The following is a 348,568-nucleotide window of genomic DNA, read 5'->3' as shown; positions in this document are numbered from 1 at the left end:
GGCCGGGGCCCGGGGGGGCCCGGGCGGGGGGGCCCTGGGCCGGGCGGCCGGGGGCCGGGCGGGCCAGGGGCGGGCCGGGCCGGGCTGGCCAGGGGCGGGGCGGGTTAGCCGGGTAGGCGGGGGCCGGCTTCGCGCTGTTCGGCGAGCCAGGTTTCCACCTCGTCAGAGGTGCGGGGCAGCCCGGCCGACAGGTTCACCGCGCCGGTCGCGGTGACCAGCACGTCGTCCTCGATTCGGATGCCGACGCCGCGCAGTTCGGCGGGGACCAGCTCGTCCTCCGGCTGGAAGTACAGACCGGGCTCGACGGTGAGCACGTAACCCTCGCCCAGCGCGCCGTCGCGGTAGGTCTCCTTGCGGGCGTTGGAGCAGTCGTGCACGTCGATGCCGAGCATGTGCCCGAAGCCGTGCAGTGTCCACCGGCGGTAGACGGTCGACTTCTCGTCCATCGCCTCGTCCACGCTCACCGGCAGCAGGCCCAGGTCGGACAGCCCTTCGGCGAGCACCCGCATGCAGGTCAGGTGGACGTCCTTGAACTTCACCCCGGGGCGGATGGCCTCGATGCCGGCCTGCTGCGAGGCGTACACGATGTCGTAGACCTGGCGTTGCAGGGCGGTGAACCGCCCGTTCACCGGGAGCACCCGGGTCACGTCGGCGGTGTAGAGGTTGCGGCCCTCGACACCCATGTCCATCAGCAGCAGGTCACCCGGTCGGGTGGCGCCGTGGTTGTGCACCCAGTGCAGGATGGTGGCGTGCTCGCCGGCACCGACGATCGAGCTGTACCCGACGTCGTTGCCGTCGTGGCGGGCCCGCAGCGCGAAGACACCCTCCAGCAGCCGCTCGGAGACCGCCCGGTCGGCCGGCAGGATCCGGGCCACGTCCTCGAAGCCGCGGACGGTGGCGTCGATCGCGTCCTGGAGTTGGCCGATCTCCCACTCGTCCTTGACCAGCTTCATTTCCGAGATGGCGATCGCCAGCTCCCGGTCCCGGGCCGGTTGGCCGTCGGCGCGCGGCCCGTCATAGGGGCGGACGGCCGCGTCCACCTGGGCGTCGAAACCGCGCAACACACGGGTACGCCCCGGAGCCAGGTCGGCGAGCGTCGCCTCCAGGCCGGTCAGGTCAGCGGTGGGCAGGCCCAGCTCGGTCGACTTCTCGGCGAGGGTGTGCCGCCGGCCCACCCACAGCTCGCCGTTGCGGCTGCGGAAGAACTCGTCGGTCTCCCGGGAGGACCGGGGCCGCATGTACAGCATCGCGTCGTGCCCGGAGCCGTTGGGGCGCAGCACCAGCACGCTGTCGGCGTCGTGGTCGCCGGTCAGGTAGGCGAAGTCGCTGCCCGGCCGGAACGGGTAGTCGGTGTCGTTGGCCCGGACCTTCTCGGTGCCGGTGGGGATCACCAGCGTCTCGCCGGGGAAGGCCGCCGAGAGGGCAGCCCGCCGCTTGGCGTAGTTGGGGGTCTCCGGGCGGGGCGTCACGGGGAGCGCGGTGTCGCGCCAGCCCTGCCGCATGAAGGACAGGAACGCCTCCGGGAAGTCCGGATCGTGCGATTCCGTACCGTCCGTTGGCGTACCGTCGGTGCGTCCCTCGGTCATTGCGCCGCTCCCTCCGCTTCGTTGCTGGTCCCGACGGTACCGCGCGTGCGGTTGGCGGTAACGCCCCCCGGGAGTCGGGTGGATCGACGGACGGCTGCAAGGGCCGACAGCGCGCGTGGAAAGATGACGACCATGTGCGGACTTCTGGCCTTCTTCAGCGCGAACGGCAACGCCGCGGCGCACCGCGACCACATCGCCGGAGCGTTGGAATGCCTGCACCACCGCGGCCCCGACGAGACCGGGGTCGAGGTGGTCGGCGACGCCTCCGGCCGGTACGCGGACGGCGTGTTCGCCCACAAGCGGCTGGCCATCATCGACGTCGCGTCGAGCCACGAGCCACTGCCCTACGCGAACGGCCGTTACCTGCTGACCTTCAACGGCGAGATCTACAACTACATCGAGCTGCGCGAGGAGTTGATCAGGAACTTCGGTGCCCAGTTCGCCACCGCCGGTGACGGCGAGGTGATCGTTGCGGGCTACCACTTCTGGGGTGAGCAGGTGCTCACCCGCCTGCGGGGCATGTTCGCCTTCGTCATCTGGGACCGGCAGGAGCGCCGGGCGTTCGGTGCCCGCGACTACTTCGGCATCAAGCCGATGCACTACCTGGAGACCGCCGACGGCCTCTACCTGGCCTCGGAGAAGAAGGCGCTGCTGCCGTTCGCGCACAGCAACTACCAGGGCGACGCGGGCGTCGACACGGCCAACCTGAGCCACTACCTGACCCTGCAGTACGTCCCCGAGCCGGGCACCCTGCACAAGGGGATCAGCCGGATCGGTTCGGGGGAGTACCTGAACTGGACCCCGGGCGGGCGGATCGACGTGCGTCGGTGGTACCGGCCGGTGTTCCGGCCGGCGCCGGTGGACGACGAGCAGAAGCTCTACCACGAGATCCGGGAGACGCTGCGGGAGAGCGTGCGCATGCACATGCGCTCGGACGTGCCGGTCGGCTCGTTCCTGTCCAGCGGCATCGACTCGACGGCTGTGGTGGCGCTGGCCCGGGAGTTCAACCCGAACATCCTCACCTTCACCGTCGGCTACGACGTGCCGGGTTACTCGGAGATCGACGTCGCGCAGGACTCGGCCCGGCACCTGGACGTCACCACGATCCCCACCAAGATCGGCCCGCAGGACATGATCGACGCGCTGCCGAAGATCGTGTGGCACCTGGACGACCCGGTGGCCGACCCGGCGCTGGTGCCGCTCTACTTCGTGGCCAAGAAGGCCGCCGAGCACGTCACCGTGGTGCTCTCCGGTGAGGGCGCCGACGAGTTCTTCGGCGGCTACACGATCTACCGGGAGCCGCTGTCGCTGGGCACCGTCAACGGCCTGCCCGGCGGGGTGCAGAAGGGGCTGCGCGCGGTCTCCAGGGCGATCCCGCAGGGGGTCAAGGGCAAGAGCTTCCTGGAGCGCGGCACCACCCCGATCGAGGAGCGTTACTACGGCAACGCCCGGATGTTCACCGAGGAGGAGAAGCAGCAGCTGATGCGCCGCTACGACCCCTCGGTGCGCTACACGGATGTCACCGCCCCGATCTACGCCGAGTGCACGGAGCTGGACGACGTCACCAAGATGCAGTACGTCGACCTCTACACCTGGCTGCGCGGCGACATTCTGGTCAAGGCCGACCGGATCTCGATGTCGCACTCGCTGGAGGTGCGGGTGCCGTTCCTCGACCGCGAGGTCTTCGACGTCGCGGCGAAGATCCCGGTGGACCTGAAGCTGCCGCCGCGCTCGGACGCCACCAAGTACGCGATGCGCCAGGCGTTGCAGGGGGTCGTGCCGCCGGCCATCGTCAACCGCAAGAAGCTGGGCTTCCCGACCCCGACCCGGGTCTGGCTGCGCGGCGAGATGTACGAGTGGGCCCGGCACGTGCTCAGCACCTCGGGTGCGGGCGATCTGCTCGACCTGTCGTACGCGCTGCGGCTGCTCGACGAGCACAAGCGGGAGGAGGCCGACCACTCCCGCAAGGTGTGGACGGTGCTGATCTTCTGCATCTGGCACGCGATCTTCGTGGCCAAGACGCTCGACCCGGGTATCCAGCGCAACCAGTCCGCGCTGCTCACGAAGCCGGTGGTCGGTTCCATGGTCCGCTGACCCACGCCCCACCCTGTTGATCAAGAGGTTTGCGTCACCGGAAGCACTCCGGGTGACGCAAACCTCTTGATCATTTCAGGTGGTGGTCAGCGGCCGGCGCACGTGACAGTGGGAAGTCCGTTCGTTCCTGTGCTGCTGGCCAGGAAGCCGAACGTCGTGCTGCCCTCCGGTGCGACGGTGCCGTTGTAGGCGACGTTCGTCGCTGTCACCGTTGAACCGGACGACGTCTGGGTGGCACCCCAGATCTGACTGATCGATTGCCCGTTGGGCCAGGTCCAGCTCGCGGTCCAACCGGAGAACGGCGTGCTGCCGTGATTCATGATCGTGACCTCGCCCTGGAAGCCGCCCTGCCAGGAGCTGCTCACCTTGTACGAGGCCATGCAGGCACCGCCGGACGGCGGCGGGGTGGTCGGGTCGGTCGGCGGATCCGTCGGGTCGGTCGGCGGATCGGTGGGGTCGGTCGGCGGGTCGGTCGGCGTACCACCCGGACCCACGCCGGTGACCTGGCCGCTGCCGCCGTCGAAGGTCACGTCGGAGCAGCCGAAGAAGTTCTCCTGCGAGTCCGAGCGGACCCAACGGGAGTAGATGATGTGCCGGCCACTCTTACCCGACGGCAGGTTGCCGCTGAAGTAGTAGTGCCCGTCGTTGCTGCCGACGCTGCCGCGCTGCGGCGGGTTGGTCACCGTGAGGAACGGCTGCTCCAGGTCACTCCAGGCCAGCGCCCGGGTCGGGCTCCAGCTGTCCTTCGTGACGTAGAAGTAGAACGTGCCCGGGTGGTGCGCCCAGTTGCTGTACTTGAAGTCCAACCGCGCCCCGGCGGTCAGGTGGGTCAGCGGCCAGTCGGTGCGGGGCAGGTCGTAGCCGCGGAAACCGGAGTTGCCGCCGCTGCACAGTTGCCCGTCCGGGATGAAGCCGGTGGTCCGGCCACCCGCGTCGGAGCGCAGCACGCTGAACCAGTTGTAGAGCGAGTTCGCCCCGCTCTGCGCCACCGCGGCGGCGCACGCGGGGTTGTTCGGCCTGATCTCACCGGTCTGGCTGCGGCCGTCCTGCCAGCACAGGTACGTGCGGCTGCCCGGCGTCATCGCCGCGCCGTGCGCGGCGGCCGGACCGGACGCCACGGCGACAGCGCCCAGCGCGAGGGTCACGGCCGCGGTGAGTAACGCGGCCGTACGGGAACGATTCACGGGTTCTCCTGACTCGCGAGGCGCGCTGCCTGAGCCGCCTCGCCGCAATCGGGTGGGATGTGGCCTGATCGCCCCGCTGTCGTGAGCGGTGCGACGATCACAGCGACGTGCCCCGGCGGAATCGGCCGGTGGACGTGCGCCGTCGACGGTCCTGTCCTGGACCGGTGCCCTCGCGTCTAACCAACCCGGCAACCGGCGGCGCCGCAGCCCTCGCACCGCCCGGTACGCGTCATCCCACCATGCCGTACCGGGCGGGCGCAATAGGCATTGCTCGATGCAAGAGAAGACCCGCCGGTCGCCGTTGAACGCCATATCCTGCCTACGGGGAGCGGGAACGGAGAGGCGGCAGCCGGTGCCGGACGTGTTCGACGAGGTGCACCGCCGGTGCCGCGACGGCGAGCCGGTCGCGCTGGCCACCGTCGTGGCCACCTGGCAATCCGCCCCGCAGCCACCCGGCGCCGCCATGGTGGTCACGACCGACGGCACCGTCGTCGGCAGCGTCTCCGGCGGCTGCGTCGAGGCGGATCTCTACGAACGGGCCCGCCGGGTGCTCGACACCGGCCAACCCGAGCTGCGCCGTTACGGGATCAGCGACGATGACGCGTACGCCGTGGGCCTGACCTGCGGCGGCATCCTCGACGTGTTCGTCGAGCGTGTCGACGCGAGCGCCCTGCCGGCGCTGGACGCGGTCGCCGCCGCCCGCCGCGACGGCCACCCGGCGGCAGTCGTCACCTGCGTCGCCGCCGACGCCCACCACCCACCGACCGCCGACGCCACCTGCGTCGCCGCCGACGCCGGGGGCCGACCGGTCGATGACGCCACCAACACACCGGCCGCCGACGCCGGCCGCCGACCGGCCGACGCGCATGATTCGCCGGCCGCCGCTGGCCCCGCCGGGGCGAGCGACCCGGCCCGGCGGCTCGGCCGGCGGCTGGTGCTGACCGGCCAGCGCCGCGTCGGCTCGCTCGGCGACGACCGGCTCGACGACGCCGCCAGCGCCGACGCCCTCGGGCTGCTCGCCACGGGGCGCAGCGGGATGCTCCGGTACGGATACCACGGGCAGCGCCGAGGCAACGGCGTCAGTCTGTTCGTGACCACGTACGCCACCCCACCCCGGATGATCGTCTTCGGGGCGATCGACTTCGCTGCCGCGGTGGCCCGGATCGGCGCGTTCCTCGGCTACCGGGTCACTGTCTGCGACGCCCGGCGGGTCTTCGCCACCGCGCGGCGTTTTCCCGGGGCGGACGAGGTGGTGGTGCAGTGGCCGCACCGCTACCTGGCTACCGAGGTGGCGGCCGGTCGACTCGACGAGCGCACTGTGGTGTGCGTGTTGACCCACGACCCGAAGTTCGACGTGCCGTTGCTGGAGTTGGCGCTGCGCCAGCCGCTGGCGTACGTCGGCGCGATGGGCTCACGGCGCACCCACGACGAGCGGCACAAGCTGCTGACCGAGGCGGGGCTCAGCCCGCAGCAGCTGTCCCGGCTCGCCTCACCGATCGGGTTGGACCTCGGTGGTCGTACCCCTGAGGAGACCGCGGTGAGTGTGGCCGCGCAGATCGTCGCGGCCCGGTGGGGCGGCACCGGCCGCCCTCTCGCCGCGCTCGACGGGCCGATCCACCGGTCGGGGTAGCGCGCCCGTTGGTGCCGGGCCTTCGGCGCCCATCGGGGCGCGCGCTGTGCCAGCCTGGTGCCACGGCGATCGGTTCGGCGAGCGGCGGCCGGTGGCGACGACGAGAGGAACGGCATGGGATACGCGGTGGTGCTCGGCGAAGCGCTCGTCGACCTGCTCGACAGCGAGGTGGACGGGGAGCGGGTGTACCGGCAGGCCATCGGCGGTGGGCCGCTCAACGTCGCGGTCGGGGTGGCCCGACTCGGCGGCGCGGCACAGTTCGTCGGCTCGCTCGGTGATGACGCGCTGGGCGGCCGGATCCGCGCGTTCCTCACCGCGGCCGACGTCGGGGTGGCCGGTGCGATCACGGTGCCCGCGCCGACCACGCTGGCGGTCGTCACGTATGCCGGGCCGGAACCGGATTTCCGTTTCTACGGCGAACCGGCCTCCTACGGACTGCTCGGCCCCGACGATCTGGAGCTGGCGCTGCTGGAGGGTGCCGACGTGCTCTACTGCGGCTCGATAGTGCTGCTCCAACCCGGCACGCTGGCCGCTGCCCGACGTGCCTGGTCGCTCGCCACGGGCCTGCGGGTCTTCGACCCGAACGTCCGTCCCCGGCTGCTGACCGGGCCGGGCGCGCTGGAAGGGTTACGCGAGGTGGTGGCGGAGTTCGCGGCCGGCGCGCACCTGGTCAAGCTGAGCGCTGCCGACGCCGTCCTGCTCTATCCCGGTGAGCCGGTGGAGGGGGTGGCGGCGTACCTGCGCGAGCTGGGGGCGGCCACGGTGGTGGTGACGCTCGGCGCGGCCGGTGCGGTACTGGCAGCCGCCAACGCTGACCCGGTCCGAGTTCCGGCTCCCAAGGTCACCGCGATCGACGCCACCGGCGCGGGCGACTCGGTGATGGCCGCGCTCATCGCCGATCTGCTCGTCGACGGCGAACCGGAGAACCCGTCGGGCTGGGTCGACCGGGTGGCCTTCGCCCTGCGGGTGGCCGGCCTGGTCTGTGAGTCCCCGGGCGGTGCCACCGCCATGCCCACCCGCGCCGCCGTCCAAAACCGCTTCAACCCCTGACCTCACCCCCCCGCGCGCCCCCGCGCCCCCGCCCTCACTCCGCCGATCTTGCACTTTCGGTTGGCGATTGGGCAGCTTTGCCCATGTTTGGCGCCGCAGAAAGTGCAAGATCGGCGCGGGATGGCGGGTGGGGAGTGGGTTGACCAGTGGAGCTGCAACGGCGGCACCCACCAGCAGTGGCGCCGTACGTCGGTGTAGGCGGTCAGGCCGTGCCGGTCAGTTCGAGGTAGCCACGGTGGGCGGCGACCAGGGCGGGGCGGGCGCCGAACGGGGCCTCGGCGGCCACCCGCTCCGGCGGGGCGCTGCCGGTGTGCGCCGCCCGGATCAGCCAGGCCAGCTTCGCCAGCTCCGCGTGCTGGGCCCGGACGAAGTCGACGTCCACCGGGTCGCCGTGGCCCGGGACCACCACGGTGCGCGCGGTGGTCAGCCGCAGCAGGTCCGCGACCGCGTCCGGCCACTGCAGGGGGTACGAGTCCTCGAAGGCGGGCGGGCCGCTCTGCTCCACCAGGTCCCCGGCGACCAGCACGTCGGCGTCCGGCACGTGCACCACCAGGTCGGCCTCGGTGTGCCCCCGCCCCGGGTGTCGCAGCAGCACCCGTCGGCCGCCCAGGTCGAGGACCGTCTCGACGTGCACGGTGTGCGTCGGGGCGAGCAGCGGGGTGTCGGCCAGCTCCGCGGCGAGCGTGGGATGCTGCGTGCGCAACTCCTCGTACGCCTCCCGGCGCAGCCGCTCCGGCTCCTCGCGCAGGGCGGCGGCGGCCAGCTCGTGCGCGTACACCGGGCGGGGTGGGTCGCCGGCCAGTACCGCGTTGCCGAAGCAGTGGTCGTAGTGGTGATGGGTGTTGACCAGCGTCAACGGACGGTCAGTGACCGCCCGGACGGCCCCGGCCAGCTCGGTGGCCTGGGCGGCCGACGAGAGCGTGTCGACCACCAGCGCCTCGTCGTCGCCGACGACCAGTGTGACGTTGACCCGCAGCAGCGGCTCAGCCAGCACGTACACCCGGTCGGCGACCTCGGCGAAGCCGGCGTTCACGACGCCCGCCCGGCGCGCTCGACGAAACGTGCCCGGTCGACGAGGATCCGTTCCACCCGACCCCGGGCCACCGTCTGGTCCCCGTCGCTGACCGTGACCTCGAACGACAACCGGCGGCCGTCGACGGCCGCCAGCAGCGCCTGCGCACGGACCGTCCGGCCGACCACCGTCGGCGCCAGGTGCTCCAACTCGACCCGGGTGCCCACCGTCGTCGAACCGGGCGGCATCCCGGTCGCCGTCGCCGCGACGGTGGCCGCCTCGGCCAGCGCCAGCACCCGGGGAGTGCCCAGCACCGGTACGTCCCCGGAACCGACCGCCTGGGCGGTGTCCGCGTCGGTGACCGTCAACTCGACCTGGGCGGTCAGACCCGGCGCGAGGGCCGGCTCAGGCTGCTCCTGCATGGCGTCAGCCTAGGTGCTCACCGGGCCCGCCGAGCAAGCGGCCGGGGATCCGGAACCGCCCGCCCGCCCACCTGTGCACGACCCCGCCAGGTGGTCCCCGTCGGTCGATGCCGGCCCCGTCGTTAACCTTGACCCCGATGGCCGTCGTGACTGACCCCCAGCCCCCCGCCCGGACCGACCCGCCCGCGTCCCCGGACGGGGGTCGTCGGCGCATCGTCGCCATGACCGTCTGGGCGGTCGCCTTCGTCGCCGCGTGGCTGGCCATCGGCCTGCCCACCGACCCGGCGTACGCCTTCGTCTGGATCTGGGCCGCGACGATCGCCTGGAACAGCGAACGGCCCTGGCGCAGTCACCTGCGCTTCGCCCGGGACTGGGTGCCGGTGGTGCTGCTGTTCGTGGTGTACAACCTCTCGCGCGGGTTCGCCGACAACGGGGCGACGCCGCACGCGATGGAGCTGATCGTCGCCGACCGGTTCATGTTCGGCTGGGCCACCGGCGGTGAGGTGCCCACCGTCTGGTTGCAGCAGCACCTCTACCACCCGCAGGTGCACTGGTGGGACGTCGCGGCGAGCTGGGTGTACTTCTCCCACTTCGTGGTGGCGCTGGCCGCCGCCGCGGTGCTCTGGATACGCGACCGGCACCGCTGGGCGGCGTACATGCGGCGCTGGGGTTTCCTCTGCGCGGCCGGCCTGGTCACCTACTTCGTCTACCCGGCCGCCCCGCCCTGGTGGGCGGCGCAGAACGGCCTGCTCACCGAGGTCGCCCGGATCTCGACCCGGGGTTGGAAGGCGTTCGGCATGCACGGCGCCGGCAACGTCCTCAACGCCGGCCAGATCGCCTCCAACCCGGTCGCCGCGATGCCCTCGCTGCACACCGCGTGGGCGCTGTTCGTGGTGCTGTTCTTCCTGACCGCCACCCGTCGTCGCTGGTGGCCGCTGCTGCTCGCGTACCCGCTGGCGATGACCTTCACCCTGGTCTACTCGGGTGAGCACTATGTGATCGACGTGCTGGTCGGCTGGGCGTACGTGGGGATGACCTTCCTGGTGGTCGGTCTGGCGGAGCGCGGCTGGGCGGCGTGGCGCACCCGCCACCCGAGCGCCAAGTCGGACCAGGCCAAGGAACCCCCACCGACCCCGACCAACCAGCCGGAACCCCCCACCCCCCGCGAACCAGACCCCACCACCCCCACCTCAGTCCCCGCCGACCACTAACCACCCACCCCCGGCCCCCGGCTTCCGGGCCGGTTGATCATGAAGTTGTTGCCCTCCAGCACGGCCTGTCGGGCAATAGCCTCATGATCAACGAGGTGAGGGGTGGGGGTGGGTGCGGGCTTGGTGGGCTCTGGTGGTCAGGTCGGCGGCCAGGGCCCAGGCCTCGGCCAGGTCGCGGTCCTGTGCGGTGGCACCGGAGCCGCCAGCGGTGTCCGCGTGGACGGAGGCCAGGCCCAGACGGCGTTGGATCGGCCCCTGGACCACCCGCACGCTCTGGATCCGGGCGTACGGCACGATCACCAGTTGTCGGGTGAGCAGCCCGGACCGGGTGGCGAACACCCGCTCGAACAGGCCCGCGCCGAACGCGGTACGGCCCAGCGGGTGCAGCCAACGGGTTCGCGGTGGTGGTGGGCTCAACGGGAGCGCGTCGAGGCGTACCCCGGGAAGCACCTCGGCGACGATCATCGTCGCCGTCCGCAGGTCGCCGACCGGCAGCAGCCGGTCGGGCCGGTTGCGGTCGTCGGCCTCCGCGACGGAGTAACCGGCCACCTCCAGCCGCAGCCGCAGCCAGCCCTTCACCCGCCACAGCAGCGGCCAGGTGGCCCGCACGGTCTGCACCCGCTCCAGCGGCACGGTCTGCGCGCGCGTCTCCAGCAGGCCGTTGTGCACCCGCAGCGTGCCGCGGTCGCGGGCCAGCCGGAAGTTCCAGTCGTCGAGCACCCGGCGGATCGGTTGCAGCAGGACACCCGCCATCGCGGTCAGGGTGCTCGCCACCGCGACGAACGACCATGAGCCGGCGGTGAGGAACTGCACCACGACGAACGCCACACCGAACGGGAGCAGGAACGCCTGCGGGGTGAGCAGTTGGCTGATCAGCAGGTTCTGGTTGCGTACCGCGTGCAGTGGCCGGCCCGGCGCGGCCGGCGGCGGCGCCGGCGCACCCGGGGCGACCGGGGTCGCCGCGTCGCCGGGCGTGGGCGGCTGCGCCACCCGCCCGGCCAGCGCCAGCAGGCGCTCGCGCAGCACTGTCGCGTCGGCCACCCCGAGGTACGCCAGTGGCGCCTCGGTCTTGCCGCCGCCGACCACCTCCAGACGCAGCTCGGCCAGGCCGGTGAGCTGCGCGAGCAGGGGCCGGACCACCTCCACGGCCTGCAACCGTTCCAACGGGATGGCCCGGGTACGCCGCCAGAGCAGCCCTTCGTACACCCGAAGCTCCCGGCCCACGACGTGGTAGCCGGTGTTGTACCAGCTGATCACCGACAGCACCGTCGCGCCGAGCGCCAGCACCGCCACCGTGACGGCGAACCAGCCGAAGCCCACCCGGGACAGCGTCGACCAGGACAACCCGGCGATCACCACGACCAGGGACTTGGCGCCGTGCAGCACCGGGCTGAGCGGATGCAGCCGCTGCCGGGGCTCGCCGACGCCGCCGCCCGGTGGTCCCGGCCACGGCGCGGGCACCCCCGGCGGCACCGGCCCGGACGACGCCGCACCGGCGAACGGCGGGCCACCGGGTCCGCCGGCGAACGGCGCGCCACCAGGTGTCTCAGCGAACGGCGGGCCGCCGGGTGCCGTGCCGGTGGGCACCACCGGTCCCGGGGGCGTCGGGCCGGTGGGTGGCACGGTGCTCGGCTCGGCGGGTCCGTCGCTCATCGGCGCGGCCCTCGACGCGTTCGGCGGTTGCCCGCGCGGGTGTTCACAGCCCCTCCGCCCGGTCCTCGCCGAGCGCGGTGAGCCGGTCGCGCAGCCGGGACGCCTCCGCCGGCCGCAGCCCGGGCACCCGGGCGTCGCTGGCCGCAGCCGCGGTGTGCAACTGCACGGTGGCCAGGTCGAAGGCGCGCTCCAACGGCCCGGCGCTCACGTCGACGAACTGCATCCGCGAGTACGGCACGATGGAGAGCCGGCGGACCAGCAGCCCGTGCCGGACCAACAGGTCGTTCTCCCGCTCTGCGTACCCCCAGGCCCGGACGGCGCGGACGATCGCGACGGCCCGCCACGCGCCGAGCACCAGCACCACGGCGACGGCGAGCCCGAACAGCCAGTGGCCGCTGAGGGCCCAGCCGACCGCCGTCACCGCCAGCCCGATGGCGACCACGACCGCCAGCCGGATCAGCTCCACCCAGATCAGGTCGGTGGAGATCGGCTGCCAGTTGACGGTGTCCGGCCAGGGCTCCAGCGGCCCCCGACCACCCGGCGCGGCCGTCAGCAGCACCCCGGACGCGCCGGGGTCGGACGGGTGAGCCCCGGACGCGCCGGGGTCGGCCGGCAGGAGACCGGGGGGTGGCAGTTCGGGTGCGCGGTGGTCGGCGCCGGGTGTCGGCCGGTGACCGGGTGGCAGCGCGCCCGGTGGCAGTGGGGCGGGCGTCGAGACGTCCGGCGCGGCGGGCTCGGGGCCGAGCGTGCCCGGTGCCGGGAACGCGCCGGGCGGCGGATCGACGCCGGGAGGGGTGGCGGCCGGGGTGGGCGGCCAGGACGGAGAAGTGGGGCCGGGGGAAGCCGGAGGGTCGCCGCTCACAGGTCGAGCGTAGGCGATCCGGGCACCGGAGTGACGGCACGCAGGAAGCCTCGGGCGTCCAGGAAGTCACCGAGGCTGCCCCGGTGCTCGTCGCAGGCCAACCAGGTCTTGCGCCGATCGGGGTCGTGCAGACGGGGATTGTTCCACTCCAGCACCCAGACGGCGGCCGACCGGCAGCCCCGGGCCGAACAGACCAGGGCTTCGTCGGCGGGGGAGGGAATGCTCATCCCGGCTAGTGTAGGGCGGCGGGACGGAGAGGTTGAGCGCCGGGCGACCACGGGGGGAGCCGCCCGGCGACGGGGTGAATCGTACACGCGGCGGGCCGGTCTGTGCACACCCGCGATACGCAATTCGGCTGCTGGTGACGGCGCGGCCAAAATCGGCTTCTCCCCACCTCGGCACTCAGCAAGGCGTGCGAGTCTTGATACCGCACAAGCCGCGACGACCGACAAACGCTGTGGAGGACCGGTGGCCCAGCCGACCATGCCCGACGCCCCGACGCCGAACGGCGCGGCACCTGCGCCGGTGACCACACCCGCGCAGGACGCCACCCTGCTGGAAAAGGCGCTGTTCGAGATCAAACGTGTGATCGTCGGGCAGGACCGGATGGTGGAGCGGATGTTCGTCGCGCTGCTCTCCCGTGGTCACTGCCTGCTCGAAGGCGTGCCCGGGGTGGCCAAGACCCTGGCGGTGGAAACCCTCGCCAAGGTCGTCGGTGGGTCCTTCGCCCGGGTGCAGTTCACGCCGGACCTGGTGCCGGCCGACATCATGGGCACCCGGATCTACCGGCAGTCGAGCGAGAAGTTCGACGTCGAGCTGGGGCCGGTCTTCGTCAACTTCCTGCTCGCCGACGAGATCAACCGGGCGCCGGCCAAGGTGCAGTCCGCGCTGCTGGAGGTGATGAGCGAGCGGCAGGTGTCCATCGGCGGCGAGAGCCACCGGGTGCCCGACCCGTTCCTGGTGATGGCCACCCAGAACCCGATCGAGCAGGAGGGCGTCTATCCGCTGCCGGAGGCGCAACGGGACCGGTTCCTCATGAAGATCGTGGTGGGCTACCCGACCGACGCTGAGGAACGGGAGATCGTCTACCGGATGGGCGTGGCCGCGCCCGAGCCGACCGCGGTGTTCGACACACCGGACCTGATCGCCCTGCAACGCAAGGCGGACCAGGTCTTCGTCCACAACGCCCTGGTCGACTACGCGGTCCGGTTGGTCCTGGCCACCCGCGCCCCGGCCGAGCACGGCATGCCCGACGTCGCGCAACTGATCCAGTACGGTGCCAGCCCGCGCGCCTCGCTGGGTCTGGTCCGGGCGACCCGCGCCCTGGCGCTGCTGCGCGGGCGGGACTACGCGCTGCCGCAGGACGTGCAGGACATCGCGCCGGACATCCTGCGGCACCGGTTGGTGCTCAGCTACGACGCGCTCGCCGACGACGTGCCCGCCGACCACATCGTGCAGCGGGTGATGTCGACGATCCCGCTTCCCGCTGTCGCGCCCCGGCAGCAGGCCACCCCGCCCTCGATCGCGCCGCCGCCGGGCGCTGGTTGGCCCGGGCAGCGGCCGTGACCTCACCCACCCCTCGTCCAGCCCTCCTCGGCGACCGTAGCGAGGCCGTGTTGTCCCGGCTTCAGCTGCTCGTCACCCGCAAGCTCGACGGTCTGCTGCAGGGCGACTACGCCGGCCTGCTGCCCGGACCGGGCAGTGAGGCGGGGGAGTCCCGGGAGTACCGCCCCGGCGACGACGTGCGTCGGATGGACTGGCCGGTCACGGCACGCACGACCACACCGCACGTGCGGCGTACGGTCGCCGACCGGGAACTGGAGACCTGGCTCGCGCTGGACCTCTCCGCCAGCCTCGACTTCGGCACCGGGCAGTGGCTCAAGCGGGAGGTCGTGGTGGCCGCCGCCGCTGCCATCACCCACCTGACCGTGCGCGGCGGTAACCGGATCGGCGCCGTGATCGGCACCGGCGGCGGGGTGTCCGCGCCGGCCCGACGCTGGCGGGGCAGACCACCGCCGCCGGGGCCCGGGGTGCTCACCCGGCTGCCGGCCCGCTCCGGGCGCAAGGAGGCGCAGGGTCTGCTGCGTGCCGTCGCCGGCACCGCCATCCAGCCCGGTCGTGGTGATCTGGGCGCGCTGATCGAGATGCTCAACCGTCCGCCCCGCCGCCGTGGGGTGGCAGTGGTCGTCTCGGACTTCCTCGCTCCGGCCGAGCAGTGGGCCCGGCCGATGCGTAAGCTGCGCGTCCGGCACGACGTACTGGCGATCGAGGTGGTCGACCCGCGTGAGCTGGAACTGCCCGACGTGGGCGTGTTGCCGGTGGTCGACCCGGAGAGCGGCGAGCTGCACGAGGTGCAGACCGCCGACCCACGGCTGCGGCAGCGCTACGCCGACGCCGCCACCGCCCAACGGGCCACCATCGCCGCCGCCCTGCGCGGCGCCGGTGCGGCCCACCTGCGTCTGCGTACCGACCGAGACTGGCTGCTGGACATGGTGCGATTCGTGGCCGCGCAACGGCACGCACGCACCCGGGGGACGACACGATGATCCGTTTTCTGCAACCGTGGTGGCTGCTGGCCGTGCTGCCGGTGTTCGCCCTCGCCGCGTTCTACGTCTGGCGGCAGCTGCACCGCCGGGCGTACGCGATGCGGTTCACCAATGTGGACCTGTTGCGGACGGTGGCGCCGAAGGGCCTGGGCTGGCGTCGGCACGTCCCGGCGACCGCGTTCCTGCTCTGCCTGCTGGTGTTGGCCACCGCACTGGCCCGGCCCGCTGTCGACACCAAGGAGCCGCTGGAGCGGGCCACAGTGATGCTCGCCATCGACGTGTCGTTGTCGATGCAGGCCGACGACGTGTCACCGAACCGGCTGGAGGCGGCCCAGGAGGCCGCCAAGCAGTTCGTCAGTGAGCTGCCGGAGAGCTACAACCTGGGCCTCGTGTCGTTCGCCAAGGCGGCCAACGTGCTGGTGCCGCCGGGCAAGGACCGCGACGCGGTGACCAGCGCCATCGACGGGCTGGTGCTGGCCGAGGCGACAGCGACCGGGGAGGCGGTGTTCACCTGCCTGGAGGCGATCCGGTCGGTGCCCGCCGACGGCGCGGCGGGTATCCCACCGGCGCGGATCGTGCTGCTCTCGGACGGCTTCCGCACCTCCGGTCGGGCGGTGGAGGAGGCGGCGGCCGCCGCGCAGGCCGCCAACGTCCCGGTTTCCACGATCGCCTTCGGCACGGACACCGGCCAGGTCGACATCGGCGGGCAGTTGCAGCGGGTGCCGGTGGACCGGTTGGCCCTCGCCGAACTCGCCGAGACCACCGAGGGTTACTTCTACGAGGCGGCCTCGGTGAGCGAGCTGAAGCAGGTCTATCAGGACATGGGCAGCTCGATCGGGTTCCGCACCGAGCCGCGTGAGGTGACCCAGTGGTACGCCGGGGTGGCGCTGCTGCTGGCCCTCTGCGCCGGTGCGCTCAGCCTGCTGTGGTCGTCGCGGATGCTCTGAGCGGTGGGACCGGCGGCGGTCACCCACCGCCGCCGGTCGGCACCAACCCGGTGGCCGTCGCCGTGAGGACGACCAGCTCACTGGCCGCCGCCGGCGAGGACGACCAGCTCAGTGGCCGCCGCCGGCGAGGACGAAGACGATGGCCACCCAGACGGCGGCGAGGGTGAAGCCCAGCGGGGCGACGTAGCGGCTCATGGACGGCTCCGGGTGGCGGCTGGACGGTCCGCGTGCGGGGGCGGACCGCAGGGGGTAGGGACGCGCACACGAAGTCGTGACCGGGCGGCTCCCGGCGACCGCCCGGGTTCGGGCGGCGCGGCACACTCACCTCGGCAGGTGCCGACGTGGTGGGGAGCGGAGCGGGGTCAGCTCACCAGACTGAGTCGTGGCTCAGCGGGACTGACCATCGGCCCGGCCACGACTGGGAGGATCGCTATCTCGCACAGCGATCACCTCCTGCAAGTCGGGCGGGCCGGAACGTCGATGATCGTACACCTGCGGTGCCGGCCGAACGCACTCGGCCGACCGGCCGGCGACCCCTCCACCGCCCGGTCGGCGACGCCACTGATCACCAGCCCGGACACCTCGGCGGCGCGGCGACCCCGGCTGGCCCACCCGCACGACAGTGACCAGCACTCCGGCGAGCAGCGGCAGCCAGCAGCAGCGGGCCAGCACCCACCCCGAGTCGTCCGGGACGGTGTGCAGACCGGGCAGGGCGAGCCCGCCGCGGGCGGTGAGCGCTGTCACCGCCACCAGGACCGGCTGGTGCCACAGATAGATCCGGACCGCGAACCGGTTCACTTCGGTCACCGCGCGACCCGGCAGTGGCCGGGCCAGCAGCCGTCGCAGCGCCGGCCGGGCCAGCAACCCCAACCCGACCTGGGTGACCGCCAGCGCCACGACCAGCAGCGACGGCGGGTTCAGGTTGGACACCCCGGCCCCGGGCACCCCCACCGCGCTCACCGGGTAGCCGAGCGCCAGCAGCGCCGCCAGCGCGAGCGCCCCACCGGCCGCCGCCGTGCCACCGGCCCGCCGGCTCCGCAGCCACCCGTCGGCGTGCGCCACCCCCAGCAGGTACGGCACCGACCAGGCCGCCAGCACGGTGACCGGGGGCAGGTCGCCGGCGGCCGGCACCAGGCGGACGGACAGGTCGGCCGCGGCCACCACGGCCACCGCCGGTGTCGCGCAGCGCAGCACACCCCAGCGGCGTACGGCGGCGCGCAGCGGGCCGGTCGACGCGACCAGGATCACCAGCGGTAGCAGGAACCACAGCGGGCTGACCGCGAGCCGCAGCGCGACGGCGAGCGTGTCGTCGGAGGTGCCGACGACGGTGGCGGCGAGCAGGACGGCCGCACCCACCCCGAGCAGCGCCACGGTGGGCAGCAGCAGCCGACGTAGCCGACCGGCCAGCCAACCGCCCGTACCGCCCGGGTGCCGGGCCAGCGACCGGGCCGAGCCGAACCCGGCGGTGAAGAAGAACAACCCGAGCGTCTGCAACACCCAGGTCAGCGGGGCCAGGCCGGGCAGGGCGGTCAGCGGACTGGCCTGGTGCAGCCCGCCGTCGCCGGTCAGCACCAGGCCGGTGACCAGCCAGTGCCCCAGCACCACCCCGCCGATGGCGTACGCCCGCAGCGCGTCGACGGCCCGGTCCCGGCTCACCGGGCGTCCCCGGTCCGGTCGGCGTCGACGCCGCCCAGCACGACCGCCGCCACCGCGACCAGCGCGGCGCTGCCCGGCGCGAGATAGCCGTCGTGCCCCGCCACCCCGCCCACCGGCAGGGGTCGGGCGCCGAACGCCGGGTCGCCGGGTCGCCGACCGAAGCCCAACCCGGGCAGCCGCAGCGGCGGGACCCGTCGGATCCAGTCCGTCGGCGCCTCGGCGGCCCAGAACCGCCGCCCGCCGGGCAGGTCGTCGGCGCGCTGCACGCCAGCGCCCACCCCACCGAGGCTGACCACGTCGGTGACCTGGGGCGGGGCGTGCGCCGCCGCCAGGGCCACCACCAACGCCCCGTAGCTGTGCCCGACCAGCGTGATCGTCGCGCCCGGACGCCGCCCGGCCAGCCCGCGCAGCAGCCGGGCCAGCCCGGCCGCGCCGCGCCGGGCGCTGACCCCACCGGCGGCGGTCAGCACCCCGTCGGGCGGGTCGTAGCCCAGCCAGGCCAGCACCGCGACCCGCGCCGCCGGGTCGGTCGCCCGTAGCTCCCGGTACACCTGCCCGGCCTGCACGGCGGGCGCCCGCCGGGCCACCCCACCCAACCCCCTGTCGAAGTCGGCGAGCGTGCTGCCGACCCCGGGCACCAGCACCGCGATCCGGTCGGCGGTGGCGAGGTCGCCGAGCACCTCGACCGCGCGGCCGTCACCGCGCGTGTCGAACAGCAGGAACCGGCGTCCGTCGGCCGCCCAGTCCGCGTACGGGGGGCCGGCCGCGCGCATCGCCGCCGCCATCTGCGGGTACGCCTCGACGAACCCCGCCGCCGTGGCCGGCCTGGCCGGGGTCGGCAGGACCAGGTTCACGCCGAGCAGCGCGGCCACCGCCAACCGGCTGGCACCTCGTCGTCGCATCACGTTCTCCCTCCGGAATGTCGTCCGGAGGGAGAGTGCGCCCAGGGGCGGGGCCCGGTCGTCGTGCCGCGGAGCCGTTCCCGTGCTGGCTCCACGGGGCTACTCGCCGGCGGCCACCAGACCCGTCTCGTACGCCAGCACCACGGCCTGGGCCCGGTCGCGCAGCCCCAGCTTGGCCAGGATCCGCCCGACGTGCGTCTTCACTGTCTGCTCGGCCACCACCAGGTCACCCGCGATCTCCGCGTTGTTGCGGCCCCGGGCGATCAACCGCAGCACCTCGGTCTCTCGTGGAGTGAGCCCGGCCAGGTCGGTGGGACGGGGGCGGCGGCGGTCCGGGCGGGCCGCGAACTCGGCGATCAGCCGGCGGGTGACAGCGGGGGCGAGCAGCGCGTCCCCGGCCGCCACCACCCGCACCGCCTGCACCAGGTCGGCCGCCGGGGCGTCCTTGAGCAGGAAACCGCTGGCCCCGGCGCGCAGCGCCTCGTACACGTAGTCGTCCAGGTCGAACGTGGTGAGGATGAGCACCCGGGGACGCTGCGCCGACCGGTCACCGAGCAGCGTGCGGGTGGCCTCCAGCCCGTCCATCACCGGCATCCGCACGTCCATCAGCACCACGTCCGGGTCGAGGTGGCGGGCGGCGGCCACGGCCTGCGCCCCGTCGGCGGCGTCACCCACCACCAGCAGATCCGGTTGGGCGGCGAGCAGCGCGCCGAAGCCCTGCCGGACCATCGCCTGGTCGTCGGCGATCAGCACCCGGATCATCGGTCCCCACCCTCCGCGTCGTACGGCAACTCGGCCGCCACCGCGTAACCCCCGTCGGGCAGCGGCCCGGCGGTGAACGTACCGCCCAGCGAGGTGGCCCGTTCCCGCATGCCGGTCAGCCCGTGCCCGGAGCCCGCCTCGCCAGGCCGGGAGCCCGCCGTGGCGGGTGGCGCGTTCTCCACCCGTACCCCCAGGCCGGACGCACCGGCGCGGACGGTGACCCGCACCGCGGCGCCGGCCGCGTGGCGGGCCGCGTTGGCCAGGCCCTCCTGCACGATGCGGTACGCGGCCAGCCCGACCGGCGCGGGCACCCGGTCGTCGTCCACCTGCTCGGCGTCCAGCGTGACCGACAGCCCGGCCCGGCGGGCGGCGTCCACCATCGCGCCCAGGTCGGTCAGGTCCGGCTGCGGCGCGGTCTGCGGCCCGGTCGTCTCGCTGCGCAGCACCCCCAGCAGTCGCCGCATGTCGGTGAGCGCGTCGCGGGCCGACGCGGCGATGGCGACGAACTCCGCGGCTGCCGGCGCCGGCACGTCGGTCAGCCGGTACGGGGCGGTCTCCGCCTGCACCGCGATCAGCGACATGTGGTGGGCCACCACGTCGTGCAGCTCCCGGGCGATCCGGGTGCGCTCCTCCAGCACCCCGCGGCGTTCCTGCTCCCGCTCGCTCAGCTCGGTCTGCGCGGCCAGCGCCCGCCGGGACAGCCGGTTGCGTCGGATCAGGTCACCGACGATCGCCAACGCCCCGAGCAGCAGCAGGACAGCGACCCGGTTCTCGGGCTCGACCAGGGTGAGCACCGGCACCGTCGTGATCGCCACCACCCAGCCCAGCACCGGCCGGTCGACCCGCGTGACGACCACCGCCACCACCACGATCGACCCGAGCGCCAGCGGCGGGGTCCACGGCCAGGCCTGGTCGGCCGGCGCGTTGAACGTGCAGATCAGCAGGGCCAGCACCGTCAGCCGCCAGGCCAGCAGCGGACGCCGGGGCAGCGCCAGCAGCGGCGCCACGGTCATCGCCGCGAACAGCAGCGCGACCAGTATCGGCAGGCCCCACTCGCTCTCCACGGTCAGCGTGATCAGGAAGAGGCCGAGAGCGGCCAGCAGGCCGACCGGGGCGGCGTAGCGGGCCGGCCCGGGCCACCGGGCCAGCAGCGGCCGTTCGACCGGTGCGTCCGGGCCCAGCACTGTCTGCCGCAGGGCCCGCAGGGCCACGGCGATCGGATGCCGGTTCACCACCCGGAGGCTACGGGCCGAGACCGTCACGAGGCGTGCCACCAGGGGTTGATCCCGGTGTCGTACCCCAGTGTGACGCGACTCCCGTTAGCGCTTACCTGTCGGTAACGCCTAGGCTTTCGCGCGTCTGTGCTGACCATTCGCAAGGGGGAACAGTGGCCCGTACCGTGCTGGTGACCGGGGGCAACCGGGGAATCGGCCTGGCCATCGCGCAGGCCTTCGCCAAGCAGGGCGACCGGGTGGCGGTCACCCACCGCAGCGGCGAGGCACCCGACGGGCTGTTCGGCGTCCGCGCCGACGTCACCGACGCCGCCTCGATCGACGCCGCGTTCGCCGCCGTCGAGGCCGAGCTGGGGCCGGTCGAGGTGCTGGTCGCCAACGCCGGCATGACCGCCGACACGCTGCTGCTGCGGATGTCCGAGGAGCAGTTCACCGATGTGGTGGACACCAACCTCACCGGCGCGTTCCGGGTCGCCAAGCGGGCCTCCGGCAAGATGCTCCGCGCCAAGTGGGGCCGCATGATCTTCATCTCCTCGGTGGTCGGCCTCGCCGGCGGTGCCGGGCAGGTCAACTACGCCGCCAGCAAGGCCGGCCTCGTCGGCGTCGCCCGCTCGATCACCCGGGAGCTGGGCAGCCGCAACATCACCGCGAACGTGGTGGCGCCCGGCTTCATCGACACGGACATGACCGCCGGCCTCTCCGACGACCGCAAGGCGGAGATCCTCAAGTCCATCCCGGCCGGCCGGATGGCCAGCCCGGACGAGGTCGCGGCCGTTGTCACCTGGCTGGCCTCCGACAGCGCCGGGTACGTCTCCGGTGCCGTCATCCCGGTCGACGGCGGCCTCGGAATGGGCCACTAACCCTTTTGACTACGGAGGAAATCTGCATGTCCGGACTGCTCGCCGGTAAGCGACTGCTCGTCACCGGTGTCATCACCGACGCCTCGATCGCCTTCTCGGTGGCGAAGCTCGCTCAGGAGAACGGCGCGCAGGTCGTGCTCACCGGCTACGGCCGGCTCTCCCTGGTCGAGCGGATCGCGAAGCGGCTGCCCGAGCCGGCGCCGGTGATCGAGGTGGACGTCACCAACACCGAGCACCTGGCCGGCCTCGCCGACCGGGTACGCGAGCACGTCGACGGCCTCGACGGAGTCGTGCACTCGATCGGCTTCGCCCCGCAGAGCTGCCTCGGTGGCGGCTTCCTCGACGCGCCCTGGGAGGACGTGGCGACCGCCCTGCACGTCTCCACCTTCTCGTACAAGTCCCTCGCGATGGCGGCGCTGCCGCTGATGTCGCCCGGTGGCGCGGTGGTCGGCCTGACCTTCGACGCGACGAAGGCGTGGCCGGTCTACGACTGGATGGGCGTGGCCAAGGCCGGCCTGGAGTCGGCGTCCCGCTACCTGGCGCTGCACCTGGGCAAGCAGGGCATCCGCAGCAACCTGGTGGCCGCCGGGCCGCTGCGCACCATCGCCGCGAAGTCGATCCCCGGCTTCGACCAGTTCGAGGAGGCCTGGACCGAGCGGGCCCCGCTGGGCTGGAGCCTCACCGACCAGGAGCCCGCCGCGCGGGCCTGCCTGGCGCTGCTCTCCGACTGGTTCCCGGCCACCACCGGCGAGATCGTCCACGTCGACGGCGGCTACCACGCCATCGGCGCCTGACGCTCTCCGGCGACGCCGCCGAGGTCCGGACGCGTGATCCACGCATCCGGATCAGGGGGCGTCGCCGGGGCGTCCCGGCCGAGGGGCAAGAATGACCCCATGTCGTACGACGCGGTGGTCCTGGTGTCCTTCGGCGGGCCGGAACGGCCCGAGGACGTGATGCCGTTCCTGCAGAACGTGACCCGGGGTCGGGGTGTGCCGCCCGAGCGGCTGGCCGAGGTCGCCGAGCACTACCAGCACTTCGGTGGGGTGTCCCCGATCAACCAGCAGTGTCGGGACCTGCTGGCCGCCGTCCGCGCCGATTTCGCCGCGCACGGTGTCGACCTGCCCATCTACTGGGGCAACCGCAACTGGGACCCGATGCTCGCCGACACCGTGAGCCGGATGCGCGACGACGGGGTGACCCGTGCGCTGGCCTTCGTCACCAGCGCGTACGGCGGCTACTCGTCCTGCCGGCAATACCAGGAGGACATCGCCGCCGCCCGTGCCGCCGTCGGCCCGGACGCCCCGGTGATCGAGAAGCTGCGCCAGTTCTGGGACCACCCCGGTTTCGTCGAGCCGCACGTCGACGCCGTCCGGGCCGCCCTGGGCCAGCTCGACCCGGCAAAGCGGGACACCACCCGACTGGTCTTCACCGCCCACTCCATCCCCAGCTCGATGGCGGCCAACGCCGGCCCGCACGGCGGCCGGTACGAGGCGCAGCTGCACGAGACCGCCCGGCTCGTCGCCGCGGCCGCCGCCCCCGACCTGGAATACGACCTGGTCTGGCAGAGCCGCTCCGGCCCGCCGCAGGTGCCATGGCTGGAACCGGACGTCAACGACCACCTGGCCACCCTCGCGCAGGGCGGCACCACCGGCGTGGTGGTCAGCCCGATCGGGTTCGTCTCCGATCACCTGGAGGTCGTGTGGGACCTGGACACCGAAGCGCTGGAGACGGCGAAGCAGCTTGGCCTGGACTTCGTCCGGGCCGCCACGCCGGGCACCGACCCGCGCTTCGTGACCATGGTGCGTGAGCTGGTCACCGAGCGGACCGACCCGGACGGCGCGCAGCTGCGCCGCCGCCTGGGCGAGCTGCCGATGTGGGACACCTGCCCCACCGTCTGTTGCGTGCCGACCCGTCGTCCCTGACCTCTGAGGATCATCATGCATGACCGTAAGCCCGTGCAGAGTTGGCTGACCGACATGGACGGCGTGCTGGTGCACGAGGGCCAGCCGGTGCCCGGCGCGCCCGAGTTCATCAACCGGTTGCGCGCCTCCGGCAAGCCGTTCCTGGTGCTGACCAACAACTCGATCTACACCCCGCGCGACCTGACGGCCCGGCTCAGCCGGATGGGGCTGGACGTGCCGGAGGAGTCGATCTGGTCCTCGGCCCTGGCCACCGGCCAGTTCCTCGCCGACCAGCGGCCGGGTGGCACCGCGTACGTCATCGGTGAGGCCGGGCTGACCACAGCCCTGCACGCCGTCGGCTACGTGCTGACCGACTTCGCCCCCGACTACGTGGTGCTCGGCGAGACCCGCACCTACAGCTTCGAGGCGATCACCAAGGCCGTCCGTCTGATCAACGACGGCGCCCGGTTCATCTGCACGAACCCGGATGTGACCGGCCCGTCCGTGGAGGGCGCGCTGCCCGCCGCCGGCTCGGTCGCCGCCATGATCTCCAAGGCGACCGGGGTGGAGCCGTACTTCGTCGGCAAGCCCAACCCGATGATGATGCGCTCGGCGCTCAACACCATCAACGCGCACTCGGAGAGCACCGCGATGATCGGTGACCGGATGGACACCGACATCCTGTGTGGTCTGGAGGCCGGGTTGGAGACCATCCTGGTGCTCACCGGGATCAGCAGCCGCACCGAGGCCGAGCGCTACCCGTACCGCCCCTCCCGGATCATCAACTCGGTCGCAGACCTCCTCGACGAGGTCTGACCCCGCTGCGGCCGCGCTGCGCCGCTCCTGGGCCGCGCTGCCGCTCGTGGGCCGCGCCGCCCCCCATGATCGCGCTGTAACCAGGATGTAGGGGTCACCGGCGGAGCCGGAGGCCACCACATCCATGTCGAGCACGATCATGAGGTGTATCGCGTCGGTCCCGGGCAGTAACGCGTCGGTCCCCGGGCGGTCCCGGGCGGGTAACGCGTCGGTCAGGGGCGCAGGGGGGCGTTGCAGGCGGCCACCAGGGCTTGGCGGCAGGCGGCGGTGAGCGGACGCAGCGCGGCGTCGCGCTGCTGCGCCTCATAGTTGTTGATCGCCCCGCCGGGCGCGGAGTGCCCGGCCAGCGCGAGCACCCGGTCGAGCACCGCGGCTCGGGCGAAGAGCCGGCGGGCCCTCGGGTCGAACCCTGGTGGCAGGTCGGTGGTGCCGTCGGGGCGGCGCAACGCGGCCAGCGCGCCTGCCAGCTCGGGCCGCCACTGGGCGACGTCGAGGCGGGTCAGCGCGGCGGTCGTATCGGCCAGCGCGGCGGCCAGTTCGGCCTCCGCCTCGGCGGCGCCGGGCAACGAGAGCGACGCGGCGGGCGCGTTGGCCGGCAGCGGGTACACCCGCCACAGCACCGTTTCGAAACAGTCCCCGGAGCCGGAGGTGTGCGAGCGGACCTCCGGGATCAACCCGAGCCCGCCAGCGACCACCGCCTCACCCGCTACCAGCGCCGCGCCGGCGAAGTCGCCGGGGCCGGGCAGACCCCGGGGGTCGCCGGGTGCGGGCAGCACCAGGCGGATCTCGTCGGGGGAGAGCTTGGCCAGGGTGGGCAGCGCGGAACCCAGCGGGACGTCGGTCCAGGTGCCCGGGGCGTCCGCAACGAGATGTTCCTCGTCGCCGGCGATGGCGTCGGCGACCTCGTCGTACGGCACCAACCCGGCGCGCCACGCGCGCACCCAGGCAACGAACCGGCTCGACCGGCGCGGCGCGAGTGTGGCCGCGCCCGTTGCGGGGGTGGACATGCCGAAAGGGTACGTGGTCACGACCGGCCCTGTCTCGACTGCCGCTCCGGCCGCCCTGCGTGCCCCGAACTGCCCCCTTCGCCCGATCCCGCGCGCGGCATGGTCCGCGGCGTGGGGTCTTTCCGGGCGCTAATGCACCCGTAGGCCCGCGATGACCACGTCGACCATGAGACGCGCGTCGTAGCCGGGGTTGTCGGCGCCGATGCAGAGGTTGCCGATGCCCTGCATCAGGACCAGGGGGTTCATGTCGGGAACGATCTCGCCCGCCGCGCTGGCGGCGGCGAGCAGGTCGGCGCAGACGGGGACGAGCCGGTCGAGGAAGTACGCGTGCAGCGTCTGGAAGGCGGCGTCGTCGGACCGCATCGCCTCGGCCAGACCGTGCTTGGTGACCAGGAAGTCGACGAAGAGGTGGATCCAACTGGCCAGGGCGGCGTGCGGTGTGGCGCTCTGTGCCAGGAGCACGGGGCCGGCTTCGGCGCAGGCCTCGACCTGGTGTCGGTACACCGCGACGATCAGGTCGGCGCGGGTCGGGAAGTGGCGGTAGATCGTCCCGACCCCGACGCCGGCCCTGGCGGCGATGTCGCGCACCGGCGCGTTGACCCCGGAGGCGATGAACGCGGCGGCGGCCGCCTCCAGGAGCGCCGTCTGGTTGCGCAGCGAATCTGCCCGCTGCTTGCGCGCGGGATCTGTCCCGGTGCTGGCCACCGTTGCCTCCGTCACATCCCTTGGGGAAAACGGAACCTCGTTCCGTATGTTTTAGCGGAACCAAGTTCCACATATGCAGCATGCCAGAACGGCAGGCCAACACCAACTCACCCAGGAGCGACCGTGCGCGCAATGCCAGCGCCCAACCCCGGTGGACGCCAGGCGTCCTGCTGGCCGTGACCGGCCGCGGCGGAGGCGAGGAATCCGTCTGGCCGGCACCGGTCGACAGCGACCTGGGTCGCCTCGAATCCACTGTGTGATCGCCGCGGTGGTGGCGGGTGGACGAGGTGGGGCGGTGTGTCGGAGGGCGGGGTGATGGCGCGGGAGTTAGCGTGATCGACATGGCGGGGCGATACGGCGAGGACGTGTTGGCGGGGGACTGGCGACGGCGGAAGGTCACCCCCGAGGTGGACGCCGAACCGGACCTCGTGGTGGAGGACGCCGACTCCGGGTTCTGCGGAGCGGTGGTGGGCTTCGAGGCCGGTGCCGTGGTGCTGGAGGACCGGCACGGCAAGCGGCGCAACTTCCCGCTGCTGCCGGCGGCGTTCCTGCTCGACGGCCGCCCGGTCACGCTGCGCCGCCCCACCCGCGCGCCGGTGCCGGCCGCCCGGCGGCGGACCGCGTCCGGCTCGGTGGCGGTGGACAACGTCCGCGCCCAGGTGGCCAAGGCCAGCCGGATCTGGGTGGAGGGTATCCACGACGCCGCCCTGGTCGAGCGGATCTGGGGTGACGACCTGCGCATCGAGGGCGTTGTCGTGGAGCCGTTGGACGGCATCGACGCCCTCGACGCCGACGTACGCGACTTCGGCCCCGGCCCGACCCGACGGCTCGGCGTCCTCGTCGACCACCTGGTGCCTGGCAGCAAGGAGAGCCGGATTGTGGCCCGGGTCGACTCGCCGTACGTGCTGGTGACCGGCCACCCCTATGTGGACGTGTGGCAGGCGGTCAAGCCGGCGGCGTTGGGCATCGCGGCGTGGCCGGTGGTGCCGCCGGGGCGGCCGTGGAAGGAAGGGGTCTGCGCGGCCCTCGGGGTGGCCGAGCCGGCCGACATGTGGCGGCACATCCTGTCCCGGGTGAACAGCTTCGCCGACGTGGAAACGCCCCTGATCAACGCCATGGAACGCCTCATCGACTTCGTCACCGAGACCCCCTGACCGCCCGGCCCCGCCGGCGGCCGGCCCTGTCGCCGCCCGGCTCCGCCGCCGCCCGGCTCCGCCGCCGCCCGGCCCTGTCGGCGGCTGGCTCAGGGGGCTTCGTCCGGGCTGCGGGTGAAGACGAAGGTGGCGATGTCGACAGCCGTCGCCCGCCCGTTGTCGTCGCGCAGCACCGACAGGATCTCGCCGTTCTCCGGGCCGGAGCGTCCCCGCCAGCGGTCCGGCCCCTCGGCGGTGAACCGGCTCACCCGCTCACCACGGACATGGGCCACCAGGTCACCCGCGTCCCAGCGCAGATCCAGCGGAAGGCCCATCCACCACCAGCGGCCGCTCAGCTCGGCCAGGTCGGCACCGGGCGCGGCGGCGGCCGGCCGCCACGGCTGCGGGAGCGCCGGCTCGGCGTCCAGCACGCTGGTCAGCACCCGGCGACCGAGTTCGGTGATCGGGAAGCCGTACGAGTTGGCGAAGCCGACAACGGCGGTACGGGTGGGTCGGTGTACCACGAGGCTGGCCACGTACCCGGGCATCGAGCCGCCGTGCCCGACGTACACCCGCTCGCCGTCGCGGTAGAGCTCCAGCCCCAGCCCGTGCCCACCGGTCCAGGAGTCGAGATCGTTGATCACCACGGGCGCGCACATCTCGGTGAGCGTCCCGGCGGCCAGCACCGACGGGTCGGGGTCGGCCAGGAAGGCGGCCCAGCGGCCCAGGTCCTCGATCGTCGACCAGAGCTGCCCGGCGGGGGCCATCGCGCCGGTGTCGGTACGGGGTTCCTCGCGCAACGTGCCGTGCCAGGGGTGGACGACGTAGCCGCGGGCGTACGGCTCGGTGGCCGTGTAGGTGGTGCGGCGCATTCCCAGCGGGCCGAACACCCGTTCGTCGAGCAGGTCGGCCCACCGCGTTCCGGTGAGCCGTTCGAGCAGGCCGCCGAGGAGCCCGTACGCCAGGTTGGAGTAGTGGTAGGCGGTGTGCGGCGGATAGGCGATCTTGTCGGCGTTCAGCCCGTCGAGCAGCCCGGCCAGGTCGGTGCCCGCGCTCCGCTCCCACCAGTCGCCCTCGGGTTCGCGTTGCATGCCGCTGGCGTGCCCGAGCAGCTGACGCAGTGTGAGCGCGCCCACCGCGGTGCCCGGCAGGTGCCGTTCCAGCGGGTCGTCGAGGGACAGCTGGCCGGCATCACGCAACTGCATGATCAAGGTGGCGGTCATCGTCTTGCTGATCGAGCCCACCCGGTACTGCAGATCGGCGTCCGGGCGGGGGTGCTCGCCGGCGGTGGCCAGGTGGACCAGCGCGCCGTCGCGGACCACGCCCAGCACCAGTGACGGGGTACGACCGTCGATCTGCGCCTGGGCCACCTGGGTGTCGATCTGTCGGGCGGTCGCGGGCAGCAGAGTCACGGGGATCTCCTCGTTCGGCCGGTGGATTCGGTGGGCGGCGATCGTTTCGCCGAGCCTACTGATGATCACGGGTGGGCTGCTCGTGCATTAACGTGTCACCCTTGCGGTGTGGACGCCGTGGTGTGGATCGTTTTGGGTGTGGTGCTGGCGGTCGCCGAGATTTTCACGACGACGCTATTTCTGATCATGTTCGGAGCCGGTGCGTTCGCCGCTGCCGGTGCGTCCGCCCTGGGGGCGCCGGTCGCCGTGCAGGCACTGGTCTTCGCGGTGGTGTCGGCATTGAGCCTGCTGGTGGTTCGACCGGTCATCCGGCGGCACAGCCGCTCCGCGCTGGAGAGCGGCGAGCAGCCGTTCGGCGTGGAGGCGATCGAGGGCTCCACGGCGCTGGTGCTGGAACGGGTGGACGCCGAGCACGGCCTGGTCAAGATCGACGGGGAACTGTGGACGGCCCGACCGTATGACACGACGCAGACTTTCGAGCCCGGTCAACGGGTTCGGGTGATAAAGGTCCGGGGCGCGACAGCCCTGGTGTGGCAGGACGATGTTTCTTCCGCCGGCGAGCTGCCGGAAGCGAGAGGGTGAACGGATGACGGTCATCGGTGTGCTGATCATCGCGGTGGCGTTGATCGCCGTGATTACGCTGGCCAAGGCGGTGCGGATCGTGCCGCAGCAGCGCCAGGATGTGGTGGAACGGCTCGGCAAGTACAAGCGCACCCTCAGCCCCGGCCTCAATCTGCTGGTGCCGTTCATCGACGCGGTGCGTACCAAGGTCGACATGCGGGAGCAGGTGGTCAGCTTCCCGCCGCAACCGGTGATCACCTCGGACAACCTGGTGGTCTCGATCGACACTGTCCTCTACTTCAAGGTGGTCGACTCGGTCCGGGCGACCTACGAGATCTCCAGCTTCCTCCAGGCCATCGAGCAGTTGACGGTCACCACGTTGCGTAACGTGATCGGTTCGCTCGATCTGGAGCGGGCGCTGACCAGCCGGGACGAGATCAACCGGCACCTCTCGGGTGTGCTGGACGAGACCACCGGCCGCTGGGGCATCAAGGTGACCCGGGTCGAGATCAAGGCGATCGAGCCGCCGGCCAGCATCCGCGACTCGATGGAGAAGCAGATGCGCGCCGAGCGGGACCGCCGCGCGGCGATCCTGACCGCCGAGGGGCACAAGCAGTCGCAGATCCTCACCGCCGAGGGTGAGAAGCAGTCGGCGGTGCTGCGGGCCGACGGTGACCGGCAGGCCCGGATCCTGCAGGCCGAGGGCCAGGCGAAGGCGATCCGTACGGTCTTCGACGCGATCCACCAGGCGAACCCGAGCCAGAAGGTGCTCGCCTACCAGTACCTGCAGGCCCTGCCGCAGATCGCCCAGGGCAGCGCCAACAAGGTCTGGATCGTCCCGGCCGAACTGACCAAGGCCCTGGAGGGCATGGGTGGCGCGCTCGGTGGGCTGAGCCAGATGGTGGGGGACCTGCCCGCACCGGAGGCCGCGGACCACGCGAGCCAGGTGGAGCGCGAGGCTGCGGAGGCGGCGCAGGCCGCGGCGGCCGCCGCCCAGCAGATCCACGACGAGGTACGCGTCGCCGAGGCGCAGGCCACCGGCGGCAACAAGCCGCAGGGGCTGCCCGCCCCGGAGCCGGTGTCTCCGGCCAGCCTGACCGAGGACCCGGCCGACCAGCGCGAGCGCGGCTGACGCAGGACACCGGCCACCCGGCCGGCTAAATGCGAGAAAGACTCATGGGGCGCTCCGACGCCTGCCACCATCGGTCCTAGGACGGGTGGTGACCAGGCAATCGGGGCGCCCCGGCGCGTCGGTGCACCGCTCGACGACGAGCGAGGTGACGCATGAAGGATCCGGCGAATCGGATGTGGTCCTCGGCCCCGGTGCCCGGCGCGCACGACCCGGTCGCCCCGCTGGGCTCCCGGCGCAGCGGCGGCGGGTTCGGCGTACTGCCCTTCGTCGGCGAGCCGACCCCGGGCGCCCCCGCCACGAACGCCAGTTGGGCCTGGTCAGTGCGTCGGTTCGCCCGGGCGGCCGTCTGGCTGCTGCCCGCGTACGCCATCCTCTACGGCGCGGTGGCGATGGCCAGCGACGGAGGGGTGGGCAACGACCCCTATCCGGCCGACGGCCAGGCGGTGTACCTCATCGGTTGGGTCGCCGCGGTCTGGCTCGGCCTGCTCGCGCTGCTGGCGCTCACCGGGCTGCTGGCCGCGACCCGCAGCCGCCGGGTGGCCGCCGCCGGGCTGCTGGTCAGCATCGCCGGCACCGTGCTCATGCTGCCGTTCGCCGGGTTCGAAGAGCAGACACCGGTCTTCGGCACCACCGCGCGGTCGCTGGTCCTGCTCGGCGCGACGTTCTACAGCGCGGGCTGGTTCCTCACCGGGTGGGCGGTGGCCCGCTCGGGCACCTTCAGCCTCGGCGACGGCGTCATGCTGATCATCGCCGCGCCGCTGCTCGGCCTCGGCGGGGCACTGATCGGGTCGCTCCAGACCTTCGGCGCGATCTTCGTGCTGATCGCCGGCATCGGCATCGGCTACCGCTCCGGCCGCCTGATGCCCCGCGAAACCGCCAGAGACGCCGCCTCCGCCAGCCTCAGCACCCCCAACCCCAACCCCTAACCCCCGGCCAGCCCCACCCCGGACCTCGGCCAGCTCCGGTGATCATGAGGTTGACGGGCGATTCCGTGATCAAACCTCCCGCTAACCCCATGATCATCGGAGCGGGGAGCGGGGAGCGGGGAGCGGGGAGCGGGGAGGCAGCCGCTGGCTGGGGGTTGGCTGGTGGGGGGCCGTGAAGTTGGTGACAATCGGGCTCTGGGGGTGGTCGGTTGGCGGTTTTTGTGGCAATCCTGGGTTGCATGGCCGCCCCCCGCTCGCCGCTGTCGCGGCTGTTCACCGTGCTGCTCGCCGGCGTGTTGGCCGGGCTCGTCCTGGCCGTCGCCGCGCTGCCGGGCAACCTGCTGCTCGGGCTCACCGCCCGCTCCGCGCTCGGGTCGTACGCCGCGTTGCCGGCCTCGCTGAAGACCCCGGCCACGCCGCAGCGTTCGTACCTGTACGCCAACGACGGCAAGACGCTGATCACCACGTTCTACGACGTGAACCGCACCGACGTCCCGTTGTCCGAGATCGCCCCGGTGATGCGGCAGGCGATCGTGGCGGCCGAGGACCGGCGCTTCTACGACCACGGTGGCGCGGACCTGCGCGGCCTCGCCCGGGCACTGGTGGCCAACGTCAAGGGCGGCGGCACCGAACAGGGCGGCTCGACGCTGACCATGCAGTACGTCCGTAACGTGCTGAAGACCGACCCGACCCGCACCGCCGAGGAGCGCGCCGCCGCGACCGACCCGACCGTCGGTCGCAAGATCCAGGAGATCCGGTACGCGAGCGCGCTGGACAAGAGCCTCGGCAAGGACGAGATCCTCGACAGGTACCTGAACATCGCCTACTTCGGCTCCGGTGCGTACGGGATCGCGGCGGCCAGCCAGCGGTACTTCGGCAAATCTCCGGCGCAGCTGACCCTCAACGAGTCGGCACTGCTGGCCGGTCTGGTGCAGTCCCCGGACGCGTACAGCCCGATCGACGGGGACAAGGAGCAGGCGCTGGCCCGCCGGTCGTACGTGCTGGACTCGATGGTCGCCACCGGCGCGATCACCGCCGCGCAGGCCGCCCAGGCCAAGACCGAGCCGCTGGCCCTGCGCCCCACCGCACAGCCCAACGGCTGCACCGCCGTCTCCCAGGGCCACGACGACTGGGGCTACTTCTGCGACTACCTGCGCCGCTGGTGGCTGACCCAACCGGCCTTCGGGGCCACCGTCGCGGAGCGCGAGCAGGCGCTGCGCTCCGGCGGCTACACGGTGGTCACCTCGCTGGACCCGAAGATCCAGGCCACCGCGCAGCAGCAGGCCACCAAGGTCTACTCCTACGACAACAAGCGCGCCCTGCCGATCGCGGCGGTCCAGCCCGGCACCGGGCGGGTGCTGGCGATGGCGGTCAACCGGCACTACAGCCTCGCCGACAACCCGGCCGGGCAGGCGAACTACCCGCACACCGTCAACCCGTTGATCTCCGGCGGCGCCAGCGTCGACGGGTACCAGGCGGGTTCGACGTTCAAGCTGTTCACCATGCTCGCCGCGCTGGAGTCGGGCCGTACCCTCTCCACCGGTTTCGACGCTCCCGCCAAGCTGCCCACCCGGTACGCCGCCGAGGGGCCGGGCAGCTGTGACGGCCGCTGGTGCCCGGCGAACGCCAACCCGGACTGGATGGACGGGTACCGGATGATGTGGGACGGCTTCGGCCGCTCGGTGAACACCTACTTCGTCTGGCTGGCCGAACAGGTCGGCCAGGACAAGGTGGTCGAGATGGCGCAGCGGCTCGGCATCACCTTCCGTGCCGACTCGGACGCCGCCTTCGCCAAGGACAACGCCAAGAACTGGGGTTCGTTCACCCTCGGCGTGGCCGCCACCACCCCCCTCGACCTGGCCAACGCGTACGCCACGGTGGCCGCCGAGGGCACCTACTGCACGCCGCTGCCGGTGGTCTCGGTGACCGGCGCGGACGGTGCGAAGGTGCCGGTCGGGCAGCCCTCCTGCAAGCGCGTTCTCGACGCCGACGTCGCCCGCGCCGCGACCGACGCGGCGCGCTGCCCGGTGGGTCAGCAGTCCGCGTTCGGGCAGTGCAACGGCGGCACCGCCACCGGCGTCGACGACATCCTCGACGGCCGGCCGGTGGCCGGTAAGACGGGTAGCTCGGAGCAGAACTCCACCGAGACGTTCGTCGGCTTCACCCCGCAGGTCGCGGTGGCCGGTATCGCCGCCAACCCGGACGACCCGGCCGACTCGGTGGGGTCGGCGGTGCAGGCCAAGGTGATCGACGCGGTCGCCCGGGTCATCGCCACCGCCGTGAAGGGCCAGCCGGAGAAGGCGTTCGCCGCACCGAGCAAGGAGCTGGCCGGCGAACCACGCCGCCCGGTGGAGCGCCCAGCGGTCCCCGACCGCCAGGAGCCCACCCAGGACCCCCGCTCAGCCCTGCAACGCTGGCTGGACCGCCGAGGCTGACGCCTCAGCGTTCGCGGCGGCGGGGGCGGTAGCTGGCCAGGGTGGCGGGGAGGCCGCGGCGGATGATGCCGGCCCAGTCGGTGTCGCCGCGCAGCACCGCCGCAGCGGTGTTGCGGGCCTGCTCGGCGGTGAAGTGCGGGGGCAGCATCAGCTCGGCCGGGTCGACCAGGGCGTTGATCACCACTGGTCGGTCGGCGGTGAGCGCCCGGTCCCAGACGTCGCGCACCTGCTCCGGTGAGTCGATCAGTTCGCCGTGCAGCCCGAGCACCTCCGCCCACTGGTGGTAGGCGATGTCCGGCAACTGCTGACTGTCCGGGAACATCGGCGTCCCCTCGGTGGAGCGCTGTTCCCAGCTGACGAACGCCAGGTCCCGGTTGTTGAGCACGAGCACCACGAAGCGCGGGTCTGCCCAACTGCGCCAGTACTTCGCCACGGTGATCAGCTCGTTGACGCCGTTCATCTGCATGGCGCCGTCGCCGATCAACGCGACCAGCGGTCGGTCCGGGTGGGCGAACTTGGCGCTCAGCGCGTACGGCATGGCACCGCCCATGGACAGCAGCGTGCCGGACAGGCTGGCCAGCATCCCGGGGCGTACCTGGATGTGCCGGGCGTACCAGGCGGTGGTGGTGCCGCAGTCGACAGCGAGCAGCACGTCGTCGGGTAGCCGTTCGTTCAGGGTGTGGAAGAGCAACTGCGGGTTGACCGGTTCGGCGCTCTGCTCGGCCAGGTCGCGTTGCACCCGGCGCCACGCCGAGGTGGCCTCGGTGACCTCCGCCCGCCAGGCGGTCGGCCCGGGGCCGGGGCCCAGCTCGTTCAGCAACGCCCGCAGGGTGGGGCGGGCGTCGCCGGTCAGGTTCACCTCGGTCGGGTACCGCAGCCCGAGCTGGGTGCCGTCCAGGTCGATCTGCACCGCGCGGGCCTGTCCGGGCGGCGGGTAGAACTCCGAGTACGGCATGTTGCTGCCCACGATGAGCAGCCGGTCGCAGCCGTTCATCAGCTGCCAGCTGGGTCGGGTGCCGAGCAGCCCGATCGCGCCGGTCACCCACGGCTCGCGATGGTCGACGGCGGTGAAGCCGAGCAGCGCGGTGGCCACGCCGGCCCCGAGCCGGTCAGCGATCTCGCGGACCTCGTCGCGCGCGCCGAGGGCACCCTGGCCGACCAGCATGGCCACCCGCTGCCCGCCGCGCAGCACCTCGGCCGCCCGGCGTACGTCCGCCTCCGGTGGCACCGTCGGCGTGCTGCTCGGCGCGTTGCTGGTCTGGTAGTAGCCGTGCGCGTGCGGCGGGTTGGGCACGGCTGGCTCGTCCTGGATGTCCAGGGGCAGGACCAGGGCGGTGACGGTACGCCGGGCCAGCGCCGTCCGGCACGCCCGGTCGACCAGGTGGCGTACCTGCGCCGGGTTGTCGAGCTGGGCCAGGAACGCGGCGGCCACGTCCTTGTAGAGGGCGAGCAGGTCCACCTCCTGGTAGTAGCCGCCGCCCTCGGCGGTGGTCGCGGTGTGCCCGACCAGGGCGATCACCGGCTGGTGGTCGAGCTTCGCGTCGTACAGGCCGTTGAGCAGGTGGATCGCGCCCGGTCCGCTGGTCACCAGCGCGCAGCCGAGCGGGCCGCCGCCGTACTTGACGTGCGCGGAGGCGGCGAAGCCGGCGGTCTCCTCGTGGCGGACCTGGATGAACTGGGCCCGCCCGTTGGTGCGTTGCAGTGCGGAGGTCATGCCGTTGATGCCGTCTCCGGGATAGCCGAAGTAGCGGTGTACGCCCCAGCTGAACAGCCGCGACACGATGTGGTCCGCGACGGTCGGGCGCCGGGGCAGGGCACCCACTTCGCCGGGTGCCGTGTGGTCTGCGCTCACCTGGCTGGTCCTTCCCGTCGAGTCCGATACTCCGCCGGTCATTCCCCTTCTTCTTCGGACAAAACACCCCGCCGTGCGGGCGTCGGAGCGCGCTGCCCCGCATCCGGCAGAATCGTCCGGTGCCCGTACACCAGATCACCGACCCTGACGACGACCGGATCGCCGACTACCGGGCGCTCACCGACGTCGAGCTGCGCACCCGCTGGGAACCACCGCACGGCCTGTTCATCGCCGAGGGGGAGTTGGTGCTGCGCCGGGCGCTGCGCGCGGGCTACCCGGCCCGGTCGTACCTGGTCGACGCCAAGCGGATCGACCAGCTCGCCGACCTGGACACCGGCGACGCACCGGTCTACGCCGCCACCCAGGACGTGCTGCAACGGGCCACCGGCTTCCACGTACACCGGGGGGTGCTGGCGTCGTTCCACCGCCGGCCGCTGCCGACGGCGGCCGAGGTGCTCGCCACCGCGCGCCGGGTCGTCGTCCTGGAGGACGTGAACAACCACACCAACCTGGGCGCGATCTTCCGGGGGGCTGCCGCGCTCGGTGTCGACGCGGTGCTGCTCTCGCCGACCTGCGCCGACCCGCTGTACCGGCGCAGCGTCCGGGTCAGCATGGGTGAGGTCTTCGCGATGCCGTACGCGAAGCTCGACAGCTGGCCCGGGGGCCTGGACCAGGTGCGGGAGGCCGGCTTCACGGTGCTCGCCATGACGCCCGCGCCGGACGCCGTACCGATCCAGCTGTTGACCCCGGCGCAGCGGGAGCGGGCGGCGTTGCTGCTCGGCGCGGAGGGGCCCGGCCTCACCGCGGCGGCCCAGGCCGCCAGCGACGTGCGGGTGGTCGTTCCGATGCGCCGTGGCGTCGACTCGTTGAACGTCGCCGCCGCGGCGGCGGTGGCGTTCTGGGAGCTGGGCCGCGACGACCCGCCCTTCGGCGGCGAGTAGACCCTTCGGCTTGCATGGCCATGCGTTCTATTGCATAATTTTCCCCGTGTCCAAGGTTCTCACCTCCCTGCCCACGGGCGAACGTGTCGGCATCGCCTTCTCCGGCGGCCTCGACACCTCCGTCGCGGTCGCGTGGATGCGCGACAAGGGCGCGATTCCCTGCGCCTACACCGCCGACATCGGCCAGTACGACGAGCCCGACATCGCGTCGGTGCCCGGTCGCGCGCTCAGCTACGGCGCCGAACTCGGCCGCCTGGTCGACTGCCGCGCCGCCCTGGTCGAGGAGGGCCTGGCCGCGCTGACCTGCGGCGCCTTCCACATCCGCACCGGCGGGCGGGCGTACTTCAACACCACCCCGCTGGGCCGGGCCGTGACCGGCACCCTGCTGGTGCGCGCGATGGTCGCCGACGACGTCCAGATCTGGGGCGACGGCTCGACCTTCAAGGGCAACGACATCGAGCGGTTCTACCGCTACGGCCTGCTGGCCAACCCGATGCTGCGCATCTACAAGCCGTGGCTCGACACCGCCTTCGTCACCGAGTTGGGTGGGCGTAAGGAGATGTCGGAGTGGCTGCTGGAGCGCGGCCTGCCCTACCGGGACAGCACCGAGAAGGCGTACTCGACCGACGCCAACATCTGGGGCGCCACGCACGAGGCCAAGACCCTGGAGCACCTCGACACCGGCATCGAGACCGTCAACCCGATCATGGGTGTCCGGTTCTGGGACCCGTCGGTGGAGATCCCGACCGAGGACGTCACCGTCGGCTTCGACCAGGGCCGCCCGGTCACCATCAACGGCAAGGAGTTCGGCAGCGCCGTCGACCTGGTGCTGGAGGCCAACGCCATCGGCGGCCGGCACGGTCTGGGCATGTCGGACCAGATCGAGAACCGGATCATCGAGGCCAAGAGCCGGGGCATCTACGAGGCGCCCGGCATGGCGCTGCTGCACTACGCGTACGAGCGGCTGGTCAACGCCATCCACAACGAGGACACCCTGGCGAACTACCACAACGAGGGCCGCCGCCTCGGTCGGCTGATGTACGAGGGCCGCTGGCTGGACCCGCAGGCCCTGATGCTGCGCGAGTCGCTGCAACGGTGGGTCGGCACGGCGGTCACCGGCGAGGTGACGCTGCGGCTGCGCCGGGGCGAGGACTACTCGATCCTGGACACCACCGGCCCGTCGTTCAGCTACCACCCGGACAAGCTGTCGATGGAGCGTACCGAGGACTCGGCGTTCGGCCCGTCGGACCGGATCGGCCAGCTCACCATGCGCAACCTGGACATCGCCGACTCGCGGTCGAAGCTGGAGCAGTACGCCTCCCTCGGCCTGGTCGGCGGCGGCAACCCGCAGCGCATGATCGGGGCCGCGCAGGCCGCCTCGACCGGCCTGATCGGTGCCATGCCCCAGGGCGGCGCGGAAGCCATCGCCTCCCGGGGCGTCGCCTCGCCGGAGGACGAGGCGCTCGACCGCGCCGCTATGGAGTTCGGCGTCGACTGAGCCCGGCGGTCCCGGCCCGCGGCGGCAAGTCGAGTTCCGGCGTCACGGACGGTAGCGTGTCGGCCGTGTTCCCTACCGTCCGTGAGATCCTCGCCCTGGACCCGGTCCGCCACGGCGCGCCGCGCGTGGTCGCCGGGGACGACGGGCTGGACCGACCCGTCCGCTGGGTGCACGTGGCCGAGGTGCCGGACATCGCCACCCTGCTCGGCGGCGGTGAACTGGTGCTCACCACCGGCATCGGCCTGCCCGCGGACGACGCCGGGTTGCGCGCCTTCATCGGCGACCTCGCCGACGTCGGCGTGTCCGGGCTCGTCGTCGAGCTGGGCCGCCGCTACCTCAGCGGGGTGCCCCGGGTGATGGCCGCCGCCGCCGACCGGCGCGGGCTGCCGCTGGTGGAGCTGCGCCGGGCCACCCCGTTCGTCCGGATCACCGAGGCGGTGCACGCGCTGATCGTCGACGCGCAGCTCACCGAGCTGCGCGCCACCGAGGAGATCCACCAACGGTTCAACGACCTCTCCGTCGAAGGCGCCGACACCGCCGAGGTGATCAGGCAGGCCGCCGAGCTGTCGGGTTGCCCGGTCGTGCTGGAGAACCTGTCCCGGCAGGTGCTCGGGTACGACCCGGCGGGCGAGAGCGCCGAACTGCTGCTCGACGGCTGGGAGCAGCACTCTCGCCGGATCCGCCCGGCCGGGCGGACCGCGTACGACCTGGACAGCGGCTGGCTGGTGACCACCGTCGGCGCCCGGGGGCAGGACTGGGGTCGGCTGCTGCTGCGCTGGCCGGCCAGCGGGGACGTGCCCAGCGCCCAGGCCGGCGAACCGACCGTCGGCCCACCCACCCGGCTCACCATCCTGATCGAGCGGGCCGCGTCCACCCTCGCGTTGGGCCGGCTGATCCGCCGCGACGCCGAGGGCCTGGAACGGCAGATCCACCGCACCCTGCTCACCGCGCTGCTCGACCACTCCCGCCCGGTGGACGAGGTGGGGCTGCGCGCCAAGGCGCTCGGCGTGGTGCTCGACCGGCGTCACCTGGTCGGCGTGATGGTCCGGCACCGCGCCGACGACGCCGCCGGGGAGGTCGGCCCCGAGGCCGCCCAGGCCCGGCTGCGGGATCTCGCCGAGGCAGTCGGGCAGGCGGTGCGGGAGGCGAAGCTGACCGCACTGACCAGCGCCGTCGACGACCACTCGGTGGGCGCGCTGCTGGCCCTACCGGACCCGGCCGCCGAGGACCGCGCGCTGTCCGCGTTCGCCAGCGCCCTTCATCGGGTACGCCTCGACGCCGGCACCGGCCGCGCGTCCACCGCCGGTGTCGACCCGGCCCGGGGTGCCGGCCCGGCTGCCGTGATCGTCGCCGCCGGATCGGGTGTGGGGAGCCTGCGGGAGGCCCGAAGGTCGCTCGTCGAGGCGCGGCAGATCGCCGAGGCAGCCCGCCGGGACCGGCGCGACCTGCCGATCTTCCGGCTACCCCACGTCGGTCTGGCGGGGTTGTTGCACCTGCTGCGCGACGAGCCCCGGTTGCAGACCTTCGTCGAACGCGAACTCGGGACGCTGCTGGAGTACGACGCCCGGCACCCCCGGGAGCAGCTGCTCGACACCCTGCGCGCCTACCTGGAGCAGGGTCGTAACAAGTCCGCCGCGGCCGCCGTCGCCCACCTGTCCCGACCGGCCTTCTACGAACGCCTGGCCCGCATCGCCCGGATCCTCGACGTGGACCTCGACTCGGTAGAGGCCGCCCTGTCGCTCCACGTAGCTCTCCTGGCCCTGGAAGCGGTCCGAGCGCCCTGACGTGGCTCCTTGTGTTGCCGATTCGGCGGCGGCGGACGGCTCGGCGTCGGGGTGAACGTCTGGGTCGGGCACGCTTTGGAGCTGATGTCGTAAACGAATCATCCCCTGGCCTTACTCGGCCGGGCGCTGACTTCGGTGCGGCCCTGGGTCCGGCCCGGTCCTGGTTCGGCCTTGGGTCCGGTCCGGTCCTGGGCCGGCCCTGGTCCGCTCGACCTTGGGCCGCCCTGACGTGCTGGGCTTGGCGTGTCCCGCCCGGGGCTCGGCCTGCCTCGCTCGATTCGTTTACGACATCAGCTCCAAAGGCGCAGCGCCACACACACTCCACCGGCCAGCCGCCGCGATCATGCGACCCACGGCGGGGGGAGGGTTCGCAACACCGGCGCGGGAGCCGGCGCGCGGGCCTGAACGTCTAGCGCGTCACATAAGTTGGTTCAGGGCTTTTGCGTAGGTGGGGGGGATGTGGTTGGGGCCGCCGGGGGTGAAGACGTCGGACGTGGCCACCGCGGACCAGGCCGTCGCCGGCACCGCGTCCACCAGGGCCTGGATCACCGGGGCGTCGCGCCACTGGTCCTGCTCGGCGAGCAGGCCGAGGGCCACCACCGACTCCTCGACCTCGCCCACGCACTCGAACGGCTTGTGCCCGTCCACGCCCAGCAGCTCGCGGTAGCCGGGGATCTGCGACTCGTCGGCCAGCAGGTCACCGCCGAAGATGTGGGTGACCCGTTCCCGTGGCATGAACGGCGCCATGGCCAGGAAGACGAACCGGCACTTCGGGCAGTCACGGCACCAGCGCTCACTCGCGTCGCGTAGCTTGAACGCCTGGTTGCAGCTGGTCACCACGTCGTCGTACCGGGTGAACTCGGCGAACAGCCGGGCGATGTGCAGCTCGGACAGCGACCGCAGCAGCGAGAAGTACGGTTCGGTCAGGCCCGCGTGCTCGGCCAGCGACGCCCGCAGCAGCCCCTCCGCCTCGACGCCCTTGGACCACTGGTGGTTGATCTCATGGCCGTTCCAGACCAGGTTCGGGTCGGACGCCGAACGCTCGTTGGACATCACCACCGGGCCCAACCCGTGCAGCACGGCGGTGGCCACCGCGATCAGCGAGTTGATGGCGGTGACCGGGATGTGGCCGTTCAGCGCGCCCGCCGCGTTCAGGTCGAACAGCACCGGGTCGATGCGCCGCCGGGCGGCCAGCGGGACCAGCCCGGACGCCTCGTTGACGGCGACGATCACATGGTTCGGGTTGACCGAGAACGGCACCGGGTCCAGCTCGGCGCGGCGCAGCGCCTCCAGGCTGACGATCGAGTCCTTGCCGCCGCCGACCGCCGAGAGCGGGCGACGGTCCGAGTCGTCGTACACCCGGGGCGACTCCGGGGTGCCGGCCGGCACCTCCGGGCGCAGCTGGAGCACGTGCGGCAGCTGGTTGCGGTACGCGTACTCGGCGAGGCCCTTGGTGTAGATGGCCGTGACGTAGTCGACGGTGGCCGCGCCCAGCGGCGCCGACAGCACGAGTCGGGGCGGCGCGGCGGCCTTGTAGTAACTGACCCCGGCGACGAGGTGCAGCACCTCCAGCACCCGGTTGAGGGTCGCCACCGTCTCGTCGGACGGCGGCTCCGCCGGCAGTGGAAGCGTGATCACCTCGGTGAACCGCTGCTCACCGGCCGGGCCGGTCAGGGCGTAGTCGAACAACACCTCGCCGGTGGCGAAGTCGATCGAGTAGGACGGGAAGGTGAAGGCGTCCATCCGCCGGAGCTGCTCGTTGGGCACACGCCATACTAGGCCCTGGTTCGTCCGGCCGTGTCCGGACCGGGCCCTGCCCGCCGCCGCCGTGACCCCCGAGGAGATCCTCGTGCGCCTTTCTGACCTGCGCGGTCGTTCCGTCGCCGTCTGGGGCACCGGCCGGGAGGGCCGGGCCGCTGTGACCGCCATCGCCGCGCACGGTCCGGCCGAGCTGGTCGCCGTCGACGACAGCGCGAACTTCCTGTCGCTGCCCTGGGACGGTCCGCTGGCCGAGGCGGCGCCGCTGGTCACCGGTGAGGCGGGCTTCGAACGGCTGGCCGCCGCGGACGTGGTGGTCCGTTCCCCGGGCGTGCCGCAGACCCACCCGTGGCTGGTCGAGCTGCGCCGACGCGGGATCATGGTGACCCAGGGCACCGCGCTGTGGATGGCCGACCACGCCGCGCGCACCGTGGGGGTCACCGGCAGCAAGGGCAAGAGCACCACCTCCAGCCTGATCAGTCACCTGCTCACCGCGATGGGCCGGCCCAACGTCTTCGGCGGCAACATCGGGGTGCCGACCCTGGACCTGCCGGAGGCGGAGCTGTACGTGCTGGAGCTGTCCAGCTACCAGTGCAGCGACCTCACCGACTCGCCCCGGGTGGCAGTGGTCACCGCGCTGTTCCCCGAGCACCTGGACGCGCACGGTGGGGAGCGGGAGTACTACCGGGACAAACTGAACCTGCTGGCCCACGACCCGCAGACGATCGTGGTCAACGGTGCCGACCCCCGGCTGGCCGCGGAGCTGGGTGAGCTGCCGGCGATCCGGGCCGGTCGCCCCGACACCTTCCACGTCGCCACCGGCGCCGACGGCACGCAGTGGTTCCACGTCGGCGACCAGCCGCTCTTCCCGCGCGCCGTGCTGCCGCTGGTCGGCCGGCACAACGAGGGCAACCTCTGCGTCGCGCTCGCCGTGCTGGACGCGCTCGGCGTGGACGTGCTGGCCGGCAAGGACCACCTCGCCGTCGCCGTCGCCGAGTTCCAGGGGTTGGCCCACCGGCTCACCGAGATCACCGACCCGTCCGGGTTGACGTTCGTCGACGACACCCTGGCCACCAGCCCGTACGCGGCCATGCACGCCATCGACGCGTACGACGGGCGGCCGTTGACGGTGATCGTCGGGGGCAACGACCGAGGTCTGGACTACACGCCGCTGGCCGAGCACCTGGCCGAGCGGGAGCTGACCGTGATCGGGATCCCGGACAGCGGCGCCCGCATCGTCGAGGTGCTCGCCGGCCTGCCGAAGGTGCGTACCGAACTGGTCGACGACCTGGTGGCGGCGGTCCGGCTGTCCCGCGAGGTGACACCGGCCGGCGGGGTGGTGCTGCTCTCCCCGGCCGCGCCCAGTTACGGACGGTTCCGCAACTACGAGCACCGCTCCGAGGTGTTCGCCCAGGCCGTCGCCGACACCGCCCGCTGACTCAGCCCCGGTCGACCGGGCTGGGGTCCGGTGACCGCATCCCGGGCAGCAGCACTGTGTCGGCGGCGTCCTCGTGCTCGTTCTCGTCCTCGTCCGACGCGGGTTTCGTCGCGGCGCCGGTGGGAGGGTGGTCCTTGTCCGGAGTCCAGGCGAAAGCGAGTGCCCCGCCGATCAGGGCCAGCAGCATCCCGACCAGGAAGCCGCCCAGGTTCGAGGTCAACCAGGAGACCAGCCCGAGCACCAGCGAGATCACGGCGTAGAAGACCCGCTGCTGCGGGGTGGTGATCAGCAGGACGCCGCAGATCACGAGGATGGTGGGCACCAGGTATGCGGCGAGCCCCTGCGGTCCGATGTGCAGCAGCACCCCGAGCGGTGCGCGCAGGGTCGCCAGCATCTCGGCGCCCCCGAGGGCGATCAGCACTGCGGCGGTGAACGGGCGGGCCCGCCGCCAGCGGCGCCACCGCCCGCGGGTTTCGCGGACGGCCGGCGCCGTCTGGTGTTGTTCGGTGCTCATGTCAGCACCCGTCGGAGGTGAACGCCATGCGCAGGTTGGGCAGGTTGAAGACGGCAGCGGTGGTGGCGTAGTTGTTCTGCCGCAGGTTCTCGATGACGATCGAGTCCGCCTGCTGGGAGAAGACGCCGGGGTTACCCTTCACACCGGGCACCTTGTCCAGGGTGCTGGCGTCCTGCCCGATGTCGATGTTCCGGAAAGCGGCGTTGCCGGCGATCTCGTCGCCGTCGACCACAAGGGTCCGGGCGGTGACCGGTTTGTCGCCGTTGCCGGCGGTGATCTTGAGGAAGACACCGCCGAGGTTGATGCTCTGGCAGAGGTTGGTCAGCTCCGCCTTGTCGATCGCCGAGACCATCACCAGGACCTGTCCACCGGTGTCGCCCTGGTTGGGGCTGTCCGGGATCATCTGGTCGAGGGTGGCGAACTGCTCGAACCCGGTGCCGGTGAGCCTGTCGGCGGTGACCGTGAACGGCATGCCCGAGATGGCGAACTGCGCGCCCAGCACGCCCTGGGCGGTCAGCATGATCATGCCGGCGGCGCCCGCCACGACGATGCCGAACGTGGCGGCGAACCGACGCCAACGCGTGCCACTGCGCGGCGGCCCGGGTGCGACGGGTGTGGTTTCCTCCGACATGGCGGCTCCCCTTAAGATCGATTCATCGGCGACAATGGGAATTGCATCCCTGACCCGCGTTCTGTGGGCGCAGAGCCGAAGTTACCGCCGAGTAAAGGAGAGGTCAACGGCACGTGACGGCCATTTGGGCGGTATTTGTTAAATGTGGCCAAGGTGAGAAACCGCTGCGGTTTCCGACCGTGTGATCAGGAGGGGTGGGCCGGTGCGCATGGCGCGGTCGTACTCGGGCCGTCGTCCGGCCGTATCGGCCGGGTCGCCTGAATCGCGGCCTCGGTGCCCAGGAACGGCGCCATGGCCGCGTAGGTGAGCACCGGCAGCAGTTGCGGCAACTCCGCCGCCCGACCCCGCGCCACACGGCCGCGGACAGTGGCGTAGATGCCACCGACCACTGTGGACACCAGCTCGTCGCGGCCCACCTCGGCGAGCGCCGGCCCCGGGCCGGCGTCGACGAAGAACCGACGGAAGCTGGTGAGCAGCGCGTCGCGCTCGCGGCGGGCGTCGGGGCCGGCCGCGTCCACCTCGACGAGCGCCATCCGGGCGAACGCCGGAACGCTCGCCAGCACCTCCAGCAGGGTGCGCAGCGCGGCGCGTGCCGCGTCCGGCCAGGTCGGGCCAGCCTCGCGGTAGGCGTTCTCCATCAGTTGTGACACCACGGCGATCCCATGCCGGTACGCGGCGAGAAAGGCGTCCTCCTTGCCCGTGAACAGGGCGTAGAAGGCCGGCCGGGTCACGCCGGCGGCCTGGCAGATGTCGCTGACCCGGGCGTTGTCGTAGCCCTTCGTCGCCACCTCGTGCACGAGCCCGTCGAAGAGGCGGTCTCGCTGGGTCGCGGCCACGACCTCTGCGGAGACCCGTCGCGGGCCGCGCTTGATCGCGCGGTCCGGGTCGCGGCCCGGGCGTGCACCCGGCAGGGGCGCCGGCGCCGGCTGAGGGTGGCTCTGCGTGGTCAATTCATCGACCTCCGTTGATTCATTGACTTTGCGACCCTCCGGGGTTTATAACTTTCCTCACGCTCAGTTCGCTCCCCGTCACCTTTGGTGATCTCCCCGGATGGTCACCCTGACTCGTCGAAGGAGGGCTCGATGGCTGTCATTATCGCCGAACACGAACGCTCTCCCAATGCCGGAAAGGCGCAGGTGACGCGGCTTCGCCGCAGTGCACCACGCCGACCCGCCCGCTGATCCGCGGCACCTCCGTCACCCGCGCCCGACCCGACGGTCGCCCGGCGCCTCCACCACCACCGCCGTCCACCTCGGACGGCCACAATCGCCGCCCGGCGTGCCCGCCCGGCGGTGACCGCCTGCGCGGTCCGCTCGTTCCCGTCCCGCCACCGGAAGGAAGCACCATGCTCAGGTACGGAAAAATCGGCGGGGGTCTCGTCGCCCTCGCGCTGCTGACCGGTCTCGTAGCCGCCCCGCCAGCCTCCGCCGACCCGTCAGCCGCGCTCGCCGGCAACGTCCTGACCTACCCCACGGCTGGCGGCACCGCCGTCGCCGTCAACGACGTCATCCAGGCCAGCCTCAAGACCGGCACCAACGCCACCTTCTACAGCTCCACCTCGGGCACCACCGGCATCAAGTGCGCCGCGTCCAGCTTCAGCGCCAAGGTGCTCACCAACCCGACCGCCCCGGGCACCGCCACCGAGAGCCTCACCGCCCAGAGCTTCGGCACCTGCACCACCAACGTGTTCGGCACCACCGGGGTGCAGAGCATCGCCCTCAACAACCTGCCGTACGCCACCTCCGTCACCAGCGCCGGCGTGGTCAAGATCTCCGGCACCACGGCGGCGCCGGTGCAGAGCACCGTCGTGCTGAACTCGTTGCTCGGCACGATCACCTGCGTCTACCGGACCAGCACCAACAGCCTCACCGGCACGGCGGCCAACGCCACCAACTCGATCACCTTCACCAATCAGCCGTTCACCAAGTTCTCCGGCCCGTCCCTCTGCTTCGGCACCGCGTACTTCTCGGCGACGTACTCGCCGGTGCGCGACAGCACCAAGGGCAACGCCGCCGTCTACGTGAACTGACCATGCTCCACCGGGCCGGTGCGCGGGCGATCCGCCGTGCGCCGGCCCTCGACCATGCCCGGGTCAGCCGGCGACCAGCGCCGCGTGCAGGGCCCGCATCGACCGGACGGCCGAGCGGATCTCCTGCAGGTAGCGGCCGGGGCTGAGCGTCTGCTCCGGCAGCCGGGCCAGGCCGGGCAGGGTGGGGTCCACCCCGACGGTGTCGATCCCGCAGCCGTACGGCAGGGCCAGGGTGCGCAGCGCGTCGCAGTGCTGGAACGGCACGTAGATCGGCGCGGTGAGCATCAGCACCTGATCGCCCGGCGCGACCTGGGCGTGCCCGGCCCAGAAACGCTGCGTGTCCGCGGTGTGCGCCCGCCGCAGGTGCGGTTCGCTCGACGGCGCCGCCAGCACCCGTACCGGCGGCAGGCCCCTGGGGTGGTAGGTCCGCGACGACCAGGAGTGGTGCGGGTGGCCTGCGTCGACCCCGTCGCGCTCCGCCGGGACGGCCACCCCGAACGCCCGCCGGACCGCCGTGTCCAGTACGTCCACCTCGGTGTCGTCGGCCGGCAGGCCAGCGTCGGCCAGCGTCGCGCGTTCCCACTCGGACAGCGGCCGGAAGCTGCCCAGCACGGCCACCTCGCCGCCCACCGCCAGCCCGGCACGCAGCAGGTGCGCGGCGTAGGTGACGCGGCGCACGCAGGCGTGTGCCAGGCCGCCGAGCACCACCAGGTGGGCGTACGCGCCACGGGTCGGCGGCACCGGATGGACCAGCCCGAGCGCGGCTGCCGCGTCGAGCACCAGCGCGGCGGTGGCCGGATCGAGGTCGGGTTCGCGTGCGTCGGGCCGTTCCCGGCCACCCCGGAAGTCCCAGTGTCGGGCGGAGAACTCGTCCAGGAATCGAAGCACCTCGGTGAGATCGCCGTCGGGCCAGGCGCCGCCGAAGCGGGCGACCAGGCCGCGGAGCGGATCCGCGCAGACCCAGCCGGCGATGCCGGCGGCGGGCTCGCCCGGCGCACCGGCGGGCAGCGGTACGGGCAGCTCGGGCACCGCCGGATCGTACCGGGGAGTGGTTGTCGTCCCGTCGTACCCTGACAGCAGCCGGCGCCCGGGAGGTACCTCGATGGCCGATCTGCTTCGCCGATCCCGCCCCGGTCGGGTCGGTTCGGCGGGCGGGATCGTCCGGCTGCTGGCGCACACCGACCCGGTCGCGTTGGTCGGCATCCTGCTGTCCGTCTCGCTGTCCGTGACGTTGGACCTGACCAACGCGGCAACCGGCGTGGAGTCGTTGCTCGCTGGGCTGATGGGCACCACCATCTCGCTGCTGGTCGACTCGCTGGCCCGCGCCGAGCGCCGGTTCCACCTGCGGACGCTGCTGGAGGGGCCGCCGTGGCTGGTGCACGCCGTGCCGGAGGTGGTCACCGGCACCCGTGAGGCGGTCGAGCGGCATCCGGGCAGTCGGGTGGCCGAGGAGGCCCGCCGCCGGTTCGAACGGTTCCGCGCGGAGACCGAGCAACTGCGCGTCGGTCGGATCATCCGGCCCGGCGGCGACTGCCAGGACCTGCTCGGGGGCACCCGCGAGTGCCGACAGCGGTTGGACGCGGTGACGAACGTGATGCCGAGGGCCAGTGGCGAGCTGAGCTGGTGGCGCAGCGAGATCGGCCGGCACTACTGGGCGACGAACATCGAGGCGCTGGCTCGTGGCGTCCAGGTCACCCGGATCTTTCTGCACGCTGGGCTCACCGACGAGCTGACCGACCTGGTGCGGGCGCAGCGGCGGGCCGGGGTGCGGGTGGGTCTGTTGCCGTGGGGCGTGGTCGACGCGTCCCGGCACGTCAACCTGACGCTGTGGGACGGTACGGCGTGCTGGGAGGGTCGGATGAGCGCGCACGGCGAGATCACCGAGAACCAGTTCTCGGTGAATGCCGGGGATCTGGCCCGGCTGACCGACGTCTTCGAGGTCTGCGTCGAGGCGGCGACCTTCCTCGACTGACCGCGACCGGAGGGTGTGCCCCCGATGACCGTTCAGGCCGTGCTGCTGGTGACCGCGGTTGTCTGGGCGGTCAGCCTGATCCGATCGGTACGACTGCGGGCGCTCGTCTACAGTCTTCCGCTGCCGATGACGCTGGCCCTGATGAGCACCGGGCACCGGGTTGAGGGCGCGCAACTGCTCGGGGTGCTCGGCCTCAACCTGTTCTTCGTCGTCGTGACAGTCACCCACCACCGGCTGCGCTGGCCGATCCTGCTCGCCGACGCCGCCGGGATCGTCGCGTACGTGGCGTTCAGCGCCGTCCTGCTCGCCGTGCCGGTGCCGTTCGAGTTGGCGTTGGCCGGGTCGGTGACGCTGTGGGGGCTGGCCATGCTGCTGCTACGCCGAAACCGCCCCGCCGCGTCGCCGCAACCGTCGGGCCCGCTCGCGGCGCAGGGGCGTCGGATGCCGGCGCCGGTCAAGCTGCTGGTGATCCTGGTGGGCGCGACACTCACCGGGCTGCTCGGCGAGGTGCTGCGCGCCATGGTGGTGACGTTTCCGTACTCGGGGGTGCTGGTGGCCGTCGAGGGTCGCCGAGACCTGGTGGCGTTCACGCGGCACTTCGCCCGCAACAGCCTGGCGCTCGTTGGTTTCCTCGCCGCGTACCACTGGTGGCAGGACCATTCGACGGTCGCCGCGCTGGTGGCCGGCTGGTTGGCGTTCACGATGCTGGCCGTGGCGCTGCACGCGTCGACGTCCTTGGGCGTGGTTCGGCGTCGGGCCGCGCTGGGCGCCGCCGGACGAGGCGTGCCGGGTGTCTGACGCACTGTCAGGAGCGGATGCCTGCTGCGCTACACAGTGGCAGTTGTTCGCCTCGGCTGGCGGTGGGAGCGTGCGGTATCCACGAACGCCGCTGAAGGGTTGCCACGATGACCGACGACCTGCTGGCCCGGCACCGGGCCGTGCTCCCGTCCTGGATGCCGCTGTACTACGCCGAGCCGATCGAGCTGGTGTCCGGCTCGGGCCGCCGGGTCACCGACGCGCAGGGTCGCAGCTACCTGGATTTCTTCGGCGGGGTGCTGACCAACATGATCGGGTACGACATCCCGGAGATCCGGGAGGCCGTCGAGCGGCAGTTGGCCACCGGCATCGTGCACACCTCGACGCTCTACCTGATCCGCCAACAGGTGGAGCTGGCCGAGAAGATCGCCCAGCGCTCCGGCATCCCGGACGCCCGGGTGTTCTTCACCAACTCCGGCACGGAGGCGAACGAGGCGGCGCTGCTGGTCGCCACCAACCACCGCCGATCGCACCAGGTCCTGGCCGTGCGCAACAGTTACCACGGCCGGTCGTACGCGGCGATGGGGGTCACCGGCAACCGCAACTGGTCGGCCAGCGGCCTCAACCCGCTCCAGGTGGCCTGGCTGCACTCGGGCGACCGGGTGCGCGGGCTGATGGCCCGGCTCAGCCCCGACGAGCAGGTCGACGCGGCGGTGGAGGACCTGCGCGAGGTGCTGGCCACCCAGACCGCCGGTGACGTGGCCGCGCTGATCGCCGAACCGATCCAGGGCGTGGGCGGGTTCGTGCACCCGCCGGACGGGCTCTTCGCCGGCTGGAAGAAGGTCCTCGACGAGCACGGCATCCTGTTCATCGCCGACGAGGTGCAGACCGGCTGGGGGCGTACCGGGGAGCACTTCTGGGGTTACCAGGCGCACGGCGTCACCCCGGACCTGCTCACCTTCGCCAAGGGCATCGGCAACGGCTTCGCCCTCGCGGGGGTGGTCGGTCGGGCCGAGGTGCTGGAGTCGGTGGCGGCCATCAGCTTCTCCACCTTCGGTGGCAACCCGATCTCCACGGCGGCCGGCAACGCGGTGCTCGACTATCTCCTGGAGCACGACCTCCAGGCGAACGCGGCCCGCGTCGGCGCGATCCTCGCCGACGGCCTGCGGTCCGCGGTGGGTGGGCTCGACTGCGTCGCCGAGGTACGCGGAAAGGGGCTGATGCTCGGCGTCGAGTTCGTTCGGCCGGGCACCAGCGAACCGGACCCGGTGTTGACCAACCGGGTCTTCGAGGCCGCCCGGGAGGGTGGTCTGCTGGCCGGCAAGGGCGGCCTGCACGGCAACGTGCTGCGGATGGGTCCACCGTTGACGCTGACCGAGGCGGAGGCCCGGGAGGGCCTGGCGATCCTCGTCGACGCGATCCGCTCGTGCGCGGGGGTGGCGGCATGAGCATCGGTCACTTCATCGACGGCAAGCGGGTCGGCGGCACGTCGGCGCGGCGCGGCGACGTGTTCGATCCGGCGACCGGTCGCCGTACGGCCGAGGTCGAGCTGGCCTGCACCGCGGACGTCGACGTCGCGGTGCAGGCCGCCGCCCGCGCGGCGCGGGCCTGGCGGGACGCGTCGTTGGCGAAGCGCTCGGCGGTGCTGTTCGCCTTCCGGGAGTTGGTGCACGCCCGCCGGGACCGGCTTGCCGAGGTGATCACCGCCGAGCACGGCAAGGTGCTCGCCGACGCCGCGGGCGAGGTGCAGCGCGGCCTGGAGGTCATCGAGTACGCGTGTGGGCTGCCGTCGGCGCTGCGCGGCGCGTTCAGCGAGAACGTGTCGACCGAGGTCGACTCGTACACGATCCGGCAGCCGCTCGGGGTGGTGGCGGTGATCTCGCCGTTCAACTTCCCGGTGATGGTGCCGCTGTGGTTCGTGCCGGTGGCGGTGGCCTGCGGCAACGCGGTGGTGCTCAAGCCGAGCGAGAAGGACCCGAGCGCGTCGCTGTTGCTGGCGGAGTGGTTCGCCGAGGCGGGCCTGCCCGACGGGGTGCTGAACGTGGTGAACGGTGACAAGGAGGCGGTCGACGCGTTGCTGGACCACCCGGAGGTGCGGTCGGTGTCGTTCGTCGGCTCCACCCCGATCGCCCGGTACGTCTACCAGCGCGGGACGGCCGCCGGTAAGCGGGTGCAGGCGCTCGGTGGGGCGAAGAACCACATGGTGGTGCTCCCGGACGCCGACCTGGACCTGGCCGCCGACGCGGCGGTCAACGCCGGGTTCGGTTCCGCGGGGGAGCGGTGCATGGCCATCTCGGTGCTGGTGGCGGTGGAGCCGGTGGCGGACGAGTTGGTCGAGCGGATCGCCGAGCGGATGGCCGGTCTGCGCACCGGCGACGGTCGACGGGGCTGCGACATGGGCCCGCTGGTGACCGCCGCCCACGCGGCGAAGGTGCGCTCCTACGTGGACGCGGGTGTGGCCGCCGGCGCGGTGCCGGTGGTGGACGGGCGGGACGTGACGCCGGACGGCGACCCGGACGGTTTCTGGCTCGGCCCGACGCTGTTCGACAGGGTGACCCCGGACATGTCGATCTACACCGACGAGGTCTTCGGACCGGTGCTGAGTGTGGTCCGGGTCGGCTCGTACGACGAGGCGGTGGAACTGGTCAACGCCAGCCCGTACGGCAACGGCACGGCGATCTTCACCAACGACGGCGGCGCGGCCCGCCGCTACCAGCACGAGGTGGAGGTGGGCATGGTCGGGATCAACGTGCCGATTCCGGTGCCGATGGCGTACCACTCGTTCGGCGGCTGGAAGTCGTCGCTCTTCGGTGACCTGCACGCGCACGGTGAGGACGGGGTGCGGTTCTTCACCCGGGGCAAGGTCGTCACCAGTCGCTGGTTGGATCCCCGACACGGTGGGGTCAACCTCGGGTTCCCCACCCAGACCTGAGCAGTCGCAGCACGCCCGCCCCGGCCAGGTACGCCACCAGCGCCGGGACGGGCGTGCCGAGCGGCTCGGGCGCCTGCTGCGGTGTGGCGCTGTTGATCAGCAACGCGGCCACCACGGCGGCGTAGCCGGCCACCGCCAACGCCGCCCGGGCGGGGCTGCCCCGACCGGTCCGGCGTCCGGTGCGGTGCCGGGCGCTGCGCGCCTCCACCGGGCCGAAGATGGCGACGAGCGCCACCAGGACGGCGCTGAGCAGCAGCAGCCAGGGCACCCGCCAGGCCCACCAGGCGGCCGTGTCGACCGCCGGGGCGGGCAGCGTCCCGACCGCGTCGAGCATCCCGATCAGCAGGATCGCGGCAGTGAGGTGCCAGAGGAAGACGGTCAGCACCACCAGGTTGACCCCGATCACCAGCTGCCACGGCCCGGTGCGCCGTAGCAGCCGCTCCGCCGGGCCGCGCAGCAGCAGGATCACCCCGAGCTGGCCGGCGGCGACGGCCAGCAACGCGAGGCTGGGCGGCGCGCTGTTGTCGAACCGTTCGTCGGGCACCTTGAGCATGACCACGGGCCACGGGCCGAGCACGGTGAGCAGCAGCGCCGCACCCATCCCAGCGGTCAGGAACATCAGGCCGGCCCGGCGGGAGGTGGGCAGCCGTCGTCGGCGTACCCCGGGACGGTCGGGTGTCGACGGCCCGGCGGCGTCGGCCTCGGCGGGTGGTGGCGCGGTCTGGCCAGCCGGGCCGGTCGACGGCTGCGGCGGCGCGGCCCGACCGGCGGGCGGCACGGTGCGGGTGTCGTGCCAGGCGAAGCCGAGCTGGTGGACGGCGAGCCATCCGAACAGGTAGTTGCCGTAACTCAGCTCCTCCGGCCCGATCAGCCGGCCGAGGTCGCCGAGGCCGACCAGAACCACCAGGACCAGCGGCACGGCCAAGCCGAGACGGCGGTGCAGCGCGTACATCGCCGGGGTGAGCACGACCGCCGCCAGGTAGGCGACCAGGAACCAGAGCGGAATGGTGGCGAACCAGACGACCTCGCGGATCCGGGTCGGCTCGGCACCACGCAGCCAGGCGGCCGCCGCCGCGGCGGTGAGCACCAGCAGCAGTGTGCTGGTGGGGCGGACCAGGCGGGCACTGCGGTCGATCAGCCAGCCGGGTGCGTCGCCGCCGCGGGCCCGCAGCCGGGTCAGTGAGGCCGCGTTGGCGTACCCCCCGACCAGGAAGAAGACCGGCATGACCTGGGCCAGCCAGGTCAGCGGGTACGCCCAGCGCAGGTCGCCGAGTGCGGAGTGGCCGGTGGCCTGCCCGGCGGCGTCGCGCCCGATCACCGTGACGCTCCAGTGTCCGAAAACGACCATGGTGATGGCGAGCGCGCGGAGCAGGTCGACGTACCGTTCCCGCCCAGCCGGGGTGTGCTCGGCCAGCTGGCGCAGACGGCGCATCGCCTCAGGCTAGGCGACCCGGCGACGGCTGGTGGTGATAACGGTTCGACAGTCAGGACTTGAAGTCCGGGCCCGGCTGTCGTAGAAATTCTTCAGCAACAGAGCATGAACTGAAGAGAATCACCGCGCCTCGCGCGGCGGACGCCTCCCCCCACACCGGCGGCCGCCCGACCCGACCCGAGGAGAACCCATGAACAGGCGTGACATCCTGCGGCGCAGCGCCGCCGCCGGCCTCCTGGCCACCCCCGCCGCCGGCCTGCTGTCCGGCTGCGCCACCAGCGGTGGCGGTGACAAGAACGATGCCGAGACCTACCAGGGCACCAAGAGCGCCCAGAACCCGCTCGGCGTGAAGGAGGACGCCCCACTCGAGGTGGTGATCTTCGGCGGCGGGTTCGGTGAGGAGTACGCCAAGGCCCACGAGGCCATGTACACCGAGAAGTACCCGAAGGCGAAGATCAAGCACTCCTCCACCCAGGAGATCAGCAAGACTCTCCAGCCACGCTTCGTCGACGGCACCCCGCCCGACGTGGTCAACAACTCCGGCTCCGGCCAGATCGACTTCAACGGGCTGGTCAGCCAGAACGCCCTCGCCGGCCTCGACGAGCTGCTGGCCGCCCCGAGCCTCGACATCCCCGGCAAGACGGTCAAGGAAACCCTGCTGCCCGGCGCCGTCGAGGTCGGCTCCTACGACGGCAAGTTCCTGGTGCTCAACTACACCTACACCGCCTACGGCATCTGGCACTCCGCCAAGCTCTTCGCCGACCGCGGCTGGTCGTACGCGAAGACCTGGGACGACCACATCGCGCTCTGCAAGCAGATCAAGGCCGCCGGCATCGCCCCCTGGACGTACGCCGGCCTGCACCCGCGCTACATGAGCTGGCCGCTGATCTCCACCGCCATCAAGCTCGGTGGCCCGTCGGTGGCGACCGCCATCGACAACCTGGAGCCGAACGCCTGGAAGTCCGACTCGATGCGGACCGCCGCCGACGCCTGGCATCAGATCGTGAAGGACAAGTACATCCTGGACGGCTCGTCCGGCCTGGACCACAAGCAGTCGCAGACCGCCTGGTGCCAGGGCAAGGCCGCCTTCATCTCCTGCGGCTCCTGGCTGGAGAGCGAACAGAAGGACGTCACCCCGGCCGGGTTCAACATGACCATTCAACCGACGCCGAGCCTGGGCAGCGGTGACAAGCTGCCGTTCGAGGCGATCCGAGGTACTGCCGGGGAACCGTTCATGGTGCCCGCCAAGGCCCGCAACGTCGCCGGCGGCCTGGAGTACTTCCGGACCATGCTCTCCAAGAAGGGCGCCCAGGACTTCACGAAGAAGGTCGCCAGCCTCACCGTGGTCGCCGGCGCCACCGAGGGTGTCGAGCTGCCGTACGGGCTGAGCACCGTGGTCAAGGCCCTCGACGCGTCCGGCGCCAACGGCTTCAACTGGGTCTACAACAACTTCTACCGCAAGTTGGAGCGCAACCTCGTCGACGCCGCGTGCGGCGAGTTCTTCAGTGGCCGGATCGGCCCCGCGGAGTTCCTCGAGCAGTGCCAGAAGGGCGCCGACTCGATCGCCCAGGACAGCTCGATCAAGAAGTACAAGCGAGCGGCCTGACCGCCTGGCCGGTGGGGGAGACGCCCTTCCCCACCGGCCGTACCCCCTCGGAGAGGTCCACCTCGTGAAACATGGCAAGTGGCCGCTGATCGTCACGTTCCTGGTGCCGCCGGTGCTGCTGTACGTCTTCTTCGTCGTCTCGCCGTACCTCCAGGCGTTCCAGATCTCCACCACCGACTGGCTCGGCTACTCGGCCGACGCGAACCCGGTCGGCCTGGCCAACTTCAAGGCCCTCTGGCACGACGACTACGTGTGGAACGCGCTGAAGAACAACGTGATCCTGTTGGCTCTCGTGCCGGTGCTGACCATCGTGCTGGGGCTCTTCTTCGCCACCATGCTCGCCATGGGCGGGCGCAAGGGCAGCGCCGGCGTGACCGGCGTACGCGGTGGCGCGCTCTACCGCACCGTCTACTTCTTCCCGCAGGTGCTCTCCGTGGTGATCATCGCGCTGCTCTGGAAGGAGGTGTACCACCCCAACAAGGGGCTGCTGACCAGCGCACTGCATGGTCTCGGCCTGCCCTCGCCGACCTGGCTCGGCGACCCGGCGACCGCCTTCTGGTGCGTCCTGGCGGTGATGGTGTGGAGCAACGTCGGCTTCTACGTGGTGCTGTTCGGCGCGGCGATGTCGGCAGTGCCGAAGGAGATCTACGAGGCGGTGCTGCTCGATGGCGCGTCCCGGTTCACCACCCTGCGTCGGGTCACCCTGCCGCTGCTCTGGGACACCGTCCAGGTCGCCTGGGTCTACCTGGCCATCTTCGCCCTGGACGGGTTCATCCTGGTGCAGCTCATGACCAACGGCGGCCCGAACTTCTCCACCGACGTGATCGGCGTACGGATGTACGACACCGCCTTCGGCAGCGAGACCAAGTTCGGCTACGCCTCGGCGATCGGCGTGGTGATGTTCTTCTTGACCCTCTCGGTGGCGGTGCTGTCGCTGCGCATCGGCCGGCGCGAACGGATCGAGTACTCGTGACCACTCTGGATCAGCCCACCACGACCGCCCCGACCCCGGTCGTCCGCCGGGACCGCCCGGTGCGCCGGGAACTCGGCGTGGCCAACACCCTCTCGCACGGCTTCCTGCTGGTCTGGGGTCTGCTCACCGTCCTGCCACTGCTGTGGATGTTCATCAGCTCGTTCAAGACCAACGGTGAGATCCTCGCCGACCCGTGGAGCCTCCCCGGCGCGTTGCACCTGGACAACTGGGCGCGGGCCTGGACCGGCGCGCACATCGGCCGGTACTTCCTGAACAGCATGGTGGTGGTCGCCGGTTCGGTCAGCCTCACCATGCTGATGGGGGCCACCGCCGCGTACGTCTTCGCCCGCTACGAGTTCCGGGGTCGCCAGGTCGTCTACTACCTCTTCGTCGGCGGCCTTATGTTCCCGGTGTTCCTCGCCCTGGTGCCGCTCTTCTTCGTGGTCCGCAACGCCGGCCTCTTCAACACCTGGCTCGGGTTGATCCTCGTCTACGCGGCGTACTCGCTGCCGTTCACGGTGTTCTTCCTGACCGCGTTCTTCCGGACCCTGCCGACGTCGGTGGCGGAGGCCGCGCTGGTCGACGGCTGCGGCCACTTCCGGCTCTTCTTCCGGGTGATGCTGCCGATGGCACGTCCGGGACTGATCAGCGTGGCGATCTTCAACTTCCTCAGCCACTGGAACCAGTTCCTGCTGCCGCAGGTGCTGTTGCAGGGCGACGAGTCCAAGTGGATGCTGGCCCAGGGGCTGTTCGCGCTCTCGGTCAGTCAGGGCTACGCCGGTGACTACGCCCGGCTGTTCGCCGGACTGAGCATCGCGGTGCTCCCGGTGCTCGCCGTGTACGTGGCGTTCCAGCGTCAGGTGCAGGCTGGCCTGACCGCCGGCCAACTCAAGTAGCGGCCCGCCACCCTGACCGATAACGACCACCCGGTGTGCGGCCCGAACACGACCTCCCGCCCGACCCGGCCGCGACCCTCCGCCCGGTCCGCCCGACCCCCTCGCCCGGTCATGATCGTGCTCGATCCTGGATGTGGTCCCCTCCTCGTGGCACGAGGCCACTACTTCCTGGTTCGAGCGCGATCATGACCGGCGCGCCCGGGCCCCATGCGCGAGCGCGGGGGCGGTGGGGGCGCGGGGCGGCCAGGTGCTGGCGGCCGGGTGGTGGGGCGTGGTGGGTCAGGGGGTGGGGAAGAGACGGGCGTGCAGGGCGGCGGGGTCGGTGACCTCGGGTAGGCCGCGGGCGGCGAGCCAGGCCGCGGCGGCGGCCCCGTCTGCGGCGGTACGCACCGGCGCGTCCGGCCAGCGTCGGGCGATCTCGGCCCGGACGGCGGTGGCGAGCGGGGTGTCCGCGGTGAGCAGGCCACCGCCGAGCACGACGGGTGTCACCGCCCCGGCGGTGCGGATGCGACTCACGCTCTCGGTCAGGTGCGCGGCGGCTTCGGTGATCAGCGCGGTGGCGACCGGGTCGCCGTGGGTGGCGGCGTCGACGACCAGCGGTGCGAGCCGGGCGAGTTCGACGGGGGGTCGACGGGTCACCGTCTGGATGGTGGCGTCGACGGTGTCCCGGGGGCGGGCGGCGATGTCGGCGCTGCCCAGCAGTTCGGTGAGGACGGTCGTGGCCAGCGCGCCTGGGGCACGCCCCGCGTCGAGATCGGCGAGTAGCCGGCGTACCGCTTCCCGGCCGAGCCAGAAGCCGGAGCCGGCGTCGCCGAGGAGCCAGCCGTGGCCGTCGGCGATCCGGTCGAGCCGCAGGTCGTGGACCTGCGCGGTGATTGCCCCCGTGCCGGCGATGAGGATGGTGCCGTCCGGGGCGGCGGTGCCGGAGGCGTAGGCGACCAGGGCGTCGCCGTGCACCTCGTACGGGCAGCGCAGGCCGGCGTCGCGCCAGGCCTGGTCGAAGGCGGCCCTTCCGGCCGGGTCGGCGAGCAGCCGGCCCGCTCCGGCGAGACCGATGGTGCCGGCGGCGGCCCGCGCCGGGTCGACGTCGGCGAGCGCCTCGCGCAGTGCGGTCAGCAGTTCGGCGGCGGCGCGTTCGGCGCCGTGACTGGTGGGGTTGCCGCCGCCGGCGCGGCCGGTGCCGACGCGGTGCCCGGTGAGGGTGAGGACGGTCGCCCGGGTGGACGTACCGCCGACGTCGAGCCCCACCACGACGGTGTCGGACATCGGCACGGGTCTCCTTGCGTGGAACGGCGATCTGGCTTGTTCATGCTGGTCGGCGGCGTGGTGCGGGGCAAGTGGTGGGGGCCGTGCGGGGCTGTGCGCCGGGTAACAGTTTGAAAACTTCGCCCACGGTCTTGACATAGAGGGGCGTCTAGTAAGAACTTTTACCACTAACGGTTAACAGTCTTTTCGGAAAGTTGAGGCGACTCATGGTTGATCACGAGGTGGACACCGCCGCTGGGACCGCGGTGGTCGACGCCGACGTGATCGACCGCAGAACCTCGCCCTCCGACGGGGTGCTGGCAAGGGTGCGCAACGGGCTCGGGGAGTTGACCGGCGCCCTGCACCGGGTCGCCGAGCACGTGCTCAGCGACCCGGAGGCCGCCGCCCGATCGACAATCGTGGAGCTGGCCGAGCGCAGCGGCACCTCACCGGCGACCATCACCCGGTTCTGCCGGGCGATGGGCTTCGAGGGGTACGCCGACCTGCGACTGGGCATCGCTTCCGAGACCGGGCGGGCGCGCTCGGCCGGTTGGACGGTCGACATCGGACGGGAGATCCAGCCGAGCGACCCGCTCGCCCGGGTGCTCGACCAGATCATGGCCGCCGACACCCGAGCCATGCACGACACCGCCACCCTGCTCGACCTCGGCGAGGTGGAGCGGGCCGCCGTGGCGATCGCCGGCGCCAGCCGGGTCAACATCTTCGGCGCCAGCGGCAGCGCCCTGGTCGGCGAGGAGATGCAGTTCAGTCTGCACCGCATCGGGGTGGCGGCGTGGGCGTGGAACGACGTGCACGAGGGGCTGGCCAGCGCCGCCCTGCTGCGACCGGGGGATGTGGCGCTCGGCATCTCGCACACCGGGCAGACCCGGGAGACCATCGAGATGCTCGCCGAGGCGGGCAGCCGGGGCGCCACCACGCTCGCGCTCACCGGCTTCCCCCGCTCGCCACTGGCCGAGCTGGCCGACATCGTGCTGCTCACGGCCAGCCAGGCGACCACCTTCCGGCCGGACGCGCTCTCCGCCCGGCACCCCCAGCTGGTGGTGCTCGACCTGCTCTACATCGCCGTCGCCCAACGCACGCACGACCGCGCGCACGCGGCCTTCCGGCGGACCGCACAGGCCGTCGACGGACACAAGTCGGCGAAGCGGCCGCCGGGAAGCCACCCGCCGCAGCCGACACGAGGTTTCCCGACAGCATCCGAGGGAGCCGACTCATGATCAGCGCCCAGGGGTACGCGGACGCCGTCCGCCCGGTGCTCGACCGGCTGCTCGACTCGGAGGCCGACGGGATCACCCGGGCCGCCGACCTGATCGCCACCAGCCTGCGCGACGGCGGCGTGCTCCAGGCGTTCGGCGCCGGGCACTCGGAGGCGTTCGCCGCCGAACTGGTCGCCCGGGCCGGCGGGTTGGTCCCCACCAACCGGCTCTCGGTACGGGACCTCGTGATGCACGGTGACGCCCCGCGCGACGTGCTCGCCGACCCCAAACTGGAACGTGACCCCTCCATCGCCCACCAGATCTACGCGCTCGCGGCGCCCCAGCCGCGCGACGTGTTCGTGGTGGCGTCCCAGTCCGGCATCAACGGCTCGGTGGTCGAGCTGGCGGCGCTGGTCACCGAGCGCGGTCACCCGTTGATCGCGGTCACCTCGGTCGAGCACACCGCACGGGTGGCGCCACGGCACCCGTCCGGGCATCGGCTCGCCGACCTCGCCGACGTCGTGCTGGACAACGGCGCGCCGTACGGCGATGCACTGCTGCCGCTCGAGGGCGGCGGCGCGGTCTGTGCGGTCTCCTCGGTCACCACGGCGCTGCTGGCGCAGCTGCTGACCGCGGAGGTCGTACGACGGTTCCACCAGGCCGGAGAGGTACCCCCTATCTACCTCTCCGCCAACGTCCCCGGAGGGGACGAGCACAACCTCGCCCTCGAGTCGCGGTACGCCGGACGTCTCCGGCGTACCGCATGACCCGAATTCCACAAGGAGAGACGACGATGTCGATTACCCCCGAACACCCGGCCGCACTCGACCGTCGCACGGTGCTGCGTCGCGCCGCCGCCGTGGGCATGCTCGCCACTCCGGCCATCGGCCTGCTCGGTGCCTGCGCCACCAGCAGCAACGACGGCGACAACGAGCAGGTCGCCGGCGGCACGAAGAGCGAGAAGAACCCGCTGGGCGTCAAGGAGGACGCCGCGATCGAGGTGGTCATCTTCAACGGTGGCTACGGCGAGAAGTACGCCACCGACGTGCACGAGCCGCTGTACAAGAAGGCGTTCCCCAAGGCGGAGGTCAAGCACCAGGCCACCCAGGCCGTCTCCACCGTGCTCCAGCCGCGGTTCGCCTCCGGTAACCCGCCGGAGTTCGTGAACAACTCGGGCGAGAAGCTGATGGACTTCGGCGCGCTCGTGGCCGACGGTCAGCTCCAGGACCTCACCGAGCTGTGGGACGCGCCGTCGGTCGACGACCCGACGAAGAAGGTCCGCGACACGGTGGTGCCCGGCACCATCGAGGCGGGCTCGTTCAACGGCAAGCCGTACGTCCTGTACTACGTCTCCACGGTCTTCGGCATCTGGTACTCGGGCAAGCTGTTCAAGGACAACGGCTGGGCGCCGGCGAAGAACTGGGAAGAGTTCATCGCCCTGCTCACGGCCATCAAGGCCAAGGGCATCACCCCGTACGGCTACGCCGGTGCGAACGCGGCCTACTACCAGTGGAACGTGATCCTCACCCACGCCGCCAAGATCGGCGGCGTGGACGTGCTGAAGAACATCGACAACCTGGAGGACGGCGCCTGGCAGCAGGACGCCGTGAAGCAGGCGGCCACCGCGTGGGCCGAGGTCGGCGCGAAGTTCAGCGACAAGAGCTTCGAGGGCCTCAAGCACACCGACGTGCAGCTGCGGCAGAACCAGTACAAGGTGGCCCTCTACCCGAGCGGTGACTGGCTGGAGGGCGAGCAGAAGAAGGACACGCCGGCCGGCTTCGACTACCAGCTCATGCCGGTGCCGAGCATGTCCGCCTCGGACAAGCTGCCGGCCACCGCGCTGCGGGCCACCGCCGGTGAGGGCTACTTCGTCTCGGCGAAGAGCAAGAACCCCAAGGGTGGCCTGGAGTACATGCGCCAGATGCTGTCCAAGGAGGGCGCGAAGGGCTTCACCGAGGTCGTCAAGGCCCCGACCGTGGTCCCCGCCGGTTCGGAGGGCTTCGCCTTCCCGCCCGGTGTGGCCAGCTCGCAGGCCGCGCTCAAGGCGGCCGGTCAGGACGTGTTCAACCTGTACTTCGACGGCTGGTACAAGGAGCTCGACACGGAGGCGCGGACCGCCACCAACGAGCTGATGTTCGGCCGGATCAACGCGGACGCCTTCGTGGAGCGGATCCAGAAGCGTGCCGACGCGATCAAGAAGGACAGCTCCGTCGCCAAGTTCAAGCGCTGATCGATCGGAGCTAGGGTCATGCGGCACGGCAAGTATCCATTCGTGATCGGGTTCCTGTTCGCCCCGGTCGCGCTGTACGTGACATTCGTGATCTGGCCGTACGCGCAGGCGTTCCAGATCTCGATGACCAACTGGCGGGGGCTCTCCGCCCCGCAGTGGGTGGGCTTCGACAACTACCGGAGGTTGCTCGACGACGGGGCCTTCTGGAAGGCGGTCCAGCACCACGGCGTACTGCTGCTTGCCCTGCCGCTGATCACTATCGCCATCGCCCTGTTCTTCGCCTTCCTGCTCAACGTGGGCGGCAAGAGCAGCGGTGGTCAACGCCAGGGGGTCTGGGGGGCGAAGTTCTACCGGGTGGTGTTCTTCTTCCCCCAGGTCCTGGCGGTGGCCATCATCGCGGTGTTGTTCCAGATGGTGTACCGGCCGAACGAGTCCGGTCTGATCAACGGCGTACTGATGAAGTTCGGCCTGGAGCCGATCCTCTTCCTGGTGAAGCCGAACCTGGCCCTCTGGTCGATCATCGCGGTGCTGGTCTGGCAGGCGGTCGGCTTCTACGTGGTGCTCTTCTCGGCGGGGATGGCCTCCATTCCCGGTGAGATCTACGAGGCCGCCGAGATGGACGGGGCGTCGAAGGTGACCCTGTTCTTCCGGGTCACCCTGCCGCTGCTGTGGGACACCCTCCAGGTGGCCTGGGTCTACCTCGGGATCGCGGCGTTCGACGCGTTCGCCATCGTGGCGGTGCTCTCGGTGGACGGTGGCGGCCCGGACGGCGCCACCACAGTGCTGGCCATGGAGATCTACCGCAACGCGTTCGTCTACTCGAAGTACGGCTACGCCTCGGCGATGGGCGTGGCGTTGTTCTTCCTCACCCTCACGTTCGCGGCGCTGACGCTGCGGCTCACCAAGCGGGAAAGCGTGGAGTACTGATGAATCCGCAGTCGACGCTGCCGCCCCCGGCGGCGCTGCCGCCGAAGACCGGTGACCCGTCCGCCCCCGCCGGGCCGGGGCGCAAGGGCCCCCGCTCGGAGGTACGGTTCTTTGCCAGCCTGGGGCACGTCGCGCTCGCCGTCTGGGCGGTGATCGTGATCGTGCCGATCCTCTGGACCTTCCTCGCCGCGTTCAAGAACACCAGCGAGATCTTCAGCAGCCCGTGGACGCTCCCGGCGGAGCTGCGCTGGGAGAACTTCTCCCGGGCCTGGACCAAGGCGCACGTCGGGCGGTACTTCCTGAACAGCGTGATCGTGGTGTCGTGCAGCACCTTCCTCACCATGCTGCTCGGCTCGATGGCCGCGTACGTGCTGGCCCGCTACAAGTTCTGGGGCAACCGGGCGGTCTACTTCCTCTTCGTCTCGGGGTTGGCCTTCCCGGTCTTCCTGGCTCTGGTGCCGCTCTTCTTCGTGGTGAAGAACCTGGGTCTGCTGGACACCCACACCGGCGTGGTGCTGGTCTACACCGCGTACTCGTTGCCGTTCACCGTGTTCTTCCTGGCGGCGTTCTTCAAGACGCTGCCGTCGTCGGTGGCCGAGGCGGGGATGATCGACGGCTGTGGGCACAGCCGGCTGTTCTTCCAGGTGATGATGCCGATGGCGAAGCCGGGCCTGATCAGCGTCGCGATCTTCAACATCATCGGTCAGTGGGCGCAGTACCAGCTCCCGTTGGTGCTGCTCTCCAACGCCAAGGACAAGTGGGTGCTCACCCAGGGCATCGCCGACATCTCGGTCAACGCCGGCTACGAGGCGGACTGGTCCGGGTTGTTCGCCGCGCTGACCATCGCCATCCTCCCGATGATCCTCGTGTACGCGCTGTTCCAGCGTCAGATCCAGGCCGGCCTCACCTCCGGTGCCGTGAAGTAGGGCGTCTCACCGCTCGTCGACGCGGGTGTGCCAGGAGCGCCACAGGGCCGCGTACGCGCCACCGGCCGCCACCAGCTCGTCATGGCTGCCGATCTCGGTGATCCGGCCGTCCGCGAGCACGGCGACCCGGTCGGCGTCGTGCGCGGTGTTGAGCCGGTGCGCGATCGCGATGACGGTCCGTCCGGAGAGCACCGCGGCCAGCGCGCGCTCGGTCCGTCGGGCGGTGGACGGGTCGAGCGCCGCTGTCGCCTCGTCCAGGATCAGGGTGTGGGGGTCGGCGAGCACCAACCGGGCCAGCGCGAGCTGCTGGGCCTCGGCCGCACCGAGCTGACGGGCCCCGTCGCCGAGCGGGGTGTCCAGGTCGTCGGGGAGCGCGGCGAACCAGTCGGCACCGACCGTGGCGAGCGCGGCGCGCATCTGGTCGTCGGAGGCGTCGGGCGCGGCGAACGAGAGGTTGTCGCGTACCGAACCGATGAAGACGTGGTGCTCCTGGGTGACCAGGGCGATCCGGCGGCGGCGCTCGGCCGGGTCGAGGTCGGTGACCGGGCAGCCGCCGATGCTGACGACACCCTGCCGTGGCGCGTCGATCCCGGCCAGCAGCCGGGCCAGTGTGGACTTGCCGGCGCCGGACGGGCCGACGACGGCCAGCCGCTCGCCGGGCTGCACCTCCAGGTCGATGCCGTGCAGCACGTCCGGCCCGTCGGAGTAGGAGAACCGTGCCCCCCGCACGACGAGCCGCTCGCCTGGGGACGAGTTCGTCGTGCCGGGCGGTTCCGGCGGAACCATGCCGACACCGAGCACCCGGGCGTACGACGCGAAGCCGCGTTGCGCCTGCTCGGTCCACTGCAACAGGCGGTCCAACGGGTCGATCGCCTGTTGCAGGTAGAGCGCGGCGGCGACCACCGCGCCGAGCGACACCATGTCCCGGGCCAGCAGGTAGCCCCCGACGAGCAGGACCATGGCGACCGGCAGCGGGTAGCTGGCCTCGACGACCGAGAAGAACACGGTACGCAGCGCGAGGGTCGCCCGACGGGCCCGCCACACCAGCGTGACGCGGGTGGTGCCGTGGCGGACCCGCTCGTCGGCCAGCCGCAGCGCCTCCACCGTGCGGGCGCCCTCGGCGGTGGTGGTCAGCGTCTCGGTCAGCTCGGCGGCCGCCGCGCCCTCGGTGAGGTACGCGGAGCTGGCCCGGCGCAGATACCAACGGGTCACCGCCACGATCGACGGGAGCCCGGCCAGCGCGGCCAGCCCGAGCAGCGGGTGCAGCAGGAAGACCGCACCGAACAGCAACGTCAGCTGCACGGTGGCGATGACGATGGTGGGCACCACGTCGCGCACCGTGCTGCCGACCGTCGACACGTCGACGGAGCTGCGGGTGGCCAGGTCACCAGAGCCGGCGCGCTCGACGACCGAGACCGGCAGCCCGAGAGTCCGGGAGACGAACTGCTCGCGCAGCTCGGCGACGGCCCGTTCGCCGAAGCGGTGGCCGGCATACTGGGCGTATCGGGAGAGCAGGGCACTGACCAGGACACAGCCGGCGATGGCCAGTGCCAGCCGGTCCACAGTGGCCACGCCCGCGCCCGCGGCGACCCGGTCGACGATGGTGCCCAGCAGCCACGGCGGGGCGAGCCCGGCGACCGCGGCGGCGCTGTGCAGCGCCAGCACCACCCCGACGGCGCGCCGGTGTCGGCTGATCATGTCGCGCAGGGCCCGGCGCACGGTGGCGCGGTCGGCCACCGGCAGGCGGCTCACCGGTACGCCTCCTCGCTGCCCCGGGCCACCAGGTGCCGGTAGGCCGGGTCGCTGTCGAACAGGTCGGTGTGGCCGCCGGTGCCGGTGACCCGGCCGGCGCTCACATGCGCGACCAGGTCGGCCCGGCCGAGCAGTAGCGGTGACGTGGCGATCAGCACGGTGGTCCGCCCGGCCCGGGCGGTCCGCAGCCGCTCGGCGATCCGCGCCTCGGTGTGCGCGTCCACCGCCGACGTCGGGTCGATGAGGATCAGCACCTCCGGTTCGCGGTGCAGCGCCCGGGCCAGGCGCAGCCGTTGGCGCTGGCCGCCGGAGAGCGTCCGGGCGCGGGCGTCGATCGGGGTGTCCAGCCCGGCGGGCAGGGCGTCGACGACGTCCTGCGCGGAGGCGGTTCGCAGGGCCGCGCCGATCCGCTCGTCATCGTCGTCGGCCCCGGCGCCAAGGATGTCGCGCAGCGTGCCGGCGAACAGGTACGAATCGTGATCGGCGACGAGGATCCGGGCGCGGACCTCGTCCAGGGCCACGTCGCGCAGCGGCACACCGCCCCAGGTGACACCGCTGACCACGTACCGGCCGAGCCGGTCGGCCAACGCCACGGCCGTCGCCGGGTCGTCCACCGCCACGCCGGTCAGCGACCCGGCGCGCACTGTCAGCCCGGTCACCGGGTCGTGCAGGTCGCCCGGGCCGTCCGGCGCGGCCGGGCCAGGTGGCCGGCGTGCCTCGGGCACGGAGCCGGGCCGGCGTGCCTCGGGCCGGCGTGCCTCGGGCGTTTGATCGGGCCGGCGTGCCTCGGGCGTGGAATCGGGCCAGCGGCGACCAGGTCCACCGACGTCGTCAGGTGTCACGTTGAGCAGGTCGGCGATGCGCCGGGCGGCGACCCGACCCCGGATCAGCTGGTGACTGCCCTCCAGCAGAAACCAGACCGGCACGATCAGGGTCGCCACGTAGCCGTAGACGGCGACCAGTTCGCCGATCGTGACGTCACCGGTCACCGCCATCCGGGCGGTCAGCCACACCACCGCCGCCAGGAACAACCCGGGGATAGCGACCGTCGCCGCGTCGATCCAGCTGTTGACCGCGCCGACGCGGTAGCCCTCGGCGCGCAGCTCCTGGGACCGGGCCGCGTACCGTCGGGCGAACAGGTCCCGACCACCGACCCCGGCGAGCACCCGCAGCCCGGCCACGATGTCACCGGACCGAGCGGTGAGCGCGCCCTGTTGCCGCCGGTAGACCGATTCGGCCCGCTCCAGGCGACGCAGCAGCGGCCCCACGACCAGACCGACCACCGGCACCCCCACCAGCACGCAGAACGCGAGCATCGGGGAGATCGACCAGAGCACCACGGCGATCACCCCGTACGCGACGACCGCGCCGACGCCCGGCCCGGTCAGCGTCAGCACCTGCGCCGTCCAGTCGATGTCGGAGCCGCCGATGGTGGACACCTCGCCCGCGCCCACCCGGCGGGGCAGCACCGCGCCGATCCGGGACAGGTGGCGCAGCAGGACCTCCGCCGAGCGGGCCTTGGCGTCCTCCCGGATGAAGGTCATCGTGCGGTGCCGCATGATGCCCAGGTAGGACAGGCCCACGCCGGCGACCACGATCGCCGCGACCCAGAGCGCCAGCGCGCGGGTGTCGCCGGTGCGCAGCCCGTCGTCGACGGCCCGGGCGATCAGATAGGGCCGGGCCGAGAGCCCGATCATCCAGGCCGTGCCGAGCAGGCTGCCACGCAGCACCCGCCAGGGTTGGCAGCGGACCAGCCACCACAGGTAGCGCATCGGACCACGGGTGTCGGGGGTGCCAGGATCGGGATGCGGGATCTGCGGAGGCACCTGATCACGCTACCGACCGGCTCCGACACCGCACCGACCCGAATCCGGTGAGGTGCGCCTCCGTTTCTGTCGGACGAAAGAGGCAGAATCACGTTCGTGCTGGTGGCGGTGGTGTCCGACGAACGCGGCGGGGGAGTGCTGTGCCCGCTGGACGCCACCGGCCAGCCGTGCGGCCCGGCGGAGACCGTCACCGATCTGGTCGCCGAGGTCGCCGCGCGCGAGGCCGCAGAGCGCCCCCGCTGGGTCTGGGCGACCGCCTCGGCGGTCTATCCGCCGCTGTTGCGCGCCGGCGTCCGGGTCGATCGGTGCCACGACGTGGAGTTGACCGAGGCGTTGCTGCTCGGCCACGCGGGCCGCTGGGGCGAGCCCCGCTCGCTGGCCGCCGCCTGGGCCCGGCTGACCGGCGCGGCGGTGCCGCCCGACCCGCCGCCGCGCGCCGTCGCACCACCCGGGCACGGGCAGGGCGCGCTCTTCGACACCCTGCCCGGTCTGCCGGGGCCGGGCATCGAGGCACTGACCCGGGTGTACGCGGACCAGCTCGCCCGGGTCGCCGGGACCGAGCACCCCGGCCGGTTTCGGTTGCTGGTGGCCGCCGAGTCGGCCGGCGCGCTGGTCGCCACGGAGATGGGCGTCGCCGGGCTGCCGTGGCGTGCCGACGTGCACAACGAGATCCTGCACGAGCTGCTCGGTGAGGCGTCCCCGGTCGGTGGGCCGCCCCGTCGACTTGCCGAGCTGGCCGCCCGGATCGCCGACGCCCTCGACGTACGCGGCCTGCACGCCGACTCGCCGGCCGAGCTGCTGAAGGCGTTCGCCCGGGCCGGGGTGGAGCTGCCCAACACCCGGGCCTGGGTGCTGCGCGGGGTGGACCATCCGGCGGTGCCGCTGGTGCTGGAATACAAGGAGCTCTACCGGATCTGGACGGCGCACGGCTGGGCCTGGCTCGACCAGTGGGTGCGGGGCGGCCGGTTCCAACCGGAGTACGTGCCAGGTGGTGTCGTCTCCGGCCGGTGGGCCACCCGGGGTGGTGGCGCGTTGCAGATCCCCAAGGTGATCCGGCGGGCGGTGGTGGCCGATCCGGGTTGGCGGTTGGTGGTCGCCGACGCCGGCCAGTTGGAGCCCCGGGTGCTGGCAGCGGTCTCCGGCGACGCGCGGTTGGCGGCGGCGGGCGGTGCCGGCGACCTCTACGCCGCGTTGGCCCGGGATTCGTTCGGTGGCGACCGGGCGAAGGCCAAGGTGGCCCTGCTCGGTGCCATGTACGGGCAGACCGGCGGGGCCGCGGTGCCCGCGTTGGCGGTGCTGAAGCGCAGTTACCCGACGGCGTTCGGTTACGTCGAGGCGGCGGCGCGCACCGGTGAGACAGGTGGGTTGGTGCGGTCGTGGCTGGGGCGGACGTGCCCGCCCGGCTCGGCCGGGTTCGGTGAGCTGGGCGACGAGACCGCCGATCCGGAGGGGCCTGCCGATCCGCAGAGTCCACGGGCGCGTGCCGCGCGGTCGCGGGGGCGTTTCACCCGCAACTTCGTCATTCAGGCCACCGCCGCGGAGTGGGCCTCGACGTTGCTGGCGACGCTGCGTACGGAGTTGTCCGGCACCGACGCCGAGTTGGTGTTCTTCCAGCATGACGAGGTGGTCGTGCACGCGCCGGCGGGCCAGGCCGACGCGGTCGCCGAGGCTGTCAGCCGCTGCGGCGAGCGGGCCTCGGCGCTGCTCTTCGGTGCGACGCCGGTCCGGTTTCCGCTGGATCTGTCCATCGTCGACTGCTACGCCGACGCCGCCTGACCCGCGAGCGTACGCCGACCGTCGGGACACCGGCCAGGTTCGCGCCGTCGGGCGACCGCCGCGCCCTCGACGACCGGCACCGTCCGCTGCGTCGGGAGATGCCGGGCGTGTAACGGTTGTGCTATTTCTCCTTTTCGCCCCGCCACCCTCGGCTGGCCGTCCTCGTTGCAGTGTCCGTAGGAGGGGGCGGATCTGTCACGGTCCGTTCCGTGCTGGAGGGGGCGCAGCTGAACCGGATCGCAGGAATGATCATCGCCGCAGGCGGAGGACGACGGATCGGTGGTCCCGAGGCGCTGCTGCACCAGGGGGGAAAGCCCCTGGTCAATCAGATGATCGACACGATGACCGAGGCGGGCTGCGAGCGGATCGTGGTCGTCCTGGGTGCCGCCGCCGACCAGGTCCAGGAGACCGCTGACCTGGGCAAGGCCACCGTTGTGATCAACAAGGCGTGGGGCACCGGAGTCGGCTCGTCCATCCGGGCCGGTCTGGCCGCGATGGACGACGACGGGATCGAGGCGGTGGTGGTGGTCCCGGTCGACATGCCGGGCCTGACCGCGACGGCGGTCCGGCGGGTGGCCGCGCTGCCGTACCCGGACGTGCTGGTCTGCGCCACCTACGACGGGTTGCGCGGCTATCCGATGTTGTTCGGCCGCCGGCACTGGCCCGGCATCGCCACCCTGGCCAGCGCCGACGTGGGCGCCCGGCCGTACCTGTTGGCGCACAAGGACCAGATTGTCGACATCGCCTGCGACTCGGTCGCCGACGGCAGCCGGATCGACACCCCGGAGCTGATGGATCTCTACGGCCTCACCGTCCCGCCGCAGCGCGTCGGGGTCTGAGGCGGCAACAGCCGTGGAAGCCCGACGGTAGGCGTTGCGTCGCGCTTCCCGGAATGCGTGATGCCTGTGAGGCATCAAGATGACTCACAGGCATCACGCTCGTCAGGACATGGCCGCAAGCCCGGTGCGGGCGTGGCGGGGTACTTCAGTCCTGCGCCGAGTCCAGCTTTCCGGTGGCGGCGAGGCGCTGGTACCAGTGGGCGCTGTCCTTCCAGGTGCGTACCTGGGTGTCGTAGTCGACCCGGATGATCCCGAAGCGACGGTCGTAGCCGTAGCCCCACTCGAAGTTGTCCAGCAACGACCAGACGAAGTAGCCGCGGACGTCAGCACCCTGGGCGCGGGCGTCGGCCATCGCGCCGATGTGCCGACGCAGGTAGTCGATCCGCCGCTCGTCGTGGATGCGGCCGTCGGCCGACACCACGTCGTCGAACGCCGCGCCGTTCTCGGTGATCATCATGGGCTGGTTCGGGTATTCGCGGTGCAGGCGCAGCAGCAGCTCGGTCAGCGCCGGCGGGTCGATGTTCCAACCCATCGCCGTGTACGGGCCGGGCTGCGGCAGGAAGTCGACGTCGTCGGCGGCGACCCACGGCGTGGAGGTCGACGCGCCGTGCCCGTCGGCGTCGGAGCGGGCCGACACCCCGTCCCAGGCCCGGACCAGGGTGCTGGAGTAGTAGTTGACCCCGAGCACGTCCAGCGGTACCGCGATCAGCTTCTCGTCACCCTCGCGGACGAACGACCAGTCGGTGACGGAGGCGGTGTCGGTCAGCAGGTCGGCCGGGTACGCCCCGTCCAGCATCGGGCCGAGGAACGCCCGGTTCGCCAACGCGTCGATCCGCCGGACCGCGTCCTGGTCGGCGGCCGAGTCGGAGGCACCCCGGACGACGTGCAGGTTCAGCGTCACCGACAGCTCGGCGGACGGGGCCAGCTCCCGGACCACCCGGCCGGCCAGGCCGTGCGCGAGGTTGAGGTGGTGCACCGCTGCCAGCGCCGCCGCCGGCTCGGTGCGACCCGGCGCGTGCACCCCGGAGGCGTAGCCCAGGTACGCGGAGCACCACGGCTCGTTCAGCGTCGTCCAGGTGTGCACCCGGTCGCCCAGCGCACCGACGATGCCCGCCGCGTACTCCTGGAAGCGCAACGCGGTCTCCCGTGCCGCCCACCCGCCGGTGTCCTCCAGCTCCTGCGGCAGGTCCCAGTGGTACATGGTGGCCACCGGGCGGACGCCCCGCTCCAGCAGCCCGTCCACCAGCCGCGAGTAGAAGTCGATGCCCGCCTGGTTGAACCGGCCCGAACCGCCCGGCTGCACCCGGGGCCAGGAGATGGAGAACCGGTACGCGCTGAGCCCGAGGTCGGCGATGTGCCCGAGGTCGTCGGCCCACCGGTGGTAGTGGTCGGCGGCCACGTCCCCGGTGTCGCCGTTGAGGGTCCGGCCGGGGGTGTGGCTGTAGGTGTCCCAGATGGACGGGCCCCGCCCGTCCTCGGTCGCCGCACCCTCGATCTGGTACGCCGCCGTCGCCGAGCCCCAGATGAAGCTCTCCGGGAAGTGGTGTCGCGTCATCGTTCCGTCCCCTGGATCTCGCAGATGTAGCCCGTCGAGGTGCCGGCGACCAGTTCGGCACTGGCCGTCCCGCCCTCGTAGCGCACGTCGAACTCGGCGCCCGGTCCGTCGCCGGGTGACGGTACCCGCACCCGGACCCGCTGCCCGTCGGTCGGTGCGTACAGCCGCAGCCGCACGTCGTCGGCCCACTCGTAGTCCGGTCGGTCGGTGCGCGAGCCGAACGGGATGACCGCACCCGGGCGGGCCAGCACCGGCAGGCTGTCGAAGCCGTACTTCTCGGTCACCCAGGTCGGGCCGGTGACCTGCGCGCCGGTGACCAGGTGCGTCCAGGTGCCGGCGGGTACGTAGTACGTGACGTCGCCGTCGGCGCTGAGCACCGGCGCGACGAGCACGTCCGGGCCGAGCATGTACTGCCGGTCCAGGTGCGCGGTCGCCGGGTCGTCCGGGAACTCCAGGAACATCGGCCGCATCATCGGCGTTCCGTCGCGGTGCGCGTCCTCGGCGGCGGCCGCCAGATACGGCATCAGGCCGAGCTTGAGCTGGGTGAAGTGCCGCAGCACGTCGACGGCCTCGTCGTCGAAGGCCCACGGCACCCGGTACGAGCCGGACCCGTGCAGCCGGGAGTGCGAGGAGAGCAACCCGAAGGCCACCCACCGCTTGAACACCGCCGGGTCGGGAGTGCCCTCGAAGCCGCCGATGTCGTGGCTCCAGTAGCCGAAGCCGGACGCCGCCAGGGACAGCCCGCCGCGCAGCGACTCGGCCATCGCGACGAACGTCGACTCGCAGTCGCCGCCCCAGTGCACCGGGAACTGCTGCCCGCCGGCGGTGGCCGAGCGGGCGAACAGCACCGCCTCGCCCTTGCCGCGCTCGGTCTCCAGCAGTTCGAAGACCGCCTTGTTGTAGAGGTACGAGTAGTAGTTGTGCATCCGCTGCGGGTCGGAGCCGTCGTGCCACACCACGTCGGTCGGGATGCGCTCACCGAAGTCGGTCTTGAAGCAGTCGACGCCCATGTCCAGCAGCACCTTGAGCTTGCCGGTGAACCAGGCGACGGCGTCCGGGTTGGTGAAGTCGACCAGCGCCATGCCGGCCTGCCACTTGTCCCACTGCCAGACCGAGCCGTCGGGGTTGCGCACCAGGTAACCGGCCTCGCGGCCCTCCTCGAACAGGTACGAGCGCTGCGCGATGTACGGGTTGATCCAGACGCACACCTTCAGGTCGCGTTCGTGCAGCCGGCGCAGCATCCCCTCCGGGTCGGGGAAGGTCGCCGGGTCCCAGACGAAGTCGACCCAGTGGAACTGGCGCATCCAGAAGCAGTCGAAGTGGAACACCGACAGCGGCAGCCCGCGCTCGGCCATCCCGTCGACGAACTCGGTCACCGTCTTCTCGTCGTACGAGGTGGTGAACGACGTGGACAGCCAGAGGCCGTACGACCACGCGGGGATCCGGGCCGGCCGGCCGGTGAGCGCTGTGTACCGGCGCAGCACGTCCTTTGGGTGGGGCCCGTCGATGACGTAGTAGGTCAGCGACTGGCCCTCGACGCTGAACTGGGTCTGCGTGACGACCTCGGAGCCGACCTCGAACGACACGTGCTCCGGGTGGTCCACGAAGACCCCGTAGCCGGCGCTGCTGAGGTAGAACGGCACGTTCTTGTACGCCTGCTCGCTGGCGGTGCCGCCGTCGGCGTTCCAGATGTCGACGGTCTGCCCGTTCTTGACGAACGGGCCGAAGCGCTCGCCCAGCCCGTACACCGTCTCACCGACGCCCAGGGCGAGCCGTTCGTGCACGTGCCGGCGGCCTTCGGCGTCGGTGACGACGCCGATGCTGCGCGCCGTGGACGAGGTGACCAGCCGGTCGCCGTGCAGGAAGTCGACCCGCCACCCGTCGATGAGCGAGACCCGTGCGGTCAGCTCACCGGTGGTCAGCGTCGCGCTGAGCCCGGTGACGTCGACGGTGACCGGGTGCGTCTCGTCGGTGCTCAACCCGAAGTGCGGTTCGCGGGGCAGCCCTCCGGTGTGGTGGGCGATCGTCACCCCGATGACGCCGGGGGCGGGGGAGAAGAACCGAACGGTGACCAGGGGACGGTTGAGGGTGTCGCCGCGTCCGGTGATCTGACCGGTCGGCGCGAAGACGGTGAAGCCGCGCTCGTCCGGCTCGACCGACTCCACGGTGCCGGGGCGCAGGACGCTGACGCCGGGGCGCAGCTGCCAGTACCCGTCGGTGAACTTCACTTCTCGGCTCCTGCCGTGATACCGCGCGCAAGGGTGCGCTGGAAGATGAGGAAGAAGAGGATGGCCGGCACCAGGCTGATCAGCGCGCCGGCGTTGGTGGTCGGGGCGTCCATCAGCCGGTCGCCCTGCAACGACGCGAGCGCGACCGGGATGGTCTGCGTCTGGTTGTCGATCAGCATGACCAGCGGGATGAGGAACTCGTTCCACGTCCAGATGAAGAAGAAGATGAGCAGCACCGCGAGGGTGGGCCGCAGGTTGGGGAAGACCACCCGCCACAGCACCGTCCACTTGCCGGCGCCGTCCAACGCGGCGGCCTCCAGCAGCGAGCGCGGGAACGTGCTCATCACCGAGGCGAGCAGGTAGGTGCCGAACGCGCTCTGGATCACGGTGAAGATGATGATCACCGAGAGCTGGGTGTTGTAGAGGCCGACCTGCTTCGCCACGTAGTACAGCGGGTAGATCAGCGCCTCCTGCGGCAGCATGTTCGCCAGCAGGAAGAGACCGACGATCCACAGCCGGCCACGGACCCGGCCGATGCCCAGGGCGTACGCGTTGAGCAGCGACACGGCGACGCCGAGCACTGCCACCGAGCCGGCGATGATCGCCGAGTTCCAGAACTTGAGCGGGAAGTTCACAGTGGTCCAGTAGGTGCGCAGACCCTTGGTGTAGAACTCCGTCGGCCAGCTCAGCGGCCCGCTCGACGAGTAGTCGCCGGGCGACTTGAACGCGTTGAGCAGCATGAACGCGAACGGCACCAGCATGACGAGCGCGCCGAGGAGGACCAGGGCGAGCACCACCCAGCGGCTGACACCGCGATGGTGCCGGTCGCGTACCGGCCGGGCCGGCTTCACCGGCGCGGTGCTCGGTGTGAGCATGACGGCCATGTCAGAACCCCCGGTCCCGGCGCTCGCTGCGGGCCTGCATCCAGATGAAGATCCCGGCCACCACCACGATGATCAGGGTCAGCACCATGGAGATCGCGGAGCCGTAGCCGACCTGCAGCTTCTTGAAGAACGTGTAGTAGGCGAAGTACGACGGCACGTTGGTGGCGTTGTCCGGGCCGCCCCGGGTCAGGGCGAAGATCGGCCCGAACACCTTCAACGCGGCGATGGTGCAGGTCAGGGCCACCACGAAGGTCTCCGGCCGGATCTGCGGGAGGGTGATCGCCCGGAACCGGTGCAGCCAGTTCGCGCCGTCGACCTCGGCCGCCTCGTACAGCTCGGGGTCGACCCGCTGCAACGCCGCCATGAACACGACGACGGGGTAGCCGATCTGCACCCAGATCATCACGGCCATCACGGCCGGCAGGGCGGTGCCCGGGTCGCCGAGCCAGTCATGGCGTAGCGCGCCGAGACCGACCGCGTCGAGGAGGCTGTTGAACGCGCCGTCGGGGCGCAGGATCCAGCCCCAGACGATGCCGGCCACCACGACGGGCAGCACCTGCGGCAGGTAGAACGCGGCCCGCAGCGCGGCGGCGGTGCGGGGCTTGAACCGGCGGCCGATGACGTCGAAGAGCACCGCGGCCAGCAGCAGACCGAGCACGGTGGGCACCACCACCATCGCGACGAGCATCCAGACCGTGTTGCGGAACGACGCCCAGAACACGTCGTCGTGCAGCAACTGCTGGTAGTTGTCCAGGCCGACCCACCGGGGGTCGCCGATGCCGGACCACTTGGTCAGCGACAGGTAGAGGGTGCCGACCAGCGGTGCGCCGATGACGAGGAGGAAGAGCACCGCTCCGGGGAGCAGGTAGAGCCAGTACGCCGCGTTGCGGCCGCGGCGTCGGCGGCGGGGCGCGGGCGGAGTGGGGGTCGCGGCCGGCGGTGTGGCGGCGACCGTCTCGGAGACTGCCATGGAAGATCCTTCCCGGCGGGGCGGGCGGGCGCGCCGGTCGTGCCGGTCACGCCCGCCGCTCGCCGTGTCACTTGCCGGTGATCTCCTTGACGCCATCGGCGTACGGCTTGGCGATCGTGTCGAGGACCTGGTCGGGCGACTTCGAGCCGTTGATCAGACCCTGGAAGCCGGAGACCAGCACGTCGTAGTAGCCGGGGACCGGCCAGTCCGGGTAGAAGGCGAGCCCGTCGGACTTGCTGACCGTGTTGAAGTCCTCGATCAGCTTGCGGTCCTTCGGGTCGGTGATCTTCGACGCGTCAGCGGCGACCGGAACACCACCGTTGTTGCCGATCAGATCCTGGATCTCCGGGCGCAGGGTGATGTCGATGAAGTCGTACGCCAGGCTCTTGGCCTTGCTGTTCTCCGGGACCACCCAGAGGTTGCCGGAGGAGCCGGCCTGAAGGGTGTTGCCGGGGAAGAGGAAGGTGTCCCAGTTGGCCTTCATCTCGGCCTTGAACCGGCCGTACCACCAGCTACCCGAGACGATCATCGGAACCTTGCCGCCGATGAAGGCGGTGCCCATGTCCTCGGCCTTGAGGCTGGCCGAGTTCTTGGCGACGTAGCCCTTCTGCACCCACTGGGCGAAGGTCTCCGCGCCGTACTTGAGCGGGTCGGCCTTGAAGTCGACAGGGTTCTTGTAGAGCTGGTAGTTGTCGACGAACTGCCGGTCGGCCTTGGAGAGGGCGAGTTGGTAGAAGAGTTGCCCGGCGGGGTACTCGGCGCCGGCCATGCCCAGCGGGGTGATCCCCTTGCCGACGAAGGTGTCCATGGCGGCCGTCATCTCGGCCATGGTGGTCGGGACCTTGACGCCGTTGCTCTGGAACAGGTCCTTGTTGTAGTAGACGGTGACGTACTCGCCGTAGTTCGGCACACCGAACCAGTTGCCGGAGCCCATCACGCCCTTGTCGCTGTACCGGGCGGTGGTCTGCAGGCTGGGGCTGAGCTTGCCGGCCCAGCCGCGCTTGTCGGCCTCGCTGCTCAGGTCGGCCAGCAGGCCCTGGGAGGAGAGCAGCCCGGCGGTCGCGTTGCCCTTGTTGTACTCCATGATGTCCGGGCCCTCGGACGAGTTGATGATCATGCCAGCGTTCTGCTGGATCTGCTCGAACGCCTTGCGCTCGAAGCGCACCTCGACGCCCGGGTGCTCGGACTTGAAGATCTCGATCGCCCGGTCCCAGCCGATCCCCATGGCGCTGTTCTCGCTCTCGTAGTGCCAGAGCTTCAGAACCTTGGCGTCGCTGCTGTCCCCGTTGTCACCACCGCCGCAGGCGGCCACGGTGGTCGTCGCGGTCGCCGCCAGGGCGATCGCGGCGACGAGCCGGTGGAATCGCTGCATTACTATCCTCCTCGTTGAGTACTAGCCGGTACTTCACGGGGCCCGTCGTCGCGTTGCAGCGCGATGGCGGGCCGTCTTAGCTGGTCAGCCGCCGTCGTTCGACGCCGGACCAGAGGTAGCCAGTGCCGGCCGCCGGGGTGCGGCGGTCGACCCCCGGATCTCCAACGTGCACGGCAGCAGTTGCTGGTGACGAAGGTCGGCGGGGCCGTCCAGGTGGCGCGTCAGCGCCTCGATCGCGATCCGGCCCAGCGCCGAACCGGGGGACGTCATCGCGGTCAGCGCGGGGGTGGCCAGTTCGGCGACCTGCGGCGAGGTGACCATCGAGACGACGGAGACGTCGTCGGGCACCGACAACCCCCGGCCGGTCAGCTCGCCGAGGATGCCGAAGATCGCCGTCTCGTTCATGGCCAGCACCGCGGTCAGCTCCGGGGCCTGCGCGAACGCGGCGGCCAGGGCGGCCCGCCCGCCGGCGGCGCTGTCCTCGGCGGCGATCATCACCGGATCCAGGCCGTGTCCGGTCATCGCCGAGGTGAAGGCGTCCCGGGTACGCAGCGCCGGCCCGTAACCGCTGGCCAGTGTGGCGGCCGAGTGGTTGACGTAGACGATCTGCCGGTGCCCGAGACCGACCAGGTGCGCGACGGCGTCCCGGACGGTCTGGTCGAAGTCGATGTCGACGTAGGAGAGCGTGCTGGTGTCGGCGGTGCGGCCGATCAGCACCAGCGGCACCCCCGCCTCCTGGAGCACGGTGACCCGCTCGTCGGCCAGCTGCACCTCCATCAGCACGACCCCGTCGAGCATCCGCTGGCTGGCCAGCCGGCGCAGGTCGTCGAGGTTGCCCCCGCCGACCGGCGAGAGCACCAGGTGGTAGCCGGCGACGCTGGCCGCGGCGGCGGCACCGGTGACGAAGGCGGTCTCGGTGGCACCGAGGCCCCGCTCGTCCATCGGCATCAGCAGGCCGAGGATCCGGCTGCGGCGACTGGCCAGCCCTCGGGCCATCGCGTTGGGCTGGTAGTCGAGCTGTGCCATCGCGGCGAGCACCTTGTTGCGGGTGGCCTGCGAGATCGGCCGGGCGCCGGTGAGCACGTACGAGACGGTGCTGACCGAGACGTGGGCGAGGCGGGCGACGTCGTGCATGGTGGCCACCGCGTACCTCCTTTGGCCTGCTGTGGAACCGCTCCCGGAGACTTCGTCGAAGCGCTTCGACGAAGCGGTTCGACAGGACGCTAGGCCACCTGTTACGGCGACGTCAATAGCCGATGTCGAAAAGAATTCAGTCCGTGTCCGGCCCTCGGGCCCCGGGGCTGCGCTCCTGGCACGCCTCAAGATCGCGCTCGATCCTGGTTGTAGTCCCCTCGGGTCGTCGCGGAAGCCACTACAACAAGGATCGAGCACGATCTTGAGGGCGCGGCGGGGGTGGCGGGGAGGGTGCGGCGGGCGCGGCGGGGCGGCGGGGCGGCGGGCGCGGCGGGCGCGGCGGCGGGAGGGTGCGGCGGGTCAGGCGAGGTCGAAGAGGGCGGCGGCGCTGTCCCAGCAGACCGCGCGCAGCCAGTCGTCGCCCAGGTCCAGCCGGGCCAGCCCGGCCACCTGATCGGCGTACGGGTACGGGATGTTCGGGAAGTCGCTGCCCAGCAGCACCTTGCCGGCCAGCCCCAGCTCCCGCAACCGGGGCAACTCGTCGGCGGGGAAGGGGACGAACTGGTCGAAGAAGGGCGTGAACGCCATTGTGGTGTCCAGCCGAACCCGCTCGTACGTCTCGGCGAGGTCCAGGAACGCCCGGTAATCCGGGGCGCCCAGGTGCGCCACCACGGCGGTCAGCCGAGGGTGGCGGGCGAGCAGGGCGGCGAACGGGTCCGGGCCGGTGTGGGCGGTGCCCACCGGGGCGTGCCCGGCGTGCACCACCACCGGCACACCCGCGTCCGACAGCATTCCCCACACCTGGTCCAGTGCCGGATCGGTCGGTGCGAAACCGCCGACCTGCAGGTGCAGCTTGAACAGCCGGGCACCCTCGGCGAGGGCCGCCTCGACGTACGCGGGGGCCTCCGGCTCCGGGTAGAACGTGGCCGAGGCCAGGCAGCCCGGGGTGTCGCGGGCGAAGTCCAGCGTCCAGCGGTTGAGGTCGGCCGCCATGCCCGGCCGGTGCGCGTACGCCAGCGCGCTGAACGCCCGCACCCCGAGCCGGCGCAGGTGCGCGACCCGGTCGGCGTCGCTCCACCGGTAACGGATCGGCCACTCGGTGCCGACCAGCGGCCCGGCGGCGTCGAAGTAGGCCCACACCCGACGCAGCAGTCGCGGCGGCAGGAAGTGCACGTGCACGTCGGCGAGGCCCGGCAGCCCCAGCGCGCGGCAGAACTCCGGTACGCGCTCGTCGGCGACCGGCGGGACGACCGGCGCCGGACCGGTCATATCTCGATGTCGAATCGGCTCAGCACCGAGGGCGCGACCAGGCCGACGGTGGCGAGCGCCGAGACGGCGGTCAGCGCGATGCGCATGCCGACCACCTCGGCCTTGCTGCCGACGCGCAGGGCGATGCGGTTCGGCAGGCCGATCATCATCCACATGCGCCGCTTGATCGGGATCGGCCAGAGGATCGGCACGCCGGCACGGGTGATCATGTCGCCGAGGATGTGCACGAAGCAGCCCACGCCCAGCGCGGTGCCGATCAGCGGATAGCCGCGTCCGCCCGGCAGGTTGGCGTAGGTGAACCAGGCCGCCCCGGCCGACGCGAGAGTGATGATCACCCAGCCGGCCCGCTCGGCCCACTCATCGAACAGCCCGCGCAGCGCCAGGCCGAACATGAAGAACAGGATGGTGATGACGGCCCACTTGCCGTACGCGGCGCAGAGCGCGGTGGTGCCCCAGCCGACCAGCACGGTGAACGGCAGCGTGTGGGTCAGCGTCCGGTGCCCGTTGTTGCGGCGCGGATCCTTGCTGAGCTTCGTGGCGTAGTAGACCCCGAGGGAGATCTTTTCCATCACCTCGGCGGCGAAGAGCGAGAAGACCCCGAAGGTACGGGCCACGGTGGCCCCACCCTGGTTCTTGGTCACCTTGCCCGACATGTCGAGGTCGGGGAAGAGCGCGCCACCGGCGCACACCGCGGTGCCCACCGCCAACGCGAGCGGCGACTGGTGGTAGTCGGCGAACTGCTCCAGTGCCCAGGAGCCAGCCAACCACACCGCCGCGCCGGACAGCGCGTGTTGCGGTCCCATCATCTCGGCTCACCCTCCCCAAGGATCTTGAGCGCCCAAAACTACGCCACTGTAGTCAGCCTCAGCGCCGCAGGGGCATCACCCGTCAGGTCCACATCGGACGGAGTTACGGGGTGGGGGTGAAGCTCTGCCGGATCATCGGCAAGTATGCCGCGTTGACCTGCCAGTCGAACTCTTCTGTCAACCAGGAGACGGTGTACGAGCGGCCCGCCGACGTGTTGATCAGCAGCCGGAAACTGTGCACCGCAACGCCGAGGGCGTTCAGCCAGCCGCACTCCCACACCGCGCCGCCCTCGAAGATGTCCATCGCGGAGATGTCCACCTTGCGATAACCCGGCAACGCCGCGCTCGTGGTCAACCGCGACTCCTCGGCCTTCCAGTACGCCACCGGATCCGCGCGGGCCGGACCCGCCTCGACGCTGAGCACCCGGGACCCGCTGGACCTGCGGAAGCAGGTCACCGGACCTTCGGTCCAGCGCGCCCAGCCCACCGGCGCGGCGATCCGGAACCCGGTCGGGTCGTCGTGCCAGGTCCACCCCTCGGGCAGCCGGTATCTCGCGTCGGCCGGCGGGGACACCGACACCACCGGGGTGGCCGACGGTGGCGGGGACGACGCGCAGGCGAACGCCGCCGGCCGGTGGGTCGGTGCGCCGCCACCCGCGCCGGACGGTGGGGTCCGCTCATCGTGCCGATCGACCAGGGCCAGCGTGACGCCGCCCGCGACGAGCAGGGCCGCCGCCGCACCGCCCAGGGCGATCAGGCGGCGTCGCCGGACGGTCCGGCGCGGTGGGCGCGGGGTCTGCGTCGCCGGTTCGTCCGACGGAGGCGCCGGTTCGACCGGGTGGGGCGTGCTCGCCCGGCCGGCGCTGCGGACCGCCGCGACCGCCGCCGACCGGGCCGGCGCGGCGGGCTCGTCGGGGCTCGCCGCGGCGCTGCGCAACAGCGGCTCCACCTCGAGGGCGGTCAGCCGCCGCCAGGGGTCCCGCTGCAACAGGCCGGTGAGGACGGGACGCAACGGGCCGGCCCGACGCATCGGGTCAGGTGGTTCGGTGGCCAGTGCGCTGAGCGTCGCCATGGCGCTCGACCTCGCGTACGGTGACTGCCCCTCGACCGTCGCGTAGAGCGTCGCGCCCAGCGACCACATGTCGGTACGCGCGTCGGACACCCCTTCGCGGGCCCGCTCCGGCGCGACGAACTGCGGTGAGCCGAGCACCGTGCCGGGCCCGGTCATCGTGCCGTCGCCGCCGTCGAAGGTGGCCAACCCGAAGTCGGTGAGCATCACCCGCCCGTCGTCGGCCACGAGCACGTTGTGCGGCTTCACATCGCGGTGCAGCACCCCGGCGGCGTGCGCGGCCCGCAACGCGGCGAGCACCGCCAGCCCGATCCGGGCGGTGCGCGGCGGACTCAGTGGCCCTTCGGCGCTGATGATCTGCTGCACCGACCGGGATGGCACGTACTCCATCACGATCCAGGGGCTGTCCCGGTCGTGCACCACGTCGTAGAGGCGGACCACGTTGGGATGGTTGAGCCGGGCGGCGGTGCGTGCCTCCCGCAGGGTGCGCAGCCGCAACTCCGCACGTTCGGTCTCGGCCAGCCAGGACGGCGGCACGACCTCCTTCAGCGCCACGTCGCGGTGCAGCATCTCGTCGCGAGCAAGCCACACCCGGCCCATTCCGCCGGTGCCGACCAGGTCGAGCAGCCGGTACCGACCCGCGATCAGCAACTGATGCACGGTCGCTCCCCCTCGGTCACCCCGGGATCCACGATAGCCACCAATGTCGGCTTTCTCATCCACTGTGCGGCCTCGATCCAGACCGGACGGTGGTCCGGATCATGGCCATACGGTGCAGGTCAGCGGGGTGGTCGGAAACTCTTTCGCACCATTTCCCAGTCGCCGGCCGCCCCGGTCCAGTCCTCGTCGAAGGTGATCCAACCCAGCGTCCAGCGGTCGGCGCCGAGGGTCTGCTGGCGGGCGCGCAGCCACCGCCCGTGCGGTGTCTGCCAGCGACACTCCCACTCGGCGGCGCCGTCGCCGGTGGCGAGCCGGATCTCGTCGTACCCGGGCAGGGCCCCCGCCGCGGCTGCCTTGTCGCGGAGGGCCCGCACCCGCTGCAACGGGTCGACAGCGCCGCCCTCGGCGACGCTGAAGGCCCGGCCGGTCGCCGGGTCCTGGAAGCACACCACAGTGCCGTCGCGGGAGGTCCACCACGTCGCCGGTACGGAGACCCGGAATCCGGTGACGTCGGCGTACCAGATCCAGCCGGGCGGCGGTTGGAACCCGTCGCCCGCGCTCGGAGTGCCGGCCCGTACGGGCGTCCCGACGATGTCCGGGCGGACACACGCGAACGGGGGTGGGGGAACACCGCGTCCCCTCGGCAGCGGGCCGGGACCGAGCGGCCCGGCGCCCGGCGTCGGAGAGGACCACCCGGTGACGTCGCCGGGCTTGTCACTGGTGACGGTCAGTGCGGTGCCGACGCCGGCCACCACGGCCACCAGCAGCGCCACGGCGACCACCGCCACCCGGCGCGCGGTACGCCCGGCGGCGGACGGGTCCGGTGCGGGGGAGGCACCACCGGCTTCCGTCGAGGCCGGTTCGTCGGCCGGGTCGGGCAGCGGAATGGTGGGGTCGAGGTCGTCGGCGGCGGTGCCCGGGTCGACCGCCCCCGACGCCGGCCCGTCGGCCGAGGGGCGGTCGGTCACCGCTGGTGGGTCGGCCCGGCCGCCCGCTGCCGTCCTGAGCAACCGACGGGCCGCGTCGTGGCCGAGGCGGTCGTCCGGGTTGCGGCGGAGCAGCCCGTGCAGCACCGGCGCGAGCGCGCCGGCGTGCGGGGCCGGGTCCGGCGGACCGGCGGCCAGCGCGCTCAGGGTGGCCATCGCGGTGCTGCGGGCGTACGGGGACTGCCCCTCCACGGCGGCGTGCAGTGTCGCGCCGAGCGACCACAGGTCGGCGGCCACCGAGGACACCCCGTCGGAGGCCCGCTCCGGGGCCACGTACTGCGGGGAGCCGAGGACCATGCCGGGGCGGGTCATCGCGCCGTCGCCACCGTCGAAGGTGGCCAGCCCGAAGTCGGTGAGCATCACCCGCCCGTCGTGCGCCACGAGCACGTTCTGCGGCTTGATGTCGCGGTGCAGCACCCCGGCGCTGTGCGCGGCCTGCAACGCGTCGAGCACGGCCAGACCGATCCGGGCCGCGCGGGCGGGCTCCAGGGGCCCCTCGGCGTCCACGACGTCCTGGAGGGTGCGGGACGGGACGTACTCCATCACGATCCAGGGGCTGTCGTCGACCGCGACCACGTCGTAGAGCCGGACCACGGCGGGGTGGTTGAGCCGGGCCGCCGCCCGCGCCTCCCGCATGGTGCGCAGGCGCACCTCGGCCCGGCCACGATCGTCAAGCCAACTCGGTGGCACGATCTCCTTGACCGCCACCTCGCGGTGCAGCATCTCGTCGCGGGCGCGCCACACCCGACCCATGCCCCCGCGACCCACAAGGTCGAGCAGTCGGTACCGACCGGCGATCAGCACCTGTGCACGCTCCTCCTCAGCCGCTGTTCGGGCTACACCCTAACCAGCGGATCGGAAGTCACCTATAGGTCATCCGACGTACGTCAGCACGCGGCGGGGTCGGCCCGGGTCAGCAGATTCCCCTCCGGGATGGCGATCCGGGTCCGTCCGCCGGCCAGCCGGGCAGCGGCGCGGCGGGCCTGGACGGGGCCGTGTTCGCGCCGAGCGGTGGCGTAGCTGGCGGCGGTGCGGGCCGCGATGGTCGCCCAGCCGTACCGTTCGCCGACCATGGTGCGTGCCCGGCGGGCCAGCCGTCGGGCGAAGACCTCGTCGCCGAGCAGTTGGCCGACCGCGCCGGCGAGCGCGTCCGGGTCACTGTGCGGGAACGTCACCCCGGTCACGCCGGGTTCGACGATCTCGGCGAGACCCCCGGTCCGGGCCACGGCGAGGGGTGCTCCGGCGGCCGCCGCCTCCAGCGCCACCATGCCGAACGGCTCGTAGAGGCTGGGGACCACTGTCGCGTCGGTGGCGCCGAGCATCGCCGGCAGTTGGGTGGCGTCGAGAAAGCCGGTGAACCGGACCGTCGAACTCAGCGCCAGCCGCCGGGCCTCCGCCTCCAACTCGGTGCGGTACGGGCCGTCGCCGGCGATCACCACGCGCAGCCCCGGATGCCGCTCCCGCAGCCGGGGTACGGCGTGCACCAGGTGCTGGACACCCTTCTCGTAGACCAGCCGTCCGGCGTACCCGACCAGCGGGCCGTCCCCGGCGAAGCGCGCCCGGGCCGACGCGACAGCTCGGGGACGGGCCCGCCAGGCCCGGTCGTCGACCCCGTTGGGTACCACGTCGACCTGGCTGGCCGGCATGTCGAAGAGCGTGGTCACCTGCTCGCGCATGTACCCGGAACAGGTGATCACCCGGACGGAGGAATTGCTGAGCCAGTGCTCGACGCCGTGGATGGTGCGGTTCATCTCCTCCGGCAGCCAGCCCTGGTGCCGACCGGCCTCGGTGGCGTGCATGGTGGTGACCAGGGGCAGGTCCAGGTGCTCGGCGAGGGTGACGGCCGTGTGGGCGACGAGCCAGTCGTGGGCGTGGATGACGTCGTACGAGCCGGCTTCGGTGGCGCGCAGCGCGGTGCGGGTGAGGGTGTGGTTGAAGGCCATCGTCCAGGCCAGCAGCGAGCTGGTGGCGAGGGGGAAGGTGACCGGGTCCTCGGGAGCGCGCAGGATGCGTACGCCCTCGGCGTACTCCTCCAGGGGCGCGCCGTCGCTGTGCCGGGTGACGACGGTGACCTCGTGGCCGGCGGCGGCGAGGGCGACGGAGAGGGCGTGCACGTGTCGACCGAGACCGCCGACGAGCACCGGCGGGTACTCCCAGGAGAGCATCAGCACCCGCAGCTGTCGGGCGGGGTTGATGTCGATCACGTGGGCATCGAGTGACATGCGGCCCCCTTTGAGTTGTCCCCGGGCGCGCGCCGACCGACACCGGAATCGATGTCGCCGTCGCGTCTGGATCGGGGCCAATCCTGCCGGGATCGCGATAACCAGCGGCGACACCACCGTTGCGGTCGTGTAAAGCGCTACTGGCTCTTTCGCCGCACCCGCAGCAGCTCGGCCACCGACCATGCCTGGAACGGGCACCCGGTGGCGGTGTGCGGCGCGAGGCCATCGGCCGTCTCGCTCACCGATCCTATCCCATATTCCATCAAATGGGACTCAATGCCGACGAACACGTCATCGACGGACATCTTCCCCCGGCGGGCGGCATCCACGTACGGGCCGAGCAACCACGGCCACACAGTGCCCTGGTGGTAGCCCCCGTCCCGGTCGGCGGGGCCACCCCGGTGCCGGCCCACGAACTCCGCGGAGTCCGGTGCGAGACTGCGCGGCCCGAGCGGGGTGAGCAGCCCCGCCGCCACCCGGCGCAGCGTCTGCTCGTCCGGCTCCATCGGCGCGTACGGCAGCGACCAGGCCAGCAACTGGTTGGGGCGTAACGCGTCGTCGTCGTGCAGGGCCGCCCCACCCAACGGGTACGCCGGCGCGGGCGCGTCCAGCACGTCGTGCAACCACCCGGTCGGCGCCGGGAACCGCTCCCGGAACGAGGCGGTGGCCTGCGCGTGGAGTCGCCACAGCCCGTCGGCGTTACGTCCGGCCAGCTCGGTCAGCTCCGCGAGCCCGGCCAGGCCATTGATCCACAACGCGTTGACCTCGACCGGCTTGCCGGTACGCGGGGTGACCGGCACCCCGTACACCCGGGCATCCATCCAGGTCAGCGCGGTGCCGGCGGCACCCTGGGTGAGCAGGCCGTCGGTCGGGTCGACGCGGATCCCGTACCGGGTGCCGGCGACATGAGCGTCGATCACCGTGTGCAGGGCGGGCAGCAACGCGTCGCCGAGGTCGGTGTCGCCGGTGACGGTGACGTGCCGGCTCACCGCGTGCAGGAACCACAACGTGCCGTCGACGGTGTTGTACTCCACCCGACCGGTGTCGGCAGTGTTGGCGAGCATCCCCTCGGACAGCGTCGCCGCGTACGCCCGCAGCAGGTCCCGCCCCTCGTCGGCGCGGCCGGTGCAGAGGAACAACCCCTCGTACGAGATCATCGTGTCCCTCGACCAGGCCCCGAACCACGGGTACCCGGCGACCACGTCCACCGCCGCGTGTTCGGTGCGCACCACGAACGCGTCGGCGGCCAGCGTCAGGGTCGCCGCCACGTCGTCGGCCGGCTTCGCCGTCGCCACCACCTGCCGGTTGCGCCGTCGGGCCGTCGCCACGATCTCCGTCGCCGGCGGCGGCTCCTCGTCGAGTCGACCGGCCCAGGCCCGCACCGACACGGTGTCACCGGGGCGTTCCAGCTCACCGGAGAAACGGCCCGCGTACCAGACGTCCTCGTCCGGGTGCAGCCCCCGGTTGGCCTCCTCGCGGTGGTGCACGCCCAGCCACCACTGCCCCTCGGGGGCCCAACCCGGGCCGGCGAGCCGGTACGCGCCCTCGACCACCGCGCCGTCGGCAACCGCCTCGACCTGGGGGATCGGGCCGTCGGCCCGCCGTTCGCCGTGCGCGTCCCGCCAGGTGCAGGCGGCCGACAGCTCCAGCCGGACGGGGCCACCGGCGACCAGCCGGTGCACCACCGCGACACAGGAGCGGCCGGGCAGCATGGCCAGCTCCCGTTCGATCACCACGTCGCCGATCCGCCACCGCCACCGGGGCAGCCCGTCGACCAGGTCGAAGCGCTCCAACAGCTCGAAGCCGCGCGGGTCGACGTCACCCGAGGCCCACTCGTGCGCGCCGAGGCGCACGCGCGTGCCGGACGGCAGTGTGACCGCCGGATCGAGACTGACCAGTCCCACCTGGCGGGACGCCGGCGTTTCGCCGGAAACCACCAACAGACCGTGGTAGCGACGGGTCCGCAGCCCGCCGACAGTGCCCATCGCGTAGCCGCCGAGACCGTCGGGGACCAGCCACTCCCGGCTCGCGGCGCTGGTCAGATCGCCGCAGACCTGCGGGCCGAAGTGAATGTCGATCAAGTTTCCTCCACCGGCGGCAAGGTGTAACACGCCACGACGAGAATGGCCGCTGTGGTCAAGTACCGCGGCGACGTCAAAGATGTGCACGTGATCACTGACCGATCGTCCTCCGACGCCTCGCCACCCGACGCTGAGCGGCTCCGGCTCGCCCAGGCCGACTCGGGGGAGCAGGACTGGCGTGCATGGGGTCCCTATCTGTCCGAACGGGCGTGGGGGACGGTACGGGAGGACTACAGCGAGCACGGTACGGCCTGGGACTACTTCCCGCACGACCACGCGCGGTCCAGAGCCTACCGGTGGAATGAAGACGGGATGGCCGGCGTCTGCGACGACCGACAGACCTTCGCCTTCGCCCTCGCCCTCTGGAACGGCAAGGACCCGATCCTCAAGGAGCGGATGTTCGGCCTCGGCGGCGACGGCGGCAACCACGGCGAGGACGTCAAGGAGTACTGGTGGTACGAGGACTCCACGCCCACGCACTCCTGGATGCGCTGGCGCTACCACTACCCGCAGGCCGCCTTCCCGTACGACGAACTCGTCGCGGTGAACGCGTTGCGCGGCCGCGACGACACCGAGTACGAGCTGGTCGACACCGGGATCTTCGACGACGACCGGTACTGGGCGGTGACCGTCGACTACGCCAAGGCGTCCCCGACCGACCTCTGCATGGTGGTGACCGTCGCCAACCGGGGCGACCAGGCGGCGACCCTGCACGTCCTGCCCACCCTGTGGTTCCGTAACACCTGGTCCTGGGGCCTGCCCGGTGGCGACCGGATCCCCCGGCTCACCGGCCAGGGCACCCGGCTCGTCGGCGAGCACCGGGTGCTCGGCCAACTGCTGCTGGAGGGCGACGGCGGCCCCGTGCCGCTGCTCTGTGACAACGACACCAACGCCGAACGGCTGTGGGGCCTGCCCGGCCGGTCGAAGTACCCGAAGGACGGCATCAACGACCACGTCGTCAACGGCGCGGCCACCGTCAACCCGGCCCGGGAGGGCACCAAGGGTGCACTGCACTACGTGCTCGACGTGCCGGCCGGCGAGCAGCGCCAGATCCGGCTGCGGCTCACCCGTACCGCGTCGCCGCCGGCCGCCGCGCCGCCGCCCCCGGCCGACCTCAGCGAGGGCTTCGAGGCAGTGGTGTGGGCGCGACGGGCCGAGGCGAACCGGTTCTTCGCCGGGGTGATCCCGCCGGCCGCCACCCCCGACGAGGCGCTGGTCGCCCGGCAGGCCATCGCCGGGCTGATGTGGGGCAAGCAGTTCTACCACTTCGACGTCAAGCGGTGGCTGGAAGGCGACCCGGGTTCCACGCCGCCGGCCGGGCGTCGGCACGGGCGCAACAGCGCCTGGTGGCACATGACCAGCTTCGACGTCATCTCCATGCCCGACCCGTGGGAATACCCCTGGTACGCGGCCTGGGACCTGGCCTTCCACTGCGTGAGCATCGCCCGGGTCGACCCGAGCTTCGCCAAGGAGCAGCTGCTGCTCCTGCTCCGCGAGTGGTACCTGCACCCCAACGGCCAGATCCCGGCGTACGAGTGGGCGTTCGGTGACGTGAACCCGCCGGTGCACGCCTGGGCGGCGCTGAAGGTGTTCGAGATCGACGGCAGCCGGGACCACGACTTCCTGGCCCGGGTGATGCACAAGCTGCTGATCAACTTCACCTGGTGGGTCAACCGCAAGGACACCGGCGGCAACAACGTCTTCGAGGGCGGTTTCCTCGGGCTCGACAACGTCGGGCCGTTCGACCGCTCGGCGGCGCTGCCGGTGGCCGGTGTGCTGGAACAGTCCGACGGCACCGGCTGGATGGGCATGTACGCCCTCAACCTGCTGGACATCGCGATCGTGCTCGCCGAACACGACCGGACCTGGGTGGACACCGCCACCAAGTTCTTCGAGCACTTCGCCTACATCGCCGCCGCCGCGTACGAGCAGGGGTTGTGGGACGAGGAGGACGCCTTCTTCTACGACGTGCTGCGCCTCGCCGACGGCACGAAGGTGCCGCTGAAGGTCCGCTCGGTGGTCGGATTGCTGCCGTTGGCCGCCACCACCCGGCTCACCGCGAAGACCCTGCACCGTCTGCCGGAGCTGGGCGCGCGGTTGCGCTGGTTCCTGACCAACCGCCCGGAGTACGCCCAGGTGATCGGCACCCGCCGGCTGGGCCCCGACGGCCGGCAGCAGCGGCTGTTGTCAATGGTCGGCCCGGAGCAGGTGGTCCGGCTGCTCGCCCGGATGCTCGACCCCGACGAGTTCCTCTCCGAGTTCGGCCTCCGTACGCTGTCCCGCGCGCACCTGGACAAGCCGTTCTCGGTCACCCTCGGCGGGCAGGAGTTCTCCGTCGGCTACGAGCCGGCCGAGTCGACCAGCGGGCTGTTCGGAGGCAACTCGAACTGGCGTGGTCCGATCTGGATGCCGACGAACTTCCTGCTGATCAGCGCGTTGCGGGACTACGCGGCGTTCTTCGGCGACGACCTCCAGGTGGAGTACCCGACCCGCTCCGGTGTGAAGCGCACCCTGGACGAGATCGCCGACGACCTCTCGGCCCGGCTGATCGCGCTCTTCACCCAGGACGACTGGGGTCGACGCCCGATCTACGGCGCCGCGCAGCTGTTCCAGACCCACCCGGACTGGCGGGACCTGATCGCCTTCCCGGAGTACTTCCACGGCGACAACGGCGCGGGCCTGGGTGCCTGGCACCAGACCGGCTGGACCGCCCTGGTGGCCGACCTGATCCTCACGTTGCGCCGCTGACGTCCCCCGCACCCGCCCGGCCCGCCCGGCCCCCGCACCCGCCCGGCCTCCGCACCCGCCCCCGCACCCGCACCCGCCCGGCCCCGCCTGCCCGCCTGTCGCCTGCTCACCCCGCATCACCCACCTGCCGGCAAGATCTGCGCAACTTCTCCGATGTTGCTGTGTCAGGGGCTGCGGAGGCAGCAACATCAGGGATGTTGCACGGATCTTGCTGGGCCACCCGGCCTCAACCCCGCTGGCGTTGGGCATGATCGTGCTCGATCCATGATGTAGTGGTGTCGCTGGCGCCGGGAGGCCACTCGATCCAGGATCGAGCACGATCATGACGGGCGACGGGCGACGGGCGACGGGCGACGGGCGACGGGCGACGGGCGACGGGCGACGGGCGACCCGCGTCGGGGGGGCCGCCAGGCGACACGCCCAGCGACCCCCGTCCACGGGTGCGTGCGGGCGCACCCCGTTCAGCTTGGGCCTACTCGGTGAGCACCTTCACGGTGTCGGCCAGCCCGTCGTTGCGGTTGATGCCGACGAAGAACTCGCTGCCGACGTGGGTGACATCTTCGATCTCGTCGGTCAGGTTGTTGCCCGGGATGCCGATGTCGCTCTCCACGTCGCCCCCGGACCAGTTGTACTGGTACACCCAGTTCCACCCCGTGGTGGGCGTTGAGGTGTTGATCGACTTGGTGTTCCAGATGTAGTTCTCGGAGCAGTCGATGCCCTGGTCCGAACGATTGTCGTGACTCGTCAGGTTGTTCTTGACCAGCGTCCAACCACTGGTGAGCGCGCCAGCGCCGGGATGGGTCCACAGACTGCCCAACCGGCGGGCCGCGTACTTGCCGGCTCCACCGGCAGCCGTCGCGCTGTAGCAGAGGCCGCTGATGTTGCCGATCGGCAGCCGCACCTCGCTGGTTGTGCCGATGGTTCCGTTGGCGTTCAGGCGAATGATTGTCACCTTGTCGCTGAGGAATGCGGACTGGCTTCCCTGGGTGGCGATCAAGGCAGGACCCTGCCCCAGATAGTTCGCGTTGTAGGCGAGGTCGTTGCCGTGGCCGAGTGTCGGGATGGAGGTGGGGGCACCGGCGCAGACCCAGCTGGCGCCGTCCCAGGTCGAGCCGTCACGAAGCCACCGGGACAGGACCGGCTCCGCGCCGGCCGCCTTCGTGAAGATGATGTAGAGCTGACCGCCCGGCCCCGCCACCATGCCCTGCATGACAGTACGGCCGGCCTTGCACGCACTGCTGTTCGGGATGTTCAGCCGTTCCGCGCCGCTCCGGTCGGTAGCGGCGGAGGCAGTAGCCGCCGGGGCGATGGCGATACCGACGGAGAGGGCGAGCACGGACGCGACGCTCGATAGTTTCTTCACGGGGCTGTGTCTCCTTGAGAGGTGAGGCGAGGCAGCTGGAGTCCCGTCGTCCTCGGGCGAGGGATCGATCATGCGTGATGATCTCGCTTCTCGCAGCTCGGGCACAAGTGTCGCCGCACCGACCCGCGTGCCGGATCGTCAGCCGGCGCGTCCTGTCGCGGCGCTCACCGATAGCCGATGTGGACGATCAGCTCGCCGTCTTCCGGGTGGGCCCCCACGTAGACAGACGCGGGGTCGAAGAGGGTCGGCGGCAGGATCAGCTCCTTGGAGAGACCCATCTCCCGTGCCAGGTCCGCTGAGGACTGGCCCGCCGCTGGCACCACGGTGATCGTTCGCCAGCACCCACCGGAGGCGCATTCCATGCCCTCGTCGGTGACCTTTGCTCCGGCCGGCACCTGCGGCATCCGCGACGTCGGTGGCAACTCTCCCTCGGTCTTGAACATCTGCAACCACACGAAGGACAGAACCCACAGGCAGGACAGCAGGCCCAGCGTGACGGACACGGCCACCAGAGCGTGTTTCGTTCGTCTCCTCAGCGCGGTCCGCGAACTCATCGGGTGAGGGTAGCGGGACGAGGTCGGTCAGCCGCTGAAGGGCGAGGAGTCGAGACGGCCCCAGGCCACGAAGGCGGCGACCGCGAGGTAGGCCAGGTTCAGCACGATGAACCTGGCCTCGTCGTGACGCAGGTGGGTGATCATCGCGCCGACCATCAGCACCATCCAGCAGATGGCGGTCACCGGCACCAGCACCGGTGCGACGTCCAGCACGGCGGGCAGGATGAGACCGGCCGCGGCCAGGATTTCAAGGACCCCGAGGGTTTTGACGAAGCCGACGCTGGCACCGTCGGTCCACCCTCCGCCGTTGGCCGCCGCCAACTTCTCCTTGGGTACGAACGTCTTGGTGATGCCGCCGGCCAGGGCCAACGCGGCCAGCAGTCCGGCCGCGATCCACAGAGCCAGATTCATGAGATTTCCTCCTCGTCGGTTCGCACAGGAGACACCGCCGGCCGGTGCGCTGTGACAACCCGCCCCGAGTGACGAGGAGCACCGGCATCGGGTGTCACAGGAGGTGGGCGGCCGGTGTCTGGTGGGCGAGGCGGCCGAGATCGACGAGACTGGAGGACGCATGGATGCCGAGGGCGGAATCATCAGCGCGGACGGCAGCGGGCAGCCCGCTGTCGACGCGTTCGTTGCCCACCGAAACCTGCTCTTCACGGTCGCCTACGAGATGCTCGGCTCGGCCGCCGACGCGGAGGACGTACTCCAGGAGACCTGGCTGCGGTGGGCGGACGTGGATCTTCCGGCGGTGCGGGACCAGCGGTCCTACCTGGTCCGGATCACCACCCGGCTGTCGCTCAACCGGCTCCGGGCGGTCGGCCGGCGCAGGGAGTCCTACGTCGGCAGTTGGTTGCCGGAGCCACTGTTGACCGCGCCCGACGTCGCCGAGGACGTCGAACTCGCCGAGAGCGTCTCGATGGCGATGATGCTGGTGCTGGAGACACTCGCGCCGACCGAGCGTGCGGTGTTCGTCCTCCGCGAGGTCTTCGACCTGGCGTACGACGAGATCGCCGAGGCGGTCGACAAGAGCCCAGCCACCGTCCGTCAGATCGCGCACCGGGCACGAACGCACGTCGCCGCGCGCCGGCCCCGGGGGATGGTCTCCCCGGCGGACGCCCGGCGGGCGCTGGACGCGTTCCGACGGGCCGTCGAGGTCGGCGACGTGCAGGGCCTGCTCGACGTTCTCGCGCCGGATGTCGTGCTCCTCGGCGACGGAGGCGGGATCAAACAGGCGCTGCTGCGGCCGGTCAGCGGGGCCGACAAGGTGGCCCGGCTGCTGGCCAGCAGGAAGGTCCAGGTGGCCGCCATGTCGTTGCGACCCGCCGAGGTCAACGGCTACCCGGCGTTGGTCCTCCGGTTCGACGGCGAGATCGACTCGGTGGTCACGCTGCGCGTCGACGACGGTGTGATCACCGCGCTCTACGCGGTGCGTAACCCGGAGAAGCTGTCCCACATGCGGCGGGCGACCACGCTGTGCCGTTGACGGCCGTTGCGGCTAGTACGGGGGAGCGGGTGTCTCCGCGGGACGGCGGCGTGAGCGTCGGGTGTCCGCCGCGGCGACGCCGAGCAGCACCACGGCGGCGACCGCGCCGGCGGTGAGCGGTTGGAGGTGCGGTGCCGCCGGTGCCAGCAGGCCGAGGGCCAGCAGGCCGGCCAGCCGGGACCGGGACACCCGGGCGAAGACCTGGTATTCGAGGGTGGAACGCCCGGTGAGGAAGAGCGCCGGGCCGCCGAGGATGGCGATGAGCCAGGCCGTCGGGAGGTGCCCGAGCGGTTCGGTGATGAACAACTCGAAGCCGACGCCGGTCAGCACGATTCCCGCGATCATGACCATGTGGGCGAACGCCATGCCGGTCGCCAGCCGCGCCGGGTCGCGGGAGCTGTCGACGGCCGCGCCCAACACTCCGCCCGCCACGTGGAAGTAGATCCGCCAGAGCAGGACGGTGCTCGCCAGCGCCAGGACGAACCCACCCGTCTGGTCGGTGTGGAACTCGCTGCCGCTGAAGGCGAGCCCGATGACGAAGATCGCCTCGCCGAGAGCGATGAGAAGGAACTGCTGGTACCGCTCGGCCAGGTGCTCGGCCGCGATCATCTGGACGCCGATCCGTCGCGCGCCGAGTCGGGGGGTCGGCCAGCCGAGGAAGAGCCCGGTGTAGTCGATCAGCACGGCGAGCGTCCAGAGTGCCCCGCGGACGGTGCCGTCGGTGACCAGCCCGCCGCCGACCCAGAGCGGTGTGCTCAGGCCGAACCAGAACAGGATCCGGATGGACTGGTGGGGATCCGGCCGGCCGTGCCCGGCGAGGTGGAAATACACCACCCGGCCGATCTGGAGGGTCACCAGGGTGATGGCGAAGAGGGAAGCCCGCGCGCCGAAGCCGTCGGGCACGGCGACGGCCATCGTCATGGCACCGACCAACGTCATGATGATGACGGTCTGGACGATCGGGGCGTCCGGGTCCAGCCAACTGGTCGACCAGACCGTCACCGACCAGACCGCCCAGAGCGCCAGGAACAGCAGCAGAGCCTGGCCGAGGCCCGCGTACACGCCGCGGTGGCCGTCGGTGAAGTCGACGATCAGCCGCGCGGAGATCCGGGTGAGGGCGAAGACGAAGACCAGGTCGAGGAAGAGTTCCAGGAAGGTCGCGCGCTGCCGGGTGGCGTCGTCGCGGAGCAGCCGGACGTCGCTGGCGCTCCTCATCGTCGCGCCACGCGTCGGTGCCCCCGTACGACCACGTGCCCTCCCGTCGTGGTGATCTCCTCACCTAACGAGCCAGGACGGCGGCGGTGGCACGGGACGGGAGGCGTCCGGCCAACCACAACAGTCACCAATCCGTCACCCGACCGCTACGACGGGTGTGCGCCCTTACGCTCGGGTGCGTGCCCGGACCTGCCGAGAAGGCCGCTGAACAGGACCGGCGTGACCGCATCGTCACGGCCGCGCGGGAACTGGCCGAGTCGGAGGGCTGGTCGGGGGTGACCACCCGACGGCTCGCCGAACGGACCGCGATCGACATGGGTGACATCTACCGGCACTTCGCCGACCTGGAGGCGCTGATCGCCGCCGTCGCCGTGTGTGCCTTCGCCGATCTGGCCGCCGATCTGGCCGAGGCGCACGCGGAGAGCGTCGGCAGCCCCGAGGGGGTCTGGCCGGCCGTTGCTACCGCGTACCTCGACTTCGCGTACACGAATCCTGAGGTCTATGACGCGATGCTCGCGCTGACCCCCGACCTGGCCCTCGGCGCGGATGGTGTGCCGGCCGCGCCACGGGCGGTCTTCGCGGAGCTGCGGGCGGCCCTGACCCCGCTGGCCGAGGGGCGGGACCCGGACACCCTCGCCGAGGTGGGTTGGAGCCTGTTGCACGGCGTGGTGATGCTCACCCGTGGTGGCCGGCTCCGACCCGAGGGGCAGGAGGACCGCGAGGCGTTGATCGCCCAACGGTTGCTGCGGTGGCCGTGACCACGCTCGCCGGGCGGAAAACCATGGGCTCTGCCGGGTGTCGGCCGCCTACCCTGTCCCTCGGCCTGCCGGGCGGTGGGCGCGGGGAGGGGATGGCATGACGGTCGGTGCGGGGGCACGGCGGGACGCGCAGGTGCTGATCTTCGACGCGGACGACACGTTGTGGGAGAACAACGTGGTCTTCGAGCGGGTGATCGACGACTTCCTGGGCTGGCTGGACCATCCCACCCTGGACCGGGCCGAGCTGCGGGCCGTCCTCGACGACATCGAACGGGCCAACGCGGTGGCGCACGGGTACGGCAGCAAGGTCTTCCTGCGCAGTCTGGCCGAGTGTCTGGAGCGGCTGCGCGAGCGACCGGCCACCGAAAGCGAACGCCAGGAGATCGACCGGTTGGCGGTGGCCCTCGTCGAGCACCAGGTGGAGCTGATGCCCGGGGTGGCCGACGCGCTCGACGACCTGGCCGGCCGGCACGAGCTGTTGCTGCTGACCAAGGGTGACCAGGAGGAGCAGCAACGCAAGCTGGACGCCTGCGGCCTGCTGCACCACTTCGGGGCCGCGCACATCGTCGCCGAGAAGAACGTCGACACGTACCGGTGGCTCACTCGGGAGCACGGCTTCGCGCCGGCCGGCGCGTGGATGATCGGCAACTCCCCGAAGTCCGACATCCTGCCGGCGCGGGCGGCCGGATTGAACGCGGTGTTCATCCCGAACGCGAACACGTGGGTGCTGGAGGACGACGAGCTGGACCCGACCGACGACGGGGTGCTGCGGCTCGCCGCGTTCCGTGACCTGCTGCGGCACTTCTGACCGTCCGGGAATCCCAACAGCGTCCGCGATCATGGTCGTGTTACGCCGACCTGCCCGATTTTCACAGTGGGATAAGTCCTGCCCCCGGTCGTTCGACGCGGCTTGTCCGGCCGGTCGGAGCCCACCTAACCTGGTCCGGCGCTCACGGCCTTTCGGGGTGTGCCGGGGGCGCGTCGGCGTTCGGCGGGTGAGCACCGTGGAGCTGAGTGCGGAGTGGGCCGGCTCACCCCGTTGTGGCGCGCGGCGTCGTGTCACGCCCGCGCGGCGGGTGCCGGAGCTGTCCGCTCCCCTGTCGGACGGCCGGGGGTCAGGGCCGGGTAGTTGCGGACCCGGTCCTGACCGCCCGCGAATTCGTCGACAGTGGCGCGTGGGGGCGGGCCGCCGGTCCGTTCGACTGTCAGGATGGCGGGCATGAAGCGCAGATCTTTCCTCCTCGGTGTGGCGGCAGGTCTGGCCGCCCCGACCGTGCTCGCCCCGGCCGCGCCCGCGATCGGTGCGGGCGGGCCGCTGCGGCCGGGCTGGGGCACGGACCCGACGCAGCGACAGTGGCCGGGGCGGCAGCGCCAGAACCGGGCCAGCGCGCTGACCACGCTGCCGACGGAGACGAAGCAGGTGATCATCGTCGGCGCGAGCAGCTACACCACCACCTACGCCACAGTGGAGACGTTCGTGCGGGCCCGCATCGGTTGGCAGCCGGTCTCGGCGCCGTTGCCCGCCCGGATCGGCTCGAAGGGCTTCAGCGACAACCACGTGGAGGGGGTGCCGACCACGCCGACCGGCGTCTACTCGATCGGTCAGACCATGTACGGCATCGCCGCCAACCCGGGCGTGCGATACCCCTACCACCGGTTGGTCAGCGGCGACTGGTGGAACGAGAACCCGTCGTCGTCGCTCTACAACACCTTCCAGCACAGTGCGACCAACCCGGGCGGGGCCAGCGAGGCACTGTGGCAGGAGGTTCCCGCGTACACGCACTTCGCGGTGATCACCTACAACATGGCGCCGAACGTGCCGAAGCCGGTGCCGAACAAGGGCAGCGGGATCTTCCTGCACCAGTTCAGCACCAGCGCCGGCAACGCCACTGCTGGTTGCGTCTCGCTCGCGCACGGGCACCTGGTCGCCGTGCTCAACTGGCTGAACCCGGCGCTGTCACCGCGCATCGTGCTCAGCCCGTACGCCCAGCTCGGCCGGTACTGACCGGCGCTGAGGGCTCAGTCGGCCTCGCGCCGGACGATCGCCACCGCCACCCGGCAGAACTCGTCCATGTCCGGGTTGAACCCGGCGGCGATGTCGGGGTGCAACCCGGAGCGGGTCTCCTCCAGCAGTCGCTGGCAGACCTGTTCCACCGGTTCGCCCGCGTAGTCGGCGCGGACCCGGTCTGTGGCCGCCTGAAGCGCCGAGGTGAGCTGCTCTTCCAGCGGGCCGCGCAGCTTCTGCTGCACAGGGTCGAGCCCGCGGGGGTCGAGCGTGACATGTGGCTCCGACATCGGTGCTCCCTTCGTCGGCGTCCGCGGTACCCCACCGCGAACGCCGGTCAAACCCCGTTCGGTACGGCGGCGACCCGCACCTGGTATGAGAAGTCCTCCGCCGGCTCCTCGTGGTACGACAACCGGCGGATCTGCCGGTCGTCGTCGTAGAGGGCGACGTCCACCAGGACGCCGAGGTGGGTGAGGCCGATGCTCGACACCCGCTTCTTGTCCTGCAACACCGCGCAGACGCCGCCGAGCAGGGTGCTGGCGTCGGACGTACGGTGCCCGGGCGGGCAGCGCAACACCAGGTCCACCTCGATCGGCCCGGGCAACGGCGTCCAGCCGGTGCGCTGGGCCGCGCCGAGGGCGGCCTGGAGCAGGGTGCGGACCCTCGTCGCCTGCCGATGCCCGGCGGCGAAGATGGACAACGCTTCGGTCTTGACCGGTGGCAGGCCGCTCACCTCGAATGTCAGGGCGAGAGCGCGGGTGTCCTGCACGACGGCACCTCCTCGTTGGGACGATCCTGCCGAACCGGGGGAGCGGCGGTGGGACGTTCCCGCGATTACCAACCGATCGGGCAGGCGTGGGTCGGCCGGAGGCGTGTCGACGGCGGCGGCGAACGCGCCGGCTGCGGCGCTAGGAAAACGCTAGCCGACGACGCCCGCGCCCGGTAGTCGGTCGTTCACCCGGTGCGCTCTGGTGCGAAGGCGCAGAACTCGTTGCCCTCCGGGTCGGCCAGCACCCACCACCAGTGCGCCTCGTCGAGCGGCTCCCGCAACAGCGTCGCGCCCGCCGCGATCAGCGCCGTCGGCTCCGGGTCGGCCAACTCGACGTCCCAGTGCATGCGGTTCTTGACCGTCTTGGGCTCGCTCACCCCGTCGAAGACAAAGCGCTCCCAGGGCAGGCCCGCGGCCCCGAGCACCGCCGCTTCGGTCGACCCGTACTCGACGGTGCCGCCGAGCACGCCGGCCCACCACATCGCCTGGGCGGCCGGGTCGAGCGCGTCCACCACCAGCTGGAACGGGCCCGGGTGGCTGTTGGCGTCGGCAGCGAGGGCGCAGAACTCGTTCCCGTCGGGGTCGGCCAGCACCCACCGGCCGGCGTCGTCGTCCGGCTCGCGCACCAGTCGGGCGCCCTCCGCGAGCAGCGCCGCCGGGTCCGCGTCGGCCAACCGCAGATCCAGGTGTACGCGGGTCCGGCCGACCCGGGGCTCGGGCACCCTGTTCACCCAGATCGACTCGGCGTCCGAGCGCGCGGAGCGCGGGTCCACCCGGGTGTCGCCGTCACCGGCGTCCGCCACGTCACCGTCGAGCATCCGGGCCCAGAAGGCGCCGAGCGCCAGCGCGTCGTTGGCGTCCAGACAGAGATCCTTGAAACGGGCCAGCATGGTTCCAGCATGCCTGGTCCGGGCGCGACTGCCGGCGGTCGCGAGACCTTTCAGAGTAGATCTTGGACAGTTTCCGTTCTGCCCGGACGGAAACTGTCCAAGATCTCCGAGTTCGCGTTCAGTGCTGCCTGGCGTAGGCGACGAACGCCTTCCAGGCTGCCGGGTCGACGTGCAGAGTGCCGCCGTCGCGGTCCTTGGTGTCGCGCACCAGCACCACGTTCGGCAGATTGTCGGCGACTTCGACGCAGGACCCGCCGTTGCCGCCGGACCGGGTCGACTTGCGCCATTGGGGGGTCAGCATGCCCATGACTTCGCCGCTTCCTTGATCAGCTCGGTTGACTGCCGGCGGGGGAGCACCTCGTTCCGCACGGGAGCGCTGTCCCCGCGCGTGATCGACTCGGCTTTCAGAAAAGCGGGGCTTCCCTGGTGCGGTGACGGCCCGACTTTCAGGAAGTCGAGTTGATCACGCACCTGGTGGCGGCGCCGGCAGAGGCGGCCGGGCTCTCGCTCTGACAGCCAGGTTTCGCGGCTTCACAGCTGGGGCAGAGTAGCCGCTACAGAGCCTCCGCGCCGGCGTTTCCGCAGCTTGCCGGCTCGGAGTCGGCTCGCCGTGCGCCGGGGCACGGATGCCCTTCCCCGGTCTTTCGCCGAGGAGAGGGGGAGGGCGATGACGGACCCCGACACGGCTCGACACCGACGCCGGCCGGTTGTTCGGCTGGGCGCGGCGGCTGCCGCGCTGGCACTCGTCGCGCCGCTGGCCGCGTGCGGCGCCGACGACGCGGGTGGCCCACCGACGATCAACCTGTACTACCCGCCCGAGCAGAACCTGCAGAAGGTCGTCGACGACTGCAACGCGCAGGCCCAGGGGCGGTACGAGATCGCCTACCGGGTGCTGCCCCGGCAGGCCGACGACCAGCGGGTGCAGATGGTGCGCCGGCTCGCCGCCGAGGACAGCGGGATGGATCTGCTCGGGCTGGACGTCACCTGGACCCAGGAGTTCGCCAGCGCCGACTGGATCCGCGAGTGGACCGGCCAGGACAAGGCCGAGGTCGAGCAGGGCACCCTCGCCGGACCGCTGGCCACCGCCCGGTACGAGGACAAGCTGTACGCGGCACCGAAGAACACCAACGTCCAGCTGCTCTGGTACCGCAAGGACCTGGTGCCGCAGCCGCCGACCACCTGGGACCAGATGATCAGCGCCGCCCAGCAGCTCAAGGAGCAGGGCAAGCCGTACCAGGTGCTCACCATGGGCGCCCAGTACGAGGGCCTGGTCGTTCTCTACAACACCCTCGCCGAGAGCGCCGGCGGGAAGATCCTCAACGACGACGGTACGAAGGCCGTGATGGACCAGGGCACCGTCCGGGCGTTGGAGCAGCTGAAGAAGTTCGCCACGTCGGGCGTGACGTCGCCGTCGTTCAGCAACGCCACTGAGGACCCGGTCCGGCTGGAGTTCCAGTCCGGCGCCGGCGCGTTCCAGGTGAACTGGCCGTTCGTCTACCCGGCTTTGCAGGAGGCGAACCCGGAGCTGGCCAAGCAGGTCGGCTGGGCTCGGATCCCGGGCATCGACGAGGGCACCCCCAGCAAGGTCACCATCGGTGGGGTCAACCTGGCGGTCAGCTCCTACTCCAAGCACCCCGAGCAGTCCTTCGAGGCGGCCCGGTGCATCCGCAGCGCCGAGCACCAGAAGTTCTCCGCCATCAACGACGGCGTACCGCCCACCATCGAGGCGGTCTTCGACGACCCGGAGATGACCGAGGCGTACCCGATGAAGGACACCATCCTGGAGGAGCTGAAAGAGCCGGCGACGCGTCCGCTGACCCCCGCCTACCAGAGCATCTCCACGGTGATGTCGGCGATCCTGTCGCCGCCGTCCGGGATCAGCCCGCAGCAGACCGCCGACGAGCTGCGCGACGCCATCGCCGACGCCCTCCAGTCGAAGGGGGTCCTGCCGTGAGCGCTCGGAGTGAGCCGGTTTTGCGAGCCCCGCAGTCGCGAGAAGAGGTGACGCCGTGAGCATCAACGCCACGCCCACCGGCGCCGATGTCGCCGCCGACGAGACCAGTGGCGCCACCGGCCGGCGCGCCACAGTGCCCGCCCAACGTGGCGGCCGTCGCAAGCCCCCACTGAGCGAGAACAAGAAAGCCGAACGCCGGCTCGGCCTGCTGCTCTGCGCGCCCGCCGCGCTGGTCATGATCGCGGTGACCGCGTACCCGATCATCTACTCGGTCTGGCTGTCGTTGCAGCGCTTCGACCTGCGCTTCCCCGATCAGCGTGAGTTCATCGGGTTGGAGAACTACGTCACGGTGCTCACCAACGAGTTCTGGTGGACCGCGTTCGGGGTGACCATGCTGATCACGGTGGTCACCGTGGCCGTCGAGCTGGTGCTCGGCATGGGCCTGGCGATCATCATGCACCGCACCCTGATCGGGCGCGGCCTGGTCCGGACCTCGGCGCTGATCCCGTACGGGATCGTCACGGTGGTCGCCGCGTTCTCCTGGCGGTACGCCTGGACGCCCGGCACCGGCTACCTGGCCAACCTGTTCAGCGACGGCGCGCCGCTGACCGAGCGGGCCAGCTCGCTGGCGATCATCATGCTCGCGGAGATCTGGAAGACCACCCCGTTCATGGCGCTGCTGTTGATGGCCGGGTTGGCGCTGGTGCCGGAGGACCTGCTCAAGGCGGCCTCCACCGACGGCGCGACCGCCTGGCAGAAGTTCACCAAGGTGATGCTGCCGGTGATGAAGCCGGCGATCCTTGTCGCGTTGCTGTTCCGCACCCTGGACGCGTTCCGGGTCTTCGACAACATCTTCGTGTTGACCGCCGGAGGCAACGAGACGTCGTCGGTGTCGATGCTCGCCTACAACAACCTGATCCGGGGCCTCAACCTCGGCATCGGCTCGACGATGTCGGTGCTGATCTTCATCACCGTGGCGATCATCGCATTCGTCTTCGTGAAGCTGTTCGGCACCGCTGCCCCGGGTAGCGACGACGGAGAGAGGCGCTGACATGGCTGTCGAAACCACCACCCGGGCGAAGCTGCGCTGGGGTCTGCTCGACGTCCTCGTGGTCGTCTTCGCGTTGGTCCCGGTGCTGTGGATCGCGTCGCTGTCGTTCAAGACGCCGGCCACCCTCACCGACGGGAACTTCATCCCCCGGGAATGGACGCTCGACAACTACCGGACCATCTTCGACACCGACCAGTTCGTCCGGGCACTGATCAACTCGATCGGCATCGCGTTGATCGCCACGCTGATCGCTGTGGTGCTCGGTGCGATGGCCGCGTACGCGATCAGCCGGTTGGACTTCCCCGGCAAGAAGCTGCTGGTCGGCGTCTCCCTGCTGATCGCGATGTTCCCGCAGGTGTCACTGGTGTCGCCGCTGTTCGAGATCGAGCGGCAGCTGGGCCTGTTCGACACCTGGCCCGGGCTGATCCTGCCGTACATCACCTTCGCGCTGCCGCTGGCGATCTACACGCTGTCGGCGTTCTTCAAGCAGATCCCCTGGGACCTGGAGAAGGCCGCGAAGATGGACGGCGCCACCCAGGGGCAGGCGTTCCGGCGGGTGATCGCGCCGCTGGCCGCGCCCGGGTTGTTCACCACGGCGATCCTGGTCTTCATCTTCTGCTGGAACGACTTCCTGTTCGCCATCACGCTGACCTCCACCGAACGTGCCCGTACGGTGCCGGTCGCGCTGTCGTTCTTCACCGGCGAGTCGCAGTTCGAGGACCCCACCGGGGCGATCTGCGCCGCCGCAGTGGTGATCACCGTTCCGATCATCCTGTTCGTCCTCTTCTTCCAGCGTCGCATCGTGTCCGGTCTGACCTCCGGCGCAGTCAAGGGATAGGTGGAAAGTCATGGCTGACATCGTGCTGGACAAGGTGAGCAAGAGCTTCCCGGACGGGACCGTCGCCGTGCAGGACGTCGACCTGGAGATCGCCGACGGCGAGTTCGTGATCCTGGTCGGGCCGTCCGGCTGCGGGAAGTCCACCACCCTCAACATGATCGCCGGGCTGGAGGACATCAGCTCCGGTGAGCTGCGCATCGGCGGGCAGCGGGTCAACGACAAGGCTCCCCGGGACCGGGACATCGCCATGGTGTTCCAGTCGTACGCGCTCTACCCGAACATGACGGTGCGGGAGAACATGGCGTTCCCGCTGCGGCTGGCGAAGCTGGACAAGGAGACCATCAACCAGAAGGTCGACGAAGCGGCGAAGGTGCTGGAGCTGACCTCGCTGCTGGACCGCAAGCCGGCCAACCTCTCCGGTGGTCAGCGCCAGCGGGTGGCGATGGGCCGCGCCATCGTCCGCCAGCCGAAGGCGTTCCTGATGGACGAACCGTTGTCCAACCTCGACGCCAAGCTGCGGGTGCAGATGCGCACGGTGGTGTCCCGCCTGCAGAAGCAGCTCGGCACCACCACCGTCTACGTCACCCATGACCAGACCGAGGCGATGACCCTCGGCGACCGCGTGGTGATCATGCGGGGTGGCGCGGTACAGCAGGTCGGGCCACCGCAGGAGCTGTACGACCACCCCCGCAACCTCTTCGTGGCCGGCTTCATCGGCTCACCGTCGATGAACTTCCTGCACGCCGCCGTGCAGGACGGCGAGCTGCACACCGCCCTGGGGCAGGTGCCGCTCGGCGACCGTGTTCGCCGGGAGTTGGAGGCGGCCGACGCGCCCCGTGAGCTGATCCTCGGCATCCGGCCCGAGCACTTCGAGGACGCCGAACTGGTCGACGACGACACGCGTCGGCGGGGCATGGAGTTCGAGGCGCCGGTGGACATCGTCGAGTCGATGGGCTCGGACAAGTACGTCTACTTCACCGTCGAGGGTGAGAAGGCCAGCGCCGCCGAGTTGGAGGAGTTGGCCGCCGACGCGGGCGCCGCCGACTTCGCCGGTGCCGGCGGCAACCTGGTGACCCGGCTGTCCGCCGAGTCCCCGGTCGCCGAGGGGCAGACGCGGCGGGTCTGGTTCAACCTGGAGAAGATCCACCTGTTCGACCCGACCAACGGCCGCAACCTGACCCTGCACGAGGGCCGGGCCGCCGGCGCGCTCGCCGACTAGCCAGCTAGCCAGCTAGCGCCGATCTTGCAGTAACTGTTGTCGACATAGGTCGAACGCCCCTTATGTCGGGACAGAAAGTGCAAGATCGGCGCTGCCGGTGAGCGGGTGGGGCGCGGGGGTGGGAGGGTGGTTGCAGGTCACGTTTCGGGGCGGGGGATGGGGATGAACCGACGATTGGCCGCGCTGGCCAACGCGCACGGTGTTTCCACCTGGTACGAGGATTGGCGGCACCGCCGCGTCGAGGTCGCACCGGAAACCGTGGTGGGTGTGCTGGGGCTGCTCGGCGTGGACGCCACCAGCCCGGCGGCGATCGCCGACGCCCTCGCCGCCGTCCGCGCTGTCGACCGGGGCGCCCTGCCGGAGACGGTCGTGCTCACCCACGGCCGCAGCCGGGCGCTGCCCGGCCCAGGGGTGCTCACCCTGGAGGACGGTGGTCGACGGGCGGTCGACGGTGAGTTGCCGGCCGACCTGCCGCTGGGTTGGCACCGGCTGGCCTGCGCCGACCGGGAGGTCACAGTGGTGGTGGTGCCGCGCCGGCTCCCGGTGCCACCCCGGGCCTGGGGCTGGATGCTTCAGCTCTACGCGCTCACCTCGGAGCGCTCCTGGGGCATGGGCGATCTCGGTGACCTCGCCGACTTCACCGAGTGGGCCGGGGCGACCGGGGCGGGGCTGGTGCTGCTCAACCCGCTGCACGCGGTGGGGCCGGCGCACCCGGTGGCCACCTCACCGTATTCGCCCGCCAGCCGACGCTTCGTCAACCCGCTGTACCTGCGGGTCAGCGACACCGCCGCGTACCGCGCGGCGGACCCGGCGACCCGTGCGGTGGTTGACGCGTTGCGCCCCGACCGGGGACCTCTGATCGACTACGACGAGGTGTGGTCCGCCAAGCGGCACGCCCTGGAGTTGCTGCACCCTCACGCCCGGCCGGTGGACCTCACCGCGGACCCGGCACTGACCAGCTTCGCCACCTGGTGCGCGCTCGCCGAGCGGCACGGCAACGACTGGCGGGCCTGGCCGGCGCAGCTGCGCCACCCGGACGCCCCGGCGGTCGCCGAGCAGCGTCGGCAGCTCGCCGACCGGGTCGCCTTTTACGCCTGGCTGCAACAGCTGTGCGACGAGCAGCTCGACGCCGTCACCGCGGCGGCCCGCGCGGCGGGGATGCCGGTCGGTGTCGTGCATGACCTGGCCGTCGGCATCGACCCGGGCGGCGCGGACGGCTGGCAGCTCGCCGACGTGCTGGCCCAGGGCGTGCGGGTCGGTGCCCCACCGGACGACTTCAACCAGCTCGGCCAGGACTGGGGCCTCGCCGCGTGGCGTCCGGACCGGCTCGCCGCCACCGGCTACGCCGCCTACCGGGACATGCTGCGCCGGGCCCTGCGGCACGCCGGTGGCCTGCGGGTCGATCACGTCGCCGGCCTGTGGCGACTGTGGTGGGTGCCGCCGGGCGGCGGCGCGGCCGAGGGCACCTACGTGCGCTACGACGCCGAGGCGATGCTCGGCATCCTCGCGCTGGAGGCGCACCGGGCCGGCGCGGTGGTGGTCGGCGAGGATCTCGGCACCGTCCAACCGGCGGTGACCCGAGGGTTGCGGGGGCGCAACATGCTCGGCTCGACAGTGCTGTGGTTCGCCCGCGACGACAACGGTGACTTCGTCCCACCGGCCCGGTGGCCGCGCAACGCCCTCGCCACGATCTCCACCCACGACCTGCCCACCGCACCGGGCTTCCTCACCGGTGAGCACGTGCGGGTGCGCGACGAGTTGAAACTGCTCGGCACCGACGTGGCGGTGGAGCGGACCCGCGCCGCCGCCGACCGCGACCGGCTGCTCACGATGCTGCGCACCGAGAACCTGCTGCCGACACCGACAGTCGACCCGGCACGGCCCGACGCGACAGCGACACCCGACGACGGCGAGGTGGTGGTGTCGATGCACGCCGCGCTCGCGGCCAGCCCGACCCGGCTGCTCGGCGTCTCCCTCTACGACGTGCTGGGCGAGGTGCGCCAACCCAACATGCCGGGCACGGTGGACGAGTACCCGAACTGGCGGCTGCCGCTGCCGGCCAGCGTGGCGCAGATCCGCGAAGACCCCCGGGTGAGGCGGATCGCCGACCTGCTCAGCGCCGCCCGCCCACGAGCGGCCGACCCGCCGCCGCGTGACGCCGTCGGTCAGGTCAGCCAGTCGAAGCGGGCCGGCAGCCCGAGGAAGTCGGCGTAGCGCCCGAGCGCCTGCTCCACCCGGGCCCGCGCGGCGACGTCCAGCGGCGTGAGCGGCCGGACGGTCACGGTGACCCCGGTGCGGGTGATCTTGCGCTTCCACACGCCGACCACCCGACCGGCGCGCACCACTGTGGCCTGGAAGATGCCGTTGTTGCCCGGCACCACCGCCGCCTGGTGGGCGGGGTCGAGCATCAACGTGCGGTCCCGGAAGCCGAGCAGGTACTCGTCGAAACCGGGCAACGCCAGCACGTCGTCCGCCGTGGTGCGCGGGGCGTCTGGCACTGCCGCGTCGACGTACATCGGTGTGCCGTCGACCCGTACGGTGCTCAGCGCGTCGTCGGCGGCGGTCAGGCCGCGCCGGGCGTCGGTGAGGGTGAGCCCGCTCCACCCGGCGAACTCGCGGTCGGTGACCGGGCCGTGCGAGCGAACGTAGCGGTGGGCGAGCACGGCCAGCGCCTCGTCCCGCTCCAACCGGCGAGACTCGGGTGCCCACTCGTCGAGCAGGGCGAAGGTCTGCTCGGTGCCGACGTTGGGCGCCACGCAGGTCACCCCGCGAACGCTCGCATACCACAGCAGGTGGTAGCCGCGCTGCCCGTCGGTGCCCAGGCCGGCGGCCCGCAGAGCGGCCAGGCACTGCGCGCGGGTGAGCCGACCACCGCCGGCCAACGCGGCACCCAGGACGTCCACCGCCCGGTCCGCGTCGGCCTCGCTGAGCCCGAGCTGCGCCCGCCGGGTCGCCACGGCGGCCAGCGATCGGACACCGGTCAGCTCCAGCATCCAACGGGCGTCGGCGGACGGCACGAGGTGCACGGTGCCCCGCATCGGCCAGGTGCGCAGCGCCTCACGCCGCTCCAACGCCGCCTGCACGTCGGTCACCCGGCAACCGGGCAGTCGGGCCCCCAGCGACCACAACCCGCTGGCCAGATCCTGTGCCTGCATCGCGCCGAACCACTCGACCACCTCGGCGACGGTGCCGGGTCGGGTGCTCGGCTGCGGGCGCAGCAACAAGCTGGTCATCCGCAGCGCGAGCGCCTCGGCCGCGCTGAGGTCGACAGGCATCGGGCGCTCCTTTTCGTGGCCGGGCGGCCAGCCTAGGCCCGACCACCGACACTCCTGCTGGTGGGAGGCGTAACCGGGGTCTTCGGGGGAATGCGGCTCGCCGGAAGTGCGCGCGCCGCGCGTACGGAAGGGATTCTCATGACTGCCGCAAGCGAGCCGGCCCGGGGTGCCGGCGTAACGGCCGGGTCCCGCGGCCACCGGGGGGACGCCCGCGCCAAGACCAGCGCCGCAGCGACCTTCGCCCTGGTGTTCGGAGTGGCCGGCCTGTTCAGCGTGTTGACGGCGATCCTCGCCTGGCTGGGGCTGGTGCTGGGCATCATCGGGATCATCCTCGGCATCGTCGGGCTCAAGATGGCGCGCCGGCCCGGGGTCACCGGTCGTGGCGTGTCCATCGGCGGCCTGGTGCTCAGCATCCTGGCCGTGCTGATCGGGCTCGGCCTGGCCGCCGGGATCACCACGTTCGTCAACAACGAGAACGCGGTGAACCGCCTGCAGACCCAGGTCGACAAGCTGCGCGACAAGCTCGACTGACCCACGTGTGCCGGTCCGGGCCGGCCCGCCCACCCGTCCCGGGCAGCACAGTAGGGTGGGCGGCGTGCTCCGCCAGGTCACCGCGATCCGCTACGTCACCCCGCTCCGCGAGGGTGGGTCGCTGCCGGGCGTGGTGGAGGCCGACGACCTGGGCACCTACGTGGCGAAGTTCCGCGGCGCCGGGCAGGGGCCCAAGGCGCTCATCGCCGAGGTGATCTGCGGCGAGCTGGCCCGCCGGCTGGGGCTGCGGGTGCCGCCGCTGGTGGTCCTCGACATCGACCCGGTCATCGGGCGGGCCGAACCCGACCAGGAGGTGCAGGAGCTGCTGCGCGGCAGCGGTGGCGCCAACCTCGGGATGGACTTCCTGCCCGGGGCGCTGGGCTTCGACCCGGTGGCGCACCCCGTCGACCCGGCGCTGGCCTCCCGGGTGCTCTGGTTCGACGCGTACGTGGAGAACGTCGACCGCAGTTGGCGCAATCCGAACCTGCTCGTCTGGCACCGGGAGCTGTGGCTGATCGACCACGGCGCCTCGCTGTACTTCCACCACAACTGGCCGCGCGCCGACGCCGCCGTGCACCGGGCCTACCGCGCGGACGATCACGTGCTGGCGCCGTACGCGTCGCGGCTGGCCGAGGCCGACGCCGAGTTGGCCCCCCAGGTCACCCCGGAGCTGCTCAGCGAGGTGCTGGCCCTGGTACCGGGGGAGTGGCTGACCGCCGCCGACTTCGACACGGCCGACGCGGCGCGCGAGGCGTACCTGCACCACCTGACCCGCCGGGTCGCCCGCACGGCCGACTGGCTGCCACCGGGGAGCGGGGCATGAGGCAACCCTTCGAGTACGCGGTGATCCGGCTCGTACCCCGCATCGAGCGCGGCGAGCAGATCAACGTCGGGGTGTTGCTCTACTGCCAGCAGCGCGACTACCTGGCCGCGCGGACGCACCTGGACGCCGACCGGGTTCGCGCGCTGGCACCCGACGTCGACCTGCCGGCGGTGGCGGCGGTGCTCGACTCCTGGGACCGGACCTGCTCCGGTGACGGGCCGGCGACCCGGATGCGCCTCGGCGAGCGGTTCCACTGGCTGGCCGCGCCGCGCAGCACGATGATCCAGACGGGGCCGGTGCACACCGGCCTCACCGCGGACCCGGCGGCCGAACTGGACCGGCTGATGGCGACCCTGGTCCACTGAGCGCGGGCGGGGCGGACCCGGTCCCCTGATCGCGCTACGCCAGCTCCGTTGCCGGCGGAGCGCGATCCCCCGTTCAGGCGCCCGGTGCGGGGCGACGGCTCGATCCCGCCGGCACCGATGGCATCAGGATCGTCGTCCGCGCGCGGCGCCGGGCCGGAACGCCCCGGAAGTTGCGGAAAAATTGAGCCGGTGGCCGGCTGACGGACGAGGGTGACCGATGGCGCGGGCGGGGGCTCTCGGCCCGTCCGCGCCACCGGTCCATCCAGCCCTACCCCCGGGGCACTGTGACTATGCGCCGTCGCGCGTCGCGGACAGCGCCTGCGTACGCGCCGCCGGCAGCAGATCGGCCAACAGCTCGCTCAGCACGGCGAGCCCGTCCGGGCTGAGCACCGACTCCGCGTGGAACTGCACCCCGGCGAAGCCGCGCCCCCGCAGGGCGTGCACGGCACCGTCGCCCGGGTCCCGGGCCAGCTCCACCGGCCCGTACGCGGTGGCCAACCGGTCGGCCTCGGCGCGGGCGGTGAACGTCGAGTAGAACCCGACCCGGCGGGTCCGCCCGAACACCGGTACCTCCCGCTGCAACCCCTGGTAGGGCGCCTCCCGGCGGTGCAGCGTCAGCCCCAGCAGCCCGGCCAGCACCTGATGGCCGAGGCAGACCGCGAGGGTGGGACGACCGGTTGCCAGCAGCCCGGTCAGCAGCGAGCGCAGCGCCACCATCTTCGGCGCGTCCGCGCTGCCCGGGTCACCCGGCCCGGGACCGGCCACCACCAGGTCGTAGTCGTCGACCGGGCCGCTCGCGTGCCACGGCCGGGTGGTCACCGCGAGGCCCAACGCGCTCAGCTGGTGGGCCAGCATGGCGGTGAAGGTGTCCTCGGCGTCCACGATCAACGCCCGGCGGCCGACCAGTGCGGGCAGTCCGGGCGCGTCCGGTGACCGCTGGTCCAGCCAGAACCGCGCCAGCGGTGCGTTACGCGCGGCCAGCGCGTCGCGTACCGCCGGGTCGTCGGCCAGCCGCGCGACCGGCCCGCGGTCGCCGACGGACGCCGCCGGACCGAGGCCGAGCGCGGCCAGCACACCGGCGGCCTTGGCGTGCGTCTCGGCCACCTCGCCGGCCGTCGTCGAGTGCCGGACCAGGGTCGCGCCGACCGGCACCCGCAGTCGGCCGGTGGGGGAGATCTCGGCGGTCCGGATCAGGATCGGGGCATCGAGCGTCTGCCGGCCGGCCTCGTCGTGACCGAGCAACGCCAGCACACCGCCGTAGTAGCCCCGACCCCGGCGCTCGTGCCGGGCGATCACCCGGCAGGCGTTCTCGATCGGGCTGCCCGTCACGGTGGGGGCGAACATCGTCTCGCGCAGCACCTCCCGCACGTCCCGGGTGCCCCGCCCGGCGAGCAGGTACTCGGTGTGCGCCAGGTGCGACATCTCCTTCAGGTACGGCCCGATCACCTGCCCACCGTGTTCGGCGACGGTGGCCATCATCTTCAGCTCCTCGTCGAGCACCATGTACAGCTCCTCGACCTCCTTCGGGTCGGCGAGGAAACGCAGCAGGGCCGTCCGGTCCGCGACGCCGCCCGGGCAGCGGAAGGTGCCGCTGATCGGGTTCATCATCACCAGCCCGTCGTCGACGCTGACGTGCCGCTCCGGGCTGGCGCCGACCAGCGTGCGGGTGCCGGTGTGCACCACGAACGTCCAGTACGCGCCGCGCTCGCCGACCAGCAGCCGGCGCAGTGCGGCCAACGCGGCCCGCAGCGGCGGACCCTGCACGGTGGCGTGCAGGGCGCGGTGGATCACGAAGTTCGCGCCCTCGCCCCGACCGATCTCCTCGGACAGCACGCGCTGCACGGTCCGCGCGTACTCCTCGTCGCTGACGTCGAAGCCGGCGTCGGTGGTGTGGACCGGCTCGTCGGGCAGCGCGGCGAGGGCGTCGGCCAGTGCGATCCGCTGGTGGGCGCTGACCTGGAGGAACTCCAGCGGGGCACCGTCGTCGACGCAGGCGAAACCACGTTCGGTGATCTGCCGGTACGGCACGAGGGCCAGCGTCCGGGCCCCGGGTGGGCCCGGCGGCAGCGGAATGTCGGTGAGCCCCTCGGCGGTGTCGACCGGGCCGGTGAACAGGTCCAGTTCGTCAGCGCCGTCGCGGCGCAGCAGCGCGAAGGGGCCGGGGTCGACGCCGTGCGTGACGGCGGCGAGCAGGTCGGTCAGCTGGGTCATCGGAATCTCCGTCGGGCCGGGTGCCGCCCTCGGGCGGCCCTGGAACCGGGAGATCCGGCGACCGCCTCGATGGCGGCCGCGTGGATGGAGCTACGCGCGGGGGATGGCCGCCGGGTCGGCGGGCCACCAACTGGTCAGGTGCGCGAGCATGTGATCCACCCTACGCGCCCGTCGCCCCGCTGGCACGGGGTAACTTGACCGGCGATGAACATTCTCGCGCTCGACCTGGGCACCTCCTCGGTACGCGGGCTGGTGCTGGACGCGGACACGCAGCCGCTGCCCGGCGCACTGGCCCGCCGCAAGGTCGACCTCGCCATCGGCGACGACGGCACCGGCACGCTGTCCGGCCGGGACTACCTGGCGAGCCTGGTCGAGTGCCTGGACGAGCTGGCCGAGTCGGGGCACCTGCACGACGTCGACCTGGTGGCGGTCTCCGCCCAGTGGCACTCGGTGCTTCCGCTGGACCGCGACGGCGCTCCGCTGGGCCCGGTGGTCACCTGGCTGGACACCCGGCCCGCCCCGGTCGGCCGCACCGCCGGGCCGGCGGACCCGGACGGCTTCCACCAGCGCACCGGCTGCTGGTGGCACCGGTCGTACTGGTCGATGCGGTTGCCCTGGTTGCGCGAGCAGTCCGGCACCCCGATCGCCCGGTTCGTCGGTCTGCCCGAGTACGTGCTGGGTGAGCTGCTCGACACCGCGCCCATGTCGATCTCCCAGGCCTCCGGGACCGGTCTGCTGGATCTGCGCACCCTGCGCTGGGACGATGAGGCGCTGGCGCTGGCCGAGGCGACACCGGCGCAGCTGCCGCCCCTCGGCGAGCTGGACTGGCACGGCCGGCTCCGGGTCGACCTGGCTCGTCGGTGGCCGCAGCTGGCGCAGGCCCGCTGGTCACCGCCGGTCGGTGACGGAGGGGCGTCGAACGTCGGCTCGGGCTGCGTCGACCCGAGCCGGGCCGCCGTCACAGTGGGCACCTCCGCAGCCGTACGGCTGATGCAGCGGATCCCGGCCGGCGAACCGATGCCCCGCCTGCCGGAACGGTTGTGGCGTTACCGGGTCGACCACGACCACGTGGTGACCGGTGCCGCGTACGCCAACGGCGGCAACCTCTTCGCCTGGGCGAACCGGGAGTTGCGGTTGCCCCAGGGCGCGGAGTTGGACGCGGCGCTGGCGCTGGTGCCGGCGGGCGGTGGTCGACCGGCGGATCCCCGCTTCGGCGGCGACCGGGCACCCGGGCTGGCTCCGGCGGGCAGCGGAGCGCTGCGCGGGCTCAGCTTCAGCACCACATCTGTCGACATCCTGGCCGGGCTGATGCAGGGGCTGTGTGAGCTCGTCGCCGACGACCTCGGGGTGTTGGAGTCCACCATCGACAAACCGGTCGGCGTGGTGCTGGGCGGCGGCGCGGTTGCCGCCTCGGTGTGGTGGCGGCAGGCCTTCGCCACCGCGCTCGCACCGCGACCGGTATCGCATCAACGCAACCCGGAAATCGGCGCCACCGGTGCCGCGTTGGTCGCGCTGGGGCGCTTCGGTGACGCGATCGAGCTCGCCGACATCGGCCGGACGGACGAGCTGGTTTTACCGACCACGGCAGGACGGTCCCACCCGCAGTATCCTTCCTGAACCTCGGCCTCGCCCGGGCCGTTGACAGCGGTACCGAGCCTGGTTGGATGGACTGCGCTCCCCCGACCGCGGTGGACGCGGTAGGACGGAGGAGGCAGGGTGGCGGCAGGTCCCGACCCGGCGAACGGTGCGGTGTCGAACCATCGCCGCCGCCGCTTCGACGTCCGAGTCGTTCCGCATCGACGGCGGTCACCGTTCCGGCTGCGCGACTGGCGGATGAGCACGAAGCTCGCCACCGTGCTGGTGGTGCCGTCGATGGCGTTCCTCCTGCTCGCCGGGGTGCAGACCAGCACGCTGGTGGGGCGGACGACGGCGTTGAACGACTTCTCCAGTCAGGTCGGCATCGGCCGCCAGATCACCGCCGCGGTGCACCACCTCCAGCAGGAGCGCGACCGCTCGGCGGGGGAGCTGGGTGAGCTGCGTAAGGGTGGTGACCGGCAGGCCGCCGCGAACGACCTGAAGCCGTTGCAGGCGGCCACCGACAAGGCCATCGTGGACCTCAGCCGGGCCGCCGAGCCACTGGCGGACGCGGACGCCTCCTGGCGGGTGGCCTTCTCGGAGGCGTTGGAGGCGTACGACCAGGTGGTCGACATCCGCGCGGCGATCCCACCGGCGGTGCTCAGCAGCGAGACCATCCTGAGCAACTACCACCGGGCGGTCGGGGCGTTGCTCGACCTGCTCGCCGAACCGACGCCGGGTCAGAACCAGCCGGCGCTGAACGACGCGGTGCTGCGCTACGTCCAGCTGGCCCGGGTCAAGGAGCTGTCCTCCCGGGTGCGGGGCCAGCTCTACGCCGCCGCCCGCGCCGGTGCGTACGGCACCGAGGACCGGGTGATCCTCGCCGACCTGCGCGGCCAGCAACTCACCGCGCTCGGCGCGTTCCGGGTGGCCGCGACCAGTGCGCAGATCCGCCGCTACGACGAGACATCGGTGTCGCCGATGTTTCTGGTCGCCACCGATCTGGAGGAGCGCAGCCTGTCCTCCGGTGGCGCGTCGCCGCAGGTGCTCCCGTCGGAGCAGTGGTGGTCGGCCAGCCAGCAACGCCAGGAGTCGCTGCGCCAGCTCGAGGCGGGCGTGCTCGACGACGCCGTGCGGCAGGCCGAGGAGGCCAGCGCCGACCAGCTGCGGGCGACCCTGCTGGTGGTCGGCGGGGTCGTGACGGTCCTGCTGGCCGCCCTGCTGATCTCGTTGCTCATCGGCCGGTCGGTCGCCCGGTCGATGCGGCTGCTGCGCAGCCAGGCGCTGCGGATCGCCCAGGTCGAGTTGCCCGACGCCCTGGACCGGCTGAAGACCGTCACCGGCGGGGTGCCCCGCATCGAGGTCGCGCCGGCGGTGGTGCGTTCGCTCGACGAGATCGGCGAGCTGGCCGAGGCGTTCGTGGCGGTGCACCGCAGCGCGGTCACTGTCGCCGTCGAGCAGGCGCTCATGCGGCGTAACGTCAACGCGATGTTCGTCAACCTGGCCCGGCGCAGTCAGGTGCTGGTGGAGCGCCAGTTGGAGCTGCTCGACGACCTGGAGCGCGAGGAGAGCGACCCGGACCAGCTGGAGAACCTGTTCAAGCTCGATCACCTGGCCGCCCGGATGCGCCGTAACGACGAGAGCCTGTTGGTGCTCGCCGGCACCGACTCCACCCGCCGGTGGAACCGGCCGGTCGGTCTCGGTGCGGTGCTGCTGGCCGCCGCCGCCGAGATCGAGCAGTACCAGCGGGTCCGGATCGAGTCGGTGGCGGACGTGCACGTGGTCGGGCACGCCGTCGGCGAGCTGGTGCACCTGCTGGCCGAGTTGCTGGAGAACGCCACGGCCTTCTCCCGCCCGGACACCGTCGTGGTGGTGACCGCCCGGGTCGGAGCGGGCGGTCCGCTGATCGAGATCGTCGACCGTGGTCTGGGCATGAGCCCGGCCGCGCTGGTGCAGGCGAACGAGGTGCTGGCCAGCCCGCCGGCCGCGGACGTGGCGGCGGTGGAGCGGATGGGGCTCTTCGTGGTCAGCCACCTGGCGGCCCGGTTGGGCCTCCGCGTGCGGTTGGAGGGCGGCGAGGATGGCCTGGTCGCCCGGCTCGTCCTGCCCGCCGAGTTGCTGGCTGCCCCGGGCAACGTGGAGCTGGACGCGCCCCCGTCGGCGCGGATGCTGGCGGCGAGCGCGGCGCGAGGGCTGGCTGCGCAGCCCGGGGCGGGCTGGCCGGGCGCTGCCGCCGCACCGGGCAACGCGGTGCGGGACCTGCCGGTCGCCGGCCGCCCGCCGGGCGTCGGCGTGCCGCGTCAGGGCCGCCCGATGCCGGTGCGCGCCGAGGACGTGCTGGCCCCGGCCACTGCCAACGGCAACGGCAACGGTGGGGGCTGGTATTCGCGGCAGGGCCCGACCTCGCCGGTGGTGCCCGCACCGGCGGCGCCACCGACCATCCCGGTGACCGCAGGCACCAACGAGCGGGGACTGCCGGTGCGGGTGCCCATGGCGCAGTTGAGCGCTGTCACCCGTTCGGCCCAACCGATGACGGCACCGACCCGCACCGACCCGGACCCGGAGGCGGTCGGCGGCATGCTCTCGCGGCTCTACAGCGGAGTACGGCGCGCCGAGGCTGAGGACACCACCGAGATACCCGTGCCACCGTCCGGGGGGCACGACGAAGGGGGACGACGACAGTGACGACGTTGAGCCAGGAGGCGCGTGACCTGAGCTGGCTGGTGAGCGCGTTCGCGGAGCGGGTGCCGGGTGTGGCGCACGCGGTGGTGGTCTCCTCCGACGGGCTGCTGGTGGCGATCTCCGATCACCTGCCGCGTGACAACGCGGACAAGCTCGCCGCGGTGACCTCCGGGCTGATGAGCATCACCGCGGGCGCGGCCCAGATGTTCGACGGCGATGTCGTCAAGCAGACGGTGGTCGAGATGGGCCGTGGCTACTTCCTGGTGATGCAGATCCGCGACGGTTCGATTCTGGCGACCTTGGCGGCCGGTGACGCGGACATCGGCGTGGTGGGCTACGAGATGGCCCGGCTGGCGAAGCAGGCGGGGGAGATGCTCACCCCGGCCCTGCGGGCGGAGTTGCAGCAGGCGCTGCCCCGCTGAGTGAGCCGGCCGAGCCCGGACGGTCACCGGCTCACCCGAGCCGAGCCGTCCGGGCCCGGCGGTCCGGGTGGCGGCGCGTTCAGAAGCCGCCGTCGGCGATGACGGAGCGGTACCAGGTGGCGCTGCTCTTGAGCACCCGCCGCTGGGTGGGGTAGTCGACGTAGACCAGGCCCCAGCGCTGGTCGTAGCCCTGGTCCCACTCGAAGTTGTCGAGCAGTGACCAGACGTGGAAGCTCTCCAGCGGCACCCCGTCGGCGATGGCCCGGTGCGCCGCGGTGAGGTGGTCGCGCAGGAAGCTGATCCGGCCGGTGTCCTGGACGGTGTCGTCCGCGTCCAGAGTGTCCGGGGTGGGCAGCCCGTTCTCGGTGATGGTGAGCGGGATCGGGCCGTAGTCGCGGGTGATCCGGGTGAGCAGGTCGTACATCCCCTCGGGGTAGATCTGCTGCCACTCGGCCTCGGAGGTCTCCCACCGGTGCGCGGTGCCGCCGTCGGCGGTGACGTAGATCGGGGTGTAGTACTGCACGGCCAGCAGGTCGACCGGCGCGGAGATGACCTTCAGGTCGCCGTCGCGGATGCCCTGGACCATCCGGCTCTGCGGGCCCAGGTCGGCCAGCAGGTCCTCCGGGTAGCTGCCCTTGAACAGCGAGTCGAGGTAGAGGCGGTTTTCGTAGGCGTCGTAGAGGTGGGCGGCAGCGGCCGCCTGCGGGGAGTCGTCGGCGGGGTAGCAGGGGTGCAGGTTGAGCGCGGGGCCGATCCGGCTGTCGCTGCCGGTGGCCCGCAGCGCGCCGACGGCGAACCCGTGCGCGAGTTGCAGGTGGTGGGCGACCAGGTAGGCGGCGTCCGGGTCCTGCCGGCCGGGGGCGTGGTGGCCGGTGAGGTAGCCGTTCTGCACCACGGTCTTGGGCTCGTTGATGGTGAGCCAGGACGGCACCCGGTCGCCGAGGGCGCGGAAGACCACGTCGGCGTAGTCGGCGAAGCGGTGGGCGGTGTCGCGCGACTCCCAGCCGCCGGCGTCCTGGAGCGCCTGGGGCAGATCCCAGTGGAAGAGGGTGGCCATCGGGGTGATGCCGCGCTCGTGCAGACCGTCGAGGAGGCGGCGGTAGAAGTCGAGGCCGCGCTGATTGGGCGTGCCGGTACCGTCGGGTTGGATCCGGGGCCAGGAGATGGAGAAGCGGTAGCTGCGCAACCCGAGGTCGCGCATGAGGTCGAGGTCCTCGGCGTACCGGTGGTAATGGTCGATGGCCACGTCGCCGGTGTCTCCGTTGCGGGTGCGCCCCGGGACGCGGCTGAAGGTGTCCCAGACCGACTCGCCGCGCCCGTCCTCCTTGGTGGCGCCCTCGATCTGGTACGCGGAGGTGGCCGCGCCCCAGCCGAAGTTGTCCGGGAAGCGCAGCGGGCCGGCGGGCCCAATAGGTATCGACATGGATTCTCCTCATGGATACGGGGCCACCGCCGAAAGATTCGGGAGCGCTCCCATGATAGGGCAGGCGCTGCCGGCTGGTCAGCCGGCCGTCATGGCGGCCGGCGCTGGCGAGTGGGAGACGGATGTGGCCCCGAGCAGCGAACGAGGCCGTCCGGGCGGCGCGGCGCGCCTGTCCCGTCGGCCTCTTTTCCTATCGTGTACGGGGGTTTAGTGTGGGGACGGGGGAGGGCAACCCCCGTCCCCACCGTAACTGCACACACACGGGCGGAATTTGGGTCCTGCCGTGCGTGTCGCGCGGGAGCCGGGCCACGCGAGTGGCTCTGGTTCCACCTCCCTCCCTGTGGCGGGACGATGGCTGACGACGGCGTCCGGGCTGGCCCGTCGTCGGCCCTCGGTCTGGTTCCCTGAGCTCGTCAGAGACGATCCCAGCGATCTTCTTGTTGGAACCTTGTCGATGGAAGCGCTCCCATCGACCGATGTTGCGACTGTAACGCCCGTCACGCCTTTGTGAAAGCCCCAAAACGAGATCGAAACAAGGAGCTGATCCGAGGCTCCGTGCGCTTGTTGTGGGAGCGCTTCCATGGCACACTGTCGATTCGACGCGACAGGAGCCACATCGCGTGAGTGCGGGTCCACCGAGGGCAGCCGGCAGCACCAGCTCCGGTCACGGTCACCCGATCAGCCGGCGGGACCCCTCCCGTGCGGGCTCGCACCGCCGAACCCCGGCCGGGCCCGGGGGAGACCACCTTCCCGGCGCCTCGACATCCCCGCGGACCACCACCCACGCGGGCAGGCGCCTCGCCGGGGACCGTCCCGGCCCGGTCCGAGGAGACACCGCGCACATGAGACAACTGGCACGACGCCGTCGAGTGGCGATCATCGCCGCCGCCGCGCTCGCCATCGGCGGGGTGACCCTGCCCGCTGGCGCCGCACAGGCCGCACCCGCCTGCGACGTGGTCTACGCGACCAACGACTGGAACACCGGCTTCACCGCCAATGTCACCATCAAGAACCTGGGCGACCCGATCACCAACTGGACGCTCAAGTGGACCTTCCCGAACAGCGGTCAACGGGTCACCCAGGGCTGGTCGGCCCGGTACAGCCAGACCGGCAGTGAGGTCACCGCGACCAACGAGTCGTACAACGGCAACCTCGGCACCGGGGCCTCCACCACCATCGGCTTCAACGGCGCCCACACCGGGAGCAACCCGAAGCCCACCGCGTTCACCATCAACGGCACCCCGTGCAACGGCACCCCGGCCAACCAGCCGCCGACGGTTTCGCTCGGCCTGCCGAGCGGGCCGTTCACCGCGCCGGCCGACGTGCCGCTGACCGCCACCGCCAGCGACCCGGACGGGACGATCAGCAAGGTCGAGTTCTACCGCAACGGCCTGCTGATCAACACCGACACCAGCGCCCCGTACGCCTACACCCAGGAAGACCTGCCGGCCGGCAGCTACACCGTGCAGGCCAAGGCGTATGACAACGCCAACGGCATCGGGGTCGACGAGAAGGCATTCACCGTCGGCGCCGCCAGCGGCCCGACGCTGGTCGCCACGCCGTCCGCGGTGAGCGTCGCCGAGGGTGGCACCGCCACCTTCAACCTGAAGCTCAGCGCCGCGCCGACGGCCAACGTGCCGGTCACCCTCACCCGCACCGGTGACACCGATGTCACGGTCTCGCCGAGCACCGTCACGCTGACCCCGAGCAACTGGAACACCGGGGCCACCGTCACGGTCGCCGCGGCCGAGGACGCCGACACCGTCGGCGGCGCCGCCACCATCACCGCCACCGCCACGGGTCTGGCCTCGCTGGCGGTCACCGCCACCGAGATCGACAACGACACCCCCGGCGGCGACAACACCTACATCGCGAAGTTCCTCGAGCAGTACGGCAAGATCAAGAACTCGGGTTACTTCAGCCCCGAGGGCGTGCCGTACCACTCGGTGGAGACGCTGATCGTGGAAGCCCCCGACCACGGTCACGAGACCACCTCCGAGGCGTTCAGCTTCTGGCTCTGGCTGGAGGCGAACTACGGGCGGGTCACCCAGAACTGGGCCCCGTTCAACAACGCGTGGACCGTGATGGAGAAGTACATCATCCCGACGCACGCCGACCAGCCGACCGCCGGCTCCGCGGGCACCCCGCAGTACGCCGCGGAGTACAACCTGCCCAGCCAGTACCCCTCGGCGCTGGACCCGAACGTCCCGGTCGGCCAGGACCCGCTCCGCTCGGAGTTGCAGTCCACCTACGGCACCGGCGACATCTACGGCATGCACTGGCTGATGGACGTCGACAACACCTACGGCTTCGGCCGCTGCGGTGACGGCACCACCAAGCCGGCGTACATCAACACCTTCCAGCGGGGCACCCAGGAGTCGGTGTGGGAGACCGTCCCGCAGCCGTCCTGCGACACCTTCAAGCACGGCGGTCAGTACGGCTACCTCGACCTGTTCGTCAAGGACACCGGGGCCCCCGCCAAGCAGTGGAAGTACACCAACGCTCCGGACGCCGACGCCCGCGCCGTGCAGGCCGCGTACTGGGCGCTGACCTGGGCCAAGGCGCAGAACAAGCAGGCCGACGTCGCGGCCACCATCACCAAGGCCGCCAAGATGGGCGACTACCTGCGGTACGCGATGTTCGACAAGTACTTCAAGAAGATCGGCAACTGCGTCGGGGCCAGCACCTGCCCCGCCGGCAGCGGCAAGGACTCGGCGCACTACCTGCTGTCCTGGTACTACGCCTGGGGCGGCGCGTACGACACCAGCCAGAACTGGTCCTGGCGGATCGGCTCCAGCCACAACCACTTCGGCTACCAGAACCCGTTCGCGGCCTGGGCGCTGACCAACACCCCGGAGCTGGCGCCGAAGTCGCCGACCGCCGCCAGCGACTGGACCAAGAGCCTCGACCGGCAGCTGGAGTTCTACACCTGGCTGCAGTCCGCCGAGGGCGGCATCGCCGGTGGTGCCACCAACAGCTGGGACGGCAGCTACGCCCAGCCGCCGGCCGGCACCAGCACCTTCTACGGCATGTTCTACGACGTCGACCCGGTCTACAACGACCCGCCGTCGAACCAGTGGTTCGGCATGCAGGCCTGGTCGATGCAGCGCATCGCCGAGCTGTACCTGCAGACCGGCAACGCGAAGGCCAAGGCGCTGCTGGACAAGTGGGTGCCGTGGGCGATCGCCAACACCACCCTCGGCACCAACTGGTCCATCCCGTCGGACATGGCGTGGACCGGTCAGCCGACCACCTGGAACCCGTCCAACCCGCAGCCCAACACCAACCTGCACGTCGAGGTCACGGTGAAGGGCCAGGACGTCGGCGTCACCGCCGCCTACGCCCGGACCCTGATCGCGTACGCGGCCAAGTCGGGCAACGTCGCGGCGAAGGACACCGCCAAGGGGCTGCTCGACGCGCTGTCGTCCGCCAGCGACGCCAAGGGCGTGTCCACCACCGAGAAGCGTGGCGACTACCGGCGCTTCGACGACGTCTACAACGCGTCCACCGGACAGGGCCTCTACGTCCCGTCGGGCTGGACCGGGAAGATGCCGAACGGCGACGCCATCGCCGCCGGCAAGAGCTTCCTGGACATCCGGTCCTTCTACAAGAACGACCCGGACTGGCCCAAGGTGCAGGCGTACCTGGACGGTGGTCCGGAGCCCGAGTTCAACTACCACCGGTTCTGGGCGCAGGCTGACGTCGCCATGGCGTACGCCGACTACGGCAGCCTGTTCCCGAACGGCTGATACGACCCGGGGTGGGTGGCGTGGACCGCCCACCCCGGGGTCCGGCCCGGTCCGGGGAACGACGGACCAGGGCTGGCGGACGGCCTGACACCCACGGTCAGGCCGGGGTGGGCCGGCCATCTGGCCGACGCAGCGGATCGGCTGGCCCGCCCCACCGCCCGGACTGAAGCTAGCCGCGAAAAAGCCCAGAAATTCGGGCCGTCGCGGGATCACACCGAGGTCCGTGACGGAGTAACGTACGTCACCGGAGAGGCCGCTCCCCCCGTGGCGGCCTCTCCACTTTTGCAGCGAGTCCGCGCCGCCCCGCCGCACCGGCGAGGCGGCGCGACCGGTTCAGCGAGGCGGCACGACCGGGTGACGCAGCCCCGGGTGCCCGGCCGGCAGCGAGCGCCGCAGCACCACCCAACTCAGTGCCAGCGCCGCCGCCACCAGCGGCCAGGTCAGCGCCACCCGGGCCACCACCAGCGCGAGCACCTGCCCGCCCAGGTAGAGCGGCACGAACACGGCGACCCGCAGCAGGTACGTCGCCGTCCACACCCAACTCGCCCGGCCGTACCCGCGCAGCAGCACCGGGTCGCGCCGCCACCGGGCGCGCTGGCCCAGCACCGCGCCGACCAGCACACCGAGCAGTGGCCACCGCACCACGATGCTGACCGTCCACGCCAGAGCGCTCGCGGCGTTTGACAACACCTGGATCAGAAAGAAGTTCTCGGCCCGACCGGTGCGCACCGCGATCAGCGCGGCGACACAGACGGCCAGCAGCCCGATCAGGACCGAACGCGGCCGGTCACCCCGACGCAGGCGTACGCCGGCCACCACCGCGCCCACTGCCAGCGCCGCGCCGACCCCGCCCCACAGCGACTCGCCGCCCCACAACCACCCCGCGGCGAACGCCAGCGGCGGCAGTGTGGCGTCGATGGCGCCGCGTCGCCCGCCCAGCAGATCCGTCAGCGACTCGGCCCGCGCTGGCTCTCCCGGACCGGTGTCGACGCCGGCCCGCGCTGGCTCTCCCGGACCGGTGTCGACGCCGGCCCGCGCCGGCCCTTCCGGCCCCGGATCGCCGCCTCCGCGCTGCTCCGGACCGGGCTCGGCCGGGCAGCTGTCGCGCTCCGGTGTTCCGCTCACCACCGCCTCCTCACCTCCGGCACAACCTAACCGGCGATTGGTGGCGGGCCACCGCTCGGACCGCCGACACCTGCCGCTACGGTGTGCGGATGCGCGCGACGGCACGGGGTTGGACCGCGGTCTGGTTGGTCGTACTGGCCCTTGTCCAGGCGGCTGCCTTCCTCGCCGTGTGGCGGGTGGCCGTGCACTCCGAGGTCGGTCAGTGGGTGGACACCGTCGCCCTCACCGGCAACCGGATCGGACAGGACACCATCGATGGTCCGGTCGACCGGATCCTCAACGCGATGTCGGTGGTCTCGTTGCTGGCCGCCACCGCGATGATCGGCTTCATCGCGTTGATCCGGGGGCGGATCGCCCTGGCGATCACCGCGACCCTGCTGATCGCCGGAGCGAACGTCACCACCCAACTGCTCAAGTACGGGCTGAACCGCCCCGACTTCGGCCTCGACCCGGAACGCGCGGCGGTGGGCAACAGCCTGCCCAGCGGGCACACCACGGTGGCCGCGTCGGTGGCGGTCGCGCTGATGCTCGTGCTGCCGCGCAAGGTCCGGGCGGTCGGCGCGTTCGTGGGTGCCGGCTACGCCGCCGTCGCCGGAGTCGCCACCCTCTCCGCCGGCTGGCACCGGCCCAGCGACGCCGTCGCCGCGTACCTGGTGGTGGGTGTCTGGGCGGCGTTGGCCGGGTTGCTCCTGCTGATCACCCAGCGGGAGCAGGCCGAGGTCGCCCCCGGCGACGCGCACCGGGTCGCCGCGCTGGTGCTCGGGGTGGTCGGCCTGCTCGCCCTGGTCGCCAGCGGACTGTCCCTGTCCTGGCTGATCGAGCTACGCGGCACCGGGCCGCAGGAGTTGTCCCGCCGGCCGTTGTTCGTCGGGTACGCGGGCAGCGCCGCCGGGATCGCCGGCACGATGGCCGTGGTGATGGCGCTGGTGCTCACCGTCGTGCACCGGCTGGTGCCCCGGGTCAAGGGCTGAGCCGCCCGGTGGAGCCGACCCGGGCGGCGTTCTCCGCCGAGTGCGCGCGGTTCACCGAGGTCCTGACCGAGCTGACCGACGATGATCTCGGCCGGCCCACCGACTGCCCGCCGTGGACCGTCCGGGAGCTGATCGCGCACACCCGCACCGGGGTCGGCCGACTGACCGACATGCTCGCCGCGCCCGCCCCGCCACACGCCGAGGTGGACGCCGCCGGCTACTTCGGCGCGGCGAAGTTCACCGCCGAGGTCGACGCCGACCGGATCGCCGACGGGCAGCGGGACGCGCTACCGGTGGACCGGGCGGCGCTGGCGACCGAGTTCGACCGGGCCTGGCGGGCCACCGAGGCGGCCGTCGCCGCCGCCGCGCCCGACCGGGTGGTGCGAACCCGCCACGGCGACGCGATGCGCCTCGGTGAGTTCCTGCGGACCCGGGTCGTCGAGGTGGGCGTGCACGGGTTGGACCTGGCCGCCGCGCTGGGCCGGTCCCCGTGGCTCACCCCACCGGCGGCGGCGGTCATCGCCGAGCTGCTCACCGGCGGACGACCGACGCCGGCTGGGTTGGGCTGGGACCGGTTGACGCTGATCCGCAAGGCCACCGGCCGGACGGCAGTGACCGTCCCGGAACGGGCAGCGGTCGACGCCGCCGGCTTCCGCTGGCTGGCCTTCGGCCGCTGACGGCCGGCCCTGCGAGGTCGTCGCCGGTGTTGCTGAATCAGCTCGCCGAGCGGGGCGCGGGGACGTGCGGGGCGACACCGCGCAGGTGCGTCAGCACCACCGGGTCGATCCGCCCCGGCACCAGCCGCTCCTCCAGGTTCTCCAACCCGGCCCAGGAGATCAACGCCGCTTCCGGGTCGTCCTCCCGCGCCGGATGACCGAGCGCGGCGAGCAACGCCGCCACCTCGGCGGCGACCGCGCCGGTGAGGTCGAGCAGGGTGGCCGGGTCCGGCCGGCCGAACAGCATGGTGTGCACCGACAGCAGACGACCCAGCTCGGCCACCGGGTCGGGGTGGTCGTCCACCCGAAGGTCCACCACCACATCGCTGGTGCCGCCGTACCCGCCGCCGCGCTCGACCACCAGCAGGCCGGCGCTCTGCCGCCCACGCCGGTCGCCGCCGGCCTCGTCGCCGGCCCGCAACGCGGCCACCAGCCGCTCGGCGAACGGCAGCGCCGTTCCCGCCTCCCAGGCCGCACCGACGGCGTCGACGACCTCCGGCCCGGTGAGCACGTTGCCCTGCGCGGCCCAGCCGTCGCCGGTCCGCCCGCCGGCCCACGGGTGGCAGGCCGGCCCCGTCCAGCTGGCCCCCGTTCCGGTGACCCCCACGACGCCGAGTTGACGATGGTCCCGCTCGGGGTCGGCGGCGATCAGCCCGGCCACCACGTCGGCGGCAGCCACCCCGGTGCGTAGCAGGGTGAGTCCCTGCGGGCGGTAGGCGAGGTTCACGTGCGCCTGGGTGGCCAGCGCACCCACCTCGGCGGCGGCGGCCGGCACCAACGCCCCGGCGGCGAGGAACTTGCTGGCGACGGCCACGCCGTGCAGGCGGCCGTCGGCGGAGCGGGCGACGAGCGAGAAGGTCACCGGCCGAGAGTAACCCTCCGGTCCGGCACGGCATTCGCGCGCAACGCTCAGAACGGTGGCGTGGCGGCCTCCGGTGGGGCGCCGTGCGCCCGCCGGGCGTCGGCCACCGCGACCGCCGCCAACACCAGCGCCCCGAGCGCTGTCGCGAGCACACCGGGCAGGTGCAGCAACGGCAGCGACGACACCACCAGCACCGTGAGGGCGATCCACCGGGACGGGGAGACCCGCGCGAACACCTCGTACTCCAGGCGGGCCCGGCCGGCCAGGAACAGGGCCGGGCCACCGAGCACCATGGCCAACCACGAGCCCGGGATCCGCTCCAACGGAGCCTCGATGATCAGCTCGTAGCCGATCGCGGTGCAAGCCAGACCGATCACCATCACCAGGTGGGTGTCGGCCGCGGACCGGCCGATGCTGGCGGGGTGCCGGGCCTTCATCACCGCCTCGCCCAGGATCCGCCCAGCCCGCTGCACATAGATCCGCCACAACATGATCGAGGTGGCCAACGCCAGCGCGAACGCCCAGGCGTGCCCCTTCTCGTACGGCCCCTTGCTGTACGAGAAACCGGCCACCAGGATCGTCTCGCCCAGCGCGACGAGGAAGAACTGCTGGTACCGCTCGGCCAGGTGCTCCCCGGCGATCTCCCACTTGGAGATCGTCGAACGACCCAGGCCGGGCACCGGCCAGCCGCAGCGGGCGGCCAGGTACTCGAAGCCCAGCGCCACCGACCAGAGCACCACCTGCGCGTTGGTGCTCAGCATCGCGCCGCCGATCCACAGCACCCCGCTGACGGCGTAGATCACCGCCATCCGCACCTTCAACCGGCGGTACGGGTGCGGGCCCAGCGCGACCGACAGGATCACCGGCCGGGTCACCTGCGCGATCACGTACGCCACGGCGAACATCAGCGCGGTCTCGCTGAATGCCCGGGGGATCGCCACCCCCATCACCATGCTGCACACCAGCGCGGTGATCACCACGGTCTGCAACGGCACCCGGTACGGGTCGTACCGGCTGGTCGTCCACGCGGTGCCCTGCCAGACCGCCCACAGCGCCAGCAGCAACAGCAGCGTCTTGCCGCTGCCGGTGATCGTCCCCCAGCCGTGCTCCCGGCCCGGGTCCTGAGTCAGATCCTCGAACGCGCGTGCCGAGATCCGGGTGAGCGCGAAGACGTACACCAGGTCGAAGAAGAGTTCCAGGAACGTCGCCCGGCCGGGCGCGGCCGCGGCCGGTACCGGCTCCAGGCGTCCCGCTGCCCTGGAACCCATGGTCAGCGGCCTGCGCCGTCGGTCCGGTCCACCTCGAAGTGGTAGCACCTCCCACTGGGCCGCACGGCCGGAAACCGGCGATTCTGCCCAACCCGGGGATCTTGCCCGGGCCGTCGTCAACGGGCACGATCGATCGGTGACGAATCGATGGGGCATGACCGTGCCGCTGGGCGGGATCGCGCTGGCGCAGCACGACGCGGCCTACGCGGCCCTGGACCGGGCCGGGTTCACCGACGTCTGGTCGTCCGAGGTCGCCGGGGCCGACGCGTTCACCCCGCTGGCCCTCGCCGCCGCCTGGCAGCCCGGGCTGCGGCTGGGCACCGCGATCACCCCGGTCTACACCAGGGGTCCCGGGCTGCTCGCGATGAGCGCGGCGGCGCTGGCCGAGGCCGCGCCGGGCCGGTTCTCGCTCGGCATCGGGGCGTCCTCACCGGTGCTCGTCCGGGACTGGAACGCCGTGCCGTTCGACCAGCCGTTCCGGCGTACCCGCGACGTGCTGCGTTTCCTGCGCGCCGCGCTGCGCGGCGAGACCGTCGACGAGGTCTACGACACGTTCGCCGTCCGCCGGTTCACGCTGGAACGACCGCCGGCGGTGCCGCCACAGATCCTGCTCGCCGCGCTGCGCCCGGGAATGCTCCGGCTGGCCGCCGCGGAGGCCGACGGGGTCATCCTCAACTGGCTCAGCGCCGACGACGTACCGCGTGCCCTCGCCGAGCTGGGCGAGCGCCGCGCCGACTTCGACGTCGCCGCCCGGATCTTCGTCTGCCCCACCGAGGACACCGCGTACGCCCGGGCACTGGGCCGCCGGCTCATCACCAGCTACCTCACCGTCGGTGCGTACGCCGACTTCCACCGCTGGCTCGGCCGCGACGAGGCGCTCGCACCGATGTGGGCGGCCTGGGCCGCCGGTGACCGGCGCGGTGCCAACGCGGCGGTGCCCGACGAGGTGGTCGACGCGCTGGTGCTGCACGGCTCACCGGAGCGGTGCCGCGCCGAGGTGCGCCGCTACGCCGACAACGGGGTGGACGTGCCGATCATCGCGCTGCTGCCCACCCCCGAGGTCACCGCCGGTGGCGCGACCGCGCTCCTGGGCCTCATCGCCCGACTGGGCACCAACCTCGTGGAGGCGTCCGCGTGAACCTCACCGACCGGATCGTCGTGGTCACCGGCGGGGCCGGCGGCATCGGCGCCGCGCTGTCCCGCCGGTTCGCCGCCGAGGGAGCCGCGGCCGTGGTGGTCGCCGACCTGGACGCCGACGCGGCCCGCGCGGTCGCCGAGGGCATCGGCCCGGTCACGCACGCCCACGCCGTCGACGTCACCGACGAGGAGCAGGTCCGCGCGCTGGTCGCCGACACCGAGCAGCGGTACGGCCGGATCGACCTGTTCTGCGCCAACGCGGGAGTGACCACCGGCGGGGGAGTGGAGGTCGACGACACCGGTTGGGACCGGGCCTGGCGGGTCAACGTGCTGGCCCATGTCTACTCGGCCCGCGCGGTGCTGCCCGGCATGCTCGCCCGAGGCGGCGGGCACCTGCTGCACACCTGCTCCGCTGCGGGTGTGCTGACCGCGGTGGGCGACGCCGCGTACACCGCGACGAAACACGCCTCGGTGGGCTTCGCGGAGTGGTTGGCCATCACCTACCGGGACCGGGGCATCCGGGTCAGCGCCCTCTGCCCCCAGGGAGTGGACACCCCGATGCTCGCCGACGGGCTCGCCGACGGCCACCTCGGCGCCCGGGTGGTCGCCGCGTCCGGCGCGGTGCTCACCCCGGACCAGGTCGCCGAGGCGGCCATCGCCGGGCTGGCCGAGGAACGTTTCCTGATCCTTCCGCACCCCGAGGTCGCCGACTACGCGCGCCGCCGCGCCGAGGACCCGGACGGTTGGCAGGCCGGCATGCGCAAACTCGTCCGCCGGCTGACCGCCTGACCCGCTACGTTTTCGATCACCGGGGGGAGCGGCGGGCGCGGCGGAGCGGGGCGGGATGCACCGACCACAGCAGACGGCGCCACCAGGGGCGCGCCGAGCGCAGGGTGGTCACGTACGCGGTGGCGACCTCGGCGGCCCGGGCGGCCTGGTCCGCTGTTGCGGCACCCGGTGCGAAACCCACCCGGTTGAGCAGGGCCGCCAGCTCGTCGACGGCCGGCCCGTCGGCGCCGTCGCTGCCCGCCCTGGTGTCGGTGAGCGCCTGACGGGCGTGCCCGGCGACCTCGGTCGCGGCCAGGTCGTCGCCGACCGGCCTGCCGGCCAGCCGGAGCGCGTCGGTGACCTCCCGCCAGGCGCCGGCGATGCGCTGACCGGGGTCGCCCCGCACGAGCCGACCGTGGGTGAGGGAGCGGCGCATCGCCAACAGGGTGAGCAGGAACGTCCCCACCACCAGCAGCAGACCACCGCTGCCGGCGGCGACCAGCACCGGCGTGGAGACCCCGTCGCGGCCGGACGGGACATCGGCGGCGGTCACCGGTTCCGGTGAGGCGCTCGGCTCCGCGGTCGGCGCGGGCGCCTCCGACGGCGGCGGGTCCTCCGGCGTCGGGCGGAAATCCTCCTCCACCGGCCTCGGCTCGTCGTTCGGGCGGGGCAGCGGGTCGAACGACACCCAGCCCAACCCGTCGAAGAGCACCTCCGGCCAGGCGTACGCGTCACCGGCCAGCACCGGCCCCTGCCCGCTGGTCCGGAAACCCACCACCACCCGGGTAGGCAGCCCGCAGAGCCGGCCGAGGACCGCGAACGCCGCCGCGAACTGCTCCGAGGTGCCCTCCTGCCCGCCGCCGTTACGCGGCCCGAACAGGAAGAAACCCAGATTCGGGTACGCGTGCCCGCTCGGCGCGTCCGCCACCACCCGGTAGTGCTCGGCCAGGAACTGCTCGATCGCCGACGCCCGCGCGAACGGCGCGCCGTTCTCCTCAGCCAGCTGCCCGGCCAGCCGGCGCATCGGGTCCGGCACCCCGTCCGCCACCCGCAGCACCCGGGCCACCTCACCACCGGCGGGCACGTTCGCGGTAGCCAACAGGTTCAGGTCCGGGCGCTCCTCGACGGAGGTCACCGTGTACCGCAGCCCCGGCGCCAGCCCCTCCGGCCGGATCAGCGTCCCGCTCGCCGGGTCGTACGCCACCCGCGCCCCGCTGACCTCCCGGGGCGTCGCCACGGCCGGCAGCAACCGGCCGGTCAGCTCGGCCACGCTGATCCGCTGCCGGACCGTGCGCACCGTGCTGTCGCGGGCGGCGGTCGCGGCCGGCAGGATCCGGCCGGCGTTGCGGTACGTCGCGCCGACGCGCCAGGTCACCCCGTCGTAGTCACTGAGCACCGCCAACCGGATCCGCACACCGGGCGAGGTGTCCGCCGCTGCGTCGGTGTCGGGCGGCGCGTCAGGGCGTTCCGTGCTCACGTCGAGGAGCTTCTGCTCCGGGTGCAGCGCCCAGCCGGAGATCCGGATCAACGGGTTCTCGTCGAGCGTCTGCACCTGCGGCGGCTCCACGTACCGGCGCGGGTCCACCGGCCGACCGTCGACCTGCCCGGCGACGACCGGGCCGAGCAGCGCCACCGACCCGACCACCAGAGCCACCCCGAGCGCCGCGCTGGCGGCCAGCCGCAACCGCACCGCCGCCCGTACCCGGGGGGTCAGGTCGGCGGTCGGATCGCCGCCCGACGCCGCCGCCCGGCTCGGGGTCGCCAGGCCCACCGCCGCGACCGCGACGAACGCCACCGTCGACCCCACCGCCGGTTCGGCGTTCGGGCCCACCACGTACAGGGCGGCGGCGTAGAGTCCCGCCGCCGGCAGATAACCCAGCAGCACCCTGCCCGTGCGCAGCGCCACCTCCGCGCCGGCCAACCCGGCCAGCCAAGCGGCCACGACGGGAACCAGCACCGTGTCCGGTGTGGGCTCCACCGGGATCATCGCGGTGAGCAGCCGGGGAATGCCGTTGCGGGCGGCGTCCGCGGTGACCTCCAGCAGGCCGCCCGGCACGTCGGCGCGGGTGGCGGCCAGCCGCAGCGACCACAGTGTCCAACCGGCCATCGCGGCCACCGACACCGGCGCCACCAGCCAGGACGGCAGCCGCCGCGCGGCCACACTGACCAGCACCGAACCCGCCGCCGCGCCGACGACCAGCCAGGTCAGCAGGCCACCGGCGTACACCCGACCGAGCACCACCCCGGCGAGCGCGGTCAGCCCGATCAGCGCCAGCGGCAGAACCGCCGCCCGCAGCACCCGCGCGGCACCCGTCACCACCGGCGTACCCCGTCCCACTCGGCGGCGAACTGCGCGCCGTCCGCCGCATCGACGACCACCAGGCCGGCGGTGCCCGGCGGCGTCGGCTCGGCCGCGCCGAACACCCCGACCACCACCGACGGGTACGCCCCCCGCAGCGCCCCGACGTGCCCCAACTCCTCCCGGCCACCCGGCCCGGTCAGGAAGATCAGCGTGTCGCCCAGCCGGTCCTGCCGCAGCCGGGTGGTGGCCGCGCGCACCGCCGCACCATCGCCGGACAGCTCGGCGGCGGCCAGCCGGTCCAGCGGCCCGAGCGCGCCGTCGCCCTCGCCGTCGGGCGTCGTGACCTGCGCCGGCTCCCCGGCGGCCAGCAGCAACAGCACCGGCAGGTCGGCGCGGTGCGCGGCCGTCACGATCGACGCCGCCGCCTCACACGCCGACTCGAACGACTCCGCCACCCCACCGACCCGCCCCGGATGCGCAGCCACACGGTTGTCCAGCAGGACGACCAGGCGCGGCAGACTCGTGTCCACGTTCTCCCGCACCATCAGCTCACCCACCCGGGCGCTGGTACGCCAGTGCACCCGGCGCAGCTCGTCACCGACCACGTACTCCCGCAACGAGTCGAACGTGATCGACCCGTGCGGGACCCCGTCCACCCGACCGTCGAGGCTGCGCCCCGCGCCGGTGGGCACCGCCGCCAGCGGATGAACCCGGGGGTGCACCCAGACCGGCACCGTCGCACCGTACGGGCGGGCCAGCGCCACCAACCCCAGCGGGTCGCGCCGGGTCACCCGCAACGGGCCGACCGGCACCACCCCACGACGGTCGGTCGGCACGTCGTAGCGGACCTCGGTGTCCCGGCCGGGCCGTAGCCGCAACACCGGCACCGGCACGGTCCGCTCCCCGCACCGGTCCTCGGCCAGCAGGTTCGCCGATCGCAGGCGGCCGGTGTTGCGCACGGTCAACGTCATGCTCGCCGGCTCGCCACGGGCCACCCGGTCCGGGTCCGCACGGCGGGTCACCGCCAGCCGGGGCCGCCACGCCGCGACCAGCGCGGCGTAGCCCACGGCCGCTCCGGCCGCCGCGCCGAGCAACGTCAACTCGGGGTACGCGAACCGGAAACCCGCCGCCAGCAGCACCACGGCGGCGACGAGCAGCCCGACCCCACGGGCGGTGATCCCCATCGCGCTGCTGCCGGTCAGCCCTGCACCGGAGCGGGTTGCCCCGACGGCAGCGGCACCGGCACCGAGGCCACGGCCTGGCGCAGCACCTCCGCGGCGGTCATCCCGCGCACCTGGGCGTCCGGGGTGAGCAACAGCCGGTGCGCGAACACCGCCTCGGCGAGCGCCTTGAGGTCCTCCGGCATGATCCAGCCCCGCCCGTCGATCAACGCGTACGCGCACGCCGCCCGGGTCAACGCGATCACGCCCCGAGGGCTGACCCCGACGCGCACCTGCGGGTGGGTGCGGGTGGCGGCGGCCAGCCGGACCGCGTACGCGTAGAGCGGCTCGGCGATGTGCACCCGACGGGCCATCCGCACCATCTCGCCGACGGTGGCGGTGTCGGTGACCGGGGCGAGCGCCTCCGGGGACCGCACGGTAGCCCCGCGCAGCACCTCGACCTCGACCGCCTCGTCCGGGTACCCCACGGAGAGCTTCACCAGGAAACGGTCCAGTTGCGCCTCGGGCAGCCGGTAGGTGCCGTCCATCTCCACCGGGTTCTGCGTGGCCACCACCAGGAACGGCGACGGCACCGGGTGCCGGACCCCGTCCACTGTGACGGTGCGTTCCTCCATCACCTCCAGCAGCGCCGACTGGGTCTTCGGCGACGCCCGGTTGATCTCGTCGGCGATGACGATGTTGGCGAAGACCGGCCCCGGGTGGAACTCGAAGTCCCGGGTCGCCTGGTTGAAGATCGTCACGCCGGACACGTCCGAGGGGAGCAGGTCGGGGGTGAACTGGATGCGCCGCCACTCACCCTTCACGGTGGCGGCGATGGCCCGTGCCAGGGTCGTCTTACCGACCCCGGGCACGTCCTCCAGCAGCACGTGACCCTGGGCGAACAAAGCGGTCAGCGCCAGCCGCACCACCTGCGGCTTGCCGAGCACCACCGCGTTGACGTTCTCGGCCAGCCGGGCGGCCAGGGCGGCGAAACCCTGCACCTCCGGTTGGGTGAGCGGCTCGTGGGTGTTCACGGTCGGTGGTGCTCCTCGCCTGGTGGTTCAGCAGGTGGGCAGGACGTTGATGGTGTCGCCGCCCTCCAGGTTGAGCCAGGCCCACGGGATGTAGTTCTTCCCCTTGAACTCGACCTGCACCCACCAGTTGCTCTGCTTCTGGTTGTTGTAGATCCACGAGTCGACGTTCTCGCCCGACTTCTTGCAGTACGCCTTCAACCGGGTGCCGGGTTTCGCCCAGCCGGCCTGCTGGTCGTTGTCCTGCCGGGTGACCTTGAAGACCTCGTTGCCGTTGCGGCCGTCGACCTCCTTGTCGCAGTAGGTCCGCTGGTCACCGTCAGGCCCGTTGTTGCAGGTAGCGATTCCGTACAGCGGCTGCGTGTTCTGGGCCTTCTGCGCCGTGCCCTTACCGGCGGCGTTGGTGGCCGTCACCGTGAACGTGTACTTCGTGCCCGGCGTCAGGCCCGCCATCGTGATGCTGGAGCAGGCCCCGGCCTTCGCCGGCTCGCCCGCCGTGCTCAGCGAGCAGGTGGCCTGACCGCCGCCCGCGTCCACTGTGAACGTCACAGTCGCCCCGGTGGCGGTCGACGACGAGCCGGTCACCGTGACCCGTGGCTCGGCCACCGTCCGGGCGGTGGCGGTGGCCTCCGGCCCCGGCCCGGCCTGGTTGACCGCCTTCACCTTCACTGTGACGTTCTGGCCGTTGCCCAGCCCGGTCACCGTGGTGCGGGTGTCGGTCACCTCACTGACCCGCCCACCGACGTCCACCAGGTACTTCGTCACCGGCCGACCGTTGGCTTCGGCCGGCGCCCACTGCACCGTCACCGCACCCGGCTGGTTGGCGACAGTGCCGGCGCGCAGGTTGAGCGGCCGACCGGGCGCGGCGAAGGGCACCACCGTGTTGCTGACCGGGGACGCCGCCGACCCGGCGCCCTTGCTGTTGACCGCCACCACTGTGAACGCGTACTGGGTGCCGTACTCCAGCTCACCGGCGGGCACCACCAGCTCCGTCCTGGTCGACTCGCCAGCCGGCGCGTTCGCCCCCGCCGAACTGGCCGTCACCGCGTACCTCGCGATGGTGTTGCCCTGCCCGTTCGCCGCCGGCCACTTCACCAGCACCGTGCCGTCGGGCCGTTCCTGCGCGGTGACGCTCGCCGGCGGGTCGGGGACCGCGGCGGTCGGCGTCACCGGGTTGCTGTTGCGCGCCGGGCCGTCGCCCTTCGCGTTGACGGCGTGCACCGCGAACCGGTACGTCTCGCCGTTGGTCAGACCCTTGACCTCCACCGCCCGCTGGTTGGCGCCCACCTGCAGGCGTTGGCCGGCGCCCTCCACCACGTACTTGATGATCTCGGCGCCGTTGGCGGCGGCCGGCCGCCAACTCACCCGCGCCTGGGCGTTACCGGCGGCGGCCGTGACGCTGCGCGGCGCACTCGGCTTGCCCACCCGCGGCTTCTTCGGTGGGGGCGGCGGCGGTGGGACCGGCGGCGGGTCGCCGCCGAGCACATCGTTGGCGTACTTGTTGACCTCGCGCACCTGGTGCTTGTCGTCCACCACCCGGGCGGTCGCCGAGTCGGGGGAGTTGATGAACAGGTGATTCTCCCGGACCTCCAGCTCCAGTGGCCCGTTGGCCCGCCCCCGGATGGTCTCGACCAGCTGCCCCGCCGCGTCGAAGGAGTAGATCATGCCGGTGGCCTCGTCGGCGCAGTAGAACCGGTCCGCCCAGGCCACCGCCGGGCTGAGCCGACCCCCCTCACCCGGCACTGTGAACGCGCTCTCCTGCCCACCGTCACCCACCAGCAGCACCCGCCGGTCGGCGGTCACCGTGACCGGCACCCGTGAACCGCTGGTACGCGCGGGAAGCGCCGCCGGGCCGGACAGCGTCAGCGGCGTCGGGTGCACCTCACCGTGCTGCACCCGCACCAGCTTGCCGGCCGTCCGGTCGAGCACCGCCACCCCGTCGTCCAGGGTGGAGACCACCAGCTCGTGGCTGGCGTCGGCGACGTCGTACGACTCGACCCGCTGCGGGCTGAGCCCGGTGCCCGCCGGCGCGGCCGACGCCGGCGCGGACGGCAGCTTGGCAGCGGTGATCGCCGAGACGGTGCCCTCGCTGGGCACCGCGATCCAGAGCCGACCCGCACCGTCGAAGGTGCCGCCGGCGATGCCCGGCGGATAGCGCACCGGCTCACCGACCGGGGTCAACGATCGCGGGTCGAGCTGCCGGACGATGCCCTGCACGGCATCGACGACGAACGCCGCGTCCTCGTGCAGGGCCACACTCACCCCCAGGCCAGGAGTGGTCCGGGTGGTCGCGCTGAGCTGGAGGGTGGCCAGATCCAGTGAGCTGACCTGCCCCGTCTGCAGGTCACGCAGGATCAGCAGCCGGTCGGTCTGGGTGATCTGCATCGGATGTTGCCGGGCACCGGGGATCTCGGTGCGGGTGTCCACCCGGGCGGTGACCCCGTTGACCCGGGCCAGCTCGCTGCGCGCCGCACTCCACAACCAGGAGCTCGCGTCGTAGTTGGCCACCGCGTTGTCCGCCGCGCCCAACCCGAGGACTGTCAACCCCATGGCAGCCAGCAGCGCGGCCACCGTGCCGACGGTCACCAGCCCGCCGCGCAGCCGGGACCGGGGGCGGGGGGCCTCGGTCCGTACGGCGTCGTCGATGCTGGCCACAGCCGGCTGCCTCCCGTGAGTCGTGGCAGGTGGCGTGCGCCTCGCGGCGACCCCTCCCCTGAGCCGGGTGCCATCATATGGCGCTGGTGGTGGCGGGGGAACCCGCACTGTCACCCCTGTGGATACCGAGCGTGTGCGTTGTGGACGTCCAGCTCAGCCGGGTTCCCGGCGCGACTCGGGCCCGGTTCACGCTCGGCTCAGCGCGGTTTCCCGCTCGGCTCAGCGCGGTTTCCCGCTCGGCTCAGCGCGGTTTCCCGCTCGGCTCAGCGCGGTTCGCTGCTCGACTCAGCGCGGCGACGGCCGGCCGGAGGGCGACCCGGTCGGCGTGGGTCGCCGCTCCCGCGCCGTGCAGACCTGCCCGGAAGTCGCAAAGCTGTCAGTGGAGTAGACAGCCAACACGGTGAAACAGTGATCCACCCGGGAGTTCAGCCCGTTGACCGTGTAGCTGGTCCGGCCCGGGTCCACGGTGGCGATCACCCCCAACGCCTGCCCGGCCCGACCGGCGGCGACCATGAACGGCACCGCACCACCGGTCGGGTCCGTCCAGGTCAACGTGATCGTGGTCGAATCGTCCCGTAGCTTCAGGTCACCCGGTGCCGGCCCGGCCGCCGTCGGCGCCTGCGTCGCCGCCGTCGTCGGGGTCGCGGCCGGCGGCGGGTCGTCACGGGTCAGCACCACCGCGCCCAGACCCGCCACCGCCACGACGGCCACCCCGGCCGCCACGACCGCACCGATCAGCGCCGCCCGGTTGCGGCCCGTCGACCCACCATCATCGGCGTACGCCGGCGGGTGGTACTGCTGACCCGGGTACGGCGCCTGGTACTGGTCCTGGATCGGGTACGGCGCCTGGGCCGGCTGATGGTGGTACTGCTGCACCGGTGGCGGCGCGGCCGGCGGCCTCGGGCCGGCGCTCGGTGACCAGGCCGGCTGTGCGACAGGGCTTGCCTGAGCGATGCTCGGGTCTGCTGGGGAGCCTCCGCTGACTTTCGTCGGCCCGGCGGTGAGCTTCGTCTGCGCAGCCACCGGGGCGGGCGGGGCGGCTTCGGGCCAGCCCGGACTGGGCGGCCCGCCGGGCGACGGGAACACCACGGTCTGGTCGGACAGCGCACCCCCGGTCTGCCGGCTCGACACCGCCGGCGCGTCGAGGATACCCAGCCCAGGGTCACCGTCCGCACCGGTGCCACCCGCGTCCATCATGGTCTGTCCGGCCGCCGTGCCCGGTCCGGCCGCCGTCCCCTGTGCGGCGGTCGCGGGCTGTCCGGCGGTCATGGCCTGTCCGACGGTCATGCCCTGTGCGGCGGTCGTGGCCTGTGCGGCGGTCGTGGCCTGTGCGGCGGTCGCGGGCTGATTGCGCGTCGCGGGCGGGTCGGTGGGGTCGGCAGCGGGAGTCGGCAGAGGCTGCGGTGGGGCGCTGCTGCTCCAGGGCGGTGCGGTCAACCCCCAGGGCGGCACGGGTGGCGCGCTCACCGGAGGCGCGGAGACGGGTGGCCCGTAAGGCGGCCCGGAGACAGGCTGCCCGAACCCGGGTTGCCTGTAATCGGGTGGTGCGGAGACCGGGTAGGCGTGCCCGGGGGGTGCGGAGACCGGGTAGGTGTGTCCGGGTGGTGCGGAGACGGGCTGGTCGTAGCCGGGGGGTGCGGAGACCGGGTAGGTGTGTCCGGGTGGTGCGGAGACGGGCTGGTCGTAGCCGGGGGGTGCGGAGACCGGGTATGGGTGGGCCGGTGGCCCGGAGACCGGGTGCGGCTGGCTGGGTGGCGCGGAGATCGGATGCGGGGTCACCGGCGGTGCGCTGACAGGCTGGGTAGGTGGTCCGCTCGGCGGGTAGGCCGGCCCCGGATGGTCGACGGCCGGGGCGGCCCTACCCGGCAGCGTCGCCTCGGTGTCGGACACCTTGTGCGAATCGCCCGGTGCGGTTGGCCCGGCGGCGACTCGGGCGGCCTCCTCGGCGAGCAGCGGTTCGATCTGCCGTACCTGGATCGTGGGGTTGTCCCAGCGAGGTGCCGGCACCGCCGGTGCGGCGGGCGGCGGTGGTGGCGCGTCGGCCACCGGCGGAGTCGCCTGGTCACCCACCCGCTGACGTGGTGCCACGGTTGGCCCGGCTGGCGGTCCGTGTGGTGGTCGCTGCCCGGCCGGCGTTGTCGGCGGGCCCTCAGCCCTGGGCCGGGGCGTCGGGTCGACCGTTGACCGGGACGGTGCGGACGGATACTTCTCGGCGCGTTGAACCGGAGGTGGCGCATTCGTGGGGGACTGCCCGCTGGAGCGTGAGCCAAGCGACATCGCGGTCGCTGGCTGTTGCTCGTCAGCGGGTGGAATTGGCGTCGCCGCAGGTCTGGGTGCGGCCGTCGGCGGGCCGGGCTGCGTCGGCCGGGTCGAGGAGGCTGCCGGCTGAACGGGCATCGCCCGAGGCGCTGGGACGGCGTTGCGGGGCGACGAGGGTGCGGCGGGTGCGCGTACCGCCGGAGGGGTTGGTGGGGGTGCAGCCGGCGGTTGCGGCGGCGCCCAGGGTGAGACGGCCGGCGGCGGACCGCCCGCCGAGGGCCGCATCGCGGCGAGGGTCGCCAGCGACAGGGTCGGGCCGGTGAGCGCCGACCGGGCACCCGGCTCGCCCGCCGGGGCGACCGGAACCGGGCCGGACGTTCGCGCGGGGTGCTGCTCGCCCGACGTCGACGCGGGCGGGCCGAGATAGTCGCGGGCCGCTCGTACCGCCGGGTGGTTCTCACCGAGCACGGCGGGCCCGGCGGTGGCCACGCGCGTGTAGTTACGGCGGGCCTCGTGCCGGTTGCCCAACTCCTCCGCCACCTCCGCCAGCTCGAAAGCGAGCGCGAGCATCAGCGGATCCGAGTGCTCCCAGCGCCGCTCGCCCGCCGCGAACGCCTCCTCCAACACCCGGCGGGCGGCCGGCGGGTCGTCCCCCTCCCGGTGCAACCGCGCCAGCAGGTGCGCGGTGTGCAGCACCTCCGGATGATCGTCACCGTACGGCGGAGGAGCGGATTCGACGGCCTCCGCGAGCAGTTGCCGGGCGGCGCTGAGGTCGCCCGCGGCGCGCAGGGCGAGGGCTCGGTGCTGGGCGGCTGCCAAGGGGGAGGGATGGGGCACGTGGCAATGCTGCCGTCAGAGGGCTGCCGGACGCTACCCGGACACGCCTCGACCGTGTGTCGCCGCGCCGTTTGAGGCGGCTTGAGCAGCGGCGGAAGCGCCGGGGGAGAGGTGCCGGAAGGCGATGTGCATGATCCACGAGCGGCGTGTACAGTAACTCCCCGTGCGGCCCGCCGTGCCGACCACCGGATGGAAAGATCATCTGGTCGGCGAGGTAGGCTGAACGTGTAGGTCCGGGTGGCGGAATGGCAGACGCGCTAGCTTGAGGTGCTAGTGCCCGTATAGGGCGTGGGGGTTCAAGTCCCCCCTCGGACACCAGAGTTCGTGGATATCCGCGCGAGATCAACTTCCTCTCGCGCGGGGAACGCGACCTGCGACGGATCATATGTGCGCACCGTCTCCCGGGAGTCGGTGCTACCTGCGCTGACACCCTTGCCGCCCCGCTGGCGGGGGTCGGGTGAGTCGTGATCGCCCGCGCCCTCGTTGGCGCGACGAGCAGCTCGTCGAGGCGCTCGTTCCCACCCCACTGCCGGTCGCATCGCCGGAGCCGGCGCCGCTGCCGACACTGCCCGCGCCCGCCGCCCGCACGGGCGATGGCGTGCTGTTCGACGTGGCCCGACCCGACGCCGCCGGCCGGGTCACCGCTCGCGCGCTGCTGCGGGCCTTGGACTGGATACCGGGCCTCACGCTGCACGTCGACGTCGTGACCGGCGCAATCCTGATCACCCCGGCCGTCGATGGCGCGCACGTCGTTGGTGCTCGCAAGGAGCTGCCCCTACCGGCCGCCGCCCGACATTTGTGCGGCATCGCCACCGGCGAACCCGTGCTGCTGGCCGCCCTGCCCCGCCAGAACCGCATCGTCGTCCACCCCTCAAACACCATCACCGCGGTCCTGGCCGACCTGCACGCTGTCGCATCCTCCGTGGCAGCCCTCATGACCACCGGTCCCGATCGTGTCGCCACCGCCCGAGCGCTCCTCGAGCACCTCGGTCTCACCGCCGCCGACCTCACCGGCAGTAACCGGCCTGCCATGCCGACAGTCGCCGAGTACCTTCCTGCTGTGGTCGCCGCGGCGAGCCCGGGCACCCGACGCACCTACGGCAGCTCCTGGCGACGCATGGCCGCTGCCCTCGGCGAGTGGCGTATCGATGCGGTGCGGGCCAGCGACATCGAAGCCCTCATGCGACAGGCCGCCGCAGGCGCCCGCCCTCGCCGCAACTCCCGAAACGGCCGGCACGCCGGCGAGCACCTCATCGCCGCCGCCCGCGCCTTCTACAATCGCGCCATTGCCGACGGCTACCTCACCGTCGTGGACAGCCCTGCCCACCGGGTTCGCAAACCCCGTCGGCTGCCCAACACACGCCGCGCCCTCACCCCCGACGAACTGGCCGACATCAACGCCGCCGCCCGCAGCGGCGGTAACGACATCGTGCTCGACGCCCTACTGCTGCGCCTGCACACCGAAACTGCCTGCCGGCGCGGCGGCGCCCTGGCGCTGCGCCTGATCGACCTGGACACCGACCACGCGCTGATCCGCCTGTCGGAGAAGGGTGGCACGCAGCGGTGGCAGCCCATCACGCCGATGCTCGCCGCTCGTCTCAGCGAGCACGCCCAGGCCCGCGGCGCCGTCACGCCCACCGACGCGCTGCTTCGCTACCGTAACGGCCAACCCGCCACCTACCGGCGCTACGACCTACTGTGGGCCCGCATCGGCCGGCGGCTACCGTGGGTCGCCGCCCAGGGAATCACCATGCACTGGCTGCGCCACACCACCCTGACCTGGGTCGAGCGGCACTTCGGCTACGGTGTGGCCCGCGCCTACGCCGGACACACGGACCGCCGAGGACCCGCCACCACCACCTATATCAAGGCCGACCTGCACGCTGTCGCTACCGCCGTGGCAGCCTTCACCGGTCAGCCACACCCACTGGCCGTAGGTGAGAGCGTCCTAAGATGATGATCAGACCTAGACGGTGGTCGCGTCCTTGATCTGGAGCACGACAGGCCCTGCCGCTGTTGGAGCGATCCAAGCCTCATAGGTGGGATTCCGGGTGTCGGTCTTCGTGGTTCCGAGCCAGGTGTAGCGGACGGCCAGCTCGTACGTGCCCTTGACGCGGTAGATCGCAAACTTCGGATCGAAGGTGGCACGCGCGGTCAGAAGTGGATCACCCGTGGAAGACCACTTGACCTTCTCGGCGCCCGACGGCGGACTCCATTCGGGGCATCCAGCCGGCATAGCCGACTTGGCGTCTCGCACGCATCGTGTGAAAGCCTCGCTCAGCTTCGCGGCGACCAGTTCCCAAGGCACCTTGGGATCCTGCTTCACTACACCGGGGTCGCCTATGGCCGAGTGCTCCTTGATCTCCTGGACGTCAAGTCTCCCATCGACCCACTTCACCTTGGCCCAGTACTTCGCCGGCGTCACGACGCGGCGTAGCTCCTTTGAAGCGTTGTAGTCCGCCGTCACCATGACGGTCCCGAGCATGTCGAAGCGGCTCTCCGCTTCGGTGTAGTGAATGACCGCAGCTTCCAGAGGGTTGCCGTAGAAGGCCCATCGGACCTTGGAGACGTCCGAGGTCTCGACGATGGATTGCGGGCAATTGGCGGGGGTCGCAGACGGTGACTTCGCGCATTTGTCGAGCCAGCTACCTGCAGCCGCGACCACGGCCTCCTGCTTTACCTCAGCCGGCCAGGGATCTGACGTCGCAGGGAACGGCTCATCTCCGCCGAAGATGAAGTAGCCCAAGACAGCAAGAACGACGACGACGCCCAGTCCGCCACCACCCGCGGCTGCTGCCGCGCCACCTCCGGAGCCAGACTCTGTTGCCTCATCTTCTCTGAGGTCGACATTCGCTCTGGTTCCATAGTGACGATGGTGATGCGTGTGGGTGCTCTTATGGACGTTCCCTTCGTAGTAGGACCCCTTGACGTTGGCCTGACGTTCGCCACCAACGCCAGTTTGCCGATCTACCATGCTTACCTGCCCTCGCGGTCATCATGGCCTCGCTCGAAGTAGTCGCCCGCGACGTTGGCCTGACGCCCGCTACTGAACCCGACCTGGTTGACCACGGGGCTAGCTCTGCCCGACTTCGCCGGACCGCTCAAGCTGTCCCGATGCTGAGCGCCAGACGAGGGTGCCGAGCCGCTGGCGCTTCGAATCGTCAAAATCATGCCGACGATCGCTACCGGTAACGCGATGATGTTTGCCCAGGCCGCCGCGCCGTCGAGGCTCCCACTAAAGATCATTACTAGCGAGACAACGATCATCAGAAGGAGCGCGCAGGCGATCATCTGTCGTTTGGACACGACGTCCATCATGGGCGATGGACGCAAACTTGCGAAGCTCCGACGATAAGGAGTGTCCTTGATCTGCCACGTTGGCGACGTGCATCTTCCTGGTGCGGCTTGCCCGTGGTCCAAGGGGCGCAAGGCCATTCGTGAGCAGCAGTCGGTGTGGCACTTGGCAACGCGGTGGCCGACTCATCGGCTGCTGGTCGCAGCATCGGTCGGTCGTGAGCTGCCTACCGTGGCTGGGTGACATCCTGGATCCCGTCGCCGCCAAGGCGACCGTCACCGCCGAAGCCGAGGTCAGTGACGCATGACGACGATGGTCCGGGGCTGGCTCGTTGCCACCGCTCTTGCAGGCATTAGCGGACAGCTGCACCCCTTTCGATTAACTCCGGAAAACGTCGGCATCCGAAGTTGATCAACGACGCGTTGAAGCCGACGCGCGACCGCCTGATGGAGTCAGCGCAGACCGCGCTGCGCGGCGACGCTCTCGGCTATCTTCCGGTGAGTGCCGGCCAGTCCCTGGGTGTCGAGCGCGCCGGCGAAGGGCTTGCTGCTGTCTGGTTTGACGAGCGCGCCCCGGCGGACCCAGACGTCGGTGTGGCGGATCAAATAGTTGGTGGTCAGGATTGTGGCCCTGTGCGCGAGGAGGAATTCGAGGATGCGGTGCAGTTTCTCGCTGTTGCGCGAGTACCGGCTCAGCGCCGATGTGCACAGTACGAGATCGCCTTCGGTGGCCTTCCTGAGCAGGTTCACCAGACCTTGGTCGAAGCGCGGGTCGATCGCGCTGAACAGGGTCACCGTGTCGTCGCCGGACGGTGGTGCCGTGACTACCTCGTCGCCAGAAGGCAGGCTGGGTGTGGGTGCCGAGGGCAGGCGCAGTGGACCGCGACCGCCGTCGGCGAAGGTGTCGGTCAGCGCGTCCAGACACGCCCACGCACGCGGATAGCGCCCGGCCAGCTCGGCGAAATGGTTCGGCTTTTGATCGGCGATGGGCTGGCGGCGGCGCGCGGCCAGCAGATGCGATAGCGGGCCGGCCGCGTACTCCGTCGCCGGGATGATCCCGCTGTCGAGCGGACCGTCGTGGTGTGCCTGCTCGAGCAGGCTGTTTCGCACCACGAGGGTGACCTTGGCCTTCAGGTCCAGCGGTGCCGCCAGCGGCTTGTGGTCGAACACCTCCTCGACGAACGGTGCGATCAGCACGTCCTGCGCACGCTGCGGCAGGGCCGCCAGCGCCTCGGCCCGCTGCAACACGTCGTCGCCGATACGGTGGGCCAGGTCCTCGTCTACGTCGCAGACTTCAGTCAGCAGGCCGGGCAAGCGCCCCCTTTTTTGGCGTGGCGTGGGCGGCGGTGACGGCGAGGTCGGCGTGGGTACACAGAACGAGCGTTATATGGCGGTACCAGGCGTCGTAGCGACGCACCTGATAATGGTCCAGGCCGACCTCGGTCTTCGCGGTTTGGAAGCATTTCTCGATCGCCCACTGGGTCCCAGCGACCCGGCTCAGATCCTCGTCGTGCGTCCCGGCCGGGCCGAAGCGCAGGTAGTAGGCCAGGTCCGTGGGCTTGACGATATTGCGGCGGATTAGCCGCCAGTGGCCGTATTCGTCGACCGTGCCGGGTAGGGAGGCTACGGCTCAGTTGTAGAGTCGTGGCCCTTTGGGGCCGGTGCCGCAGCTGCGCCGCTTCCATGCCAGGGCCGGTGCGTTCGCGGCGAGGACGTCCGGGCGGGAGTTGCCCGCTGTGGTCGGGAGCCGCTGGTTGCGGGGCACGGCAAGCACGTAGCCCACTCTGTGCTGCTGCAGCCAGGTTCGGAACTTGGAATCCTGCCCGTATGCCTCGTCGGCGGTGACCCACTTCGCAGGCAGGCTGGCGGTGATAGCGCGCTCGATCATTCGCAGGTCCAGTGCGGTTTTTCGTGGCGAACCCGGCACCGGCTGCGATGCCGGCTTCCTCGCGGCGGGCGGGGTCGTCGCACCAGCGGCGAGGCAGATACAGCTCCCGGTCGATCAGCGTGCGCCCGGCTGGGCTGGCGTAGGCCAGGAACACCCCGAGTTGGCAGTTCTCCGTCCGCCCGGCAGTGCCCGAGTACTGACGCTGCACCCCCGCCGACTTGATGCCCTTCTTCAGGAAGCCGGTCTCCTTGACGATCAGCACCCCGTCGTCATGGCCGAGGTGCTCGGTCACGTAGGCAAACAGGTCGTCGCGAACAGCGTCCGGGTCCCACGCTGACTTGTTGAGCAGCCGTTGCATCCGGTCCGGTGTCGCATCGCCGGCGGCCTTGGTCAAAGTCCGAGTCCCTGGCGGACCACCGACCGCACCATTGTGGAAGGACGATGCGAAAGTGAGGCATTCCCTGACCATCCGTCCAGTACATAGCGTCCTCAGCAGGTCGCGGCAGCAACGCCGCAACTCGACGAGGGGAAGCACCTATGCAGAAGCTCATGAGGACGATCCTGGCGACGATGATCGTCGCCGCGGGAGTCGTCGCACCTCAGGCCTCGAGCGCCGCAGCCGCGGCGCCGGCCGGCAACATCACCGCGAGCCACGTGGCAACCACCAGCACGGCCCCGGCTCCTTCGGCCCCGTTGGCGATCCAGACCGGGGAGTACGAATACAACTGCATCGGAACCGATGGCAGTAGCTTCTGGATCGGCCCTGGAAGGCCGACCACCGACTGTCACGGTAGCTACCTGCAGAAGTACCTCGACGGAAACCTGCTTGCGACCTACAACCTCGCCTACGGCGGCGGAGCAGCACAGAATCCCCCGTGGAACACCGGATGCGTCCTGGCGATCGCCGGCGGGGTTGCGCTCTTCGTCTTCCCTCCGACCGGCGTCGCGGCGTGGGTCACATTGAGCGGCCTGGCGGCCGCTAGCCTTCTCGACTCGTGCATTGTCTAGCGCGTCGCGCCGGAAATCGCCTACAAAATGGTGTGAGTGATCCGAGGATCTCCTCGGCGATCTTGGTTCAGATGACTGGTCGTGGATCGCAGCTCCAGTCGGCGATCCACGACCGGAGAGGTCGGCTTCGAGGGACTGCACCGATTTGTGGACGCCGCGGCGGATCTTTTGTTCAGTGAGGAACCCGTATCAGCGTTCGACCGGGTAGATCTAGGAGGATCCGGTCGGATTCAGCGTGTCGGCTCGGTGCTGGCCCGGCCGCTGCTCATCGATCAGCCCATCGAGAGGCTCGACCAGGACCTGAGACGTCATCTACCCACAGTGCAAAGATGGCACCCAGAGTGATCGCCACGTCGGTGTTCGAGGCGCCCCTCAGTGAGCCTTTCCGCGCAACGTTCTGATCACCGGTGGTGATCATGTTCTGCGGTCGTGTTGCGTGTAGAGCAGGACGAGTGCGGCGGCCAAGATCTTGCCGATGTGCCAGGGGTCGAGGCTGATGTTGCGTAGTGCTTTGAATGTGGTCTCGAGCAGGGAGCTTCCGCGTGGGTCCCGGAGTGCGGCACCGGTCAGTTTCGACCAGCGTGCCGTCGATGATGACATGTGAGTAGCCGGCGGTCTTGGCGGCGAGGAGGGAGCCGTGCAGACCGGGCAGCTGCGCGGCGAGCGCGCGGCTGCCACGGCGGGTGCGTTCGGCGTCCAGCAGCCCGGTCAGACGGTTCACCGTCTCCTCGCCTACCGGCAGTACAGCGGTTTATGTGACACTCATGTCGACGCAGGGCCGCTATGAAGTTGATCTTTGGAAGGACCACTTCGTATCGAGGTCTTGCGTATTTTCTCTGCACCCTCGCCTGATCTGGCGCGTCCGACACCTTCCCGGCATTCCGGACAGCTACTGACTGCTACCCCCAGCTTGCGAGGATGGCTCAGTGCACGCCAAACCATCTTCGCGCGCATCACCAGGGCCTGATCCGCACCACTCGTCCGGATCCTGAAAATCTTGACACAAAATGGAGCGAGGTGTTGACTTGTGGCCATGGGCCCGGCTTCAGCAGGAGACCAAGGATCGTTCGCCAGTTCGGATGCGGCTGACCGCCAGCTTGTCGTTCCGGGGTGGTATTACGCGACACTCGGAGTAATCGCGGGCGCTGCGGTCGTGGCATTTGCGCTTCTGCCGCAGGCGATCGCGGGCCCCACTCTCGTCGTCGCAGCCCTGCTTGTGGCAGTGACGAGCCGTACCGCGGCGAGAGCCTCGGGAACTCGTCTGCCCATTCCGGCTAGCGCTATCGGCGTCGGTTATCTGGTAGCCCTGGCGGTCGCCCTGGTCGGGTCCTTGATCGTTGTATGGACCGTGGTGCGTCCTGACGGTCCTTCCGGGCTCGCCTGGATGCTTGGCGCTCTAGTGTTCGTGGTCGCACTCAGCGGGACCTGGGTGGCCAGGACGGGGCGTTCGGCATAGGCCTCAGTGGTCCTTGGCCGTAACGGGTCAGCACGCACCAATCGCATCTGCGGGTGCCCTCTGATCTGGGATGACGGAACCCTGGAGGGCTCCCGTCATCCCAGATCAGAGGGCATTTCCCAGATGAGGCGTGGACGCAGCGACAAGCCGTCTCAGAGGTCACATGTCGGTGCAGCGGACCCGACTCACCCGACCGCTACGCCCCCATTCGTGAAAAGTCCGTCGTGCGGAGGAACGTAAGACGATCGCGAGTGATCTGGGCGGCGTCATCGATCAGCGAGAGACGAGACCCCGTCTCCATCGCCACGGCAACGAGGCCCACTATGCCGCAGAGGAGGAATTTTGCTTCTACAGTCGGATCGACGCTCGGCGAGATCAGACGCTTCTGCTGAGCCTCTTCGAGGTAGTCGGTAAGCCTGACATACCACCCGGACAAGCGACCGCCGAAACCCTTGTCGCCGGAAACCTCATCACCGAGTTTGATCGCCACCCGAGCCAGAGGGCTGTAGAGCACGTTCGTGGTCACATGCTCGGCAACCCACACGATCGCGTCGAGCGGATCGCCGGCGGGGCGAGGGGACCCCATGAATACGCCCCCCGGGTACGCGAGATTGATCACGGCAGACGCGAGCGTCTGCTTGGTGGGGAAGTAATAGGTGACTAACGACTTGGAGGTGCCGGCCAGCTCTGCGATGTGTTGGATGCTCGCCCGCTCGTACCCCGACTCATCAAAGGCCCGAACCGCGGCCTCAAGGATCTCAGGCGCGGCATTTTCCTCGCGATTGTCACTCAGACTGACCTCCACCGCTCGCAGAGCGGTATGCCTAGGTGACTCATTATCGGTGACGCTCATAAATCCCCCGTTCATCTCCGGTGGAACGAAGTGCGGGCAGGTCCCACGCCTCCACCACGGCGACGCCGTCGATGAGGGCGAATGTATCGATCTTAAACCCTGAACGAGCGGTCAGGGCAACACCTCCTGGCACTGCAGCCTCTAGTCAGGGGTCTGCTGTGCTCGAATGCGTGGCGAGACCGGCCCAACTGGGCGAGCTTCACGCTGCGTGACCTTCGGGATCCTGGTTGGGCTGCCAGGTCACGTTGCAGCTACTCGCAACGTGGAGGCCAGGCTTATTCGATGAAAGGTCATTAATGGAAGAAGTCATTTCGATCCGGAGTTCCGCGCCGGCGGTGACCCCGGAGTACCGGGCGTCGATCGTGTCGCCTTTCACGCTCACGGTGGTCTCGGCGAGGCGGTCGGTGTCGAACAGTTTGCCGTCGAGGATGACGTGTGACCAGCCGTCGGCGGCGTCCCGGCGCAGGGCGTCATGCAGGGTGGGCGTCTGCGCCGCCAGGACCCGCACGGCCTCGGCGACGTACCGGTACGCGGTCGCCCTCGACACCCCGAGCCAGGCCCCGAGGATGGTCTTGTCCTCACCCTTGCGGAACCACCAACACCAGAAGCGCCTGGTAGAAGCAGGTCAACGTCCGGCCGGGTACCCACCACCCGGCGCGCGACAGCCGCGCCACGTGCCGCACGAGTTCCCTCGGGACGTCGAGCCTGGCAGCCTATGTGAACACGTGGAGCCCTCTCGGAGACTGGTCTTGTCGCAAAGACCTGCCTACTGATGGCTCTACGCCCACATCCAGCACTGTCCGCTATGGAGAAGATGCCCGTGTCGTCCCGATCGGCGTCCCCAGCCTTGTTGAGACCACCTCAGTGACCGGTATAGCTTGCCGGTCTCTTTTGCAGGTCACGGAACCGGTTGGGTCTCGTCGCGAGTCTGGACGTACTTGTATCCGCGTACGGTGGGTCCGGCGTCGCGGCCGGGAAGTTGCATGCGGACCACGGCCTGCTCCTGCTGCGGGCTGAAGGTGATTTCTGCACCACAGAGGGAAATCGCCTGGCAGCGATAGGTCGCGCCGGGGCTGGTGTTCTTCCCCGCCGCGTTGAAGCTCGTCAGCTTCTGGGACGCGGACTCCTCCAGCACCTCACCGCAGCAGCTAGATTTGCGTGAGCTTCAGAGTTGCGCTGAGCGTCATCGGTGGTGGGGCAATGGGTCGTGTCGCCCCTCGGACACAAACCATTACCCCACGGTGCGCGTTGAGATCTACTTCAGCGCGCACCGTTTGCGTTTCCGGCTGGTAGTTCAGCCGAAGTCCGAGTTGCCGGTAGACCTCGGCTTTGGGCCCCGACACGACCCCGATGCCGACCGTGGTCACGCAGATCCGCCGCCGGCTGCGCCGGGCTGCACCACGCACCGCCACAGCCGCTACCACCGGCCAACGGCACGACCTCCACTCGTCCCCAGACCCCATCGACGGGAATACCGGCCCGGACGCGGCCGCCCTCGACGGCGAAGACCACACCGACGGCGACCAGATCCCTGTGCCGCGCCCGGCGGTGCCGTCCCTGGCGCACCCGCTGGCCGAGGCCTGGCCGTCCGCAGGCCTCGGGCTCATCGGCCCGGGCGCCGACGCCGCTGCCCGCGGTTTCCTGACCGCCGCGCTCGCCGCCGGCGGCCTCGACGCCCCACACGAACGCACCCAGGTGGTGATGCCAGCGGCAACCGCGACGACCCTCCTCGGCACGGATACCGCGACCCTGCCCCACACTCCGCGCCTGACGGTCACCACCACCGTCGAGGAGGCCCTCGACCTCATCGAAGCGCAGATCCTGCACCGCAGCCGCCTCGTCGAGGCAAGCGACGCTGACACGGTGGCCGACCTGCGCACGCTCGATCCGGCGGGGGAGCCGCTGCCGCCGGTGCTGCTGCTGACCCACGCCACCGCAACCCAGCAGGACACCCGCATCGCCGCGCTGCTCACCCAAGGCGCACGCCTGAACATCCACGGGGTGCTGCTCGGCGCCTGGCCTGACGGTGACACCGTCGCCGTCGCCGCTGACGGCACCACAGCCCTCGCCGACACCCGCACCGACCGGAACGATCGCCCCGCCCCAGTGGAGCGTCTGGCCGTGCTCACCTCGGCCGACACCCTCGCCCTGCTCCGCGTCCTCGCCGAGTCACACACCGGCCAACCACCGGCACCCATCGACGCCGCGTCACAGTCAGGCGGTCAGCGATCGGCCACCGGGAACTCGGCGGAGTCCGGCCGCAGCGCCCCGGCCGAGACGCTGGGACCGGCGGAAGCGCCTCCCCCGACGACTGCCGGCACGTCACCCGCCCTCGTCGAGGTCATCGGCCGCAACCCGGCTACCGCCCATCCCCACGGATCGGCCGGGTCGACCGGCATCATCGACACCCGGCCCCATCCGATCGCCGAGACGCACGTCGCGGCCGACGCCGGTGGTCACGACACCACACCCTCTGCAGGGCGGGAGACCGTGTCCCCGGCTAGCGGCGAGCATCGGCAGCCCCACCGCGTGCAGGTATCGGTGCTCGGCCGGCCCAGCATCACCGACGCCGCGGGCCATCCGCCGCTGCGCCAAGGCCCTCGAGGTGCTCGTGTACCTGGCGGTCCACGACGGCGAAGCGACCGTGGACGCCATTCTGGATGACTTGCTGCCCGACGCCCCGACCAGTAGAGGTACGGGCTCGCCGCGTCGTACCCCGAGTACTCGATCTTCACCTGGCCCCTGCGCAGCAGGGTCCGCAACGTCTCCGCCTCGCCCGGCGCGATGGCCGCGTACGGGATGTCCGGCACCTCCTGCGCGTTGTACCACCAGTCCGGGTCGACCGGCAGCGAGCAGACCGTGGTCGGCCAGATCCCGCCGGAGGAGACCGGTTCGATCAGCACCCCGACCGCGCCGGCGGCGCGTGCGCGGGCGAGTTGCGCCGCGCCGATCCGGCAGATGCCGCCGACCGGTTTGTCTGCGTCGATGCTGAGCAGCACGAGTTTGCCCGGGGCGTCGACCCGGTCGTAGTCCGCCGCTCTGCCGCGCCCGCCGTCGACCACCGCGACGTTCCGCCGGCCATCGAACCGGACCACCTGACCGGCGGCAACCGCCACGACGTCACCCAACTGCTGCCCCTGGTCGACAAGGTCCCACGGATCAAGGGCATCCGCGGTAGGCGTCGAGGAGACCATCGCCCTGCTGCACCGGTTCCGCCGCCTGCGCATCCGCTGGGAGATCCGCGACGACATCCACGAAGCCTTCCTCACCCTTGCCTGCGCCATCATCTGCTGGCGCCGCCTCCATTACTCAAAGAGTTGGGAGTTGTAGACGTGCCATCGGGCATGCGCGTCGACCGCAGGGCTGTTGCAACCGTTCGCGTGACCCGGCTCAGTGATCCTGCGCACGTTCGTGCCGATGGACGGATGTCGGCCGCTGTGCTCCCGGACATCCGACTGTCCGCCGAGGCATGATGATCGACATGCGTTACCTGCTGCCTCACCCCGACGCCGTGGCCGATCTCAGCGATCTCGACGTCGGGCTTTACGACGGCACGCAACCCCTCCCAGAGAACCTGGACGACGTCGAGTTGTACGCAGTGCCGTACGGGATCATCGATCCGCGCCTGTGTGAGCCGATCACTCGGATGCCTCGGCTCAACGTTGTGCAGACAGTGACCGCTGGTTACGACCACGTCCTGCCGTTCCTGCGGCCTGGTCTGACCCTGGCCAACGGCCGGGGCGTTCACGATGCGGCTACCGCCGAACTCGCCGTGGCGCTTACGCTCGCCGCCCGGCGCGGACTGCCGCAACTTGTTCGGGCGGGCGACGAGGGCCGCTGGGACCCGTACTGGTCGCGTGGACTAGCTGACGCCCGGGTCCTCATCGTCGGCTACGGCTCGATCGGCGCCGCGATCGAACGCCGGCTCGCCGGGTTCGAGGTAGCCGTCAGCCGGGTGGCCCGGACTGCCCGCCCCGGGGTCCGGCCGATCTCGGAGATCGCGGACATGCTGCCGCACGCGGACGTCGTCATCCTTTCCGCACCGCTAACCCCGGAAACCGAAGGCATGGTGAACTCGGACTTCCTAGCCAAGATGGCCGACGGGGCCCTGCTGGTAAACGTGTCAAGGGGCCGAGTGGTGGACACCGACGCGCTGCTCACCGAACTCAGCAAAGGCCGGATGCACGCCGCCTTGGACGTTACAGAGCCCGAGCCGCTGCCTGCTGGTCACCCGCTGTGGTCCGCGCCGAATGCCCTTATCAGCCCGCACGTCGGCGGCCTGACCGCTGCGTTGTCACCCCGGGCTCGTCGCTTGTTGGTCAACCAGGTCCGGCGGCACGCAGCGGGCGAACCACTCGCGAACGTTGTCGTCGCGCCATGATCGCCCACTGCAGACGTCCGACAACCGGATGATCTATAGCGGCCCGCCGACAAGACACGCTGGAACTTGACAGGGAAGTGAGATGCCCCGTTCCCCGACGACCGCTTCTGGGCCGACCAGAGCCCACAGTCCAGCCGAGTGGGCGGACACCGTCGCCTTCGACCACGCGATCCGAGACGGCTCCGCGCGGGCCACCGCCGACGGTGGTCTTTACAAGAATTCGGGGCGGTTCAGCGTCGGTTCGACCTGAGGATCGGCTTATGCGCGATCTGTGATTGCGGATCTTCGACTGTGCCCGGGTTCACGGCCTTCTGTGGGCGTGACAGCTTCGGTCGGAAGCAGCCGGGGGGAACCGAGCCGGCTGCGACCTGCCGGGCTGCGGTGCCCCGCTTGATCGGGGTGCCACGCTGCCGTGGGCTCCCTAGGTGGCCCCTTGCCGGCGAAAGTCATCGCGTCTGTCCTGGTCAATGCCTCGATGATGCCGTGTGTGCGGGCTGCGGTCGGGTCGTGGACCACATCTCGGTGAAGCCGGACGAGGCGGCCGGTGGCGGCGGTCATGACCTGCACGTTCACGCCGTGTCACTGTTTGTGAGAAGTGACTCTGTGGGGATGGGACGGCGTGGAAGTCTCCTAGAGTGGTTGTTCGTGCTTTACGGCAGGTCGGCGGAGGTCAGCGCACTCGACGAGGTGATCGCGCGGGCTCGCGACGGCGTTGGTGGTGCGGTGGTGTTGCGGGGCGAGGCAGGCGTGGGCAAGACGGCCCTGCTCGACGCGGTGGCCGTGCGTGGCGGCGCGATGCGTGTGCTGCGGACCACCGGCGTCGAGGCTGAGACCGACCTCGCGTTCGCCGCGCTGCACCAGGTGTTGTGGCCGGTGACCGGCATGCTCGACGCGCTGCCCGAACCGCAGCACGACGCTGTGTGCGCGGCGCTGGGGCTCGCCGCGGACACTGCCGGCGACCGGTACCTGCTGGGCGCTGGCGTGCTCTCGCTGCTGGTCGAAGCCGCCGCGCCGGACGGGCTGATCTGTGTGGTCGACGACTTCCAGTGGATCGACCAGGCCTCGGCCGACGCACTGCTGTTCGCCGCCAGGCGGCTGGAGACCGAAAAGATCGCGATGTTGTTCGCCGTGCGCGGGGACGCTCCGGTCAAGGGTGTGCCTCTGACGGTGGAGGCGCGTGGCCTCCCCGGAGCCGCCGCAGCCGAGATGCTGGAGTCCCGCTGCGGTGTGCAGCCCTGTGTGGCGCGGGAACTCGTCACGCTGACCCGCGCGAACCCGCTCGCGCTGGGCGAGATAGCCGCTCGCCTGACACCCGCGCAACTCGCCGGCAGCGAACCGCTGCCCGACCCGCTGCCCGGTGGGACCCGACTGTTCGGCGACCGGGTGGCCGCGTTGTCCGCCTCCGCCCGGCTGCTCGCGCTGGTTGCCGCCGTGGAGGCTGACCTCGACCTGGTCCTGCGCGCCACCGACCGGTTGTCCGCCGAGTGGACGGTACTGCCCGGAGAGTACATGGGGGCGTGGACCGGGCGGATGGCGCTGGCCGAGCTGGAGGAGTCCGGGCTGGCCGAGCTTTCGGGTACGCGCGTGCGCTTCTGCCATCCGCTCATCCGGTCGGCGGTGCACGAGGCGGACACCCCGGCCAGGATCCGCCGGGTGCATGCCGTACTGGCGGAACTCACCGAGGGTGAGCGTCGCGCCTGGCACCTGGCCGGAGCCGCCATGGGCCAGGACGAGCGGGCCGCCACCGAGTTGGTGACCGCCGCGGAGCTGGCGCGCGACCGCGGTGGGTACGGCACCGCTGCCGCAGCCCTGGCCCGGGCCGCCGAGCTGACCCCCGAGCCGCGCACCCGTGCTGCCCGCCTGAAGGACGCCGCCGTCGCGGCCTGGCTTGGTGGTCGCCCCGGGCAGGCGGAGTCGCTGCTGGCCGAGGCCCGTGACCAGGCTGGCGCGGATGCCGGCCTCGCCGTGGAGATCGCCCAGCTCAGGGGCAGGTTTGAGTTGAACTCCGGCAACGCCGCCGAGGCCGTGCGGATCCTGGCGGCGGGCGACAGCCTGGAGATGCTGGCCGATGCCGCGGAGGCCGCTTCGTACGTCGGCGACACGGCGGCCATCATCGAGCTCGGGCGGAGGGCGGCAGGGCACCGCGAGGGATTCTTGCGGGACACGGTTGCCGGGATCGGTCTGGCGCTGGATGGCGACGCTGCCGGGCCGGGTCTGCTGCGGCGGGCGCTGGCGCGGGTCGGCGAGCTGGGGGAGGCGGCGGAGTACCTGTGGGCGGCGGCCGCGGCCAGCCATCTGGGCGAGTCGGATCTGGCGACCGAGATGGCCGAGCGGGCCGGACGGGTGGCCAGGATGTCGGGGATGACCGGGCAGCTGCCGGTCGTGCTGGAGTTCGTGGCGACGGCCGAGCGCATCGCCGGGCGGCTGGCAAGCAGCCAGGCCATCTCCGAGGAGGGCCTGGAACTGGCCCGCGAGGCCGGCTATGAGAACACCGTGGCCGCGCACTTGGCCAACCTGGCGGTCCTGGCGGCGCTGCGAGGCGAGGAGGAGATTTGTGAACGGCAGGCCCGCGAGGCGCTGGCCATCGCCATACCGCACCGGGTAGGTCTGCGGGCAGGGGTCGCCGCGTACGCGCTGGCGCTGCTCGACCTGTGCCTGGGACGCTACGCGACGGCGCATGACCGCTTCACGGCCATCGCCGAGGCGGGACCGGGTGTCGGGCATCCCACCGTGGTGTGGCGGACGGCGCCGGATCGCGTCGAGGCCGCCCTGGGCGCGGGCGACGAGGTGGGTGCGCGGGCGGCGCTCGAGGCGTACGAGCGATGGTCGGCGTACGCCGCGACGTCCGAGTCGCGCGCCCTGCTGGCCCGTTGCCGGGGCTTGGCCGAGTCGTCCGAGGACGCCTTCGGCGAGGCGTTGCGGCTGCACACCAACCCGTTCGAGGAGGCCAGGACGGCTCTACTGCTGGGCGAGCGCCTGCGCCGAGCGCAGCGGCCGGGCGACGCGCGGGCGCATCTGCGGATGGCGTGGGAGACGTTCGAGCGGGCAGGCGCGAAGCCGTGGGCGAGGCGCGCACAAGGTGAGCTGCGGGCGGCGGGCGAGAGCGGGCCGGCCCCGGGCTCGGCCGTGCTGGACGCGCTGACCCCGCAGGAGTTGCGCATCGCGGGCCTGGTCGCCGACGGGTTGTCGAGCAAGCAGATCGCCGCCCAGCTGTTCCTGAGCCCTCGCACGGTCGAGTACCACCTGTACAAGATCTACCCGAAGCTGGGCATCGGCTCCCGCACGGAACTGGCGCGACTAGTAGTTCTACAGAAGGCGCCCGCAGCGGAAGAGGACATGCTCTGAGACATGACTGAGGTGAACATCTGGAGTGAAGAGTTCGGCGCCGTCACAGATGCGCCGATCCTGTTGATCATGGGGTCGATGTCGCAGGGCGTTCTGTGGCCGGACGAGTTCGTCGGCCGCCTTGTCGCCGGAGGCCGCCGGGTGATCCGGTACGACCACCGTGACACCGGCATGTCGGGCACGGTCGACTTCGCGGCACAGCCGTACACGTGGAACGACATCAAGAACGACGTGTACCGCGTGCTGGACGCCCACGGCCTGGAGAGCGCCCACCTGGTCGGCCACTCGGCCGGCGGGCTGCTCGGCCAGTTCGTCGCGGTGGAGCAGCCGGAGCGGGTGCGCTCACTGACCGTCATCGCCTCCTCGCCGCTCGGCGGCGGTGAAGGTCAGGTGATCCTGCGGGCTCTGCTGGGGCAGCCGCAGCCCGAGGACAGCCTGCCCGAGCCGACGCCGGAGTTCGTGGCCTTCTACCGGGCGCTGATGACCGCCGCACCGCCCGAGGACCGGCGCACCCAGATCAACAGCATGATCGCCGAACAGCGCGTGCTGCACGGCACCGGGCTGCCGTTCGACGGGGACGCGGCGCGCCGGCTACAGGAACGACTCTACGACCGGGCCCGCGACCTGACGGCGGTGGCCAACCACCGGCTGGCCGCTGCGGCCAGCCCGGACTTCGAGCCGGTGGGCGTGCTGCACCAACTGAAGGCGCCCACGCTGGTCATCGAGGGCAGCCACGAGCCGGTCAAGCCGGGTCACGGCGCGATCATCGCCGAGCAGATCCCGGGAGCGCGGCTGATGATCACGGCGGGCATGGGGCATACGCTTCCGCCGGAGGTGCACGAGGAACTGGCCGTCGCCATCCTCACGCACACCGCCGAGTGATAGCTCATCTGACTGCACAGAACGGTGAACTGGTCGTGTGGTAGCGGAGCCGAACGAACGTCGCTCTGCTGTAGCAGCGGGCGACTGCTGGCGTGCCGTCACTGAGATGGCCGCTCGGCGGCCAGCGCATTTCGTTGTGTATGCGCTGCTCCGGCAACCCGCTTCGACGTCCTGTCGCATGGACGAGATCCGCGGCCTGATCGACGAATAGTGCGGCCGAATTGACCGGTCTGCCGTTCCTTGCCGGAAAGAGACGATGCAAGTGTTCGATTACACTGTCCCAGCCGTTGAGGTAACTGACCTCACCCAGCGTTTCGGCGCTGTACTCGCCGTCGACCGGGTCAGCTTGAGCATCCCAGCGGGAATGTGTTACGGCATCGTCGGCCCGAACGGGGCCGGCAAGACCACCACGCTGATGGCCATGTGCGGGTTGCGGGAGCCGACCTCCGGCACGGTCAGGATCGCCGGTCATGACCTGCGAACCGATCGGCAAGCCGCGCTCGCCCAGCTCGGAATCATGATGGACGGGCTGTCGCTACCCGAACGGCTGACCGCCACCGAGGTGCTGCGGTACAGCGCCGGGCTGCGTGGGCTGGATGACAGCTGGAGGGTCCGCGCCGAGGACCTGCTGGAGATCCTTGGCCTCGACGCTACTCCACGCGCGCTGATCGTGGAGTATTCCACCGGTATGCGCAAGAAGATCAATCTGGCGCTGGCGATGCTGCACCGCCCCCGGGTGCTGGTCCTCGACGAGCCGTTCGAGGCAATCGACCCGGTCTCGGCCCGCTCCATCGAACAGGTGCTCACACAGTACGTCGCCGCCGGCGGCACGGTGGTCATGTCGAGCCACATGATGGACTTCGTCGAACGAAACTGCCGCCGGGTGGCGTTGGTGGCCGGTGGCCGGGTGTTGGTCGAGGGGCCGGTAGACGAGGTGGCAGCGAACGGGACGCTCAACGAACGTTTCGTCGAGCTGGTCGGCGCCGATCCGGTCCGCCCGTTGAGGTGGCTGACATGACCCGAGCCCTGTTCGCGCTGAAGCTACGCCTGCTTCGCAACGGCCCGCACAACGAGCGCGGATTCAGCCTGGTCACCGGTATGGCCCTGGCCGCGTTGGTGGTCGTCGGCGCAGCGGTGGCCAACCGCGGACTGCTCCACGAAGGCTGGATCGCCGTGGCGCTCACCGGATGGGGAGGCATGTGGCTGTTCGGCCCTCTGACCCAGCCACGCCACGATCCGTCGGTCATCTCGCGCGACTGGTTACGCGGCTATCCGCTGCGGCCATGGCGCGCGGCTCGGGCCTTGTCCTGGACCGAGCTGCTGGGCGTCGGCCCCCTGGTCACGCTGACCTGTCTGTCGTCCCTGGTCGTGCTGGCCGCACCGGGCGGCCTGACGGCGGCCACGATCGGCGCGGTGGCGATGGTGGCACAGCTGTATCTGCTGGTCTGGGCGGGTAAGACGGTGGCGGTGATCGCGGCCTGGCTGTTGCAGACCCGGGCCGGGATGAGGCTGGCCGCCACCCAGACCGCCGTCATGCTCGCGCTGTCGTTCGCTGGCTGGGTGCCGATCGCGGCCTGGTTGCTGCCCCGCCTCGGTCAGAGCGACACCACCCTGGTCCTCCCTACCTTCGGGCAGCTACCCGCGCCGATCATCGACGTGCTCGCCCTCCTGCCCACGGGATGGGGGTACCGCGCCGCGATCGCCGCCCGTGACAACGCCGGGACGGAAGCGGTCGTCGTGCCGCTGATGGCCCTCCTGGCCCTGGGTGCACTGCTGCACATGGGCTGGACCACCCTGACAGCGCGGGCCCTACGCCGCCCACCTCGCCTCGTGACGCCGCGACGCCCTCACGCACCGGGTCGTGGGCTGTCGCTTCCGTTCACGACGCCGCAGGTGTCCGCTGTCGTCTCGCGAGAGCTGGCCACCTGGTCGCGGGATCCCGCGCGCGGTGTGGAACTGCGTAGTGCCTGGCTGACCCCGCTGTTGATGGCGCTCATCATCGGGGTCACCGACTGGAGTTGGGCGCTGCCCCTCGTGGGTTCCGCGGCGGCGGTGTTCGGCGCGATGGTCGCGGTCAACACCTACGCCCTGGACGGCACGGCCCTGTGGCAGCTGCTCACCACACCGGGCGCCCTTCAGGCTGACGTACGCGGCCGGATGGCGGCATGGTTCTTGTTATTCGGCGTACCGTCGATCGTGTTGGCGGCCGTGTTGTGGGCCGTGACCCGCTCTCCGCTGGGCGTCGTCGCCATCAGCGGCGCCATCGCCGCAGCCGCAGTGGCCTGCGCCGTGGCACCGCTGATCGCGCTCCTGATGCCGGCTGTCGGCACCGATGCCCGCGATCGCCGCTATCCTGGACAACGAGCAGGCGATCCGACCGGTGGACAAATGACGATCTTCCCCGTGGTCCTGCTGGGCGCCATTCTCCCCGGCATCATCGGCACCATCACCGGAGGTCACTTGTGGACGCCGGTGCTCGCGGCCATCCTGCTAGCCGCGGTCAGCCTCTCCCTGACCCCCACCCTCACCGCGCGTCTGCTGCAGCGGCGAGGCGCCAGCCTGCTCGACGTGATGGTCTCCAGCGACGCTGCCCTGTTGCACCGTAATCGGCGTCATCGTTGGGGTTACCCGGGGGGATGGGGTTGAGTCGAATTTCGGCCCCGACGAGGCGAGCCCCGCGCCGACCAGCAGCAGTTAGTGGCAGATGCGCCTGGGGCGGTCGTCGTACACGATCGTCCCAGGCGCATCGTGATGCTTCTGGGTTCGTAAGCGCAACGGCCTTCGTATCCAAGGTAGGAACAAGCCTGAGGGGATGCCGAAGATTAACTCGCCTATGTGGGTTCCGAAGGTGGTGTTGATCGGGCTTCGACGCGGTCGCGAAGGGCTGCGAGCGCGGCGGGCGGCTGGGTGGCAGGCGGGATAGTGGTGTCGTGTTGCTGGAGAAGCCGGGTGATTCTGGCCAGGGCGCGGTGCATTGCGGCGTGGTAGATCGACGTGATGTCGTGGCTGAGCGCGGCGCGTCCCAGTACTTGAGGGAGGTGAGCCGGAACGTGTTGCGGATCAGACGTCTGCACCGTGCGGAGCCACACGAGCGGCCAGTGACCGAGACCAAGCCCTGCCTGGCAGCCCTACGCCGGCGCAGGCGATCTGTTCTGGGAAAGCAGGTCTCTGCGGTGGTGGCCGGCGACGCCGAGCACTGTCAGGAGTGTTGCTATGGCCCGGTGCGAACCCCGGTTTTGGGGGAGCAGGTTGGGAGCAGCGGCGAGCCACGGCACGTACTGCCGCAGCCAGGCGTCCACACCGGGCAGCGCGAGGACTCGGGTGATCGCGCCGGCGACGACGATCGCCTGCGCGACAGCCGGCAGGGTGTCCACGCCGGCCGTCGCGGCGGCGACCGGCAGCAGTGACAGCGCGCCGAGGCCGGCGGCCGCCACGGTACGCAGCGTCGCGCGCCATGGGTAGCGGGTCTGGGTCGGGGCCACGGGGGGAGTTGGGGTCGTCATGACGAGCACCTCCGACGGTAGGGTCCAGGGACTGGTTCATATCCCAAGAATGCCTGCTCAGGGGCGGTTGGTGAATGCCGCGTTGCCCCCGGGGAGCGGACGGGGGCAGGGGAAGATCATGGCGGGACGAGTCGCCATGAGCGCGGTCGAGGCTCGGTCTGGGAGTCGCTGACCCCGACGCGTCGGTGGGCGCACAAAGTCGCCGCCAAGTGGCCACCAAGTCGCTGCTGGCCTGATCCTCGTATGAAACGCACGCTTGCGGGGGCGGCAGCCCTCCTCACGACGCTCGGAGTGCTGACGACCCCGGGCGCGGCCGGCGCTGTTCCGATCTGTGAAACCAATCCGCTGGGCTGCGAGCCCCCGCCACCACCGCCACCACCGACGCCGACCGACAAGGCACCCACCGGAGCCGCCCAGGCCACCGGGCCGCAGAACAACGGTGTCCTCGGCATCACCGGCTGGGCCGCCGACAGCAACGGGTGGCCGGTCACCGTGGACATCACCTTCGACGGAGCCCTGGTCGCGTCCAAGCCGGCCAGCGACTTCCGGACCTGGCTGCCGGCCGGGCCCCTCGGGTTCACCCACACCGTCGTCGTCCCGCCGACCGGGCCGGTCCGCCGGCTGTGCGCGACCGCACGCAACGTGCCCGACGGCAGCACACCGGTGGCGTCGGCCGTGCCGCTGGGCTGCGTCAGCTCCCGGCCGTCGAAGCCGACCGACCTGGTGTCGACGGCCGAGAGCGCCTACAACCGCAGCATCCTACGACTGGGCTGGACCGACAACGCGACCGACGAGACGTCCTACCTGGTCACGCTCAGCTACCTGCGTCGGCACTGGGAGGGCAACTACTCCTGGCAGGAGCCGATGAGTGAGTCATTCGTCGTCGCGGCGCAGCCCGGTACCGGACGGATGTCGCTGGTGCTTTCCGACCAGGACGCCAACACCCATTTCCAGGTGCTCGTGAACAGCAGAGTCGGCGAGATCACCTCGGAGTCGCTGAGCGGCGGGGTCACGGCGCCGTGACCACAGGGGGAGATGAGGGAGGTTCGCAGGTGAGACCAGGCAGAATCCGCAGGCGCGTGGGTGCCGCGGCCGTCGGGGTCGTCGTGGCGGTGTCGACGTACGCGGTGCCCGGCTACGCCGCGCCGGTTCCGATCGACGAGGCTGCCCTGCACGACAGTCTGTATGCCGCAGCGGTGCAGTCGCGCACGACCGGCGTCGCGGGCGTGGTCGACGCCGTCGTGGCGGCGGAGATCGTCGACTGGCGAGCGGCCCATCCGAACGTGGACGGCACGCAGGTGGTCCGCCACTTTGGACGCACCGACGCGGCCGTGCGGGCGGCTGTGTCCGGCGTCGGGTCGTCCGAGGGGCTCGCCGCGTTCGCGGCCGCCGCCGCGGGATTGCTCGCGGTCCCTGTCGACCAGGACCCGGCGCAGGCCGCGCTGGACCGGGCCGAGGTGCGCGGGTCCAGCCTGCGCGCCCTGCTGACCGCCACCACGGGGGAGGAACTTGGTGCGGTGGTCACGCCGACTGAGCAGGTGCGTACCGGCAGCCAGAACTTCCTGTGGGAGGTGTCGGCGCCGGGGCGGCTCGCCGGGGCGTGGAAGCGGTTGCACCGGGCGGCGTCAACCGACGCGGGGCTGCGCACGGCGTGGGACGGCACCTACGCGGCGCGCCTGTCGGTCCGGCTGGACACCCCGGCGCAGGACCTGATGGCCCTACCGGCGTTCGCGAGCCGGGTCGACCTGCCGGGCATCCTGGCCAAGAAGGACGACGAGGCGGCGTTCTCCGCTGCCGTACGCACGGCCGTGCAGGCGCAGTTCGAGGCGCTGGAGGCGCTGGCGAACGACCGGATCACCGCCGCGACCGCCCTCAACGCGAAGTTCCCGATCGAGGGCGCCAAGCCGACTGCGGCGGAGGAGGCGGCGGCCAAGAAGTCGGCCGAGGACGCCAAGAAGCTGGTCAGCGAGGCCGGCAGCCTGCTGACCGTGGTCCTCGGCGACATCGGGGGGATCTACGACCCGAAGTTCGCCAAGACCGTCAAGACGGTCGGTGACGCGCTGGTCAAATCGGTGACCTCGGTGATCTCCTACGAGATGACGATCGCCTCGGGTCAGCTCACCGGCGCCGCGTCGGCCGCCGCCGCCCTCTCGCTGACCGGCAACTTCATCGGTGCCGCGATGGCCCTGCTGCCGCTGTTCATGGGCCAGGAGTCGCCGGATCAGATGATCAGCAAGCAGATCAAGGGCCTCAGCGAGCAGGTCCGGCGGATGGCCGAGGGAATCGGCGACCGATTCGACCGGGTCGATGCGAAACTCACCGCGATGTACGACGGCCTGAGCACCCAGCTCGGTCTGCTGGGCCAGGACGTCAGGGAGGTCAAGCGGATCCTCGGCGTGATCGGGGACCAGCTCCACACGATGGATCAGAAGATCGACCAGATGGCGCTGGCCAACCAGGCTGCCTTCGAACAGTTGGCCGCGGACGACGTCGACGACGCCACCGACCGCTACCTGCACCGGGCCGTCCGCGTCGACGGTGGCGCGATCGGGTCGGTGGCCGAGTACTTCGACGAGGTCGACTCGCCGACCCGGACGTTCGCGACGACGGCCGCGAAGAAGGCCCCGTTCGTGGTGCCCGCGGGCACGTCGACCGCGAACCCGGTCAGCGTCCTCGACCTCCATCTGCCCAACGGCGCGATCGACTACCTCGCCGGGTGGGCGGCGGCCAAGGGCGTTCCGCTGCGGCCGGCCACCGGCGACCAGGCGGTCAGCGGCGTGGCGAACCCGTCCGCCTGGCTGATCGGTGCCCGCGCGAACCTCGTCATGCAGCTGGAGAATCCGCAGTTCGCGGCGGCGGTCACGGCGGAGCACACCGCCGGCACCCTCGACGCGGGGAATCGGGTCAACCAGCGGGTGCGGCAGTTCAGCAACCCGGGCGCCGGTGGTGTCACCAACGAGCTGTTCACCCGGCTCGTCGCCGACTACCGGGCCGCTCTCGACGGGTGGTCCGACGCGCTCGACGACGTGGGGCGCGCCGTCCGCTGGAACCAGACCGATCCGGCCTACCCGGCCGCCGGCAACGACCGGACGTACGACCTGTGGGGTGCCCCCGACCAGGCGCTGCCCGCGGCGGCGCAGATCCCGGACGCGCCCGGCCTGACGCCCTGCCGGGTCGGCGACATCGGTATGCCCGCCTGGTCGGTCCCCGCCACGCTGCGCAACTCGGACCTGCCCGCCTACTACGACCTGCTGGCCTACGCGGCGCCGCCCGGCTACCGGCCGACGCTGCGCACCTGTATCGAGGGCGACTTCGTCAACGTCAAGGAGACCATCAGGCCCAAGTACGAGATCTACTCCGGCGACCTGAAGATCACTCTGCGCCACCAGGTGAAGCAGGGCGGCAGTGAGACCTGGCAGGACGTGCGCAGTGTCACCACGACCCGGCCGGTCGGCGTCTACTGCGAGATCTACAACGGCAGCGGGCCCTATCCCGACACCGAGTGCCACAGCCCGTCGGACTACGTGCTCACCCAGTGGCCGCAGTACCTCAACGCACTGCAGACCCAGGGCACCGTCACCACCCATCCCCAGGTCGACAACGACACACTTGCGCGTACCCGGTCGATGCTCTCCGGACGGCAGAAGTACTTCTACCGGGTGGCGGCCGCCGGCACCGGTGTCGAGGCCCCGCCGGTCACCACCTGGGCCGTCTCGCAGACGTTGTGGGAGAAGGGCCGCCAGCTCGCTGAGTCCGTTCGACTTTTGCAGGCGTTCACCCAGTTGGGCTGGGCGAGCGCGCTCGATCGGGACGAGATGATGCACCTCGTCCTGTTCGGTGACCGCTCGCTGCCCGGCGACTACACCGCGCCGCGTGGCGACCTCAACGGCGACACGGGCCGGCGTTACCTCCAGACGGCGTACGCCCAGGCGGTGAGCAACTACGCCGGCTGCGCGCAGGCCGTCGACTGGGATCCCTGCCAGGGCCTGAATTCCGGGTTCGACGCGAAGCAGGGCCAGAACCCGTACTTCGCGTGTGGGCAGGTCGACCGGCCCAACGCGCCGGTCGACCCGCTGGGCCGGTGCGTCTACGCCGTCGCCGGTGACCGGACCAACGAGCTGGCCGGCCGGTACGCCCACTGGTCGGCGGAGATTGCCGGCGGCCGGCACCGGGAGGGCATTCCGGAGGTCACCACCGTCACCAACCTCCTGCGGATCACCAACGAACACCTGCACTGACCGGGGTCGGCACGACGCGGCGGACCCGCACCAGCTCGGTGTGGGTCCGCCGCCCGTACGCGGGCTGACGCCCCCGGCCGCGGGGACTGTCCGCCAGTTGTCTGCACGTGCCGCCGCACTGACCTACGCTCCTGCCCGTGCTGAGAATCGGGGTCCTCGGTCCGCTGCGGGCGTGGCACGGCGACGTGCCCGTGGAACTCGGTCCGCTGCGGCAGCGTGCCGTGCTGGCCCGACTGGCCACCATGGTCGATCAGGTGGTCCCGGTGGACCGGCTCATCGAGGACCTGTGGGCCGGCGACCCGCCACCGCGCGCCCAGGCGGCACTCCAGGTGTACGTGTCCAACCTGCGTCGGGCCCTCGAGCCGGACCGGCCGCCCCGCAGCCCCGCACAGGTGATCGTCACCGCCGCGCCCGGCTACGCGCTGCGGCTGCGGGCGGAGCAGCTCGACGCGGGGCGGTTCGAGGCGTCGACCCGCTCGGCGATGGCCGTGCTCGATGCGGATCCCGAGGAGGCGTACCGTCGGCTTGACGCGGAGCTGGCCTGCTGGCGCGGCCCGGCCTACGTGGAGTTCGCCGATGAGGGCTGGGCCGCCGCGGAGTCGGCCCGGCTGGCCGAGTTCCGTCTTGTCGCCATCGAACACCGGGCCCGGGCGGCGCTGGCGTTGGGCCGGGCCGAACAGGTCGCGCCCGAGCTGGAGCGGCATGTCCAGGCGCATCCGCTGCGGGAACAGGCGGTCGCCCTCCTGGCCCTGACCCTGTACCGATCCGGCCGGCAGGCCGACGCGCTGGCCGTGCTCCGGCGGCTGCGCACCGAACTGGCCGACCAGCTCGGCGTCGACCCGAGCCCCGGCCTGCGGGCCCTCGAGACGGATCTGCTGCAGCAGGCGCCCTCCCTGGAACAGCCGACGCCCACCACGCACCTCCGGCTCGCCGCGCCGCGATTCCCCGCCGCGGTCGTGGCGTCCGCTCCGGTGGACGGGGACCCGCTGCCCCGACCAGATGAGTTGGCCCGGCTGCGCGAGGCCGCCGCGTACGCCGTCCGGAGGGGATTCCGGATGTCCTGGGTGCTGGGCGACGCCGGCGCGGGAAAGTCGACCCTTGGTCGGCTGCTGGTCGGGCAGTTGACGGCCGACGGTTGGCGGACGGCCATCGGCCGCTGCCCCGAGCTGGACGGGGCCCCGCCGGCCTGGGCCTGGGGTGAGGTGCTGCGCGCGTTGCAGACCACCGCTCCGCCGGCACCCGCGCATGCCGACCGGCTCGCCACGCTGCTCAGCGAGGGCGGTGCCCCGCTGCCGACGGGCGGCGAATTCCACCTCCGCAGGGCGGTCGGCGACTACCTCGGCACCGTCGCCGCTGGCGGGCCGCTGCTGCTGGTCCTCGACGACCTTCACTGTGCCGATGGGGAGACCCTCCAGGTGCTGCGGCACCTGGCCGTCGCGTTGGTCGACCGGCCGGTGCTGGTGGTGGCCACCTACCGTCCCCACGAGGTGAACGCCGACCTGGTCGCCGCCCGTGGCGCGCTGACCGGGGGGTGTGGTGAGGACGTTGTCCTCGCCGGTCTGTCCGAGACCGACGTCGCGGAGCTGCTGCGGCGCCACGGCGCGGGGATGGTGGGCCCGGACGTGGTCCGCGCGGTCTGGCAACGCACCGGCGGCAACCCGCTCTATGTCACCGAGACGGCCCGGCTGATCGCCGCGGAGGGACCGGCGGCGGCCGTCGCCGGGGTGCCGGTCGGCCTGCGGCACGTGTTGCGCCGCCGGCTGGCCCGGCTGCCGGCAGCCGCCCGGTCGACATTGCGGACCGCCTCGGTGATCGGCCAGGACGTCGATGTCGACCTGCTGATCGAGGTGGTGGGCGGCCCGGAGGAGACGGTGCTGGACGGGTTGGAGGCCGGGCTGCTGGCCGGGCTGCTCGTCGAACCCGCTCCCGGGCGGGTCCGGTTCGCGCACGCGGTGATGCGCGACGCCCTCTACCAGGACATTCCGCTGCTGCGCCGCACCCGCGCGCACCACCGTGCCCTGGAGGCCCTGGAACGGCGTCGGCCCCACGACGTGGCCGGCCTGGGCCGGCACGCCCTGGCCGGGCTCTCCACGTCCACCGCCGAGCGGGCGTTGCGGTACACCACCGCCGCCGCCCACCACGCCACCGATCTGGACGCGCCCCGAGAGGCTGCCGCGTTGTGGTCGGGGGTGGGCCGGGCGATTGCGCTGCTGCCCGAGACACCCCTGGCGACCCGGCTGGCGGGCTGGTGTGCGCGAGCCGCGGCAACCGCCCGCGCCGGCGATATTCTCACCGCCCGGCAGGTACGCGGCGAGGCCGTCGCGCTGGCGGCCATGGCCGCCGATCCATCCGCCCTGCGTCGGGCACTGAACTGCCTGGATGCCCCGGTCGCCTGGACCGTCCGGCCGGACCGCGCGGTCGACACGAAGTTCGTCGCCGCCGTCGAGGCCGCGCTCGCTGCTCTCGGTTCGGACGCCCCGGTGGCCCGCTGCGAGCTGCTGTGCACCCTGGTCTTCGAGGTGGAGGGCGCCGACGACGACCGGGCCGACGAGGCCAGCCGCGAGGCTCTCTCGCTGGCGCGCGAGTCGGGGCAGCCAGGACTGCTGTGTCGGGCGCTCAACGCCCGCTACTTCCCCGTGATGGCGCCGGCCCGGCGTGCCGAGCTGCCGGCCGTCGGCGAGGAGATGCTGCGGGTGGCCACCGCCCACGGACTGACCGGATACCGGGCCCAGGCTCATCACATCCTCTTCCAGGCGGCGCTGCACCGGGCCGACCTCGTCGACGCTCGCCGGCACGTCGACAAGGCGGTGGAGCAGGCCAACACCGGACAACTGGCACTGATGCTGGCCGTGCTGTCCTGGTTCGACGGGCTGACCGCGTTGCTCGCGGGGGACTATCCGCTCGCCCTGCGGCGCTACGGCGAGGCCGCGACGCGGATGGAACAGGTTGGCGGGCCCAACGCGCAGGCGATGGGAATGCTCGGCCGGTTCGTCGTGGGGCTGACCGGGGGCGGCGCGGCCCAGTCGGTGCCCGAGCTGCGGCAGGTGCACGCCCGGGTGCCCCAGGACAGCCACGACCTGCTCGCCCTGGCCCTGGTGGAGGCCGGCGATCTGGAGCAGGCGCGCGCCGTGTGGAAGCCGGAGCTGCCGATCCGGCCCGACTACTTCTGGCTGCTGTGGGCATGCGTGCGCGGCGAGGTCGCCGCCCGACTCGGTGACCGGAAGGTCGCCCGCAAGTCCTACGCCGAGCTGACGCCGTGGCGGGGGTGTTTCGCGGGTCTGGAAACCGGTTCGCTGTCGCTGGGTCCTGTCGACAACACGTTGGCGGCGCTGGCCGACCTGCTCGACGACCCGTTGGCGGCGGGTCGGCACCGAGCCGACGGGCTGAGCCTGGCACGGCGGGTCGGCGCGGTGCCGTGGGCGACGAGCATCGCCGGTTGACGACCTCGCCGCGTGGCCCGCGACCGGCCAGCCGGAGCGTCCACCGGTGCCGACCATGCGTCCACCGTGAGGCTGGATGAGTGTGGTTGCTCGGGTGAGTGGTGCCGCAGGCGGCACAGTCCATCGGGCACGGATCGGTCAGTGACCAGTTCGCGTATCCGCCGACCTTCCATCCCGGCGCGAGCGACAAGTCGCTCCGATAGTGGGGACGGCTCTCGTCTTCGTCGTCATCCCACTCGTCGAGCCGTTGGCGTAGGTCATCGGGGAGCAGGTCCGCGTATTGGTACTCGCGGACCTGCTCGGGAACACCACACACGGAAGCGGCAGGTACATGTCGCTGATCACCGACGGCTCGGGAGGCGCTTCGAGTAGCGAGCCGACGGATCGGCTGGGGTGAACCGGGGCCGTCGCCGTGCAGCTGTCGCTTGAGGACCATGATCTGGTGCCGGAGAGCGAGGATCTCGGCGTCCTTGTTGCTGTCGCTCGTCGGTAGTAGCCGTAGCAGCGCGAGGGCGTTGGTCACGCCGAGTAGGCCAGTCGAAACAGCACACTCGTCATCGTCGCGCAGTGCTCGACGTAGGGCACCGTTGCGATTCAGCCGAGAGGGTCCGTGTCGGCACCAGCCGCCTGACCTCGCTGATCAAGATGACTGTGGCCAGCGTGGATGAGGTTTTCGGCACCCACAGGGTCCGCGTCGACCGGGTCGTCACCCAAGCTGCGCCGTTGGCGGCACCGCCCGGCCGGTCAGCGTGGCCAGCTCGCGTCGATGGCGCGCAGGGTCGTGTCGAGATCCTGCCGGCCGGCGATCCACGCGGTGGTCTCGCGCCAGAAGGATCCGGCGCCGACCGCGGGCGGCATGGAGTCCGAGCCGTCGAACCGGAAGGTCCGCACACGGTTCAGGATCTGTGCATGGGTCGCGTCGACCGGATGCGCGTAATCGCCCGGGCTCACGTCGGTGAAGGCCGAGAGGGTGCCGCCCTCGTGCGCCCGCGACTGACGGAACCAGTCGGCAGTCGTCATCAGCCGGGCGGTCTCCCGCACCGCCGGCCGGTCCTGGACCAGCGCCAGGATGTCGCCGCCGATGACCGCCCGGCTGCCGTCGGCCGCGTCGGAGCCGGCCGGGGCCGGGAACGGGAAGACGTCGTAGTCGCTGCCGGCCTTCGTGCCCTCGGGGAAAGAGCCCACGATGAAGCTGCTCTGCTTGTTCAGCCAGCATCCGGGCGGGGACTGGAACATCGGCTTGAGCGCCTCGGGAAAGGTGGTCGACACGATGTGGCCGCGTCCGCCGAGCGCGTTGCCGTCGGCGAGAGCGACCTGCTCGAACATCGTGAACGCCCGCTTGATCTCCGGCGCGGTGAACGGCAGCTCGCCGGCCACCCAGCGGTCGTAGACCTCCGGGCCGGCGGTCCGCAGGACCAGGTCCTCGATCCAGTCCGTGGTCATCCACCCGGTCGCCCCACCGTCGGCGATGCCGATGCACCAGGGCGCCGCCTTCTGCTCTTCGCGGATGCGCGCAGTGAGGGCCAGCATCTGCTCCCAGGTGGCCGGCGCCTGGTACGCCGCCTTGCGGAACGCCTGGGGCGGGTACCAGACCAGGCCCTTGAGGTTGAGCGAGAGCGGCACGCCGGCGAGGGTCCCGCCGACCACCCCGTTGTCGATGAGTCCCGGGCGCATCCGGCGGCCGAGTTCGTCGCGGTCGAAGAGGCCCATCTTCTCCAGATCCTTGACGTCGCCCTTCTCGGCGAACTGCGACAGCAGTGCGGGCTGGGGCAGCAGCAGCAGGTCGGGCGGGTCGGCCGAGCGTAGGCGTTCGGGGGCCTCGTTCTCGAAGTCGCTGGAGGTCACGTACGTGACGTGGATGCCGCTCGTCTTGGCCCACTGGTCAAAGTGTCTCTGCATGTACTTTTTGTGATCGGAGGTCGCACCGAGGATGGTGACGGTCTCCGGCGGACCGGTCTTCGCGCTGCCGTCCGGCTCTTGTTCGCTGCATCCGGCGGCCGCGACCAGCAGCACCGCCAGGGCGTAGGCCCCGGTGAGATGACGCAACATCGTTGTCCTACCTCCTGTGACAGCCTGGGCGGGGACCACGACAGCAACCACATCGCTGCCCTTCGATGGTCATTTCTGCCGGACCGTGCCCGGCGCGGAGGGCGGCAAACCGACCCCGTGGTGGCCACGGCCGGACAATCCCCGCGATGACCGGTTCCTGCCCGGGTACCCGGCGCTACAGCCAGCCCCGCTGTGCCGCCTGGACACCGGCCTGGAATCGGCTGGCGGCGCCGAGCCTGTCGAGCAGCAGGGAGACATGGCGCCGGACGGTCCGCACCGAGATCCCCATACTGCGCGCCGCCGACTCGTCGGTGACGCCGAGCGCCAGCAGTTGCAGCAGCCTGCGGTCACTGTCGCTGAGCCCACCACCGGCCGACGCCGTATGGTCCGGGCCGCCGAGCCGCTGGGAGTGTGCCCAGCAGGACTCGAAGAGGGCCGCCAGCGTTTCGGAGACGGCGGGGTCGATGACGATGACGGTCTCGAGACGGCCTTCGTGGCCGGTCGTGAGCACGGCGGTGACCCGGTCGACGACGATCGCCGTGGCAGCCACATCGGCCGCCGTCCGAACCTGACCGCCCTCGCTGACCAACTCGCCCACGTACGCCAGGTCGTCCTGATGCACCAGCCGGTCGTGGGGATAGAGCGCCCGGATCGCCACGCCTCGGCGCAGCGCACACCGGTCCAGGTCCGCAGAGGCGCCGGTGAGCCCGTGCACGGCGGGGCGGTGACTCTGCAGGGCGACGATCTCACGGCTGGCGCCGCGGACCAGCTCGTCAAGCTTGGCCTGGCGCAGCGGCCAGCTGCGGATGCGCTGCCCCGGGCCGCCGCCGTCACCGGTCAGCTGCGCCGCCATCATCGCGGAGAGGTGTACGCGCGCTCGCATGGCATTCGCACGCTGACGGGCCGCGGCGGCCTCGATGTCGGCGAGCCGCTGGGCGAGCACGACGTCGGGCACGACCGGCGCGAGCTGCCCGGGGCGCCGAGGATCGTCGACCAGCAGACCCTCCCGGATCAGTGCCGCCCGGCTGGCGAGTACGGCGTCCTCTTTCTCACCGAGGTGCCGGGCGACCTGCGCCGCTGTCCATGACGGGTTCCGCAGCCAGGTTTCGTACGCCTCCTGGTCGATCGTCGTCAGTCCCAGTGCTTCGAGCATCGATACCCCCGATCGTCGATGTTGTCGGCCGGGTCCGCGAGCCCGTGCCGGTGACCCGCTGCAGGTGGGTGCCAAAAGGGGTGGCGGCATCGGCATGCCAGCCGATCGGCGTTTGACCGAAGCCGGCCCGGAAATCGGACCGGTGAGCAGAATTCGACGTATGTCGATAGTTTTGGAAGGGGAGCGTCCATGACGAGCGCGCAGGAACCGCCCGACGACGAGATCACCGCGGAACTCGAGCGGTACTCCCGGGTAGCGGTCACCGGAGGATCCGGATTCGTCGGCCGTCATCTGGTTTCGGCCCTGGCCGCGCGGCACGGGGATGTGGTCGCCCTTGACGTGGCACCCCCGCCCGTACCGCATCCGCGCCGCACCCAGACCCGCCATGTGGACCTGCGCGACGCCCAGGCCGTCGAGGCCGCCGTCGCCGATGCCGACCTGGTCATCCATCTGGCTGGGAACGCCAGCGGAACGGTCTCGGTCGAGCGGCCCCGCTTCGACTTCGAGACCAACGCGGTGGCGACTTTCAATCTCTGTGAAGCGCTGACGAAATCGGGCGTCGCCCGGCTCGTCTACCTCTCCTCGGCGATGGTGTACGGCGTCCCGCAGGTGACTCCCGTGCCGGAGACGCACCCCGTTGCCCCCTTTCTGCCGTACGCGTCGTCGAAACTGGCCGGCGAACACGCGGTGATCGGCTTCTGCCACGCCTTCGGCCTCGAGGCCACCATCGGCCGGGCCTTCACGCTGTACGGCCCGGGGGAGAAGCCGCAGATCGCCGGCGGCGAGGTGTCCCAGTTCCTGCGCTGGCACCTGCGGGGCCTGCCCATCCACGCCGCCGGTGACCCGGACCGCAAGACCCGCGACTTCTGCCACGTCGAGGACCTGGTCCAAGGCCTGCTCCTACTCGCGGTGCGGGGCCGCAGTGGGGAGGTCTACAACATCGGCTCCGGCACCGAGACGTCTCTGCGGGAGCTCGCCCACGTCATCGAGACCGTGACCGGCGAACCCGCCCGGCTGGTCAGCGACGGAACGGTCACTGAGGACACGTACCGCATGGTTGCCGACATCACCAAGCTGGGTAAGCTCGGCTACCGTCCTCGCATACCCCTGCTGGACGGCGTCCGGAACCTCGCCGACGCGCTGGGCGACCGGCCCGAGTTGCCCGGCGTGGACACCATCTTCCGCGCGGAGCAGCGCCTCGCCGCCAGTTCCGGTCGGGCCTGACCAGCACCCCGCCCTCATGCCCGGTGCTCCGGGTCCCGCGCCGGAGCACCGGGCATGATGAGCAGAGTCGTGAGGACCGACGCACCGACGACCACGGCCCCGATGAACTGCGTGGAGCTGTATCCGGAGCCGGCGCCGATCATGGTGAGGTAGACGGCGACCGAGACCGCGCCGCCGACGTGCGTGGTCGATTCGAACAGCGCGGAGGCGAGCCCTCGATCCTCCGGCGCGGCGTCGCCGATGCACTCTCGGGTCAGCCCCACGTAGATGGGGCCCGCGCTCAGTCCCCAGAGGACCAGGTACACCACCAGCACGGTCAGGGACCCGGCGGTGCCGAACGCCACCAGGGCCAACGTGATCGAACACAGCAGGAGAGCCAGTGCCACGACGCGGCGGGAGCCGTAACGCCGTACCAACCGGCCGGCCGGAGCGGCACTGATCACGGCGCCGAGCAGCACCGGAGCCAGCGCGATGCCGGCCTGCGCCGCGGACAACGAGTACACGTCCTGCAACTGCAGGCTGCCCACGACCACGACCGCGGCGTACGCCGCCGAATGCGCACCGAATGCCAGGCAGCTGGCCACCAGCCGGCGGGACCGCACCACCGACGGCTTGATGATCGGGTTGCGAACCCGCCGCTCCCACCACACCAGCGCGTTCAGCATCAGCACGCCAGCCAGGACCGGCGACACCGTCGCCAGTCCTGGCCCGTGCTCACCGATCCGGGTGGCTCCGTAGATCACGGCGAGCAGCCCACCGGTGACCAACGCCGCCCCGGTGACGTCGAGCCGCTCCCGCCGGCTGCCGGACGGCTCGTCGGCCGGCAGCAACAACAGCCCCGCCACCGCGGCGAGCGCCGCGGCCGGAACAACGACGATGAACACCCACCGCCAGCCGAGGTACGAAGTGATCACGCCGCCGAGGACCGCCCCGGCCATGCCGGCCGTGTTCGCCGCGGCCGCCACCACGGAGAACACCCGGCTGCGCCACGGCTCATCAGGAAAGAGGGTGGCAGCCGACGCCAGCGCCGCGGGAATGGCGAACGCCGCCCCGAGGCCCTGCATCACCCGGCCCACCAGCAGGAGCGCCAGCGTGCCCGCCACCCCGGAGAGCAGCAGCCCGGTCCCGGTCAGCGCGAGACTGGCGACGATCACCCGGCGCCGGCCCCAGACGTCGCAGACGCGGCCGCCGAGGACGAGGAAGCCACCGATGGTCAGCGAGTAGAGGGTCACCACCCACTGCAGCTGCGCGGGCGGTACTCCGAACTCCGCGCCGATGTCCGGCAGCGCCGTGGCGACGGCGAGACTGTCGAACAGCACCAGGAACATAGCGCCGGCCAGCACCAGAGCGGTAGGCCAGCCATGCCTCACCGGCCGCGCCGCGGGCGCCGTCGTCTGCGATTCCATCAGTCCTCCGTGCTCGCCGTATGACCGTCCTCGCCCTCGTCCCCGGCTCGGCTATCCGGCTGATTGCGCCTGTCCAGCGGGCGCCGGCAGGTCGTATCCGTACTGCCGGGCCACCGCACCGAGCTCGGGATCGGAGAAGTACCCGGCCAGGCCCGGTGTCATCCAGGATGTCCAGCCCGACACCGCGCCCTTGCGGATCATCCGCGGTTGCCGCTCCCCTGCGGCGTCCTGCGCCACCACGGCGTCCTCGTGCGCCCGCATCCGCTCGAAACTGCTGGCCTCCGCGGCGGCGCGGAGGGTGTCCGCGGTGACGTCCACCGCAAGCTCGCGCAGCGCCGGCTCGAGTACCTCCACCGGGCGCTGCTTGAGGTCCTCGAAACGCAGTACCGTGGCATGCTCGTACCCCTGGGCCTGTTCTTCCCAGGCCTGGTAGAAGGCCGACCAGTCCTCGACCGGGTTGGACGAGAAGTCACCGGGACCGCGCAGCCAGTCCTCGAACTCGTCGGGCACCTTGTCCCACTCCTCCTCGCCGAAGGAGCGGCGCCACTGGTGCAGCGAGTAGAGGGCGTCGCGCGGATCCCGCACGATGATCCAGACTCCGCCCACCGGGAGCCCGTCGAAGATCTCCGGGGGGTGGTGCGACTTGACGAAACGCGGCCACGGGCGGATCGCCCCAGGACCTCCGGCCTCGCTGTCCTTGTCGTGCAGCGAGGCGAGCCGGTCCCGGTAGGCCGCATGCGTTCGCACGCCGACGGCCGTGCCGTCCGCCTGCAACCGCTCGGTGTAGGCGTCGACGTAGTTGAGTCCCGCTTCGAAGAGGATGTTGCCGATCAGCGACTGGCCAGCCCCACCGCAGCTGGCCACGACGATGTCCCGTGGACCGAGCTGCTTGAGGTTGTCTGCGTACAGCTCGCTGAGCCGTGCGCGGGCCAGGGTCGAATCCGGCCGGTGTGCCATGAAGGTGTTCCTTTCTCTTGGTGATGGATCTTTGCGGACGGACGTCGTACGCACCGGCTCAGCCGGGCGGACGACCCCGGCTGAGGCATCATCGGGTCCAGTCGGGGGCGAACTCGGGATCGCTCAACCGCACTGAGCGCCGCTGGGCCAACTCACCGATCGCCTTCATGTCGTCGTCAGCGAGCACGAAGTCGAATACCTTGAGGTTCGCGACCAGATGGGGTACTGCGGTCGAACGGGGAATCGCTGCGACACGCGGCTGCTGTACCAGCCAGCGGAGGGCGATCTGCGCCGGGCTGCGGCCGTACCGATCGGCCAGCGACCGCATCAGCGGCGCACGAGCAACGGCGCCCTGCGCGAGCGGCGAGTACGCCGTCAGGCAAAGGTCCAGCTCGTTCGCCCTGTCGAGTAGTTCCTCCTGGGCGAGCAACGGGTGGTACTCGACCTGATCGCAGAAGACCGGGGCGTGCCGGGCAGCCTCCAGCAGCAGCCCGGAGGGGAAGTTGCTGACGCCCACCTGACGGGCCTTGCCGGCCTCCCGCACCCGGCGCAGGGCGGTCATCGTCTCGGCCAGCGGCACGTGCGGCGCGGGCCAGTGCAGCAGGAGGAGGTCGACGTATTCGGTGCCCAGCCGCCGTAGGCTGGCGTCAGCGGAGGCGTACACCCGGTCGGCCGCCGCATCCGTCCACCACACCTTGGTGGTGATGAACAGCTCGTCGCGAGGGACGCCACTGGCCCGCACGGCGCGGCCCACCTCGCCCTCGTTGCCGTAGAACGCCGCCGTGTCCAGATGGCGGTAACCCAGGGACAGGGCCGCCGAGACGGTGGCGAAGCAGGCGTCACCGCGTAGTTCGCCGGTACCCAGGCCGAGACGGGGAATCCGCTCGTCCCCGCGAACGGTAACGTCCATGAGATCCTCCTCCCCTCGCACGGAGGCTCAGTCCCGGCGGCGGACGGCCCAGGCCTTCGTCAGGTAGGTGACGTCGACCGTGTCGCGGTCGGCCAGCCGCTGCTCGGCGTAGCGCAGGAACGCGGCGAACTTCTCCTCACCGAGCTGTGCGCGCACGTCGTTGACGGCTCGCCACGCCCCGAGGTGCTGCTCCACCGGCTGCACATCGACATGCCGGCCTTCGAGGTAGAGGATGTCGTCGAAGCCGGGATGCCCGGCCAGGCGCTCGGTCAGCGTCTCGGTGAAGCTGCCCTTGCCGAAGGCGGTCTTGCGCATCCCCGGCTCCAGGCGCGTCAGCTCCTCCTCGATGTCGGCGAGCAGCGGGTTGGCGTCCAGCTTCCGGGTGTTCCACAGCGCCACGAACCATCCGCCCGGGCGCAGCACCCGGCGGAACTCCTCGGTGCCCTTGTCGAAGTCGACCCAGTGGAAGGAGGAGGCCATCGTCACCAGGTCCGCTGACCCGCTGTCCAGGCCGGTCGCCTCGCCGCTGCCGACCCGCCAGGTGATGCCGGTGCCCTCCGAGTCTCGCTGGCCCACCCCGCGCATGTCGTCGTTGGGCTCCACCGCGATGACCGAGCGGAATGCGGCCTCGGCGAGCATCCTGCTCCAGATGCCGGTACCCGCGCCGACGTCCACGGCGTCCAGTTCCCCCGGGTCACGGCCGAGAAGGCCGAGGATCGCCGCGCGGACGGCGGGAGAATACCCGGATCGGTAGGCCGAGTAGTTCTCAGCCAGGCCGGTGAAGTCACCGAGCCGCATCGTCTGTGTGTCGGTCATGGTTGTCGTCCTCTCTGTCGGCCGGCGCGTCACCAGCGCCGGTCAGTCGGATGATTCAGCGGATGGTCTGCGGTAGGGCCGGCCCTCCGCCGGCCTCGGTCAGAAGCCCGCCGATGACAGGGCTCAGCGCTTCGGCGACCAGCGCATTGCCGCGCCGGCTGCAGTGAGGTCCGAGCCGGCCGTGTACGAACAGGCCGTCTCGATCCGGATCCCGGCGGAATCGCTCGGTGAGGTCCACCACCCGCAACGTCGGCGACACCTCGGCAAGGAACCCATGGTGCGCGCTGCCGCCGTCGCGCCTCTCCAGGTCGGCCAGTTGCGGTATGACGAGCAAGACCGGGTGCTTGCCCGCGGCACGGCACACGGCCGCGAAACGCTCCACCAGGGCCCGCATCAGTCCTCGCGCGTCCGGGTCGGCGTACAGCCGTGCCGTCCAGCGGGCGTTGTCGCGCAGGACCACGCGGAACGCCGCGCGGATCGCGGGCTCACGGCCGCCGTCGCCGCGGATCAGCCCACCGGCGAGGTGGGCCAGCACGGGAAGGTGGCGGCGCGCCCGGCGCACGAGCTTGGGCAGGTACGGGAATCGCAAGATGTCGGGGCGGAACTTGCCGGCGTGGAAGGGGTCCAGACGGGTGATCTCCGTCAGCCGCTCCTGGTAGGTCAGGTACTCCTCCGGGCGCCGGACCGCGCTCGGATGCAGCCGCAGCCCCTCCGGGCCGAGCGTGAACCGCGGCTTGAAAGCCAGCACATTGCCGTACTCGAAGTAGTGCTTCCAGTAGGAGTGCACCCGCGCGACGGTCTCCGGGACCACCCCCATGACGATCACCTGGGCCTCGAGATCCGGCAGCTCCCGCTCCAGGCGCAGCAGAGCCTGGTCCAAACCGTAGTTACCCACCCCGTAGTTGACCGCGTTGACACCCAGCAGCCGGGACAGCTGATGGGGCCAGGTCTCGTCGTCCCCGACCAGCCGGCAGAAGGTGAATGAGTCACCGAAGCAGGCGACCGTTGCCGGCTCCGACTCGAAACCGGGATTGCGCCGGCGGGCACGCTCGTCCATGGCATAGCCGACACGGCCGCTGTCGGTGGTCTCCGTACCCTGCTCTCCAGGGCGCCGGCACCAGCCGAGCTCCGGGTCGAACGAGCGGGCGACGTGCCGTTGCACCAGCGCGGCCGGTATCGCCGGGGTTTCGTCCCCGGGCATGAGCAGCCAGGGGAAGCCGGGCTTGAGCCGCCGCACGAGCCGGGCGGCGCCGTACTCCACTGCCACGTAGCCGCCGAGCACGGCGATCAGATGCCGGGCCCTCATCGCGCCACCGGGACGGGCAGGGCTGCGACGATCCGCTCGACCAGGTCGTCCGGTGTCCCGTCGCGTCCCGAACTGTCCAGCACCAGGTCGGGGGCGGCGGGTTCGGGGAAGGGGATGTCGACGCCGACCACGTCGCTGGTCTCGCCGTCGATTGCGGAGCGGTACAGACCTTTGGTGTCGCGGGCGACGACGACCTCCATCGGCACGTCCAGGAACACCTCGAAGTAGTGGGAGAGATGCCGCCGGTTCCACTGCTGCCAGTGCGGGAAGATGGACAGGACCGCGGCGACCACGTGGATGTTCTGCCGGTCGAGCATCAGGCACAGCTTGCTCAGCCGCTCGGCGTTGACCTCCCGGCCGGCGACGTCGTGGCTCACGCCGCCCCAGACCTCGCGCAGCAGGTCGCCGTCGAGGTAGACGAGGTTCGGCAGATCTGCCCGCAACCGGGCGGCGAGGCGGGTGCCGATGGTGGTCTTGCCCGCCCCGGAGAGACCTATCAGCCAGATGACCATGTATGTGTCTCCCGTTCTTGGTGGAAAACGAGCCGGCCCTGCGCGACCAGGTCCTCGCAGACCGCCAGGTCCGTCGTGCTGTCGACCTCGCCCCAGGCGCCCTGGCAAGGCACCGTCTCGATCCGGTGTCCGGCCTTCAGGAGCCGTTGCAGCAGACTTGTCATGTCCAGCGCGTCGACCTCTGCCGGCGGCATCGCGTCCAACACGGCTCGTACGCCGGTCCAGGCGGACGGAGTGAACCGCAGCAGTCCCATGTACTGGCCCTGAACCTCCGCCACGGTCGCGGGGCGCGCACCGATCTGTTCCAGCGCACCGTCCGGTGCGAGCCGGAACGTCTCGGCGTCCACCCGCGGATCGGCGAAGCGCCGGTGCCACAGCTGCGCCCAGGCGGGGTCGTAGGCGATGGCCAGTCCACCGGGGGCGCTGACGAGGCGCCGGACCGTCTCGGCGGTGTAGACGATGTCGGCGTACGAGACGACACACGGCGTGGTGGCCACCCAGTGCTCGGCAGCGAGCAGCGAGCGGACCATGTTGGTCTGCGCCCACCGCGGCGCGGGGATGACCGTCAGGCCCCGGTCGTTCAGCATCTCGGACCGGTATCCGGCGACGACAGCCAACTCCGCGATGCCGCCGGCGGTGAGCGCGGCCCGCTGCCAGGCGAGCAGTGGCCGGCCGGCCAGCGGAACCAGGCACTTCGGACGCTCCTCGGTGAGACCTCCGAGGCGGCTGCCGCGCCCGGCGGCCAGAATGACTCCCCTCATGGCTCTGCTCCGAAGTGGGCCCGCAAGATGCGGCGGTCCTCGCCGGCCAGCTCGATCGGAAGCCGCTCGGGATGCCACATGAGGCCGAGTACCGGCTCGGTCTCATGGCGGATGGCCTTGATGACGCCACCCGGCCCGGTCGCCCATGCCCGTAGCGGTGATTGGATCTCGGTGGCGCCCCAGTTGTGGTAGCTGTTGACGACCCGGCTGCCCCCGTCGATCCAGACCGGCTGCCGCTCGGTGACGTGGCCGGTGACCCGGTGCAGCGAGGCGCCGAAGCGGCGCAGCAGCATCTGCATCCCCCGGCAGACGCCCACGACCGGCAGGCCGCTTTCGTGCGCCACGTCGAGCAGGGCGCTCTCGGTGCGATCCCGGTCAGGGGCCTCACCACCGAGCTCCGCCAAGTCGTTGCCGCCGGTGAGCAACAGGCCGTCGACCGACGCGACACGCACCAGCCGCACGGCGCTGTCGACATCGTTGGGAACAGGCAGACCGGTCAGCCCGCAGGAACGGAGGAACGGCCACCACCGCTGATCGAGCGCGTCGCTGCGCACCCCGTGCGCCGGGTCGACGACCACACGCTGTGTGACCGCGACACACGTCATCGCAGCACCTCCACCCGGTGGTTGAGGCAATCGATCTTCAGGTAGTCGGCGGCGGCCCAGCGGTTGTACAGAACCTCACCCGCCCCGATGACGGCTGGAATGCCGAACTGGTGCGCGCGGATCGCCATGTGGGAGTTGGCGCCCCCGTAGCGGGTGACGAAACCGGCCACGCCCTCGGAAAAGATCCAGTCGTAGCCGGGGTCGCCGCTGGGCAGCATGAGAATCTTGCCCTGCAGGTCGGCCGGGTGCGCCGTGACCAGTTCCACGCGCCCGGTGGCGGACTCCTGGGTCACGTAGTTCGGCTCAGTGGCGGGCAGGTGGAACGATTTCACGTCCGCCGGGTCAGTGATCAGCGGCGGCAGCACGAGCCGGCGGGTGAGCTCGTAGCGCTGCCGTCCCTCGACGGCGCACCGGCGCAGCACCCGCGCGGGGTTCTCGGCACCGCGATACAGCCCGTCGATGCACTCCACGTCGACGTACGACATCTCCTCGGTGTCCATCCCCACGCTCTTGCCGAGCTGGGTGAAGAGCGCCAGCGCCTCACTCAGGTGGCGGGTGAACTCGAACTTCGAGTTCTCCCTCAGCTCGATGCTGGTAATGAAGAAGTTGAGCAGGCCGTACGCGTCCTGCTCCAGGCGATGTTGCCGGAGCAGGTCGTCGATCTGGCGCATGGTCTTCGGCGGCAACCGGAACGGCTCCGGCGCCTGCACGTTGACCCGGGCGTTCGGCCAGTCGAAATATCCGTCCGGCTCCTCGTCGTAGCGGGGGGAGCGGATGTCGTAGGTCCCAGGACGCAGGAAGCCGTACCGGCGCAGGAATTCGGCGCGTGTCAGCGTGGTGCGGTCGCGCAGCATCCGGTTGGTCACCGTGTCGAGGGAGGCCATCAACCGGGCCACGTCCTCCTCGGTCAGCACGTCGATCTCGACCAGCGAGCCCAGGATCTCGGTGGCGATGAAGCCCAGTCGGGCGAAGCCGGCGAACGCCAGGGTGCCGAAGCGACGACAGTCCTCGAGCAGCCAGTAGATCTGAGTGGGTAGGTCCAGATCGGATTGGCGCACCTCGCCCAGTTTGGCGCGCAGCGAGGTGATGCTCGCGAGGTCCTCGCGGCGGGCCGGATGCTCGGGGTCCATGAGCCGGTTGGTCAGGGTGCGCAGCGAACTGACGATGTCGTCGCGTTCCTGAACGCTGAACAGGTGCTCGACCTGATTGGCGAGCCGCTCCTGCAGGGTGAAGGAGTAGCACGAGAACACCACGTCGAACTCGACCTTGTCGTGCAGCTCCGGGTTCGCGACGAGCCGGTCGATGTAGTGGTCGACCAGTCGCTCGGCGAGGTCGTCGTCGATGGATGCGGGAACGAGTGAGTTGCAGCTCTCCCGGACCCCGACGTACGGCAAACCGAAGAAGTCCACCATCAGGGGGAAGCCTCGTACGTCTCGATAGCCGTACCGGGCTCGCTGATCGGCCCAGAGGCCGTCGGTGATGAGGCGGCGGTACAGCGACAGGGCGAGTGGCCGGGGCCGGGTGCCCACGATCTCCGCGGGGTTCCAGTCCGGCATGACGCCGAAGACCGTGCGCCGACCGCACAGGTGCGGATGCGGCTGACCCGCCGTCCGGAGCTTGGACGCGATGGCGCTCAGCGCCTGTTCGTGCTCGTCGTTGTCGAGAAGCGTCTCCACCACCATCGGGCGGACCTGGAGCAGGTACAGCTCACCGGTGACGTCGAACGCGAACTCGATGTCGAGGTTGTTGCGTTCGAGCAATTCCTCCAGCTCACGTGAGAGCTCCATGAGCTGCTGGATCCGGGCGTCGCCCCGGCCGGTGCCGCTGGTCTTCCAGGCGTAAAGAGTGCGCAGTCGGGCACGCGCTCCACTGGTCACCGCCGCCGAGTCCCCGTTCTCCTCGTAGTTGATGACGAGGTACGGCGCGCCGGTGTTGGGATCACAGGTGAAGACGACGCCGGTCATGGTGGCGTCACGCACCATCGGTTGCACCAGCACGAGCTGTTCACCGAGATCGTCGAGCACGGGCTCCTCGATCCGACGCTGGTACGAGTCGATGACCGCGTCGACCGCCTCGCGCAACTCCTGCCGGCCGGCGACACCCGCCACGGACAGATAGCTGCCCGGCATCAGCGTGCCCGGGTCGTCCTCCTGCCGGGTGCTGCTCCGCACGATCAGCGGCTCGTTGCCCCACGGCCTGCTCAGCACGTCGTCCAGAACTTTCTCCGGGACAGTCCGCCATTCCGTGACGGAAAAGTACCGGAGGGGCAGCACGCGTGCCCTGCGAACGAGCGGGGCCAGCTGTTCCAGCGTCTCGGCCTTGGAGCCGAAAAGAGCGGTCGGCGTGCCGCGCTGCATCGCATGCCCGGCAGACGGGGAGTGACTCACCGCAGAGGTCAGGGCAGGATGATGTGATGCCATGATGCTCCTTTGCTTCCGGACGTCCGGCGGAAATCCCGTCTAGTGGTTGAGATGCGTGCGACGGCAACGCGACTGCGGCAGTCTCGGCGCTGTCCCGGGCCACCGTCCGCCTATTGGGAGATGCGCCCAGCTGCGGAAATCGTGCGCTGTCTGCGCGTCGCGGGCGATTGGCGGACACGTCAGCAGTTCAATTTCTGCAGCCCTCGTCTCGTCAACTCGGTGAACTCTTGCTGAAGCGTTTGCTACCCGCTCGATCGTCGGCCTAACACCGTCACGTTTTCGTCATCTGAAGTCGGCCCACTGTGGACACCGCACTATTTTGAGCGACCTCATTGACAACTATGGGTCTCAATGGCTATTGCGGCACCTCGACATGGCATTCAAGATCGAATTTGTCGACCAGGTACTACAGCTGCGGATCTTTTGGACCGGCATGACCTCTTGGTACGGCAGCCGCCGTTCGTGATCATGGTTGGAGTTCGAGGTTGAGGCGTCGGGTGTAGTGGGGTCGTCGGGCGCGGGCTTGATGGCGGCGTCACCGGTCTGACCAGCGCAGATGGTGGGCGAGATCGCGGATCGGTATGAGGACGAGGCGCGGGGCGTCGTCGACGGTTCGCAGGTACGCGCCGCGCGCCGGCTTCTTGGCACGCTCGAAGCGTGGGATTCGCGGTGGACGGAGCGGTTGGGGGAGTTGTGGTGTTCGGGGCCGACGTGGACCGAGGACCAGCTGCCGTTGCCGAAGTCCTGGCTGAGCGCGGCGTACCCGCGACGCGACCGGTCCGGCTGGCTGAGGACGCGGCGGAGCGGGTGCGGAAGCTGATGGAGCGGCCCCGGCAGGGAGCCGAGCAGGCGCTGCGGACGATCGTCGCGGCCGGGCACGCCGCCGAGGTGCGCGCCGCAGCCGATCGGTGCGGCCCACCGGCCCGTACCGCGATCGAATAACTTCTCGCGGTCGAGCCGACGGAGCTGCTTGCCGTCCTTGCCTAATGGTGTGCTGGTAGATCCTCGGGTTCGTGCGCGACACTAGCCTCGTGGACAACGGCTGAAGGTGCTGTTGTCACGGCTTCTGCACCTGCGTTCGAGCGCGGCGGCGTTGGCGGCGGCCGACTGCGAAGGCGGAGGCCAGCCAGGTGTCGAGCCGTCGACGTGCTGAACCAGGCAACCCGTACCACCGACACCGACCTCATCATCCGTGCCGCTCGCATCGCCGAAAACGTCGCCCGTCACCTCAACGCCACCGGGTGGTACGCCGTAGCCCTCGACGACTTCAGCGCCCTGCGGTCGATCCGAGAACGGGAGCAGGGCGCACACCATCGCGACACCCTCACCACCCGGTACCGCCTGGCATACACAACCGGATTCGCCGGCGATCCGGCGGCCGCCCGCGATCGGTTCGCCGCGCTACTGTCCGTCCAGGAACGGGCGCTGGGCGCCGACCATCCGGACACCCTCGACACCCGCGACCAGTTGGCCCGCTGGACCGGAGAGACTGGCGACATCCTGGCGGCCCGTGACCAGTACGCGGCACTGCTGCCCGTCCAGAAGCGCATCCTCGGCCCAGACCATCCGGCCACCCTCGCGTCGTGGCAGGGGCTCGCCCAATGGACTGGCTTGGCCGGCGACTCAGCCGCTGCCCGCGATCAGTTCGCCGCGCTGCTACCGGTTCGCGAACGGGTGCTGGCACCGACCATCCCGACACCACCGACACCCGTCGCAAACTAGTCGAGCCTCTGGACGTAACCACTAGGCCTCCCCCTCGATGGTTTCAGCTCAGGCGAGGGGATGAGGCTCGTAGGTCAGGGCCGCCAGAGCGGCAGCAACCTCCCGAAGGCTCGCGCGGGCATACGTAGTGGTGGTGTCGACCCGGCAGCAGGCCTGGCACGTTCTCGCTTCTTGCTGGGTGGCCTCTTCGGCGGACCCGAAGAGGCCACCACCGCAGCAATGTTTGCGTGAGCTTCAGAGTTGCGCCGAGCTTCAACGGTGGTGGGGCATTGGTTCGTGTTGCCCCTCGGACACGACCCATAGGCCCACGGTGCGCGCTGAGATCGACTGCAGCGCGCACCGTTTGCGTTTCCGGTTGGTAGTTCAGCCGGAGTCCGAGTTGCCGGTAGACCTCGGCCTTGTCGGCGGGGTCGGCGTCGCGGAACACGGTGGTGGTGTCGCCGAGCGCGGTCACCAGGGCGGTGATCTCTGCTCGGCTCATCCGGCGCGGGGTGGAACCCGCGATGGCGTGCAGTTCGGCTTCTGCCCGGGTGCGTTCGGCCTGGGTTTGCGCGATCCAGCCAGTGACCACGGCCGGGTCAGCTCCGGCGTCGAGGGCGCCGCGGTAGCGCTCCAGCTTGGCGTCGCACTCGGTGATGATCGCTTGGGCTGCGGCGCCCGTTGTGGGCGGATGGTTGAGGGGTTGGGCGTCGGCCATCGCGGTGATCGTCTGCGCGATGCGGTGGGGCGCGAATGCGGAGGCCAGCCAGCTGTCGAGCGGGTCGGTGAGTGCGTCCTCGCGCAGGTACACGTTGCGGGGGTGGGGGACCTGGTTGGCGAGGGCGTACTCCTGGGGGAAGCGGCAGCGGTAGTAGGCGTCGCCGTGGTTGTACTGGCCCTGCATGCGCCGGTCGCAGGCGGCGCAGTAGATGAGGCCCCGGAAGACGTAGGGGTTGCGGGTGCGCTGCCGGACGTGTTGTCCGCCAGTTCCCCGGCCCCGCCGCTGCAGGATGGCTTTGGCCTGTTCGAAGGTCGCATCGTCGATGAGTGGCTCATGGGTGATCTCCTTGGAGACCACCCACTTGTCGCGGGCGTTCCAGCGCATGACGCCGGTGTGGCCCATCGCCACGTCGTCGACGTCGAGCAGCACCTCGTCGGTGCGTTGCTTGTTCCACACCTGCCGCCCGGTATAGCGGGGGTTGGTGAGGAACAGTTAACACCTGGGCCCAGTCGCGCCAGTCCTCCAGCCCGCACAGCAGCCCGGCGTCACCACCCATCGCCGACAGCGCCGACCACGTCGACGATGCGGCGCTGGAGGAATGCGGCTGTCCCTGCGGAGGCGAGGCGTTCTCTGTTGGCGTTGGCTACGCCATGAACGCCGACCACGAGGTTCGCTGGGTCAGCCTCGGCCTACGCTGCGTCGCCGACGGTACGTTGGCGTCTACACCGACTGGAAGATCGACTACGCCCCCACCGCACACCTACTCGCAAACGCTTGAACACACTCACGTGAACGAATAGGAGCGTCCACTATGCCGGCTGTCAGCGCCGACAAGGCGCGGCGATCGTGAGCGTGCTCGCCGATTGACCGATGTGGCTGCGGGAGCCAGCGCTGGTGCCAGCCAAGGCGCTGGGTCGGCAGCTTACGATCGATGGGCGGTCGCCGGCCCGGTGCGAGCCCGGTTTGGGGGAGCAGGTTGGGAGCAGCGGGGTGCCCTGAACGGCCTTGAACTGCGTCCAACGGCATCGAACTGCACTCAACTGCACCCACCCGTGGCTGCGGCTCCACGTTTCCGCAGGTCAGAGTCGGTGCGGCGTCCTGTTTCACCGCGGAGTGCTCAGCCGTTTCGGGCCTTCAGTCGACCGCGTTCTATGTCGCCTGGCAGGAGAGTATGCGCAGGCCAGGGCGGTAAGGAGCTGCTGGACGGCCGGGGCTTGCAGGTGGGTGCAGATTGGTGCAGGTTGGCGAAGTGGTCACCGCGCCCGAAGTGCTCACCGACACGGCGTAGAGCTGAGGGCCATGACCTGCGGCGATACAAGCGAGTGGTCCGCCGTGACCTCCCAGAGAAGACCGAAGTGGTCAGCGTTGGCTGCTCCCCGCCTGCCCACTGCCGGCCTGTCATCTTGGGCCCGCCGACTCCAATCGCCGGGACGACCATCCATCGACGTGCGGCTCTAGATCTGCCATGGTGGAGTTGGTAGGAATTCCGGCAGTTGGGACTCAAATCCCACCGGCAGCCATCTGACCAGCGCTTCCTGCGCGGTAACCTCTTCGGCGCACCCGAAGGATCAGCATCCGTGACGCGAGCTGGTCACCCGGACGGCGACGCTACGGTTCTTGAGGGTCGGGATGACTGATCCCCGCAGCTGAAGAGCCTCTGACGGGCGGCGTTTTGCGTCCTTGTATGACGGCGGCGATCACGACGGCTGGTAGCACTCCCAGGCACGCCACCGTCATCCAGGCAGCCCAGGCATTTCCGAGCCAGTTCGGTCCTCCGCCAGTCTTGCGGGCGAGGATGACGACCAAGGCGCCAGCCAGGCACATTCCGACCGGAACCAGGGCAACGATGACTGCGGCTTTGCTCGCAGGTCCCGTCGGCCCCGATGCGTCTCGGGCTGTCTCCCGATAAAAGGCGCGGAACTGGGAGGCCGCTGAGGTCGCCTCCACCGTAGGGCGCGTGTGCCGTTGCACGGCGGACGCATATGCCTGCTCTGCAGCCGAGTTCAGGGGGCTGATGGATCCGTCCGCAGGGGAAAACCGGAACAAGGCGACGTTGACCCGATCGGCGTACGCGATGGCATCGCGGGTGAAGCCCGCGTTACACAAGAAGTACACGCGAACCGGCAAACCCGTCGCCGCGCCGACGAGTTCGCGTACCGACCGCACACCTACCGCTGTCCCATACCACTTCACTTGCGCTGCGACGTCCGTGCCGGTCACGTCGATGCCACCATCGGCGCCCGACCGGCTGCGCTGTGCAGTGCCATGCCCCAGCCACTGAAGCCAGCGCACAGCGTTTTCCTCCGCAGCCGCCCACTCGTTGACTGGCTGCGGCGCTGGCGCACCGGGAGGGTGCCTTTTGTCCTCCGGCTGCATCGAACCTCCGGCAACGCGGCTCGGGCGGAGCCGCGACAGTAGCAAACCCCATCCACTAACGGCGTATCTCATTTGGATGATCGTCGCGCTCGGGCATCTGCTTCCGTTCACGAGGCCACGATCCGTACGCGGGTGCCAGATGGGCTGTCGGCGATGGCGGCGCCGTTGACCCCGCCCGCGCCGGTTCGTCGGCAAGGTGGCGGTCGGCGGCGGGTAGACGACCGGGCGGTGCTGGCCGGGATCTGACCTCAAATCCGTGGCTCATTCAGGGTGGTGAGGGCTTCGCGAACGTCATCGTGGTCTCGCAGGCGCTATGAACCACGACCCGGTTTTTGGAAAACTCGAACTCCACCACGTCGTGCTTCAACTCGCAGACGATCCCGAACAAGAATCGTCACGTTCACAGCCACCGACCAGGACCAGGACCGAGTCGCCGAACTTCTGGGATAAGGGCAGACCTTGCCCACTACACCAAACCTCGGTTACACCTGCGAATTCAACACCATCACCCCGCACAAGGGCTAATTCAGCGTCAACCCCCGCCGGACTTCGAGAGTGGATCATTTTGGGCGCGTACTGGGTGGCCGTCCGGGGTCAGGCCAAAGCGCAGGATGGTTTCGCGTTGCGTATCGTCGAGGCCGGCGACCGGCCAGTCTCGCAACGCCCGGAGGGCAAAGCCGTCGCCGCACACCACCGCTCGTAGCAGCTCGCCAGGGTCTTCTTCGCGGGCGAGCATTGCCGCCCAGTGCCGAGCACCCCGCCTGCTGAAGGTCGCCAACTCTCGCAGGGCCCGTCGATCGTCGCGCCGTTCGTAGAGCATGGCCAGCCGCCGCCGGACGTAGGTGTCGTTGGAGTTGATGGCGTGGTCCAACAGTTTCTCGAGGTCGTCGGCTTCTAGTAGGGCATCAGCGCGGTTTCGGGACGGGCTGGTGGAGTTGACCTTCATCAGAATCGGGGTTGGCGGCGACGGAGGTGTTGGGGGAGGCGGTAGAACCCTGGGCGGTTGGCGTGGGGGCACAGGGAGCCGGGACTCAGCCTGCATCGCTCGCTGTGCGAAAGCCGACGCCTGCTGGAGAAGGAGCCGATCGCGGGCCTCTTGCGCCAGGCGGCTGAACTCTTCCCGGCCGAAGTCGGCCTCGGTCAGAGCGGTCCAGACCCCCGCAGGGAGCGGATCGTAGTGCCGCTGGAATCGGGCGTAATCCAGCAGCGGATCGAACAGCCGGTAACCGGCGACGCCGGGCGGAGGCGGTGCCAGCGCCCACACGGCGTCTTCCAGCGGAGTTGTCGCCTTCCGTAACGCCGGCTCGAACCAGTCGTCGGTGCTCGGCGGTCGCGTGAGGTAGCACGCTGAACAACTTTCCAGCAGGTCGCGCGTCAGCGGCCCGCCGCCCGGCACGCCGATGCCGAGCCGGCCCAGATCGATCGCGGCGGTCAGCACGGCACTCGTCTCCCGCTGATGCGCGTTACGCCACAGCCCGAGCGCCCACTGGGCGCCCGCGAGCACCTGCGACGGGCTGAAGCCGATCTGCTGGAGTGCGGCGGCGAGCACCCGGTCAGTGGCGGCGAGACGGGCGGCTTGATCTAGTTCCGCCCCGGTCCAGTCCTCACTGACGTGCACCGGGGCGCCGGCCCTTCTGACGAGTTCCCGGAGTTGCCGGGGCGACTCGGTGTTCGGCTGATGCCACATGGTGACGACAAGAACCCGCCGTCCGACCGCCCCGCGCTGATGGACCGCGGCGAGGGCGACCTCCGCAAGCTGAGGTGCGTCGTCCGTGAGGTCCAGGTTGTCCAGCCACAGGACGAAGTCCCCAGTCGGCTCGTCCCCATCGCTCAGTCGCTGGACCTGACGCCGGTCGCGCAGATCCACAAGGAACCAGTCGCCTAGTTCCCGCGACACGGCCTCCCACACCGAGCGTGACTTGCCGGTGCACGACCGCCCCACCACGAGGACCACGCACGACTCCTGCTGGACCGCCGCGCGCAAGGTGCCCAGCAACGCCTCGTCGTGCTCTCGCGTGACATAGGTAGGAGGCACCTGCGGCTGGCGCCGGCCATGCATCCACAGCGTCAGCGGCGACGCCGACGGCGGCAGGAACGCGGCGGGATGGACGCCCATCTCCACGGCATCGCGGTCGCGAACCTGCGGCCAGGGCGCGGAACCAGCCGTTCGGACGAGCGTGTCCAGTACCCGGCTCCGCGGCCGCCCCGCCTTCTGCGGTCGCTTCGCCGCCCGGGCGGCCTGGAGCAGTCCTCGCCACCATGCCCACGCGCGTTGTGGGCGCTGCGCCCTGCGCTCTGCGATCGGCTGCAGATACCCGATCAAAAATCTAATCGCAGCATCGCTTCGGGGCACCGACATGCCACCAAACCAGTCACTCAGCGTTTTCTCATTGAGCCTGATCCCGTTCTCACTCGCCGCGCTGATCAGCACCTGACGTCCCGCTGGCCGGGCATCGTCATACAGGGCTTGTAGTTCCACGGCGAACTGGACAACTTCCGCGGGCGTATCCCTGACGATCTTCACGCGCCCGGTTCCTGGCTATCAGAACAGACTCCGGACCGGATCCGGACCGGATCGAAACTCTCGCCGCCTGACCTGCGCATACGAGAACCGTAGCGGAGAGATCCCGACCGGAAAACCTCCCGAAGAGGAGAACAGAGGACGCCAGCCGGCCGGCTTGCTCCCTGTTCCTCCGACTACGGGAGACACCCATGCCCAGCATTACCGGCAATACCCCGAGCACCCGCCGTCAGTTGCTGCTCGCCACCGTCAGCGGCCTTGCGGCTGGGACGGCTCGCGCGATCGCGAGCTGGGTCATCGAGCAGATCCTCGGCGGGCACTGACTCGTGCGCGGCGCCGCCCACTCCGGCGGCGCCGCGCCGACTCGGACGCTCGAGAACTCCGGCTCATCTCGGCAGAACGCTTCGATGCTCTCCGCATCGAGGGTCTCAACGAGTTTCACCTCGAACTCCGCGGTCGGTAGGCATGATACGTCGTACAAACTGGCTTGGCTTCTGCGCTGCATCCGGACCTGCCGCTGACAAGGCGCAGTGGTCGTGGGCGTGCTTCCCGATCGACCGATGCGGCTGCGGGAGCCAGCGCTGGTGCCAACCAAGGCGCCGGGCCCGCAGCTCACGAGCGGTCGGCGGTCGGGTGCGAGCCCGGGTTAGGGGAGCAGCTTGGGAGCAGCGGGGTGCCCCGAACGGGCCTTGATCTGAGTCCAACGGCATCGAACGGTGCTCAACTGCACCCACCCCTGCCTGCGGCTTTACGTTTCCACAGGTCAGAGTCGGTGTGGCGTCCTGTTTCACACCAGAGTGCTCTGCGGTTTTGCGACACCATCGGCCACGCTTTATGCCGGCTGGTGGGGGAGTGTGCGCAGGTCAAGGCGGTAAGGAGCCTTTGGTTGGCCTGGCCTTGCAGCTGGGAGCAGATTGGGTGCAGGTTGGCGAAGAGGTCACCGCGACCGAAGTGCTCACCGACGCCGGACAGAGAGGAGGACTCTGACCTGCGGTTTCGCGGCCGGGCGGTGGGCCGTGACCTCCCAGTAGAGGTCGAAGTGGTCAGGTGTTGCTGCTCCCGGGATGGCTGGCGCCGGCCGGCGTCCCGGTTCGCCTAACGCCACGCCTGTATGTCTGTGTAGATCGATGCGAAGCATTGCGGGCGAGCCGGCTGGAATCCGTCACGATTCCGTCATCTGAGACGCCGATCCCACGGGCAGCGCCGTGACCAGGCCTCTCAGGCTGGAGACCTCTTCGGTGAGTCCGAAGTGCTCACCGACGCTGGGCTTAGACGAGTTCCCTGACCTGCTGTGATGCGCTCAAGCGTGCGGTGTGACCTTCCAGTGAGCCCTTTTCATCGTGGGTTTCGGCTGGTCTGGACGATCGTGCTGGCGCGTCGGGGCAGCGGAGCTTGGTCAGGACCTTCCAGCCGTTGAGGGTGGCGACGGCGCGTTCACCGACGGCTCGGATCTTGGCGTGGTGGCGGTCGACGGTCTTCTGCCGTCGGGACCGTCGGGGCCGGTGCGGACGGCGTTTGAACGGCGTGCGAAGGGTGCCGCCGGCGCCTTGGTATGCCTTGTCGGCGAAGGTCATGACGTTCGCGCTGCTCAGCGCGTTGGTCAGGCCGTGGGTGCGGGCGAGGCCCAGATCAGGCGACCCTTGCAGTCCGCGATGACCTGCACGTTCACCCCCTGGCGCTGGTGTTTACCGGAGTAGTACGGCCTCTGGTCGGCGACTCGGTCGATGGGGATCAGGGTGCCGTCGAGAATCGCGTAGGCGAGCCGGCCCACGCGCCGTATGGCCGCGTTCAGTGTCTCGGCGTGTACGGCGGGTAGGTCGATGGCTTCCCGGGCGTACCGCCAGGCCGTGGTGACGCTGACCGCGAAGCCGCAGGCCAGACGGGTGATGGTGTCACCGTTGCGGAGCTGGGCCAGGGCGAGCAGGGCCTGCCGGCCGGCGTCGAGGCGCTACCACCGACCTCGGCGCCGCGCGCATTCGGCGCGGAGGAGGTCGGCCAGGTGGTTCAGGGTGCGGCTGGACAGCGCGACTGCGGACGGGTAAGACAGCACAGCGAGGCTCCCGGTTGGGGCATCGGACTGCTGTCTCACCGGGTGCCCCGTCCTATACCGACACCAACAATCCTCTGCGCCCACCGTGACCAGGCACATCACGATGAAAAGGGCTCAGTGGATGCCGAAGTGGTCAGGGCTCGCTGCTTGCAGCATTGCTCGTGGCCCCCGACGAGTGTGCGTACTGTCCATCCAAGAGCTCGATAAAGACGGTGACCGTCGTCAGTTGGGACCAGGACACCGGTGTCCGCGCCGAGTCGGAGGGCGTGCGGCGCGAGCGAGCGCATGACCACGTTGCCCAGTCCGCGGCTCCGGTGTGCAGGTGCGGTTTCGACCTGGTCGACGATCCCGAATGCGTCGGCGGTCTTGAGCCTGCCGGACGCGGCGACCTGCCCCTCAAGGTCGAGAACGATAGTGGTGACAACATCGCCGGAGATCTGAAGCCGTGCGGTGCACGGCGATGGAGGAGTTGTGTCGGAATCGGCCCGGTAGGTCGTCGTCATGAGGTAGCCGGTGTCGGCCAGCTTCCACTGTGGGGGGAAAGCGGCACCGGCGCCCACATCACGAGGGTGCCCCGCGCTGTGGCTCGGGGCTGACTGATGGCCGTCGGTCTGGTGATCTGCCCACTCCCCGGTCCACATTGCGAGGTCGCGTACCCGGCGCTCGGTTCTCTGCCGACTTAGCCGCCCACTTCGTTGCGTTCTTTGACGCGAAGTCGTCCAGGACCGGGCGGTCAGTCGCGGTCCAGGCGGGAAGCTGCGCTATCCACTCTTCTGCCTGCTCGGCGCTGTGGCCGCTACCGATCAGCCATGGGCGGGCTGTCCGTTGTCCTGCCGGCGGCAGGACTGCCGTGCGTGCCTTGACAGGAAGGCGGAACGGCAGGACAGTCGAGATTCTCATTGACACCTAACTATCTACGGCGAGGTGTGCCATGCGGAAGTCGCTGACTGCTGTGGCCGCCATCGCTGTAGGCATGGTCGCGATGATGGCCGCGATCTCACACGCCAGTGCGGCGAACGCGGCGGCCGGGTGTCGGGTGAACTACGTCGTCACCAGCCAGTGGACCGGTGGCTTCCACGCCGACATCGCGGTCACCAACTTGGGTGATTTAGTCAACGGGTGGACGCTGCGGTTCGCGTTCCCTGCAGTCGACCAGCGGCTCACGCAAACCTGGAGCGCCACCTGGGCCCAGGCGGGCCAGCAGGTCAGCGCGACCAATCTGGGCTGGAACGCGACCCTGGGCACCAATGGCTCCGCGAACATCGGTTTCGTTGGCGCCTGGTCGGGCAGCAACCCCATACCGGCGTCGTTCACGCTTAACGGCGTCACGTGCACCGGCGGCGTCCTGCCCAGCGTGACGCCGACCCGGACGACCACACCGCCGGTCGCTGACTACCCGGCGATCGTCACCTGGCTCAGCCCGACCGCCGGCGCGGTGTACACCACGCCGGGAACCGTCCCGCTGGCGGCGACCGCGACCGTGGGAGGCGGACACAGCATCACCTCGGTGTCGTTCCGGGTGGACGGCGTCACGGTGGCCCGGGGAGTGAGGACGACCGGCGACCGGTACGAGGCGCTGTGGACACCACCGATCGGGGAGCCCGGCACCAGCACCACCTTCGTGCTGTACGTCTCGGCCGGCACCGACCAGTCGCTGCCTGGCGCTGCGCCGCCGCTGCTGGTCACGGTGGTGACGCCGGCGTCCACCGGCACCAACCACCCGCCGGCGGTGGCGTTGAGCACCCCGGCGGGCAGACCTACTTCCTCGAGCCGACGACCGTCACGCTGGTCGCCGACGTCGCCGACGTCGCCGACACCGATCCTGGGGACCTCGTCACCCGGGTGGAGCTTTACCTCGGCGCAACCCGGCTGGCCGTGACGCCGGCCAACAGCGGACAGCGCTACCAGTTCCAGACGGCCCTGTCGGCCGGCACGTCGTCCACCTTCACCGTGCGGGTCCACGATTCCCACGGCGGCCTCGGCATCTCGAACCCGCTGACGTTCACCATCCGTTAGCGCCTCTGCCCTCCGTTAAGGGCTGACCAAGGCCCTTCCACTGGCCGTCGATACGTTTGCGAGTCGGCACGGCGCTCTGGGTCAATTCGACCAGGCCATCGGGGTTGGCGGTGACCGTCGTGGTGGGTGAACCTGCGGCGGTCGCCTCAAACAGCTTGCTGGAGCTTTGGCGTTGCGGGTGAGCTTGCTGGAGTCCGCCGTAGTTCCGTCATTCGAGACACCGATCCCACGGGCAGTGCCGTGACCAGGACCTTCAGGCTGGAGACCTCTTCGGCGAGGCCGAAGATGTCGCGGCGCATCGACGGTTGATCTGGAGTCGACCCTCCGTCACCCCAGAAATTGAGCCTCGGGACTACGCGGCACCACGTAGCCCTGTGCCGGCCTTGCGCCTGTGAGCTGCAATAAAGGACGTGCCCCCACGCCGCCGCATCCAGATCGTCACCGCACGACCGGCACCGGAACCCCGTTCCCAGCGGATCGCCAGCCGGGCCACCACCATCGCCGCGATCGGCGCACTTCTGGTGAGCGGCATCGGCATCATCTTCACCGCCCGGTCGGTCGACGTCGCCGCCGAGTCGGCCGCCGCCAATCGAGAGCAAGTGAATCTACTTCGCCAAGGCCAGATCGCGGATCGCTTCGCGAGGGCTGTGGACCAGCTCGGCTCCGATGAGATCAACGTTCGCTTCGGTGCCATCTACTCGCTGGAGCGCCTAGCGCGCGAGTCCACTGCCGACCGGGACGCCATCCTGCAGGTGCTCACCGGATTCATTCGCGAGAAGACTCGCATGAAGGACACCGCCTGGCCGCCACTCCCGACCTCCCGTCAGGAACCGACAGTCCCACCGCTGGACAGTGACATCCAGATGGCACTGACCGTCCTCGGGCGACGTGACGCGCCAGACGAGACCGGCCACCTCATCAACCTGTCGGAGACGAACCTCCGAGGAGCAGATCTGGTTGGCCTCAACTTCGACAAGGCGGATTTCAGCAGGGCGTCCTTGTTCGGTGCAAAGCTCGGGAAAGGCCACTTCGAGGGCACTGACTTCATCAGCACGGACCTTGCCTGGCTGAGCGCCTCCGAGGCGTACTTCCGTGACGCATTATTCATGGACGCCCGGCTCTACCATAGCCACCTGACCAAGTCAGACCTCACGAGTGCGGCGCTGTGGAAGGCTGACCTCGCCTACTCAACGATGATTGAAGGGCAGTTGACCGAGGCGGACTTCCATGGCGCGAAGCTCTCGAATGTCTTTGTACGCGAAGTTGACTTAAGCACTGCGTTTTTCTGGGGAGCAGACCTCCGCTCTGCCAGATTCGAGGCAAACCTGCACACCGACACCGCTGACTTCACCTGCGCCCTAGTGGCGGGATCAAGGGGCCTTCCGCCCGACGCGGGTCTACCCCCGGCCACCGGCCGCCCCTGTCCTTAGAGGGCCGAGTGACGGAACCGCGCCCCTTGCACGGATGAGGTCCAATCAAGCAATGCCTCCTCCTCGCCGCCGAAGCTACGGCTCGACCAACCGGCCGGCGCCCGAGTCCCGCTGGCAGCGACTCGCGGCCCAAGCGACGGCCGTGGCCGCGGTCGGTGCCCTGGTCGTCAGCACCATGTCGATCTACTACACCGGCCACTCGGTCCGAGCCACGCAGCACCAGGTGACGCTCCAAGAACAGGGCCAGGTAATCGAGCGGTTCGCGAGGGCCGTCGAGCAGCTCGGGTCGGACCAGATCAACGTCCGCCTCGGCGCGCTCTACAGCCTGGAGCGGCTGATGCGCGACTCTCCTGCCGACCTTGTGACCATTGTGCAGATGCTGAGCGGCTTTGTGAGGGAGCGAGCCAAGGTCCAGCCAGCCGACAGATCGGTACTTCCCCGACCCTCGTGTGACGGGACTCCATCATCTTGCCGTCCGTACCGGTGTTTCACGGGTTCGGGCGCCGACGCCCGAAGCGCGCATCCGCCGCCATCGCTCTGCGACGCAGCTTGGGATCGATGCCGGGCACTGCAGCCGCCCCCAAAGCCGCGGCTCGAATCAGCGCTCGGCGCTCTGGCCTCTGCCCGCGCATCGCGTTAGCTTCGCCGAGAAGGTCGGCGACCAGCCCTCCGGCGAGGGCCGGATCCAGATAGGCGATGGCAGCACCGACCATCCCGGAGCGCTCGATCCGTCGAGCCTCCGTTAGCAGGTAAGGAATAGAGAAGTCGGCGGCCAGGACTGCGCCGGCGAGCTGGTCGCGCAGAGCGGGGGCGACGAACCGGAGCCGGGCGCCGTCCGGGCGCAGAATCGAGTGATAGTTGATCACGTCATCGGCGCTGGGTTGACTGCCTGGCGCATTGGCAGCCATGTAGGACGTGAGCAGGTTGCGAGGAAACGGATCACCGTTGAGGGCAGCCCACCGGGCGATCTCCTGGTGGGCGCGACGCACCTCGTCAGGGCTGGGTTGCGGCTCCGGGCAGGAGCGAGCGTCCCGCTCGGCAAGGCGAGCGAGCACTCCGCTCATAAGCCGGGCGAGGTCGTCGGGCAGGCGGTGTCCGCAGGACAGGAACTCCTCGCAGGCGAGTGCGACGATCAGTGGTGTGCACATCAACTCGGCGACACTGGGAAGGGCCGCAACACCCGTGGCGAACTCGGCGGCGCGCCGTTCGACCATAGCGACCTGGTCGTCGGGCACTTCCGCTGCGACCGCGGCGAACCACTGCTGGGCGACCTCACCGGCCTGGCTGGCGGTGAGCGGCTCCAGGTAGACCGTCGTGAAACCATGACCAGCTGGCCAGGCGGGGTCGAAGGTGCCTTCGCGAGCGGCGAGAATGACGATGGAGTCCGCGGCCGAGGCGATCAAGCCGGCGAGCGCGTCATGATGAAACGCGGCGTCGGATGCCTTGCAGAGCAGCGGCTCAAGGCAGTCAACCAGGATCGTGGCTCGTCCGGCTGCGGCGAGCTGCCCCGGCCAGTTGTGCGGGCCTGCGGTCATCGACGGGTTCATGAGTTCGGGCGCCTTGTCGACCGGCGGGACGGCTGGCTGCTCGTGCAGATCGAGCAGGAACGGCACGGTTAGACCCCAGCCCTCGATCACGTCCGGCCGGCTCGCAGGGCACGTCGAGCAGTAGCTTGCGCAGGGTCGTGGTCTTGCCGATTCCTGGCGGACCGGTGAGCAGAATTCGCCGGCGGCGCGCAAGAGCTTGGCGCAGCGGCAGTACCTGGCCGTCGACGCGCGCGTTCAGCTCCACGTAGGCGCGGGGAAGGCTGATCCGGCGGACATTCGCTGTCGCCAAGGGTGATTCGACCAACCGCATCCAGGCCAGCACGAGGCCGGCCCGTGATCGGTAGAACGGCCGGTATTGCTCGTCGCCGACGGCGGCCATGTTCGCGGCCAGGTTGATCGGCCGGTCGAACTCGGCGGTTAGCGTACGCAGCTGTTCGATGAGCACGCTGATCGCGATGCCCTGGGCCGCGTCGGAGTGCCGCAGTACGTCGATGAGTTGCACGCACACCGCCCGCAGAACCTCTTTGTAGGCCGGTGCGGCCTCGCCGAGATCGTCCGGCCGCCCCGGATCTTCGGCCCGATAGAACTTGTAGAGAGCCTCCGCGGAAAGCCGGCTCTTCTCGATCGCTGTCTTGCCGATCGGCACCCTCTCCAGGGTGATGCCGACGGCGGTGACCGCACCGGCCAGGTCACTGTCCGGGATCGTCGAGTATTCGTGCGGCTGCAACGCGCTGGTCGTGATGTTGTCGGCGATCTCCTCGAGCTGACGATTCAGCTTCCGCCCGGGCGGGTCGGACTGCTGGAAGAGCTTGAGGACCTCGCCGGTGGTCTCGCCGACGAGCGTGCCGAGCGGTCCGAAATAGGCGAAGAGTGTCTTGGCGACGATCCCGATGACCGTCAGCACGGCCTCGTCGGTGGCGGGTCGCCGCATCGGCACAAGCGAAGTCCTATCAGGAGTGAGACGGCCAGGGTACGAACCGTCGCGAGCGGTCACAAGCACCCGAATGGGTCACGTCCTCGGACCTGTCGGCTCGTCCGGAGGAGTCATTGCTCCGTGTTGCCTGTCTCCCGAATGGGGACGAGCGCCAGCCCTGTGTCTCTAGAAGATCCGGGGCGGTTCAAGAGGGCTGATCCCGGTGATCGAGCAGCTGAGTGACGTCCGCACTCCGACGACGTGGTGGCGGGGCGGTCGCTGCGGCCGGCGATGGGCGGACCGTGCTCTCCGCCAGCCGCAAGGCGGTCGCCGACCCGGGTGGCTGGCGGGCGGCGGACATCCGTTCCGAAACTAGGGCGCCCAGGCGTACCTCGACTGGGTCGGGCAGGGCCACCAGTGTCGGAGCCAGCAGCATGGCCACCCCCAGGAGGCTATGACGGGATGGGTACAGCGACAGGCTCATCCTGCCCGTCCCAGGCGAGCAGCATCTCGGCCGGCACAGCTCCGCCGTACGCGCGAATGACGGTGAACTCGACCTCACCTCCCGACAGGACCCGGGGAACTTCCTCCGGAGAGCGGATGAACCCTTCGGCGGGTCCGCCGGTCTTGACCCAGCGAACTCCGGTTGCCGACTTGGTGCCGATGTTCCTCAGCAAACAGCGGCTCTTGCCCGCTCGTTGGGTAACCCAGGCGACGTCTGGCGGTGGCGGTGGCAGTGCTGCCTCGGCGGCCGATGCCTGTCGCTCTGCGGCATCCGCAGACCGCTCCGCGGCAACCGCCGACTTGTCGGCGGAGTGGGCGGATGTTCGGGCGTACCTCACGCTCCAGCCAGAGACGAGCAGAGCGAGGGCCGCGATGATAATCGTGATGATGTCTGCAACATCCATGACGGCGAACGTAGCGGGTCGCTCGCTCTAGCGTCTTGCTCCCAGCAGCACGACCGGACGGCGAGGCGGATGAGCTCGACTACGGCTCGGTCCCGCGCTGCGAAGCGATACGCAGGCGGCGTTGTAGGACGAGGCGTCGCATCTGCTCCGCCAGCTCGGGCGGCGCATCGGAGACTGGCACGGAGGCGGCCGGTGGGCGGTCCCCCACCAGGCTTGGCCCAGTCGAGTTTCCTGCCGCGCTCCGGCGAGGAGACGCAGGTACGCCAGCCAGCCCCATCACGATGCTGTGCGCCATCGGCGGCCTGATGCGTTCCCACGACCACGCTGAAGCGGGCCGAACCCGTCGATCTGGGCGGCCTGCTCGCGCTGGCGGGCCTTCATCGCTTCGTAGAAGGCATGGTCATCACCCGTGATCTGCTCGTAAGCCTCGCTGGCCACGTACTTCACCGACTCGGCGAAGAGCGCGCCGTACTCGTCCTCGGCCGCGGCTCGTCGGAGCGTTCCGCGACCGCGCGGACCCTGACCGAGCTGCTGAACGAGGTTCGCGCGCTGCGCGCATGACGAACGACCGAGGCCGGAGCGGGAATCCGCTCCGGCCTCGGCAAGACAACCCGCTGCTCTACCACTGAGCTACAGCCCCATGTTGTGGAGCTGACGGGATTCGAACCCGCGCGCGACCGGGATGATCAGGAGCACCTCTCGGTGCTGATACCAGTATAGCAGGAATGTCCGAATCGCTGGATCGGCCGAGGGGTGAGCGACCAATCTCGGGAAGGACCGACATGGCCACCAGGCGCACCAGCACGGCAAAGCCGAGCACCGGCGCCCGCCGGTCAGCCGCTGGGGCGGACCTGTGGGTGGAGGGTGATGACAAGGGCGACTTCATTCGGCTCGGTGAGCGCGCCCTGAGGGTGCGTACCGATGACGACGAGGTGGACCTGGCCTACTACTTTGTCGATGACGATGCGGCCGCTGCCTCACCTGATCGGCTCGTGTTCCTCCTGCACGACACGTGGCCGCTGCCCGCCGACGCGGGCGGGTCGGAGACCGTCTTCAGCCACAGCGTTCCGGTCCGTACCGTCCGGCTGGCCCCGCCCGGCACGGACTGCACCTTCTCGGTCCGCCTGTGCTGGCAGTCGCCTGACCTATACCGGAACCTGGATTTGATCGGTGCCGTCCAGCTCATCGGCGAGGACGCGTTTATGGACGCGCTGACCACCGCCGCGCAGATCGCCGACCGCACCTCACGCGCCGAGAAGCTCGAGGTGCTGCGCAACGCGGTCGTCAACTCCGTGATGCCCGACGCGCCCGATGTCGACACTCAGCAGCTCTTCTTCGACATGATCGACCGGTTCACCCCGACCCACGTACGAATGCTGCAGCTGCTGTCCGACCCGCCTGGCTGGTTCGACCGCCACGGCACACCTCGGCCGAACAGTTCCATGGGTCCGAAGGCAGGCATCATCGAGGCTGGCATGCCGGAACTTGCCGGCCGTCGCGATCTGATCGACCGGTACGCCGGTGCACTCACCACCGCTGGCCTGATCAACCAGTCGCTCACCGGGATGATGACGGAGAACGGACTGTGGGCTCCGGCGACGACTCCACTCGGGGTCGAGTTCCTGGCCTTCATCGCGGACCCTGAGAGCAAGGTCGACTAATCCTCGGGCCGCTGTGGGCCGGCTGCGGGATCGTCGCGCGCGGGCTATGGCCACTACTGCTGAAAGATCGTGATCGGGCACGCCGCGCCGGGCCCGTGCAGGCGAGAGCATGGAGGAGACGTAGGTGACGGGTACGGCCTCGGACAAAGGGACGGCGGAGGCGTCGATCGACCCATCGTGGTGGGCTCCCGCGGTGGTAGATGAGAACGGCCTCTCACGCGGGAATGAATGCCCCGAGGTGCTTTCGCTCGACCTCGCCCGCCTGAGGGCTGAAGCTCAGGTAGATGCAGGAGAGGACAGCCTCAGGACGCGCGTGCTGGACGTGTTGGCGAAGGTGGCGTCCCCCATGCTGGTTCCCGACAACTGGGCGGAGCCGTACGCGCCCGCCGTGGAGATCGGGAATCGTCGATCGTTTGTCCCGGACGACTTGAGCAAACCGGAGCTCGAGTTGCTGACCCGCCTTGTGCCCCTCATCGAGGAGCCGGCCCTGAGGGCTAGGGTCGCTGACATCGCGTGGTCCTACGGCAACCGGGGCAACATGGACCTGCTGTCCGCTGCGGTAGATGCGTACCGCTCGGTGCCGCTTGAGCGCGACGCCTGGCTTGACGCGGGTCGTGACGGCTGGCGACGGGCGCTTGAGTTGTCGCTACGTCGGGGCAAGGCCGGCCGCCAAACTGTCATGGAGATGACGACGGAGCTGGCCGAGTTTCTGCTTGCCAAGGATGGCTCTGCGGGTTTCATGCTGACCGAGATTTCGGACCTGCTGCGCAAGGTCAGGTCCGTTGATCAGGCACCTCGGGATCTAGCCGACCACTTCGTGTCCCTTGCCGCTACTGTCGCTGGGAACCATCGCCTCAGGCGCGCGTACGAGCGCCACGCCTGTACCTGGTTCTCGCGGGCGGGCGAAACAGACCTTGCCAATGAGTGCATCGAGCGCGTCGCCCAGGCGTACATCGACGAGGCGGACGAGCGACTCGCGCAGGATAGGGGCGCGCTCATTGTCGGCACGTTTATCGAGAAGGCCATTGCGACCATACGTGGTCTTCCCCGGAGGTACCGCTCCGCGCGCGGTCTCGACGGCCAACTCCAGCAGCTGCGGGACCGGCTCGCTGACATCCGAGAGCTCTCGCTAGAGGAGATGATGCTCATCCAGTCAGACCCGATCGACATCACTCGCCATGTTGAGGATGCGCGCAAGGCGGTGTCCGGGAAGGAGCGACTCGAAGCACTCGTCAGTCTCGCAGGACTCGTGCCGCTGATCGACGCCACAAAGGCGATGGCCGACGAACGAGAGCGCATGCAAGGGAGCCTGTCGGGTCTGCTCGGAACCTCGACGTTCAGCACGGATGCACGCAAGGTCGCTGCTCGGGCGGGACTCGGTGTGGGCGAGCCGCCCGACGAGGCAGTCTTCGCCGAGGTGGTCCGGTCGTTCACGTGGAGGATCGACCTCCACGTCAAGGCACTCATCTACCCTGCCCTCGAGGTGCTGATGCTCGAACACCGCTTCGACACCGGATTCCTCACAGACATCTGCTACGAGTCGCCGGCCGTCCCCCCGGGGCACGCCGGCCTGTGGGCGCGTGGGCTGTGGCACGGGCTTTCCCGTGACTTCCCGTCGGCCACTTCGATGCTCGTACCCCAGGTCGAGCAGCTGGTGCGCGTCTACCTGAAGGCCCACGGGATCTTCACACTTTTCGTGGACGAGAACGGCGTCGAGACGGAGAAGGGACTCAACACCCTGCTTGAGATGCCGGAGTCGTCTCAGCTGCTGGGACCTGATCTCACCCTAGAACTACGTGCCCTGCTGTGCGAACAGCTCGGCCCGAACCTGCGCAACGACCTGGCGCACGGGTTGCTCAACGACCCCAAGTCGTGGAGTGCCGCAGCGGTCTACGCGTGGTGGTTGTGCCTGCGACTGGTGGTCCTGCCCTACTACCGCATGCTCCTGAAGGCGCAGGCAGAGGCAGGTTCTACGGGTGAGACAACGGACGTGGAGCGATCGAGCTGAGGGCCGCTGCGGGAGAGATCAGGTCAAGGTGCCGCACGGACCGCAGCACCACCTAACAGTGCGGGCGGCCTGCCAGGTGCATTGCGCGACGCCCGCCTTGGAACCGATCCTCCTAGGACGCTCTAGGTGGTGTGAGGGGCCTCCGGGTGCCGGCATCTGGCCGGCGTAAAACCGATGAGTACGACTAGTGATCGCTGTTCCGGAGGCCCCACGATCAGCGACGCCGGCCGGGGCGGGGAATGCCTTGTAGGCTCTGTCCAGGTCCTCGTCGGGTGAAGCAGACCAGCCGGTCGACGCGGTGGCAGAAAATGCGGCCCTTGGAGACCCAGTGCCGGAGGGCGGTTTCCGCGATCGAAAGCTTCGCCGCGGCCTCGGCGTACTCCCCGGCTACCTCGTCCTTCTCCTGCCCTCCGGTGCTAGGTGTGCGGTCAAACTGCTGGACGCTGGTGAGGTGCGGCGTCGGTTTCTCGCCGAGCGGTGGGGCAGCGCGAAGGTGGCGAAGACGCTGCTGGTCGACGCGACGGGCGCCGCCGCGGTTATGCCGGGCTTCTACGACCGGGCCGAGGAGGAGATGGTCGCCGCCTTGGCGAGCGGTGACCCGCGCGACGGGCAGACCGCCGGGATCGACCGGTTCAACCGGCTGCTGGTCGCGGGTTCGTCGCCGCTCACGAGGCTAACGCGTCGACCGTGGCGGCCGGGCGGTACTCCCGCCGAGAGCACCTGGTGCTGCCGTGGCTGGACCGCCTGGTGGCCGAGGGCCAAGAGCTGTCGGAGGCCGCGCGGCCACGGGCCCTGGAGCAGGAAGAGGCCGAGGCCGCGGCCGAGCTGGGGTACGACGACGCCGAGGGCTACGTGGAGGACGCCGAAGGCTTGCGGCCGATCAAGGACGTGCAACTGCCCGAGAGCGACGTGGAGCCGGCGGCCGAGCCGGACGATGCCGCCAAGCCGCAGGCCGAGACGGACCCGTGCCCGGACGGCGACTTGGACTCGGCCGGGGCCGGCGGCGAGCAGTGAGCGTGACCCCTGCCGGTCGGCCGGAGGGGCGTGACCCTAATTGGCTTAGATTGATGAGTGAGGAGCATCTGTTCCGTAGGCCTACGACGGCAGATAGAGGCTCGATGGCCGCGGCCCTTCGGATGACCATCGCTTGGTGGGCGGAGCCGGCCGCATGGTCAGGGCGGCAAGACCGCCGGGCACTCCGAGAGCATCCAGCGCGCGGTCGAGCCATGCCGGTTCATCAGCGCACATCTCAGCCATGAGGAGATACTGCCCCGGCACGGCCAGGCGACGGTGGACGACGACGCTCTCGCGCATCAGGCCACCTGGCAACGTCCGCCGAAAAGCTACGCCACGGTGGCCGACATGATCGATGTCGCTACCGGGAGTGCCGACTCGCTGCTGGCCGGAGGTGAGGACCACACCCAGGACATGCGGATGAGCGTCGAACAATGGGTCCAGGGCCTGGCGAAGTGCCTCCTCCTTACGCGGCAGAGAGTCCTGGGCAAACGCGGAGAGCGGCCACAGGGCACCGGCGTCCTCCAACCACAACCAGGCTGCTCCAGCTGCCTCCGTCTTGACGGCTTTCGCCACAAGCGCACGCAGCAGACGAGGGCCCTGATCCGCCGCCCATACCGGGCCAGAGACCACCGTCCCTGCCGGCGCCGGGCCGGGTCGCACGGTGAGAGTCGCATCTTCCAACGCAACCTCGACGGTTGCGCTGTCTGCCGCGGACTTCTGCGCGGCGGAGCTCACGGCTTCCCGCCACTGATCGGTCGGCTCGTGTGCCAGTTCGCCGTCAAAGTGCACCCCGTGCCGGTGCTCGAGCTGCCGGAGAAACGCTTGCGCCTGGTCCACCTGCTGGTTGTACTCCAGGAACTTCTTGTCCGGCCCGAGCGTCCGCAACTCAAGGAATACGTCGCTGCTGGCGCGAACCGCCCGCAGGTCTCCCGGACCGCCTTGGGGCTTGCTGGGCTCCAGCATCACGCTGGCGCCGGCCACCTTCGCCTGCACCGCGAGCCTCGCCAAGGCAAGGTGGTGGCGGAATTCGTCGGCGACAGGGTTCGCTCGGAGGTTTCGGCGCAGATGGCCGACGCCCGGAGTCGCGGCATCAACCAGGTACTGCAGACGCGCCCACAGCCCCACCACGTTTCCGAAGGCACCAATGCCCATCAACGAGGCGAAGTATGGCCCCATGGTCGGACCAGCTACACCGTTGGCGGGCCGCACGGCCTTGTGCAGCCAACCTGGCCCGAAGAACGCTTCGAGATCATCGATCATGCGAGACACCGTCTGACGACCCAGTGGTGTCAGGTAAGTAGCCTCTGCCGGATCACCGACCGCGATGGACCAGTCGAGCTCACGGCGGCCTGCCTCTACGTCACGCCATCTGTCGTTCACAAGCCAAGCATTCTCAACGCCGCCACCGATTTTCTGTCGCCCCGGCCCCGGGAGCCTCGGTCACATTCAGGCCGCGGCTCCTTTCGACCTAGTTATCGCTCAGGCCGTGCGGGAGCGTGCGGCGGTCGGATCACGTCCGGCGCCAACGCGCGCGAGAGCCAGACAGTTAGCCGTTGGCAGTGCGACCCGCGGCGCGGGCCACACTCCGTGTCCCGAAGCTGATGGTGGGGCTTCCTACCATCAGCGCGACATCGAGCCCGCTGAAGGGAACTCGCGGTGTCGGTGGCGGACGAGCCTGACGAGATCATCATCCCGGCGGTGCATCGAGGCTGACGAGTCGCCGTAGCAAGCCGTGATCCGAGAAGGTGTCGGCTCCGCCTGAAAACTGACCACGTGGTTCCGGCTGCATCGGGAGCACGTCCTGTCAACGAGGGGGCCGTGGGAGCGGATCGGGAGCGACCTGAGCCTAACGGTCGCTGGCCGGGCGTCGGCGTCAGCCAGGGTCGCTCGGGTAAGCGGCCAGGATTTCTGACGAACGATCTGCAGGACGGTCCGTCTCAGCCTGGCCGCAGCAGCACGGTCACGGGCCCGGGGTCGGGGGGAGCAGGTTGGGAGCAACAGGGTGCACTGAACGGCCTTCAACCGCACCGAACGGCACCCGACCGCACACAACTGCACCCACCCCGCCTGCGTCTTCTCGTTTCCGCAGGTCAGAGTCGGTGCAGCGTCCTGTTTCCCGCGGAGTGCTCTGCGGTTCTGCGTAGCAGTCGACAGGGCTCTATGTTGCCTGGTAGGGGAGTGTGTGCAGGTCAAGGCGGTAAGGAGCCGTTGGTTGGCCTGGCCTTGCAGATGGGAGCAGATTGGGTGCAGGTTGGCGAAGTGGTCACCGCGCCCGAAGTGCTCTCCGACGCAGGACGCAGACGAGGGCTTTGACCTGTGGTGATGCGGTCAATTGGTGCGCCGTGACCTCCCAGTGGATACCGAAGTGGTCGGCGCCCCCTGCTCCCCGCGTTGCATCAGCCACCCGATCACGGCTGGCTGATCGTCACCCAGACAGGTCTCCTGTACGTCGATGTTCGAGCGCACAGTCCCGCCGTGCCGGACCATTAGCTGGTCCCGTTAGCTGAGACACCGATCCCACTGGCGATCCCGTGACCAGCGCATCCTCTGTGATGACCCCTTCGGCGGACCCGAAGATGGCATGGTGCTCGCAGTCATCAGTCGGGCGACGTCTCCTCACGTCGATGAGCGGATGTCCGGTGACCCTGCCGCGGCAGTGATCATACCTGTGGGCAGGACACTCATACTGGGGCGTATGGCCCGGGACGCTTCGTCGGTTGACGCTGTTCTGCGCTTCACCGCTGCCCTGCACGAGATGCGTGGTCGGCTACTCGCCGACTTGTCCCCCGTCGCAGACATCGCGGATCTTCTGGCGGCGGTCCGGTCCCGCCGGGAGTTGCCCCGGGAGGGCCTCACTTGTAGCGACATCGAGTACACCGTCCACGGCGCGGGCTGCCGGATGATCAGTTGCGCGGGCTGCCGGATGATCAGTTCCGACGGCAGGGAGGTCGACGTCGATCTGGTCACCGATCCGCTGCTCGGGCGCGAGATTGAAGCATTCGATGCCTGGCGAATTCGCTGGTTCCTCGACGAAGCCGCCGACGACGGCTACAGCAACGAGGACATCGTCGTGGCCTGCACCCAACTTGTTCGAGAGGGTTACCTACGAGAGGTGGTTGAAGGCCGCTGGTTCGCGCTGCCTGACCGCTCCGCCGGCGTGAGTCACCCACACAGAGCAATCCACCGCCGTCCGTCTTGAAGCATCGTACCTCGCAGGTGTCCGGATCTGCCGCTGGTTGTGAAGGCGTGTGCGTCACTGTCGGTGTCGGCTACCAGTGGGCGAGGCCGCCGCCGGGGACAGCGACGAAGCGGAATCCCCGGAATCCCGGCGGCGGCATACTCGTGACGGTGAACGCCTCGTACTGATCGTCCGGCTCGACGACGAGGACGGCGTCGTCGGCGAAGGTCAGAGTCAACCGACCGTCCTTGCGGATCTCGGCGGCCGTGACCTGTGCTTGGTGCCGGTCGAGCAACGGTGCCAGACCTGTTGACGTCGACGGGTCGAACCGGCTTTCGGTGCCGGGTGCGCCGTAGGAGAACCCGGTTTCGATACGGATCTCGATCCACGCCTCGACTATGAGCGTGAATGCAAAGTCGATCCGCAGCTGTGTCACGACGCCGTCGCCGACCGGTTGCGTCACCTCCGCCATCCGGCAGCCCTTGAGGGCCTGGCCGCGGCGCCGCAGTTGCGGGAGCTTCTGGTCGCGGCGCCGCACCTGCCAGTCGACGCGGTCGTCCCCTTCGTTGGTCACCCGACACTCGAACGCGCCGGGATCGTGCTGGGCAGCCGACAGCGCGACCGCGAGGCCGATGACCTTCTGCGGCTGCCACCACCACGCCCAGACACGCAGTTCGCCGCGCTGCACGAACTGGCCCGCATCCTGTAACCCCGGCCCCTGCACCTGGCAGCGGTGCTCTGCCCACTTCGGCAGATCCGACGGCGACAGCGATGGTGCTCCCGGTTGTCAGTCGGGCAGCATCCACACAGTTCGTATTGAGTGCATCGCTAGTTCGTCCGCCGATCACGGCTGGCGTGTCGGCCAGATACCCCGCCGGACGAGGCGGTCAAGGTAATCGAGCAGCTTCACCTCGCTGTGAGCGAGCCTCTCGCGCTCAGGCGTCGGCAGATCGGCAAACAGGTCCCAGAGGCGTTCGTTCCGCGGCACCAACACCATGGCACTGGAGTACTCGCGGCAGATCGAGCACCACGCCAAGCCGACGCAGCGCTCGTAGAACCTGTCCGAGGGCGCGTAAGAGCGGTACCTGTAGGAGGAGATCTCGCCGGCACACGCGACGGCGTCCCCACCACGGAACCCGTGAATCGTGCTGACTTTCGACCATGCCCACCTGGCAGACCTGTGCCCCATGGCTTTGATCTTTCCTGGTCGCCAGCCCAGGCCGCCATCCTGATCTGCCAATGATCACGCACTCGCAACGGGGAGCCGCTCCCCGCCGGCCGTGCGGGGATGACAAGGGTTCCTGTGCGCGCTTAACGTGCACTCGATGATCCGACCCGCGTTCGTGGACGCCGCCGAGACCGCCATGGCCGCAATCCGATACTGGCCGAGCAATGGTCCTCGCCCAGCGCCCTGCCGGACTTCTCCATCGGCGGCCTCGCGGCTTCGACCGGGCGGTGCGAACCGTGGCTCGGGGGAGCAGGTTGGGAGCAACAGGGTGCCCTGAACGGCCTTGATCTGCGTCCAACGGGACCGAACGGCGCTCAACTGCACCCACCCCTGCCTGCGGCCCCACGTTTCCGCAGGTCAGAGTGGCTGCAGCGTCCTGTTTCTCGCGGAGTGCTCTGCGGTTCTGCTATGTAGTTGATAACTTTCTATGTCGCCTGGTAGGGGAACGTGCGCAGGTCAAGGCGGTAAGGAGCTGATGGTTGGCCGAACCTTGCAACTGGGAGCAGATTGGGTGCAGATTGGCGAAGAGGTCACCGCGCCCGAAGTGCTCACCGACGGCGGACAGAGACGAGGGCTTTGACCTGCGATGATGCGGTGGAGCGGTGCGGCGTGACCTCCCAGTAGAGGTCGAAGTGGTCAGGCGTCCTGCTGCCGGAATGAGTGGCGCCAGCCGGCGTCTCGGGCCGCCTAACGCCACGCCTGTAGGCGTGTGCTGTAGGTCGATGTGAAGCGTTGTGGGGGCTTGCTGGGGTCGGCCGCGGTTCCGTCATTTGAGACTCCGATCCCACAGGCATCGCCCTGACCAGGCGCTTCGGGGTGGTGACCTCCTCGGCGAACCCGAAGGGGTCGCCAGGCATCGACGGTTGATCTGGAGGCGACCCTCCGTCACCCCCGTCACCCCAGAAATTGAGCCTCGGGCGCGATTCCGGATGTAAGGGCGTGACTGGCGATCAGGTCGCACTCGATCTCGAGCAGTTGTGTCGGGGAGCAGCCTGGCAAGCCTGCCCAGGAACTTTCGAGGGGTTGGCTGAACGCGGCGCGTTGCCGGTGGCCTCCACGTTGGCCCTTGGCGGCATGAGCGGCCAGTCGGGCCCGGATCAGCCCTTGGCCGATGTACGCGAGGCGCGCCTGACCAGGTCGGCGGATTCGGTAGACGCCCACCATCGGCTCCGCCACCGGCCTTGAAATCCAGGAACTCCAGGGAAGCTGGGCCCAGTCGAGGGCCGCCGGAGCCCGACCAAGGTCAAGGACTGAGCCGTGATCGGCAGGCCGGGAAGCGCGAGCGTCCTGGTAACCACGCGCCCGGCGGCCTGCCGTTACGAGCGCCGCGTTGTTACCTGTGGACTTGACCCACCCGTCCGGCATGCGTCCAAAGTTGGCCGTCGGCGAGCGACCGAATCGCGCTCGGTGCTTGGAAAGCACCACGCACTCCGCCGTCTTGCGTTCCCTGACGTCCCTGGCGAACTCCGCGATGGAGAACTCGAAAGTGGCGCCTTCGGCGGTGCGCATGACCCAGAGGCAGGGGGCGGCCGTGTGGGGGTCGTTGTACGGCATCTCCTCTCGATAGAGAACGCATAGCTGACCGAGTCGGCGTCGCAGCTCACCGGTCTGCCCTACGTAGGCGAGGGAGCTGTCACCGATCCGCCTCACCTGGTACAGCCCCGGGCCTCGTGGTGCTTGGAGACCAGCGGCGCGATCGTCGAGCGGAAGCCAGCCGCTCCAGGCAAGGGCCGGCGCGGTCAGGGTCGGACTCAAAGTCGGCCACCTGCACGGAAATGGTCGACGGTCCCTTGCACCTGCTGGATCCAGAAAGCCTCTCGGGCCTGTTTCGATGCACCCTTCTGGAGTAGGGCCATGTCCTGCGCGAGCTGATAGAGCCCTGGGCCGGCGTCGTTCGCATGAAGGTGAATCACCAGCGCCGAGATCATCGCCCGTATGACCGGATACGTCTCCTGTACGATCCGGCCCAGCAAGAAGCGGCGCGGCTGCAGCGATACGTGTGTGTCGCTCCGGTCGGACCGGACTTCCGTCTCGAGATCCCCACGAATTTCGCACGGCGTGCATCCCCGTTGCTTCTCGGCAGGCAGCCGTCCGTTCTCACAAGGCGGCAGCGATCCGATCGAGGACGGGCACGCTGCGATCTCCGCTGACCAGTCGTGACTCGGCGATCGGGAACGGCGCATCTGACCGCACGAGTTCCAGAACTGACACGTACCCTGCATCGGCGGACAGGAAGAGGTCGCAGTCGACCAGGTAGGAGCTGTGCTGTTCGTCGAACGGGTTCCCTCTTGTGATCTTGAAGCTGGTTTGGGCGAGTCGGGCCGCCCATCGAATCCAGTTACGCCGCATCGCCTTGATGGCGACCTCGCTGAACCAGAAACCAGTGAAGGCGGAGCGACTGGAGCGCAGCACCCGCAAGTCGACGTAGGCCCCGACCCAGTCGGCGAACGTCGCGTCCTCGCCGCTCAAGACTGCTCGATTGCCTACAACGGCGAGCTGATGCCAGTACAGGTCCCGGCATTCAACCCGCCACATCTCTACCGATTCACCGGACCAGCCAGCGAGATACGACTCCGGGGCATCGGCTACAGGCGTGACAGTCACGGCTGTGAGGGGTCTGATGGTGAACTTGACCTGCAGCATCTCGGTGCGCTGCTCGCGCTGGCGTCGCACGAGGTAATCGGCTTTCGGACGCTGGTGGCGCACCTCGTGATCATGCAGCGACTGTGAGTCGTGCAATGCCTTGCGCCACATCTGCTTCGTCCACAAGGTATGAAGAGACGCCGCTCGGGCGGTGTCTGGCATCGAGCGCAGCCAGTGCGGCCGATGCTGACGAACCTCCGAAATTACCTCCGCCGACTCTGACTCCGCTTCGGTCGCGAGTCGCCGACGTGGACCGGTTCCCATCGCGCTGATGATCCGCTGCCGCGCATGCGGCACTGGAAGCCGGATGACCTCCATCAGGGTGCTCGGTGCCACGACAACCTCAAGGTCGTGCGCCGCCATCAGACCATCGAACGTGTGAGCCACCCCTTCGTCGCCGATGGAGGACCAGAGATTGGTGTCTAGCATGACGCGCACGATGAGAATGGTGGCACAGGCTCCGCTCGTCGCGCCCGTCAGATTTGGCGCGACCGGCTGCGCCCATCACGTATGCCGGACCGCAGCAGGCTGCTCTCCGCAGCCCGGCCTTGGCGATCGCGGACTTGCGGTTCGCGGCCTGGTTGGAGTGGATCACGCCCTTGCTGACTCGAACGGTGCTGCCACCAGCTTCTGCTGCCGTCTGGTGTTCGTTCCGTGGAACTCCACGGTCACGTGACACCGGCCGTTATTCATCAACTCGCCAAGCTGCGGCGGTGCCGGTGTACTGCCACTGCACCCCGACCGAGCACACGCCCTTCTTTAGGAACCCGGTCTCGTCGGTGACCAGCACCGAATCGGGGTGCCCGAGCTGCTCGACCAGCCACGAACGCACGTCGTCGCGCACGGCATCGGCGTCCCACACCGCCGTGCGCAGCAACCTCCATCGCCTGCGGATCATCGTGACCTGCCCGGTCCGCGAGCGACCAGCAGGTTTTGCGTTCAGCGTCCGACAACAGCCCTTCCACGAACTGCCCGGCCGTCCGGCGTGGCTCCACCCGTGTGGACCGGGCAGCGACACGCGTCACCGCCTCATTCAGGATGACCCGCCACCTGGCAGGGTCTACGCTGTGGCCCTCGGCCACCGCACGATCTTCGGTTGTCCTCACAAACCATCGATGATCAACGCGTTGGCCGTCCTTATGCCCCCCACGCCCAACGCCGAAGCCAAATGACGTTAGAGTGCTAAGCCGACTCGGTTTGGTCGAGCTCGACGGCATGGGTTCCTGCAGTCCCATGATGAGATGTCTGTTCCGAGAAGTCGGAGCTAGTCATCACCCGATGGACGAATGACGAGCGGATCAGTCTCGTGGATACCGTATACATGAATGAGGGTATCAAGAACGTTCTTGGCGATGTCGATGGAGAACGTTGTGCGATCGCCAGGGAAGGAAAAGTCCTGGTGAAAATTTGGCGCATACTTATCTGGCGGTTTCCAACCATGCTCGGATAGCAACTCTTCCTGAGCCTGAGAAAGCCGATGCCAAGGGGCGAGGAAGCGCGACGACACCAGCTCAACGTACACCCCGTCCACACTGCGCATGAATTGAGCGTAAATGCCCTCTATGCCGTGAACATCCAGAATGAAAAAGTTGCTATCCCTCTTAGGCCGCCACTTCGGCTTCGCCGCCAACCACTCGATTGCTCGTGCGATGAGATCTATGCGCTCTCGAATGAGCTGTCGCCGTAAGGCCACACCGACTGAGGCCTGGCCAGCATCGCTTGAATCGAGACCTAAGAATTGTGCACGAATCGCCCGCATCTTGGGCTGGTCCAAGATGGCGACGATCCGTTCTAGGTGATAGATATCGCTCTTGCCGCCTGCAGTGGCCCGCAATTCGGCACGTTCCGATAGTGAGAGTTCCTGGTTGCACACGAAGGTGATTCCATCAACGCCATTTGCTGCAATACCTGCGGAGTCGTCGGCGAATTTGCTCTTGATTGTCGTGTATGACTGCCGACCACGAGGGAAATACACGGCCATGATCCAGCTCATTCCATCACGATGCATAACGGCATCTTTCTTGCCGTCAGGCCCACCCAAAGGGTGACTAGGGTCCAAACGCTCATACCCTTCGCTGAGCACAACCTGAGCCGCTAGGCGCTCGGACGCCCCTTGGCCTGACGTCCACATGAGCAGCCGGTGCCATGTTTCGTCCCATCGACTCGCCATCCTGACATTCTCATTGGTGCTTGCTGACGTGCAACGGCGGGGTCCGGACAACGGCGGGACTCCAGCGCCCGTCCGGACGGCCGGTCCGGCAAATCATGGGGTACTTCCTCGGCGTTGACGAGCTGACGGCCGTGGAGCGGTAGGGGACCGCCCCTGTAGCAGCGCGGGCGGTGCGAGCTACAGGAGGAACAAGTGGTGCGGGGCTCTCGTGGCCAGGTTGGGAACGACGGACTTGAGTAACCTGGTCGCAAGATCAAGGCATTCTTCCGCTGTCTGCGCACTCGGCTCGACGCCGCGGTGAATAAGCCCGTTTCGTTCCTCTCTTACGACATCCAGCCTTCTTTTCAGGTCAGTCGCAAGGAGCTGGTGCCGCTCCAGCAGCTTGCAAAGGTCACTGACCTTGATTCGGGGTTCCATCTTGAGCTGGCCCTGGACCGCCAGCTTGTGGAGTCGAGATTCACAGATTTGCCACAACACACCGAGGGCTGTGCTGAAGTCATGCGTTCCGAGCGCGTCCTGCCCCTGGTTCAGGCGGTCGAAGTCCATTAGAGCGTCGTTTGCCACGACCGCGTCAAGCCAGTCGAGGGAAGTCTCTACGGCCGCTAGTCCTAGCGGCGAGTTGTCGCGAATGGCCTCCGCTGGCCCGATGACAGGCCTCTGCGCCTGGCCCCGCCCAAACCACATCCCACCCACACCGTCGTCGCTGCGCTCGTACCGATACAGGTCGCTGGCCCGGACGCGGAGGACCGAGGGCGACTCGTTGGCATGAAACATGGCCGCGCCATGCAGCAACGACATGTGGGTGTTGACCAGTCGCAGACGCTGCACCAGGGCCGGCAGCTCAGCCTCCGCGGCCCGCCCGGCGGTGCGATACCAGCCAGGGTCGTAGCTCGGCATGCCGGCTGGCCAGCCGCGCACGTTGTATACGGTGAACCCGCGTCGCTCCATCGTCACCGTGACGCCACAGCCCAGCTGCCGATCAACGACAATGTGCTGCCACGAGTCCGGCATGGTCGCCCCAATTTGCCTGGCGAGGCGATGATCGTCTGGGCGGTCGCCGAACCATCCCATCGGCAGCATCTGCTCGTAGATCGCAAACTCGTCTGTCACAAGCCGATGGTCATGCAGTTCAGCAGAAGACTCAACGGTTTTCATCGGACCTTGCCGACCGATCAAACGCGGGGACGGCCGAGTAACCCCAAGATCAAAGAACCTGACAATCGGCAGAGAGGGACGTAACGCGCTCGGCGAGCGGTCAACACCGACCGGCGGCCATGAGAGTGAGTGGTCGAGTGTTTCGTTGGTGGCCCCGTGGTTGCGGCGTGCTTTCATACCGGGATGCGATCCGTGCCTCTAGACGTCCTCTCCCGGCTGGATCTTGACAGGGCCGCGCGGCGGGAGGCCGACGCCGGGGAGCCGCTGATCCCGTCGTCGCCCGGCGCCGCCCAGTTGAAGGGCAACGCGGCTTCCTTCGCCTCCTGGCTCGGCGGCCAGCTTCGGGCCGGCCTGCCGACCGGCCGCGGCCTGGTAATCGCCGTCGCCAAGCCCGTTACGGGCAGCCGGCCGGTCGCGATCTGGGGATTTGCTGAGCGGGTCACCTACCGGGCACTCACCGATTTGCTCATGACCGAGGCGAAACACGAGGTGGACCGCTCGCCCGAGCGGTACCGCGAGTTCATCTCCGGGCCGATGACCTACGCAGAGGAGCGCGGGACGCGGCCGGACGACGACGACGAGAAGGACTACCCCTTTGCCATCCCCTGGCCCGGCGGTGCGGTTATCCAGTACGTCGTAAAGGCCGACCTTGCCTCGTTCTACGACTACATCGACCACGACATCCTCGGCCGTGACCTTCTGATCCGCACCGGAGACTACGCCGCCGTCGAGTGTCTGCTGGACCTTCTTAGCGAGGCCCAGGGCCGACGCTACGGACTCCCCCAGTTGCTCGAGCCCTCGGACCGTCTCTCCGACCTATACGCGGGCCGGGTGCTGCGCGCGCTGCGCCGGAGACAATGGGCGGCCTGGCGCTTCAACGACGATTTCCGGATCGCGGTCGAGACGTTCGAGGATGCCAAGCGCGCGCTGGACGATCTAGCGGCGGCCGCTCGCGACAACGGCCTGGTGCTGAACGAGTCCAAGACCCGCACACCGTCAATCACCAGCTACTGGCAAGAGACAGTGATTAGTCAGGTCGACGCCCACCTGCCGCGGGACGGCGGCCAGCATGACCCGGCTGACTTCGTGGCCGACTACACCGAAGGGGCCCGGGACAGCGACCCCGAGTGGGCCCTCAGCTTTTTCGAATCGACCGTCACACCCCGCGACCTGGAAGCCGGCGCGCAGGCCGAAGGACAGATAAACCTACGCGATGTCGACCGCTTCGAAATCCGGTACATCCGACGTTCGCTGATCAGGTTGGCTGATTCCGAGGAACCGCGCGCGCTTTCGGTGCTGTCGAAGACGGAGAACATCGTTGCATTCGTTGCGTCCGCGACGCCGTACGTGCTGCGGTACCTGCGGGCCATGGCCGCGCTCGACCGGCCGGCGGTGACCCGCACCGTCGAGGCCATCACTGCGGACGTCAGCCTCAGCAGCTGGCAACGTCTCTGTCTACTTCGCGCAATCGGTGAACTGGACCTGCTCGACTCGGAACCACTCTCCAGCTGGGTCGAGGGCCACCGCGCGCAGCGTTTCGAGCCGGCCGTGCGCGCCGAAGCTGCCCTGGCCCTCGCAGCCGTGAACCGGATCGAGGCGCAGGAGATCACCCGCGGCCTCGACGAGGAACCGTCGGCACTAGCCTCCTGGTATCTGGTGGCCCTGCAGCGACTGCACGAGCGCGGAGCCGTCCCCCGGGAGACTTACGACGCGGTCCGCGAAGAGGGCGGCCTCCACGCGACGATCCTGGCCCGGCTATGAGCCTGGAACCCGTGATGCTCGACATCACCGAAGACGCCCTGGAAGAGCTTGCCACGACCTACGCCAGGCACAGCGCCACGACGCCCCGCCGCCCGCCGGACCGATCCGGGCGCCGTTACCGCGACGGTATCGTCGGTGACACCGCCGCGGCTGACCGGGCCGCCTGCTGGCTGCGCCTGGTCAGCATCGTTGAGATCCACGCCGAGACTCTCCTGCGGCGTCTCTTCGGCGAACAACCGGGCCGGCCACCGGGCGGCTGGAGTCAAGTCAAGGAGTCGTTGAGACGGCACCACAACATCGACGTCGTTGCCCTCGAGGGGTGGGCGAGGTTGGATGCCTGCTTCACCGTGCGCAACGCGGTGGCCCACGGGCTGGGACGCTTCACGGCCAGACAGATCGAGAATGGGGCCCCCCGCAAAATGCGACTCATTGGCGTGCCCGTGCGGGACGGCGGGGTGGTGATCACTCCCGAGGCCCTCGCTAGCTGTGCCGAGACCTGCCGCGTCTTCGTCACTGCGCTGGACGCGTGCCCCAGGCCGTGAACAAGTCGCTGAGCGGCCCGGGCTACCGCGCGATGCCGGTGCAGCGAAGTCTTTGGGGTGCGTGGAGGCGCTGCAGTCCTTCCCTGGACGCAACCGTGTGCCGCAGGTCAGGGCGGTAAGGGGCTGCTGGTTGGTCTGGCCGTGCAATTGGGAGCAGATTGGGTGCAGGTTGGCGAAGAGGTCTCCGCGCCCGAAGTGCTCACCGACGCCCGAGAGAGACGAGGGCTGTGACCGGTGGTGATGCGGTAGAGCGGTGTGGCGTGACCTCCCAGTAGAGGTCGAAGTAGTCAGGCGTCCTGCTTCCGGAACCGCTGGCGTCGGCTGGCGTCTCGGGCCGCCTAACGCCACGCCCGTAGGCGTGCTGTAGGTCGATGTGAAGCGTTCTGGGTGGTCTTGCTGGGGTCGGCTGCGGTTCCGTTACTGGAGACTCCGATCCCACGGGCTACGCCCTGACCAGGCGCTTCGGGATGGTGACCTCTTCGGCGGCACCGAAGAGGTCACCATCGCAGCTAGGTTTGCGTGAGCTTCAGAGTTGCGCTGAGCGTCATCGGCGGTGGGGCAATGGATCGTGTCGCCCCTCGGACACGACCCATAGGCCCACGGTGCGCGCTGAGATCGGTTTCAGCGTGCACCGTTTGCGCTTCGGGGTGGTATGTCAGCCGCAGGTCGAGTTGCCGGTAGACGACCTCGGTTTGTCGGCGGGGTCCGCGTCGCGGAGCACGGTGACGATGTTCCCGAGGGCGTGAACCAGCGCGGTGATCTCTGCCTTAGTCATCCGGCGTGGTGCGGCGGAGGTGCCCGTGTGCAGCTCGGTTTCGGCTCGGGTCCGTTCAGCTTGTGTTTGGGCTATCCAGTTGCTGACGATCGAGGGGTCGGCTCTGGCGTCCAGAGCCGCTCGGTAGCGCTGAAGTTTCGTGTCGCAGTCGGTGATGGTCGCGCGGGCGGCGGCGATGGCGGGGGATGGGTGGTCGCCCAGCTGGCGTCTGCCATCGCGGTGATCGTGTTCTTGATGTGGTCGGGGTGGAACGCGGTAGCGAGCCAGGTGTCGAGTGGATCGGTGAGGGTCTCCTCGCGGAGGTAGACGTTGCGGGGATGGGAGACGTCGTCGGCGAGGGCGTGTTCCTGGGGGGAAGCGGCAGCGGTAGTAGGCGGCGTCGTGGTTGTACTGGCCCTGCACCCGCCGGTTGCAGGCGGCGCAGTAGATCAAGCCTCGGAACACGTATGGGTTGCGGGCGCGGCGTTGCCGTTACGGGAGGTCCAGACCCAACCGGTGTCGTGCGAGCAGCGTCTGCGCCTGCTCGAAGGTGGCCTCATCGATGGTCGGTGAATGAATGATCTCTCTTTGGAGACCACCCACTTGTCCCGCGGGTTCCAGCGCATCACTCCGGTGTGACTGCTTGGGCAGCTGCTTCGCAGTCACGTCCGTCCGCTGCTCGTTCTGTCGTACCTTTGTCACTCTCCGTACCTCTATCGGGATTGACCCCCCTACCTGTGTCCCATACCGTTGGCCACATCAATTCACGGGGGTGAATGATGTATCCAATGGATGTATCTTGGGCCACTGTCCGCCCGAGACGACTGCCTACTGGACGATCCAGGCCGCTGACGCGCACTGCGCCGGCCGAACGTCCGTCTCCGCGTACGGCGATTCGGGTTGTGCCCGAGCTGATCCTGTACGTGTGAATGCCCTGCATGCCGCCGATTCGCGTCGGCCGCTGACGCTCGCGCGCTGAGCGGTCGCGCACCGACCCGGGTGCCGGCCCCAGTTCCGTCGGTCACGCTGGCGGCTCACTTGCCAGGCCGCTCCCTGCGGCCATCCCGCACCTCACCATTTCCCGGTCCTCCCTAGCGACGGCCAGGCCTGGCCTGGTCGGTTGGAGCTGCCATGTCTGTCGATGTTGGTCACGCCGCCACCGACCCAGCAAAGGTGGGCGGGCTGCCCAGCCGCAGCCGACCCAACCGGTGGCGCGGATTGGGGCGGCTGCGCTGGCTCGCGGCCGCCACCGCGCTGCTGATGCCGGTGGCGGGGTTGCCGGTGCTGGCCGAACGGCCGGCCGCCGCGGCACCCGCCGCTGCCCCCTGCGTGGCGGAGGCGGCCTCTCCGGCGCAGGCACTGGGCGTGGCGAAGGACTGTGCCCGACCAGTGGTGGTCAGCTCGTCCCGCTCCGAGTACACGCAGGTCACGGCGCAACCGGACGGTCGGCTCAGATTCGAGTCTGGGGTGGTTCCGCAGTGGACCCGCCGCCCGGACGGCACCTGGGTGGACGTCGACCTCGACCTGGGCCGGGGTTCGGACGGACGGGTACGGCCGGCGGCGTCGGCGGCGGAGGTGGCGTTCTCCGGCGGCGGGACGGCTCCGCTGGCAACCCTGACCAGGGACGGGGAGACCCTCACGGTGGGCTGGCCGGCCGCGCTGCCGGCGCCGGTGCTCGCCGGCGACACCGCGACGTACCCCGAGGTGCTGCCCGGCGTCGACCTCGCGGTCCAGGCGACCCGGACCGGCTTCACCCACGTGCTGGTGGTGAAGACGGCCACGGCGGCTGCCAACCCGGCGCTGCGCCAGATCCGATTCGACCTGGGCGGCGACGCGCGGGCGGTCCGGTTGCCGGACGGGTCGTTGCGGGCCGACGTCGGTGCCACGGCTTTCGCCACGGCCACGCCGGCGACGATGTGGAACTCCGCGGGTCAGACGACGATCGCCGGCCGGGCCGGTGTGGCGTCGGCGCCCGCTGAGCGCTCCTCGGTCGACGGACCGGCGGCGACCGCGCGGACCGTACGGGTGGAAACCGCTGTCGACGCCACCGGTGACCTGCTTCTGACCCCGGACCCGGCCATGCTCGACGCAGACGCGGGCGACTTCCCGGTCTTCATCGACCCGGCCTGGTCGGTGAAGCAGAACCGCTGGGCGTACGCCACCAACAACGGCTGCTCCAACTCGGACGTCAGCGTGGCCCGGGTCGGCCTGAGTCCGGAGGGGCCCTGCCAGGGGCAGCTCTACCGGTCGTTTTTCCAGTTCCCCCTCACCGCCATGAAGGGAAAGCACATCGAGAGCGCCTACGTGCAGATGAAGCTGGACCACTCCTGGTCGTGTGACGACAGCTGGGCCTACATGTACCACGTGCCGGCGATCGACCACGCCATGCAGGCGACCTGGTCGAAGATGAAGCTCAACGCAATCATGGACGGTGCGCCGGGGCATGCGAACGAGGCGGGTGGCTGCGGTGTCATCCAACCCGACATGATCATGAACTTCCAGTCCGGCGTGGTGACCTCGAAGGTCCAGGCCGTCGCCAGCGCGGGCGGCACCGCGATCACTGTCGGCTTCGCCGCCCGGGACAGCGACGGTGACGGCGAGTCCGCCGAGGGTCGGTGGAAGAAGTTCTTCCCGAACGACGCCAAGTTGATCGTCGACTACGACTCCATCCCGGGCAAGCCGAACGGACTCCAGGTCGCCGGTGTCGCCTGCCTACCCGACGGCGTACTGCCGATAGGCACCCTGGCCCCGAAGTTTTCCGCCGTCTACCCGGACGCCGACACCACCCAGAGCCTGACCGGCACCTACGAGTGGATCGAGGTGCCTGCCGCCGGCATCGGCACCGTCACCGACGCATACCCGACCCGGCTGACCCGGCCACCGACCGCGTCCGCACCCGCGAACGGCCGGGCCACCACCGCCGCCGTGGCTGTCGTCACCGGCAAGACGTACGCGTACCGGGTGACGGCCGTCGACCCGGCGCCGTACTCGCGGTGGAGCGGCTGGTCGCCGTGGTGCCAGTTCACCGCCGACACCACAGTTCCCCCGGTCACGGCCACGCTCCAGGGATCGCCGGGCGGGCCGGGGGAACCGGTCACCTTCCGGATCGAGTCGACCGCCACCGACGCCATGTCGTTCAAGTACGGCTGGACCGGCCCGACCACGGCGGTGACCGCCACCGGCACCCCGAAGAGCGCCACCGTGACCCTGCGGCCCCCGAAGTACGGCCAGAACACGCTGTACGTCTCGGCCGTCGATGCCACCCGCAACGAGGGGTACGGCAGCGTCGAGTTCGTCGTCGACCGTCCCGCCCCGGCGATCGCCCGCTGGGGGCTGGAGACCTACCCGGGCGTCACGCAGGGTCAGGCGCTCGCCGACCAGCAGGGCGCGGTCGCCGGTGACACCCCGCTGGCCCCGACGAACGTCAGCTGGGCCGCCGACGCCCGGCTGTTCGGCGGCGGCAGCGCCGCGTTCAACGGCACCACCTCGCAGGCCGCCACCGCAGCTCCCGTGCTCGACACCACCAACTCATTCAGCGTGGCCGCCTGGGTCAGGCCGGGAGTCCTGCCGACCACCGACATGAAGGTGCTCACCCAGGACGCCACCGACGCCGCCCGGTTCGAGTTCGGCGTACGCCGGCAGGGCACCCCGCAGGTCCCGTACTGGTCGTTCGTCATGAAGGACACCTCGGCGCAGACCAGTGCGAGCCGGGTGGCGATCGCCCCGGCCCCGATCACCGCGGCCGAGGCGGCACGCTGGACCCACCTGGCCGGTGTCTACGACAGGACCGCCGGCAAGCTGCGGCTCTACGTCAACGGCGTCCGGGTGGCCGAGACCGACTACGTCGCGGCGCCCTGGCCCACCAGCGGTAAGTTCGTGGTCGGTCGAGGCTTTTCCGCGGGTCTCCCGGCCAACTGGTGGGCCGGCAACATCGCCGACGTGCAGGTTTTCAACCGGGTGCTGGTCGACCACGACTTCACCGGCCAACTCGCCACCGACGAATACTCCGGTGGCTTCGACGAACCCGGCATCCTCGCCCCGATCGAGGTCGGACGCTGGGACATGAACGCCGCCACGCCCTGTTACCAGGTCGGCATCCCGTCCACCTGCGAGGCGCCGGACGGGGCGACGTGGGGCCGGCGGCTGAGTCTCACCCAGGGTACGACGGTCGATGCCGGCTACCGCGACAGCGGCCTCATGCTCGACAAGCGCCACTTCGTGGAGGACCCGGCCGACCCGTATTTCGGTCTGTCCACGCTGGAGTACGGCTGGTCGCAGCGCAACCTGGCCGCCGAGGGCAGCCCGCCGCAGTGGCAGGACACCCCCGTGCTGCGCACCGACGACTCGTTCACCGTTTCGGTCTGGGTACGCCCGGACCAGTTCGAGCCCCGCACCTTCACCGCGGCCGGGCAGCGGGGCACCAAGGAGTCGGCCTTCTACCTCTCCCTGCGGGAGTACCGCCTTGCCAGCGGCGCGAGCGAGCACCGCTGGCGGTTCACCGTGGGCGGTGCGGACGACGACATCACGCCGGCGCGCGTCCATGCCGAGGGGAATCGGCTGCTGACCGAGGACGACATCGGCACCTGGACCCACCTGGTCGGCGTCTACGACGCCCAGGCCGCTGAGATCCGGCTGTACGTCAACGGCGTCCTGGAGAAGTCCGTGCCCTGCGCGGGCGTGTTCCGCGCGACGGGGCCGCTGACGGTGGGGGCGGCGTTGTTCACGGGCCCCGGCGAGCAGCCCCGCCTCGTCGACTACTTCCAGGGCGGCCTGGACGACCTGCTGGTCTACCAGGGCGCCCTGACCGACACCGCGGTCTCCGAACTGCACAAGTCCCAGGCGCAGGCAGAGCTCGAGTCCTGAGCGCCGGTCAACCGCCGGATCGCTGACCGGCTCCGTACCCACACACCCGACCTCGTCGACCCCTTATTCCGGAGGATCCAATGAACGGTCCGCGTCAACGAGGCTCGGGCGCCACGCCGCCGGGCCGCCCTCGTCGGGTGCTCGCCGCCATTGTCACCGCGGTGGTCGTGGGGTCGATGCTGGTGGCATCGCCGGCGCCGGCGGGCGCGCCGGCCGCCCCGGAGCGCCTGCGGTCACAGGCCGACCCGGTGGACAAGCACGGCGGGGAGGTGCGCGGGATCGCCTGGCCCGCACCGCCACAGGCGGGCAAGCCCGCCCCGGCGCCGGTGTGGCCGAAGGCGGGCCGGGCAGCGGCCTCGCTCGGGACCGGCCGCGCGGACACGTCGGGCACACCAGGCGTACGGGTCGGTCAGCTGCCGGTCTGGGTGAACCGGGCCGGTGGCTCCACGAGCGGGAACCCGACCGACGTCACTGTCGAGATCGTCGGTCGCGACACCGTCGCACCATCCTGGCGGGACGGCGTGGTCCTGCGGGTAAGCGGTGCGCGACGGACAGCCGGACCAGCGAAGGCCAACGTGTCCGTCGACTACAACGAATTCCGCCATGCGTACGGTGGCAGCTGGGCTGACCGTCTGCGGCTGTGGCAGCTACCGCCCTGCGCCCTGACCACACCGGAGGCTCCGGGCTGCCAGGCCAGCCCACTACCCTCCCGGAACGACACCGTGACCGGTCGCGTGTCGGCCGACGTGTCGACGGCCGGCGGCGGCGTGGTCGCGCTGGCCGCCGACGCCAAGGGGTCGGCGGGCGACTTCACGGCCACCTCGCTGTCACCGTCGGCTACCTGGACCGGCGGCGGCTCCACCGGAGGGTTCTCCTGGGCGTACCCGATGCGGACCCCGCCGGGGCTGAATGGGCCTAGCCCGACGGTCTCGTTGGCCTATTCGTCGGCGAGCGTCGACGGACGGTCGGCCGCCACGAACAACCAACCGTCGTTCGTCGGCGAGGGCTTCGACTACTGGCCCGGCTACATCGAGCGCAGCTATGTGTCGTGCAGCGACGACAAGACCTCCGGCGCCAACAACGAGAAGAAGACCGGAGATCTCTGCTGGCGCTCCGACAACGCCACCATGACCCTCAACGGCACCGGTACGGAACTGGTGTTCCAGAACGGCAAGGGCTGGCATTCGCGCAGCGAGCAGGGCGCGAAGATCGAGAAGCTGACGAACGCCACGAACGGCGACAACAACGGCGAGCACTGGCGGGTCACCACCACCGACGGAGTCCAGTACTACTTCGGGTTGAACAGCCTGCCCGGCCAGAGCAGCGGCACCAACTCGACCTGGACCGCACCCGTGTTCGGCAACCACGACGACGAGCCCTGCCACGCCAGCCAATTCCTCGACTCGGACTGCACCCAGGCGTGGCGATGGAACCTCGACTACGTCGTCGACCCGCGCGGCAACACGATGTCGTACTGGTACGACAAGGAAAACAACAAGTACGCGCAGAACCTGACTGCGGCGTCCGACGTCTCCTACGTCCGGGGCGGGATGATCCGCCGGATCGACTACGGCACCTGGGACCGCGGCGCCAGCGACCGGTCGACCACCCCGATTGCGCAGGTCCTGTTCACCCCGGACGACAGGTGTGTCACGTCGAACTGCGGCACCCACAACGCGACGAACTGGCCGGACGTGCCATGGGACCAGGAGTGCACAGGGTCGGAGTGCGGCGACAACTTCTCCCCGACCTTCTGGACCACGAAGCGACTCGCGAAGGTCACGACCCGGGTCTGGGACACGACGAAGGCGACCCCGGCCTGGCAGGACGTCGACTCCTGGACCCTCACCCACACGTTCCCGTCACCCGGTGACGGCACCAACGCGGGGTTGTGGCTCTCCTCCATCGCGCACACCGGTCACGTCGGCACGGCCGTCACCCTGCCGCCGATCACGTTCGAGCCGACCGCGATGCCGAACCGGGTCCTCACCGACTCGAACACGACGAACAACTGGCAGCGGATCGGCAACATCGTCGCCGAGACGGGTGCCAAGATCCAGGTCACCTACAGCCTGCCGGAATGCCACAAGGACAACGTTCCGAGCGACGCACACACCAACACCAAGCTTTGCTATCCGGTCATCGGACCCGACCCCAACGGTGCCGAGGGCGCGCTGCTGACTGAGTGGTGGCACAAGTACGTGGTACGCCAGGTGTCCGAGTCGGACGTGCAGCTCGCCGGTGGACACCAGGCGCCGCCGAAGTTCACCACCTACGCGTACGGCGGCAAGCCGGCCTGGCACTACTCGGACGACGACGGTCTGATCAAGCCGAAACACAAGACCTGGAACCAGTTCCGGGGCTATTCAGAGGTCACCACCCGAGTCGGCGACACCGACGGCCGGAAGACCCTGACCGTCACCAAGTATCTGCGCGGGATGCACGGTGACCGCTCCAGTCCCACCGGTGGCACCAGACAGGTCACCGTCGGTGCCTCGCTGGGCAACGAGACCGTTCACGACGAGGACTGGTTCGCCGGCTCGGTGCGTGAGGAGACCGTCTACAACGGCGACCTCGACAAGCCGGTCAGCAGAACCGTGAACGTACCCTGGCAGTCCCCGCCGACCGCCAGTCGCACGATCAACAATGACCTGGTCACAGCCCGCTTCACCAACACCAGGCTGACCTATTCCGCGACCGCGCTCGGCGTGGACGGTGCGGCCGGCTGGCGGGTCACCCGCTCCACGTCGGCGTTCGACGACACCTACGGCACGCTGAACTGGACCCAGGACGACGGCGACGTCGACGTGGTCGGTGACGAGCAGTGTGTCACCCAGACCTACAACCGCAACCTGGGCAGAAACCAGACCGGGTTGTTGAAGCGGGTCACCACGAACGCCCTGCCCTGTGGGACGGCACCGGTCAGCGCCGACGACGTCGTGGCCGATGCCCGTTACAGCTATGACGGTGCGGCCAGCGCGGACACCGCACCGACCTACGGCTCCATCTCCCGGACCGAACAACTGCGGGACTGGACGGCCACGGCCGGCACGGTATTCCAGACGGAGGGCCAGGCTACCCACGACGCCTTCGGCCGGGCGGTCACCACGACCGACGCACGGTCGGTGACCACCGCGACCGCGTACACACCGGCCGTGGGCGGGCCGGTGACCAGGGTCAGCAAGACCATCAAGAGCGGATTCAACTGGACGAGCCACGAGGAGGTGTCGCCGTACTGGGGGACGGCCTGGAAGACCACCGACGTGAACTCGCGAGTGGCCGAGGTGACCCTTGACGGCCTGGGACGGACGACCCAGGTCTGGAAGGTGGGCTGGTCGAAGGCGGACAACCCGCAGAAGCCGTCCGCCCGCTACGTGTACACCTATTCACCGACCCGGTCCGACTACTCGTCGGTCAAGACCGAGACCCTGAATTCGGCCGGCAACTACCAGACGACGTACCAGATCTACGACGCGATGCTGCGGCCCCGGCAGACCCAGTCCTCCGGGATCGGCGGCGGTCGTCTCGTCACCGACACCATCTACGACCGCTGGGGGCGGACCGCCGCCGCGTACGGGGCGCATGCCGAGCCGGGCACGGCCTCGGGGACGCTGTGGTGGGAGCCCGAATGGTCGGTACCGGCGGTCGCCCGCACCGAGTACGACGACGCCAACCGCCCGATCGCGGAGATCTCGCTCGCCGGGGACGGTGTGACGAACCTGGTGGAGAAGTGGCGGACCAGCACGTCGTACCGGGGTGACAGCATCGCCCGCACCCCGGCCCCCGGTGAGGTCCCCACCACCAAATTCCTCGACCTCAAGGGACGCGATGTCGAGGTACGCCAGCACACCACTGCGGCGGGTGTCTCCGGCGCGTACGACGCGGTCAGGTACACGTACAACCGGAAGAACCAGCTCACGAAGATCACCGACCCGGCCGGCAACGAGTGGACCTACAAGTACGACATCAGGGGTCGACAGATCGAGTCCCGCGACCCGGACAAGGGCACCAGCCTCTCCACCTACACCCTCTACGGCGACCTGGAGAAGAGCGTCGACGCCCGTGGGGAGGTGCTCGTCTACACCTACGACGCGATGGGCCGCCGGACCGGCCAGTACGACGATGAGGTCTCACCGGGCAAGCTGCGGGCCGAGTGGAAGTACGACCAGCTCTTCACCGGCGTCACCGTACGCGGACAACTGACCCAGTCGACCCGGTACGAGCCGGCCGGCTCGACGAATGCGTACACCTGGCGGACGATCAATTTCAACACCCGTTACCAGGTGACCGGAGACCAGTACGTCATCCCGGGCACGGTGACCGGACTGGGACAGGAGTGGACCTACTCGTACGGGTTCGCCCCCACCGACGGGACGCAAGTCTCGATCACCTACCCCGCAGCCGGGGGCCTCGCCCAGGAGACGGTGAGCACCGGCTACGACGGCACGACTGGACTGCCGCAGACGCTGACCACGAACCTGCCGACGGTCGGTTCGTACGTCGTCGGGCAGCAGTACACCGTGTACGGCGAGCCCACCGTCCTGACCCGGAAAACCGCCGGTGGGACGTACGTCGAGGACAACAACGTCTACGAGACGGACACCCGCCGGATCCGACAGACGACGATCAAGCCGGAGACCTCGCCCGGCACCATCTCCGACCGCACCTACTCCTACGACGCCGCCGGCAATATCCTGCAGTTGGTCGACAAGCCGGGGGCCGGCCAGGCCGAGAGCCAGTGTTTCCGGTACGACGGGCTGCGCCGCCTGACCTCGGCCTGGACACCCCGAGCCGGCGTGGAGTGCGCCACCGATCCCTCGGTGGGGAACCTGGGCGGACCCGCCCCCTACTGGACCGACTGGACGTTCGACCGGATCGGCAACCGGCTGACCCAGACCAGCCACGGCTCGACGGGCGACACCACGAACACGTACACGGTGCCCACCAGCGGCGCGAACTCCGTACGGCCGCACGCGGTGACGTCGGTCCGGACCGAGGCCCCCGGACAGGGGCCGGTGACCAACTCGTACGGCTACAACGCCACCGGCGAGACCATCACCCGGCCGGGTGTGGCCGCCGACCAAACGTTGGCCTGGGATGCCGAAGGTCGGCTGACCAGCGTCACCGAGAGCGGCGCCACCCTGGCCAGTCACGTCTACGACGCCGAGGGCGAGCGGATCCTCCGACGGGACGCCACCGGCACCACCCTCTACCTACCCGGAATGGAGATCCGGCGAGACCTCGGTGCCGCGCAAAACACCGCCACCCGTTACTACTCCTTCGCCGGCAAGTCGATCGCCAGCCGTTCGGGCGGCGGTGGGCTGCAGTGGCTGTTCAGCGACCACCAGGGCACCCAACAGATCAGCGTGAACGCGGCGACCCAGGCGGTCACGATCCGCCGCCAGACCCCGTACGGTGCACCACGCGGGGACCAGGCGGCCTGGCCCAACGGCAAGGGATTCGTCGGTGGCGACATCGACTCGACCGGGTTGACCCACATCGGGGCGCGGGAGTACGACCCGACGCTCGGCAGGTTCGTGTCGGTCGACCCGTTGATGGACCAGAGTCAACCGCAGCAGTGGCACGGCTACGCGTACGCCGGCAACTCGCCAATCACGTTCAGCGACCCGACCGGGTTGATCCAGGATGACGTCTGGGCTGGTCGGGCAAGTCCGGACGAGGTGAAGCGGAACGACGGAGGCTCGGGGTCCGGCGGCGGTGGTGGCGGTGGCTCGAAAGCCGGCCAACCGGATCGTGATGAGGAAGTCAAGAAGCGGCGGAAAGCCTACATCAATTTCACGATTAACTACATGGGTGACTGCGACACGTACGGCCTCTCCCGCGGCTGGCGCCATTTCAGGTGCCACATAACCGACTTCACTCCGGCTGAACTCCAGTCGTCGCTTGCCGCCTTCATGTGTGAGGTCGAGGGCGAGTGCGCTATGCGGGACGCCCGAGCCAAGGAATCGAAGCTCAAGTTCTACGAGTGGATGAGCTGGATTCCTGGCATCGGGATTCCGTATTCCATTGCGCTCGCCAAGGAGAAGCTTGACAACGGCGACTACGTTGGGCTGGTTCTCGATCTCGCCGGAGCAATTCCGGTTGGCAAGGCCGCAAAAGTTATCGGCGAAGGCGCCGATATTCTTTCTGATGCCTCGAAGGCAGCCGATGACGTGGTCGAGGCATGTAGAGTAGTCAACAGCTTCAGTCGGGACACGCCGGTACTTATGGCGGATGGTACGACGAAGGAGATCGGCGACGTCAGGGTCGGCGACCTGGTGCAGGCGACCGACCCCCACGCCGGTGTGACTGCAGCCAAACCGGTGACTCGCCTGCACCTGAATCGCGACTCGCAGCTCACGACTCTTGTCGTGCTGCTGCCCACTGGCGCGATGGTCGATGTGGAAACCACGTGGGAGCACCCGATCTGGTCCGTCTCCCGTGGTGCCTGGGTCGATGCTGCAGAGCTTGTGCCAGGAGAGAGGCTGCGCTCAAGCGCTGCCGGCGAGGTCCGAGTTGCGAGCCTGACCAACTACGCCGGCGCTCGGCACATGTACAACCTCACTGTCTCCGACATCCACACGTACTATGTGCTCGCCGGCAACACGCCGGTCCTCGTGCACAACACCTGCGGAAATGCGATGTCCTCCGCAATTGATGCGGACAGCTTCCTTGCAAAGGCTGCACAAAAGGCAGAGCGGAATCAGCGAGTTCAGCAAGAGATGAACGGTTTGTTCAAGCAGCTCAGCGAGGGGAACATGAATCCAGGGTTGGGTAGTAAGTCCCTTGCTGGCACGGACGTTTCCTATGCTAGAGGCAGAAACGGTGCACGGCTCTTCTTTAGGAACGTTGATGGCGGGGTGCAGATTGTGGGTAAGGCCGATAAGTCAAATGAGGCGGCCGTGATCAGGAGGCTTAGTGAGCTCTATGGCCAATAGTCCGCTCACCAAAGTCCAGCTCAACGGCGCCGAGGCAGTGTTCATGCTTGGCGCAGATGACGACGCTGACACTGTCGAGAACGTGGATGTAGAAGTAACTCTTGACGACAAAAGTCGGTGGAGCGCTACTTTCCTGACGTTGACTGAAATTCAACGGCTGATGGAGCGATGGGAAGCGACAGGGGAGTGCTTTGCGGGTGCGTATTTTCAATGCGCGGACCTTGTGATAGTTGACCAGGGAGGGATCGTCGCCGCGACGAACCTGTTGCGTCGGCTGGTTGACACCGGACGAATTCGGGAGGTTCTTGTCCGGGTAGACATTGAGGAGTGACGGCGCCTACGGAGCGTTCTGCAGACGCTTCGTGGTGCGCCTGAGGCTGCGGGTGTGCTTCCGCGTTGCCGTCCGCGTTGCAGTCAACCTGCTCGCATAAGTATCAATTCATCGATGGAGTTTGGCATCCGGTTGATGGGTAGAAGGCGGTTGCCCGCCCACCGCGCCGCTGGAGCACGGTGCGGTGGCGCGCCGCGTAGCGGTGTGGCGTCGATCCCCGGAACCACTCCCTCAGGATGGTTGGTGAAGGGATCGTCACGGCTCGGCCGGTCGATGGTCCTGGCTCGCGGTTTGGGAGGCTCGGTGTTGGCGGGCGTGCGCGCGGGGCCGGAACGGCTGTAACGTACCCGGCCGGCCTTGCCAGCGACCGTGGTATCCGCATCCGCAGGGATCCAGCTAACACGGTCTCGGTGTCGGTAGGGCAGGTGCCCGTTGAGGGGTCAGCCCCAGCACCGTCGTCGTCCCGGCTGCGGCTGTGCTGACGGCACCGGCCGATTCTCAGATGATCCTCAAGATATCCCGCCTCGACGGCCACTGGCGGCACGGCTGGTGTGTGCTGTCGCTACTGATCATCCCCCCTGTGCTGGAGATTCCATGAGAGATAGACCGAAGCTGACCTTGTCCGTCCTGCTCGCCGCGACCCTCGTGGCGACCGTCGCACCCCCGGCCAACGCGTCCGCGATCAGCTCCGGCGAGGAGCGCTTCCAGCCGGGTGTCACCTACGACCTGTCGGTGACCGACGCCGAGCGCGACGCGATCCACGCGGAGGTCGAGGCGTTGGCTGGACGTGTCAGCAGCGCGCGGGCGGGGGACGGCACCTACAACCCGCTCAGTCTGGTCGGGGCGATGCTGGACGGGTCGAGCTACGACTCCATTTCCCGGGGCGGCACGGCCGCGACGGCGTACCCGTTCCCGGTCAGTAACACCCAAGCCAACCAGAACGAGTACGACCGCAAGGTCGCCAAGCTCGCCTGGGTGGTCAAGCTGGCCACCGACCTGGGTTTCCCGGTGGTCGTCCAACGCCAGGCCGACAAGTACGTCTACGCGGAGATCGGTGACCCGGACGCGCCGGAAATGGTCATGGCGTTGAGTCACCTCGACTCGCCGACGGCGTCCGTTTCGCCGGCGCAGCTGGCACGCTGGCGGGACGCCGATGGCAACCTCGGCACTCCCGGGGCGTACCACTCGCCCTATGTCCAGGACGGCTGGGTCTACGGGGCGGGCATTCAGGACGACAGCGGCCCGACGCTGGCGACGTTGCTCGCGGCCAAGGCGCTGCTCGAGGCGGGGCTGCCCCTTGACCGACGCATTCGCATCGTCATGGGAATCTACGAGGACGGCGGTCCCGGCACGCCCTCGACGACGAACACCGCCAACTTCCAGTCCATCCCGTACAACTCGAACCCGAGCTTCTACGACAACTGGGCGTACAAGAATCTCAATCGGGAGGAGATGCCGGTCGCGGGCTACACCTCCGACTCACGGTTCCCGGTCATCGTTGGCAACTCCGGGGCGGTGACCCCGTCGGTGTCGATGAGCTTGTCCGCAGACGGCGCCAGGGCGTTCCGGTTGACGGGTGCCACGGCCGGCGTCACCCTGCGCGAAGGCGACCCGACGCTCAAGGACATCGCCTACGGCAGCACCACGCAGATCGCCTCGCGGGCCATCTTCACCCTCGACGTGGCGGGGGCCGGCTCCGCCGAGCGCGACCGATTCATGTCGGCGATCGTCGCTGCCGCGACCACGAAGGGTTGGCTCCCGGCTGCTCCCCGCACCACGCCGAAGGTGCAGACCACGATCAGCGGCGACTCGCTGACGTTGGAGGTCAACACCGATGTGGCGATGGAGATGCCGACCCCGCAGTACGGCAAGAATGCCGTCGTGTGGGGAATGTTCCTCCTTTCCCAGGGGCTGGGCGCATTGGGAAGCCCGGCCGCCGACCTGCAGTTGAAGAAGGCCGCCGACGGCATCGCCGACCTGTTCTTCCGCGACGGTGTCGAAGGTGAGGCCTATATCGGGAAGTACATGGGCATCCCGGCGAGCCTGTTGCGCAACACGAGCAACGGCACGCCGAACCTGACCTTCGCCCTCATGGGAAACATCAATTCAGAGACCCCGACGAGCTTCTACACGGACGCCTCGGGCAGCCTCAGCATGCCGATGTATGTGCGCAGCATGCACGTCACCGCGGCTGACTCCGGCCAGGCGACGGCGGCGGTCACGGCCGCCTTCCAGGCGAAGGGGTTCACCATCGGCGACCTGGGCTCGCCCATCGGCGCCGGTTTGTACGTCACGCACGACAACCCGCTGACCGCTCTCCAGTTCCAGAGCTACCAAGCCTCGATCGACCGCAACCCGCAGGAGTTCGCGGATCCATATTCACTCAAGGACGTGGTGTATCCGCAAGGCACGACCGGTGGCACCCTGGCCAGCAGCTTCCGCAACAAGATGACTGCCTTCGGTGCTGTCATCCCGGGTAACGAGCGCTGGTGGCACACGGCCAACGAGCGGATGAAGGTCGACTCGGCGGTGCAGATGACCAAGATCATGGCCGATGGCATGTTGGAGATGGCCCGGTACTCCGGGCCCGCCGGCGCCAAGTTCATGTGGGCGGATATGCCGGGGCTGAACTCCGACCGCGCGGACCTCGACCTGCTCGACGTCACTGTCGGAACCTACAAGGATGCGTCGCAGGCTGTCGGCGCGGGCCAGTTGGGCAATCAGGCCCTGCTCGGCGCCACCTCGTTCAACATCCCGATGTGGAACGCGCGCGGCAACTCGGCCCCCACAGCGGCGGCTTTCGCACTGGGCCACGAACCGGGAGGGGTCTACCTGCCCCTGACCGACACCGAGTACCTGAACAACTCGTACGTGGCGCCGATGCGTCTGGAGTTCAAGGTGCAGCGCCCCGACCACATGTCGGACGCGGCGTGGGCGAAGTTCGTCGCCGGAGGCTACGGCAGCTTCCAGTTCAACATTCTCGTCGGCGGCGCGGTTGTGCCGCTGGCCGTTCCCGCGGGGCAGAGTGCGGACAAGTACTTCTCCTCGCGCATCTCGGCCAACAACCCCGACGCCATCTACCTGTCGGTCAACCTCGCGATCACCGATGCGCCGTACACCGGGGTGAAGCCCATCCTCGCGGATTCCAAGACGGACCTGTACACGGTCAATCCGACGTACCTGGCCTCGAACCCGGATCCCTTCCCCGGGCGCGGGGCCACCGAACAACGGGGCTTCTTCGTGTTCGGTGATGGGCAGAAGAACGCGGAGTTCTCGTCACCCGACGCGGTCTACGTGACGGTCGCCAACGCGGCCGTCGATGCGAAGCCGTCGGCGGTGGTGAAGAAGGTGAAGGGCAACACGAACGAGTTGACCATCACGGTGAAGCAGACGCGTATCGACGGCAGCGAGTCGTCTGTGACGGCCACGTACACCATCAACAACAACGCCGCGGGCACCTACACCGTCGGCGATTACAAGGTGTACGTCGACACGAAGGGCAACACCCAGGTTCGGTCGATCTCCATCGTCTGAGGCCTGTGACGCGGGAGTTCAGCGCGCTTCGCGCAGCCGCGAGCGGACCGCCGCCGGCAGTGCGTCCCACCACCTGGTGGGGCGCACTGCCGGGCGTGCAACAGTTGGCCCGGCGTCCGGGCCGGGCTCAGGCGGGAAAACCGCCCGCCCGAAGCAGAGCGCCGGGGAGTTGCTTGCCGAGTCTCCGTTCCAGCCAGGAGACTGCCGAGGTCAGTTCTTCCACATTCAGGCCGGTGGGCAGCCCCATCCGGTCGAAGAGGTAGACGAGATCCTCGGTGGCGACGTTTCCGGTCGCCGCCGGTGCGAACGGGCAACCGCCTGTTCCGCCGATGCTGGCGTCGAGGGTGGTGACGCCCGCCTGGACTGCCGCGACCGCGTTGGCGACGCCGGTGTGCCGGGTGTCGTGCAGGTGCAGCCGCAGCGGTGTGCGGGACTGCGTGATCTCCCGGGCGAGCGTCAGCCGTTCGGTGACGTCGGAGGGTACGGCCACTCCGATGGTGTCGGCGAGGGCCAGCTCGTCCGGACCCGCGTCCCGCACCCGGGTGAGCACCTCCCGCAGCCGGCCCAGCGGGACCTCGCCCTCGAACGGGCATCCGAACGAGGCGCCGATGGTCACCGTCGCGAACACCCCCGCCTCGCGCGCCGCCCGCACCAATGCCGCCGCCGTGTCACAGGCCTGGGCCGTGGTCATGCCCTGGTTGCGGCCACAGAAGGTGTCCGTGGCCACGACGACGACGTTGATCTCGTCGACGCCTGCGGTCAGGGCCCGGTCCAGGCCGCGGCGGTTCATCACCAGGCCCGCGTACCGGACGCCGTCGTGGCGGGGGAGCGCGGCCATCAGCTCGTCCGCGTCGGCCATCTGGGGTACGCGGGCGGGGTTGACGAAGCTGGTCACCTCCACTCGCCGGGCTCCCGCCCGTACCGCCCGCTCGATCAGCTCGATCTTGTCGGCGGTGCTGAGCAGAGTCGCCTCGTTCTGCAGGCCGTCGCGGGGCGAGACTTCGACGATGTCGACCATGACCGTCATCGCTCCTCCGACAGGTACGCGACGGCCCTGGCCTCGCTGACCACCTCGGCGTACTTGGCTTGCAGGTCGAACAGGCTCGCCTCGTGCGGGCCGGGTGCGCGGTCGGCCACCGCGTCGCGGACCACCAGCGGGACGAGACCGTGCTGGATCGCGTCCACCGCCGTGGCACGGACACAACCGCTCGTGCTCACGCCGACCAGCACGACGGTGTCGATGCGCTCCGCCCGCAGGGTGGAGGCCAGCGAGGTGCCGAAGAAGGCGCTGGCATACTGCTTGACCAGCACCAGTTCATCCTCGGTGGGGGAGACCTGCGGCATCAGCTCACCCATCGCGCCACCGCCGGAGAAGAGCTGCTGAAGGGCGGTGACCTTTAGGACGAACAGGCCTCCGTCGACACCGCCGGGCCCGTACGCGACGCGGGTGTGCAGCACGGGGATCCGGTGGTCGCGGGCTGCGGCGATGATCCGGCCAGCCGATTGCAGGCAGTCCGCGGACGGCAGGCACAGTGGGCTGTCCGGGTCGAAGTAGGCCCGCATCAGGTCGATGACGAGCACCGCGGGACGGGCGCCGGGGGAAAGCACACCCCCGAATCCGTCGTCGCTGCTGTCCGGTACTGGGTTCATCATCGGGCGACAGGGGGGCGAGGAGCAGGAAGACCGGTCTCCTCCAGGCACCGGTCCAGGATGGTTTCCAGCGGCGGTCCCATGTCGAACGTGGGCAGTGGGTCCGGACGTCCGTGGCGCAGCTCGGCCCGTACCTCCTCGGTGGCCGCGACGTCGACGGTGCCGGCCTCGTCGCAGACCACGCCGAAGCGGCGGGCCCCCGTGGGGCTGACCAGGCCCCGGCGGACCTCGAGGCCGACGAGTTCCGGGTCGCGGGCGAGCGGGTCACCCCACCCGCCGCCACCCCAGGTGACGAAGTGCAGCACGTCCCCGGGAGCTACGGGCACGTCGTGCACCTTGCTGCCCAGGATCTCGGTGCCGCCGTCGGCGCGTTCGAGCCACTTGCGGCCCCGGGCACCGGGCTCGCCACCGTTGACCCCCCACGGATAGGTGAGCCAGCGGTCGTCGTGGATCGCGATCGTGCCGGCCTCCAGGAACCGGTAGGCCACGTCGACGCCGTTCCCGCCGCGGTGGAGCCCGGCGCCGCCGGTGTCCGCGATGGTCTCCCATCGCTCGATCCGCAGCGGGTAATAGGACTCCAGGTACTCGCACGGGATGTTGACGAACGACGGCCACAGCGAGTGGCCGTCCGGGCCGTCGCCCACCGGCCGGCCGGGAATCCCGCCGAATCCGATCGAGTACAGCTGGAACCACTCGCCCTTGCGCTCACCCGGCCCGTAGGTGCCCGAATACATGAAGTGCGGTGATGACGAGAAGCCGGCGGCGTTGAGCAGCCCGGGGTTCGTCTGACCGAGCAGGCCGCCGAACAGGTCGAAGACGCGACCGATGCCGTGGTTACGCGCGTTGAGGGCGGCAGGGTACTGGGGCTTCCAGAACGAATCGTCGGGGATCGTGACGTCGACCAGCGGGTAGAAACCGTCGTTCCAGAGGATCTGCGGGTCGGCGACGGTGATCATGTAGATGCCGAAGAACATCCGGACGAGGTTCTCGTTGATGTAGTAGTTGATCGGACCCTGCGCCTGCGGGCTGCTGCCGGTGAAGTCCAGCAGCACCTTGTCACCGGTACGGGTCAGGCTGAGCTTGAGCTCGTAGGGGCCGTAGCCGAGGCCGTCGTCGCAGATGTAGTCGGTGAACGAGAGGGTTTCGCCCTCCTTGAAGACCGCTGCGAGCAGGACCTTCATCGCCCGGTAGTTGCGGTCCAGGAGTTGGTCGAGCGCGGAGTTGTAGGTGTCCACCCCGAACCGGGCGCACATCTCCTGGACCCGACGGGCAGCGGTCCGGCACGCCGCGACGATGCCGTTGAGGTCGGCGCGGTTCCAGTCGGGCTTGCGCACCTGGTTGAGGATGATCCGCAGGGCGTCCTCGGCGAGCACGCCCTTGCGGTACAGCTTGAAGGGCGGTATCACCACGCCCTCCTCGAAGATGGTGCGGGCATCGGTCGGCATCGACGCCGGTGTCTTGCCGCCGACATCGGACATGTGCCCGAACATCGCCGCCCAGCCCACGATGCGGCCCTCGAAGAAGATGGGCAGCACCACGAGCCAGTCGTTCGCGTGGCTGATCGCCGCACCGCAGGAGTAGGGGTCCGACGTCAGCAGGACGTCGCCCTCCTCGATGTCGCCGTCGAAGTTGTCCAGGAAGTCGGGGATGGACAGCCCGAACTGTCCCACCATCATTTTTCCGTCAGGGTTGGCGATCAGCGGAAACTCGTCGTGCTGTTCACGGATCCCCGGCGACAGCGCGGTCCGGAAGAGCACCTCGTCCATCTCATAGCGGGCGTTGCGCAGCCCGTTCTCGATCAGGTCGATGGTGACCAGGTCGACATCCACGGAGCGAAGCGGTCCGGTAGCGGTCTCGATGAGGCGTGCCATGGTCAGTTCTCCCGGTGGGTGTCGGCGGGGCGGATGAGGAGGCTGCCGCTCGGGTGCACCGCAGCCGTGTGCCCGGGCAGCACGAGGGTGGTGGAGTCCATCTCGGTGATGATCGCCGGACCGGGCACGACGTTGCCCGCTCGCAGCAGGGCCCGGTCGTAGATTCCGGCTTCGACTTCGGCGCCCTCGACCCAGATGCGGTGCTGCGCCCGCAGTGCGGGGCCCGGGTCCGCGTCACCGTGCTCCAGCGTCGGCGCGGCGACCTGGGGCCGGGGACCGTGGGCGGTGGCCCGGACGGTCACCAGCTCGTGTTCGGCGTCGAGAACGAAGGAGAACAGTCGTTGGTGATCGGCGTCGAACGCCGACCGCAGGGCCGCGAGCCCACCGCCGGCCCCGTCGAAGGCGTCGATGTCGACTGCCACCGGAATCTCGAAACCCTGTCCGTGGTAGCGCAGGTCGGCGGAGTAGACGACGTGTTGCTCATCCTCGGGAACACCCTGTTCGCTGAGCGTGGCGCACGCCTTGCCCGCGAGTTCGGTGAGCACCGCGCGCAGGCTCTCGTCGGTCATCTCGGTGAAGCGGCGCACCAACGTCCGCACCGACTCGTCGCGCAGATTGGTCGTCGCGTCGCCGTAGGCGCACAGCACTCCCGGCGACGGCGGGATGATCACCGGCCAGGCACCGGTCAGTCTGCCGAGGGCGTTGGCGTGCAACGGGCCGGCGCCACCGAAGGCCACCAGCGCGTAGTCGCGCGGGTCGAAGCCCTGCTGCACCGACACCAGCCGCAACGCCCCGAACATGTTCTCGTTGACGATGTCGATGATGCCCGCGGCGGCGGCCTCGACCGACTCCAGCCCGGTGGCGTCGGCGATCGACTTCACCGCGGCTCGTGCCGCCGCACGGTCCAGGGTGATCTCGCCACCGGCCAGATCGGTGGGCAGGTAGCCGAGCACCACGTTCGCGTCGGTCACCGTCGGTTGCTCACCGCCCGCCGCGTACGCGGCGGGACCGGGTGCGGCACCGGCCGACTGCGGTCCTACCCGCAGCGCCTGGGTCAGCGGCGGTACGTGGGCGATGGATCCGCCGCCGGCACCCACGGTTCGTACGTCGACGGAGGTGGCGCGGACCTTGAGGTCCCCGACCGTGGTCTCCCGACCCACCCTCGGCGTGAGCCCCTGCACCAGGGCGACGTCGGTGGAGGTGCCGCCCATGTCGAAGGTCAGGAAGTCCGGGTAGCCGGCCTGCTCCGCCACCCAGGCCGCGCCGGTCACCCCGCCGGCAGGGCCGGACAGCAGCAGGTTCACCGGGTTGTCCGCGGCGACGGCAGCGGAGACCAGGCCACCGTCGCTGCGCAGGATGCACAGCCGGCCGTCCACCCCGGACTCGCGCAGCTGCGCCTCGAGGTTCGCCACGTAGCGCGCCACCTGCGGCTGAACGGCCGCGTTCGCGACGGTGGTGATGGTTCGCTCGTACTCCCGAAGCTCCGGCAACACCGAGGACGACACCGACACCGGTACGCCCGGAAGCTCCTCCGCGGACAACTCGGCCACCCGGCGCTCGTGCTGCGGGTTGGCGTAGGAGTTGATCAGGCTGACGCTCAACGCCTCGATGCCCTGCGCGCGGAGCTTGCGCAGCTTCGCACGGACGTCAGCCTCGTCGAGTTCGGTCACCACCGCGCCGTCGGCGCCGATCCTGCCGACGACCTCCACGGTGTCCTCCAGCGCCGCCAGCGGCTCCGGCTTGGGCCAGATGATCCAGCCGGCAAGGCCACCTGGCACGAAGGAACGGGCGATCTGGAGCACCTGCCGGAAGCCGTCGGTGGTGACCAGCCCAACCCGGGCGCCCTTGCCCTCGAGGATCGCGTTCGTGGCGACAGTGGTGCCGTGGAACACCTCAGTGATCTCCGACATGGGCACGCCGGCGGCCTCGCAGGCCCGCTCGATGCCGCGCAGCACCCCGATGGACTGATCCTCGGGGGTGGAGGAGGTCTTGGCCCGGTAGGTCTCTCCGGTCGCCTCGTCGATCAGCAGGATGTCGGTGAACGTTCCCCCCACGTCCACGCCGAGTCGGTAGGTCATGGTTCCTCCTCAGATGACGCCGGCGGAACGCAGCGACGCCATCGCGTCGTCGCCGAGCCCCAGCAGGTCGCGATAGATGTCCTCGTTGTGTTCACCGAGCTCGGGGCCGACGTGCCGGACCCGGCCCGGGCTGTCAGAGAGCTTGGGTACGACGTTGTGCATGGCGAACTCCCCGAGACCGGGGTGGGTCAGCCGGACTATGGCCTCCCGCGAGGCGAAGTGCGGGTCCTCGAGCATGTCCCGGGCCCTGAAGATGCGGCCTGCCGGTACGCCCTGGGCGTGCAGCCGTTCGAGCAGATCTTCGGCCGCGAGCGTCGAGCTCCATTCGGCGACCAGGCCGTCCAGCTGCTCCATCCAGCGGCCTCGGGCGCCGTGGGTGGCGTACTTCTCGTCGGTGGCCAGCTCCACCCGCCCCATCGCCTCGGCGAGCCGGCGGAAGACCGTGTCCTGGTTCGCCGCGATCAGCACCATCTCGCCGTCGGCCGTCGGGTAGACGTTGCTCGGGGACACGTTCGGAAGGGTCGTTCCGGTCCGTTCCCTCTGGTAGCCGGCGATCTGGTACTCGGGGATGAGCGATTCCATCATCGCCAGCACGGCCTCGTAGATGGCCGAGTCCACCACCTGGCCTCGACCGGTACGTCCGCGCTGGTGCAGCGCCACCAGGGTGCCCAGGCAGGCGAACGTCGCCGCCAGCGAATCGCCGAGAGAGACGCCGGCCCGGGCCGGAGGGCGGTCGGGGTCGCCGGTCACGTAGCGGATGCCGCCCATCGCCTCGCCGATCGATCCGTATCCGGCACGCGACGAGTACGGGCCCGTCTGCCCGAAACCGGTCACGCGGGTGACGATCAGACCGGGGTTGATCTCCCACAGCCGCTCCGGGGCCAACCCCCAGCGCTCCAACGTGCCGGGCCGAAAGTTCTCGATCAACACGTCCGCCCGCGCGACGAGCTGGCGTACCAGATCCTGACCCTGCTCGGTCCGCAGGTTCGCGGTCACGGACTTCTTGTTCCGCGCCACCACCGGCCACCAGAGCGACTTGCCGTAGGGCTTCTCGCGTCCCCACTGCCGCATGGGGTCGCCCTGACCCGGGTCCTCGACCTTGATCACCTCGGCGCCGAAGTCACCCAGGAGTTGACCGCAGAACGGCCCCGCCAGCAGCTGTCCGAGCTCGATCACCCGGATGTCGTCAAGCGGCAGTGGAGTGCTCATGAGCCCCTCATCAGTGTCTCTTTGCATGCAATTCACAGGTATGTGACTGCCGTTACAGCAAGTTGTGCTGGGAAAGTAGGCCTGCGTTCCTCGGGTGTCAATGCCCTGGAGGGAGATTGCATACAACCTGCCGTGTTGCTACGGTCCGAGCATCATGAGTGACCACACGCCACTGCGGGAGGCCGACAACGGCCACGCCGCCGACGACGCCTATCGGCTGATCCGGGAACAGATCCTGTCCGGGCAACGGTCGGCCGGGGCGTGGCTCCGCGAGGGCGAGTTGGCCGAGTCGATCGGGGTGAGTCGGACCCCGGTCCGGGAGGCGCTCAGACGGCTGACGGCGGAGGGACTGGTCCGCCACGAACGCAACCGTGGCGTGCAGGTCCAGGCGTGGAGCATCCACGACCTCGACGAGATCTTCAGCCTGCGGGCCGTGCTCGAGCCCTGGGGCTGCCGACTGGCGGCGACCACGGGCACCATCGACGTGGACGCGCTCGACGCGCTGGCCCACCGGATGGACGAGGTGGCACCGGACGGACGACCGACCGATGTGGACGAGCTCACCGAGCTGAACAACCGGTTCCACCGGATGATCCTTGAGGCGTCTGACAACAGCCGACTGGCCGGCGTCGTCTCATCGGTGATCCAGATGCCGCTCGTCTGGCGTACCTTCTCCCGCTACAGCCCGGACGCGCTGCGCCGTAGCCTGGCTCACCATCACGAACTGGTGGCGGCGCTGGCCGCGCCCGACCCCGACTGGGCGGAGTCGGTCATGCGCAGCCACGTACGCGCGGCATGGCATTCCATCCGGCTGCGAGACGGCGGCGACCGGGCACCCGGCCCGGAACTGCCGGGCCAGGTCAGCACCACTGCAGGTCAACCGCCACTCTGATCATGTGGTCGGGTTCAGCGACCGCGCGAATGGCGGGTCTGCTCTTGGGTCCGGCGGCCGTGCTGTCGGAAGCTGCGCATTCGTTGTGACGCACCACCATAGGCACCTGGTGACCGTATGGCAGCCAACGCTTCCACCGCGGCTGGGTCAGGCCGGCGGATCGTCTCGGAAGAGGGCTTCCTTCACGCCGGGGCCGCCCCAGCGGGTGGCGACGAGCTCGGGACGAGGGCGGGCCGGCTCGGGCACCTCGCCGGCGCCGCCCGGCCGGCGCCGGCCGGGCGCGCGTTGACCACCGATGGTGCAATTGAGTCGGATGGATCCTTACCCGGGGAGGAACCTGATGGCTGACCACAGCGGGCTGCCGATCGCCGCGCTCCTGCGCGGGGGCCCGGAGGACGGACCTGGCGAGCTGGAACTCGGTGCCCGGCAGTTGGCCCTGGAACTGGCGCCGTACGGGGAACGGTTGCCCGCACCGACCGAGGTCGCGCCGGACGGCACCCGTGCCGGCGAGATCGAGATGATCGGTGCCGTCGCGCTGGCCATCGAACCCGCTCTCCCGTCGATCATCGCGGTGCTGGAACTCCTCCTCGCCTGGGCCGGCCAGCGCCAGGGACGCGGCGTGCGGATCGTCGAGCCGGACGGCAGCGAACTCGACCTCACCGGCGTCTCCGCCGCCGACCAGCGCCGCATCGCCCAGACCTGGCTCGACCGGAAACTTCCCCGGTGACGCGCAGACGCGCCCTGTTGATCGCCTGTGACGAGTACGACGATCCCAAGCTGTCCCGCCTCCGGTCTCCGGCACACGACGTCCAGGTGCTGGCCCGGCTGCTCGGTGACCCGACGGTCGGCGCCTACGACGTACGGCTGCTGGTCAACCCGACCGAGCACGAGGCCCGGCTGGAGATCGCCCGACTGCTGCGGTCGGCCGGCCGGTCGGACCACCTGCTGCTCTTCTTCGCCTGCCACGGCCGACGCGACATCGACGGGCTGCTCTACCTCGCTCTCGCCGACACGGACGTCGACGATCTGCCGGCCACCGCGCTTCCCACGGAACTGATCAACCGCCTGCTCAACCGCTCGGCCTGCCAGCGGATGGTCCTGCTGCTGGACTGCTGCTTCAGCGGAGCGGTGTCGCGGGTGTTGACCCACCAGGGCGACGCGGGCGTCCGCGGCGGGGACCTGTTCCCGGGCGAGGGCACCGGCCGCGCCGTCCTGACCGCCACCACGGCCCACGAGTACGCCTGGGAGCCGGCCGGCGAGCCGCTGCCGCTGACCGACAACCCTCGGCACTCCGTCTTCGCCGGTGCGGTGATCGAGGGGCTGCGCACCGGTGACGCCGACCTGGACGGTGACGGACTGGTATCCGCCGACGAGCTCTACCGGTACGTCAGGGACTCGGTCGCGGTGGCCGGCGGGCAGACGCCCCGCCGCTGGATGTACGGCGAGGGCGACCTCTACGTCGCCCGGAGCTCACGGGGCCCGGCCCTGGCCACGGCGGCCGGCCGGACCGCGCCCCTGCCGCCGGCCGGGGTAGAGGTTCGGGACGGGCGCGGTGCCGACCGGTCGGACGGTCCGGTCCCGCCCCGCCAGCGGCCCGTCCCCTGGGCGGCGGAGCGCCTGCACTGGGAGGCGGGGTTGCCCGAACCGGTGGAGCGGATGCTGAGGGGTTCGGCCGACCGTACGGGTTGGCTGGCCCTGCGGGCGGGCAGCTGGGACGAGGCGACCACTGGGTTCGAGGCGGCGGTGCGCGTCGACGGGACGGCCGGTGCCTGGTGGGGACTCGGGATCAGCCACGCGATCGGCGGACGCTGGCGGGCCGCAGGCCACGCGTTCGCGGCGGCCGCCGGAGGGCTGCGGGAGGCCCCGCCCGACCACCCGGCGCCGACGGCCGCGCTGACCGCCGGGGCGCTGCTGCTCGCGGTCGTCACGCTGCGGGCGGGCGGCGACCAGCGCGCGGCCCAGGTGCTGACCGACTCCGTCGACGCGTTGCCGCTGTGCCCGCCGCTGCTGGTGCTCTCCGCGGCGTGGGCCGGTGACGGTGCGGCGCTGACCCGCGCGTTCCTGCTCGATCCGGAGATGGCGGTGGAGTGCGAGGCCGCGGGCATGGAGATCGGACCGGCCGTCCAGGAGGCCATCGCCTGCGGCGAGGCGCAGGTCCGCCGGCTCGACGTCGCCCGCACCCGGCTGCGCGCCACCGACCCGGCCTGGTCCGGCGGTCCGGCCGGCGACGGCGGGCCCGAGGGAGTATGGCGGTCGCCGCTGGCGCGGCTGCCGGAGGTCCGGCGGGCCGTGGAGGTACGCCGAGACGAGCTGATCTCCCTGCTGCACGCCCGCCAGCTCGGTGTACGGGACGCATTGCGCGCACCGGTGCCGGACGGGGGCGGAGCGGTGGTGGCGGACATCCGCAACGCCATTCACACCGGTCACGAGGCGCTGCGGGCGACGGACCGGCCCGCACCGCTGGCTGCGGTCGGTATTCCACCGATCCGTCCGATGCGTTCAATTTAAGCTAATAGATTTCCCCCGCGCGGAGGGTTCTACCGCACGCGGTTGCCTCCGTACTATCTGTAGACCTGCCGCAATGGGTGGTTCTCGGCATCGCATCGGAGGAGACATGGTCGATAGCGGTGTCCTCCGGCGCTGCCGAAGTGCGCTCGGGTGGCGGCGCCGGTGACCCTCGAATCCCACGACCACCGCCGGCTGGTCGACGCGATGCTCGCGCTCACCGGTGCCGAGGTACGCACCCACCGCGACCGGTACGTACGGCAACTCGGCCACCTGATCGACGGCGAGCCTGTCTTCCGCCGCTCCGACGTGCCCTTCACCGACCTCTGGGGACTCGTCGCGGCCTGCGAGGAGGTGCCGGGGGCGCTTCGGCTGTTGCCCGAGGCGGTGGCGGCGGTGGACGGTGAGAGCCCGGAGCTGGACCGCTTCCGCGCACTCGTCGCCATCCACCTGCCGCCGGAGATCCTCACCGCCGACGAACGCGGCCGGATCGTCGAGCTGGCCGACGGCCTCGATCCGCCGGTGCTGCTGGATCTGTGCCGCGGCGCGGTGGCGCGGCTCGGTCCGCGGGTGCGCCCACCGGTCACCGACCTGGCGGCCGTACTCCGGGAGCTGGAGGACGCGATCTCCGACCCCGACGTACGCCCGCCGCTGGTCGCCTTCCTGGACGACCTGGCGGGCCGGGTCGCCCTACCGGCCCGCCGGATCGCCGGCCGCCTCGCCGACGCGGTCGCGCGGCGGATGGGGGTCCCGCCGGGTCCGGCGGCGACCCCGCCGCCGGCCGGGTCGGCGGGCGGTCCCAGACCCTCGGACGGCGACCAGTACCGCTCCTACTTCGTGGTGCTGCTGGACGCGGACGGCATCGACGCCTCCCGGTACCTGTTCGAGGCCTGGTTGGTGACCCCGGGCGATCCCGGCCGGCTGCCGTGGCACTGGGAACGCGTCCCGGACGGGCCGGGGGATCGGTTCCGACTGGAGCAGATCCAGCTCAAGATCGATGAGGCGCTCACCGAACTGGCCAATCGCAGTACCGCCGAGATCGGTCAACTGACTGTCGAGTTCATCGTGCCCCGACGCCTGCTCGACTACGAGTTCGACAGGTGGCAGGTGGCGGCTCCGGGGCTCTACACGGCCCTCGGCGTGCACTACCCGGTGGTCGTCCGAGACCTCACCCGGATGCGCAACTCCCTGATGCGTCCCCGCTGGCGGACGCGGCACCGGCGGCTGCGCGAGCAGGGTTCCGCCGTGCAGGCCCGGGCGGTCGCCTTCGAGCGGCTCACCGAGCCGTACGTCGCGCAGCACCTGCACGCCCGACTGCTCGGCAACGACGACTACCCGGTCTGTCTCGTGCTGTTCGTCAGCGGCGCCGAACGGCACATCCAGGCGGCGATCGGCGCCGCGGTCACCGCCGGACTGCCGGTCGTCCTCTGGTGTCGCGATCGCGCGGCGGCGTCACGGTTCGATTCGTACATCCCCGAGGTGCTCATGGCGCGCAGCGTCGCAAACCTGCGCGAGCTGGTCTGGGAGCTGCGTCGCGACGCGGGCAGCGAGGGCGGCTCCCCCGAACACCTCGGTCTCCACCTCACCCTGCTGTGGGACGAGATCGACCGGGTGCCACCGGCCGACGCCCTCAGCGCGCCGGTCTAGGAAGGGACGACAGCGTGTTGGAATCACCACCGCAGCCGGAGGACTCCGCCACGGGCGACGTTGAGGACTGGCGGATCTACCTCGGCACCGGACGGCCGCACAACGGCGTCGAGCGGCTCCCCGAACCGCCCCAGTGGCGGCGGTTCGGCGGCGGGCCACTGATCACCTCCGCGCTGCCGGAGGACCGGCAGGGCGCCGAGCGGGCACGCGGCTACCAGATCACCGACGAGGCGATCGAGATGGTGAACGCCGCGCTCTACCTGCGCCGCCCGCTCCTGGTGACGGGCAAGCCGGGCACCGGAAAGTCCACCCTCGCCTACAGCGTCGCGTACGAGCTGGGCCTCGGGCCGGTGCTCTACTGGCCGGTGACCAGCCGCTCCACCGTGGACGACGGCCTCTACCGCTATGACGCGATCGGCCGGCTCCAGGAGACGAACCTCTTCCAGTCCACCGGGCGGACCGAGGAGATACCGGACATCGGCCGCTACCTGACGCTCGGCCCGCTGGGCACGGCACTCCTGCCCTGGGCACGTCCCCGGGTGGTGTTGATCGACGAGCTGGACAAGAGCGACCTGGGGCTCCCCAACGACCTGCTCAACGTCTTCGAGGAGGGCCGGTTCGAGATCCCGGAACTGGCCCGGCTGCCGGAGGACCAGAGCCTGGCGGAGGTGATGACCAGCGACGGCACCCTGCGGGCACCGGTACGGCGCGGCCAGGTCCGCTGCGCCGCCTTCCCGGTCGTCGTCATCACCAGCAACGCCGAGCGGGAGTTCCCACCCGCCTTCCTGCGCCGCTGCCTGCGACTGGACATCCAGCCCCCGGACGAGCAGGCCCTGACCCAGATCATCACCTCGATGCTCGGCGAGGAGGCGGTGGCCGCCAGCGCCGACCTGATCACGCACTTCCTCGACCTGCGCGACCGGGGTGCGGTGGCCACGGACCAGCTGCTGAACGCGATCTTCCTGGTCACCTCCGGGGTGCGACCGCCCGAGTCGACCCGCGCCCGGCTGCGGGCGAACCTGATCCGCGACCTCGAAGCGGCCGGCACCCTATGATCGATCGGCTGGTCACCGCCCTCGGCGGCGCTCCCTCAGCCCTGACGGCCGAGGAGTGCGCCGAGGCGATCTGGCTGGCCCGCTTCCTGCCCCGCCAGCCGGGGCCGCCCCGAGCCGGGCCGGCCGCGACGGCGAGCGACGCGCCGCCGGGGGCGCCACCCGAGCCACCGGCGTCGCCGCCGTCCACCTCCCCGGCCCGGCAGCCCACCCGGCCGGAGGCGCCCGCGGTGACCGAGGCGGAGCCGTCCGCCAAGCTCTACCTGCCGCCGCCCGCCAACGGGCCCCGCGACCCGTCCTCGCTGCCGCTACGCACTCCCGGGGTGCCCGCCCTGCCGCACGCCCGGGAGATCGCCCGGGCGCTGGCCCCGCTGCGCCGGTCCGTACCCGCCCGGCACGCCGTGCGGCTCGACGAGGCGGAGACGGCCCGCCGGTCGGCGGAGGCCCGGATGCTCCAACCGTGCCTCACCCCGGTCACCGAGCCGTGGCTGGATCTCGTACTGCTGGTCGACGGCAGCCCGTCGATGGTGGTCTGGGAGGCGACGGCGACCGAGATCCGGACCCTCGCCGACCGGATGCGGGTGCACACGTTCCGCCGCATCCAGGTGTGGTACCTGCGGCCGGATGCCAAGGGCCACCGGCCGATCCTGACCTCCGACGGCGGCAGCACCGCGCGGGACCCGCGCGAGCTGGTCGACCCGGAGGGCCGGCAGTTGACGATGGTGTTGAGCGACTGCACCGGCGCCATCTGGGACGCTCCCGAGCTGCGACGGTGGCTCGCGATCTGGGGCCGCTCCGGTCCGGTCGCCGTGGTCCAGCCGCTGCCCCAGCGGCTGTGGCACCGCTGCCGCCCGACGCTGCACCCCGTGCTGGTCCGGCCGACCCGGCCTGCGGCACCGGCGGCGCAGCTGCACCCTCGCCTGCGTGACGAGGTGCCGGACCACCTTCCGCGCGGTGCGGTCGCGATACCGGTGCTGGAACTGGCACCGCGATGGTTCGCCGCCGGGGCCGCCCTGGTCAGTGGCCGCACCCTCGGCCCGGTCGCGGCGGTCGCGCTGCTGACCACCGACCCTCGTCCGCTGCTCGTCGACCCGCTGCGGGAGCCACCGTCGCCGGAGCCGCTGGACCTGACGCCGGCCCAGCGGGTCGCCCGGTTCCGGGCGATGGCCTCGGACGAGGCCCGTCAACTCGCCGAGTTCCTTGCCGCCGCACCGCTGACACTGCCGGTGATGCGTCTGGTGCAGCGCCTCATGCTGCCACGCTCACAGCCGCAGGACCTCGCCGAGGTCTACCTGAGCGGGCTGCTGCGCCACGCGGCGAGCTGGGCCGAGGACACGCCGGTCGAACAGGCCCGCTACGAGTTCCTTCCCGGCGTACGGCAGGAACTACTCTCCGGACTGCGGGTCGGTGAGGCGCTGCGGATCCTCGACGTCGTTTCCCGCTACGTCAACGAGCACATGGGCGCGGCTCTGGACTTTCCGGCGCTGCTCGCCGGACAGGTCTCGGACCGGCTGGCGACCCGACTGGGCCGCCCGTTCGCCGAGGTGGCCTACACGGTGCTGCGCAGCCTGGGAGGCCGGTACTCGGAACTCGCGCGGCGGCTGGCTCCGGCCGCCCTCGGCCCGCCAGCCACGCCAACGCAGCGGACCGACCGGCGGCTACCGATCGCGGCCACACCCGAAGAGGGGGACGACATGACCGCACAGACCGCTCCAGGAGATCGGGGCCGTTCCAGCGTCGGGGAGCAGCCAGCGGTGTTCGGGAACGTGCCGCCCCGCAACCCCGACTTCACCGGGCGGGAAGAACTGCTCAACGTGCTGCGCCAGCGGTTGACCGACAACGTCACCGCGGTGCTGCCGCACACCGTGCACGGCCTCGGCGGAGTCGGCAAGAGCCAGCTCGCCGTGGAGTACGTCTACAAGTACGCCAGCGACTACGACCTGATCTGGTGGGTTCCGGCCGAACAACCGACCCGGATCCGGGAGTCGCTCGTCGCCCTGGCCCGCAAGCTCGATCTGGTCAGCGACGACGTCGACGTGTCGCAGGCCCTGGAGACCGTGTACGACGCATTGCGCACCGGACGGCCGTACGGCCGGTGGCTGCTGGTCTTCGACAACGCGACCCGGGCCGAGGACCTGATGCCGTTTCTCAGCAACCCCGGCGGGCATGTGCTCATCACCTCCCGCAACCACAACTGGGCCGGGGTGGCGGACAGCATCGAGGTGGATGTCTTCACCCGGGAGGAGAGCATCGAGCTGATCCGGCGGCGGCTGCCGGAGCTGGACGACGAGGACACCGACCGGCTGGCGGAGCAGCTGGGGGACCTGCCGCTGGCCCTGGAGCAGGCGGCGGCCTGGATGCTGGCGACCGGCACCCCGATCGACGAGTACCTCGGCCAGTTGGAGAAACGGGTCGGCCTGTTGCTGCGGGAGAGTTCACCCGCGTCGTACTCGACGCCGGTGGTGATCACCTGGGGGCTGGCATTCGACCAGCTGGCCGAGCAGACCCCTGCCGCGTTGCAGTTGCTGGAGCTGTGCGCCTTCCTCGGTTCGGAGCCCATCTCGATCAGACTGCTGCCGATGGGGCGCTACGCCGGGCTGCCCAGCCTGCTCGACGCCACCGTCCGGGACGACATCCAGTTGCGCCGGGCGGTGCGGGACATCGGCAAGTACGGCCTGGCGAAGGTGGACGCGACCCGCAACAGCATCCAGATCCACCGCCTGGTGCAGGCCACCCTGCGGGACCGGCTCACCCCGGCCGACCGGGAGACCTACCGCACCGCCGTGCAGAAGCTCCTCGCCGCCGCGAACCCCGGTGATCCGACGGAGGACCAGGAGATCTGGCCCCGGCACGCGGAACTCAACCCGCACGTGCTGGCCTCCGGGGCGATCGACGGCGAGTCCGACGACATCCGCAAGGTGGTGCTCGACCAGATCCGCTACCTCTACGTCAGCGGCGACTACGAGAGCAGCCGCGAGCTCGGCTCGATCGCGTACCGCCGGTGGCTGGAGAAGCTGGGGGCGGCCAACGAGCAGACCATCATCACCGCCCGGTTCCTCGCCAACGCGCTGCGCTCCACCGGCAATCCGCAGGAGGCGAGGCGGTTGAACGAACGGACGTACGAGATCGCCCGCGACACGCTCGGGCCCGACCACGAACACACGTTGGCGCTGGCCAACAGCTTCGGGGCGGACCTGAGGCTGTTCGGCGAGTGGCAGCGGGCCCGCGAACTGGACGAGGGGCTGCTCGAGGCGCACCGCAGGGTGTTCGGTGAGGACGCCCCGGACACCCTGCGCTGTGCGAACAACCTCGCCGTCGATTACCGGTTGCTCGGCGACTTCGAGCGGGCGCGGCGCACGGACGAGGACAACTGGGCGCGCTACCGGCGGGTGCTGGGCGACACGAACCCGTACACCCTGTTCACCGCCACCCTGCTCTCCCGGGATCTGGACGGGCTGGGCCGCTACCACGAGGCGCTGCGGTTGCAGCGGCAGTGGCTGCCGCTGCACCGGGGGAGCCTGCGGCCGGACCATTCGAACGTGCTGCGGGCGACTCGGCTGCACGCGGTCACGCTCCGCAAGACCGGCCTCTACAGCGAGGCGCTGACGGTGGCTCGTGAGGTGTACTCGCTGTGCCTGCGCCGGTTCCGGGAGAACCACGCCGACACGATCTCGGCGGCGATGACGCTGTTCAACATCCTGCCCCGCACCGAGCAGGAGCGGGTGGCGCGGGCCCGGGCCCTGGCCGAGGCCCGGGTGCTGGGCGAGGAGACGCTGACCGGCTACCAGCGGGTCCTGGGCGACGAACACCCCTTCACGTACGTCTGCATGACGAACCTGGCGATCGTGTTCCGCCTACTCGGGGACTACACCGAAGGGCGCCGGCTCGACGAGCGGGCGGTCGCCGGACTCCGTGCCGGGCTCGGGATGGAGCACCCGTACACCCTCTGTGCGACGGTCAACCTCGCCAACGATCTCGCTGCCAGCCGGGACCATGCCGGAGCGGCTTCGCTACTGCGGGAGACCCTGGCGGCGGCCCGGCAGGTGAACGGCCAAAATCACCCGGAGACGTTGATCTGCGCCGCGAACCTCTCGATCGAGCTGGCGGCGCTCGGCGACCGGCCGGCCGCCCGGGAGCTGCGCGACGCGGCCATCGCCGGGTACGAGCGGACCGTTGGCCTGGACCACCCGGACGCGGCCGAACTGCTGGCCAGCCATCGGGTGTCGATCCCGATCGACCCGCCTCCGACGTGAGCGCTGGCGGGTCCGGGAGGACGGCGGCTAGGCCCGGGCGGCGAGCGGGGCGCCCGCCGCCGGGCTGACCGCCTCGGGCGCCTCGGCCACGAGGGGGCGCAGCCAGCGGGTCAGCCGGAGCGGGTCCGGTGCGTCGGCACCGCGACGCCGGATCTCGCGGTGCAACGCGGCGACGAGTTCCGGCATCTGGTGCAGCGCGGCGGTCTCCCCGTCCGCGCCGTCGCCGCTCAGCTCGGTGAGGATCGCCAGACCGATCCAGGACCGTGGCTCGTCCGGCTGGTCGAGGATCTGGCGGAGGTAGGCGGCGCGGGCGGTCGCGTGGTCGCCGAGGATCTGCGCGATGTCGCCGGCGGACGCCTGTGGTACCTGCGTGGTCACCTGCGCCGGGTCGGTGCAGAGCTGGTCGAAGCCCTCCGGATCTGCCATCTGGAGTCCGGCCAGGTCGAATCGGACGTTGTGGGTCGAGGTCCAGCCGACGTCGTGGGTCAGCACGGCGGAGATCGGCCCGGGTGAGGCCGCCGCCCCGGCCAGCCAGTCGTCCGCCAGCCGGTGCACCCGGTGCGAATCGGGCACCCGGTTGCGCAGGCGCCAGCCGAGCCGGTGTTCGGCGGTGACCTGCCGGGCCAGCGAGGCCGCAGCCGGGGAGACGGGTTCCGCGAGCCAGCGGCGCTGCCGTTCGGTCAGCGTGGCGAGGAACCGCCGGCCCTCCTCGGTCAGGTTCGGGACCCCGTGCAGCAGCTCGGTGGTCTGCCAGACCATGGAGCGCCAGCGGGCGAATTCGAAGTCGGCGAACCGGGCGGCGGCGTCGCGCTGGACCCTCCGTTGCACCCGCCAGAAGTCGGTGACCCCGAAGAAGGCGTAGACACCGTGCAACAGCCCGCCGAGCGGCCGGGGATCGTCGCGCCACGGCGCGTAGTGCCGGGGTTCCGAATCGGCGTGGTGCAGCGGGATCAGGTCGAGCAGCGCCCCGAGTTTGGCGTGCTGCCACTCGTGTACCAGCGCCGCCGCCAGGGCGAGTGGATCGGTGGGTGGGGTCAGGGACACGGCGCCGAACGACTCCATGGCGGTCGCGTTGACGCCGTAACTCTCCTCGGGGGCGACCAGCGGGACGATCGTGGTGAGTCCCGCGGCGATCCCCTCGGCGTAGCCGGGATGTGACCGCACGAGCACCGGCCACGCCTCGTCGAGGGCCGCCTGCCACCCGGCCAGCTCGGGGTCGGAGAGCCGGCCCGCCGCCCGGAGTTGGTGGATGTCGCGGCACGGGTCGAGGTCGTCGACGATCAGCCGCAGCGTGCGGCCGGCGGCCTGGGCCGTGATCGTGCGCAGACCGGACCAGCCGGGCGCGTCCGCCGACGGGTCGCTGGGTACCAGGACCGGGCCGATCCGCAGCCGGCCGTCCTCGGCGGTGACGGTGACGCTGCCGGCCCCCGACTCGGCGCGTCCGTACGTCGGCAGCATGACCTGGCCGTCGGTGCTGGACAGCTCGATCGTGAAGTCCAGCCCGGCCCGGGCCGCCGCGGCCGCGGCGATCTCGCCCAGCCGACTGACGTCGCGGGAGGCCGCGACGGTGGCGCCGGAGCGGCGACTGCGGGGCGGCACCGTGGCGGGGCCGGCCCGCAGCCGCCGGAGTGTGACCGTCAGCCAGGAGCCGACGTGCGGAGCGAGCAGTACCTCGTCGACGGCCTCCGGCCGGTGGGCCTGGGCGCGGACGAGCAGCTCCAGCGAGGCCTCGGTGGCCGGGGACGAGTCGGCGTCCAGCAGTGCCCGCAGCAGGAACAGCCGTCGGCTGAGCTGGCCGCGGCGGAGCCGGGCGATCGTCTCGGCGTCGCCGTGGCCCGCGGCGAGCTGGCTGAAGGACCGGGCGGGAAGTCGGATCACGTCGGTCACGCGCGTTGCCTCATCACTCGGGCGACATCGGCCTGTACGCGGCCGGCGATGTGGTCGATCAGATATCGCAGGTCGGCGCAGTAGACCGAGGGATTGCGGAATCCTGAGCCCTTACGGTATCGGTGCGGATAGTACCCTCCACCACAGACCGGATGAACCGAACAATCAAGACACGCCGGAGCGAGTGCTTTCGCGCCGATCTGTCGGGCGATGACGGCCGGGTGCCGCAGGGCGGCGTCCAACGGGTGATCGGCCACGGTGAGGCCGGTGGCCGGGGCGCCCTCGTAGGCGGAGCGCAGCGTGTCGACCTGTTCGAGCGACCCGTCGACGTCGATGACGATCACCCCGACGGGGCTCAGTCCGATCTGCTCCGACCTGCTGTGGCCGCCCAGTACGCCCACGACGATCTCTTCGAAGAGGCGGAGGCGGGTCTCCCGCCGGGGCGCGTCGTACCACCGGTCGAAGACGGCGACGAGCCACTCTCCGTACCGGGTGCTGGCGTCGGGCGGACGACCCGGCGGTGGCTCGCTCCAGTTGCCGTGCGGCAGCAGGAAGTCCAGGGCCGGGGGCTGGTACGCCAGCAGCGTCTCGTAGGTCTCAACCGGATCGTTGCGCAGGTCGATGACGCTGAGTATGCCGGCGAACAGGTCGGGCTGCTCGCGCAACAGCCGCAGCGCGCGGTCGACGGCGGGGAAGCTGCTCCGGCCGCCGAGGTGCCGGCGGTGCCGGTCGTTGGCCACCCGGCCACCGTCCACGCTGACCCCGACCCGCAGGCCGGCGGCGCTCAGCAGGCGCAGGCGTTGCTCGGTCAGGCGGGTGCCGTTGGTCTGCACGGTGAACTGTGCCACCGTCCCGGACGACAGCGCCGCACGCAGCGTGCTGACCACCCGCTGCAACGTGGCGGGCGGGGCGAGCAGCGGCTCGCCGCCGTGCAGGATGACCCGGATCGTCGACAGGCGGTGGTCGCGGGCGTGTTCGGCGATGCGCCGGGTCGCCAGGTCGACGACCTCGTCGGGCATGAAGGCCGTCCGGCCTCGCCAGGAACGGTCGGCCAGCTCGTACATGTAGCAGTAGTCGCAGGCGAGGTCGCACCGACTGTGCAGCTTGACGACGAAGTCGTGGAACGGGGTGGGCCGCCAACCGGCCGGTGTGATGTCCAGCGGTGACTCGCCGAGAGGCCATTCAGACGGCAGAGGAAGTGACGGCGGCGCGCTGGTGACCACGACGGGGTTCAGATCGCGGAGGTGAAACCAGCGACGGGGTCCTGCGGTCGGTCCAGCTCGTCGAGAATCCGCTCCAGGCAGTGCACGAACGCGCCCTGCCTCGCCTCCCGGAGCTCGGCGAGGCTGATCTTGCTCACATCCAATTGGTGAGACAGATAATCATCGACCGTGGGTTCCATCGATTCCTCTATAGGACAATCGCATGCTAGTGATCCTGACCGGCTCCGAACGCGGCAGCTGGAGGCGGAGCAAATTTCCTAAACTAGCCCAAGGTACCAGTGGATGCCGGACAACCGGGTCAGTCTACGGCCGACGCTCCGCCCCGGACAGTCCATAGCCGGCGCGCGTACCGGGGGCTGTCCGATTTTTGGCAGTGGTCGCGGAAGTCGCGGCGCCGCGCCCGCCGCCATCCGGCGGATCACCCGCGGCAAACCTCCGCCACCGCGCCCGCTCGTGACGCCGTTGTTCGAGACGGCCGCTGGGAAGCCAGCCATCGTGGCAGATCACTGCTCCTCGCTAAACGGCTCGTCGCTCCACCGCCACCACGCCTCGTTGCCATCGATGTGAAGTAGGAACTCAGGAACCTCCTGGCCGTCCGGGTACCGAAGCGTGACGGTGTTCCGAACTGCCTCGTATGCGCGCTCCCAGGACTCCGCGTCCTCATCAACGCCATCGAGCAGCCGCAACTCCTTGGCGAAGAGCGTCCGGACCTCCGCAAGCCCTTCCCTCCGGTCGACACGAGCATTCAGCCACGTTCTGCGCACGTCCGGCCTGCCGCCGGTGTGATCAGCGATCAGAAGCCGATGAGGTTCATCGCCGAGAAGATACGGCCGGGCGGTGGCGTGCCGCGCGCAGAGACCTGAGCGAGAATGGGCCAGTTCGAATCGCAACCCTGGAAGGACCCTCCCTTGGCCGGTGGACTCGTAGCCCTGCTGGATGACGTGGCGGTGCTGGCCCGGGCCGCTGCCGCGTCGATCGATGACATCGGGGCGGCCGCCGCGAAGGCCGGCGCCAAGGCTGCGGGTGTCGTCGTCGACGATGCTGCCGTCACGCCGCAGTACGTGCGGAGCCTGGCGGCCGAGCGCGAGGTGCCGATTATCAAGCGCATTGCCGTGGGGTCGCTGCGCAACAAGTTCTTCATCATCCTGCCGGCGGTGCTGCTGCTCAGTCAGTTCGTGCCTTGGCTGCTCACTCCGATCCTCATGCTCGGCGGCGCCTACCTCTGTTATGAAGGCGCGGAGAAGGTGTGGGCCAAGATCGCCCATCACGGTGCCTCCGGCGCGGGCGAAGAGAAGGTGCAGGACGAGACGACACTGGTGTCTGGGGCGGTACGAACCGACCTGATCCTCTCGGCGGAGATCATGGTCATCAGCCTTAACGAGGTGATCGATGAGGCGTTCTGGTCCCGCCTGACGATCCTGGCTGTCGTCGCCGTCCTCATAACCGTCCTGGTGTACGGCGTGGTGGCCCTGATCGTCAAGATGGACGACGCCGGGCTGCGCCTGTCGCAAGGTTCCGGCGCCGTCGCCACGTTCGGCTGCGGTCTGGTGAGGGCGATGCCGGTGGTCCTCAGCGTGCTGACGGTAGTCGGCACCGCGGCGATGCTGTGGGTGGGTGGGCACATCCTGCTGCTAGGCACGAACGAGCTGAACCTGCACTTCCTGTACGAGGCCGTGCACCACGTGGAGGTCGCCGCCCACGACGCCACGGGTGTTCTCGGCGGGCTCGTCGGCTGGCTCGTCAACACGGTGGCCAGCGCGGTCCTCGGGCTGATCGTCGGAGCGCTGGTCGTGCTGGTCATGACTCTCACGCTGCACCGCCGCACATCCAAGGCTGCGGCTGCGACTGCGGCGGCCACGACTCGTACTGACGGCACCATCCCCGCGCCGCCGAGCCGTGCAGCTCGGCGCCGCGACGCCCCTGCGGACCAAGCGCCGCGCGGTTGACCGCGACATCACCGCAACTCGACCACGGGGGTCAGGCGTGCTGGTGCTGAAGCCCTCTGGTGCTCCAGCCGCACCCGGTGGAGTCGGAGTCTTCGCTGGTAGTGGGCCGTGTTGGCGCGGTATCGATGTCGTCGTCGCCATCGTGACCATCGATGGATGTGGCCGAAGGGTCGAATCGTGGTGATCTCATGGTCGAGACCGACTGCGATCATCGCGCTCACCGGTGCGCGAACCGCGCCAGCAGATCATGCAGACCCGTCCGCGACCCGACGATCTGATCGACCGACACAAGCGCGAAAGCTTGCCCTGGTAGCCGTGTACGGCATCAGGACCACTGGATGCGCCACACCACATTGACCTGGGTGGAACGGCACTGCCGGTACGTGGCCGCAGGTGAACCACGTCGCGTCGCCCCGTCCGAGCAGGGAACAGCAGCCGCGGGTGCGTGCGTTCCCGACTCACCGCCGATTCAGTCGTCGAGCGTCTTCAACAGCCCAAGCGTGCGCGACTCGATCAGCCGGTAACCGGCTTCGTTCGCCACGCGCAGCGCGGCCTTGGCGTGCTCGCGAGCGACGTCGGGCTGCCCGGTGGCCAGGCACACCGCCGCCAGCCCCACCAGCGCACTCGCCTCGCACCACACGAACCGGGTCTGCCGGGCCAGGTCGAGCGCCAGACGGTGTTCCTCGGCTGCCTCTGCTGGCCGTTCAGCGGCCAGTAGCACGCGACCGTAAGCCTCTCGTGCCCACGCCTCGGTGCCGGCGTCGCCGATCTCCTGCGTCAAGGCCACTGCATGTCGCGCGTCGGCGCAGGCGCGTGGTGCGCGGTCGGTCATCGACCACAACAACGCACGTCCGCTGAGCGCCGTCGCCTCGCCGTACTGGTAGCCAAGATCGCGGTTGGCGACCAGCGCCCGGTCGTACAACTCCTCGGCGGCTTCCCGGTCTCCACGGTCGCGGCGGATGCCCGCGAGGTCAACCAGAAGGACCGCTTCGTTGTACCGTGAGCCGCTTCGTTCCGCGCAGGCTAGGGCGTCCCGGATGTGCTGGTCCGCCTGTGACAGCGCGCCGAGCTGCCAGTGCGCGAAGCCGAGGTTGGCGAGGGACATGGCCTCGCCGCCGTCGTTGCGGTATTGCCGGTTGAGCTCCAAGGATCGCTGGGCGCAGTCGATTGCGGCTCGGGGATTGCCGAGGCGCTGGTGCACCGCGCTGAGATTGTTCAACAGGGCCGTGCGTCCCTCCGGCCACCGGTCATGGGCGTTGATGCGGAGGCCGTCGAGGAGGTGTTGGCGGGCTTCCTCGTATCGGCCGGCGGTGACGTGGGCGAGGGCGATGCTCAAGTGCATGCTGGCCTGGGCTGTCAGGTCGTTCGCGGCCTCCGCGGCAGCCAACCCTCTGGTGGCTGCGGACAGCCACTCGGCGCGGCGACCACGCTGGTGGAACCAGGCGCGTAGGGCGTCGGTGAGCTGCCAGACAAAGCGTGCATGCCCGTGGTCGGCGGCGTTGATCGCTGCGATGACATTGGCTGCCTCTGCGTCCAGCCACGCCAGCGCCTCGTCGGCATCGGGGAACGATTGTTGCGGGACCGGCCCGGGGAGCCTGAGGAAGTGGGGGATGAGTTGACGTCCGGCGGCGTCGGCCCTGCTGCGATAGTGCTCAAGTAGACGCTGCCGGGCGTCGTGACGGGTGGTGTCGTCGTCCTCCGTGACAAGCCGGTCCACGGCGTACTGGCGGAGCAGGTCGTGAAACCGGTATCTGTCGCCTCCCTGATGCTCGATCAGGTGTGCGGACGCGAGGGCGCGGAGTGTTCTCGTCGCGATGGGGGGCGCGACCCCCTCGAGCGCGGCGGCGACGTGGGCGGTGAAGCTGCCACCGGGGACCAGCCCGATGTGACGGAACATTCGTTGCTGAGCGGTGGGCAGGGCCCGATACGACATCGCGAAGGCCTTCGTGACCGCGCCCTCGTCGGCACCGTCGACGGTCAGGCTGGTGAGAGGACCGCCCTCATCGAGTTCCTCGGCCAGTCCGGCGATGTGGGGATGGCCGCTCGTCTGCAGGTTCGCTGCCGCTATCCGCAGTGCCAGTGGCAGGTGCCCGCAGAGGTGGGCGAGGCGGGCCGCGGCGCCGGCCTCGACCCGAACGGCCTCGTCCCCGAGCATCGCCGCCAGCAGCCGTACGGAGTCCGTCGGGCTGAGCACACCCAGCAGCAGAGATCGGGCGCCGGCCCGGACGACCAGCTCACCGAGCCGACGACGGCTGGTGATCAGGACAGTGCCGCTGGGCGGGATCAGCGGCATCACCTGGTCGGCGTCACGAGCATTGTCCAGCACCAGCAAAATCCTGCGGCCGGTCATCGTCGAGCGGAACAGCGAGACCCGGCCGTCCTGATCGTCCGGAACAACGCGGGGGTCGACACCAAGCCCACCAAGTAGCTGTCCGAGCGCGGCGGACGGTGTGACGGGTGGACGCTCGACGTCGAAGCCGCGCAGGTCGATGAACATCTGACCATCGGGGAAGGCGCCACGCACCCGATGCGCCCAGCGCACCGCCAGCGTCGTCTTTCCGACTCCGGGGATTCCGCTGACAACCCAGACCGTCGTGGCGCTGGACCCGCCCGATAGCTGGTCGAGATGGGTCATCTCGTCAGTTCTACCGATGAAACCTGGTACGTCCTGTGGCAGCTCCTCCGGACGGTGCGGGACGCTCGACAGTGCGTCGCCGCGTTCCGCCGGCAGCACCGGATCACCTCTGAGGATGAGCCGGTGCAGGCGGCTGAGCTCGCGTGACGGTTCCAGGCCGAGATCGTCGTGTAGCCGGGTGCGGAGATTGCGGTAGACCTCCGATGCTCGATCGGCCTGGCCCTCGAGATACAGGGCTGTCATGAGCTGACCGACGAGGCGATGCCGATAGGGCTGTCCGGCCACCTGGTCGGACACCTCGCGCACCACTCTCCTCGTGCGACCCAGGCGCAGCAGCGCGTCCGCCCGGTCCTCCGCAGCCGTCCAACGGGCCTCCATGAGACCGGAACAGAGCAGTCGGCGTCCGGAATCGTCGACGACGTCGAGCAGTGGTTCACCTCGCCACAGGTCCAACGCCTGGTCCAGCAACTCCACGGTGGTGGGATCGTCGGAGGAGCCTGCGGCCTGCTGCACGAGGGCGGAGAAGCGGTGTGCGTCGACGGTCGCGGGATCGGTGTGCAGCTGGTAGGCGCCGCGCTCGCTCAGCAACTGCGCGGATGCACCGGTCTGCCGGAAGGTGGCCCGTAGGCGCGAGACCATGGCCTGCACCGTCGCTCGTGCGCTGGGCGGGGGCGCCTGCGCCCAGATCAGGTCGATGAGCCGGTCCGCCGGTACCGGTCGATTGGCCTCCAGAACGAGCGCCGCCAGGAGCAGCCGGGGCTGTCGTCCTCCGATGGCGAGACGGACACCCTCGGACCAGATCTCCACCGGCCCGAGGACCCGAAACTCCATGTGCACATCCCTGCCGTCGCTGCCTGTGCGGGCCGGCGCGACTCCTCTGCAAGCATTTTGCAAGATCGCTGCATGCGCCGGCCCTGATTATGGTCGAGCCCGCTGACAGTGAGCGGGCGGTACGAGCGTGCGCTTCGCGCCGCGGCCAGCACGGGGGTGGCCGCGAACGACGAGGGGTGCGCACGGTCCGGTGCGCTTATCCGGGGGCGACGAGCGACGCATCGACTGGGCGACGGCCTTGGGGGAGAGGCAGTCGCCGATGACGTGGCGGGCTTCGAAGACCGGTGAACACCGTGTCGGACGACCCTGCCACCTCGCTTGCCACGGCGATGTTCTCCGCATCGCCGGTGTGATGGCTGCTGGCCGAGCACAACGATCCACCGGCCGGACGCGCCGTCCACCGGACGGCACCGGCACCGGCCGGTCAGCCAATAGAGGGAGTGCGATGAGAAACCCCCTGGCCCTGATCAGCGCGACAGTTGTGCTGGCAGCGGCAGTGTTGACCAGTGGCGTCGCGCAGGCGGCGCCCGATTCGGCCACGGCGCCAGCCGCCGTCGGAGCCGTCGCGCCGCCGCACACCGAACCGCCGGTCGCCGCCCCGCCGGTCCCGCGACCGACGCCGTTCAAGGAGGCGCCGCTCGGCACCGCCACCGGCAGGACGGCCGCCCCGCCCGACTTCGGCCCCGGGGAACGCGTGCTCTCGGCGTACCACCGGGGGAAGCTCTCCCGCGACGACGCCGTGCGGTATGGCCTGGCCGCGGTGCGTTCGCCCCGGTCGTTGCCGGTGCACCTTCGGCCGACCGGTGCCATCCACGACCCGCAGCGATATCTGACCTACCTGTCGATGTTGGCGGCGAGCGCCGATGCGGAGGCGGCGCGGGCCATCGCGCCAGATGTCGCGGTGCCTGCCGGCGCCGCCACGGCCGCCGACTACGACGACTGCGCCGCCGAACCGTACGACTACCTCGGGGTGACCTATCGCTGCCGGGCGTCGGCCGGCGAATTCCTCGTCCTCTACAACATCGCCGGTGGAGGCAGGCCGGGCATCCCGGCGGACGCCAACCCGAACGGCCGGGCGAAGGCGGTGCAGCATCTGCTGAACGCGCTCTCGATCGCCGTCGACGAGTATCGCGAGATGGGCTACCCGCTGCCCGTGCGGGACGGCAAGCCCTGGGTGCTGGTCTACGGCGTCGATGAGATTCCGATCGTCGGCGGGGCCGGCCTGCCCATCGACGCGCCGTTCGTCCTGCCGTTCGGCTTGAACCAGCAGGCGACCATGCTGGTGCCCAACGGGCAGGACGACTGGGACTACCTGCCGCGGCATGAGCTGTTCCACGTCATGCAGTACCAGTACTGGGATCGGTCCGACGTCGGCCTGGACTACCTGGCCCTCTTCGTGGGCGGCAAGGAATTCGGCTCGATGAACTGGTGGATGGAGGCCACCGCGGAGTGGGCGACCCGCCAGACCTACGCCCGTGCGCCGTACGTGCCCATCCCCGGCGAGGAGAAGCTGTACGCCCGCAACGTCTACGACGTGCTCAGCAAGCCCGGGGCGGCACTCAACTCCTGGGGCGGGCTGGGCGGCGGTCCACAGTATGGCGCGTTCCTGCTGCCGACCTACCTCACCGAGCAGATCGATGCCTCCTTCGTGCGACGCACGTGGGAAAGCGTCCGGGACCACGACCATCTGCCGATCGAGGCGATCCGGCACACCGCTGCGGGCTACGGCCTGAACTTCGCGGACATGCTCCTCAACTACCACATCGCCAACTATCGGCTGGCCAAGGCGAACGCCGCGCCCGCACCGACGGTGGACGCCTGGCGCATCTACGGCTACTCCGACTCCGACGCGAGCCTGTGGCGCGGCAACCTCACCGGCGCGAGCGGGACGAGCGGCGACGCCCTCGGGGGTGCCAGACCGGCCCGCAAGAGTCACTCGACGCCCGCCGGCACCCAGGTGGAGTACCAGGACATCCTGCGTAAGGGCGGTGCTGTCTACCACGACTTCCGCGCGGTCAAGAACTCCGGCGACGCGAGCTGCGGATACTGCTCGACCCTGCTGGTGGACACCACCAGGGACGCCAACCGCAGATCTGCCGTCGTCGTCTGGTCGCCGACGGGAAGCACCGGCACGCTGGCGAAGTACCCGAGCATCCACACCGTGCGCCATCCCGACGCGGGTGGACTGATCACGGTGCCGAACTTCGCGTACCCCATGGTGGCCACCCTGGTGACCACCTGGACCGAACTGGACATCCACTCCGCCGACGCGGACGGCAGCCCGAAGACGTTCACCACGAATGTGGAGAGCGTGCTGCCACTCACGGCCCGCTCGTGCGCGCTGCGTCCGCTCTCGGTGCGCAGCGTGGAGACCACCGTCGAGCCGGAGGGCACGTTCAACAGATACGCCGCCAGCACGCCGGACGGCTGGACCGGTGGCGACTCCACGTACTCGGTGAAGTTGCCGGACGGCCGGATCGTGTGGCTGTTCTCCGACACCTGGATGGGCCCGCTCAACGGCGACGGCACCCGCCCGGTGAGCGCGCCGCTGGTCAACAACACCTTCGTCGTGCAGAACGGCGGCAGCCTCACCACCTACCAGGGTGGCACCGCCGGGGCCCCTCGGGCGTTGATGCCGCCGTCGGGGCCCGGCAAGTGGTACTGGGTCGGTGACGGCCACCTCTCGGGCGGACAACTTCAAGTGGTGTACCAGGAGTACGAGCGTTTCGGCTCCGGCGCCTGGGACTGGCGGTTCAACCGCAACGTCGTCGCCAACTTCGCCCTGTCCAACCTGCGGACCCCGGTCAGCGTCCGGGAGTTGCCCTCGGCCAGCGGGGTCGCCTGGGGCTCGGGGCTGCTGCCGGCCAGCCGCAGCGGCGACGGCTACACCTACGTCTACGGCGTCGACGACTCCCCGATCAACAAGCAGATGCGCATCGCCCGGGTGTACGGCAGCGACCTCGCCAACGGCACCTGGCAGCACCACACGCCGTGGGGTTGGACGCTTCGGGAGCAGAACTCCCGCAACCTGCTGACCGGCATCGCCAACGAGTACAGCGTCACCCCCTGGGGCGGACAGTTCCTCCTCCTCAGCCAGGACAGCACCGAGGCGTTCAGCGGACAGATCAACGCCTGGACGTCCTGCTCACCGTACGGCCCCTTCACCCAGAAGACCCCGGTCTACCGCATGCCGGAACCCGGCCCGTACGGCAGCTACTGGAACCCCAACGTCATCTCCTACAACGCCCACGTGCACCCGGCGCTCAGCTCCGGTGACACCTTCATCGCCTCCTACAACGTCAACAGCATGGACACCCGCGTCTCGCCGGACGCGGATCACTACCGCGATCCGGGCATCTACCGCCCCCGCTTCTTCCGGTTCGTCCTCGGATAACTGCTGCGGTTCGGCCGGGCGTAGGACACGCCCGCCGAAACGATCGGGCATCACCGGCGCCGCTGCGTGGCGCCAAGAGCGCGACGCGACGTGGTCGCCGCCCATCGCCAGAGCTGGCGAAGGGCGGCGACCATTCGGCATTCGCCCAGGTGACGGCAGACTCTCGCCCGTCCAATGTGGCTTCATGTGGCTCATCCCTTGACTTAACCGGAAAGCGGGCGTAAACAAAGCACAAGCAAAACGAAACGGCGGTGAAACAACACGATGTACGCCGAAGAACGACAGCAGGAAATCCTTCGCATCGCCCGGGACGTGGGCCGGGTCGAGGTGGCCGGGTTGGCCGACGGACTCAACGTGACGTCGGAGACCATCCGCCGCGACCTCACCATCCTGGAGCGGGCCGGGGTGCTGCGTCGCGTCCATGGTGGAGCGATCCCGGTTGAGCGACTCGGGTTCGAGCCCGCGCTGGCGGCGCGTGACGCGGTGCTCATCGAGGAGAAGGAGCGCATCGCCAAGCTCGCCCTGAGCGAGGTGCCCGAGGAGGGCGCGATCATCCTCGACGCCGGCACCACGACCGCCCGGCTGGCCCAGCTGCTGCCGGTCGACCGGGAGCTGACCGTCGTGGTCAACTCGCCGGTCATCGCCGCGACCCTCGGTACCTACGCCAACCTCAACGTCCTGCTGTTGGGTGGGCGGGTCCGCGGGAAGACCCTGGCGACCGTCGACGACTGGGCGCTGTCGCCGTTGGCGGACCTCTACGTCGACGTTGCGTTCGTCGGTACCAACGGCATTTCGGTCGAGCGCGGGTTGACCACCCCGGACCCGTCCGAGGCGGCGGTGAAGCGGGCGATGGTTCGTGCGGCCCGCCGCACTGTGGTGCTCGCCGATCACACCAAACTCGGCAACGACTATCTGGCCCGGTTCGCTGAGCTGGCCGACGTCGACCTGCTCATCACCGACAGCCGCGCCGACCGCGACCTGGTCGGTGACCTGGAGTCCGCAAACGTCCGGGTGGTACGCGCATGATCGTCACCGTCACCCTCAACCCCAGCCTCGACCGGGCCGTGGAGGTCGACTCACTCACCCGGGGCGAGGTCATCCGGGCTGCCACAGCTCACCTCGACCCCGGCGGCAAGGGCGTCAACGTGTCCCGTGCCCTGCTGGCCAACGGGGTGCCGTCGGTAGCGGTGTTGCCGTCCGGCGGCGACGAGGGCAACCAGCTCATCCGCCTACTTCAGGCGGAGGGTGTCGAGGTCCTCGCCGTGTCGATCTCCGGAAGGACCCGTTCCAACATCACCCTGGCCGAGCCCGACGGCACGGTCACCAAAATCAACGAGCCTGGCCCGGCCATGTCCCGCGCTGAGTTCGACGAGGTGATCGACCGTGTGCTCGCCCGCGCCAGCAGCGCCGACTGGGTCGTGCTGTGCGGCAGCGTCCCGCCCGGCCTGCCCGCTGACGCCTACGCCCAGTTGTGCCGCAAGCTGCGCGCTGCCGGTGTCCGGGTCGCCGTCGACACCAGCGGTCCTGCCCTGCGCGAGGCCGCCCTCGCCGGGGCGACAGTGCTCAAGCCCAACCGTGACGAACTGGCCGACGTGGTCGGCACCCCGCTGACTGACCTCGACGACGTGGTCGATGCCGCTCAGTGCCTGCGGAAATGGGGAGCCGGCACCGTCGTGGCCAGCCTCGGCGCTGACGGCGCTGTCCTGGTCGACGCCGACGGCGTCCGCACCGGCACCTGTCCGGTCGCCCGGCCCCGCAGCACAGTCGGTGCCGGCGACGCGCTGCTCGCCGGGTTCCTCGCTGCCGGCGCCCAGGGTGCCACCGCTCTCGCTGAGGGCCTCGCCTGGGGTGCCGCCGCGGTGAGCCTGCCCGGCAGCCGGATGCCCGGCCCCGCAGACCTGTTCCGCCACCACGTCACCATCCACCCCTAGCCGGACGAGCTTCTTCCCCCGCGGCCGTCTGGTCCGCCCCTCGATGAAGGAGATACCCCCGTGACCTCCTCCTCCTACACACCAGAGGTACAGGGCCAGGGCCTCAGGGCCACTGTGCAGCGCCTCGGCGGCTACCTGGCCGCGATGGTCATGCCCAACATCGGCGCGTTCATCGCCTGGGGCCTGATCACCGCGATGTTCATCCCGACCGGCTGGATCCCCAACAAGACCCTGGCCGAACTGGTCGGCCCGATGATCAGCATCCTGCTACCGGTGCTCATCGGCTACACCGGCGGACGGCTGGTCCACGGCCAGCGCGGTGCCGTCGTGGGTGCGGTGGCGACAATGGGCCTCGTCGTCGGCGCGGACGTGCCGATGATCCTCGGCGCGATGATCATCGGGCCACTCACGGCGTACGTCCTCAAACTGTTCGACGGCCTGGTCGAGAACCGGATTCGTCCCGGCTTCGAGATGCTCGTCGACAACTTCAGCGCCGGCATCATCGGCGCCGCGATGGCCATCGGAGGCGTCTACGGCATCGGCCCGGTGGTCGAATGGCTCACCAAGCAGGCCGGTTCGGGCGTCGACTGGCTCGTCGGCAGGGACCTGCTGCCGCTGACCTCGGTGCTCGTCGAACCCGCCAAGGTGCTCTTCCTCAACAACGCCATCAACCACGGCGTGTTCGGCCCGCTGGGCATCGCCGAGGCGGCCGACAAGGGCAAGTCGGTCCTGTTCATGATCGAGTCGAACCCCGGCCCCGGCCTCGGTCTGCTGCTCGCCTTCATGGTCTTCGGCCCCCGCGCACTGCGCCCCAGCGCCCCGGCCGCGATCATCGTGCAGTTCCTCGGCGGCATCCACGAGATCTACTTCCCGTACGTGCTGATGAAGCCGAAGCTGATCCTCGCCATGATCGCCGGGGGTGCGGCCGGCGTCGGCACCTTCGTGATCACCGGTGCGGGGCTGGTCGCCACCCCCTCGCCGGGCAGCATCTTCGCGTACCTCGCGGTGACCCCCAAGGGCGGCCACTTCGGGGTCATTCTCGGCGTCGTGGTCGCCGCCGCCGTCACCTTCGCTGTCGCCTCGGCCCTGCTCGGCTTCGGGCGCGGCGAGCCCGTCGCGGACGCTGTCGGCCCTGACGAGGAGACGGCAGTGCGCCCGGAGCAGGAGAGGGCCGTCGACCCCGACGAGACCCTCGACAAGTCGGCGAAGCAGGAGGTCTGAACACATGTCCACCATCAACGGCACCGAGATCAAGAAGGTCGTCGTGGCCTGCGACGCCGGCATGGGCAGCAGCGTGATGCTGGCCAGCCAACTTCGGCGGCAACTGGCGAAGAACGCGGTGACCGTCGAGCACACGCCGGTCAACTCGATCCCCGCCGACGCGGACGTGGTCATCTGCCACCAGGGGCTCGTCGCCCGGGCCCGGGTCAGCGCGCCGGACACGGTGATCGTGCCGATCCAGGTGTTCATCGGCGACCCGGCCGTCACCAGGGTCGTGAACGCGGTGCAGCGCGGCGGTGAGCTCAGTGGCTGAGCTGCTGGCCCGTGACGCGATCCGGCTCGACGAACGGGCCGGATCGCGGGACGAGGCGATCAGCCGCTGCGGCGCGGTACTCGTCGAGGTCGGCGCGGTGGCCCCGGCGTACGTGGACGCGATGCTCGCCCGCGAGCAGAGCGTCTCCACGTACATCGGGGAGGGCGTCGCCATCCCGCACGGCACGCTGAACAGCAAGGAGTCGGTCCAGCGCGACGCCCTCGCGGTGCTGCGCTTCCCCGACGGCGTCGACTGGGACGGGTTCGACGTGCGGGTCTGCGTCGCCATCGCGGCCGCCGGCGACGGGCACGTGGACATCCTCGCCCAGCTCGCCACTGTGCTGATGGACCCGGCGCAGGCGCAGCGGCTACGAGAGTCGACGAGTGTCGATGACGTGATCACCATCCTTGAGGGGAACCCATCGTGAAGGTCGTCCGATTCCACGCACCCGGTGACGTCCGCATCGAGGACGCGCCCGAGCCCACGCCGGGCCCCACCGACGTGAAGATCCGCGTCCGGGCATGCTCCACCTGCGGCACCGACGTGAAGATCTCCCGCTTCGGCCACCACCACATCGCCCCGCCGCGCGTCATGGGCCACGAGATCGCCGGTGAGATCACCGAGGTCGGTGCCGACGTCACCGGCTGGCGGCCGGGGGACCGGGTCCAGGTCATCGCCGCCATCCCCTGCGGTACGTGCGCGGAGTGCCGGCGCGGCCGGATGACCGTGTGCCCCAACCAGGTGTCGATGGGATACCACTTCGACGGCGGGTTCGCCGAACACATGGTCGTGCCGCACAACGTCCTCGCCGTCGACGGGCTCAACCGCATCCCCGAGGGACTCAGCTTCGCCGAGGCGTCCGTCGCCGAACCCCTCGCCTGCGTCCTCAACGGCCAGAACCTCGCCGGTGTGAGGAAGGGCGACGACGTGGTCGTCGTGGGCTCCGGGCCGATCGGCTGCCTGCACGTCCGCCTGGCCCGGGCACGCGGCGCGGCCCGGGTGTTCCTCGTCGACCTCAACCGCGAACGCCTCGACCTGGCCGCCAACCTGGTGCAGCCGGACGCGGCGATCTGCGGCGCCGAGACCGACGTCGTCGACGCGGTGCTCAAGCTCACCGAGGGCCGGGGTGCCGACGTCGTCATCACCGCCACGGCCGCCGGCGCCGCCCAGGAGCAGGCGGTGCAGATGACCGCACGGCAGGGCCGGATCAGCTTCTTCGGCGGCCTGCCGAAGGACAAGCCGGTCATCTCCCTGGACTCCAACCTCGTGCACTACCGCGAACTGACCATCGTCGGTGCCAACGGCTCCAGCCCGGAACACAACAAGGAGGCGCTGCGACTCATCGCCGACGGCTCCGTGCCGGTCGCCGATCTCATCACCCACCGCCTGCCGCTCGACCGCGCCCTCGACGCCTTCGGCATCGTGGCGCGGGGCGAAGCGATCAAGGTGACGATCGAACCGTAGGAGGATCCGTTGCCCACCAGAACAGTCCTCGTCGGCTCCGCCAGCGGGCTGCACGCCCGCCCGGCGGCGCTGTTCGTCGCCGAGGCGGCGAAGCAGCCGGTGCTGGTCACCATCCGCACCGGCGACAAGAAGCCCGTGCCGGCCCGCAGCATGCTCGGCGTGCTGTCGCTCGGCGCCAAGAAGGGCACCGAGGTCACGCTGGAGGCCGACGGCGACGGCGCGCAGGCCGCCGTCGACACCCTGGCCGACTTCCTCGAACGTGATCTGGACGCCGTCGATGCGTGAACTTCGGGGAATCGGGGCCAGCCCCGGTGGTGCGGCGGGGCCGGTCTACCGGCTGGCCCCGCCGCCGGCCCTGCCGCCGTCGGCGGAGACCGTTGATCCCGCTGCCGAGAAGGCGGCCGTGCGGGAAGCCGTCCTCGTCGTCGCCGCCGACCTGACCCGTCGCGCTGACACCGCAGTGGACGCGACCGCCGCCGAGGTCCTGCGCGCCCAGGTCATGATGGCGCAGGACGAGACACTGATCGACGCGGCCGACATCGCGATCGACGGCGGCGCGGACGCGCCGCACGCGCTCACCGACGTGCTCGCCGGGCACCGGGCCGCCTTCGAAGCCGCGGGCGGGTACCTCGCCGAGCGGGTCAGCGACCTCGACGACCTGCGGGACCGCCTCGTCGCGGCGTGTCTCGGGCAGCCGATGCCGGGCGTGCCGGACCCCGGCCACCCGTACCTGCTCATCGCCAGCGACCTGGCGCCCGCCGACACCGCCGGTCTCGAACCGGACCTGGTGCTGGGCCTGGTCACGGCCGAGGGCGGGCCGACCAGCCACACCGCGATCCTGGCCCGGACCCTCGGCATCCCGGCCGTGGTCCGCTGCGCGGGCATCCTGGACGTGGCCGACGGCGCGTTGGCCAGTCTCGACGGCGCGAGCGGCGTCGTGGTGGCCGGCGTCTCCGCCGAGACGGTACGCACCGTCAACGCGGACCGGCTCGCGGAGATCGAACGCCGCGCCCGCTCCCAGGGCCCCGGGCGGACCAGGGACAGCCACCCCGTCGCGCTACTGGCCAACATCGGCTCGGCCCGCGACCTCACCGGCGAGGTGGAAGGCGTCGGCCTGTTCCGCACCGAGCTGCTCTACCTCGACCGCAGCGACCCGCCGTCGCACGAAGAGCAGGTCGCCGCGTACCGCGACGTCTTCGCCGCGTTGCCGGGCCGCAAGGTCGTCGTGCGTACCCTCGACGCCGGGGCCGACAAGCCGCTGCCGTTCCTGCGTCTGGCCGACGAACCCAACCCCGCGCTGGGTGTCCGCGGTCTGCGGGTCGCACGGCAGACACCTACCGTGCTCACCACGCAGCTGGCCGCGATCTCGGTGGCGGCCGCGGCGACGGACGCCGACGTGTGGGTGATGGCGCCGATGGTCGCCACCGCGGCGGAGGCGGCCGCGTTCACCGAGTCCTGCCGCGAGTACGGCCTGCCGACCGCCGGCGTGATGATCGAGGTGCCGGCCGCTGCCCTGCGCGCCGGCCAGGTGCTGCGCCACGTGGATTTCCTCAGCGTCGGCACCAACGACCTCAGCCAGTACACGTTCGCCGCTGACCGCATGTGCGGCGACCTCGCCGACCTGCTCGACCCGTGGCAGCCCGCGCTGATCGCCCTCCTCGCCACCTGCGCGGCGGCCGGCGTCGAGGCGGGCAAGCCAGTTGGCGTGTGTGGAGAGTCCGCAGCGGACCCCGATTTCGCTCTGGTGCTGGCAGGCCTGGGCATCACCAGCCTGTCCATGGCTCCCCGCAGCATCCCGGCGGTGCGCGAGTCCCTGGCCGCGCACACCCTGGACGAGTGCCGCCAGATCGCCGAGGCGGCCCTTGCCGCCCCCAGCCCGGAGGCAGCCCGGGCGGCGGTGGCGGTGCTCCGCTCCAGCTCCGGGTGGGCGACGGGTGCACCTGACGAGGACATCCGGATCCGCGGCTGACAAGGCGTGGCCGTTATCTGGGACGCCCTAGCGTCATCAACGGTAGGGCAATGAGTCTCGGACACATTGTTTCCCCACGAAGCGTGATGTCTCCTCGCGTTTCGAGCGATCCCCGTCCCATTGGGCGGGGATTTGCTGTTGTGGCGAGGATGCCCTCCGCAGAGGTGAGCGGGTAGATAGCGGGAAGGACACCAACCCGGACCGTCGGACGGCTGACGTAGGTGGTCGTTGTTCGCCGATGTTGGCCGCCTACTGCTGCTCAAGATGGGACGCTGGCACGTGGATTGGGCAGCGAGCCGGGGGAGGGTGGCATCGGGATCACGGTGAACGGCCTCTGATGCGTACCGCTTTGATCGTAGTAGCGGCGCTGGTGGCGGCGGTGGTCGTGGACCTGGTCTCCGGCGTGCTGGTTCGCCGGGTAGACCGTGGCCGTTACCGGTGGTTGTTGGAGCCGTTGCGGCATACCTGCCGGCGGCCGGCGGCGGCGGTACTGCTGGTGGGGGCGCTGTACTACGCGTTGCCGTTGGAACCGGTCGGGTGGCAGCGTCATCTGCGGCACGCCGTCCTGGTGGCCCTGGTTCTGTCCGGGGCTTGGTTGGTGATCAGGGCGCTGCACGTCGCCGAGGCCGTCGCGTTCAACCGGCTGCCGGGTGACGCGGTCGCCAGCCGGCGGGTCCGGCGGGCTCGGACGCAGATCCGTCCCGTGCGGCGGCTCACCGTCGCCGTGGTCACGATCGTCGCCATCGGCCTGATACTGATCACCTTTCGGCCGGTACGCCTCTTCGGTGTCTCCGTGTTGACGTCGGCGGGGGTCGTCGGGGCATTGATCGGCCTGTCTGCCCGTACCGCGCTTGGCAACGCTTTCGCCGGTGTCCAGGTCGCCTTCGCCGACGGGCTGCATGTCGGCGACGTGCTGGTGGTGGACGGTGAGTGGGGCCGAGTCGAGGAGGTGAAGCTGACCAACGTGGTGATCCGGCTCTGGGACGAGCGGATGCTCATCCTGCCAACGACGTACTTCACTGAGCGGCCGTTCCAGAACTGGACCCGAAACGAGTCCCGGGTAATCGGCAAGATCCAGATTCATGTCGACCACACCGCCGACCTGGACGACCTGCGCCGGGAGACGCGTCGGCTGGTCGAGTCCTCATCGCTGTGGGATCGCGACCAGTGGGTGCTCCAAATGGTCGATTCCACGCCGCAGACGGTGGTCATCCAGGTGCAGGCTTCGGCCGCCGACGGCGCGAGCGCCTGGGACCTGCGCTGCGACCTGCGCGAGGGGCTGATCTGCTACCTGCGCAACCACCATCCGCAGTGGCTGCCCCGCACCCGTAGTCAGTATCAGCCCTGAACATTGCTTGAGGACTCGCGTCCGGCTACCACGGAGCGACGCCCGCTCACGTCGCGCTGGCCTGCGTGCTGAGGCAGGACATGGTTGCGGCCACTCCCCGATCGTCCAGCCCGGAACACACCCGCGAGAACGGATGCACGCGACCTGCGCCTGACTGCTCAGCTCGCGCCGCTGGACCGCTCCCTGCCCTTCTCGTCCCGCCAGCCGCCGGGTTGGGGATGGTAGCCGTAGGCGGCAGCCCGGACTGTTTCCTCGTTCTCCAGCCCTGAGCCAATCGCACCGCCAACAGTGGCCAGTGAGCTGGTGATCCAGGCGAGCCTCAGATAATCGCTGGCATTCACCTGCCGCTGCAGAATCTGCTCGAACACGGTTGTGTCGATCAGCAGCGCCCCGACGAGCACCGTTCCCACGAACAGCACCACGTAGGACACCGCCGTGGCCAGACTGAGAGTGAGGATCGTACCCAGGTTGAACAGCCGTGCCAGCTCAGCCGGCGTCTCGCGGCTCGGCTTCTCCCACAGGTCGTGCGCAACGATCAACCAGGCCACCAACGCGCTCAACCCGAGCACCATGATCACAGCGAGCCGGAGTCCGCCGAGGGCATCGCCCATCTGCCAGATGGTGTCCGTGGTGAGCGCGAACGCGGCCGTGCCGAACGCGCCGACCAACAGCTTGGACAGGCCCAACAGTGCCCGTCCCGGACGGTTGGCGCGAACCATGCCGGTCAACAGGCGCGCCCGGCCGATCAGCCCCGAGGCGAGGTAGCGCCGCTCACCAGCGTCGGCCCCGTCGATCACGCGACGGACGGCGGGAAGGTGCCGTGTCGTCTCGGCTGGTGCCCTGTCGGCCGGCGGCACCCGGTGGTCCGAGGCGTCGGCCAGCAGCTGGTTCACCAGATCCGGGACGGCTGTGCGGACCGAGCGCATTTGCCGCAGTCCCAGCGCGGGCAGGGAAATCATCCCAACTTGGCGTCGGCCGGAGGTCTGCGCGACCAGGGGCGCCCGCCCGACATGCAGTGGCAGGTCGGTCAGGCAGATGGCGACGTCCCACCGATCGTCCGTACGCCGCCTAGCAAGATCGTCAAGCAGCGCCTCCGCGCCGCCATCGCGACGCGGCGCCACCTCCCCCCAGCCTTGCCGGACGGTCCACCGCACGTCCGCGCTCACCCGCTCGGTGAGCCCGCTGACCAACTCCGCAGTGAGCCTCCCGGCCACCCGGGCCGGCTGGTCCGGTGGGGTTGCCACCAGTCCCACGACTATTTCCGGGCGATGCCGTTCGCTGTGGGTCACCGCTGCTCCTCACCGGTAGCCGGGCACAGCCGGCGACGGCGGAAACCGGGGGCGTCACGCGCCGTCGCGACAGCTCCGGTGCCGCTCGACATGCTGGTAGAGCCAGGTCGCGGAGGGGAACGTCTCGACCGTCGTACAGCGCCAACGCGACGCCTGCGTCGAACCGGTGGCCCGCCCAGGCAGCCTAAGAGACCACCGCGAAGGATGTAGCTGATTCGCCGGCCTTAGGCCTTTTCGACGGCGGACTACCACAAGACCATCAAGAAGACGACCGGCCGCAGGTCGGCAGGAAACCGCAGACATGCTCCCCGCCGACCTTCCCTCCGGACGCTACTCGTCGTTCACGGTGAACGCTCGAAGCCCGAGGTCTGGTGCCAGCGCTTCGGCAAGCCAGGTAACACGGTGATCACCAGCGGCCAGGCCGGCGCGAGCGACCATGCACCAGTCGTCGCGATCGAGCAGGGAAAGGTAGCCGCTCAGTACGCGCTCGCGTCCGCCCTCGGGCCAAGCTATTCGGTCCGCCGCTGGGTGATGTAAATGCTCAGCCAGTTGCGCGGCGATGACGAAACGCTCTACCGACGGCTCTAGGCGGCCGGCGTGTTCGCAGTGGGCCTCTAGAACTGCGGAGGCGGGCGGGTAGTGCTCGAGCGTGATGCCCGTGCCGCCGCTGTCAGCCATGATGGTCAGCAGCAGGCCAGTGTGATCGACCAACTCACTGTCAGGATTCGCCGCGGTGATCGCCTCTTGCAGATGCGCCGTAGTGGCGACCAATCCGGCGAAGTAACGGTTGAGGTAGTCGCCATCACAGGCGCGTCGAAGCATCCACGGCCGCGCTGCGGTGCTGCCGATCGTGCACAGGGACTCCACGACATAGACCCGTCCCCAGCCCGTGACCCGCTCGGCCAGCCACAGCAATGCGTCCGAGCCACCGCACCACGACCGCCGTTCGAGCGCACGGGCAGCCAGTGGGCCGAAGCGGCCCGACAGCAATCCGATCGTTTTGATCAACTCGATGTCGTCGTCATCCCAGAGGGTGGTCAGCAACGCCAGACCAACAGTCGCAGCGCAGCGATCGGTCGCGTGCTGGACAAGCCATCGACCGGTCGCTCGAACACGTTCGGCGTCCACCCGACAGGCCGCAGCCATGATGTGTTCATTGGGATGGATCGGAACATCGATGTCATGGAACGCCCCGGCAAGGTCGCCCGGAACGGCGGACCGATCGGCGAAGTGCGCGTCCAAAACGGCGGCGACATCAGCACCGCTGCGGCGCCGATCCTCCGGCTCTCGAGGACGGGACTTCCGACCTCGGTGCTGCCTGTCATCTGGATACGGCTCACCGCCACGGAAAAGAGGCGCGTCTGGATCCTCGCGATGGATCCGCATCGCGTGATCAAATAACGACAAGTGGGGTCCGAGCAGGCCTGGCTCGGGTGTCACGCTCACCGGCGGACGGAGGACTCGATTCTTTCGATCATGCCCGGATCATGCCAGGCACTTCGACCGACCGGCAATCCCGCGCCGGACTGGTTGACCTCCCGGCCCCGTGCAAAGAAGAAGCATGTCCACAGAAGCCCGGTAGCAGCTGCGGCTGGACTCCCAGGCCCCGGCCCACTCAGCTGCATCCGCCCCTGCCTGCGGCTACACGTTCTCCCAGCCTGCCGACCTGCGCACTCGCTTGGCGGAAGTCGGCAATGAACGCTGACCCGGCCCGGACCGGGGTGCGCGGGCGGCGCCGGTGCCCGTCCCGGCTCAGCCCCGCCGGCCGGGAAAGTCGACGGTGAACGGCGAGGTGCCCACCCGGATGGAGCTGGGGTTTGCCGGCGGCGCCCAGTTGCAGCTTGAACAGCATGTCGGCGAGTTCCGTACCGGACTGCCGCTCAACGGTCCGTCGCAGGCGGACCAACGAACGCGAACAGAACTGGGTTCGCCTACTGCCGTTGGAGCATTAATCCTGCCCTCAGGTTGATCGGGGAGGATGAGCGCAAAAGCATCAACTGGAGGGGGCGGGCTGGCGTGCAGATCATGATCGCCGATGACGAGGCGGCCATCCGTGAGTCGCTGGAGCGGGTGCTCCAGGTCGAGGGTTACGGCACCAGCACCGCCGCCAACGGTCTCGCCGTGCTCGACGGGGTCGGCGCAGACGCGCCGGATCTGCTGATCCTCGACGTGATGATGCCCCGCCTCGGCGGGTTGGAGACCTGCCGGCGGTTGCGGGCGGCGGGTAGGGATCTGCCGGTTCTGATGCTGACCGCTCGGGATCAGGTCTCCGACCGGGTCGCGGGGCTGGACGCGGGCGCCGACGACTACCTACCCAAGCCGTTCGCCACCGAGGAGTTGCTGGCCCGGGTGAGGGCTCTGCTGCGCCGCCACGCGCCGGGCGACGACGAGTCGCAGATCCTGTCGTTCGCCGACGTCCGGCTCGATCCCGACAGGTTCGAGGCGTGGCGAGGTGGGCGACCGCTGTATCTGACCCGAACCGAGTTCTCCCTGCTACAGGTCCTCGTGCGCAACGCGACCCGGGTGTTGACCCGCGACGCGCTGTTCGAGGCGATCTGGGGCTTCGACATGAGCACCACCGCCAACAACCTTCAGGTGTACGTGAGCTACCTGCGCCGCAAGATGGAGGCCGCGGGTGAGCCGCGATTGATTTACACGCTGCGCGGCTTGGGGTACACGCTGCGGGAGACTCCTCCGTGAGCAGGTCCGCCGGTTGGGTACCGCGTCGGCTGACCCGATGGTGGCGCCAGCGGTCCCTGCGAACCAGGCTGACGGTGATCGCCGCCACGGCCATCGCGGTCAGCGTGTTCCTGGCTTTTCAGGTGGCCAGCGAACTGCTGGACTCGGAGCTACGGGACAACGCCGAGAATCAGCTACGCGCGGACTCCCGCGTCCTGGCGACGACAGTGGAGCGCACCGGTCTGGCGCAGGTCCAGCTACCGCCGTATCCCGGATCCGGTCGGCTGGTGCGGGTCATCCTGCCCGATGGTTCGACCCGGACGCCGGCCGGCCAACCGGCGCTGCCGCCCGTCAGCGGGCACGCGTGGCGCGTGGCGCAGGGCGCGTCGGCCGACCTGATGGAGTCGAACGACAGCGACGACGACGGCTACCTCATCTACACGCTGCGGGTGGGCGACGGCGCGGTCCAGGTGGCCCGCAACAGCGACGACAGCCCGGTCAACCAGTTCGGGTTGGGCATGCTGCTGATCGGTCTGCTCTGCGTGGCCGGGGGCGCCCTTGTCGGGCGGACCGTGGCGCGGACCGGGCTGGCACCGATCGACCGGCTGACTGCCGCCGCGGTTCGTGTCGCGCAGACCCGGGACATCGACGCCGATATCCCGGACGAGGGCGGCGGGGAGATCCGGCGGCTGATCCAGTCGATCAACGACATGCTCGCCGCGCTCCGGGACTCCCGGCGGGCCCAGCGGCTACTCGCCGAGGACGCCGCCCACGAACTCAAGACCCCGCTCACCAGCCTGCGCCTCAACGTTGAGCTGCTGATCCGGCTCGATCGACGCGGCACGCTGGACAGCGCACTGCCGGCGGACAGCCGGACCCGACTGCTCAACGATCTCGGTGCCCAGGTGGCCGAGTTGAGCACCCTTGCCGCCGAGCTGACCGACCTGGCGCGCGGCGACGTCAGCGACGAGAGCACCGAGCTGCTCGATGTCGCCGACGTGGTGGTGGCCGCCGCGACCCGGGCTCGTTCCCGCGTACCCGACATCGAGGTCGCGCTCGACGTGACCACCGTGTGGGTGAGCGGGCGTCCCGCTGCGCTCCAGCGGGCGGTGCTCAACCTCATCGACAACGCCAGCAAGTGGTCTCCCGCTGAACAGCCGGTCCAGGTCCGGCTCCGTGCCGAGGGCGCGTCGGCGGTCCTCGAGGTCGACGACGCCGGGCCGGGCATCGACGCCGCCGACGTACCGCGGGTGTTCGACCGGTTCTACCGTGCCGAGAGCGCCCGGGCGCTGCCGGGATCGGGTCTGGGGCTGTCGATCGTGCAGCGGGTCGTCGACGCCCACGCCGGCCAGGTCATCGTCACCCGGTCCGCACGCGGTGGCGCGCTCCTGCGGATCATCCTTCCGGCCGCAGCCCCGCCCGCTCGGCTCACGCAGCTCACCGCAGGGGCGGACACGGTGACGGCCGCCGGTCCATGACAAAGATCCGGGACGGGCAGAAGCCCGCCCCGGATCTCGACTGTGCCGCCGCGCTCACCGTTGCGGCGCGGTTCCCTCCACGAGCGGCCGTTGATCGGCCGGCAGCTCCACCGGTCGGGACAACCGGCTCGGCCACCACATCCGCCGGCCGATCAGCAGCGTGAGGGCGGGCACCAGGACCGACCGCACCAGTAAGGCGTCGAGCAGCACGCCGAAGGCGACCAGGAACCCGACCTCGATCAGCATCACCAGCGGAAGTGAGGCGAGGACCGCGAACGTGGCCGCTAGGACCAACCCCGCCGAGGTGATGACGCCACCGGTGGCGGCGAGGGCTTTGAGCATGCCCTCTCCGGTGCCGAGACGCACAGTCTCCTCCCGAGCCCGGCTGGTCAGGAAAATGTTGTAGTCGATGCCGAGCGCCACCAGGAACAGGAACGCCAGCAGCGGCACCGAATAGTCGACGCCCTTGAACCCGAGGATCGTGTCGAAGACGAACACGCTGCCGCCGAAGGCTGCGGCGAATGAGACGATCACGGTCGCCATCAGGACCAGCGGGGCCACGATCGCTCGGAGCAGTAGCCCGAGGACGATCAGGACGACGATGAGCACCAGCGGGATCACCAGCTTCTCGTCGCGGGTGGTGGTGACCTCGGTGTCGAGGTTTTCCGCGCTCGGCCCGCCGACGATCGCCTCCGCCCCGTTCACCGCGTGCACGGCGGTACGCACCCGCTTGATCGTGTCGTACTCCGCGGCGGTGTCCGGCGCGTCGGTTGGGAACACGGAGATGTCGGCCCACCCTCCGCTGGTCTGCCCCGGGACGGCCAAGGCCACACCGCGAGTGCCCTGGACGACGTCGAGCACCCGCTCCTGGTACGCCGGCCGTGTGAAAATCGTCATCGGCTGGCCGCCGAGCTCCGGGAAGTGCTGGCGGAGGACGCTGAAGCCGGTGACCGACTCCGGCGCGGACAGGAACTGGTCCTGCTCCCGGAGGGCGCCGGTATTGCCCGCCAGCCCGATGGCGAGCACGCCGAGGACTCCGAGCGAGCCTAGCGTCGCCACCCACCGTCGGCGGCTGATGGCGGTGCCGAGCCGTCCCCACAGCCCCGGCTTCTCCTGGACGGCCGTGTCGAACCGCGGGATGGCCGGCCAGAAGATCCGCCTGCCGAGCACCACGAGCACCGCCGGGAACAGCGTCAGCATGGCCACCAGCGCGCACAGGATGCCGGCCGCGCCGATCGGGCCCAACCCGCTGGTGCTGTTCAGGTCGGCGACGAGCAGGCAGAGCAGGCCAGCGATCACGGTGGCCGCGGACGCGACGATGGCCGGCGCCGCGCCGCGTAGCGCGTGGACCATCGCGACCCGGACGTTCTCGTGGTGGTGCAGCGTCTCCCGGTACCGGGCGATGAGCAACAGCGCGTAGTCCGTGCCGACGCCGAATACCAGGATCGTCAGCAGCGCCGAGTTCTGGTCGTTGATCACGATGCCGAAGCCCTTGACGAGCAGGTAGACGGTCGCCATCGCGGTCAGTGCGGCCGCGCCCACAGCCATGAGCGGGATGAGCCATAACACCGGGCTGCGGTAGGTGAGAATCAGCAGGAGCGTGACGACGACGACGGTGGTGAGGAAGACCTGCAGGTCGATGCCGTCAAAGACGGCGTCCATGTCGCCGTCGACCGCGGCGGGTCCGGTCACGTCGAGTTCCAGGCCGGCGGGGCGGTCCTTCGCAGCCTCACGCAATGGGCCGACGATGGTCTCGGGTGCGCCGTAGGTCGTGCTCACGTCGAGGGTGAACATCATCGCCTTGCCGTCGGTGGAGGTTTTCGTCGCTGAGTCCTCGTCGTCCTCGCCGCCCGCCGCCGTCGCCTTCGGCGGGTACCGCTTGGCAAGGGTGTCGTGGTGACGCTCGACCGACGCGCGGTCGGCGTCGGTCATGCCGCCGGCTCGGTGGTACACGAAGACGAACGTGTTGTCCTCACCGCCGGGGAGGCTGTCCTCCAGCACGGCCACCTTGGTGGACTCGGCGCTGGCCGGCAGGGTGTCCACGGCTCTGTCGGTGGTTACCGAGCTCAACTTCCCGCTCAGCGGCACCATGACCGCCGCCAGCGCCACCCACAACCCGATCACCAACCATGGCACCCACCGGCCTGCCAAGCGACCGGCCGGTGCTTCCCCGGGCGGTGCTGCATTGACTGCCATCACTAGTTTCCTCCATACGGGTCACATCGCTTATCTGATGCCGACTTCGTACCGAGCGAATCTGAGACGACCGTTAATGCGCCGGTCAGGCCGAATGGCCGAGCCAGATGCCGAGCGCACGCACCAGCGTGGCGGGGTCCAGATCCTGCGCGGTGGGCAAGGCCCGGGCGACGCAGCCGTCGGGCCGGAAAAGCTAGGCGTCGACGTCGATCCGGTCCGTGCGGGTGGCGACGGTATTGACCGTCCGGTCCACGCGGCCGCGGCGTCGCGGACATCTGCGCGGTCGGCGAGGCCGAGCAGAAGCACACGACCCTCACGCGGCAGGTCCGCGGACCGGATCACGTGCACAGGATCCGAATCGGCAGGTCGTCGTCTCTCACTCCTGCCCGAGATCATGCCGGCAGTGGAGATCGGTTGCCGGCTCGGCCGTACGCACTGGGGTCGGGGCCTGGCCACCGAGGCGGCCCAGGCGGTCGTCGCGCGCACTCGTGCCGAGCTCGACCTCGGGCGGCTGGTCAGCATTCACGTCGTCGGCAACGAGGCGTCCGCTCGGGTGATGGTCAAGCTGGGCATGTCGTTGGATCGCGAGACTGTGCAGCCGGGCACCGGCCGCCGGGTCCGGGTGTACGCGATGGACCTGTAGCGCGGCGTCGAGGCATGAGCCTGGCGGTCAGCGTTGGCCGGGCCGACGTGCGAAGCGCGTCACGATTGGCGAAGCGCGTGAGCGATCTCCTGCCGCAGCAGTGCGGCCTCGTCGTCGCTGTCGCACAGCAGCAGCACCGTGAACTCTGGCCGACCGACCGGAAACGCCCAGTGCCGCACGGCCTGCGACAGGATCCGGAACAGCGTGTTCCGGTCGTCAGCGCTGCTCGACAGCATCCGGGACACGTTGTCGACGACGATCAGGTACCCGTCCGCGGGCAGCCAGTTCAGATCACGAAGACAGTCGGACAACGCGTCCCAGTTCCAACCGAAGTAACCGGGGAAGAGCAGCGCGTCGGAGAACTCGTAGAAGGCGAGGTCCGCGTCCGCCATCCTCGTTCCGTCAAGTCGGGCGACGACGAACCTGCCCGTTGCGGGTAACACCGCCGCCAGCTCGACCAGGGCAGTGCGTGAGCAGACCACGAGGTGATCGGCGGAGTCGTTCCGCCCGCTGCTCGTCATTCAGCCCAAGCTACGCGACGGCGTTCGATGAGGCTCCGGCATGCCGGTCACGCCGACATCCTGTGGGAGCTGATCGACGGTTCCACCGGTCGACAGGGGCCCGCAGCTCCCGGGGCGATCGCGAGTCGATCGCCCCGGGGTGTCGTTCGGCGGTTTGCGGCGTACCCCTAGACCGGGGTTGCGGGAATGAGCTCGACGACGCTGCCGGTGGCGCGGGACTGCTCCGCCGCCCACACGACCCGGTGTGAGGAGATGCTCTCCTCGGGTCCGGAGGTGACCAGTGAGCGGTCACCGGTGGTGACCGCCGCGATGAACGCCTCGATGAGTGCCGCGTCGGCGCCGCCGTGCCCGTCGGCGGCCGAGGCGTCGCCGTCGGGATCCAGGTCGATGGTCTCGACGGTGTCGGTGAGGAAGTCGTGGACCCGCAGGGTGCGACCGTCGCCCTCGATGCTGCCGAGCGTGCCGAAGATTCGAGTCTTGCGGAAGTCGAGCGCCGTGAAGGCCGTCATCGTGAAAGCGACGGTGCTGCCGCCCTCATATTCGAGGTTGACCACCTGGTGGTCGACGACGTCGTTGCGACCTGTGTAGACGCAGACGCCGTACGGGCCGTCCTCCAGGGCTTTGCGGACGCCGTCCGCGCTGACATCGTCGGTGAGCACGCCCAGCGGCCATGCCTCGTGGACGGGGTCACCGAGGAACCGTTCGTAGATCCGGATCGCGGAGTAGGCACAGGATCGTTCGACCGGGCAGTCGACGCAGCGTTCGGTCGCTCCAGCCGGACGGTTCTCCGGCCGGAAGTGGGCGAGGCCGCCGAAGGAGGAGACCCGGCGGACCGGCCGGCCGATGAGGTGGCCGAGCCAGTCGATGTCGTGGCAGGACTTGGCGAGCAGCATCGAGGAGGATTCGGCCTCCACCGCCCAGTTGCCGCGCACGTAGCTGTGGGCGTGGTGCCACCAGCCGACAGGTTCCAGGTGGTCGATGCTGACGATCGCACCGATCCGCCCGGCGTCGATCAGCCGCTTGAGCGTCTGGGAGTAGGGCGTGTACCGGAGTACGTGACAAACGGCGAGGAGGACGTCGTTGTCGACGGCTGCGGCGACGATGCGTTCCGCCTGCTCGGGCAGCGGCGCCATCGGCTTCTCCAGCAGGATCGCGTAGCCGCGCTCGGCGAAGGCCACCACCGGCTCGACGTGCGCGCGATCGGGGGTCGCGACGATCACCGCGTCGGCGAGCCGGGGCTGTGCGGCGAGGTCTTCCCACGAGGCGAACCGGCGCTCGGCGGGTACGTCGAACTCGTCGGCCAGGGTGATGCGGCGGGCGGGGTCGGGATCGGCGACAGCCGCGATCGTGGCGTTTGCGGTGGCCACGGCGAGCCGCGCGTAGGCGGCGCCTCGCGCTCCGGCACCGACGATCGCCAGTGTGATGGACATCAGGTGTCTCCTATTTGATGGCGCCGGAAAGGATGCCTTTGACGAAGTGGCGCTGGAAGAAGAGGTAGAGGATGACCACTGGCACGATGACGATGATCGTTCCGGCGCTGAGCAGCGGGATGTTGCGGCCGTAGGCCTGGATGAACTTGCCGAGCCCGGACGGCGCCGTCCGCATCGCCGGGTCCTGGATCAGGATCAGCGCGAGCAGGAACTGGTTCCACGCCCACATGAAGTAGAGAAGGCCGAGGGTGGTGAGCGCCGGCCGGGCGGTGGGCAGCAGGACCTGGCGCAGGATCTGCCTGCTGGTCGCGCCGTCCATCTCGGCGGCCTCGGTGAGTTCTGGCGGCAGCGACTCGAAGTGGCTCCGCATCCAGAACACCCCGAACGGCATGAACGCCCCGATGAGCGGCAGGATGACCGCCCAGTAGGTGTTGAGGAGTCCGATCGACTTGAGGTCGTAGTAGAGCGGGATGACGATCGACTCGTACGGCAGGGCCAGACCCAGCATGAGCAACGCGAAGATCGGCCCCCGGACGGCTAGCCGCATCATCGCCAGCCCGTATCCGGCGAGCGTCGCGAGCACCAGCGCGAGGGGTACGACGCCGAGCGCGATGATCAGGCTGGACCGCATGAGGTCAGCGAAGCCGCCGGTCGACCAGGCGTCGACGTAGTTGTGCCACTGGGGGTCCGACGGCCAGGCGAGGCCCGGGCTGAGATTGTCCTGTGGTTGCAGGGACGCGGCGAGGATCGCGTAGAAGGGGACGAGCACCGAGGCGGTGGCGGCCAGCAGCGACAACCGGGTCATCGACCGGATCATGTCTTCTCCCGGGTGAGGCGGTTGAGGGCGAACATGACCGCGCAGGTCAGCAGGGACAGGACGACGGCGAGCGCACAGGCGGTGCCGACCTGCCCCGCGGTGAAGTCAGCCGGTAGATGGCGACACCGGGCACCAGTGTCGACTCACCGGGGCCGCCGGCGGTCATCACGTAGACGACGTCGAAGCTGGCCAGGGCGGCGATCACGGTGACGGTCGCGGCCACCGACATCTCCCGGCGCAGACCCGGCACTGTGACGTGCCAGAACTCGTGGATCGCGCCGGCGCCGTCGAGCCGGGCGGCTTCGTACAGAGCCGGATCGATCTTGCCGATTCCGGAGTACAGCAGCAGGAAGCAGAGCCCGGTCGAGACCCAGGTCCCGACGACTCCGACCGCGGGGTAGGCCCAGGTGAAGTCACCCAGCCAGGCGCGGGTGAAGTCGGACAGGCCGACCGCGCGCAGCAGCGCGTTGAACGGTCCGTCGTCGTCGAAGAAAAGCTTCCAGACGCTGCCGACCGCGACCAGCGGAAGGATCTGCGGCAGGAATATCACGGTACGGACGAAGGGCATGCCCTTCCAGGGCACGTTCGCGACGAGCGCCGCCAGCACCAGGCCGAAGCAGATCGGGATGACCGAGTAGAAGAGGATCAGCCCGAAGGCGTGGACCAGGGAGAGCCGTAGCGCCGGGTCGGCGAGGATCTCCCGGTAGTTGTCGAGCCCGGCCCAGGTGGCGACGCCGATCCCGTTCCAGTCCCAGAACGAGATCCAGAGGCTGTGCAGCCAGGGCGCGATCACGAAGGCCGCGTAGAAGAGCAGCGCCGGTGCGGTGTAGAGCAGCGGTACGAGTCGTGCCCGCGACCGCCGGGCCCGCACCGGCGTCGCGGGGGCGACGACGGTGCGGTCCCGGACGGCCACGCGATTCGCGAGGCTGTCAGCCATGCGTCTTGGCCCAGTCGGACTGGACGGCCCGGATGAACGTGGCCGGGTCGACCTTGCCGGCGATCAGCTTCTGAGTCTCGGCGACCAGCGTGTCGTTCATGGTCGCTGTGGCGTTGTTGTTGAACCCGATGAGCCCGTCATCGGCGTTGACCTTGTTCCAGGCGGCGATCAGGTCGGCGGAGATGGTGCCGGGCTCAGCGGTCACCGTCGAGGTGTCCGAGGGCAGGAAACCTTGCGCGAACGAGGCCTTGGCAGCCTCCGGGCCGCGCAGGAAGTCCAGGAAGGCGGCGGCGGCCTGCGCGTTCTTCGACTTCCGCGAGATCCCGTACGCGACCGAGGTACCGATCGCGGTGGCCTTGGGGCCGGGGAACGGCACGAAGCCGGCATCGCCCTTCAGTGCGTCGCCGATCTTCTTCGAGTCCCAGGAACCGTCCACGAAGAAGACGCCGTCGCCCTTGGTGAACTTGTCCACCGCACCCTGCAGGTCGATGCCATTGGCGTCCTTGGAGTAGTAGCCCTTCGTGCCCCAGTCGGTGATGCTCTGGGCGCCCTTGGTGTTCCCGGCGGTGTCGAAGGTGGATTTACCCTCGCCGAAGACCCACTTGGCGTACGCGGCCGGGCCGTCCGTGGACTGACCGATGAGCTGGATCGGGAAGGAGGCGTGGCCCTCCTTGTTGCCGAGTTGCAGTGGGGTCTCACCGCCGGCCTTGGCCTTGGCCAGCGCGGCCTCCAGGTCCTCCAGTGAGGCCGGAGCGGCGTCGATGCCGAGCTTCTTCAACGTGGCCTTGTTGTAGTAGAGACCGACCTGGGAGAAGGACGCGGGTGCCGCGTACAGGTCGCCCGACCCGAGGGTGGTGCCGTCCTTGGCGACCCGCCACTGGTTGAGCTGCCCGGCCGGGTACGCCGACTCCCAGCCGTACGCCTTGGCGTAGGGCTGGAGGTTGAGGATCAGTTGGTCCTTGACCGTGGTGCCCACCGCATTGAGCAGCACGATGTCGGGCGAAGTGTCACTGGACAACGCGAGGTTGAGTGACTTGTTGTAGTCGTCGTACGTGGTGTCGACGTAATTGATCTTGACGTTGGGGTGCTTCGCCTGGAACGCCGGGATGATGTCCTTCATGGCGGCGCCCGACTCGGGGGTGGCGATCAGGTTGAGTTCCACAGGTCCGGCCGGCACACCGGTCTGGACCGCCGCGTTGGCGTCGGCGGCCGGCTCACCGTCCGACGAACTGCCCGGCGCGCACGCTCCGAGCGCGAGGAGCACGGCGGCCGCGCTGAGCGCACTCTTCGCTGATGTCATCGATTTCATGGGGGTCTCCCTGGGCAGGAGTAGTTTCGAAGGAAACTTGCGTTCGCTATAGTGAGCCGTCGACGAACGCACGTCAAGGGGCAGCGAATGACCGTGGGAGATGCTCTTCCAGGCGGGGACCAGAGCGCCTTACGGCACCTGAACACGCGTCGTGTGCTGCGGCTACTCTACGAAGGGCCGTCGCTGACCATCAGCGGTGTCGCCCGCGAGACCGGGCTGTCCCGCCCCACCGTGCAGGGCATCCTGACCTCACTGGTGGAGTCTCGACTCCTCGTCCTGGACGGATTCGACAACGCCCCGACCGGGGGGCGACCCGCGCAGCGGTACCGCTTCGCCGCGGACGCGGGCATCGTGGCCGGCCTCGACATCGGGGCGCACGCGGTGTCGGTGCGGATCGCCGACCTCGCCGGCGCGCAGGTGGCGGCCGCTCGGACCGCCATCGACCCGGCTCTGGACCCGGCCGGGCGCATCGACGCCGCTGTCAGTCTGCTGCGACGGACGATGCCGGCCGGCACGCCGCGGTTGTGGGCGGCCTGCGCCGGTTCCCCAGGCATCATCGCCGACGGTGTCGTGCGGCTGAGCGTGGCCATTCCGGACTGGACCGGCACGGCGCTGGCCAAGGAACTCACCGCCCGTCTGGAGTGCCCGGTGAGCGCCGTCAAGGACGCCAACCTCGCGGTCCTCGCCGAGCACCGCGTCGGTGCCGCCCAGGGGGTCGACCACGTCCTGTACGTGCATGCGGGGCACCGCCTCGGCGTCGGCGTCCTGGTGGACGGCAGGCCGTTCGGCGGCGGCCGGGGGGCTGCCGGAGAGATCGGCCGGCACCCCGGCCTGGGCTGGGAGGCGGCACCCCGCAAGCTGCTCTCCGACGCGGGGGTCGCTCCCGGCATGAACTCCCGCGAGTGGGTCTTCGCGCAGGCCAGGCGGGGGGACAAGCGCGCGGTCGAGGCCGTCGACGACTACGCGCGAGCACTCGCCGAGGGAGTGGGCGCCATGGTTCTCGCCATGGACCCGCAGTTGGTCGTGGTGGGCGGGGGCGTCGCGCGTGCCGGCGAGACGGTGATGGAGCCGGTGCGGCGCCACCTCGCCGAGATCCTGTACGAGTTGCCAGGCCTGGCGATCTCCGCGCTGGGAGACGACGCGGTGGCCATCGGCGCGGTCGAAACCGCCCGGGACGCGGTCCGCGCGGAGCTCTTCACTGACGGCTCTTGACAGCGGTAGCGCTCAACGGCATATTCCGAAAGAATTTTTCTTTCGTTACCCCCCCCGGGAGTGCCCTCATGGCGCATCGCTTTCGAAGAGTTCTAGCCGCAGCCAGCTCGATGATCCTCGGCGTCACCCTCGCCGGCATCGTCACCGCCCCGCCGGCGCAGGCCGACGACACCCCGCCCAGCCCGCTCGCCAAGCCGGGCTACACGTTCGACTTCTCCGAAGAGTTCGACGTCAGCACCCTCGACACGAACCGCTGGCTGCCCTACTACCTGCCGCACTGGACTTCCCCCGCCAACCGCGAGCTGGGTGCCAAGGCGCGCTACACGATCGCCGACGGCGTGCTCACCCAGCGGCTCGACGCCGACACCCCGGCGTGGAACCCGCAGTACGACGGCACGGTCAAGATCTCCTCGATCCAGACCTACAACAAGGACTACTGGCACAAGTTCAACAGCTCGATGCCGTTGAACCACCACGAGCCCGACTTCAACGGCTACACGTTCCAGTACGGCTACGTCGAGCTGCGCGCCAAGAAGTCGAACGTCGGCGGCGGCGGCCACCAGGCCCTCTGGCTGGTCGGCACCGGGGACACCTCCAGCGCCTCGCGCAACCCCGAGGTCGACATGGTCGAGACGTTCTTCAACGAGCCGAACAACTGGCGGATCGCCGCCCACGGCTGGGGCGACCCGAACTTCCTGTCCAGCTCGTACGCGTCGATCGCCCCCGTCCCCAGCGGGTCACCCACCACCGAGTTCCACACGTACGGCATGGAGTGGACGCCCACCGACATCAAGTTCTACTACGACGGCCAGCTCTACCGGACGATCAACGACGCCCCCAACATGCCGATGGGGCTGATCATGGGCATCTACACCGATGCCGGCTCCGGTCGGCACAACGACGTCTGGCCCAAGACCTGGAGCGTTGACTACCTGCGCGTCTACAAGAAGGACGGCGGCTACCCGGTGTCCTATCAGCGGTTGAAGAACCGGCAGACCGGCCAGTACGTCAAGGACGACGGCAGCGGCACCGCCAGGTACGTCGCCGCTTCCGGCACCGACCAGTCCGCCCAGTGGGCAGTCGAGAACGTCGACGGTTACGTCCGGCTCAAGAACCGTGCCACCGGCAACTACCTGCACGTGGAGAACCAGACCGGCAACGTGCAGACCGGTGCGGTACCCGGCACCTACTGGTCGGCGCAGTGGGCCCAGGAGCCCGTCGACGGCCGCCTGCGCCTGAAGAACCGTTGGAAGGGCACCTACGCCCATACCGAAAACATGACCGGCAGCATCCAGTACGGCGCCGCGCCCGCCAACTGGTGGACCAGTCAGTGGAATCTCGAACCCGTCTCCTGACGAACCGTAACCCAACCGTCCGTCAGTGGGATCGACGAGGGCCGCACATCAGCCTCGCCCACTGTCAGGTCTCGTAGTTCACAGGCCGCCTCCAGGGTGTTGGAGGCGGCCTGTCGGCTGCCTGAGTGGTCTCGTCGGGTGATGGTTGGCGGCGAATGACGAGCAGGGCGATGTCGTCGTCCGGTGCTCCTCGGCGGTGGTGGCCATGACGTGGTCGCACAACGCGTCGGCCGGCCCGGACCGTACGCCGTCGGCGACGCGCTCGATGTCGGTGTCGATCAGTTCGTTGCGGCGTTGGACCGGTCCGTCGGTGTAGAGGACGAGCGCCGCGCCCGGAGGTGGGTCCAGGGGGAGCAGGGTGGGATCAGCGGGATGCCCTGAACGGCCGTGAATCTACGCCCAAGCGTAGCTGGGCTCCGTTCGGGAGACCTGCGTTGTTGAGGCGAGCACCTGGGTAAGGGCTATGCCCAGGGTGGGATGTATCGGCCGATGTAGTCGCGGGCGCGGGGGCGCGGGTCATGCCAGTACTGGTCCGGCGTGCGGTGGTGGTGCTTCTGGCAGAACTCAGCGAGACCTTCTGTGATCTTGAGGCGCTCCAGGGGTTGGCCTTCGAAGTCTGCGTTGACCGCCAGCAGCTGCGGTTCGGGATTCCAGCCTGAATGGTCGAACGCCCAACCGTCCCAGGCCGCATAGGTGTGGAAGACCTGTGGCTGACCCGGGAGGCGCACGGCCACTATCTCAATAGTTCTGTCCGAATAGGATTCCCGGCAGACCCAGGCGAGGATGTGACAGGCACCGGCAGCGAAGAAGGCCTGGTCCGTTCGGTCCCATGCGACTCGCTGGTCTGACCGCTCAATCGGCGTCCGACGAAACGCTCCCGCTGCTGTGGCTGCCACAGCCCGGACGGTAGTGGATGAGCTGGCACATCCGATCACGCTGCCCGTGGCGAGAGGCCGGCCCTCTCAAGATGGCCGGCCTCCACGCGTCACGCCGCCGCTCGGCTCATCGCGGCACTGGCCAGCCCGTTCAACGTGGTCAGGTCGGCCGTCCCCAGGTACGAGTCCGACATCATGACCACCACCACGTAGTGGCCGACTGCCGCGGCGACATAGCCGACGTAGCGGTCGCCCTCGTCGTAGGTGCCGAGGAACAGCACCGTGTCCGGCCCAAGGTGGTCCTCGGCGATCGGGTCGAAGCCCTCGTCGTCGCCGCCCACCCCGCACCGGGCGAGCTGCGCCTTCAGTTCGGTGATGTATGCGTGTGCCCCGTCGCCGCGGTACCGGGCGACGTTCTCGTAGATCCGAAATCGGGTACCGAGATCGGCCGCCTCAGTGCGGGACACGACCGGCTGCGGCACCGGCGTGTCCGCGCACGGCTGGGGTAGCAGCGGCCACACCAGCCCGTCCTCCACCGGCCCCGGCGCGGCCCCGCCGAGATCGTCCGGCTGCAACATGACCCGGTCAGGGATCCCCCGCTGCTGTGCCCCCGCCGGCCCGTTCGCCGCCACCAGCCCCAGGATCACGGCCGTCATCACAATCAGTGTCCTTCGCATGCGAGCCATCCTTCCCATCGCTGCCAACCGATGGATGAGTAGAACTACCTAGCCATCCCTAGGGCCACGTACTCCCTCCGGAATGGAAATTCGGTGCCGTGCCGCAGCAGTTCGTCGGTCTGACGTTGCACCGGGGTGACGGTCGACGGCTTCAGTGCGAGCCTGGTTCAGGGGGAGCAGGGTGGGAGCAGCGGGATGCTCTGTGTCGACTGGTGGGGTAGTGCGACGTCCGCACATGCCAGTGGGCCGATGATCGCTCCGGCGCTCTTCGTAAGGATCGTCGGGTTGTGAAGCGAATTAAGTGTGTGGGCGGCTTCAGCTTCCGTTGATGCGCGCGGCTGCGGCCTGACGCACGTTTGCTTCCTCGATAGGGTCGTCGCGTAGCGTGAGCAGCCAGCGCCGCGTCTGGTCGGTGAGTGGGGTGTGCTGAGCGGCTAACAGCCGGACGTCCGGCTCACAGTCGAGGAGATAAGACGGCAGCACCGTAGTTGTCTTGTCCGGATCGAGAAGCAGCAGGCTATGCAGGTAGCTGCGTCGCTCGTAACTGTGTGGCGATGCGATGGTCAGTCGGCGCAGCCGGCGGATCACTGTTGTCCGCAGGTCGGCCTGGGAGGCTGATGGGGAACTGGTGAGGATCCGGGCCAGGCCTTCGGTGAGTCGGTCGTGGCCGCACCATTCGTCGGTGAGCCGGTCGAGTGCGGCGAGGATCGACGGGATGTCCTGCTCCTCGCCGTGCTCGGCGAGGAGGTGTGCGGCCGCGTCGAACAGCGGGTGTTCGGGGTCGGCAGCCCAGCCTCGCGCAGCCGGGAGGACCTGCGGGCCGAGGACACGGAGCGCACCGAACAGTCCGGCTTGCCGTTCGGCGGCCAACTGCTCGACCGCGTCGAGCAATTCCGGTACGGGCCGTGCTCTGCGACGGATCTGGTGCAGTGCGGTCACCTTCACGGCCCGGCCGGTGTCCGGGGCCTGGAGGAGCGCGATCAGTTCGGCCTCACTGGTGGTCGAGAGGTCGACCCGGCGACCTTGAGCGTCCTTTCGGCTGCGCTGCGCGGCGTTCAACACGCTGTCGATCTTCGGATCCCGACCCCGCCAGCGCAGCCATGGCTCAGAGGTCGGCAGTATCTCGGCCACATCTTCGGGCCTGATACGCGTGGCTGCGGTCTCCCACAGGTCGTCCCACCACTCCGTCGGCCAACTGGAGGCCAGCGTTGTCATTGCATCGATCCAGCGGACGCCGTCACGGACGTATCCGCGCAGCGTTTCGTGCGCCTGCGTGTTTCCTTTGCGGGCGAGCGCCTCCAAGATGCCAACAGCAAGGTTGAACTGATTGTCGTCATCGGTCGGGTCCGTGTGGGGCCAGGGGCGGTACGGGCCGCAGGCGCGAAGCTGCGCGACCAGTGGGGCTGGGTCGAGGCGCAGGTCGTGTAGCAGCCGAGCCAGGTACGTGTAGCGGTCGTCGACCTGCCAGTCCCACCGGTTGTCGCGAGTGGTACAGGTGTAAACCATGTGCCCGTGATCCGGACGGCCCTGCAGCCAGGCCACTGCGGAACCCTGGCCGCGCTGCAGCGCGCCCAGCCCGGTGCGGTACGGCGCGTAGTGCCACTCGTGCGAGCAGCCGTCGTTTTCACAGCCCATCGCGAGACAGAATGAACCCGCGGGTTCCCCCGCCTCAATGAATTTGTTGCGATAGCAGGGTGAGCAGCACAGCTCCCACCGTGGGGGCCACGTCAGCACACCGGCCGCTGGCGGCGCTGAATAAGATCGTGCCCGTCGTCAGCCCAGTCCCGACGCGTTGCGAGACCGTCAGCGGTGCGACGGGAGACGGGGGCAGCGTAGGAGCCCGTCGTGTGATCTGATCCCTGCCGATGACGACACCGGATACCGACGCCACCGTTCCCGACGCCGCCACGGCTACCCCGCCCCAGGTGCGTCGCATGATCGTGCTCATGCTGGCCAACCTGGCCCTGAGCGCCCTGCTCGCCGGTCTGATGCTGGTGTTCCAGGAACATCTGCTGGACTACCAGCTCGCCCACCTCGATGTGCCAGCCGGCACTGACCTGGTTACCGCTCGGGAGGAACTGCGCTCCTCGGTGTGGTCGCACGTGTTGCCCGTGGCGCTGGTCGCACTCGCTTACCTGGTGGTGATGGGCGGGCTCCGGTCGGGCCGGCGCAAGGCGTACCGGCAGGTGATCTTCATTTCGATGATCGTGCTGCTCGGCACTGGCCTGACCCTGTTTCAGCCGTTCCCCTGGTGGGTGCGAGCGGTCAACGTCGCGAAGGCGCTCGTGGTGGTCGCGCTGCTCTTCCTGGCCACCCGCCCCGAGGTCCGCAGTTGGTTTCGCCGCGACCAGCCACCCAGAGTTGGTTGATCGAGTGGTGTGGAAGGTGCAGCGATTCCGGCCTTCCGGCGAACTGCGGCGGATGTGGCGATGACGGTTGACTGGAGTCGGCTCGGGCATGCGTACGGCCCGGCTGTTGACACCCCGGGCCACCTGGCCGCGCTGGAGTTCGGTGACGCCGAGGCCCGGGAGGCCGCGCTGAGCCACGTCGACATGGCGGTGCTGCATTGGGGTTTCTCCCGGAGACGGCTGCGGCGCCGGCAGTTCGGGCCGTGACCGCGCTGCTCGCCGAGGGGCAAGTGAGCTAGCTCAGACCCGGGTGATCCGTACCGCGTCGGCGACCACGAGTCCGGTGCCGCTGGTCCAGCGACTCACGCCGACCTTGTTGCCCGTGCCGGCCGCCAGCGTGAACACGCCGATCGAGACCCACCTACCGCCGTTGATCCGCTGATTGACGAGGACGGACCTGCTGCCTGTGGTTGTCTCCACAAGGTATGGCGTCTGGTTGTTGTAGCCCGCGTCGGCGGGGTACCAGACTGAGATCTCATAGCTTCCGGTCGCCGGGATGGTCGACCGGAACCAGGCGACGTCGCTGGACGACACCGGACTGGTAAACCGGTAGTCGGTGCCGAACCGTTGGCCGGAGTAGGCCGACGTGCCCCATTCGGTGCTCGCGGTGAAGCCGCCCGAGGTGCTGTTGTCGATGGTCGTGGTCCACTGCGGCGGCGGGGTCTGCGTAACCCTCACGTCGAGGTAGTTGCGGTCGATCTTCATCGTGACGCCACCCCACGTCTCGGTGACCTCTCCGGCGTACTGGTGTATGCGCTGCTGGTCCGCGTAGTGGGCATCGGCGCAGTAGCTTCCGGCGTCGGTGTCAGCCACCCCGTTCCACCAGGCGATCCAGATCTGGTCGAGTCGCGTGTAGCTCGGGTTGTCGTATGCCTCGCAGACGTCCTTGATGCCGGACGAACCGCTGGAGTACATGCCGGCGAGGTAGCCCCGTACGTGCAACTGCTCGGTCCAACCGGACAGGAACGACAGCACGGCGGCCCGGCACGACGCGTTCGACGGGTATTGCTCGATGTCGTTGTAGAGGGTGCTCGCAGCGCCGATGCCCAGTGCCTGGGCGGCGTTCGCGGCGCTGTTGGCCGCGGAGACGCCTTGTGACCGGGCGGTGGTGGGATCGGCGGACATCTTCGGCGTGCGGGTGCCGCATGGTGCCTGGTAACCCAGTTCGATGGGGATCAGCCGCCATCCGTTGCTGGTCTGGTTGGCCACCCAGCTTGCGGTGAGGTTGGGCTGGGAACAGGAGCGACTGGCCCCGCTGATGTAGATGCCGACCGCGCCGTAGGGCGAACTGGTCCGCCACGCGTTCATCGTGGTCTGGGACGGAGCGGCACAGGTGTCGAATCCCCGGCCGGTGAAGGTGCCGGGTTGCGGGCCGGTGGCCAGCGGCGTCACTGCAGTTGATGCTTGTGTGGGTGTCGCGGCCGCAGCAATCGGCTCGGCGGGCGCCACGATCACCGCGGCAACGGTAAGACTCGCCAGCCACCCGGCAGTGACTCTCACGTCGCCTCCATCTGAAGAAATCCTTGCCTGAGAACTGGCCGTGCGAAAGATTTCTACCATGAATCGATGAGTAGCAATAGAGGGTCGCCGCCGACCCGGCGCCGAGCTCACGGGGACAGGCCGCCCGACCGCGAAGTGCCGGCCCGGCGGCTCAGGCCGGGCTGAACTGGATGAGGACCGACGCGGTCGGCAGCTCGTCCGGAGCGGGTGGCGCCTCGGTGCGCCAGGCCAGCCGTACGCTCCATCGGCGGCCCGGCGGAAGGCGGTAGGCGTCGGCGATGCCGCCGGCCGTGCCGCTGGAGAACCCGAGGACGCCCGACTCGAAGACCACCTCGAGTACGTGGCTGCGGTCCCAGCCGGCCGGATCGAAGTCGGCCGGCCCGTCCCAGGTCTCCAACCTGGTGACGCTACCCAGCACCACGGCGTCGTCGATGTTCTCGACCACCACGTAGCCTGGCGCCGAGCTGACCCATTGATCGAGCTCGTGCGGTGAGGGTGGAGCGTTGCGCCGGTCGTTGCTGTCGTCAATCATCGCGAACAGTCGATAGTCGACATCGACGTACAGCTCGGTGTGTTCGACCAGCGCCGCCATGCTGGCCCCTCCCTGCTCGGTGGACTACGAGGCTAGCGATCTCCCGCCGACCGTGAGTGTCCGCATACCTACTCACCCTGAGCATCGCTGCCGCTACCTCCTCACTTCGAATCCCGGCCCTGGCCTGGGCCCCACGCTGACCGCACCGCGGCCGCTCACGCCGCCGAGAGGTCGCTACTGGGCGACCGCTTGCCGTCGGACCTCGGGGCCTGAACACTTTCCCGCCTGATCGGCAATGTCAGGGTGAAGCGCGGACTTTGCCGAGGAGGGCCATGGCTTCGGATGCGGATTTGATAGGCCGGTCGCTGGATGGCGATGTCGACGCCTTCGTGGAGGTGGTCGAGCGTCATGAGGCCGCCGTCGGTTCGTACCTCGTTCGCCGGGTTGGGCGGGATGCGGCTGAGGACCTCCTGGGCGAGGTGTGGGTTGCGGCGTTCGAGTCGCGGCGATCGTACGACCGGTCGTACAACGATGCGCGGCCGTGGCTGTACGGGGTGGCATTGAATCGCTTGCGGCGCTACTGGCGGTCCCGGCCGGCCGAGGACCTGGTCGCGGACGTGCCGGACGTGGCTACTGGATGGGATCCGTGGTCGGCGGTGGACCTCGGCGTGGACGCCCGGGCGGTGCTCCGGTCGGCCCTGACACGGCTCAAACCCGAAGAGCGGGAGGTCCTGAGGCTCGTCGCCTGGGAGGACCTGACCGCGGCCGACGCCGCGCGGGCACTCGGCATACCGGCCGGCACCGCGCGGCGGTTGCTGAGCCAGGCCAGGACGGCATTGCGCGACGCCCCGGGGGTGTCCGCGCTTCTGAAGGACCGCAACAGCGCGAAGGAGAGACACCGATGACCGACGAGCTCGATCTGGTCGGTGCGTTGGGCAGCGCGGAACCACTACGCCCGGAGGCGTATCAGCGGGCGCGGGCGGTGCTGCGGGCGGCTATGGCCGACCCCGGAACCGGACGGCTTCTGGGTGCGAATTCAGCGGAGGACACGACTATGGAGGCGACTTCAACCATGGAAACGACGACAACCACGCGGGACCACGAATCCAGCCCGGCGCTTCAGCCCCGCCGCAGGATCGGCATCGCGGGCCGATGGGGCATCGGCGCCGGGGTGGGGGTCGCCGCCGCGGCGGCAGTTGTCGCTGTGGTGCTCAACTCGCCGGCGACCGGGGGCGTGGAGGCCGGCAAGGATTCGTCAGCCGCCACCTCGGCCTCGACCGCAGTCGACGGGTCGGCCGAGCGTACGCCGCTGATGACCCTGGCCGGGTCCATCAAGACGGTCACCCCGTCGACGGGCGACGCGTGGCTGGTGAAGGCGACGCAGGTCCACGGCACGAAGACCATGCAGGTCGTCTACACGCTTTACACCGATGGTCACGCGATCTACACGGGCAACAGCGTGAAGGACATCAAGCGTGCGATCGCCCGTCACCAGGACCAGATGACCGACGGGGGCTACGCTCCGCTCCTCAAGGCGGCCATCGCCGCGGCGGACAGCAGCCCGGCCGACGGCCGGACCCAGATGCTCAAGGCAGCCAACGATCCGCTGGTGGGCCTCGACCCCGCAGCGCAGAAGGCGGTGTGGGACAAGCAGCAGGCGGACGCCCAGGTGATCATCAAGCAGAAGGGCGGCAACGCCGAGCCGAAGCCGTACAGCCCTCAGGCCGTTCAGCGGCACTTCGACAACGCCCTGTGGACGTACAGCACCCAAGCGCTGTCCGCTGGCGACGGCAACACGCAGGTCCGGGCCGGTGTGCTGCGTCTGCTGTCCACCATCTCCGCGGTCAGCGTCAAGAACTCGACCACCCACGGCAAGGCCACGCTGACGATCACCGCCGGCCCCGAGGTGTTCGGCGGCACGGGCGGCGAGGTGCTGACCATCGACGCCACGACCGGCATGCTCGTCAAGGACGTCTCCACCGTGCCGGGCCTCCCTCAGGCCTCCACGACGTACGAATCCTCCCGCGTGACGAAGGCCGACCTGTAGGCCGGGAACTCCCACCCACCAGCGTTCCGGCAGACGGGGTACCGATCCCGCTGTATACGCCCTGACCAGCGCGCCCTGTGGTGGTGACCTCTTAGGAGGTCACCACCAAAACGAGGCTTGTGCGAGCTTCAGAGTCGCACTGAGCGTTATCGGCGGGATCGACGTCGCACAGCGCGATGGGGGTGTCGCCGAGCGCGTTCACCACCTTTCGGCCGCGTCGACGGGACCGGGCGGGCCTAGCGTTCCATGGCGGCGACGTGCCTGGGCGGTAACGGCTGCGCGATCTGCCTCAACGAACGGCACTCACGCCGACACCCACACTCAGGACACCAGGCACGTTCATGCCGCTGGTCGAGGTTCGGCCTGAGGAACTGATCCTGGGATGATGTTGGTGTGGTCGACCAACGCGCCAGTTTCGAGTTGCTTGGCAACGAGGCCTTGGAGCAGTCCGCGGTGGTGGCGAACTGCGTCATGAACCGGGAGCGGCAGCTCTCCGGGGTCAACAGCTACACCCGGGAGTTGGGGTTCAACCCTCTTGACGTTCTCGCCGCCGGCCCAGTTCGCGTCGGCCGAGCCGAGCCGTTGGCAGCCGCTGGCTGGTTGGATCTGTGCTGCGGCACCGGTCGAGCGCTTATCCAGGCTGCCGGGGAACTGCGGCTGGCAGGGTTGACCGAGCGGACAGTCCTCGTCGGGGTGGACCTGGTTGACGCCTTCGATCCCGTCCCCACACCACCGCTGAACCTGGAGTTGATCTGTGCCTCGGTGGTCAACTGGGCACCAACGCGGACGTTCAATTTGATCACCTGTATGCACGGACTGCACTACGTCGGAGACAAACTCGCCGTCCTGACCCGCGCGGCCGGCTGGCTGACTCCCACCGGCCGCCTCGTGGCCGATCTGGACCTGTCCAGCATTCGGCTTCCTGACGGGCGACCCGCGGGGCGGCGCCTCACCGCCCAACTCCGTGCCGCCGGGTTCTCCTACGACTCCCGTCGCCGCCGGATCAGCTGCACCGGCCGCCGCGACGCCCGCCTCCCGTACCGCTACCTCGGTGCCGACGATCGCGCTGGTGCCAACTACACCGGACAACCCGCCGTGCATTCCTACTACACCGAAAACCACTGACCGCACCACCGGTAATGTCCGCACATGCCGCGATCCGCCCGCACAGGCGAGCGCGTCGCCACGGCCCCGATTCGGTCGAAGCGTCCTACCGCCTCATCGACGCAGAGCGTCACGGGTGCGCGGGCTGAAGCCCCCGCGAGTCCATCGTCCGACACCGATTCCCTTGGCGAAGATCTGAGCAGGGCTTCCTGGAGCAGGGCTCCGGCAAAGTCGTGAGGTGCTCGGCTTGAGGTGGTTGGCGTAGACGGGTCCTTCTTGGTGGTAGCAGGTCGGGCGTGACCGGTTCAGAAGGTCATCGAGGTTCCTACGCCTGTTGATCTGTCCGAAGTGAGGCATGCCCGCGCTGAACCGTTCCGTCAACCGCCCACCGTGTTCGCGCCATCATGCTTGACACTCGACGTCAAGCGCTTGACAATGGGTGTCAAGTAGCGGAGGAGGCAGCATGTCGCCAACCCACGAGGAACTGACCGAGCATCTCATCCGGTTGATCGACATCCGGCTGCTCGACCCCCTCGAAATCCTGGTCGACGGCCACGACGCCATCGACCCGCTGCGTGCCGTCATCCGGGAGCGGGCCCGATCCTGGGCCACCACGATCGTCAGCGGCGACGACCGGGCGGCCGTCAGCGTGGTGATGCGCGCGATCTCCACCCTCTACCCGGGGGACGGACCGTTCGACCCACCCATCGACTGGTGGCGCAGCCCTTTCGGCCAGGCCGTCGCGCGACGGGTCGGCCACCCGACCGCCGAATCCGTGTCGTACACAGTGGCCGGCGCCATGCTCGGCATCACCCGCCAGGGCGTCCACGACCTGGTCTCCCGCGACAAGCTCGCCCGCCACCCCGAAGGCGGCGTGCGCTCCGCCTCGGTACGCGACCGACTGCTCAAGGAAGGAACCCGACGTGTCTGAGGCCATCATCGACTCCGGGACGGTGCCCATCGCGATCCGCGACGTCGGCGGACCCGGACAACCGCTGCTGCTCCTTCACGGCGCCGGCGGCAACCTCGCCCAGATGACCACCCTCGCCGAGCACCTGCACCCCACCCACCGGGTGGTCGCCGTCGACCTGCGCGGTCACGGCCGGTCCGGAGACGGCCCGTGGCGCTGGGACGACGTACTGGCCGACCTGGCCGCCGTCACCGACCATCTCGGCCTCACCTCACCCGCGGTGGTCGGCGTCTCCCTCGGCGGCATGCTCGCCACCCTCTGGGCGCAGCGTCACCCGGATTGCCCCGGTGCCGTCAGCTTCGACGGCAATCCGCCGTTGAACCGTCCGGACCAGCTCGCCGGGATGGACCCGGAGCAGGTCGAGACCGAGCTTGCCAAGCTGCGGACCGTCTTCGACGGGATGGCCGCGATGCTGGCCGAACCACTAACCGCCGAACAGGTGGCCGCCATGCTTGCGGGGCAGCGAGCCATGGCCCAGCGCTACGGCGCCGCACCCGACGACTGGGCGGCGGCCTTCGAACGCAACCTTGTGCCCGGCGACGACGGCCGCAGCCGGCTGCGGCCCGCCCCGGACCTCACCCGGCAGCTCCGGGATGCCATGGACTCCCTCGACCTGATGCCCGCCTACGGCGACGTCCGCTGCCCGCTGCTGCTCGTTCTCGCCACCGAGGACCTGCCCGAACAACAGCCGTTCCACGACCTGTACGAGGCGTATCGCAAGGTCACCGCCGAACGGCTTGCCGCTGTGGACAACCCGTCTCTGCGGGTGTGGCACCTCGCCGGCGCCAGCCACGCGATGGTCGCCGAACGCCCACAGGAGCTCGCTACCCTCATCACCGACTTCCTCGGCCCTCACAGCTGAGGGTGACTCGCAGGAGCCCGCCTCCTGGCGAAGGTCGGACCCGCCTGCGGTCATGAGGGCCATGGGAGAGACCGAGGTTCGGCGCACCGTCGAGACGGCGTGGCGGATGGAACCCGGGCACCACCGAGACCGTCTACGCGATCACCGACCTCCACGTCCATGAGGCCATCCCGGCGAAACTCACCAGGTGGATCCGTGGCAACAGGTCCATCGAGAACAGGGTCCACTGGGTGCGGGACGTCACCGACGACGAAGACCGCTCCCAGATCCGCACCGGCACCAGACCCCAGGTCATGGCCGTCCTCCGCAACGCCGCCATCGCGCACTACGCGCCGCAGGCATCACCAACATCGCCGCCGCCAACCGCCACCACGCCCGCGACGGCACCCGCCCACTCGCTCTACTCGGCATCACCTGACGACTTTGCCGGGGCCCTGCTTCCTGAACGGTGACCTCGGAGGCGTCAGGACCGACGGCCCGGGTTGTCCGTCGAGTGAGGAGCGGCGGACCCGAGGACGGCAGACGTGAAATGATGGCGCGTTTCTTTCAAGGGCCGTGGATGATGACCGGCGTGACTGAGAATGGCGGCGGGTTCGCGGAGCAGCGCCTGTACGACGCGGTGGCGCAATGGAACGTCGAGACCGGGTACGGCTTGGCGGACCTGATCCATTCCGCTTGTCAGGCGTTGGTCGACGGGCTGGACTCTCCGACGCTGCGTGAACTCGCCGGTGCTTCGGTGAATGATTCTTCCTGGGATATCCGTGATCTCGTGGGCAAGTCGTTTGAGGAACTTGGGATCCCCTGTCCGGGCACTGTTCCCCCGGGCTTCACCCTTGCCTCAGGTGGAGGAGTCGTCCGTCGACCAGGAGTCGACTCTCTCCGTCTGGAGGTGTCGCCGGTGCCCGGCGACGCAGGCGGCGGCTTCCAAGTGCAGGTCTACGTCAACGGCACGGAGATGACCTCTGCCGGAGCAGGCCTCGGGATGGACCCGTACGACGTCCTTGTTCCCACCAATCGTCTCGCGGCTACCCCTGAGCCGAGGACCGTTGCCATCGCCCGATGCGAGTGCGGCGTGTACGGCTGTGGATCCACGGACGTCATCATCGTGCGTGACGGCGATCTGGTGCACTGGGACTGGTCGCTCGAGGTGCCCATGATGCGGGGTGTCTCCTTCGCAGCTGCGGAGTACGACGCTGAGGTCGCGCGGGTGGCTGCGGATCATTCGTGGGAGACGCCGGAGCGTACGGCCGGACGACATGTCCTGACGGACATGGACCGCGATCGGCTGCTCACCTACGGCCTGAGACCCAGTTGGGTCGCCAACGACTACGGCAATCAGGAGCTGTTCCGGGTCGCCTTGCAGCTCGACGGTGACTACCAGATCTTCGTCGACACCCCGTGGCATGGCCGCAGACCTGGGGAATTGGCGGGCGAAGTGTGTGCCACCTTGGCGCTCCCTCCCAGCGCCTGGCACGCCACCTGGCACGCCATCATCCCCACGATCGCCAAACCGCCGAAGATTGCGGGGCCGTCCTGGCGACCCGCGCGGTTCTAGCAGCGGCAGGCCGGCACCCGGCGCCGGGCTTGCTGGGCCGACGCCGGCCTCACGCGGACCTTTGGAGGTACCGCCGATGACCACTCCCGAGCTCGACGATGGCCAGGCGCAGCTTTGGCGGATCACCATCCCCGTGATCGCTTCGGCCAGCGAGGTCGATGCCTTGACCGACCGTCTGGTCGAGACGCTCTGCCCGGACGGCGTCCACGAGGGCCCCTGACTGACTCGTCGCGGCTGTCAGTGGGATTCGGGATAGGCCTGATCGTCCATGGTCGGCTCGTACGAGACGATCTGTTTCGCTGCCGGGTTCAGTCGAGCAGATAGTCGGCCGGGACCGCCTCGGTGAGCCAGACGCCGTTGGCGCTGCGGTGGAACACGTGCCCGGCGGCGGCCATCGCCGCAGCGTCGATGGTGAGGATCACGACCCGACCGGCCCGTCGGGCCCCGACCCGGTGGGCGGTCTCGGTGTCGGCGGAGAGATGGACATGGTGCCGGCCGCCCCGGTGCAGGCCGGTGGCCCGGATCGACTCCAGCGCACCGGCGCCGGTGCCGTGATAGAGCCGGTCCGGTGGGGTGACCGGGGGCAGCCCGAGGTCCACCGGAACCGAGTGGCCCTGGTTGGCTCGGATCCGCAGCACCCCGTCGGGGCCGCGCGCGACAGCGAACCGCTGCTTGTCGTTGCCGGCGACGACCGCGTCCAGCTCGGCCCGCTCGATCCGTAGGGCGGCGAGCAGGGCGTCGACGGGAGTCCAACCGGCCGGGTCGAGCACCAGGCCGGCCCGCCCGGGATCGTGCCGCAGTGCCTTCGACATCCGTTTGCTCAACGTGACCATGCGCTCGCGTTCCACTGTGGCATTGTGGTCGATTTCCGTCGCGTGGATCGAGAGGTTTTCCGGCGGCACCGAACCCGGGCTTGGTGAGCACCTGGCTGGCGGCCGACGGCGACCCCACGGTCAGCGGCATCGCCCACGGCAACGCCGGGCTGCGGATCCGGTTCTCCCGGGCCGGCGCGTTCGTGCTGAAGGCCGACGAGGTGACCGTCCAGAGCCTGGCCAACCTCGCCGAGGTCGACCGGCGGATCCTCGCCCGGCACCAGGCCGGGAAGTGGGAGCGGGGCTGGGTGCTGGTGAGCGAGGTGGCCCGCGGCGGACCGGCGATCACTGTGGTCTCGGGCAGCTCCGACGGTGAGGCCTTCGTCGACCTCGGTGTGACGGCGGCGGCAGCCGGCCAGCCGCTGGCCGCCGCCGGCGCGGGGATCGCCCTCGGTACCCGCCGGGGCCTGGCCGGCTACTTCGTCAGCCCCACCGAGACGACAGTGCTGTGGCGGGGCCGCTGTGTACGGGATCCCTGGTGGTCGTCGAAGGCCTCGATGAGTGACCGGGGCGACCAGATCCACGCGGAGATGGCGGCCGACGACAGGGGCCTCCACGTCGTCGAGATCGAGCACCTTGAGGACATCCCGACCGACGACGCGTGATCAGGTGCCGTGTACGCCAAGGAGCGGTTCGGCGCCTCAGCTCCAGCCCCTTCCAGTCCGAGCCCACAGGTCCTGGTCCACCGGCCGAGGGTCTTGTCGCAGCCACGTGACGATGCTCTGTACGTGGTCCTCGGGTGACCCCGAGGACGATTCCATTCGAAGGGCGTCGTCGAAGTACGGGAACGCCTCAGCGCGCTCGCGGACGAGTGCTTCGTCAAGATCCGTGGCTTGGGTGCGCCCCCGGAAACGGCTCACGGCCTCGTCGGGAGTCACGAAGAACTCGACGACCCAGAGTGGCGCGGCGGATCCCGCCAACGCTTCCACCAGACTGGCGCGCTGGTCACGGCGGGCGTAGGTGCATTCGAGCACCACGGTCTCTCCACCATCGACGAACATTCGCGCGAGGAGGTGCGCACCGGCGTACGCGCGCAAGCGGTCGTCACGATTCCGATCGGACTCAGGGAACAGAAGCTCGAACAGAGCGTCGACCTCCAGGTAGATCCGGCAGTGACCTGAGGCGGTCAGCACCTCAGCCAGAGCCCTTCCCGCAGTGGACTTGCCCGAGCAGGGAGGGCCCGACAACACGACAACCCCGCTGCTGGCCATGTCCCCTCCCGGTCTCATGATCGTCGTCCTCGTCGGAGGCGGCCCGAACTATTGCCCCAGTGCGCGCTGAGATCGGCTGAGGACCCCACGGACCTGCGAATCGGCGGTGACCACCCGGGTGGTGGTCACCGCCGATTGCGTGGTCGGACCGGTCAGGCGGCCGAGCAGGCCGTGTCCAGCTCCTTGACAGCGGCTTCCAGTGCCTTCTTGCTGGGCTTGGCGTCGGCGGACTTGTTGTACGCGTCGCTCAGGCCCATCATCTCGTTCTGGACCTTCTCGGAGGCGGCGGTGACTGCCTCGTTGGCACCCATCGAGTGCGCCAGGATCGCGACCGACCCGGCGGCCCACTGGGCACTGACCGCGAAGTGCCCGGCCGGCGGGCCGATCTTCTCGGCCTCGGCGATCTTGGTCGCGTTGTCCTTGATGTCCTTCTTGATGTCGGCGCAGGCCTTCGCTGTGGCCGCACCGTCGGCTGCGGGGCTGGCCGCGGTGGTGGCCGCACCGGCGGTCGGGGCGGCGCTCGTGGCCGCCGGGGATGAGGAGGTCGAGGTGTCCGTAGATTCGGGCTGCGGATCGCAGCCGGCCGTGGCGATCGCCGCCGCAACGGCCACGCCAGTCAGGACGAGTCGAGTTCGGTTCATCGATGTTTCCCCCGTGATCTTCATGTTCGGCGCACGCTACCAGCCATGGTCGATCCGGTGGGGTCAGTTGATGGTCGACGAGCACCGAGCCCCAGGGCTGCAACTGGACGCGACGCGCGCCTCACCGAGGACCTGGTTGGCGCGGCGGCGCCGTTACTGTGAACGAAGGCAGCCGCGCAGTGCATTCTGTGGCCGTTCCACATACGTGCGCCAATGGCGGCCTCCGGCTCGGGCTGCCGTCTCAGGTCGGCAGAGGTCCGGCCGTTCTACCCGTTGCGAAGGGTCGTGATGATCCGGTCGCGGTCCCCGGACGCGATCGCGTCCAGGATGCCGGTGATCCTGGCATCTTTCTCGGCCGCCTTGATGACCTTCGTCAGGTTCGCGCGGTCGGTGTAGAGGGAGCGCGCGAGTTCGGCGATCGGCAACTCCTCACTCGGCACCCGCGCGTACCCCGCCAAGCCGAACTTGAGGGAGTGGCGGGCTTGCTGGAGCTGTGCCTCGCCCGCCTCGCGCATCAGCCATGCGCTGACGACCGGTCGTGCCATGCCGGGCGGTTGGGGTGTGTCCGAAGCTATTGCATCGTCACCGCTTCCGTACTCCAGGGCAAGGTCGGTGACCCATCGGGCGTAGGTGCCGTAGGCATCAAGAACGTTGTACGTGTGTACGACCTCGATGCCGCCGCCAGCCAACGTACGAATGATCTTTGACTCCTTGGGGCCGACTTCCTCGGGCACGATTGCCACAACCCGGTCCCGCCATCCACAGAACTGACTGGCGGCCCCGGTGCGCAGGCTGTGGGCCAAAAAGACGCGGGCGGCGTCGTCGTATACGTCCTCCTGAGGAGTGCCCGCTGCCACCCTCCACATGAGAGACGGGTCCCCGGGCGTCCAGTCCCCATCCTCATCCAGCGCGATGTCGCTTTCGTACAGGACGGTCTCACCCGACTGCACCACTTCACCGAGCACCCGGCCGGTCTGAGAGATGAAGCCGGCGATGTACTCGGATGTGTCGGTGTCGACCTCTGCGGCAAGACGGTGCCGTTCGGCCGGGTCGTCGACCGGGGTGGCATGGCGTGGGGTGAGCGGGCTCGCGAGGTGCCGGAGATCAGCGAGTGTCATGAGTACACACTACACACCCCTTCGTCGTCCAGATCGGACTGCGCGTCGACGACCTGACGTGAGCGCTACCGGCGCTCCGGCCGCTGAGTCACCGATCAGTCAAGCCAGCAGATCACCGCAGCACTGTCCCGGGCGGCTGCGGCGAAGAAGGCCTGGACGTCTGGTAGATAGTGGGCCACCCAGGCCAGTTCGCTGGGTCCTTCCCAGGGGCCGGGGTAGATGTTGGCCCGTTTCAACTCCTGCGGGTCGACGCCCCGGATGAGGTCGTCCGCGGTGAGCGCAGCCAGTCTCGAGGCCGCCGTCGCTACGTCGATTGGTGCCAGATAGGAGGGTGGCCCGTAGCCCCAGTCGTCCTCGAGGTTTTCCAGGAAGTCGAACATCTCGTCGCTGTCAGGCTCGACATCTGGCAGCTCCACGAACCTCTCGGTGCCCAGAACCAGCGGAGTTTCGAAACCCAGCCGATCGAGGAGGAAATCAAGCCCGTCCCATGCCTTGTCGGTGGAAGCCCAACGTTCGGAGTTGTCGTCCCGTTCCGCCATGGCGAGGTCGTACGCCCAGCCGAGGTCAGTTCTGGCCCGCTCCAGTTCGGCCGGTGAAACGCGCAGCCAGTTGCCGTTCATGCTCACCGCGCGAGACTAGTACTTCAACGTCAGCTGGGCTGTCTGCGCTGGCGGTGTCGTGCATGGCGGCGGCACCGCCGGCGTGGCTCGCCACATCCGACGGTGCCGCGTCTGGAGGCGGTTCGGTGCGAACGGAACCGCCCCACCAATGCGACAGTGAATCCTCGCTCAGGCCAGGGGAGATCCGGCGACCGGATCGAGCAGCAGTTCCTCGACGTCGACGATGTCGCTGACGTCGAAGCCCCGCATGTCCGCCGCCAGTTCGGGGCTCGCGACGTAAGCGGTGGTGAATTCGGCGGGGTGGGTGCCCTCCCGAAATGAGAGCAGGGCGATCAAACGGTGCGCGCCGGCCTGGTGATCGGTCCAGAAGCCGCGCACTGTGACACCGAATGCGGGCATGCTGGCGACATGCCGTGGCCAGTGCACTGTGGCGTACTGCTGGAGCGCTTCTGCCGTGCGCAGGGTGTAGGTCCGGATCTGATACATGATCGGACTCCGTCCGGGGTGTGGGGTCAGTTGATGGAACTACGCCCCTGCGGCCGCTGCCTTGGCGGCCTTGATTGCCGAGTCGAAGTCGGGTTTCACGCCGATTTGTGCGAGCAGTACGTTCGCCGCGTTGTAGCAGTCGAACCTTTCGATTTTCCCGTCCCGGAGATGCCAGAGATCCGCCGTCGGCACGTCGATCCGGTTACCGGTCGGCGGGATTTCACCGGCCGGGGTGGGGAACCCGCCGAGATGCGTTCCCTGAATTCGGAGTTCGACGGCAACGACAGCACCGAGCGCATGCACGGCGAGTAGCTCGCGGTGGACGTCGGGAAAGACGCTGGCGAAGCCCACCAATGCCTGCGGAATCTCGTCCCCGCGGAAGCTCATCGAGTTCGGCATGTCGTTGAACGCCCCGTCCTCGGTGAACAGGGCGCGAAAGCCATCCCCGTCCAGGACGCTTCCTTCCGCCAGCCGGTATGCCTCGCGGACAACCTCTTCGTTAGTTCTCACGTCGCTCTTCCCTAAGCCCTGGTGTCGCTACCGGAATTGAGTGCCGACGCCCGCCAGGAGTCGAGTATTGACGGGCGCTCCAACCAAGCTAACAGGTTTTTGACCACATGGTCAATAACGTATGCTTGCTCACATGCCTCGTCCCCGTAAGTTCGTCGAGAGTGATGTCGTCAGCAGCGCCGGCGAGGTGTTCGCGGCGCACGGCCTCGCCGCTGCGACGCTGGACGACCTGGTGCGGGCCACCGGTCTGGGGAAGCAGAGCTTGTACAACGCGTTCGGCGGGAAGCGGGAATTGTTCCTCCGAGCGCTCTCCGAGGACCGCGAGGAAGCGACGCGCGCCGTCTCGGAAGCACTCGGACACGAGGACGCTTCGGCGCTGGAACAAATTCGAGGCCACATGCTCCGGCTGGCGATCGAGCTCAGCAGCAGTGGTCGGCGGGTCTCGCTGACCACGCGGGCGCTTGTCGAATCGACAGGCGAGGATGACCCGCTGTCGACGGCCACGAAGGCCGGTATCGAGCAGCTCGCCGAGGTCTATGCCCAATGCCTGGAACATGCGCGGGAGGACGGGGATCTACCGGACGACGCGAACGTGCAATCGTTGGCGGTCTACTTCGTCGCCGTCACCCGAGGAATGGAGTTGCTCGGCCGTGCCGGTGTCGGCCGCGCCGTTCTCACCGCAGTCGCGCTCGACGCGCTTCGCGCGCTCCACGGTCAGCGGATGGAAGCTGCCGATGGTTCCCCGTCCCTGCGGGAATGACTGCCGCCGCCGGCGTCCGCTCAGGTCGTGATGGGCGCACCCGGTTGCCGGGCTCCGTCCTCTGGCTGTTGACTGCGTGGCACCATGGTGCGTTATGGATCATGAGGGGCAGTTTCGTCGGGCGGCGCTCGCGTTGGGCCTCCCGGACGACGAGGTCGGCCGGTTCGTCCAGCACCTGCGTCTGTCGATCCGGCTGAGCGGGGGAGTCGGCGGTGTTCCGGTCGGGCAGTTCGGTGGGTTGCCCCGACTGCCGGTGGGCATGGACTGGCCGTCCGACGGGGTCAGCCCGTTGCCGTTCATCTTCTCGGTCGATTGTGCGGCGCTGCCGAGAGTCGACGGTTTCGGCCTGCCGGCAGACGGCTCGCTGCTGTTCTTTCTGAACCACGAGCAGGCCGCCGCCACCGGGGAGCGGCGGTACGGGCGAGTCGTGTATGTGCCGGCCGGTACCGATACCGAGGTGGCGACGGCATCCACCGACGAAGCGTTCGTCGGCGAGCAGTACGACGTCTCTGCCACGCTGCGCGCGGAGTTCCCCGGTTGGTTCGGGGTCGACGAGGACGACGAGGACGAAGATGAGGACGACCTGTCGCCCGTTCAGCAGCAGGTGGCCCGTGACCTCGAACGTGACCTGCCGCACCTGGACGAACTCTGTGCGCTGGCCAACGACCTCTGGCCGCCGAACAGCGAGTACGTCAGCGCTTGGATCGGCGGGTATGCCGACGAGAACGTCGTCCAGAGCTTTGCGGAGCAGACCCTCGCGTGGCGCGAGAAGACCGGCGAGATCGTCATCCCGGTCGCGAAGTGGTATTCCCAGGTGGAGTTGGAGACGCACCGGCTGACGAGTGAGTGGGTGTCGCTCGCCCGCTTTCCCGTCGACAACGAGCTCTATTACCGCAGCGTCGGGAGTTTCGTGATCCGTCACGACGACCTGGCCGCTGGTCGGCTGGACGAGGCGCTTTCCGTGGCCGAGCTGGTCCCATAGAACACCGGCGGCGCCCGCCCGCCGGTGCCTGACGTCCTGCACCGTAGCCTCGCTTCGCCTCGCCGGGCTGGTTCAGAAGGGTCGTCGGGTGCCGACAGGAGCTGACGTGCCCAAGAAGCCGCGCGCCGGTTGGGCAGCGCTCAGACGCGGGTCCCGCCGCCGCCGAGAGCGCGTAGCGCGTTGAGGATCACGGCCACGTCGATGCCCTCCTGCAGGAACGCGCCGGCCACCGGGGGCAGCAGGCCGAACGCGGCGGCGATCATCGCCACCACCGCCAATCCCATGCCCACGCCAGCACTCTGCGCCGCGATCGTCCGGGACCGGCGGGCGATCTCCACCGCGTCCGCCAACCGGTCCAGCCGGTCCACCGACAGCACCGCATCCGCGACGTCCGCCGAGGCCGTCGCCCCGGTCGCCCCCAGTGCCACGCCCACTGCGGCGGTTGCCAGCGCTGGCGCGTCGTTGATCCCGTCGCCGACCATCACCGTCACCGCCCGGTCGGACTCGGTCCGTACCCGGGCCACCTTCTCGTGCGGGGAGCAGCGGGCGACCACGTCATCCACGCCCACCGCGCGGGCCACCCGCTCGGCGACCTCCGGCCGGTCTCCGGTCACCATGATCACCCGTTGGAAGCCGGCCTGCCGCAGCCGTCGTACGGTGTCCTTCGCGTCGGGCCGTACCGGGTCGCGGAGAAGCACCGCCCCGGCGAGGACGCCGTCCAGGCCCACCCAGACCGTCGACAGGCCGTCCTCCTCCGCCTGCTGCCGTGCGCGTGCGGCCCAGTCCGGTAGGTCACCGCCGTGTTGGCCGACCCGGACCAGCCGGCCGTCGACCCGGCCGCTCACCCCCTGTCCGGGCTCCTCCGTCACCTCGGTGGGCGCCACGAGCCGACTGCTCCGGTCCTTGGCGGCCCGCACTATCGCGGCGGCCAGCACATGGGAGGACAGCTGTTCGACCGAGGCGGCCATCCGCAGCAACTCGTCCCCGTCGCCGCCGGGCGCGGTCAGCACCCTGGCCATCTCCGGACGCCCCGCCGTCAGCGTCCCGGTCTTGTCCACGAGCAGCGTCCGCGCCCGGCCCAGCAGTTCCAACGAGCCGCCGTTGCGGACCAGCACACCGCGCCGGGCCGCCCGGGACAACCCCGCCACTATCGCGATCGGGGTGGCCAGCAGCAACGGGCACGGAGTCGCCACCACCAGTACCGCCACCGCCCGCACGAACTGCCCGGAGGCCGCCCACGCGATACCGGCCAGGATCAGGGTGAACGGCACGAACGCCGCCGAGTACCGGTCGGCCAGCCGCACCATTGGCGCCTTCTCCGCGTTCGCCTCCTCCGCGAGCCGGACGATTCCCGCGTAGGTGCTCTCGGCCGCCACCGAGGCGACCCGCAACCCGAACGCCGCGCCCGCGTTGACCACTCCACTGGCCAGCCGGTCCCCGGCCCGGCGCTCGACCGCCTGGGACTCGCCGGTCACCGCGGACTCGTCCAGCGTCGCCGCGTCCTCGGCGAAGCCGTCCACCGGCACGACCTCACCCGGGCCGACCAGCAGTCGATCGTCCTTCCGGATGTCGTTCACGTCGACGTCCTGGATGTCGCCGTTCGGACCGCGGCGCCGTGCCCGGCGGGGTGCTCGCGCCAGCAGCTCGTGCAGGTCCCGGGTGGCCCGCCCCTGGGCGTAGCGCTCCAACGTGTGCCCACTGGCCAGCATCAGCGCCACCACCGCCCCGGCCAGGTACTCACCGACCAGCAGCGAGGTGGCCAGAGCCAGAGTCGCGATCACGTCCACGCCGATCCGGTGCCGCCGCAACGACTGGACCAACCAGCGCAGCGTGACCAGCAGGGTGACCGAGGTCGTCGCCGCCCAGCACACGTCGGCGGCCCCGCGCTGGCCCGCGAACCACAACCCCGCGCCCGCCAGCACCGGCACCGTCAACACGACCAACGGCGCGACGTCACGCCACCGTTGCGCAGCAGACCCGCCAACCACGTCCCACCCCCACGTCGAGGGGCCATCGCGCACCCCTGGCCGGCGAAACCATGGCCGGCCGGGCCCGGCGCCGGCGAGTAACAAGGGTCTCAACAACGCGAGGCCGGCGTGGTCGAAACATCCTGATTTTCCGACGTAGGCCCCGACCGCGCGGGTGCCGGCCGACGCCCGCGCGGGCGGGGCCCCGGATCCGGTGCCGCGCTCGGGCGGGCGGGTGACCTCTCTTGACCGCCATCGTGCTGCTTTACTATGTTCCTAGTAGATCAGTAAGGGGTCATCGTGTTCGTCTTCCGGCTCGACACCCGCTCCGGCGTGCCGCCGTACCTGCAACTCGTCCAGCAGGTCCGCCAGGCGGTGCTGCTGGGCTTCCTCCAACCCGGTGACCGCCTCCCGCTCATCCGAGAGGTGGTCGAGGACCTGGCGATCAATCCGAACACCGTCGCCAAGGCGTACCGGCAGATGGAGCAGGAAAACCTGGTCACCGGCCGGCCCGGCCAGGGCACGTTCGTCAACGAACAGCAGTCGGCCGCGATGTCGCCATCGACGTACACGTCGCTGCGCCGCGGCCTGGCGACCTGGCTGCGCCGCGCCTACGACGCCGGCCTCGACGAGCAGGCGGTCAACGCGCTCTTCACCTCCGTGCACCAGCAGACGCGAAACGAGGACGTGGCGTGACAGCGACCGAGTTCGCGCTGCGCACCGACGCTGTGGGCAAGCGGTACCGGAAGGGCTGGGCGCTGCGTGACTGCACACTGGCCCTGCCGGCGGGCGGCGTGATCGCCCTGGTCGGGCCGAACGGCGCGGGCAAGACCACGCTGCTGCGCCTGGTCGTCGGGTTGCTGGCACCGAGCACCGGCACGGTGGAGGTCCTCGGCCACGACGTCACCGCCAGCACCCCGCAAACGCTGTCCCGGGTCGGGTTCCTGGCCCAGGACCACCCGCTGTACAAGCGCTTCACCGTCGCCGAGATGCTCCGCTTCGGCCGGGCCTGCAACCTGCGGTTCGACCAGGGGCTGGCGGAGCGCCGGCTGGCGAAGCTGGGCATCCCGCTCGACCGCAGGGCCGGCACGCTCTCCGGCGGCCAGCAGGCCCAGGTCGCGTTGGCGCTGGCCCTGGCGAAGCGGCCGGACCTGCTCGTCCTCGACGAGCCGGTGGCCAGCCTCGACCCGCTGGCCCGGCACGAGTTCCTTCAGGTCCTCATGGGCGCGGTGGCCGACGGCGAGGTGACCGTCCTGTTCTCCTCCCACGTCGTGCACGAGCTGGAGCGCGTCTGCGACCACCTGGTCGTGCTCAACAACGGCCGGGTCACGCTCACCGGTGACATCGACACCCTCCTCGTCGAGCACCGGCGGCTCGTCGGCCCGCGCACGCCCACCGACCTCGACCGATCCGGCGCCGTCGTGGAGGCCGTCCACAGCGACCGCCACACGAGCCTGCTGGTACGCGACGGCGGGCTCCCGCCCGCGCCCGGGTGGCAGGCCCAGCCGGTCGCGCTGGAGGAGCTGGTGCTGGCGTACCTGCGTCGGCCGTCCGAGCCGAGCACCACCGTCCCGTCCGGGGTGCCGGCATGACGTGGTTGATCTGGCGCCAGCACCGGGCCGAGGTCTGCGTCCTGGGTCTGTTCGTCGGCATGTTCGCCGTCGTCCTGCTCGTGCTCGGGACGCAGGCCCACGACCTGTTCCCCGGCGGTCCCGCCGGGTGCGCGGGAGACGCCGGTGTCAACGAGGCCTGCGCGGCGTCCTTCCGCCGGCTCGACGAGGAGTACGGGTACGTCGAGAACCTCCTGGCGGGCTTCTATCTGGTCCCCGTCGTCATCGGTGCGTTCCTCGGTGCGCCGCTGCTCGCGCGCGAACTGGAGGACGGCACCTGGCAGCTCGCCTGGACGCAGGCCGTCCCGCGGATGCGCTGGTTGGCGACCAAGCTCGCGGCACTCGCCGGCGTCACCGTCGCGCTCACCGGGATGTTCACCGCGGTGCTCACCTGGTTCCGTCAGCCGTTCGACGCCTGGGAGGGACGGTTCCAGTACGACGCCTTCGACCTGGAAGGACTTGTTCCGGTGGCGTACGCGCTGTTCGCGTTCGGCGTCGCCACCGCCGCCGGGGCGATCCTGCGGCGCAGCCTGCCCGCGTTCGGCGTCGCGTTCGGGGCGTTCCTCGCCGCCCGGATGGCGGTGGCGCTGCTGGCCCGTCCCGCGTACGCCACGCCGCTCACCACCACGGAGCCGGTCGGAGTCGGCGGCACGACGGACCAGGCGGGGCGCCGGGCCGTGCCCGGCTTCGCCGACTGGGTGATCGAACGCGGCTACGTGGACGCCAGCGGGCGCAGGCTGAGTGGGACCGAGTACCACGAGCTGGAGGGCGCCGCCAACCGGGCCGGCGAGAACCTCAACCAGTTCCTGCACGCGCGGGGCATCCAGCGATTCGGGGTCTATCACCCGGCCGACCGGTTCTGGACGTTCCAGCTCATCGAGGCGGCGGTGTTCGTCGCCGTCGCGGCGATCCTGATCGGTGTGGTGGTGTGGCGAATACGGCGCCGGCTGATCTAGCGGCACCGCTATGACATAGATGGGATTATATCTCTTGCGTCATCTCAGGTAGGAAGACCGAAGGCACGTCTCGGTGCTGATTCCTGAGAAGGAGCGACAGATGAAACATGCCCTGCACCGCCTACGAACGGGGGCGGTCGCGCTCGCTGCCTGCACACTCGGGCTGAGCCTACTGTCGGTACCCGCCGCCGAGGCGTACTCGGTTGCCCCTCTCGCGCCATCATCCGAGCGGGCACCGGAATCGAACCAGTTCTCGGCAGAGGGTGTGACCACGATCGGCGAACTCCGCACCGTCGGCAGCTCGCTGTCCTACGCCCCCAACGGCGGGACACAGGTCATCCAGCACCCCGGCGCCACCTACATCAAGGTGCACTTCAGCTCACTGCGACTGGCCGAGGGCGACTACGTCACCGTGTCGAGCCGCGACGGCAAGGAGAGCTACCGGTACGACCGCCACCTGAACCGGGCGACCGGCTCGGACTACACCACCGACGGACAGCCGGGCTTCTGGGCGATGTCGGTGGACGGCGACACCGCAGTGGTGACACTGCACAGCAGCCGCCCCGCACGGGGCAGCGCGGCCACCATCGACCGGTTCTGGCGCGGATACGACCGCACCGAGGTCGCCGCGCACAACTTCTCCACCCAGTCCGTGTGCAGCACCGACGCCCGCCGCGACGTGGTGTGCTACCAGAACAGCCACCCCACCGAGTACGCCCGCGGCAGGGCGGTGGCGCGGTTGCTGATCAGCGGCGGTGGAATGTGCACCACCTGGCGGGTCGGCAACACCAACCGGATGCTGACGAACAAGCACTGCTTCTCGACGCAGTCCGCCGTGAGCGGCAGCGAGATGCAGTTCAACTACCAGTGCGCCACCTGTGGCGGTGCCAATCCCAGCGCTGGCACCAAGGTCAGCGGTGCCACCCTCTACAAGGTGAGCAGCGGCGGCTCCAGCCAACTCGACTACACCCTGTTCTCGGTCAACAACTTCGCCGCCATCCAGGGCTTCGGCACGCTGTACCTGGCGACCACCGCCACCAGCAACGGCACCCGGATCTACATCCCCGGGCACGGCGACGGCAGCCCGAAGCGGCTGTCGATCTACGAGGACGCCCAGAACGGCGCGACCTGCGCCGTCCGGAACGCGAACTACAACACCTGGAACATCAGCTACAGCTGTGACACCTCCGGTGGCAACTCAGGTTCACCGGTGCTGAACGCCAGCCACCGCGTGATCGCCCTGCACCACCTCGGCGGTTGTCCGTCGAACCAGGGCGCGAAGGCGCACCTGATCTACAACGAGATCGCCAGCCTCATCGACAACGGCTGAGGGGGTGGGCCGCCGATGCGCGCTCGGCGCCTTGGCGGCCCATCGGCACCCGTGCTGCCGTCCCGCTGGTCGTCGACGACGGCGGCCAGCGGGTCGGGCGCTCGCCGTACCGAGACGCGTGCTGGACGGGTCAGCAGGCCCTAGCCGAGCAGCGTCGCGGCCCCGGCCACTGTGGCCAGTGACAGCGTCGTGGTCACCAGCACCGCCCGGTTGGTCACCGCCTCGCCGACGCCGTACTCCTGGCTGTAGATGAACGTGTTCTGCGCCGTCGGCAGGCCCGCACACACCACCACGGCGAGCAACTGTGGCGCGGACAGGTGCAGGGCCAGCCCGGTCACGTACGCGACGACCGGCTGTGCGACGAGCTTCAGCATGGTGATCACGGCCAGCTCGGCCAGCCCGGCTGGCTCCGCCGGCTCTACCCGCTCCGCCGGCTCTACCCGCTCCGCCGGCTCTACTCGTGTCGGCGCCGGAGCGTGCAGCGACGCGCCGAGCGCGACCAGCGCGGCCGGAACGGCGGCTGCCGAGAGCAGGGTGAGCGACGCGCCGGCCGCCGACGGCAGTCGCAGGCCGGCGGCCGAGCACGCGACGCCGAGCAGCGACGCCAGGATCACCGGGTTACGGATCGGCAGGGAGGCGATACGGCGGACGCGTACCCGCCCGGCCGGGTCGCTGTGCCGGTCCAGGGCGACCAGGATCACGGGCGTCACCACCAGCACCTGCAGCAGCACCACCTCCGCCAGGAACGACACGTTGCCGAGGACCTGCGTGGCGATCGGGATGCCGAGGTTCGCCGAGTTCACGTACCCGGCGGCCATGCCCCAGATCGGCCGTTCGCCGGGCCTGCGACCAAACAGCCAGCTCGCGCCGACCCACCCGAACCCGACGACCGCGACGGTGCTCACTGCGAAGGCGAGCAGCGAGCGGCCGTCGAACACGGACAGCGGCATTCGGGACAGGGCCAGGAACAGGGCGGCCGGCATCGCAAGCTGGAACACGAACCGGCCGAGCACCGACGCCGCCCCCTCGCCCAGCGGGCCCCAACGACAGGCCGCGTAGCCGACCGCGGTGAGAATCCAGATCGGTACGAACGCCGACACCAGGCTCATCCGGGCGTCACCGGTGGGCGGCCGTGGCGAGAATGTCGTCGGGCTGCCGCAGGGGGAGCGCGGTTCCGTCCAGGCCGCCGGACGGCCAAGGGTTGTTCACGTGTACGCCGATCGGGAGGCCACACGTTCAGCCTCGCATCCCGTTCGGACCGGGCAAACATCCCATCCGCGGCTGCGCGGGGCCATCACCAGCGCGTACGTCTGCCGCCGTCCGGTGCCACCCCCGCGTTACGCCCGCAGTTTCCTGGATGCCGTCCGGGCGTGCCGGTGAGAGGGCAGCAGATCGTGGCGGCATTAGGCGGCTGACAACGGTGGCGGCGGCCGGGGCCACGCAATTCCTGCGCCGCTGAATGATGTGAAACCGCAGCCAGTCGGGTGTCACACCACGACCGCCGCTTCGGCACCTTGTCGGGGCGGTGGCACCGCTGTCGGGGTGTCGTGGAGCGGACGCGACAGCACCGGTGGCGGTTGCCCGGTGGCCGTACCGGCCACCGTGTCCCGTGCCGCGCCGCCCGCCCGCACCTCTGGTCGGCAGGTCGCCTCACCACCGGATCCGGCCGGCTGTCAGCGGTGCCGGAGTGGGCCGCCCGGCCCCTAATTACGAAGCCTGCAAGAAGGTGGTGAAGGTGAACTATCGGAGCAACTTCCGGAAGCAAGCGACAGTGGACATGACGCGGCTGTACAGGCCAACGCCATTGTCACTAAGGTGTAATAGCGGCTAGTCTGTGCCGATCAGGCGATCGAACCTCGTCGAAACTTTCGACGAGGCTACCGTTACGGAGAAGCGAAATGACGACCGCAACAAAGAGTCCGGCAGCGGCCGGGCCCCACGGCGGCGAGGTGCCTGGCCGGCTGATCCGAAACCCGGTCCTTCCCGGCTTCAACCCCGACCCGTCGATCTTGCGCGTCGGCACTGACTACTACATCGCCACGTCAACCTTCGAGTGGTACCCGGGCGTCCGGCTGCACCACTCGACCGACCTGGTGCACTGGCGCCCGCTCGGTGGCGTCATCACCGAGCGGCGGCTTCTCGACCTGAGCGGAGCGGGCGACTCCAACGGCGTGTGGGCGCCCGATCTGTCCTATGTGGATGGTGAGTTTCATCTCCTGTACGCCGACGTGGCGAGTTTCGCCAGCGGATACTGGGATCCGCAGAACTATCTGGTGACCGCGAGCGACCTCGCCGGTCCCTGGTCCGACCCGGTCGTGCTGCACGGGCGCGGGTTCGACCCGTCGCTGTTCCACGACGAGGACGGCACCACCTGGATGCTGTCGATGGTCGCCGACTGGCGGCCGGGCCGGGATCGGTTCGCGGGCATTCAGATCCAGCAGTACGACCGCGAGGCCCGTCGCCTGGTCGGCACCGAGCGGACGATCTTCCAGGGAACCACCGCCGGCGTCACCGAGGCACCGCACGTGTACCAGAAGGACGGCTGGTACTACCTGCTGACCGCGGAGGGCGGCACCTCCTGGACGCACCAGGCGACGATGGCCCGCGCCCGTAGCCTGTTCGGGCCGTACGAGGCCCATCCGGACGGCCCGCTGCTCACCTCGCAGGGCCGTCCCGAGCTGGAGCTGCAGAAGTCCGGTCACGGCAGCCTGGTGTCCACGCCGGACGGGCGTTGGTACCTGGCGCACCTGACGGCCCGGCCGTACACCCCCCTCGGCCGGTGCGTGCTCGGCCGGGAGACCGCGATCCAGGAGGTGCACTGGCCGGAGGGGGAGTGGCCGCGCATCGAGGACGGGATACCGGCGGTGCTCGTGCCCGTGCCGGGCGAGGCTGAGCCTGCGGCGGATCTGCCGGAGGAGCGCGACGACTTCACCGAGCCGGTGCTCGGCCCCGAGTGGTCGACGCTGCGCCGTCCCGCCACCGCGGACTGGGTGGATCTCACCTCGCACCCCTCGATCCTGCGGATTCACGGCGGCCAGTCACCGGTCGGCCGGCACCGTCCGAGCCTGGTCGCGCGTCGCGTCACCGCGCAGCAGTGCGAGCTGACGGCCGCCATGCGCTTCGAGCCGGCCAACTACCGCCAGCTCGCCGGCGTCACCGCCTACTACAACACCCGCAACTGGCACTACGCCTACGTGACCGCCGACGACGACGGCCAGCCGGTGCTCGAGGTGATGTCGTGCGACAACGGCCGGCGGGTCATGCACGACGCGTGCCACGTCGACCTGCCGAGCGCGGGCGACATCACGTTGCGGGCCACCTTCGACGGCCCGAGTCTGACCTTCGCCTATCAACTGGCCGGCGAGGCGCGCTGGGTCGAGCTGCCGGCAGAGCTCGACGCCACCATCCTGTCCGACGAGTACGCCGCGACCCTGGTCGATGGTGAGCCGGAGGGCTGGGGCTTCACCGGCGCGTTCGTCGGCCTGTGGGTTCAGGACCTGGGTGCCGAGGGCGTCTACGCGGACTTCGACTGGGCGTCGTACCGCCACTGGTGAGCACCCGCCGACGCGAGCGCGCCCGCCGCGCCCGTCGCCCCGCACAGCCGGGCGTGCGCCGTCCAGCGGTGCCACGCCCGGCTGTCGTTGCGCGACCGACCGGCGGGGCGTCGGTTGGTGCCGACCTCTTGCCTGCTGGCGACGGCGACAGTGGCAACCATCGCTGCCGGCTGCCGGGATTCTGTGCTGAAAAAGGGGTACGGCGCGTGGAAATATAGTCGACGTCCGTCGATCGACTGAACGGGGATCACCGTGACGACACAGTTGTCCAAGGCCACCGCCCTACCGGGTCCGACCGGTCATCCGCTCCTCGGCATGTTGCCGGAACTCCGCCAGGACCTGCTGGGATCGATCCTGAACGGCTTCCACAGGTACGGCGACGTGGTGGCCTACCACGTCGGGCTGCCACGGGGGCCACGCGCCGTCAGCGTCGACGTGGTGAACGTGCACCACCCGGACGGCATCCACCAGGTCCTCACCACGCCCCAGGTCTTCAGCCGTCGCGCGAGCGCGTACGAAATCCTTCGGGAGTTCATCGGTGAGGGCCTGCTGACCAGCGACGGAGACCGCTGGCTGCATCAGCGGCGGACGCTGCAACCGCTGTTCACGCCGCGCCGGGTGGCCCGCTACACCGAGCTGATGGCCGAGGAGGCGGCCCGCGTCGTCGACGACATGGCGGTCACCGCCGGGTCCGTCGTGGACCTCTACCAGGTCATGCAGCGCTACACGATGCGGGTGGTCGGCCGGGCGCTGTTCGGTGACGACATCGACGAGGTCGTTCCCCGGCTACAGGAGCTCATGCCCATCCTTGGCGACCTGGCGCTGGCACGCGCCCTACAGGTCGTCAAGCTGCCGCTGAGCTGGCCGACTCCACGATCGCGCCGGATCACGCAGGTCCGCGCGACCCAGTACGACATCATCGACCGCATCATCGCCGCCCGGCAGCGAACCGGCGGCGAGGAGACCGAGGACATGCTCAGCCGGCTGTTCGCGGCCAAGGATCCGGAGACCGGGCAGACCCTGTCCATGGAGGAGATCCGCGACCAGATGCTCGTGTTCCTGCTCGCCGGGCACGAGACGACCTCGGCCGGGTTGGCCTTCACCATGCATCTGCTGGGTCAGCACCAGGAGGTGCAGGAACGGGTCGCGGCAGCGGCCGGCACCGGCGACCAGGAGCTGGTGCGGGCCGCGATCATGGAAGGCATGCGGCTGTACCCGCCCGTGTACAGCATGGAGCGGATGGCCGAAACCGACGTCGTGGTTTCCGGACACCGCATTCCGGCCAATACCAAGGTGGTGGTCGCCCCCTGGGTCACGCACCGGCATCCGGAATTCTGGCCCGACCCGGAGCGCTTCGCGCCGGACCGGTTCCTCGGGCAGCAGGACCGACCGCGCTACGCCTACTTCCCATTCGGTGGCGGCCCGCGCAGTTGCATCGGCGAACACTTCGCGCTGCTGGAGATGACCGTCCTGCTGAGCGCGTTGCTCACCCGATACCGGGTCGACACGCGTGGCGAGCGGCTGGAGGTCGTACCAATGGTCACGCTGCGTCCGGCCGGCGCGGTCCGGGCCACGCTGACCGTCAGGTGACCTGATGCCCTGGCTGATCCGGACCGGATCAGCCAGGGCGCCGTTCGGTTCCGGGTCCGACTGTCGCTACGTGACCCGCGTCCCGTCACCCGTCGCGACGGGCAGCGGTTCAGCGGCCGGCGTCGCGGCGGCCGCAGGGGCAGCCGCCGGTTTGCGGGGCTTGGCGAACCGGCGCATCATCGGCCGTTCCACGCCGACGTGAAGCAGCGAGGCCAGGCCGAGGGTCACCAGGTAGGCACCGATCATCACGCCGAGCGCGGCGGCGACGCCGAAGCCGTTCGGAGCCATGTTGGCGGCGCCGTACAACACCAGGATGTGCAGGAGGTAGAAGGCGAAGGACGTGTCGCCCAGCCAGCCGGTGACCCGCCCGCGCAGCGGTGAGCGGTGGCCCTCGACGTCCGCCCGGGCCGCAGCGGCCACCAGCAACGCGAGCGGGATGACCATCGCCGCGACGACCGAGTAGAGCAGCGGAACGACCTCGGAGAGGCCGTAGAAGGCCAGCGTGACAAGTGCGGCGCCGGGAAGGCTCAGTCTGATCCACAGCCCCCGCATGACGAGCTGGGCGATGACGATTCCGAGGACGAAGTCCAGCATCCGGATCATCGGAAACTGTTGGACGAACCAGAACTGCGGAAATGCCGCGTCCGCGTAGGTGTACGTCGGCTCGGCCGGAAGAAACGCCAGGGAGAAGGCGGGCGCGACGAGTATCGCGGCGACGATGCCACCCGCGAGCGACCAGAGCCAGGTGGCGTTGAGCCGTCGGATGCCGGCGAGCACCCACGGGAACGACGCGTAGAAGAAGATTTCACAACTCAGCGACCAGCTCGGCGGGTTGACCCCGTTGAAGATGAACTCGTTCGGGATCCAGCTCTGCACCAAGGCCAGGTTCGCCACCGTCGGCCACAGCGGCGCGCCGCCCCGTACCAGGATCAGTAGGAGGATGAACACGGCGCAGACGACCAGGTGGTTCGGCAGGATCCGGGCGGCCCGGCGGCGCCAGAACCGGCGATTCGGCTCGTGGTCGGGAGCCGACCAGGTCAGGACGAAACCGCTGAGGATGAAGAAGAAGCCGAGCGCGGCGGAGCCGGTACGGCTGAGAACGAGGTACCACCAGTCGTCGATCCGCTCGTCGGCGAAGAAGCCGAACAACGTCGTGTGCGAGAAGAAGACAGTGACCGCGGCGAGCCCCCGCAGACCGTTGAGGGTCGGCAGTTGCCGGGCCATCCGTCCCGCCTGCGGGGTCATCGGCGGCCACCTTCCGTCGTTTCGGACATCTCTCGGCGTACCGGCCGGCGTGTCCGGAACGCCTCCTCGGCGATGTCGGCCGCCCGTCGTACGCCGTCCAACTCCGCGATCCGGCGCTTGTAGTGCTGCGCCTTCGCCCGGTAGGCGGGGTCGCCGCTCACCGTGTCGATGGCCGCCCGCAGCCGCGCCGGAGTCACCTTGTGCACCGGGATGAACTCGCCGGCGCCGAGGTACGTGAGTCGGGCGGCCACGCCCGGTTGGTCGTTGCCCACGGGCAGCGCGACCATCGGCACGCCATGGGCGAGCGCTTCCAGTGTGGTGTTGATGCCGGCGTGCGTGATGACGAGAGACGCCCGTGCCAGCAGATCGAGCTGGGGCGCGTACCGGACCACTATCGGGTTTCCGGCAAGGCCGGTCGGGGGTTCGACGTCGGTGCTGCCGAGGGAGATGACCAGTTGCGCGTCGAGTCCGGCACAGGCCGTGGCGATCGCCTCGAATATGTGCGGGAGGCGGTTCTGGAGGGTGCCCATCGACGCGTAGATCAACGGGCGGTCGTCGAGCTGCTCCCACGGGAACGACACCGGCTCGGTGCTGTCCTCGTCGTGGAACGGCCCGGTGTAGTGGAACGAGTCCGGCAGGCGGGTGCGGGGGAAGTCGAAGAACGGCGGTTGTTGGGTGATCTGGGCCAGATCCGAGCCGTCGTTCACACTTTTGATCAGCGGCAGGCCCCACGCGGCACGACGGTCGTTGATCCGTTGCAGCACCGGCCGGATGACCCAGGCAATCACCTGGTCGCCCACCATGTTGCGCACCCGCGCGAGCGGCGAGGGATGGTACGGCCACGCCGTCATGAACGGCGGCACACCGGGCTCGGTGTTCAGCGCCAGCGCGTTGCACACGTTCACGACCGGAATGTCGAGGTGGTCCCCGACGGTGTTGCCGGCGCCGTAGACCTGGTCCACCAGCAGCGCGTCGATGCCGTGCCGCTGCACCAGGACCGGCAGGTCCCGCAGCAGAACCTCGACCTCGCGCACGTACCCTCGGACGATGAAACGCACCGCGGCCAGGCCGGTCAGCCGACCCTGCTCCTCGGAGAAGCGCGCCAGTGAGCCCACCGGAAACTCGCGCTCGCCGATCGGTGCGAAGGCGAACCTGGCCGTGAACGACTTCGTTCCGGCGTCCGGCAGGGAGATCAGGGTGACCCGGTGGCCCCGCCGGAGCAGTTCTCTGCCGAGCGTGGCCATCGGGCTGAGTTGGCCGGTGTAGTCGGGAACCACGAGTCCGATGTGGAACATGGTCGGGGCACTCACGTGTCGCTCCCTCGCTGGGTTCATACCACCGTCGTCAGGCAGGACGGATGTATCGAAAACTCGGCCGGGGTGTATCCGACGATCTCGCCGTCGACCTCTACCGGCAGCGGGCTGTCCGCGTCGACGCACACGGTGCGGACCTCCTGCCGGTGGATCGCCGGATGTCCCGCTGCGGCCCCGCGGAACACCTGCCACATCAGCCCGGCCACGCCGAGGCGGCCGACACCCGACACCCGCACCGCGTCCAGGTAGCCCGCTGGCGGGGGTTGCGTGCGGCCGAAGGTCAGCCCACCGGCGAAGTACGGCACCTTGAGCACGGCGAGATTGCTGATGCTCTGGTGCGACGGTTCGCCGTCGAGTTCCAACCGCACCGCCACCGGCCGCCAGCGGGCCAGCGTCCGGATGCTCGACGCCGTCTCGGCGAGCTGGAGGTTGAGTCGCTTGAGCACCCGGTTGACAGGTGTCTTCTCGGTGAACCGCTGGCCGATCACGCTGATCAGCCCGACCGTGCAGCTGACCAGGAAGTACCGCTGGTCCCGGGTGCCGTCGGGCCGGGTGAAGGTCACCGTTCCGACGTCGGTCTCCCGGTCGCGGGTGCGGTCGAGCAGGTCACCGAGGTCGGTGACCGGCCGCAGGCCACGAGCGAAGTCGTTGCAGGTGCCAGCCGGCACGTACGCCAGCCGCACCTTCTCCCCGCCCGCCTCCAGCACCCCGTTGGCCACCTCGGACAGCGTGCCGTCGCCGCCGATCGCCACCACTGTGGCGTACCCGTCCTCGACCGCCTGCCGCCCGAGGGCGATGCCGTGCCCGGGATAGCGCGTGGACCAGCACCGCGCCTCGGGCAGTTCCGTGGCGATCCGCCGCATGATGGTGTCCCTGCGCTGGACACCGGACGCGGGGTTGGTGATGCAGACGACCGGGTCGTTCTCATCGGCTGCCATGCGCCTGCTCCAATTCCAGTTCCGCCATGGCGAGGCTCAGCGCCTCCTCGAAGCCGTACCGGGGTGAATAGCCGATCGACCGGATCCGGCCGACGTCGTACCGCATGCCTCCGGCGACGGACCGAACCGCGTAACGGGTGAGCAGCGGCCGGCCGGATCTGATGCCGATGCCGGCCATCCCGGCGAGTTCGGACACGGCCCCCGCGGCCAGGGCAGCGCCGAAGGGGACCGAGGTGGTCGGCGGCCGTGCCCCGATCCGTTCGGCCACCGAGGCGAACAGCTGCCCCAACGTCAGGCCGTACGAGTCACCGACGATGAACCGGCCGCCGGCGCAGCTGGCAGTGGTGCCGGCCAGCACGATCGCGTCGGCCAGGTTCGCGCTGTACGTCAACTCGATCGGCGGTAGCCCACGGTCGAACTGGACGAGCTGGTTGGCGCGCAGCCCGCGCACGAGCTCGGGCAGGAAGGTGCGGTCGCCGGGGCCGAAGACCCAGGCGGGGTACACCACAGTGACATCGAGACCATTCCCGTGGTACGACCACGCCAGGTCTTCGCCGGCAGCTTTCGACAGCGGGTACGGGTAGCGCGGCACCCGCCGTGGCGACGCCTCGTCGATGACCTTCCTGGCGTGGAAACCGAAGACGTCGACGGTGCTCAGGTAGACGAATCGGGAGACGCCGCAGCGCCGCGCCTCGTCCAGCACCGCCCGGGTGCCGTCCCGGTTCACCTGCCAGATGCGTGGGCCGGGTCGCCAGTCGGTCAGATCGGCGGCCGCGTGCACCACCAGGTCGACGTCCGTGCAGGAGCCGCGCAGCGACTCCGGGTCGGTCAGGTCACCACGGTGGGCCGAGTACGTCGCGTCGTCCGGCGCGGGTGCCCGCACCAGCCCGCGTACCGACCAGCCCTGTTCCCGCAGGGCTGCGGCGACCGCGCGGCCGACGCAGCCGGTGACGCCGGTCACCAGAGCGAGACCCGACCCCATCACGAACCCTCCGCCAGCAGGGCCCGCAGGTCGGTGAGCAGCGACCCGGCCGGGTCGAGTGCGCGCATGCGCGTCAGCAGGTTTCGCAGTTCACGGCGCTGGCCTGACTCGTCGACCATCAGCAGCTCCGGACCGGCGACGAGGTGTCCGACATGAAACGGACGCAGTCCCTGTTGCGTGAGCGCCTGGGAGCACGCCTGGGCGTCGGCGGGATCGATCGCGTACAGCAGCTCGAACTCACCCCACTCGGCGGCAGCCGAACACCACCGGGGGAGGCCCGCCGAGTCGGCGACGGCGGAGACGATCGGCGCGTACACCTCGTCGTGCAGCATCACCTCGGCCCCCAGCCCGTTGACCTCGGCGAGGCTGACCGCCGCGCTCAACAGACCGTCGCTGGTGTCGATGCACGCCCGGGCGTAGCGGCGCAGCGGTTCGCACGCGGTCACCCGCGCCTCAGGTAGCCACGGTTCGCCCGCGCCCGTACCGCCCAGTGCCAGCGCGCGGAACCCGACCGCGTTGCCGGCTCCGATCGGGCCGGTCACGTACAGCGCGTCGCCGGGCCGGGCACCCATCCGGTTCAGGATGGATTCGCGAGGGACGGTTCCCAGGGCGCACGAGGTGAAGCTCTCCTCGTTGGCCCAGTTGGTGTCGCCACCCACGATGTGACAGCCGTACCGCTCGGCGGCCTCGGATGCGCCGCGCCCGAATTCACGGGCCTCCTCGAGGGTCCAGCTGTCCGGGCGCAGCGAGCAGGAGATCAGCACGGCGACCGGGTCGGCGGCCACCGCGGCGAGGTCGCTCACGCTGACGGTGGTGGTCAACCAGCCCTTCGCGTACGGCGTGGTGGCGGTGGCCAGTTCGGCTCCGTCGTTCAAGGTGTCGACGGTGACCGCCAGGAGCCCGGCGGCGCCCAGGTCGAGGAGTTCGGCGTCGGCCTCGAAGGCGTTGTTGAGTTGCCGTGGCGACCGGGTCATGCGCTCGCGGATCGCCATGATCAGGCTGCTCTCGGCCGCGCTCAGCGGCAACCGTTCGCGGGCGGTGGAGGTCATGTCACGCCTGCCGGGAGGACTGGGTCGCCCGCAGCGTCAGCTCCAGGTAGACCATCATCGGAACGCCGACGATGAGGAAGAGCGTCGGTCGGTGCAGCGCGCCGAGCGACAGGAAGAACAGTGTGGTCGCCCTGATGAACCAGACCAGTGCCTCGTACGCCCGGGTCTCTGGCGCCCGGTTGATTGTCACGAGGCTCTGCGTGAACCCGAGCGCGGACGCGATGAGCAGCACCCAGCAGACGATCTCGGCGTAGGCACTCGCGCTGTCGGCCTCCGCCACGGCGGCGGTGCCCGCCGCTATCACCGCCACGACCGGAAATATCACGGCAATCCGGCTGGAGGCCCTGGTGCCGATGGCCACCGGCAGCGTGCGGTAGCCGGCGACCCGGTCGCCCTCGATGTCCTTGAAGTACCCGACGAGGCAGAAGCCGCTGAACGTGACAGCGACCAGTGCCGTCTGGAACCACGTCACCGCCGGGATCTCGAGCCATCCCGCGTCGGGTCGGACGGCCACGGCGCCGAGCACCGTGAACAGCGCCATGTCGACGCCGTTGACGAGATTGCCCAGCATGGGGATGCGCTTGGTCCACGAGTAGACCAGGTGCCCGCCGATCGCGATGACGCTCCACAGCGCCAGCGTCGGTGCGACCACGATCGCCACCACCATCAGCGCAGCGGACAGCGTGAGCGTCAACGCCAAGCCGATGTGGGGGTTGATCAGCCCGGTGACGAACGGACGGTCCGGAGCGTTGACCGCGTCGGCCTCGCGGTCGAACCAGTCGTTGATGACCACGCCGACGCCGTATCCCAGGGTGCAGAACAGCAGCCCGATCACGATGCTCGCGGCGTTGGCCCCGGCCGGCGGTGCGGTCATGCCGACCAGACCTGCCGACAGCGAGAAGGGCACGAAGTGCAGGCGCCACATCCGCGCCCAGGCAACCACCAGGTCCCAGGTCCTGACTGCGGGTTCGAGCTGGTTGACGGTCATTGGTCCTCCACTGACATCAGGTCGCCGACCTCGGCGAACGCGGCGACGACGCGCTTGAGCTGCTCCGGTGTGTGCGTGGTGGAGAAGCTCGCTCGCAGCCGGGGCGAGGCGGCCGGGGGGATGACCGCGTTGACGTAGACGCCCCGGTCCAGCAGGTTGCGCCACGCGAGCAGGGTCTGCGGTACGCCGTCGAGCCGTACCGACACGATCGGCGTTTCGCTCGGGACCGGGTCGTAGCCAAGGGCCATCAGCTCGCGACGCACGTACGACGCGTTCTCCACCGCCTGCTGGCACAGCCCCGGCTCCGCCTTCAGGATGCGCAGCGCGGCGTACGCGGCGGCCAGGCTGGCCGGCGGGGCGGACGCGCTGAAGATGAGGCTGCGCGCGTGGTGGCGCAGGTACTCGATCACATCCGCCGGGCCGGCCACGGCACCGCCGATCGACGCCAGCGACTTGCTGAAGGTGACGGTGATGAGGTCGACCTGGTCGGTGACGCCGAAGTGCGCGCTGGTGCCCCGGCCGTCGGCCAGTACGCCGATGCCGTGTGCGTCGTCGACGAGCAGGCGGGCCCCGTACTGCCGGCACAGCCGTACGACCTCGGTCAACGGGCACAGGTCGCCGGCCATCGAGTACACCCCGTCCACGACGACCAGCCGGCCGGCGTCCGAGGGGCTGGCTGCCAACTGCCGCTCCAGGTCGTCCATGTCGTTGTGGGCGAACCGTCGCGTCTTGGCCCGGCTCATGCCGCAGCCGTCGTAGACCGAGGCGTGCGCCTCACGGTCGAGGATGACCACGTCGTGACGCGACAGCAGGGATGCGATGACGCCGACGTTCGCCTGGTAGCCGGTCGGAAACACCAGTGCCGCCGGCATACCGAGGAAGTTGGCCAGCTCCTGCTCCAGTGCGTCGTGCAGCGGCGTGTTGCCGTTGAGCAGGCGCGAGCCCGTGCGCGATGTGCCGTACTCCTCGATCGCCGCCTGCGCCGCGGCCTTCACGCGCGGGTCGGAGGTCAGCCCGAGGTAGTTGTTCGAGCCGCACATGAGGATGTCGCCGTCGAGTGTCTGCGCGACTGTCGCGTCGTGCCCCTCGAAGGGAATGAAGTACGGGTAAACGTTGGCTGCGCGAGCCTCCTGGCTCTCGGTGTATGACTGGCAGCGACCGAAGATATCCACTGTCACCACGGTTCGCGAAACCCCTCTCATCTGGTGCCCCGTGTGCATCGGGCCGTTCAACGGACCTGCTGCTCCAGTAGTCGGCACAATCGCTCCGGACAGTGGCGCGCCGGCGATCGGGATCGGCCAGCACGTAGCCACTGTGCGGAGGGAGGTGGCCGGTCGTCTCACACCCGCTGGTGCCGCCGGCTCGCAGGCTGAGCCAGCGCGGGGACGCCGCGGCGCGGCTCGGTGAACCGCAGCGCGAGGGCGTTCCTCGTCCCCGGCGGAGTGAGGGCGACGTGTGTGCAGAAGACGGTCGAAGGTGCTGCTGATGCGCCTGGCCCGGCCGGCCGGCCCGACGAGCGACGGAACCGACGCGGGCTCCCGGCCTTGGACACGCCGCCGGGTGCGATGCCGGCGGCGTTGCTGGTATCGCCGTCCGACCGCCGTGAAGGCGGGAATGCCTGCCGGGCCGTCGCGGCCTGCAGTGCGGTCCGAGGCTGGCGCGCACCAGCCGACATCACGCCAATAGGCTCGTGAAGGTCGGCACTGGCCTTGTCATCGTGTTTCGCCGCATTCCTCTGGCGCAGTGGCAAGAATCCAGGGATGTGGCGCTATGGCAGCGCAGGAAAAGTGGTATTGCAGCGGCAGCGCATAGTTCATTACTCCCCCCGATCCGCTGGCTGCATTCACCAGCGGCGATCGCTTGACGATCTCTCTGGAGCAGGATGCTACGCCGGATCCGCAGCGCACGTCCAGCCCAATGTGGTCGTCGGATCCGCCCGGACACCGCGCCTCAGCTGCCTTGCGGGAGTATTGCGCCAGGTGACAAGCGAGTGGGCGGGATCGAGCGCCATCTCCACCCGTTGGGCAAGATCAACGAATAGGCGTCAGTGAAAGTGGCGGCCCACCGCGAGGCGTCGCCGCTGTGCGCCAGTGTCGCTGCGGATCGACGGTTACTACGGGTAGTCGCTGGCGGCGACCGGCTGCCGTGGGTCGTCGAATCCGGCATGGACGGCATTGAGCTGGTTCGCTTGCTTCCTGACCTGGTCGGGGCGGTCGCGACGGCTCCTGTTTGCCCTATTTGGCCGTCATGCGATGGCGGCGAATCTCCGCATGGATGTGGATAATGATTGATCGTGGCGCATCGCAGCAGACTCTCGACGATCCTGATTGACGTACCCCGAGGTGAGGCACCGGCAGCTGCCGCCTTCTGGTCGGAGGCCCTCGGCGTGCCTGCCCGTACGGTCCCCGACGAGCAGCAGTTCACCTCCCTGCACGGCGCACTGCCCGGGCTGGTGCTGGCGGTGCAGGCAGTGGATGACCAGGCTCGCTACCACGTCGACATCGAGACCGACGACGTCGAGGCGGAGGCCCGCCGACTGATCGCCCACGGCGCCGTCGAGGTCGGTCGCTGGCTGGAGTGCGTAACCCTGCGGGCCCCGGGTGGCCATCTCGTCTGCGTAATTCCGTGTCACACCGATCCGGAGACCTTCGAGTCTCTTTCCCAGGCGTGGGAGTAGGCGCGGACCACGATTTTATCGCGGCGTCGTTAATGCACAGCACCGTGAGGTCCGGGCCGAGCGAAGGAACTGTTCTGCGCATTTCTCGGCGGGCGGCCACCTGAACCGACGCGGCCCACCTCTCGTGCTGTTCGTAACAGTCGCAGGGATCTGATTCCGCCGCGAATCTGCTGGGGGAATCGCCATCCACCTGGTGGGCCCGCTGCGGTTTGGGGGAGTAGGTAGGCGACGGTCGCCGTCATTTCGTCAATACCTCCGACGCAACCGATCGACGTCGCCCATTAATGCGTTCCGGGCGTGTGCCACGCGAAGGCGCTGGTCATTTTGGCACCACTGCGCTCCTCGTCAGGCCGCGTCGTCCCACGTCGTGGGCCAGCTGATGAGTGAATACCTCCCGCCCGGGAGTCGTCACCCGGTGCGCGATCAAGCGGTGGAAGCCCATTGCGGCGACGATCGAGGAGATGGTGACGACGCGTCCCCGCTCGATCATCGCCAGGGACGACCTGTCCGCCACATATTCACCGCCAGCCGCCGGGCACGTCCGCCAGGGTCGTGATTACCGGCCGGGTCGCTGCCGCTCCGGGTGTGCCCCGCCCGGGATCTTCAGAACAGCGAGAAAGGCGTTTACCGCGGGGGTCCGGCCCAGGCGACTCCAGACGAGGTGCTCGACCCGGGCCGGCGCGTCGGCGACCGCAATGGTGGTCACCCCATTGAGTCGTGGCACGTAGGCGGAGGGGAGCATGGCGACGCCGAGACCGGCAGCGACGAGGTCGGCCATCAGGTCGGCGGCGGTCACTTCGAACGCGACGTCGCGGGCGAGGCCGGCGGCGGAGAACGCCTGATCGGTCTGGGCCCGCCCGGCGCTGCCCACCGGAAAGTCGACGAAGACCTCGGCGGCGAGCCGGTCGAGGTCGACTGCCGGTTCCTCCGCGAGCGGATGGTCCGGGGCGACCACGGCGACGAGCCGGTCCCGGGCCAATTCGTGCACGTCGACGCCCTTTGGTTGCACCGTTTCCGGCAGCCCCAGGAACGCCACGTCGATGACGCCCTGCCTGACCTGCTCCACGAGTGCGTCGCTCCCGCCGACACGGAGGCCGACGCGAACGTACGGGTACCGCTGGCGGAACGCGCGGAGGGTGGCCGGAATGTCGACGGCCGCAACCGTGGGGATCAGACCCACCCTCAGTCGTCCCCGTACCTCTCCCACCGCCGCCGCGACCTCGGCGGCCGCGCGTTCGGCGGCGTCCAGACACTGGCGGGCGGCGGGGAGGAACGCCGCGCCCGCCGGGGTCAGCCGCACTCGGCGGCTGGTCCGCTCGAAGAGCCGCGCACCGAGTTCCCGTTCCAGCCGCGCGATCTGGTGACTCAACGCGGACTGGACGACCAGGCACCGTTCGGCGGCCCTGGTGAAACTGCTCGTCTCGGCCACGGCGAGGACGTAGCGCAGTTGGTGAAGCTCCACCGATCCATCTTCTCTGTAGATCGGTCGGATGACAAACATGCATTGGACTCATCAATGAGCGCGCGACGAGACTTTCTGACATGACACGTTCCGGAGCGCAGAGACCCGTCGGCGGAGCCGGCTTCTCCAGCAACCTGCCGCGTACCGCACTGACCGCGCTCGCTCCGCTGGCCTGGGGCACCACCTACGTCGTCACCACCGAGCTTCTTCCGCCCGGCCACCCGTTGTTCGCCGGACTCCTGCGCGCGTTGCCCGCCGGACTGGTGGCGCTGGCGTTCACCCGTACGCTGCCGAGCGGCGCGTGGTGGGGGAAAGCGGCGACGCTCGGCATACTGAACATCGGGCTCTTCTTCCCGCTGCTCTTCGTCGCGGCCGAGCGGCTGCCGGGAGGCGTCGCGGCGACCCTGGGGGCGGTGCAGCCGCTCGTCGTCGCCGTCCTGGCCGCGACGCTCCTGCGGGAGGGGTTCTCCGCCTGGCGCGCCGTCTGGGGCGTCACCGGGGTGCTGGGCGTCGGCCTGGTGGTGATCGGACCGAATGCCACGTTCGACGCCGTGGGGATCGTGGCCGGCCTCCTCGGCGCGGCCACGATGGCGCTCGGGGTGACCCTCACCAAGCGTTGGCAACGTCCCGCCGGGGTGAGCCCGATGGCCTTCGCCGGTTGGCAGCTCAGCGCGGGCGGTCTCTTCCTGGTGCCCGTCACCTTCCTCGTCGAAGGACCACCACCAGCGATCGACCCGCCCGCTGTTCTCGGCTACCTCTGGCTGGGCCTGGTCGGCGGCCTGTGCGCGTATGTGCTGTGGTTCCGTGGCGTCATCGCGCTGCCGGTGACCTCCGTCGCCGTCCTCGGTCTGCTGTCGCCGCTGGTCGCCGCGCTGCTCGGTGCCGTCCTGCTCGATCAGACGCTCGGCCCGATCGAGCTTCTCGGCTTCGGGCTCGCACTGGCCGCAATCGTCGCGGGGCAGCTACCCGCGCCGACCCGCCCGCGCCACCCGGGCGCCCAACTCGTACCGGAAGGGGCAACTCAATGAAGATCGCCGTGGTCGGAGCCGCCGGAATGGTCGGTTCGCGCGTCGTCGACGAGGCCGCACGCAGGGGACACGACCCGATCGCCATCGTCCGAAGGCGGAGGCCGGCGGCACTGCCGCGCGGCGTGACCGCCGTCGCCGGCGACACTGACGATCCCGGGCGGCTCAGCCGCCTCTTCGACGGCACGGACGCGATAGTGGCGGCGATCCGTCCCGCCCCCGGGTACGAACACACCGTCGCCGCGACCACCACGACGCTGCTCGACGCGGCCGAGGCGGCCCGGACGCGCATCGTCGTCGTCGGCGGTGCCGCCCCGCTGCGGACCCCCGGGCATCCCGACCGCCTCGTCCTCGACAGCCCGGAGTACGTGCCGCGGGCCTGGCGAAGCATCGCCGCCGCCAGCATCGCGCAACTCGACGCCTGCCGGGCGCACCGGGCCGACTGGGTCTACCTGAGCCCGCCCGCCATCCTCGAACCCGGAACCCGCACCGGTACGTACCGACGGGGCACCGCGACGCTCATCACCGGTGCCGACGGCGCGTCCCGAATCTCGGCGGAGGACCTTGCCGTCGCCGTCCTCGACGAACTCGAGAGCCCGGGCGGGGACAAACACTTCACCGTGGGATGAGTTCCCCGTACGGGCGCGGACCGGCCGCCATGGCGATCATCCCCATCTATCGCTACGATCCGACATCGACATGTCACCGAGCGTTGATGTGTGTGCTGTCGTGAGGTTCTGGACGCTGGCAGTCCGGCGCCGCCACCACACGGCGCCGGCCTGAGGATCACGCCGCCTCGACGAAGGGAATCCGGATGACGGAGAGCGCGCCGACCACCGAGAGCCGAACCGTTCCACCCGCGCGGGCGTACCCGTTCAGCGTTCCTGACCGCCTCGTCGTCGACCCGACCTACGGCCAGCTGCGCGAGAGCGAGCCGATGACCCGGGTGCAGCTCCCCTACGGTGAGGAGGCGTGGCTCGCCACCCGGTACGAGGACGTCCGTACGGTCCTCGGCGACGTCCGGTTCGGCCGCGCCCCGGCCGTCCAGCGCGACGAGCCCAGGCTCACCCCGCGCCAGCAGTACAGCGGCATGCTGACCATGGACCCACCCGATCACACTCGGCTGCGCCGGTTGGTGGCGAAGGCGTTCACGGCCCGCCGGGTGGAGGCGTTGCGCCCCCGCACCCAGGAGATCGCCGACACGCTGGTCGACGACATGGTCCGCCTCGGTCCTCCGGCCGACCTGGTGGAGCACGTCGCCACACCGTTGCCGATCCAGGTGATCTGCGAGCTGCTCGGCGTCCCGTACGCCGACCGCGACCGCTTCCACACCTGGTCCGAGGCGATCGTCTCGACCACCTCGCTGCCCATGGAGACGATCCAGGAGTACCTGAACAATCTCTGGGGCTACATCGGTGATCTGGTCGCCGAGCGCCGCCGCGAGCCGGGGATCGACGACCTGCTCGGCGCGTTGGTGCGCGCCCGCGACGAGAACGAGGATCGGCTCAGCGAGACCGAGCTGGTGGAGCTGGCCGGAGGGCTGCTCGCGGCCGGCCACGAAACCACAGTGACCCAGATCCCCAACTTCGTGTACGTCCTGCTGCACAATCCGGACCAGCTCGCTCGGCTACGGGCCGACCCGTCGCTGGTGCCGGCCGCGGTCGAGGAGTTGTTGCGGTACGTGCCGCTGGGCGTCGGTTCCTCCTTCGCCCGGTACGCCAAGGAGGACGTCGAGGTCGGCGGGGTGCTGGTCCGGGCCGGTGAGCCGGTCCTCGGCTCACTGTCGTCGGCGAACCGGGACGCTACCGTCTTCGCCGACCCGGACCGGCTGGACCTCGGCCGCGAGCAGAACCCGCACCTGGGCTTCGGGCACGGCGTTCACCACTGCGTCGGCGCGCAGCTGGCCCGCATGGAGTTGCAGGTCGCCGTCGCCACACTCGTGACCCGCCTGCCCGGATTGCGGCTCGCCGTACCCGAGGAGGAGTTGCAGTGGAAGCGGGGCATGTTGGTCCGGGGCCTGCTCGGCATGCCGGTGGCCTGGTGAGTGCCGCCTGGCGGATCGGGGTGGACTCGCGCCGCTGCATCGGCACGAGCATCTGCGCCGGTACCGCACCCGAGCACTTCCGCCTGGTCGGCGGCCAGTCCGCGCCGCTTGCCGACGTCGTCGCCCCGGCCGAGGTCATCCTCGACGCCGCTGACTCCTGCCCGGTGGAGGCGATCACGGTCCGCGACGCCACCGACGACACGCTGATCGCACCGCAGGAGTGACCCGACGTCGAGCCCGGCCGTCCGCACTATGAGCGGAGCAGCTGTGGAGGCCGGCAGACCAGCGACGAGGCGGTCATGGCGGTGCACCGGATCGGCGGAAGCTCAGGTCGAGGTGATCTGGAGTCGGCAGGGGACCATGGGGGCGAGCCCAAGGTCGCCGAGTATGGCCGCGCCTCGCCGGGCATGGCCGCCACCGGCGAACACCAGGGTCCGTGCGGACTGGTATCGGCAGCCGGCGGCGTCGAACGTACCTGCCGCAGCGAGCAGCGCCTGTTGATCGCCGTCGAGCAGCGCTTCCGCTCGTTGCACCATGGCCTCCGCGACGATGTTGCCGGCCACGACGGTCCTGGCCTCGGCCAGATGGTCACGAGCGCCCGGGCCCCCGGCGAGCACCGCGGCCTCGGCGCGCAGCGCGACATACCAGTGCAACCAGATCCAGGTGACTGACTTCCACACGTCGCCCGGTTCGGGAGCCATCCGTTCCAGCGCCTCTGGCGCCTGCCCCCGGTGCAGCAGCAGCATCGCGTCGAAGACCGGTCCGTAGCCATAGGTCTGTTCGTGTGAGACGCCGAGCTGTTTCAGGACCGCGGTCCAGACGCTCTGGGCCTCCCGATCGTCACGGAGACCATGGATCATCGCAACGCCGGCTGCCGCGGGACCGAGGACTGACCTGGCGGGGCTGCCGGCCCGCTGCCACGCGTCGAGGAACCGCACACTGCCGGCCAGTACGTCGTCGGTGTTACCCGCGAGCGCGTCGGCCACCAGCAGCCAACTGGTGGCACGATGACCAACCTCCACGAGCAGCGGGTGGTCGGCGATCTGCCGTGCCAATCGGCGGGCGGCTGGCAGATCGCCCGCGCCAAGGCTGGCCTCGGTGGCGTTGCCGAGGGCGTCGAGCAGTTCATGGGTGTTGGCCGGGGCAGCTGGTAGGGACGAGAGCAGCGCGACCCGGCGTCGCGCCGTGGCTGCGCTGGTGAACGTCTCGCCGGCCCAGCACTGGGCACCGGTGAGCGCATCGAGCGCCGCGGCCTCGGCGAGCGGGTCGCGCGTTCGGTGTGCGAGTGTGACGGCCCGCTCGGCGCGCGCGATCGTCTCGGGTACCGCGTTGTCGGGTGGGCCCTGGGCTGCGCCGAACGCGTCGCTGAGCACCCCAGCCTCGGCCAGCGCCACCGCGGCCTGGGCGGCCGGGTCGTCGCCGGCCAGCTCTCGTGCCTCGCGGATGAGCGCGATCGACTCCTCCGGCGGCGGAAGTAGTTCGAACCTGCTCCAGAACCGGTAGGTGTTGGTGGCAGCGGTCGCCAGGTCGGAGGCGGCACCGGCGGCATCTCCCGCTCGGCGGGCGGCCTGCGCGGCCGCCTGCCAAAGACGGTGCATGTCGTCACCGCGCATGCGGCATCCCGCCACGGCAGCGGCGTGCCGGAGCATCGATGCCTCGGCAGCGGGCTCGACAGCGAGCGCGGCCGCCTGCTCATACCGCAGCTGAGACTCGCCGACCAGGTTACGAATGAAGGCCATCTCCGCCAGCTGGCGGGCAAGGTGATAGGCGTCCATGCGTTGCTCCGGCCGGTCGACCGCCCACGACAGCGCGGCGCGAAGCTCGTCCGCCACCGGGTCGAACCGGGCACGCCAATCCGCCCGCACCACCGCAAGGTCAGCGGCAGTGGCCAGACACCAGCGAAGGTGCCGGTGACGGGACTCCACCAGCTCGCCGGCCTCGGCGAGCCGCTCCGTCCCGTACTGGCGGATGGGTTCCAGCGCCCGGTACTCGGTTCCACCAGGGAACGTCCTCACCACCAGCAGGCTCTGTTCAGCGAGCCGGGCCAGCCCGTCGGCGACGATGCCCTCCTCCGTCTCGGCCACCTCCGCCGCCGCCGAAGTGGTGAACGGCGCCACGAAGACCGACACCCGGCGCAGCAGCGCCCGGTCGGCAGGCTCCAGCAGGGCGTGGCTCCAGTCCAGTGTGGCGCGCACCGACCGGTGCCGGTCATCGGTACGGGCACCGCCGGTGAGCATTCGGAGCGGATGGGACAGGGCGGCGGTGATGCCATCCAGACCCAGCATCGGATAGCGTGCGGCAGCCAACTCGATCGCCAACGCCATTCCGTCGAGGCGCTCACAGATCGAGGCGACCTGGTCGCGCAGCGGAGGATCCAGCGGCCAGCCCACCGCTGCCGCCCGTTGCATGAACAACGCGACCGCGTCCGACTCGCCGTCGACACCCAGCGACAGCGGCGGCACCGGATACACCCGCTCGAACGGCACCATGAGCCGTGCCCGACTGGTAGCCAGCACCGTCACTGCCGGACACGCCGCCAAGAGCCGCTCGAGAAGGACCGCCACCCCGTCCAGTACGTGTTCGCAGTTGTCGAGCACCAGCAACGCCTGGCGGTCGGCCAACGCGGCGAGAACGGACTCGGTCATGTCCCGACCGGGCTGCTCGCCCAGACCGAGCGCCACGGCGACCGCAGCCGCGATCATGTCGGGGTCGGCGACCGGAACCAGATCGACGAACCACACACCGTCGGGGTAGTCACCACCTGCTTGCGAGGCCACCGCCAGCGCGAGGCGGGTCTTGCCCACTCCGCCCGGCCCGACCGCACTCACCTGACGGTGAGCCCGGATCAGCTCGCTCAGCTCAGCTCGCTCGCTCACCCGACCGACGAACGAGGTCAGCGGGGCCGGCAGAACCGGCGCCTGGGGCGCGGCACCACCGCCGGCCACCTCACGCGCCCGCTGGGCGAGCGCACGGCGATCCGGGACCTCCAGCTTGCGCAGCAGCGAGGAGACGTGTGTCTCCACGGTACGCACCGAGATGAAGAGTCGTGCGCCGATCTCCGCGTTGCTGAGATGGTCTCCGAGCAGGGCAAGCACCTCGGCTTCCCGAGGGGAGACGTCAACCACCACCCCATTCTGTCGTACGCCTCTCCGTGTGCCGGTTCCGTGGTCGACTCCGTGGTCGACTCCGTGGTCGCCACGGATCCGCGCCGGGCACGCCGGAGGACATGCTGTGGACACGCAACCGACCGGGCCGGCAGCGGCCCGCGACCTAGGGAGTGACCATGGCGAACTCGTCCACGCAGGGCATCCGGACCGTGCTGCACCCGGTGTCGGATCTGGCCAGCGCCACGGCGGTGTACGAGGCGCTGCTCGGCGTACCGCCGACGGACGAATCGGTCTACTACGTCGGCTTCAACGCGGCAGGCCAGCACATCGGCCTGGTGCCGGGCGGTGGACCGCAGGGCCTGACCGCGCCCCTGACCTACTGGCACGTCACGGACATCGAAGCGAAGCTGGCCGAGCTGAGCGCCGTCGGCGCCACGGTGACCGAAGCGGCACACGATGTCGGCGGCGGCCGCCTCGTGGCTACCGTCGCCGATCCCGACGGCAACCTGTTGGGACTGCTTCAGGACAGGTGAGCGGCAGGGCTCGTCCGAGCCGCCGCCGCGTTCAGCACCGCCAGATCCCCGACCCGCCTTCACTCCTTCGCGGTCCGGCAACCGAGAACCGCACAGCCCGAAAGGAACCACTCATGCTCACCATCGACTCCGTCACGCTCGAAGTGCCGGCCCCGGCGCCCGCCCAGGACTTCTACACCGCGGCCTTCGGCCTCGGTCCCCGTCTGCGCGTCGGCGCGTCGGACGCACCCACCACCGGTTTCCGTGGCTTCGCCGTCTCGCTCGTGGTGTCCCAGCCGGGCACCGTCAACAGCCTCTTCGGCGATGCCCTTGCCGGCGGAGCGACGACACTGAAGCCGGCCGCGAAGAGTTTCTGGGGCTACGGCGGGGTACTGCGTGACCCGTACGGCACGATCTGGAAGATCGCGACATCGGCGAAGAAGGACACCGGACCGGCCAACCGGCACATCGACGAGATGGTGCTCCTGCTGGGAGTGGACGACGTCGCCGCGACCAAACGGTTCTACGTCGACCACGGTCTCACCGTGGCCAAGAGCTTCGGCCGCAAGTACGTCGAGTTCGCCACGTCGAACATCAAGCTGGCGCTGTACGGCCGTCGTGCCGCCGCCAAGGACGCGGGCGTCTCGCCCGACGGCACCGGATCACACCGGCTCGTCATCGGCAGCGGCGCCGGAACCTTCACCGACCCTGACGGTTTCGAGTGGAAGGCCGGCGAATGAAACCGCCGCCCACGTCGGCGTGCCGGGAATCGCCGACGCCGCGCTGCTCACGACGTGTGCCGGGGGCTGACGGTACGGGCCCCCGGGACGGTCGTCGTCAGGGGAAAGGCAGGTCGCTGGCTGTGCTCGGGGTCAGGACGTGTCGGGTCCGGTCCCCGGTCCAGGCCGCTTCGAGGATCGCGGTCAGGCTGGCGGTGTCGGTCGGGCCCGGATGGTTCTGGATCAACCGGGTGACGCCACTGGCCATCTCCGCGAAGCGCGGCAGGTCCGCGCGGGCCACGCCGATGTCGGCCAGGGTGCGGGGGATGCCGATGTCGGCAAGGAGCCCGTCGAGCCAGGTGAGGAACACCTCCGCGGCCTCGGCGTCGGAGGCGTCGGCGACGTCGAGCCCGCACACCCGGGCGAGGACGGCCAACCGGTCGGCGATGGCGTCCCTCGCCGCGTCCAGCGCGTAGGGCAGCAACAGCCCGACGCCCAGGCCGTGCGGCGTGTGCGTGGCCGCGCCGATGGGGTACTGGAGAGCGTGCGGGGCCGCGTTGCCCGCGTGGGAGAAGGCGATCCCGGCGAGCATGGACCCGTAGGACATGTCCGCGCGGGCGTCCGTGTCGCCTCCGTTGCTGACGGCACGACGCAGGCTACGGGCGATCCGTTCCGCGGCCAGTAGCGCGTAGTGGTCGGTGACCGGGTTGCGACCGAGGAAGACCTGCTCCACCGGGTCGCGCGGTCCGTGGGCGCGGGGCCGCGCGGTGTAGCTCTCCACCGCGTGGCAGAACGCGTCGATGCCCGAGTGGGCGGTGACGCTCGCCGGGCAGGAGTAGGTGAGTTCGGGGTCGACGATGGCGAAGTCGGGCACGATGTGGACGCTGGAGACGCCGACCTTCAGTTCGCGGTCCGGGTCGGTCAACACCGAGACGGGGGTGAGCTCCGAGCCGGTGCCCGACGTCGTCGGGACAGCCACGAGAGGGATCGTCGGCCCCGGCACCTTCGACTCGCCGTAGAAGTCGCGTGGTGTCCCACCGTGGCACCGGATGACGCCGACGATCTTGGCGAGGTCGATCACCGTGCCGCCCCCGATGGCGAGGATCACGTCGGCGTCCACCTTGGCGGCGGCCGAGACGGCCAGTGCGACATCGGTCAGCGGCACGTCGGGAGTCGCGTCGGCGAACACCTCGACGGCCTCGACCTTCTCCCGCACGGCGGCCACGATCTCGGCCACCCCCGGCTGCCGGAGAAGAACCTGGTCGGTCACGACGAGGACTCGCGAGCCACTCTCGGCCACCACTCGTGGGATGTTCTGCGCGACCCCTTCGCCCACTATCAGTTGGCGTGGTCCGCGGACGGTCTCAAGCATGTCCGTGCCTCTCCGGAACGTCGGCGGCGATGTGCGGGGCGGGTGCCCGGGGTGGCAGGTCGGTCACGGCAGGTCGATCGCCGCGTAGGTGACGTCGAGATACTCGAGGATTCCCTCGTGTGATCCCTCCTTGCCGATCCCGGACTGCTTCACGCCACCGAACGGAGCTGACGGATCCGATATCAGGCCACGGTTGATGCCGAGCATCCCGGTGTCCAGCCCTTCGGCGAACCGCAGCGCCCGCTGAAGGTCACGGGTGAAGATGTACCCGACCAGGCCGTACTCGGTGTCGTTGGCCTTCGCCATCACCTCGTCGTCGGACGTGAACGAGATGATCGGCGCGACCGGGCCGAAAATCTCCTCCTGCAGCATCCGCGCATCGTCGGGCACGTCGGCGAGGACCGTGGGCGGGTAGAAGTGGCCCGGCCCATCCGGACGCTCACCGCCCACCAGGACCCGGGCGCCGCGGTCGACCGCGTCGGCGACGAGCTCGTCAATCTTGGCGACCGAGACCTCGTCGATCAACGCCCCGACGGTCACGCCGTCGTCGAGACCATGGCCCATCGACAGCGCGCCCATCCGCTCGGCGAAGCGCGCCGTGAACTCCTCGCGCACCGGCTCCTCGACGTAGATCCGGTTGGCCGCGATGCAGGACTCCCCGATGTTGCGCATCTTGGCCACCATGGCGCCGTCGAGCGCGACGTCCAGGTCCGCGTCGGCACACACGATCAGGGCCGCGTTGCCGCCCAGTTCCATTGAGGTACGCAGCACGTTGTCCGCTGCCTGTCGCAGCAGCACGCGCCCGACCTCGGTCGACCCGGTGAACGAGAGCTTGCGGGTCCGACCGTCGGCCAGCAGCGCGGAGACCACCGCGCCGGAACGCTTGGTGGTCACCACGTTGACCACCCCCGGGGGTACGCCGACCTCCTCCATGATGCGGGCCAGCAACAGCATGGTGAGTGGCGTCTGGGCCGCCGGCTTGGTGATCGTCGTGCAGCCCGCCGCCAGGGCGGGAGCGATCTTGCGGGCACCCATGGCCAACGGGAAGTTCCAGGGCGTCACGAAGACGCACGGCCCGACCGGCTTCGGCACGGTGAGGATGCGATATCCACCTGCGGGAGCGGTGTTGTACCGGCCCTCGACGCGCACCGCCTCCTCGGCGAACCAGCGGAAGAACTCGGCGCCGTAGGCCACCTCCGCCCGAGCCTCGGCGAGCGGCTTGCCCATCTCGAGCGTGATCAGCCGGGCGACCTCCTCGGATCGCCCGGTCAGCGCCCGGTACGTCGCTGTCAACAACTCTGACCGTTTCCGCGGTGGGGTCGCCGCCCACTCCGCCATCGCCGCGCTCGCCGCGTCCAGCGCGGCGAGTCCGTCACCGACGTCGGCGTCCGCCACCTCGGCGATGGTCTTGCCGGTTGCGGGGTCCTCGACGGCGAACGTGGCTCCGCTTGCGGCGTCGCGCCAGGCGTCGCCGATCCGGAGCCGCCGGTGCTCCGGGGCCAGGACGTTCATCGGATCACTCATTCCGTCGCCTCCTGTGATCTTCCTGGTGATGTCCGTCGTGGCTCAGCGACCGCGGCTGTGCGCACGGACCGACGCCACCGGTCGTCTTCTCGGGCCGCGCCCGGCCGGGCGTCGTCAGGCCGTACGCACTGCTGACGGTCCGCCGGCGCCCGGCTGCCACTCGTTGGCGCGTGGTGCCGTCGCCGCCGGGCGCGGTTACCGCCCCGCCTCGGACAACGACAGCCCGGAGCCCGCGTCGAACAGGTGCGCACGGTCCAGGTCGACGGTGACCGACAGTCGCTCGCCCGGCGTACCGCTGACGGTGGGTCGTGCCTTGACCTTGACGATCTCCGTCCCCACCCGGACGTCGACCACCGTTCGGTCACCGAGCGGCTCAAGCCCGTAGAGCTCGCCCGACAACGACGCGTCCCCACGCTGCTCGACGGAGAGGTCCTCCGCGCGCAGGCCCAACAGCAGCGCCTGACCGTCCTCAGCCGTGGCCCAGCGGGGTCGCGGCAGCGTCCAGCCGTCGGCGCCGACCAGACGATCTCCCTCGGCGCGGCAGGTGAGCAGGCTGATCGGCGGGCTCCCGACGAATCCGGCGACCCACTGGTTGGCGGGACGCTCGTACACCTCGGTCGGCGTTCCGACCTGTTGCACCTTGCCCTCCTTGAGGACCGCGACCTGGTCGGCCATGGACAGCGCCTCGACCTGGTCGTTGGTCACGTAGACGAAGGTGGCGCCGAGGCTGCGGTGGATGCGGGTGAGCTCGGTGCGCATCTCGACCCGGAGCTTGAGGTCGAGGTTCGTCAGCGGCTCGTCCATCAGGAACGCGCGCGGGCTACGGACCAGTGCCCGGGCCAGTGCGACACGCTGCATCTCACCGCCGGACAGTTGGGCGGGACGACGCTGCAGGAGGCGTTCGATGTGCAGCAGGCTCGACATCTTCTGCACGGCGGCGGCGATCTCGCTCGACGAGCAGCGGCGTGCCCGCAACGGCGAGGCGATGTTCTCGTACACCGTGTGTCGCGGGTAGAGGGCGTAGCTCTGGAAGACCATGGCCAGGTCGCGTGCGGCCGGGGCGTCGCCGGTCGCGTCCCTGCCGTCCAGACGTACCGTGCCCGCGTCGAGTTTCTCCAGGCCGGCGATCGCCCGCAGGGTCGTCGTCTTGCCTGCCCCGGAGGGCCCGAGTACGACGAAGAACGAGCCGTCCGGCACGTCCAGCGTCACCCCGTCCAGCGCCTGGACCTTGCCGAAGGACTTGCGCAGCCCTTGTGCTGCAACGGTTCCCATCAGGCCACCAGCTCTTCCGTGCTCACGTCGTAGACCGCCGGGGTTCCGCCGGTGTGCCGCAGCCCGACCTTCGCGTCAGCGGCGAAACGAACAGTTGGTGGCATCCGGACCCGGACGTCACGTTGGCCGCCGTGGTCGACCACGTAGATGATCTCGTCGCCCAGCCACTCCACCGAGACCACCCGGGCCGGGATCGAGCCTTCCGCCCCCGGTGCGGTGACCTCCAGCGCCTCCGGCCGGACGCCGGCGACCAAACGACGGTCGCGTGGCAGACTCGACGGTGGCGTCAGGACCAACCCGCCCTGAGCGTGCAGCCGCCCGTCGGCGATCTCCACCTCGATCAGGTTCATCGGCGGGGAGCCGATGAACGCGGCGCAGAAGAGACTCGCCGGACGGTCGTAGACCTCCAGGGGGGTGCCGATCTGCTCGACGCGGCCCTTGTTGAGGATGGCGATCCGGTGACCGAGCGACATCGCCTCGACCTGGTCGTGGGTGACGTAGACCATCGTCGCCCCCAGCTCTCCCTGCAGGTGCTTGATCTCCGTGCGCATGTCCGCCCGCAGCTCCGCGTCCAGGTTGGTGAGCGGCTCGTCCATCAGGAACGCGCGCGGTCGGCGTACCAGGGCGCGAGCCAGCGCCACACGCTGCTGCTCCCCGCCGGACAGCTGGCGCGGTCGTCGGTTCAGGAGCGGACCGAGCCGCATCAGCCGGGCGGCCTCCTCGACCCGCGCGTTCACCTCCTGCTTGGGCAGGCCCTCGGCCCGCAGTGGGAACGCCAGGTTGTCGCGGGTTCGCAGATGCGGGTAGAGAGCGTAGAACTGGAACACCATGGCGATGTCGCGCTCGGCCGGCCGCAGGTCGTTGACCAGCGTGTCGCCGATGCGGATGTCGCCCGCCGTCTGCCTCTCCAGGCCGGCGATGGCGCGCAGCGTGGTCGTCTTGCCGCAACCCGAAGGGCCGAGCATCACGAACAGCTCGCCGTGGCCGATGGACAGGTCGACGTGCTCGACCGCTACCGTTCCGTCGGGGTAGCGCTTGTGCAGCGCGGTCACCTCGATGCCCGCCATCAGCGTCGCACCGCCCCGAGCGTCACACCGGCGATGAGGTGCTTGCGCACCAGGTACGCGAAGACGAGCACCGGTAGGGCGAACACCACGGAGGCGGCGGCCACGAGACCCCAGTCCGTGGTGGTACCGCCGATCAGGCCGGCGATGGCCGGGGGAGCCGTCCGCACGCTGTCGCTGGAGGTGAGGAAGGTGGCGAACACGAACTCGTTCCACGAGAAGATGAGGGCGAAGACCGCCGTCGCGGCGATGCCGGGCACGAGCAGCGGCAGGGTGTACCGCCAGAACGCCTGCAGGCGCGTGTACCCGTCGAGCATGGCGGCGTCCTCGTACTCGGCGGGCACCTCGTCGACGAACCCCTTCATCATCCAGATCGTGAACGGGACGTTGAACGCGGTGTAGATGAGGATCAGGCCGAGCTTGTTGTCGTAGAGGCCGATCTGCCGGTACATCAGGAAGATCGGGATCACGACCACCACGGGCGGCATGAAGCGGGTGGACAGGATGAAGAACAGTTGGTCCTTCTTGGCCTTCACCGCGAAGCGCGAGTAGGCCCAGGCCGCCGGGACCCCCAGCACGGTGGCCAGCACCGTGGAAGCTCCGGCGACCACCACCGAGTTGAGGAAGTTGACGGACACCGGCGTGCGGCCGTCGCCCTGAGCGACGAACACATCCTTGTAATGCTGCAGAGTGACGGCGAAGTCGAAGAACTTGGCCGGGATGGCGTAGACGTCCCGGTTCTCCTTGATCGACGTCTCGAGCATCCACAGCACCGGAAAGAGCATCACCACGGCCAGGACGGTCAGCAGCGCGATCTCCACCACGGAGCGGCCCCGACCGCCGAGGCGGCGCGCGGGGGGCCCGTGGTCCGGGGCTGGACCGGTGGACACGGCCTCGTCAACGGAGACGGCCATCAGTCCTCCTTGAGCTTGTTCAGGTAGCGCAGGTAGAACTGCGTGAGGACGATGACGACGAGGACCATGAGGATCCCGTACGCCGAGGCGGTTCCGGAGTTGAAGCCCAGGAACGCGACTTTGTAGATGTGGAACGACAACGTCTCGGTGGAGACACCCGGACCTCCGCTGGTCAGGATGTAGACGAGGTCGAACAGCCGGAACGCCTCGATCGCCCGGAACATCACGGCGATGAGGAGCAGCGGCCACACCAGCGGAAGAGTGATCGTGCGAAACCGGAACCACTCGGAGGCCCGGTCGATCGAGGCGGCCTCGTAGAGGTACTTGGGCACCGCGGTGAGGCCCGCGAGCGCGATGAGCATGATGAACGGCGTCCACTGCCAGGTGTCGACGACGATCAGGGAGACCAGTGCCGTCCGCTGCCGGGTGAGCCACTCCACCTGCCCCAGGCCGACCGAGCCGAGCATGCTGTTGACCACGCCGAACTGCGCGTCGAGCATGAACCGCCAGAACAGCCCGACCACGACCGGCGACAGCATCATCGGAACCAGGAACAGGGTGGTCAGCGCTCCCCGCCCGCGCGTGCGCCGGGAGATCAGGTAGGCGATGCCGAAGCCGAGCACCGTCTGCAGGCCGACCGCGCCGACCACGTAGATCAGCGTGGTCAGGGCCCTCGTGTGGACCTGCGCCGACGTCAGGATGGCGGTGTAGTTGCCGAACCCGATGAAGTTGGCGGGCCCGCCGCGGGTGGCCGAGTAGTCGGTGAAGGACAGGTACAACGCCCACAGCAGCGGGAACACCGACATGCCGAGCAACAGCAGCATCGCGGGGGAGATGAACGTGACGGCGAGCCAGCGGTCGCTCAGCCGCCGGGACCGCCCCGGTGCAGGTGGCGTCACAGACACCACCTGCCCGGGGTGGTCGGTGGTCAGCGGTGCGGGGTCTTTCACAGTCCGCCGCCGCCCTTGCGGTTGCTGGAGTCGAGCACGTTCTGCTGCTCCTTGGCGATGTCGTCGAGCGCGTCCTTCGGCTTCTTCGCGCCGTTGAGCGCCGCGTTCACGTTGGTGTTCTCGATGTCGACGAGGCGCGCGTACTCGGGCACGTTCCACATGTCCCGCATCCGCGGCACCGAGTCGGCGTACACCTTGTTGAACGGCCCGGCGTTGAGGAACTCCGGCGACGCCAGGGCGTCCGTACGCGCTGGCACGCCACCGGCCGCGGCCCACTTCTTCTGGACGTCAGCCTGCTCGAACCACTTCATGAAGTTGAGGGCTTCCGCCTGGTTCGCCTTCGAGGAGTAGGCCGAGATGTGCATCCCCATACCGCCGAGCGGGACCAGGTTCGTCTTCTGGCTCGGCAGGGTGGCGAAGCCCAGCTTGTCGAGAATCTGCTCCCGGCTGGTGCCGAGCGTCGACTGCTTCGGGTCGAGCAGGCCGCCGCTCGCGGCGATCCAGTTGAACGCGATGCAGGCCTTGCCCTGAGCGACAGCCGCGTTCACCTCGTCGATGAACCAGTTGCCGGAGCCCTTCGCGGTCAGCGGCTTCATCTTGTTGACCAGGACGTCCATCGCCTCCTGGCCGGCGGCGTCGTTGAGGACACCGTCGATCTTGCGCGTCTTGGGGTCCCAGAGGTTGCCGCCGTAGACGCCGTTGACGGTGTTGTAGGTGACGGCCGCGGCGTCGGAGCCGTTGGCCTGGTGGAAGGCCAGCCCGCTGACACCGGGGTTGTCCGCCTGGCACTTCTCGGCGGCTGAGATCATCTCGTCCCAGGTCTGCGGTGGCTTGTCGCCGATCAGGTCCTTGCGGTAGATCATCGTCCAGGTGTCGCCGAGCAGCGGCAGCCCGTACAGGCTGGCGTTCTCGTCGCGTTTGCCGGTCTCCGCCTGGGGGAACTGACCGTACGCCGCCAGGAGGTAGGGGTTGTAGGCGTTGACGTCGATGTTCTCTTTGACGAAGTCGGTGAGGTCGAGGATGTTGCCGTTCGTCATGGCCTCGCCGATGTGTTGCGAGTCCAGGATCGCGATGTCGAAGTCGGTCTTGCGCGCGGCGAACTGGGTGAACATCGCGTCGTGCCAGTTGGCGTTCGGCACGGTGTTGACCTTGATGGTGGCGTTCGGCCGCTCTTTCTTGTACTCCGCGTTCGCGAAGGCTTCCAGTGCCTGGGCGGGGGGCCAGTCGAACCAGATGAAGCTGAGGGTCAGCGGGTCCTTGGTGAGCTCCGGGATGGCCGCCGGCGCCTTCGGGGCGCTCGCCTTCGCGCCGTCGTCCTTGCTGTCGCCGCCGCACGCCGCCACGGTCGTGGCCATCAGCAGCATGGCTGCCGTCGCCAGCTGCACCTTCCGGGCGGGAACGGACAATCGTCCTGTTCGCTTCTGATATCGCATCTTCGGGCCTGCTTTCTGGGGTGGGGACTTCTAAGGCCTCGCTATGTGCTTCGCCGTGCAGTTGCGGGGTTGCTCAGGCGTGTCGCCGCCGGGCTGTCGCGGGGTGCCGACCCGCGGGCTGGCGTCACAGGTGCGATGGCGGGCGGTTCCGCGATGGCGCAGAATGAAGATCATCCAGCGCTTTTCCTATACGATCCGGTGTGGGGCGTCAGCATGTCGCAGCGTTGTGACTGATGTCAACAGGTTCCCGAAGGCGCAAGAAAGGACCTCACGTCACGATGGACGACGAAGCGATGATCGCGCGGGGCCGTAGGGCCGTCGCGGGCGGAACGCCGCCGGGAAGATCCGGCGGCCGGCTTGCCGACGAGGTGTACGACACGCTGCTCGGACAGCTGATGTCGCTACGGATCGAGGCCGGCTCCCGCGTCACGATCGACGTCCTGGCGCGAGAGCTGGGGGTCTCGCAGACGCCGATCCGGGACGCACTGAACCGCATGGAGGCCGAGGGCCTGGTCGTGCGGGTGCCCCATGCCGGCTACCGCATCCCTCCGCACATCACCCGCCAGCGATTCGAGGACATGCTCGAGGTCCGCCTGCTCCTCGAACCGGCGGCGGCGCGCAGATCCGCCGAACGCGCGACCTCGGAGCAGGTGGCCGGTCTGCGACGAATGCTGGAGGAGATGGCGGAGCTGGAAGGGGGCAACGGGCCCACGGCGTACGGCGCCTTCGGGCTACGCGACGCCGCCTTCCACGATCTCGTCGCCCTGAGCGCGGAGAACCAGGTCATCCGCGAAGCGCTCGCTCGCCTGCACAGCCACGTGCACCTCTTCCGGCTCCACCACGACACCCAGGTCACGCACCTGGCGATGGCCGAGCACGAGGACGTGGTGGCCGCGATCGCCGCGCGTGACCCGGACGCCGCCGCGTACGCGATGCGTCGGCACATCCTGCGCTCCGGCGAGCGTTTCCGGCGACTGTTCGACGGCGTCAGGGACGCGGACGGGATGGCGGCAGACGCTTGACGGGCGGGCCGGGCCGGGGAATGCTAGCGCAATCGGATCGGATTGGATTCGATCGGATCCACCACCTCACCCGCCCCCAGACGCGAGGAGAAGCAGGTGCCCAGAGCGCTGCTGCTGACCGGCGACGCCGCCGAGGAACTCGACACCATGTATCCCTACTACCGCGTGCAGGAGGGCGGCTGGGACGTGGACGTCTCGTCACGGACGATGCGTGACGTGCAACTGGTCATCCACGAGTTCGACCCCAACTCCGACGCCTACGTGGAGAAGAACGGCCGGAAGCTGCCGGTCGACGTGCCCTGGGCCGACGTGGACGTCGAGCGCTACGACGCCCTCATCATCCCCGGCGGCCGCGCCCCCGAATGGATCCGGGTCGACGCCGACGTCAGGCGCATCACCGAGCACTTCTTCGCCCGCAACCTCCCCATCGCGCTGGTGTGCCACGGCGCGCAGGTGCCAGCGGTGTACGGGCTGCTGAAGGGCCGCAAGACGGCCTGCTTCCCGCCCATCACCGGTGACATGGAGAACGCCGGCGCGACCGTCATCGACGCTCCCGACGTCGTGGACGGCAACCTCGTCTCCTGCCGGGGCTGGCCCGACATGCCCCAGTTCGGCCGGGCGATGATGGAGGTCTTCTCGAAGTCCGTCAACCCCGCATCCGCATGAGCACAGCTGGCCTGTGCCCGTGACGGCACTTCGGACCGTCACGGTCGACGGCTCCCCGGTCCACGTCCTGGAAAGCGGCACCGGACCCGCGGTGCTGATGCTGCACGGCTCCGGACCCGGCACGACCGGGTCCGGCGCCTGGGCAGCGACGGCGCAGGCGCTCGGCACGTCCTGGCACGTCGTGGCTCCTGACCAGGCGGGGTTCGGCCGTACGCCCGTCCCGGCGGGCTCCACGGGCGGGCTTCGGCTGTGGACGGAGCAGGCCGCGGGCCTGATGGACGCTCTCGGTATCGAGCACTACGCCGTGGTGGGTCACTCCATGGGCGGTGCCGTGGCGCTGGCGTTGGCGGCCGCACGCCCCCGACAGGTCACCCGGGTCGTGGCGGTCGCGACGATGGGCGCCCCCGGCGCGCCCCTGTCCGCCGGGCTCGACGCGATCTGGGCCGCCCCCGCCGGCAAGCTCGGGGCACGAGACATGCTGAGTCGCCTCGTGCTCGACCAGGCGCTCGTGACCGAATCGGCAGTCGACGCCCGGGCGGCCGCGATGCGAGCGGGGGAGGCGGCCTTCGCGTCGTTGTTTCCTCCACCCCGGGCACGATGGGTCGACGACCTCACCCTCTCGGCGCGAACGCTGGCAGCGATCAGCGCGCCCGTGCTGCTCGTGCACGGCGCCGAGGACCGCATCACTCCGCTCGAAACGGCAACCCGGCCCCTGCTCGAACACCTGACCGACGTCCGTCTGCACGTGTTCGGCCGATGCGGGCACGTGCCGGCGATCGAACACCCGCAGGAGTTCAGGCAACTGTTGTCGTGCTTCCTCAGTCAGCGCTCTCGGCAGGGTGCTGACGAGGGAGCGCACCTATACGGCCAAGGAGATGAGCGACCGTCTGTCCCAAGTCCGTAAGCCGGTAGTTCGTCGGCAACCGTGGTTCAGGCTCGCCCATCGTCTGTTGCGCGTCCCGCAACTCATCTCTCTCCTCGCCGGACAGGTGTTGTTGACTACGTGGGACCGCTTCGATGAAGGTCAACTTTGCCAACTTCTGGACGAGGATCGGCGCAACATGGGCGATGCCTCTGTCTCGCTTGGCGATATCTTCTACGCGGAACTGCTCAGGTGCCTTGTTTATCACTGACAAGCATCGCGCGTCGACCCCTTCAAAATCCTCCAAGAGTGCAATCAGCATGCGCATCTCGTCAGCTCTGGACTTGTCTTTTGCGCCCACGACAAAGGCCCGAGCGAGCACCCTGATCTTCCACTCGTCGGCTGTGGTGGTTGAGGCCCCGACGGCCTCGCCCAGCAACTGCCGGGTCTTACGATCGGATTGCTCTCCCGCAGCGAGGTCATCGACAGTTGATCCGCTCTCCGACTCAACGGCCTCGCTAAAGCGCTGTGCACCTTCCGCAGCCCAGAGACGGTAAACCAACGACACCGACTCCTCCACGACGGAGCCCGCAAGTGCGCTGGCGGGAACGGCTGCGACGCCGAGTTCTGGTCTGTTGAGCACCGCCGCTGCCACCGTCAGGAGAGCTGCAACCGCAGGTGCCACTGTGTTTCCGGCGGCACGTTGGACGATAGCGACTGCTCGATCTTGTGCTTCTCCCATGCCGTCCATTCTGCTCTGCCTGCGCCAGCCGATTCGCCCTGCGCTCACGTTGTGGAAGGCCGCCTTTGGGCAGGGAGACGCCAATTCCGCCTTTCGCTCAGGCTCGGCTGGTGACCAAGGGGTCGTGGACCCGGCCGAGGAACAGCGGTACGCCGGTGAGGCGGTCGTGGATGACGTACAGGAATGGTCGGTCCACAAAGAACTGCGGCCCTTGCGGAATCGACGGCGGCCGGACGACGACGGCCGTCGCGGCCGCGGCTTCGGTGCCCTTCTCGTCCACCGCGATGAACGTCTCGTGCACCACGTCGTCGATGCACAGGGACGGGTCAGTGCTCATGCCGGTGAAGTCGGCCTGTGCGGTGAATGCCGTGGGCATGCCGAGGCTGCCCAGCGCGGCTCCCAGCTCGGCTGGCAGACGGAACCTCCATCGGGGCAGGCGTAGTTGGACGTCGGTGACCTGGAACCCGGTCAGCAACGCGCCCAGCCAGGTGGCGTCGAGGTTCGCCTCGACCGCGGCGAGGTCGCCCCGGGTCGGCATGACGATGGCCATGGCAAGCCCGTCGCCCGCGTACGGCACGTCGACCGCGCGCCAACCGTCGCCCTCGAGGTAGCCCATCCGGTCGAACGGCCCGCGCATGATGGAGACGTCGACGACGCTGCCGTCATCCCGGGTGAACGGCCCCAGCGCCGTGGCGGTGGGGGTGAACGGGTACTTCCACGCCGCCATGAGGTAGATCGCGTTGGTGAGGATCAGGCGGGTGTCGGGGCTGACGCCGTCGGGCTGCAACAGCTCCGGAATCTTCGCGTTGGTCCGATCGGACACCCAGGTGTTGATCTCCTGGCGGGCTCCCTCCGGGTTGCCGCCGAAGTCGACCGGATGCGGCGCGGCGCCGTAGTAGCCGGCCAGAGTGTCCCGGAACCCGGGCCGCAGGCACAGGTCGCGTCGTGTCCACAACGCGTTGGCAGTGGTCAGCCGAGGCTGCTTGGTTCCGTCCCCGTTCTGGTAGCGCTCGGCGAGCGTCTGATCGACGGTGTTGAGCCCGCTGTCGAGCGCGCTGGGACGCGGGTGCGGCGCGTGGAGCACGGCGTCCATCTCGTCGGCCGTCGTCGAGCGGGCGCCCGCCCGGGTCATCGCGAGCGCGAGCCCGACCGAGTACGGTGCGCACACCACATTTCCGCCTGCCTCAGTCGAGGCCAGTGTGCGGTAGAGGTCGGCCGTGAAGCCACGAACCGCGGTGGCGGCGGCCTGCATCATGGCCGGGTCCGGTGGTACGCGGGCCGCATCCGTCGAGGTCGACGACGAGCCGAGCCAACGGGAGTGACCTGGGGCGGCGGTGAGGGCGGCGGCGGCAAGCGGCACCGCCCGCAGAACAGATCGACGCGAGACCATGTGTCGACGGTAGAGCAGTCCTACGGAAACCCACCAGACACAGAGCCGAATTAATCGAAGTTCGGCAATGTCTATCGTGAGTGCGCCGGTTGTGGTGCCCGGGGGCGTGGTGGTGAATCGGAGCCCGCCGGACGCTAACCGTCTTCGTCGTGGCGGGGCAGCAGGCCGAACTCCGGCAGCGATCGAAGCAATGCCGGCAGGGCGTCGAACACGAGCGGAAGCTCGGCCATCTGGCTGAGCGTGGCCCAGGCGATGTCGTCATGCTCCTCGGGTGCCCGGTTGGTGGGGGAGCCGACCCAGTCAGCGATGTGCCAGACGCCCACGTTGACGGCGTCCTCGCCGCTGCCGGCACGCAGGTCGCCCAACCGTGACGAGGACCGCGCCACGATGTGCACCCCGAGCTCCTCGTGCATCTCACGCGCGAGGGCCTGGAGCTCCGACTCGCCGGCGTCGACGTGCCCTCCGGGCAGGTCCCACAGATCCGGGTACGCCCGGCGGGCCGGGCTGCGATGGACCAGCAGGACCGCGCCGTTGGTGACGAGCGCGCCGCAGACGACGACATGCATGACGGGATTAGAGCACGGGGATGGGACAAGCCCGTCCCGGCTCGACACCGTGGGCGGCTGGCCGCAGATGACGTCGCCTCACCCGGGAGTCGCCGTGGTGGGCATGGCACCCTCGGCGAGCTTGAGTCGCGTCCAGACGTTCATGTTGATGACAACGCCCACGATCTCCAGGATCTCGTCCTCGGTGAAGTGCGCAGCCATCCTGTCGTGCGCCTCCTGGAGCCGGGTGTTGACGGTGGCGTCGGCGGCCCGGGTCAACGCCTCGGCGTAGGCCAGCGCGGCCTGCTCCTCTTCGGTGAACAGGTGCGTCTCCCACCACGCGGTGAGGGTTTCGACCTTGGCGGACGGGATGTCGGCGGTACGGGCGGCGGCGTGGTGCACCAGCAGGCAGTAGCTGCAATTGTTGAGCTGCGCGACGCGTAACCGCAGAAGCTGGGCCAGGGCCCGGTCCACCCGCAGGGTGGCGGTGTGGCCGAACGCTGCGGCCCCGGCATTCGCCAGCGCCGTGAGGTGTTGGTTTGTGGCGTTCAGCCGTACGTTTTGAAAACCGGTATCCACGCGGTGACCTCCTCCACGTCCCAACGACAACACCAGTGCCGGGGATGTCCATAGCGGTACGAACCGCCTGCTCCGGGTCGTACCTCTGCTTCTGGGGTTTGCGGAGCGGCCTCGGTCAAGGCCGTGATGTCGTAGGCGCCGTAGTGGCGGCGGCCGTTGATGAAGAACGTCGGGGTGCCGGACACGCCGCTGCTGTCGGCGGAGTCGATGTCACTGTCGATCCGCCCGGCGTGGGCCTGGCTGGTCGGATTCGCAGGAATGCCCGCAGCGGTGACCTCAGGTGCCGCTTCCGGAGCGTTCGGCTGGTGCTGGTCTCGGTCACCCGTCACCTTTCGACGTGCTGACCGAGCCAGCACGGATAGCTGGAGCCCTCCCCGGCGACATCCACGAGAGGGCTCGCCCGCGGCCGTAGCCGTCGCCGGGAGTGTGCTCAGCGCGGTCCGACGAACTCGGTCCGCACGCTCCACGCGAACTGGATCAGCAGGGTCACCGGGGACCTCTCGGCGATCTCGTGCATCACCGCCAGGTCGTCGGGGTCAGGGTCCTCGCTGAGCGTGATGGTGCGCTGCAGGTAGCGCTCCGCGCCTTCCTGCTCGGGTTCGTGGTAGTTGATCTCGACGGTGATATCGCCGGCGGTGTCGTACTTGTAGTCGACGTACTGCCGCAGCGTCTGGGCGGTGCACGAGGCGAGCGCCATCAACAGGTACTCGGTCGGGGTGGGGCCGTCACCGATCGCGCCGTTGTGCGGTTCGTCGGCGACGAGGGTGAAGCCGCGGGTGGTCATGTCCGTGCGTCGGCGCTCGGTGGCCGGAAGGACAACGCGGGCCGATGCGACGACATGATCATGGGTGGTTTCCATCAGCCGTGCCTTCCTCTACATCCGGTGGTGAAGGTCCAGGGATACCGAGCTGGCAGCAGCCGCGCCGCAGTCTGAGCGGGGCCGTGGCCAGGCGTGTCAGCCCGGGCCGGTACGTCCGGAGGTTAGCCTTCGCGGACTAGATAGTCCAATCGGCTACTCAGCTCAGAGTCGCCCTCGGCGGCTGAATCTCGACAGCAGGGCAGCCTAAGCTCGGGCGATGAGTGGCGTGCGCCGTCACGTCCCGGACCGCCTCGATCGATGTCACGGCTTCAATTGGACCGAAAGGTCCCTTTGATGTGGCGGCTACAACTGGATGCCCGCCGGGCGGGAGTCAGCGTCGATCGACGGCGGAATCAACACTGCCGGCGGTGGTTGCGCAAGCTGCGGCACCTCGCTCTCACGATGACGCCCTCATCGGCCTCCGGCTGCTCGCACCCACCGCGAGCAGCCTCATCACCACCAATGGGGCCAATTAACGGGTCGGTTCACCGGACGGCTGCACGAGGAACGATTTGATGTGGTCCAGCGCCATGTCCAGTGCGACTTCCATCGGGGCGACGTCGTGCGCGGCGTTCGCCAGCAGGTAGCCGCCTTGTAGTGCGCCCATCAACCCCGTGGCCAATTTCTCCGGGTTGGCGTCCGGGCGCAGGAGACCACTGTCCCGCATCCGGTGCAGACCATCACTGATCAACTTTTCCCATGCCGCGAACGTCTCCGACAGCGACGATCGAGCCTGCTCATCTTGATCGGACAGCTCAAGGGCCATCGACCCGAGGCCGCACCCGTATTTGCCGTTGTTGAGTGAGTTGGCCTGGACCAGCGCGTTGCGCCACCGGACCAGCCCGGAGAACGATCTCAGTCGTTCGAGCCCCCCGCGCTCGCGCTGAAGCACGAGCGCGCCTCGATACTTGACCAAGGCGCGCACGAGTTCCTGCTTGTCGGCGAAGTGGTGGTAGAGCTGGGACTTGCTCGTCTGGCTTGCCTCGCGGATGTCGTCGAGGGTCGTCGCGTTCACTCCGCGCACGAGCATCAGCCGGTTCGCTGCGTCGAGGATCCGCTCGCGGGTCGCGATGCCCCGTTGACTGATCCTCCGCCTATTCGTCGGCGCAGCCACCTGCTCGTCGCTCATCTGTCAAGTGTATCCAGCGCGCCAGATAATCTCGTGCGAATGGGACCGTTGAGTCCATCTCGTGTCACGTCCCATTCACCCAATGCGTCGCCCCAATGACCGTGTTTCCGCACCGCCAGACATCTTTAGCGGCAGCTGTTATGGACCATCTGGTCCTATTGGAAATGGGGTTTCCGGTGTTGTGCCGCGACGTCTCGGGTGCCGCACTCCGGCGAGAGCCGGGGTGAGACACCTGGATGGGTACGGACCGGCGCGCGGACCCTGAGGTC

The 348,568-nt window shown here is 70.1% G+C and carries 280 protein-coding genes, 1 tRNA gene and 7 pseudogenes; 138 read left to right on the top strand and 150 right to left on the bottom strand.

Annotation, left to right across the window (positions count from 1 at the left end):
* Positions 1–104 precede the first annotated feature (104 nt).
* Positions 105–1,586 carry an aminopeptidase P family protein gene (locus KBX26_RS11095; RefSeq protein ID WP_210865362.1) on the bottom strand — a complete coding sequence of 494 codons (1,482 nt, stop codon included), beginning with the start codon at positions 1,584–1,586 and terminating at the stop codon, positions 105–107.
* A gap of 132 nt (positions 1,587–1,718) precedes the next feature.
* Here KBX26_RS11095 and asnB point away from each other — a divergent pair, with 132 nt between their 5' ends.
* Complete coding sequence (asnB, locus tag KBX26_RS11090) at positions 1,719–3,680, top strand: asparagine synthase (glutamine-hydrolyzing) (protein ID WP_036412658.1); 1,962 nt, start codon at positions 1,719–1,721, stop codon at positions 3,678–3,680.
* An 86-nt stretch (positions 3,681–3,766) separates the two neighbouring features.
* Here the strand turns inward: asnB and KBX26_RS11085 are convergent, their stop codons facing one another.
* The gene (locus KBX26_RS11085; protein WP_210865361.1) at positions 3,767–4,864 is read right to left on the bottom strand and encodes a lytic polysaccharide monooxygenase; all 1,098 of its coding nucleotides are present in this window, start codon (positions 4,862–4,864) and stop codon (positions 3,767–3,769) included.
* Positions 4,865–5,216: 352 nt separating this feature from the next.
* On the opposite strand from KBX26_RS11085, the gene KBX26_RS11080 reads away from it, so the two are divergent.
* Positions 5,217–6,494: an XdhC/CoxI family protein gene (locus KBX26_RS11080; RefSeq protein ID WP_210865360.1), complete on the top strand. Its 1,278-nt coding sequence runs from the start codon at positions 5,217–5,219 to the stop codon at positions 6,492–6,494.
* A 114-nt stretch (positions 6,495–6,608) separates the two neighbouring features.
* Entirely contained in the window at positions 6,609–7,544 is a 936-nt protein-coding gene (locus KBX26_RS11075) for a PfkB family carbohydrate kinase (protein ID WP_210865359.1), read from the top strand.
* Between the two features lie 202 nt (positions 7,545–7,746).
* Here KBX26_RS11075 and KBX26_RS11070 read toward each other — a convergent pair whose 3' ends face one another.
* Positions 7,747–8,577, bottom strand: coding sequence for an MBL fold metallo-hydrolase (locus KBX26_RS11070; RefSeq protein ID WP_030337813.1), 831 nt, complete (start codon positions 8,575–8,577; stop codon positions 7,747–7,749).
* Positions 8,574–8,978 carry a thioesterase family protein gene (locus tag KBX26_RS11065; protein WP_210860977.1) on the bottom strand — a complete coding sequence of 135 codons (405 nt, stop codon included), beginning with the start codon at positions 8,976–8,978 and terminating at the stop codon, positions 8,574–8,576. The genes KBX26_RS11070 and KBX26_RS11065 overlap by 4 nt, the downstream gene beginning before the upstream one ends.
* Positions 8,979–9,115: 137 nt before the next feature.
* Here KBX26_RS11065 and KBX26_RS11060 point away from each other — a divergent pair, with 137 nt between their 5' ends.
* Positions 9,116–10,189 (top strand): phosphatase PAP2 family protein, encoded by a 1,074-nt coding sequence (locus KBX26_RS11060; protein WP_247680451.1) that lies wholly within the window; start codon positions 9,116–9,118, stop codon positions 10,187–10,189.
* Between the two features lie 87 nt (positions 10,190–10,276).
* Here the strand turns inward: KBX26_RS11060 and KBX26_RS11055 are convergent, their stop codons facing one another.
* The 3 genes from KBX26_RS11055 to KBX26_RS11045 all read right to left on the bottom strand — a co-directional run bounded on the left by KBX26_RS11055 (position 10,277) and on the right by KBX26_RS11045 (position 12,931).
* Complete coding sequence (locus KBX26_RS11055) at positions 10,277–11,842, bottom strand: PH domain-containing protein (RefSeq protein ID WP_247680450.1); 1,566 nt, start codon at positions 11,840–11,842, stop codon at positions 10,277–10,279.
* Positions 11,843–11,885: 43 nt separating this feature from the next.
* Positions 11,886–12,401, bottom strand: a complete 516-nt coding sequence (locus KBX26_RS11050; RefSeq protein WP_210865372.1) for a PH domain-containing protein — start codon at positions 12,399–12,401, stop codon at positions 11,886–11,888.
* 299 nt (positions 12,402–12,700) lie between these two features.
* Positions 12,701–12,931, bottom strand: coding sequence for a hypothetical protein (locus tag KBX26_RS11045; RefSeq protein ID WP_030337808.1), 231 nt, complete (start codon positions 12,929–12,931; stop codon positions 12,701–12,703).
* A gap of 241 nt (positions 12,932–13,172) precedes the next feature.
* Here KBX26_RS11045 and KBX26_RS11040 point away from each other — a divergent pair, with 241 nt between their 5' ends.
* Genes KBX26_RS11040 through KBX26_RS11030 form a run of 3 tightly spaced genes read left to right on the top strand, consistent with a single transcriptional unit; the run spans position 13,173 to position 16,197 of the window.
* Complete coding sequence (locus KBX26_RS11040) at positions 13,173–14,270, top strand: MoxR family ATPase (protein ID WP_030337807.1); 1,098 nt, start codon at positions 13,173–13,175, stop codon at positions 14,268–14,270.
* A complete protein-coding gene (locus tag KBX26_RS11035) occupies positions 14,249–15,250 on the top strand; it encodes a DUF58 domain-containing protein (protein ID WP_210865358.1) in 1,002 nt (333 codons plus the stop codon). Before KBX26_RS11040 ends, KBX26_RS11035 begins: the two co-directional genes overlap by 22 nt.
* Complete coding sequence (locus tag KBX26_RS11030) at positions 15,247–16,197, top strand: VWA domain-containing protein (RefSeq protein WP_030337805.1); 951 nt, start codon at positions 15,247–15,249, stop codon at positions 16,195–16,197. Before KBX26_RS11035 ends, KBX26_RS11030 begins: the two co-directional genes overlap by 4 nt.
* A 387-nt stretch (positions 16,198–16,584) precedes the next feature.
* Here KBX26_RS11030 and KBX26_RS11025 read toward each other — a convergent pair whose 3' ends face one another.
* The 4 genes from KBX26_RS11025 to KBX26_RS32720 all read right to left on the bottom strand — a co-directional run bounded on the left by KBX26_RS11025 (position 16,585) and on the right by KBX26_RS32720 (position 20,749).
* Positions 16,585–17,853, bottom strand: coding sequence for an acyltransferase (locus tag KBX26_RS11025; RefSeq protein ID WP_210865357.1), 1,269 nt, complete (start codon positions 17,851–17,853; stop codon positions 16,585–16,587).
* On the bottom strand, positions 17,850–18,755 hold the full coding sequence (locus tag KBX26_RS11020; RefSeq protein ID WP_210865356.1) for an alpha/beta hydrolase: 906 nt from the start codon (positions 18,753–18,755) through the stop codon (positions 17,850–17,852). The genes KBX26_RS11025 and KBX26_RS11020 overlap by 4 nt, the downstream gene beginning before the upstream one ends.
* Positions 18,756–18,854: 99 nt before the next feature.
* Positions 18,855–19,517 carry a response regulator transcription factor gene (locus KBX26_RS11015; RefSeq protein WP_030337802.1) on the bottom strand — a complete coding sequence of 221 codons (663 nt, stop codon included), beginning with the start codon at positions 19,515–19,517 and terminating at the stop codon, positions 18,855–18,857.
* Positions 19,514–20,749 (bottom strand): sensor histidine kinase, encoded by a 1,236-nt coding sequence (locus KBX26_RS32720; RefSeq protein ID WP_156058005.1) that lies wholly within the window; start codon positions 20,747–20,749, stop codon positions 19,514–19,516. The genes KBX26_RS11015 and KBX26_RS32720 overlap by 4 nt, the downstream gene beginning before the upstream one ends.
* Positions 20,750–20,904: 155 nt before the next feature.
* Between KBX26_RS32720 and fabG the strand changes: the two genes are divergently transcribed.
* The 4 genes from fabG to KBX26_RS10990 all read left to right on the top strand — a co-directional run bounded on the left by fabG (position 20,905) and on the right by KBX26_RS10990 (position 24,326).
* Positions 20,905–21,609, top strand: coding sequence for a 3-oxoacyl-ACP reductase FabG (gene fabG, locus KBX26_RS11005; RefSeq protein WP_124770856.1), 705 nt, complete (start codon positions 20,905–20,907; stop codon positions 21,607–21,609).
* A gap of 26 nt (positions 21,610–21,635) precedes the next feature.
* On the top strand, positions 21,636–22,403 hold the full coding sequence (gene fabI, locus KBX26_RS11000; RefSeq protein ID WP_030337799.1) for an enoyl-ACP reductase FabI: 768 nt from the start codon (positions 21,636–21,638) through the stop codon (positions 22,401–22,403).
* A gap of 99 nt (positions 22,404–22,502) precedes the next feature.
* A complete protein-coding gene (locus KBX26_RS10995) occupies positions 22,503–23,531 on the top strand; it encodes a ferrochelatase (protein WP_030337798.1) in 1,029 nt (342 codons plus the stop codon).
* A gap of 15 nt (positions 23,532–23,546) precedes the next feature.
* The gene (locus KBX26_RS10990; RefSeq protein ID WP_030337797.1) at positions 23,547–24,326 is read left to right on the top strand and encodes an HAD-IIA family hydrolase; all 780 of its coding nucleotides are present in this window, start codon (positions 23,547–23,549) and stop codon (positions 24,324–24,326) included.
* A gap of 212 nt (positions 24,327–24,538) precedes the next feature.
* Here KBX26_RS10990 and KBX26_RS10985 read toward each other — a convergent pair whose 3' ends face one another.
* Together KBX26_RS10985 and KBX26_RS10980 are read right to left on the bottom strand one after the other, a co-directional pair.
* Positions 24,539–25,333, bottom strand: a complete 795-nt coding sequence (locus tag KBX26_RS10985) for a hypothetical protein (RefSeq protein ID WP_210865355.1) — start codon at positions 25,331–25,333, stop codon at positions 24,539–24,541.
* A gap of 129 nt (positions 25,334–25,462) precedes the next feature.
* Positions 25,463–26,038, bottom strand: coding sequence for a TetR/AcrR family transcriptional regulator (locus KBX26_RS10980; RefSeq protein ID WP_210865354.1), 576 nt, complete (start codon positions 26,036–26,038; stop codon positions 25,463–25,465).
* 341 nt (positions 26,039–26,379) lie between these two features.
* Here KBX26_RS10980 and KBX26_RS10975 point away from each other — a divergent pair, with 341 nt between their 5' ends.
* A complete protein-coding gene (locus tag KBX26_RS10975) occupies positions 26,380–27,192 on the top strand; it encodes a DUF3097 domain-containing protein (RefSeq protein ID WP_030337794.1) in 813 nt (270 codons plus the stop codon).
* 89 nt (positions 27,193–27,281) lie between these two features.
* On the opposite strand, the gene KBX26_RS10970 is transcribed toward KBX26_RS10975, so the two are convergent.
* Positions 27,282–28,583 carry a serine hydrolase gene (locus KBX26_RS10970; protein ID WP_030337793.1) on the bottom strand — a complete coding sequence of 434 codons (1,302 nt, stop codon included), beginning with the start codon at positions 28,581–28,583 and terminating at the stop codon, positions 27,282–27,284.
* Positions 28,584–28,691: 108 nt separating this feature from the next.
* Here KBX26_RS10970 and KBX26_RS10965 point away from each other — a divergent pair, with 108 nt between their 5' ends.
* From KBX26_RS10965 to KBX26_RS10950, 4 genes are all read left to right on the top strand, one after another.
* Positions 28,692–29,165 (top strand): NfeD family protein, encoded by a 474-nt coding sequence (locus KBX26_RS10965; RefSeq protein ID WP_210865353.1) that lies wholly within the window; start codon positions 28,692–28,694, stop codon positions 29,163–29,165.
* Between the two features lie 4 nt (positions 29,166–29,169).
* Positions 29,170–30,276, top strand: coding sequence for an SPFH domain-containing protein (locus KBX26_RS10960; RefSeq protein ID WP_030337791.1), 1,107 nt, complete (start codon positions 29,170–29,172; stop codon positions 30,274–30,276).
* Between the two features lie 152 nt (positions 30,277–30,428).
* Positions 30,429–31,202, top strand: a complete 774-nt coding sequence (locus KBX26_RS10955) for a hypothetical protein (RefSeq protein ID WP_030337790.1) — start codon at positions 30,429–30,431, stop codon at positions 31,200–31,202.
* A gap of 239 nt (positions 31,203–31,441) precedes the next feature.
* Positions 31,442–33,637, top strand: coding sequence for a transglycosylase domain-containing protein (locus KBX26_RS10950; protein ID WP_247680449.1), 2,196 nt, complete (start codon positions 31,442–31,444; stop codon positions 33,635–33,637).
* A gap of 4 nt (positions 33,638–33,641) precedes the next feature.
* Here KBX26_RS10950 and KBX26_RS10945 read toward each other — a convergent pair whose 3' ends face one another.
* Complete coding sequence (locus KBX26_RS10945; RefSeq protein WP_210865352.1) at positions 33,642–35,489, bottom strand: thiamine pyrophosphate-requiring protein; 1,848 nt, start codon at positions 35,487–35,489, stop codon at positions 33,642–33,644.
* Between the two features lie 92 nt (positions 35,490–35,581).
* On the opposite strand from KBX26_RS10945, the gene KBX26_RS10940 reads away from it, so the two are divergent.
* From KBX26_RS10940 to KBX26_RS10930, 3 genes are read left to right on the top strand one after another with little or no spacing between them, the layout of a single operon-like run.
* Positions 35,582–36,430: an RNA methyltransferase gene (locus KBX26_RS10940; RefSeq protein ID WP_247680500.1), complete on the top strand. Its 849-nt coding sequence runs from the start codon at positions 35,582–35,584 to the stop codon at positions 36,428–36,430.
* 46 nt (positions 36,431–36,476) lie between these two features.
* Complete coding sequence (gene argG, locus KBX26_RS10935; RefSeq protein ID WP_030337757.1) at positions 36,477–37,928, top strand: argininosuccinate synthase; 1,452 nt, start codon at positions 36,477–36,479, stop codon at positions 37,926–37,928.
* Positions 37,925–39,712, top strand: a complete 1,788-nt coding sequence (locus tag KBX26_RS10930; protein ID WP_374224267.1) for a PucR family transcriptional regulator — start codon at positions 37,925–37,927, stop codon at positions 39,710–39,712. Before argG ends, KBX26_RS10930 begins: the two co-directional genes overlap by 4 nt.
* Before the next feature lie 417 nt (positions 39,713–40,129).
* Here the strand turns inward: KBX26_RS10930 and KBX26_RS10925 are convergent, their stop codons facing one another.
* Positions 40,130–41,479 carry a hypothetical protein gene (locus KBX26_RS10925; protein ID WP_210865350.1) on the bottom strand — a complete coding sequence of 450 codons (1,350 nt, stop codon included), beginning with the start codon at positions 41,477–41,479 and terminating at the stop codon, positions 40,130–40,132.
* A gap of 82 nt (positions 41,480–41,561) precedes the next feature.
* Here KBX26_RS10925 and murD point away from each other — a divergent pair, with 82 nt between their 5' ends.
* Positions 41,562–42,908 (top strand): UDP-N-acetylmuramoyl-L-alanine--D-glutamate ligase, encoded by a 1,347-nt coding sequence (gene murD, locus KBX26_RS10920; protein WP_210865349.1) that lies wholly within the window; start codon positions 41,562–41,564, stop codon positions 42,906–42,908.
* A 1-nt stretch (position 42,909) separates the two neighbouring features.
* Here murD and KBX26_RS10915 read toward each other — a convergent pair whose 3' ends face one another.
* The 3 genes from KBX26_RS10915 to KBX26_RS10905 form a co-directional block, all read right to left on the bottom strand.
* Positions 42,910–43,422, bottom strand: coding sequence for a DUF6114 domain-containing protein (locus KBX26_RS10915; RefSeq protein ID WP_245233774.1), 513 nt, complete (start codon positions 43,420–43,422; stop codon positions 42,910–42,912).
* Position 43,423: 1 nt separating this feature from the next.
* A complete protein-coding gene (locus tag KBX26_RS10910) occupies positions 43,424–44,053 on the bottom strand; it encodes a DUF6230 family protein (protein ID WP_030337762.1) in 630 nt (209 codons plus the stop codon).
* A 185-nt stretch (positions 44,054–44,238) separates the two neighbouring features.
* The gene (locus KBX26_RS10905) at positions 44,239–44,889 is read right to left on the bottom strand and encodes a TetR/AcrR family transcriptional regulator (protein ID WP_307857798.1); all 651 of its coding nucleotides are present in this window, start codon (positions 44,887–44,889) and stop codon (positions 44,239–44,241) included.
* A gap of 509 nt (positions 44,890–45,398) precedes the next feature.
* On the opposite strand from KBX26_RS10905, the gene KBX26_RS10900 reads away from it, so the two are divergent.
* Positions 45,399–46,082, top strand: coding sequence for a Tat pathway signal sequence domain protein (locus tag KBX26_RS10900; protein WP_210865347.1), 684 nt, complete (start codon positions 45,399–45,401; stop codon positions 46,080–46,082).
* Positions 46,083–46,145: 63 nt separating this feature from the next.
* On the opposite strand, the gene KBX26_RS10895 is transcribed toward KBX26_RS10900, so the two are convergent.
* Entirely contained in the window at positions 46,146–47,111 is a 966-nt protein-coding gene (locus KBX26_RS10895; protein ID WP_307857797.1) for a hypothetical protein, read from the bottom strand.
* A gap of 73 nt (positions 47,112–47,184) precedes the next feature.
* On the opposite strand from KBX26_RS10895, the gene KBX26_RS10890 reads away from it, so the two are divergent.
* The 4 genes from KBX26_RS10890 (at position 47,185) to KBX26_RS10875 (ending at position 51,742) form a co-directional block, all read left to right on the top strand.
* Positions 47,185–48,054 (top strand): hypothetical protein, encoded by an 870-nt coding sequence (locus KBX26_RS10890; RefSeq protein WP_030337766.1) that lies wholly within the window; start codon positions 47,185–47,187, stop codon positions 48,052–48,054.
* A 24-nt stretch (positions 48,055–48,078) separates the two neighbouring features.
* Positions 48,079–48,852: a hypothetical protein gene (locus KBX26_RS10885; protein WP_030337767.1), complete on the top strand. Its 774-nt coding sequence runs from the start codon at positions 48,079–48,081 to the stop codon at positions 48,850–48,852.
* 107 nt (positions 48,853–48,959) lie between these two features.
* Entirely contained in the window at positions 48,960–50,258 is a 1,299-nt protein-coding gene (locus KBX26_RS10880) for an aspartate aminotransferase family protein (RefSeq protein ID WP_210865346.1), read from the top strand.
* Positions 50,255–51,742 carry a CoA-acylating methylmalonate-semialdehyde dehydrogenase gene (locus KBX26_RS10875; RefSeq protein WP_210865345.1) on the top strand — a complete coding sequence of 496 codons (1,488 nt, stop codon included), beginning with the start codon at positions 50,255–50,257 and terminating at the stop codon, positions 51,740–51,742. The genes KBX26_RS10880 and KBX26_RS10875 overlap by 4 nt, the downstream gene beginning before the upstream one ends.
* Here KBX26_RS10875 and KBX26_RS10870 read toward each other — a convergent pair.
* On the bottom strand, positions 51,714–53,174 hold the full coding sequence (locus tag KBX26_RS10870) for an acyltransferase (protein ID WP_210865344.1): 1,461 nt from the start codon (positions 53,172–53,174) through the stop codon (positions 51,714–51,716). The genes KBX26_RS10875 and KBX26_RS10870 overlap by 29 nt on opposite strands.
* A 190-nt stretch (positions 53,175–53,364) precedes the next feature.
* Here KBX26_RS10870 and ngcE (KBX26_RS10865) point away from each other — a divergent pair, with 190 nt between their 5' ends.
* The 3 genes from ngcE (KBX26_RS10865) (at position 53,365) to KBX26_RS10855 (ending at position 56,649) form a co-directional block, all read left to right on the top strand.
* Entirely contained in the window at positions 53,365–54,780 is a 1,416-nt protein-coding gene (gene ngcE, locus KBX26_RS10865) for an N-acetylglucosamine/diacetylchitobiose ABC transporter substrate-binding protein (RefSeq protein ID WP_030337771.1), read from the top strand.
* A gap of 64 nt (positions 54,781–54,844) precedes the next feature.
* Positions 54,845–55,753 carry a carbohydrate ABC transporter permease gene (locus KBX26_RS10860; RefSeq protein WP_030337772.1) on the top strand — a complete coding sequence of 303 codons (909 nt, stop codon included), beginning with the start codon at positions 54,845–54,847 and terminating at the stop codon, positions 55,751–55,753.
* The gene (locus tag KBX26_RS10855) at positions 55,750–56,649 is read left to right on the top strand and encodes a carbohydrate ABC transporter permease (protein ID WP_030337773.1); all 900 of its coding nucleotides are present in this window, start codon (positions 55,750–55,752) and stop codon (positions 56,647–56,649) included. The genes KBX26_RS10860 and KBX26_RS10855 overlap by 4 nt, the downstream gene beginning before the upstream one ends.
* A gap of 279 nt (positions 56,650–56,928) precedes the next feature.
* Here KBX26_RS10855 and KBX26_RS10850 read toward each other — a convergent pair whose 3' ends face one another.
* The gene (locus KBX26_RS10850) at positions 56,929–57,915 is read right to left on the bottom strand and encodes an N-acetylglucosamine kinase (RefSeq protein ID WP_030337774.1); all 987 of its coding nucleotides are present in this window, start codon (positions 57,913–57,915) and stop codon (positions 56,929–56,931) included.
* Positions 57,916–58,121: 206 nt separating this feature from the next.
* Between KBX26_RS10850 and KBX26_RS10845 the strand changes: the two are divergent.
* The 5 genes and pseudogenes from KBX26_RS10845 to KBX26_RS10825 form a co-directional block, all read left to right on the top strand.
* Positions 58,122–59,060, top strand: a pseudogene (locus KBX26_RS10845) (MurR/RpiR family transcriptional regulator); the annotation flags it as partial.
* A 68-nt stretch (positions 59,061–59,128) separates the two neighbouring features.
* The gene (locus KBX26_RS10840; RefSeq protein WP_030337776.1) at positions 59,129–59,878 is read left to right on the top strand and encodes a sugar isomerase domain-containing protein; all 750 of its coding nucleotides are present in this window, start codon (positions 59,129–59,131) and stop codon (positions 59,876–59,878) included.
* 26 nt (positions 59,879–59,904) lie between these two features.
* Positions 59,905–61,341: an N-acetylglucosamine/diacetylchitobiose ABC transporter substrate-binding protein gene (gene ngcE, locus KBX26_RS10835; protein WP_030337777.1), complete on the top strand. Its 1,437-nt coding sequence runs from the start codon at positions 59,905–59,907 to the stop codon at positions 61,339–61,341.
* 18 nt (positions 61,342–61,359) lie between these two features.
* Positions 61,360–62,268 (top strand): carbohydrate ABC transporter permease, encoded by a 909-nt coding sequence (locus KBX26_RS10830; protein ID WP_030337778.1) that lies wholly within the window; start codon positions 61,360–61,362, stop codon positions 62,266–62,268.
* Positions 62,268–63,194, top strand: a complete 927-nt coding sequence (locus KBX26_RS10825) for a carbohydrate ABC transporter permease (protein WP_030337779.1) — start codon at positions 62,268–62,270, stop codon at positions 63,192–63,194. The genes KBX26_RS10830 and KBX26_RS10825 overlap by 1 nt, the downstream gene beginning before the upstream one ends.
* Before the next feature lie 6 nt (positions 63,195–63,200).
* Here KBX26_RS10825 and KBX26_RS10820 read toward each other — a convergent pair whose 3' ends face one another.
* Both KBX26_RS10820 and KBX26_RS10815 read right to left on the bottom strand, forming a co-directional pair.
* A complete protein-coding gene (locus tag KBX26_RS10820; RefSeq protein WP_247680496.1) occupies positions 63,201–64,892 on the bottom strand; it encodes an ABC transporter ATP-binding protein in 1,692 nt (563 codons plus the stop codon).
* Between the two features lie 50 nt (positions 64,893–64,942).
* Positions 64,943–66,772 carry an ABC transporter ATP-binding protein gene (locus KBX26_RS10815; protein WP_210865342.1) on the bottom strand — a complete coding sequence of 610 codons (1,830 nt, stop codon included), beginning with the start codon at positions 66,770–66,772 and terminating at the stop codon, positions 64,943–64,945.
* A gap of 66 nt (positions 66,773–66,838) precedes the next feature.
* Between KBX26_RS10815 and KBX26_RS10810 the strand changes: the two genes are divergently transcribed.
* On the top strand, positions 66,839–68,548 hold the full coding sequence (locus KBX26_RS10810) for a bifunctional 3'-5' exonuclease/DNA polymerase (RefSeq protein WP_210865369.1): 1,710 nt from the start codon (positions 66,839–66,841) through the stop codon (positions 68,546–68,548).
* A gap of 245 nt (positions 68,549–68,793) precedes the next feature.
* The gene (locus KBX26_RS10805; RefSeq protein ID WP_030337783.1) at positions 68,794–69,387 is read left to right on the top strand and encodes an NTP transferase domain-containing protein; all 594 of its coding nucleotides are present in this window, start codon (positions 68,794–68,796) and stop codon (positions 69,385–69,387) included.
* Positions 69,388–69,532: 145 nt separating this feature from the next.
* Here KBX26_RS10805 and KBX26_RS10800 read toward each other — a convergent pair whose 3' ends face one another.
* The 12 genes from KBX26_RS10800 to KBX26_RS10745 form a co-directional block, all read right to left on the bottom strand.
* Positions 69,533–70,942 carry a GH1 family beta-glucosidase gene (locus KBX26_RS10800; RefSeq protein WP_210865341.1) on the bottom strand — a complete coding sequence of 470 codons (1,410 nt, stop codon included), beginning with the start codon at positions 70,940–70,942 and terminating at the stop codon, positions 69,533–69,535.
* A complete protein-coding gene (gene yicI, locus KBX26_RS10795; RefSeq protein ID WP_210857896.1) occupies positions 70,939–73,170 on the bottom strand; it encodes an alpha-xylosidase in 2,232 nt (743 codons plus the stop codon). Before yicI ends, KBX26_RS10800 begins: the two co-directional genes overlap by 4 nt.
* On the bottom strand, positions 73,167–74,054 hold the full coding sequence (locus KBX26_RS10790) for a carbohydrate ABC transporter permease (protein ID WP_210865340.1): 888 nt from the start codon (positions 74,052–74,054) through the stop codon (positions 73,167–73,169). The genes yicI and KBX26_RS10790 overlap by 4 nt, the downstream gene beginning before the upstream one ends.
* Position 74,055: 1 nt before the next feature.
* A complete protein-coding gene (locus KBX26_RS10785; RefSeq protein ID WP_210865339.1) occupies positions 74,056–75,024 on the bottom strand; it encodes a carbohydrate ABC transporter permease in 969 nt (322 codons plus the stop codon).
* A 67-nt stretch (positions 75,025–75,091) separates the two neighbouring features.
* Complete coding sequence (locus tag KBX26_RS10780; protein ID WP_030337788.1) at positions 75,092–76,396, bottom strand: ABC transporter substrate-binding protein; 1,305 nt, start codon at positions 76,394–76,396, stop codon at positions 75,092–75,094.
* Positions 76,397–76,480: 84 nt separating this feature from the next.
* Complete coding sequence (locus tag KBX26_RS10775) at positions 76,481–77,530, bottom strand: LacI family DNA-binding transcriptional regulator (RefSeq protein WP_245233779.1); 1,050 nt, start codon at positions 77,528–77,530, stop codon at positions 76,481–76,483.
* 360 nt (positions 77,531–77,890) lie between these two features.
* The gene (locus KBX26_RS10770; RefSeq protein ID WP_030328734.1) at positions 77,891–78,799 is read right to left on the bottom strand and encodes an amidohydrolase family protein; all 909 of its coding nucleotides are present in this window, start codon (positions 78,797–78,799) and stop codon (positions 77,891–77,893) included.
* The gene (locus KBX26_RS10765; RefSeq protein WP_210862013.1) at positions 78,796–79,605 is read right to left on the bottom strand and encodes a metal-dependent hydrolase; all 810 of its coding nucleotides are present in this window, start codon (positions 79,603–79,605) and stop codon (positions 78,796–78,798) included. The genes KBX26_RS10770 and KBX26_RS10765 overlap by 4 nt, the downstream gene beginning before the upstream one ends.
* A 103-nt stretch (positions 79,606–79,708) precedes the next feature.
* Entirely contained in the window at positions 79,709–81,334 is a 1,626-nt protein-coding gene (locus KBX26_RS10760; RefSeq protein ID WP_036410768.1) for a serine/threonine-protein kinase, read from the bottom strand.
* Between the two features lie 119 nt (positions 81,335–81,453).
* Complete coding sequence (locus KBX26_RS10755) at positions 81,454–83,124, bottom strand: protein kinase (RefSeq protein WP_307857796.1); 1,671 nt, start codon at positions 83,122–83,124, stop codon at positions 81,454–81,456.
* 83 nt (positions 83,125–83,207) lie between these two features.
* Positions 83,208–84,542 carry a glycosyltransferase family 4 protein gene (locus KBX26_RS10750; protein ID WP_036410767.1) on the bottom strand — a complete coding sequence of 445 codons (1,335 nt, stop codon included), beginning with the start codon at positions 84,540–84,542 and terminating at the stop codon, positions 83,208–83,210.
* Positions 84,543–84,679: 137 nt separating this feature from the next.
* Entirely contained in the window at positions 84,680–86,623 is a 1,944-nt protein-coding gene (locus KBX26_RS10745) for an amylo-alpha-1,6-glucosidase (protein ID WP_210865338.1), read from the bottom strand.
* Positions 86,624–86,665: 42 nt separating this feature from the next.
* Here KBX26_RS10745 and KBX26_RS10740 point away from each other — a divergent pair, with 42 nt between their 5' ends.
* Complete coding sequence (locus KBX26_RS10740) at positions 86,666–89,371, top strand: glucosidase (RefSeq protein ID WP_030328720.1); 2,706 nt, start codon at positions 86,666–86,668, stop codon at positions 89,369–89,371.
* A 472-nt stretch (positions 89,372–89,843) separates the two neighbouring features.
* Here KBX26_RS10740 and KBX26_RS10735 read toward each other — a convergent pair whose 3' ends face one another.
* The 3 genes from KBX26_RS10735 to KBX26_RS10725 all read right to left on the bottom strand — a co-directional run bounded on the left by KBX26_RS10735 (position 89,844) and on the right by KBX26_RS10725 (position 91,699).
* The gene (locus KBX26_RS10735; protein ID WP_210865337.1) at positions 89,844–90,734 is read right to left on the bottom strand and encodes a hypothetical protein; all 891 of its coding nucleotides are present in this window, start codon (positions 90,732–90,734) and stop codon (positions 89,844–89,846) included.
* Positions 90,735–90,898: 164 nt separating this feature from the next.
* Entirely contained in the window at positions 90,899–91,288 is a 390-nt protein-coding gene (locus tag KBX26_RS10730; RefSeq protein WP_210865336.1) for a hypothetical protein, read from the bottom strand.
* Between the two features lie 27 nt (positions 91,289–91,315).
* Positions 91,316–91,699, bottom strand: coding sequence for a DoxX family protein (locus KBX26_RS10725; RefSeq protein WP_210865335.1), 384 nt, complete (start codon positions 91,697–91,699; stop codon positions 91,316–91,318).
* A 91-nt stretch (positions 91,700–91,790) separates the two neighbouring features.
* Here KBX26_RS10725 and KBX26_RS10720 point away from each other — a divergent pair, with 91 nt between their 5' ends.
* Complete coding sequence (locus KBX26_RS10720) at positions 91,791–92,774, top strand: RNA polymerase sigma-70 factor (protein ID WP_374224260.1); 984 nt, start codon at positions 91,791–91,793, stop codon at positions 92,772–92,774.
* Positions 92,775–92,786: 12 nt separating this feature from the next.
* Here KBX26_RS10720 and KBX26_RS10715 read toward each other — a convergent pair whose 3' ends face one another.
* Complete coding sequence (locus KBX26_RS10715) at positions 92,787–93,989, bottom strand: low temperature requirement protein A (RefSeq protein WP_210865334.1); 1,203 nt, start codon at positions 93,987–93,989, stop codon at positions 92,787–92,789.
* Between the two features lie 179 nt (positions 93,990–94,168).
* Between KBX26_RS10715 and KBX26_RS10710 the strand changes: the two genes are divergently transcribed.
* Entirely contained in the window at positions 94,169–94,747 is a 579-nt protein-coding gene (locus KBX26_RS10710; protein ID WP_307857795.1) for a TetR/AcrR family transcriptional regulator, read from the top strand.
* Between the two features lie 97 nt (positions 94,748–94,844).
* Positions 94,845–95,555: an HAD family hydrolase gene (locus tag KBX26_RS10705; protein ID WP_030328703.1), complete on the top strand. Its 711-nt coding sequence runs from the start codon at positions 94,845–94,847 to the stop codon at positions 95,553–95,555.
* Positions 95,556–95,806: 251 nt separating this feature from the next.
* On the opposite strand, the gene KBX26_RS10700 is transcribed toward KBX26_RS10705, so the two are convergent.
* Entirely contained in the window at positions 95,807–95,968 is a 162-nt protein-coding gene (locus KBX26_RS10700) for a hypothetical protein (RefSeq protein ID WP_156057313.1), read from the bottom strand.
* Here KBX26_RS10700 and KBX26_RS10695 point away from each other — a divergent pair.
* On the top strand, positions 95,967–96,752 hold the full coding sequence (locus KBX26_RS10695) for a L,D-transpeptidase (RefSeq protein ID WP_167337271.1): 786 nt from the start codon (positions 95,967–95,969) through the stop codon (positions 96,750–96,752). The genes KBX26_RS10700 and KBX26_RS10695 overlap by 2 nt on opposite strands.
* A 14-nt stretch (positions 96,753–96,766) precedes the next feature.
* On the opposite strand, the gene KBX26_RS10690 is transcribed toward KBX26_RS10695, so the two are convergent.
* From KBX26_RS10690 to KBX26_RS10675, 4 genes are all read right to left on the bottom strand, one after another.
* A complete protein-coding gene (locus tag KBX26_RS10690) occupies positions 96,767–97,042 on the bottom strand; it encodes a hypothetical protein (protein WP_030328699.1) in 276 nt (91 codons plus the stop codon).
* Positions 97,043–97,089: 47 nt separating this feature from the next.
* A complete protein-coding gene (locus KBX26_RS10685) occupies positions 97,090–97,521 on the bottom strand; it encodes a hypothetical protein (RefSeq protein WP_030328697.1) in 432 nt (143 codons plus the stop codon).
* Positions 97,522–97,706: 185 nt separating this feature from the next.
* Positions 97,707–98,411: a VOC family protein gene (locus KBX26_RS10680; RefSeq protein ID WP_210865332.1), complete on the bottom strand. Its 705-nt coding sequence runs from the start codon at positions 98,409–98,411 to the stop codon at positions 97,707–97,709.
* 118 nt (positions 98,412–98,529) lie between these two features.
* Positions 98,530–98,712, bottom strand: a complete 183-nt coding sequence (locus tag KBX26_RS10675; protein ID WP_030328693.1) for a DUF397 domain-containing protein — start codon at positions 98,710–98,712, stop codon at positions 98,530–98,532.
* Positions 98,713–99,078: 366 nt separating this feature from the next.
* Here KBX26_RS10675 and KBX26_RS10670 point away from each other — a divergent pair, with 366 nt between their 5' ends.
* The 5 genes from KBX26_RS10670 (at position 99,079) to malQ (ending at position 105,687) form a co-directional block, all read left to right on the top strand.
* Positions 99,079–100,365 (top strand): ABC transporter substrate-binding protein, encoded by a 1,287-nt coding sequence (locus KBX26_RS10670; protein WP_030328691.1) that lies wholly within the window; start codon positions 99,079–99,081, stop codon positions 100,363–100,365.
* Positions 100,366–100,420: 55 nt separating this feature from the next.
* Positions 100,421–101,416, top strand: coding sequence for a sugar ABC transporter permease (locus KBX26_RS10665; RefSeq protein ID WP_307857794.1), 996 nt, complete (start codon positions 100,421–100,423; stop codon positions 101,414–101,416).
* Between the two features lies 1 nt (position 101,417).
* Positions 101,418–102,254, top strand: a complete 837-nt coding sequence (locus KBX26_RS10660) for a carbohydrate ABC transporter permease (RefSeq protein WP_030328686.1) — start codon at positions 101,418–101,420, stop codon at positions 102,252–102,254.
* Between the two features lie 10 nt (positions 102,255–102,264).
* Complete coding sequence (locus tag KBX26_RS10655) at positions 102,265–103,473, top strand: ABC transporter ATP-binding protein (protein WP_030328684.1); 1,209 nt, start codon at positions 102,265–102,267, stop codon at positions 103,471–103,473.
* A gap of 162 nt (positions 103,474–103,635) precedes the next feature.
* Complete coding sequence (malQ, locus tag KBX26_RS10650; protein WP_210865331.1) at positions 103,636–105,687, top strand: 4-alpha-glucanotransferase; 2,052 nt, start codon at positions 103,636–103,638, stop codon at positions 105,685–105,687.
* On the opposite strand, the gene KBX26_RS10645 is transcribed toward malQ, so the two are convergent.
* Positions 105,639–106,748: a winged helix DNA-binding domain-containing protein gene (locus tag KBX26_RS10645; protein ID WP_210865330.1), complete on the bottom strand. Its 1,110-nt coding sequence runs from the start codon at positions 106,746–106,748 to the stop codon at positions 105,639–105,641. The genes malQ and KBX26_RS10645 overlap by 49 nt on opposite strands.
* A 138-nt stretch (positions 106,749–106,886) precedes the next feature.
* Here KBX26_RS10645 and KBX26_RS10640 point away from each other — a divergent pair, with 138 nt between their 5' ends.
* The 3 genes from KBX26_RS10640 to KBX26_RS10630 all read left to right on the top strand — a co-directional run bounded on the left by KBX26_RS10640 (position 106,887) and on the right by KBX26_RS10630 (position 108,467).
* A complete protein-coding gene (locus KBX26_RS10640) occupies positions 106,887–107,279 on the top strand; it encodes a hypothetical protein (RefSeq protein WP_030328678.1) in 393 nt (130 codons plus the stop codon).
* Positions 107,280–107,343: 64 nt separating this feature from the next.
* The gene (locus KBX26_RS10635; RefSeq protein ID WP_030328676.1) at positions 107,344–108,102 is read left to right on the top strand and encodes a HipA family kinase; all 759 of its coding nucleotides are present in this window, start codon (positions 107,344–107,346) and stop codon (positions 108,100–108,102) included.
* Positions 108,099–108,467, top strand: a complete 369-nt coding sequence (locus tag KBX26_RS10630) for a DUF3037 domain-containing protein (RefSeq protein ID WP_210865329.1) — start codon at positions 108,099–108,101, stop codon at positions 108,465–108,467. Before KBX26_RS10635 ends, KBX26_RS10630 begins: the two co-directional genes overlap by 4 nt.
* 288 nt (positions 108,468–108,755) lie before the next feature.
* Here KBX26_RS10630 and KBX26_RS10625 read toward each other — a convergent pair whose 3' ends face one another.
* Positions 108,756–110,678, bottom strand: a complete 1,923-nt coding sequence (locus KBX26_RS10625) for an anthranilate synthase family protein (protein WP_210865328.1) — start codon at positions 110,676–110,678, stop codon at positions 108,756–108,758.
* A 204-nt stretch (positions 110,679–110,882) separates the two neighbouring features.
* Here KBX26_RS10625 and KBX26_RS10620 point away from each other — a divergent pair, with 204 nt between their 5' ends.
* The 3 genes from KBX26_RS10620 (at position 110,883) to KBX26_RS10610 (ending at position 115,357) form a co-directional block, all read left to right on the top strand.
* Positions 110,883–112,295: an FGGY family carbohydrate kinase gene (locus KBX26_RS10620; RefSeq protein ID WP_030328670.1), complete on the top strand. Its 1,413-nt coding sequence runs from the start codon at positions 110,883–110,885 to the stop codon at positions 112,293–112,295.
* Positions 112,296–112,394: 99 nt separating this feature from the next.
* The gene (locus KBX26_RS10615; protein WP_210865327.1) at positions 112,395–114,938 is read left to right on the top strand and encodes a nitrate- and nitrite sensing domain-containing protein; all 2,544 of its coding nucleotides are present in this window, start codon (positions 112,395–112,397) and stop codon (positions 114,936–114,938) included.
* 5 nt (positions 114,939–114,943) lie between these two features.
* Positions 114,944–115,357: a roadblock/LC7 domain-containing protein gene (locus KBX26_RS10610; protein WP_203148617.1), complete on the top strand. Its 414-nt coding sequence runs from the start codon at positions 114,944–114,946 to the stop codon at positions 115,355–115,357.
* A gap of 79 nt (positions 115,358–115,436) precedes the next feature.
* Here the strand turns inward: KBX26_RS10610 and KBX26_RS10605 are convergent, their stop codons facing one another.
* Positions 115,437–116,780 (bottom strand): GH1 family beta-glucosidase, encoded by a 1,344-nt coding sequence (locus tag KBX26_RS10605; RefSeq protein ID WP_210865326.1) that lies wholly within the window; start codon positions 116,778–116,780, stop codon positions 115,437–115,439.
* Positions 116,781–117,622: 842 nt separating this feature from the next.
* Between KBX26_RS10605 and KBX26_RS10600 the strand changes: the two genes are divergently transcribed.
* Positions 117,623–120,529: a glycoside hydrolase family 48 protein gene (locus KBX26_RS10600; protein WP_210865325.1), complete on the top strand. Its 2,907-nt coding sequence runs from the start codon at positions 117,623–117,625 to the stop codon at positions 120,527–120,529.
* Positions 120,530–120,862: 333 nt separating this feature from the next.
* Here the strand turns inward: KBX26_RS10600 and KBX26_RS10595 are convergent, their stop codons facing one another.
* Entirely contained in the window at positions 120,863–121,480 is a 618-nt protein-coding gene (locus KBX26_RS10595) for a DUF3159 domain-containing protein (protein WP_051708184.1), read from the bottom strand.
* A 257-nt stretch (positions 121,481–121,737) separates the two neighbouring features.
* On the opposite strand from KBX26_RS10595, the gene KBX26_RS10590 reads away from it, so the two are divergent.
* Together KBX26_RS10590 and KBX26_RS10585 are read left to right on the top strand one after the other, a co-directional pair.
* The gene (locus KBX26_RS10590; protein ID WP_210865324.1) at positions 121,738–122,625 is read left to right on the top strand and encodes a phosphatase PAP2 family protein; all 888 of its coding nucleotides are present in this window, start codon (positions 121,738–121,740) and stop codon (positions 122,623–122,625) included.
* Positions 122,626–122,633: 8 nt separating this feature from the next.
* Positions 122,634–123,302, top strand: a complete 669-nt coding sequence (locus KBX26_RS10585; RefSeq protein WP_307857793.1) for a maleylpyruvate isomerase N-terminal domain-containing protein — start codon at positions 122,634–122,636, stop codon at positions 123,300–123,302.
* 37 nt (positions 123,303–123,339) lie between these two features.
* Here the strand turns inward: KBX26_RS10585 and KBX26_RS10580 are convergent, their stop codons facing one another.
* Together KBX26_RS10580 and KBX26_RS10575 are read right to left on the bottom strand one after the other, a co-directional pair.
* Positions 123,340–124,203 carry a DUF1028 domain-containing protein gene (locus KBX26_RS10580; RefSeq protein ID WP_210865323.1) on the bottom strand — a complete coding sequence of 288 codons (864 nt, stop codon included), beginning with the start codon at positions 124,201–124,203 and terminating at the stop codon, positions 123,340–123,342.
* A gap of 47 nt (positions 124,204–124,250) precedes the next feature.
* Positions 124,251–125,471 (bottom strand): low temperature requirement protein A, encoded by a 1,221-nt coding sequence (locus tag KBX26_RS10575; protein WP_210865322.1) that lies wholly within the window; start codon positions 125,469–125,471, stop codon positions 124,251–124,253.
* Between the two features lie 154 nt (positions 125,472–125,625).
* Here KBX26_RS10575 and KBX26_RS10570 point away from each other — a divergent pair, with 154 nt between their 5' ends.
* Positions 125,626–126,609 (top strand): LLM class F420-dependent oxidoreductase, encoded by a 984-nt coding sequence (locus tag KBX26_RS10570; RefSeq protein WP_030328654.1) that lies wholly within the window; start codon positions 125,626–125,628, stop codon positions 126,607–126,609.
* Positions 126,606–127,397, top strand: coding sequence for an SDR family oxidoreductase (locus KBX26_RS10565; RefSeq protein ID WP_210865321.1), 792 nt, complete (start codon positions 126,606–126,608; stop codon positions 127,395–127,397). Before KBX26_RS10570 ends, KBX26_RS10565 begins: the two co-directional genes overlap by 4 nt.
* A gap of 16 nt (positions 127,398–127,413) precedes the next feature.
* Here KBX26_RS10565 and KBX26_RS10560 read toward each other — a convergent pair whose 3' ends face one another.
* From KBX26_RS10560 to KBX26_RS33200, 5 genes are all read right to left on the bottom strand, one after another.
* Positions 127,414–129,696, bottom strand: coding sequence for a transglutaminaseTgpA domain-containing protein (locus tag KBX26_RS10560; RefSeq protein ID WP_307857792.1), 2,283 nt, complete (start codon positions 129,694–129,696; stop codon positions 127,414–127,416).
* Entirely contained in the window at positions 129,690–130,862 is a 1,173-nt protein-coding gene (locus KBX26_RS10555) for a DUF58 domain-containing protein (RefSeq protein WP_030328649.1), read from the bottom strand. Before KBX26_RS10555 ends, KBX26_RS10560 begins: the two co-directional genes overlap by 7 nt.
* Positions 130,863–130,876: 14 nt before the next feature.
* Entirely contained in the window at positions 130,877–131,872 is a 996-nt protein-coding gene (locus KBX26_RS10550; protein ID WP_030328647.1) for a MoxR family ATPase, read from the bottom strand.
* A 27-nt stretch (positions 131,873–131,899) separates the two neighbouring features.
* Positions 131,900–134,524 (bottom strand): fibronectin type III domain-containing protein, encoded by a 2,625-nt coding sequence (locus KBX26_RS10545; RefSeq protein ID WP_210865319.1) that lies wholly within the window; start codon positions 134,522–134,524, stop codon positions 131,900–131,902.
* 285 nt (positions 134,525–134,809) lie between these two features.
* Positions 134,810–137,620: a tetratricopeptide repeat protein gene (locus KBX26_RS33200; protein WP_374224256.1), complete on the bottom strand. Its 2,811-nt coding sequence runs from the start codon at positions 137,618–137,620 to the stop codon at positions 134,810–134,812.
* A gap of 231 nt (positions 137,621–137,851) precedes the next feature.
* On the opposite strand from KBX26_RS33200, the gene KBX26_RS10535 reads away from it, so the two are divergent.
* Positions 137,852–137,938: transfer RNA gene (locus KBX26_RS10535), tRNA-Leu, on the top strand.
* Between the two features lie 139 nt (positions 137,939–138,077).
* Entirely contained in the window at positions 138,078–139,577 is a 1,500-nt protein-coding gene (locus KBX26_RS32965) for a tyrosine-type recombinase/integrase (protein ID WP_307857791.1), read from the top strand.
* Between the two features lie 9 nt (positions 139,578–139,586).
* Here the strand turns inward: KBX26_RS32965 and KBX26_RS10525 are convergent, their stop codons facing one another.
* The 5 genes and pseudogenes from KBX26_RS10525 to KBX26_RS33195 all read right to left on the bottom strand — a co-directional run.
* Positions 139,587–140,594 (bottom strand): hypothetical protein, encoded by a 1,008-nt coding sequence (locus tag KBX26_RS10525; RefSeq protein ID WP_210858166.1) that lies wholly within the window; start codon positions 140,592–140,594, stop codon positions 139,587–139,589.
* A 2-nt stretch (positions 140,595–140,596) separates the two neighbouring features.
* Complete coding sequence (locus KBX26_RS10520) at positions 140,597–140,926, bottom strand: PrgI family protein (protein WP_156057307.1); 330 nt, start codon at positions 140,924–140,926, stop codon at positions 140,597–140,599.
* A 441-nt stretch (positions 140,927–141,367) separates the two neighbouring features.
* The gene (locus KBX26_RS10515) at positions 141,368–142,228 is read right to left on the bottom strand and encodes a hypothetical protein (protein ID WP_210858167.1); all 861 of its coding nucleotides are present in this window, start codon (positions 142,226–142,228) and stop codon (positions 141,368–141,370) included.
* Between the two features lie 316 nt (positions 142,229–142,544).
* A complete protein-coding gene (locus tag KBX26_RS32710; RefSeq protein WP_307857790.1) occupies positions 142,545–142,841 on the bottom strand; it encodes a transposase in 297 nt (98 codons plus the stop codon).
* Positions 142,842–142,929: 88 nt separating this feature from the next.
* Positions 142,930–143,160: pseudogene (locus KBX26_RS33195) on the bottom strand (transposase); the annotation flags it as partial.
* Positions 143,161–143,351: 191 nt separating this feature from the next.
* Here KBX26_RS33195 and KBX26_RS10505 point away from each other — a divergent pair.
* Positions 143,352–143,810 (top strand): hypothetical protein, encoded by a 459-nt coding sequence (locus tag KBX26_RS10505; protein ID WP_167337270.1) that lies wholly within the window; start codon positions 143,352–143,354, stop codon positions 143,808–143,810.
* A gap of 414 nt (positions 143,811–144,224) precedes the next feature.
* Here the strand turns inward: KBX26_RS10505 and KBX26_RS33190 are convergent.
* The 5 genes and pseudogenes from KBX26_RS33190 to KBX26_RS10485 form a co-directional block, all read right to left on the bottom strand.
* A pseudogene (locus KBX26_RS33190) lies at positions 144,225–144,353 on the bottom strand (IS5/IS1182 family transposase); the annotation flags it as partial.
* Positions 144,346–144,552: pseudogene (locus KBX26_RS33185) on the bottom strand (IS5/IS1182 family transposase); the annotation flags it as partial. The pseudogenes KBX26_RS33190 and KBX26_RS33185, both read right to left, overlap by 8 nt.
* A 910-nt stretch (positions 144,553–145,462) precedes the next feature.
* On the bottom strand, positions 145,463–146,071 hold the full coding sequence (locus KBX26_RS10495; RefSeq protein WP_030328628.1) for a TetR/AcrR family transcriptional regulator: 609 nt from the start codon (positions 146,069–146,071) through the stop codon (positions 145,463–145,465).
* A 247-nt stretch (positions 146,072–146,318) separates the two neighbouring features.
* Positions 146,319–146,666, bottom strand: coding sequence for a hypothetical protein (locus KBX26_RS32255; RefSeq protein ID WP_156057305.1), 348 nt, complete (start codon positions 146,664–146,666; stop codon positions 146,319–146,321).
* Between the two features lie 351 nt (positions 146,667–147,017).
* Positions 147,018–147,254, bottom strand: coding sequence for a hypothetical protein (locus KBX26_RS10485; protein ID WP_030328623.1), 237 nt, complete (start codon positions 147,252–147,254; stop codon positions 147,018–147,020).
* A 215-nt stretch (positions 147,255–147,469) separates the two neighbouring features.
* On the opposite strand from KBX26_RS10485, the gene KBX26_RS10480 reads away from it, so the two are divergent.
* From KBX26_RS10480 to KBX26_RS10465, 4 genes and pseudogenes are all read left to right on the top strand, one after another.
* Positions 147,470–148,783: a hypothetical protein gene (locus KBX26_RS10480; protein ID WP_210865317.1), complete on the top strand. Its 1,314-nt coding sequence runs from the start codon at positions 147,470–147,472 to the stop codon at positions 148,781–148,783.
* A 120-nt stretch (positions 148,784–148,903) separates the two neighbouring features.
* Positions 148,904–149,149 carry a hypothetical protein gene (locus tag KBX26_RS10475; RefSeq protein WP_210865375.1) on the top strand — a complete coding sequence of 82 codons (246 nt, stop codon included), beginning with the start codon at positions 148,904–148,906 and terminating at the stop codon, positions 149,147–149,149.
* Between the two features lie 65 nt (positions 149,150–149,214).
* Positions 149,215–149,449 (top strand): annotated as a pseudogene (locus tag KBX26_RS10470) (hypothetical protein); the annotation flags it as partial.
* Between the two features lie 151 nt (positions 149,450–149,600).
* Entirely contained in the window at positions 149,601–150,500 is a 900-nt protein-coding gene (locus KBX26_RS10465; RefSeq protein ID WP_081883702.1) for a 2-hydroxyacid dehydrogenase, read from the top strand.
* 299 nt (positions 150,501–150,799) lie between these two features.
* Here KBX26_RS10465 and KBX26_RS33180 read toward each other — a convergent pair.
* A pseudogene (locus KBX26_RS33180) lies at positions 150,800–151,079 on the bottom strand (hypothetical protein); the annotation flags it as partial.
* 66 nt (positions 151,080–151,145) lie between these two features.
* On the opposite strand from KBX26_RS33180, the gene KBX26_RS10460 reads away from it, so the two are divergent.
* The 4 genes from KBX26_RS10460 (at position 151,146) to KBX26_RS10445 (ending at position 157,373) form a co-directional block, all read left to right on the top strand.
* Positions 151,146–153,845, top strand: a complete 2,700-nt coding sequence (locus KBX26_RS10460) for an AAA family ATPase (RefSeq protein WP_210865316.1) — start codon at positions 151,146–151,148, stop codon at positions 153,843–153,845.
* A 3-nt stretch (positions 153,846–153,848) separates the two neighbouring features.
* Positions 153,849–154,727: an alpha/beta hydrolase gene (locus tag KBX26_RS10455; protein WP_210865315.1), complete on the top strand. Its 879-nt coding sequence runs from the start codon at positions 153,849–153,851 to the stop codon at positions 154,725–154,727.
* 346 nt (positions 154,728–155,073) lie between these two features.
* Positions 155,074–155,745, top strand: a complete 672-nt coding sequence (locus KBX26_RS10450; RefSeq protein WP_374224254.1) for an ABC transporter ATP-binding protein — start codon at positions 155,074–155,076, stop codon at positions 155,743–155,745.
* A gap of 80 nt (positions 155,746–155,825) precedes the next feature.
* Positions 155,826–157,373 (top strand): hypothetical protein, encoded by a 1,548-nt coding sequence (locus KBX26_RS10445; RefSeq protein WP_210865314.1) that lies wholly within the window; start codon positions 155,826–155,828, stop codon positions 157,371–157,373.
* 482 nt (positions 157,374–157,855) lie between these two features.
* On the opposite strand, the gene KBX26_RS10440 is transcribed toward KBX26_RS10445, so the two are convergent.
* Entirely contained in the window at positions 157,856–158,230 is a 375-nt protein-coding gene (locus tag KBX26_RS10440; protein ID WP_156057297.1) for a hypothetical protein, read from the bottom strand.
* A gap of 291 nt (positions 158,231–158,521) precedes the next feature.
* Between KBX26_RS10440 and KBX26_RS10435 the strand changes: the two genes are divergently transcribed.
* From KBX26_RS10435 to KBX26_RS10425, 3 genes are all read left to right on the top strand, one after another.
* Entirely contained in the window at positions 158,522–159,253 is a 732-nt protein-coding gene (locus KBX26_RS10435) for a hypothetical protein (RefSeq protein WP_210859363.1), read from the top strand.
* A gap of 29 nt (positions 159,254–159,282) precedes the next feature.
* The gene (locus tag KBX26_RS10430; RefSeq protein ID WP_156057295.1) at positions 159,283–162,468 is read left to right on the top strand and encodes a hypothetical protein; all 3,186 of its coding nucleotides are present in this window, start codon (positions 159,283–159,285) and stop codon (positions 162,466–162,468) included.
* A gap of 137 nt (positions 162,469–162,605) precedes the next feature.
* Positions 162,606–165,908 (top strand): BTAD domain-containing putative transcriptional regulator, encoded by a 3,303-nt coding sequence (locus KBX26_RS10425; RefSeq protein ID WP_036410755.1) that lies wholly within the window; start codon positions 162,606–162,608, stop codon positions 165,906–165,908.
* 744 nt (positions 165,909–166,652) lie between these two features.
* Here KBX26_RS10425 and KBX26_RS10420 read toward each other — a convergent pair.
* Both KBX26_RS10420 and KBX26_RS10415 read right to left on the bottom strand, forming a co-directional pair.
* The gene (locus KBX26_RS10420; protein WP_051708171.1) at positions 166,653–167,957 is read right to left on the bottom strand and encodes an ABC transporter substrate-binding protein; all 1,305 of its coding nucleotides are present in this window, start codon (positions 167,955–167,957) and stop codon (positions 166,653–166,655) included.
* A 175-nt stretch (positions 167,958–168,132) separates the two neighbouring features.
* Positions 168,133–169,110 carry a LuxR C-terminal-related transcriptional regulator gene (locus KBX26_RS10415; RefSeq protein ID WP_051708170.1) on the bottom strand — a complete coding sequence of 326 codons (978 nt, stop codon included), beginning with the start codon at positions 169,108–169,110 and terminating at the stop codon, positions 168,133–168,135.
* A 189-nt stretch (positions 169,111–169,299) separates the two neighbouring features.
* Here KBX26_RS10415 and KBX26_RS10410 point away from each other — a divergent pair, with 189 nt between their 5' ends.
* Entirely contained in the window at positions 169,300–170,334 is a 1,035-nt protein-coding gene (locus KBX26_RS10410; protein WP_081883693.1) for an NAD(P)-dependent oxidoreductase, read from the top strand.
* Between the two features lie 14 nt (positions 170,335–170,348).
* Here KBX26_RS10410 and KBX26_RS10405 read toward each other — a convergent pair whose 3' ends face one another.
* The 9 genes from KBX26_RS10405 to KBX26_RS10365 all read right to left on the bottom strand — a co-directional run bounded on the left by KBX26_RS10405 (position 170,349) and on the right by KBX26_RS10365 (position 179,964).
* Complete coding sequence (locus KBX26_RS10405) at positions 170,349–171,740, bottom strand: MFS transporter (protein WP_081883692.1); 1,392 nt, start codon at positions 171,738–171,740, stop codon at positions 170,349–170,351.
* Between the two features lie 51 nt (positions 171,741–171,791).
* The gene (locus KBX26_RS10400) at positions 171,792–172,697 is read right to left on the bottom strand and encodes a sulfotransferase domain-containing protein (RefSeq protein ID WP_030328590.1); all 906 of its coding nucleotides are present in this window, start codon (positions 172,695–172,697) and stop codon (positions 171,792–171,794) included.
* A gap of 88 nt (positions 172,698–172,785) precedes the next feature.
* Entirely contained in the window at positions 172,786–173,607 is an 822-nt protein-coding gene (locus KBX26_RS10395) for an aldo/keto reductase (protein WP_030328588.1), read from the bottom strand.
* Positions 173,608–173,634: 27 nt separating this feature from the next.
* A complete protein-coding gene (locus tag KBX26_RS10390; protein ID WP_051708169.1) occupies positions 173,635–174,423 on the bottom strand; it encodes a class I SAM-dependent methyltransferase in 789 nt (262 codons plus the stop codon).
* Between the two features lie 55 nt (positions 174,424–174,478).
* Entirely contained in the window at positions 174,479–175,705 is a 1,227-nt protein-coding gene (locus tag KBX26_RS10385) for a hypothetical protein (protein WP_210865313.1), read from the bottom strand.
* Between the two features lie 20 nt (positions 175,706–175,725).
* A complete protein-coding gene (locus KBX26_RS10380) occupies positions 175,726–176,241 on the bottom strand; it encodes an adenylyl-sulfate kinase (RefSeq protein ID WP_210865312.1) in 516 nt (171 codons plus the stop codon).
* Complete coding sequence (locus KBX26_RS10375) at positions 176,226–177,002, bottom strand: NTP transferase domain-containing protein (RefSeq protein ID WP_210865311.1); 777 nt, start codon at positions 177,000–177,002, stop codon at positions 176,226–176,228. The genes KBX26_RS10380 and KBX26_RS10375 overlap by 16 nt, the downstream gene beginning before the upstream one ends.
* Positions 176,999–177,580: a gamma-glutamyl-gamma-aminobutyrate hydrolase family protein gene (locus KBX26_RS10370; protein ID WP_210865310.1), complete on the bottom strand. Its 582-nt coding sequence runs from the start codon at positions 177,578–177,580 to the stop codon at positions 176,999–177,001. The genes KBX26_RS10375 and KBX26_RS10370 overlap by 4 nt, the downstream gene beginning before the upstream one ends.
* Positions 177,581–177,603: 23 nt before the next feature.
* Positions 177,604–179,964, bottom strand: a complete 2,361-nt coding sequence (locus tag KBX26_RS10365) for a PEP/pyruvate-binding domain-containing protein (RefSeq protein ID WP_030328576.1) — start codon at positions 179,962–179,964, stop codon at positions 177,604–177,606.
* A gap of 759 nt (positions 179,965–180,723) precedes the next feature.
* Here KBX26_RS10365 and KBX26_RS10360 point away from each other — a divergent pair.
* Both KBX26_RS10360 and KBX26_RS10355 read left to right on the top strand, forming a co-directional pair.
* A complete protein-coding gene (locus KBX26_RS10360; RefSeq protein WP_210865309.1) occupies positions 180,724–180,969 on the top strand; it encodes a hypothetical protein in 246 nt (81 codons plus the stop codon).
* Positions 180,970–181,173: 204 nt separating this feature from the next.
* Complete coding sequence (locus KBX26_RS10355) at positions 181,174–181,749, top strand: tetratricopeptide repeat protein (protein ID WP_210865308.1); 576 nt, start codon at positions 181,174–181,176, stop codon at positions 181,747–181,749.
* A 43-nt stretch (positions 181,750–181,792) separates the two neighbouring features.
* On the opposite strand, the gene KBX26_RS10350 is transcribed toward KBX26_RS10355, so the two are convergent.
* From KBX26_RS10350 to KBX26_RS10340, 3 genes are all read right to left on the bottom strand, one after another.
* Positions 181,793–182,941, bottom strand: a complete 1,149-nt coding sequence (locus KBX26_RS10350) for a recombinase family protein (RefSeq protein ID WP_282102184.1) — start codon at positions 182,939–182,941, stop codon at positions 181,793–181,795.
* A gap of 1,116 nt (positions 182,942–184,057) precedes the next feature.
* Positions 184,058–184,825 (bottom strand): restriction endonuclease, encoded by a 768-nt coding sequence (locus KBX26_RS33175; protein WP_374224253.1) that lies wholly within the window; start codon positions 184,823–184,825, stop codon positions 184,058–184,060.
* 532 nt (positions 184,826–185,357) lie between these two features.
* Positions 185,358–187,349, bottom strand: coding sequence for a hypothetical protein (locus KBX26_RS10340; RefSeq protein WP_210865305.1), 1,992 nt, complete (start codon positions 187,347–187,349; stop codon positions 185,358–185,360).
* Positions 187,350–187,537: 188 nt separating this feature from the next.
* Between KBX26_RS10340 and KBX26_RS32705 the strand changes: the two genes are divergently transcribed.
* Positions 187,538–187,669: a hypothetical protein gene (locus tag KBX26_RS32705; protein ID WP_282102180.1), complete on the top strand. Its 132-nt coding sequence runs from the start codon at positions 187,538–187,540 to the stop codon at positions 187,667–187,669.
* A 945-nt stretch (positions 187,670–188,614) separates the two neighbouring features.
* On the opposite strand, the pseudogene KBX26_RS10335 reads toward KBX26_RS32705, so the two are convergent.
* Positions 188,615–189,234 (bottom strand): annotated as a pseudogene (locus tag KBX26_RS10335) (transposase family protein).
* 260 nt (positions 189,235–189,494) lie between these two features.
* Complete coding sequence (locus KBX26_RS10330) at positions 189,495–189,956, bottom strand: GNAT family N-acetyltransferase (RefSeq protein WP_210865304.1); 462 nt, start codon at positions 189,954–189,956, stop codon at positions 189,495–189,497.
* A gap of 371 nt (positions 189,957–190,327) precedes the next feature.
* Here KBX26_RS10330 and KBX26_RS10325 point away from each other — a divergent pair, with 371 nt between their 5' ends.
* The 3 genes from KBX26_RS10325 (at position 190,328) to KBX26_RS32960 (ending at position 192,842) form a co-directional block, all read left to right on the top strand.
* The gene (locus KBX26_RS10325) at positions 190,328–191,275 is read left to right on the top strand and encodes a cellulose binding domain-containing protein (RefSeq protein ID WP_210865303.1); all 948 of its coding nucleotides are present in this window, start codon (positions 190,328–190,330) and stop codon (positions 191,273–191,275) included.
* Complete coding sequence (locus tag KBX26_RS10320; RefSeq protein ID WP_210865302.1) at positions 191,239–191,412, top strand: hypothetical protein; 174 nt, start codon at positions 191,239–191,241, stop codon at positions 191,410–191,412. The genes KBX26_RS10325 and KBX26_RS10320 overlap by 37 nt, the downstream gene beginning before the upstream one ends.
* A 410-nt stretch (positions 191,413–191,822) precedes the next feature.
* Complete coding sequence (locus KBX26_RS32960) at positions 191,823–192,842, top strand: pentapeptide repeat-containing protein (RefSeq protein WP_210865301.1); 1,020 nt, start codon at positions 191,823–191,825, stop codon at positions 192,840–192,842.
* 1,467 nt (positions 192,843–194,309) lie between these two features.
* On the opposite strand, the gene KBX26_RS33170 is transcribed toward KBX26_RS32960, so the two are convergent.
* The 3 genes from KBX26_RS33170 to KBX26_RS10300 form a co-directional block, all read right to left on the bottom strand.
* On the bottom strand, positions 194,310–195,320 hold the full coding sequence (locus tag KBX26_RS33170; RefSeq protein WP_374224251.1) for a hypothetical protein: 1,011 nt from the start codon (positions 195,318–195,320) through the stop codon (positions 194,310–194,312).
* Between the two features lie 434 nt (positions 195,321–195,754).
* On the bottom strand, positions 195,755–196,210 hold the full coding sequence (locus KBX26_RS10305; RefSeq protein WP_210865299.1) for a hypothetical protein: 456 nt from the start codon (positions 196,208–196,210) through the stop codon (positions 195,755–195,757).
* A gap of 276 nt (positions 196,211–196,486) precedes the next feature.
* Positions 196,487–196,657 carry a hypothetical protein gene (locus KBX26_RS10300; RefSeq protein ID WP_210865298.1) on the bottom strand — a complete coding sequence of 57 codons (171 nt, stop codon included), beginning with the start codon at positions 196,655–196,657 and terminating at the stop codon, positions 196,487–196,489.
* A 335-nt stretch (positions 196,658–196,992) separates the two neighbouring features.
* Here KBX26_RS10300 and KBX26_RS32240 point away from each other — a divergent pair, with 335 nt between their 5' ends.
* From KBX26_RS32240 to KBX26_RS10285, 3 genes are all read left to right on the top strand, one after another.
* The gene (locus KBX26_RS32240; protein WP_247680443.1) at positions 196,993–197,871 is read left to right on the top strand and encodes a hypothetical protein; all 879 of its coding nucleotides are present in this window, start codon (positions 196,993–196,995) and stop codon (positions 197,869–197,871) included.
* Between the two features lie 124 nt (positions 197,872–197,995).
* Positions 197,996–199,879: a DUF4209 domain-containing protein gene (locus KBX26_RS32955; protein WP_210865297.1), complete on the top strand. Its 1,884-nt coding sequence runs from the start codon at positions 197,996–197,998 to the stop codon at positions 199,877–199,879.
* A gap of 687 nt (positions 199,880–200,566) precedes the next feature.
* Positions 200,567–200,893, top strand: coding sequence for a hypothetical protein (locus KBX26_RS10285; protein WP_210865296.1), 327 nt, complete (start codon positions 200,567–200,569; stop codon positions 200,891–200,893).
* An 81-nt stretch (positions 200,894–200,974) separates the two neighbouring features.
* On the opposite strand, the gene KBX26_RS10280 is transcribed toward KBX26_RS10285, so the two are convergent.
* A complete protein-coding gene (locus tag KBX26_RS10280) occupies positions 200,975–202,156 on the bottom strand; it encodes a hypothetical protein (RefSeq protein ID WP_210865295.1) in 1,182 nt (393 codons plus the stop codon).
* A gap of 1,435 nt (positions 202,157–203,591) precedes the next feature.
* Here KBX26_RS10280 and KBX26_RS10275 point away from each other — a divergent pair.
* Positions 203,592–204,095 (top strand): hypothetical protein, encoded by a 504-nt coding sequence (locus KBX26_RS10275; protein ID WP_210865294.1) that lies wholly within the window; start codon positions 203,592–203,594, stop codon positions 204,093–204,095.
* Positions 204,096–204,165: 70 nt separating this feature from the next.
* Here KBX26_RS10275 and KBX26_RS32950 read toward each other — a convergent pair whose 3' ends face one another.
* The 6 genes from KBX26_RS32950 to KBX26_RS10245 form a co-directional block, all read right to left on the bottom strand.
* On the bottom strand, positions 204,166–204,762 hold the full coding sequence (locus tag KBX26_RS32950) for a DUF6188 family protein (RefSeq protein ID WP_210865293.1): 597 nt from the start codon (positions 204,760–204,762) through the stop codon (positions 204,166–204,168).
* Between the two features lie 1,434 nt (positions 204,763–206,196).
* The gene (locus KBX26_RS10265; RefSeq protein WP_210865292.1) at positions 206,197–206,856 is read right to left on the bottom strand and encodes a hypothetical protein; all 660 of its coding nucleotides are present in this window, start codon (positions 206,854–206,856) and stop codon (positions 206,197–206,199) included.
* Between the two features lie 543 nt (positions 206,857–207,399).
* Complete coding sequence (locus KBX26_RS10260) at positions 207,400–208,374, bottom strand: hypothetical protein (RefSeq protein ID WP_210865291.1); 975 nt, start codon at positions 208,372–208,374, stop codon at positions 207,400–207,402.
* Positions 208,375–208,630: 256 nt separating this feature from the next.
* Positions 208,631–208,843 (bottom strand): transposase, encoded by a 213-nt coding sequence (locus tag KBX26_RS32225; protein WP_247680442.1) that lies wholly within the window; start codon positions 208,841–208,843, stop codon positions 208,631–208,633.
* A 366-nt stretch (positions 208,844–209,209) separates the two neighbouring features.
* Complete coding sequence (locus KBX26_RS10250) at positions 209,210–209,938, bottom strand: hypothetical protein (RefSeq protein WP_210865290.1); 729 nt, start codon at positions 209,936–209,938, stop codon at positions 209,210–209,212.
* A 354-nt stretch (positions 209,939–210,292) separates the two neighbouring features.
* Positions 210,293–211,270, bottom strand: a complete 978-nt coding sequence (locus KBX26_RS10245) for a hypothetical protein (RefSeq protein WP_210865289.1) — start codon at positions 211,268–211,270, stop codon at positions 210,293–210,295.
* Between the two features lie 192 nt (positions 211,271–211,462).
* Here KBX26_RS10245 and KBX26_RS10240 point away from each other — a divergent pair, with 192 nt between their 5' ends.
* The 6 genes from KBX26_RS10240 to KBX26_RS10215 all read left to right on the top strand — a co-directional run bounded on the left by KBX26_RS10240 (position 211,463) and on the right by KBX26_RS10215 (position 229,993).
* Positions 211,463–213,031, top strand: coding sequence for a reverse transcriptase domain-containing protein (locus tag KBX26_RS10240; protein ID WP_210865288.1), 1,569 nt, complete (start codon positions 211,463–211,465; stop codon positions 213,029–213,031).
* A gap of 11 nt (positions 213,032–213,042) precedes the next feature.
* Positions 213,043–213,573 (top strand): hypothetical protein, encoded by a 531-nt coding sequence (locus KBX26_RS10235; RefSeq protein WP_210865287.1) that lies wholly within the window; start codon positions 213,043–213,045, stop codon positions 213,571–213,573.
* Positions 213,574–215,458: 1,885 nt separating this feature from the next.
* Positions 215,459–219,190, top strand: a complete 3,732-nt coding sequence (locus KBX26_RS10230; protein WP_210865286.1) for a LamG domain-containing protein — start codon at positions 215,459–215,461, stop codon at positions 219,188–219,190.
* A 137-nt stretch (positions 219,191–219,327) separates the two neighbouring features.
* A complete protein-coding gene (locus KBX26_RS32945) occupies positions 219,328–226,128 on the top strand; it encodes an RHS repeat-associated core domain-containing protein (RefSeq protein WP_210865285.1) in 6,801 nt (2,266 codons plus the stop codon).
* Positions 226,109–226,459 (top strand): hypothetical protein, encoded by a 351-nt coding sequence (locus KBX26_RS10220; RefSeq protein ID WP_210865284.1) that lies wholly within the window; start codon positions 226,109–226,111, stop codon positions 226,457–226,459. Before KBX26_RS32945 ends, KBX26_RS10220 begins: the two co-directional genes overlap by 20 nt.
* A gap of 594 nt (positions 226,460–227,053) precedes the next feature.
* A complete protein-coding gene (locus KBX26_RS10215; protein ID WP_210865283.1) occupies positions 227,054–229,993 on the top strand; it encodes a M20/M25/M40 family metallo-hydrolase in 2,940 nt (979 codons plus the stop codon).
* 127 nt (positions 229,994–230,120) lie between these two features.
* Here the strand turns inward: KBX26_RS10215 and KBX26_RS10210 are convergent, their stop codons facing one another.
* From KBX26_RS10210 to KBX26_RS10190, 5 genes are read right to left on the bottom strand one after another with little or no spacing between them, the layout of a single operon-like run.
* Entirely contained in the window at positions 230,121–231,020 is a 900-nt protein-coding gene (locus tag KBX26_RS10210) for a hydroxymethylglutaryl-CoA lyase (protein ID WP_210865282.1), read from the bottom strand.
* Complete coding sequence (locus KBX26_RS10205) at positions 231,017–231,646, bottom strand: isochorismatase family protein (RefSeq protein WP_210865281.1); 630 nt, start codon at positions 231,644–231,646, stop codon at positions 231,017–231,019. The genes KBX26_RS10210 and KBX26_RS10205 overlap by 4 nt, the downstream gene beginning before the upstream one ends.
* The gene (locus KBX26_RS10200; RefSeq protein WP_210865280.1) at positions 231,643–233,514 is read right to left on the bottom strand and encodes a hydantoinase B/oxoprolinase family protein; all 1,872 of its coding nucleotides are present in this window, start codon (positions 233,512–233,514) and stop codon (positions 231,643–231,645) included. Before KBX26_RS10200 ends, KBX26_RS10205 begins: the two co-directional genes overlap by 4 nt.
* Positions 233,515–233,516: 2 nt before the next feature.
* Positions 233,517–235,592 carry a hydantoinase/oxoprolinase family protein gene (locus tag KBX26_RS10195; RefSeq protein ID WP_124771389.1) on the bottom strand — a complete coding sequence of 692 codons (2,076 nt, stop codon included), beginning with the start codon at positions 235,590–235,592 and terminating at the stop codon, positions 233,517–233,519.
* A gap of 9 nt (positions 235,593–235,601) precedes the next feature.
* On the bottom strand, positions 235,602–236,801 hold the full coding sequence (locus KBX26_RS10190; protein WP_210865279.1) for a CaiB/BaiF CoA-transferase family protein: 1,200 nt from the start codon (positions 236,799–236,801) through the stop codon (positions 235,602–235,604).
* A 154-nt stretch (positions 236,802–236,955) separates the two neighbouring features.
* On the opposite strand from KBX26_RS10190, the gene KBX26_RS10185 reads away from it, so the two are divergent.
* The 6 genes from KBX26_RS10185 to fxsT all read left to right on the top strand — a co-directional run bounded on the left by KBX26_RS10185 (position 236,956) and on the right by fxsT (position 247,150).
* Entirely contained in the window at positions 236,956–237,693 is a 738-nt protein-coding gene (locus tag KBX26_RS10185; RefSeq protein WP_210865278.1) for a GntR family transcriptional regulator, read from the top strand.
* Positions 237,694–238,033: 340 nt separating this feature from the next.
* Positions 238,034–238,420: a hypothetical protein gene (locus tag KBX26_RS10180; protein ID WP_210857523.1), complete on the top strand. Its 387-nt coding sequence runs from the start codon at positions 238,034–238,036 to the stop codon at positions 238,418–238,420.
* Positions 238,417–240,201: a caspase family protein gene (locus tag KBX26_RS10175; protein WP_210865277.1), complete on the top strand. Its 1,785-nt coding sequence runs from the start codon at positions 238,417–238,419 to the stop codon at positions 240,199–240,201. The genes KBX26_RS10180 and KBX26_RS10175 overlap by 4 nt, the downstream gene beginning before the upstream one ends.
* A 162-nt stretch (positions 240,202–240,363) precedes the next feature.
* The gene (locus KBX26_RS10170; RefSeq protein WP_210865276.1) at positions 240,364–241,845 is read left to right on the top strand and encodes a hypothetical protein; all 1,482 of its coding nucleotides are present in this window, start codon (positions 240,364–240,366) and stop codon (positions 241,843–241,845) included.
* Positions 241,846–241,859: 14 nt separating this feature from the next.
* Positions 241,860–242,900, top strand: a complete 1,041-nt coding sequence (locus tag KBX26_RS10165; protein ID WP_307857789.1) for a MoxR family ATPase — start codon at positions 241,860–241,862, stop codon at positions 242,898–242,900.
* Positions 242,897–247,150 (top strand): FxSxx-COOH system tetratricopeptide repeat protein, encoded by a 4,254-nt coding sequence (fxsT, locus tag KBX26_RS10160; RefSeq protein ID WP_030328546.1) that lies wholly within the window; start codon positions 242,897–242,899, stop codon positions 247,148–247,150. The genes KBX26_RS10165 and fxsT overlap by 4 nt, the downstream gene beginning before the upstream one ends.
* 27 nt (positions 247,151–247,177) lie before the next feature.
* Here the strand turns inward: fxsT and KBX26_RS10155 are convergent, their stop codons facing one another.
* The 4 genes from KBX26_RS10155 to KBX26_RS10140 all read right to left on the bottom strand — a co-directional run bounded on the left by KBX26_RS10155 (position 247,178) and on the right by KBX26_RS10140 (position 251,024).
* The gene (locus KBX26_RS10155) at positions 247,178–249,037 is read right to left on the bottom strand and encodes an HEXXH motif domain-containing protein (RefSeq protein ID WP_210865275.1); all 1,860 of its coding nucleotides are present in this window, start codon (positions 249,035–249,037) and stop codon (positions 247,178–247,180) included.
* Positions 249,034–250,260: an FxsB family cyclophane-forming radical SAM/SPASM peptide maturase gene (locus tag KBX26_RS10150; protein WP_307857788.1), complete on the bottom strand. Its 1,227-nt coding sequence runs from the start codon at positions 250,258–250,260 to the stop codon at positions 249,034–249,036. The genes KBX26_RS10155 and KBX26_RS10150 overlap by 4 nt, the downstream gene beginning before the upstream one ends.
* Positions 250,261–250,268: 8 nt before the next feature.
* Positions 250,269–250,397 carry an FxSxx-COOH cyclophane-containing RiPP peptide gene (gene fxsA, locus KBX26_RS10145; protein ID WP_231639982.1) on the bottom strand — a complete coding sequence of 43 codons (129 nt, stop codon included), beginning with the start codon at positions 250,395–250,397 and terminating at the stop codon, positions 250,269–250,271.
* 366 nt (positions 250,398–250,763) lie between these two features.
* The gene (locus tag KBX26_RS10140) at positions 250,764–251,024 is read right to left on the bottom strand and encodes a hypothetical protein (RefSeq protein ID WP_307857787.1); all 261 of its coding nucleotides are present in this window, start codon (positions 251,022–251,024) and stop codon (positions 250,764–250,766) included.
* Positions 251,025–251,168: 144 nt separating this feature from the next.
* Between KBX26_RS10140 and KBX26_RS10135 the strand changes: the two genes are divergently transcribed.
* Positions 251,169–252,206 carry a DUF808 domain-containing protein gene (locus KBX26_RS10135; protein ID WP_210865274.1) on the top strand — a complete coding sequence of 346 codons (1,038 nt, stop codon included), beginning with the start codon at positions 251,169–251,171 and terminating at the stop codon, positions 252,204–252,206.
* Between the two features lie 469 nt (positions 252,207–252,675).
* Here the strand turns inward: KBX26_RS10135 and KBX26_RS10130 are convergent, their stop codons facing one another.
* Entirely contained in the window at positions 252,676–255,672 is a 2,997-nt protein-coding gene (locus KBX26_RS10130; RefSeq protein ID WP_210865273.1) for a BTAD domain-containing putative transcriptional regulator, read from the bottom strand.
* Positions 255,673–256,117: 445 nt separating this feature from the next.
* Here KBX26_RS10130 and KBX26_RS10125 point away from each other — a divergent pair, with 445 nt between their 5' ends.
* From KBX26_RS10125 to KBX26_RS10080, 10 genes are all read left to right on the top strand, one after another.
* Complete coding sequence (locus tag KBX26_RS10125; RefSeq protein WP_210865272.1) at positions 256,118–259,066, top strand: hypothetical protein; 2,949 nt, start codon at positions 256,118–256,120, stop codon at positions 259,064–259,066.
* Between the two features lie 264 nt (positions 259,067–259,330).
* On the top strand, positions 259,331–260,092 hold the full coding sequence (locus KBX26_RS10120; RefSeq protein ID WP_210865271.1) for a DeoR/GlpR family DNA-binding transcription regulator: 762 nt from the start codon (positions 259,331–259,333) through the stop codon (positions 260,090–260,092).
* Entirely contained in the window at positions 260,089–260,997 is a 909-nt protein-coding gene (gene pfkB / locus KBX26_RS10115; protein WP_210865270.1) for a 1-phosphofructokinase, read from the top strand. The genes KBX26_RS10120 and pfkB overlap by 4 nt, the downstream gene beginning before the upstream one ends.
* A 60-nt stretch (positions 260,998–261,057) precedes the next feature.
* Positions 261,058–262,218, top strand: coding sequence for a PTS mannitol transporter subunit IICB (mtlA, locus tag KBX26_RS10110; RefSeq protein WP_210865269.1), 1,161 nt, complete (start codon positions 261,058–261,060; stop codon positions 262,216–262,218).
* A gap of 4 nt (positions 262,219–262,222) precedes the next feature.
* The gene (locus KBX26_RS10105; RefSeq protein ID WP_210863704.1) at positions 262,223–262,531 is read left to right on the top strand and encodes a PTS lactose transporter subunit IIB; all 309 of its coding nucleotides are present in this window, start codon (positions 262,223–262,225) and stop codon (positions 262,529–262,531) included.
* Positions 262,524–262,958: a PTS sugar transporter subunit IIA gene (locus KBX26_RS10100; protein ID WP_030328519.1), complete on the top strand. Its 435-nt coding sequence runs from the start codon at positions 262,524–262,526 to the stop codon at positions 262,956–262,958. The genes KBX26_RS10105 and KBX26_RS10100 overlap by 8 nt, the downstream gene beginning before the upstream one ends.
* Positions 262,955–263,995 (top strand): zinc-dependent dehydrogenase, encoded by a 1,041-nt coding sequence (locus KBX26_RS10095; protein ID WP_210865268.1) that lies wholly within the window; start codon positions 262,955–262,957, stop codon positions 263,993–263,995. The genes KBX26_RS10100 and KBX26_RS10095 overlap by 4 nt, the downstream gene beginning before the upstream one ends.
* A gap of 9 nt (positions 263,996–264,004) precedes the next feature.
* Positions 264,005–264,280 carry an HPr family phosphocarrier protein gene (locus KBX26_RS10090; RefSeq protein ID WP_210865267.1) on the top strand — a complete coding sequence of 92 codons (276 nt, stop codon included), beginning with the start codon at positions 264,005–264,007 and terminating at the stop codon, positions 264,278–264,280.
* Entirely contained in the window at positions 264,273–265,964 is a 1,692-nt protein-coding gene (gene ptsP / locus KBX26_RS10085; protein ID WP_210865266.1) for a phosphoenolpyruvate--protein phosphotransferase, read from the top strand. The genes KBX26_RS10090 and ptsP overlap by 8 nt, the downstream gene beginning before the upstream one ends.
* Before the next feature lie 337 nt (positions 265,965–266,301).
* Positions 266,302–267,312, top strand: a complete 1,011-nt coding sequence (locus KBX26_RS10080) for a mechanosensitive ion channel family protein (RefSeq protein WP_210865265.1) — start codon at positions 266,302–266,304, stop codon at positions 267,310–267,312.
* A 158-nt stretch (positions 267,313–267,470) separates the two neighbouring features.
* On the opposite strand, the gene KBX26_RS10075 is transcribed toward KBX26_RS10080, so the two are convergent.
* Positions 267,471–268,601, bottom strand: a complete 1,131-nt coding sequence (locus KBX26_RS10075; protein ID WP_210865264.1) for a hypothetical protein — start codon at positions 268,599–268,601, stop codon at positions 267,471–267,473.
* Positions 268,602–268,931: 330 nt separating this feature from the next.
* Positions 268,932–269,645, bottom strand: a complete 714-nt coding sequence (locus KBX26_RS10070) for a hypothetical protein (RefSeq protein WP_210859973.1) — start codon at positions 269,643–269,645, stop codon at positions 268,932–268,934.
* Positions 269,646–269,681: 36 nt separating this feature from the next.
* Here KBX26_RS10070 and KBX26_RS10065 point away from each other — a divergent pair, with 36 nt between their 5' ends.
* The 3 genes from KBX26_RS10065 (at position 269,682) to KBX26_RS10055 (ending at position 272,758) form a co-directional block, all read left to right on the top strand.
* Positions 269,682–270,002 (top strand): hypothetical protein, encoded by a 321-nt coding sequence (locus KBX26_RS10065; protein WP_209444480.1) that lies wholly within the window; start codon positions 269,682–269,684, stop codon positions 270,000–270,002.
* Positions 270,003–270,626: 624 nt separating this feature from the next.
* Positions 270,627–271,301 carry a response regulator transcription factor gene (locus KBX26_RS10060; RefSeq protein WP_209444479.1) on the top strand — a complete coding sequence of 225 codons (675 nt, stop codon included), beginning with the start codon at positions 270,627–270,629 and terminating at the stop codon, positions 271,299–271,301.
* A gap of 74 nt (positions 271,302–271,375) precedes the next feature.
* Positions 271,376–272,758 (top strand): HAMP domain-containing sensor histidine kinase, encoded by a 1,383-nt coding sequence (locus KBX26_RS10055; RefSeq protein ID WP_307857786.1) that lies wholly within the window; start codon positions 271,376–271,378, stop codon positions 272,756–272,758.
* 54 nt (positions 272,759–272,812) lie between these two features.
* Here the strand turns inward: KBX26_RS10055 and KBX26_RS10050 are convergent, their stop codons facing one another.
* A complete protein-coding gene (locus KBX26_RS10050) occupies positions 272,813–274,894 on the bottom strand; it encodes an MMPL family transporter (RefSeq protein WP_307857785.1) in 2,082 nt (693 codons plus the stop codon).
* Between the two features lie 463 nt (positions 274,895–275,357).
* Between KBX26_RS10050 and KBX26_RS10045 the strand changes: the two genes are divergently transcribed.
* Positions 275,358–275,597, top strand: a complete 240-nt coding sequence (locus KBX26_RS10045) for a GNAT family N-acetyltransferase (RefSeq protein WP_307857784.1) — start codon at positions 275,358–275,360, stop codon at positions 275,595–275,597.
* Positions 275,598–275,656: 59 nt separating this feature from the next.
* Here KBX26_RS10045 and KBX26_RS10040 read toward each other — a convergent pair whose 3' ends face one another.
* The 5 genes from KBX26_RS10040 to KBX26_RS10020 all read right to left on the bottom strand — a co-directional run bounded on the left by KBX26_RS10040 (position 275,657) and on the right by KBX26_RS10020 (position 280,611).
* Complete coding sequence (locus KBX26_RS10040) at positions 275,657–276,118, bottom strand: barstar family protein (protein ID WP_210865261.1); 462 nt, start codon at positions 276,116–276,118, stop codon at positions 275,657–275,659.
* A 167-nt stretch (positions 276,119–276,285) separates the two neighbouring features.
* On the bottom strand, positions 276,286–277,548 hold the full coding sequence (locus KBX26_RS10035; RefSeq protein WP_036410748.1) for a Gfo/Idh/MocA family protein: 1,263 nt from the start codon (positions 277,546–277,548) through the stop codon (positions 276,286–276,288).
* 10 nt (positions 277,549–277,558) lie between these two features.
* Positions 277,559–278,353 carry a carbohydrate ABC transporter permease gene (locus KBX26_RS10030; protein WP_247680440.1) on the bottom strand — a complete coding sequence of 265 codons (795 nt, stop codon included), beginning with the start codon at positions 278,351–278,353 and terminating at the stop codon, positions 277,559–277,561.
* Positions 278,354–278,411: 58 nt separating this feature from the next.
* Entirely contained in the window at positions 278,412–279,302 is an 891-nt protein-coding gene (locus KBX26_RS10025; protein ID WP_247680439.1) for a carbohydrate ABC transporter permease, read from the bottom strand.
* Entirely contained in the window at positions 279,295–280,611 is a 1,317-nt protein-coding gene (locus KBX26_RS10020; protein ID WP_210865259.1) for an ABC transporter substrate-binding protein, read from the bottom strand. Before KBX26_RS10020 ends, KBX26_RS10025 begins: the two co-directional genes overlap by 8 nt.
* Positions 280,612–280,764: 153 nt before the next feature.
* Between KBX26_RS10020 and KBX26_RS10015 the strand changes: the two genes are divergently transcribed.
* On the top strand, positions 280,765–281,823 hold the full coding sequence (locus KBX26_RS10015) for an ROK family transcriptional regulator (RefSeq protein WP_210865258.1): 1,059 nt from the start codon (positions 280,765–280,767) through the stop codon (positions 281,821–281,823).
* A gap of 68 nt (positions 281,824–281,891) precedes the next feature.
* Positions 281,892–283,178 (top strand): family 16 glycosylhydrolase, encoded by a 1,287-nt coding sequence (locus tag KBX26_RS10010; RefSeq protein WP_210865257.1) that lies wholly within the window; start codon positions 281,892–281,894, stop codon positions 283,176–283,178.
* A 461-nt stretch (positions 283,179–283,639) separates the two neighbouring features.
* Here the strand turns inward: KBX26_RS10010 and KBX26_RS32215 are convergent, their stop codons facing one another.
* The 3 genes from KBX26_RS32215 to KBX26_RS09990 all read right to left on the bottom strand — a co-directional run bounded on the left by KBX26_RS32215 (position 283,640) and on the right by KBX26_RS09990 (position 286,365).
* Positions 283,640–283,912, bottom strand: a complete 273-nt coding sequence (locus KBX26_RS32215) for a hypothetical protein (protein ID WP_247680438.1) — start codon at positions 283,910–283,912, stop codon at positions 283,640–283,642.
* A gap of 251 nt (positions 283,913–284,163) precedes the next feature.
* Complete coding sequence (locus KBX26_RS09995) at positions 284,164–284,709, bottom strand: hypothetical protein (RefSeq protein WP_210865255.1); 546 nt, start codon at positions 284,707–284,709, stop codon at positions 284,164–284,166.
* 336 nt (positions 284,710–285,045) lie between these two features.
* Positions 285,046–286,365 carry a hypothetical protein gene (locus KBX26_RS09990; protein ID WP_210865254.1) on the bottom strand — a complete coding sequence of 440 codons (1,320 nt, stop codon included), beginning with the start codon at positions 286,363–286,365 and terminating at the stop codon, positions 285,046–285,048.
* 230 nt (positions 286,366–286,595) lie between these two features.
* Between KBX26_RS09990 and KBX26_RS09985 the strand changes: the two genes are divergently transcribed.
* Entirely contained in the window at positions 286,596–287,099 is a 504-nt protein-coding gene (locus KBX26_RS09985; RefSeq protein ID WP_210865253.1) for a hypothetical protein, read from the top strand.
* A 60-nt stretch (positions 287,100–287,159) separates the two neighbouring features.
* A complete protein-coding gene (locus KBX26_RS09980) occupies positions 287,160–287,345 on the top strand; it encodes a hypothetical protein (RefSeq protein ID WP_247680437.1) in 186 nt (61 codons plus the stop codon).
* Positions 287,346–287,378: 33 nt separating this feature from the next.
* Here KBX26_RS09980 and KBX26_RS09975 read toward each other — a convergent pair whose 3' ends face one another.
* Both KBX26_RS09975 and KBX26_RS09970 read right to left on the bottom strand, forming a co-directional pair.
* Entirely contained in the window at positions 287,379–288,749 is a 1,371-nt protein-coding gene (locus KBX26_RS09975) for a glycoside hydrolase domain-containing protein (protein WP_307857783.1), read from the bottom strand.
* A gap of 40 nt (positions 288,750–288,789) precedes the next feature.
* Positions 288,790–289,230 carry a hypothetical protein gene (locus tag KBX26_RS09970; protein ID WP_210865252.1) on the bottom strand — a complete coding sequence of 147 codons (441 nt, stop codon included), beginning with the start codon at positions 289,228–289,230 and terminating at the stop codon, positions 288,790–288,792.
* A 272-nt stretch (positions 289,231–289,502) separates the two neighbouring features.
* On the opposite strand from KBX26_RS09970, the gene KBX26_RS09965 reads away from it, so the two are divergent.
* The 5 genes from KBX26_RS09965 (at position 289,503) to KBX26_RS09945 (ending at position 294,153) form a co-directional block, all read left to right on the top strand.
* Entirely contained in the window at positions 289,503–290,075 is a 573-nt protein-coding gene (locus tag KBX26_RS09965) for an RNA polymerase sigma factor (protein ID WP_030328480.1), read from the top strand.
* Positions 290,072–291,217 carry a hypothetical protein gene (locus KBX26_RS09960; RefSeq protein ID WP_210865251.1) on the top strand — a complete coding sequence of 382 codons (1,146 nt, stop codon included), beginning with the start codon at positions 290,072–290,074 and terminating at the stop codon, positions 291,215–291,217. The genes KBX26_RS09965 and KBX26_RS09960 overlap by 4 nt, the downstream gene beginning before the upstream one ends.
* A 393-nt stretch (positions 291,218–291,610) precedes the next feature.
* Positions 291,611–292,342: a methyltransferase domain-containing protein gene (locus KBX26_RS09955; RefSeq protein WP_307857782.1), complete on the top strand. Its 732-nt coding sequence runs from the start codon at positions 291,611–291,613 to the stop codon at positions 292,340–292,342.
* Positions 292,343–292,784: 442 nt separating this feature from the next.
* A complete protein-coding gene (locus KBX26_RS32210) occupies positions 292,785–293,252 on the top strand; it encodes a hypothetical protein (RefSeq protein ID WP_247680436.1) in 468 nt (155 codons plus the stop codon).
* The gene (locus KBX26_RS09945) at positions 293,245–294,153 is read left to right on the top strand and encodes an alpha/beta fold hydrolase (RefSeq protein WP_210865250.1); all 909 of its coding nucleotides are present in this window, start codon (positions 293,245–293,247) and stop codon (positions 294,151–294,153) included. Before KBX26_RS32210 ends, KBX26_RS09945 begins: the two co-directional genes overlap by 8 nt.
* A gap of 133 nt (positions 294,154–294,286) precedes the next feature.
* On the opposite strand, the gene KBX26_RS33165 is transcribed toward KBX26_RS09945, so the two are convergent.
* Entirely contained in the window at positions 294,287–294,448 is a 162-nt protein-coding gene (locus KBX26_RS33165) for a hypothetical protein (RefSeq protein ID WP_210865249.1), read from the bottom strand.
* Positions 294,449–294,712: 264 nt separating this feature from the next.
* Here KBX26_RS33165 and KBX26_RS09935 point away from each other — a divergent pair, with 264 nt between their 5' ends.
* Positions 294,713–295,708: a hypothetical protein gene (locus tag KBX26_RS09935; protein ID WP_247680435.1), complete on the top strand. Its 996-nt coding sequence runs from the start codon at positions 294,713–294,715 to the stop codon at positions 295,706–295,708.
* A 76-nt stretch (positions 295,709–295,784) separates the two neighbouring features.
* Positions 295,785–295,928, top strand: a complete 144-nt coding sequence (locus KBX26_RS09930; RefSeq protein WP_156057279.1) for a hypothetical protein — start codon at positions 295,785–295,787, stop codon at positions 295,926–295,928.
* 88 nt (positions 295,929–296,016) lie between these two features.
* Here KBX26_RS09930 and KBX26_RS09925 read toward each other — a convergent pair whose 3' ends face one another.
* The gene (locus KBX26_RS09925) at positions 296,017–296,541 is read right to left on the bottom strand and encodes an RNA 2'-phosphotransferase (RefSeq protein ID WP_210858597.1); all 525 of its coding nucleotides are present in this window, start codon (positions 296,539–296,541) and stop codon (positions 296,017–296,019) included.
* A gap of 83 nt (positions 296,542–296,624) precedes the next feature.
* Between KBX26_RS09925 and KBX26_RS09920 the strand changes: the two genes are divergently transcribed.
* On the top strand, positions 296,625–297,185 hold the full coding sequence (locus KBX26_RS09920) for a hypothetical protein (protein WP_030328464.1): 561 nt from the start codon (positions 296,625–296,627) through the stop codon (positions 297,183–297,185).
* Between the two features lie 36 nt (positions 297,186–297,221).
* Here KBX26_RS09920 and KBX26_RS09915 read toward each other — a convergent pair whose 3' ends face one another.
* The 6 genes from KBX26_RS09915 to KBX26_RS09890 all read right to left on the bottom strand — a co-directional run bounded on the left by KBX26_RS09915 (position 297,222) and on the right by KBX26_RS09890 (position 301,166).
* Complete coding sequence (locus KBX26_RS09915) at positions 297,222–297,791, bottom strand: AAA family ATPase (protein ID WP_210865247.1); 570 nt, start codon at positions 297,789–297,791, stop codon at positions 297,222–297,224.
* A 152-nt stretch (positions 297,792–297,943) separates the two neighbouring features.
* Positions 297,944–298,432, bottom strand: a complete 489-nt coding sequence (locus KBX26_RS09910; RefSeq protein WP_210858583.1) for a hypothetical protein — start codon at positions 298,430–298,432, stop codon at positions 297,944–297,946.
* A 266-nt stretch (positions 298,433–298,698) separates the two neighbouring features.
* Complete coding sequence (locus tag KBX26_RS09905; RefSeq protein WP_210865246.1) at positions 298,699–299,550, bottom strand: hypothetical protein; 852 nt, start codon at positions 299,548–299,550, stop codon at positions 298,699–298,701.
* Between the two features lie 95 nt (positions 299,551–299,645).
* The gene (locus tag KBX26_RS09900; RefSeq protein ID WP_210858599.1) at positions 299,646–300,170 is read right to left on the bottom strand and encodes a DUF1877 family protein; all 525 of its coding nucleotides are present in this window, start codon (positions 300,168–300,170) and stop codon (positions 299,646–299,648) included.
* Between the two features lie 168 nt (positions 300,171–300,338).
* Positions 300,339–300,656 carry an NIPSNAP family protein gene (locus KBX26_RS09895; RefSeq protein ID WP_210865245.1) on the bottom strand — a complete coding sequence of 106 codons (318 nt, stop codon included), beginning with the start codon at positions 300,654–300,656 and terminating at the stop codon, positions 300,339–300,341.
* A 39-nt stretch (positions 300,657–300,695) separates the two neighbouring features.
* The gene (locus KBX26_RS09890; RefSeq protein WP_210865244.1) at positions 300,696–301,166 is read right to left on the bottom strand and encodes an ester cyclase; all 471 of its coding nucleotides are present in this window, start codon (positions 301,164–301,166) and stop codon (positions 300,696–300,698) included.
* Between the two features lie 133 nt (positions 301,167–301,299).
* On the opposite strand from KBX26_RS09890, the gene KBX26_RS09885 reads away from it, so the two are divergent.
* Both KBX26_RS09885 and KBX26_RS09880 read left to right on the top strand, forming a co-directional pair.
* Complete coding sequence (locus KBX26_RS09885) at positions 301,300–301,926, top strand: TetR/AcrR family transcriptional regulator (RefSeq protein ID WP_247680434.1); 627 nt, start codon at positions 301,300–301,302, stop codon at positions 301,924–301,926.
* A gap of 94 nt (positions 301,927–302,020) precedes the next feature.
* Positions 302,021–302,908, top strand: a complete 888-nt coding sequence (locus KBX26_RS09880; protein ID WP_036410739.1) for a DUF1963 domain-containing protein — start codon at positions 302,021–302,023, stop codon at positions 302,906–302,908.
* Between the two features lie 140 nt (positions 302,909–303,048).
* Here KBX26_RS09880 and KBX26_RS09875 read toward each other — a convergent pair whose 3' ends face one another.
* Positions 303,049–304,896 (bottom strand): heavy metal translocating P-type ATPase, encoded by a 1,848-nt coding sequence (locus tag KBX26_RS09875; RefSeq protein ID WP_210865241.1) that lies wholly within the window; start codon positions 304,894–304,896, stop codon positions 303,049–303,051.
* A 279-nt stretch (positions 304,897–305,175) separates the two neighbouring features.
* Here KBX26_RS09875 and KBX26_RS09870 point away from each other — a divergent pair, with 279 nt between their 5' ends.
* The 4 genes from KBX26_RS09870 to KBX26_RS09855 all read left to right on the top strand — a co-directional run bounded on the left by KBX26_RS09870 (position 305,176) and on the right by KBX26_RS09855 (position 308,771).
* The gene (locus KBX26_RS09870; protein ID WP_030328446.1) at positions 305,176–305,571 is read left to right on the top strand and encodes a GntR family transcriptional regulator; all 396 of its coding nucleotides are present in this window, start codon (positions 305,176–305,178) and stop codon (positions 305,569–305,571) included.
* A complete protein-coding gene (locus tag KBX26_RS09865; protein ID WP_030328444.1) occupies positions 305,568–306,467 on the top strand; it encodes an ABC transporter ATP-binding protein in 900 nt (299 codons plus the stop codon). Before KBX26_RS09870 ends, KBX26_RS09865 begins: the two co-directional genes overlap by 4 nt.
* Positions 306,464–307,441, top strand: coding sequence for an ABC transporter permease subunit (locus KBX26_RS09860; RefSeq protein WP_030328441.1), 978 nt, complete (start codon positions 306,464–306,466; stop codon positions 307,439–307,441). The genes KBX26_RS09865 and KBX26_RS09860 overlap by 4 nt, the downstream gene beginning before the upstream one ends.
* A gap of 265 nt (positions 307,442–307,706) precedes the next feature.
* The gene (locus KBX26_RS09855; RefSeq protein ID WP_245233513.1) at positions 307,707–308,771 is read left to right on the top strand and encodes a serine protease; all 1,065 of its coding nucleotides are present in this window, start codon (positions 307,707–307,709) and stop codon (positions 308,769–308,771) included.
* Positions 308,772–308,911: 140 nt separating this feature from the next.
* On the opposite strand, the gene KBX26_RS09850 is transcribed toward KBX26_RS09855, so the two are convergent.
* Positions 308,912–309,880 carry an AEC family transporter gene (locus KBX26_RS09850; protein ID WP_210865240.1) on the bottom strand — a complete coding sequence of 323 codons (969 nt, stop codon included), beginning with the start codon at positions 309,878–309,880 and terminating at the stop codon, positions 308,912–308,914.
* 789 nt (positions 309,881–310,669) lie between these two features.
* Here KBX26_RS09850 and KBX26_RS09845 point away from each other — a divergent pair.
* Together KBX26_RS09845 and KBX26_RS09840 are read left to right on the top strand one after the other, a co-directional pair.
* Positions 310,670–312,325 (top strand): glycoside hydrolase family 43 protein, encoded by a 1,656-nt coding sequence (locus KBX26_RS09845; protein WP_210865239.1) that lies wholly within the window; start codon positions 310,670–310,672, stop codon positions 312,323–312,325.
* A gap of 252 nt (positions 312,326–312,577) precedes the next feature.
* The gene (locus tag KBX26_RS09840) at positions 312,578–313,915 is read left to right on the top strand and encodes a cytochrome P450 (protein ID WP_051708158.1); all 1,338 of its coding nucleotides are present in this window, start codon (positions 312,578–312,580) and stop codon (positions 313,913–313,915) included.
* A gap of 66 nt (positions 313,916–313,981) precedes the next feature.
* On the opposite strand, the gene KBX26_RS09835 is transcribed toward KBX26_RS09840, so the two are convergent.
* From KBX26_RS09835 to KBX26_RS09805, 7 genes are read right to left on the bottom strand one after another with little or no spacing between them, the layout of a single operon-like run.
* The gene (locus KBX26_RS09835; protein WP_051708157.1) at positions 313,982–315,160 is read right to left on the bottom strand and encodes an acyltransferase; all 1,179 of its coding nucleotides are present in this window, start codon (positions 315,158–315,160) and stop codon (positions 313,982–313,984) included.
* Entirely contained in the window at positions 315,157–316,470 is a 1,314-nt protein-coding gene (locus KBX26_RS09830) for a glycosyltransferase (protein ID WP_209444477.1), read from the bottom strand. The genes KBX26_RS09835 and KBX26_RS09830 overlap by 4 nt, the downstream gene beginning before the upstream one ends.
* A gap of 20 nt (positions 316,471–316,490) precedes the next feature.
* Positions 316,491–317,411: a diacylglycerol kinase family protein gene (locus tag KBX26_RS09825; RefSeq protein WP_030328433.1), complete on the bottom strand. Its 921-nt coding sequence runs from the start codon at positions 317,409–317,411 to the stop codon at positions 316,491–316,493.
* Positions 317,398–318,393, bottom strand: coding sequence for an NAD(P)-dependent oxidoreductase (locus KBX26_RS09820; RefSeq protein ID WP_030328432.1), 996 nt, complete (start codon positions 318,391–318,393; stop codon positions 317,398–317,400). The genes KBX26_RS09825 and KBX26_RS09820 overlap by 14 nt, the downstream gene beginning before the upstream one ends.
* Positions 318,393–319,442 carry a thiamine-monophosphate kinase gene (locus KBX26_RS09815; RefSeq protein WP_030328431.1) on the bottom strand — a complete coding sequence of 350 codons (1,050 nt, stop codon included), beginning with the start codon at positions 319,440–319,442 and terminating at the stop codon, positions 318,393–318,395. The genes KBX26_RS09820 and KBX26_RS09815 overlap by 1 nt, the downstream gene beginning before the upstream one ends.
* 1 nt (position 319,443) lies before the next feature.
* The gene (locus KBX26_RS09810; RefSeq protein ID WP_030328430.1) at positions 319,444–320,430 is read right to left on the bottom strand and encodes a UbiA family prenyltransferase; all 987 of its coding nucleotides are present in this window, start codon (positions 320,428–320,430) and stop codon (positions 319,444–319,446) included.
* Complete coding sequence (locus tag KBX26_RS09805; protein ID WP_210865238.1) at positions 320,427–321,602, bottom strand: aminotransferase class I/II-fold pyridoxal phosphate-dependent enzyme; 1,176 nt, start codon at positions 321,600–321,602, stop codon at positions 320,427–320,429. The genes KBX26_RS09810 and KBX26_RS09805 overlap by 4 nt, the downstream gene beginning before the upstream one ends.
* 1,121 nt (positions 321,603–322,723) lie before the next feature.
* Between KBX26_RS09805 and KBX26_RS09800 the strand changes: the two genes are divergently transcribed.
* Positions 322,724–323,107 carry a VOC family protein gene (locus tag KBX26_RS09800; RefSeq protein WP_030328428.1) on the top strand — a complete coding sequence of 128 codons (384 nt, stop codon included), beginning with the start codon at positions 322,724–322,726 and terminating at the stop codon, positions 323,105–323,107.
* A gap of 556 nt (positions 323,108–323,663) precedes the next feature.
* Here the strand turns inward: KBX26_RS09800 and KBX26_RS09795 are convergent.
* Positions 323,664–324,569: a LysR family transcriptional regulator gene (locus tag KBX26_RS09795; RefSeq protein WP_051708156.1), complete on the bottom strand. Its 906-nt coding sequence runs from the start codon at positions 324,567–324,569 to the stop codon at positions 323,664–323,666.
* Positions 324,570–324,649: 80 nt separating this feature from the next.
* Between KBX26_RS09795 and KBX26_RS09790 the strand changes: the two genes are divergently transcribed.
* The 4 genes from KBX26_RS09790 to KBX26_RS09775 all read left to right on the top strand — a co-directional run bounded on the left by KBX26_RS09790 (position 324,650) and on the right by KBX26_RS09775 (position 327,862).
* Entirely contained in the window at positions 324,650–325,597 is a 948-nt protein-coding gene (locus KBX26_RS09790; RefSeq protein WP_210865237.1) for an EamA family transporter, read from the top strand.
* Positions 325,594–326,223 (top strand): NAD(P)-dependent oxidoreductase, encoded by a 630-nt coding sequence (locus KBX26_RS09785; RefSeq protein WP_210865236.1) that lies wholly within the window; start codon positions 325,594–325,596, stop codon positions 326,221–326,223. The genes KBX26_RS09790 and KBX26_RS09785 overlap by 4 nt, the downstream gene beginning before the upstream one ends.
* 185 nt (positions 326,224–326,408) lie before the next feature.
* Positions 326,409–327,638: a cytochrome P450 gene (locus KBX26_RS09780; RefSeq protein WP_210865235.1), complete on the top strand. Its 1,230-nt coding sequence runs from the start codon at positions 326,409–326,411 to the stop codon at positions 327,636–327,638.
* Positions 327,635–327,862 carry a ferredoxin gene (locus tag KBX26_RS09775; protein WP_030328420.1) on the top strand — a complete coding sequence of 76 codons (228 nt, stop codon included), beginning with the start codon at positions 327,635–327,637 and terminating at the stop codon, positions 327,860–327,862. Before KBX26_RS09780 ends, KBX26_RS09775 begins: the two co-directional genes overlap by 4 nt.
* Positions 327,863–327,964: 102 nt before the next feature.
* Here the strand turns inward: KBX26_RS09775 and KBX26_RS09770 are convergent, their stop codons facing one another.
* The gene (locus KBX26_RS09770) at positions 327,965–330,763 is read right to left on the bottom strand and encodes a LuxR C-terminal-related transcriptional regulator (protein ID WP_307857780.1); all 2,799 of its coding nucleotides are present in this window, start codon (positions 330,761–330,763) and stop codon (positions 327,965–327,967) included.
* 158 nt (positions 330,764–330,921) lie between these two features.
* Here KBX26_RS09770 and KBX26_RS09765 point away from each other — a divergent pair, with 158 nt between their 5' ends.
* Complete coding sequence (locus KBX26_RS09765; RefSeq protein WP_030328415.1) at positions 330,922–331,278, top strand: VOC family protein; 357 nt, start codon at positions 330,922–330,924, stop codon at positions 331,276–331,278.
* Positions 331,279–331,391: 113 nt separating this feature from the next.
* On the top strand, positions 331,392–331,997 hold the full coding sequence (locus tag KBX26_RS09760) for a glyoxalase (protein ID WP_210865233.1): 606 nt from the start codon (positions 331,392–331,394) through the stop codon (positions 331,995–331,997).
* A 97-nt stretch (positions 331,998–332,094) separates the two neighbouring features.
* Here KBX26_RS09760 and KBX26_RS09755 read toward each other — a convergent pair whose 3' ends face one another.
* From KBX26_RS09755 to KBX26_RS09725, 7 genes are all read right to left on the bottom strand, one after another.
* Positions 332,095–333,348, bottom strand: coding sequence for an iron-containing alcohol dehydrogenase (locus KBX26_RS09755; protein WP_030328410.1), 1,254 nt, complete (start codon positions 333,346–333,348; stop codon positions 332,095–332,097).
* A gap of 63 nt (positions 333,349–333,411) precedes the next feature.
* The gene (locus tag KBX26_RS09750; RefSeq protein WP_030328408.1) at positions 333,412–334,872 is read right to left on the bottom strand and encodes an NAD-dependent succinate-semialdehyde dehydrogenase; all 1,461 of its coding nucleotides are present in this window, start codon (positions 334,870–334,872) and stop codon (positions 333,412–333,414) included.
* A gap of 195 nt (positions 334,873–335,067) precedes the next feature.
* On the bottom strand, positions 335,068–336,144 hold the full coding sequence (locus KBX26_RS09745; protein WP_210865232.1) for an ABC transporter ATP-binding protein: 1,077 nt from the start codon (positions 336,142–336,144) through the stop codon (positions 335,068–335,070).
* Positions 336,144–337,211, bottom strand: a complete 1,068-nt coding sequence (locus tag KBX26_RS09740) for an ABC transporter ATP-binding protein (RefSeq protein ID WP_210865231.1) — start codon at positions 337,209–337,211, stop codon at positions 336,144–336,146. The genes KBX26_RS09745 and KBX26_RS09740 overlap by 1 nt, the downstream gene beginning before the upstream one ends.
* On the bottom strand, positions 337,211–338,122 hold the full coding sequence (locus tag KBX26_RS09735; RefSeq protein WP_030328402.1) for a carbohydrate ABC transporter permease: 912 nt from the start codon (positions 338,120–338,122) through the stop codon (positions 337,211–337,213). Before KBX26_RS09735 ends, KBX26_RS09740 begins: the two co-directional genes overlap by 1 nt.
* A complete protein-coding gene (locus KBX26_RS09730) occupies positions 338,122–339,021 on the bottom strand; it encodes a carbohydrate ABC transporter permease (RefSeq protein WP_036410793.1) in 900 nt (299 codons plus the stop codon). The genes KBX26_RS09735 and KBX26_RS09730 overlap by 1 nt, the downstream gene beginning before the upstream one ends.
* Positions 339,022–339,068: 47 nt before the next feature.
* Positions 339,069–340,427: an extracellular solute-binding protein gene (locus tag KBX26_RS09725; protein ID WP_247680432.1), complete on the bottom strand. Its 1,359-nt coding sequence runs from the start codon at positions 340,425–340,427 to the stop codon at positions 339,069–339,071.
* A gap of 356 nt (positions 340,428–340,783) precedes the next feature.
* Here KBX26_RS09725 and KBX26_RS09720 point away from each other — a divergent pair, with 356 nt between their 5' ends.
* The 3 genes from KBX26_RS09720 (at position 340,784) to KBX26_RS09710 (ending at position 343,097) form a co-directional block, all read left to right on the top strand.
* The gene (locus KBX26_RS09720) at positions 340,784–341,527 is read left to right on the top strand and encodes a GntR family transcriptional regulator (RefSeq protein ID WP_247680431.1); all 744 of its coding nucleotides are present in this window, start codon (positions 340,784–340,786) and stop codon (positions 341,525–341,527) included.
* Between the two features lie 96 nt (positions 341,528–341,623).
* The gene (locus KBX26_RS09715) at positions 341,624–342,193 is read left to right on the top strand and encodes a DJ-1/PfpI family protein (RefSeq protein WP_210857678.1); all 570 of its coding nucleotides are present in this window, start codon (positions 341,624–341,626) and stop codon (positions 342,191–342,193) included.
* 19 nt (positions 342,194–342,212) lie between these two features.
* Entirely contained in the window at positions 342,213–343,097 is an 885-nt protein-coding gene (locus tag KBX26_RS09710) for an alpha/beta hydrolase (protein WP_307857779.1), read from the top strand.
* Here KBX26_RS09710 and KBX26_RS09705 read toward each other — a convergent pair.
* The 7 genes from KBX26_RS09705 to KBX26_RS09675 form a co-directional block, all read right to left on the bottom strand.
* Positions 343,012–343,806 carry a hypothetical protein gene (locus KBX26_RS09705; protein ID WP_210865228.1) on the bottom strand — a complete coding sequence of 265 codons (795 nt, stop codon included), beginning with the start codon at positions 343,804–343,806 and terminating at the stop codon, positions 343,012–343,014. The two genes, KBX26_RS09710 and KBX26_RS09705, sit on opposite strands and share 86 nt — an antisense overlap.
* An 88-nt stretch (positions 343,807–343,894) precedes the next feature.
* Complete coding sequence (locus tag KBX26_RS09700; protein WP_210865227.1) at positions 343,895–345,187, bottom strand: serpin family protein; 1,293 nt, start codon at positions 345,185–345,187, stop codon at positions 343,895–343,897.
* 134 nt (positions 345,188–345,321) lie between these two features.
* Complete coding sequence (locus tag KBX26_RS09695; protein WP_210857675.1) at positions 345,322–345,753, bottom strand: NUDIX domain-containing protein; 432 nt, start codon at positions 345,751–345,753, stop codon at positions 345,322–345,324.
* A gap of 78 nt (positions 345,754–345,831) precedes the next feature.
* On the bottom strand, positions 345,832–346,206 hold the full coding sequence (locus KBX26_RS09690; protein ID WP_210865226.1) for a carboxymuconolactone decarboxylase family protein: 375 nt from the start codon (positions 346,204–346,206) through the stop codon (positions 345,832–345,834).
* A gap of 74 nt (positions 346,207–346,280) precedes the next feature.
* A complete protein-coding gene (locus KBX26_RS09685) occupies positions 346,281–346,640 on the bottom strand; it encodes a hypothetical protein (RefSeq protein ID WP_210865374.1) in 360 nt (119 codons plus the stop codon).
* 101 nt (positions 346,641–346,741) lie between these two features.
* Positions 346,742–347,170 (bottom strand): OsmC family protein, encoded by a 429-nt coding sequence (locus tag KBX26_RS09680; protein WP_081883679.1) that lies wholly within the window; start codon positions 347,168–347,170, stop codon positions 346,742–346,744.
* A gap of 472 nt (positions 347,171–347,642) precedes the next feature.
* A complete protein-coding gene (locus KBX26_RS09675) occupies positions 347,643–348,299 on the bottom strand; it encodes a TetR/AcrR family transcriptional regulator (RefSeq protein WP_210865225.1) in 657 nt (218 codons plus the stop codon).
* Between the last annotated feature and the right edge of the window lie 269 nt (positions 348,300–348,568).

The organism is Micromonospora sp. C97 (genome assembly GCF_018070385.1).
In the GTDB taxonomy this organism is placed as follows: Bacteria; Actinomycetota; Actinomycetes; order Mycobacteriales; family Micromonosporaceae; genus Micromonospora; species Micromonospora parva.
The sequence above is the reverse complement of the archived record's forward strand: the minus strand, read 5'-3'. Positions and strand labels throughout refer to the sequence as shown.

Excerpts from the sequence above, each read along its gene's own strand:
- KBX26_RS10475 (WP_210865375.1), top strand. The coding sequence starts at position 148,904 with ATGGCCGCGTACGGGATGTCCGGCACCTCCTGCGCGTTGTACCACCAG.
- fxsT (WP_030328546.1), top strand. The coding sequence starts at position 242,897 with ATGATCGATCGGCTGGTCACCGCCCTCGGCGGCGCTCCCTCAGCCCTG.
- KBX26_RS32210 (WP_247680436.1), top strand. The coding sequence starts at position 292,785 with ATGTCGCCAACCCACGAGGAACTGACCGAGCATCTCATCCGGTTGATC.
- KBX26_RS10555 (WP_030328649.1), bottom strand. The coding sequence starts at position 130,862 with ATGGGGATCACCGCCCGTGGGGTCGGGCTGCTCGTCGCCGCCGTGGTG.
- KBX26_RS10770 (WP_030328734.1), bottom strand. The coding sequence starts at position 78,799 with ATGACCGGTCCGGCGCCGGTCGTCCCGCCGGTCGCCGACGAGCGCGTA.
- KBX26_RS09905 (WP_210865246.1), bottom strand. The coding sequence starts at position 299,550 with ATGACACTCGCTGATCTCCGGCACCTCGCGAGCCCGCTCACCCCACGC.
- ptsP (WP_210865266.1), top strand. The coding sequence starts at position 264,273 with ATGCGTGAACTTCGGGGAATCGGGGCCAGCCCCGGTGGTGCGGCGGGG.
- KBX26_RS10600 (WP_210865325.1), top strand. The coding sequence starts at position 117,623 with ATGAGACAACTGGCACGACGCCGTCGAGTGGCGATCATCGCCGCCGCC.
- KBX26_RS10025 (WP_247680439.1), bottom strand. The coding sequence starts at position 279,302 with ATGGCTGACAGCCTCGCGAATCGCGTGGCCGTCCGGGACCGCACCGTC.
- KBX26_RS10405 (WP_081883692.1), bottom strand. The coding sequence starts at position 171,740 with ATGGAATCGCAGACGACGGCGCCCGCGGCGCGGCCGGTGAGGCATGGC.
- KBX26_RS10505 (WP_167337270.1), top strand. The coding sequence starts at position 143,352 with ATGAGGACGATCCTGGCGACGATGATCGTCGCCGCGGGAGTCGTCGCA.
- KBX26_RS10245 (WP_210865289.1), bottom strand. The coding sequence starts at position 211,270 with ATGAAAACCGTTGAGTCTTCTGCTGAACTGCATGACCATCGGCTTGTG.
- KBX26_RS09790 (WP_210865237.1), top strand. The coding sequence starts at position 324,650 with ATGACACGTTCCGGAGCGCAGAGACCCGTCGGCGGAGCCGGCTTCTCC.
- KBX26_RS09845 (WP_210865239.1), top strand. The coding sequence starts at position 310,670 with ATGACGACCGCAACAAAGAGTCCGGCAGCGGCCGGGCCCCACGGCGGC.
- KBX26_RS09900 (WP_210858599.1), bottom strand. The coding sequence starts at position 300,170 with ATGAACGGCAACTGGCTGCGCGTTTCACCGGCCGAACTGGAGCGGGCC.
- KBX26_RS10190 (WP_210865279.1), bottom strand. The coding sequence starts at position 236,801 with ATGAGCACTCCACTGCCGCTTGACGACATCCGGGTGATCGAGCTCGGA.
- KBX26_RS10830 (WP_030337778.1), top strand. The coding sequence starts at position 61,360 with ATGCGGCACGGCAAGTATCCATTCGTGATCGGGTTCCTGTTCGCCCCG.
- KBX26_RS09985 (WP_210865253.1), top strand. The coding sequence starts at position 286,596 with ATGACGACACCGGATACCGACGCCACCGTTCCCGACGCCGCCACGGCT.
- KBX26_RS10620 (WP_030328670.1), top strand. The coding sequence starts at position 110,883 with ATGAACATTCTCGCGCTCGACCTGGGCACCTCCTCGGTACGCGGGCTG.
- KBX26_RS11095 (WP_210865362.1), bottom strand. The coding sequence starts at position 1,586 with ATGACCGAGGGACGCACCGACGGTACGCCAACGGACGGTACGGAATCG.
- KBX26_RS10125 (WP_210865272.1), top strand. The coding sequence starts at position 256,118 with ATGAGAAACCCCCTGGCCCTGATCAGCGCGACAGTTGTGCTGGCAGCG.
- KBX26_RS10120 (WP_210865271.1), top strand. The coding sequence starts at position 259,331 with ATGTACGCCGAAGAACGACAGCAGGAAATCCTTCGCATCGCCCGGGAC.
- asnB (WP_036412658.1), top strand. The coding sequence starts at position 1,719 with ATGTGCGGACTTCTGGCCTTCTTCAGCGCGAACGGCAACGCCGCGGCG.
- KBX26_RS10660 (WP_030328686.1), top strand. The coding sequence starts at position 101,418 with ATGGCTGTCGAAACCACCACCCGGGCGAAGCTGCGCTGGGGTCTGCTC.
- KBX26_RS09925 (WP_210858597.1), bottom strand. The coding sequence starts at position 296,541 with ATGGTCACGTTGAGCAAACGGATGTCGAAGGCACTGCGGCACGATCCC.
- ngcE (WP_030337771.1), top strand. The coding sequence starts at position 53,365 with ATGAACAGGCGTGACATCCTGCGGCGCAGCGCCGCCGCCGGCCTCCTG.
- KBX26_RS10700 (WP_156057313.1), bottom strand. The coding sequence starts at position 95,968 with ATGCCCGCCATCCTGACAGTCGAACGGACCGGCGGCCCGCCCCCACGC.
- KBX26_RS10525 (WP_210858166.1), bottom strand. The coding sequence starts at position 140,594 with ATGGTAGATCGGCAAACTGGCGTTGGTGGCGAACGTCAGGCCAACGTC.
- KBX26_RS10985 (WP_210865355.1), bottom strand. The coding sequence starts at position 25,333 with ATGTCCACCCCCGCAACGGGCGCGGCCACACTCGCGCCGCGCCGGTCG.
- KBX26_RS10455 (WP_210865315.1), top strand. The coding sequence starts at position 153,849 with ATGACTGAGGTGAACATCTGGAGTGAAGAGTTCGGCGCCGTCACAGAT.
- KBX26_RS10995 (WP_030337798.1), top strand. The coding sequence starts at position 22,503 with ATGTCGTACGACGCGGTGGTCCTGGTGTCCTTCGGCGGGCCGGAACGG.
- KBX26_RS09810 (WP_030328430.1), bottom strand. The coding sequence starts at position 320,430 with ATGACCGTCAACCAGCTCGAACCCGCAGTCAGGACCTGGGACCTGGTG.
- KBX26_RS10890 (WP_030337766.1), top strand. The coding sequence starts at position 47,185 with ATGGCCGATCTGCTTCGCCGATCCCGCCCCGGTCGGGTCGGTTCGGCG.
- KBX26_RS10230 (WP_210865286.1), top strand. The coding sequence starts at position 215,459 with ATGTCTGTCGATGTTGGTCACGCCGCCACCGACCCAGCAAAGGTGGGC.
- KBX26_RS10210 (WP_210865282.1), bottom strand. The coding sequence starts at position 231,020 with ATGACGGTCATGGTCGACATCGTCGAAGTCTCGCCCCGCGACGGCCTG.
- KBX26_RS10640 (WP_030328678.1), top strand. The coding sequence starts at position 106,887 with ATGACTGCCGCAAGCGAGCCGGCCCGGGGTGCCGGCGTAACGGCCGGG.
- KBX26_RS10725 (WP_210865335.1), bottom strand. The coding sequence starts at position 91,699 with ATGAATCTGGCTCTGTGGATCGCGGCCGGACTGCTGGCCGCGTTGGCC.
- KBX26_RS10910 (WP_030337762.1), bottom strand. The coding sequence starts at position 44,053 with ATGTCGGAGGAAACCACACCCGTCGCACCCGGGCCGCCGCGCAGTGGC.
- KBX26_RS10750 (WP_036410767.1), bottom strand. The coding sequence starts at position 84,542 with ATGTCACTCGATGCCCACGTGATCGACATCAACCCCGCCCGACAGCTG.
- KBX26_RS10040 (WP_210865261.1), bottom strand. The coding sequence starts at position 276,118 with ATGACGAGCAGCGGGCGGAACGACTCCGCCGATCACCTCGTGGTCTGC.
- KBX26_RS10195 (WP_124771389.1), bottom strand. The coding sequence starts at position 235,592 with ATGACCTACCGACTCGGCGTGGACGTGGGGGGAACGTTCACCGACATC.
- KBX26_RS10825 (WP_030337779.1), top strand. The coding sequence starts at position 62,268 with ATGAATCCGCAGTCGACGCTGCCGCCCCCGGCGGCGCTGCCGCCGAAG.
- KBX26_RS10265 (WP_210865292.1), bottom strand. The coding sequence starts at position 206,856 with ATGCCGTACAACGACCCCCACACGGCCGCCCCCTGCCTCTGGGTCATG.
- KBX26_RS10280 (WP_210865295.1), bottom strand. The coding sequence starts at position 202,156 with ATGATCGATGATCTCGAAGCGTTCTTCGGGCCAGGTTGGCTGCACAAG.
- KBX26_RS10420 (WP_051708171.1), bottom strand. The coding sequence starts at position 167,957 with ATGTTGCGTCATCTCACCGGGGCCTACGCCCTGGCGGTGCTGCTGGTC.
- KBX26_RS10105 (WP_210863704.1), top strand. The coding sequence starts at position 262,223 with ATGTCCACCATCAACGGCACCGAGATCAAGAAGGTCGTCGTGGCCTGC.
- KBX26_RS09910 (WP_210858583.1), bottom strand. The coding sequence starts at position 298,432 with ATGAACCGAACTCGACTCGTCCTGACTGGCGTGGCCGTTGCGGCGGCG.
- KBX26_RS32705 (WP_282102180.1), top strand. The coding sequence starts at position 187,538 with ATGCCCAGCATTACCGGCAATACCCCGAGCACCCGCCGTCAGTTGCTG.
- KBX26_RS09725 (WP_247680432.1), bottom strand. The coding sequence starts at position 340,427 with ATGGCCACGACCGTGGCGGCGTGCGGCGGCGACAGCAAGGACGACGGC.
- KBX26_RS10645 (WP_210865330.1), bottom strand. The coding sequence starts at position 106,748 with ATGCCTGTCGACCTCAGCGCGGCCGAGGCGCTCGCGCTGCGGATGACC.
- KBX26_RS09765 (WP_030328415.1), top strand. The coding sequence starts at position 330,922 with ATGGCGAACTCGTCCACGCAGGGCATCCGGACCGTGCTGCACCCGGTG.
- KBX26_RS10690 (WP_030328699.1), bottom strand. The coding sequence starts at position 97,042 with ATGTCGGAGCCACATGTCACGCTCGACCCCCGCGGGCTCGACCCTGTG.
- KBX26_RS10030 (WP_247680440.1), bottom strand. The coding sequence starts at position 278,353 with ATGACCCGGTTGTCGCTGCTGGCCGCCACCGCCTCGGTGCTCGTCCCC.
- KBX26_RS10730 (WP_210865336.1), bottom strand. The coding sequence starts at position 91,288 with ATGAGTTCGCGGACCGCGCTGAGGAGACGAACGAAACACGCTCTGGTG.
- malQ (WP_210865331.1), top strand. The coding sequence starts at position 103,636 with ATGAACCGACGATTGGCCGCGCTGGCCAACGCGCACGGTGTTTCCACC.
- KBX26_RS09970 (WP_210865252.1), bottom strand. The coding sequence starts at position 289,230 with ATGGCGGCGCTGGTCGAACACACCGAGCTGTACGTCGATGTCGACTAT.
- KBX26_RS10570 (WP_030328654.1), top strand. The coding sequence starts at position 125,626 with ATGACCGTGCCGCTGGGCGGGATCGCGCTGGCGCAGCACGACGCGGCC.
- KBX26_RS10445 (WP_210865314.1), top strand. The coding sequence starts at position 155,826 with ATGGCCCTGGCCGCGTTGGTGGTCGTCGGCGCAGCGGTGGCCAACCGC.
- KBX26_RS10250 (WP_210865290.1), bottom strand. The coding sequence starts at position 209,938 with ATGAGCTGGATCATGGCCGTGTATTTCCCTCGTGGTCGGCAGTCATAC.
- KBX26_RS10410 (WP_081883693.1), top strand. The coding sequence starts at position 169,300 with ATGACGAGCGCGCAGGAACCGCCCGACGACGAGATCACCGCGGAACTC.
- KBX26_RS32225 (WP_247680442.1), bottom strand. The coding sequence starts at position 208,843 with ATGATCCGCAGGCGATGGAGGTTGCTGCGCACGGCGGTGTGGGACGCC.
- KBX26_RS10020 (WP_210865259.1), bottom strand. The coding sequence starts at position 280,611 with ATGAAATCGATGACATCAGCGAAGAGTGCGCTCAGCGCGGCCGCCGTG.
- KBX26_RS10885 (WP_030337767.1), top strand. The coding sequence starts at position 48,079 with ATGACCGTTCAGGCCGTGCTGCTGGTGACCGCGGTTGTCTGGGCGGTC.
- KBX26_RS10820 (WP_247680496.1), bottom strand. The coding sequence starts at position 64,892 with ATGATCAGCCGACACCGGCGCGCCGTCGGGGTGGTGCTGGCGCTGCAC.
- KBX26_RS11060 (WP_247680451.1), top strand. The coding sequence starts at position 9,116 with ATGGCCGTCGTGACTGACCCCCAGCCCCCCGCCCGGACCGACCCGCCC.
- KBX26_RS10680 (WP_210865332.1), bottom strand. The coding sequence starts at position 98,411 with ATGCTGGCCCGTTTCAAGGATCTCTGTCTGGACGCCAACGACGCGCTG.
- KBX26_RS10850 (WP_030337774.1), bottom strand. The coding sequence starts at position 57,915 with ATGTCCGACACCGTCGTGGTGGGGCTCGACGTCGGCGGTACGTCCACC.
- KBX26_RS10625 (WP_210865328.1), bottom strand. The coding sequence starts at position 110,678 with ATGACCCAGCTGACCGACCTGCTCGCCGCCGTCACGCACGGCGTCGAC.
- KBX26_RS10060 (WP_209444479.1), top strand. The coding sequence starts at position 270,627 with ATGATCGCCGATGACGAGGCGGCCATCCGTGAGTCGCTGGAGCGGGTG.
- KBX26_RS10010 (WP_210865257.1), top strand. The coding sequence starts at position 281,892 with ATGGCGCATCGCTTTCGAAGAGTTCTAGCCGCAGCCAGCTCGATGATC.
- KBX26_RS11065 (WP_210860977.1), bottom strand. The coding sequence starts at position 8,978 with ATGCAGGAGCAGCCTGAGCCGGCCCTCGCGCCGGGTCTGACCGCCCAG.
- KBX26_RS09675 (WP_210865225.1), bottom strand. The coding sequence starts at position 348,299 with ATGAGCGACGAGCAGGTGGCTGCGCCGACGAATAGGCGGAGGATCAGT.
- KBX26_RS10670 (WP_030328691.1), top strand. The coding sequence starts at position 99,079 with ATGACGGACCCCGACACGGCTCGACACCGACGCCGGCCGGTTGTTCGG.
- KBX26_RS11045 (WP_030337808.1), bottom strand. The coding sequence starts at position 12,931 with ATGAGCATTCCCTCCCCCGCCGACGAAGCCCTGGTCTGTTCGGCCCGG.
- KBX26_RS11030 (WP_030337805.1), top strand. The coding sequence starts at position 15,247 with ATGATCCGTTTTCTGCAACCGTGGTGGCTGCTGGCCGTGCTGCCGGTG.
- KBX26_RS09915 (WP_210865247.1), bottom strand. The coding sequence starts at position 297,791 with ATGGCCAGCAGCGGGGTTGTCGTGTTGTCGGGCCCTCCCTGCTCGGGC.
- KBX26_RS09935 (WP_247680435.1), top strand. The coding sequence starts at position 294,713 with ATGATGACCGGCGTGACTGAGAATGGCGGCGGGTTCGCGGAGCAGCGC.
- KBX26_RS10080 (WP_210865265.1), top strand. The coding sequence starts at position 266,302 with ATGCGTACCGCTTTGATCGTAGTAGCGGCGCTGGTGGCGGCGGTGGTC.
- KBX26_RS10870 (WP_210865344.1), bottom strand. The coding sequence starts at position 53,174 with ATGCGCCGTCTGCGCCAGCTGGCCGAGCACACCCCGGCTGGGCGGGAA.
- KBX26_RS10185 (WP_210865278.1), top strand. The coding sequence starts at position 236,956 with ATGAGTGACCACACGCCACTGCGGGAGGCCGACAACGGCCACGCCGCC.
- KBX26_RS33170 (WP_374224251.1), bottom strand. The coding sequence starts at position 195,320 with ATGCGGCGACCCGCCACCGACGAGGCCGTGCTGACGGTCATCGGGATC.
- KBX26_RS09695 (WP_210857675.1), bottom strand. The coding sequence starts at position 345,753 with ATGCATGTCGTCGTCTGCGGCGCGCTCGTCACCAACGGCGCGGTCCTG.
- KBX26_RS09895 (WP_210865245.1), bottom strand. The coding sequence starts at position 300,656 with ATGTATCAGATCCGGACCTACACCCTGCGCACGGCAGAAGCGCTCCAG.
- KBX26_RS09705 (WP_210865228.1), bottom strand. The coding sequence starts at position 343,806 with ATGGACGGCATGGGAGAAGCACAAGATCGAGCAGTCGCTATCGTCCAA.
- KBX26_RS10275 (WP_210865294.1), top strand. The coding sequence starts at position 203,592 with ATGGCCCGGGACGCTTCGTCGGTTGACGCTGTTCTGCGCTTCACCGCT.
- KBX26_RS10780 (WP_030337788.1), bottom strand. The coding sequence starts at position 76,396 with ATGCAGCGATTCCACCGGCTCGTCGCCGCGATCGCCCTGGCGGCGACC.
- KBX26_RS09755 (WP_030328410.1), bottom strand. The coding sequence starts at position 333,348 with ATGCTTGAGACCGTCCGCGGACCACGCCAACTGATAGTGGGCGAAGGG.
- KBX26_RS09990 (WP_210865254.1), bottom strand. The coding sequence starts at position 286,365 with ATGGGCTGTGAAAACGACGGCTGCTCGCACGAGTGGCACTACGCGCCG.
- KBX26_RS10675 (WP_030328693.1), bottom strand. The coding sequence starts at position 98,712 with ATGCTGACCCCCCAATGGCGCAAGTCGACCCGGTCCGGCGGCAACGGC.
- KBX26_RS10260 (WP_210865291.1), bottom strand. The coding sequence starts at position 208,374 with ATGCTAGACACCAATCTCTGGTCCTCCATCGGCGACGAAGGGGTGGCT.
- KBX26_RS10415 (WP_051708170.1), bottom strand. The coding sequence starts at position 169,110 with ATGCTCGAAGCACTGGGACTGACGACGATCGACCAGGAGGCGTACGAA.
- KBX26_RS09825 (WP_030328433.1), bottom strand. The coding sequence starts at position 317,411 with ATGGCAGCCGATGAGAACGACCCGGTCGTCTGCATCACCAACCCCGCG.
- KBX26_RS10875 (WP_210865345.1), top strand. The coding sequence starts at position 50,255 with ATGAGCATCGGTCACTTCATCGACGGCAAGCGGGTCGGCGGCACGTCG.
- KBX26_RS09835 (WP_051708157.1), bottom strand. The coding sequence starts at position 315,160 with ATGACCCCGCAGGCGGGACGGATGGCCCGGCAACTGCCGACCCTCAAC.
- KBX26_RS10840 (WP_030337776.1), top strand. The coding sequence starts at position 59,129 with ATGATCAGCGCCCAGGGGTACGCGGACGCCGTCCGCCCGGTGCTCGAC.
- KBX26_RS09720 (WP_247680431.1), top strand. The coding sequence starts at position 340,784 with ATGGACGACGAAGCGATGATCGCGCGGGGCCGTAGGGCCGTCGCGGGC.
- KBX26_RS09780 (WP_210865235.1), top strand. The coding sequence starts at position 326,409 with ATGACGGAGAGCGCGCCGACCACCGAGAGCCGAACCGTTCCACCCGCG.
- KBX26_RS10035 (WP_036410748.1), bottom strand. The coding sequence starts at position 277,548 with ATGTCCATCACACTGGCGATCGTCGGTGCCGGAGCGCGAGGCGCCGCC.
- KBX26_RS10630 (WP_210865329.1), top strand. The coding sequence starts at position 108,099 with ATGAGGCAACCCTTCGAGTACGCGGTGATCCGGCTCGTACCCCGCATC.
- KBX26_RS11015 (WP_030337802.1), bottom strand. The coding sequence starts at position 19,517 with ATGATCCGGGTGCTGATCGCCGACGACCAGGCGATGGTCCGGCAGGGC.
- KBX26_RS10375 (WP_210865311.1), bottom strand. The coding sequence starts at position 177,002 with ATGAGGGGAGTCATTCTGGCCGCCGGGCGCGGCAGCCGCCTCGGAGGT.
- KBX26_RS10400 (WP_030328590.1), bottom strand. The coding sequence starts at position 172,697 with ATGGCACACCGGCCGGATTCGACCCTGGCCCGCGCACGGCTCAGCGAG.
- KBX26_RS10915 (WP_245233774.1), bottom strand. The coding sequence starts at position 43,422 with ATGAGCACCGAACAACACCAGACGGCGCCGGCCGTCCGCGAAACCCGC.
- KBX26_RS10775 (WP_245233779.1), bottom strand. The coding sequence starts at position 77,530 with ATGCACGACGTCGCCCGCCTCGCCCACGTCTCGGTCAGCACCGTCTCG.
- KBX26_RS09750 (WP_030328408.1), bottom strand. The coding sequence starts at position 334,872 with ATGAGTGATCCGATGAACGTCCTGGCCCCGGAGCACCGGCGGCTCCGG.
- KBX26_RS10200 (WP_210865280.1), bottom strand. The coding sequence starts at position 233,514 with ATGGCACGCCTCATCGAGACCGCTACCGGACCGCTTCGCTCCGTGGAT.
- KBX26_RS10180 (WP_210857523.1), top strand. The coding sequence starts at position 238,034 with ATGGCTGACCACAGCGGGCTGCCGATCGCCGCGCTCCTGCGCGGGGGC.
- KBX26_RS09760 (WP_210865233.1), top strand. The coding sequence starts at position 331,392 with ATGCTCACCATCGACTCCGTCACGCTCGAAGTGCCGGCCCCGGCGCCC.
- KBX26_RS33165 (WP_210865249.1), bottom strand. The coding sequence starts at position 294,448 with ATGACCTGGGGTCTGGTGCCGGTGCGGATCTGGGAGCGGTCTTCGTCG.
- KBX26_RS10305 (WP_210865299.1), bottom strand. The coding sequence starts at position 196,210 with ATGGATGTTGCAGACATCATCACGATTATCATCGCGGCCCTCGCTCTG.
- KBX26_RS11055 (WP_247680450.1), bottom strand. The coding sequence starts at position 11,842 with ATGAGCGACGGACCCGCCGAGCCGAGCACCGTGCCACCCACCGGCCCG.
- KBX26_RS10380 (WP_210865312.1), bottom strand. The coding sequence starts at position 176,241 with ATGGTCATCTGGCTGATAGGTCTCTCCGGGGCGGGCAAGACCACCATC.
- KBX26_RS10880 (WP_210865346.1), top strand. The coding sequence starts at position 48,960 with ATGACCGACGACCTGCTGGCCCGGCACCGGGCCGTGCTCCCGTCCTGG.
- KBX26_RS09880 (WP_036410739.1), top strand. The coding sequence starts at position 302,021 with ATGGATCATGAGGGGCAGTTTCGTCGGGCGGCGCTCGCGTTGGGCCTC.
- KBX26_RS10480 (WP_210865317.1), top strand. The coding sequence starts at position 147,470 with ATGCCGACCGTGGTCACGCAGATCCGCCGCCGGCTGCGCCGGGCTGCA.
- KBX26_RS10205 (WP_210865281.1), bottom strand. The coding sequence starts at position 231,646 with ATGATGAACCCAGTACCGGACAGCAGCGACGACGGATTCGGGGGTGTG.
- KBX26_RS09885 (WP_247680434.1), top strand. The coding sequence starts at position 301,300 with ATGCCTCGTCCCCGTAAGTTCGTCGAGAGTGATGTCGTCAGCAGCGCC.
- KBX26_RS10395 (WP_030328588.1), bottom strand. The coding sequence starts at position 173,607 with ATGGACGTTACCGTTCGCGGGGACGAGCGGATTCCCCGTCTCGGCCTG.
- KBX26_RS10900 (WP_210865347.1), top strand. The coding sequence starts at position 45,399 with ATGCTCAGGTACGGAAAAATCGGCGGGGGTCTCGTCGCCCTCGCGCTG.
- KBX26_RS09820 (WP_030328432.1), bottom strand. The coding sequence starts at position 318,393 with ATGGGGTCGGGTCTCGCTCTGGTGACCGGCGTCACCGGCTGCGTCGGC.
- KBX26_RS10950 (WP_247680449.1), top strand. The coding sequence starts at position 31,442 with ATGGCCGCCCCCCGCTCGCCGCTGTCGCGGCTGTTCACCGTGCTGCTC.
- KBX26_RS10800 (WP_210865341.1), bottom strand. The coding sequence starts at position 70,942 with ATGACGCGACACCACTTCCCGGAGAGCTTCATCTGGGGCTCGGCGACG.
- KBX26_RS09995 (WP_210865255.1), bottom strand. The coding sequence starts at position 284,709 with ATGACGGCCGTGATCCTGGGGCTGGTGGCGGCGAACGGGCCGGCGGGG.
- KBX26_RS10695 (WP_167337271.1), top strand. The coding sequence starts at position 95,967 with ATGAAGCGCAGATCTTTCCTCCTCGGTGTGGCGGCAGGTCTGGCCGCC.
- KBX26_RS09815 (WP_030328431.1), bottom strand. The coding sequence starts at position 319,442 with ATGACCTCCACCGCCCGCGAACGGTTGCCGCTGAGCGCGGCCGAGAGC.
- KBX26_RS09965 (WP_030328480.1), top strand. The coding sequence starts at position 289,503 with ATGGCTTCGGATGCGGATTTGATAGGCCGGTCGCTGGATGGCGATGTC.
- KBX26_RS10785 (WP_210865339.1), bottom strand. The coding sequence starts at position 75,024 with ATGGCAGTCTCCGAGACGGTCGCCGCCACACCGCCGGCCGCGACCCCC.
- KBX26_RS10955 (WP_030337790.1), top strand. The coding sequence starts at position 30,429 with ATGAAGGATCCGGCGAATCGGATGTGGTCCTCGGCCCCGGTGCCCGGC.
- pfkB (WP_210865270.1), top strand. The coding sequence starts at position 260,089 with ATGATCGTCACCGTCACCCTCAACCCCAGCCTCGACCGGGCCGTGGAG.
- KBX26_RS09980 (WP_247680437.1), top strand. The coding sequence starts at position 287,160 with ATGACGGTTGACTGGAGTCGGCTCGGGCATGCGTACGGCCCGGCTGTT.
- KBX26_RS09785 (WP_210865236.1), top strand. The coding sequence starts at position 325,594 with ATGAAGATCGCCGTGGTCGGAGCCGCCGGAATGGTCGGTTCGCGCGTC.
- KBX26_RS10765 (WP_210862013.1), bottom strand. The coding sequence starts at position 79,605 with ATGATGGGACCGCAACACGCGCTGTCCGGCGCGGCGGTGTGGTTGGCT.
- KBX26_RS10975 (WP_030337794.1), top strand. The coding sequence starts at position 26,380 with ATGGCGGGGCGATACGGCGAGGACGTGTTGGCGGGGGACTGGCGACGG.
- KBX26_RS10440 (WP_156057297.1), bottom strand. The coding sequence starts at position 158,230 with ATGACGACCCCAACTCCCCCCGTGGCCCCGACCCAGACCCGCTACCCA.
- KBX26_RS10390 (WP_051708169.1), bottom strand. The coding sequence starts at position 174,423 with ATGACCGACACACAGACGATGCGGCTCGGTGACTTCACCGGCCTGGCT.
- KBX26_RS10130 (WP_210865273.1), bottom strand. The coding sequence starts at position 255,672 with ATGGAGTTTCGGGTCCTCGGGCCGGTGGAGATCTGGTCCGAGGGTGTC.
- KBX26_RS10790 (WP_210865340.1), bottom strand. The coding sequence starts at position 74,054 with ATGGCCGTCATGCTCACACCGAGCACCGCGCCGGTGAAGCCGGCCCGG.
- KBX26_RS09960 (WP_210865251.1), top strand. The coding sequence starts at position 290,072 with ATGACCGACGAGCTCGATCTGGTCGGTGCGTTGGGCAGCGCGGAACCA.
- KBX26_RS10740 (WP_030328720.1), top strand. The coding sequence starts at position 86,666 with ATGGCCGCTGTGGTCAAGTACCGCGGCGACGTCAAAGATGTGCACGTG.
- KBX26_RS09850 (WP_210865240.1), bottom strand. The coding sequence starts at position 309,880 with ATGAGCCTGGTGTCGGCGTTCGTACCGATCTGGATTCTCACCGCGGTC.
- KBX26_RS09740 (WP_210865231.1), bottom strand. The coding sequence starts at position 337,211 with ATGGCGGGCATCGAGGTGACCGCGCTGCACAAGCGCTACCCCGACGGA.
- KBX26_RS10715 (WP_210865334.1), bottom strand. The coding sequence starts at position 93,989 with ATGAGGAGCGCCAGCGACGTCCGGCTGCTCCGCGACGACGCCACCCGG.
- KBX26_RS10705 (WP_030328703.1), top strand. The coding sequence starts at position 94,845 with ATGACGGTCGGTGCGGGGGCACGGCGGGACGCGCAGGTGCTGATCTTC.
- KBX26_RS09930 (WP_156057279.1), top strand. The coding sequence starts at position 295,785 with ATGACCACTCCCGAGCTCGACGATGGCCAGGCGCAGCTTTGGCGGATC.
- KBX26_RS10215 (WP_210865283.1), top strand. The coding sequence starts at position 227,054 with ATGAGAGATAGACCGAAGCTGACCTTGTCCGTCCTGCTCGCCGCGACC.
- KBX26_RS11020 (WP_210865356.1), bottom strand. The coding sequence starts at position 18,755 with ATGCGACGACGAGGTGCCAGCCGGTTGGCGGTGGCCGCGCTGCTCGGC.
- KBX26_RS10805 (WP_030337783.1), top strand. The coding sequence starts at position 68,794 with ATGATCATCGCCGCAGGCGGAGGACGACGGATCGGTGGTCCCGAGGCG.
- KBX26_RS09745 (WP_210865232.1), bottom strand. The coding sequence starts at position 336,144 with ATGGGAACCGTTGCAGCACAAGGGCTGCGCAAGTCCTTCGGCAAGGTC.
- KBX26_RS10575 (WP_210865322.1), bottom strand. The coding sequence starts at position 125,471 with ATGGGTTCCAGGGCAGCGGGACGCCTGGAGCCGGTACCGGCCGCGGCC.
- KBX26_RS10365 (WP_030328576.1), bottom strand. The coding sequence starts at position 179,964 with ATGCAGCGCGGCACGCCGACCGCTCTTTTCGGCTCCAAGGCCGAGACG.
- KBX26_RS10990 (WP_030337797.1), top strand. The coding sequence starts at position 23,547 with ATGCATGACCGTAAGCCCGTGCAGAGTTGGCTGACCGACATGGACGGC.
- KBX26_RS09860 (WP_030328441.1), top strand. The coding sequence starts at position 306,464 with ATGACGTGGTTGATCTGGCGCCAGCACCGGGCCGAGGTCTGCGTCCTG.
- KBX26_RS10655 (WP_030328684.1), top strand. The coding sequence starts at position 102,265 with ATGGCTGACATCGTGCTGGACAAGGTGAGCAAGAGCTTCCCGGACGGG.
- KBX26_RS09680 (WP_081883679.1), bottom strand. The coding sequence starts at position 347,170 with ATGGAAACCACCCATGATCATGTCGTCGCATCGGCCCGCGTTGTCCTT.
- KBX26_RS09735 (WP_030328402.1), bottom strand. The coding sequence starts at position 338,122 with ATGGCCGTCTCCGTTGACGAGGCCGTGTCCACCGGTCCAGCCCCGGAC.
- KBX26_RS33175 (WP_374224253.1), bottom strand. The coding sequence starts at position 184,825 with ATGCAGCCGGAGGACAAAAGGCACCCTCCCGGTGCGCCAGCGCCGCAG.
- KBX26_RS10465 (WP_081883702.1), top strand. The coding sequence starts at position 149,601 with ATGCGTTACCTGCTGCCTCACCCCGACGCCGTGGCCGATCTCAGCGAT.
- KBX26_RS10325 (WP_210865303.1), top strand. The coding sequence starts at position 190,328 with ATGCGGAAGTCGCTGACTGCTGTGGCCGCCATCGCTGTAGGCATGGTC.
- KBX26_RS32240 (WP_247680443.1), top strand. The coding sequence starts at position 196,993 with ATGGCCACCAGGCGCACCAGCACGGCAAAGCCGAGCACCGGCGCCCGC.
- KBX26_RS10960 (WP_030337791.1), top strand. The coding sequence starts at position 29,170 with ATGACGGTCATCGGTGTGCTGATCATCGCGGTGGCGTTGATCGCCGTG.
- KBX26_RS10605 (WP_210865326.1), bottom strand. The coding sequence starts at position 116,780 with ATGTCGATACCTATTGGGCCCGCCGGCCCGCTGCGCTTCCCGGACAAC.
- KBX26_RS11075 (WP_210865359.1), top strand. The coding sequence starts at position 6,609 with ATGGGATACGCGGTGGTGCTCGGCGAAGCGCTCGTCGACCTGCTCGAC.
- KBX26_RS09700 (WP_210865227.1), bottom strand. The coding sequence starts at position 345,187 with ATGGTCTCGCGTCGATCTGTTCTGCGGGCGGTGCCGCTTGCCGCCGCC.
- ngcE (WP_030337777.1), top strand. The coding sequence starts at position 59,905 with ATGTCGATTACCCCCGAACACCCGGCCGCACTCGACCGTCGCACGGTG.
- fabI (WP_030337799.1), top strand. The coding sequence starts at position 21,636 with ATGTCCGGACTGCTCGCCGGTAAGCGACTGCTCGTCACCGGTGTCATC.